Consider the following 453,243-nt stretch of genomic DNA (forward strand, 5'->3'; position numbering starts at 1 on the left):
TTCCTGGCGTTCCCACCCGAGCTCCGCAAGATCATCTACACGACGAACGCGATCGAGTCACTGAACTACCAGCTCCGCAAGATCATCAAGAACCGTGGGCACTTCCCGAACGACGACTCCGCGATCAAGCTGCTGTGGCTGGCGATCCGCGACATCGAGGACAAACGCGCACGCGCGAGAGCGAAGGAGAAGGGCCTGCCGGCCAGCGAGCGGCGAGCCGAGGGCCGGCTCGTCGAAGGCGCCACGATCCAAGGCTGGAAGCGGGCCCTCGGCGCACTCGCCCTGGCCTACCCCGACCGCATCAGTACCTACCTGACCTGACCACTTATAGATCGACTTACACAGACTTCTTGACAGGCCCTCTGGTTGGAACCGTTCGATCTTGCCGCAGGTTTGCGGGTGGAACGGTCGGGCGTGGATCGCCTGGACCCCCAGCCCCGCCAGGCCGTCGACGAAATCACCGGTCCGGCCCACCCCGCCGAAACACGGCCCGTTGTCCGACAGGACCCGCGCCGGTAGCCCCCACGCCTGCCCGGCGGCGTGCACCGCGGCCTGGGCAGCGGCGGTAGTCGGGCCGAGACAGGCGTGCGCGGCCACCACCACCCGGGAATGGTCGTCGAGCACATCCATCACCCAGGCTTCACCGCCATCAACCAGTTCCCAGCGGGTGGCATCGATCTGCCAGCAACCGTTCGGGTCCGGATAGGTGAAGCGGGTGTAGCTGGCCCGCGGCCGCTTCTGCGGCTGCGGGGCCACCAACCCGTTGCGCACCAGCACCCGGTGGATCGTGGACACCGCCGGACACGCCAGCCCGGACCGGCGCAGCTCGTCGGCGATCGAGGCCGCCCCCCGCGGCGGATCCGGCCAGTCCTCATCGGTACGCAGCCGGATGATCTCCAACTCCAGCGCCGGGTCCACCGCCCCCGGACAACGGTGCGGACGCCGCGACCGCGGCCTCAACCCCGCCGGGCCCTCGGCCACATACCGCCGCCGCAACCGGTAGAAGGTCTGCCGAGAGATCTCCAACTCCGCGCACAACGCGGTCACCGACACCGCATCACAACTCCCGGCAAGGACCATCGCCAACCGTGTCTCCATCGGGACAACCCATCCGACCACGACCGAACAGCCTCGGCCACGATCAAGCAGCTGTCACCGATGTCGCGAGACATACCTGTCACCGATGTGTCCGGACTTGGCACGACAGATCTGTCGCCCTCACACCATTTTCGGTGATCTCGCCATCCGGCGTTGCAGCAGAACCGCGGCGGCCACCAGGCACTGGGCGCCGAGCCACGCCCACCCCGCGCCGGTGATGCCGATCATCGGGACCAGGACAACGGTGCCGATGATCACGAGCGCGCAGAGCGCGGCGGGCTGCCCGACCAGGACGGATCGGCGGCGGCTCACGCGCGCCGCCCAGACCGTGGAGTTCGTGATGACGTTCGGGATGGCGGACAGCACCAGCAGGACCAGGAGCAGCGTGCCGGTCTGCGCGTAGGTGCCGCCGAACACCCACAGGATCGGGTAGGAGGCCAGCGCGGTGACGAGGGCGCCGGGCACGATCAGCGTGAGCGCCTTGCGCTCCATCCCGCGGCGGGCGCGGTCGGCCCCGGCGCGGCCGGCGGCGGCGTTGTGGGCCACCATCGACTTCCCCATGCCGATCGCCACCAGGTAGAAGGCGAACGCGATCTGCCAGACCACCCCGTACACGGCCGCGCCGTCGGGCCCGGCAAGGTTGATCACGACGAGCGGCAGGCCGAAGACCGCGGCCTGCCAGAAGATGTTCCCCGCGTAGTCGGCGCCCACGAACTCGCCGAGGTCCCGCACCGTGACCGGGTGGACGACGGGCGGCGGCGGGGCCGACCGCACCGCGCGGGTGAGCCAGCTGGTGACGACGACCACCACGAGCAGGGTGGCCACCACCCACCCGGTGGCGATCCCGCTGTCCAGCGCGAGCCACGCGGCGACCGCGAGCAGGGCGACCTTCAGCAGGGAGAACACGAGGTTCTCCCAGAGCACGAGGTCGGCGCGCTTGATCGAGGTGAGGGCGGCGTCCTGGAGGACGAACACCGTGTAGAGCGGCGTGCTGATCACGAAGAAGCCGATCAGGGCCGGGTAGCCGACCGCGCTCACGAGCTCGGGGGCCCACACGCTCGCGCCGACCGCGAACACGAGGCCGAGCACCGCCGCCACCCCGATGCCGACGACGAAGCAGCCCGCGATGATCCGGCCGCGCCGCTCGGCGACGGGGACGAAGCGCAGGATCGCATTGCCGAGGTTCAGGTGGGCGGCCGAGCCGAGGAGCGTCATCGCGGAGATCGCCGTGGAGTTCAGCCCGACGACGGTGGGGTCGAACAGGCGCGCTGCGAGCACCCAGAACAGCATCCCGATGCCCGACGACGCGGCCGAGCTGAGCACGAGCGCCATCCCGTCGCGGTGCTGCGGGGCGCGCCAGCCGTCCTTGGCCACCTGGCCGAGCGCCAGGGGCGCGGTCACGACGTCGAACTCCACGGTGGGGGAGTCGAGCTCGCGGCGTGGCTGCACGCGGTCCATCATCCGGCCGCCCCCCGACGTGACCGCATGCAGGTCGTGCCTCCCCTGGAACAGCGCCAACGTGCCGTCTATCGGGCGCACCCGCCAGGGTGTTAGCCGGCCGGGTCGGCTGTCCGCGGTCCCACGGCCCCGTGTAGCGTCCCCCGCCGTCAAGAGCCGCTGCACACCCGATCGAGTGACACCGGGCGCCGTGGCCGGCATGTTGCCATGAGGGGGGCGCAGTGACGGACTCGTTCGATCACGTCATTGTCGGTGGTGGTTCGGCGGGTTCGGCCTTGGCGAACCGCTTGTCGGCAGACCCGGCACGGCGCGTGCTGGTGCTCGAGAGCGGCCGGCCGGACTACTCGTGGGACGTGCTGATGCGCATGCCCGCGGGGATCGCGTTCACGCGCGGCGTGAGCTTCTACGACTGGCGTTACCGCAGCGAGCCCGAGCCGGGCCTGCGGGGCCGGCGGATGAACCTGCCCGCAGGCCACATGCTGGGCGGCACGAGCAACCTGTACGGGATGCTCTACCAGCGCGGCAACCCGATGGACTACGAGGGCTGGGCCGCGCGGCCCGGCATGCAGAACTGGGGTTACGCGAACGTCCTGCCGTACTTCAAGCGCATGGAGGACGCGGAGGTCACCGGGCCGCTGCGGGGTCGTGGAGGCCCGCTGACGGTGCAGAAGGGGCGCCCGGGCAACGTCCTCTCCCAGGCGTTCCTGGTGGCCGCGCAGGAGGCCGGGCACTACGCCACCCCGGACGTCAACGGGCACCGGCAGGAGGGCTTCGGGACCCTCGACCACAACATCCGCCGGTCCCGGCGGTGGTCGGCCACCCGCGCGTACCTGCGTCCTGCCATGAACCGGCACAACCTGACGGTCCGTACGGGCACGACCGTCTCGAAGGTCATGTTCGACGGCACCCGGGCGGTCGGGGTCGAGTTCGTGGACCGGCGCGGCAACGTGGAGCACGTGCTCAGCCGCGACATCGTCCTGTGCGCAGGCGCGATCAAGAGCCCGCAGATCCTGCAGCTCTCCGGCGTGGGCGACGCGGCGGCGCTGGAGTCGCTGGGGGTTCCCGTGGTGCACCACCTCCCCGGTGTGGGGGCGAACCTGCAGGACCACCTCGCGATCCAGATCCAGCACTCCTGCACGAAGCCGGTGTCGTTGCAGCCCACGGCCAACCTGAAGAACGCGCCGTGGATCGGGGCGCAGTGGCTGTTCCTGCGCAGCGGGCCGGGCGCGACCAACCACTGGGAAGCCGGCGGGTTCGCCCGCAGCAACGACAAGCTGGCGTTCCCGAACCTGATGTACCAGTTCCTGCCGCTGGCGTCGAAGTCGTACCCGACGTCACCCACCGGCCCGCACGGCTACCAGGTGCACGTCGGGGTCATGAACTCCGACTCGCGGGGCAGCATCTCGCTCACGTCGCCGAACTGGCGCACGCCCCCGGCGATCCAGTTCAACTACCTGTCCACCGAGAAGGACCGGCAGGACTGGATCGACGCGGTCCGCGTCACGCGGGAGATCATGGCGCAGTCGGCGCTCGCCCGTTACGACGGCGGGGAGGCAGCCCCCGGCCCGGACGTCCAGACCGACGACCAGATCTGGGACTGGGTGGTGACGAACGCCAAGTCGGCCATGCACTACTCCGGTTCCTGCCGGATGGGCACCGACGACCAGGCGGTGGTCGACCCGGACACGATGAAGGTGCGCGGCCTGGACGGGGTGCGCGTCGTGGACGCGTCGGTGATGCCGACCGTCACCAACGCCAACACCTACGCCCCGGTGATGGTGATCGCGGAGAAGGCCGCCGACATCATCCTCGACCGGACGCCGCTCCCGCCCGACCACACCGAGTACTTCCGGCGCGACCAGACCCGGACCACCGAGCTGCGCGTGGCCACGCCGGACAAGGCGAGCTGACCGGGTCAGTCCCGCTCTCCGTCGAAGGGCAGGATGCGGGCCCACTGCTCCCGCACCTGCTCCTCCACCTCCTCCGCGTCGCCCGCGCCGGCCGACGGCACCACCGTGAGGCCCGGCCCGCGTTCCTCGGCCATCTCCAGCACGGTGACGAAGACCTGGGCGCAGGCGAAGGCGTGGTCGACGTTGCTCCTGACGCCGGCGTAGCGGGCGTCGTCGAGTTCGAACGCGAGCGGGTAGATCCGGCGCAGCACGGTGACCAGCTCTCGCGCTGACCCGAGCGCGCCGTCGTAGTCGCCGACGAGCGGGGCGCGGATGGTCAGCGCGTCCATGAAGGCGTCCTCGAGGTCACGGGCGAGAACCCGCACCCGGAACAGGGTGGCGTCGGCCTGGTCCCGAGCGAGCTCGAGGCGGTCCTCGAGCTCGCCGGCGACGTCGAGTGCGCGGTCGAAGGTGCCGTTCAGCAGCACGCTGAGAGATCTGCGACGGCCGGTCACCCGGGCGACTCTACCGAGAGTCCCTCCCCGGTCACAGGGAGAAGTCCGGGGTTCGTGCCTGTCAGAGCGGGGGAGGCGGCCCACCCGGGCCACCTGCGGGGGCGCTGCCGGCGGTCGGGGTGGTGGTCGTGTCGACGGCGGCCGTGAGCGACACGGTGTAGCCGCTGGTGACGTCGCCGAAGACGTTGTCCGTGGCCAGGCCGACCTGCGAGAGGTTGCTGACGGACCGCTCGTAGCCCGGCTGCGCGTACACGACCTCGCAGACGTCCTGGGGCAGCGCGATCTGGGCGCCGCCCGCACGGTCCCCGTTGGGGCGCTGCTGTGCGCTTCCTGTCCGGTTCCTGTGCCTAGGACTTGCGGGCCACCGCGCCGTACGCGTCGATGTCCGGCCCCGGCTCGCCGTCGGGACGCCACCGTGTGATCGGGACCAGCCCTGGCTCGACGAGCGCGAGCCCGTCGAAGCATCCCGCGAGCTCGGCCGGGCTGCGCAGGACGTAGGGCGCGCCGCCGCTCTCCGCCAGCTTCTGCCCGCCCTCGACGACGGCGGCGCCGGTGTCCGTGCCGTCCCAGAGCGCGAGATGGCTTCCCGGCGGCACGGCGTCGAGCACGCCGGACACGATCGAGCGGACCACCGCGGTGTCCGTCTCGTACCCGAGCACACCCATGAACATGACGGCCACCGGTTCGGTGTAGTCGAACACCTCGCCCGCCTCGGCGACGATGCGCCGCGGCTCGTGGTAGTCGGCGTGCACGTACGTGGTGGCACCGGCCTCTGTGGTGTTCACCAGCAGCGCGCGGGCGTGGGCGAGCACCATCGGGTCGTTGTCCACGTAGACGATCTTCGAGTCGGGTGCGACCCGCTGGGCGACCTCGTGGGTGTTCTGCATCGTCGGCAGGCCGGTGCCGATGTCGAGGAACTGCCGAATCCCGGCCTCGCCCGCGAGGTGGCGCACGACCCGGATGAGGAACCGGCGCGAATGCACCGCCATCGTGACGATGTCCGGGTACACCTCGGCGACCGCGGCGCCCGCCACCCGGTCGGCCGCGAAGTTGTCCTTGCCGCCCATCCAGTAGTTCCAGATCCGTGCCGCGTGCGGCGTGGACGTGTCGTAGGGAACGAAGTCCTCGTCCGGCAACTCGGCCCTCCGATCGCGGCGCGGCATCGGAATGGTACGCACGGTGACCGCCGTCGCGGCACCCCACCGGTGTCGACGCACGCCCGTTCCGGTTACGACAGGATGGGGTCCCCCCGGCCGCGTGACGAGGAGGACCGTGCCGGACCACCGGACGAGCGATGTCGGCAACCAGGACACCGGACGGCTGCTGCGGGAGTGGCGGGAGAGGGCGCTGCTGACCCAGGAGCAGCTCGCCGCGCAGGCAGGCCTGTCCGTGCGCTCCATCCGCCGGCTCGAACGCGGCGGATCCGCGCAGAGCACGTCGATCCGGTTGCTGGCCGAGGCACTGGGGCTGAGTCCCGAGGAACGCGCGTTGCTCGTGGCTGCGAACCGCGAGCCCGTTCCGGACCGGCTGCGCCAGCTCCCGGGCCCGTCCCCGCTGTTCACCGGCCGGAAGCCGGAGCTCGCCGACCTCGACCGCGTCAGCGATCAGGCCCACCTCGTGATCGTCACGATCGCCGGGATGCCGGGGGTCGGCAAGACCGCCCTCGCGGTGCAGGCGGCCCACCGGGTGGCGTCCCGCTACCCGGACGAGCAGATCTACCTCGACCTGCACGGATACGCCCAGGGCGGGCGCCCGGTCGAGCCGGGCGAGGCGCTCGACCGCCTGCTGCGCTCGCTCGGCGTGCCCGCGGAGCAGGTTCCGGCCGACCCCGACGACCGCGCGGCGCTGTACCGCAGCAGGCTCGCCGATCACCGGGCCCTGATCCTGCTCGACAACGCGGCCACCGAGGAACAGGTGGCCCCGCTGCTCCCGGGAACACCCGGATGCCTCGTGCTCGTCACGAGCAGGCGCCTGCTCACGGGGCTGGACCACAGCCACGCCCTCTCCCTCGACCTGCTGCCGCTGCCCGACGCCGTCACCCTCTTCGCCCGCGCCGCCGGTGAGCTGCGGGTGCGCGAAGAACCGCCCGCCGCGCTGGCCGAGCTCGTCGAGCTGTGCGGGCGGCTCCCCCTCGCCGTCCGCGTCGCCGCCGCACGCCTGCGGTCGCGCCCGTCCTGGACGGTCGCGCACCTCATCGACCGCCTGCGGCTCTCCGAGTTCGAGGCGGGCGAGCGCAGCGTGACGGCCGCCCTCGACCTGTCGTACCGGCAGCTCTCCGCCGAACAGCAGCGCGCGTACCGGCTCCTCGGCCTCCACCCCGGCGTCGATCTGACCGCGCACGCGGCCGCCGCACTGCTCGGCGTCACCCGGCAGAAGGCCGAGCGGCTGATCGATCACCTGCTCGTGACGCACCTCCTGCAGGAACCGGCTCCCGGTCGCTTCCGGTTCCACGACCTGGTCCGCGCCCACGGCGTGGCCAAGGCCGACGCCGAGGAGCCCGAACCGGACCGGCGGGCCGCACTCACGCGGCTGTTCGACCACTACCGGCACGGCGCCGCCGCCGCCATGGACATCGCCTACCCCTACGAGCGCGCCCGCAGGCCCGACGTCCCGCCGTCCGGGTCGCCCGCGCCCACACCTGCGGACCCGGCGGGCGCCGTCGGGTGGCTCGACGCCGAGCTCCCCACCCTGCTCGCGGTGGCCCGGCACGCCGCCGACCACGGCTGGCCCGAGCACGTCCACCACCTGGCCGCGATCCTGCACGTCCACGTCGTCGGCCGTGGCCGGTACGCCACCGCCGAGGCCCTCCACGACCGGGCGCTGACCGTCGCCCGCGCCGTCGGCGATCGGCTGGCCGAGCAGAACGCACTGGCCAACCTCGGGCGCACGCACCTCAAGCAGGGCCGCAACGAGCAGGCCGCGGACCGCTACTCGCAGGCGCTCGAGATGGCCCGTGCCACCGGTCACGTCTCCGTCGAGGTGGACGCGCTGCTCGGCCTCGGCCACTTCCACCTGTTGCGGGGCCGCGGCGAACGAGCCGCCGAGTACCTCTCGCAGGCCCGGCGGCTCGCCCACGACACCGGCCACCACATCACCGAGCTCAACGCCCTGATCGCGCTCGGCTGGCTGCACCGCCAGCTCGGCGACTACGAACGGGCCCTGGAGACCTTCTCGCAGGCGCAGAAGCTCGCCCACGACACCGGCAACCCCAGCAGCGAGGCCGACGCGCTGGCCGGACTCGGCTGGCAGTACCGGCAGCAGGATCGGCCCCGGGACGCCGTCGCCTGTTTCGAACAAGCCCACCGGATCGCCCACGCCATCGGCAGCCGGCACGGCGAGCTCAACGCGATGATCGGCCTCGCCGCCGCCCAGCGGGTGCTGGACCTGCACGATCCGGCCGCCGAGACCTACCGTTCCGCCCTGGCGCTCAGCCGCGAGATCGGCAACCGGAACCTGGAGTTCGAGGCCCTCCAGGGGATGGGCCGCCTCCACTTCGCCGCCGGGCGTCCCGACCGGGCCCTCGCCTCCCACCGGGAGGCGCTCGAGGTCGCGACCCAGCTGCACCAGGCCGCTGACCAGGCGAACGCCCACGACGGCCTCGCGCACGCCCTCGAGGCTCTGGACCGGCACGAGGATGCCCGGCGGCACTGGCGGCGGGCCCTGGCCACCCTCACCGAGCTCGGCGCCGAGAACACCACGGACGGCGAGGTCACCGCGGCGGACATCCGGGCCCGCCTCGACCGGAACCGGGGTGGCCGGTAGCTGACCGGCGGATGACCTGGCCTCCGTCCGCCCCGTCGCAGAGAGTCGCTCCGTGCCGGGAGAACGACGCGTCGCGACGCACGCGGTGGCGGTGTTGGTGACGCCTGCCGCGTCCGTCGTCGAGCTGGGAACGCCCGCCGAGGTCTTCGTCCACGCGCGGTACGTGCTGCGGTACTGCGCCGACGACCCGGGCGGCGTCACGCTCGCGTCCGGGTTCTCGATCGACGCGACGCACGGGCTCGACCAGCTGGTCACCGCCGACACCGTGATCGTCCCGGGAGGGCCGGGCCGGGCCCTCGACCCGCAGCCCGCGATCAGCCACGCGCTCCGCACGGCGGCCACCCGCGGTGCCCGGTTCGTCGCGGGCGGCTCGGGCACCTTCGTCCTGGCCGTGGCGGGCCTGCTCACGGGGCGCCGCGCCACCACCCGCCACGACCTCGCCGACGATCTGCGGTGCCGGTTCCCCCGGGTCCGCGTCGACACCTCGGCACCCATCGTCGTCGACGGCACCATCCGCACGTGCGCAGGCGGCACCACCACCGCCGAGCTGTGCCGGGAGCTCGTGCGCCACGACGACCGACCCGACACCGCGGACGACCTCGCCGACGTGATCGAATGGGCCACCGTTCGCCTCGGCGATCCGCTCAGCCTCGCCGACCTCGCCCGGGCCGCTCACGTGAGCTCGCGGACCCTCGCCCGGCGCTTCGAGGCCGCGCTCGGCACGTCACCGATGCAGTGGCTGCTCGCGCAGCGCATCCGGCGCGCCCTGCACCTCCTCGACACCACCTGCGAACCCGTCGAGCGGATCGCGCGGATGACCGGCTTCGGCAGCACGAGCAACTTCCGCCTGCAGTTCACCCGCGCCACCGGGGTGTCCCCGCAGGCCCACCGCCGCGCCGTGCGCGAGCGGGTCGGCCTCGGCGCGCGGAACGCCGGGTAGCGGCGAGCCCGTTGACCTTCCCCGGACGCACGTCCAGGATCCACACGTGGATCCGGTCACTCTGGTCGTGACCGCGGTGGCGCTGGGCGCATCCGCCGGGCTGACGGACACGGCGACAACCGCGGTGAAGGATGCCTACGCCGGCCTGAAGGGCCTGTTGGGACGCCGGTCGATCGACGTCTCCGGGGTCGAGCGACGGCCGGGGTCCACGGCACGGCAGACCGCACTCCACGAGGACCTCGCGGGCGCAGCCGAACCCGTCGACGACGAGCTGCTCGCCGCGGCGCGCGCGATGACCGACGCGGTCGCCACGCACGACACCGCGGCCGCGCAGGCCATCGGCGTGGACCTGCGCGACGTGCAGTCCGCGTTCATCAAGCGTTCATCAAGATTGGCGCGGTCGCCTCGACCGGCACCGGCGTACGCATCCGTCGAGCTCCCGCGAGATCTGCGTCGACGCCTCGTCGAGGCCGGCGAGCTCACCGGCGACGAGCTGCCTGCCGAGATCGACGAGCACGACCGCGAGATGCTTGCGAAGGCCCGCGAGGCGCACACAGCGGAGACGCCCCGGCCGGTGGCGGAGCTGCTGAGTGACGTAAGGCGCCGCAACGTCGTGCTACTCGGAGATCCGGGCGCAGGCAAGTCGTCGCTGCTGCGCTACGTCGCCCTGTCCCTCGCCGCCGAGACGCAGGACGACGAGGTCCGGGCAACGCTCTCGGGCAGCCTGCGCGCCCTCGATCGCGTATCAACCGCCGGCGGTCGCGCCTCCTCACCCACCGGGCCACCATGAACCCCGGCGAGCCGACGCGAGGAGGGGACATGGCCACGCTGCCACCGGAGTTCCTGGACCCGAACACCCCGCCCGACGTCGTGGTGACCGATGCGCTCCGGCCGCGCATCGACGACCCGACGCTCGGGGTCGGGCTCGGTCCGCCCGGCACGGACGTCCCGGCACCGCCCTCCGACCCCCAGCACCGGCTCGTGACGGTCGGCGACTCCCTCACCCACGGCCTGACCAGCGGGGCCGTGTCGCGAACGGATCTGTCCTGGCCCGCCGTCCTCGCCCGATGCCTCGGCGTCCCCTTCCAGGTGCCCACGTACGGCGGCCCGCTCGGCGGCCTGCCGTTCAACATCGAGGGGCTGTTGCGGAAGCTGCAGGTGCGGTTCGGTGACCGCCTGAGCGGCCTCGAGGTGCTGGCGCTGCCGCTCGCCCTGCAGCAGCTGGCCGACCAGAACGAGGACTACTGGGAGCGCGGGGACGGGAGCAAACCGCCGCGCACGGACCTGCGCTACGACAATCTGGGCATCTACGGCTGGGACCTGCGCGACAGCCTGTCGTACACCGGCGGCCGCGCGGCCGCTCGGATCGCCGCCAACCCCGCGCACGACGACCTGCTCGGCGCGATCCCGTCCAACGACAACGACATCGCCGCCTGGTCGGTGCTCGCGCCGTTCGGTGTCGCCGCGACCCAGATCGGCTCCGCTGCCTGGCACGGACGGAACGGCGGCATCGACACGCTCGTCGTCGTCCTCGGCGCGAACAACGCGCTCCGCACCGTCGTCGACAAGAAGATCCTCTGGAGCGGCGACGGCTTCGCCGACCTGGACCGCAAGGGCAGCTACAACGTGTGGCGGCCGACCCACTTCGCCACCGAGTTCGCCGAGCTCGTGCGGGCGGTCGAGGCCATCAGCACGCGGCGGGTCGTCCTCGCCACCGTGCCGCACGTGACGATCGCGCCGATCGCGAAGGGCGTCAACCCGCAGGAACCCGGCCGGAAGTGGCGTCCCGGCTCGCGGTTCTTCCCCTTCTACACCGACCCGTGGATCGACGAGGCGGACTTCGACCCCGCCAAGCACCGGCACATCACCCACCAGCAGGCGCGCGCCGTCGACTCGGCGATCGACCAGTACAACGACGCCATCGCCGAGGCAGTCCGCGACGCCCGCAGGCGCGGCCGCGACTGGTTCCTCTTCGACCTGTGCGGGATCCTCGACGGCCTGGCCTACCGCCGGTTCGCGAGCGATGCCGAAGCCACCGAACGCCATGCGTGGCGGGCCCACGGGATCCCGGCGCCGCTCGCGGACCTCGACACCCGCTTCTTCCTCTCCGACCGCACCGGCAGGTTGCAGGGAGGTCTCTTCGGGCTCGACGGCGTCCACCCGACGGCGTCCGGTTACGGGATCCTCGCGGACGAGCTCGGCACGCTCCTTTCTGCCGCGGGCGTCCCGGCCAAGCGCGTCGACTTCGACGCGTTGCGGCGCGAGGACACGCTCAACCAGGACCCGCCTGCCCTGATGACAACGGCGTTCGACCTCGCGACACCGTTCCTCGCCCGCCTGGTCACGCGCAGCCGGTGAGGTCTCGCATCCGCCGCCGGGGCGTCACGCCCAAGGGGGTCCGGCACCGTCGCGCCCGACGAGGAGGTCGGGGCGGAGTGCGCCGAAGAGCACCGTGAGCAGCAGGTCGGCGGTGTCGGACGGGGGCTCCTCCTTGCGGTTGATGCTCCGCACGAGAAGCAGGTTGACCACCATGCCGCTGATCTCGAAGGCGGGCGGGTGGGAGCGCAGCTCGCCCGTGGCCTGGCCGTGCTCGATGAGCAGCAGGAGCGCCACGTTGATGGGAGCGATGATCCGCGGATCGCCCTGATCATCCGGGTCCGGCGCCTTCCCGACCCGGATCGTGTAGTCGAGCATGGCAGCGGTGAACGCCGCCGTCAGCCCGCGGTGGTACCCGCTGAGGCGAGCCAGCGCGTTGACCTGGTCGATGAGCGCCTCGACGACCGGGCGCCGGTCGGCGATGTCCTGCTCGGCCTGGCGGATGTGGCCGCGCACGTAGGGTTCGTACACGGTTCCGAGCAGGGCGTGCTTGGTCGGGAAGTGGTTGTAGGCCGTGGCCGGGCTGACGCCCGCGGCTTCGGCGACGTCCTCGATGCGGGTCGCGCCCCAGCCGCGGCGGCTGAAGGCCGAGTCGGCTGCCGCGATCAGGGCCGCGCGGGTGCGGATCCGCTTGGTCCGAGCTGCGCGGGCTCGCGGATCGGCCGGCTCGTCCACGCTCCACCGTTCCCAGATGGCACAGCCTGCCCGTGCCGTCGCGATTCGCGCAGACGTTACCGCAGCCCGCTTCACGCCCCGGCCCGGTCCTCGACGGTGAACTCGAGGGAGTCGCGCGGCAGCACTCCGTGCACGATCATCGGGTCGTGACCGGTGACGCCACCGCCGAACGGCTGCACGAGGCGCTGGTACGGACGATCCGTGCGGCCGGCTGCGCGTGGCGCGAGCCGGTGCACAGGGCCCTCGTTTCCGTGCCCCGACACCTGTTCGTGCCCGAGGTCCCCCTCGAGGAGGCGTACGCGGCCGGCCGCTCGGTGGTGACGAAGCGCGACCCGCAGGGCTTCCCGCTCAGCTCGGCCTCCGCGCCCTCTCGCCGGCGCAGTTCCTCCCGATGGACGCGCCGGGTGGCGAGCACGTCCACACCGTCGGCCACACCGACGGCGAACCGATCGCCCTCATCTGCGACGACGACCAGTCGGTCGACCCGGATGCCCTGCTCGGAGTCCTCGATCGACCCGCCGAGGCCGCCTGGTCAGGCGTGACCGTCGGCGAGGCTCCGGCTTCTCCCGAAAGGCGCGATCATCGACAAGCACCACACTCGCCTCGTCATCACCTGTCCGTGACACCGAATTGGCCGGGCTGTTTGCATTCGTCCGGAATGACCGGGTTCCCTGGTTTAATCAATAGTTCAGGCCATGTTGGTGCGCCGGCTCGCCCCGGGGCGTGACGCTGAGTCGTCCGGTCCGAGTTCGGGAAGGCGCGCATGGACGTCATGTTGATCGTCGTCGTGGTGGTGGCCACGGCCCTCGTCTTCGACTTCACCAACGGGTTCCACGACACGGCGAACGCGATGGCGACCTCGATCGCCACCGGCGCGCTATCCCCGAAATTGGCGGTGACGATCGCGGGGGCCCTGAACCTCGTCGGCGCGTTCCTCTCGGTCGAGGTCGCCCGAACGATCTCCAGCGGAATGGTCGACGAGACCAGGATCGGCCCGATCGTGATCTTCGCAGGGCTCGTCGGCGCGATCCTGTGGAACCTGCTGACCTGGCTGCTCGGCCTCCCGTCCAGCTCGTCCCACGCCCTCTTCGGCGGGCTCATCGGCGCGACGCTGGTGGCCGCGGGGATGAACGCGGTGAACTTCGGGACGGTCCTGACGAAGGTCGTCGTCCCCGCCGTGATCTCCCCGATCCTCGCCGGCCTCGTGGCCCTGATCGCCACCTACCTCGCCTACCGGATCACGACGCGGGCCGACACCGGCACCGTGACCCGCGGTTTCAAGGTCGGCCAGATCGTCTCGGCGTCGATGGTCGCGCTCGCGCACGGCACGAACGACGCGCAGAAGACCATGGGCGTGATCACCCTGACCCTGATCACGGCCGGGTTCCTCGCCCCGGACTCGAGCCCGCCGTTCTGGGTGATCCTCTCCGCGGGTCTCGCGATCGCGCTCGGCACCTACATCGGTGGCTGGCGGATCATCCAGACGCTCGGCAAGCGGGTCAGCGAGATCCAGACCCCGCAGGGCTTCGCCGCCGAGACCAGCGCGACGGCGGTCATCCTCGCCTCATCCCACCTGGGCTTCGCGCTCTCGACGACGCAGGTCGCCACGGGCGCCATCTTCGGCGCGGGTGCCGGGCGCCGGCTCGCCGGCGTGCAGTGGGGCGTCGCAGGCCAGATGGCCGTCGCCTGGATCGTCACCCTTCCGGCCGCGGCCGCGGTCGGAGCCGCCTCGGCATGGCTCGCCTCCACCGGCGCCGTCGGGACGATCATCGTCGCGCTGGTCGCCATCGCCTTCGCCGGCGCCATCTACGTCGCGTCGCGGCGGCATCCGATCACCGCCGAGAACGTCAACGACGTCCCGGCCCCGAACGCGCCCGCGCGCGCCGCGGCCTGAAGGGAGATCTTCTGATGAGCATCGCGTGGGGATCGCTGCTCGTGGTGTGCGTCGCGGCGCTCGCGGTCGGGGTGGCGGTCGTCGTCCTCGTGGCACTCGCGCTCGTCGGCCTCTCGGCGCGGGCGGCGCTGCCGGTCGGTGGCCCGGACGACGGCGCGCGGCCGCCGGTGAGCCCGGTGGCCGGCACCGCGATCGCGGTGCTGTGCCTCCTGGCGGTGGCGGCGATCGTCGGCTACGGCCTCTACCTGATCGTCGCCTGACGCGTCCCACCAGTCGAGCACCCGGGTACCGAACAGCGTCAGCCACCTCGACGGCTCGCCCGCCGGTACGTCGACCTCGAACCAGGAGCCACCGGTTCGCCCGTCGACAGCCGGCGGAACAACCCGCGCCGCAGCAGGCACTCCTCACCGGAGCGCCGGGCGGCGCGCGTCGCCTCCGTGCCGCCGGTCGCGGCGTCGTGGGCGAGCAGCCCCTTGAGCGACTTGAGCGTCGAGTGGACCGACGAGCGGGTCGACCCCTCCACCCACTCGCAGTTCCAGCCGTCGTCCGGCAGCCGGTGCTCGAGGAACCAGTCGACGATCCGGGTGACGTCGGCGCCGAGCCACAGGCCGTTCGCGACGGTCCAGGCGTTGATGCATCGGCATCGTCGCGCTGGGCGCCCTGGTGGCCATCGTCCTGATCCGCCCGGTCGCGTGGGTCCACCTCCGCAGGTGCCTGCGCTGCGGTCACGTCGGGTGCCGCGACGACTCCCCCGGCCGCCACGCGAGCCGGCACCGGGACGCCAGCCCACACCCGCTCGTCCGGTCCTTCCAGCCGGGCGAGGACTGGGCGTGGTGCTACCCCGATCGGCTCCTCCTCGCACCGGACCGCTGATTCTGGAACCGTGATGGGGTGACGGCGAACGGCGGGAACCTGCGCCCCATCGAGGAGGACGTGGTCCGGGAGTTCGGTGGCACCGCGGAGTTGGTCAACCTGTCCTACGGGGCCTACCTGCACCTGGACGAGCTGCTGTCGGCGCAGCACCCGGTGAGCGTGCCGGTGCACCACGACGAGCTGCTGTTCATCGCGGCGCACCAGACCTCCGAGCTGTGGCTGAAGCTGGTGCTGCACGAGCTGCGGGCGGTGCGCGACCGGCTGCGGGCCGACGAGCTCCGCCCCGCGCTCAAGGGCCTGGCCCGGGTCAAGCACATCCAGCGGCAGCTGACGGAGCAGTGGTCGGTGCTGGCCACGCTCACACCGTCGGAGTACGCCGAGTTCCGCCGGTTCCTGGGCACGTCTTCGGGGTTCCAGTCCTACCAGTACCGGGCCGTGGAGTTCATCCTCGGCAACAAGAACCCGGCAATGATCAAGTTGTTCGAGCACGACGAGTCCGCGCGGGAGCTGCTGCAGACGCTGCTGGGCGAGCCCACCGTCTACGACGAGTTCCTGCACCACCTGCACCGGCACGGGCACGCGGTGCCCGAGCAGCTGCTGGGCCGGGACGTCGCGCAGCCGTACGCGTTCACCGCGGAGCTGGTGCCGGTGTTCCGCCGGATCTACGAGCACTCGCGGGAGTTCTGGGAGGCGTACGAGACCTGTGAGGAGCTGGTCGACCTGGAGGAGAACTTCCAGCTGTGGCGCTTCCGCCACCTCAAGACCGTGGAGCGCACGATCGGCACGGTGCGCGGCACCGGCGGTTCCAGCGGGGTCGCGTTCCTGCGCGCCGCGCTGGATCTCACCTTCTTCCCCGAGCTGTTCGCCGTCCGGACGGAGATCCAGGCGTGACGGCCACCCGCACGTGGGCCGAACGCGCCGCCGAGCTGGACGCCGCCGACCCCCTTGGCGCGCTGCGCGCCCGGTTCCTGCCCGCGCCCGACGTGGTCGCGTACCTGGACGGCAACTCGCTCGGCCGGCCGGTGGCCGACGCCGGGGACCGGTTGGGCGAGTTCGTGCACCACGCGTGGGGCCGGCGGCTGATCCGCGGTTGGACCGAGGACGGGCCGGACGGGCCGTGGATGGACTGGCCGCAGCGGGTCGGGGACCGCATCGCCGGCCTCGCCCTGGGCGCCGGCCCCGGCCAGACCGTGCTCGGCGACTCCACCACGGTGCTGCTCTACAAGCTGGCCCGCGCCGCGGTCGACGCGGCCGCGGTCGCCGACCCGGCCCGGCGGGTGATCGTCGCGTTCGACGACGACTTCCCCACCGACCGCTACGTCGTGGAGGGCGTCGCCGCCGAGCGCGGCGGCAGCGTGCGCTGGCTGCAGGCCGACATCGCCGAAGGCGTCACCCCCGAACAGGTCGCCGACGCCGCGGGCCCGGACACGGCGCTGGTGCTGCTGTCGCACGTCGCCTACCGCTCCGGGTGGATCGCCGACGCCCCCGCGATCACCGCCGCCGCCCACGGGGCCGGCGCCTACGTCCTGCTCGACCTGTGCCATTCCGTCGGGTCCGTCGAGCTGGCGCTCGACGCGTGGGGCGTCGACGTCGCGGTGGGCTGCACCTACAAATTCCTGAACGGCGGGCCGGGTTCGCCCGCGTTCGGTTACGTCCGCCGCGATCTGCACGACCGGCTGCACCAGCCGATCCAGGGGTGGATGGGCCGCGCGGACCCGTTCACCATGGGCCCCGGCTACGTCCCCGCGGCCGGGATCCGGCACGTCGTGTCCGGCACCCCGCCCGTGCTCGCCGCGGTTCCGCTGCTCGCCTCCCTGGACCTGCTGGAGGAGGCCGGGATCGCCGCGGTCCGCGCGAAGTCCGTGGCGATCACCGGGTTCGCGCTCGACCTCGTCGACGAATGGCTCGTCCCGCACGGCGTCGAGCTGATCTCACCCCGCGACCCCCAGCGGCGCGGCGGGCACGTCACGATCCGCCGGCCCGGGTTCCGCGAGGTCGTCGAACGGCTCTGGGCCCGCGGCGTGCTCCCCGACTACCGCGAGCCCGACGCCATCCGGATCGGGCCGGCGCCGCTGTCCACCTCGTTCACCGAGGTGCACGACGGGCTCGCCGTGCTGCGCGATCTCCTCTAGTGCGCGACGTGGTCGGCGAAGGTCGAGTCGACGTACTGCTGCGGCGGGGTCGGAGTGTCGTACTCGAGCGCCCCCACCTGCATCCACATCCGTTCCATCGCCGCGAGCTGGTCGGGTAGCGGCGCCAGGTTCGGCAGCCACGCGTAGAGCGGCACCGACTTGACCTGCTCGGGGGTCTGGCCGGTCGCGTCCCCGATGATCTTCAGGTTCTCGTCCGAGTAGCGGGCGTCGCCCTGCAGGTCGCGGGCGCCGCGGGCCAGCGCGTCGAAGAACTTCTGCGCGACCGGCGTCTTCGCGAACTCGCCGCCGTACAGGATGCCGGTGCCGGACGTCCCCTCCGGGGTGGTCCAGATCTTCGTCGCGATGCCGTCGGCCACGGCCTGGTTCCAGAACGGGGCCGAGACGAATGCGGCGTCGATGCCGCCGGTCTTCAGGCCGGTCGGGATGTCCGGGCTGCTGAGCTGCACGAACTGCACGTCCTTGATCGTCAGCCCGGCTTCCTCCAGCGCCATCCCGACGTAGAAGGCGCTCGTCGCGCCCGCCCCGCCGAGGGCGCCGATCTTGTGCCCCTTCAGGTCGGCGACCGAGCGGATGGTCCCGTTGTCGACGAGCGGCTTGGACACGACCAGGGCGGAGGCCGGGTTCTCGGTGTCGGCGTCGGCCACCCCCATCGAGCCCACGACCCGGACGTCGAGACCGGACTGGATGGCGCTGAACATGCCGGCGGAGAACCCGGCGAGAACGGCGTCCAGCTTGCCGCTGGCGGCGAGGGGGATCGCGTCCTGTCCGGACTTGACGTTCTGGATGTTCACGGTGAGGCCGGCTTCTTTGAAGTAGCCCTTCGCGTCCGCGACGTAGAGCGGCGCGAAGATCGGCAGCTGCACCACGCCGACGTCGACCGTGCTGTCCTCGGCGCCGTCACCGCCACCGGCCGAACCGCCGCCGCACCCCGCCAGGGCCAGGCCGAGCACCAGCGCCGTGGCCAGGACTGCTCGTCTCCTCATGTGTTCCTCCCCTTCCTGCGTGGACCGCCGGCGTACCGCCACGGGAGCACCACCCGTTCCAGGGCGATGACGAGCCCGGTGACCAGGGCACCGATGACCGACACCGTGATGAGCCCGACGAACATCGTCTGCGGCTGGAACAGCTGCCACGAGTTCCAGATGAGGTAGCCGAGCCCGTTGTTCGACGCGACGAACTCGACGGCCGTCACGACGATCACGGCCATCCCGGCCGACACCCGCAGCCCGGTGAGGATCGACGGCGTGGCCCCCGGCAGGAGCACGTACCGGAAGAGCCGCCAGCCCGACGCCCGGTAGGCGCGGGCGGCCTCCAGGATCCGGGCGTCGATCTGCATGATGCCGGCGAGGGTGTTGATCTGGACGACGAAGAAGACCGAGATCGCCACGGAGAGCACCTTGGGCGTCTCGGTGAGACCGAAGATCAGCAGCAGCAGCGGGAGGATCGCGATCTTCGGCAGCGCGTACAGCGCCGTGAACGTCGGGCCCAGCGCTGCGCGGACCGGGCGCCAGACGCCCATCAGCAGCCCGACGACGATCCCGGCGACGGCCCCCAGCACGAGCCCGGCGGCGAGCCGCGCCACCGTGGCTCCGATGTGGATCCACAGGTCACCGCCGACGATCATCTCCCACCCGCGGACGAGGATCTGCGACGGCGGGGTGAACAGCCTGCGGTCGAGCGCTCCGGTCAGGGCCGCGACCTCCCACGCCAGCAGCAGGACGACCGGCGTGGCGACGGCCAACCCGGTGTCCCGCAGCCGCAGCCGCCGGTGGCGGCGGTACTCCCGCTCGACGGCGTCGTCCAGGGTGGGTGTCATGACAGCCTCAGCGAGGCCTGCACCTCGTCGCGCAGCGACTCCCAGATCTCCTGCCGCATCCGCGCGAACTCCGGCGCGGACTCGACCTCGATGCTGCGCGGCCTCCCGAACGGGACCTCCAGGACGTCCTTGATGCGGCCCGGGCGTGCCGACATGACCACGACGCGGTCCCCGAGCAGCAACGCCTCCTCGATCGAGTGGGTCACCAGCACGACGGTCTTGCGCTCGGCCTCCCACAGGCCGACGAGCTGCTCCTGCATGAGGGTGCGGGTCTGCGCGTCGAGGGCGCCCAGCGGCTCGTCCATCAGCAGCGACGGTGATCCCGTCGAGAACGCTCGCGCGATCGCGATGCGCTGCCGCATACCGCCCGACAGCTGGTGGGGGTAGGCGTCCTCGAAGCCGGTGAGGCCGACCTCGGCGATCCAGTGGCGGGCGTGCTCCTCGCGCTCCCGCCTCCCGACCGACGCCATCTGCTCGCCGAACGCGACGTTCTGCAGAACCGTGAACCACGGGAACACCCCGTGCTCCTGGAACACGAACGCGGAGCGAGGCACCCGCCCCTCCGGGAGGTGGTTGTCCACCTCGCCCGCGGTCGGGGTCTCGAGCTCCCCGAGGATGCGCAGGAGCGTCGACTTCCCGCACCCGGACGGGCCGACGATGCAGGTGAACGACCCCGTGGTCAGGCTCAGCGTGATGTCGTCCAGCGCCTGCACCGGGCTCTTGCCGACGAAGATCTTCGACACCCCGGTGACGACGAAGGCGTCCTCGTGCGTCGGCGCTGATGTCATGCGGCGGTCCTGTGGGCGATCGGGTGTGCGGAGTGTGCGGCAATCGGGTGTGGACGTTGCCACGACCGGTTCAGCATTGCAGTAGGGTCACGCGCGGTCGGAGGCAGGCTCCGACCACTCCGGCGGGGGGACTGCCATGAACCACATCGTGCGGAACCGCACACGCAGAGCGATCGTCGGCGCGGCCCTGCTCGTCGGGAGCGTGGCCGCCCTCGTCGGTTCGGCGCACCTCGCGGATCAGGCGCAGCTGCGGCCGGTCACGACGGTGGCGGCGGCCGGGACGGACCCGGGCGACCCGGTGGGTACGTGCTGGTACACCCGGGCCTGCTCGGAGTGACGAGGCCGCTCTCGTAGGCCGTGATCACCGCGTGCACGCGGTCGCGGAGGTCGAGCTTCATGAAGATCCGCCCCACGTGGGTCTTCACGGTGACCTCGCTGACGTGCAGGCGCTCCGCGATCTCGGTGTTCGTCAGGCCGTGTGCGATGTGGACGAGCACCTCCGTCTCGCGCGGCGTGAGCCGGGACACCACCTCCGGGGCGGCCGAGCCCTGCTCGGGCCGCGCGGCGAACTCGGCGAGCAGGTCACGGGCGACGGCCGGTTGGAGCCAGGCATCGCCCGCGGCGACGGCGCGGGTGGCGGCGAGGAGGTCGGCGGGCGCCGAGTCCTTGAGCAGGAACCCCGACGCCCCGGCGCGCAACGCCTCGTGCACGGTGCGGTCGACGTGGTACGTGGTGAGGATCAGGACCTTCACCGGCTGGTCGGCGTCGCCCGCGAAGGTGTCGGCCGTGATGCGCCGGGTGGCCTCCACCCCGTCCATCACCGGCATCCGGACGTCCATGATCACGACGTTGGGCTGCAGGAGCCGGGCCCGCTCGACGGCCTCGCTGCCGTCGGCGGCCTCGGCGACGATCTCGACGTCCGGCTCGGCGTCGAGCAGCATCGCCAGCCCGCTGCGCACGAGCGGCTGGTCGTCCGCGACGATCACGCGGATCACGCCGGCACCGGAGCGCTCACCGGCAGCGTGGCGGCGACGCGGAACCCGCCGTCGGGCAGCGGGCCCGCGGTGAAGCGGCCACCGATGGCGACCACGCGCTCGCGGAGACCCATCAGGCCGTAGCCGGATGGGTGCGGCGGCGGCTCCGGGGGTCGCGCCGGCGCGTCGTTCGTGATCGAGAGCTCCAGCTCGTCGCCGGCCCACCGCAGCTCGACGAGCGTGGGCACGCCCACGCCGGCGTGCTTCACGACGTTGGTGAGGGCCTCCTGCACGGTGCGGTACGCGGACAGGTCCGCGCCCAGGTCCAGCGGCCGTGGCCGGCCGTGCCGGACGACGCGGACCGGCAGCCCGGCGGCGAGCACGCGCTGGACGAGCGGGTCGAGCTCGTCCAGCCCGACCCGCGGCTGCGTCTCGGCGTCGTCCGCGGGCTGCCCGTCCACGCGCAGGACACCGAGCATCCGACGCAGCTCGACCAGGGCCTGGGTGCCGGCGCCCTCGATGTCGGCGAGGGCCTGCGCGGCGCGGTCCTGCTTGCCGGCGGCGAGTACGCGTCGAGCGCCCGCGGCCTGCAGGGTCATCACCCCGACGGAGTGGGAGACGATGTCGTGCAGGTCGCGCGCGATCCGGGTGCGCTCGGCCGTGAGGGCCTCCTGCGCCTCGCGTCGGCGTTGCACCTCGAGCACGTCGAGCCGTTCGTGGTGGGCCCGGGCCCACCGGCCGAGGCTCCACGCACCGGCGTTCACCAGCGAGAGCAGCGTCAACGACGCGGCCAGCACGGAGATCACCAGCGCGGGCGGCGCCCCGGCCACCTCGCCCGCGACCAGGATCACCGTCGGCACGAGGCTGAGTCCCAGCGCCCAGTTCCCGGCTGCGCGCGAGGAGCCGCTCGCCACGGTGAACAGGGCGATCACCAGCCCGACGACCGGACCGTACGACGGGATCGCGACCGCCGCGATCACGGCGTGCAGCCACAGCACACCGAACACCACGACGGGTGCCCGGCGGCGCCAGAACAGGGCGACGAAACCGGCGACCGCGTACCCGGCGACCCAGGCCGGGAACTCCTCGGGACCGGAGAGGATCTTGGAGAACCCGACCAGGTCGAGCGCGCATCCGCCCACCACGACGAGCAGGTCGCGCCAACGGGCCCGGCTCGGGGTAGACGTCATGATCGCATCATTTCGCACCGGGAGCCTGCTGGTCGTCCGCCCCTGGGACGACGACCCGCGTCCGCCCACGGGTGGATGCGCGATCGCGTTGATCATTAGATTCTGCGCGCCGTCGTGATCGACGCACCCGGCGCGGCCGAGTACAGCAGACGTGGGGGGAACCCGTGAAGTTCTTGCATCGATGTGCCGCCGTGCTCGCGGCGGTCACCGTGGTGGCCGGGAGCACCGCCTTCGAGGCCCAGGCCGCCACGGCCGCGAAGTCCGCGTCCTTCGGCCCGACCGTCATCACCGACATCCCGAAGTCCCCGCCCGAGGGTGAGCAGGCGAGCCAGAAGGTCGTCCCGCTGGGGACGATCGAGACCTCGATCCCGGCCGGCAGGACGGCCTACATCTACTCCACCGTCGATGCCTACGACGCCGACGACGTCAACCTCATCGACAACGAGGTCCGGTGCTCGGGTGCCGGGAGGTCGAGCGTCGTCATGGGGGAGAACGTGTTCCCCCGCACCAGTGCCTCTCCCCTGCGCAAGATCACGGTCGTCACGCGCTTCCTGGTGACGGCGAGGACGTCCGGGGTGCTCTCGTGCACCCAGTACCTGCGCACGGGGTCGACATCGCCCAACGTCTCCCGGGAGACGGTGAAGGGCGAGCTGCGGTTCGCCTCCGAGGACGTCACCGGCGACGTGAACGGCGTGGCGCTCCAGCGATCCCTGAAGGAGGCCACCCCGCCCGTGACGTCCTCGGTCGCGGCCCCCGTCCTCAGCGGCAAGATCCCGGCCGGGCCGAAGCAGCTGGCCGTCATCGCCGACGTGGAGTTCCACCGCTGCAGCACCACGTCGAAGTGCACCGTCCGGGCCCGCTTCGCGCTGACCGTGACGACGTCGGGTGGCGCGAACTGCCCCTCCGCCCCCGTCGCGCAGATCGAACGGACCCTGCAGCGCGGCGTCAACCACGTCGCGGTTCCGCTCTACACCAAGTTCCCGGTCAAGCCCGGCTGCACCGACTTCCAGGCCAAGGTGACCACGACCCATCTGGCGGGAGACCCCGGCACCGTCGGCGGCCCGGCGTCGGGCCTCTGCGATGCGACCGGCCGGAACAACTGCGAGAACAGCCACGAGTCCGGGATGACCCACATCTTCGTCGTCCCGACGTAGCCGATAAGCGATTGCCTGCGCGGCTACGTTCTCCACGTGGCAAAGGCCGTACTCACCCCGCAGGCGGAGAACTTCCCCGCCTGGTACCAGGACATCGTTGCTCGCGCCGAACTGGCCGACAACGGCCCGGCGCGCGGGACCATGGTCATCCGACCGTGGGGGTACGCGATCTGGGAGCTCATGCAGGCCGACATGGACCGGCGGATCAAGGCGACCGGTGCGCAGAACGCCGCCTTCCCCATGTTCATCCCCATGAGCTTCCTGGAGAAGGAGAAGCAGCACGTCGAGGGCTTCTCCCCGGAGCTGGCCGTGGTCACCCACGGCGGCGGGGAGGAGCTCGCCGAACCGCTGGTGGTGCGGCCCACCTCGGAGACGGTGATCAACCACTACTTCGCGAAGTGGGTGCAGTCCCACCGGGACCTGCCGCTGATGATCAACCTCTGGAACAACGTGGTCCGCTGGGAGCTTCGGCCGCGGGTGTTCCTGCGCACCACCGAGTTCCTCTGGCAGGAGGGTCACACCGTCCACGCCACCGTGGAGGACGCGGTCGAGGAGACCGCGCGCATGCTGGAGGTCTACCGGCGGTTCATGGAGGAGACGCTCGCGATCTCGGTCGCCGTGGGCGAGAAGTCGCCGGGCGAGCGGTTCGCGGGCGCCGACCACACCTTCACCTGCGAGGCGCTGATGCGCGACGGCAAGGCGCTGCAGATGGGCACCAGCCACGACCTGGGCCACAACTTCGCGCGCGCCTTCGGCATCCAGTACCTGGACGCGGCGGGCGAGCGCCGCCACGCCGCCACCACGTCCTGGGGCACGTCCACCAGGATGATCGGCGGGACGATCATGGTCCACGGCGACGACCACGGGCTGCGCCTGCCGCCGGCGATCGCGCCGCACCAGGTGGTGGTCATGCAGCTGGGCGAGGACGGCGAGGCCGCCCGGCGGATCGAGGCGGAGCTGCGTGCCGCGGGCGTCCGCGCGCACGTCGACGCGCGCACCCACACCTCGTTCGGCCGCCGCTCCGTGGACTGGGAGCTGAAGGGCGTCCCCGTCCGGATCGAGCTCGGCGCGCGCGAGCTGGCGGCGGGCGAGGCCACCGTGGTGCGCCGCGACGACCGCAGCAAGAGCAAGGTCCCGCTGGACGGCGCCGTGCGCGCGGTCACCGACCTGCTCGACGAGATCCAGGACGTGCTGTTCGCGCAGTCCCGGGCGTTCCGCGAGGAGCACACCCACCCGGTCACCGACTTCGACGAGTTCGCGCGGCGCGTCGACGACGGGGGCCTGTTCCTGGCCGCCTGGTCCGGCACCGAGGAGTCGGAGAAGGCACTCGGTGAGCGCACCAGCGCCTCGATCCGCTGCATCGTCGACGCCGCCCCACCGGCACCGACCTGCCTGATCAGCGGCCTGCCCGCCGAGCACGCCGTGCTGATCGGCCGGGCCTACTGACCGGAGCGGGTCAGTCGCCCGGATCCTCGCGCAGCATCAGCACCGTCCGCAGCACGTACTCGACGGCCGACTCGAACGTGCCGCCCCGCAGCTCGTCGCGGGCGGCGAGGTTCCGCGACGCGAACTCGAGGGCCTGCTCCGGGCCGACCCGGTGGACGACCATCGCGGCGACATCCTCGAGATCGAGGCCGGGATGGTCGAGGCGGACCAGCGCGAACTCGACGACCAGCTCGTCAACCGTCACGGGGTCGCTCACCCGGTCAGCGGCTCGGCGCTACCCGCCGGCAACCGCGACAGCATCAGCACGGCGACGTCGTCGTCGGCCTGCTCGCTGCCGAGCAGCTCGAACATCACCTTTCCGCAGACCGCGTCGGCCGGCCCCGGGCAGAGGGCCGTGCAGAGCCGGCCTATCCCCACGTCCGGGGAGAGACCCCGCCGTTCGACGAGGCCGTCGGTGTAGAGGAAGAGGCCGTGGCCGGGGGCCAGCGAGATCGGCGTGGCGCGCCGCCGGCGCGTGGGGTCGACGCCGAGCGGCAGGTCCGGTGGCAGGTCCACCACCACGCCGGGGGTGGCGGGGGAGGTCGAGACGGGTGGCGGATGGCCGGCGCACGACGCGAGCAGTTTGTCGTGGGACGGGGCTATGACCGCGCACAGCGCGGTGGCCATGACGCCGGGCTCGAAGTACCGGACGTGCGCGTCGAGGCGCGTGAGCAGCTCGGCCGGGTCGTCGGTCTGCAGCGCGTAGGCGCGCAGGGCCGTGCGGATCCGGCCCATCGCGACGGCCGCCGCGATGCCGCGACCGGCCACGTCCCCGACGACGACGTAGACGTGGCCCGACGGAACGTCGAAGACGTCGTACCAGTCGCCCCCGACGTCTCCGCCGCCGCCCGGCACGTAGCGCGTGGCGAACTCCAGGCCCGGTACCTCCGGGAGCCTCGCCGGCAGGAGGCTGCGCTGCAGCGTCGCCGCGGCCGCCCGCGACACCTGGATCTGCCTCGCCTGGATGGCGAGGGCCACGCGGTCGCCCGCGAGCTGGAGGAGCACCGCGTCCTCGTGCGTGAACAGCCGGGAGTGCAGGCTCCCGACGTGCAGCACGCCGATCACCTCGCCGGCGGACAGGAGCGGGACGCCGAGCAGCGAGTGGATCCCCTTCTCCCGCAGGATCGGGTTGAGGACGTTCGAGTGGTCGACCGTCTCGAGGATCACCGGCTCCCTCTCCGCGGCGATCCGCCCGGCGAACCCCTTGCCGAGCGGGATCCGGACGCCCTGGCGCACCTCCTCCTCGATGCCGCGCGCGGCCGTCGCCACGAGGTACTGCTCGGAGAGGTCGAGCAGGAGCACGGCGGCGGTGTCGACGTCGAGGAGGTCGCGCACCCGCTCGAGCAGCTCGGCGAGCATCTCCTCGACCCCGAGCTCGTCGAGCGCCGTGTCCGTCACCGCTTCGATGCGACGGAGCCGCTCGCGCGGAATGTGGGCTTCCGTCGCCATGGACGGAGACTATCCCCACCGGGGTCTCCGATGACCGCTCAAACCTGGCCCTTGACCTCGTCGTAGCCGACCTTCCCCGGCGCTTCGGCCGGCGCGTAGATCACGCGGATCACGCCCGTCGGGAACGCCTCCGTCGCCGTCACCGTGAGGTGGTACGGCGCGTCGCCGTCGTCGAACAGCTTGCGCCCCTTGCGGGCCGCCACCGGGTGCACCAGCAGGCGGAGCTCGTCGACGAGGCCCGCGGCGAGCAGCTGTTGCACGACGGAGATCGAGCCGGGGATGAGGACGCCCTTGACGCCGGCGTCCGCCTTGAGCGCGGCGACGGACTCGACGAGGTCGCCCGCGACCAGCTCGGAGTTGCGCCACGAGAACTCGAGCGGCTGGCGCGAGACGACGACCTTGCGCATGTCGCCGAGCTGCTTGGCGAGTGGTGCGTCGTCCTCGCCCGCCTGCTCGCGGTCGGGCCAGGCCCCGGCGAAGCTGTCGTAGGTCTCACGGCCGATGAGCAGCACGTCGGAGGTCGCGTAGTCCTCGGTGACGGCGCGGCCCATGTTCTCGTCGAAGTAGGGGAAATGCCAGTCGGGGTCGATCTCGGCCACGCCGTCGGCCGAGATGAACAGGGTGGAGATGACCTTCGCCATCGCGGTGTCCCTTCGCATCGGGTGTTGTCGGTGGGTAGACCGGCGCGCTGCCGAAACCTCATCGGTCCGGCGGGCGAGCGCGCAACCCTCCGACGAGCGCGAGCAGCGCGGGCTCCACCTGGCCGCGCATGGCGGCGGGGTCCTCGGCGTTGGCGATCAGCAGCGCGGCCTCACCGAGCGCCCCGATGACGAGGTGGGCCAGGGGCCGCGCGTCCTGCCGCGCGATCGCGCCCGCGTCCATGGCGCCGTTCAACGCGGCGGTCACCAGCCCGAGCCCGTGGCGCTCGTCGATCTCGCGCCACTCCGCCCAGCCGAGCACGGTCGGCGCGTCGACCAGCGTGACCCGGGCGCGCCTCGGGTCGGTGCACGAGTCGAGGAACGCGCGCACACCGGCGTCGAGCAGCGCCTCGGCGTCCGTGACGTCGCCGAGCCGGGAGGCGATCTCGGCGACGAGCTCCTCCTCCAGCTGCTCGTGCACGGCCCGGAACAGGTCGCGCTTGCCCTGGAAGTGGTGGTAGAGCGCGCCGCGGGTGAGCCCGGCGCGCGCAACGATCTCCTCGGTGCCCACGGCGCCGTACCCGCGATCGGCGAACAGCTCGCGGGCCACGCGCAGCAGCTCGCGCCGCGTCTCGTCGGCACGCTCGTCCCTTGTTGACATACCGGCTGTATGTTAGCGTCCAGGTTCAGATACAGGTTGTATGTGAATGGAGTCCGCCATGCCGCAGGTGCAGCTGACCCAGGGCACGATCCACTACCGCGACAGCGGCTCGGGCCCCGTCGTCCTCCTCGTGCACGGGCTGCTCGTGAACGGCTCGCTGTGGGAACGGGTGGTGCCGCTGCTGGCCGGGGACTTCCGGGTCGTGGTCCCGGACCTGCCGCTCGGCTCGCACCCCGAGGCGATGCACCCCGACGCCGACCTCTCGCCCGCCGGGGTCGCCCGCCTGATCGCCGACTTCATGGACGCGCTCGAGCTGGCCGACGTCACCCTCGTCGGCAACGACACCGGCGGGGCGATCTGTCAGATCGTGGCGGCCGACCATCCCAAGCGCCTCGCCCGGCTCGTCCTCACCAACTGCGACGCCTACGAGAACTTCCTCCCGCCCGCGTTCCGGCCCCTGCAGCTGCTGCCGCGGATCCCCGGGGGCATGTCCCTCGCAGCACGCGCCATGGGCGTGTCCGTGAGCCGACGGGTGTTCGGGCTGCTCGCGGCCACGCCGATCCCGCGCCCGATGGTCGAGGACTGGGTGCAGCCGTTGCGCCGCGACGCCGGCATCCGGCGGGACGTCGGCAAGGTGCTGCGCGGCATCACCACCCGCGAGACGATGCGCGCGATCGCGGTACTGCGCCGGTTCGACCGCCCGACGCTGCTCGTCTGGGGCCGGGACGACCCGTTCTTCAAGGCCAGCCACCCCGAACGGCTCGCGACGGACATCCCGGACGCGCGGCTGGTGTGGGTCGAGGGCGCCAAGACGTTCGTGCCGCTCGACGCGCCCGACCGGCTCGCCGAGCTGGTCCGGAGCCCGAACCCCTGATGTGACGCGGCTGGTACCCGGGATCCGGGCGGCCGCACCCGGGAGCACGCCAGACTGTGTTCGTGCTTCCCGCCGCAGTGTTCATCTGGCTCGGCATGGTGCTGGCCATCTCGTTCCTCGAAGCGCCACTCAAGTTCCGCGCGCCCGGCATCACGGTGCGCCTGGGCCTCGGCATCGGGCGCATCGTGTTCACCGCGCTCAACCGCGTCGAGCTCGCCCTGCTCGCCGTGGTCGCCATCGCCCTGGCCGTCGGTCCACGAACGCCCGCGCTCGTCGGGCCGGGCGTCGCCGTGGCCGTGGTGCTGGGAGTGCAGCTCGGGCTGCTGCGACCGGCCCTGAACCGCCGCTCGGACCGGGTGCTCGCCGGTGATGACGCCGACGCGGAGCCGCCGCGCTCGCGCGGTCACCTGGTCTACGTCGCGCTCGAGATCGTGAAGGTCGTCCTGCTCGCGGTGCTCGGCGCCATCGCGCTCGCCTGAGGACGCTCAGCGGCGCAGCGCGGTCTCGCTCTGCATGCGCGACAGCTTCTCGGGGTTGCGCACGGCGTAGAGCCCCGTGATGAGGCCGTCGTCGATGCGCAGCGCCAAGACGGTGTCGAGCTCGCCGTCGAGCTGGACGATCAGCGCCGGGAAGCCGTTGACCTGGGCCGGGTGCAGGGACAGCGCGTCGGCCACCCGCCCCATCCCGGTGATCGTCAGGCGGGCCACCTTGTCGGCCCCCACGACGGGCCGCAGGACGGCCTGCTTGAGCCCGCCGCCGTCGCCGACCAGCACGACGTCCGGTGCGAGGACGTCGAGCAGGCGTTGCACGTCACCCGTCTCGATCGCCTGCCGGAAGGCCTCGAGCGCCTCGCCGGCCTCGGCCGGGGAGATGACACCGCGCGGGCGGCGTGCGGCGACGTGGGCCCGTGCCCGGTGCGCGATCTGGCGGACCGCGGCCGGGTTCTTGTCGACGGCTTCCGCGATCTCGTCGTAGCCCAGGTCGAACACGTCGCGCAGCACGAACACCGCCCGCTCGGTCGGTGCGAGCGTCTCCAGCACCAGCAGCATCGCCATCGAGACGCTGTCGGCCAGCTCGACGTCGTCGGCGACGTCGGGCGCGGTGAGCAACGGCTCGGGCAGCCAGGAGCCGACGTAGGACTCCTTGCGCCGGCCGAGCGTGCGCAGCCGGGTGAGCGCCTGCCGGGTGGTGATCCGGACCAGGTAGGCCCGGTGGTCCTGCACGGTGTCGAGGTCGACGCCCGCCCACCGCAGCCACGTCTCCTGGAGGACGTCCTCCGCGTCCGCGGCCGAGCCGAGCATCTCGTAGGCCACGGTGAACAGCAGGTTGCGGTGGGTGAGGAACGCCTCGGTGGCGCGATCCGGGCGGCTGCCGGCCATGGATGGCTCCTGTTCCTCTGGACTGCCTCCCCACCAGACGCCGGGCACCGCCGTTCTGTGACACCGGGAAGCGTATGGCGCACGTCACGCGGCCACGCCGTCACAGGGACCGGCGAGCCGGCATCTCGTGGTCGTCAGTGCAACACACAGGACCACGAGTGAGGACCACGTGATGGAACCCCGTATCGACATGCTCGGCAACGAGGTCGCCGCCAAGTTCGGCAAGCGGTTCGCCAACGCGAGCCTCGTCATCCACGACTCGGCGCTGCCGAAGTCCACCCAGGAGCTGGTGTCGCTGCGCGCGAGCCAGATCAACGGCTGCGGCTGGTGCGTCGACATGCACACCAAGGAGCTCGCCGCCGCCGGCGAGGCCCCGGTCCGGATCAACCTGGTGGCCGCCTGGCGCGAGGCCACCGTGTTCACCGAGGCCGAGCAGGCCGCGCTCGCGCTCGCCGAGGAGGGCACCCGCCTCGCCGACGCCCACCAGGGCGTCTCGGACGAGACCTGGGCCCAGGTGCGCAAGCACTACGACGACGACCAGATCGCCGCGCTGGTCTGCCTGGTCGGCCTGATCAACGCGGCCAACCGGATGGCCGTCATCGCGCACCAGAAGGGCGGCTCCTACGAGCCCGGCATGTTCGCGAGCATGACGAGCTGACACGGAGGTTCAGGCCAGCGGCGTCACCGCCTCGGCGAGCGGGCGGAGGATCTCCGGCGTGGTGTCCAGCGGGAGGTTGAGCACGATCAGGTCGACGCCGGCCGCGGTGAAGTCGGCGATCTGCCCGAGCGCACCCCCGATGGCCTGCTCCGCCGGGACGTCGCCCTCGATGCGGACGTTGACCGAGCAGGTGATCTCGGCGGGGTCGCGCCCGACCTCGGCGCAGCGGGTGCGGAGCGTTTCCTTCAGCGGTCGCCACTCGGCCGCGGTGGGGACGATCACGTTCCACTCCTGCGCCCAGCGGGCCACGGCGCCGAGCGTCCGGCGCGGCCCGCGCCCGCCGATCGTGATCGGCGGGTGCGGCCGCTGCACCGGCTTGGGCTCGCAGCGGGCGTCGGTCAGCGTGACGTACTTGCCCTCGAACGTCGTGACGGGGTCGCGCAGCAGCCCGATCATCGCCTCGACGCCCTCGTCGAACCGGTCGAACCGCTCCCGCAGCGGTGGCAGCGGGATCCCGTACGCGTCGCACTCCTGCTGGTTCCAGCCGGCGCCCACGCCCAGGATCAGCCGGCCGTCCGAGATGATGTCGACGGTGGCGGCCATGTTCGCGAGCACCGCGGGATGGCGGTAGATCATGCCGGTGACCTGGCAACCGATCCGGATCCTGCGGGTGGCCTGGGCCAGCGCGGCGAGCGTGGTCCACCCCTCCAGGTTGGACCCGGCGAGGTCGCCGCTGAGCGGGTAGAAGTGGTCCCAGTTCCACGCCGACTCGAAGACGTCGAACTCGTCGGCGGCCACCCAGACGTCCCGCATCCGTTCCCAGGTCGTGTGCTCGGGCCGCGTCTTGATCGCGAAGCGCATACGGCGACCGTAGCCCGCGGGGCCGCGCAGGAGGAGTGGCTCTACGACGCGGAGATCTGGCAGATCACGGTTCCGCGGGTCACGGTGTCGCCGACGGCCACGGCGAGCCCGGCCACGACGCCCGCGCGGTGGGCGAGCACGGGGTTCTCCATCTTCATCGCCTCGAGGACGGCAACGAGGTCACCCTCCGCCACCTCCTGCCCCTCCCGGACGGCCACCTGCACGATCGTGCCCTGCATCGGCGCGGCGACGGCGTTCCCGGAGACGGTGGGCGTCGCGGCGCTGCGCAGCGCGGCCGCCTCCCGCCGGATCGTCTCGCCCCGCTCGCCGAGCGCGGCGAGGCCGGGCACCCGCAGCGTCAGCACCTGCCGCCCCACCCGGACCGGCAGCGCGTCCGGTGCCGGCTGCGCCGCCGGATCCGTCCACGGCTCGACGACACCGTCGAACTCCGTCTCGATCCAGCGGTTGTGCACCGCGAACCGGCCGGCGAAGTCCGGGTGCTCGACGACCTGCCGGTAGAACGGCACCGGCGTCGGCACCCCCTCCACCCGCACCTCGGCGAGCGCCCGGCGAGCCCGGTGCAACGCCTCGTCCCGGTCGGCCCCGCTCACCACGAGCTTGGCGAACATCGAGTCGAAGCGACCGTCGACCGGGTCCCCCGCCTCGACGCCCGCGTCGACCCGGACGCCCGGGCCGGCCGGCATCCGGAAGGTGGTGACCGTGCCGGGCACGGGCACGAATCCGCGCCCGGCGTCCTCGCTCGTGAGCCGGAACTCGACGGCGTGCCCCCGCGGCTCGGGGTCGGCGTCGGTGAGCAGCTTGGCGCCCGCTGCGATGCGGAACTGCTCGGCGACGATGTCGATCCCCGTGGTCTCCTCGGTGACCGGGTGCTCGACCTGCAGCCGGGTGTTGACCTCGAGGAACGAGATCAGCCCGTCCGCGCCCACCAGGTACTCCACCGTGCCCGCCCCGCTGTAGCCGGCAGCGCGGCAGATCTCCTTCGCCGACCCGTGGATCACGCGCCGCTGCTCCGGTGTGAGGAACGGTGCGGGCGCCTCTTCGACGAGCTTCTGGTTGCGCCGCTGCAGCGAGCAGTCGCGGGTTCCGAGGACCACGACGGTGCCGTAGCCGTCGGCGAGCACCTGCGCCTCGACGTGGCGGGCGCGGTCGAGGAAGCGCTCGAGGAAGCACTCCCCCCGGCCGAAGGCCGCCGTCGCCTCCCGCGTGGCCGACGCGAACAGCTCCGGGATCGACGCGGCGTCGCGCACGACCTTGAGGCCGCGGCCACCGCCGCCGAACGCGGCCTTGATCACGAGCGGCAGGCCGTGCGTGCGCGCGAACGCCTCGATCTCGGCGACGTCGCGCACCGGGTCGGCGGTACCGGGCGCGAGCGGGGCCCCGACGGAACGCGCGATCCGCCGCGCGGTGACCTTGTCGCCCAGGTCGCGGATGGTGGCGGGCGGCGGGCCGACCCACCCGAGCCCGGCGTCCAGCACCGCCTGCGCGAAGTCCGCGTTCTCGGCGAGGAACCCGTAGCCCGGGTGGACGGAGTCGGCGCCTGCGGCGACCGCGGCCCCGACGACCGCGTCGATGTCCAGGTAGGCCGACGCGCCGGCCAGCGCGACCACCTCGTCGGCGAGCCGCGTGTGCAGCGCCCCGCGGTCGGGCTCGGTGTGCACGGCCACGCTGCGCAGGCCGGCGTCGCGCGCGGCCCTGATCACGCGGACGGCGATCTCGCCGCGGTTCGCGACCAGCACCTTCCGCAGCGGGTTGATCGGTTCATCGGACAGCACCTGCGTCTGCTTCCCCCTCGTCACGCCGTGCCCAGGGCGGGCGCGACCTCGTGTATGAACATCTGCGCCGCCCGCTCCAGCCCGTCGTCCGGGACGGCGGGGGCGAAGAGCACGGTCCCGGCGCCCGCCTCCGCGTACTCGGACAGGCGTGCGGCGACCTGCGCCGGCGTTCCGGCCGGGACGTAGCGGTCGGCGAGCGGGCCGAAGTCCTGCCGGTAGATCCGCGAGAGGACCGCGAGCGCGGTGCGCCGCGCGGCGACCCCGTCGGCGCCGACGCCCGCCCAGCAGAACAGCGCTCCGTGCACGGCCCGCGCCGGCCGCCCGGCCACCACGGCTTCGGCACGCACCTGCTCCAGGCTCTCGCCGAACCGCCGCGGGTCGACCATGTAGGGCATCCACACGTCGGCGAACCGCCCGGCCCGCCGGATCGCCGCCCGCTGCCGGCCACCGACCCAGATCGGCAGGTGGTGACGCGGCGGCGGGTCGAGCGCCAGCCCGTCCAGCCTCCAGAACTCCCCGTCGTGGTGCACCGGCTCCCCGGAGAAGAGCCGGGTGAGCAGGGCGAGCGCCTCGTCGGCACGCGCGCCGCGCTCGGCCGGGTCGACACCGCACACGAGCAGCTCCGGCGGGAACTCGCCCCCGACCCCCACGCCGAGCTCGAAGCGCCCACCGCTGATCCCGTCGAGCGTGGCCGCCATCTTGGCGGCGAGCGGAGCCGGGTACACCGGCAGCACGGTGGCCGCGCTGAGCAGGCCGATCCGGCTCGTGGCCCCCGCGGCGGCAGCGAGCGCGACGAACGCGTTGGTCGTCGGGACGTGGAAGAACACGTGCTCGCCGCACGCGACGAGGTCGTAGCCGAGCTCCTCGGCCCGCCGGGCGAGCGGCACGACCCGCGCGAGGTCGAGCTGCGGCGGGAGCATCAGGCCGAACCGCACGCGCGCTCCCCCGCTGCTGCGAGCACCCGCCATGCCATCGTCACGTGGACGGCGTCGACCATCTCGCCGTCCACGACCCCGACGCCCTGTTCCGCGGCGTCCATGACGGCGCGGGCGTGCTCGACCTCGGCCGCGGACGGCGTGAACACCTCGTGCGCGATCGCGGCCTGCAGCGGGTGCAGGCAGATCTTGCCGCGGTAGCCGATGTCGCGGCCCTGCTCGGCGTCGGCGCGGAACGCGTCCGCGTCGCGGACGGCGATCACCGCCTGGTCGAGCGCGAGCACGCCCGCGAGGTGCGCGGCGAGGCACACGGCGCTGCGCGCGAAGAGCACCTCGGCGCCCGCGGCCGTGCGCCTGCCCCCGATGTCGGCGGCGTAGTCCTCGGCGCCGAAGTAGGCGGCGTCGGGGCGTTGGGCGAGCAGCGGGCGCGCGTCCGCGACGCCGCGCGCGGTCTCCAGGCCGACGACGATCCGCGCGCCGGCGGGTAGCGCCGCCCACACCGCGGCGAGCTGGTCGGCGCGCTCGTACTTGGGCAGCACCACCCCGTCGATCGCGCCGGCCACGCCGGTGGCCGCGGCGGCGGCGAGGTCGGCCTCGTGCCACGGTGTGCCGGGCGGGTTGACCCGCAGCAGGACGATCCCCGCGTCCGGGCGCCCCGCGGTGAGGGCGTCCACGGCGGCCCGGCGGGCGGTGTCCTTCGCCTTCGGCGCGACGGCGTCCTCCAGGTCGACGACCACCGCGTCCGGGCGGGCTCGCCCGACCTTCGGGAGCAGGTCGGGTCGCCCGCCCGGCACGAACAGGAGGCTGCGCAGCCGTGCGATCACGCCGCGCCCTCGCGCACCACGAGGCACTTCAGCGTCGCGATGAGCACCTCGTCGCCGTGCTGGTTGCGCACGACGAACCGCGAGGTGACGACCCCGGCGTCGGGCCCGCGCGGGGTGATCGCGAGGACCTCGGTCTCGACGTGCAGCGTGTCGCCGATGTGGGTCGGCGCCACGAACCGCAGCTGGTCGATCCCGTAGAACGCCTTCATCGCCGCGGGCCGGAGCTCCACGAGTCCCAGCGCCACCGAGATGACGAGGGCCCCGTGGGCGATCCGCTGCCCGAACCGCGCGTCGGCCGCGGCGAACTCGACGTCGGTGTGGATCGGGTGCCAGTCGCCGGTGAACATCGCGAACGAGACCAGGTCGGTCTCGGTGATCGTCCGTGCGCGGCTGACGTGCCGATCTCCGACGGCGATGCGGTCGAGGTACTGCGTGATCATGCGGGCGCCCCGTCCACGTCCGCCCGGCGCAGCTCGTCCATGTCCGCGCCGCCGCGGGAGAGGTCGCGCTGCGACACCGCCGCCACGCACACCAGCGAGAGGACGGACAGCACGGCGATGTACACGGCGACCGCCATCGACGTGTCCCAGGACGCGACGAGCGCCGTGGCGATGATCGGGGTGATCGCCCCGCCGAGCAGCACGCCGAGCTGGAAGGACACCGTCGAGGCGCTGAACCGGACGGTCGCGTCGAACAGCTCCGTGATGAACGTGGCCTGCGGCCCGTAGGACACCGAGAAGACGATCGCGCCGATCACGTAGGCGAGCACGAGCAGCACCGGGTCACCGCTGTCGATGGCCATGAACGTCGGGAAGATCCAGACCGTCATCGCGGCCAGCCCGGCGATGATCAGCGTGCGCCGGCCGCGGCGCTGGGCCACCGCCCCGAAATAGGGCATCGCGACCACCGCCACCACGGCCGACACCAGCACGGCGACGAGCATCGCGTTGCCCGTCTGCACCTGCGCCGACTTCGCGTACGACAGGGCGTAGGTGTTGACGCCGTAGAAGTAGGCCCCCGTACTGATCATCGAACCGGTGGCGAACAGCACCTGGCGCGGGTACCGGCGCACGGCCTCGACCAGCGGCATCCGCGCGGCCCGCCGGTTGCGCTTGATCTCCTCGAACACCGGGGTGTCCCTGATCGTGAAGCGGACGTAGAGCCCGACCCCGACGAGCACGATGCTCACGAGGAACGGCAGCCGCCAGCCCCAGGACAGGAAGGCCTCCTCGGGGAGCTGCGAGACGAGGAAGAACGCGGTGGTGGCGAGGAACAGCCCGGCGGGCACCCCGACCTGCGGGAGGCTGCCGAAGAACCCGCGCCGGGCCGGGCTCGCGTGCTCGACGGCGGTGAGCACCGCGCCGCCCCACTCGCCGCCGACGCCGAATCCCTGCACGAGCCGCAGCAGGACCAGCAGGACGGGGGCGGCGACGCCGATCGTCTCGTACGTCGGCAGGAGGCCCATGAGGAACGTGGCGACGCCCATCATCGACAGCGAGAGCACCAGCATCTGCTTGCGGCCGATGCGGTCGCCGAAGTGACCGAGCACGATCCCGCCGAGGGGGCGCGCGAGGAACCCGACGGCGAACGTGCTGAACGCGAGGAGGGTCGAGGCCACCGGGTCGCCGCCGGGGAAGTACAGCGGGCCGAGCACGAGCGCGGCGGCCGACCCGTAGAGGATGAAGTCGTACCACTCGATGGTCGTGCCGATGAGGACCGAGGCGGCCACGCGGCGCATCGGTGCGGGGGCGGGGGTCGTCATGGCTGCTCCGACGGGGTGGGGGACGGCCTGCGGTGCATGAGCCCGGTGCGGCGGGCCCGGCAGACGAGCTCGTCGCGCTGGTTGCGGGCGCGGTGTTCGAAGACGACGAGCCCGGCGGCGGGGCGCGAGCGCGACGGGCGGGCCGAGACGACCTCGGTCTCCACGCGGATCGTGTCGCCGGGGAACACCGGCTCGGGGAACGACACCTCGTCGATGCCGAGCTGCGCGATGATCGTGCCCAGCGTCAGCTCCGGCACCGAGAGCCCGACGACGAGCGCCACGGTGAACATGCTGTTCACCAGCGGCCGGCCGAACTCGGTTCCCGCCGCGTAGTCGGCGTCGAGGTGCAGCGGTGCCGGGTTCATGGTCATCGTCGTGAAGAGCACGTTGTCGGTCTCGGTCACCGTGCGCCGGGTGGCGTGGTGGACGACCGTGCCGACCTCGAGCTCCTCGAACCAGCGGCCGGTGACCGGCCGGGTGCTCGTCATCGTGTCTCCAGGTGCTGCGGGTGGCTGGGGAACTGCGGGGCGCGACCGGCGCGGAACGCGGCGAGGCCTTCCGCCGCGTCGGGCGAGGTCATCAGGTGCCGGACGAGCGCGGTGCGCTCGGCGGCGAGGGCGGCTTGCGTGGCGACCGGGGCGGCCGCGCGGTACATCCGTTTCATCCCGGCGAGCGCGTCACGGCCGTGCCGGGAGAGCCGGGCGACGAGCGCGTCGACGGTCGCGTCGAGGTCCGCGGCGGGGGCGACGTGGCTGGCGAGCCCCCACTCGGCCGCGGTCGCACCGTCGATCATCTCGCCGGTGTAGAGCAGCCTGCGGGCCCGCATCGGGGGCAGGGCGAGGGGCAGGCGGACCGAGCCGCCCGCGCCGGGCAGGAGCCCGTACTGCAGGTGCCGGTCGCCGATGCGCGCGTCCTCGGCGACGACGGCCAGGTCGCAGGCCAGGAGGATCTCGCAGCCGCCTGCGAGCGCGTACTCGGCGACCACCGCGACGGACACGAACGGCGCCGCCTCGATCCGGTCCAGGACGGCGCCGATCGACGCGATGTAGCGGGTGATCGCGGCCTCGTCGCCGAGGAGGGTCTGCAGGTGCGGTAGGTCCGCACCCGCGGAGAGCGTCCCGCCGGCCCCGCGCAGCACGAACACCGAGCAGCCCGCGGCGAGAACCGCGTCGACGGCGGAGTCGAGTCCGTGGAGCACGGCCGGGCTCAGCGCGTTCTTCGCTCCGGGCCGGTCGATCAGCACCCGGGCGACGGCGCCGTCGATCTCGGTGACCACCGGGCTCACGGGCGCCGCACCGTGACGCCGGCCTTCTCGCGGTCCCACAGCTCGCCCAGCCGCTCGCGCGCCGACACGGCGAGCTTGTACTTCTCGATCTTCTCGCTCGGCGTCTTCGGCAGCCCGGCCACGGCCTCCAGGTAGCGGGGCACCATGTAGTAGGCCATGTGCTCGGCGCAGAACCCGACGAGCTCGGCGTAGTCCACGTCGACGCCCGGGGCCGGCACGACGTAGGCCATCACCTCGTCCTCGCCCAGCTCGGAGGGCACCGGCACGGCCGCGGCCTCGACGACGTCGGGGTGGCGGCAGAGCACGGTCTCCACCTCGAACGCGGAGATGTTCTCGCCGCGGCGGCGGATCGCCTCCTTCTTGCGGTCGGCGAAGAAGAGGTAGCCGTCCTCGTCGAGGTGGCCTCGGTCGCCGGTGTGGAACCACAGGTCACGGGTGGCGGCGACGGTGGCCTCGGCCATCTCGTAGTAGCCGAGCATGATGCTGCCGCGCTCGTTCGGGCGGATGCAGATCTCCCCGACCTCGCCCGGCGGCAGCGGGCACCGGTCGTCGTCGACGATCTGGACGTCCATGTAGTCGCGCACCCGCCCGGCCGACGACGCCTTGCCCGGCGGGTCATCGGGCCCGAACACCGTCACGGCGGTGTTCTCCGTCATCGCGTACACCGAGGTGACGCCGATGCCGTAGCGCTCCCGCCAGGTCTCGACGAGCTCGCGCGAGTTCGGCACCATCATCGCCGTCCGGACGCGGTGCTCGCGGTCGCGCGGCGAGGGCGGCTGCTGCCAGATGATGTTCGCCATCGCGCCGAGCGCGTTGAAGACGGTGGCCCCGGACTCGCGGATCTCGTCCCAGAAGCGGCGCGCGGAGAACGCGGGCGAGAGCGCCACGGCCGCGTCCGCCCACAGCGCCGCGTAGACGGTGAACCACAGCGCGTTCGCGTGGAAGAGCGGCAGGCACGTGTAGAGCACGTCCTCGGGGCCGTAGCCCGACAGCGACGCCATCCGCAGCCCGACGCCGTGGCCCTGCGAGTGCGGGCACACCACGCCCTTCGACGGCCCGGTGGTGCCGGACGTGTACATGATCAGGTGCGGGTCGTCGTGGCGGACGTCGGCCAGCTCCGGCGGGTCCTGCGACGGCAGCGCGGCGAACGTGGCGAGGTGGTCGGGCCCGAGCACCTCGCGGACGCCCGCCACCTGCGCCACGGCCGGGTCGACGCGGTCGCGGTAACCGTCCTCGGCGACGAGGAGCACCGAGTCGGACTGGTCGAGCAGGTAGCCGAGCAGGTCGCCCTTCGCAGCGGTGTTGATCGGCACGGCGACGGCCCCGAGCTTGCCCAGTCCCCAGAGCGCCCACAGCATCTCGGGACGGTTCGGGAGCATGAGCGCCACGTGGTCGCCGCGCTCGATCCCGGCCCGCCGGAAGCCTTCGGCGTAGGAGTTGGTGACGGCGTGGACGTCGGCGTACGTCCAGCGCTGGCCGAGGTGGATGAGGAAGGTCCGGTCCCCGACCGTCCGGGCCTTGTCGGCGAGGATCCGGCCGATCGTCCGGTCCTCGAGGGCGTAGTGCCGCACGGCGCGTCCCCTCTCAGCTCCGCACGGCGGCCGCGACGACGTCGAGCGCGGCGGGGTCCTCCATCGCGCTCGTGTCGCCGGTGGGCCTGCCGTGCACGACGAGGTCGCGCAGCAGCCTGCGCATGATCTTGCCGGTCCGGGTCTTGGGCATCGCCGCCGTCACGTGGACGGCGTCCAGCCGGGCGTAGCCGCCCATCTCGGCCACGACGTGGCGGCCGATGTCCGCCCCGGCGGAGCCGGCGTCGACGTCGCCGCGCAGCGTCACGAACGCGATCGGGACCGTGCCCTTCGTGTCGTGCGGGATGCCGACGACGGCGGCCTCGACCACCGCGGGGTGCGCGGTGACCACCGCCTCGATCTCCATGGTCGACATGCGGTGCGCCGCCACGTTGATCACGTCGTCGGCGCGGCCGAGCACCCACAGCTGCCCGTCGTCGTCGAGCACGGCCTCGTCGTGCGTGGCGTAGCGCCCGGGGAAGCGGGAGAAGTAGGTGGCGAGGTAGCGGTCGTGGTCGTCCCACACCGTGCGGGCGAGCGTCGGGAACGGCGCGGTGAGGACGAGGTTGCCCTTCACCCCCGGCGGAACCGGGCGGCCGTCGTCGTCGACGATCTCGAAGGTGTGCCCGGGCACCGGGGTGCCCACCGAGCCCGCCTTCAGCGGCTCCACCCCGTACACCGGGTAGGTCCACGTCGACCCGGTCTCGGTCTGCCCGTACGCGTTGACGACCGGGACGTCGAAGGTGCTGCTCGTCCACTCGAAGGTGTCGGCGTCCAGGGGCTCACCCTGCATCGTGATGAGCTTCAGGCCGGGCAGCGGGTGCGTGGTGGCGAGCTCGTCGCCGAACTTGCGCAGCATCCGGGCGAGCGTCGGGGCGGCGAGCACCTTCGTCACCCGGTGCCGCTCGCAGATCGTGTAGAAGCGGGCGGGCGTCGGGGTGTCGAGGGCGCCCTCGAAGCAGGCGATCGTCATCCCGCAGGCGAGACCGCCGACGACGGCCTGGATCGGGAAGGTCAGCCAGCCGACGTCGGCCGCCACCCAGTAGACGTCGCCCGGCTCGTACCCGACCTGCCAGTGCGCGTTCGCCCAGGTCCCGAGGAGGAACCCGCCGACGCTGTGCACCACGCCCTTGGGCCTGGACTCGGTGCCGCTGGTGAAGATGAGGAACGACGGGTCGTTGGCGTCGAGCGGCACGGCCGGGGTACCCGCGGCGCCGCGCTCCAGCACGTCGGACCAGGCGTGCTCGCCGGCTTCGAGCGCCGCCGCGTCCCCGGTGCGGTCGACCACCACCGTCGCGCGCACCGACGGCGCCCGCTTCCGGGCGGCGCGCAGCGTCTCCAGCAGCTCGATGCGCCGCCCCCGCCGGTAGCTCGCGTCGGCGACGATCACGACCGAGGCGCGCGCGGCCTGCAGCCGGGAGGCGACCGCCTCCTCGCCGAACCCGGAGAACAGCACCGTGTAGATCGCGCCTATCCGGTTGCACGCGTGGATCGCGGTGAACGCCTCGACGAGGTTCGGCATGTAGATGCCGACGACGTCGCCCCGGGCCACGCCCAGCGCCAGCAGCCCCGCGGCGAGCCGGGACACGTCGTCGGCGAGGTCGGCGTAGGTCACCGTCCGGACGTCACCCGGCTCGCCCTCCCACACGACGGCCACGCGATCCCGCGTGGCCGGGTCCTCCGCCCAGCGGTCGACGCAGTTGTCGGCGACGTTGATCCGGCCGCCCTCGAAGTAGCGGAAGCTCTCCAGGCCGCCGGATCGAACGGTGTGCCAGGGCGTGGACCAGCGCTGCTGTCCCGCGACCCACTCCCAGTAGGCGTCCGCGTCGGGGAACGCCCGCGCGGCGCGCAGCGCCTCGGCGCGCTCGGGGACGACCCACTCGGGGCGCAGCGGCGAAAGCGGGCGGTCGATCAGCTGGCTGAGGCTGTCGGTCGGGCCGGACATCGTCGTCCTTTCCTCGGGGAAGGTGCTAGCTCGTGCTTGGAAGGCGGCGGAGCCGCAGGTGCTTGCCAGCACGCAGCCGGCACCGACGCGGGTTCTCAGACGTCGTCTCGCGAGGACAGCCCCGACGCGGTGAACCGGCGTTCATGAGGAGGGGATCCCGGAGCGAGACGGCGTCTGAGGTTCCGCTACCGGCACCGCTACGCAGATCCATTTCACACTCCTCAGACGGGGCTCACGAGGTGGTGGCGGCGCCCGGGCGTGCGCGTCCACCGGTCGGCGTCGACCATGCGGGCGGCCAGCTCGTCCCGGAGCGCGCCGGGCTCGACCACGGCGTCCACGACGAGGTCGCTGCCCATGCGCAGCAGGTTGATGTCGGCCTGCTGCTCGGCGGTGCGGGCCGCGACGAAGGCGGCGCGCTCCTCCTCGTCGGCGATCGCCGCGATCTTGTTGGCGTACACGGCGTTGACGGACGCGTCGGCCGCCATCGGGCCGATCGTGGCCGTCGGGACCGCGATCGTGGCGCGCGGCTCGAACCCGGGCGCGCACATGGCGTAGTAGCCGGCGGCGTAGGCCTTCCGCAACACCACGGAGTACTTCGGGACCTCCGCCGAGGCCATCGCCGCGATCATCTTCGCGCCGTGGCGGATGATCCCCTGGCGTTCGACCTCGACGCCCACCATGAACCCGGGCACGTCCTGCAGGAAGACGAGCGGGATGTTGAATGCGTCGCACAGCGAGATGAACCGCGCGGCCTTGTCGGCCGAGTCGACGAAGATCGCGCCGCTGCGCACGCTCGGCTGGTTGGCCACGATCCCGATGACCCGGCCGTCGAGCCGGGCGAGGCCCACCACCATCTCCTGCGCCCAGCGCGCCTTGATCTCGAAGAACGTGCCGCCGTCGACGACCCCGTCGACGACGTCGCGCACGTCGTAGCCGACGTTGGGGTCGGCGGGCACGAGCCCGTCCCACTCGGGACGCTCCACCGGCACGGGCTCGCGGCGCCGGGGCGGGGAGCGGAAGTCGTCGGGGAGGTAGGACAGCAGGAGGCGGGCGGCGGCCACGGCCTCCCAGTCGGAGTCGAACACCTCGTCCCCGCAACCGGAGACGGTGGCGTGCATCATCGCACCGCCCATCTCCTCCAGGGTGGTGCGCTCCCCCGTCACCTTCTCGGCGACGCGGGGGCTCGCCAGGTACATCGACGCGTTGCCGTTGACCATGCCGACCCAGTCGCAGAACGCCGGCATGTATGCCCCGCCGGCGGCGGACGGCCCGTGCAGGCAGCACAGCTGGGGGACGCGACCGGACAGCCTGATCTGCAGGTTGAAGATCGCCGAGGCGCCGCGGCGCCCCGGGAAGAACCCCATCTGGTCGGTGAGCCGCCCGCCGGCCGAGTCGACCAGGTAGACGACCGGCAGCAGGTCGCGGTCGGCCCGCTCCAGGATGCGGATCTGCTTCTCGCAGGTGAGCGCGCCCCACGAGCCGGCCTTGACCGTGAAGTCGTGGGCGATGACGGCGACCGGCCTGCCCTCGACCCGCCCGACGCCGGTGACCACACCGTCTGCGGGCAGGCCGCTCTCGGCGGCGGCGAGCAGCCCGTCCTCGACGAAGGTCCCCGGGTCGAACAGGATCGCGAGCCGGTCGCGCACCGGCAGCTTGCCCGGCCAGCGCGCCGGATCGCCGCCGAGCAGGGCACGATCCCGGGCCGCGGCGACGTCGGTTGCCGTCATGAGGCCATCCCCTTGCTCAGGATCTCCAGCTGGATCTCGTCGGTGCCGCCGCCGATGCGCAGGATCCGGGCGTCGCGGTAGTGCCGGGCCACCGGCGACTCCTCGACGAACCCGGCCCCGCCGAAGAGCTGCACGGCGTCGTCGACGACGCGGTTCGCGGCGAGCGCCGCCGCGTACTTGGCGCGGGCCACCGACTGCAGCGCGTCGAGGTGCCCGGCGTCGAGGCGGGCGGCGGCCTGGTAGGTGAGGAGCCGCGCGGCCTCCAGCTCCACCTCCATCGCCGCCACCCGGTGCCGCACCGTCTGCAGGTGCGCGAGCGGGGCACCGAACGCCGTGCGGTCGCGGACGTGGGCCTGCACGAGGTCGAGGCACTCCGCGGCGTGACCGAGGCCCATCGCCGCGAGCGCGACCCGCTCGAGCTGGAAGCCTTCCATGATCTGGTGGAAGCCGCGGCCCTCCCGGCCGAGCACGGCGTCGGCGGGCACCTCGACGGCGTCGAGCACGACCTCGCGCGTGTCGGAGGAGTGCCAGCCCATCTTGGCCAGCGGCCGGCCGAACGAGAGGCCGGGCGTGCCCGGCTCGACGAGGAACAGCGTGATCCCGCCGTGGCCGGGGCCGCCCGACCGCGCGGCGACGACCAGGACGTCGGCGAGCCCGGCGTTGGTGATGAACATCTTGCGGCCGTCGAGCACCCAGCCGTCGCCGCTGCGGCGGGCGGTGCTCGTGAGGCCGGCGACGTCGGAGCCGGTGCCCGGTTCGGTGACGGCGATCGCCGCCACGGCGTCGCCCGTGGCGAGCGGGGCGAGCCAGCGCCGCTGCTGCTCGGGTGTGCCGTACCGGACGATGTGCGGGCCCGCCATGTAGGCGCTCACCAGCGCGGTGACGGCGATCCCGCCGCTGGCCCTCGTCAGCTCCTCCGCGAGCAGGGCCACCGCGAGCGCGTCGCCGCCCGCCCCGCCGAACTGCTCGGGCGTCACCAGCCCGAGCAGCCCCGCCGCGCCGAGCTCCTTCCACAACCGCGACGGGAACGTGCCCGTCGCCTCGGCCTCCACGACCAGCGGCCGCACCGTCCGGTCGGTGAACGCCCGGCACGTGCCGCGGAAGTCGGCGTGCTCGTCGTCGAGCTCCCAGCCCACCAGCGCCTCCTGCGAAAAATTCGACCGACCGGGCGGTCGAACTTTGACGGGCGAGCGGGGAGGATGTCAACCCTCGGCCTCGCGTTACGGTGGGGTGGCCGATGACGGGAGCGGGAGGGCGGCATGACCGGAACGACGCTGAGCCGGGCGGACACGCGCCGGCTGCGTCTGCTCTCCACCGCGGCGGAGATCTTCAGCAAACGGGGGTTCCGCGCCACGTCGATGAAGGAGATCGCGGCGGCCGGCGGGATGTCGAAGCCGACGATCTACCACTACTTCACCAGCAAGGAGGAGCTCCTCGTCCGGCTCTACTCCGACGTGCTGGACGAGAGCCTGGACGCCGCCAGGGAGACCGTTGCCGCCGCGCCGACACCGCTCGACGCGATCCGCGACCTGATCGCCTCCCGGGTGGCGTACACCTGCCGCAACCAGGCGCTGCTCAAGGTCTGCTTCGAGGAGGAGCACGAGCTGCCCGCCGACCTCGCCGAGCAGGTGCTCGAGCGCCGGCACGCCTTCGAGGACTTCTTCGGCGACGCGCTCGCCGCCCACCTCGAGGCGCACCCGAAGGTCCGGCTCGGGATGCCCCCGAAGATCTACGTCAACATGTGCCTCGGCGCCGTGAACTGGTGCTACAAGTGGTACCGCCCCACCGGTCCGGCCACCCCGGAGGAGCTCGGCCGCCAGATCGCGGCCTCCCTCACCGCCACGATCGGGTGATCCTCTCCCGTCGTGCCCCCCCGGTGATTGCGGACGGGACCGGCGAGCCGAAATCTGGAACCATGTCGATCAACCGACTCTCGTTGGCCGCCGTCGTGGTCGCCGCGGTGGCCGCGCTCGCGGGATGCCAGGCGTCGGGCGCCGCCGCGCCGCCCACGCAGCCGCCCTCCCCCGCGAGCCCGACCTCCGCGGCCGCCACCAGCCACGCCGCCGCCCCCGCGACGTCACCGGCGTCCCAGCCGGCAACGGCCGGGCGCTGCACGCTCGACCAGGTCACCGCCACGCTGGGCCGCACCACCGGCGAGGCCGGTCAGCGCCACACCATCATCGTGTGGACCAACACCTCCGGCGCCGCCTGTGCGATGGACGGCTTCGGTGGCGTCGACCTCGAGGGGCCCGACGACCCGATGGGCCGCACCTACTCGCTGCCCCGCACGAACGACACCCCCCAGCAGTTCTCCCTGGCGCCCGGGCAGACCGCGCACACCACGATCACCTGGTTGCCGCCGCAGGACGGCCCCGGCTGGACGCCGACCGCGATCGTCGTGACACCGCCGAACGAGACCCGCTCGGCCCGCATCGACTGGCCGGGCGGCGCGGTGCTGCGCCAGGACGGCGCGACCCACCCGGGCACCTACATCGGGCCCGTCGGCCCCGGCTCCGAGGGCTGATCCCGACGCCGGCGGTGCAATCCTCGGCCAGGTGAACGACACGACCGCGCTGCGCAGCCTCGGCCCCGGATGGTTCGCGCTCGTCATGGCGACCGGCATCGTCTCCACGGCCGCCGCCCGGCAGGGCCTGGCAGCTGTCTCGGTGGCCACGCTCCTCATCGCGGTCGTCGCCTACGTCGTGCTGGTGGTCCTCTCGCTGCTGCGCCTGTGGCGCCGGCCGGACCTGGTCCGGGACGAGCTGACCACCCCGAGCCAGTCCTTCACCTTCTTCGCGGTGGTCGCCGGGTCGGCGGTGCTGGGCGAGCGCCTGTACGAGCAGCGCGTCGAGACGGTCGCCCTCGTACTGCTCGCGGTCGCCGCGCTCGGCTGGCTCGTGCTCGGCTACGTCATCCCGACCCTGATCGTCTTCACTTCGGCGAAGTCCGGGCTCGCCGACGCCGACGGCACCTGGCTGCTCTGGGTCGTCGCGACCCAGGGGATCTCGACCGCCACGTCGATGGTGGCGCCGCCCGCCGGGGCCCTGGGCGAGGCGGCGGCCGCGGGCGCGGTGACGACCTGGGCCGTGGGCGTCGTGCTGTACGTCGTGCTGCTGACGCTGCTGCTGGTCCGGCTGCTGACGGTGCCGGTCCGGCCACAACAGATGACGACGCCGTACTGGATCATCATGGGCGCCACCGCGATCAGCGTCCTGGCCGGCAGCCGCGTCCTCGAGCTCGACCGCACGCTCCCGGTCGTCCGCCTCGCCGCGCCCGTCGTGGAGGGCACCAGCCTCCTGCTGTGGTCCTTCGGCACGTGGACGATCCCGCTGCTCGTGCTGCTCGGGGTGTGGCGGCACCTGCTGCGGGGCGACCGGTTGACGTACAGCCCGCTGCTGTGGGCGCTGGTCTTCCCCCTGGGGATGTACTCGGTGGCCACCGCCGAGTTCGGCAGCGTCACCGGGCTGGCGTTCCTGACCGACCTGGCCCGGATCGAGTTCTGGCCCGCGCTCGCCGCCTGGGTCCTCGTCTTCGCATCCATGGTCACGTCGCTCGTGCGGGCGGCTCGGCGTCCTCATACCTGATCAGCGCTCCGGTCCGAGCACCGGCTTGATGTCGATCACCGGCGTTCCGTCGACGGCCTCGAGATCGAGCACGTCGAGGGTGGTGCCGTCGATGCCGGTGATCGTGACGACGTGCAGCCCCACCGGGTTGGGCCGATCCGGCGATCGCGTCGAGAAGACGCCGGTGAGCGGCCTGCCCGGATCGTCCCGCGGGTGCACGGACAGCACCGTGCGATCACCCTCGTGGAGCCAGGTCAGCACGATGACACCGGCGCCCACCGTGAGGTCGGCCATCGCCTCGGCGAACTCCGGGCGGACGTCGATGCGGGCGGGCGGCGCGCCCTCGTCGCCCTGCTTCGGCGCCGCGGCGCGGTCGGTCAGCGCGGACCGGACCCGGCCGATCGGGCGCAGTTCGTAGGCCTGCACCCCGCCCATGGTCCTCACGACTCACCCCAGGGTCGCGACGACCACCCCGGCGTCGAGCCCGTCCGGCTGCGGACGCCCGTAGGCCCGGGCGAGCTCACCGAAATCCCGCACCTCGGTGTGCCAGCCCAGCGCGCCGAGCCACTGCGGCGCGCCGGGTCCCAGCCCGCGCTCGCCCGGTGTCGCGGCGTCGCGCACCCGTTCGACGCCCCGCACCGACCGGACGGTGTCCGCCACGGCCGCCGCCGACATCTGCGGGCAGGTCAGCCTGCTGCCGGGCGCCGACAGCTCCGTCAGGACGGTGACCAGCCGCTGCGCGTCCGCCCGGCCCAGGAAGCCGAGCACCCCGGCCTCCCACGCCGTCGGCACGGTATCCCGGAACCCCAGACCGGGGAGGGCCGCCGACCAGTCCGCGCGCAGGTCCGCGCGGACGATGCTGCGTCCGCACCCGGCCACCGCCCCGAGCTCCCGGAGCACCGGTTCCTTGAACGCGAACATCGCCGGGAGGTCGACCTCGAACAGGTGGACCGGGTGTGACCAGTCGAGCCGGAAGGCGTGCGTGTCCAGCCCCGCGCCGAGATCGACGACCTGACGGCACCCGGTCACCACGGCCTCCCGCAGCAGGTCGTCGGTGATCCGCACGCCGATGGTGCGGGCCTCGTAGAACGCGTCCGCCAGCTGCCGGACGGCCGTCCAGGTGTCGGCGTGCCCCGGCGAGGCGGGGTCGAGGAACTCCCGCTCGGCGGCGTCGGCGAAGGCCTGCGCGTACGGGTCGTCGTAGAGGCGATCGCCGCGGGCGGTCTCCCGGGCCCGGATCAGCGCGACGCCGATCGCCGTCGTGCCCACGCCGGCCAACGACTCCGGAACGCTCGGCGCCATCCACCCTCCCCGTTGATCGACCGGCCGCCACGGTATCCGGCGGGACCGATTGCCGTCTGTCGACCGTCTGCTGACGGCAGAAGCGCTTCGCGCCGGCATCGTGGGCTCCATACCCGGCCTGTGGGGGTGCCGGCCCGGGCCACCTACGGGCCGGAGGAGGCCGTCCGCCGCGCGCGGCTCTACGTCGACGCCGGCGCTGAGATGATCTTCGTGGAGGCGCCGCACTCCGAGGACGAGCTCCAGCTGATCGGCAAGGAGCTGCAGCCGCTCGGGGTGCCGCTGATGGTCAACCTCGTCGAGGGCGGGAAGACCCCGCTCGTGCCGGTGGACGAGCTGGCCCGGCTGGGCTACACGCTGGTCACCTTCTCCGGATCGCTGCAGAAGACCGCCATCAAGGCGATGCAGGACCTGCTCACGTCGTTGCACGCCACTGGCAGGGTCACGGAGTTCTACCCGGGCCGGATGGTCAGCCTCGAGGAGCGCAGCGAGATCCTCGGGCTTCCCGACTACTTCGCCCTGGAACAGCGCTACGCGGCCTCCTGAACGGGGCGCGCGTACCGCAGCGGCGGTAGTGCGGTTGTCGCCCTGAGCAGGACGCGGGTCCCGCCCTCCCCGCACGACGATGGCGTCACCAACCGCCACCGTCCCAGGGAGCGACGATGACCGTCCCGACGTCCACCACCCCGCGCGCGGCCGGCCCGATCGCGGCCGCCGCCGGGTTCCTGCTCGCCTTCCTCGCGGTCGGGTTCGCCACCGACCCGCTCGCCGACCGGCCGCTGCCGATGCCCTGGGCCCCGGCGTCGGAGGTGGCCGCGTACTACACGGCCAACCCGGCCGCCGCGACGCTCAACGCCCTCCTGCAGGTCGTGTCCGTGGCCTGCCTCGCGGTGGTCGTCCGCTACCTGACCCCGCGGCTGCGCGCGGCCGGCGCGGCCCGGCTACCGGTGGCCGGCTACCTCTCGGTGGCCGCGATCGTCCTCTCGTCGCTGCTGTCCAGCACGCTGGTGCTGGTGGCCCCGTCGGCGTCGGCCGACACGGTGAACGTCCTGCGGCAGGCCAACTTCTACTCCGGCGGCGTCGTCGCCGTCGTGACGCTCGGGGTGTTCGTGTTCGGCGCCGCACTGGTACTGGGCCGCGCCGGCGCCATCGGGCGCGTCGCCCGCGGGTTCGGCCTCGTCGCCGGGGCCCTGGCCACGCTCTCGGTGCTCTCGATCGCGATCTTCTACGCCACCCCGCTGCTGCCGGTCGGGCGGGTGCTCTGCATGGTGTGGACGATCGTCGCCGTGGTCCAGCTGGTCCGCCGCGCCAGGGTCTGACGGGGCGCCGGATGAGCCCGGTCGGCTCATCCGGCCAGCAGGCCGATCGCTTCCCTCGCCTCCCGCACCTTCTCCCCCGCGAGCTTGCGGGCCCGCCCCGCCCCGTTGCGCAGCACCGAGCGGACGTGCGCCGGGTCGCGGGCGAGCTCCAGGTAGCGCTCCCGCACCGGTGCGATCGTCGCCACGACCGCGTCCGCCACGGCCTGCTTCAGCTCGCCGTTGCCGTCGAACCCGGGCGCGAGCCGTGCCGGGTCACCGCCGGTGCAGGCGGCGAGGATCGCCAGCAGGTTCGAGACGCCCGGGCGCCGCTCGGGCTCGTAGGTCACGTCCCGCTCCGCGTCCGTGACCGCGCGGAGCACCTTCCGCCGCAGGACGTCCGGCTCGTCGAGCAGGCGGAGCGCCCCCGCCGTGGCCGACGTCGACTTGCTCATCTTCGTGTCCGGCGCCGCCAGGTCCATGATCCGCGCCGCGACCGGCGGGTTGACGGCCCGCGGCAGGGTGAACGTCGGGCCGTAGCGGGCGTTGAAGCGGGTCGCGACGTCCCGCGCCAGCTCGACGTGCTGCCGCTGGTCCTCGCCGACCGGCACCTCCTCGGTGTCGTAGAGCAGGATGTCGGCGGCCATGAGGACGGGATAGGTGAGCAGGGACATCCGGACCTGTTCCTGCCGTCTCGACTTCTCCTTGAACTGGATCATCCGGTGCGCCTCCCCGTACCCGGTGGCGCATTCCAGCAGGTAGTGCAGCTCGAGCACTTCGGGAACGTGGGACTGGACGAAGAACATGCAGCCGTCCGGGTCGGCCCCCGCCGCCAGCAGGACGGTGGCGAACTCCAGCGTGCGGCGCCGGACCTCGTCCGGGTCGTGGTCGAGGGTGAGGGCGTGCAGGTCGGACACGAACACCACGGTGTCCGTGTCGTGCTGGCCGGCGACGATCGGCCGGATCGCACCGATGTGGTTGCCGAGGTGAAGCTCCCCGGAGGGGGTGAACCCGGTGAGGCGCCGGGGCATGGTGGGCTCCTGACGGTCGTGGGACACCCTGCCGGACCGCCGTGCGCCGAAGACGCGAAACGGCCGCCCGAGCTGGGCGGCCGCGGTGAGTGGGTACGCGGATGAACGGTGCCGCCCGTTATGGGCGCCACCACGCAGGACTGCAGGTCATCCGCACCAGCGCAGGCTACCTCCGCCGGTCATGCCACGTCATGACCCCACGGCATGACCTCCGGCACCTGGCAGCGCCCCCGGCTGCGACGACCCTCGTCCCATGCGCACCGTCCTGTCCCGCACCGCCGGCCTCCTCGCCGCGCTGATCGCCGTGCTGCTGCTGCCGGGGGCGAGCGCGGCGATCTTCGCCCCCGCGACCTTCGCCGCCCACTACGCCCCCGGCCCGGACCGGCCCGTGCCCGCCGCCGCTCCGGCCGCCCACGACCCCGCCAGGCCGACCGCGGTGGTGGTCGTGGGCGAGCAGGGGGCGATCGTCTCCGACGTCCTCGCCCCGTACGAGATCCTCGCCGCGACCGGCCGGTTCAACATCTACACGGTCGCGGCGCACCACCGGCCCGTGCCGCTGACCGGCGGCCTCGACCTCGTCCCCGACCTCACCTTCGACGAGCTGACCGGCCGGCTCGGTGCCGCGGCCCCGGACCTGGTGGTCGTGCCGGCGCTGCCGGACGTGGGCGAGCCCAGCACGGCGCCGGTGACGGGCTGGCTGCGCACCCAGGCGGACCGCGGCGCCATGCTGCTGTCGGTGTGCAACGGCGCGGGCGTGCTCGCCTCCGCCGGGCTGCTCGACGGCCGGCCCGCAACCGCGCACTGGCTTCGGCTCGCCACGTTCGAGTCGCGCTACCCCCAGGTCGACTGGGTGCACGGGCAGCGCTTCGTCGACGACGGTGACGTCGTCTCCACCGCCGGCATCCTGTCCGGCATCGACGGCACCTTGCACGTGGTCGAGCGGCTGGCCGGCCCCTCGGTGGCCGCCGGCGCCGCCGCGGCGATCGGGTGGCAGCACTACCTCGCCGACCCGCCCGTCTTCACGGGCGTCGCCGCTCCGGACCCCGTCGCGATCCTGAACGCCGGCTACCGCTGGAACCCCCCGACGATCGGGGTGGCGCTCACCGACGGCGTCGGCGAGATCGAGCTCGCCTCGGTGTTCGACGTGCACGGCGGCCAGTCGCTCGCCGCCCGCACCCTGGCCGTGTCGGCCGACGGCGGCCCGGTCCACTCCCGGCACGGTCTGACGTTCCTGCCCCGCGCCGACCTGGCGGGCGCCGCGCCGCAGCTGGACCGGCTGCTCGTACCGGGTGCGGGCACCGTGACCCAGGTGACCGGCGGCCCGGCCCCCGAGCACCTGCACGCGGCGGGCGGCTTCGCCTACGACGCCACGGTGCGCGACCTCGCCCGGACGGTGGACGTCGCGACGGCGCGGTGGACCGCCAAGGTGCTGGAGCTGCCGACCGACGGCCTCGAGCTCGACGGGCCGGCCTGGCCGTGGGGTCCGACCGCCACGCTCATCGCGCTGTTCCTGCCGGGTGTGGCGGTGGTGGGCGTCGGCGTCCGGCGGCTCCGGCGCCGGGGTCAGCCCTCGACCCGGACGCCGGGCTCCGCGGACGACCGAGCCGCCCGGTACCAGTCGAGGATCTGCTCACCCGTACAGAACAGGGCCTCGTCGTGCCCCCGGATGTGATCGAGGGCGCGGTCGAGGTACTTGAGGCGGTGCGGCGCTCCCATGATGTACGGGTGCACGACCAGCGCCATCACGCGCGCGGAGTCGTCCGCCCGCGCGTCGGCGAGGATCTGGTCGAACTGGTCGGCCGCCCGACGCCGGTACTCGTCGGCGGTGTGGTGCTGGATCAGCATCATCGCGACGTCGTTGCACTCCTGCGTGTACGGCACGTTGACGATCCCGGCTCCGCGGGTGCGCAGCTCGGTGGGCTGGTCGTCGAGCACCCAGTCGCACACGTACTCGTAGCCCTCCTCGACGAGGAGGTCGGGCGTCTCCCAGGTCTCGGTCAGGCCGGGACCGAGCCATCCCCGTGGCGGGCGCCCGGTGGCCTCGGCGATCACGTCCCGGGTCCGCCGGATGTCCAGCCGCTCCTCGGGCACCTTCTGCATGTTCTTCTGGGTGTAGCCGTGCCCGATGAACTCCCAGCGCCGGGCGACCGCCGCCTCCGTGATCTGCGGGTAGGCGGCGATCGCGGAGCCGTTGATCGCGATGGCGGCCGGGATCGCGTGCCGGTCGACCACGCGGAGCATGCGCCAGAACCCGACCCGGTTGCCGTACTCGTGCCACGCCCAGTTCGGCACGTCCGGCGACGGCACGCCGCCCGCGGGTGGCGTGAGGACCGTGCGCGGCATCGGTTCGGTGGCCGACCACTCCTCCACGTTGACGATGAGCCAGACGGCGACCCGCGCGCCTCCCGGCAGGTGCAGTGCCGCGCGGCCCTCGATCGGCTCGTAGTCGATGCGCTCAGTGGGTTCCATGGCTCCCGCTCTCGGTGATCGTGACGGACAGGGGTTCGAGGCCGCCGACGTCGACCCGGATCTCGTCGCCGGGGCCGACCGCGCCCACCCCGGCCGGGGTCCCGGTGAAGACCAGGTCTCCCGGCATCAGCCGGTAGTCGCCCGAAAGGTGCGCGATGATCTCCGCGACGTTCCAGATCATCAGCGCGACGCGGGTGCGTTGCCGGACCCCGCCGTTGACCGTGAGCCGCAGATCCGCCCCGGCGACGTCGCCCGCCCGGTCCCGGGTGGTGATGGGTCCGCAGGGTGCGGAGGCGTCGAACGCCTTGCCCGCCTCCCAGGAGACCTTCCGCTCGCGGCACTCGCGCTGCCGGTCGCGCCGGGTCAGGTCGATGCCCGCGGCGTAGCCGAGGACCAGGTCGAACGCCCGCGCGACCGGGACGTCGACTCCCCCGGCCCCGATCGCGACGACGAGCTCCCCCTCGAACTGGAAGTCGCGGGTGCGGGGCGGGTACGGGATGCGCGCCCCGTCGCCGACGACGGCGTCCGCCGGCTTCTGGAAGAAGAAGGGGTCCTCGCGCTCGTCGCCCTCCTTCATCTCCCGGACGTGGTCGACGTAGTTGCGGCCCACGCAGTAGACCCGCCGCACCGGGAACCGTTCGCCGGTTCCGGCGATCGGCACGGACGGGGTCGGTGGGGTGAACAGGAAGGTCATGCGGTCTCCGACTCTCCACGGGTGGCGGTGCTGAACTGGGACGGGCGGAGGAACACGGCGAGCAGCGCGCCGACCACGGAGAAGCCCGCGATCTGCACCAGTCCGGCGCCGACCCAGCCGGTGGCGGCCACGATCCGGCTGAACAGGAACCCGGCGACCCCGGCGGCGACGTACACGCAGGTGATGAAGAGACCGGAGGCGTGCCCCGCGATGTCGATCTGCACCGACTTCACGAGCAGGCCGGCCAGCGCGACGTACATCCCGCTGCTGGCGAACAGGCCGAACAGGAACGAGAACACCGCGTGCCATCCCGGCGACGGCGGGCCGAGGAACAGTGCAGCCGCGGCCGCCGCCGTCAGGAGGTTGAACGCCCCGACGCAGATGCGGGGGTCGAGCCGGTCGGTGAGCAGCCCACCGAGCGGGGAGGCGAACGCGGCCAGCCCGGACAGGCCGACCGCGAGGCCCGCCTGCCCGGGGGTGAACCCGAGCTGCTCGCGCAGGTACGTCGCGTACAGGCCGATGTAGGCGAAGTCGACCAGCCCGAACAGCACGGTGATCACGGCGAGGAGCAGCGGGTTCCAGCTCAGCACCGATCCGGCACCGCCGCGGTGGTGGGCGCGCGCGGGCCCGGCGGCCGCCTCGGTGAACCGGCGGGACACGAGGAGGACGACGGCGACGGTCACGACCAGGCCCAGCACGCCGAACGCGATCATGGGTGAGCGCCAGGTGCCGTGGTTCACCAGCAGGGCGGCGCCCACGAGGGGACCGACCACCGAGCCAGCGGCGAACGCCATGTTCACGGCACCGATCGCGAGGCCGCGGTGGCGCGGGAACGCCCCGGCCGCGACGGTGATGATCGCGGCCAGCTGGAGGGCCTCGCCCACGCCCGACAGCACCCGCCAGACGAGCATGTCGGCGAAGCCGGCACTCGCGACCGTCATGATCGTCGCAATGGAGAAGATCCCGGTGCCGATGACGATCGGGGTCTTGCGGCCGAACCGGGCCAGCGCGATCCCGGCCGGGATGCCGGTGATCCCCATGCCGAGCGCGAACATCGTGGACTGCAGCCCGGACTGGTCGAGGCTGAACCCGTACTCGGCCCGGACGTCCGTGAGCAGGACCGGGAAGACCATCCGGTCCATCGCGTTCACGGAGTAGGCCAGTAGGAGCAGCGCGAACATCGCGATCGCGGGTCCGGTCGCGACGTGTCCCGTCTGCCTGCCCGCCGGCGCGGCGCTGGTGGCCATCTGGGTACCGCCCATCTCGTCGTCGAAGTGGGATAAGTGGGATGAGTGGGAGCGCGTCAGGGCCAGTCACCCGCCGCGCGGGCCCGCTGGACCACGGCGTCGCGACGGGCGGTGGCGGTGGCGACCGCCGCCCGCGCCGACGGCTGGGTGAGCCGGCGGCCGTCGAGGAGGACGCGGCCGTCGGCCACGACGGTGACGATGTCGGTGGCCCGGCCCTGGCGGACGAGCGCCTCGACGACGTCGCCGGCCGGGAGCAGGTTGACCGCGGAGGCGTCGAGCAGCACCAGATCGGCCCGCTTGCCGGGGGTGATCGACCCGGTGACATCCCCGAGGCCGAGGTCGTGCGCTCCGTCGAGCGTCGCCATCCGCAGCAGGCGCCGCGGGGTCACGGCGGTCGAGCCGACGCGCGCGGCCTCGACGGCCTCGACGGCGCGCAGGGTGGTGAGCACGTCGGGTGCCGTCGGCATCGCGAGGGTGTCCGTCGACAGCGAGACCGGGACACCCGCCTCGAACAGCTCGGTGACGAGCGGGAACCCCATGGTGCGCAGCTCGGTGACCGGGCTCAGGGACACGCGGGTCCCGGTGGCGGCCAGCGCGGCGATGTCGTCGGTCGAGGCGTGCACGGCGTGCACGATCTGCACGTCGGGGCCGAGCAACCCGTCGTCGCCGAGCTGGATGAGGCCGCAGGAGCGGCAGCCGTCCTCGCGCATGCACCGGTCGCAGTGCATGGTGATCGGCAGGCCCAGCTCGCGCGCCGTCGCCCACTCGCGCCGGCAGATCTCCGCGGGGGTCCGGTACGGACCGCGCAGGGCGACGCCGAAGTCCAGCAGCCCGTCGAGCCGCTCGGCAGGCCAGCGCTCGGCAAGCCGGCGGAGGTCGTCGAGGTCCATCGGCTCGTCGGGCGGGGTGGAGTCGCGGGGACCGTAGGAGAACCTCCCGCGGATCCCCGCGTCGAGCTGGGCGCGGATGTTCGCGTCGACGTCCGCGGGGGATCGGACGTTGTGGTCCCAGTTGTGCACCGTGGTGATCCCGGCGGTCACGGCCTCGGCAAGCGCGAAGCGCGCCGCCCAGTAGAACTCGTCGACGCCGTGGTGCGGGCCGAGGCCGCGCTTGACGCTGAAGTAGTCGCGCCCCGGCGCGTCGCTGACGGTGCCGCGGAGCAGGCTGTTCCAGAGGTGCCAGTGGGTGTCGACGAACCCGGGCACCGCCACGAGACCGCTCCCGTCGATCACCCGGGATCCGGGCGGGGCGGCCACCGGCTCGGTGTCCACCGCTGTGATCAGCCCGGCCTCCACCGTGATCGTCGCAGCGTGCAGGTCACCCAGCCGCGGGTCCATCGTCACCACGGTTGCGTCGGTCAGGACCAGGTCTTTCGACTCGGGCAGATCGCGGTCGGGGAACATGCCTACCTACCCACCTCCATTTTGCATGCAAAGTATGCGCTGCATGCATGAGCGTCAACAGGCTCGGCGAACTTTGCATGCAACGTATGCTGTGCCCGTGAGGCATTCGGGGATCGCGAGCAACGCCCAAGCGGTGTACACCGCGCTGCGCCGGCGCTTCGCGGACGGCGACCTGGCCCCGGCCGAGCGCCTCACCGAAGCCGCGCTTGCCGAGGAGCTCGGCGTCAGCCGCACCCCCGTCCGGGAAGCGCTCGGGCGGCTACAGGCCGACGGCCTGGTCGTGCCGGCGGCACGCGGCGTCGCGGTGGCGACGCTCGACCGCACGGAGATCGAGCAGATCTACCAGCTGCGGGCGTCGCTGGAAGGGCTGGCGGCCGCACAGGCAGCACACCGGCAGGCCGAGGGCCTGGTCGCACCGGCGGAGGTCCGCCGCATCCAGGACGCCGCGGACGAGGTCGAGAAGGCGATCGCCGAGGGCGACCCGAAGCGCTCGGCCCGCGCGAACCTGGCGTTCCACCGCGCGATCGGACACGTCCCCGGCAACCCGTTCCTCGAGGACGCCCTGCACCGGGTGTGGGACCGGATCGCGGTCTCGACGGTCTCCAACCTCTCGGACGGCACATGGGCGAGGACCGTGATCCTCCAGCACCGGGACATCTGCCGGGCCATCGTGGACGGCGACGAGGAGGCCGCCCGGCGGGCCGCAGAAGAACACATCAGGTCGGCGATGGAGATCTACCGCGCCGCCCACTGACGACGCCACCGCCGACCCACCGGATCAGTGCCCCCCGGGCGAAACCGGTGCGGCCCGGGTGACGAGCGTGAGCGTGGTGCCGGCGGCGTCGCCGTCGATGCTGAGCTCGTCCGCGCACGCGCGGATGATGCTGAGCCCGTGGCCCCGGAAACGGGCCGGCGCCACCGGCTCACGCCAGCACCCGTGGTCGCGCACGGTGAGCGCGATCCTGCGCGTACCGGTCGCCTCGACCAGCACCCGAGCCCGTACCTCCACCGTTCCCGCTCCGAGGTCCTCCCGGGCCGGGCCGGGGTGGATCCCGTAGCCGTGCTCGATGCTGTTGCTGAGCGCGAGCACGAGGTCCTCGCGCTCGGAGCTCGGCCAGTGCAGGTCGTGCAGCCACCGGCCGAACCGGTCGCGCGCGATCGACGGCGCCACCAGCGCGGGAACCAGCTCGAAGTGGATGCTCTCGGCGACACGTCGTCCCGCAGCTCCACCCGTGAGCGGCTGAGGAATGCCACCAGGCAGCTCGTCCTGCTCGGATGGCGGCATCGTCGTCCTCCATACGGGTGCGGAGAGCACTTGACTACTACCCGCTAATCGAGCGGGATACCCCTGACGGCCTCGTCGACGTCGTGGTACAGGGCGAGGATCGCGTCGTACCCGGTGAGCTCGATCGGCCGCAGGACCGGCCGGTTGCGGTCGACCACCACGCGCAGTGGCTGGAACCCGGGCTTCGCGGACGCCTGCTCGGCGCTCTCCGCCAGCGCGCGGAGACCTGGTGAACCGAGGAAATGCACGTCGCGCAGGTCGACGACCACCGGCCGGTCGTCGAGGCTCTCCAACGCGACCGCGAGCGCGGACCGCAACCTGGGTGCGGTCAGAACGTCGACAGCACCGCTGACGGCCACGACGATCACGTCCGGCCGGTCGACCCGCCGGACGTCGATCAGCTGCTCCCGTGGCGGGTACCCGGACGCCTCCTCGCCGCCGTCCGGTTGAAGCTCGTCACCAGCAGGCTTCATCACGCCGCAACCCTATTCCCGCAGGTCACCGCGGGGCCACCGCAGCGGGAGTACCGCAGGTGTCTCCCCTGGGCCGACGACGCGAGCGGCGCCGGGGGCGGAGCATCCGAATCTCCGACGCGAGCACCGGCAGATGGGGAGAGATCCGATGTTGCGAGGCCCCCGACCGATCATCCAGGCACTCGCCGCGGTCGTGGTGACCGGGAGCCTGGTCAGCGGGTGCGGGCACGACCCCGCACCGACCGTACCGACGTGGATCGCGGCCACCGCCGTCCCGTTGACGACCACCGATCCGGCCGGATCCCTCGACGACCTCACGCCGCTGCGGGACGCGGTCGGCGATGCCGAGGTCGTCGGCCTCGGAGAGTCGGTGCACGGCGCGGCAGAGGAACTCATCCTCAAGCACCGCAGCCTGCGGGTGCTCGTCGAGCAGCTGGGCTTCCGGTCCGTCGCCTGGGAGGAGGACTGGACCACCGGGCGCCGGATCGACGAGTACATCACCGGCGGGGCCGGCGACCCGGCAGGGCTCGTAGCCCGGATGAGCCCGCAGTGGCAGTCCCGCCAGGTGGCCGACGTGTTGCGCTGGCTGCGCGGGTTCAACACCGGCCGGCCGGACAAGGTGCGGTTCGTCGGCGTCGAGTACTACCTGACCGGGACCGACGCCTACGACGACGTCGACGCCTACGTCGCCCGGGCCGCCCCGGAGCGCTCGGCCGAGCTGCGCGAGCACGTGGCGGCCGTGCGGCCGGCGACCGGCGATGTGTTCGCCCACATCCAGGCCTACACGGGCGCGCCGGACAAGCAGCCCTACCTGCGCCACGCCCGGGCGGCACTCGATCTGGTCGGCTCGGTCCCCCACCCGGCGGGAGACCGCGACCACGCCATGGCCGTGCACACCGCCCGCCAGATCGTGTCGTTCTACGAGCACTTCGCCCTACCGGAGCCCGAGACCCACGCCTACCGCGACGCGCACGCCGCCGAGAACCTGCGGTGGTGGCAGGAGCTGACCGGCGACCGGACCGCCTACTGGGCGGCCGCCCCGCACACCGCGAACGCCCCGCAGATGCGCATCATCGGGCCGGACGGCAGCGCGCTGCGGTTCCCCAGCGCCGGATCGCACCTCCGCGAGCGCTACGGGCCGCGCTACCTGTCCGTCGGCTTCACGTTCGACCACGGCAGCGTGAGCGACGGCGCACAGCCGATCGCCCTGCCCGCGCCCGCGGAGGGCTGGTTCGAGCGGCCCTTCGCGCAGGCCGGGACGCCGGCGTTCGTCCTGGACCTGCGGGCGACCGCACCGCCACCGATCCACGACTGGCTCGACGCCCCCGTGACGACGCGCGGCCCCATGGGCCCCGGTTCGTACACCGACGGCGGGACGGCATCCCAGTGGTTCGACGTGATCGTGCACGACCAGCAGGTGACACCGGCTACGCAACGCTGAACCCCGGGCGCTACCGCGGCGGCCGTCCGCGTTCCCGGCCGTCCGCCCCGATGCCCGCCGGCTGCGCCGTCCGCGCCGGACCCGTCTCACCGTCCGGTGCCGGGCGGGGAGACGGGATCGACGCCTCCGCTGGTGCGGGCTCGGCGGGTGGCTCGGCGGGTGGGGCGGGCGCGGTCTGCACGGTGGGGCGCAGGAACAGTGCTCCGAGCACCCCGAGAACCGAGATCACGGCGGTGACCAGGAAGATCTGGTCCAGCACGGCGACGTAGACCTGCGTGCTCGTCTGCTGGTACCAGGCGTAGAGCCCGACGAGCGACGGGGTGCCCGGCGGGCCCAGCATCGGTGCGGCGGCGTCGGAGGGGATGAGCGCGGCCCGGTCGCCCATCATCTGCGCCTGGTTGCCGGTGAGCATCGCGGTCAGCACGGCGACGCCGAGGGCCGCCGAGGTGCGCTGCACCACGTTGTTGAACGCGCCGGCCCGGCTGACCAGGTGCGGCGGCACCGCCGCGAGCCCCCCGGTCATGATCGGCATCATCGCGAGGCCCATCCCGAAGCCCCGGAGCACGAGGAGCCACATGATGTGCTCCCTCGGCGTCTCCACCCGGAGGTCGGTCATCAGGTAGGTGCCCATCGCCACCAGGATCAACCCGACGACGGCCGGCAGCCTCGGCCCGAGCCGGTCGTAGAGCCGCCCGGCGATCGGCATCGTGACCGCGGTGGCGAGCGCCTGCGGAAGCATCACCAACCCGGTCTCGAACGCACCGAGGCCCTGGGCCTGCTGCAGCATCAGCGAGACGTAGAACAACCCCGAGAACAACGCGACCGACATCAAGCTGATCAAGAGCAGTGAGTTCGTGAACTGCCAATGCCGGAATATCCGAACGTCCAGCAGCGGCTCGTCGACCTCCAGCTCGATCACCACGAACAGCGCGAGGCTCAGCGCGCTGTAGATGAAGAGGATCACGACCCGGTAGCTCGTCCACCCCCAGGACTCGCCTTCGGACAGCGCGAGCAGCAGGGCGAACAAGCCACTGGACACCGCGAGGAAGCCCCAGAGGTCGAAACGGCCCGCCCGGGTCGGCGCGAAATGGGGCAGCGCCAGGAAGGCCGCAACCGCACCGAGGATTCCGATGGGCACGTTGATGAAGAAGATCAGCCGCCAGTCGACGTACTCGACCAGGTAACCGCCCAGGGTCGGACCGACGGCCGGCGCGAACACGATGCCCAGCCCGTACATGCCCATCGCGGTGCCGATCTTCTCCCTCGGCACGATGCGGTACACCATCGCCAGCGTGATCACCGGGATGATCCCGCCCGGGATCGCCTGCACGATCCGGAACGCCACCAGGCTGTTCAGGTCCCAGGAGAGACCGCACAGCGCGGAACCGAGCGCGAACCCCAGCACCGAGAGGATGTAGACCCGGCCGTAGCCGAACCGGTCACCCAGCCAGCCGCTGAGCGGCACCACGACGCCGAGCGCGAGGGTGTAGGCGTTGGCCACCCATTGCACGTCCTCGACGGTGGTGCCGAAGTCGTTCTGGATGGTCGGAATGGCGACGTTGACGATCGTCACGTCCAAGATCGACATGAACATGCCGGCAACGAGCACCGCCAGTGGCACTCCCCAGCGCGCCTGACGGTCAGCCGCAGTGCTAAGGCCCGGCCGGACCTCCGTCATGAACGCGAGTCTAAAGCCGCTTTCGCCGTCCGCGCGAGATCACTGGGCGCAGAAAGACCGGCGATAACGTCGATCCGTCCCGAATCTCCTTTTCGGGATGCCGGACCGGGCGGCGAGCAGGGCTCCCGGTATCGGTCGCGATGAGTACGGCTCGGGCAAGGTGCTGGTGCACGCGCCACTGTCCTGTGGTCCCGAACCCAGCACCGACCCCCACCCTGAGCTACGTGCCGTCCCCGGGGCCGGCCGAGCGGGTTGGGTTCGGATAGCGCTTCCCATTGATCACATGCTTGCGACCGTCCCCGGGAGGGCGCTGAGCGGGATCTCGCAACGATCAACGCGTCATGATCGGTCCGAGATTCGCCGCAGCGCCCACCCGAGGGCGCTGCGCCACAGCTGATCACGAAGAGGCACCGGCCTGCCCACGATGCAGAACACCCACGAGATCGCCCAGGCCGTCGCGCCGGACTCGAAGATCGTCTACGTCGACAACGACCCGATCGTGCTGGCGCACGCGCGGGTGCTGCTGCGGAACACGACCGCCGAGGGCGTCACCGACTACGTCGAGGCCGACTACCACGAGCCGGACCTGATCATCGAGCGCGCGCAGCGGATCCTGGACTTCGACCAGCCCATCGCGGTCATGTTCATGGGGGTGCTCGGCCACGCGCGGGGCTTCGAGGAGTCGCACGCGGTCGTGGCGCGGGTGGTGGACGCGGTTCCCTCCGGCAGCTACCTGGCCGTGTGGGACGGCAACGACACCAACGCCGCTCTCAACGCGCTCGCCGAGAACTACGCGAAGTCCGGCGGGGTGCCCTACATCCAACAGCCCGTCGAGCACATCCGCGGGTACTTCTCCGGGCTGGAGCTGGTCGAGCCCGGCCTGGTGTCCGTCACGGAGTGGCGACCGGCGCCCACCGACGTCGGCACCGTCCGGCCCTTGCCCGAGACCACGGGCGGCGTGGCGCGCAAGCCCTGATCGGTCTCACCGGGGGGCCGGGAGCACCGGGACGTCGTCGATCGAGACGGTGTCGGGGTAGAGCAACCCGCTCCCGGTGTTGAGCACCACGACGTCCTCGGCACCGGTGAGCCACCCCGACTCACGCAGCCGGCTCACCGCCGCGAAACAGGCCGCCCCCTCCGGGCACACCCAGGTGCCCTCGTCGCGGGCCAGCGCCGCCTGCGCCGCCAACAGGTCCTCGTCGGTCACGGCGACCGCGGTGCCGTCGGTGGAACGCACCGCGTCGAGCACGAGGAAGTCGCCCAGCGCCTTGGGCACCGTGATCCCGAACGCGACGGTGTGCGGGTCGGGTGGCGCGACGCTCTCGTCCGCCCCCGCGACGAACGCGTCGACGATCGGTGCACATCCCGAGGCCTGCACCGCCACCAGCCGCGGGAGGTCGCCGCGCAACCACCCCAGCTCGCGCATCTCCAGCAACGCCTTGTGGATCGCGATGATCCCGACGCCGCCGCCGGTGGGGTAGAGGATGACGTCGGGCGCCCGCCAGCCCAGCTGCTCGACGATCTCGTAGCCCATCGTCTTCTTGCCCTCGATGCGGTAGGGCTCGCGCAACGTCGAGGTGTCCTGGTAGCCGTCCCGTTCGGCGACGGCCGCCTTGATCAGCGCGCCCGCGTCGCCGATGAGGCCGTCCACGAGGGACAGCTCGGCGCCCGTCGCCACGCACTCGCGGCGGGTGATCACCGGCGCGTCCACCGGCATGGCGATCAGCGCCCGGATGCCCGCCCGCGCCGCGTAGGCCGCCCATGCGGCGCCCGCGTTGCCGTTGGTGGGCATCGCGATTCCCGCCACGCCCAGCTCCGCGGCCCGCGACACCCCGACCGCCGCCCCGCGCGCCTTGAACGACCCCGTCGGGACGAGTCCCTCGTCCTTCATCCGCAACGTCGGCACCCCGAGGCGCGCCCCGTGCCGCGGGAGGTCCAGCAACGGCGTCATCCCCTCCCCCAACGTCACGACGTGCGCCGGGTCCCGCACCGGCAACACCTCGTGGTAGCGCCACAGGTCCGGGGCCCGCCCCGCGATCTCCGCGGGGCCGACGGTCTCGGCCACCCGCGCCAGGTCGTACCGCGCGAGCAGGGGCGCCCCGAGCGCGGACGTCCCCTGCACCACATCGGCGTCGTGGCGGGAGCCGTCGCGCGAGCACTCCAAGTGGGACAGCAGGGAGAACCGGCCGGCGCCGGGAGCTGTGATCACCTGATTGCCAACCGCACCGGCCGGAGATCTCTTCCAGCTAGACGTCGACGGTCGCGTAGGTGCCGATGCCGTGGTTGTGGGCGTAGCCGTTCTCGACACCGACCAGGATCTCGACGACATCGAAGTACCGGTCCCAGAAAGGTGTCTCGCGCAGCGCCTCGACGAGGAGCTGGTACGCCTGGTGATCACTCGCTTCCCACACCCACACGTCGGTCACGCGCGCCGAGTAGAACTCCGTGTCGAAGAAGCGCGACCGGACACCCGTCACCTTGCCGGTGATCGCCGGGAGGATCTCGGTCTCGAACGCCTCCACGCGCTGCTCGACCGAGAGGCCGAGCCATTCGGACGTGGTCTTCACGAGCATGAACGCGGTCACGCTCGCCTCGAACGGCTCCACCGACATGGCAATGCCTCCTCATCCGCCGGCGTAGCCGCCGGCCTCGATGTCCTCGATCAACGTCGGCCCGGTAGGCCTCCACGGGAGCAGCGCTCGGGTACGTGCGCTCGACGCGGACATGTCCATCCCGAAGAAGCCACCGACGAACCCGAAGTGCTCGGCGGCGTTCTCGGGTGCGACCGGCTCCACGGGGAGGCCGAGGCTGCGCCCGATGGCCTCGGCTATGGCGCGGGTCGAGACGGCTTCCTCGGCGACGGCGTGCAGCCGGGAGCCGGCGGGGGCGGCCTCGAGCCCGAGCCGGACGAGCCGGGCCGCGTCGGCGCGGTGCACGGCCGACCAGGTCGTCGACCCGTCCCCGACGTAGCCCGAGACGCCACGCTCCGCGGCCGCGGCGGCCAGGAACCTGACGAACCCCCAGTCCCCTGCCCCGTGGACCGACGGCGCGAACCGGACGACCATCGACCGCACGCCGTGCCCGGCGTAACCGAGGGTCAGGTTCTCGCTGCCTCCGCGGTCCGACGCGGGCCCGACCGCGGGAGAGGCGTCCGCCTCGGTCGCGGGCCGGCCCTCGACCAGCCCGGAGATGCCGTTCGCGACGATGATCGGCCGGTCGGTGCCGGCCAGGACGTCGAGCATGGCCTGGACGGCGCCCCGCTCGGCCTTGTCGGACGCGGCGGGGTCGGCCCAGTCGTGCTTGTTGGCGAGGTGGACGACGGCCTCGGCCCCGGCGGCGCCGGCGCGGATCCCGTCGAGGTCGTCGAGGTCACCGCGGTGCACCCCGGCGCCCTTCTTCTCCAGCGCGGCGGCGGAGTCGTCCGAGCGGGCGAGACCGGTGACCTCGTGCCCGGCGTCGAGCAGGTCGTCGACGACGGCCGAGCCGATCCAGCCCGTCGCTCCGGTGACGAACACGTGCATGTCGTTGCTCCTTCAGATGGACGAGACGTGGGAGGGCCGCCGCCGGGACAGCAGCGACTGCAGCAGGACGAGCCCGCCGAGGACGAGCACCGTCAGGCCGATCACCCGCAGGCCCGTGTCCGCGGCGGAGACGAACGCGGTGACGACGTCGGGGGCGCGACCGGCCAGGGCTTCGGCGACGGTGGGCGGTTCGGCACCGGCGCCGGCGTCCGGCGGGCGCGCTGCGAGACCGGAGCGTGGACCAGGCCTTCCGTTGGCATGGCGACGACGCTATGGACGTCAGTGTCCTGCGTGCCACGCAACTTTGACAAAGGTATCTTGCGTACTCTGCAAAGCATGCCCGATCAGCTCGACCTGAACCTGCTGCGCGTGTTCGACGCGCTGCTGCAGGAAGGCAGCGTCACGGCGGCGTCCGAGCGCCTTCACCTGTCCATCCCGGCCACCAGCCGGGCATTGGGCCGGTTGCGGCGGGCGATGGACGACCCGATCCTGGTGCGGGCCGGTCGCGGGATGGCGCCCACGCCGTTCGCGCTGCGGACCGCACCGCGCGTGCGGTCGCTGCTCGACGACGCGGCGGCGCTGATCAGCGCCGACCGCGAGGTCCGGATCGCCGAGCTCGAACGCACCTTCACGATCCGCATCAACGACGGCGTCGCCGCGACCCTCGCGACGGCCGCCGTCGAGGCCACGGCCGCGGCGGCCCCGGGCGTGAGCCTGCGCTTCGTCGCGGAGGGCAGCGAGAGCATCGAGGCGATCCGCGACGGCTCGGTCGATCTGGACATCGGCGCGGGCGACGTCACGGCTCCCGACATCCGCACGGCCCTGCTGTACCGCGAACGCCTGGTCGGAATCGTCCGCGCCGACAGCCCGCTCGGCCGGCACCGCCGCCCGACGTTGGCGCAGCTGTGCCGGCATCCCCACGTCTCGGCCTCCCGCCGCGGACGCACGCGCGGCCCACTCGACGACTCGCTCGACGCCGCGGGCCTGCACCGCCGCGTCGTCGCCGTCGTCCCCACCTTCGCGGTCGCGGCGCTCATGGTGGCGGCCGGCCACTACGTCGGGCTCGTCCCGCAGCGCCTCGCCGAGCAGCACGGCCGGGCCCTCGGCATCCGCTGGTTCCCCATCCCCGCCGCCCTGCCGGAGGTCCACGTCCGGATGCTGTGGCACGCACGCCTCGACGCCGACCCGGCACAGCGCTGGCTGCGCGACACGATCCGCACCGCGCTCGGGTGAGCCCTGCTCCCGCTACGACTGCGCGGTCGGCCGGACCACGATGTCGCCCACGTCGATGTCGGCCGGCTGCCCGATGGCGAACGCGATGGCGCGGGCCACCGCCTCCGGTGGAATCGCGATCTCGGCGGCGGTGGTGGAGATCTGGGCCCGCACGGCCGGGCTGGTGACCGAGTCCCCGAACTCCGTCGCGACGTACCCGGGCGACACCACCGTCACGCGCAGGTCGGGCCCGGCCTCCTGCCGGAGCCCTTCGGACAGCGTGCGGACGGCGTTCTTCGTGGCGGCGTAGACCGCCTGGTTCGGGACGATGCGCAGCCCGGCGGTGGACACGACGTTGACGACGTGCCCGCTCCGCTGCTCCCGGAAGACGGGGAGCGCGGCCGCGATCCCGTACAGCACGCCCCGGAAGTTGATGTCGATCATCTCGTCCCAGTCCTCGACGCGCAGCTCGTCGAGCGGGGAGATCGGGCCGACGCCGGCGTTGTTCACCAGGACGTCGAGCCGGCCGTGTTCCTGGCGGGCCGCGTCCACGAGCACGGCGAGGTCCTCGCGTCGCCGGACGTCGGTCCGGGCCCACGTGGCGGCGCCTCCGGCCGCCGTGATGCGCACTGCCAGCGCTTCGAGCCGGTCGGAGCGGCGGGCCCCGAGGACGACCTTCGCTCCGGCACCGGCGAGGAGGAGCGCGGTCGCCTCGCCGATCCCGCTGCTCGCGCCCGTGATCGCGACGACCTTGCCGTCGACTCCCGCCATCGCAGTCCTCCATTGAAGTAAGTGGGCTATCACTTTTAAAGTAAGAGATGTCTTACTCAAGGTCAAGGAGAGGTGGTGGCGTGGGCGTCACCGCGGGCGAACCGGAACGCGCGGGCCGGCGTCGGGCCCGCGGGGAACTGCGTTCGGCGCTGATCGACACGAGCTTCGAGCTGCTCTCCGAGAGCGGGTTGGCCGGGTTCTCCGTGGCCGAGCTCGCCCGCAGGCTCGGGGTCAGCACGGCGGCGCCCTACCGTCATTTCCGGGACCGCGAGTCGTTGCTCGCCGCCGTCGCGACCCGGGCGGCCATCGAACTCACCGCGGAGATGCGCGCCGCCGCGAACGCGACGGGCAGCGATCCGGCCGACCGGCTCGCGGCCACCGCCGGTGCCTACGTGCGCTTCGTCTCCGCGCGCGGCGCCGGGTTCGACGTGATCTTCGCCCAGGAGCTGAGGCGCCTGCGCGACGCGGACCTCGCCGAGGCGGGCCGGGGACTCATGGCCCTGCTCCTCGACCTCACCCGGCAAGCCGGCCATGCCGATGCCGGCCCGGCACTCCGGCTGCTGGAGCAGATCATCACGATGGCCCACGGCTACACCGCACTGGACACCGACGGCTTCCTCTCCGGCGCCCGCCTGTCCGGTGACGACGTCGCCACCCGCGCGACGGAGGGAGCCGCCGCCCTGCTCCGCGCGTCCGGTCACTGACCGGAGGCGTCACTCGGGCCAGTTCCGCAGGAGGGCGTCGACGGCGTCGAGGACCCGTGGCCAGGTCTCCTGGCTGTCGGGCGAACTGTGGTTGAACCCGCCGCCCCTCTCCAGGCTGACGTAGCCGTGGACGACGCTGCCCAGCAGCCGGACCGCGGCGACGTGGTCCGGCTCCGGGAGGTCGTAACCGCGCAGGATCGCCCGGGTCATCTGCACGTGCCGGCCGCCCGCGCTGGCGGCCGCCGTCTCCCCGTCGAGGTCGAGCTGGGCGGCGGCGAAGCGGCCGGGGTGCTCGCGGGCGTAGTCGCGGTAGACGTTCGCGTAGGCCGTCAGCGCATCCTTCCCCGCCCGGCCCGCCAGGGCGGAGGCGAGCAGCTCGGCGAGCTCCTCGAGCGCGAGCAGGGCGATCCTGGTCTTGAGGTCGTGCGAGCTCTTCACGTGCGAGTACAAGCTCGCGACCTTGACGTCGAACCCCCGGGCGAGCGCCGAGACGGTCACCTGGTCGAAGCCCGCCTCGTCGGCGAGGTCGGCCCCCGCTCGGACCAGACGTTCGGTGGTGAGCCCGACGCGTGGCATGGCTTCCCTTCGCACGAGGTACACTTCCTAAAGTGTTTAGGCAAACTACCATCCTCTCTAGGCTGACATGAAACCGATCAGCGAACCCGACATCCGCCGGTCCTTCGTCAACTGCTCCAAGGGAGAGGCCCGGCGGCTGAAGGTCCCCGCCGGCCTCGACGAGCTCGCCTGGCCGGACCTCGACTTCCTGGGCTGGCGCGATCCCGGCGCCCCCGAACGCGCCTACCTCGTCGCCGAGCAGGACGACCGCCTGGTCGGCATCACCCTGCGCGCCGCATCGGCCGGCGCGCGCGGCTTCACCGCGCGCAGCCTCTGCTCGCTGTGCCTGACCACACGCGGCGGCGGCGGAGTGGTGCTGATGAGCGCCCGCCGGACCGGTGCCGCCGGGCGCGCGGGCAACTCGGTCGGGCAGTACCTGTGCTCCGACCTGGACTGCTCCCGCTACATCCGGGACCGGAAGCGGTCGGCGGGCGGAGCGATCGACGAGAGCCTTTCCCTCGAGGAGAAGATCGCCCGCACCCTGGCGAACCTCGACGCCTTCCTCGCCACGATCACCCGGTAGCGGGTGATGACACGCGATGACATCAGCGCTATGGTCGGTGATGTCAGAGTGTGTCATCACAGCGAGAGCGAGCCCACCGTGCACGTCTTCGTCACCGGAGCATCCGGATTCATCGGCCGCGCCGTCGTCGCCGATCTCATCGCCGCCGGGCACGAGGTGACCGGCCTGGCCCGTTCCGACGCCTCGGCATCCGTCGTCACCGACCTCGGGGCGGCCGTCCACCGCGGGGATCTCGACGACCTCGACGGGATCAGCCGGGCCGCGAAGGCAGCCGACGGCGTGGTCCACCTCGCGGCCAAGCACGACTGGGCCCATCCCGAGGCCTCGAACCGGGCGGAACGCTCCGCGGTTCAGACGATCAGCGACGCCCTCGCGGGGTCCGACCGGCCCTTCGTGCTCGCGGCCGGCCTCGCCCTGCCCGACCTCGGCCGCCCGGCAACCGAGCGGGACCCGAACCCGGCCGTCGGCCCGGAGTCTCCGCGTGGCGGCGCCGAGAACCTCGCCCTGACCTACGCCGACCGGGGCGTGCGCGTCAGCTCCGCCCGCTTCGCGCCGACCGTCCACGGCGAGGGCGACCACGGCTTCATCTCGATCATCGCCCGCGCCGCCCGGCGACGCGGCGCCTCCACCTACCCGGGCGAGGGCCGCAACCGCTGGCCGGCGGTCCACCGGTCCGATGCCGCCCGCCTGGTCCGGCTCGGTCTCGAGAACGCCCCCGCCGGCACGATCCTGCACGCCACCGCAGAGGAGGGCGTGCCCGTCCGGGAGATCGCGGAGGCACTCGCCCGCCGCCTCGACGTGCCGGCGAAGTCCGCCCCGGCGGAGCAGATCGCCGACGAGATCCTGTTCGTCGGCCGGTTCCTGGCCGGCGACTTCCCGGCCACGAGCGACATCACGCGCAACCTGCTCGGTTGGCAGCCCACCGGCCCGACCCTCCTGGAGGACATCGCCGCGGGCCACTACGACCAGCCCGCGGATGCCTGAGGTGGCCGAACCGGCAGTCCTGATCACCGGCGGAACCAGCGGAATCGGCCGCGCGGGCGCCGAACTGTTCCACGAACGGGGATACCGGGTGATGGTCACCGGCCAGAACCCCGCTACGATCGCCGCCGCCCGGCGCGAGCTTCCCGACGGCGTGGTCGTCCTGCAGGCGGATGCGCGAACCCTGACCGACACCGACCGCATCGCCGAGGAGGTCGCGTCCCGATTCGGCGAGCTCACCGCGCTGTTCCTCAACGCGGGCATCAGCCGGCCGACGCCGTTGGACTCCATCGACGAGGCGGGCTACGACGAGGTGTTCGGCACCAACACCAAGGGCCAGTTCTTCACGCTGCAGAAGATGCTCCCGCTACTGGCCGACGGCGCCTCGGTCGTCGTCACCGTCGGGATCGGCGCCACCCGCGGCATCGCGGGAGGCAGCGTCACGGCCGGCAGCCGGGGCGCCCTCCTCACGATGATCCCCTCCCTCGCCCTCGAGCTGGCTCCGCGCAGGATCCGCGTCAATGCCGTGAGCCCGGGGGCGATCGACACGCCCATCTGGTCGAAGTCCGGGATGCCTCCGGAGGCGGTCGACGAGATCACGACGGCGATGGCGGCAACCATCCCCTTCGGCCGGCTCGGCACGGCCCGCGAGGTGGCCGAGGTCGTCGTCTTCCTCGCCTCCGAGAACGCCGGCTACGTCACCGGTCAGGAGATCGTCGTCGGCGGCGGCAGCGGGCTCCGCCCCTGACCGCCGCCCGCGGCCGGAAAGCGAAGGCCGGCGAGGTGCTCGGCCGGATCGCGCTCGCGCCGTGGCCTCCTCGACTCAGGCCCCCGCACCGCCGTCCACCGGCAGAACGGCGCCGGTGACGAAGGACGCGCGGTCGCTGAGCAGCCAGGCGGCAGCCTGAGCGACCTCGTCGGGGTCGGCGCCGCGGCGCAGCGGCGTTGCGGCCACCAGGTGCTCCTGCACGCCGGGCGTGCGCTCCTCCCAGGCGATGATCATCTCGGTGAACGTGAGTCCGGGTGCGATCGCGTTGACCCTGATGCCCTCGGGGCCGTACGTGACCGCACCCGACTCCGTGAGGCTGTTGACGGCCCGCTTCAGCGCACCGTAGGCGGGCAGCACGGCGTTGCCGCGCAGGCTGCCCACGCTGGAGTTGTTCACGATGGCGCCGGTGCCGGCAGTGGCGCGGATCGCCGCGACCTCCGCCGCCATCGCCACCCACGTCCCGCGGAAGTTCACCCGGTAGAGGCGGTCGAGCTCGGCCTGCGGGACCGCGTCGGCCGGGAGGGGCGGGGTGGCCGTCGCACCGTTGTTGAAGGCGACGTCGAGCCGTCCGAACAGCTCGACGGCGCGGTCGACGGCGGCCTGTACCTCGGTCGGTTCGGCCAGGTCGCACACGATGTGGTCGGCAGTGCCGCCCGCCGCCCGGATCTGCTCGGTGACGGTCCCCAGCTGGGACTCCGTGCGCGCCGTGAGCAGGACCGTGGCGCCCTCGCGGGCGAACAGGCGTGCCGCGGCCGCGCCGATACCGCGGCCCGCGCCCGTGACGAAGGCGACCTTGCCGGCGAGGAGACCGGCGGTCGATGTCGTGGTCATGCCGTCGACCGTGGGCCGCGCGCACGGGCTCAGCCATGCACTGGCTGTACCTGGCTGCGCGGCGCGGGGCTCGCATACTGGAAGGCGTGGCCAGGTCGGGGCTCGGCGCGTTCCTGCGCAGCAGGCGCGAGCGCATCACGCCGTCCGACGTCGGTCTGCCCGCCGGGCGACGTCGACGGACGCCCGGCCTGCGCCGGGAGGAGGTGGCGCAGCTCGCGTTCATCTCCACCGAGTACTACGCGCGCCTGGAGCAGGCACGTGGTCCGAGCCCTTCGCGGGAGGTGCTGGCGGGCCTGGCCAGGGCGTTGCGGCTGTCGGACTCCGAACGCGACCACCTCCACCACCTGGCCGGAGTGCCGCCGGGCCCACCGCCGGGGCCGTCGCGCGACGTGCGGCCCAGCATCCTGAACCTGCTGGGCCGGTTGCCGCTGGCGGCCGCCATCGTCATCTCGGCGATCTCCGAGGTGCTCGCGTGGAACGAGCTGGCGGCCGCGCTCCTCGAGGACTACTCGGCGGTGCCGCGCCGCGACCGGAACCTGGCCCGACGCGCCTTCCTCGGCCCGAAGCCCGAGGGACGCCGGCTTTACGGGGTGTCGGACGCCGAGGGATTCAGGCACGCGGTGGTCGTCGGCCTGCGCACCGCCCTGGCCAGGTATCCCGGCTCCCCCGAGGTGGCCGGGTTGGTGGACGAGCTGGTCGCAGGGAGCGACGAGTTCGCCGGGCTGTGGACGTCCGGGGACATCGGCACCACAACCGCGAGCCTGCGGAAGACCTTCCAGCACCCGCTGGTCGGGCCGGTCACCGTCAACTGCGACGTGCTCGACGTCGCCGACCGCGACCAGCGCGTCGTCATCTACACCGCCGACCCCGGCTCGCCCTCCGAGGAGGCGCTACGGCTGCTCTCGGTCATCGGCACCCAGCGCATGGACGTCCGCTGAGCCCGTGAAAGAGGACAGCACCTGGCCTCTTCGGCCGCGAGCATGTCGGCTGTGCAGACCCGACTCGGCGTGCGGGCGCTCGGCCGCGCCACGCTCGCCCGGCAGTTCCTCCTCGAGCGCGCGGACGTCGCGGTCCTCGACGCCGTCTCGCACCTGTGCGGCCTGCAGGCGCAGGAGCCGCAGGAGCCATTCGCCGGGCTCTGGTCGCGGCTGCGCGCGTTCGACCCGGCAGCGCTGTCGGCGCTGCTCGTCGAGCGCCGGGTGGTGCGCGCCCCCCTCATGCGCCGGACGATCCACCTGGTGACGTCCGAGGACGCGCTGGCATGGCGCGCCCGGCACGACGCCATGCTGCGCCAGCGGATGCTCGGGGTGTACCGGCGCGCGCTCGACGGCATCGATCTCGACGAGCTCGCCGCGGCAGCCGAGGACGTGATGGCCGACGGCGAACCCCGGTCCATGACCGAGATCGGTCGCGGCCTCGCCACCCGATGGCCGGATGCGGGACCACGACCGCTGGGTGAGGCGGTCGTCGCCGCCCTCGTCCCCATGGTGCAGGCCCCGCCCCGGGGGCTGTGGCGCGTCACCGCGGGCGCGCGGAACGTCCGGATGGCGTCCTGGCTGGGCCGCGAGATCGACCAGCAGGCCACGGACGGGGCGGACCCGGTGGGGGCGACGCTGGTACGTCGTTACCTCGCGGCGTTCGGCCCGGCGGCCTCGGCCGACCTGCGCGCCTGGTGCGGCCTGGCCGGGCTGCCCCGAGCGGTGGCCGCGGTCCGGGACGAGCTGGTCGCGTTCCGGGACGAGCGCGGCCGCGAACTGCTCGATCTCCCGGACGCTCCCCGACCCGACCCCGACACCCCCGCACCGGTGCGGTTCCTGCCCGCGTTCGACAACGCGATCCTCGGCTACGACGACCGCAGCCGCATCGTCGACGACGCCCATCGCGGCCTGTCCGTGGCGGGCGAGCGCGCCGTCCTCGTCGACGGCCGGGTCGCCGCGACCTGGACCGTCGTGGCTGACGGCGGGGCCGCCACCGTGGTCGTCACGCCACTGCGCCGGTTCTCCCGCGCGGACCGCACCGCCGTGGCCGAGGAGGGGCGGGAACTGGCGGCGTTCCTCTCCGAGGGCGAGCACCACCGCGTGCGCGTGGCGGCGTCATAGCCGGGTCGCGGTGAGGCCCCAGGTGGCGTACTCCAGCGTGTTGCTCGCGTCCAGCTCCCCGCGCAACGCCGCCAGCACCTCCGTCCCGCGGTCCGGAGGCAGGCTGGTGAGGCCGCCGGAGGTCGACACCAGGTCGAGCAGCTCGTCGCGGGTGTACGAGCGCTCCCAGTCGTACCGCCACAGCGCGGGCTCCTCGAACCCGCCCACCTCGCGGATCCCGTCCGCGGCCCTGGCGTACAGGCCCTGGTACGCGTCCAGGATCGAGCGATCGCTGCTGCCCACCGGCGAGTCGGGGGCCACCCGCCGGTAGGCCGCGGCGAGGGCGCCCGCCGCGTCGGCCGGAAGCCGGTACACGTGCCCGAACGGCGCCAGCACTCCCCCCGGCCGCAGGACCAGCGCCGCCTTGGCGGCGCCCGCGACCGGGTCCACCCAGTGCCAGGCCGTGCCGGAGACGACCGCGTCGAAGGTGCGCCCGGCCGGCTCCCACGCCTCGAAGGTGCCGGGCTCGACCTCGAGGCCGGCGCCCCGCGCGAAGTCCGCCATCCGCTGGTCGGGCTCGACCCCGAGCACCGTGGCGCCGGCGTCCCGGAACTGACGGGCCGCGATGCCGGTACCGCAGCCGACGTCGAGGAACTCGCGCCCGGGGCCGGCCGCCACGATCCGCTCGATCATGGCGTCGGGGTACGGGGCCCGGGTCCGGTCGTACCTCGCGGGGTCGACGCCGAACGACTCCGCCATACGCCGGTGCGCGTGGGGTTCCGGCCTGGGAGACGACGGTAGAGTGGGCATACGCCCACCTTAGTGGGCGCTTGCCCACTCGAACACCGGAGGCGATGCGCGGTGCCCACCGGCGTGGCGCTGCACGACCCGCGCCAGCAGCTCTTCGACGCCGCCGAGCGGGTGCTGGTCCGGGCCGGGGTCACCGGCCTGACCAGCCGGGCGGTCACCAGCGAGGCGGGCGTCGCCAAGGGCGTCCTGCACCGGCACTTCGCCGACTTCGACGCCTTCCTCGCCGACATGGTGCTGGATCGCATCTCCGGGGTGGAGGCTCACGGCACCGCCCTGCGGGGCGTGGCCGGCACCGGCACCGTCCCCGACAACCTGACCCGCGCCCTGACCACCCTCTTCGGGCCGGTCATGGTGGCGATCGTGGTGCTCGTCATCGCCCGGGACGAGCTGCGCACCCGGCTGCGCGCGGCCGGCACCGCCCGGTTCCCGCTCGTCGGCGAGGGAGCCGCCGTGATCGCCGGCTACCTGACCGCCGAGCGCGACCTCGGCCGGATCGCACCGGACGCCGACGTCGACGCGCTCGCCCCCACCCTGATCGGCGCCGCGCACCTGCTGTTCACCGAGCGGAAGGACGGTCCGCCGGAACCCACGGCCGTCCGCAAGGTCGTGACCACGGTGCTCGGCGGGGTCATGCGGTGACGGCCGCCACCCACTTCGGGTTGAACGAACGGCACTTTCGTCCAGCTCTATAGGACGAGCGTGCCGTTCGTCCAGCAGGTGAGGGGCACGGACTGCGGGGTCGCACTCAGTTCCCCGCCCCTCCGGGCGCGAACGCGGCAGGGTCGGTCGTGCCCGGCTGTTCGGGGGTGCAGACGGTGCCGGCGGCGGGCAGGACGCCGTCCACCAGGGTGGCGTCCACCGCGGCATCGACACACGGGACGGTGCCGTAGGAGCCGTGGCCGACGCCCTCTCGCGTGAGCAGGACGGCGGAGTCCAGGGTCCGGGCCATGGACTCGGCCCAGTGGTGCGGGGTGACGGGGTCCAGCCGGCCGCCGACCACCAGTACCGGTGGGGCGCCGGCGCCCGTGAGCGGCTCGGTGACGCGGTCCGCGTTCGGCGCGGGCCACCGGGCGCAGTTCAGCGCGCTGTAGGCGGCCCGGGTGCCGACCCGCTCGGCCTCCGCGACGACCACGGTGGCAGCGGCCGTGTGCGCGGCGACGTCGGTCGGCGTCCGCCAGTCGGCGCAGCGCACCGCGGTGTGGACCTCGTGCGTGGCGGTCGGGACCCCGAAGGGCGAGACCGTGATGTTCGTCCACAGGAAGTGCAGGAGTGTGCCGTCACCGTTCTGCGCGCCCAGCAGGGCCGCGGTGAGCGCCGGCCAGGTGGTCCGGTCACCGGCGAGGGCCCGGGCGGTCTCGAGCGCCATGGCACCATCGAGCGTGCCGCCCGGCGTGACGCCCTCGACCGGCGCGACCTCCAGTGGCTGCGCTTCCAGCTCGACGATCAACGCGTCGAACGCCGCTTCCGGGTCACCGCCACCGAACGGGCACACCTGCGCACCCTCGGTGCGGCAGGTCGCGAACCACGCGTCGAGCGTCCGCTCGCTGGCCACGGCGACCTCGTCCAGGAACGCCAGCGAGTCCCCGAACCAGAGCCCGGTGTCGACGGGCGCGTCGAGCACCATCTGCCGGACCCGGTCCGGGAAGAGCGTGGCGTACATCGGGCCGACCACGGTGCCGTAGGAGATGCCGTAGTAGGTGATCTGCTCCTCACCGAGCGCGGCCCGGATCCGGTCCATGTCGCGGGCGACGTTGTCGGTGGACAGGCTCGCCAGGTACTCGATGCTCTGGTGCGCCGCGCAACCGTCGGTGAACGTGGTGGCGTCGGCCAGTAGCTCGGGCAGCGGCTTGCCCCCGGGGAGCGCCGGGTCGGACCCGGTGCCCGCGGCCTCGGCACGCTGCTCATCGGTGAGGCAGCGGACGGCACCGGACCCGCCGACGCCGCGGGGGTCCATGGCGATGACGTCGAACCGGGCGAGCACGTCGGGCGAGAACGTGCCGGGAGCGCCGGCGGTGGCGGGCATGTTCCGCAGCGTGTCCGTGGCGACCACCCCCGGCCCACCCGGGTTGAAGAACAGGCTGCCGATGCGCTGCGCCGGGTCGGTGGCCCGGTGTCGCATGACCGCGAGCGGGATCTGCGGGCCGTCGGGATCGGTGTACTCCAGCGGCACCGCGACGGTGGCGCAGTCGAGGTCCGGTCCGCACCCGTCCCAGGCGATCGGCCCGGGGGCCGCCGCCGTCGGCGAACCGGCGTCCGACATCGTCGCCGCCGCCGCACCGGACCCGGCCGTCCCACCGGCGCACCCGGTCAGGACCAGCGCGGCGGCGAGGACGGCCGCGCCGCCGCGGAAGGGTGCTCTGGGCATGCCCTGGACGTTAGGGAGGCCACCCGGCGTCGGGGATCACTCGACCGGCTGCGATCGCCCGGCCGAAGTCGGAGCCGGTCTCCTCCTTCGGAGGAGGTGGTGCCGCGTCGACCCTGCCGACGCTCGCCCGCAGCGACGGTAGGGTTCCGCCCGTTCGAGCGACCCAGCAAGGGAGCGACGGGATGTCCGAAGCAGCACGTGACCTCGACACGTCCGTCGCGCACAACGCCCGGGTGTGGAACTACTGGCTGGGTGGCAAGGACAACTACATGGCGGACCGCCAGGCGGGCGCCGTGGTGCAGAGGATGTTCCCGTCGATCGTCGACGTGGCGCGGGCCGACCGCGCGTTCCTCGGGCGGGTGATGACCCACCTCGCCGGGGCCGAGGGCGTCCGGCAGTTCCTCGACATCGGCACCGGGCTGCCCACGTCCTCGAACACGCACGAGGTGGCGCAGAAGATCGCCCCGGAGAGCCGGATCGTCTACGTGGACAACGACCCGCTGGTCCTCGCCCACGCCCGCGCCCTGCTCACGAGCACACCGGAGGGCCGCACCGAGTACATCGACGCCGACGCCCACGACCCGCGGCGCATCCTGCAGGCCGCGGCGACCACCCTGGACTTCGACCGCCCGGTCGGCGTCATGCTGCTCGGGATCCTGAACTTCGTCCTCGACACCGCGGACGCCGAGCGGATCGTCGCCACGCTCGTGGACGCGGTGCCGCCGGGCAGCTTCCTGGCCATCACGCACCCCACGCTCGAGCTGGGCGGGGAGGCCAACGCGAGGGCGATGGAGTTCTGGAACGAGAACGCGAAGCCGCCGATCACCGCCCGCTCCCGGGCGGAGTTCACGCAGTTCTTCGCCGGGCTCGAACTGCTCGACCCGGGCGTCGTGCCCTGCTCGCGCTGGCGCCCGGACGCCGTCGACGTCGGCGGCGCCATCACGGACGTGCCCCAGTTCGGCGCCGTCGGTCGCAAGGCCTGATCAGGCGGCGCCGGCCAACCGGGCCAGGACGAGGGCGAGCGGCGCCCACCGCTCCCGGCCCCTCGCCACCACGGCGTGCGCCCGCAGCCGGACGCCGGGGTCGCGCAGCGGCAGCACCCGCACGCCGGGTCGGGGGGCCGGGTGCTCGGGCAGCAGGCCCACGCCGAGCCCGGAGACGATGAGGTCCTCCACGAGGCTGAGGCTGTCGGCCCGGTGGGAGAGCCGGGGCGTGAACCCGGCGAGTGCGGCCAGCGCGGCCACGGCCTCCTCGTCGGCGGTGTTGCGGGAGTTCACGATCCAGTCGCGCTCGGCGTACCGGCGGAACACCGCCACCGCGTCCGCGGGCGGGTCCGGGTCGGCGACCGGTACGCCGAGCCCCCACGCCGCGCTCCACAACGGGGTGGCCACCACCCGTCGGCCGAACGTGCGCGGCGCCAGGTCGTACTCGTAGACCAGCGCGAGGTCGACGGCGTCGTCCGCCAGCAACGCGAGCGCCTCGGTGGGCTCGTGCTCGGAGCACACGAGCTGCACCTGCGGGTGCGAGGCGGCCAGGTCGGGCAGCAGCGGCAGCAGTGAGCGCCGGATCGCGGTCGCGAACCCGGCGACGCGGACGGTGCCGGCCGGCTCCGCGCCGGGGTCGAGGTCGCGCCGGGCGACGTCGACGGCGGCCAGGACCGTGATGCCGTGATCGGCCAGCCGGCGCCCGGCGGGCGTCAACCGGACCCGCCGCCCGACCGGCTCGACGAGCGGCGTCCCCACCTCCTGGGCCAGCGCCGCGAGCTGCTGCGACACGGTCGACGTGGTCACGCCGAGCACCTCCGCGACCTCCCGCATCGAGCCGAGCCGCGCCAGCTCCACGAGGAACTCCAGGCGGCGCGTCTCCATTCGTGAATCCTGAACGGTATGTGCAGGAAAGTCACGTGGACGCGAACGATTCCGTCGCCTTGACTGGCGGACGTGACCCCGTCCCGCACCGGAGCCGCGTTCGCGCTCGTCGCCATGGTCTGCGTCCAGCTCGGGCTGGCCGTGTCCGTCGGGCTGATCGACCGGCTCGGCACGGAGGGCACGGCCTGGCTGCGGCTGGCGTGGGCCGGGGTGATCCTGCTGGTGGTGGTGCGGCCGCGGCCGTCGGCGTTCAGCAGGCGCGGGCTGGTCACGGCCGTCGTCCTCGGGATGGTGACGGCGGCGCTCACGCTGTTCTTCATGGCCGCGGTCGCCCGCCTGCCGCTCGGTACGGCCAGCGCGCTGGAGTTCCTCGGCCCGCTCGGGGTCGCGGTGGCCCGCGGGCGGGGCACGGCGAAGGCGTGGGCTGCGGTCGCCGCGGTCGGGGTCGTGCTGCTGACCGAGCCGTGGCACGGCGGCGCCGACCCGGTCGGGGTGGCGTACGCCCTCGCCGCGGCCGCGTGCTGGGCGGGGTACATCCTGCTCACCCAGCGGGTCGGCGACGAGGTGTCGGGGCTGCGCGGCCTGGCGGTGTCGATGCCCGTCGCCGGGTTGACCGCCACCGCGGTGGTCGGGCTGTCCGGTGGCGCCGAGCTGTCCGGGCACCTCACCGCCGACCTGCTGCTGCTCGGGCTCGGCCTGGCGATCCTGCTGCCCGTCGTCCCGTTCAGCCTGGAGATGCTCGCGCTGCGCCGCCTGACCACCGCCGCGTTCGGCGTGCTGATGTCCCTGGAGCCGGCGATCGCACTGGTCGTCGGCGTGGTCGCGCTGCGGCAGCTGCCCGGCTGGTGGGCCGCCGCCGGCATCGCTCTCGTCGTCGCGGCCGGCATCGGGGCCGAGCGGGCAGGCAGCCGGCGGGCCACGGAGCTCGGGCGGCCCTCGATCAAGGCGGGGTAACGGGCCGCCCCCTCACCAGCCGCGTGCGACCCACTCGTGGACGTGGGGGCGCTCGGCCGCGACGGTGGTGTCGGCCCCATGACCGGGATGGATCCGCGTCCCGTCCGGGAGCGTGAGGAGCCTGCGCAGCGAGCCGATGATCGCGGGGAAGTCGGAGAGCGGAGGGCCGGTCAGTCCGGGCCCGCCGGGGAACAGGGTGTCTCCGCTCAGCAGCTGGTCGCCGACGATGAGGCTGATCCCACCCGGCGTGTGGCCGGGCGTGTGCAGCACCCGGGCCGTGAGCGGCCCGATGTGGACGTCCTCGAGGTCGTCCACGGGGGTGAACGCACCGTCCCACAGCCGGCCGGGCGGGGAGAGCCGCGAGGGGTCGTCGGCGACCAGCGCGGCCGTGGCGGTGCCGGCGTCCCAGTGCCCGTCGCGGCGGACGGTGGCCAGCTCGTGCGGCCACACCGGCGACTCGGCGGGGTGGGCCAGCACGGGCACCGCCCACGCGTCGACCAGCTCGGGCACCGCGAGGACGTGGTCGAAGTGGGTGTGGGTGAGCAGGATGGCCGTCACGTCCAGGCCCGCCGTCGCGGCGAGGATCCGCTCGGGCTGGTCGCCGGGGTCGACGACGAGCGCCCGGCCGCCGGCGGAGACGATCCAGCAGTTGGTCTCCAGCACGCCGACGACCACCCGCCTCAGGTTCACCCCGCGCGCCTGAGCAACTCGTCGTAGACGGCTGCGTCGTGGGCGTCCACGATCGGGAATCCCTCGGCGAACGGCCCCTCCCAGTGCACCTGGATCCCCGGGTTTGCGACCGTGGTGCCGTCGGCGAACCGGAGCGTGGGGCTGGCGGGGATCGCGTCGGTGCTCGCGACGGCGAAGTCGGCCATGACCTGCTTGCGGTATCGCCCGTCGTCGAGCGCCGCGGTGAGCTCGGCGGCGTCGACCTGGGGGACGGCGGCGGCGACGTCGAGGATCACCTGCCGGTGGCTGATCGAACGCGACCCGGTCCAGAACGCCCGTCTCAGCGCGAGGTCGAGCTCCTCCCCCGCGGTGAGGTCCTGCGCGCTCGCGGCGTGGACGGCCTCGGCGGCCAGCAGCACGGTGTGCGGGTAGAGGTCGTCCGCGGCCGTCCACACCCGGAACCCGGCCTCGGGCTCGATCTGCCCCAACCCCACCGCCTCGGTGTCGGTGCCTCGGCGCGGGTGCGGCCCGTTGAAGAGCTCCAGCGGGAACGTGTGGTGGTCGACCCGCACGTCGAGCCCGAGCCGTTCGCGGGCGCGGCGCAGCCGCAGCAGCCCCACGTAGGCGAACGGGCAGAGCAGGTCGGACCACACCTCGATCGTGGGCATCAGTTCTCCTCGTGCTCGGTGCCGGGCGGGTTGCTCGTGAACCGCGACGGCCGCACCAGCACCGCGGTACGCCGGTCGGCGGCCATCGCGCGGTCGTACTCGGCGAGGTCGGGGTGCTCGCCTCCGGCGGCGACGTAGACGTCGCGCAGCAGCCGCGGCAGGTCGACGCCGGCGAGCGGGTCGTCCGGTCCGGCCAGCTCGACCGGTCCGCGGACGGCCACCCATTCCCACCCGGACCGGAACACGAGCGTGGCGTGCGGATCCGTGCGCAGGTTCGCGAGCTTCGCGGTGGCGCCGCGGGCGACGAAGGCGACCGTCGGCGCGCCGGTCCCGGGGTGCGGCAGCACGCCGGCGTTGACCAGGCTGACCGACGGCGCATCCCGCCCGCTCGTGACCAGCACCGCGAGCCAGTGCTCCGCGGCGCCGTACTCACGCACGAGGCGAAGTCCGTCTTCGATGGACAAGCTCATGGTCCGGACGATACGGACTGCAGTCCGGTTCCGTCAACGCTAGAGTCGTCGCGGTGGACCTGCTGGCCGGCGACGCCCCCAAGGAGCGGGCCGACGCCGTGCGCAACCGGCGCAAGGTCCTCGCCGCCGCGGCCGAACTGTTCGCGGAGCGGGGCGTCGCGCGGGTCAGCATGGACGACGTCGCGGCCGCCGCCGGCGTGGGCAAGGGCACGCTGTACCGCCGCTTCGGCGACAAGTCGGGGCTGGCAGCGGCGCTCCTCGACGAGCGGGAGACGCGGCTTCAGCAGCAGTTGCTCAGCGGCCCGCCGCCGCTCGGCCCCGGCGCGCCCGCCGTCGAGCGGCTCGCCGCCTTCACCGGGGCGTACCTCGCCTACGTCGACGCGCACCTCGACGTCGTCGCGCTCTCCCAGACCGCCAGCCCCGGGGCCCGGCTGCGCACGGGCTCGCACCGGCTCTGGCGGCTGCACTGCCGGATCCTGTTCGCCGAGGCCGGCGCCCCCGATCCGGACCTGCGTGCCGACGTACTGCTCGCCGCGCTCACCGCGGAACAGGTCCGGCACTGGCGCCACGACGAGGACCACCGGCTCGCCGACCTCACCCGCGCGATGAGCGGCCTCGCCCGGAGCTTGACGCTGCCGTAGCGGCCCGGCCATGCGCCGGCAACCCTTCGCCGGCTCGCACGAGCCACGCGAAGACGGCTGTGCAGGGGGCGACTACGCGGGCGGCAACCCGAAGAGACCGCGCAGCTTCCGGTGGTGCGTCCCGCGGAACGGGCGGTTCACCGCTTCCTTCGCGAACCACCACGCCTCCGACTCCGTGTCGGCCCACCCGTGCGACGACTTGCCGCCGTCGAGGACGACGGTCCAGCGGTAACGGCCGCTGCGCTCGCTGAAGTTCACCGACGCTCGCCCCTGCGCCCGAGCCATCTCCAGCCGCGCGTTCGCCTCGTCTGCCGACTCTCCCATGGCGCAACCGCCTCCCGGGGTCTCCGTCCACCAGAACGTCATTTGGTCATCGTAGGACAAATCTGGACATTACTGGTACTACCTGCGACTACTTGGACAGACCCGGCCGTACACGGCCCGGAGTCACCTAGCGTCGGCCGCGTGACCGCCCCATCCGACTACCTGACGACACCGGAGCTAGCGCGTGCGCTGCGGCTCTCGGAGAAGTCTGTGCGGCGGTACCACCGGGCCGGGAAGATCCAGCCGGAGTACACGACTCCGGGAGGCCAGCACCGGTGGAAGCTGGAGAACGTCCTGGCTCAGCTCCGGGAGTTCCGCCCCAACGCCGACTGAGCCGGGTCGTCCTCGGGAGGGTGCGCTGCCCGTCGGGCGGGTCCCCGGGACGGGCGATGGACGCCCGCGAACGCGCGCAACCCGGCCGCCCACGGGTAATGCCCCTCGGGGTTCCTCGTTCAGTCGCGCCTTGCGCCGTCCGGCCTGATCAAGGCGTCGTAGACGGGGTGGTGATCGGCGGGGAGGCTCTCGCGGTACTCGGCGGCCGGGACGACCACTGCCAGCGAGCCGCCCGCGTCGAGGACGGCCCGGGCGAAGATACGGCCGTTTCGGTCCACGTCTTGCGGCCTCCCACGCGACGGTCGCGTGAACCCGCGGTCTCGGTCTGTGTCGACATCCAGGATGGCACGCAGCGCTGCGCGGTATCGAGCCGCTGGCCCGGTAGACGTGCGCGTTGATCGCGTCGGCCAGCTCTTGCCGCGTCATCGGCTCGCCGGGAGCAGACGGCGATTCGATGCGCGGCCTCGCGTCAGACTGACGACATGGATGCCGATGAGGTCCACACCGTCCTGGACGCTCTCGCCGCCGCCGGCTGCGAGGCGTGGATCAGCGGCGGATGGGGGGTCGACGCGCTGGCCGGACACCGGACCCGCCCGCATCGCGACCTGGACCTCGCGATCGCCGCCGAGCACGAACCCGCGGCGTTGCAGGCCCTCGACCGGCTGGGGTACGTGATCGAGACCGACTGGCGCCCGGTCCGCGTCGAGGTCGTCGCCGAGGGCCGAGGCCGGGTGGACCTCCACCCGGTGGCGTTCGACGAGGCGGGCGACGGCCGCCAGGCCGGCCTCGACGGCCACGTCTTCCGCTGGCCGAAGGGCTGCTTCACGACCGGGACCATCGCCGGCCGCCCGGTCGGTTGCATCTCCGTGGAGCAGCAACTGCTGTTCCACAGCGGGTACGAGCCCCGCGACGTCGACCGCGCCGACCTGGCCGTGCTGCACAGCCTCGCCCGAGCTTGACCATGCCGTAGCGGCATGGTTTTGACTGCGGGTCCGTCGACCGTCGGAATGAGGTGTCACACGTGGCGTGGAGTACCCGTGAGATCGCCGAGCTCGCCGGCACCAGCCTGCGGGCGGTGCGGCACTACCACGAGGTCGGGCTCCTGGCGGAGCCCGAGCGGAAGGCCAACGGCTACAAGCAGTACGGCGTGGCCCACCTCGTCCGGGTGCTGCGCATCAAGCGGTTGACCGACCTCGGCTTCTCGCTGTCCCAGATCGCGGCCATGGGCGAGGCCGACGACCACCCGGAGGAAGCCCTGCGCACCCTCGACGCCGAGCTGGCCGCCACCATCGAACGCCTGCAGCGCATCCGCCTCGAGCTCGGCGTGATCCTGCGCCAATCGGTCCCGACCGACCTGCCCGCCGAGTTCGCACCCGTCGCCGACACCCCGCTCTCCGACGCCGACCGCTCGTTCGTCGTCGTCCTGAGCCGGGTCCTGGGCCCCGGGGCATGGATGCCTACGCCGACATGCTGCAGAACCTCCCCCCTGATCCCGCCGCTGCGGAGTTCGACGACCTCCCGGCCGACGCCGACGAGCACACGCGCCAGTCCCTCGCCGAGCGCATGGTCCCCTACGTCCGCGACCTGCACGGCGCGCATCCCGGTCTGCACGAGATGCATTCCGACGCCCCGGGCGGTGCGAGGTTCGCCGAGCAGACACTGGTCAAGGCCCTGCGCGACCTCTACAACCCGGCGCAGCTCGACATCCTCCGACGCGTCGACGAACTGCTCGGCGACGCGTCCACCTGACCGTCGGGCAGCAACCGGACCCGCACCGCCAGCAGGTCGGTGCCGAGCACCCGGACGTTCATGGCGTTGAGGATCCGGAGCGGGTGCCAGCGGATGATCGCCCGCTGGCGCGCGAGCGCGTCCTCGTCCGGGAGGATCTCGGCAACCCCGCAGATCCAGCGGTAGCGCAGGCCGACGCGCAGCCGGATCCGCACGTGGGGGTCGCGGGCGATGTTGCGGACGTAGCCGGCCCGCGTCCCGTGCTCGGCGATGATCCAGAACTCGTCGCCGACCCGACCGTTGCCGACCGGGGTCCTGCGCGGCTCGCGGCTCACCCGGCCCCGGGTCTCCAGGATCGCGAGGCCCAACGGGTTGAGCCCGACCCGGTGCAGCAGCCGGAGCAGCGGGTTCACCACGAACCCCTGCAGTGCCCGCACGATGCGGAGCTTCGTGCGGCGGCTCCTCGTCGTCACCACGAGGTTCGCCAGGAACACCGCGGTCTGCGCGATCGGGCCCGGCAGCCCGGGCCATGCGCCCGGATCGAGCAGGAACAGGCCCCAGGCCAGGGCGATCGCCGCGGCCGTGCCCACCACGAGCCCGCGCGGCACCCCCATACGATCGTATGCCTTCATACGACTGTATGGTGCCACGCGTGGCTGAACTGTCAACCCGCCCGACGAAGGACGTCCTCACCGACGTTCTCCTCGACATCACGGCCCAGCACGGCCTGGAGGCCGTGAGCGTCCGGCAGGTGGCCACCGCCGCGGGCGTCTCCATCGGGACCGTCCAGCACCACTTCCCGACGAAGGACGCGATGCTGACGGCCGCGTTCACGGAGGTGGTGCGGCGCATCCGCGAGCGGGTCGCGAACGTCGAGCTGGGTCCGGACGTGCACCGCAACCTGACGACGGTGCTGCGCGAGCTGCTGCCGCTCGACGAGCGGCGGGCCACCGAGGTCCGCATCCAGGTGGCGTTCGCCGCCCGTGCCGCCACGGCGCCCGCGCTGGCCGGCCTGCAGGCCGGCATCCTCGCCGAGGTCACCGGGTCGATCGCCGAGGTGATCGCGCTGGCCGGGCACGGCGCCGTCGGGCCGGAGGACGCCCGCCGCAAGGCGCACATCGCGCTCGCGGCCGTCGACGGGCTCGCGCTGCACGCCGTCAGCTCCGGCTCGTGGCTGGACCCGGCCACCTCGTCCGACACCCTGGACCGCCTGATCGACATGCTGCTCGTGCCCTAGCCGGTTGATTTCTAGGTCCTCGATGGTCGTAGGCGATCAAGGAGCGCTTGACGGGTGCGCCGGTGGGACAGTTGTGCCGGATCACGGCGGCCAGGTGACCCGATGATCGTTGATTCGGTGCACTCGGTGTTATCCGAGGTGCAGCACGAGCACCGGGAACGGCGCCACCGCCGGTCGAACGGCACCGTGATCTCGGGTATCGGTTGTCCATCGCTGCGGCGACAGCAACCACGAACCGACACCGCGGATCATCGCCGTCCGGCCCGCCGCGGGGGTCATGATCGCCGGAACTGGTGTGAGGGCGACAGATCTGTCGCCCTCGCACCCGAACTGGCGATCATCCCGCGAACCCGCCTCCGCACCACCTCATCGACCAACATCCGCCGACGCTCGCCGCGGCCCGGTCACGGTTCGACCAGGCCCGCCCGGATGGCGTAGCGGGTGAGGTCGAGCCGGTCGCGCATGCCGAGCTTCTGCAGGATGTTGGCCCGGTGCCGGTCGACGGTCTTCGCGCTGATCCCCAGCGTCTCGGCGATCTCCCGTGACGAGTGGCTCTCGGCGATCAGCTTGACGATCTCCTCTTCCCGCGGGGTCAGGATCCGGTCCGGCAGCCGGTCGCCGCGCCGGGTCCGCTGCAGGTAGTCGCGGATCAGTGCGGTGACCGCGCCCGGGTAGAGGAACGGCTCCCCGCGCATCGACGCGCGGCAGGCCTCGATCAGGTCCCGGTCGGCGACCGACTTGAGGACGTAGCCGGACGCGCCCGCTTTGAGGGACTCGAAGAAGTACTGCTCGTTGTCGTACATCGAGAGCATCAGGATGTGGATCCGCGGCGCCCGCTGGGAGATCTCCCTGGCCGCCTGGATCCCCGTCAGCCGGGGCATGGCGATGTCGAGGATCGCGAGGTCGACCTCGTCGGCGCTCGCCGCGGCGACCGCCTCGGACCCGTCGGCGGCCTCCGCGACGACGGCGAGATCCGGTTCCGCGTCCAGGATGAGCCGCAGTCCCTGGCGGACCAGCGCGTGGTCGTCGGCCAGCAGGATCCGGGTCGGGGCCGTCATGCGACCCTCGCCGGCAGCGGAACGGTCAGCTCCACCTCGGTGCCGCGTCCCGGCACGGAGGTGATGCCGAGCTCCGCGCCGATGAGCAGCGCACGCTCCCGCATCCCGCGGATCCCGGCGCCTTCGCGCACCACCCCGCCACCCCCGTCGTCCGAGATCACCAGCGTGACGGAGTCCCATGATGCGTCGAGCGTGAGCTCGACGCGGCTCGCCCCGGCGTGGCGCGCCACGTTGGTGAGGCCCTCCTGCGCGATCCGGTAGAGCACGAGCTCGACGTCGGCGTCGAGCTCGGGGAGGTTGCGGCCGGCACTGCGCGTGACGGGCACTCCCGCGGTCTCGGTGAACTCGGCGACGAGGGCGCTGAGCGCGCTCTGCAACCCCAGGTCCTCGAGCACGCCGGGGCGCAACCTCCGCGCGACCTGGCGCACCTCGTCGAGGCTCGAACGCACCGTCTCCTGCACCCCGTGCAGCTCGTCCCGCAGGTCGTCGGGCGCCCGGTCGGCCACCCGCTTGAGCGCCAGCAGCACCGCGGTCAGGCTCTGCCCGATCTCGTCGTGCAGCTCCCGCGCGATCCGTTGCCGCTCCCCCTCCTGCGCGGCGAGCGCGTGGGCGCTGCTCGCGGTGCGCTCCGCCTCGAGCCGGTCGATCATCGCGTTGAACGTGCCGATCAGCCGGGTGAGGTCGCCGTTGCCGCCCTCGGCCAGCCGGTCGTTGGGCCGGAGCAGGTCGACCCGCGCCATCACGCGGGTGAGGGCGTCGATGGGAGCCAGGCTCTTGCGCAGCAGGAGCGCGTTGGCGGTGAGGATCACCGCGAGACCCACGATCAGCACCGGGATCTCGGCGAGCCGCACCCGCGCCGAGACCGTGGCCGGCGAGAGCGCCAGCACCAGCGTTCCGACGGTGAAGACGAGACCGTTGATCAGCACGATGCGCCGGAACAGGGACCGGGCCGGGCGCTCGCCCGCCGCGCTCGCGCCGGGCACCGGCCCGGTTCGCTGGGTCATGCGGCCCAGCCTCGCTCGTCGCGCGGTGCCCGTCCATCGGTGTCGGACCCCGGTCGCAGGCACTGACATGCATGGCCGACCCCCCGGGATGTGGGTGTTGGACCCGATGGTGTGCGACGACCCCACTGCGAAAACTCACAGGTCCCGGCAGGAAAGACACGAGTGGGACGGGCGGTGGGCATGGGACGCGACGGTGCCACTGCGCTCGACACCACACAGGCCGGGGTGCTCACGACCGCGCTGGGGCTCCTGTTGCTGGCCCTGTGCTCCGCGCGGTCCGTCGCGGCGGACGAGCGGATGGTGGTCATCCGCCTCGGCAGGCGGGCGCGCCTGCGCGGACCGGGCGTGGTGGCCGTCCTGCCCGGCCTCGACCGCGGTGTGCGCGTGCCCCTCGGCGTCCGCTGGTACGACGTCTGCTGGCTCGACGTCACGACGCGGGACGCGGTCCGGGTCGTCGTCACCGCCGCGGCGGCGGGCGTCGTGCGCGACCCGCTCCGCTACGTCACGGCGGGCTCCGCGGATCCGGCCGTCGAGTGGGTGCTCGAGGCCGAGCTGCGCCGCTGCCTGGCGGAGCGGGACCTCGCACAGCTGGCCACGCTGCCTGCCACCGGCTTCCCCGACCTCGCGGCGACCGTCTCGGCACGCACCGCGACCTGGGGGATCGAGATCAGCGACGTGCGGGTCGGCCGGATCGACGCCCGCGTCGACGCCGTTCTCGTCCGCTGGGCGAACGCCCCGGGTGCGCGCGGGTGATCGCGGTGGCCCCACCAGACCCCCCGCCACGTCGACGAAGGACGCGAGCTCTCCCGTGGACATCACCCGCAACACCATCCCCGGCATCGGCCACGCCCACGACTGCACGACGCGCGCAGGGCACCGCTTCGGGGTGCTCGTCGAGCACACCGGACGGCGGCGACTCCTCGTCCACGGGCGCGCCGACGACGAGGTGCCGGAGCAGATCGTCCTCGACCCCGATGAGGCCGACCTGCTCGCCGACCTCCTGCACCAGCGCTCCGTCGCCGACCGGCTCGCGGAGCTCGAGCGGCAGGTCGCCGAGCTGGCCCGCTGACCGGCGAACCGGGCGATCGACACGTAAGGTGCCGGACGGCGCATTCGGGGCGCACCCGGGGGGACGGTGTCATGAGGGCACGCGAACTCGCAGAGGACGTGCCGACGGTGAGCCCGCGCGATGCGGTCGCCACGGCGGTGCGCGTGCTGGCGCAGGCCCACCTACCTGGTCTGATCGTGGTCGACGCGGCCGCCCGTCCGTACATGGTGCTCCCCGGCACCCAGGTGCTCCTGCTGACGGTGCCGCGGGCGCACCGGGAGGGCCAGGCGCTGGCGCGCACGATCGACGAGCCGCACGCGGACGCGTTCTGGGACGAGTTGGACAACCTGTCGGTCGGGGACTGCCTGCCGCGCGGCCTCGCCCGGCCGGCGATCGTGCGCGAGGACGCCACCCTCCTGGAGATCGCGGCGCTCATGGGCCGCATGCGCAGCCCGCTCGTCGCGGTGGTCGACGACAGCGGCGGGCTGGTCGGCGGGATCACGCTCGACCGGCTGCTCGTCCAGCTCACCGCGGGCGGCCCACCGGCCTGAGCACCGGGCGGCGCCGATGAGCGCCGCCGCAGCACTCGGGATCTTCGTCGTCGGCTTCTACTACATCGCCACCGAGAAGGTCGACAAGGTCAAGGCGGTGCTGCTCGCCGCCGGGGCGATGACGGTGCTCGGCCTCACGCCCGGTACCGACGTGTTCTTCTCCGAGCACGAGGGCATCGACTGGAACGTCATCTTCCTGCTGCTCGGGATGATGATCATCGTGGGGGTCATCAAGCAGACGGGCCTGTTCGACTTCCTCGCGATCTGGGCCGCCAAGCGCTCGCGCGGGCACCCGTACCGGCTGATGGTGATGCTGATGGCCATCACCGCCGTCGCGTCGCCCCTGCTCGACAACGTCACGATCGTGATGCTGGTGGCACCGGTGACGGTCGTGATCTGCAACCGGTTGGACATCCCGGCGCAGCCCTACCTCATCGCGGAGATCCTCGCCTCCAACATCGGCGGCGCCGCGACCCTCATCGGCGACCCGCCCAACATCATCATCGGGAGCCGGGCGGGCCTGTCCTTCAACGACTTCCTCGTGCACATGAGCCCGATCGTGGTGATCATCTTCGTCGCGTTCGTGCTCCTCACGAAGGTGCTGTTCCGCAAGTCCTTCCGCTACAACCCCGAGCGGGTCGCCGAGGTGATGACGCTGCAGGAGCGGCGCGCGATCACCGATCCCCGGCTCCTGGTCCGCTGCCTCGTCGTGCTCGCGGGCGTCGTCGCGGCGTTCGCCCTGCACACGGTGCTGCACCTCGAGCCGTCGCTCGTGGCGCTCGTCGGCGCGGGCGTCATGCTCCTGGTGTCGCGCGCCGACACCTACGACACCCTGCGCGAGGTGGAGTGGCCCACACTCGTCTTCTTCATGGGCCTGTTCGTGATGGTCTCCGGCCTGCTGCACACCGGGGTGATCGCCGCGATCGGCGAGCACATCATCGCCACGGTCGGCAACAACTACCTCGGAGCCGCCACCGCGCTGCTGTTCGGTTCGGCCGTGCTCGGCGCGTTCTTCGACAACATCCCGTACGCGGCCACGATGGCGCCCATCGTCGAAGGCATCGTGGCCGAGGTCCCCGACCCCGACACCGGGCAGGCCCTGTGGTGGGCGTTCGCCCTCGGCGCCGACTTCGGCGGCAACGGCACCGCCGTCGCTGCGAGCGCGAACGTCGTGGCCATCGGCATCGCCGCACGGATGGGCCACCCCATCTCGTTCTGGCAGTTCACCCGCTACGGCATCGTCGTCACGCTGGTCAGCACCGCGATGGCATGGGTCTACGTGTGGCTGCGCTACTTCCTCTGACCAGTGGTTCCCGCCGGCGAGGAGGGCCTCGATCAGGTGTTCGCCGCGCCGAAGCCGTAACGGGTCCGGCCGGTGGCCGAGCAGTCCAGGCGGTCCCGGACGATCGCGAGCGGGCAGTGGCCGCGACGCAGGACCGACCGGCTGACCGAACCGCGCACGCGGCCCCCGGAGCCGACGACGACCAGGGCTGCGCCGCGGGACTCGGCGGCGACGGCCCCAGCGGGGTCCTCGCGCACGAGCCTGGTGACGACCGGGACGTCGGGGTACTGGGAGTGCCAACGGTGGAGGGCGCGTTCGAGGGACCTGCGCGCGGACGCCTCGGCGATCGTCGAGGGGGCGTGCACCGCTTCGAGGTCGGCCGGTCGGTCCGGGGCCCAGGCGTGCACGGCCGCGAGGGGGATACCGCGTTGGCGGGCGGCCTGGAACGCGAACCCGAGCGCCGGGCTGAGCGTCGAGACGCCGTCGATGCCGACGACGACCCGCGGCGCACCGGGGCGATCATCGACCGGAGCAGGCCGGACGACGACCACCGGGCAGGACGCGTGCGCGGCGACGTGGGCCGACACCGACCTGGCCAGCCGGGCCCGCAGGCCGCGCCGGTCCCGGCGGCCCAGGACGAGCAACTGCGAGCGGGAGGCTTCGTCGAGCAGCACCCCTGCCGCGGATCCGCACACGAGCCGGGTGGTCACCTCGATGTCGGACACCACCTCGCGGGCTCGGGCGACGCCCCGCGAGACCACGGACTCCGCGGCGTCCAGCGCCGCGTGGAGGCTGTCGATCGGCGAGCCCACCCCGTAGGGATCCGCGGGCAGCATCGGGTGCAGGGCGTGCACGATCCGCAGCCCGCATCCCCGTGTCGCGGCCTCGGCGGCCGCCCAGTCCACGGCATCGCGGGCGGAGCCCGCGCGGTCCACCCCCACGACGACGGGTTCCGGTGCTCCACCACAACTCATCGCTCGAACATCCTCGTCCTCCCGGCTTCCACTCGTCACGACGGCTGGTGGTGCGGCCCGCTCACCCACCACCACACCAGCCAGACCAGCCCGGTCGTGAAGGTGAACAGCATCGCCCCGCCCAGGGACCCGGCGACCAGCACGGCGGCGCTGAGCAGCAGCCCGGCAACGACGAAGATCGTGATACCCAGCCTGCCGGCGTGGTGGGGCAGGCGCTGCGCACGAGCGTCGAAGGACCGGACGAACGCGGGATCCTCGTTCCGGATCTGGCGCTCGACCCGGCGCAGCGCTTCCCGTTCCCGATCACTGAGCACGACGCACCTCCACAGCGGCGCCCAACCCACGTTCCAAGCCACGTTCTATCGTAACACGATGTATCGTGAGACGATACAGCCGTGGCGACGCAGCGAACCGAGGTGCGCGAGTGGTGTCATGTGACCGTGGCGGCAGACGACGGGCAGGAAGGCTCGGGAGCGCTGACGAAGCAGGACTTCGAGGCGCTCGCGCGGTTCCGCTTCGGAATCCGCCGCTACCTGCGCTTCAGCGAGGAGACGGTGCGCAGCCACGGCCTGGCACCCCAGCAGTACCAGCTGCTGCTGGCACTGAAGGGCTTTCCCGGCCGGGACTGGGCCACGGTGCGGGAGCTGGCCGACCGGCTCCAGCTGCGCCACCACAGCGTCGTCGAGCTGGTCAACCGGGCACAGGGACAGGGGTTGGTCGAGCGCGTCCCGCATCCCGAGGACGCGCGCGCGGTCCGGGTCCAGCTGACCGCCGAAGGGGAGGACGTCCTCACCCGCCTCAGCGCGCTGCACCGGGACGAGCTGCGGCGCATGAACTCCACGCTGGCGCTGCCGGCCTGGGAGGACGATCCACCGGCGGGCCGAACCGACGAGTCCTGACCGGTACGCCCGGTTTGCCGGGTCCCGGCAACGTGGCCGCGCCGTACTTGGCTGATGACAGCCCCTGCCGCCCCGGCGCAAGACGCGCATCGTGGGAGTCGGTCAGGGTTCGCCGTCCCTGCAGCGGCACGTCAACGTGCCGCCCCCTGGAGGTCGACATGCAGTTGTCTCTCGCGTCGTCACAGCGGCCGATGTCCGCCCTGCGGGCGGAGCTCGAGCGCCAGCGTGACTTCCGCAGGGAACAGCTCGCCCATCTCGTCGCCCACGACGAGAACCGGACGTCACTGGCCGGGTACGGGCCTCGCGCCACGGACGAGGACGCGGCCGGCGCCCTGCGCGAGATCCGCGCCCTGGTCACCGACGGCGCGAGGAAGGCCCTCGCGGACATCGACCTCGCGCTGACCCGGATGAACGACGGCAGCTACGGGCGGTGCCGCGCCTGCGACGGCGGCATCGCACCCGCCGTTCTCACGGCCGTTCCCGCGACCACCATGTGCCGGGCCTGCCAACTGTCGGTCGAGGGCGCCGGTTCGACCAGGCCCTGACCTCGGGCCCGGCGACCTCGGCCTCAGCCGTGGCCCTGCCGCCCTCCGAGGTGGCGGGCGAGGAAGCGCTCGGCCGTGCGGTACAGGTCGATCCGGTTCTCCGGGTTGAGGAAACCGTGGCCCTCGTCGTCCTTGACCAGGTACTCGACGTCCACCCCACGGGCCCGCAGCGACTCGACGATGTTGTCCGACTCCGCCTTCACCACGCGCACGTCGTTGGCGCCCTGCGCCACCATCAGCGGCGTGCGGATCCGATCCACCCGGCTGATCGGTGAGCGGGCCAGCATGTCCGCCTCCTGCTCCGGGTCGTCCGGGTCGCCGACGTAGCGGTACCTGGAGTTGGCGAGCCCCTTCCTGGCGAACGGCGGCAGGCTCCGCATGAAGTTCGCCAGGTCCGAGATGCCGACGTAGTCGACGGCCGCGGCGAAGAGGTCCGGGGTGAAGGTGACGCCGACCAGCGCGGCGTAGCCGCCGTAGGAGCCACCGAAGATCCCGACCCGGTCCGGGTCGGCGTACCCCTGCGCGACGGCCCAACCGACGGCGTCGACGAGGTCGTCGTGCATCGTGCCGGCGAACTCGCCGATCGCTGCCCTGGTGTGGGCCTTGCCGTAGCCGATGGAGCCGCGGAAGTTGACCTGCAGCACCGCGTACCCGCGGTTGGCCAGCAGCTGCACGTCCGGGCTGTACCCCCAGGCGTCGCGGTACCAGGGGCCGCCGTGGACCAGCAGGACCATCGGCAGCCCCGCCGGCTCGACCCCGGCCGGTAGCGTCAGGTACGAGGGCAGCCGGAGCCCGTCGCGCGCGGTGATCGTGACGGGGGTCATCGGGACCAGCACGTCGGGATCCAGGTGCGGGTACGGCCGGAACAGCAGCCGGCCCTCCCCCGTGGCGTGGTCGTAGAACCAGGTGGCACCGGGGTCGCGGTCGTGGGTGAAGCTCACGACCCAGCGCTGCCCGCTCTCGTCGGACGACACCTCGCCGAGGTCGCCGTCAGAAAGCGCCTCCAGCTGCTCCAGCACCGCGGCGAACCGCGGATCGAGCGCGTGGACCACCTGCCGTTCCCCGAGGTAGCGGACGCCGATCAGGTCACCGGTCCGCCGGTCGCGGATCAGGGGCGAGGACAGCTCGGCGACGGCACGACGCGCCCCGTCGAGGTCGAACTCCGGGTGGCTGTCGACCTCGGTCTCCTCGCCGGTGGCCAGGTCGACCCGGACCAGCCGGGTCCGGTCGGTGCCCCGGTTCGACCCGACCCAGATCGCGGTCCCGTCCGGGGTGAGCTCCAGCGGGGCGACGGTCATCGGGTGGTCGGCGCCGTCGAACACGACGACGCGGTGCAGCGACCCCGACCCGGCGTCGAACCGCGCGAGCGCGATGTCGCCGTCGGCGGTCAGGGTGCTGGCGACCGGGTCGCCGTGGCCCGCGTACAACCAGCCCTGCACATCCCCGGGATTCTGCGCCACCATGGTGAGCTCGCCGGTGGCGATGTCGAGCTCGTGCAGATCGATCTCGTCGATCTTCCGGGCGTTGAGCTGCACGAAGGCCTTCCCGGGCCGCCCGGCGGGCAGGTCGAGACCCAGCACCCGCACCCCGGGGAACGGGGTGAGGTCCACCGCCTGTGCATCCGGGTCGTCCAGATCCACCCGGAACAGGTGCCAGTTCTCGTCACCGCCGTCGTCCTGGAGGTAGATCAGCCACCGCGGATCGTCCGCCCAGCTGTGGTGGAGCACGCTGCGGGTCTCGTCGGCGGTCACGCACCTCGCGTCCCCGTCCGCGCCGAGGCTCCGCACCCACACGTTGAGCCGGTTCTTCCACGGGGCGAGGTAGGCGATCCGCGTCCCGTCCGGCGAGATCGAGGCGCCTGCGCGCTCGGGCGGTCCGAAGAGGTCCTCGACCGCGAGGATGTCGGGCAGGGCCATGCGGTTCCCTTCGTCGTGCTCGTGTCGCAGGAACCAGGTAAAACCGTGCCGTCACGGCACACTCAACAGCCGTCCGCGGTGATCCCGGCCACTCCCTGGACGCGACCGGCACTCAGGACGATCCACCGGGAAGGTGGACGACGGCCCGCTCGTCGCTGGCGAGATCGACCGGGATCTCGATGTCGGGCCACCACACCACGACGATGCGCGTCCGGGCCGCGTCGGACGTCCCGTAGTGGTGCACCTCGCTGAGGATGCCGCTGAGCCCGTACCCGCCACCGCGTTCGATGAAGATCGGCCTGCCCCGGTGCCCCGAGTGGAGCTCACCCAGGAAGATCGCTCTGGGTTCGCTGTTCACGACGGCGCACAGTAGCGCGTGGCTACTCGTCTGATGAGCAAAGCTCCCGGTCAAGCCATCCGCTCCGGTCCGGCCGTCTCACTATTCGGAATCGATGTTGCACATGTTGAGACAGCGAACCTACTGTCCACGCCATGGCGGGTGCAGATCAGAGCTACGGCCAGGGCCACGCCGAGAGCGTGGTGCGCTCACAGCTCTGGCGGACGGTGGACAACTCCGCCGCTCACCTCGCCCCGCACCTCCGCCCGGGGCTCGCGGTGCTCGACGTCGGTTGCGGCCCGGGCACGATCACCGTCGACCTGGCCGCCCGGGTGGATCCCGGACACGTGGTGGGGATCGACGTGTCCGAGGCCGTCCTCGAGCAGGCGCGGACCACCGCCGCCGCCCGGGGGGTGTCGAACGTCCGGTTCGAGCCGGGCAGCGCCTACGCGATCGGGGCAGCCGAAGCGTCGTTCGACGTCGTGCACGCCCACCAGGTGCTGCTGCACCTGACCGATCCCGTGGCAGCCCTGCGGGAGTTCCTCCGCGTGACCCGTCCGGACGGGGTGGTGGCGGTGCGCGAATGCGACTACGGCGGAGCCTTCTGGTGGCCGGCGGATCCCCGGCTGGAGCTCTGGCGGGAGGTCTACCACGCGGTTGCCCGCGACAACGGCTCCGAACCCGACGCCGGACGCAGGCTGCTCGCCTGGGCGCGGGCGGCCGGCGCGACCGACGTCACCCCCGGCGCCTCGGTCTGGTGCCACTCCACCCCCGCCGAGCGGGCGTGGTGGGGCGGCATGTGGACACAACGCATCCTCGACTCCCGCATCGCCGAGCAGGCGGTCGAGGGTGGCCACGCGACTGGTGCGCAGCTGCAGGAGATCTCCGACGGCTGGCGGCAGTGGGCCGAACACCCCGACGCCTGGTTCGCGATCCCCCACGGCGAGATCGTCTGCCGGGTCGGCGGGTCGGCAGTGTGATCACTGCGGCATCGGACTGCTATCTCCGTGGAACCGCCGTCTCAACGTGGGTGCTCGCCGAGTTGGCGAGTATGACCACCTTGGAGTGGTAGTCCGGGCTGGCCGGCGAGACGAGGAGGAACCACCTGTCGTTCGCATAGGTGAGTAGCTGCGCGCCGCTGTACCGGTAGGTCCACTTACCCTCGGGCGTCTCCGCACGGCTCGCGGTGATGTTCTGCCCCGACAGGTCGAGCGGCGCCTCACTGAAGATCGTGACGATGGCGAGGCCACTCGGGTCCTGATCGACGGCTGCCGCACCCTTCTGCCCGATGTCCTGGGCGTACGCGTTGGCCAGCGAGAAGACGGCCAGGCCGATGACGATGAGACCGAAGATGTTGGTCGCTGCCCCCAGCACTCCCGAGCGGGTGAGCGTGCCCGATCCGAAGCGGAGCAGGACGAGCGCGCCACCAGCGGCGAGGGCGATCCACGCGTCCGGTGGCGTTGCGGCCACCCGGGCGTAGTCCAGCACCTGGAACAAACCGAGCAACACACAGCTCACACCACCGATGGCCAGACCGGTCGATATCTGTCGACCCGCTCCGCGCGTCATGGCGAGCACTCCCGACAGAGCATGGTCGAACCCGATCAAGACACCGCTGACGATCGCGAGTATGACGACCGCGCCGAGCCCCACTTGGCCACTCCGGAGCACGTAGTCCTGCGGCCCGAACCCGAGCAGTCCTGCGTCGATGCCGAAGTACGTGAAGAAGGCTCTCGTTCGCACCCAGCCGATGTAGAGCAGCAATGCCCCGATGACCGTGATCGGGGCGAACAACGACGAGAGCATCGTCAGGTCGTGGGCGATCGTCCTGCGGCGCGCGGCAGCGTTCGCCTGCGGCGGCCGGACTCGCGGCCTCGTCCCGGCGACACGGGCGCGACGTCCACGAACAACGGTCGTCATTCGGCTGTTTCCGGCGCGTCCGATGAAGGTACCGACCTGGAGCCCCGATCCCTCGACGGTGGAGGTTCCGGTGGAGCTGACGTGGCAGGTGGAGGTGTGAGAGCCGGAGCCGTTAGCTTCAGACCGGGCTCGCGACTGCACGTGATCGGCTGCCCATCGGCATTCGTGCACGTCGGTGCGGGGACAGGCAGCTCCACCGGAGGGACGTCCAGCGTCTCGACCGTGCGAGTCCTGGACGGCACGGCCGAGCGCACATGTGTCGAGGGCTCGGTGCGGCGCGGTGACTCCGCCGCCGACGTCGTGCTCACCGGCGCCGGCGCCTGAGCCGTGGTCCGGGCAACGGTCGTCGGCAGCGCCGGCTGCAGCCCGTCGACCGGGGGGTCCTCCGGGGTGCACGCAACCACCCAGACCAGCAGGTATGCGGCTGTGGCAACGCGAAGCACGAACACAACGCCCCCGGGTGCAGCAGATCGTCAGCCCCGAGCTCGCTCCACGTAGCGACGTTGTTACCGCTCGCCACCCTCCCGGAAATGGGCTACGTGAGCCAGCGATCGCGGTGCTCCGCGACGAACTGCTCGTCCAGCCATCCGGGGAAGCGTGCCCGGACCGCTCCGATGCGTTCCGCCTGCCCCGGCGAGAGGCGTTCGGCGGTCGAGAGGCAGCGGGCGGAGCGCAGCAGGCCCTGTTGGCGCAGCACCTCGTTGACCCCGGCCACGCACCCGGCGAAGCCGTGGTCGACGTCGAAGACGGCGGCGTTGACCTCGACGAGGTCGGCCGCGGCCGCGAGGAGTGAGGTGGGCACGGCGCCCGCGTCCCGGGCGGCGCGGGCCTCCGCCACGAGCCCGACCGCGGCCGCGGTGCCGACCGCCCACTGCCCGAGCAGCCCACCGGCCATCCGGATCTCGCGGGTGCGACCGCCGACGGTGCGGCGCACCGGCGTGACCAGGTCGTGCACGATCGCGTCGTCGTTGCCGGTGAGCACGGCGACCTCGGCCCACCGGTCGTGCTCCAGCAGGGCCTGCGCGACGTCGCCCGAGCGGTACCGGTCGAACGGGGCCGACTTGACGGCCACGACCGTCTCGATGTCGAACAGGTCCCGCCAGAACACCCGGTCCAGCCGCCGGCCGCCCACGCTCTCCTGCAGGTAGAAGCCGATCGTCGGGAGGATCTCGCCCACGGCGCGGGCCCGCTCCAGCAGCGCCTTGTCGGTGGCCTCCACCATGCCCCACGGGCACAGCAGCGCGGCGTCGTAGCCGAGCGCCGCCGCGGCCCCGGCCTCCCGGACGGCGTCCGCGACGTCTCCGCACACGCCCGCGACGAGCAGAGCGCCCCCGGCGGCGTCGGCGGCGAGCCGCCAGACCTCGGTGAGCAACCCCTGGTCGGCGTGCAGCTCGAACTGGGTGGTGTGCACGCCGACTGCGACGCCGTGCACCCCGGCCTCGGCGTAGTAGCGGGTGAGCGCGCGCTGCGCGACGAGGTCAACGACGCCGTCCTCGGTCAGCGCGAGCGGGTGGGCGGGTATGACGACCCCGCCTCGGATCCGGTCGGCGAGGCCGGCCATCAGAACCGCCCTTCCCGCTGCTGGAACTTCGTCGCCTTGTCCAGCTGGCGCCCACCGCCGCCGACCCACCCGGCGACCCAGTCCACGAGCCGCCGCAGCGGCACCGTGGGGTAGCCGAAGCGCTCGTGGCACTCGCTCGCGTCGTTCAGCAGCGCGTCGGGCGCCTCCACACCGGAGAAGGTGGGCTCGACCCCCATCCGCTCCGCGAGCAGCATCGCCAGGCGCCGCACGGGCACGGTCTCCGGGCCGGTCGCGTTGAGCACGTGCGGCGGCACCCCGGCCAGGGACAGGCTGCGCAGCGCCCACGCGTTCACGTCGCCCTGCCACACGACGTTGACCGCGGGCATGGTCACGTCAACCGGTTCTCCCGCCGCGAGCTTCACCGCGATGTCGGCGACGACGCCGTAGCGCAGCTCGCAGGCGTAGTTCAGGCGGTAGACGGTGGTCGGAGTGTCCCACTCGTGCGCGGCGTGGGTGAAGATCCGCTCGCGGGCGAGGCAGGACTGGGCGTACTCCCCCACCGGGTCGACGGGATCGTCCTCCACGGCGCCGCCTGCGGTGAGCGGCCGCAGCGGGTAGACGTTGCCGGTGGAGTAGACGACGGTCGGGACCCCGCGGTAGCGCGCCGCGACGAGCGTGGGGATCGCCGCGTTGGACCACCAGGTCCGCGGCTCCTGCCCGGTGGTGCCGAACTTCATCGCCGCGAGGTAGTAGACCGCCGCCGCGTCGGGGAGTCCGGGGTAGGCGGCCGGGTCGGCGAGGTCGGCCACGAGCGTGCGCACACCGTCCTCCTCCAGCCCGGCCCGCACCGCGGCGTCGGAGAACCGGGACACGGCGAGGACCTGCGCGTCCGAGCCGGCGTCGGCGATGGCCCGGCGGGCCATCCGGGCCATCGACGGGCCGATCTTGCCGCCGGCCCCGAGCAGGACGATGTCGCCACCGGCGGCGGCCAGTGCCTCGGCCACCCCGGGGACCGGGCGGGAGAGGCGCTCCTCGAGCGCGGGCTCGTCGGTGGGCGCATCGGTCGGTTCGGTCACAGCAGGTTCCCCAGATAGGTCAGGGCGAGCAGGAGCAGGAAGGCGACACCGGCGCAGGCCAGCACCGTCTGGGCGGCACCGAGCCGCAGCCGGCCGCGGTCGGCGTGGCGGGCGAGTGCCACGAGGACGATCCCCACGAGTGGGACGACGAAGATCGTCACGGCCTGAGCGGTGACGATGAGCTGCACCGGGATGCCGCCGAAGACGATCGCGACGACACCCCCGATGACCATCACGACCGTGATGCACACCTTGACCCGCGCCGAGGAGAGCCCGCCGGACTCCATGTCGAGCGCGCCGGCAATCATGTGGCCGCCGATCGTGCTGTTGCCGATCAGCGAGGAGAACGCGGCAGCCCACAGCCCCACCGCGAACAGCGCCGACGCCCAGCCGCCGATCGTGGGTTCCAGGATCGCGGCCATCGTCGCCGGCGACGTCACCTTGATGCCTTCGGGGTGCAGCACGGCGGCGGCGGCCAGCATGATCACGAGCGAGAGCACGCCGAGCACGATGGTGCCGGTGACGGCGTCCCGGCGCGCCTCGCGGTAGTGCTCGGCGGTCCAGCCCTTCTCGCGGACGAGCTGGATCTGGTACAGGGCACCGACCACCGAGAACGTGGTCGCGGCCATGCCCACCACGACAGCGGCGGATCCCTCGGGCAGGCGCGGCACGAGGCCGGCGACCATCGCCCCGAGGTCCGGGCGGCTCACCACCGCGGTCACCACGAAGACCACCAGCATCACGACGACGATCGCGACCATGAGGGTCTCGAGCGAGCGGTAGAACGACGGCAGCCACAGGAACCCGATCGCGAGCACGGTGAACAGCGCGGCGAACACCGCCACGTTGCCGCCGAAGAGCACGCCGGCCGCAGCGCCGGTCCCGACCGAGTTGCCCGCCTGGAACGACGCCGTCACCAGGAAGGACCCGATGCCGACGAGCAGGCCGACCGTGCGGGAGTAGCGCCGGGACACGGTGGCGACCGGCCCGCGGTCGGTCGTCAGGCCGATGCGCACCGACAGGTCCACGAAGCACAGCATCAGGATCGTGGCGACCACGGGCACCCAGACGAGCTGGTATGCGTTCTGCGCCCCGATCGAGCTGGCGGTCGTGATGCTGCCGGGCCCGAACACGAGCGCCGCCGTGACGAACGCGGGGCCCAGCCGCGCCCGGCGCGACCGCGTGGGCGTGGTGCCACCAGTAGCCATGAGAAAACCTTTTCTACGAGGTGCCGAGACCGTAGATCCCCGGACGTCGAGACGTCAACCGGCCCGGCTCAACGGAGGGCCGCTCCCAGCTCCTCCACCAGCCGCACCGGCGCGAGCAGGTCGTCGTCCGGCCGGGCGGACGACGGCGATGCGCACGCCGCGAGGAACGCCTCGGCGGCGGGGAGGAGGTAGTCGCGACCCAGGTCCACCACCTCCGTCCCGACCCGGTCCGCGGTGACGGCGCTGATGTGGAAGGGGATGGGCGCACCGTCGCCGGGCGGCACGAACGTGCAGGTCACCGGGACTCCCGCGAGCCTGGTGGTGGCCACGACCGCCTGCGCGGCTGGCTGCACCGCCATCGGCGCCTGCTCCCACCCGGCCGTCCCGAGCACCTCGACCGCCGCCTCGAGCAGGTGGATCCCGTAGAACGCGATGCCTGAGTACGGGCTCGCCGGGTCCGCGGGACCCGTGAGGTGCAGGTGCCGCAGCTCGCCGCGCGCGGCGAGCCCGGCCGCCCGGTGCACCGCCGCCGGGAAGCGCAACGCCGAGCGGGACCACACGCGACCGCCGGCCCCGATCATCGCCCGCGCGTCGGCGAGCGTGGTCGCGAACGGCTTGTCCACCCACACCGGCAGGCCCGCCGCGAGCAGCGGCTCGGCGAGCGCACGGTGCGTGGCACCGTCCCGGGTCAGCACGAGCGCGGCGTCCACGGCGCCGACCAGCTCGGCCGGCGAGCCCACCACCAGCGCAGGGTCGATCCGAGCGGCACCCGGATCCACGTCGACCGCCGCCACCGCGACCACCCGGGCGCCGGGCAACCGCCGCTCCTCGTTGAACAGGCGCAACAGCTCGCCGGTGTGGCTGCTCTCCGCCCCGACGATGCCGATCCGCCGCACGTCCCGCCCTTCACGCACGTCCCTATCCTTCTCGACGTGGCGGTCAACCTCCGTGACGTCGCACGCCGGGCCGGCGTGTCGGTGCCCACGGCGTCGCGGGTCCTGTCCGGCAGCGACTACACGGTCCGGGCCGAGCTGCGCGCCCGCGTGGAGCAGGCCGCCCGCGAGCTGCACTACGTCCCCAACGCGCACGCCCGCGCCCTGCTCGGCGGCAACCTCGCCACCGTCGGGGTGCTCGCGGGCGACGTCGGCGACCCCTACTTCTCCCAGATCATCGACGGTGTCCAGGGGCTGGCCTCCCGGCACCGGATGCTGGTGACCATCTGCAACACCGGCCGCGACGCCGAACGGGAGCTCGAGTACTTCACCCTCCTGCACACCCACCGCACCGGCGTGATCATCATCGCCGGGAGCGAGCTGCTGGACGAGCGGTACCGGTCGGGCCTGCGGGAGCGGGTGCGGGCGTACCTGACGACCGGCGGCCGGGTCGTCGCGATCGGGCACCCCGACCTCGACGTCGACGGCGTCCTCGTAGACAACGCGCACGGCGCCCGCGAGCTGGGCGAGCACCTGGCCGGGCTCGGGCACCGCAAGGTGGGCGTGCTGGCCGGCATCGCCCACCTGACCTCGACGATCGACCGCATCGCCGGCCTCCGCGCCGCGCTCGAGGCCCACGGCGGCACCGTGCACGTGCGGCACGTCCCCGCCACCCGCGACGGCGGCCGCGACGGCGCCGGACACCTGCTCGCCGACCATCCCGGGATCACGGCGCTCGTCGGCACCGCGGACCAGATGGCGGTCGGGGCCTCGGCGTACCTGCGGGATCGCGGCGTCGGCATGCCGGACGGGATGTCGGTCGCGGGGTTCAACGACATCCTGATCGCCCAGGACGTCACTCCCCCGCTCACCACCGTCCGGCTTCCGCTGGAGGACATGGGTGCCACCGCGCTGCGGCTGGCGATGGAGCCCGCCGGGGCCGACGTCCCACGGACCCGCCGGCTCACCCCGCGGCTCGTGGTCCGGGGGTCGACCGGACCTGCACCGGCCGTTCGGTGAGGAAGGTCAGCACGGCGTCGAGGAACTCCGCCGACCGTTCGACGTTCCCCAGGTGCACGGTGGGCAGGAGCGTGAACCGCGCACCGGGGACGGTGTTCGCGAGCTCCTCCCCGTGGCGGGCGGACGTGACGGTGTCGTGCTCGCCCGCGATGACGAGCGTCGGGCTGCCGATGAGCGTGGCGGTACGGCGCAGGTCGGAGTCGCGCACCGCGGCCCAGCTGCCGGCCACGCCCTCGCGTCGCGTGGCGAGCAGCGTGCGGCGGAAGCCCTCGACGACCTCGTCGTCCCCCTCCAGCATGCGGGCGGGGAACCAGTTGTGCAGGAACACGTCCGTGGTGGCCCGCATGTCGGGGGCGGCCAGCACGTCGGCGATCATCGGGTCCCACTGCTGCGGCGGGCCGAGGTGCGCGGCGGTGTTGGAGAGCACGAGGCGGTCGACCCGCTCCGGCGCGTGGATCGCCAGCCACTGCGCGACGAGCCCGCCGAGCGACAGGCCCAGCACGTGCACCCGTGGCAGGTCCAGCGCGTCCAGCAGCTCCACCACGTCCCGCCCGAGCCGGTCCAGCGAGTACGGGCCGCTCGGGACGTCGGACGCGCCGTGGCCGCGCGCGTCGTAGCGCAGCAGCCGGAAGTGTTCGGTGAGGGCCGACACCTGGCCGTCCCACATGTGGAGGTCGGTACCGATGGAGTTCGAGAGCAGCAGCACGGGCAAGCCCGGGTCACCGTCGAAGCGGTAGGCGATCCGGACGCCGTCACCGGTGGTGATGGAGGTGGAGGTCTGAGTTCCCATGACCTCAGCCTATGGACGTCGTTGCAGATTGCTATTACAAACATCAGACGCGTTCTGTAGTCTCCATCGACAATGTCGAGCTTCACGTTCCACGAGCTGCAGTGCTTCGACGCCGTCGTGAGCGACGGCGGCTTCCAGGCCGCCGCCGCCCGGCTGCACCGCTCACATCCTTCGGTGTTCGCAGCGGTGGCCAAGCTGGAGCGCCAGCTGGGGCTGGACCTGCTGGACCGCTCGGGCTACCGGGTGCGGCTCACGGAGGCCGGGCAGGCCTTCCACCGCAAGGTCCGCCTCCTGCTTCACGACGTCGACGAGCTGCACACCTACGCCGGGCAGCTGGCGGTGGGCCAGGAGGCCGAGCTGCGCGTTGTGCTCGGGGACCTCTGCCCGCTCCCGCCGGTGCTGGCGCTGCTCGGCGACTTCTTCGGGGAGTGCCCGCAGACCAGGCTGCACCTGCAGTTCGAGGCGGTGACCGGCCCCTGGGAACGGCTGCTGGAGGACGGCGCCGACCTCATCGTGCACCGCATCCCCAAGAGCGACGTGCGGATGGACTGGATCGACCTCGGCCGCGTCGCGACGGTACCGGTCGTGGCGCCGGGCCTCCTGCCCTTCCCCCCGGCCGCCGACATCACCCCGCAGCGGATGCAGGCCTTCACCCAGTGCGTGGTCCGGGACACGGCGCGGCATCCGGCCGAACCGGGCCATTTCCTGATCGAGGGCGCGCCCCGGTGCTCCGTACCGGACCACCTCATGAAGAAGGAGCTGATCCTGCACGGCATGGCGTGGGGGCACCTGCCGCGGTTCCTGATCGAGGCGGAGCTGCGTGACGGGCGCCTGCTGTCCATCGCCGGGCGCCACTTCCCCGGCGTCGTCGAGGAGCTCACGGCAGCACGGCGCCGCGACCGGCCGCACGGGCCGGTCGCCGACCGGCTGTGGGACTTCCTGGCCCGCAACGCCCCGGTCCTGCGGCCGGCGCTGGGCCGCGTGCCCAAGGCGAAGAAGGCACCGGCCGGGTAGCGCGGCCGATCACGGGCACGTACGGGTTCCGGGTCAGAGGGCGTACCGCAGGATCGCCGCGACCGGTTCGTCGCGGGGGACCTCCGCGGCGCGCACCGCCAGCACGCGGCCCCCGGAGAGCAGCACCCGCCGAGCTACCTCGTCGACGAGGCCGTAGCTGATCGCGTCGTCCTGCGCGAACGTGATCGCGCCCGTGTCGTCGTCGACGAACCCGGGCAGCTTCGCGTCGATGTCGGCGAGCAGCGTGTCGACCGCACCGCGGGTCGCCGCCCTGGCCACCGTGGCCACGTCGGTCGACGCACGACCCTGCTGGAAGCGCAGCTCGAACAGGTCCGCGACCGCGGACAGCTGACCCGCGTACACCTCGTCCAGCAACGGCCGCGCCGCCGCGGCGAGGCGCTCGTCCGGCACCACTTCGGGACTCCCCTGGATGCCCCGCTCGACGAGGTGCGGGTAGCTGTTGAGCGACCGGTACATCGAGTCGAGCGGCTCGGTGGCGGCGAGGATGAGCGGCACCTCGAGCCCGGACAGGACCCCGCGCAGGGCCTGGTCGACCTTCCGGGCGAACTGGCGCAGCCTGATCTTCTGCCCCTCCGAGCCCTGGATGCGGCGCACCGGAGAACGATCAGCGATCGACGCCTTGCCCGCCGCACTCGCCGCGTCGGTGGGCAGCCCCGGGACGTCGACGGTGAACGGTGGCCCCTCGGGCGTCACCTCCACCAGCCTCACCGAGCCGGCCGCGAGGGCCAGCACGAACGCCGCCTGTGGGAACGTCACGGCCCGCAGCAGGGGCGTCAGGTAGAAGCGGTCCGCCACCTCGACCACGCTCGACAGCCGGTTCGGGAGGCGGAACGTGCGGATCCGGTCACCGGAGGCGAAGACTGCGAGGCTGCGCGCCTGCGCGGCCCAGAAGTCGTCGTCCTCGACGAGGTCGCCCAGCCCGTCACGCACGCCCGCGATCACGCCCGGTGCGGCGCCTGCCGCCTCGAGCTGCCGGATCGCCGACGTCGCGAGGTTCTTGAGCTCGATCCGGCCGGCCTGGGCGTCCTGCGTGACCACGCTCGTCGGGAGGTAGATCGAGACGCAGCCCGGATCACGCACGGCGAGCAGGCGCTCGACCTCGGATCGCGGCGGGATGTCGGTGTGGAGTGTCATGCGGGCTCCCGGGTCGGCTGCTGCGGCCTGCCGGTCACCGTCGCTCACCGTCGGGCACCGGGCTTCATCCCGAGGGGATGAGGTGTCGGCGCCGCGGAACGGCGGACGCCCGTGCGATCCTGAACGCGCCGGAAGGGCGTCGCGGTGCACTCGGTGCCGGCGTTGCTCCTCGGGCTCACCGCGCTGGTGGTGCGTGAGCGCCCGTCAGGGCTGGTGGTCCATGGCCCGGCTCAGGCCGGTCAGCCAGGCCAGGTGACCCTCCAGTGCCGCCCGTCCGGTCGGGGTGAGCCGGAACCACGTGCGGGGCCGGCGCCCGATCGAACCCTTGCGGACCTCCAGGTACCCGGCGTCCTCGAGGGTGCGGCTGTGCTTGGAGATCGCCGAGTCGCTCACCGCCAGCATGTCGCGGGCGGTGGCGAAGTCGACCCACTCCGCCCCCTGCAACAACGCGCACAACGCCAGCCGAGGACCGGTCTCCAGCAACGGGTCCCGGCCACCCGGACTCACGGGCCGACCCGGCCTGCCTCGATGTCGGCGCGCATCGCCGAACGGGTCGCCACCTGGGCGAGGAACACGACGACGGCCACCGGGGCGAGCACGTAGAGCGCGATGTCTCGGTGGCCGTAGCCGACCAGCTGGTAGATGCCGAAGAAGCCGGCGGCGGTGAGCACGATCCCGGTCAGCCAGATCCGGTACGCCTTGGGGTAGGAGCTGATCCGCCGGGGCAGGTACACCCCGGACCGGCGGCGCCGGACCACCGAGTACACCGCCGATCCCACCCCCACCACGGCGGCCACCCACGACAGGTACGTCCAGTCGCCCGAGGGCAGGTAGGACATCCAGACCGGGATCCCGGCGAACAGCACCAACGCGATCCCGTACACGACCCAGTAGGCACGGGGGAACCCCGCGTGGGCGGCGAGCCTGCGCCGCGCCTCGGCAACCTGGTCGAGCTCCGGAGTGTCGGACATCGGTCCCTCCCATCGGCATGCACTTTCGATATGGAAAGCTTAGGAAGGATCGAAACCGTTGTCAACCGAGCGGCTGATCACGGTCGTCAACCCTCGTCGGAACGACTTCACAGACCCAGGGTCGGCTGCCGGATGTGTGAAGTGGGGCCGTCTGGGCGCTCTTGCGGTTCCGTTCGCGGACCGCGGCGGGGTCGGCGGTGGCGGCTGGTGCGGACATCTCGTCCTCCGCCTCCGCGACGCCGCAGGAGCAAGCCGAGACACACTGTCGGACATTTACCACTGCGTCCAGAGTCGGTGCGCGAACCGCCGGTGTGGACGCACCGCGTTCGGCTGGCCACCGGCCCGCGGGGGAGGTAGGCAGGTACCACCCGCCCGAAACCCGCATGTGACAGGAGCAGCGAGTGGAGCACGTCTTCGTCTTCAACGAGGTTGCCGTTCTCGTCCGGCACTGGTTCGAGATCGACCTCATGGACAGCCACCTGGAGCACGGCGCCCGGGTCGAGCTGCGCCAGTTGGCCCCCCAACCGCGCCGCGGTTCGGAGTCGGCATCTCAGATGATCGTGGTCGATCAGCCGGTGTGGCGAGCGGACCTGTTCGATCGGCTCGACGGCACCCCCGGAGCGTTCGAGGCAGCCCACTTCCACCCGCACTTCGTGGGTGTCGAGCCGTGCGAACGGCACTGGGACGACGCGGTCAAGGCCACGCCCTGGGACTGGCTGGCGGGACGGCTGACCGACATCGCGGGCATCGCCGCCGCTGCGGGTGTCCGGCTGCGCGACCCGGCCACCGCCAACGAGCAGGTTGCGGCCGACGCCGACGCGATCGTCGGCGCCGCCCGGGGCCGCGCGGCCGAGCTGTGCGGCTCCGCGCAGCGGTGTCACGACTGGACCCGCGACGTCGAGGCCGCGGTGCACGCCATGCTCGGCTCGCTGCGGCGGCCCGACCTCCTCGACCGGGATCGCGTGTCCCCGTGGCTCCCGGCGGGGGCAGCACCCGCCTCCGCTCGCTGACGGCCGGTCCGGCGCGGCGGCGACCGCGCCGATCATGGGCAGGAGGTCGTCAGCCGCCGAGCTGGGGCATCTGGGGCAGCTGGGGCGCGGCGACGAACAGATCGAAGTACATGCCCGCGGCGACGACCAGCCCGATCCCCCCGAGCACGACGCCGCCGAGCGCCACGGCGCGCACCCACGCCCGGGTCGCCGGCCGGCCCGAATGCGCTGCGAGCAGCACGCCCCCGATGAGGACGGCAACCAGCGCGACCGCGCCGTTGACGAGCGCGGCGGTGTCCCACGGCTGGCCGTAGAGGGCTTGGACCTGGTCGACCGCGCCGCCACTGACGCTGGCCTCGATCTGGCCGACTATCTCCGAGCGGGCCTTCAGCATGTCGCCGATCCCGGTGCCGGTGAGCGCGGACACCGCGAGCCCTGCGCTCACGACGGCGGCGGCGCCGGCCCCGGCGCCGTCTGCCGGGCCGGTCCGCTGATCCTCGACGGCCGGGGCGGCGGGGTTCTCGGTGACCGACCCGGCGGCGGGGTCCTCGGTGGGCGACTCGGCCGTGGGATCTTCGGTGAGCGACTCGGTGACGGGCGTCTCGGGCAACGGAGAACCGGTGTCCGCGGCTTCCGCCGACGGCTCCCTCGACTCATCGAGGTTCAGTTCGTCGTCGGCCTGCTCGGGCTTGCGGTCGGTGGTCGCGGTGTTCCTCGTGTTGTCCAGTGCCATTGCGCGGCACCATACGGACCTGCCGGGGCTCCGCGTCGGCGGGGCTCAGCCGTTGCGCGGAGCCCGGCCGAAGAAGCGCGGGAAATGCCACACGTCCTCGCTGACGTCGGCGAACCCGGCCCGCTCCAGCCGGGCCGGCAGGGTGAGCGGGTCGATGGGCACCGTGCGGCGCTCGACGTCGAGGCGGCGCAGGTGCGGCCCGTCGATCGCGTTGAAGCCGACGAGCGGCGCCCCGGGGCGCAGCACCCTGGCGAGTTCGGCGAGCGCGGCGTCCTGCGCCTCCGCCGAGCCCAGGTGCAGCAGGGAGAGGATCACCGTCGCCGCGCTGAACCGGTCGGCCGCGTAGGGCAGTGCCGTCGGCTCCACCTCGTCGACGCACGTACCGGGATCGTCGGCGAGCCCGGCCGCGACGGCGCCGGTGAAGCCGGGGTCGAACTGCGCGACGGTGAGCCGGGGCGCGTGCGCGCGCAACGCCGGCGCCGCGGAGGCCGGACCGGCGACCAGGTACAGCGGGTCGTCGCCCAGGTCGGCGACGTCCAGCAGCTCGGGGAGGAACTCGTCGTCCACGAGCCCGCCGAAATCGGCGCCCTCGTACAGCTCGACGAACCCGGCGCCGACGACCGGTGTCCCCGCGGTCATCGGCTCACCGCCCGGAACCGCACCCCGATCGACAGCACCGAGACCGACACGTCGGCGAACCCGCACGCCTCGAGGCGCCCGGTCAGCGTCAGCGGGTCGACCGGGACGCAGACGTCCCCGTCGTGGAGCCGCCGGAAACTGCGCCCGCCGAGGCTGTCGACGCCGAAGAACACACCACCCGGCCGGACGACGCGGGCGACCTCGGCGAACAGGCTGTTCTGCAGGTCGGTGGAGGGCACGTGGTGCAGCATCGTGAAGCAGGTGGCGCCGTCGACGCTGTCGTCGTCGAGCAGGAGCGCCGTCGCGTCGCCCTCGCGGACGTCGACCGCCGGGTCGGATGCGAACCGGCCGCGCAGCCCCGCCGCCAGCAGCGGGTCCTTCTCGACGGCCACCAGTGACCCGACCTCACTGCGCAGGACCTCGGTGGCGGCGCCGTATCCCGGCCCGACCTCCAGCAGCCGTGCCGGCAGCGGCAGGCCGTCGGTCGCCCACGGGAGGATCTCGTCGCGGACGTGCCCGGCCCAACGCTCGCTCGAGCACAGCTCGCGGTGTGCGCCGTTCACGCCCGGCCCCGGCCGTCATCCACATGATCGATCCTAGGTTTGGCTCCCTCGACTCGTCGATCCCGGCAGCGAGTCGAACCGCCGGTGCCGTCCAGGACTTGTGTCCTGAACCTGCCCGCATGGCGTGACGTGCGGCCGTCCGGACGGAGAAGCTCGGTGCGCGCGAGGATCGGGCGCCGCGGTCCGGGCGTCGGGAAACCGAGCCGAGGAGGGCAACCAGTGATCGAGCCGTGAGCGCCGGCACACCGGACGTCGCCACCGCCGCCGCCGAGGTGCTTCGCCGCGAAGGCGTCGAGGTGCTCCTGGCCTATCCGCTGAACCCGCTCATCGAGTCCGCGGCCGCCGCGGGGATCCGGCCGCTGATCGTCCGGCAGGAACGGGTCGGCATCCACATGGCGGATGCGATCAGCCGGCTCGGGGACACCGTCGGCGTCTTCTGCATGCAGGCCGGCCCGGGCGTGGAGAACTCGTTCGGCGCGGTGGCGCAGGCGTACTCCGAGGGGGTCCCGCTCGTCGTGATCCCCGGCGGGTCGCCGCGCACGCAGACGTGGGTGCAGCCCGCCTTCAACGCCGCGCTGAACTTCCGGCACGTCACGAAGGCCACCGAGCAGGTCACGACCGGCGCTGGGCTCGTCCCCGCCCTGCGACGGGCGTTCGCCCTGGCCCGCAACGGGCGCCCGGGGCCGGTGCTGGTGGAGATACCGGCGGACGTGTGGGCGGAGGAGGCGCCGGGGCTCGACGCCTACGTGCCGTCGCGGCGGGTGCGCTCCGCGCCGGACACCGAGTCCGTCGACGCGGCCGCGGCGGCACTGGTCGCGGCCGCGCGCCCCCTGCTCTACGCCGGCCAGGGCGTGCACCGGGCGAGGGCGTGGGAGCAGCTGCGCGTCCTCGCGGAGCTGCTGGAGGCGCCGGTCACCACCAGCCTGGAAGGCAAGAGCGCGTTCCCGGAGACCCATCCGCTCGCGCTCGGCTCGGGCGGGGTGGCGATGCCGCGGGCGGTGTTCGAGCACGTCCGGGACGCCGACGTCGTGTTCGGGACCGGGGCGAGCTTCACCGCCACCCCGTTCGGGATCCGCTTCCCGACGGCCGGGAAGACGTTCGTGCACAACACCCTCGACCCGGGCGACCTCAACAAGAACGTCCCCACCGAGCACGCGCTGCTCGGCGACACCGCGCTCGCCCTGGACCTCCTGATCGAGGCCGTGCGCGAGCGGCTCGGCGGTGGGCCGCGGGGCCGGGCACCCGAGGTCGCCGCCCGCATCCAGGAGCAGACCAAGCCCTGGCTCGACTCCTGGATGCCCCTGCTGACCAGCGAGGAGACACCGCTCTCGCCGTACCGGGTGATCTGGGACCTGCTGCACCTCGTCGACGTCGAACGCACGATCGTCACGCACGACGCCGGGAGCCCCCGCGACGAGCTCTCCCCGTTCTGGCGGCCCGTCGCACCGCACAGCTACCTCGGCTGGGGCAAGTCCACCCAGCTCGGCTACGGCCTGGGCCTGGCGATGGGCGCCAAGCTGGCCCGGCCGGACCGGCTGTGCGTCAACGTGTGGGGCGACGCCGCGATCGGCATGACCGGCATGGACCTGGAGACCTGCGCCCGCGCCGGCATCCCCGTCCTGTCCGTCCTGTTCAACAACTTCTCGATGGCCATGGAGGACAAGATCATGGCCACCTCGCGCGAGCGTTTCGGCAGCACCGACATCTCCGGCGACTACGCCGCGATGGCGCGCGCGTTCGGGCTGCACGGCGAGCGGGTCACCGAGCCCGGGCGGATCGGCCCGGCGCTGCGCGCGGCGATCGCGGCGACGGAGGCGGGCACGCCCGCGCTCGTCGAGTTCGTCACCACCCGGGAGAAGAAGTACTCGACCTTCGACTACACGAGCTACCAGGGATAGGAGAAGGCATGCGGGCAGTGCAGCTCGTGGCACCGGGCCGGCTGGAGACGGTCGATGTCCCGGTACCGGAGCTCGGTGAGGACGAGGTGCTGGTCCGGTCGCACCGCGGGTCGGTCTGCGGCAGCGACCTGCACATCGTCTTCGACGGCTTCCACCGCGGCGAGTTCCCGGCGCCGCCGGGGTTCCCCGGGCACGAGGGCGTCGGGATCGTCGAGGAGTCCCGGTCACCCGGCTTCGCCCCGGGGGACGCGGTGCTCGTCGCGCCGGTGCCGCGGGACGCGCGGTGCTTCGCCGAGTGGCAGGCCGTCGCGGGCCGCTCGCTGGTGAAGCTGCCGGACGGCGGGGACGTGGACCGGCTGCTGATGGCCCAGCAGCTCGGCACCACCGTGTACGCGATGCGCCGGTTCTGGCCGGAGGCCGTCGCCGGGCCCGCCGCGGGGCTGACGGCCGCGATCTGCGGCGCCGGGTCAGCGGGCCTGTTCTTCGCGCAGCTGACGCGGCGCGCGGGGTTCGCCACAGTCGTGATCGCCGACAAGGCGCCGTCGCGCCTGCGGATCGCGAAGGAGTTCGGCGCGGACGTGGTCGTCGACGTCACCGAGGGGTCGTTCGTCGAGGCGGTGCGGGAGGCGACCGGTGGTGCGGGCGCAGACCTGGTGATCGAGGCCGTCGGGTACGACGAGACCCGCATCCAGAGCCTGCACGCGGTGCGGCCGCGGGGCCGCGTCGGCTACTTCGGCTTCCCGGAGAAGCCGCAGGGCCCCACGACCTGGGACTACAACGAGGCGTGGAACAAGCAGCCCTCCATCGAGCACAACCACAGCACCCAGGTCGAGCCCGGGCTCACGGCCTTCCGCGAGGCGGTCGAGCTGATCCACACCGGCGCGGTCGACGTGGGCCCGTTCCTCGACCCGGTCTTCCCGCTGGAACGGTCGCAGGAGGCGTTCGAGGCGGCCCGGGACCAGCGGGGTGGGAAGATCGCGATCGCGCTGGGCCCGTAGCTGGTCGGGCGCCCATCAACGATCCGTGGCGTCCGAGGGGGCATGGTGGCGGAGTTCACGAACCTCTCCGAGGACGCCCGCCTCGAAGCGGCGCTGCGCGCAGCACATCGCTATTACCTCCAGGGCTCCACGATGGAGGCCATTGCGAAGGACATGGGGACCTCCCGCTCGACGGTGTCCCGTCTCATCACATTCGCCCGCCAGGCCGGCCTGGTCGAGATCCGGGTGCTCCCGCCGCAGTCGCGGGTCGCGGACGTCGAGTCCGCGATTCGAGCGCGGTTCGCGGTGAACGTCCGGGTCGTGCACGTGCCCGTGGCGGCGGGGAACGTCGAGCGGCTCGAGCGGACCGCGATCCAGGCGGCCCGGGTCGTGAACTCGATCTTCGACTCCGACATGGTCGTCGGTGTGTCGTGGGGAACGATGGTGCACGCCATCAGCAAGGTGCTGATCCGCAAGCCCACGAGCAACTGCCAGGTCGTCGCGCTCAACGGGGCGGGGAACTCGCGGGGCACCGGGGTGCACTACTCGCAGGAGCTCTTCGCCGCGTTCGGTGCGGCCCTCGACGCCGTCGTGGAACAGTTGCCGGCTCCGCTGTTCTTCGACTCGGCCACCACGCGGCAAGCCCTGTTCGCCGAACGCGCGCTGCGCAGGGTGGTCGATCTGCAGCTCAGAGCGGACGCCGTGCTCTTCAGCGTCGGGACGGTGGCGGCCGGCGAGCCGAGCAGCCCGTACCTGGCCGGCTACGCGCTCGACGCCTCGGACTTCGCGCTGCTCGCCGAGGACGAGGCCGTCGGCGACATCGGCACGGCCTTCATCCGGCCGGACGGTAGCCACCGCGGTGTCCGGATCAACGAGCGGACCAGCGGACCCGACCTGGACGCCCTGCGGGGCGTCGCGCACCGGATCTGCGCGGTATCCGGTGACCACAAGATCGATGCGCTGCATGCCGCACTGGTCGGCGGGTACGTCACCGACCTGGTGCTGGACGAGGTGACCGCGCGCCTCCTGCTCGATCACAGCGGGGAAGGCATGTCCGGAGCCGGTGCGGCCGGCCGTCCGACCGCTCGCTGATCACCGCCGTCGTCGGGGAGGAACGACCGGCCACGCTCGTCGCGCAGGCCGACCACGCCGGCGACCGAGACCAGGCACAGGCCGATCATGAGGAGCGATACCGGCCAGGTGCTGCCGACCGATGCGGTCAGGGCGACCGCGGCGAAGGGCAGCGTGCCGCCGATCAGTGCGGCCGCGAACTCGCGGCTGACGGCGACGCCCGTGTACCGCACCTCGGTGTCGAACTGTTCGGGCAGCATCGCCGCCTGCGAGCCGAGCATCAGGTCGTTGGCGAACGTGAGCACCAGCGTCATCGCGAACCAGACCATGATGACCTGGCCGGTGTCCAGCAGCCAGAAGAACGGGAACGCCGACGCCGCGCACAGCAGGGCACCGGCGGTGAACACCTGCTTTCGGCCGAAGCGGTCGGACAGCGCACCGGCGAGCGGCAACGTGGCGAGCTTGACGGTGTTGGCGATCAGCAGCCCGAGCGTCGCCACCCCGGCCGCCAGGGCGAGGTTGTTCTCGATGTAGCTCAGCGCGTAGACGCTCGGTACGTACGTGGCGACGTTCGGACCTGCGCTGACCAGGAAGCACAGCAGCAGCGGACGGGGTGCCCGCCGGACCACCCCGACGACGGGGTAGGCCTCGCGGTGCCCGCGCTGCGCGGTCGCGGCGAACGCCGGCGTCTCGGCGACCTTCATGCGGATGTAGAGGCCGATCGGCAGGATGAGGATGCTCACCAGGAACGGGACCCGCCACCCCCACGCCAGGAACTGGTCCTCGGGCAGCAGCGTGAACGGGGTGAGCACCGCGGCGGCGAGGATCACCCCGAGCGCGTTGCCGGTCGGTGGGATCGCGGCGAAGAGGCCCCTCCTGCCGGGCGGAGCGTGCTCGGCGGCCATCAACGCCCCGCCCGCGTACTCGGCGCCCGCGCCGAGCCCCTGCAGGATCCGCAGGACGACGAGCGTCGCCGGTGCCGCGACACCGATCGTCGCGAAGTCGGGGATGAGCCCGATCAGCGTCGACGCCACCGCCATCAGGCACAACGTGGCCACCAGGACCAGCCGACGGCCGTAGCGGTCACCCAGGTGTCCGAAGAGGATTCCGCCCAGCGGGCGGGCGAAGAACCCGACCGCGAACGTGCCCAGCGAGGCGAGGGTGGCGACGAGCGGGTCACCACCCGGGAAGAACACCTTGCCGAAGACCAGCGCGGCGGCCGTGCCGTAGAGCATGAAGTCGTACCACTCGAGCGCGGTGCCGACGGTGCTTGCGATGACGACTCGACGAATCATGGTGGTTCCGATCGTTCGACGCTGAAACGGTCGGCCGCGTCAGCGGCTGCCGGCAGGGACTGGGGAGACGGAGCGAGGGCCGAGGTACGCCCCCTGGGCCTGCAGGCGGTGCTGCAGCGCGGTCACGTCGACGTCCCGCGGGTCCGTACCAGCGCTCACGGCGAGCGCCGCGGCCGTGCCGGCGGCCTCGCCCATCGCGAACGACGGCGGCATGACGCGGACCGCCGCCAGCGCCTCGTGGGTGGCCGAGATCGCCCGCCCCGCGACTAGGACGTTGCGCAGGTCGGCCGGCACCAGGCAGCGGTAGGGGATCTCGTACACGTTCGCGGTGGGCGAGATGCCGTCGTCGAAGGGACCGTCGGGGCCCACCGGGCTGTGGATGTCCACCGGGTAGCCGGCCACGGCGACGGTGTCGTCGAAGTGGGTGCCGTTCTGGAGTTCCGCGAGCGTGAGCATGTGCTCGCCGACGATGCGGCGCGACTCCCGCACCCCGATCGTCGCCGCGGTGTCGAGCAGCTTGCAGCGCTCCAGGCCGGGCAGGTAGCGGTGGAAGAACTCCATCAGGTCCTCCACCTGCCCGCGGGCGGCGATCTCCGCGCTGGTCAGGTCGGCGGCGTCGGTGCCGTCGATCCCCAGGACCCGGGTCGTGTTGATCCGCCACACGCCCGGCTCAGTGGTGCGGAACAGCTGGATCCCCCGCCTCGGCAGGGTGAACGCGCCGTCGGCCTTGGCCTGCGCCACCCTGCTCTCGAACGGGAAACGCTCATCGGGGTGCGCCCGCCGGTACGCGGCAACCGCTTCGTCGTCGACCCCGCTGACGCGGAAGAACAGCGTCGTCGGCTGGACCTCTCCGTCTCCGTCGCGCCCGTAGTCGAACCGGGCACCCGCGCGAGCCGCCACGTCGCCGTCACCCGAGCAGTCGATCACGACCTGCGCGGGGACGAATCCCAAACCGCTCTTGTTCGCCGTGACGATCCCGCTCACCCTGCCGCCATCGGTGAGCACGTCGACGACGAACGTGTGCAGCAGGAGCTGCACGCCCTCCTCGAGGCACATCTGCAGCGCCACCTGCTTGGCCGCCTCGGGCTCGAAGGGCGTCACGGCCTCGTGCCCGTAGACCATGAACCCGGAGTAGGGGCTGCCGGAACGGGTCCGGGACGGGTGCACCGCTCCGCCGCGGGCCTCCATCCGGCGCACGAACTCGTCGAAGATCCCGCGTACGAGCTGGATCGAACCGTCCAGGGAGAACGAGGTCATGCACGGGCCGACCAGGCCTGCTGTCAGGTTGCCGCCCAAGAAGCCGAAGCGCTCGATCAGGCGCACGCTCGCGCCGTTGCGCGCCGCGCTGATCGCGGCCGCGAGGCCGGAGGGTCCGCTGCCGACGACGACCACATCCGTCGACGGCAGGGACGCCAGCGAACGTGAGTAGGGCTGTTCGGGCATGACGGGACGACCTCCGAGTCGGTGTGTCTCAGCGGGGAGTGGGCGCGCTCACCGGGAGCAGGGACACCGAAGCCCGCGACTGCACGAACGGTCAAGGCCTATGAGAAAACGTGCACGATGGCGCGATCGTGCGGCCGCCCGCCCGTCAGCGCGGGATCTGGAACCGGCGGATCTTGCCCACGCTGGTCCGGGGCAGCTCGTCGATCAGGTTCCACTCGCGGGGCCGGGCGGCGGGCGCGAGGTTGTCGGCGGCCCACCCGTCGAGCTCCGCGCTGTTCGGCGGGTTGTCCGGGTCCGTGGCGACGACGTAGGCGACGGGGACGACGTCGCGGACCGGGTCGGCCTGTGCGAGCACGGCGGCCTCGAAGACGCCCGGCGCCTGCGCGAGCGCGGCCTCGACCTCGGTGAGGCTGACGTTCTCCCCCGCCACCTTGATCACGTCGTCGACGCGGCCGACGAACCGCAGCACCCCGCCGCCGTCGGCCGAGACGAGGTCGCCGGTCGAGAACCACGTGCCCTCCGCCGTGTGCCGGAACGCCTTCGCGGTCGTGCGCTCGTCGTCGAGGTAGCCGGCGAACAGGTCGGCGCCCGGGGTGCCGAGCACCGTGAGTTGGCCGGGCGTTCCCGGCGCCGCGGCGCCGTCGCCCGACGGGTCCTCGACGAGGATGCGCCGGCCCGGGATCGGGGTGCCGATCACGTCGTGGGCCGGCGGCTCGGACGTGTCCGCGCAGACGATCGCCACGGTCTCGGTCATCCCGTAGAGCTGGCGGGGGCGGGTCCCGATGAGCTCGGCGAACCTCTCGTAGTGCTCGATGCCCAGGCTCTGGGCGAACCAGAGGTGCTCCAACCGGAGCGGCGGTTCCTCCCGAGCGCAGCGGGCGAGGATCATCCGGATCGGGGCGGCGAACAGGCTGGCGTGGGTGACGCCGAGCTCGCGGGCGTGCGGCACCCAGCCCGACGCGCTGAAGCCTGCGGTCAACGCGACGCCGGCGCCCACCGCGATCGCCGGGGCGAAGCAGTAGTACTGCGCGTTCGCGTGGAACAGCGGGAGCGTGACGTACCAGCGGTGCCGCGGTTGCAGGGCCGCCGCGTCGGCCATCGCCCTGGCGACGTGCGCGTAGTTGGCCTGGGTGAGGAGCACGCCCTTCGGCTCCGACGTGGTACCCGAGGTGAACATGACGGCGAGCCGGTCCGCAGGCTCGACCTCGACGGCCGTGTCGACGGGTGCGGCGGCCAGCGGACCGTCGGCGGCGACGTCCGAGGCGTCCTCCGCGAGCTCGACGACCACCGGCACCGCGTCGGCCGCGCCCTCGGCGTACACCCCGGCGCGAGCCGCGGCACAGATCCCCACCGCCGGATGCACCCGCCGGACCTGGGTGGCGATGTCGCGCGGGGTCGACGCCGGGTCGACCGGGACCATCCAGGCCCCCAGCCGCGCCGCCGCCAGCCAGACCGCGATGAACGCCGGGCAGTTGCGCAACACCACGTGCACCGACGATCCCGACCGCACACCGCTCCCGGCGAGCGCACCGGCCGTGCGGGCGACGACCGCGTCGAACTCCCGGTACGTCCACTCGGACACGGCACCCGACTCGGAGCGGAACACGACGAACGGGCTGTCGGCGTGCTCCGCGACAGCCGAGTCCCACATCTGCTGGAACGTGCCGATCGTCATGCGATGCCCTCCAGATCGATTCCTGGCCAGTGGCGGGGACCACTAGCATCGCGCCGACCCCCCGCCCCGAGGAGCCGCCCTGTGACGCACGACTCGACGGAGCTCAGGTTCGACGTCCCGCACTCGGCCCGGATCTGGAACTACTGGCTGGGCGGCAAGGACAACTACGCGCCCGACCGGGCCGTCGGCGATGCGGTCGCGGCGCAGAACCCGCAGATCCTCGTCATCGCCCGGCAGGCCCGCCAGTTCCTCATCCGCGCGGTGACCCACCTGGCGGGCGAGGCGGGCATCGACCAGTTCCTCGACATCGGCACCGGCCTCCCCACCATGCAGAACACCCACGAGGTGGCGCAGCGACAGAACCCCTCCGCACGGATCGTCTACGTCGACAACGATCCGCTGGTGCTCGCCCATGCCCGCACGTTGCTGGTGAACACCACGCCGGAGGGCACGACCAGGTACGTGCACGCCGATGTCCGGGAACCGGAGGCGATCCTCGCGGAGGCCGGCAAGACCCTCGATCTCGACCGACCCGTCGCCGTCATGCTGTTGGGCATCCTCGGGCACGCCGCACCCGACTTCGACGACATGCGCTCGATCATCGACCGCCTGATGGCCGGGGTCCCCGCGGGCAGTTACCTCGCGCTGCTGGACGGCAGCGACACCAGCGACACCGTCCGCGAGAGCGCCGAGATGAGCAACTACCGGCTGCGCACCCTCGACGAGTTCCGGGAGTGCTTCGCCGGCCTCGAAATGATCGAACCCGGTCTCGTACCGTCGCCACGGTGGCGCCCGATCCCCACCGAGATCGGTGCACCCGAGCACATCGACTCCTACTGCGCGGTGGGCCGCAAGCCCTGACGGTCACGCTCCCACGGCCGACGTTGCCACCTACCGTGCTCGCCCTCCTCGCGTTGACCGGAGCTGTCCTCGAGGCCCGTGCCAGTCACGACCCGCCGAGTCAACCTGACCCGTCGCTCGAACCTCCGCCGTGGTGCTCCGACGAGAGCTACGCGGGCGGCATCCCGAACAGTCCACGTGGCTTGCGGTGGCGTGTCCCCCGATACGGCCGGTTCAGAGCTTCCTCGACGAACCACCACGCGTCCGCCTCCGTGTCCGCCCAGCCGTGCGCCGACTTGCCGCCGTCGAGAACGACGGTCCAGCGGTACCGGCCGCTGCGCGCACTGAAGTTCACCGACGCTCGCCCCTGCGCCCGAGCGATCGCCAGCCGCGCGTCCGCCTCGTCCGCCGCCTCGCCCATGACGCAACCGCCTCCCGGGATCGCCGTCCACCAGAACGTCACGACCTGCAGAGTAGTCGAAATCGACTCATGGCGTTACTATCGCCTCAGAGCGGTGGCAACGACTCAGGAGCCGACCTAGCGTCGGCCCCGTGAGCGAGGAACGACTGATCAGTACGGGTGAGGTCGCCCGTGCCGTCGGTCTGTCCCGCCAGACCATCCAGCGGTACCAACGCGAGGGGTTGCTCACCCCCGTGTTCGTCACGACCGGCGGCCACGCGCGATGGCGACTGCCGGATGTCCTGGACGAGTTGAAGAAGCTCCGGACTCGACCCGAGTAGCCAGTCGCCGGACGGAACGTCGGCCGCGCGCCCCGAGGATCTCGCCCACGACGAAGCCGACGGTGCGGCCACCGGTGGACGGGGACCGATCCAGGCCGCTTCCGATCATGCGGCCCTTCCCGTTCCCGTACCCGGCGACCTCCTGAAGGCGACCGGTCGCTGGACGCAGTCGACGGACGGTAGCGATCTGACGACCGCCGAGAGTCGGCCTCGTGGCGGCCACGTCGGGCACCCCGGGACACGTTGACATGTGTCTTGCCCCCTCCTACCGTCATTTGCGAAGTAGTTTCGTATAACGAAAGGATGGCCGATGAGCGGGTCGCTCCGGGTGGTCGTGGTGGGCGGCGGGATCGGCGGTCTGGCAGCCGCGCTCGCTCTGCACCGGCGCGGGCTCGACGTCACGGTGTACGAACAGGCGCCGCAGCTCGGGGAGATCGGAGCCGGCGTACAGGTGACCCCGAACAGCGTTCGCCTCCTCGACCGGCTCGGGATCGGCCGGGAGCTGCGTCGGCTCGGGGTACGGCTGGACCCGCAGCGCTCGACGTACTACCGGATGGACGGCGCGCCGATCGCGCCCATCCTCACCACCGACTCCACCGGCGCCAACTTCATCTACGGCGTCCACCGGGCCGACCTGGTGAACATGCTCGCCGGCGCTCTCCCGACCGGCATCGTGCACACGGGCCACCGGTGCACGGGACTCCGGGAGTCGGCGGAGGCCGCGCACGTGGTGTTCGAGAACGGCGTCACCGTCGAGGCGGACGTCGTGGTGGCCGCCGACGGCATCCACTCCGCACTGCAGCGGCACGTGGTGGAGCCGGCCAGGCCGGTCGACTCGGGCTCGGTCGCCTATCGGGGGCTCCTACCCGCCGAGGAGGTGCCGTCGTGGCCCACCGATCGCTTCGAGCTCTGGATGGGGCCCGGCAAGCACCTGCTCGTCTTCCCGGTCCGTTCCGGCACGCTCATCAACTACGTGGGGTTCGTGCCGAGCCACGTCCAGGCCGAGGAATCGTGGTCGGCCCCGGGTGACCCGGCCGTGCTCGCCGAGGCGTTCTCCGGTTGGGATCCGCGCATCCAGGAACTCCTCGCCGCGGTGCGGAACACGTTCTGGTGGGGCCTGTACGACCGGGAACCGTTGCCGCGCTGGACCGACGGCAGGCTCACCCTCCTCGGCGACGCCGCGCACCCGATGCTCCCCCATCTCGGCCAGGGCGCCAACCAGGCCATCGAGGACGCCGCCGCCCTCTCCATCGTCCTGGCCGACGCGACGCCGGAGACCGCACGGGCCCGGTTGGGCGAGTACGAGGCGTTGCGCCACCCGCGCACGACCGCCGTGCAGGCCGGGGCGCGCGCGAACGGCCTGCGCTACGACTCGCGGTACGAGGACCTGAACGCCCGCGACACCGAGCTCGACGCCGTTCGCACCTTCCGCCTGTCGCTCTACGACTACGACGTCGAGCGCGCCGCTCTGCAGACCCACCCGTGACGGGGCCGGCACACCTTGACGTGGCACCGCGGTTTTTCGTATAACGAAGTGTGTCCGATAGCGCCGTTCCTGCGCCTGCGCGTGAGCGATCGGAGGTGATGGCCGGCCTCGCCAAAGGGTTGCGGATCATCGAGGCCTTCGACGAGACCCGCCCCGCGCTCACCGTCTCGACGGCAGCCGAGGCGGCGGGCATCACGCCGGCCGCGGCCCGGCGGTGCCTGCTCACCATGCAGGAGCTGGGCTACCTCAGCCACGACGGCAAGTTCTTCCGTCCCACCCCGCGAATGCAGCGCCTCGGCGGCTCGTACAGCGGCAGTGCGCCACTGCCGGTGCTGGCCCAGCCGCACCTGCAGGCGGTGCGCGACGAGCTCGGGGAGTCGGCGTCCCTTGCGGTGCTCGACGGTTCCCACGTCACGTTCATCGCCCGGGTGGAGTCGCAGCGCATCGTGACCATGAACGTCCGCCTCGGCGCCCGCCTGCCCGCACACGCGTCCGCCACCGGGCGCCTGCTGCTGTCGTCCCTTCCGGACGAGGAGATCGACCGCCATCTCGCGGGGTGTTCCCCGGAGCGCACCGGCCCGAACACCGTCACCGACGTCGCGGAGATCCGCAGGCGCATCCTCGCGGTGCGCGGGTCCGGGGTGTCGGTCACCGACGAGGAGCTCGAGGTCGGGGTGCGCACGGTCGCCGTGCCGGTGGCCGACGTGACCGGCCTGATCCACGCGGCGCTGAGCGTCGCCGTGCTCGCCAGCCGGACCCCGATGGACGAGCTGCGCGAGCGGCACGTCCCCGTCATGCAGCGGGCGGCCGCCCTGCTCGGGAAGATGCTCTGAGAGCGGCCTGAACAACCCCGACCGTAGTGCGGCTTGATCAGCGGGTCGGTGCATTCGCGGCCACATGTGGCCGCCCTCGCACCGAGGCCGTGATCATGCCCGCGAAGCCGGCATCCGGTGGCGCCGCGCGCCAAACCGGGCAGGCCCCCGGCCTGCCCGCGATATGCCCGGGAGGGGCCGCGCCACCGGAGGCCCCACCGACGCTCCTAGCCCCGCTCGGCCTCAGGGGTCGTGGGGGCGGGGATGCGCGCGTCGTCCTCCTCGGCCTTCTTCTGGAAGTAGGGCACGAAGAGCGTGACGGCGAGCAGGTTCTGCGTCTTGCCGTAGACGATCGCGGGCACGATCGCCAGCGGGCCGAAGTAGCCGACCGCGAGGGCCGGCGCGATCGCGGCGTTCTCGATGCCGACCTCGAAGCACGAGGCGACCCGCTGGGGCCGGGCGAACCCGAGGTACTTCGGCAGCACGTAGCCCAGGGTCAGGCCGAGCACGCCGTGGACGAGGCAGGCGATCACGACGAAGCCGATCACACCGAGGTTGGCGAGGATCGTCGCGGTGCCCTTGGAGACGGTGCCCATCAGCACGCACGCGAGGGAGAGGACCGCGACCGCGGGAAGGGCGGGCTTGATCTTCTCGACGAGCCGCGGGAAGAACATGCCCACGATCGATGCGGCGACGACCGGGGCGAGGACGTACTGCACCAGCTCGAGGAACATGCCGGTGGCGTCGACCGAGGTGGTGCTGCCGACGAACAGCTTGACGAGCAGGGGCTGGAGGAAGGGGGCGATCAGCACGTTCACGGTGGTCGCCGAGACCGAGAGCGCCAGGTCGCCCTTGCTGATGAGGGTCCAGCTGTTCGACGCGGCCCCGGTCGGGGAGGTGGCGAGCAGGATCATCCCGATGGCCAGCTGCTGAGCCAGGTCCTCGGAGAGGAACGGGTGGAAGGCGGCGTAGGAGACGCAGTAGCCGACCAGCGGCATGACGATCCAGCGGAGCAGGACCACCGTGATGACCGGCCGGATGTCCCGGATCAACCGGCGCCAGGCGTCCAGGGAGATCTGGATGCCCATGACCGCGAGGGTGATGGCGAGTACCGCGTTGAAGCTCGTCCCGAAGAACGAGGTCGAGATCGAGATCGTCGGGTAGTACACGAAGCCGAAGGCGATGCCGAGTAGCAGCCAGGTGGCGGACCCGCGCCCGACGAAGTCGCACAGCCGACGCCAGAGCGGCAGCACGGCGTCCGCCCGGTGGAGCGTGTAGTCGCGGTACTCGAGCAGCATTCCCGCGATCCACAGGACGGCCGTGGCGGCGACGGCGCCGGGGTGCTGGCCGAACGGCATGCCCTGCCAGCCGGAGGCGCCGAAGGGGATGAGGAAGCCGAGCGCGAAGAAGACGTAGGCCACCAGCTTGAGCCGAGCCGTCGTCGTCATGGGGCGCCTCCCGCCTGTTTTCGGATAACGAAATCTACTCCGCTATCCGAAGAGACTGTGCCGATCCGCCATCGGCCCTGTCAAGGTCGGTCCGCCGGGAAGGACGTGGGTGCGGCCGAGCATGCCGAAGCGGACTACACGGTCAATTATGCTGATCCCATGGCAGGGCAGCCCGCAGTGCGGCCGACGGTCGGGCCCGCCGACGAGCGCTCGGCCGACGGTGTCGCGGCCGCCATCGACAACGTGGGCGACGCCTGGTCGTGGCTGCTGCTGCACGAGTCGATCGTGTGCGGTGTCAGCCGCTTCGACGGCTTCCAGCAACACCTCGGCATCGCCAGGTCCACATTGGCCGCGCGGCTGGAGAGCCTGTGCGAGAACGGGCTCCTGGTGCGCGATGTGGTGGCCAAGCCGGAGTACCGCCCCACCCCCGCGGGCCGGGCGTTCAGCACCTGCCTGCTGATGGCCATGAACTGGGGCGATCGCTGGGAGCCCGCCCCGTCGGGCCCGTCCCTTTCGGTGGAGCACGTCGGGTGCGGCTCGCGCGCCGGGGTCGAGATGCGCTGCGCGTCGTGCCACCTCCCGGCCGTGGCCCGAGAGGTCACGTTCGACGAGATCCCGCCCGCTCCCGCACCCTCCGCTCACGGGCGCATCCGCGTGCCAGGGCTGGAACTGCTGGAACGCAACGGTCCGAACTCGGTCGCTCGCACGCTGAAGGTCACCGGCGACCGTTGGAGCAGCCTGGTGCTACGCGGCGCGTTCTTCGGGCTGCGCAGGTTCGACGAGTTCGAGCGCGCGCTGGGAATCGCGCCGAACATCCTTTCCCAGCGGCTCATCCGCTTGACGGAGCTGGACATCCTGAACAGGACGCCCTATGCGGTGAGCCCGCGCCGTTACGAGTACCGCCTCACCGATCGCGGGCTCGGCCTCTACCCGATGTACCTGGCCATGCTGTCGTGGGGCGTCACCTGGGCCGGCGCCCGCCCCGACGCGTTGCGGCTGCACCACGCCCCCTGCGGTCAGGACCTGCGCCCCGTCGTCTGCTGCACGGCCTGCGGCCGCGCGGCCGCCGAGGACCAGCTGCGCATGCACCGCCGCTTCACCCACTGAAGTGCACGTGCTTGAGCTCGGTGAACTGCCGGACGCCCTCGACGCCCCGGGTACGGCCGAGCCCGCTCGCCTTGACACCACCCGCGGGCACCTCGGCGTACGTGCTTCCCCAACCGTTGACCCAGACGGTCCCCGCCTCCATGGCATGGGCGATCCGCCATGCCCGCCCGGCATCGGCCGTCCACACCGCACCGACCAGTCCGTACTCGGTGGCGTTGGCGAGCCGTAGTGCGTCCTGCTCGCCGTCGAACGGCTCGACGGTGAGCACGGGGCCGAAGACGTCGCTCTGCACGATCGGCGCGCCGACATCCGGCGCATCCACGACGGCGGGCCGCAGGAAGCGCCCGGGCAGGCCGCCCGGGCGCACCGGCTCGCCCCCGCTGACCGGGAACTCGCGGCGCGCCTGCTCGAGCATGGCGGCAACCCGGTCGGCGTGCCCGTCCGAGATGAGCGGGCCGAGGTCGGTGCGCCCGTCGGCCGGGTGGCCGGCGCGCAGCCGGGACAGCGTCTCCTCGACGACCTGCCGGGCGTGCGGTTGGACGTCGCGGGGCACGAGGAGCCGGGACAGCGCCATGCACATCTGACCGCTGGTGATCACCGATGCCCGCGCCAGGCGTGGCAGCACCGTGTCCAGATCGGCGTCGGCGAAGACGATGGCGGCGTTCTTGCCCCCCAGCTCGAGGAGGGGCCGCAGCACGTTCCCGGCGGCGGCGCGCAGGATCTCCCGGCCCACCGCCGTGGACCCGGTGAAGGCGACCGCGCGGACGGCGGGCTGCCGCAACAGGTGACCGGCGACCTCGCGGTCCCCGTCCACCATGGCGACGACCCCCTCCGGCAGCCCCGCGTGCTCCCCCAGCGCGAGCAGCTGCCGGGTGATGTGGCTGGTCTGCGAGGCCGGTTTGACCACCGCCGTGATGCCCGCGGCCAGCGCCGGAGCGAGGTCGCGCAGCAGCAACAGCACCGGCCAGTTCCACGGCACGATGAACGCGCCCACGCCCACCGGCCCCCGGACCAGGTGGCTGCGCGTTCCATCGGGCAGCGTGGCCGCCCAGCCGTCGGCCCGGCGGGCCAGCCCCGCGTTGTACTCGAGCGCGTCGGCCGCGCCCTCGACCTCGCGCCGGGCCTCGCCCACCGGCTTGCCGGTCTCCACCACGAGCCCCGCCACCAGGTCGTCGTGCTGGGCCCGCACCCCCTGCGCCCACTCGGCCAGCACCCTCGACCTGCGGCGTCCGTCGACGCTCCAGGACGCCAGTGCCGCGCCCGCGGCCCGCGCCCGCTCCGCCACCTCATCAGGTGTGCTCGGCGCGACCGGCGGCAACGGCTCCCGCGTCGACGGGTCCACGGGTTCGACGATCGGATCCCATGTCATGCCAGGTGCCCTCCGAGCCGATAGCGGCCGGTGAGCACCTGGTTCGCGAGGGTGCGCCGCTGGATCTCGTCGCTGCCCTCGTAGATCCGCAGCACCCGCAGGTCCCGAGCCCACAGCTGGATGGGCAGCTCCTGGGAGTAGCCCATGCCGCCGTGGATCTGCAGCGCGCGGTCCGCGATGTCGTTCGCGTACCGGGCCACCTTCAGCTTGGCGATGGCCGACGTGGCGATCTGCGTGCCGTCGTCCTGGTCCGCGGTCCACGCGGCCAGCAGCGTCGCGTAGCGGGCCGCTTCCAGCTCGGCCACCGAGTCCGCGATCATCCACTGGATCGCCTGGTGGTCCGCGAGCGGCTTGCCGAAGGTCCGCCGCACCTTCGCGTACTCGACCGCCATGCCGAGCAGCCGCTCCGCCGCCCCCACCGCCCGTGAGGGCTGGATGTAGCGGCCCCGGCCGATCCACCGCATCGCCAGCCGGAATCCGTCACCGACCTCGCCGAGCACGTTCGCGGCCGGGACCCGCACCCCGTCGAACGTCAACGAAGCCGGGCACATCTGGCCCATCGTGGGAATGGGCGAACTGGTGAAGCCCATCTCCCGCTCGACAAGGAACGCGGTGAACGCCGTGCGCCGGTCCGCCTCCGGGTCGGTCCGCGCGACCACGATGGCCAGGTCGGCGTCCATGCCGTGGGTGATGAACGTCTTCTCGCCGTCGATCACCCAGTCGCTCCCGTCGCGCCGCGCGGTGGTGCGCAGCGCGGTCAGGTCCGAGCCCGCGTCCGGTTCGGTGGCCGCGAAGCAGGAGATCCGGTCGCCCGCGATCGTCGGGAGCAGGTAGCGCTCCCGCTGAGGCCCGTCGCACTCGTAGAGGATGTTGTCGGCCTCGCCGCCCAGGTGGAAGCGGACGAGCGTCTTGCCCAGCTCCATGTGCAGCAGGGACTGGTCGACGCAGTCCAGCTCCATCCCGCCGTACTCGGCCGGGGTGCTCGGCCCCCAGAACCCGAACGCGCGCGCCTTCCGCTGCAGCTCACGAACCTCGTCGGGCGTGATGCCGGCGCCACCGCGCTGCAGGCGGCGGAGCAGTTCCTCCTCCAGCGGGACGACTTCCCTGGTGACGAACCTGCGGATGGTCTCGCGGATCGCCTGCTGCTCGGTGGTGAGGGAGAAGTCCATCGCGTCACTCGCCGGTGAACCGGGCGGCGCGCTTGTCGAAGAACGCGGAGATGCCCTCTTTCAGGTCGCGGGTACCGAACATCGACTCGTACGCCCGCCGTTCCAGGTCGAGCCCGGCCTGCATCGGCGCGTCCAGGCCGCCGCGGACCGAGGACTTGATCGCTCGCGCGGTGAGCGGGGGCTTCGCGGCGATCTGCCCGGCCACCTCGACGGCACGCTCGGTGGCGTCGCCCGGCACCACCTCGGCGACCAGGCCGAGCAGGCGCGCGTCCTCGGCCGTGACCCGGTTGCCGGTGAGCAGCAGGAACATCGCGTTGCCCCGGCCGATCAGGCGGGGCATGAGCTGGGTGCCGCCGCCCCCGGGCACGATGCCCAGGTTGATCTCCGGCTGGGCGAACCTTGCGCTCTCGGACGCGATCACGAAGTCGCACTGCATGGCCAGCTCGCAGCCGCCGCCCAGTGCGTAGCCGTTCACCGCGGCGATGACCGGCTTGGGGCAGTCCCAGACCGGGCGGGTGGCCGGGGTGTTGATCGCTCCGACGACATCCCGGTCCGCCTGCTCACGCAGGTCCGCGCCCGCGGCGAACGCGCGCTCGTCCCCGGTCAGCACCACCACCCTGACCTCGGGGTCGGCATTGATCTTCGCGAACGCCTCGACCAGCTCCGCGCGCACCTCCGTGTTCAGCGCGTTGCGCACCTCGGGGCGGTTGATCCGGACCAGCGCCACATGCGGTTCCGGGTTCTCGACGACGACGACGGACATGCCCTGCACTCACCACTCTCTCTCAGGATTTCGCGGGGTTCTCGGCGGCCCGGCGCGCCATCTCCCGCAGCTCGCGCTTCAGCAGCTTCCCGGTGGATCCGCGCGGGAACGCGTCCAGGAATGCGACGGACCGCGGCTTCTTGTAGCCGGCCAGCCGGGTCCGGCAGTGGTCGACGACCTGCTCAGCGGTGAGCGTGGCCCCCGGCTCGAGCTGGACGAACGCCGCGACCGACTCGCCGTAGCGGGGATCGGGAACGCCCACCACGCCCGCGTCCGCGACCTGCGGCAGCTCCCGGATGACGTCCTCGACCTCTCGCGAGTAGACGTTGTAGCCGCCGGTCACGACCATGTCCTTCGTGCGGTCCACGATGTACAGGAAGCCGTCGGTGTCGAACCGGCCGACGTCGCCGGTGGCGAACCAGCCGTCGCGCAGCACGGCGGCCGTGGCCTCCGGCCGGTTGTGGTAGCCGCGCATGACGAGGAACTGGCCGGGCCGGCCGTCGCGGACCATGATCTCGCCCGGCTGCCCGGTGGGCGCGGGCTTCCCGGCGGCGTCCACGAGCTTGATCTCCATGCCGGGTACCGGACGACCCACCGACCCGGCACGGGTCCGGCGGTCGGCGGGCTCCAGCGCGGCGATCTGCCCCACTTCCGTCATGGCGAAGAACGCGTGCACCCGCACCCCCGGCAGGGCTGCCTCGAAGCGCTCGGCCAGTTCGGCCGGGAAGGCCTCGCCGGTGCCGAGCACGATCCGCAGGTCGGCGAACCCGGACGGGTTCTCCTCGACGGCGTCGATGAGCATCCGTCCGACGGTCGGCACCATGCCCAGTACGCTCACCCGCTCCTCGGCGATGAGCCGGGTGGCTTCCGCCACGTCGAACCTGGGCATGATCACCACGGCGCTGCCGTGGCAGACCATGTTGACGATCCGCGCCAACCCGGTCCGGTGCGCCATCGGCGTGGTGATCAGGGTCCGGTCCGCCGGGCCCAGTCCCCAGGTCAGGCCGTTCAGGAACCCGTGCGCCACGATGTAGTTGGACTGGGTCAGCACCGCACCCTTGGGCCGTCCGGTGGTGCCGGAGGTGTAGCAGATCGCGCAGTCGTCGGCGTCCAGCGGCACCTCGGGCAGGTCGTGCGGCTCGGTACGCAGGAGCTCGTGCAGCCACAGCGGCGCGGCGGCGGCCGGCTCCGCGTCCACGGTCGACCCGTCGTCGACCAGCACCGCGGTCACCGCGCCGTTCACGTGCCCGCCCAGCGTGGCCCACCGGCTCGCGGTCGTGACCGTCAGCCGGGGCTCGCTGTCGGAGATCATGTAGGCGATCTCCGCGTCGGTGAGCCTCGGGTTCACCGGCACGGTCACCGCCCCGAGCCGGCACGCCGCGAGGAACACGGCGACGAAATCCGCTCCGTTGGGCAGGCACACCGCGATCCGGTCGCCGGCACCGGTCTTCGCGTCGTGCAGCCCCGCCGCCAGCCGGTCAACGAGAGCGTCCAGCTCCCCGAACGTCAACCGGGCGCCGTCGCAGATCACCGCGTCCCGGTCCGCCTGCCGCTCCGCCTGCGACCGGAGGTAGGCCGACAGCCTCATGCCGGCTCGAAGGCGGGGTACCGGCTGCCGTCCGCCAGCTCCTCCCACACCAGCCGCACCGGCCGGCCGACGGTGAGCGCGGCCGGGTCGCAGCCGACCACGTTCGCCAGGACCCGGACGCCCTCCTGCAGGTCCACCAGCGCGCACACGTACGGCACTCGGTGCTCGTGCCCGGGCCACGCGCTGTGGGTCACCGTCCAGGAGTACAGCTCACCGGCGCCGCTCACCTCCCGCCACTCGAGGTCGCGCCGCCCGCTGGACAGGCTCAGCGAGCGCGGGAACCACTGCGGCTCACCGGTGGTCCGGTCGTACTGGACGAGGAACCGGCCGTCGCGGGCGGCGGCCCAGAACGCGCTGGTGTCGGTGTAGCCGGTGGGCGTCGGGGCCACCCGGGTATCCGCTTCGCTCATGGTCAGGCCCTCTCCAGGATCATCGCGTTGGACACGGCCCAGTTCCGGCCGTATGGGATGGCGCCGATGCCGGTGACCAGCGCATTCCGCGGGTCGTCCACCTGGCGGGCGCCCGCCCGGCCGGCCAGCTGCCGCACCGCCTCGACCGCATTGAGCCCGCCGCCCGCGAGACCCGGCTGCCCGGCGGAGATCTGCCCGCCCGAGGTGTTCAACGGCAGGTTGCCGGTGTGGGAGAAGTCGTTGTCGAGCACGAACTTCACACCGTCACCGCGTTCGCAGAACCCGGTCTGCTCCATGGTCAGGATCAGCGCGATCAGGAAGTCGTCGTAGAGGTGCAGCATCCGGATGTCGGCGGGCGCCATGCCGGCCTGCGCGAACGCCTTCGGGCCCGCAACGGTGAACCCGGTCGTGGTGATGTCGGGGAGCGGCTCGCGGACGTTGAAGTTGGTGATCTCGCCGTAGCCGACGGGGTGGGCGATGACCGGCACGCCGAGCCGCCGGGCGTTCTCGGTGGACGTCACCACCAGCGCGTTCGCGCCGTCGCAGACCATCACGGAGTCCAGCATCCGCAGCGGGTCGGAGACCACCCTCGAGCCGAGGTAGTCCTCCTCCGTGATCGGCTTGCGCAGCTTGGCGCAACCGAGCGGGTTGAGCAGTGCGTGCTCGCGCTGGGTCACCGCCAGCTTCGCCAGTGCCTGGTCGGGGTCGCCGTGCTGGTGCCGGTAGCGGCGGGTCAGCATGCCGAACGCGCCGACCGGGCCCTTCACACCGGTCGGGTACTGGAACTCCTGGCGGTAGGCGCCGTACTCGGTGGGCGGGTAGGACGACTGGGCATCGGCGGCGAGCACCAGCACGGTCTCGCACAGGCCGTCCCTGATGGCCGAGGCGGCACGCGCCACCCCGCCGATGGTCGACGCACCACCGAGCCCGTTGAGCTGCAGCCACGTCGGGCTCAGCCCGAGGTGCTCGGACAGGTAGACGGCCCAGAACGGGTTGGCGGTCTCGCTCATCGTCTCGCCGACGGACAGCCCGTCGATGTCGGCGAGGTCCAGCCCGGTCTCCGCGAGGACCTCGGCGACGACCTCGGCGGCCAGGTCGTAGGCGCTGCGTCCGGTGCGCAGGCCGACCTCGGTCTCGCCGAACCCGATGATCGCGATGTCGTTCGTCCTCGTCATTTCACTCCGCTTTCCGTGGTCGACCGTGCGGGCACGGGGGTCGTGGCGGCCAGCCCGCGCTGCCGCTTGGCGATCTTCAGCACGCAGGCGATGGTGAGCAGCACGACCGCCGAGTAGAAGGCGACCGCGGTCCAGATGCCGCCTGCGCGCGCCAGCAGGAACTGGGCGGCCACCGGGATCGCGCCGAACAGCGAGCCCGCGAGCTGGTAGGACAGTGAGATGCTGGTGTACCTGATCCGCGCGGGGAACACGCCGTCGGAGAGGAACCCGGCGAGGATCGCGTAGTAGCCGGACTGGGTGGCCATGAAGATCCCCATGCCGACCGCGACCCAGGCGATCGTGCCCGTGCCCATCAGGCCGAACGCCACCGGCATCGTGACGACGGTGGCGACGAGCGAGATCACCATCACCTTGAGGGTGCCGTAGCGGCGGGCGCAGTAGGCCGCGTAGGGCTGGGTGACGAACTGGACGACGGTCGCCAGGAGCAGGACGTTCAGCATGGCCGTCGTGCTCACGCCCACCCCGTGGGTCAGCCAGGACAGCGCGAACGGGTTCTTCATCCCGCTCATCCCGATCCCGACGGCACAGGCTCCGACGGCGAGCGCGATCAACCCGGTGTAGCCCCGGAACACCTCGACGACCGGAACCTTCGCGAGCTGCTTGGCCTTGCGGGCCTCTTCGAACTCGGGCGGGTCGGCGATCCGCAGGCGGATGACCAGCCCCACGATCACCAGGATCGCGCTGAGCAGGAACGGCACCCGCCAGCCCCAGCTCGCGAAGCTCTCCTCCGGTAGCGCGGTGAGCGGGATGAAGACGGCCGTGGACAGCATCGCCCCGGTGGGGGTGCCCTGCTGGGCGAAGTTCCCGAAGGAGATCTTGCGATCCTTGGGTGCGCTCTCCGACGCGATCAGGACCGCGCCGCCCCACTCGCCGCCCAGCGCCACGCCCTGCAGCACGCGCAACAGCGCCAGCAGGACGGGTGCGGCCATCCCGACCTGCTCGTAGGTGGGCAGGAAACCGATCGCCACCGTGGACAACCCCATGATCAGGAGCGTGGTGACCAGGGCCTTCTTCCGCCCCAGTCGGTCACCGACGTGGCCGAACAGGACGCCTCCCAGCGGTCGGCCGATGTACCCGACCCAGAGGGTGGCGAAGGACGCCAGCGCTCCGGCTCCGGGGGCGAGCTCCGGGAAGAAGATCTTTCCGAAGATCAGGCCGGTCGCGGTGGTGAAGACGAAGAAGTCGTACCACTCGATCGTCGTGCCGACGAACGCGGCTATGCCAGCCCGGCGGGCGTTCTTGATCGTGGTGCGTTCGTCGCTGCTCACGTTCACCTCTCGGGCATCTTTGGGCGAGATGTGACCTGCTCGGTCGCGTCCTGGGTCGGCCCCCCGGCTGGCGTGAGTAAATCAGCATGAAGTCTCGTTATGCAAGTTTTGTGGTAGATGACCCGCACGGCCGGGCCGGGCGCGCCGGACGCTCCCGCCGGTAGCCGCGCGAGGCCCCCGGAGTAGGACGAAGGCATGACGGACCCGACCCACGTCCTGTTGATCTCGGGGAGCACCCGAACGGGCTCCACGAACACGGCCGTACTGAGAACCGCGCAAGCGGTGCAGCCCGACGGCGTGACCACCGCCCGTCCCGAACTCCTCGCGGCGCTGCCGGCGTTCAACCCCGACGACGACAACGAGCCGCTCCATCCCGCCGTCGCGGACCTGCGCCGAGAGATCGCTTCGGCGGACGCCGTGGTGTTCTGCACGCCGGAGTACGCCGGGGCGCTGCCCGGCAGCTTCAAGAACCTCCTCGACTGGACCGTCGGCGGCGGCGAGATGTACGGCAAGCCCGTCGCGTGGATCAACGCGTCCTCGCCGGCCGCGCCCACCGCCGGCGCCGACGCGCACGCGTCCCTCGCGAAAGTGCTCGGCTACGTCGGTGCCGACATCGTCGAACGGGCATGTTCCCGAATGCAGATGACCAGGGACGCGATCGGACCTGACGGCCTGGTCACCGATCAGGAGATGCGGCTCACCATCACCGGCGCACTCCGCACCCTGCAGGAGCACGTGCTGAGCCGCTGATCACGATCGGCCGAGGGCGCGCCGGAGCGCCGCGGGGGTCCGGCCGGTGTGCTCGCGCACCGTGCGCGTCAGGTGGGCCTGGTCGGCGAAGCCGAGGTCGGCGGCCAGCGCGGCGAGGCTGCCCTCGCCCTGCTGGAGGCGTTCCACCGCGCGTCCGACGCGGACCCGGTTGCGATAGCGCGTGAGCGAGACGCCGATCTCGAGCGGGAACGCCCGGCTCAGCCGGTAGGGCGACACCCCGAGGTGGTCGGCGAGGGAGAACAGGGCCGCGGCGGCGGGATCCTCTGCGTGGATCGCCTCCCGGGCGGCCGCGACGAGCGCCCGGCCCCCGGCCGAACCGGTCGGGAGCAGGCCGACCGTGCCGGACAGCAGGACGAGCAGCTGCTCGACGAGCGCGAAGTCCGGATCGGGCGCGGTGTCGAGCATCCTCCGGTGGGCGAGGTCCACGCGGGCATCCACGTAGAAGTCGGTGCGGGCGGCGTCGGGGCACAGCGCCGCCCACCGCGCCGGTGCGACCGAGATCGACGTGCAGACGTCGCCACCGGCGGGATGGGCGAACCGTTCCTCTTCTCCCGGGCGCGCGAGGTAGGCGACGGTCGGGCCGACGGCGACGTCCGCATCGTGACGTTCGCCGACGGGACGGTCGCGCACGAGCGGTTCCTCGGCCTCGACGACGACGGGCGGCGCATCCGCTACGCCGTCTTCGGGGGAAGCGTCCGTCCCGGCTACGACGCCGCGGAGATGCAGGTCGTCCCGGACGGCGACGGCAGCCGGCTCGTGTGGACCCACGATGTCCGGCCCGACGCGCTCGGCCCCGGCTTCCGGGCGAACATGGAGCGGGGTGCCGCGGTCATCGGCCGCACGCTGGAGCGTTCCTCAGTGGCCGACGCGTCGAAGCCGGGTCGGTGCCCGGGCGAGGTGTCGGTTCAGAGGGGTCGGCGCGCCACGACGTAGAGGCGTTCGGTGGGCGTCTCGACATCGCGGAGCGGGGAACGCAGGTACCACTCGACGTCCACCAGCCCGGCGGCGGTGACGGCGTCGACCACCTCGGAGGCGTTGTGCAGCACGAACTCCAGGTCGACGGGGACGCCGCAGAGCTCGTCGACGTGGCGCACCTCCTCACCTGCGTGCAGCGCGAACGCCAACCGTCCGCCGGGGACCAGCACCCGTGCGAGCCCGGCGATCACGGCCGGAAGCTCGGAGGTGGCCATGTGCACGAACGCGTACCACGCGGTGATCGCCGACCATCCCGCCGCGGCGCGCGGTCGCAGCAGGTTGGTCAGGTCACCCACCTCGAACTCCACGTCCGGGAACAGGCCCCTGGCCTCGTCGATCATCGCCGGCGACAGGTCCACCCCGACCACCGAGGCGCCGGACGCCGCCAGCCGGGCGGCTACGTGTCCCGGCCCGGTCCCGACGTCCGCGACCGGGCCACCGGTCGCGTCGCCCGCGATGCGGTCGAGCAGCCAGCAGTCGAACGGTTTGTGCGCCAGCTCGGCCGACAGTTCCCGCGCGTAGCCCGCCGCTGCGGCCTCGTACCCGGAAAGCACCCGGGCGTCGCGGACATCGGCGCCCGCAGCGATGACGACGTCCCGATCGACGGGCGCGGGCGGGGGTGTCGCCTCCGGCAGCGGGCCGAGCAGATGAGCCCACCGGGGATCTTGCTGACCCGGCCTGCGCCCCAACTGGACGGCCAGCGGCTCCGGCTGCTCGGCGAGCCCGCGGAGCGTGGCCTCGACCTCGGCGCGGTCCTCGAACGGATGCAGCCGCGCGGTCCGGGTCCGCAGCTCGCCGGGGGCCTGCGGCCCGCGCAGCAGCAACACGGTCAGCACCGCCAGTTCGGGCTCACCGATCCCGAGGTGCTCCTCGAGCCGCTGGTGGAACTTCACTACCCGCGATCCTGCGCCCGTCCACACCGGCCGCACCAGCTCGCGGTCCCTGAGCTCCTTGAGCGTCGCCTGCAGCAACGAGTCGTCGTAGCCGGTGACCGGTTCCCGGCTGCTCGCCTGGTTGCACGCGGCCCGCAAGGAGTTGAGCGTCAGCGGGTAGCTCGCAGGGACCGTGCGCTGCTTCTCCAACAGCGCACCGAGCACTCGCTGCTCGACGGCGGACAACTGCGGTCGCGACTCGGCCACGCCGGGAGCGTAGTGCTTCCCGCCGCCTGGCAGCACCGGCTCTCACCTCCGGCCTGCTCCGTCGTCGCCCGGGTGCTTCTTCGAGCCACTGCTGTTGAGATATCGATCTACTTCGTCGCCGATTTCCCGCTCGCCCGACGCCCACCGCCTCGCGACGCGGCCCACCAGCTCATCGATCAGCGACACGAGGGAGCCGAGCGTGTCGCCGGTGACGGTCTCGTGGACTGCGAAGAACGCGAGGATGCCTTGCGCGTCGCGGTCGTGTCGATCACATACGGCGCATATGCCGACGCTTCGCGTTCCTTCGATGCGGGACCCGTCGGAGCCGGTCAGGCCGTGCGGGACCTGGGCGAGGAGTATGAGCGCTCCGTCGCAGCGGTGACATGGCCGCCCGATCCCGACGTCCACCTCGATCTCGACCACTACGGTGCCATGGCCGCGATCCCGGGAATGTGCTTGAGCTCCCCGAGCAACGCCGACGACACCGTCACGGCGAAGCCGTCGACGGCCAACGGCGTCTCTCGATCCAGGTAGCACAGCACCAGCTTGAGCGGTGTGTTCCCCGAGTGCGCGACGAGAGCCGACTTGAGCTCCGAGACAACCGACTGGTCGAGCCGCAGCGCGTCCGCCTTGATCACGAGCGGAGGCTCGTTCGCGCCCGCCTGCGCAGCGGTCACGTCCAGCGCGATGATCCCCGATGCGAAGATCGACATTCGTTGCTCGTCGCGGATGTTCACGCGCCCCTTGACCGCAACCGCGGAGTCGGCGATGAGATCGTCATGCATTGCCGAGTACGACTTGGGGAAGAACAGAACTTCGATCGACGCATCAAGGTCTTCGATCGTGACGATCGCCCACGGCTCACCCTTCTTGTTGACTCGCCGGTCGACGGAGACGATCATGCCGGCGATCACGGCCTCGCCTTCCGTCGGCGGATCGTCGAGGATGGCCGCGATGGTCCGCGGAGCATGCTTCCGCAGAATCCTTTCCGTCCCGTCGAGCGGGTGCGCCGAGACGTAGAGGCCGAGCATCTCACGCTCGAATGCGAGCATCTGCTTTCGCTGCCACTCGTCTTCGCCGATCTTGAGGTGGGCGAGTGGAGAGGTGTCGGCCGGCGCCGGTTCGTCGCCCATGCCGCCGAAGAGGTCGAACTGGCCGCGTTCCTCGTGGCGCTTGAGGTTGGTGACGGCATCCACCGCCTCTTCGTGCACCATCAGCAACGACTTTCGGGGCTCCCCGAAGGAGTCGAAGCCGCCGGCCTTGACGAGAGATTCGATGGTGCGCTTGTTGCAGCAGACGAGGGGAACCTTCTCGAGGAAATCGGTGAAGGAGGCGAACTTTCCCTTCCGCTTGCGGGTCTCGGCGATCCCTTCGACGACGTTGGCGCCGACGTTGCGGACCGCGCCCAAACCGAACCGGATATCGTGGCCGACCGCGGAGAACCACTGGTCCGAGTCGTTCACGTCCGGCGGAAGGACCTTGATGCCCATGCGGCGACACTCACCGAGGTACACCGCCGACTTGTCCTTGTTGTCGCCGATCGAGGTCAGCTGCGCGGCCATGAACTCGACCGGATAGTTCGCCTTGAGGTACGCGGTCCAGTACGCGACCAGTCCGTAGCCGGCGGTGTGCGACTTGTTGAACGCGTAGCCGGCGAACGGAAGCATGACATCCCACAGGGTTTGACACGCCTCCTCCGAGAAACCCTTGCCGGTCATGCCTTCACGGAATCGCGCGAACTCCTTGTCGAGGATCTCCTTCTTCTTCTTGCCCATGGCCCGCCGCAACAGGTCGGCCTGGCCGAGGCTGTAGCCGGCGAGCTGTTGCGCGATGGCCATCACCTGCTCCTGGTAGACCAGCAGGTGGTAGGTCTCGCTCAGGATCGGTTCGAGCGCCTCTTCGAGCTCCGGGTGGATGGGCGTGATCTTCTGCCGGCCGTTGGAACGCTCGGCGTAGTCCATGTGCGCGTTGGCCGCCATCGGTCCGGGCCGGTACAGCGCGAGCGCCGCAGCGATGTCCCCGAAATGGCTCGGCGCCATGGCCTTGAGCAGCGTTCGCATGCCGCCACCGTCGAGCTGGAACACCCCGAGCGTGTCGCCCCGGGAGAGCAGCTCATAGGTCTTCTCGTCCTCCAGCGCGAGCGTCGGCAGGTCGATGTCGACCCCGTGGTTGGCAGCGACGGCCTTGATGGCGTCGTCCACCACGGTGAGGGTGCGCAGCCCCAGGAAGTCCATCTTCAGCAGGCCGATCTCCTCACACGATGGGAAGTCCCATCCGGTGATGATCGACCGGTCATCGCGCATCCACAGCGGGATGACATCGAGCAGCGGTTCCGAGGAAAGGATCACCGCGCACGCGTGGACGCCGGCGTTCCGGACCAGACCCTCCAGGCCGCGCGCGGTCTGCATGATCTTGCCGACCTCGGGATCGGTCTCCGAGAGCGTGCGAACCTCGGTGGCTTCGGCGTACCGCTCGTGGCTCGAGTCGAAGATGCCCGACAGCGGGATGTCCTTCGCCATGATCGGCGGCGGGAGCGCCTTCGAGATCCGGTCGGCGATGGAGAACCCGGGCTGCCCGTGCAGCACCCTGGCCGCGTCCTTGAGCGCGGCCTTCGTCTTGATGGTGCCGAACGTGATGACCTGTGCGACGTTCTCGGCGCCCCACTTGTCGACGGTGTACTGCATGACCTCACCGCGCCGACGTTCGTCGAAGTCGAGGTCGATGTCGGGCGGGCTGATGCGCTCCGGGTTCAGGAAGCGCTCGAAGATCAGCTTGTGCTCGATCGGGTCGAGGTCGGTGATCTGCAGGATGTAGGCCACCAGCGAGCCGGTGGCCGATCCGCGGCCGGGGCCCACGGCGATCTTCTGCGACTTGGCCCACCGCACGAGGTCGCCGACCACCAGGAAGTACCCGGGGAACCCCATGTTCGAGATCACGCGGAGCTCGATCTCGATACGTTCCTTGTACTCCGCGGTCAACCCGCCCGGATAGCGTGCCGGTGCATACTTCTCGACCTCCGCCCGGAGCAGGTCGTCTTCGGTCTCGCCCGGCTGCAACGGGAACCGCGGCATCCGGTTCACCTCGGCGTAGACCGGATCGTAGGACTCGACACGTTCCGCGATCAGCAACGTGCTGTCGGCGGCGCCCGGAACCTCCTTGTCCCAGTACTCGCGCATCTCGGCGGCACTCTTCAAGTAGTAGCCGTCGCCGTCGAACTTGAACCGGTTGGGGTCATCGAGCGTCTTGCCCGACTGCACGCACAGGAGAGCCGAGTGCGAATCCGCCTGGTCTTGTGTGACGTAGTGCGAGTCGTTGGTTGCCAACGGCCGAAGGCTCAGTTTCTCCGCCACCGCGAGCAGGCCCTCACGAACGGAACGTTCGATCGGCAGGCCGTGGTCCATGAGTTCGAGGAAGAAGTTGTCCGCGCCGAAGATGTCGCGGTAGTCCGCCGCGGCCTGCAGCGCCTCCGCCTCCTGACCCAGGCGCAGCCTGGTCTGCACTTCGCCGGACGGGCACCCGGTGGTCGCGATGATGCCCTCGGCGTACTCGGTGATGAGCTCCCGGTCCATTCGGGGCTTGCGGTAGTAGCCCTCGAACGAGGCGATGCTGGAGAGCTTGAACAGGTTGCGCAGGCCGGTGGCGTTTCCGGCCAGCATCGTCATGTGGGTGTAGGAACCCGCCCCCGAGACGTCGCCGCCCTCACCGAACTCGTCCGAGCCGCGCTGCGACGCCTGCCCCCAGAAGACGGGCTTCTTGATGTGCCGGCTCGTGGGTGCGATGTACGCCTCGATGCCGATGATCGGTTTGACGCTGCTGTTCCGCGCGCGGCGGTAGAACTCGGCGGAGCCGTACATGTTCCCGTGGTCGGTCATCGCCACAGCGGGCATGCCGAGGCGTTCCGCCTCACTGAACAACGCATTTACCTTTGCTGCGCCATCCAGCATCGAATACTCGGTATGCACATGCAGGTGAGCAAATGAATCGGCCACAGACCCCGTCTCCCTCGTACTGACCCACAGTTTCTACCAGGCCGGCGCTCCCCGGACGCTCATACCCGAGGGCGCGTCGCACAGCCGGCCCGACGACGCGCCGAGCGGCCCACGAACCGGGCACCCGGCCACGGGCCGGCGCGCTCGCGGCGCTCCGCGGGCGTGGCTGGTGGCGGTCTCGTGTCGATCGGTGAGTGGCGGCCGGATGGCGACGGCGTCGCTCCGACCAACGGTGGACCGGCCGGTACGACGTGGTCAGCGAGTACGGCGACATTCCGGCCCCAGGCGCTGCGTCACCGCCGTCCGCTGGTGGCGCAGCCGATGCACGTCTCGGCCGCGGGCAACGCCTCCAACCGCTCATCGCCGATGTCGCCGCCGCAACGCACGCAGCGTCCGTAGTCGTCGGTGGCGAGCCGGTTCACCGCACGGTCCACAGCCGCGAGATCGCGGCGAGCACCGGCCAGCAACCCCTGCAGCTGCGCGCGCTGCGACGCGATCGTGACGCCCTCGGGGTCGTGCTCGTCGTCGTGCGTGGTGAGGGCCTGCTCCTCGGCCAGGCCCTCGATCTGCCGCTCCAGGGCGGCGATCCGTTCGACGGTCTCTTCCCGCTCGGCAGCGAGCCGGGCGACGACGTCGGGTTCATCCACGGAGGAGGAACGGGCCGCCGGGAGCGACGGTTCCTCCGGGATGCGGCAGGCCGGCGGCCGTTGCCGCGCCGCAGCTCGGTGTCGAAGATCGTCGGCGTGGCCGGGTTCATGGGGATGGGACCTCCGTCCGATGGGAGCGTGAACGTGTCCGGTTGGCGGAGGCCGGCCGGGCAGGTGCCGCGTGAGGATCGGAGGGCATCCCATCCGCAGCAATCGCTGCCCCGATCCAGGAGGCCCCAGTGCTCATCGCCATCGTCGACTTCGGCACCGCTGCCACCGACCGCGCCGCCGCCCTCAACCATCTCGACGCCGAACGTGACCAGATCAGCACCATGCCCGGCAACCTCGCCTTCGCGGTCTACGCCTCCCGGGAGGACGACAGCCGAATCACCGTCGTGCACGAGTGGGAGGACGAGGCGTCGTTCGACGGTTACCTGGGATCAGCGTCCTTCGCGCGTTTCGGCGAGGCGATCCGGCCGATCCTGGTCGGCGCACCGGAGAGCCGGCGCTTCCGCGCCGAGTTGCTCGCGACGGTCGGCTGACCGGAATCACAACGGACTGACCACTACGATCGGCCCGTGCGAGGCCATCGATGACCCGCAAGGCGTACAGCTTCGTCCGCACGTTCCCCGCGGGGCCCGCTCGCGACTTCTGCGTCGATCGCCACTACCTGCTCTGCGCCTCCGCCGGTGCCCTCCGGCTGGAGGTGCAGGGCAGCGCGTGGTTGCTGCCGCCGGCCCGGGCTGCTCTGATCGAGGCGGACCTGGCGATCCAGGTGAGCATCCCGCGGCCGGCCACGACCGCGTCGGTGCTGTTCGACACCGGGTTCGCCCCGCCCCCGCCGGCGCCGCTGACCGTGTTCGACCTCAGCCCTCTCGCACGCTCCCTCGTGGCCGAGTGCGGCAGCTGGGGTGACAGCGACCAACCCCTCACCGCGTACGCCGAGACCCTGTTCGCCGCGCTCGCCGCCGTGACCTGGCGGCTCTCCGAACAGCCGAGCCCGGCCGTCGTGCCGGTGGGGCGATCGCCGGAGCTGCGCCGAGCCCTGCGACTGACCGAGGAGCGGCTCGACCGTGAAGTCCGCTTCGAAGAACTGGCGCAAACGGTCGGCCTCGCGCCGCGGTCGCTGGCACGCCGATTCTCCGAGGAGACCGGCATGACCTGGCGGGCGGCCCTGCGCCGGATGCGCCTGCTCCGCGCGATCGAGGAACTCGCCGCGGGCGATACCCCGGTGACCAAGATTGCCTTCATGGTCGGCTACACGTCCCTGTCGGCGTTCAACGCCGCCTTCCGGGAGCTGACCGGCCGCACACCCACCGACTACCGGGCCAGCTTCCGCCCCTGACCAGCCTCGCACCTCAACCGGATGATCGCTCTACCCGGTCACCCACGCGACCGGGGCGAGCCGCGACGGCAGGGCATCATTCCGAGAGAAGTCGATCGGGGAGGTTCGGGGCGGATGATGCCACTGGAGCGCGCACGGTCGTTCTGCGACCGCTACGGGTTGCGGCTGCCGATCCTGCAGGCCCCGATGTCCGGCGCCTGCCCACCGGAGCTGGCGATCGCGGTGTCCGAGGCAGGCGGGATGGGCGGGAACGGGGTACTGCTGGACCCACCGGAGCGCATCGCCGAATGGGTCGAACAGTTCCGGACGGGATCGGCCGGGGCGGTTCAGCTCAACATCTGGGTCCCCGACCCGCCGGGCGCCCCGCAGCAGCGGATCGACGACGCCCGGCAGTTCCTCGGCCGCTTCGGAACCCCTGGTGAACCCGGCGCGACCGGCCCGGACTACGCCGAGCAGTGTGCGGCGATGCTGGCGTCCGGGCCGACCGCGATCTCCTCGATCATGGGCCTGTTCGAGCCCGACCACGTGCGCCGGCTCCACGAGCAGGACATCGCCTGGTTCGCCTGCGCCACCACTCTCGACGAGGCGCTCGCTGCGCAGGAAGCCGGCGCCGACGCGATCGTCGCGCAGGGCATGGAAGCCGGTGGGCACCGCGGCACGTTCGACCCCGACGCGGCCGAGCGCACGGCCGTCGGGCTCTTCGCGCTGCTCCCCCGGTTCGCCGACCACCTGCGGGTGCCGGTGATCGCCAGCGGCGGGATCGCCGATGGACGCGGACTGGCCGCCGCGCTCACCCTGGGCGCAAGCGCCGTGCAGGTCGGGACGGCCCTGCTCCGGGCACCGGAGACGAACATCGCCGAGGACTGGGCGGCATCCCTGGACGGGCTGGCTCCTGAGGCCACCCGGCCGACCCGGGCCTACTCGGGACGGCTCGGGCGGGCCGTGCCCACGCCTTATGTCACCGCGTGGGCCGAGCCCGGCGCGGCGCGCCCTGCGCCCTACCCGTACCAGCGCCGGCTCCTGGGCCAATGGCGCAGAGGCGAGTACGACGGGCTCGACCGCGTCAACCACTGGGCCGGGCAGAACGCGGCCATGGCAACCGAAGAACCAGCAGGTGAGATCGTCACCCGGATGTGGCGCGAAGCCGAGGAACTACTCGGCTGACCACTCGACAGCCACGTGTCCAGGCGGGCCGGGCGTCAATGGCCGCCGTCGGCCGTGGGCACGATGGCGGATATCACTTCATCGGTGGAGAGGACGTGCTCGGCGAACAGCGGGCCACTGAGGTGGTGAGCCGCGTACATCAGCTCGTCGCTGTATGCGGCGGTGGCGTCGGTGACGAGGCTGACCGGGTACCCCAGTTCCATCGCGTGGCGGGCCGTTCCCTCGACGCAGCCCGGCGCGGTCATTCCGGCGATGATGACCCGTTCGACCCCGCGCATGCGCAGCTGCAGATCCAGGTCGGTGTTCACGAAACCGCTCATTCCCCAATGCTCGTGAACCACCACGTCACCATCGCCGGGTGTCAGCGGGGCATACCATTGTCCGCCGAAGCTGCCTTCGGCGAACAGGTGAGCCTCGATGAGCCCGGCCTGCGGACGGGGGAGGCTGCGCCGCCGGCCGGCGCCGTCACCGGGGCGCCAACGCCGGTGAGGCGCATACATCACCGGCATGTGCGCGGCCCGGGCCGCAGCGAGCAGTTGCTGCAGATGCCCACGGGTGTCGACTCGTTCGGCGACCTCTCGCAGCCGTGGCCAGACCTTGCCGCCCTCGGCAAGAAGCTCGTTGTACGGATCAACCACGACCAGCGAGGTCCGGGTGGGGTCGTACTGCATCAGTCGCCTCATCGGGTGTCGGGCTTGGGTACCAGCTGACGGCAACTCACGCGCCCGGCAGAGTATTCCGAAAATGCCGGCAGGGTGCCGCCCGGCCGCACCACCGCGTAGGCGCCGGCGACCTGCTGCTGGCCCACTACCTCCTCGGCCGCAACATCGGCGACAACTACGAATCCGAACAGACCCGGCGAACACTGTACTTCGGGATCAGCAACGTCGATCACGCAGCCCACCGGAAGGAGTTCCTCCAGAACACCTGGCTGGACTACGAGCCGATTCGCCGCATTACGCCTCGGCCAACCTGACCATGCGCTATTACTACAGCCGGACTCCGTGATTCTCCCGGTCCGGCGCCCAGGAAACATGGACTGCACCGCCCCTGGGTCGGTCAATGCCGGCGCGGTATGGCAGCACGGCGCGCCTGACGTCGGACCGGCGCTACTCCAAGCCGCGCAGCTTCCCGGACAGCGTCTTGGCGCGGGCGGTGAAGTGCTCGTGGTCGGACCGGCCGTCGCGGTCGGCGGTCGTGATCTCGTCGAGCAGCGTGGAGTAGGCGACGGCGAGACGGGCGTGTTGTGCGGCCCGCTTGTGCCCGGGCCGCCCGTCGAGGTCGATGATCTGTCGCGCGACGAGCGCCATCTCGGCGCTCAGCACGGCGCGGCTGTCGTCGGACTCCTCGCGGCGGACGCTGCTCGCAGCCGCCTGGCCGCCCGCCCGCTGTGCCACGAGGAACAACGCGAGTGCGCCGCCGACGACCGCGGTGATCGCGGCGGCCGCGATCAGGTATCGCGGCAGGGACGGGCTGAAGGTGCGGGCGTCGTCGGGCAGGACGTCGAGGGCGACCAACTGGTCGTAGTTGATGACGACGACCTTCAGCGCGTCCAGCGGCCGGTCGACGAACCCGTCGATCCCGGCGCCGATCCTGGACTCGGCGACCGCCCGGCTGCCGAAGCCCCCGTCGTCGATCTCCCCGCCTGCGAGGAAGCCGCAGCTGTAGGTGTCGAACTCGTCGTCCTCGCGGGCCATCGCCAGCACCAGGGTGCCCGCCGCCGCGTTGCCCAGCCCGTCGCACGCCGCGCTCAGGTCGGAACCCGGCTCCAGCATGACGACGACGAGCCGTCGGTTGCCGATGATCTGCTCGGCGGCCGCGGTGTCGAGCCCGATCCCCGGCGCGGCGTAGACCGACGTCGTGCGCACCGTCCGCGCGGCGGGTCCCTCCAACAGGCCCGCGGTCCACAGCGCCCAGATCGCCAGCAGCAGGCAGGCCACGGTGCCGAGCCCGAACCACGTCCCCAGCTGCCGCATGATCCGTTTCATGCCCGCTGCCTCCGGAGGTAGTCGGCGGGCCGGTAGCCGTCGAACGGGACCGCCCGGCCGATCCGGTCGAGTTCCGCGGCGGCGTCGTCGAGCAACTTGTGCACGTGCCTGTCGGGCAACGCCTTCGCGACGGCGTCCCGCGCGGCCTGCAGGTGGACGATCGCACGGGCGAGCGCGGGGTCCTCGGCCCGGTCGGTGAGCCCGGAGACCTCGACGGCCAGCGCGCTCAGCCCGCCCAGCCGGGCGGCCGTCCCCAGCGGTCTGCCGGCGTTGCGGCGCAGCAGGGGCCGAGCAGACATGGCGAGCAGGATCGCCGCGCAGCCCGCGAAGACCCAGGGGAGGGCGGGCAGCGTGACGGAGAGCGGGTCGAACGGCGTGTAGGGCAGCGGCCGGTCGAACAGCCCCGCGTAGCGGACGTCGGCGATCTGGCCCAGGTAGAGGCGCAGCGAGTTGTCCTGGGGGTATCGGCCTCTGCCGAGCACGCCCGCGAACTGCGAGTAGTACCCGGCCGCGGCGACATCGGCGAAGTCGGCGGCGTGCGGGCCGTGGTACTCGATCCACGAGCCGTACAGGACGACGATCGGCGTCTCCGGGAACAGCCGCGTGAGCGCGGGGCCGTAGTCGGGCGTCTGCTCCCCGAACGGCTGGACGGGGAACGCGGCGTACATCGCAGGCGCGCCCCCGAACGCGTCGGCCGACGCTTCGGCCGGCACTTCGGTCAGCGACGCCCCGGGCGCGACGAACCAGCCGGTGGCACGCAACTGCGGCGCGACGACCTCGAGTTCGGCGGCGGTCGGTTCCCGCCGCTCGTCCGCGGGTCCTTCTACCGGCTCGTCGCCCGACCCGACCAGCTCGTTGATCAGCGTGACCAGGGGCACGGTCACGTCGTTGCGGCCGAACTGGGCCCGCCACTCGTCGAGGGTGCTGGGGGCGACCTCGTAGATGCCGCCGGACACCCGCGTTCCGTCGATCGTGAAGACGGTCGTGTTCTCGTCGTCCTCGAGTTCGCGGCTGACTTCCGTCTTGACGTCTGCGAGTGCAGACCGCTGGTCCTTGGTGAGCCCGGGCGGTACGGCGATGATGCGGACGTCGTGGTCCCCGCTCGCCTGCCGCACCCGCTCCGCGTCCCACGCAGCGATGGCGCCGGGCAGCCGGACGACCGGCTCCGCATTCAGCATCGCCGCCATCTCCCCGGCCGACGGCAGGCCGACCGTCGGCCGCTCGGGCGGCTTGGTCTCGGGTTCCTCGGGCGCGGCACGGGATCCGTAGGTGACCTCCGCGCCTCGGCCCTGGGCGTCGACGAAGAAGACGACGCAGCCGATCGCGACGACGGCGAGCACGAAGCGCACGAACTGGGTGATCAGCGACCCGCGGGACACACGGTCATTCACCGGCGGCCGCCCGCAGCAGCCGGTCGGCCCGCCTGGCGTGTTCGGTCGCGGCCCGCGCCGCTCGGGCGCCGCCACCGTTTGCGACGATCGCCTCCGCTCTGGCCAGCGCCTCCTCGGCCGCATCCGGCCGATCGGCGCACGCGTCGCGGCTCACCGTCGCACTCTCGACCGCCGCCCGCGCGGTCGACCACGCGACCTCCCGATCAGACGCGCGAGCCCGCAGCCTCGGCACCACCGCGACGCCGAACCCGGCGGCGAGGATCACCACGCCCGCGATCACCCAGATCAGCCAGGACGACGGCACGGCGGCTCCACGATCATGCGGCCGAATCGTAGACAGGCGCCGGATTCGCCTGCCCGCGGCGTGCAGCGTGCCTCTGGTCTCCCTCGCGTCCAACAGGTCCCACGCCGTCCACATGAGCCTGCACGCCGCGTCCGCGAATGCTGTGAGGCGCCGGATGGTGTCATGCGGATCTGGACGGCGCTGCATGGAGTTGTCGGCCCGCCCCGGTCACAACGATGCGACCCTTCGCAGCCCGTACGGCGTGGCGGATGCGGTCCACCGCGTCATCGAACGGTCGGATCGTTGCTCGGGATTGCCGGTCGCGGTCTCACCGACTTGCGCGCGGCAAGCCGGGCGACCCCGATGCGCTGTCGGCGGAAGGCGTGGGCGGCCGGCTTGCCGATGGTCGCCAGCTTGGTGTGGATCTGGTCGGTGGCTGACGGGTCGAGATCAGCGAGGACGGCATGGGCGTGGCGCCAGTCCTCGTGGGCCGCCGCCACGAGCAAGCTGCTGATCACTTCTCACACGCCGCCACCGGAGGTCTGGCCGGGCCGGAACCGGGTACGGCAGTCGTACGAGACGTCCAGGGACCACCGGAATTGCCGGAATCACGTCCCGGCGATTCGCGCCGAATGCGGTGGTTCATTACCAGACCGACTCCGTTCTCGACTTGCTCCTGCGCGCAGGTTTCCAGGTGCTACGACGCACGACGTGGCGAACCCGACATCGGGCGCCGATCCCGTTGCGTACGAACGAGCGCCGTCGCTAGCCTCCACCCGGCGAACGATGAGACGTCATCGAACGCTGCCCGACTAACGGAGTGCAGCAGATTCACGGAATCCGCTCTTCCGCCGATGCCCAACTCGACGAGGAGTCGCTGCAGGAATGCGCATGCGCTCACGCCGGTCCCGCACCCTGGTGGTGCTCGCGATCGCGATGTCCACGGCCATCTCCGCCGCGTGCGGGGCGGCGAACCGCCCGCAGGGGCCGGCCGAGCCCATCACGGCGATCAACCCCTACGGAGGCGATCTCGCCACGGAGGGCACGCCAAGGGCGGGCGGCACGATCGTGATCGGCGAGAACCGGGAGATCGTCGGGTTCGACCCGACGGTGCAGAACCAGAACCCGGCAGCAGCGGCCGTCTACGACTCGCTGCTCAAGGTGGGGGCCGACGGCAGCGCTCAGCCATACCTGGCGAAGTCGATGGACACTCCCGACAGCGGCCGCACCTGGATCATGGGGCTGCGCGACGGCGTCCGGTTCTCCGACGGCACGCCGCTCGACGCCCAGGCCGTGATCACCAACGTGCAGCGACACATCGACAAGGTGTCCTCGCCGGCTCACGCCGCAGCCGCCGAGATCGTGTCGATGGCCGCCACCGACCCGCTGACCGTGGAGTTCACCCTCGGCACGCCGCTCCCGGGCTTCCCGAACAACTTCGGCGGCGCGTTCTTCGGCGGCACGCTCGGAATGATCATCTCGCCCGCGGCGCTGCAGCAGTACGGCAACGACATCGCCTCCCACCCGGTCGGTGCCGGTCCGTTCGTCTTCGACAGCTGGACCCGCGACTCGAAGCTCACGCTCATGGGCAACCGCGACTACTGGCAGCCGGGAATGCCCTACCTCGACTCGCTCGAGTTCCGCCCGCTCCCCGACACCGAGACGCGCATCGCCTCGATCGAGAACGGCGACGTCGACCTGATCTTCGGGGGCTACAACCAGGAGCTCGTGCGCGGCCTGGACGACCCGGACCTGGACGTCTACTACGGCCCCGGCAACGCCGGGGAGTTCCTCTACTTCAACCTCACCCGTGCGCCGTTCGACGACCGCAGCATGCGGCAGGCCATCATCCAGGCCATCGACCTGGACGCGCTGTCGATGAGCCAGTACAGCGGCCGGCTGGTGCGGGCGGACAGCTTGTTCGACACCGCGAGCCCGTATCACACGGAGGCCGCTTCCGCGGCCTGGCCGAAATTCGACCCGGCGGCCGCGCGGCAGGCCGTCGACGCCTACCGGGCGTCGGGCAAGAACCCAGACTTCACGTTCAAGACCACCACTGCTCGACAGGCCTTCGCGGAATTCATGCAGGCCCAGATGGCGGCGATCGGTATCACCGTGGACGTGGAGACTTACGACCTCGCGCAGTTCTCGTCGAAGGTCCTGCAGGGCAACGACTTCCAGCTCACCACCTGGGTGGCGCCATTCGACAATCCTGATCCCGCGCTGTCGCGGCTGTTGCGCACCGGCGGGAGCGGCAACTATGGCGGCTACTCCGACCCGCAGGTCGACCAGTGGCTCGACGATGCCGTGCGGAACCCGGACCAGGCGCAGGTCGCTCGCGACTACCAGCAGGTGGAGCTCCAGGTGGGCAAGGACCTCCCGGTCGCGTTCTTCAGCCGGAGCTACCTCTCGACGATCACGAAGAAGGACGTGCGGGGAATCGACCGGTTCATCTCGAGCGACATGTGGTATTCGACGACCTGGCTCGACCGCTGATCGCGGAGACCAACCATTCGGCCCGCGACAGCGACGCTCGCCAGGACCAGCCGCCTGCCAGCGCCAGGGACGTGACGACCTTCTCCTGTTCAAGGGGCGAGCGGCCGGCCGGTCGAACACCATTCGGCGACCGCTACCGGAGCAGGCCGATGACGAGGGCCATGCCCAGGAACAGCACCAGCTGATACGCACTGTTGATCACGGTGAGCCGAGCCGGCTTCTGCTCGAAGCCGTTGTGCTGCGCCAGGGTCGAGAGCGAGAAGCCGAGCCACGCAGCGAAGCCCACGGCCAAAGCGAGCCAGACCGAATCGCTGCCGAAGAAGGCGGATACGACGGAGCAGGCAGCGGCGAGGGCCAGCGCCGTGACCGTGAGAGACACCGCCAGGATCGCGAACGGACCCTTGCCGGCTCTGGCCGAAGCCTCCTCGGTCACCCCGGTCAGCGTCCGCCAGACGCCGCCGACGAGACCCCAGTCGCTGTACCAGACCCACGCTATCGCCATCCCGACCACGATCGAGACCACGACGGCCAGCCAACTGATGCCCAGATCCACAGCAGCCCCTCGTCTCGACGATCATCCTTCACGGTTGATATCATCAACCGTGATGGAAAAAGTCAACCAGAAGCCGAAGGGACCCCGCACCTACGGGCAGTTCTGCGCTCTCGCGCGCTCCCTGGACATCGTGGGCGAGCGCTGGACCCTGCTCATCGTGCGCGAGCTCCTTCCTGGTCCGATGCGCTACACCGAGCTGAAGAACTCACTCGGGGGCATCGCGACGAACCTCCTGGCCGAACGGCTGCGGACCCTGGAGGCGAACGGGGTGGTCGAGCGCCGACTGGAGGAGTCGGGCGTCGCCTACGCCCTCACGCCCTGGGGCACAGGACTGCGAGAGCCGTTGGAAGCACTCGGCCGGTGGGGAACGCCGCTGCTGGCGACGGGACGCGGCGTCGACGCGTTCCAGCCGCGCTGGCTGACCCTCGCCCTCCCCGCCCTACTCGCCGGTAGGACCGTCTCGAGTCCCGTTGAGCTCGGGATCGAGACGGATGGACTTCTCATGGTCCTGAGGATCGACGAGGACGGCCCCAGCGCGTTCGTCCGCCCCGACGACGAGCCGGAGACGGTCCTCGCAGCCGCCCCGGCCGTCGTCGTCGCACTTGCCACCGGAGGAATCAGCATCGAGCAGGCGCTGGCCACGGGCGAGTTCCGGGGCGACTCGAACATCCTTCGGACCGTGTTCGCCGCCGGCGGCGCGAGCACCGCCCCGCCGATCCCGCCGACGACCAGCGACTGACGGCCGCGAGAAAGGCCGGCGAGCGCACGCGCTGCGCGTGCCGCCCGCCCGCAGTGTAGGTCTTCGCCCACGACAGCGCCGCTTCGTAGCATCGCCACTCCTGGCGGACGGGTACGGATCCCCGGGCAACGGGCGTACCCGGTTGGACCAACTGCTCGCGTACTCGCGGATACGGGTCACCGGGAGCCGATCAGATCCAGCGTTCGGGTGCTGTTCCTTCTCGTTCCCAACTGCGGTGATCAGGGCGTCCGTCGCTCCCAGCGCGGCGTAGCTCTGCAGGCCGTCGCCCACGTCGTCCTCGTCGCCGGCGATCACGCTCAAGGAGCGCGGTGCGCACCGGGCATCAGCGCGTCCCGCCCTCCAGCAGCGCGCTCCCGACCCGGGTGGCCGCAGGCGCGTGGTCGTCGGCCAACACTCGGGACACCGCGGCCAGCGTTTGCCCAGGGGTGGCGCCGGCCTCTCTCGCGCGGTGGCAGTAGGCAATGGCGAGAGCGCGCAGTGCGACGTCGACGTCCACCGGATCGCGCTCCCGGGGGATGACGAACGTGCCGCGCCTGCGGTCGCCGCGCACGTACCCGGCACTCTCCAGCTCCTTGTAGGCGCGCATGACCGTTCCGGCGGCGATGCCGAGGTCGCCGGCGAGCTGGCGGACGGTCGGGAGGCGCTGCCCACCGGCCAGGGCCCCTTGCTCGATCAGGGCCGCGAGGCCGCGGTGCAGTTGGGCATAAGGGGGCGTCGGGTCTTCGAGGTCGATCTCGACAACCGCGTCGCCGGTCACGCCGTGGCCGGTGCCGGGCGCGGCCGGTCAGGGGTGACCAGAACGGCCGCTGACCAGGCGCCGACCGCGGCTGCGGCGGCGACCACGACCCAGAGGAGCATCCCGAGCACGTTCCACGGTGCCCCTGCCCTGGCCATGCCCGAGGCCGCGACCAGTCCGGCCCCACATAGCGCGGCCGCCGGCGCGACCCCAGCGGCGGCAAGGACGACGGTCGCCGAGCGCCGCCGCGCTCGCTCGTCCGCGGCGACGGGATCGGCGGCGCTGTACGCGGTGACCGCCCGCGGTCGGCCGGCGATCCGGCGCAGCGCCGCAGCGGTGGCGAGGAGGGTGATGCCGAGCGCGGCCAGCAGCGGCAGGGAGTAGTAGGCACCCGGCCAGAGGGTTGACCAGTCACCGTAGCGCGGGTCCGGATCGAGGTTGGGCAGCCTCAGGAACCGGCCGGGCCGGCCCCGGTCGTCGGGGTCGCCGAAGAACGAGGCGGTCGCGAGGAACGCAGCAGCGACCGCGAACAGCACGCACACGGCGATCAACTGCTGTCGGTCGACGTAGTTCAGGTAGTGCCGGGCAGCGAGGGTCGCCCGCCTGCGCGGGGCGGCGACCGGGCGGACCAGGAGCTCGGTGGCCAACGATCCGGCGGCCATCACCAGGCAGAAGATCGGCCCGGCCAGTAGTAGGCCGAACGCGAAACGGCCGTGCCACGCCCCGGCGGCCGGTGCACCCGCGGCGATCACGAGGGCACCCACCACGAACGCCGCCTGCCGACCCCGCCGGATCGGGCGCGCAGCGTCCCCATGGCAGCGACGGCGTCGGATGACCGAAACGATCATCACGAACGCCGCCCAGAGGATCAGTGCCCAGGCTCCGGCAAGGGTCTCCACAGCAGCTCCTGTATCAACTAGATGACACAAAACTAGCCAAGCGTCCCGTTCGGGGCAACTCCGGCCGGGACGAGCGCGAACGGGTGCGGGCCGTCGACCCGCGCGCCAGCGGTCCTGGGCTTCGCCCGTAGCGTCGGGCCAACGACCGGTGGGAGACCGACGGCATCCGCAACACCCTCACCGACCCGCGCCCACCTCCAGCGAGACCGTGCAGGCCCTCCTGCCCGAATCCCGTGTGGTCAGGGCGCTCAACCACATGGGCTAGCACGCCCTCGAGGACGAAGCATCTCGTCCCGATCAGGCCGGCCCGACGGCGCCCTCGGGCCGGTGCGGACCCGGAGGCTTGCGCGCACCGGTATCCGGGACGTCGCTGTTGCCTGGTAGCTCGGTCCGCGGTTCGTCGGGTGGCGGACCACGGGCCGCGTTGCGCCGGTCCGCATCGTCCCCCGGCGGCAACAGCCCGCGGTCACGCAGCAGTCCCGCCCAGGGCCGCTCGCCCAGCCAGCTCCCGTCGTAGACCGGCCGCTCCACCTCCGCCGGGCCCTGCGCGGTGCGCCGCCCCACCTCGCGCTGGAGCGGCGCGAACTCGGGACGGTCGCGCAGCCACGTCGTGAACGCGGGCCAGTCCTCCCCGTCCGCGATACCGTCGGGCACCGACAGCGTGCGGGTGTACTCGATGGAGGCGGTCGCGAAGCCCAGCGCCGCCTGCACCTCGTCCCGTTCCAGGGTGCTGGCGAACATCCGCAGCTCGAAGGTGCCCTCGTGCCGGACGTTGATGGCACGCATCTTCTTGCCATCGCGCGACCCCTGCGCGTAGGCCGGGATGGCCCGGCGGTCCGAGTCGGTGAATCCGGCGTACTTGACCGAGCTGCGGCGAGCCAGCGCCGTCACATAGCCGGCGTTGCGGTGGATGAACGTCATCCACCGCGCGATGTGCTCCGGCGAGCCGAACCCGGCGCGGCTGACGTGCACGTGCAGGCCCAAGCCGTCCCCGGTGACCCCGAGCCGCTTCAGCTCGTCGAGCAGTTCCCAGGGGAAGTACCGCATCGCCCAGTCGTACGACATCGGGTGCGTGACCATCTCGAATCCCTCGTGGATCGGGATCGAGCCGTCGCGCATGAGATGGGCCAGCCCGCCCAGCCGCCGGTCGGCGTGGATCGCGATCTCCGCGTGCGCCTCCGCCGGAGCGTTGACCTCCAGCTCCAGGCCCAGGTAACGCGGCCCCACGCCGTAGAAGACGGGACTGATGGTGAAGAACCTCGACTCGACCACCCGATCGGCCACCGCCTGTCGCAGCACGGCGTCGGAGTGCGCGGGAACGCCGCCGAACCGCCGCCGCAGCACGTCTCGGCCCACGGCGAGCGCGGTGCGCACCGGCGTCGACCGGCGCGCCGCCGCCGCGGCCTGGAAGTCGTCGGCCAGCGCGGCGGCGTGGGTGTCGTGGCGCGTGCCGGTGTGCTCGCCGCGATTGATGTGGAAGTCCACCTCGTGCATCAGCAGCCGGTGCCACCACGCGGCGAACCCCGGATCGGCGGCGACGAGCCGCTCCGCCACGCGCGCCACCCGGGCCGGCACCGCGATGACGCCGTCGGGCGCGAAGTCCGGATGCCGCCACCCGAACGCGATCAGCACCCCGCCGTCGCCCAGGTCGGTGTCGATGATCCGCACCCGGGCGACGCCCTCCGGTGGGCCGCGAGCCAGGTTCGGGAACTCCTCCCCGGAGAGCGGGCGGGAACCGGCGCGGAGTGCGCCGGGCAGGCGCTCCTCCACCGCATGCCGGGTCTCGTCCGGCAGCCCGCCGATGGCAACGCCGCCCCCGCCCGGCTCGGCGGCGGCCTCGCCGGTGTGGTCGGCGGGCGATCCGGGTCCGGGTTCATCGTCGTCGGCCGGCGCCGGGTCGTCCGCCACCGTCACCAGCCAGCCGCCGGACCGGCGCTCGTGCAGCCAGACCCGGGCGCCGTCGTCGATCAGGCGGCGGAGTTCCCGCTTGGTGACCGGGCGGCGTTCGCCCTCGGCGACGTGCTCCGCGATCTCGCCGACGGCCAGCGCCCGCCGGTGCCACCTGATGTCGCCGCCGTCGGTGACCATCTCTTGTGCCGCGGCCAGTTCAGCGGCCATGGCATCGGGCAGCCTGCCCTCGTCGATGATCCGGGCGATGCGCGCCAGCCGCTCGTCAACGAGCGCACGCAGGTCCTCGTTGGGCAGGACCGCCCGCAGGACGCCACCACGGTCGATCAGGTCGTGGAGCTGGGCGAGAACGTCCTGTTCGGTGAGCCTGCCGAAGACCTCGGGGTGGCGGTGGATCATCCAGGCGAACGGGTCGACACCGAACGGCGTGGCGCGCAGTCCCTCGTCGAAGTCGACGTGTACCAGGGTGTCGATGGTGGTGTCGTTGTCGTGGACCTGCCGCAGGTTGATCCACGTGAACCCGCCCCAGTCGCCGAGCAGGGCCCCGATCCCGTACCGGACGGCCAACTGGTCGCGCAGGGACCCGCTTTCCAGGGCCATGAGGTCGGGCGGGATACCCGTGATGAACTCGGCGACCTCGACGACCTCGCCCGCCCGGATCAGCGTGCGGCCCCCGCCCTTGATGTCCTCCACCGCGACCGCCGCCCATGTGCGGGGGCTCGGGATGCCCGCCACCCGGTACACGGCGGCGGTGGCGAGCGAGGCGACCAATCGTTCCTCGGTGTCCGGGTGCTTGATCACGAGTGTGCGGTCGCCTGCGCGGAACTTCATGACCTTGGTCCGGCCCGACATTGTGGTCTGCGTGGGTGCCAGCGGCCCTGCGTAGGTGAGCCCGTCCGCGCGCAGCGGCCGCACCGGGAGACCCGACGGCGGAGCACGTGGCCGCCGCACCGCAAGCCGGTCGAGCTCGTGCACGTGGCCCAGCTCGTCGCGGACCACGATCCCCAGCGCGTCCGCCTCCGCCACCACCGCGTGCGGCACGGCCGCGAGCTGGAAGGGGACCTCGAGGATCAGCTCGCCGCGCAGCCGTTCACCGATCTGCCTGTCGCCGAGGTCACGTCGGTTCGAGCCGGTGTCGGCGATCCGGGTGCCCTGGTTGTAGTGCGCGACGAACTCGTGCAGGTAGCCCAGCGCCGTCGCGAGCTTCACGTCGGCGAGTTGGGTGTGCTTGCGGGAGACGATCTCCTTGCCGGGGAGGTAGGAGTCGACCCGGCGGTAGCGACCCTTGCGGGTCTTCGGCTCGACGTGGACCTCGTTCGCGCCTGCACGCGCGGTGAAGTACGGTGCGCGGCGGGCGTTGAAGGTGTTGCCCCAGTCCTCCCGGAGCCGGTACCCGGCGGGTGGCCCGCGCGGAGTGGCCGCGCCCGAACCGGGTCGCGGCGTGTCTCGCTCGGCCCGGGCGGCGCGCAGGGCAGCGGCGAACAGCTCAGCGTGGGCGTCGTGGTCCTCGCCGATGTGGTTGGGGAACATCGCGCCGCCCGGCAGGTGGAAGTCCCGCTCGTGGGCGAGCAGGCCGTGCCACCAGCCGGGGTCGAGGCGACCCGCCGCGACGTGCTCGGCGATCTCGTCCAGCATCGCCCGGGTGATGACGATCGCGTTCTCGTCCGCCCACCCGAACGCGATCGGCTCCAGCCCGGGCACGGGCAGTTCCCCGTTCAGGACCAGCACCGTGATGCCCGGCGGGGCCCGCAGCATCGGCAGGCCCAGCCGGTCCAACGAGACCATCTCGTCCCGGCGGAAGGGCAACTGGCGCAGTACCGCACGAAGCTGCTGCGGCGTCGGCGGCGTCAGCGCCACCGCCCCGCCGCCGTGCCCCTCCTCCGCGGAGCGACCCAGGCCGACGGCCTGCTCACTGAGCCGATAGGGCTGGTCGCCCAGGAACTCCCGGACCTCGTGTAGCTGACGGGTGTCCAGGCCGAGCCGTTCGCGCAGTTCCACGGGCACCAGCTCGGCGAAGGCGGCGGCCACCGCGCCCCGGACCGGGTCGCCGGCGTCGATCGGCCCGCGATACCCGTGGTCCTCGTCGTGCCGTCCCGGCACCGGGCCGGTGGCCGAGGCCCAGTGGAGGAGGATGGTGGCGAGCTTGATCAGCTCGTCGTTCGCGGTTGCTGCGGGTACCGGCAGCGGCCCCCCGGCCAGGTACCACTCCACCGCGAGCGGCCCCACCAGCCGGCTCACGGCATACGTGGTGTGCACGTTCTTGGGGGTGAGTCCCCGGTTGCCCCATTGGCCTTCAAGGGTCCGCTGCACGTCGCGGCGCACTTGCCGGGCGTCGCGTCGGGACAGCCGCATCCCGTCGATGACGGTGTCGAGGTCCTTCATGGCGCGACCGAGCAGCGGCTTGATCGTGTCCGCGGTGACGGTCGGCTGGGGAACTCGGCCCAGCATGGCCAGGTAGCGCTGGTCGAGGTAGAGGGCGATGAACCGCTGCCAGACCGGCCGGGTGGCGAACAACGCGACCAGCCGATCCCGCTCGTCCCGGTGATCGGCGATGAGCCGCCATGCGTCGTCCCAACCGGACTCGCTGATCTCGGTGAGCATGCGGCCCGGCACCCAGTGCCGGGGCTGCTGCTGCTCCGCGTACGAGATCGACTGGCGCCCGGCCACCCGGCCGACGAGCTCACCGAGGATCCAGCCCTGTTCTCCGGTGAACCCGTCCCACTCGGCGTACAACACCTGGGTGAGCACGTGCAGGACGCCCCAGGCGTCCGTGGCGTGGACAGCGAGCTCGTCACCCTCGGAGCGAGCGAGCGCCGTGACCTCCCGGCCCATCGGGTCGACGACCGGTTCCGCCAGCAGGTACACCCGCACCGGCGGGACGGGGCCCTTCCGGTCGAGCGGCTGCCCGCGCAGGAGTGCCTGCGTGTCGGCGACGTACCGGCGGAGCACCTTGCGCTGCTCGGCGAACCCGTGCGGCGTCGTCACGACCCACATGCCGAGCTTGCCGTCCGGCTCCAACTGGTCGGCCCACTCCTCCCGCGTCGGCCGGTCCAGTTCGACGGCATCGGGCAGGTTGACGGTCCCGTCGGTCGCGAACGCGGAACCAGCGGCGACGCGGGCGGCGTCGAAGTGCAGCGCGCGTTTCGGACGGAACCCGACCCAGCCGACGCCCCCGGCCGGCGGCACCGGGGCCGCGGTGTCCGGCTCCGTCGCCTTGGTCGGTAGTGCCGTCGCGGCGGGCAGCTGGTGGCGGGGTACCTCCACCAGCACCAGCCGGCCCACCCCGCCGTAGCGGCTCGCCGGGACCAGCAACGAGCGCAGGTCGTCCGACACGGTGTCGATGAGGGCCCTGACCGCCCGCTCCTGCAACACCACCAGGTCGGCCGGCTCGGTGAACCGGCCCCATACGACGTCGCGCACCGCGACGTACATCAGTTCGGTCCAGGTCGGCCACACCCCGGCGTGCTCCGTGCGGGCCCGCAGGTACCGCAGCTCGACCTCGATCTCCCACAGCGGCGCCGTTCCCTTCTCCGCCTCCCGCAACGCAGCGGTCAGCTTCTTCCGCTGGGCCTTGGTCAGATCCGTCATCCCGGCCACGAGCTTCCGCAGGCCGACCAGCGCGGTCCGGTACTCCTCGCGCAGCTCATCGGCGGCCGGATGGGGCACCCGTCCGTGCTCGATGGCCGCGTCGTGGAACTCCTCGGCATAGGCGAGCACCAGATCCCGCCACCGACCGGTGAAGCGGCCTGCGATCTCGGCACGCACCCGCGCGTGGTCCCACACCAGCAGCATCCGGCCGGAAGGGTTGGACTGCGCCAGGCGACGCAGCTCCAGCACCGCGCGCGCGGTGAGCCACCCGGGCCGCCGCTTCCACGACTCACCCGGATGGTCCGGGCCGTCCACCAGCCGCTCGGCCAGCACCGCGAGCACGTGCGCCTGCCCGGTCGTGAAGTCCAGCGCCGGGGCGAGCACGCCCGCGACGAGCCCGTACAGCAGACCGACCTCGTTCGAGGCGAAGACGTTCATCACGCCGTTCTCCTCGGCGAACCCGGCATCCGCAGTCAGGTTCAGCACCAGATCGGTCATCAGCGCGGACTCCGCATCGGCCAACCAGTGCAGCCGCGCCGGTTTCGCCCCGGCCCACCGCGCGTCCAGCGGCTCGCCTCGCAGGATCCGGATGGCGGCCTCCACCATGGCGCGCAGCTCCGCGGCCTGCTCGGTCGCCGACGCGGGCACCTTCGTCACGCGCAGCCGCCGTTCCAGCTCGTCGGCGAGCCTGGCCCGCTGACCCGGGTCCAGCTCGTCGCCGGTCAGCAGCCCGCCCTTCCACCACCCCTCCAACTCGCTGCCATGCGGCTTGCGGATCCCGGCCGGGCCGTGGTCCCTCTCGTGGCGAGCGCGGCTCAGCGCGGCGGCAAAAGGACTCGCGTGCGCGTCGTGACGAGGGCCGGTGTGCTCGGGGAAGTGCGCGCCACCGGGCAGGTGGAAGTCCCGCTCGTGTTCGAGCAGCTGGTACCACCAGTCCGCGGTGAGTCGTCCGGCTGCCAGGTGCGCGGCGATCTCGTCCAGCATCGACCGGGTGATCACCACGACACCGGCTTCCGCCCAGCCGAACGCGATCACACCGGAGACCGGGAGGTCACCGTCCAGGACCAGCACGCGGACACCGGGCGGGCCCCGCGGCATCCGGTGCGGCAGCGCGTCCAACGGCGTCATCCGGCCCGCCCGGCCGCGCACCGCACCGAGTACGTTCAGCCGCTCGGTCTCCGACAACGGCCGCAGCGCCACCGGGCCGCCGCCGGCAACCGGGGTGGCCGGACCCGCGATCTGCAGGACGGCAGCGGTGGTGTCGTCGACACCGCCCTTCGCGGCGGCCGCGTCGACCAGGTCGGTCGCGACCTTCTCCGGATGGGTGGAGGAGGGGCCGATCGCCTCGGCGAGATCCTTCGGCTCGGTCAGGTAGCGCCACAGGCCGTCGGTGGCCAGGACGAGCGTGCCCTCCTCGCCCGGGGTGCGCTCGCCGAACGTCGGCTCCGGGTGGTAGTCGCCCGCGGCGTAGCGGGTCATGGTGCCGCCCTTGGTGATCAACCCACCGCGGCTGTGGTCGACGGTCCAGAGCGCGCCCCTGTCGGCGGGACCGGCGGCCGGGAGCCAGTAGGCGCGCGCGGTGCCGACGTGGCTGGTCGTGATCGTGCCGTTGGTGGCGACGTAGGCGGCCACGTACGCCACGGCCTGGTGTCCGGTCTCGGGCCGGTAGGCCGCGACCAGCGCGGCGACACCCGCCTTGTGCGCGTCCTCCAGGACCGTCCTGGGAGCGCGGCCGGCGACCCGCACGACCTCGTCGTAGAAGGCGTTGGTGAACACCCAGGCGGCCGGGTCGGAGCCGGGGTAGCTGAAGACACCGTCGACCACGACGGCGACCCGGCCGCGGTCCGGCAGCGTGATGACGCTGGCCGCGTCCTGGTTGCGGCGGTTGCCCCGGCCCCGGTGGGTAACGGCACCCGGGATGAGGTGGTCCTCGCCGAAGGGGTGGGCGGCCCAGTCCGGTCGCGGGATCACGGGCCCGGCAACGGGCCGCTTCCGGGGGCTCTGCGCCTTGAAGATGTCCTCGTGGGTGGAGCGCAGGTGCCGGGCGGCCTTGCGCGCCTTCTCCATCGCCGACCAGCCACCCACGGTGCGGAAGAGCTTGGACTGCCACGCGTAGTCCCGGTTGAGGTCGTGGCGGATCAGCATCAGGCGGGCCTCGTCGAGTGCGGCGCGGCGTTCCGCGCTGCCCTTGGGCAGCTCGTCCAGCAGCTTCCGGATCCGGTTCAGCTCGCCGGTGATCTCCTTCAGCCAGAACACCGCGGCCGGAGGCAGCGGGTCGGAACCGGGGGCGCTCGTGCGGGCCCGGCGCGCGGCCGACAGCGCGCGGTCGACCTGATGCGGGTAGGACCCCACCACGTCCAGCTCGGTCTCGGCCTGCCGACGGGCCTCGGCCAGCTTCCCGTGCTGCTCGGCCTGCAGGACGCGCACCGCGTTCTGCAGCGCGACCGCATCCTCGGGCAGGCCGTCCGGGTCGGGGAGGGCGTGCTGCTGGTCGAACCGGAACCAGCCGGTCCGCAGCGCCCCGTGGTAGAGCCCGGTGGCCCGATCGGTCTCCCGCAACAACGCCCTGAGGTGGCGCCGGTGCCGGCCGGGCAGCACGGCGTGCCGCCACCGCTGGACCGCGAGGCCCCCGACCGCGGTGCCGAACCGGACCAGCGCGTTGCGCCCGGCCAGCGGCCAGGCCCGTCGTCCCGGCGGATGGCCGATCGCGTAGATCAGCCGCTTCACGCTCCGGACCGCGATGGACCAATCGTCGCGCCAGCCGTCGCGCCAGTACCGGAACGCCAGATCACCGTTGCGCAACAGGTCGTGCAGCCCAGCGACCGCGTCCTTCTCCTCCTGGGTGGTGCCGCCCGCCGGCATGGTGTCGCCGAGTAGCGGAGCGAGCTCGGCGGCACCGGGCAGCCCGGCCGGACCCGCCCGGACGGCGTAGCGCAGGTTCGGCGCCACGCCACGCCAGAGCGCGACCAGATCCTTGTCCGCCCGGTAGCCGCCGGCCGGGTTGCCGGCGAGGGCCCCCGCCTCGGCGAGCCCAGCCAGCGCCTGCTCCCAACCCGTACCGCCGTACACCCGTTCCAGCTCCGCCGCGGTCACCGGGCCCGGCAGGCCGACGACCACCAGCAGCTTCGCCAGCACGGAGTCCAGCTTCGGGTCGCCCGGCACGGCGCTGACCGCCCCGTCGATCGCGGTACGCCACTCGTTCTGGGCGCGCTCGCGCGCCTCGCCGGAGAGGCGGGCCTCGATCGACAGCAGCGCCGCTTCCTCCAGCAGCCCCATCACCGCGGCCAGGGCCTGCATCTCCACGGCCCGGGCCGTGCTCGCGCCGGGCGTCTTCACAGCGCGCGCCGCCTCCTCCTGATCGGCGTTGCCCTCGACGCTGCGTCGCCGTTGGTCGGCGAGCTGAACCACCATCTCCAGCGGGTCGTGCGGCGGCCTGGTGATGCCGGCCAGCCGGAACTCCAACTCCCGCAGCTCAGCCTGCGCCCATGCCAGATCGGGATGATCCTTCTGACCGGTGTCCAGGTAGTAGGACTTGATCAACAGCAGGAGTTCCTTGCGCCGCCCGTCCAGCAGGTCCTTCCGCAGGGCGTTGCGCCGCTTCAGGGCGTCGGCCAGCAGCTTCGCCCAGACCCGGTGGCCGGCCTCCGGCCGGTCGGTGCGGTCGGTGCGGGTGTTCAGGTCGGACCGGGCCAGCTCCCAGAGCTTCTCCGCCAGCTCGCGCTGGAAGTCGATGGCCTTCGCGGCCGCCTCGGCCTCGGGGTCGCTGCTCCTGCGCAGCTGCGCTGCCGCCGCGGTGAGCGCGGCAGGATCGGCTGCCAGCAACGGCACCACGAGCTGGACCGTCGCGACATGGTCATCCCGGCGCTTCTTCGCCTCCTCGTGCTCGGCCCGCATCACCCTGTTGATCTCGCTCCCGGCGACGGTGCTGTCGGGCACCGCCGCCCACTCGGGAAGCGGCTCGTGGATCGGCGCGGACATCCGCTTCCACAGCCCCTGCGCCAGGTCCGGTACCAGCGCGGAGTCGAGGTCGCGGCCGGAGAACCCGAGCTCGCCCAGCACGATGCCGAGCTGCTTCTGGTAGGCGCCGGCCCGTTGCAGCAACGGGTCGCCACCCCAGTAGGGCGGCCGCGGCGGCAACCGCAGCTTCCGGGAGCTGCGGTAACCGAGGTACTTCCACCGGAACTCGAGCGGGTCCCGGACGAGCTTGTTGAGCACCCACACGACGCCCGCCACCAGGACGAAGCGCACCACGATAGCGGTGAGGGAGTCGTTCGCGGTGATCCACGACTTGCTCACCCAGGAGAGGTTGATGATCACCGACGCGAGCCCGGCGAGGATCGGGTCCGCCGCCTTCAGCATCGTCACCCGCTCGTCGACCGGCGAGAAGTTCTTCGCGTCCAGCCAGATCCGCCACCAGAACCGCTGCCACGGGCCGAGCCCCGACACGTCGCCGCTGCGTGCGGTCGCCTTGATCTTCTTGGCCCGGCGTTCCGCGAACGGCACGAGGCGCTTGCCCACCCAGACGTTCGCGTACTCGGCGATGATCGTCGGCAGGGCGTAGATCATCGTTGCGATGGCGAAGGTCTGGACGAACTCGGTCAACTGCGCCGGGAACGGCGCCACCCCGAGGGACTGGATCACCACGAAGATCAGCCCACCCAGGCCACCACCGATCACCGCCTTGATCGCGCGGGTGAGGAAGGTGTCCTTGGCCTGTGCCGCAGCGTTGACGACACCGAAGCCCACCGCCACCAGGACGAGGAACACCGGGTTCGCGATCAGCTGGAAGGCCCGCGCCACCGCGATCCCACCGGAGAACAGCAACACCGCGGTGGCCGAGAACAAGGCCATCCGACGCGGTGAACCGACCTCGATGCCGGAGGCCCGGTTGGCGTACTGGCGGCGCAGCACGTACCGGAAGGCCAGCCCGGCCGACACCAACGGCCCGAGCAGCGCCTTCACCGCGTAGAGGCCCGGCTGGGTGAGGAACTTCGCGTTGAACACCGACCAGGCCAGGTTCAGCAGCTGCCATCCACCCAGGCCCGCCGCGAACCCGCCGAGCGCCGAGAAGCCGATCCGCCTGCCCTGTTCCTTCCACCCCTGCAGCCAGATCTTCGACGGCGGCCCCCGGGTCTGGCGCGGGGTCCACACGGCCCGCACCGCGGCGATCACACCGGCCCCGAGCAACGCCAGCCCGACCGGGCCGGTCACCGCCGCGGCCGCGACGATCCCGAGCTGGGCACCCAGCCACAGCCCCACGCCGCCGCCGATCGCCAACCCGCCGAACCGGGCCCACCCCGGCCGGTTCCGTTCGGCCAACAGCTTCGTCACGCGCGTGGCCGACAGGACGCGCAGCCCGAACCCGAGTGGACCGCGCCCGCGCTCGGCCCGGCCGATCGCGCTCTGCGCCCGGCCCTGCGACACACCGGCCGCCCTCGCGATCGTCACCGCGTCCCTGGCGGCTGCCTCCAGCCCGGCCTGCATCGTCTCGCGGACGCCGTGTGCGGCGGCGAATGCCGGATGGAGCCCGTTGAACAGGTCCGCGACCGCGGCAACGGTCAGATCGACCTCGAGGTCGGGAGCCACCCCCGGCGGGGGCGCGAGCAGGCTGAGGTCGGCCCGGCCCACCCGCTTCACCGTCCGGCGCACCGCCCGCCACGGCAGGTTCAGCGCGGTCGCGAGCTCCTGGACGAGCCGCTCGCGGCTCCGTTGCGCGGCCCGCGGCATCGCAGCGTTGCGGGCCAGCACCCACCCGATCCAGTCCAGCTCCTGGTGCCCGATCGCCCGTGCGGCGCGGCGCCGCTCGTGGTTCAGCACCCGGTCGGCCTGGCCGCGGCGCATCCGCGCCACGGCGACCCCGGTGACCTGGCGCAGCAGCGCCCACTCGCCCCGCCAGCGGCGGACCGTTCCGTCCCGCAGGGCGACCAGGCGTTCGCCGACCCACTTCCAGAAGTCGGTCCAGCCCGTGCGCAGCGTGGTCCAGCGGTCGCTCGCCCAGGTCTGGACGGCCTGCCCGGCGGCCCGGGCCCGATCGCGGAGCTTCGGCGCCGGCATCGCCTTGATCTCCGCCCGGGGCAGGCCGGTCGCGCGGCGCACGGCGCCGACGCGGGCTCCGGCCGTGCGAGCCTCCTCCGCGGCGGTGCGGACCTCGGTCTCGTACGTGGCGCGGGCGTTCTCCAGGTGCTGGGTCCTCGTGGCCAGCGGCCCCAGGGCACTGCCGAGCGCGGCGGACCGGCCGGCGACCGCGGTGCGGGCCCGGTCGAGCAGCTCGGCTTCCGGCAGGTTCGGGTCGGCAAGGTCCTGCGGCAGGGTGGCCCGACCGGCCAGCGCCGGGTCGGCCACCCGGGCCAGCACCCGCGCGTGGGGCAGCTCGAGCGCGGCAGCGAGCGCGTCGACGATCTCGTCCTCGGTGCGCCCACCCGGGGTACGCAGCCGGTCGGCCAGCTCGGGCACCCAGCCCAGCCGTGCGGCCAGGTCGGCCCGGTGCCGCGCGATCGCCTCGCGCACGAGCCGCTCGGCGGTCTCCGCCTCGGCGACGGGCGTGCGGAGCTCGACGACCCGCTCGCGCAGATCCTTGCCCGCCTTGCGGCGGCGCGGCCACATCATCGCCGCGGCGGCAAGCGCACCACCGTCGGTCATCCCGTGCCGGATCGCGAGCACGGCCACGACCGCGCCGACGGCGAGGACGATGCCGAACACCGGGCGCGGGTCGGCGAGCAGCCGCTTCCACCACGGGGGCCCGCGCGCCCGCGGCTGCGGCGCAACCGGGTGCGGGTCACCGGTGGTCATGTGGGTGGTGCCACCGGATGTGGGGGGCGGGGTCGGCTGCTGTTGCGGGCCGTGGGCGGTCTGCTGCCCACCACCGCCGCCGAGCACCGGGTTGCCACCGGTCGCCGACGGGCCCGTCGGTCCACCAGGGCCGCCAGGGCCGCCACCAGGGCCGATGATCGCCTGGACCTCGGCGGCCGACAGGCCGGTGGTCCGGGCGATCCGCTCGACCGGCACACCGGCCGCTGCAGCAGCCCGGACGGCGTTCTCCAGCGCCGTCTGCCGCTCTGCATTCCGGTCGACGATCGCGCCGCGCCGGACCCCGACCGCACCGACCGCGTCGTTCAGCGTGGTCTCCGCTGCCGTGACGGCGGCAGCCAGCGTGTCGAGCCGCTCCGCGAACGTTCCAGCCGGTGCACCGAGTCCGGCGTCCGGTGCATCGGTGTCGCCCGCGTAGAACCGGACCTCGGCCGGGTCGATGCCCAGCCGCTGAGCCACCTCGGTCGCCCGGTCGGTGGCCGCCCGCGGGTCGGGCAGCTCCGAATCGGAACCGCTGTAGAGCCAGTGCACGCCGCCGCGCTGCAACCGCTCCAGCGCGTCGTCCGCGGCTGGGAGCGCTCGCCGGTCCTGGGTCAGGGCCTGCTGGGCGGCCTCGACCGGGCCGTCCAGTCCGGCCACCGCCGTCCGCAGGTCACGTACCGCGGCGCGGCGCTCCCGCGCTGCCGCGGCCCCGGTCCGGATCGCCTCGGCGCGATCGCGTACCGCGTCGGCCCCGCTGCGCATCCCGCCGTACATCCGGCCGACGAACGCGGCTGCGGCGCGGACCGGTGCAAGAAGGTTCAGGACAGGCGGCGGGCCGCGGTTGCGGATCAGGTGGACCGCGGCCACCACGAGGGCGCCCACCGCGACGCCCGCCACGACGAAGGCTCCGATCGCCGGGACGGCGGCCCCGCCGAGGACGGCAGCCACCCCGCCGACCGTGCCACCGGCCGAAGCCAGGCCGACACCCGCGCGCACCGGGAACCGGCCCGGTGTGCTCGGCGAGGTGCCCGGCTCGGCGGGCGGTGCGTTGAAGGGCGGCTCGCCGGCGCGGGCGCGGATGTGCGCGTCGAGCAGCAGCAGCGAGACCCGCTGCCCCACCCCGACCACGGGCGACCGTTGCCGCAGCGCGCCTGCGGCGTGCGGGATCAGCGTGGCCAGTTCGTCCTCGGTGATCTGGCCCGCCCGCGCCCGGACGAGCAGGTCGAGGGTGGCCACTGGCAGGGCTGCCAGCTCCGCCCGCGTGATCCGGCCGGTCTCCAACCGCTGCAGCAGCAGGCCGGCCAGCATGTCGAGGTGGTCGATCCCGAGGATCTGCCGCAGCTCCCGGATCCGGGCGAACGTCGCGGGCAGGTCCGTCTCGGCGGGCACCCCGGCCGCGATCCGCAGCGCGGTGAAGAGCTCCTCGTGGGTCCACTCGGCGCGGCCGGCCAGTTCGGCGGCCACGTGCGCGTCGACGGTGTCGCGGCGCCTCGGCACCTGGGTGTCGTCCAGGGCCTTCCGCAGCGCCCGCCGCGCCTTGTGGGGCAGGCCGAGGCGATCGAACTCGGCGGGCGGCAGGGCGGCGAGCTGGGACACGGAGGTGATCCCGCGCTCCAGCAGCGCCTCGTACACGGCGTCGGCGTGCTCGGCGGGCAGTCGCCCGAGGAACTCCTCGATCCGGTCGTCCCAGTCCCACAGTGTGCGCCGCTCCAGCGGGTGCAGCCCGTCCTCGATCCCGCGCAGCGCGTCGCGCACCCGCTGCCACCGTCCGGGGCCCGCGTCCTGCTCGGCGAGCGCCTGCGCGCGGGCCCGGGTCTCGGTCAGCACGCCGCGGCCGGCGGACTCCTGCCTCCCCAGCAGCTGGTTGTTGCGGATCTCGCGGACGAGCTTGTCGATCACCGTACGCAGGAACCAGTCGATCCCGGCCGGGCCGTCGACGGGGACGTCGAGCCGTTCGGCGATGCGTTCCCGGGACTGGCCGCTCGCGTAGTCGAGGAACGCCTGCAGCTCGCGGGGGCGCACCGAGCCCAGGCGCAGCCGCTCCTCCGGCTCCTTCTTCAGCTCGCCGCTCTGCGGCCCCTCGATCAGCAGCAACTCGGCCACCGCCAGCGTGGCGGCGTACTCGGCCTCGCCCATGCCCAGTGCCGCGCGCAGCTCCTGCTCCCGGGCCACGGCGGCGATCCCCGCGTTCAGCGCCTCCAGCCGCGCCTTGACCGCCGCGAGGTCCTCGGCGGTGTACTGGTAGGGCTGGAAGGACCGCTGCGGGATCAGCTCGGCCACCTCGGTGGCCGCGGCCGACGCGGTGTGTTCGAGGCCGGGCTGCACGGCGAGCTCCCGCAGGCGCTCGTTCTTCTTCTTGTTCTGTTCCGGGTTCTCGTCCAGGCCCGGGATCTCCTGCCCGCGCCGGGCCAGCGCGAGCAGCGGCAGGTCGATGCCTGCCGGGTTGGTCGCCCGGGTGGTGAGCCCCTCGTCGAGCTCGCCGCGCAGCACCGTCGGCAGCTGCTTCTCGGTCGTGGCCCCGGTCGTCTGCTCGCCGCTGACCGCCCCGGTCTTCGCGGGTGCGTTCGCGCCGCGCTCCATCATGGCGGCCAGCTCGGCCTGGCGGGTGGCGGTCGCGAACAGCGCGTCCATCTCCACCGAGCCCACATCGATGCCGGTGGTCTCCACGGCCTCGGTCGGGTGTGCGGTGAACTCGCCCTTGCCGACGGGCTGCAGGAGCGGATCGTGCAGTGAGCGGTGCAGCGTCGCGGAGCCGTTGTCGTTCCCGCGTCCCGCGCGACCCCTGGCCTGCATCTCGATGCGGAACTCGGTGGCCTCGGTGAGCACCGCGTGCAGCCCGCCGGCGTCGTTCAGGAGGTCGTGTTCGGCCTTGACGATGTCCTTGGCCAGGCCTCGCGCCTCGCTGAGCAGAGCTTGGTAGCGGGGGTCGCTGTCGCGGAGGCCCAGGTTCTCGCGATGCACGATGCGGCGGGCGATGTACTCGACGTCGCCGCCCAGGCGGATGTCCATGCCTCGGCCACCCTTGCTGGCCACCGTGACCCGGCCCCGCCGGCCCGCGTCGGCGACGATCCGGTCCTCCGTCGCGTGCGGGGTCTTCGCGGTGATCAGCTCGTGGTCGATCTTGGCCTTGCGGAGCATGCCCGAGAGCAACTCGGCTTCGAGGACCGACCCGACCTTCACGAACACCGGCCGTCCGGCGGCGTTCTTCTCGACGATGTCGGCGAGCACGCCCCGCCACTTGTCGGTGGCAGTGAGGTAGTTGCGCGTGTGCTCCACCCGCTCCACCCGGCCATCGCGGGTGATGAACACGACGTCCTTGCCGTAGTGCAGACCGAACATGGCCGCACCCTCGGCGCCGCCCGCGGTTCCGGTCATGCCCGCCCACGGGGTGTCGCCGAGGAAGTCGACGACGGTCATCGAGTCGACCGAGCGGGTGGGTCGGCGGACCTCGACGCCCTCGGCGTACTCGATGGCCTCCTGCAGCCCGTTGCTCCAGCGCCTGCCGGGCAGCGGCTCTCCGTGCTTGTCGACGATCGTGACGACACCGCCATCCGGTCCCGGCGCGACGATGTAGTGCCGGTCCTTCATGACGGTCTTGCCATGTGTGAGGGCGTTCTCCACCCGCCGTACGAGCGGCGCGTTCCTCCGCTTGGTCAGGTCCTTGCCCAGCTCGGACAGGGACTTGATGAACTCGATCCCCTCCGCGGTGAGCCGGATGCTGTTGCCCACGAAGCGGTAGTGGCCCGGCATCCCGTCCTTCGGCGGCCCCAGCTTCTCGGCGACCTTCGCCGCCCACGCCAGATCCTTCAGCGGGATCTTCCGGTTCGCCCCGGGCGCGGCGAGCACGTGCGGGGTCAGGGCCTCGTCGAGCAGGACCAGGTCGACCTCGTCGATGATCCGGAACCCACCACGGTTCTGGTGGATCGGCTCACCCGGCCGGTTGCGGCTGCGGAGCGCATCGAACACGAACTCCGACGCGGTTCCGACGAGGATGTCGGCCCGGTACGCCCGCCGCTTGGCGAGCAGGCCCATCTCCGGCGTCAGCATGTCGACGCTCAGCCCGAGCTTCGATGCGATCGGCCGCACCTCGCGGACCGCGTCGACGACGAGCTTGGTGTTGAGCGTCAGCCACTGCGAGCCCTTGGGGTCCAGCGCCCTGACGGTGAGGGCCAGCGAGGCCGTGAGGGACTTGCCCTCGCCGGTCAGCATCTCGATGACGTCGCCGTCGATGAGCGCCAGTGCGCCTTCTACCTGGTCATGGCGTGGTGCCTTCCCGTTCTGCCGCGAGATCTCGCACGCGATCGCCGTGCACTCGGGCGTGACCTCTTCGATCGTCTTCCTGCCGGACCGGACCTCGTCGAGAAGGTTCTGGAACTTCTCGCGCAGGTACGACGCGGGCTGCTGCCAGTACTCCTTCTTCCAGATGGACACGACCTCGTCGGCCCTGGCCTTCAGCTCGGCCTTGGCCTTCGCGGTCCCAGCGGGCTCACCTTCCGGCGGCGCGTGCTGCGTGGTTCCCGGCTGACCGGCCCCCTTCTGGGTGCCTTCAACCGGCGCGCCCGTGCCTTCGGTCTCGCCGACGGCGGGGGCGTGGTCCGTGGAGTGCCCTTCGGTGCCTGCTCCTTGCGGAACCTCCTCGGTCTCGGTGCTGCTGTGGCTCGTCGTGTTCTTCTGTTCCGGCGTGCCCTGCTTCGGAGCAGGGCGTCCCTCGCCACCGGCAGCCGGAGCCGTCTGGGCGGGGTTGGTCTCGCTGGTGCCCTTGGGAGTGGCAGACCCTTCCGGTGCCGGCGGGGGCAGGTCCGTCTCGAACGGGTTGATCTCGCCCGGATGCCCCACGCCATCCGTGGACCCCGGCACGGGTTCTTCGGTCTTCGGGGCCAGGCCGTCGCCCTGGCCCGGCTCACCCGGCAGCGGGTCGGGCCCGCCGCCGCTGCTCTTGGTCCGGGCTCCGCCCAGGCGCTCACCGGTGGGCAGCGTGCCGGACGGTCCGGGCTGGGTCGGATCGCGGGGTGGCTGCTCGGGACCCGGTGGTGGCGCGTCCGGATCGGAACCGGCCGGCCTCCCGGTCGCGGACGGATGCTCGCCCGTGCGCGCACCGGTGGAGGCAGCCGAGCCGGTGCCGCTACGGGCCGCGCCCCGGTTGGCCGCGCTGATGTCCTCGAGCAGGTTGAGCACGCCGGACGGCAGGGCATGCGGGTTGTTCAGCCCGCGGGTGCCGGGCTTCATCTCGGCGAGCTGACGCCGCACGACCGTGGCGAAGGCGTCCGGGGTCAGCCGGCCCTCGCGCAGCGCCGCCAGGATGCGGCTGTCGACGTAGATGGTGCCGCGCTGGGCGTAGAAGACCAGGTCATCGGGGCCACCGAGGCCGACGACCCGCTTGTTGAGGCCGTCGAGCGCGCACATGCCGTTGCAGCCTGCCGCCTCGATCTCCCGCAACGACACCCCGGACAGGTCCGCGAGCTCCTGCGGGGTCATCCGCACACCGGTGGTGGCGCCGTCGACCTCGGCGATGGCCCGCTGGATGATCGCGTGCTGGACCGGGCTGAGGTTGCCGTCGTTCACGGTGATCGGCCTGGTCAGCACCCGGTCCAGCGGTGCCGCCGCGTACTCGCCGCCGTGGACGAGCTGGTCCCGCATGACGAGGCGCTGCGACAGTTTGACGACGCCCTGCCGGAGCCGGTTCGCCACCTCGTGGCCGTACATCATGCCCAGCACGGACTGCTTGCCCGTGACGAAGTCGGGGATGTCGCGGCCCCACCCCGCGACCGACGCCCTCCCGGCGGCCTGCTTGATCGCATCCGGGTGCACGGCGGTGCCGAACCGCATGCCGAGTACCCGGTAGGCCCATGCCGTGGGCACCAGGCCGGGCGTGAACTCCGACTTCTGCACCGCGCTGCCGAAGATGCCACCCCGGACGGTGTACTTCCCGAGCAGACCGCTCCGGCTGACCACCCGCCCGCCGTAGGCGCCCACGCGCAGCCCGTTCCCCATGCGCCCGAACGTCTCGCCCGCCCGGAAGACGACGCTCCCGGCGGGAATCCCCTTCCCGAGGAGGCCTCCGCCACGGCTGAGCAGGCCCACCGAGACGTGGTCGGCCAGCTTGGCGGCCGGGGCGAGTACACCCTTCGCCGCCACCCCTGCGGCGAAGCGACCTGCCGCGAAGTTCAGCCGCAGCGGCGCCATCGCGACGTTGGTGCCCCACCAGTTGCCCGACCGCAGCAGCGGGCCGCTCACGGCGTCCAGCGCCGGTACGGCGCGGCCCAGCCCGCGGCCCGCCGACGTCATCAGGCCGCGCACCCCGGTCTCGGCGGCCATCCCCGCCGCCGCGGCGCTCGCGCCCTTGGCGCCAAGCGAGATGGCCTTGATGACCGCGCCGGCTCCGAGGAGGACGATCGTCACCGTGCCGACGTCCTCCAGCAACGTCGACACCGGGGCGAAGTAGTAGTCGTCGCCGGCCTTGCCCAGGTCGCCGTTGCTCCCGACCCAGCGGTCGTAGGAGTTCTTGAAGCCCTTGGCGATGCCACCGGTGAGGGGATGTGCCTCGACGTAGCCGTCGAAGCCGTCCCAGCTCTTGGCGGTGACCCAGTTCCAGGCCTCGGTCCCGATGGCCGAGAGCAGGCCCGGCACCGCGTGCACGATGACCGAACCACCGTCGCGGACCAGGTTCTTCATGAACCCGCCGAACGACTTCTTGGTCTCGAGGTCGATGGCGATGTACTTCCCGCCCAGCGCTTCGACGTAGTTGCCGTCGCCGCAGGACGCGATCGTGCAGTTCTTGTTCTCCTCGCCGCCGGGTGCCTTGGTGTGCAGGTGCAGCGGATCGCCGGTGTACGTGCCGTCGCCCTTGTCATCGGCCAGGTCGCCGCCTGCGTGGGCGTACTTCGGGTCGGTGATGCTGAAGCACATCCCGCTGGCGCCCGTGCTGCAGTCGGCGAGGGTGTCGCGGTTGGAGTCGGCGCGGGTGCTGATCGTGCCGCCGCAGGTGCCGTTGCTGTCGGTGCAGTACCCGATCGCGATCGCCTGGCCCTGCTTCTCGTCGTCACCACCCGCGGTGATCGCGCCCACGGTCATCTGGCAGGAACCCGCCGCAGCGGTTCCGCAGAACTTGTTGGCCTTGGCGTTGTTCTTGTCCGACTCGGCGCTGCCCTTGCCGCTGGCGTAGTAGGAGCAGCTCGTGCTGCCCTCGCAGAAGGCGGTCAACCCGAGCTGGCCGTCCTTCGCCTTGTCCGTGTCGATGTAGGCGGCCACGGTGCACCCGCCGCCGCCCGCGGTGGCGTGGCTCTCCCCGCAGCCGGCGCGGGCCTGGGCGGACAGGTCGTCGCCCGTGTACTCCCGCTTGCCGCCCGCGCTGAAGCTGTAGCTGCACTTCCCGGTGTCGGTCGCACACCCGGAGCCGACGATCACGTGCTCGGGGATCTTCTGCGGTATCGCCCGCGCGCAGACGTCGGGGCAGGGCTCCTCCTTGGGCCAGTGCGCCTCCACGTACTTGGCGATCGACACCGAGGCGCAGGGCCCGCTCTGCGCGACGCAGTCGGACTTGCCGCTCCCGTAGATCTTCCCGTCCGGTGCCTCCACCCAGGCGTCGGTGTGGGTCTCGGACCTGTGGCAGACGGCGCCCTCGGACTCGCAGTTGCTGAAGGCCCTGACCTCGCCGCCGTCCGGGTCGAAGCCCAGCTGGCCGATGAGGTTGCAGGTGCCCGCGCCGCCCGAGCACTCGACGTCGAGCGTGCCGACGTGCTTGCTGTGGTCGGTGCGCACATCGACGTTGCCGGTGATGGTGGCCTTCTGGTCGCAGCCGGGGCCTGCCGGGTAGCAGCCGGTCTGGACGTTCACCGCGGACGGGTCGTAGTCGAGCTGGGGCTTCCCGTCCTCGCCGGGGATGATGTTGCCCTTGTCGTCCTTCTTGTAGACCGGGATCTTGTTCCCGTTCTGGTCGAGCTTGAAGCTGCCGTCGGCGTTCTTCTCGAACTTCTGCTGCGCCGCGATCGGCGCGAACACCCCGCTGACCCCGCAGGGCCCCGACACCCGGTCGCAGTTCGAGTAGCCCTTGCCGGTGATCGTCCCGTTCGTCGGGCCACCCGGCTTGAACTGCGCCGGCACCGTGATCTCGCCGTTGATGTGCGCCGCGGACTTCGAGCACAACCCGTTGTTGCCGCTGCTCGCGCAGTCGGCGAAGGCATCGATCTTCCCGGTCTTCGGGTCGTACCCGCCCGACACGACCGAGGAACACCAACCGGCACCACCCGCGCACTTCGAGCTCGCGTCGCCGGTGAGCTTGCCCTTCTCCCACGCCCACTTGCCCTCGGCGTCGGTCCACTGGCTACAGGTCGCGCCCTCGGCCGCGCAGCCGGTGCCGACGACCAGCGTGGGCGGCAGCACCTTGCCGTCCTTGTCCTTCGGCGCGGCCTCGTACAGCAGCACGCCGGCGATCGAGCACGACCCCGCACCCGGACCGGAGCAGTGCACCCCACCGTCGCCGGTCATCGTCTTGTCCGGCGAGGCGCCGTCGATGGTGATGTTGGCGTACTTGTTGTGGCAGGTACCGCCGTCGGTGGCGCAGTAGGACTGCGCCTCCATCTTCCCGGTCTTCGCGTTGTAGACGATCTTCGAACCGGTCGCGCAGGCACCGCCGGAGGCCCGGTCGCCGGAGCAGTTGCCGCCCGCGTCACCCTTCATCCCGCCCGCGGTGAGCGTGTTCGCCGACTGCGTCTCGTAATGCGAAGAACACTTCCCGGTGCCCGAACACGCCGCCTGCGCGATCGCGTGCAGCTTGTCGACCTCCACCGCGGCGACCGATCCGCAGGACCCGCCGGCGCCCCCACCCACGCAGTCGGACTGGGCCTTGGCGTGCTGCCCACCCACCGTCTTCTCCGCGAAGGCGTGGCTGGAGTAGCTGGCGGTGCAGTTGGCCGCGCCGGAGCAGCCCGCCATGGACTGCGCCCAGCCCTTGCCCGCCTTGGCGATCGCGTAGACCGACACCCCGCCACCGCCGGGGCCGCTGCCACCGCCCGACCCGGACGCCGAGGCGTTCGCCGAGCTGCGGTGCACACCGTCGTCGTAGGAAGCGGAGGACGCGGCGTGCCCGGCGTAGCCCCAGTGGCAGTTCGCCGCGCCGGAGCAGGATGCGCTCGCATTGGCGTAGCCCGGCCCGGCCGAGGCCTGCGCGGTGACCGACACGCCACCGCCGCCCTGGCCACCGCCACCCGAGCCGTAGCCGTAGGCGCTGGCCCAGTTGCCGCCGTAGGACGCCGACGCAGAAGCCGAGGCGCGGTAGGAGTGCACGCAGTTGGGCGCGCCCATGCACGACGCGGATGCGCTGGCGAAGTCCGGCCCGGCCGAGGCCTGCGCCGACACCGCCACCCCACCCGAACCCTTACCGCCGCCACCGGAACCGCTGGCGTAGGCGCTCGCGGAGTTACCGCCATAGGCCGCCGACGCGGCCGCGTGCGCGCTGTAGGAGTGACTGCAATGCGTGCCCGCGCTGCCCTGGCAACCCGCCATTGCCTGAGCGCTGCCGCCCGACGCCTGCGTGTCGGCGAAGGTCGCGACGTACCCGGTTCCAGTGGTGCCCGAGCCCGACCCGGCCGCGCGCGCGGCGGCAGCCGCGCCGCCACCGCCCGCCGCGGACGCGCTGCTGGCGCGGTAGCTGCGAGCGCAGTCCACGCCCTTGCTGCCGGTGCAGCCCGCGCCCGCGACCGCGCTGTTGCCGGTGGTCTGCGCGGTCGCGGTGGTGGCGCACCAGCCACCGCCGCCACCACCGGTGGCGTTGCAGTGCGAGCCCGCGGCCGCGTGGCTGGCACCGGTGCTGCTGGCCGCGTTGCTGTCGGCGATCACCTCGTGCCGGCAGTCGGCGCCCGCGCTGCCCTGGCAGGCCGCCTGGCCCATCGCGCCCTTGTCGCTGGACTCGGCGGCGGCGCTGGTGGCGCACCACTGGCTGCCCGATCCGCCGTGCGAGCCGCAGCGGGACTCGGCGGTCACATGATTGCCGGGGCTGTGGCTGGTGGCCGCGCTGACCACGGAGAGCCTCTGCCGGCACACCGCACCGGTGCTGCCCTCGCAGGAGACCGCCGCCTGGGCCCCGTCCTCGGTGGCCCCGACCCGGTTGGAGCCCGCGCAGCTCCCGTTCGTCCCCGCCGTGCAGTCAGTGTGGGCGGACGCCGCGTTGACCTCGGCGGAGTCCCTGCCCGTGGTCGCGTGCCGCGCCGCGCCGTCGGTGTGGGTGGCGCAGCCGGTGCCTGCGCACCGCGCGAGCGTCTCGGCCCAGTCGCGCGCGGCGGATCCGCTGGTCTGCGCCGCGCACGCACCCGCGCTGGCACAGGTGGCGCGGGAGCTCGCGTGCGCATCGTATGCACCCGCGGCCGTGGTTGCGCTCGCTGCGCGCGCAGCACAGCCGGTCGCCGTGCCGTTGTCGCAGGCGACGTTCACGCCTGCGGAGGTGGTGTTGAAGCGCTCGTCGGGCTCGGCACCCTGCGCGGCGCGGACGGCGGACGCGTTCGCGCTGATCCGGGCCGCGCACGCGGTGGCGCCGTCGCAGACGCTCGAGCCGGTGGCGGTGCTGTGGCTGCGCCCGGCGGCGGACTCCGCGCTTCCGGTCACCGCGCCGGTGCACCCGATCTCGGGGCAGACGATCTGGGAGGAGGCGGTGGCGTTACCGGACGTGCCGGGGATCCGGTGGGCCTTCTTCCCATCGCCCGCCGTGACACCGGTCTCGCGAGCGGTGGATGCCTCGGCGCTGCTGCCCACCGCACACCCGGTCGCGGCGTCGGCGCAGTGTGCCACGGTCTCGCTGTGGCCGGCGGTGCCACTGGATCCTGCTGTGGTGGCGGCGGCGCAGGCGATGCCGTCGCACATCCCGGATGCGCTCGACCGCGCGAGCGTCGCGGGCGCGTCGGTCACCGGCCTCGCGGCCAGTGCTGCGGCGTCGCGCGCGCCCTCGGCGGCCGTGGTTGCAGTTGCGGCCGCGTCGGCGGCGTCCTTCTTCTGTTGTGCGGTCGCACCCGGCCGGGTGGCGATCCGCGCCGCTTCCCGTGCGGTCGCAGCGGTCCGGGTGGCCTGCTCCTGCGCCTGCTGGGCGGCGGTCGTGCGGTCTTCCTCGACGATGTCGGCCACAACCTGGCCGGTTGCCGAGGTGGAGTCGGTCTGGACGTGGCAGCCGCTCTGCGAGCTGGTGCAGCTGCCGGAGGTGGTGGAGGTGCCGGTCCCCGGAGGACCACGCGCCCCGCCCGCACCGTTCTGCGTGCGCGGTCCGTCCTCACCGGTCGCCGAGCTACGCGCAGTGCCGGTGCACGGCGTGCCGCCGGCGCAGTCCATCGTGGCCGAGGCCATCGACCAGCTCGACGCGCCCGGCACCGTCGGCCCACCGGAGTTCGCGGACGAACCCGGCGCCACCGGAGCCGGCACCGTCGCCGGCTGGTCCGAACCCTGCTGCTTCGGCTGCTGGTCCTGCGCCGGCGCCTGGTCCCCGGTGGTCTCCGAGGAGACCGTGGCGTTCGCGGTCGATCGGGCCTGCACCAGCGGGCGGATGATGTTCGCGTTCGGCTCGGAGGAGGCGCCGGAGTTGGTGACCGCCTGGCACACCCCGCCCGACACACCCCCACACGAACCCTCGGACCGCGAGCCGCGCGGCCGGGCCGACACCGACGGGTCGGTCGCGCTGGCCGCGCTGGTGACCTTGCCGGTGCAGTCCTGCCGGCCCTCGCACCCCATGGACGCGCCCGCGGCCGAGGCCGCCGAAGGACCACCGGGCATCCGCGCGGTGTTCATCACCTGCTGCGCGGTCCCGTCGGCCTGCGGCCCGGACAGCGCCTGGGCCGCGCCCGGCCCGGTCGACGCGGTCGACACCGACTGCACCTGGCAACCACCGGTACCGCCCGTGCAGGAGGCGGTGCCCTCCGACGTGCGCGGCTTCCCACCCGCGACCGCGCCGTCCCAGGCGCTGGTCGTGGTGCGCACCGAGCCCGAGCACGCGGCACCTGCGTCACAGGCCAGGCCGGCGTGCGACGTGGAGGTCGAGGACGGCCCGGACAGCGACTGCCCCGGCAGCGGCCTGCCGGTGTTCGGGTCGGTCGCCACGAAGTCCGGCGCGCTGGAGGCCGCCGAAGCGGTGTCGCCCGAGCAGCCACCACCGGTCACCGTGCACTCCGTCGTCGCGGACGTGCCGCGGGCGTGCGGGGACACCCCGGTGTCCCGCGCACTGGTCGACGAGCCGGCGGTGCCCCCGCACGCGGTGGCCGCGCCGGAACACCGCACCGAACCGCCGGCGTGCGACACGCTCACCGGACCGGACACCACCGCCACGCCCGAGGTCGGGTCGGCATCGGCCGGGTCCCGGTCGGCGACCGTCGTGTCCGCCGCCGTGGAGCAGCTCCCGCCGGCGCCGCGCGCGGAGCAGGTGGAGGTACCGGTGCTGTCCCGCGCCCCCTTCACATCACCGGAGGCGCCACCCGTGGTGGTGCTCGTCCCGGATGCCACACAGGTGGCGGCCGCGCACTCGGTCTCGCTGCCGGCCGTGCCGGACGCCGACAGCTCCCGGGTGGTCAGGGTCTTGCCGGTGGTCGCCGCGGCCAGCCGCTCGTCGTAGGAGGGCTCGGCAGCCCGGTCGGACACCTGCGAGTCGGACTGGACCCCGCAGCCGCCGGCCTTCGCCACACACGTGGAGGACGCCTTGGTGGTACGCACCGGCACCGCGCCACCCTTGGCGGCCGGGGTGCCGGTGACGGTGCCGGTCGTGGCGCTGGACGCCGTGCCGTTGCAGGCCGCGCCGTCGCAGTCCACGTTCGCGCCGGCCGAGCTGGACGCGGTGGCGTCCCCGTCGGTCAGCACCGCGGGTCGGATGCCGCCGTCCCCGGCCACCCGGTCGGCCCAGGAGTCCAGCCTGTCGGCCTGGCTGTCCACCTCGGTGCTGGCGTGGGCCTGGCAACCACTACCCGCCGACTCACACGACGCGGTGCCGGAGCTCTTGCGCTCAGCACCCGCCGCCACGCCGCGCCCGCTGCCCGCGGTGGCGGTCGTGCCGGTGCCGGTGCAACCGGCCTCGCAGTCGACCTCGACGGTCGCCTCGCTGCGGCCCGCGCTGTCGGCGTCCGCACCGTCGGCGCCGGAGCGGCTGCGGGTCGAACAACCACCACCGGCAACCGTGCAGTCGGCCTTGCCGTTGGTGGCCGACTCCGGCCCACCCTGCGTGGCCTTCACCGCCGCAGCAGCCTTCGCGGTGCCGGTGCTGCTCCCGTGGCCGGCGTTGGTGCTGCTGCTCGCCTTGCCCGTGCAGGTCGCGGCGCAATCCACGGCGGAGTCGGCCACCACCTCGTCCGTGGAGTCCTCATCACCCAGGTCGACCTTGCTACGGGTGCCGCAACCGCCCGCGCCCGCGCAGTGCGCGGTGCTGCTACCGGCCCGGCGCGCCTGGTCGGTGGCGGCCGTGTCGTCGTTCATCGCGGCGTTGTTCATCGCGGTGGAAGCCTGCCGCGCTGCCGGCTTCTCGCTGCCCGACCCGGTGCTGCTGCTGTCACACGCACCGCCGCCGGTGTCGCACCCGGCCTCGGCGCCCGCGCGGTCCGCCTGCGAATCGGTGCCGCACACCCCTGTGCACGCCGCCTGCGCCGCGGCCCGTCGATCCGCCCCACCCGGTGGAGCACCCTCCCGGGCCGGTCCGGTCGAGTCCGTACGACATCCCCCGCCGCCGGACTCACACTCCGCCGACGCGCCTTCCCGATCGGCCCGACTGGACTGATCACACCCGGCACCGTCGCATCGGGCGGACGCCTTCGTCACCTCACCGTCGGCACCGCGACTGGACGCACTACTGCCACACCCGGTGGCGTCACACGACGCCTCGGCCGTCGACCCACCCGAGGACGAGGACGCACCACACCCCGACGAGATGCCCGACAAGCACACCCGGCGCTCGGAATCCTTCTTCCCATCCGCGGACTCGCTCGCCGACCCGCACGCGGTGAACGCACCGTCCGACCCGCAGCCGGCCGCGGAACCCTCACCATCCAGGTCGTCCTCCGACACCGTCGACACGTGTCGATCCGTGTCGTCCATCAACTCGTCGGTGGCGTCGTAGACCTCGTCCCGCTGCTTCTCCAGCGCCTTCACGTTCTTCTTGTGCGCGGCCGCGGTCACCGTGCCAGCGGCGACCCGCTTCTCCTCCGCCGCAACCTTCTTCTCACTCGCGTCGAGCTCCTCGTGCCCGTCGACCACCTCGTCGACCAGCTTCGCGCGATCATCGGACAGCCGCGCCCGATCCGCGTCGTACTGCTGCTGGAGCTTCTCGTGCGCGGCGGCCTGCTTGTCGTACTCGGCCTTCGTCGCCTTGCCCGCGACGACGTCCTTCTTGGTCTTCGCCAGCTTCTGCTCGCTGTTGTCGACCTTGATCCGGCCGTCGAGCACCTTCTCGGTCTGCTTCGCCGAGTCGTCGGACTCCTCGTCGTCCTCGCCGTGACGGCCCTTGCTGGCGCGCGGGGACGCGCGCGACCGCACATCCGAGAACTCCCGCGACGACGAGGTCGACACCTCACCCGCACTCAGCGTCGAGCAGTCACCGTCCCCACACAGCTGCTTGCGCTGCGCGGCGTCCAGCCCGGCCAGCTTCTTGGCCACCTTCGCCGGCGCCTTCGCGTCCTTGGTGGCGGACTTGCGGTCACCGACCGCCGTGCGGATCTCGCCTGCGACCCGCTTCGCCTCATGCGGGGACACACCCGCCACCCGGCCGGCCTCGCGCACCAGACCCTTGACCGCCTTGCCGACATCATCCCCGTCGACCTTGCCGGCCGCCACGTCCCGCGCGAGCCTGCCGGTCCGCTCCACCAGCCGCCGCACGTCCCCGCGGCGATCCTTCACACCGCCGGCCTTCTCGGCGTCCTTCTCGATGCGACCAGCCGGCTGCGCCGCGGTGCGGCGCAACTCGGACACACCATCCGCGTTCCTGCCCGCGGGGGTGTCCTCACCGTCGCCGGCCCGCTGCTGCGAACCGGCCGCCTCGGCGGTCACATCCTCCGCCGGCCGCCGCGCCTCGTCCGCGACCGACTTCACCGCATCCCGCGCATCCTTCTTCCCCCGCGCCGGCTTCGCGCCGCCCTCGCCGTCGCGATCCGCGGCGCGCACCCGCGCTCCGCCGCCGGCGAGCGTCGACCGCTCGTCCTTCGCCCCGCCCTTCGACCGGGCCTTCTCGTCAGCCTTCTCGCCGAAGGCCCTGTCGAGGGCACCGTCGACCGCGTCCTTCGCCGCGTCCTTGGCGTGCTTGCCGCGATCCCGTGCCTCCCCCAGTGCGTCGCGCACCCGCTCGCGCACACCCTCGCCGTCGCCGCGCCCGGCCGCCTTCCGCGCCGCCGCGACCGTGTCCCCGCCGTCTCCGGCAGAGTCCTCGGCATCCCCGCGGCCGGCGCCCTCGGCGTCGCCATCCCCGCCGCCCGAACGCTTACCCGCGCGCACCTTCCCGGTGTCACCCGCGCCCGACCCGTCGGCCTCGGCGGCGTCGCGATCCCGCTTCGACGTGACCTTCCCCGAGTCCTCACCGGAGTCCTCGCCCACCTTGTCCTTGGCCGTGTCCTCGGCGTCCGAGACCTTGTTCGCGGCCTTGTTCGCCGAGTCGCTCGACCCGGAATCGCGGGCGTCGCCGTCCTCGTTCTTCCCCTGACGCTGCTCGCCCGCACCGTCCTGCTCACGTTTCTTCTTCGCGTGGTCACCGCCGTCACGTTCACCCGAACGCGCATCGGTGCTTCCCCCCGCCGGCCGGGCCCGCGACTCCTCGCGATTTCCTGAACCCGCGGAGCCCGAAGACTCGCGCCCCTTCTTGTCGGACTTCTCGTCCGACTTCTTCTCCGACTTCTTTTCGGCCTGCTCCGACTTCTTCTCGCCGTCGCCGGACTTCTTCTCCGGCTTGCTGTCGGACTTCTTCTCAACCTTGTCGGACTTATCCGACTTCTTCCGATCGTTGTCGGACTTCTTCTCGGACTTCTTCTCCGACTTCTCGTCCTTCTTGTCCGACTTGCCATCCGACTTCTTGTCCGATTTGCTGTCGGACTTCTTATCGGACTTGCTGTCCGACTTCTTGTCGGACTTGTCGCTCTTCTTCTCCTTCTTGCCGGATCCGCCGTCACCGCCCTTGCTGCTGCCACCTCCCTTCATCAGGCTCAACTGGACGGCCGCCGGCGCCACCGTCGCTGCGGACGCGGGCGTCGCAAGGAACGCCGTCCCGAGCCACAGCACCACCACGGCGCCGACCAACCCGAACGTCCAACGCACCACCAACAGCACGCGGTCCGACGCCGAGAGCCGCAGCCGCACCGCGTCGACGTCAGCACGCAGGGGGAGGCCGATGGCCTCACCCGCACGCGCTGACACCTGACCCATGACGGAAGCTCCAGCAGTTGGCCGCGCGTACGCGGAGGGGGGAAGGAAGCAACAACCCGCAAGGACGCGCGGCCAGGAACCGGCACACAAACGCCCGGGCACGGGCCACCGGTGCACGTCGCGCCTGAGGCGAGCGACATACCGAGGCGGCCCGATGCCGCGCCCTTGCCGGTCCCGCCAGTCGCGAGTCGTCAGCAACCAACTGGGCCCAGCGCGGGCAATCGCTAGGCTGCCTGCTTCCCGCGTACGCAGAACGCCTGCGGGATGGCCCCGGCCTGGCTTCTGGGTGACTTTTGGGTGAAGCCGCTTCGAGGGGCCGGCTTACGAACCGCGCAACCTCACCCGCATGTTCGGCAAGCTCTGCGACGATCACGGGATCCGCCGCGTCCCGCTCCACGGTCTTCGCCACACCTGCGTCTCACCTCTGCTGGCGCTCGGCACCCACCCGCGCGTCGTCATGGAGATCGTCGGTCACAGCGCCATTGAGATGACCATGAACGTCTACGGGCACGTCAACCTCGACACCGAGCGCGCAGCACTCAACCACCTCGACGACGAGCCGTCGGACTAGAACCCAAGACCCGAGGTCGGCATCGGTTCCGGGACTTGCAAGCGCCGTCAGATTGGACCGACGATCGCACGATGATCGGACGCTGGCAGGGCCTAGCCATCGACTGCGCGTCTCCCCGAGATCTTGCGACCTTCTATGAAGCGCTCCTCGGCTACCGCCGTCTCGTCGATGACGTCGACTGGGTTGTGATCGGTGCCGGCCAGCGGTGGCCCGCCGTTGCCTTCCAGCAGATCCCGAACTATGTCCCGCCTACCTGGCCGTCGTCCGAGCGGCCATCCCACATGCACATGGACGTCCGAGTCGACGACCTCGAAGGCGCAGAAGCCGTCGTCCTTGAGCTTGGAGCCACGCTCCTGGAGCAGGGCGAACGCTTCCACGTCTACGCCGATCCCGCGGGGCATCCCTTCTGCCTCACCGAGTGGTGACTCCAGGGCCGCCGCTCCAGACCCTAAGAACGTAGAGGTCGTCAGTGCCGACGCAGAGCAGCGCCGCGACTACCGGCATCCATGGGATCGCGTCGAAGGGGACCAGTCGGTCCCGATACACAGGTGCGTCCACGCCTGGCGCCGTTGCTGTCAGATCCCGCTGTCATCGCGGACTGAACCAAGCAGCCCGACCTGGGATCGCCTCGTGAGAGTGGGTGGAGCTGAGGGGATTCGAACCCCTGACCCCTTGACTGCCAGTCAAGTGCGCTACCAGCTGCGCCACAGCCCCTTGCCCCGACGAAGTTACACGATCGCCCGAGCACCTGGCGAAGCGGGTCGCCGACACCTGGGTGTTGACCTAGGTTCGGCCTCGTGCAACCTGCTGACATCGGACGTCTCGTCACCGTCGCCGACCCGAAGCTCTCCCCCGATGGCCGGCGGGTCGCGTTCGTCGTGACCCGGGTGGACCTGGATGCCAACCGCTACCGCGGCTCGGTCTGGCTCGCGGCGGCGGACGGGTCGTCGGCGCCGTTCCCGCTGACGGCGGGCGAGCAGGACGGGCAGCCGGCCTGGTCACCGGACGGGCGCAGGCTGGCCTTCACGCGGCGTGCGGAGGACGGACGCAGCTCGCTGCACGTGCTGCCGGTGGACGGGCCCGGCGAGACCGTGACCGTGTGCGTGCGGCCGGAGTCGATCGGGCGCGCGGCCTGGTCGCCGGACGGCTCGCGGCTCGCGTTCGCGTCGCGGGAGCGGGCGAGCCGCTACGCCGAGGGCGACGACGACCGGGCCCGGCCGCCGCGGCGGATCGATCGCCTCTACTCCCGCCTCGACGACGTGGGCTGGATCATCGACCGGCCGCGGAGCGTGTTCGTGGTGCCCGCCGACGGATCGGGCGAGGCGGAGCTCGTGGCCGGCGGGCCGTACGAGCACGGCGACCCGGCGTGGTCGCCGGACGGGCGCACGCTCGCGGTGGCGGCCGCCCGGAGCAAGGACTGGGACCTGGAGCTCATCGACGACGTCCACCTGGTCGACGTGGACGGCGGGCTGCGGGCACTCACCGAACGCGGGCGGTCGCACGCGCTACCCGCGTTCAGCCCCGACGGCACGCTGATCGCCACGCTCGGCCAGGACAACCGCATCGCCCACTCCCACGCCCAGATCGTGGTGCTCGACGCGCAGACCGGTGACGAGCGTGTTCTGACCGCGGCGTTGGACCGCCAGTGCGTACGGGCCCCGCTGTGGCACGACGAGCACCTGCTGTTCTCCCTGGAGGACGGCGGAGACGTGGAGGTGTGGCGGGTGCGCGCCGACGGGGCCGGCGCCCCGGAGCCGCTGGTCGACGGTGCGCGGGTCGTCACCGGGTTCGACGCCGCCGGGGGCGCGCTCGCGTTCGTCGCGACCACCCCGACCGAGCTGCCCGAGCTCTACGTCCGCGACGCCCAGGGCGCCGAACGGCGGCTCACCTCGCTGGGGAAGGCCTTCCACGACGTAGTGCCGGCAGCCCGGCCCGAGTACTTCACGGTGCCGTCGCCCGCCGGCGACGCGGAGGTCGACGCGTGGCTGGTGCGCCCGCCGGAGACACCGGAGGGCGAGCGGATGCCGGTCCTGCTGTCCGTCCACGGTGGCCCGATGTCGCAGTACGGCAACTCGTGGTTCGACGAGTTCCAGCTCTGGACCGGTGCGGGCTATGCCGTCGTCTACTGCAACCCGCACGGCTCGACCGGCCGTTCCGAGGCGTGGGCGCGCGCGATCCGGCCGCCGGAGGCGCCCGAGGTGCCCGGCACCGGGTGGGGCGGGATCGACGCCGCGGACGTGCTGGCCGTACTCGACGCAGCGCTGGCCCGCGAGCCGGCGTTGGACCCCGAGCGCGTCGGCGTGCTGGGCGGCTCGTACGGCGGGTACATGACGAGCTGGCTGGTCGGGCACACGGATCGGTTCGCGGCGGCGTGCAGCGAACGGGCGTGCAACAACCTCGAGTCGGAGGAGTGGAGCTCGGACTCGGCGGGCTACTTCCACTACGAGTTCGGTGTGACGCACCTCGACCGGCCCGACGTCTACCGGCGGATGTCCCCGATGAGCCATGTGCGGGACATCGACACGCCGCTGCTGATCCTGCACGCCGAGGACGACCTGCGCTGCCCCGTGGAGCAGGCCGACCAGCTGTTCGTCGCCCTGCGGATGCTCGGCAAGCCGGTGGAGTACTGGAGGTTCCCCGCCGAGGGCCACGAGATGTCGCGCAGCGGGTCACCGCGCCACCGCGTGCAGCGGGCCGAGATCATCCTCGACTGGTTCGGCCGGCACCTGGGCGGGCGCCGGCCGGCCTTCTCGTGGGACCACCCGTCCCGGGAGGAGTGACCTCAGCCGAGCGCCTTCTGCAGCCAGCCCGTGTCGTTGAGGTCGATCTTCTTGTCGTCGACCGCGACGGTCGGGGTGCCGAACTTGCCATCCGTCTGCAGGTCCGGGTCCTTCGTGGCCTTGTCGGTCTCCTTCGCGATCGCGTCCGCGTGGGTGTTGCCCTGGACGCAGGCCGCGAAGTCACCCTGCGCCCCGAGGTCGGTGCCGAACTGGACCAGCTGCTCGTCGGTGAGGCCCGCGCTGCCCTCCGCGGGCTGCTCGTCGAAGAGCTTCTTGTGGTAGCGCGGGAAGATCCCGGCCGGCACGGCGCAGAGCGCGGCGTTCGCAGCACGCGTGGAGTAGCCCGCCGGGTTGCTCTGCGCATCCAGGATGGCGATCGTGTGGAAGCGGACGGTGAGGCGGCCGTCGTTCAGGGCGGTCGTGATCTCGTTGCCGTAGCGCTCCTCGAACCGCTCGCAGCTCGGGCAGATGTAGTCCTCGTAGACGTCGATCGCCACCGGGCCGGTACCCGCGGTGACGACCGCACCGTCGGCCTTGGCGGTGTAGGTGGGCTCCACCTCGTTGCCCAGGGCACGGGCGATCAGCAGTGCACCCCCGACGACCACGGCGACGACGATCACCGCGGCCACCACGATCATCGGGGTCCGGTTGCGCTTCTGCGGGACGCGGATACCCGCGGCCGCGAGGCGACGGTCCGCCGACTCCTGCTTGCGCCGCTTGTCGGCGCGCGAAGCTCCGCCCATGTCAGCCCATCCTCCTGGTTCCGAGCCGGTCGTCGAGTGCCAGCACCGTGCGCGGGCGCACGATCAGCCATCCCGCCATCAACAGGAAGCCCGCGTCGCGCAGGAGCTCCTGCATGTACGTCGTGTCGCCGGGCTCCACCGCACCACCGCCGCCGAAACACCCGCAGTCGATCGACAGGCCACGCGTCCACGCCTGCGCGACGCCCGCGATGAACACGAGCAGCAGCGCTGCGGACAGCGCGGCGACCAGGCGGGTACCGACCCCGGCCAGCAGCAGGACGCCGAGCGCGAGCTCGACCCACGGCAGCAGCGCGGCCACGACCTCCACGCCCGCGTCGGGCAGCACGTCGTAGGCCCGCACCGCGATGTAGGTCTGGTCCGGGTCCACGGCCTTGAGCAGGCCGGACACCAGCCACACGGCGGCGAGACCGAACCGTGCCAACGTCCCGACGACGTCGAGCGGGCGGGCGCGGTTCACGAGATCAGCCTAGCCAGGTCGGCGAACGCAGCGGGTAGCGACCCATGCGCGCAGGGTCATCGGAATCGGCGGATTCTAGGCTTGGATGATGAGCACCGTCCCTGACCCGACCGACCTCGCCGGGCACGATCACCACCACGCCGACGTCTCCGGCGGCTGGCTGCGGGCGGCGGTGTTCGGAGCGATGGACGGGCTGGTCACGAACATCGCGCTCGTCGCGGGCGTCGGCGGAGGCGGCGCCGACCGGGACACGATCATCCTGACCGGGATGGCGGGGCTCGTCGCGGGTGCGTTCTCGATGGCGCTGGGTGAGTTCGCGTCGGTGGACACGCAGAACGACGCGGTCGCCAGCGAGGTCGCCGTGGAACGCGAGGAGATCCGGATCCACCCGCTCGCCGAGCAGGCCGAGCTCGCCCAGATGTACGAGGAGATGGGCCTCACCCGGCCGACGGCCGAGGCGATGGCCCGTGAGGTGCACGCCAACCCGGAGCTGGCGCTCAAGGTGCACGTCGCGCAGGAGCTCGGCGTCGACGTCGACGAGCAGCCCTCGCCGTGGATCGCCGCCATCTCGTCGTTCCTGTGCTTCGCCGTCGGCGGGCTGATCCCGCTCATCTCCTTCCTGCTCGGCTCGTCGTCGCTGCCCGTGGCCCTGCTCATCGGCGCGATCGGGTTGTTCACGGTCGGCGCACTGACGTCGCGGTTCACCACGCGTACCTGGCTGTTCAGCGGGTTGCGGCAGCTCGGTTTCGGGGCGATCGCCGCGGGCGCGACCTACGTGGTCGGGATGCTGATCGGTGTGGGGATCACCGGATGACGCGGCGTCCGCCGGCTCCCGGGGCGGCCGCGGAGGGCAGGGTCTCGGGTGCGCGCAGCCAGAAGCCGAGCGCGAGGAGCGCGGCGAGCCCGGAGACCGCGAACGCCGCCCCGTACCCGGCGACCTCGGCCAGGGCGCCCGCCACGATCGGGCCGATGATGGCGCCGAGGTCCGCGACCATCTGGAAGCCCGCGAGCACCGTGCCTCCGCGGGCCCGGGAGCCGATCACGTCGGCGACGGCGGCGTTCATCGGCGGGTTGACCAGGCCGCTGCCCATCCCCGCGACCAGGCTGACGGCCAGGAACAGGATCGGGTCGGTGAGGAAGCCGAGGACACCGGTGGCAGCCGCCGTGACCGCGAGACCGGCGAGCACGGGCGGGCGGCGGCCACGCCGGTCGGCCAGCCGGCCGGCGACCACGAGCGTGGCCGCGTTCCCGGCGGCGAACACGGCGAGGGCGACGCCTCCCCATGTCTCCGCCTGCCCCAGCGCCTCGACCACGAACAGCGGTACGAGCGCAACCCGCACGCCGAACACGACCCATCCGTTGGCGAAGCCGGCGGCGAGCGCCGCGCGATAGGCCGGATGGGTCAGGGCTGTCCGGAACCGGGCCGGCGGCACCGCGGCCGCGGCCTCCTCGGATCCCTCTCCGGTCCATCCGCGCAACATCGTCAGCGCGACGCACACGACGACCACGAGCACCGCCGCGTACACGAGGAACGGCGCGCGCAGGCTCACGGCTCCGAGGCCGCCGCCGACGAGCGGGCCGATGACGTTGCCGAGCAGGAACCCGGTGGCCCACATCCCGGAGGCGCGCCCCCGCATGTCGACCGGGGCGAGCCGGATGAGCAGCGACAGCGCCGACACCGTGAACATCGTGGAGCCGATGCCGCCCAACCCGCGGAGCACGAGCAGCTGCCAGTAGCTCGCCGCGAACGCACACGCCCCGGTGCTCAGGGCCACGACCGCGAGACCGATCGTGAACGTCGGCACCTCGCCGACGCGGCCCACGATGCGCCCGGAGAGCGGCGCGAACAGGAGCCGGACGAGCGCGAACACGCTGATCACGAGCGAGGCGGCCGTGATGCCGACGTCGAAGGACCGGACGAAGACCGGAAGCGTCGGCGCGACGAGCCCGTAGCCGATGGCGATGAGGAACGAGCTGCCGACGAGGACCCAGATCTCGCGGGGCATCCGGTCCTGCACGTCCACGAACTCTAGCTCCCGAAGGTGTGACGGGTGGTGGGGCGAAGGGCCGGGTACAGGCGGGCATGGCGGAGTTCGAGGCGGAACGCGGTATCGGTGCCACGGCGGAGCAGGTGTTCGCGGTGGTGTCGGATCTGGACCGGCTGCCGGAGTGGCTCCCGGCGCCGGTGGACGTGCGCCCCACCGGGGACGGGGAGGTGCACGCCGACGTCCCGGAGCGCGGGGTCGACGCCGAGGGCACCGTGCAGGTGCGCCCCGAGCAGCTGCGCGTGGAGTGGGCCCACGCCCCCGAGTACGCGGGCTGGCTGCAGGTGGAGCACGCCGAGGGCAGCCACTCCACAGTGCTCCTGCACCTGTCGTTCCTCGGCGACCAGCCGGAGACGCACGGCGGCACCCCCGCCGCCGACGTGCGGGCATGGCTCGACGATGCACTGGCCCGCCTGGAACGGGTGGTGACCACCAGCGCCTGATCGATCGAGGCCGAGCCCTCGTCAGCCGATCAGGGACTCGATCACGTCGGTGGCGGCCGGAGCCCCGCCGGCGGCCCTGGCGATCTTCTTCTGCTCCGCACACCGATCCGCGACGTCCTTCGACGAGGCGACCCGCAGCACTGCCGCGCGCAGTCGGTCCGGAGTGACGTCCTCGGCCGGCAGGCACTCCCCGACGCCGAGCTCGGCGAGCCGTGGGCCGTTGACGAACTGGTCGGCGGCCTGCGGCACGGCGACCATCGGGACGCCGTGCCAGAGGCCCTCCGAGCAGCCGCCCATCCCGGCGTGCGTGACGAACGCCGACGCGTGCGCGAGCACCGCGAGTTGTGGCACCCACTCCCGGACGATGACGTCGTCCGGGATGTCGCCGAGCGTGGTCACGTCGACGTGCGGGCCGATGGCCAGCACGGTTGTCCAGCCGGTTCCGTGCATGGCGGCGATGCAGTCCCGCCAGAACCCCGGCCGGTCGTTGTAGGCCGATCCGAGCGAGACCAGCAACAGCGGCCGGCCCGACCCCGTTCCGAGGTCGGCGACAGATCCCTGGTGGGAGCGATCGCCGATCACCGGGCCGACGAACGTGTAGCGGGTCCGGTCGACCCGGTCGAGGTTCGGCTGCATCGCTTCCGGGATCAGCACCACCGACCGGTCCGGCGGGCCGAGGAACGCCCGGGTCCCGAGCCCGACGCCGACCTCGTCGAGCCAGGCGTCCATCTCGGACTGCCAGGCCAGACCCTCCGGAGTCTCGTAGAACGCGTAGGCCTCCGCGAAGTCCTCCTCGAAGGTGTCCCAGGCGACCATGTGCGGGGCCAGCTCGACCCGCGGCAGCCCGTGCACCCGGGACAGCGCGTGGCCGGCCCAGCCGCTGCCGTCGTAGCAGACGATGCCTGGCGGGTCGCCGGCCAGCGCGGCGCTGATCTGCGCGTACGCCGAGCGCGCCTCGTCGGAGAACAGCCGCATCGCCTCGACCCCGCCCTCGGGCCACTGCTCACCCTTCGCCGGGTCGGGCAGGTCGGTGTGGATCGGCAGCGGGGTTGCTCCGGTGGCGGCGACGGCGTCGGCGAAACGGTTCGGCACGGGGTAGGTGACGCGGTGGCCGCGGGCGACCAGTTCGGCCATCACCGGCAGGTTCGGGTGCACGTGGCCGTGCGCGGCGGAGGTGGACATGAGGACGTGGCTCATCGGAGCTCCTGGTTCGGAACGGGCAGCACGGAAACCCGCGCGCCACTGCGGCGGCGGTTGGATGCGCCTTGATCAGGCGTACAGGAGATCGAGGACCACAACGACGATCGTGTCAGACCCCGCTGCCCTGCCGCATCCAACTTCGAGCCCCCGCGAGCGACATCCCGGCACCGCGCTGCTCGGTGCATCGGCCCCACTGCGCATGCTCATCCCCCGGTTGAGGTCGAGAGATCTGGTGTGCTCCGGTCATGACGACGCCCGTTTCCTGGATCCACGCCTTCATCGACCTGACCGATCCGCTGCTCGCCGCTGGGTTGAAGTTCTGGGCCGCCGCGACCGGCTGGCCGGCGGGACAGCCGTGGCGGGATCATCCGGAGTTCCACAGCCTGGCGCCGCCGGACGGAGACGCGTACCTACACGTGCAGCGGATCGGTGCGCCGGCCCGCGTCCACCTGGACCTGGTCGTGGCCGGGGACGTCTCCGTCGACGACGAGCGGGCCAGGCATCTCGATCTCGGCGCGGTGGCCGGCGAGCGGCACCGCTGGTGGCAGGTGATGACCTCCCCGGGCGGGTTGCCGTACTGCCTCGTGGGTGGCCGGGACAGCACCCGGCCCGAGCCGACGACATGGCCGGACGGGCATCGCAGCCGACTCGTCCAGGTGTGCGTCGACGTCCCGGGCGCCGGCTTCGAGGCCGAACTCGGCTTCTGGCGCGAGGCCACTCGCTGGCCGGAGGAGACCGCCAGGTTCCCGGAGTTCGCGCGCCTCGCACCGCCGACGACCTCACCGATCGGCTTCCTGCTGCAGCGCCTGGGGCCGGCCGACGACGGGCCCGTCCGCACGCACCTCGACCTCGGCACCGACGACCGCGCCGCCGAGGTCGAGCGGCTGTGCGCTGCGGGAGCAGAGTTCGTGGACGGCACACGGCCGTGGGTCGTGCTGCGCGACCCGGCCGGCCTGCCGTTCTGCGTGACTCCCCGCCCGCCCGACTGACTGACGGCAACCCGAGGATCGATCGCCGCAGCGCCCGGAACTGCCACAGCCTCCGGAACCAAGGACGCGTCCGGAACCGCGGTCGCGCCCGGAACCGAGGTCGCGTCCGGAACTGGAGGTCGCGCGACCTCCACACCGAGCGAGGCCCGTGGGGCGAGGCGGGGGGTCCGGGGGGCGGAGCCCCTCCGGGCGGGGTCTGGGGGCTGCGCCCCCAGGAGAAACCCGAAACGCCCCCCACCCGCGCTTTCCGCGGGTAGGGGGCGCCTAGGGCGTGGAGGTGCCGGGAATCGAACCCGGGTCCTCCGTCACTTCACAAGGGCTTCTCCGTGCGCAGTCCGCTGTGCCTCTACTCGGATCCACCGGTCATGCGGACGAGCCGGTGTGACGATCCCAGTCGCTGTCTGGTGTCCCCGTCCGCCCCGCGACCGGGCGAACGGGTGAGTCCCCTAGCTGATGCCGGGATCCGGGTCGGGAACGCACCCGGGCCGACAGCTCCTCAGTGGATCAGGCAGCGAGCGCGAAGTCGCGCTGAGCCTGAACCGGAGCGTGCTGCGTATTAGCGGCACTTGTTTTTTTGCGACGTATGGTTAACGAGATCATCGTCGCCTTCCTCGGCACGCTTCACCTTGATCCGCATCCGGAGTCGAAACCGTTCACCCCCTTCTCCGCCCGTTGCAGGGCGTCCGGACAGTCTAACGCGAGGGCGCCCGCCGTTCATCCCGGTTCCGCACCGCGGTGTGACCGCGGGTCAGCCGTGGCGGCCCCGGATCCGGTCGGCGAGGGCGCGGACGCCGTGCCGTTCGTGCTCGCCGGTGCGCTGGGCCGGAACGTCCGCCTGGGCGTCGTCGGGGCCGGTGGCCTCCGCATGGCGGCTGCCCCGGTCCCGGCCGACGGAGCCTCCGGTGGCCGTGGGCCCGTGCCAGGCCCGGCTCAGTGGGTCGCCGTCCGGCTGGTCCGGTGCTCCGGGCGGCTCGTTCCGGCCGCTGTTCTCCTGGCCGATCCGGAGGTCGTCCGTGCTGCCTGCCGAGTCCGCGGCCGGTCCCTGTTCGTGCGGCGGCGGGCCCGCGTGCCGGCCTCGGCCGGCGAACTCGGGATCGCCGGGCGGCTGGGGCTCGCGCTGGTCTGCCGGGGGCCGGTCGTGGTCGGCCGCGGCGGGCGTCCGCAGGTCGTCGGTGCGGGCCGCCGGGTCGGTGGGACCGTCGCGGCGCGAGCGGTCGGGGTCGACGCGGTCGGCGGCGGCCTGCCGGGCCTGCGCCACCTCCCGGTCCTGTTTGCCACGAGCAGCCGCCTCGGCCGCCTCGGCCTCGCGGCGCTGGGCGCTGGCGGTGCGGATCTCCGCCTCGTGCCGGTGCTCGGCCGCCTCGATGCGCTGCTGGTCCTGCCTGCGTCGTCTGCCCTGCACGGCGAGGAACGCGACCGCAGCGATCACGGCCAGCACCACCAGCACGACGACGATTGTCAGCCCCATGTCCATCCCCGGGCGTACCCGCTGGTCAGGATCGACAATCGGACAGGTCAGAGCGCCAGCAGGCGGCTCGGGGCGGTGTGCAGGGCCGACCGGAGGAAGGCGGCGCCGAGGCGGTCGTCCGCCGCGGCCCACTCCGCCACGGCGCGCACCTGCTCCGCGTAGGGGTACGGGATGTTCGGGAAGTCCGAGCCGAACACCACTCGGTCCGCCACGTCCGCCAGCCGCGCGGGCCAGCCGGCGGGCAGCGGCGCGAACCGGGCGCTGAACGCGGTGCCGACCATCGTCGTGTCGATGTGCACGCCCTCGTAGCGGTGCACGAGGTCGAGCGCCGTGACGAAGTCGGGCATGCCGGCGTGCGCCAGCACGGCGCGCAGCCGGGGGTGCTCGGCGAGGACCTCCCCGAAGACGTCGAGCCCGGTGTGGATGCCCGGGATCGGCCCGTGCCCGCAATGCACGACGACGGGCACGCCGGCCTCGGCGATGAGCCCCCACGCCGGGCGCAACAGCGGGTCACGCGGATCGAACCCGCCGACCTGGACGTGCACCTTCACCGCACGGGCGCCGGCGTCGACGGCCGCGCCGAGGTACTCCGTGACGTCCGGCTCGGGATAGAGGGTGGCCGTGGGCAGGGCGTCCGGGGTGGCGGCGGCGAACTCCGTGACCCACTCGGTGAGCCAGCGCGCCATGCCCGGCTTGTGCGGGTACACGAGCGGCGCGTACGTCCGCACCCCGAGCTTGCGCAGCGTGGCCACCCGCTCCGGTTCGGGGGTGCGGTACTGGATCGGCCACGCGGTGCCGTAGTGGGTGACCGCCTCGTCGAAGTACGCCCAGACCTTGCGCAGCATCCGCTCCGGCAGGAAGTGCACGTGGATGTCGACGATCCCGGGCAGGCCGAGGTCGGCGAGGAACCGCGGGACGTCGTCGTCGGACTCCGGAGGCGCCGGAGGAGTCACCGCATCTCCCGGGCGCGCCCCTTGACCGCTCGCCCGTACGCCCGCTGGATCTCCCGGTCGGCGTCGCGCTTGGCGAGGTCGGCACGCTTGTCGTAGGACCGCTTGCCTCGGGCGAGCGCCAACTCCAGCTTGACCTTGCCGTCGCTGAAGTACAGCGCCATCGGCACGAGCGTGAGCCCGCCCTCCCGGATCTTGCCGATCAGCCGCTCGATCTCACCGCGGTGCAGCAGGAGCTTGCGGGTGCGGCGTGGCTCGTGGTTGGTCCAGCTGCCCCGGATGTACTCGGGGATGTGCAGGCCGCGGAGGAACACCTCGCCGTCGTCGATCGTGGCGAAGGAGTCGACGAGGGAGGCGCGGCCCAGCCGCAGGCTCTTCACCTCGGTGCCCATCAGCGCGACGCCGGCCTCGTAGGTGTCGAGGATGGTGTAGTCGTGTCGCGCCCTGCGGTTCTGCGCGATCACCTTGCGCCCCTTCTCCTTCACCTGTCCAGCCTACGCGGGGAACCGGATCGAGGGCTCGTGGTTACAGCCGCACGTACATCCGCAGCGTCGCGTAACCGGTGATCGCGGCGATGCCCCCACCGATCATCACGAGGATCGGGGCGACCCAGCCGATGTCGGCGAGCTCCACCGGCGGTACCACGCCGTTGGCGACGATGCCGGAGAGCAGCTGGTCGATGAACAGGAACTTCCCGGCCACCAGCCCGCCGACGGCGATGAGGGCGCCGATCACGCCGGTGACCACCGCCTCGATGAGGAACGGCAGCTGCGTGTACCAGCGGGTGGCGCCGACGAGGCGCATCACGCCCACCTCGGTGCGCCGGGTGAACGCCGAGATCTGCACCGTGTTGGAGATCAGCAGCAGCGCCGCGATCGCCTGCACGATGGCGAGCGCGAACGTCACGTTGCGGAAGCTGCCGATCATGTCGAACAGCTTGGAGACGACCTCGCGCTGGTCGATCACGTTGCGGACGCCCACCTGGCCGTTCATGGCCTGCCGCACGGCGTCGGCGCCCCCGGTCTGGTCGGCGAGCCGCACCCGCAGCGTGGCGGGCAGCGACTGGGGCCGGGCGACGTCGGCGAGGGCCTGCCCGGCGAAGAGCTCCTGGAAGTGCTCGTAGGCCTCCTGCTGGCTCTGGTACCGCACGGACTCCACGAGCGGCGAGCGTTCGAGGGTGTCGCGCAGGCCGGTGCAGATCGGCTGGCTGCAGTCGAAGTCGGCGGCCGAGACGTCCGCGGTGAGGGTCACCTGCACCTCGAAGCGGTCGCTGTAGAGCTGTTCGGTGCGGTCGATCGTGCGCACGGCGAGCAGCCCGGTGCCGACGAGGCCGAGCGAGATCGCGGTGGTCAGCACCATCGCGATGGTCATCGTGACGTTCCGGCGCAGGCCGGTGAAGACCTCGCGGGCGACGAAATCGGAGCGCATGCTCCTACCGCCCCACGCCGTAGACGCCGCGGGCGTCGTCGCGGACGACGAGGCCGAAGTCGAGCTCGACGACGCGGCGGCGCATCGAGTCGACGATCGAGTGGTCGTGGGTGGCCATGAGCACGGTCGTGCCCGTCCGGTTGATCCGCTCCAGCAGCAGCATGATGTCCTGGCTCGTGTCCGGGTCGAGGTTGCCCGTGGGCTCGTCGGCGAGCAGCACCTGCGGGCGGTTGACGAACGCCCGCGCGATCGCGACGCGCTGCTGCTCGCCGCCCGAAAGCTCGTGCGGCATGCGCTCGGCCTTGCCGGTGAGCCCCACGAGGTCGAGGACCTCGGGAACGACCTTGCTCACCGTGTTGCGCGACTTGCCGATCACCTCGAGGGCGAAGGCGACGTTCTCGCCGACCGTCTTGTTCGGCAGCAGCCGGAAGTCCTGGAACACGCACCCGATGCGCTGGCGCAGCTTGGGCACGCGGCGCCGCGGGATCTTCGCGACGTTCATGTCGGAGACGAAGATGTTCCCCTTGGTGGGCACGTCCTCGCGCAGCAGCAGCCGCAGGAACGTCGACTTCCCCGAACCCGACGGGCCGATGAGGAAGACGAACTCGCCCTTCGCGACCTGCATCGACACCCGGTCGAGCGCCGGGCGCGTCGAGGTCTTGTACAGCTTGGTGACGCGTTCCAGGCGGATCACGTCGCGGAAGGTTACTCGTGGGTCGGAGCCACCCCGGGAACCGACCCGCCCAAGCGGTGGCCTGGACGAGCAAGTCCGATCTTGATCGGCGGTCGCGCCTTGCATGATCATGTCGACGTCATGGGTCCTTGGGTGAGCCCAAGGCGTTCTGGACGAGAGTCTCCGCCGGGTGCCGCGCATCTGGCTGTGGTCCCGTCCCCGCACAGGAGGTGTCCGCGAGCGGGAGCGGCGGCGGAGCGCACTATGGATCCATACTGCTGTTTCGGGGCGGGTCGAAACAGCAGTATGGATCCATAGTGCTATCTGGTCTACGCCTGGCTGCGGCGCCAGCGGATGCCGGCCTCGATGAAGCCGTCGATGTCGCCGTCGAGCACCGCCGTCGGGTTGCCGACCTCGTGCTCGGTGCGCAGGTCCTTGACCATCTGGTAGGGGTGCAGCACGTAGGAGCGCATCTGGTTGCCCCACGACGATCCGCCGTCCTTCAGCGCGTTCATCGCCGCCTTCTCCTCCTGACGGCGGCGCTCCAGGAGGCGCGACTGCAGCACGCGCATCGCGGCCGCGCGGTTCTGGATCTGCGACTTCTCGTTCTGGCAGGAGACCACGATGCCGGAGGGCAGGTGCGTGATCCGGACGGCGGAGTCGGTGGTGTTGACGCTCTGCCCGCCGGGGCCGGAGGAGCGGAACACGTCGATGCGGATCTCGTTCTCCGGGATGTCGACGTGGTCGGTGGTCTCGGTGACCGGGAGGACCTCGACGCCGGCGAACGACGTCTGCCGGCGGCCCTGGTTGTCGAACGGTGAGATGCGGACGAGCCGGTGGGTGCCCTGCTCGACCGAGAGCGTGCCGTAGGCGAACGGCGCGTGGACCTGGAAGGTGGCCGACTTGATGCCGGCCTCCTCCGCGTAGGAGGTGTCCATGACGTCGACGCCGTAGTCGTGCCGCTCGGCCCAGCGCAGGTACATCCGCATGAGCATCTCGGCGAAGTCGGCGGCGTCCACCCCGCCCGCCTCGGATCGGATGGTCACGAGCGCCTCGCGCGGGTCGTACTCGCCCGAGAGCAGGGTGCGCACCTCGAGCGACGCGATCTCCTCGCGGAGCTTGGCCCGGTCGGTGTCGGCGTCGGCCACGGCGGAGGCGTCGCCCTCGTCCTCGGCCAGCTCGTAGAGGACCGGCAGGTCCTCGAGCCTGCGGCGCAGGTCCTCGAGGCGGCGCAGTTCGCCCTGGGCGTGGGCGAGCCGGCTCGTGACCCGCTGGGCCTCTTCCGTGTTGTCCCACAGGTCGGGCTGCCCGGCCTGGTCGGACAGGTCGGCGATCTCGGCGCGCAACGCGGGCAGGTCGGTGACCGCCTCGATGTTCTCCAGCGTGGCGGAGAGGTCCTTCAGATCCGCGGCGGCGTCGGGGTTCACAACGCTCCAGGTTACGCCCCTGCGACTCCGACTATTCGGGTATGGCGTCGAGGAGCTTGAGCACCGCGCGTACGTGCGCGACCGCGAAGTCGGCCACGGCCTTGCGGTACGGGTCGCTCTCACCGCGCGCCACCGCGCGGGCCACCGCGAGCCGCTCGGTGTAGGCCTCCCGGCTGGTGCGGACCAGCTCGGCCCGCTGCTTGGCGCCGAGGCTCCGTGCGTGCAGCAGGCGCAGCACCAGCGGGCTGCGCAGGCTGTCGGCCCCCCGCCCCGCGGCCAGCCACGCCCGGAACGCCCGCTTGCCCTGGGCCGTGATGACGTAGCGCTGCGACGCCCGCGGCCCCTGCTCCCCCCTCTCGAGCAGGCCCGCGGCGGCGAGCGCGGGCAGCTCCCGGTAGACCTGGCTGCGCGTGACCGAGAAGAAGGCGCCGAACCTCTCCGCGGCGGCCGTCACGAGCTGCCCACCGGACATCGGCCCCTCGTGCAGCAGGCCGAGCAGCGCGGCGGCGGTGGCGTTCACGGCGGGAGCTCGTGGGGCCGGCATGCCGGTCACCGTGCCATCCGGGGCCGCGGATCGCCACGACCGTGTGTCACCCGGGCCGTGTCGCCGCACCCGCCCGAACGCTTTGACGGCGAGCGCACAGAGGACAGCTCAAGGTACCGGCCGACGCCCGCCGGATCGACCGGATTACGCTCCGACGACCATCTGGCACGGGCTACGAGGCGCGCCGACGGGCCACCGCCTCGCGTTGCCCGGTCTGCCGCACGGGAGAGAGCGAGCCCGGTCCACGTGTCGCGCTACCTGCTCAGGAAGACGATCGGCTGGCTGACGATGATCGTCGTCGCCACGAACCTGACGTACTTCCTCGCGAACGCCTTCCTGGACCCGCGCGCGAACTACCTCGAGCAGCGGCCGCCCCGGACGCCGGAGCAGATCGACCAGTCCCTCTCGCAGTACAACCTGAGCCCCGACACGCCGCTCCTCGAGCGTTGGTGGCACTGGCTCACCGGCATCGTCCTGCACTGGGACTGGGGGGCCTCCCCGGTCGGCGAGAGCGTCAACGAGCAGATCGCCTTCCGCATCGGCGTCAGCGCGCAGCTCGTCCTGTGCTCGCTGATCCTGTCGACCGTCATCGGGATCTCGCTGGGCGTGTACACGGCCGCGCGCCAGTACCGGGCGGCCGACCGGTTCCTCCAGGCGCTGTCGGTGATCACGCTGAACATCCCGACGGTCGTCGCGTCGCTGGTGGTCGTGCTGCTCGCGATCTCGCTGAACCAGTCGCTGGGCGCGACCCTGCTCTACGTCGCGGGCGCGCAGTCCCCGACCGTCACGGGGTTCTGGCCGCTCGTCGTGGACCGGATCCAGCACCTCGTGCTGCCGACGATCTCGCTGACCCTGATCAGCTACGCGGGCTACCACCTCCTGCAGCGCTCGCTGCTGCTCGACACGATCAACTCCGACTACGTGCGGATGGCACGGGCGAAGGGGCTCACCCGCCAGGCGGCGATCCGCCGGCACGGGCTGCGGACGTCGCTGATCCCGGTGGCCACATCCATCGCGTTCGCGGTCCCCGCCCTGTTCACGGGGGCCGTGATCACTGAGACGATCTTCGCTTGGCAGGGTATGGGGCAGTACTTCACGACCACGATCAGCAAGAACGACATCCACGGCGCGGTCGCCGTCGCCGCGTTCGGCGCGCTGATGACGGCGATCGGTGCGATCCTGGCCGACATCACGGTGGTGGCGCTCGACCCGAGAGTGCGGGTGACCGGCTCATGACCGCCAACATCCCCGGGCCGGGACCCGCCGTCCCGGTCGGCGACCCGCCGCTGGACGAGGAGCGCTCCGCGCGCCGCGGCAGGCGCCTGAGCAGGCGCCGCCTCTACCTGCGCCGCTTCCTGCGCAACCGGGGCGCGGTGGCCGGGCTGGTGATCCTGGCCATGCTGGTGCTGTTCGCGCTGGTGGGCGGCCTGTTCACCAGGTACACCTACAGCGACGTCGACTTCACGAGCCTCGCGGAGGCGCCGTCGGCCGAGCACATCTTCGGGACGAACAGCGCCGGCAACGACGCGTTCGCGCAGGCCGTGCACGGGCTGCAGCGCTCCCTGATCATCGCGATCACGGTGTCGCTGCTGACCACGGTGATCTCGGCGGTCGTCGGTTGCACCGCCGCGTACTTCGGTGGGCGGGTCGAGCAGGTGGTCCTCGGGATCGTGCACTTCCTGCTGGTGGTGCCCTCGTTCCTGATCCTCGCGCTGGTCTCGCAGCGGGCCGGCGGCGACTGGCGCGCGCTGATCGTCGTGCTGACGGTGTTCGGCTGGATGTACAACGCCCGGGTCGTCTGGTCGCTCGCGACGTCGCTGCGCGAGCGCGAGTACGTGCTGGCGGCGCGGTTCATGGGCGTCGGACCGTTCCGCATCGTGTTCCGCCACCTGATCCCCAACATCGGGTCGCTGCTGATCATCACGTTCACGATCGGCGTGGTGGCGACCGTCCAGGGAGAGACCGCCCTGTCGTTCATCGGGTTCGGCGTGCAGCTGCCCGACGTGTCGCTCGGCACCATGCTCAGCGACGGCGCCACGACCGTCACCAGCGCTCCGTGGCTGTTCTACGCGCCCGCGGCGCTCGTCACGCTCCTGACGGTCTCGATGGCCCTGATCGGTGACGGGCTGCGCGACGCGCTCGACCCGACGTCCCGCTCGGGGGGCCGTGCATGACCGCCCCCGTCCTGTCGATCCGCGGCCTGCACGTGTCGTTCCCGTCGGAGGCGGGGCGGGTGGACGCCGTCCGCGGCGTCGACGTCGACCTGCACGCCGGGCGGACGCTCGGCATCGTGGGCGAGTCGGGGTCCGGGAAGTCGGTCACGTCGCTGGCGGTCATGGGGCTCCTGCCCGACTACGCCGCCGTGTCCGGATCGGTCCGGCTCGACGGCCGCGAGCTGCTCGGCCTCGACGACAAGGAGATGTCGGCGATCCGCGGCCGGGCCATCGGCATGGTCTTCCAGGACCCGTTGTCCTCGCTGACGCCGATCTTCAGCGTGGGCAGCCAGATCGTCGAGGCCCTGCAGATCCACCGGGACGTGGGCCGCGACGCCGCGTGGAGGCGGGCGGTGGAGCTGCTCGACCTCGTCGGCATCCCCCGGGCCGCGGAACGGGCACGGTCCTTCCCGCACGAGTTCTCCGGCGGGATGCGCCAGCGCGTCGTGATCGCGGCCGCCATCGCCAACGACCCGCGCCTGATCATCGCCGACGAGCCGACCACCGCCCTCGACGTCACCGTCCAGGCCCAGATCCTCGACGTCCTCGCGCTCGCGCAGGCGGAGACCGGTGCCGCGCTGATCCTCGTCACGCACGACCTGGGCGTGGTCGCGGGCACCGCCGACGACGTGATGGTGATGTACGCCGGCCGGCCGGTGGAGACCGCACCGGCGGTCGAGCTGTTCGCCGAACCGCGCATGCCGTACACGATCGGCCTGCTCGGCGCGGTGCCGCGGGTGGACGTCGCGGGCGGCGGGCCGCTGGTGCCGATCGCCGGGAGCCCGCCGTCGATGGTCGAGCTCCCCGCGGGCTGCCCGTTCCGGGCGCGCTGCCCGGTGGCGCTCCCGGCGTGCGCCGAGGCCGAGCCGCCGCTCCTGGACACCGGCGGGAGCGCGCACCGGGCGGCGTGCATCCGGGCGGGCGAGATCCACGACCGGCGGATCGAGGGCGCCGACGTCTACCCGCTCCGGCCGCCCGCGACGGCCGCGTTGAACGCCGTGCCGCGCGAGCGACGCGCGAGCGTGCTCGAGCTCTCGGGCGTCAGCAAGACCTTCCCGCTCCGCAAGGGCGGCGTCCTGAAGCGCAGGGTCGGCTCGGTGCGGGCGGTCGCGGAGGTCGACCTCGACATCCGCGAGGGTGAGACGCTCGGGCTCGTCGGCGAGTCGGGGTGCGGGAAGACCACGACCCTGCTCGAGATCATGAGTCTGCGCCGGCCGGAGAGCGGGAGCATCCGCGTCGGCGGGGTCGACGTGGCCGGGATGGGCGGCCGCTCCGACGAGCGCGAGCTGCGCCGGAAGCTGCAGATGGTGTTCCAGGACCCGATGGGTGCGCTGGACCCGCGCATGACCGTCGCCGACATCCTCGCCGAGCCGCTGACCGCCGCGAACGTTTCGGACCAGGCGACGATCGACGCGCGCGTCGACGAGCTCATGACGCTCGTCGGGCTCGACCCGGAGCACAGCGACCGCTTCCCCGCGGCGTTCTCCGGCGGCCAGCGCCAGCGCATCGGCATCGCCAGGGCGCTCGCCACGAACCCGGCCCTCGTCGTGCTCGACGAGCCCGTCTCGGCGCTCGACGTCTCCATCCAGGCCGGGGTGATCAACCTCCTGAACGAGCTGAAGGCGCGGCTCGGGCTCGCGTACCTGTTCGTCGCGCACGACCTGGCGGTCGTGCGGCACATCTCGGACCGGGTCGCCGTCATGTACCTGGGCCGGATCGTGGAGATCGGGTCAGTGGACGACCTGTTCGACGACCCGCAGCACCCCTACACGCAGGCGCTCCTCTCGGCCGTCCCGGTGCCCGACCCCGAGGTCGAGCGCCACCGCGAGCGGGTGGTCCTGCGCGGCGACCTGCCGAGCCCCACCGACCCCGGCACCGGGTGTGCTTTCGTGTCGCGGTGCCCGCTGCACGTGACGCTCGACGAGGACCGGCGCGCCCGCTGCCGCACCGAGCGACCGGAGCTCACCGGCCGGGACGGGGCCGACCACCGCAACGCCTGCCACTTCCGCTGATGCACCCGCAGATCCCCGAGGGAAGACCGTGATGATCTCGATGAAACCGGCGGCGGCCGCCGGGCTCGCCGCAGTGCTGTCGGTGGCGCTCGCCGCATGCGGCGGCTCACCGGCGAACGAGGGCCCGCCGGACACGGCGGAGTCGCTGGCCGACGTGTCCGCCTTCAACCCGCAGCCGTACGAGAACCTCCGCGACGGGGGCACGCTCACGACGTCGCTCGCGGAGCTCTCGCCCCAGATGAACGTCTGGCAGAACGACCGGACCCTGTACACGCGCTACGTCTGGAACTGGTACAACCCGCTGCTGATCACGTTCACCGCCGACGGTGACGCGGTGTACAACCCGGACTACCTGACCGACGTCAAGCCGGAGACCGTCGACGGGAACACCCGGGTCACCTACACGATCAACCCGAAGGCCACCTACAACGACGGAACGCCCATCGACTGGACGTCCTTCGAGGCCGGCTGGCGGGTGGCCAACGGGAAGGACCCCGCCTACCTCCCGGACAGCACGGACGGCTACGACCGGATCACCTCCGTGACCCCGGGCGTGGACGACCGGCAGGCCGTCGTGACCTTCGACGGCATCAACCTGTGGTGGCAGGGCCTGTTCAACAACCTGATCCACCCCCGGGCGGCGGCCGACCCCACCGTGTTCAACCAGGGCTACGTCAACACCCCGCACGCGGAGTGGGGCGCGGGGCCGTACACGATCCAGAACTTCGACCCGCAGAACGGCGCCGTCGTCTTCGAGCGGAACCCGAAGTGGTGGGGGAAGCCGGGCAAGCTCGACACGCGCACGTTCCTCCAGATGGACTCGGTGGCCGCCGTCAACGCGTTCCGCAACGGCCAGCTCGACGCGGTCGCCGTGAACGGCAAGGACCAGCTCGCGCAGATCACCGGCGTGCCGGACACCGAGATCCGCAAGGGCCCGACCCTGCAGCTCGACTTCTTCACGCTGAACGGCCAGAGCCCGGTCCTGGCCGACCCGCAGGTCCGCAAGGCGATCTTCGAGGCCATCGACCGCAAGCAGATCGCCGAGTTCCACTTCCAGGGCCTGAACTACACCGCCGACCCGGTCGGCTCGATGAACCTGCTCCCGTTCCAGAAAGGCTACAGCGACACCTTGGGCAAGGTGATCCGGTACGACCCCGAGCAGGCCGAGCGCGACCTCGACGCCGCCGGGTGGACCGTGGGCGCCGACGGCATCCGGGAGAAGGACGGGCAACCGCTGCGGATCAGCTACGTCAACACCGGTGACGACGCCGTCGGCAAGGCGGTGTCGGGCGGCACCGCGGCGATGCTCAAGAACGTCGGCGTCCAGGTGGACATCCGCCAGGTCCCCACCTCGGACTACTCGAAGATCGTCACCGGGCGCCAGTTCGACATGTTCTACTCCGGGATCTCCCAGTCCGACCCGTACGGCGTCGCCTACATCTGCCAGCTCTACTGCTCCGACTCGGAGCTGTTCCGGTCCGGGGTGAACGACCCGAAGAACGACCCGCTGATCCGGTCGGTGAACACCCTGCCGACGCCGGAGGAGCAGTACGCCAAGGCCAACGAGGCGGAGACCGCCGCGTTCAGCACCTACGGCGTCATGCCCACCGTGAACCTCGTCGGGATCTACGGGGTCAAGAACGGCCTGGCGAACACCGGCGCCACGCGCTTCTTCTCCACCCCGCCGGAGAACATCGGCTGGCAGAAGCAGGGCTGACCCCCGCCCGGATCGGCGGCACCCGCCCCGCCCGGACGGCCGGCCCGACCGCGGCCAGCATCGCGACCACCACGACGGCCACCACGAGCCCGGCGAGCTGCAGGAACGGCACCGAGGCCGGCACGGAGTCGAGCTCCAGCGCCGTGACCGCCAGCTCGCCGTAGACGGCGCCGATCACGACGCCCAGCACGGCGGCGCCGGTGCCGCTCAGCCCGGCCTCCAGCGCGGCCATCGTCCACACGCCGGGCCGGGAGAGCCCGACGGCGCGCAGCAGACCGGTCTCCCGCAGCCGCTCGGTGACCGAGAGCATCAAGGTGACGCCCACCCGACGACCGCGACCAGCATCGTCATCCCCACCAGGCCCAGCCCGATCATGCCGGCGATCGCCAACTGGTTCTCCAGCTCGCCACGCGCCTCGCCCGCGAAGTGGACGGTCAGGCCGTCCTCGCTCGCCGCGGCCGCCTCCTCGACCGTGGCGCGGACGGCCGAGGCGTCGGCGCCGGGAGCGGGGTCGACCAGCACGACGTCGCCGTCCGCCCGCGCGACCAGCGTCGGGTCGGCCGAAAGCTGATCGGCGAAGGCCTCGGCGGTGCCCGCGTCAAGGGTGCTGACCATGATCTCGCTGGCGAACTGCTCGTTGATCCCCTCCTCGGCCCCGGCCTGCACGGCGGCCAGGGCCACCAGGAGCGCCGAGGTCAGGCCGACCCCGAGGGAGAGGACCGAGATCGTGGCGGCGGTCCGGCGCGGGACCTGGGCGGCGTTGGCCGTCGCGAGCCGGCCCGGGCCGCGGCCGACCAGGCGCCCGACGGTGGCCCCGATGGCGGACCAACCACAGGAGCGAGCACACACCGAGGGCGTCGACTTGATCATGCGCGCGACCCATACCGAGGCATGATCGTTCTGAGCTGCAGCGCAGCGCCCGGGGCAGGCCGTTCACCGTCATCTCGGACCGATCATGCGGCCTTGATCGCTGCGAGACGACGCTGTGCGTCCTGGCGAGGGCATTTCGCGTCATCTCGGATGGATCATGTGGCGTTGATCGTTGCGAGATGAGGCTGGGCGCCTTGGCGAGGGCGTTTCGCCTGCAGCTCAGATCGATCACCAGCGTGTCGACCTCCAAGACCCCGCTCGGCACCCTCCAGGGCCCCGGATGCACGGACGGCCGAGGACGGCGGGCCCGCTAGATCGGGATCGTCAAATCCGCGATCTTCGCGCGGTGGGTGTCGGCGTCGCCCCACTGGCCCGCGAGGCGCTTGGCGCGCTTGTAGAAGAAGTGCGCCTCGTGCTCCCAGGTGTACCCGATGCCACCGTGGTACTGGATCATCGCGGCGGTGGCGTGGCGCGCCACGTCGCTCGCCTTCGCCTTCGCCACGCTGACGGCGAGCGGCGCGTCCGGGAGCCGTACGTCGACGGCGTGGGCGGCGTAGAGCGCCGCGTGCTCGGCCATCGTGATGCCGACGTGCAGGTCGGCCAGCGCGTGCTTGATCGCCTGGAACGACCCGACGGGCACGCCGAACTGCTGGCGTTCCCGGTCGTAGGCGACCGTGCGCGTGATCGCCTCGCGCGCGACGCCCACCAGGTCGGCCGCGACGAGCACGGTGGCCCGGGCGGCCAGCTCGTCCACCACCTCGGCGGTGGCGCCGGGCAGCGCCGTGCCCGCACCCGCGCCGAGGTCGGCGAGCCGGGTGGTGCCGTCGTAGGACCCCCGCGGTGCGGCGCTGGCACCCTCGACGAGCGCCAGCCCGGCGCCGGAGCGCGCGACGACGACGTCGGCCACCGCCCCGTACTCGACGGCCGGCAGCACCCCGGGCGCGCTGCCGCGCAGCGTGCACGCCCCGACGGCCGCGCCCGCGGCGAGCCGGGGCAGCCAGGAGCCCTTCTGCTCGTCCGACCCGGCCAACCGCACGGCCTCGGCCGCCAGCACGGTGCCCCGCCACGGCCCGGGCGCCACACCCGCGCCCAGGGCCCGCGCGATCACCTGGGCCTCGACGAGGCCCAGGCCCAGGCCGTCGTTCTCCTCGGGCACGAGGACGGCGAGCCAGCCCTGCTCGCCCGCGGCCTTCCACAGCGAATCCGGGTGCCCGTGGCCGCCGGTGTCCTCGACGACGGCGCGCACGGCGTCCAGGTCGAACCGTTCGGCGAGGTAGCCGCGCACGGCCGCGTCGAACTCGCGCTGGTCGTCGGTGAGTGCGAAGAACATGGTCCGCTCCCTACCGCGGCAGGCCGAGCACGCGCTCGGCGGTGACGTTGCGCTGCACCTGGGACGAGCCGCCCCAGATCGTGACCGACCGGGACCACATCGCCTGGGCGTGCAGCGGCCGCAGGTCGAGCCCGTCGATCGCATCGAGGGTGGCGTCCTCGCCGAGGACGTCGTCGAAGACCTCCCAGAGGTCCTGGTAGGTCTCCGACCACTGCAGCTTCGTCATCGACGCCTCGAAGCCGAGGTCACGGCCCTGCTCGACCTGGGTGAGCACGTACATCGCGTGCAGCCGCAGGCATTCGAGCTCGGTGAGCACGCGGGCGAGCTTCGCGCGGATCACCGGGTCGCCGTCGCGCCCCCGCCGCTTCGCGACGGCGGCGATCTCGTCGTACTGCCGCCGGAACTCGGTGTACTGCCCGATCCCGGACGCACCGCGCTCGAACGACAGCAGCAGCATCGCGGTGCGCCAGCCCTCGCCGATGTCACCCAGCGTGTCGGTGACGGGGACCCGAGCGTCGTCGAAGAACACCTCGCCGAACTCGCTCGCGCCGCTCATCTGCTTCAGCGGGCGAGCGTCGACGCCGGGCTGGTGCATGTCGATGAGGAGCATCGAGATACCGCGATGACGCTGTGACCCCGGTTCGGTGCGGACCATCGTGAAGACCTTGTCGCCGTGGACGGCGTTGGTGGTCCACACCTTCTGCCCGTTGACGACGAAGTCGTCGCCGTCGCGGACCCCGCGGGTCGAGATCGCCGCGAGGTCGGAGCCCGCGCCCGGCTCGGAGAAGCCCTGGCACCAGATCACCTCGTTCCGCAGCATCGGCCCGATGATCTCCTTCTTCTGCGCATCGCTGCCGATCGCCATGACGGTGGGCGCCAGGAAGGTCAGCCCGAGACCGTTGGCGGTGCGGGGCGCGTCCGCCCGGACCATCTCCTCGTCGTAGATCGCCTTCATGCCCGGCGTGCCGCCCCGCCCGCCGTACTCGGTGGGCCACGCGATCCCGGCGAAGCCGGCCGCCGCCTTCTCCCGCTCCCAGTCCCGCCGCAGCCGGAAACTCTCACCGGAGTCGAGCGACTCCCAGAACCCGGGGCGTCTCCACTCCTCCGGGATGTTCGCGTGCAACCACGACCGCAGCTCGCGACGGAACTCCTCCTCCGCTGCCGTGTACGTCAGGTCCATCGCGGCCTCCTCGCGCGCATACCGGCGACCCTCTGCCCGGTGGCACCCACCTTGGCATACCGGCGGGTAACCTGCGCCGTAGCGCGTGTCTGGAAGGCGGCGGAGCCGCTCGTACTTGCGAGCACGCAACCGGCACCGCAATGCACACCAAGCCCGAACACTCCTTATCCGGCACGGTGGGTGAGGGGCCCGGCGTTCCCGGGTACGCTCCGCATATGCGCACTGAGCGGGTGACGGTGAGCCTGCCGGCCGAACTGGTGGCCGAGGCTCGCGACGCCGTGCGGCGTGGCGCCGCGCGGAGCGTCTCCTCCTACATCGCCGAGGCCGTGTCGGCGCGGCAGCTGCGCGACCGGTCCCTGGCCGTGCTCGCCGACCTCTACGGCGGCCCCCCGCCTCCCGACGAGCTCGCGGAGGCGCGTCGAACGCTGCGCCTGGTGCGACGGGCCGCCGCCGTCTGATGCGCGCATGATCGGCGGGCGGGTCCTCGACGCCACCGCGCTCGCCGCTTTCGCCATCGGGCGCCCCGTGTACGTGCGCGCCCTGGTCTGGGCGGCCGTCGAGGAGAACATCGTGCTGGCCGTCCCCAGCGCCGCCCTCGGCCGCGCGTGGTCGATGCTCGAACCCGAGCACCACCCGGCCCTGCAGGTGCTGCTCGACCTGCCCAACACCGTGATCGACGAGCTCGGGTCGGCGTCGGCGCACGAGTCCGGGCTGCTGCTCGCCGCGTCGGGGCACGACGACATCGTGGCCGGCCAGGTGGCCGCCAGCGCCAAGCGCCGCGGCTGGCCCGCGGTCACGGGCGATCCGGCGGCCCTGCGCAAGCTGGACACCACGGTGGCGATCGAGGAGCTTCCCTAGCCGTAGCCGGCGCACCCCCTGTCGGCTCGGACACCTCATGTGGGCGGGCGCGCACCGTCGACGGGGCGCGCGGACGTCGACGGGGTGGGTGAGGCGGGATTGCGCGTCAGCCCGTCAGGCGTTCACGCAGCCGCGAGAGCGACTCCTCGTCGAGGCCGTGGGCCCGCAGCCAGCCGGCCGCGCCGCCGTACTCGGCGTCGAGGTGCGCGAGCACGGTGGCCATCGCCTCGGCGCGCGGGATGTGCCGGGTGAGGTCGGCCGGCATCGGGTCGCCGGACGCGGTCGTCCAGCGCCGGAAGAGCGCCTCGATCCGCTCCCCGGACAGCGCGTAGTCGGCCACCACGGCGTCCCGCTCGACGCCCACGGCGTCCAGCACCAGCGCCACGAACACACCGGTGCGGTCCTTGCCCGCGGCGCAGTGCACGAGGGTCGGGCCGGCGGCCGCGAACCGCCGCACGGCCGTGACGACGTTGTCGGCGCGGTCGCGCAGGTAGCCGAGATAGATGTGGATCATCGGGTCCACGCCGTCCTCGGTCTCCGGGAGCTCGCGACCTTCTTCGGGGATGAAGCTCAGCCCGGCGGTCTCGACGCCCGCGTCCGCGAACGCCGCGGGGCTGACGGCCTGCTCCCGCTCGCGCTGCGTGCGCAGGTCGATCACGAGGCGCAGGCCGAACTCGTCGACCAGGTGCTGGATGTCGGACGGAGTGCAGTACCGCAGGGACGCGCTGCGCAACAGCACCTCGGTGCGGGTGGTACCGCCGTCGCGCATCGGCAGGCCGCCGACGTCGCGGATGTTGTCGAGACCTTCCAGGGCGAGCCAGCGATCCACGGGTGCAGCCACGCCAATCACCCTCGCATGGCGGAACCGCATCAGACATCGACAAGTATCGTGTGTCACGTGGAGCAGGAACTGGTGGCCGCGGCACTGGCGGCGGCCCGCGCACGCGGCCGTGACGTCGCGGACGTGCCGCTCGCGGCGATCGCGGCCGCGGCGGGCATGTCCCGCAGCACGCTGCTGCGGCGGCTCGGTGGCACCCGGGCCCCGCTGGACGAGGCGGTGCGACGGGCGGGCATCGACCCGGGTGGCCGCCCACCCGCCAGGGAACGCGCGATCACGGCCGCCGCCCAGCTCATCGCCGAGCAGGGCCTCGGCGCCACCACGCTGGACGCCGTCGCCGCGGCGGCCGACTGCGCCCTGCCCACCCTGCACGGCCTCTTCGACGGGCGCGACGGCCTGCTCACCGCGGTCTTCGACCGGTACGGTCCGCTGCCCGACCTCGAGGCGCTCGCCGCCGACCCGCCGGACGACCTCGCCGAGCTCGTGCGCGAGGTGCACCGCGCGATCATCACCGCGTTCGGGCGCGAGCCGCGCGTGCTGCCGGCCATCTTCGCCGATGCCTGCGCCCGGCCCGGCGGACCGGGCCACGCGATGCTGAAGGCGATGATCCCGCGCACGTCGGAGAGCCTGTGCGCGCTGCTCGGCCCGCACATCGCCGCGGGCCGGCTGCAGCCGCTCCCGTTCCCGCTGCTCGTCCAGCTGCTGCTCGGCCCGATCGCCACGCACATGCTGCTGCGCCCGACGCTCGAGACGACACCCGGCGCGGAACTACCGTCCGTCGAGGAGATCGCCGAGACGCTCGCCACGGCGTACCTCCGCGCGGTCGCGGGCTGACCGGAGCCGTCACCCGATCGGGAACGGCGAATTGTCCGGCTTCGCCGGATCGGCGGGCGCCGCAGAACCGGCCTCCGCGAGTGGTCGGCGCTGGTCCCGGCCCTACCAGGCGATCATGGGCGGATCCGGCCGACAGGACCGGACGCACGTGCTGAACGAGTGCTGGAGGCCACACCGTAGGCTGCGGCGAATGAGTGACCGACGAGGGTCACACAGAGTCGCCGCCACGGACCCGAGGGAATCGATGACGGACCCCCGCGCCAACCTGATCCGCCAGCAGCTCGCCAACCTCGGCAGGCGCCACGCCGCCGAGGAGAACGCCAAGGTGGCCACCCCACGCGTCACGCGCGTGCTCATCATCGGGAACTTCGGCAACGGCAACACGGGTGACGAGGCCATGCTCGCCCGCACGCTGCAGGAACTACCCGAGGACACCGAGGTGCGCGTGGTGTCGCGCAACCCGCGGATGGTGGAGGCGCTGCACCGCGTGCCCGCCGTCGCGATGGAGGGCGTCCCCTTCGTCAAAGCGCTGAAGTGGTGCGACGGGATCGCGGTCGTCGGCGGCGGCCTCTTCGGCACCGGCGCGTCCTCGCTGGTGAAGGCCCTTCCCGCCATCGTGTGGGCGGCAACGGCCCGTGGCCGCGACATCACCTACCTGGCGATCGGGGTCTACCCCGGCACGCCGGACCGCGTCCTGGACCTGCTGCGCCGCTCCGTCCGCAAGCCGGGCCGGATCAGCGTTCGCGACGAGGTGTCGGCCGCCGTGCTCGGCGACCGCATCGTCGCGCCCGTCGTGGGCGACCTGGCCATGGGGCTCAAGCCGGCCCCGCCCGCCGACGCGCGGCGCGCGCTGGCCGCCGCGGGTGTCGACCCGGCGGTGCCGCTGCTCCTCGTCTCCCCGAAGGCGCTGCCCAACCCGATCCTCGTCGACGCGCTGCAGGACGCCGCGGAGATCCTCGGCCGCCGCTGGATCGACCGCGGCGGCGCGGTCGCGGGCCTGGCGGTCAGCACCCACGCCGACTACGGGCTCGGCCTCGCCCGTCGCGACGAGGTGCTCATCAACGAGCTGGGCGAGCGGCTCGGGCGCAAGGTGCCCGTGCTCGGCCCGCAGCTGGAGCCCACCCTGGCCAAGGCCGTGGTCGGGGAGGCCGACGCGCTGTTCGGGCTGCGCATCCACTCCCTGGTCTTCGCCGTCTCCATGGGCGTGCCCTGCCTCGGCGTCGGCTGGGAGGAGCGCACCACGGCGTTCCTGGCCGAGCACGAGCAGTCGGCGATCAGCACCCGCCCGCCGGTGGAGGACCTGCACGCCTGGGTGGACCAGACGCTGCCCGCGCGCTGGTCGGCCCGCCCGCGCCTGCTCTCGTCGTAAGCCCCGGATTGCAGCAGAGCCACTTTCATGCAGCGAGATGGCATGAAAGTGGCTCTGCTGCAACCTAGACGCCTTCCGCGGGAGTGCGGCGGAGCATCGGGGGCAGCAACCGCGCGCCGGGGCCGAGCTCGGACACCCGGTCCTCCGGGTTGTAGAGGCGGCAGCGCTTGAGGGACAGGCAGCCGCAGCCGATGCACGAGTCGAGGCCGTCCCGCAGGGCGACGAGGGCCTGGATCTGCTCGTCGAGCCGCCCGCGCCAGGTCTTGGACAGCCGGGACCAGTCCGCCTTCGTGGGGGTGCGCCCGTCGGGCAGCTGGTCGAGGCCGTCCCGCACCTCGTCCAGCCCCACGCCGATCGTGCGGGCGGCGCGGATGAACGCGAGCCGACGCAGAACCGAGCGCTCGTAGCGGCGCTGCCCGCCCGATGTGCGGGTGGTCGTGAGCAGGCCTTCGCGTTCGTAGTACCGCAGCGCCGACTGCGGGAAGCCGCTGCGGTGTGCCACCTCCCCGATGGTGAGCAGGTCTTTCGTGTCCACCGGGACGTCTCCTCCTTGACCTGAACCTGACTTCAAGTCGCACGGTACAGGCATGACCACCGCCATTGCCACCGCCATCGTCACCGGCGCGGGCCAGGGCTTCGGCCTCGCCCTGACCACCGCGCTCAGCGCCCGCGGCACCACCGTGATCGCGTGCGCCCGCGACGCCGACCGGCTGCGGGCCGCCACCGCGCCCCTTCGCGGCGTCGTCGCCCTGCCCGGCGACGTCACGGACCCGGCGTTCCGCGCCGATCTCGTGGCCGCCGCCGGCGGGCGGCTGGACCTGCTCGTGCACAACGCCGGGGAGCTCGGCCCGGCACCGCTGCCCACCCTGGGGCGCTACCCGCTCGACGCGCTGCGGGCCGTCCTGGAGACCACCGTGCTCGCCCCGCTCGCGCTCACGCAGCTCGCGCTGCCGCTGCTGCGCGCGTCGGCGGCCGGAACCGTCGTGACCCTCAGCTCGGACGCCGCCGTGGAGCCGTACGCGGGGTGGGGCGGCTACGGCGCCGCCAAGGCCGCGCTCGACCACCTCGCCGCCGTGCTCGCGGTCGAGGAGCCCGGGCTGCGGGTGCACGCCTTCGACCCCGGGGACATGCGCACGGCGATGCACCAGCGGGCCTTCCCGGGCGAGGACATCTCCGACCGCCCCGAGCCGGAGACCGTCGTGCCGGCGCTGCTGCGACTGCTCGACGAGCGGCCCCCCAGCGGCCGGCACCTGGCGACGGATCTCGCCGCCGGGAGGGTGGGGTGAGCGAGCTTGCGAGCGAACCGATGTCACAGCGCCCGCGCGAAGCGCCGGCCGAGCGCCAGCGAGGCCGAGCGGTGAGCGAGCTTGCGAGCGAACCAATGTCACAGCGCCCGCGCGAAGCGCCGGCCGAGCGCCAGCGAGGCCGAGCGGTGAGCGGGCTTGCGAGCGAACCGATGTCACAGCGCCCGCGCGAAGCGCCGGCCGAACGCCAGCGAGGCCGAGCGACGAGCACGACGTTCACCGTGCCGCCCGAGCTGTCGGCCACCGAGCCGCCCGAGGCCCGCGGGCTCGCCCGTGACGGGGTGCGGTTGCTCGTCGCCCGGGAGCGCGGTCCGGTGCGCCACACCACCTTCGGCGCGCTTCCGGCCGCGCTGCGCCGCGGCGACCTCGTGGTCCTCAACACGTCGGACACCGAGCCGGCCGCCGTCGACGGCCACCGTGCGGACGGCACGCCCGTGACGGTGCACGTGTCCGGCCCCGCCCCGGACCACCTGCACGTCGTCGAGCTGCGGACCCCGGACGGCCACCGGGTCTCCGACGCGGCCGCGGGAGAGGGCATCACGCTGCCGTGCGGCGTGGTGGCGACGTTGCTGACCGGCCACCCCGACCCGCACGTCGTCTCGGGCAGCAGGCTGTGGCGGGCGCGCATCCCGGTGGCGGGCGGGTTGCGGCCGTGGCTCGCCGACGTAGGCCACCCGATCCGCTACCCCTACGTCCCCCGGCGGTGGCCCCTCGACGCCTACCGCACGGTGTTCGCCCGTTCCGAGGCGGAGTTCGGCAGCGCCGAGATGCCGAGCGCCGCCCGCCCGTTCACGCTCGCAGTGCTGAACGCCCTGCACGCCCGGGGCGTCGGCGTCGCGCGGGTCGTGCTGCACACCGGGGTGTCGTCGCTGGAGGCCGGGGAGGTCCCGCTGCCCGAGCGCTACCGCGTCCCACCGGAGACCGCGGACGCCGTGAACGCGACGCGGGCGGCCGGCGGGCGGGTCGTCGCCGTCGGCACCACGACGACGCGGGCGCTCGAGACGGTCACCGCGCCGGGCGGGCCGGTCCGCGCGGGCGCGGGGTGGACGCACCTCGTGCTCGGGCCGGAGCGCCCCGCCCGCGTCGTGGACGGCCTCGTCACCGGCTGGCACGAACCGGGGGCGTCGCACCTGTCGCTGCTCGAGGCGGTCGCCGGCCCGCACCTGGTGACCAGGGCCTATGCCGCCGCGCTGGAACAGCGGTACCGCTGGCACGAGTTCGGCGACTCCTGCCTGCTCCTCCCGGCCCAACCCATTCGTCGCCCTGGGTGACCGCTCATCGCGAATACAGATCATCCTCGCCGGTTGCCTCGACCCGCCGAACGGCACATGAGCTGCGGTGAAAGGCACTGCCTCGACTTGTCGGAGGACTGCCCGCCCCATAGTCTTTCGCCCAGCGTTACGAACCGATCACGGGCAACACCTGGACCGGACTCCCCATCCGGTCCCCGGACCCCCGACCGGCAGCCCGCGACCGGATCGCTCCCCCGAGCGCTGAAAGGGCTGTTACGTGGCAGGACACCGCTCCCCCCGTGGTGCTCGTGCGCCCCGCACCGCCGGATCCACCGGCACCGGTCGCCATCAGGCGGCCCACCGGCCCGCGCCCACCGGGCCGTCGCTCGGCACCACCGTGATCGCCACGACGGCCGCCGTCGGCGCCGTGGCCACCGGCGCGTTCACCGCGATCATCCCGACGGTGGAGGACGGCACCGCCACGGCGGCGTCCGCCGACAGCCCCTACGACGCGGCGCTCGCGTCCAACAGCACGGCACTCGACGCCATCGCGCCGGCCGCCTCGATGGTGCCGGTCGAGCTGGCCGCGGACTCGGAGTCCGTGGCGGACCACGTGGCCCGGGTCGTGCAGGCGGCCGACCTGGCCAAGCTGCACGCCGAGCAGGCCGAGCAGCAGCGGATCGCGGACCTGATCGAGAGCGGCGGCCTCAACGGCTGGATCGCAGAGGCCCTGCAGGTTCTCGACCTGCCGCAGTCGCTCGCTCCCGGCGTCAAGCGGATCGTGCTGAAGGAGTCGAACGGCAACCCGCGTGCGATCAACAACTGGGATGCCAACGCCCGGCGCGGAACCCCCTCACAGGGCCTGATGCAGACGATCCCGACGACCTACAAGCACTACGTGCACCCCGATCTGAAGAACCGCCCGATCACCGACCCGGTCGCGAACATCACCGCCGGGATCCGGTACATGCTCGACCACTACGGGATGAGCACGCTCCAGGCTGGCGGCCGCAGCAACAGCTCCGGGAACTACGTCGGTTACTGATCTGCGCCCGGGCTCCGGGCGGCCCGGACTCTCCACCCCACCTGCCACGTTCCGCCCGGAACTGCAGGGACTGCGCGCACTCGCGGTCGCGCTCGTCGTCATCCACCACGTCGCGGACGGCCGGGTCTCCGGCGGCGTGGACGTCTTCTTCCTGATCTCGGGTTTCCTGCTCACCGGACAGCTCGCCCGGGCCGCCGCCCGCGGCCGGCTCGACCTGCGCGCCCGCTGGAGCCGGATGGCCCGCAGGCTGCTGCCGTCGGCCACGGTGGTGCTGCTCGGCACGGTCGCCGCCGGCGCGGTGCTGCTGCCCGAGACGCGGTGGCCGCAGACGGTGCGTGAGATCGTCGCCACGGCGCTGTTCATGGAGAACTGGCGGCTCGCCGCCGACGCCGTCGACTACACGGCGCGCAACAACACCACGAGCGTGGTGCAGCACTTCTGGTCGCTCTCCATCCAGGTGCAGTTCTTCGTGGTGTGGCCGCTCGTCGTCGCGCTCATCGCGCTCGTGGCCCGCAACGCGCCACACCGCCTGCACGCGCACCTCACGGCGACGCTGCTCGGCGTGTTCGCCGCCTCGCTGACGTTCTCGGTCGCGCTCACGGCCACCGACCAGCCACTGGCGTACTTCCATTCGCTCACGCGCCTGTGGGAGTTCGCGCTGGGCGGGCTGCTGGCCCTGTGGATCGACCGCGTCCCCTGGACGCGCGGCGAACGCGTCGCATTCGGTTGGGTCGGCGTGCTCGGACTCGTGGCCTGTGGCTTCGTCCTCGACGGCGGCTCGGTGTTCCCGGGTTGGGCGGCGCTGTGGCCGACGCTCTGCGGGGCGCTGGTGCTGCTGGGCGGGGTGACCCGGTCGCGGTACGGCGTGCACCGGTTGCTCGTGCTGCGCCCCGCGCAGTTCCTCGGCGGCGTGAGCTACCCGCTGTACCTCTGGCACTGGCCGGCGCTCGTGCTCTTCATGGTCGCTCGCGACCAGGACGAGGTCGGGCTGCCCGGCGGGATCGCCGTGATCACCGTGTCGGTCGTGCTGGCGGTCCTCACGTCCCGATTCGTCGAGAACCCGCTGCGGAAGGCGCGCATCAGCGACGGCGACGGGTACCGCTACGGGGCGGCCGCCGTGACCGTCGTGCTGCTCGCCGCGGCGGTCTGGCAGTTCAGCGCCACGCAGCGCGAGATCCCCGCCGACGGGCTCGGCGGGTCGCAGTACCCCGGCGCGGCCGCGCTCGTCGACGGCGAGCCAGAGGAAGCCCCGCTGATACCGGCTCCCGTGTCCGTGTACGAGGACTGGGTCTGGGTGCAGGACTGGGACTGCGCACCGCTCGCCGAGGTCCGCTCCGACATCTGCACGCAGCCGGTGGAGTTACCGCCGGAGAAGCGGATCCTGGTGGTCGGGGACTCGCACCTGGAACAGCTCATCGCCGCCCTCGTCCCGATCGCGCGTGACCACGACTGGCAGCTCATCGGTGCGCTGCGGGGGGCGTGCCCGTTCTCGACGGCGTCGGAGATCGACCCGAACGACGCCGAGTGCGCGGCCTGGAACGCGGCCGTCGCCGACAAGATCGCCGAGCTGCGACCGGACGCCGTCGTGACCATCGCCTCGCGGGACGTACGCACCGGCCTCACCGAGCAGACGCCGGCCGGCTTCGTCGAGCAGTGGCGACGCCTGGCCGACCTCGACATCCCGGTGCTGGCCATCCGCGACAACCCCCGGTTCGACTACGACGTGCCCGACTGCGTCCGCCAGAACGGCCGCGAGGACGACCCGTGCGGGGTGGACCGCGACACCGTGTACGCGGACGACCCGCCGTACGCGCAGCTGGACGTGCCGCCGAACGTGACCTTCCTCGATCTGGCCGACTACGTCTGCGACGACACCCGCTGTCCCGCGGTGATCGGCAACGTGCTGGTCTACCTGGACGACAACCACCTCACCGCCTCGTACGCCACCACGCTGGCGCCCGTGATCGAGGATCAGGTCGTGTCCGCCGTGGGTGGTTGACCCGCCACCCGCGCCCGCTGCCCACCGACCGCGACGACGTCCCCGGCCCGCAGCTGCGCACCCCTGCGCGTCTCGGGCCGCCCGTTGACCTGCACCTCGTCGGCCTCGAGCAGCTCCCTGGCATGCGCGCCGTGCTCGGCGAGCCCGGCCAGCTTCAGGAACTGGCCGAGCCTGATGGGGTGCTCGGCGACCGGGACGTCCTGGATCGGTGGGCGGCTCACGACGCCATCCTCCCTCAGCTGCCCGCTGCCGACGTGACGGTGCGGGCGATCCGCCGCTCCCGCGTCTCGGGCCGCTTCGCCCGGGCGATCCACTCGAGCCCCGCCCGATTCACCCGGCTCCAGGCGCTGTGCGGGTTGCGCGGGGCGAAGCGCTGCCGCATCGACGAGTGAGCGCTTTCACCGTGCGTGCTGGAGGGTGAGGTCGAGCAGGCCGGGGAAGCGGGCGTCGAGATCGTCCCGGCGCAACCGGTTCATCCGCCGCGTCCCCTCGTCCCGCTGGTGGATCACACCGGACTCGCGCAGGACCTTGAAATGGCCGCTCTGGGTGGACTTGCTGACCGGCAGGGCGAACGTCCCGCACGCCAGCTCGCCGCGCGGCCCGGCATCGGCCAGGCGGGCGACGATCTCCAGGCGCACCGGATCGCTCAGCGCGGCCAGCACCGCCGTGAACTCCAGTTCGGCCCGCTCGGGGTGTACGAGCGCGGTGGAGGTACGGCTCGCCATGCCTCGACCCTACCGGACATGTTCGCGATCCCCGAACATCTGTTATGTTCGCGATCGCCGAACATGAAGCCCGTGGGGAGCTACCGATGCCCAACCTCGACACCCGGACCGCCAGGGCGTCCCGCCTGCGGTTCCGGGCGACGGCATACGCGCTGTTGGTCCTGTTGATCGGCACGAACCTGGCGACGCCGCTGTACCAGGGCTACGCGCGGAGCTTCGGGTTCTCGCCCGTGGTCGTCACGCTGGTCTTCGCGGCGTACGTCGCCGTGCTGATCCCCTCGCTGCTGGTCGCCGGCCCGTTGTCCGACGCCATCGGCAGGCGCCGCGTGCTGCTGCCGGCGTTCGCCCTGGCCGCGGCCGGATCGCTCGTCTTCGCTCTCGCGCCGAGCACGGGGTGGCTGTTCGCCGGGCGGGTCCTCCAAGGCCTTGCCGTCGGCGCGGCCTCCGCCCCGTTGACCGCGGCGCTGACGGAGCTGGAACCCGGCCGCGACCGGCGCAAGGCGGCGCTCGTGTCCACCGTGGCGTCCGTGGGCGGGCTCGGCGGTGGGCCGCTGCTCGGCGGCCTGCTCGCCCAGTACGCCCCGGCACCGCACGTCCTGCCGTTCGTGGTGGAGATCGTGCTGCTGGTACCCACCGTAGCGGTCATCGCGACGCTGCCCGCGACGTCGCCGCGGACCCGGTGGCGCCCACGCCGCCCCGAGATCCCGCCGGCCATGCGGGCCGCGTTCGCGACCAGCGGGACGGCGAGCTTCCTCGCGTTCTCCGTGATCGGCCTGTTCCTGGCCCTCATCCCCACGTACGTGGCCATGCTCTCGGGGAGCGCGAACCTGCTGCTCGCGGGGGCCGGCGTGGCGCTGCTGCCGGCCTGCTCGGCGGTCGCGCAGCTCGCGGCCTACGGCAGGCGGGCCCGCACCCTCGAGCTCCTCGGCCTTCCCCTGCTGGCCGTCGGGCTGGTGCTGCTGGCGGTGGCCGGTGGCCTGTCCTCGGCGCCTCTGTTCCTCGTCGCCACGGTGATCGCCGGCACCGGCCACGGCCTGGCGTTCCTCGGCGGCCTGACCACCATCAACGACGCGGCACCCCCGGACCGCCACGCCGAGGCGCTCGGCGCGTACTACGTGATCATCTATCTCGGCGCCGGTCTCCCGGTCATCGGCGTCGGTGCCGTCGCGACCGTGGCCGGGCTGCTCCCCGCCGTGCAGGACTTCGCCGTCGGCGTCGCCGTGCTGTGCCTGGCGGTGCTGCTGGTCCTCGCCGGCCGCGGACGCCGCCTCACCGCGCCCCGGCCGACCTGCCCGTGACCGGGCGATGGACCGAGATCTCGACGGACACCGTGGCGTCGACCAGGTCGGGAAGCCGGGCGATCGCGGTGTCGAGCCGGTCGTCGGACAGGTGGCGCGCGCTCGGCCCCATCGCCATGACGGCGTGGACCTCCTCGTGGCGCAGCGCGATGCGCCGGGTCACCTCCCGAGTGGCGAGGCGCTCGAAGCGGCGGAACGACGCGGCGAGGCGTTCGGGCTTGCGGGGATCGATCCCGATCCCGCCGACGAGCCTGCCGAGCTCGGCCAGGTGCGCGGGAAGCGGCGTGGCGACGATGACGACGCCGCCCGGCCCGAGGATGCGTTCGACCTCCGGGACGCCCCGCGGGCCGAACACGCTGAGCACCACGCCCGCCGTCCCGGCCCGCACGGGCAGCGGCCCCCACACGTCGGCGCCGATCGCGGCCGCCCGGGGATGGGCCCGGGCCGCGCGGCGCAGCGCGGGCGTCGAGGCCTCGACGCAGAGTCCGTACCGGCGCGGGACGGCATCGAGTACGGCCGACAGGTGGTGCCCGGTGCCGCCGGCCAGGTCGACGACGATCCCGTCGTCGTCCGGGGCGTGCGCGGCGGCCAGCTCGGCGAGCGCGGAGCTCAGCGGCCCGTAGTGACCGGCCGAGAGGAACCGCTCGCGGGCGGCGACCATGCGGGCGTCGTCGCCGGGGTGCCGGCGGTGCCCGCTGATCAGGTTGACGTAGCCCTGACGGGCGACGTCGAAGGCGTGGCCGGAGGCGCACGACAGGCTTCGGTCGGCATGCCGCAGCGAACCGTCGCAGACCGGGCATCGCAGCCGAGCCGCGAGCGTGTCGAGGGCTGAGGGGTCGGGGCGCATCGCGTTGCGCGAGAACTTACCGCGGCGATCAGTCCGGGATCGAGGGAGTGCCGTCGTCCACGCCGGCGAGGCCCCACAACGCCGCGATGTAGTCCCGCCAGATCGCCTCCGCGTCGGCCGGGCGAACACCGGCGCGCAGTGCCGCCAGCCGGCCGGGCTCGTAGAGGGACCGCACGGCGCCGGCCAGGTCGGTCACGTCGTCCGGAGCGCAGAGCAGGCCGTCGAAGCCGTCGCGCACGGTCTCGGGGAAGTTCCCCACGCGGGTGGCCACCACCGGCAACCCGTGCCAGTGAGCGAGCGCCACGAGCTGCGAGGCGGTCGCCGTGCGGTACGGCAGGACGAGCGCGTCGAACCCGGCGAACAGCTCGGGGATCCGCCCGGCCGGCAGGTACTCGGGCGTCACGTGGACGCGCTCGCCGAGCCCCAGCTCGGTGACGAGCGCGGCGAGCCGCTCGCGGTCCTCGTAGAACTCGCCGACGATGTCCAGCTCCACGCCCGGGACGAGGGCGAGCGCCCTGAGCAGGACGTCCACGCCCTTGTAGTGCCGCACCTTGCCGAAGAACAGCACCCGCCGCTCCGGCGGGCCGTTCGAGCCGGCGGGCGAGCGGCCCGTCGCCGGCAGGTGCGGGGGCAGCGCGGCGACCGCGACCGGGCGATCGGCGAGCCGCCGCACCGCGCCCCGCTCGGCCTCGGTGTGCACGAGGATCGCGTCGGCGGAGCGCATGAGCGACGTCATGAGCAGCCGGTCGCCCGGCCGCGGCTCGTGGGGCACCGCGTTGGCGCAGATGACGACGACCCGCGCGTCCCGGCGCGCGGCGCGGGCGATCGCGGCCAGCGCCGGGGCCTGGAACGGGACGTAGTAGATCAGGACGACGACGTCCGACTCCGCCGCCGCCCGCCGCCCGGTGCGTGCCCAGTGCCGCGGGTTGCGCCACGACAGCGGCTCCGGGACGGTCGGGTAGACCTCGGCCTCGGGTGTCGCGAGGGGGTGCAGCTCCCCCGGGAGGAGGCGGACCGGACCCTGCCGGGTCCACGTGCGCACGTGCACGGTGTGGCCGCCTGCGGCGAGGCGGTGGGCCAGCTCGTTCGTCAGCAGGGGGATGCCGCCCCGCCACGGGAACGCCGGCCCGATCAGGGTGACGCGCACGGGGCTCCTCGACGTCGGACGACACGCCACGTTCCAGGATAGCCGCTGGTCAGAGCGCGTCGTGCCACGGATTCTTGACTGATTCCAGAACACGGGCCAGACTCGCCGCGTGCCCACCACCGCCGACTTCGAGCGCATGCTGCGCGGGGCCTCGCTGCGAGTGACCCGTCCCCGGGTGGCGGTGCTGTCCGCGGTGCACACCCACCCGCACGCCGACACGAGCTCGATCATCGCAGCTGTGCGCGACGATCTCGGCGAGGTGTCCCACCAGGCCGTCTACGACGTGCTCCGCGCGCTGACCGCGGCGGACCTGGTGCGGTGCATCGAACCACCCGGCTCGGTGGCGCGCTACGAGGCACGGGTCGGCGACAACCACCACCACATCGTGTGCCGGTCGTGCGGCGCCATCGCCGATGTCGACTGCGCCGTCGGTTCCGCGCCCTGCCTGACCCCGTCCGACGACCACGGCTTCATGATCGACGAGGCCGAGGTGGTCTACCGAGGGCTGTGCCCCACCTGCTCCACCGCCACCGATTCCCGGAAGGATTCCCGTGTCTGACAGCCATGACTCCGTGCTCGCCGAGGTGAACGAGGAGAGCGCGGGCGGGTGCCCCGTCTCGGCCGGCCGCCGCAACCACCCGACGGAAGGCGCGGGGAACCGCGACTGGTGGCCCAACCAGCTCAACCTCAAGATCCTTCGCAAGCACCAGCCCGCCTCCGACCCGATGGGGGCGGACTTCGACTACGCCGCCGAGTTCCAGAGCCTCGACCTCGACGCGCTCGCGCGGGACGTCGACGAGCTGCTCACCACATCGAAGGACTGGTGGCCCGCCGACTTCGGCAACTACGGGCCGTTCATGATCCGGATGGCCTGGCACAGCGCCGGCACGTACCGGATCGACGACGGCCGCGGCGGGGCCGGCGCGGGCATGCAGCGCTTCGCACCGCTGAACAGCTGGCCGGACAACGTCAACCTCGACAAGGCCCGCCGCCTGCTGTGGCCGGTGAAGAAGAAGTACGGCCGGAAGATCTCGTGGGCCGACCTGATGGTCTTCACGGGCAACCGGGCCCTGGAGACGATGGGCTTCACGACCTTCGGCTTCGCCGGCGGCCGGGCCGACGTCTGGGAGCCCGACGAGGACGTCTACTGGGGGCCCGAGCGCACCTGGCTCGGCGACGAGCGCTACACCGGCGACCGCGAGCTGGAGAAGCCGCTGGGCGCCGTCCAGATGGGCCTCATCTACGTCAACCCGGAGGGCCCGAACGGCAACCCGGACCCGCTGGCCTCGGCGCGGGACATCCGCGAGACGTTCCGCCGCATGGCGATGAACGACGAGGAGACCGTCGCGCTGATCGCAGGCGGCCACACGTTCGGCAAGACCCACGGCGCGGCCCCGGAGTCGCACAAGGGCCCCGAGCCCGAGGGCGCCCCCCTCGAGGAGCAGGGGCTGGGCTGGAAGAGCGACTTCGGCAGCGGCAAGGGCCGCGACGCCATCGGCTCCGGCCTGGAGGTCACCTGGACCCCCACCCCGGTCCAGTGGAGCAACTGGTTCTTCCACAACCTGTTCGAGTACGACTGGGAGCTCACCCAGAGCCCGGCCGGCGCGAACCAGTGGACGCCGAAGGACGGCAAGGCGCGCAACACCGTGCCGGACCCGCAGGACGGCAAGCTCAACCGCGCGCCCTCGATGCTCACCAGTGACCTCGCGCTGCGGTTCGACCCGGTCTACGGGCCCATCTCGCGCCGGTTCTACGAGAACCCCGACGAGTTCGCCGACGCGTTCGCCCGGGCCTGGTACAAGCTGACCCACCGCGACCTCGGGCCGATCCAGCGCTACCTCGGCCCGCTGGTGCCGCAGGAGACGCTGCTCTGGCAGGACCCGGTACCCGCCGTCGACCACGAGCTCGTCGACGCCGCCGACACCGCCGCCCTCAAGCAGCAGATCCTCTCCTCCGGGCTGTCGGTCTCCCAGCTCGTCTCCACCGCGTGGGCGTCGGCCTCGACGTTCCGCATCGGCGACAAGCGCGGCGGCGCCAACGGCGGCCGCATCCGCCTGCAGCCGCAGCGCGACTGGGAGGTGAACAGCCCCGACGACCTCGCTCAGGTGCTGCGCACCCTCGAGGGGATCCAGGAGTCCTTCAACAGCTCCCAGGCCGGCGGCAAGAAGGTCTCCCTGGCCGACCTCGTCGTGCTCGGCGGCGTCGCGGCCGTCGAACAGGCGGCGAAGAACGGCGGCCACGAGGTCCAGGTGCCGTTCACCCCGGGCCGCACGGACGCGTCGCAGGAGCAGACGGACATCGAGTCCTTCGCCCCGCTGGAGCCCACCTCGGACGGCTTCCGCAACTACCGCGGCAAGGGCAACCCGATGCCGTCGGAGTTCATGCTCGTCGACCGGGCGAACCTGCTCGACCTGAGCGCCCCCGAGATGACGGTCCTCGTCGGCGGCCTGCGGGTCCTCGGCGCGAACCACAAGGGGTCCCCGCTGGGCGTCCTCACCTCCCGGACCGAGTCCCTGACCAACGACTTCTTCGTGAACCTGACCGACATGGGCACCACGTGGAAGCCGACGGCCGAGGACGCGGAGACGTACGAGGGCCGCGACTCCGCCACGGGCGAGGTCAAGTGGACCGCCAGCCGCGTCGACCTGATCTTCGGGTCGAACTCCGAGCTGCGGGCCCTCGCCGAGGTCTACGCGAGCGATGACGCGCGGGAGAAGTTCGTGCGCGACTTCGCGGCCGCGTTCGCCAAGGTCATGGACCTCGACCGGTACGACGTCGCCTGATCCCCTCGAGATCGTGGAACGGCCCCCGGGGACCTGGTCCCGGGGGCCGTTCCGCGTTCCGACCGGCTCCCATCAATATCGTGGTGCGATGGGCGACGACACCTGGGCCGATCTGGCCGACCAGTTCGCCGACGGGGCCTATGCCTCGGTGAAGGGTCGGGTGCGCACCTACGTGATGCACCAGCAACTGCTGGAGCACCTGCCGCCGCCTCCGGCGCGCGTGCTCGACGTCGGCGGTGGCGCGGGCCACCAGTCGTTCCCGCTGGCCCGCGCCGGCTACGACGTGACGTTGCTCGACCCGTCGTCGGCGATGCTGGACAAGGCGCAGCAGCGGCTCCAGCGGCTGCCCGGAGAGGCGCAGCGACGGGTCACGCTCCTGCAGGCCGACGGCGAGGACGCCGACGAGGCGGTGAACGGGGAACGCTTCGCCGCCGTGCTGTGCCACGGCGTGCTCGGCTACCTCGAGCAACCGGGGCCGGTGGTCGACCAGCTGTGCCGGTGCGCCGCTGCCGGCGGCATCGTCTCGATCATGACGGGCAACGCCCACGCGGCGGCGGTGCGCCCCGCCCTGGAACGGCGCTGGGAGGACGCCCTGGCGTCGTTCGACGCCAGGCACGAGATCGGCGTGCTGGGTGTACCGACCCGAGGCGACACGGTGGAGGAGCTCACCGAGGACCTGCGGAGCCGCGGCGTGGAGCCGCTGCGCTGGTACGGGGTGTGGCTGTTCGTCGACTGGCTCGACTTCAGCGGAGCCGAGCTGGACCCGAACGATGCGGAACAGGTGGCGGCGACCGCCGCCGTCGAGCTGGAAGCGGGCCGACGAGATCCCTACCGCCGGCTCAGCCGGGTCTTCCACCTCGTCGGGCGCAAGGGTTCGAGCTGACCCGCGGCTCCCGCGCCCTCGTGGGCGGCCCGGGGCGACCCATGATCGATGCGAGCAGCACGCCGGCGCGACGACCGGGACCGTGACGTACTGCTCACGCGTCCCGCCGGCGATGGGGGGGTAGCCGCTGGTCGCACGACATGAGGAACGGCCCCCGGGATGATCTCCCGAGGGCCGTTCCTGGTGGTAGCGGGGGTAGGATTCGAACCTACGACCTCTGGGTTATGAGCCCAGCGAGCTACCGAGCTGCTCCACCCCGCGTTGCTGTTGTGATTAGTACAGTACACCTCCCCGAAACGCCGCTGCAGCGGGGGGGTACCCGCTGCAGCGGCGCCGGATCTCAGCCCCCGGGGACCGGCGGAGCGGGCGCGGCCGGCGTCTGCCCGTTGGCCTGCTGGAACTGCTTCACGGCCGCATCCAGCTCGGCCAACGCCTGCCCCTGGGCGGCGAAGTCACCGGTCTGGTTGGCCGCGCGCAGGTCGGTGATGGCCTGCTGGATCGCGCTCGCCGCAGTGGCCACCTGCGGGTTGGACGTGCCCGGCGGCGCGGCGGGTACTGCGGGCGAGCCCGCCTCCGCGGGCGCCTGTGGCTGCTGGCCGGGCACGTTCGGCACCACCGCGCTTGCGCCGGGTAGCACCTGGTCGAGCGCACCGGCCAACGTCGCGTCGAAGCCGACCCGGCCTTGGTAGGACACCAGCACCCGGGCCAGCTGCGGATAGCTGACCTCCTGGTTCGCTCTCTCGATGTAGACCGGCTCGACGAACAGCAGGCCACCCGCGACGGGAAGGGTGAGCAAGTTGCCGTAGTCGACCGTGCTCTGCCCGTTCCGGGACAGCAGGCCGATCTGTTCACTCACTGCCGGCGAGCTCACGAGGGCACTCTGTACGAGCTGCGGGCCCTGGGTCGTGGTGTTGTCGGGTAGTCGGAGCAGCGTCATCTGGCCGTACGTATCCGGGTCGGAGCTGACCGAGAGATACGCCGACAGGAACTCGCGTTCCTGGAACACCAGTGCGGTGGTGAGCTGGAACGACGGCGGTGATCCCGGTTGCCCCGGCGTTCCCGCCAGGATGTAGTACGGCGGCTGGGGCAACGCGCTCCCGGTGCCGGCGCCCTGGGGCGACGGGTCGGACGGCACGTTCCAGAACGACACGTTGTTGAAGAAGTCGCCCGGCGTGTCGACGTGGTAGCGGGTGAGCAGCTCGCGCTGCACCTTGAACTGGTCCTCCGGGTACCGGAAGTGCGAGCGCAGGCCGGGGCTGATCTCCGAGGCCGGCTTCACCGTGCCCGGGAACGTCTTCATCCACGTCTGGAGGACGGGGTCGCTCTCGTCGAACGCGTACAGCGTGACCGTGCCGTCGTAGGCGTCGACGGTGGCCTTCACCGAGTTGCGCAGGTAGCTGACGTCCCGGTCGAGCTCGGGGCGCACCCCGCCCTGGCCGGGCTGCAACGCGTCGGTGGTGGACTCACCGAGCGGTGTGCGCTGGGCGTACGGGTAGTTCTCCAGCGTGGTGTAGCCGTCGACGATCCACGTGATCCGGCCGTTGACCACCGCCGGGTAGGGGTCGCCGTCCAGGGTGAGCCACGGCGCGACGGCCTGGACCCGGTCGGCGGGGTCGCGGACGTACATGATCTTCGAGTCTTCGTTGATCGAGCTGTTGAACAGGATGTTCCGCTCGCCGTAGAAGAGTGCGAAGACCATGCGGTTGACGATGTTGTCGAGCGGGACCCCACCGCGGCCGTTGTACGTGTAGCGCTCGGTGTCGGTGTCGTACTCCGTCGGCGCCGCACCGTCCGGGGCGCCGACGATCGAGTACGAGTCGATCAGCTCGCCGTAGTAGGTGCGCGGCTCCTCGACGCGCAGGCTCTCCGGGATCTCGGGCTTGTCCGAGGTGAACACCGGCAGGCCGCCCTGGCCGCCGCTGTCCTCGAGCGCCGCGTTGATCTCGTTGGCCTGCGCGGTGACGATCCCGTTGCCGTGGGTGTAGACGAGGTGCTGGTTGATCCACTCCGTCTGGTTGCCGGACAGCCCGCTCGTGTCGAGCTCGCGCAGCGCGACGATGAAGTCCTGCATCTGACCGTTCACTTCGTACCGGTCGATGTCCAGCTGGGGTGGGAAGCCGTAGAACGCGCGCAGCTGCTGCTGCTGCGTGAACGTCCGCTCGATCTTCGCCGGGTCGAGCAGCCGGATGTTGGACATCGTGGCCGTGTCCGCGCGGACCTGAGCGGGGGTGGCGTCGGAGACCCCGCTGTACGGGACCTCGTTGATCTTGTTGAGGCCGTACGCGTCGCGGGTGGCCGCGATGTTCCGCTCGATCGAGAGCGCCTCACGCTGCTGGGCGTTCGGCGCCACCGAGAACTGCTGCAGCACCTGCGGCCACGCCGCCCCGATCAGCACGCTCGACAGCACGAGCAGCACGGTGGCGATGGCCGGGAGCTGCAGGTTGCGCCGGAACACGGCCGCGAAGAACGCCGCGGCGCAGATGATCGAGATGAACAGCAGGATCAGTTTGGCCGGCATCACCGCGTTGAGGTCGGTGTACGTGGCGCCGGTGAACAGAGAGTTGCGGTTGCTGAACAGCAGCTCGTACCGGTCGAGGTAGTACGCCACCGCCTTCAGCAGGACGAACACTCCCGCGAGGATCGCGAGCTGGGCGCGGGCCGCCGACGAGACCTGGCCCGCGCGGCCGGTGAGCCGGATGCCGCCGAAGATGTAGTGGGTGATCAGCGAGACCACGAACGCGATGGCGACGGCGACGAACATCCAGTCCAGCACGTGGCGCAGGAACGGCAGCTGGAAGGCGTAGAAGCTGATGTCGATGCCGAACTCGGGGTCGGCGATGCCGAACGGCGTGGAGTTGAGGAACTGCTGGACGATCTGCCAGTCGCCCTGCGCCGCGAGACCCGCGATGACGCCGATGACGACCGGGATGCCGATCCCGAACAGGCGCAGCCGCTGGATGATCACGGTGCGGTACCGGGCGATGGGGTCCTCGGGGCCGCTGACGGGCACGAACACCGGACGCGTGCGGTAGGCGATCCACAGCGAGAGGGCGACGAGCCCGCCGATCAGCAGAGCACCGATCAGGAACTGGACGATCTGCGTGAACAGCACCGTGGCGAAGACGCCGCGGTACCCGACCTCGCCGAACCAGAGCCAGTCGACATAGAAGTTGATCAGGCGCGAACCGCCGAGCAGCAGCAGCACCAGCAACCCGGCGACGACGAGCAGGATCCGGGTGCGGCGGGACAGCGTCGGGGCTCCCACCGGGGGCCGCATGGCCACAGGGCACGCTCCAGCAGATCGGAATTGGGCTGAGGGGCGCCCGTGCCGGTCCGCTGTGGCGGCGACCTGCCCAGATCGCCCTTCGGTCGGTCCGACCGCACGCCCTGCTGACCCAACTCTACGGACCGGGTGTGGAGTTCCCGTGGGGGCCCCGAATGTCCGAGATTCCCGGTTCCGCGAACCGGGGTCAGCAGGCCGGGACCGGACCGCCGGACTTCAGCGCCTGGAGCGCGGTGACTGCGTCGTGGAGCGTGCCGATACGGATGAGCTGCAGGTCACCGGGGTTGGTTGCGACGGCCTCCTCGCAGTTCGCCGCCGGGACGAGGAACACCGTGGCGCCCTCGTCGAACGCTTTGCGCATCTTGAACGGTATGCCGTTGATCGGCGTGACGGTCCCCGTCGGCTCGATCGCACCCGTGCCCGCGACGAACCGGTTGCCGGCGAGGTCGTCGGGCGTGAGCTTGTCGACGACCGCGAGCGAGAACATGAGGCCCGCCGACGGGCCGCCGATACCGCCGAGGCTGATGCGGATGTCGCCGTCGCGCAGCCTCGCGCCCAGGATCACGCCGAGCAGGCCCTGCTCGCGGTCGGGCCGGGTGGCGAGGGGGATCTGGACGTCGTGCACCTCGCTCCCGCGGCGGTACTGGACGGCCACCGTGTCACCGGGCCGCGTCGGCACCAGCACGTCCGAGACCTCGCGCACCGAGTCCATCGGCCGGCCGGCCACGGCGAGCAGCTCGTCGCCGGGCTGCAGGATGCCGGCCGCGGGCGTGTCGGGCACCAGGCTGGTGACGATGACGGTGGCGGGCAGCTGCAGCTCGTCCAGCGCGGCGGCCTCGGCATTGGACTCCGACGACGTGAACTGCGCGGTGTTCTGCTGCTGGATCTCGTCCAGCGACATGCTGGACGGGTAGATCGGCTCGCGGGGCACGACCTGGCTCTCGGGCGACGCCCACAGCGCGAGCGCGGAGAACATCGTCAACCGGTCGGTCACCGACACCGTGGTCATGTTGAGGTGCCCCGACGTCGGGTAGACCGGCGGCCCGTCGACCTGGACGACCGTGGTGCCGTCGACCGTGCCGAGGGTGTCGAAGGTCGGGCCCGGCCCGAGCGCCACCAGCGGCACCGGCAGCGTGCCGCCGAGCACGCCGAGCGCCAGCGCGAGGAGGCTCGCGGAGACGACGGTCCACGTCCGGCGGTTCACGAAGGCACAGCCTAAGCGGGTCGGGTGCGGGGTCTCCGCACGGTGCACCGGTCACGCCGAGCGCGAACAGCTGAGCAGCGCGTACCCGCGTACCGTGGACACCATGAGTGACATGCCGTTCGGCTTCGGACCGGGCGACCGCGACCCCGACGACGAGCGGCGCCGTGACCTGGAGGGCCGTGGCCAGGGGGCCAACGACCCGTTCGGGTTCGGCGGCTTCCCGGGTATGCCCGGAGGCGGGATGCCGGGGGGAGCGGGCGGCTTCGACGTCAACCAGCTCGGCCAGATGCTCACCCAGCTCGGCCAGATGCTCAGCCAGGCCCAGTCGAGTGGCGACGGCCCGGTCAACTACGACCTCGCCGCGCAGCTGGCGCGCCAGCGCCTGGCGTCCACCACCTCGTCGCTCACCGGGGCGCAGCGTGCGGCCGTCAGCGACGCGGTGAAGCTGGCCGAGCTCTGGCTCGACCCGGCCACCGACTTCCCGGCCGGCGCCACCGAGACCAAGGCGTGGTCGGCCAACGAGTGGGTCGACGCCAGCCTCCCCACGTGGAAGCGGCTGTGCGACCCGGTCGCCCAGCGGGTGTCGAGCGCATGGGTCGAGGCCATGCCGGAGGAGGTCCGCTCCGCCGCCGGGCCGATGATCGCGATGCTCGGCCAGATGGGCGGGCTGGCGTTCGGCAGCCAGCTCGGCAACGGGCTCGCCCAGCTCGCGGCCGAGGTCGTGTCGTCCACCGACATCGGGGTGCCGGTCGGGCCCGATCGCGTCGCCGCGCTGCTGCCGGAGAACATCGAGAAGTTCACCAAGGACCTCGATCGCCCCTCCAGCGAGGTCATGATCTTCCTGGCTGCGAGGGAAGCGGCCCACCAGCGGCTGTTCACGCACGTCCCGTGGTTGAAGGAGCGGCTGCTCGGCGCGGTCGAGCAGTACGCGCGCGGCATCCGGGTCGACTCCTCCCGGATCGAGGAGCTCGCCCGGGGCATCGATCCGTCCAACCCCGCGGCGATCGAAGAGGCCATGCAGTCGGGCATGTTCGAGCCCGAGACCACACCGGAGCAGAAGGCCGCGCTCGCGCGGCTCGAGACCCTCCTCGCGCTGATCGAGGGCTGGGTCGACGCCGTGGTCGCCGAGGCGGTCGGCGAACGGCTGCCGGGGGCAGCCGCGTTGCGCGAGACGCTGCGCCGGCGCCGGGGCGCAGGCGGCCCGGCCGAGCAGGCGTTCGCCACGGTGGTGGGCCTGGAGCTGCGACCCCGCCGTCTGCGCGCAGCCGCCGAGCTCTGGAAGCTGCTGGGTGAGGAGCGCGGCATCGCCGGTCGCGACGCCCTGTGGGCCCACCCCGACCTCGTCCCGACGGCCGACGACCTCGAGGACCCGGCCGCGTTCGTCGGGCGCGCCGAGATGGCCGACCCGATCGCGGAGCTGGAGAAGCTCGCAGGCCAGAAGGCGCCGGAGGAGGACCGCCCCGGGAGCAGGTCTGAAGACGACGCGCACGAGGAGAAGGGCGACTCCGACGGCGAGTCGGGACCGGAGAAGACCTCCTGACCGCAGCGAGTGCCCGGGGCGTGATCAGCAGATCCGTGACATGATCCGCACACGGAGGGTGTTGCCGGATCGTGGCCGCGGTGGTGTTCCGGTGGTCGAGGGGCCGGGAGGTCTCCCGGGACCCGCGGGCGAGTGCGCGTTCCCGCCGCGGTGGGCGCGCCGTGCCCGGCCGAGCGGGTTGGGTTGGATAGCGTTTCCCATTGATCACATGCTTGCGACCGTCCTCGGGAGGGCGTTGAGCGGGACCTCGCAACGATCAACGCGTCATGATCGGTCCGAGATTCGCCGCAGCGCCCACCCGAGGGCGCCCAGCCACAGCTGATCACGAAGAGGCCGCCTCCGGTGGCGCCGCGCGCCCACCGGGCAGGCCCCGGCCGGCCCGCGCAGCCTGCCGTAGGGGCCGCAGAAGCTCGCCCGTCAAGGGGCGCGCAGCGCTCGCCGCAGGCGCCCTCGACGGGTGAGGAGCGGCCCAGCACCATGCGCGACGCCACCTCGAGGCCACCGGCGCGCTCAGCGATCCGGCCCCGCACGGAACAAGTGGGCGTCGCGCAACAGGCCGGGGGTGCTCAGGCCGCTAGCCCGTGGCGGACGTCGGCTCGGGAGATTCGACGTCGTCGGGCTCGTCACCGTCGATGCCCGTCAGCCCGAGGCCGGCGGCCGCGGACAGGCCCTCCAGGTAGCCCATCGCCCGCTCCGCGCGCGGGTAGCGGTGCACCCACGCCCAGAAGCGGGCGTCGTGGCCGGGCTCGAGGAGGTGGGTGAGCTCGTGCACCAGCACGTAGTCGACCACCCAGCCGGGCGCGTCCCGCAGCCGCTCGCTGATCCGGATGGTGCCGTCGACCGGTGTGCAGGACGCCCAGCGGGTGCGCATCGGCGGCACCCACCGCACGCTGGTGGGCCTGGCCCGGCCCTCCAGGAAGCGCCGCGACAGCTCCATGGACCGCCTGCGCAGCGCGTCGTCGCCCTTGCGGCCGGGAGAGCGCCTGCGTGCCTCGCTCCGCTCCAGTCTGCGCACCATTTCGTCCACCCAGCGCCGCTCCTCGGCGTCGCTCATCCAACCGGGGATGAAGACGATGACGGTGTCGCCCTCGCGCCGAGCACTGACCATGCGCCGTCGGCGGTCACTGCGCCGGACCTCCACGACCGCGGGCTGCGCCATCAGGCCAGCCTAGTGCCACCGCGTCCCGATCTCGGGTCGCGGGACGACCGCCACCCGCGGTTGTCCACACCCCTGTGGACAGCGCGGAGCGGCTGGCGGCGGGCACGCGCACCATCGAGACATGACCGCACCCGCGAAACCCTTGCCCCGAGTGCTCCGACTGCCGCCGCACCGGTCCGTGGTGAGACTGGGGGCCGGGTCCCGCATGCTCGGCCTCGACCCGGCCGCCGCGGTGGCCGTCGAGGACCTCCCGCCACCGCTCGCCGAGATGCTCGACGAGCTCACCGCGCCCGTGCCGACGGACGAGCTCGTCGACCGGGCGGCCGGCCGCGGCGCCGACCGCACCGACGCGGCACTGTTGCTCGGCGAGCTGGTGGCCGCCGGCGCACTCGTCGACGCGGTGCAGGTGCAGCGACGGGAGCGGCGGCGCGCGGCGAGCACGGTGGTGGTGCACGGCTGCGGACCGCTCGCCGTCGGGATGGTCCTGGGGCTCGCCACGGCCGGTGTCGGCGCGGTGCACGTGGTCACGGCGGGCGCGGTGCTCGAGGGCGACCTCGGTACCGGGCTCGTCGACGCCGACCGCGGCCTGGACCGGGTCACCGCCACGGCGGCGGCCCTGGGGCGCCTGCGGCCGCGGGCCAGGACGGGTCCGCCGCCGCAGCGCACGGTCCCCGACCTCGTCGTGCTCGCCGACTCGGGCACACCCGATCCGGTACAGGTTGCCCGGCTGCACACCACCGGCACCGCGCACATCGTGGTCCGGGTGCGGGACGGCGCCGGCGTCGTCGGTCCGCTCGTGTTCCCCGGGCGCACCACGTGCCTCGGCTGCATGGAGATCGAACGGTGCGCCCGCGAACCCGGGTGGGCCGCGGCGGCCGCCCAGCTCGTCGGAGTCCCCGGCCGGGCCACTCCGGCCTGCATCGCGGCCACGGCGGCCCTCGCCACCGCGCAGGTCCTCGGCGCGCTCGACGGCACGGAGAGCGCCGCCGCCCCGCCCGCTCTGGAGGCCACCCTCGAGCTCGATGTGACCGCGGGCACTATCGCCCGGCGGACCTGGGCGCCCCACCCCGACTGCCGGTGCGGAGCGTGACGCGGTGGGCGGGGACACGAGCCTTTTGCATGCGCGGACGGTCATGGTCAGGACACAATCGAGGTGTGGACGGAAACCCGAGCCGCAGCACCGGCGCCCCGGCCGAGGTGACGACGTGACCGATATCCCGCGTCGCACCGCAGCCCGCACCGCCAAGCTCGCGAGCCTCCCCCTCGGTGTCGCCGGACGCGCGGCCGCCGGATGGGGCAGGCGGCTGGCGGGTGGCGACGGCGAGCAGATCTCCGCCCAGCTCATGGCCAAGAGCGCCGAGCAGCTGTTCGCCGTCCTCGGTGAGCTCAAGGGCGGCGCGATGAAGTTCGGCCAGGCGCTCAGCGTGTTCGAGGCGGCCATCCCCGACGAGTTCGCGGCCCCGTTCCGCGAGTCGCTCGTGAAGCTCCAGTCGGCCGCGCCCCCGATGCCGTCCGCCGACGTGCATCGGATGCTCGCCGAGCAGTTCGGTCGTGGCTGGCGCGAGCGGTTCAAGGAGTTCGACGAGACGCCCGCCGCTGCGGCGAGCATCGGCCAGGTCCACCGCGCGGTGTGGCGCGACGGGCGCGAGGTCGCGGTCAAGGTGCAGTACCCGGGTGCCGAGGAGGCCCTGCGGTCGGACCTGCGCCAGCTCTCCCGGATGAGCAGGCTCATCCAGCCGCTCGTGCCCGGCCTCGAGATCAAGCCGCTGATCGCCGAGCTGCGCGAGCGCATGGAGGAGGAGCTCGACTACCGCGACGAGGCGGCAAACCAACGGCTCTTCGCCGCGGCGTACGACGGCGACGACAAGGTCAAGGTGCCGCGCGTCGTGGCGTCCGCTCCGCGGGCGATGATCACGGAGTGGGTCACGGGCCGGCGGCTGTCCGACGTCATCCGCAGCGGCACGCAGGCCGATCGCGACGGGGCCGCCGCCCTGCTGGCGGAGTTCCACTACTCGGCTCCCGCGCGGGTCGGGCTGCTGCACGCCGACCCGCATCCGGGCAACTTCCAGATCCTCGACGACGGCCGTCTCATGGTGCTCGACTTCGGCGCGGTCGCGCGGCTCCCCGACGGGCTCCCCCGGCCACTGTCGATCATGGTGCGGCTCGCGTTGGAGAACAAGCCGGGCGAGCTCCTGCAGCTGCTGCGCGACAACGGCTTCGTGCGGGAAGGCTCGGCGCTCGACGCGGAGGGGGCGATCGAGTACCTGGCCCCGTTCGCCGAGCCCTTGCGCACCGAGTCCTTCCGCTTCAACCGGCGCTGGCTGCAGCGGCAGGCGGAACGGGTGGGTGACCTGCGGCGCCCCGAGTTCCGCACGGGCCGCGAGCTCAACCTGCCGCCGCAGTACCTGCTGGTGCACCGCGTCACGATGGGCACGCTCGGCGTGCTGTGCCAGCTCGACGCCGACGTGCCGCTGCGCCACATCGTGCAGCACTGGCAACCGTGGATCTTCGACGCCGAGGACGAGACGGCGGGCCGCCACGCCTGAGCCGCCCCCATCCCGCGGGTCACCGCACAGAGGCGTGCGACGGCGGCCCGGATCGGAGAGACCCGGGCCGCCGTCGAAGAGCGCGGCGTCACGGAGAGGACGCCGCAGCGCGCGGACCGGCCGCGGGAGGGCCGGTCCGCGTTGCGGTCACGCCACCCTCACCTCTGCGCGGGCGGAGGCGCGGGCGCGTTCCGCCCGCCGGGTGGCGTAGCCGGCGAGCAACGCCCACCGGCGTCCGGCGGTGAACTGCCGGACCAGTGCGTGGTGCCGTGCGGCCGCGAGGGCCTCTTGGTGTCGACATCTGGCCAGTGCTTCGTGGAGCAACATCGCGGTTCCTTCGCGGTCGCGCACGACAGGTCGCGTCAGGGCTGCGGTCTGCGGCGTCATGAACTGGGTCATCGGTATCGGTCTCCTTGGGCGGGTCCTCGAGGGACCTACGGGTGGGGCGGGCTGATCAGGCGGACATGGCCGCGGCGTACGCGCGGTCCCGGGCGAGGTCGGCCTTGCTCGGCCGGCCGCGAGGCCTCTTGCGCGGGATCACGGTCCCGCGCTCGAAGATCTCGCCACCCCAGACGCCCCACGGCTCGCCGCGCTGGAGGGCGCCGGCGAGGCACTCGGCCTTGATCGGGCAGGCCGTGCAGAGCGCCTTGGCCCGCTCCAGCTCCCTGGGAGCCTCGGCGAACCACAGGTCCGCGTCGCCGGACCGACACGGCAGATCCAGCCCGGCGCCGGGTGCGGCGTCGAGCAGGGTCCCCAGCCCGGCGGCGGAGTCGCCGCCGAACTGCTCCGGAGTGATCGTTCCGCCGTCCAACGGAACTGATCGGACTAGCACTTCAACCTCCTGCGGTAGTGGTCGTGCAGGACAAACAAAAAGGCCGCGGATCCCTGGTGGGGTCCGCGGCCTCGTCTCTTCTGGCCAGTGGCTGTGGCGCCTATAGATGGCGACGCTCCTGTGCGGACACACCTGTGTTGTTATCGGCCCCGAAGCCACCGAGGATGACGCCGGACGGGCGCTGCTTCCACGCGCGCGCGTACGTCGGCACCACGGACTCCACGCGCGGGAGGGCGCAGTGGACGGCGGCGACGGGGTTGGTCATCGCGATCATCGAGCGCACCCCCTTCACGGGTGAGGTCGTGGCAGAAGACGGGCTGGTGAGGTCCGTCGGGAGATGACGTTAGCGACCACGGCTGCGGCCGCACAACTTATTTACGGGAAGTTTCTCCGATCAACTACCCGGCTCGGCGACGAGGCCGAGCACGGCCTCGCCGTACCGGTCGAGCTTGCGGGCGCCGATGCCGGGGATCCGCACGAGGGAGGCGTTGTCGGCGGGCCGCTGTTCGGCGATCGCGGTGAGCGTGGCGTCCGTGAAGATCACATAGGCCGGGACCTGCTGTTCCTTCGCCACGTCCGCCCGCCAGCCGCGCAGCCGGTCGAGCAGCTCGACGTCCACATCGGACGGGCAGTCGGCGCAGCGCCGCAGCTTCATCGAGTCGGCACCGATCAACGGCGACCCGCAGACGCGGCAGCGCGGCTTGGGTGCGCCCCGGCCGCCACCGCCGTTCGCTATGCGCGAAGCGGGGTGCTCGTCGGGGATCAGGCCGTAGAGGAAGCGGCTGCGCCGGCGCCGGCGCGGCCCACCCGGTTGCCGCGAGAGCGCCCACGACAGGGTGAGCCGGCGCCGCGCCCGCGTGAGGCCGACGTAGAGCAGCCGCCGCTCCTCCTCGATCGCCTCGTCGTCCCCGTCGGCGTGCTGGATGGGCAGCGTGCCGTCGACGAGGCCGACGAGGAACACGACGTCCCACTCGAGCCCCTTCGCCGCGTGCAGGGACGCCAGCGTGACGCCCTGGACGGTGGGCGGGTGGGCGGCGTCGGCGCGGGTCTCCAGCTCGGCGGCGAACCGGGTCATGCCGGCGTCGGGGTCGACCGACACCAGTTCCTCGGCCAGCTCGACGATCGCCAGCAACGACTCCCACTGCGCCCGCTGCTGCGCGCCCGCTGGCGGGTCGGCCGTGAGCCCGACGGGGGCGAGCACGGCGCGCACCGCGTCGACGAGCGGGGCGTCGACGTCGCCCGCGGCCCGGACGGCCATCATCGCCCGGCGCACCTCGGGCCGGTTGAAGAACCGCTCGCCGCCGCGCACCTGGTACGGCACCCCGACCTCGGTGAGCGCCTGCTCGTACACCTCGGACTGCGCGTTGATCCGGAACAGCACGGCGATCTCGCTCGCCTGCGTGCCGTCGGCGATCAGCCGGGCGATCCGCTTCGCGACGGCGGCGGCCTCGGTGGGCTCGTCGTCGTGCTCGGCGAAGTCGGGTTCGGGTCCGGGCGGCTGCTGGCCGATCAGCCGCAGCCTGCTGCCGGCCACCCGCCCGCGCGCCGATCCGATCAGCGTGTTGGCCGCCCCGACGACCTGTGGCGTGGACCGGTAGTCGCGCTGCAGCCGCACGACCACGGCCTCCGGGAACCGCCGCGCGAAGTCGAGCAGGTAGCGCGGGCTCGCCCCGGCGAACGTGTAGATCGTCTGGTTGGCGTCGCCCACGACCGTCAGGTCGTCGCGCTCGCCGAGCCACGCGTCGAGCACGCGCTGCTGCAGTGGCGTGACGTCCTGGTACTCGTCCACCACGAAGCAGCGGTAGCGGTCGCGGAACTCCTCCGCGACCCCCGCGTGCTCCTCCATCGCCGCGGCCGTGTGCAGCAGCAGGTCGTCGAAGTCGAGCATCTCGGCGCGGTTCTTGAGCGCCTCGTACCCGGCGTACACGGCGGCGACCTGCTCCGCCGCGGCGGGCGTCTCCCGGCGGAGCTTCGCGACGACGGCCGGGTACTCGTCCGGCGTGACGAGGGTGGCCTTGGCCCACTCGATCTCCCCGGCGAAGTCGCGGAGCGCGGCCGAGTCGGTGCCCGCCTTCACCCGGGCCGCGGCCTGCCCGACCAGCCGCAGCTTGCCGTCGAGCAGCTGCCACTGGGCACCCCCGACGACACGCGGCCAGAAGTACCGCAGCTGGCGCAGCGCGGCCGCGTGGAACGTGCGCGCCTGCACCCCCGACACCCCGAGCGCGCGCAACCGGGTGCGCATCTCCCCCGCCGCCCGCGCCGTGAACGTGACGGCGAGGACCTGGCCCGGGGCGACGTGCCCGGTGCTGGCGAGGTGCGCGATGCGCCGCGTGATCGTGCGGGTCTTGCCGGTGCCCGCCCCGGCCAGCACGCACACCGGACCGCGGGGCGCGGTGACCGCCGCGAGCTGCTCGTCGTCCAGTCCGGCTTCGAGGGTGGGCGCAGTCACGGGCCCCATCCTCGCAGCAGGGGAAGACAGCGACCGCGCCGGAGGTTGACCGGGGCATGGCTCAGGTGACGATGTACTCGACCACGTGGTGCGGCTACTGCCGGCGGCTCAAGCTGCAGCTGGACCAGGCCGGCATCGCCTACGAGGAGATCAACATCGAGCAGGACCCAGAGGCCGCCGCGTACGTCGAGGGTGTGAACGGCGGCAACCAGACGGTGCCAACGGTCCGCTTCGCGGACGGCACGGCCCTGACGAACCCACCGTTCGCGGTGGTGGCGGAGAAGGTAGCGGCCCTGGCGGCCTGACCGCACAACCCGAGTGGGGACGGCACAGAGCGCCCGGCGTGTGTGCCGTCCCGACTTGAGGTGTGCCGTCGCCGGGTTTTGTCGTTTCGGCCCGGAGACCGGCCGGTTCTGGGCACGATTCCCCGGTGCCTGATCTGAGCGTGCGGTCACAGCTCCTCGCGGCCGGGTTCACCGACGACGAGGTGCGGCGCTTCGTGCGGGCGGGGCGGCTCAGCCCCTTGCGCCGCGGGATCTACGTCGACGGGCCGCTGCCGGGCGACGCGCTCGCTCGGCACGTGCTGCAGGTCGAGGCCGCCCTCCACGGCCTCACCGGGGACGCCGTCGTGAGCCACGCATCGGCGGCGGTGCTGCACGGCCTACGCATCTGGGCCGTGCCGCTCGATCGCGTCCACGTCACGCGGGCGCGGCGCAACGGCGGCCGCTGCGGGACCTTCGTCCACGTGCACACCGCGCCCCTCGATCCGGCGGAGATCGTCGTGATCGGCGGCCTGCTGGTCACCTCGCTCGCGCGAACCGTCGTCGACCTGGCGAGGTCGCTGCCGTTCGAGCAGGCCGTCGTCGTGGCCGACTCCGCCATGTTCTACAGGCGAACCGACCGCGTCGAGCAGAGCGACCTGGCGGCGGCGCTCGAGCGGGCACCCCGCTGGCCGGGCAGCCCGGCCGCCCGGCGGGTGATCGCCTTTGCGAACGGCCTGAGCGAGAGCGTCGGGGAGTCACGGAGCCGAGCCGCCATCGCCGCGGCCGGCCTGCCGCTGCCGGTGCTCCAGTGGGAGGTCCACGCCGCCGGCACTGGCGCCCTCGTCGGGCGGGTGGATTTCGGCTGGCCGGAGCTGCGCACCGTGGGCGAGTTCGACGGCCTCGTCAAGTACGGCCGTACCCTGCAGCCGGGCCAGGACCCGGTCGAGGTCCTCGTCGAGGAGAAGCGCAGGGAGGACGCGCTGCGGGCCGAGGACCTCGGCGTGGTCCGCTGGCTCTGGTCGGACCTGCCGCGCTTCGCCCCGGTAGCTGCCCGCCTCCGCTCCCGATTCCGCGAGATCTGACCACCGCACACACCGAGTGGGGACCACACACATGCCGGGCCGTGTGTGCCGTTCCGATTCGGTGTGTGCGGTCGGTCAGAGGGCCGCCCAGCTCTCCAGCATCGACCTCGCGATGCTCACCCTTCCGGGGAGCAACAGGGGGCGCTCGGCCTTCGGCCTTGCGCCCCAGTCCCCCTCGTTCAGGGCCGCGCGCAGGTCGGCGCGCGTCACCCACATCGCCTGTTCGATCTCGCCGTCCGCCGGGACCAAAGGGTCCTCCGGGTCGGCCATGGCGGAGAAGCCGACCATCAGGGAGCGCGGGAACGGCCAGCCCTGGCTGCCCAGGTAGGACACCTCGCGGACCCGGACGCCGACCTCCTCGTGGATCTCCCGGAGCACGCAGGCCTCGAGCGACTCGCCCGCCTCCACGAAGCCGGCGAGCACCGAGTAGCGCCCCTCGGGCCAGACCGGCTGGCGGGCGAGCAGGACCTGGTCGGCGCCGTCGTGCACCAGGCAGATGACGGCCGGGTCGGTGCGCGGGTACTCCTCGTGCCCGTTGGCGTCGCAGACCCGGTGCCAGCCGGCGTTGCGCGGGTGCATCGGGGAGCCGTCGCGGGCGCAGAACCGGGCGGCCGCGTGCCAGTTCAGCACGGCCACGGCGCCGGTGAGCAGGCCCGCCCCGAGCGCGTCGAGGGCGGCGCCGACGGTGCGCAGGTCGGCCCAGTCGGTGGGGTCCTCACCGGCGACGAGGTCGACCTCGCCGCGCACCGCCCAGTAGGCGATGCCGTCGTGCTCCCCGAGCAGCACGGCGTCGTCCGGAGGCACGTCCCCCGTGGTCGGCCGGGTGATCAGCCGGGCGCCGGAGCCGGCGATCATGTCCCAGCGGTCCCGCGGCCTGCGGACGTCCCCCCAGTCGACGGGGGTGCGCCCGCCTTCGTCGAGCACGACGAGGCGGGCCTTCGGCCAGCCGGCGAGCTGGCGCTCGCGGTCGGTGCGGATCGGCTCGTCCCGCATCACGACGGAGCGGGAGAGGACGGGCGGGGCGAGCAGCGGGAAGGTCGGCGTCAACGGTTCGCTCACGGGCCCGTGACCCCGCCCAGCGCGCGGACCCGGGCGCCGATCAGGTCGGCGTCGCCCACGACGACGCCGGTGAACGCCGTGGGGGTGAAGAACTCCAGCGCCGCCTCGGCCACCTGTTCGACCGTGACCGACTCGAGGCGGGCGGGGTGGGCCCGCAGCCAGTCGATCCCGAGCCCGTCGGCGGCGAGCGCCGACAGGGTGGACGCGAGCCCACCCTGGTTGTCCAGCGAGATCAGCAACGACCCGACGGCGTAGGCGCGGGCCGCGTCGACCTCGGCCGCGGTGGGTGGCACGGCGGTGAGCCGGCCCAGCTCGTAGCGGGTCTCGAGAAGTGCGGCCGCCGTGACGTCGCTCGCCACGTCGGTCTCGACGCCGAGGACGGCGCCGCCGGGGACGAACTCGACGCCGGAGTGGGCGCCGTACGTGTAGCCCTTGTCCTCGCGGACGTTCTCCATCCACCGCGAGGAGAAGTAGCCGCCGAACACGAGGTTGGCCAGCTGCAGCGCGGCGTAGCCCGGGTCGTCGCGGCGCAGGGCGGGCGCCGAGAGCCGCAGCTGCGACTGCACGGATCCGGCCCGGTGCACCAGCTGCAGGTCCGAGGGCGTGATCGCGGGCGGCGGGGACAGCTCCCGGGCCGGCGCGTTCGCCGTCCAGCCGGCGACGGCCTTCTCGACCTGCGCGAGCGCGGTGGCCGGGTCGATGTCGCCGACGACCACCATGATCGACCCGCCGGGGGCGAGCGCGGCGGCGTGCAGGGCACGCACCTGCTCGGCGGTGACGGCCGCGACACCCTCCCCCGTGGGCATCTCCCGGGTGATCGGGTGGTCGCCGAACCGCTTGCGCTGCAACGCCTCCCGCGCGATCGTGCGCGGCTGCGCGCGGGCCACGCTGATCCGCTCGACGAGCCGGTCACGCTCGCGGGCGACCTCGCCGTCGGGGTGGGTGGCCGCGGTGAGCACGTCGGCGAGCACGCCGAGCAGGTCGGGCAGGCCATCGGCCAGGCCGGAGCCGCCGATCTGCAGCCGCTCGGGGTCGACGTTCACCCCGAGGTCGGCGCCGACCGCGGCCATCTCGTCGTCGATGGCCACGCGGTCGCGGGTGGTCGTGCCGGTGAGCAGGGTGGACGACAGGAGCTCCGCGACGGCCGGGTGCTCCGGTTCGTCCCCGGCGAACGGCACGCGCAGCCGCAGCTCCACCATCGGCACGCCGGGCCGGCGCGCGGCGAGCACGCGCAACCCGTTCGCGAGCACGCGCTCCTCGACGTCGGGCAGCGGCACGTCGCGGGTGAGCCCGAGCGGCGGCAGCGGACGCGGCCCCGGCTCGGTGCGGCCGATCTGCTCGGCGGTGCGGTGCGTCGCGGTTGTCACTCGCTCTCCTTCGGCTCCACCAGCAGCACGCCGCGGCCGCCGGAGCGCAGCGCCGCCGCGGCGGCGCGCACCTGCTCCGGGGTGACGGCGGCGAGCCGGTCGGGCAGCTCGGCGCTGATCTCGGCCCGGCCGTAGAGGAGCTCGCGGGCGCCCAGGCCGAGCATGCGGTACATGACGCGGTCGTTCTCCTGGTGCAGCCCGGCGGACCACCGCGCCACCTGACGGGTCAGCTCGTCCTCGCTCGGGCCTTCGGCGGCGAGCTTGTCGAGCTCCTCGTCGACGGCGGCGAGCACGCGGTCCGGGTCGACGCCCGCCGGGTGCACCGCCGTGATCGTGAACGTGTCGGGGTCGCGGGCGTCGAGCGGGCCCATCAGCCCGGCGCCCGCGGAGATGTCGGTGACGAGCCCGTCGCTGTGCACGAGCCGCCGCTGGAGCCGGGCGGCCTCGCCGTCGCCGAGCACCGATCCGAGCAGTGCGTGGCCGAGGTAGCCGTCGAGGTCGCCGCCCGGGTCGGGCAGCCGGTAGCCGAGCGCGATGGCGGGCAGCGGGGCGTGCGCGTCGGGGACCGCCCGGCGCCGCTCGCCGGCGGGCAGCGGCTCCCCGAAGGACGGGCGATGCGGCGCGGGACGGGCCGGGATGTCCCCGAAATGCTTCTCGACCAGGCGCAGCGTCTCGTCGACGTCCAGGTAGCCGGCCACGGTGACCTGCGCGTTGGCCGGCGCGTAGTAGGTGTCGAAGAACGCCGCGGCGTCGTCGAGGGTGGCCTGCTCCAGCTCGGAGAAGTCGCCGTAGCCGTTGTGCGCGTTGGGGAAGGTGTCGTAGAGCACCGGCGGCAGCAGGATCCAGGGGAACCCACCGTAGGGCCGGTTGAGGACGTTGAGCCGGATCTCCTCCTTGACCACGTCCACCTGGTTGTGCAGGTTCTCCTCGGTGAGCTTCGGCGCGCGGAGCCGGTCGGCCTCGAGGAACAGCGCGCGCTCCAGCGCCGCGGCCGGGAGCACCTGGAAGTAGTCGGTGTAGTCCTGGTGGGTGGAGCCGTTGAACACCCCGCCGGACCCCTGGACGTGCCGGAAGTGCGCGAGCTTCTCCAGGCTCTCGCTGCCCTGGAACATCAGGTGTTCGAACAGGTGCGCGAACCCGGTGCGGCCCTCCGGTTCGGAGCGGAAGCCGACGTCGACGTGCACCGCGACGCCGACGACGGGGGTGACGGGGTCCGGGACGACGAGGACCCGCAGCCCGTTGGGCAACGTCGTCCGATGGAGTTCTGGCGCAGGCACGCCGCCGAATGTATCCCGTCGAGGCGAGCTGTCGCCCGCCCCGTCAACGCGCCGGCGCCACGGGCTCCCCGGATGACTCGGCCTCGATCTCCACTCCGGGGGCCGCGAACGGCACCACCCGGTCGCCGGGGGTCTTGTTGAGCAGCAGCCGGGTGACGTCCGGCCGCGCGTAGTGGCCCGCCGGGTCCGCGGCCGCCTTGGCCAGCGAGATCGTGCCGAGGTCGAGGTCGGCGTACACGATCCCCTCGACGTCCGGCGCGAGCGGTTCGTGCAGGGGGCTCGGGCGCGCGGCGCCGCCAGGAGGCGGTCCCACGGGGTCGGACCGGCTTGTCGCGGCGATCAAGGGCAAAGGACTGCTCTGCGGGGTTGATCAAGGCGAAATGGTCGCTCACGGAGATCATTTGGCCACCATTTCGCCTTGATCGGCGAACCGGTGCGCGTGCTGACGGCACGGGGCGTGCGCGGTCGCACGGGGCGTCGAGCACATCGTGGTGGCCGGGCTCAGCTCGCTGACGCCCGACGCACTTCTGCCCGAGCCGGAGCGATCAGCGACCTGGCCTTCTCCTGGGGTTTCGTCGACGCGTCTCACTTCAGCCGGGCGTTCAGGGCCCGGTTCGGTTCCACCGCGCGGGACGTCCGTCAGGCGGGCGGCAGCACCACGAACTGGCGCAGCGACAGGTCGACGTAGGTCACCGGGCCGCGCGGCCCGGGTGTGTGGTCCACGTTGATGCCCGTCTCGGGGAGGCCCAGCAGCTTGTAGCCGTCGAGCAGGCGGGTGGTGGTGTTCCAGAACACGCCGGTGCCCGGGTAGGCGTCGATGAACGACTCGGCCGCGGCACGGTCGGTGGCGCAGACGGTGGCGGCGAGGCCGGAGGTCTCGCGCGCGGCGGTGGCGGCGGCTTCGAGGGGGCCGCCCACCGGCGCGACGGTGACGTGCGCCTCGGCGCCGGAGTCGAGGGCCCACTCGTGGCCGAGGGGGTGGGCGTGCGGCGGCAGGCTCGGCGTGATCCCCCGCGCGCGCAGGGCCTCCTCCGCCACCGGCCACAGCCGGTCGTACGCGGGGCGGTCGATCAGCAGCAGGTTGAGCCGGTTGCAGACGCCCAGCCGGTCGGTGCTGTCGGTGACCAGCCGGGTGACGTCGGCCGGGTCGGCGCTCGCGTCCAGGTAGAGCACGCCGCCGCCGTCGGCGTGGGCGAGGATCCGGGTGCCGGCCGTGGCTCCGAGCGCGGACAGCTTGCGCGTGACCTCGCCGCTGCCGCGCACCACGACGAGCGGGACGAGGTCGGGGAGCCCGACCAGCGCCTCGGCGCCTGCGTGGCCCGGCGTCGGCACGAGCTGCACCGCGGCGGCCGGCACGCCGTTGCGCTCCAGCGCGGGCCCGATCACGAGCTCGACGAGAGCGCGGGCCGAGCCCAGCGCGGCCGAGCCGGTGCGCAGCACCGCCGCGCTGCGCGCCTTGAGCACCTGCGACGCGACGTCCACCGTGACGTTCGGGCGGGCCTCGAACACCGCGCCGATCACGCCGACGGGCACCTGGCGCTCGAATACGCGTTCCCCGCCCGGGAGCGTGCGGATCTCCCGCTGGGCGGGCGGTTCGGGGGTGGCGGCGAGCACCTCGAGCTGGGTGGCCATGTCGGCGAGCCGCTCCGGGGTGAGCCGCAGCCGGTCCAGGAGGCCGGGCGCCATCCCACCCCGCTCGGCCGCCTCCACGTCGGACGTGTTGGCGGCGAGCAGCTCGGCCTCCCGCTCCCGGAGCAGTGCCGCCGCGGTGCGCAGGGCCGCGTCGACGGCGGCGCCGCCCGCGGCCCGCACCCCCGGCGCAGCGGCCGCGGCACGCTGGGCGGCCTCCCGCACGGCGGCGGCCTCGGGCGTCTCGGTGGGGGCGGCGGTGCTGGTGCTCACGGGGAAAGGTTGCCACGCGACCCGCTGCCTCCGCCCGGAGGTTCAGGAAAGCCACGTTCATGAACCTGGGGTACAGGAATGTGGCTTTCCTGAACTTCGCGGGTCGGGGCCGGACCCCCCGCACCGAACGCGGTTGACCTGGACCCGTGTTCAAGTTGCAGGATTCTCCACGTGACCGAAGCCCCAGCCCCTACCGCCGTCCGCGAAGAGCTGTTCGGACCGAGCCGGCGTGCGACGACGATCGGCATCGTCCTCCTGATCAGCCTCATCGCGTTCGAGGCGATGGGGGTGAACACCGCGATGCCGGCGCTCGTCGCCGACCTCGGCGGCGTCGAGCTCTACGCCTGGCCGTTCGTGACGTTCATGGCCGCGTCGGTGTTCGCCACCGTGCTCGGCGGCCGCTGGTGCGACCGGGCCGGGCCGCGGGTGCCGCTGGTGGTGTCGCCGCTGCTGTTCGGCGCCGGCCTCCTGGTCGCCGGTACGGCGACGACCATGGCCCAGCTCCTCGTGGGCCGGGTGCTGCAGGGCGCGGGCGCCGGGATGACCAGCGTGGCCATCTTCGTGCTGATCGCCGCGGTGTACGCGGAGCGGGCCCGGCCGGCGGTGTTCGGCCTCGTCTCCTCGGCGTGGGTGCTTCCGGCGCTGCTCGGCCCGCCGGTGTCCGGGGTCGTCACCCAGACGCTCTCCTGGCACTGGGTGTTCCTCGGGCTGGTGCCGCTCGTGATCGTCGCCACCGCCCTCGTCGTGCCCGCGGTGCGCACCCTCTCGGCACCGGAGCGCCGGGCCGGCGCCGGCCGCCGCGGCCTGGTGCCCGCGGCGTTCGCGGCCTCCGGCGGGGTGGCGGCGCTGAGCTGGGCGGCGCAGCACGCGTCGGTGCTCGCCGCCGTCGTGGCCGTGGCCGCCGTCTCCGTCCTCGTCCCGGCGCTCGTGCGGCTGTTCCCGCGCGGGGTGTTCCGGCTGAGGCGCGGTATCCCCACGGTGGTCGCGTCGCGCGGCCTGCTCGCCGGCGTGTTCTTCACCATCAACTCGTACCTGCCGCTGATGCTCGAGGCGACGCACGGCTGGGCGCTCGCCACCGCGGGCATCCCGCTGATCGTCGGCGCGCTGGCGTGGTCGGGTGCGTCGGCCTGGCAGGGCCGGCACCCGGACCTGCCGCGGGAGAGACTCCTGCGCGTCGGGTTCGGCGCGGTCACCATCGGCGCCGCCGGCATGCTGCTGGTCGCCCCCGCATGGGGCATCCCGTGGCTGGCGCTGCCGTTCTGGGCGATCGCCGGGGTGGGGATGGGGCTCGGGTTCTCCTCGGTGTCGTTCCTGCTGCTGCAGCAGTCCGAGCCGCACGAGACCGGCTTCCACACCTCCGCCGCCCAGATCGCCGACCAGCTCGGCACCGCCACCCTGATCGGTGCGGGCGGGGCGGTGCTCGCGCTGCTCGGCACACCGGCGGCGGCGCTGCCGGTGCTGATCGTGGTCCTCGTGGCGCTGGGGCTGATCGGGGTGATCGGCTCTCCGCGCTCCGCCGCTCAGACGGGCTCGGCGAACACCACGACGTTGTCGGTGTAGTGCCGGGTGCGGCGGTCGAACGCGCCACCGCACGTGATCAGGACCAGGCGGGGCGGCCCGCCCGCGGCGAACACCTCGGGTGGCAGATCCGCCTTCGTGTACTGCCGGCGGGCGGTCACGCGGTAGCCCACCGAGCGGCCGTCCGCTCCCCGCAGGACGACCTCCTCGCCCTCGGCGACGTGCCGCAGGACCGCCAGTGCGCCCAGCCCACCCGTGCGCGAGTCGATGTGCCCGGCGAGCACCGTCGTCCCTCCCGCACCGCCCGCCAGCGCGCTCGGCGACCACCAGCCCACCGTGGACGGTGGCTCGGGCACCACGAGCGCACCCTCCGGTCCCGTCGTCACGGCCACGACGGGGGCGAGCAGGTTCCGCGCGGGCAGCGCGAGCTCCACGGGCGCCGTTCCCGGCCGCACCGGCTCCGGGGCGGGGGCCTCGCCGGCGAGCAACCGCGCGAAATCCCCCTCGACGGCCAGGCTGTCGCGATCCAGGGCGAGCGGGTCGGGTCCCGGGCCCGCCGGAACGCTCGCCGGGGCGTCGAGCGGCGTGGCGACCGCGCCCGGTCCGGGGGCGAGCATCGTCAGGCCACCCAGGAGGCAGACCGAGCCCGCGGCCACGAGCGCGCGGGCGACGCGCCGCTCGACGCGGCGACGGGCCGGCGCGTCCGGACGTCCGGCAGCCGGGACCCGGTGGCGTCCGTTCGCCACCGGGTCCCGGTCACCGGGTGGTTCGGTGTGCTCGAGGGTGCCCTGGCCCGCGGGGGCCGTCAGGCCGCCCGGCGCCGCCACCACAGCGCGCCGGCGAGGAGCAGGGATCCGAGGCCGACCAGGACGATCGCCGCCGGGGTCACGTCACCTGCCGCCTGCCCGCCGCTGCCGGCGTCGACCGCGTTGGGCGTCGCGGCGCCGGATGACGCCGCGGCCTCCTTGAGCCCGTCGGAGAGGGAGTCGAGCCGGTTCAGCGCCTCCTGCGCCGCGGCCTTGGCCTCCTCGGAGGCGTTCGGGTCGGAGAGGACGGCGTTCGCGGCGTCCCGCGCCTGCTGCTGGAGCTGGTCCGCGGCTCGCAGCCACGCCTGGTCGAACTGGTCACCGCTGCGCGTGCCCAGGTCGGCGAGGGTCGCCTGCTGGTCAGCGGTCGGCTCGCTGACGACCGCGCCGCCCGCGCCCGCCTGCAGCTGGTCGAGGAGCGCCTGCCCGTCGGTGGAGTACTGCGTGCCGAGGTCGCGGACGTTCTGGGCGGCGCCCTGCGCCTCGCCGAGGCCGCCGAGCGCGGTCATCGCCGCGGCGGTCGCGCCGGCGGCGCCGAGCGCGCCACCCGCCCCGCCGCCGGAACCCATGTCACCCGGCGTACCGGGCTGTGCCGGGGGTGCGGCTGGTGGCGGTGGCTGGGCCTGGTCGGGCGAGCCGCACCCGGTGACGGCACCGAAGACGATGCCGATGACCGCGACCACAGCGACCGCGTTCGCGACGACCTGGCGAATGGAACGGGTGCGCACGGCTCCTCCTTCGTCGGTGGACGCGAGCACCCTTGCGCCTTCCGGGCCGGCCTGCAGCCGATACCGGCGAATTCCGCCCGGACGAGTGAGCCCTCGACGACCTGGGACGACGGCGGTCGACTCGCGCTGATCACGAATGGAAATGTGTGCCGCGTCACCCTGTTCGCCCAGCGGCGGTCAGGCTCGGTGAGGCAACTTCTTCGGTGTCGACGGCGGCGGCACCACGGGGCCGGCGTCGCCGTCGGGTGCCGTGTCGAGGTCGACGACCACGGGGGCGTGGTCGCTCGGGCCACTTCCCTTGCGGGCCTTGCGGTCCACCCACGCCGCCTGCACGCGCCCGGCCGGGTCACCTCCCGCGAGGACGAGGTCGATGCGCATGCCCAGGTCCTGGTGGAACCGCCCGGCCCGGTAGTCCCAGTACGTGAAGATCCGGTCGGACGGCCAGCGGTCGCGCACCACGTCGTGCAGGCCCAGGCCCTTGATCTCGGCGAGGGCCTTGCGCTCGGCCGGCGTGACGTGGGTGGAGCTCACGAACACCGCCGGGTCCCACAGGTCGTCGTCGGTGGGGGCGATGTTCATGTCGCCGGCCACCACGGCGGTGCCCGGGTCGGTGACCGACTCCCGCAGCGCGGCGAGCCACTCCAGCTTGTAGCGGTAGTGCGGGTCCTCGGGGGTGCGCCCGTTCGGCACGTAGACGGACGTGACGCGCAGGCCGCCGCACGTCGCCGTGACCGCACGCGCCTCGGCCGGGGAGTCGGCGGTCGGGAACCGCGGCTCACCGGGCAGCCCGCGCACGACGTCGTCGAGCCCGACGCGCGACAGCAGCGCCACCCCGTTCCAGCGGCCCTCGCCGAAGTGGGCGACGGCGTAGCCCCGCTCGGCCAGCACGGCGTCGAACGCCTCGGCGAACGCCTCGTCCGACAGCTTGGTCTCCTGGAGGCAGACGACGTCCGGGGCACGCTCGTCCAGCCAGGGCAGCAGCCGGGGGAGGCGGGTGAGGGCGGAGTTCACGTTCCACGTAGCCAGACGCACCCGCAGCACGCTACCGTTGCCGGGTTTGTACGATGACCGAACAAAGGGGTTTCTCATGCCGCAGCCCACCCGCGAGGACCACTTCAGCTTCGGGCTCTGGACGGTCGGCTGGCCCGCCCGCGACCCGTTCGGCGACGCCACCAGGCCCGACCTCGACCCGGTCGAGTCCGTACACCGGCTCTCCGAGCTGGGCGCGTGGGGCGTGACGTTCCACGACGACGACCTCATCCCGTTCGGCACCGACGCCGCGGAGCGCGACCGGATCATCGCCCGGTTCAAGGCGGCGCTCTCCGAGACCGGGCTCGTCGTCCCGATGATGACCACGAACCTCTTCACCCACCCGGTCTTCAAGGACGGGGCCTTCACCAGCAACGACCGGGGCGTACGGCGGTTCGCGCTGCGCAAGGTCATCCGCAACCTCGACCTCGCCGCCGAGCTGGGTGCTGCGACGTACGTGTTCTGGGGCGGTCGCGAGGGCGCCGAGGTCGACTCCGGCAAGGACATCGCCGCAGCGCTGGACCGCTACCGCGAGGGCATCGACCTGCTCGGCGCGTACGTCAAGGAGCAGGGCTACGGCATCCGCTTCGCGATCGAGCCGAAGCCGAACGAGCCCCGCGGCGACATCCTGCTGCCCACCGCCGGCCACGCGCTGGCGTTCATCGCGGAGCTCGAGCACGGCGACATCGTCGGCATCAACCCCGAGGTCGGCCACGAGCAGATGGCCGGGCTCAACTACACCGCGGGCATCGCGCAGGCGCTCTGGGCGGGCAAGCTCTTCCACATCGACCTGAACGGCCAGCGCGGCATCAAGTACGACCAGGACCTCGTGTTCGGACACGGCGACCTGCTCAACGCGTTCTCCACGGTCGACCTGCTGGAGAACGGCGCGCCCGGCGGCGGCCCGCGATACGACGGCCCGCGGCACTTCGACTACAAGCCGCTGCGCACCGAGGACCTCGACGGCGTCTGGACGTCGGCTGCGGCGAACATGAGCACCTACCTGCTGCTCAAGGAGCGGGCGGCGGCGTTCCGCGCCGACCCGGAGGTCGCGGAGGCGATGGCCGTGTCGGGGGTGGCCGAGCTCGCGAAGCCCACCCTCAACCCGGGCGAGACCGTGGGCGACCTCAAGGCCGACCGCTCCGCGTTCGAGGACTACGACGCCGCGAAGGCGGCTGAGCGCGGCTACGGCTACGTCCGGCTCAACCAGCTGGCGGTGGAACACCTGATGGGTGCCCGATGACTCTCGTGGCCGGGGTCGACTCGTCGACCCAGTCGTGCACCGTCGTGATCCGCGACGCGGCCACGGGCGCCCTCGTGCGTTCGGGGAGCGCCAAGCACCCGGACGGCACCGAGGTCGCCCCCGCCGCCTGGTGGGAGGCCCTGCAGGCCGCGATCGCCGACGCCGGCGGGCTCGACGGCGTCGAGGCGATGGCGGTGGCAGGGCAGCAGCACGGCATGGTCTGCCTGGACGCTGCCGGCGGGGTGGTGCGGCCCGCACTGCTCTGGAACGACACGCGGTCGGCAGGAGCCGCGGACGCGCTCGTCGCCGAGCTGGGCGCGAAGGAGTGGGCCGAGGCGATCGGCAGCGTCCCGGTCGCCTCGTTCACCGCCACGAAGCTGCGCTGGCTCGCCGAGCACGAGCCCGAGCACGCCGCCGCCGCGGCCGCCGTGTGCCTCCCGCACGACTGGCTCACCTGGAAGCTGCGGGGCACGGGCTCGCTGGACGACCTCGTCACCGACCGCTCGGACGCCAGCGGCACCGGCTACTGGTCCGGCACCACCGGTGAGTACCGGCTCGACCTGCTCGAACGCGCGCTCGGGCGGTCGGACGTGCGGTTGCCCCAGGTGCTCGGGCCCGCCGAGACCGCCGGCCGGACGCCGGACGGTGTGCTGCTCGGCCCCGGCGCGGGCGACAACGCCGGGGCGGCCCTGGGGCTCGGTGCCGCCGCGGGCGACGTCGTGGTCTCGATCGGGACGTCCGGGGTGGTCTCGGCGGTCAGCCCGACGCCCACGGCCGACGAGACCGGCACCATCGCCGGGTTCGCGTCCGCGTCCGGCGAGTACCTGCCGATCGTCGTCACGCTGAACGCCGCGCGGGTGTTCGACGCCACCGCGCGGATCCTCGGCGTCGACCACGACGAGCTCGCCCGGCTCGCGCTCTCGGCGCCTGCCGGCGCGGACGGGCTGGTGCTCGTGCCGTACCTGGAGGGCGAGCGCACCCCGAACCGGCCGGACGCCACCGGCGCCCTGCACGGGCTCACCCTCGCGAGCTCCACGCCCGCCCACCTGGCGCGGGCGGCCGTCGAGGGCCTGCTCTGCGGGCTCGCCGACGCCCTCGATGCGCTCGTCGCGGCCGGGGTGCCGGTCGAGCGCGCGTTCCTGGTGGGCGGCGGCGCGAGGTCGGAGGCGCTGGCCCGGATCGCCCCCGCGGTGCTCGGACGCCCGGTGCTGCGCCCCACGCCGGGCGAGTACGTGGCCGACGGCGCGGCGAGGCAGGCCGCGTGGGTGCTGGCGGGCGGCGACACACCACCGGTGTGGGAGGCCGCGGACACGGAGACGTTCGAGGCCGACCCGACGCCGGCGGTCCGCGAGAGGTACGCGCAGGCCCGCGACCTGACGGCGGCGCGGCTGGACGCGTGACTCCGCACACCCTGTCCCGACTCCGCACAAGGCCCGCCTTGTGCGGAGTTCACACCCGGTGTGCGGAGTGAGCGCTCCGGCTGGGCAGCACACGGTGCGGCGGCACAACCTCGCGTTCGTGCTCGGGCACGTCGCCGGGGTGGAACCGCTGTCACGGGCCGGCATCGCGGCGCGCACCGGGCTCACGCGCGGCACCGTGTCGTCGCTGGTGGAGGAGTTGATCGCGGTCGGGCTCGTCACCGAGCTCGCTGCCGCGCGCGGCGGCCCGGGCCGGCCGGGCAGCCCGCTGCGCCTGGACCCGCGGGGGCCGGCCGGGCTCGGCCTGGAGGTCGGCGTCGACACGGTCGGCGCGTGCGTCGTCGACCTCGGCGGCGCGGTGCGCGTGCAGCGCACCGTGGCATCGGACCACCGCGAGGACGTGCCGGACGCCGCGCTCGCCCGCCTCGCCGCGCTCGCCACCGGCGTCGTGGCCGAGGCCGCGCTCCCGATCGCCGGCGCCACGGTGGCCCTGCCCGGCGTCGTCGGGCCGGACGGGGTGCTGGAACGCGCGCCGAACCTGCCGCACTGGGTCGACGTGGCCGTGGGCACCGCGCTCGCGGCACGGCTGCACGGCCTGCCGGTGCGCGCCGGCAACGAGGCCGACCTCGCCGCACTGGCGGAGCGGTGGGCCGGGGGCCCGACCGACGCGGTCGTCGTCTCCGGCGGGATCGGCGTGGGCGCCGGGATCCTGCTGGACGGCGCCCTCTTCGCCGGAGCGGGTGGGCGGGCCGGCGAGATCGGGCACGTCGTCGTCGAACCGGACGGGCGCGCATGCCATTGCGGGGGCCGCGGCTGCCTCGAGACCGTCGCCGGGCTGGAGGCGCTCGCCGCAGGCCACCCGGACGCGGTCCGCGTGGCCGGCCGCGCCCTCGGCATCGCGCTCACCGGGGCGGTGCACCTGCTCGACGTCCCGGCCGTGGTGCTGGGCGGCGGCTACCCCCGGTGCGGCGCACCGCTGCTGGACGCGGTGCGCGCCGAGCTCGCCGCCCGGGTCTTCTCCCGGGCCGGCGTGGACGTGCGGTTCTCCACGCTCGGCCCGGAAGCGGCTCTGCGCGGCGCCGCGACGGCCGTGGTGCAGGGCGTGCTCGCGGATCCCGGGGCGCTGATCGCGCGCCCCTGATCCGACGAACGGCGCGCTCGTCAGTACCTATCCGACGAACGGGCCGTTCGTCGGATGGGTACGGGGTTCATGAGGCCTTCGGGAGGATCCGGATCCCGTCGGCGCGGATCGTCCCGGCGTCGGCGGTGCCGGTGAGCACCACGACGTCGCCGACGGCGGGCTTCTGGGACAGCGCCGTGGTGTCGACGGTGACGGTGAGGCCCTCTACCGAGGTCACGGTGGCGGTGTCGCCGCTGAGCGCGGTGACCGTGCCGGCGACGCTCGCCTGCGGCACCCAGATCGACTGCGCCGTCGCGGCGTCGCCGGTGCCCTCGACCTCGACCACCACGCGCTCACCGACCTGCAGGTCGCCCAGCCCGCTGTTGGCCGCGCCGCGCACCCGGGTGTCGCCGTCCGCGCGGAGGGTGCGCTGGCCCGCACCGTCGACGTTCACGACGACCGAGCCGTTCGCCACCGACGCAACGGTTCCGGTGACCACCGGCTCGTCCCCGAGGCCGAAACCGCGGGGGCCCGGACCCTCGAACCGGTCGTCGTCACCCCAGTGGCCACCCATGGGGCCGTGTCCGCCGTCCGCCCACGGCGGGCCCGACCAGCCGGCCCGGTCGACGCCGGGGCCGAAGCGGCCGCGGTCGTGGTCGGGCAGCAGGAGCGCGGTGGTGACGCCGCCGATCACGACCAGCGCGGCGACCGCCGCGGTGATCAGGGCGCCGCGGCTGCGCAGCCGCGACCGCCAGGGACGGCGCGGCGGGATCTCGCTCGTGGGTGGTTCGGTGCTGCTCATCGCTCGGCCTCGCTGCGCTCGGCCGGCGCTTCGCGCGGGCACTGTGACACTGATTCGCTCGCAAGCTCGCTCATTGCGTGCTCCCCTCGGGACGGATCTGAACTCCCCACCGACGCTTCCGCCCGTTCCTGAAGGCGACCTGAAGCCCGCCCACACCTTCAGCCGATCTTCAGCCGCGGCGGGCCGGGCATCGGGAGAATGGGTGTCGTGACCGCGCGCGTGCTGGTGGTGGAGGACGCCGAGGCGATCCGCACCGCCGTGGTCGCCGGCCTCGGCGAGGCCGGGTTCGGCGCCACCGGGCGCCCGGACGGGCGGAGCCTCGAGGACGACCTGGCGACGTTCCGGCCGGACCTCGTGGTGCTCGACGTCATGCTGCCCGGCCGCGACGGCTTCGCCCTGCTCGACGTCGTGCGCCGGCACAGCGGCGCCGGGGTGGTGATGCTGACCGCACGCGACGCCGTCGACGACCGGTTGCGCGGCCTGCACGGCGGCGCCGACGACTACGTGGTGAAGCCGTTCGCGCTGGCCGAGCTCGTCGCGCGGGTCACGGCGGTGCTGCGCCGGATGGGTCGCACGCCGGCCACGGTCGAGGTGGGCGACCTCGTGATCGACGCGGCGGCGGGCACCGTGCTGCGAGGCGGTGCGCCGGTCGAGCTCACGGCAACGGAACTGCGGCTCCTCGACTACCTCGCCGCGCAGCGCGGCCGCGTCGTCAGCAAGGGGCAGATCCTCACCCGGGTGTGGGGTTACACCGACTACGACCCCAACCTCGTCGAGGTGCACGTCTCCGCGCTGCGCCGCAAGCTCGGCGAGCCGCGGCTGGTGCACACGGTGCGCGGGCTGGGATACGTCCTGCGCGCCGAGGGCGAGGGGGAGGCATGACGCCCCCGCTCCGCACCGTCTCGCTACGGCGCCGGGTCACGGTGCTCAGCCTCACCGTGCTCGCCGCCGTGCTGCTGGTGGTCGGCGTCCTGACCGACGTCTTCTTCAGCGCCCAGATCCGCTTCGAGCTGCGCCAGCAGCTGGACGTGCGCGCGACGCTCGCCGGCCAGCTCGTCGCGCAGGGGGTGCCGGCCGACGAGGTGGCGCGGCGGGTGGAGGCGCCGGGGGTCCGGGCGGAGGTCCGCGCACCGGACGGCCGCGTGTTCGCGGGGGATCCGGACGAGGAGCAGTGGGGCCCGCCGTGGCGCGGTGGGCCGCCGGGCGCCGAGCACCGCGGCTGGTGGGACGACGACGGACCCGGCGATCGGGGCAACCCCCAGGTCCTCGAACAGCCGCTGGCCGACGGCTCGCAGCTCACCCTCGTGGCGAGCGGCGGGCCGGTGAGCGGCGCTCAGGAGGCGCTGCGACGCATCCTGATCGTGCTCGGCCTCGCGGCGCTCACCGTGGCCGGCATCGTCATGCTGCTCACCACGCGCGTCGCGCTGGCGCCGCTCGACGCGATGACGGCGCTGGCGCGCTCGATCACCAGTGGCGACCGCGGCCGGCGGCTCGCGCCCACGCGCAGCGACACCGAACTGGGCCGCACGGCCGCGGCGTTCGACGCCATGCTCGACGAGCTGGAGGGCGCGGAGGCGGCGGCGCGGGCGTCCGAGGCCAGGACGCGCCGCTTCGTCGCCGACGCAGCGCACGAGCTGCGCACCCCGATCGCCGGCGTGCAGGCCGTCGCGGAGGTGGCGCTCGCGCCGGGCATGCCGCCCGAGGAACGCGAGCGGCTGCACCTGCTCCTGCTGCGCGAGAGCCGCCGCGCGGGCCGGCTCGTCGACGACCTCCTGGTGCTCGCCCGCCTCGACGCGGGCATCGAGCTGCGTCGCGAGCCGGTCGACCTGCTGGAGCTCGCCCGCACCGAGGCCGAGCGGGTCCGGCTCGTGGCACCCGACCAGCGGGTCGAGGTGCGCGGCGAACCCGTCCCGGTGCCCGGCGACCCCTCCCGGCTCGCCCAGGTGCTGGGCAACCTGCTCGACAACGCGCGCCGCCACGCCGGGCCCGGCACGGTCACCGTGACGGTGTCGGCCGGGCACCCGGCGACCGTCCTCGTCGCCGACGACGGACCGGGCGTCCCGATGGCCGACCGGGAGCGGATCTTCGACCGGCTGGTCCGGCTGGACGAGGCCCGCGGCGACGACGGCGGCGCCGGGCTCGGGCTGGCGATCGCCCGGGGCATCGCGCGCGCCCACGGCGGCGACCTGCGCTGCGTCGACCCGCCCTCCGGCCGCGGCGCCGCGTTCGAGCTGGTGCTGCCTAATCCTCGTCCGGCAGTGTGACCTTGCGGATGTAGAGCAGCCGGTCGCCGCGCTCCAGGGCGTCGACGGTGGAGGCGTCCACCCGGTGCAGCTCCTCGGCCCGCACGACGCCGAGCACGATGTCCGCGAGGTGGCGGGGCGAGCCGCCCACCTCCGACTCCTCCACGGGCCGCTCGCTGATCGCGAAGCCCGCCTCGGGCGTGAGCAGGTCCTCCACCACCTCGACGACGCTGGGCGTGGTGGTTGCCATGCCCAGCAGGCGGCCCGCCGTCTCCGCGGAGACGATCACCGAGTTGGCCCCGGACTGGCGCAGCAGATGCACGTTCTCCGACTCCCGCACCGCCGCCACGATCCGCACGTCCGGGGCGAGCTCGCGAGCGGTGAGCGTCACCAGCACGGCGCTGTCGTCCCGGTTCGTGGCGACGATGATCGCGGCGGCCTGCTGCAGGCCCGCGACCCGCAACACGCTGGAACGAGTGGCGTTGCCGGTGATGGTCACGAGGCCGAGCGCGGACGCCGCGTCCAGCTGGGCGCGGTCGGTGTCGACCACGACGATGTTCGAGGGTTCGGCACCGTCGCCGAGCAGCGTCTCGACGGCGGCACGCCCCTTCGTGCCGTAGCCGACGACGACGGTGTGGTTGCGCACGCGGGACCTCCAGCGCTCGATGCGAACGGCCTGCCGGGACCGCTCGGTGAGCAGTTCCACCGTGGTACCGACCAGCACGATGAGGAACAGCAGCCGCAGCGGCGTGATGATCACCGTGGTCAGCAGCCGCGCCTCGGGGGTGACGGGCACGATGTCGCCGTAGCCGGTGGTGGAGAGCGACACCGTGGCGTAGTAGAACGCGTCGCCCAGCGAGATCGGGGTGTCGCTGTTGTTGTCGACGTACCCGTCGCCACCGAAGAAGACGACGAGCGCGGCGGCCACCAGCGCGCCGAGCGCGATCATCAGGCGGCGCAGCAGCGCCACCGTGGGGCTCGCGCCCGTCGCGGGCATGCGGACGAGGCCGACCAGCGACGGGTCGGCGAGCGGCCGGCGGGGGTCCCTCCGACGCTGATCCGTCACCACGCGCGGAGAGTAGCCGTCGCGCCCGGGCCGCGCGCGACGACCACCCGGTTCCGGTGAAGATCGTCAGTGTTCCTCGACGATTCCCGCCTCGGCGGCGCCCGCCACCAGGTCGTCGAGGCCGAACGCCGCCACCGCGTCGAGCGCCCCGCCGCCGCGCACGCCGTGCTCCGCCGCACGCCGGGCGCCCCATGCGAGCAGGTCGGCGGTGATCGCGTACGGCTCGGGGGCGGTGAGCCGGGTGCGGGCGAGCAGGGCGCCGGTGACGTCGAACACCTCGGCGAGGAAATGCGACCGCGCCCCGGCGAGTGCGCGGGTGGCCGGGGCGCTCGCGACCCGGCGCGTCAACAGGTCGGCCACGGTCGCCACCGCCCGGGGCGGCACGCGGGCCAGCAACGGCGCGATGCGCGAACCGGCGTGCACGGCCGCGCCGGCCCGGCCGAACCAGCCGAGGTAGACGTCCACGGTGCGCAGCCCCGGCGCGATCCGGGGCAGCGCGAACTGCTCGCTCGCCCCGATCGTGACGCCGGACCGCGGGCGGCCCGCCACGTCGAACGTGCGCATCCGCGCCCCGGCCGGCTCGGTGCGCAGCGCACCCTCGCGCCACGCGTAGAGCGGCTGGGTGGCGATCCCGGCCAGCGAGCGCAGCGTGCCCCGGGAGAACGGCTGCCCCTTGCCGAGCCCGGTGATGAAGTAGCCGATGTCCACCCGATCGGCGCCCTCCCCCGCCGCACGCAGCGCGAGCGCGCCGGCGAGCACGCCGGGCACGTAGTCGTTGCCGAACGCGGTGAGCAGGGCCGCTCCGGACCGCTCGGCCACCGGACCCCACCGCTCGTGCACCGCGCGGATGAACGGTGGCTCGCCGGTCGAGTCGAGGTAGATCGCACCCACCTCGGCGGCCGCCGCGACCGCGGGCGCACCGAGCTCGGCGAACGGCCCGACCGTGCTCACGAGCACGTCCCCGGGTCCCACGAGTGCCGCCACCGACCTCGCCTCGGTGACCTGCGCAACCTCGGTCTCCAGCCCACCCAGGCGCTGTGCGAGCGCCGCCAGCCGCCCCGCGTCGCGCCCCGCGAGCACCGGCCGCAACCCCCTGCCCACCATGGCCTCGGCGGTACGGGCACCGGTGTACCCGGTGGCCCCGAACACGACGACCCGCGCGCCCATGGCGGTCACAGTAGCGACGCGGAGCGTCCCCGTTCCGGTACGGCTGGTGCGGGTTTCGGGCGCGCGTACGCTGCGCGGCGTGCCCCGCTACGCCGTGCTCCTGCGCGGGATCAACGTCGGTCGTGCGAACCGCGTGGCCATGGCGGACCTGCGCGCCGTGCTGGAGGACGCCGGCTACACGGCGGTCCGCACGCATCTGAACAGCGGCAACGTGCTGGTGACCGGCGAGGACGCCGACCCCGGCGAACACGCCGAGCGGATCGAGGACGCCATCCGCACCCGGCTCGGCATGGGGGTGCGCTGCGCCGTCCTCACCGCCGAGGAGCTGCGGGCGATCGTCGACGACCACCCGTTCGACGGCGTCGCCGACAACGGTTCGCGGATGATGGCGCACGTCTACATGCGGCCGATCGACCCGGCACTGGTGGCCGGGCACCCCCCGGTGCCGCAGGACCCCGACCGCGCCCGCGTGGGCGACCGGGCGGTCTACCAGTGGTGCCCGGACGGCCTGATGGCGGCGCCGGACATCGGCCCGTACCTCAAGGCGCACCTGCGCACCGACGTCACCGCGCGGAACTGGAACACGATCACGAAGCTGGCCGAGCTGATCTAGGCGCCGCTGCCGTCGCCATGCCGGCGTCCGGAGCCGAGCCGGCGCCCCGTCATCTGGGAGCGGAGCCAGACGGTGGTGACCGGTGCCGAAGCGATTCGTCTCGCGTGGGCGAGCCCAGTCACCCCGGGACCGGATGCGATCGACACCCGCCAACGGTGCCGCGTGCGGGCGCTCGCCTCGGTGCCCGCTCCGTGCGTGGGCATGGTGGTCAGCTCAGGGTTCACCACCGGTCCCTTGGGTTGCGTGGGCGGCCGTTCCCGACGTGGGGGCACGCCCATCCGCGACGAGACCGTAACCAACGGGTGCCCACGCCACTATCCTGTGGCCCCTATTCGCTCCCCCGGCTCTCCCTGTCGCAGTTGTCACCCTGCACCGCATTCCCTGCGGCCCCGCTCGGAGCCGCATGCCATCGGAAGTCCGGCCGGCGAGTTGTCCACCGGGACGGCGTAGACGCCATGGTCATTCGATCTTGGAACTGAGGACCGTCAGGTCGATCTCGAGGCTGTGGACAACTTCGCAGCGTTCCGGGACGCACCAAAACGATCGCCGAGGCATGATTGTGGAAATGGGACCACAGGACGGTCGCGTGGGCACGCAGCAGGGACGGTCTCGTCGACAACTGGCGTGCCCCCACGTCGGGGACGGCCGCCCGAGCAACCCCAGGGACCGGTGGTGAACCCAACCCAGCCACCGACCCGACGGTGGGGCGAGACGAACCGGAGCGAACGCGGCCGGGCCACGACGAGGCGCGGGAGGCAGGCCGGGCACGGCGCGCCCACCGCAACAGATCGTCATGATCGTCAATCGTCCGGCCAACATGATCTGAAGTATCGGTTGGCCATGGCTGCGGTCACGACGATGAGCACCCGATACCGCGGATCACCGACGTGAAGATCCCCGGTATCGGTTGCCCATCGCTGCCAACACAACCATGACCAACCGAAACCGCCGATCATGCCCGCAACCACCACCGAACCGAATCCGCCGGCCCCGCGACGCCGAACACTCATGACCACGAGATCGGGCTGTATTACCAGCCGAGTGGGACGCCGGTCAGGAGGGCTCGTAGGCCTTCGGCGTCCAGCAGGTCGGCCGGGCGGAGCGTGACGTCCTGGCGCACGTAGTGGAACGCCGCGCGCACCCGCTCGGGCGCACAACCTGCGAGCGCGGCCCAGGCGAGCCGGTAGGCCGCGAGCTGCACCGCGAGCGCGGGGATCCGCCCGTCCTCGGGCAGGGCGCCGGTCTTCCAGTCGACCACCGTCCAGCCCCCGTCGGCCTCGGCGAAGACGGCGTCCATCCGCCCGCGCACACCCACCCCCACGATCACCGTCTCGAACGGCACCTCGACCTCCACCGGGCGCCGGTCGGCCCACGCGCTCGCGAGGAACGCCTCCTGGAGCTCCTCGAGCGCGTCGTCGGACGCGGCGCCCTCGTCGGCGGCACCCGGCAGCTCGTCGAGATCGAGCAGCTGCGCGGCGCCGAACCGCTGCTCCAGCCAGGCGTGGAAGGCCGTGCCGCGGCGGGCGTGCGGGTTGGGCGGCAGCGGCAAGGGGCGGCGCAGCCGGGTGGCGAGGGCCGCGGGGTCGGCGGCCAGCTCGACGAGCTGGCTCACGGACAGCTGCGCCGGCAGCGCCACCGCGGGCCGGGCGCGGGCGGCGGCCCGTTCGGCCAGCAGCACGTCGACGTCGTCGGCCCACCCTTCCGGGTCGTCGAGCTCCGGGTCGTCGGGCTCCGGCTCTTCCGGCGGCTCGGGGGCCAGCAGCTCCATCTGGCCGCCCGGTTCGGCGGCCACCTCGGCCTGCACGGCGCGCCGCTCGGAGAGGTCCCGCAACGCGCTGCGGACGAGCTCCGCACCGGCGTGCACGTCCTCCGACCGCGCGCCCAGCGGATCGACCGGCCAGAGTGCGGTGGGCTGGTCGAGGGTGGCCGGGTTCACGTCGTCGGGTCCGGGTTCCTCCGCCCACCGCTCGGCGCCCTGCACGGCTGCGATCTCGACCAGGAACTCCGAGGGCTGCTTGGGCCGCTCCCCCGCCGGACCCCAGCGGTGCCCGGATGCGAGCAGGACGTGCTCGGAGCGGGTGAGCGCGACGTAGAGCAGCCGGCGTTCCTCGGCCAGCCGCCGCTCGTCGAGGGCCTCGGAGTGCGCCTTGATCGCGTCCTCGAGCTGCTTGCGGTCGGGTGAGCCGGGCGGCAGGTCCAGGGCGGGCAGGTCGTCGGCGTCGCCGCGCAGCGCCACCGGTAGCTCGGCCGGGTTGGTGAGCCAGACGCCGCTGAGCTTGCGGCCCGGGAAGACCTGCGCCACCAGGTGCGGAACGGCCACGACCTCCCATTCGAGGCCCTTCGCGGCGTGCACCGTCAGCACCTGGACGCGGTCCGGGGACACCTCGACCTCGCCGGGTGTGAGCCCGTCCTCCGCGCGCTCGGCCGTCTCGAGGAAGTCCAGCAGCGCCGGGAGCGTGGCCACCTCGGCGCCCCCCGCGAAGTCGGCCACCACGTCCGCGAACGCGTCCAGGTGCGCCCTCCCGACGGGGCCGGGACGCGCGACGCTCTCCGTGTCGAGCAGCAGCACGCGCTCCACGTCGGCCACGAGGTCGGTCAGCGGGGCCGACGCGCGGGAGCGCAGCCACCCCAGCTCCCTGGCCAGCCGCGTGATCCGGGCGTAGCCCTGCGACGAGTAGCGCTCGGGTTCGCCGGGGTCGTCGAGGGCGTCGACGAGGCCCGCCTGCTCTGCCTGCTCGCCGGGCAGGGACCCGTGCGCCAGCTCGGCGGGCGAGAGCGGGCCCGGGCGCGGCGGGAGCGCGGGCACGATCTCGCGGGCGCGCTGCCACAGCGCGGCGAGGTCGGCGACGCCGAGCCGCCACCGCGCGCCGGTGAGCAGCCGGACGGCGGCCGGCCCGGCCAGGGGGTCGGCCACCAACCGCAGCGCGCTGACGAGGTCGCGCACCTCGGGGGTGTCGAGGAGCCCGCCGAGCCCGACGACCTCGACGGGCAGGCCGCGCTCGCGCAGTGTGGTGGCGATCGGGTCCATGTCGGCCCGGCGGCGCACGAGCACGGCCGACGTGGGCGGCTCGTCCACCGCACCCCACCGCTCCGCGATGGCGTCCGCCATCCACTCGATCTCGGTCGCCACGTCCGGCAGCAGCGCGACGCGCACGTCACCCGCGCGGGTTCCGGGCCCGGCCTTCAGCTCGCCGACGCCCACCGCACCCGGCGCCCCCCGCAGCGGCGCCGAGGCCGCGTTGGCGAGTGCGAGCACCTCGGACGGGTTGCGGAAGCTCGTCAGGAGTCCGTACTCGGGGGCCGGACCGCCGTCCGGCGCCGGGAAGTCGGTGCGGAAGCGGGCCAGGTTACCGGCGCTCGCCCCCCGCCAGCCGTAGATCGACTGGTTCGGGTCGCCCACCGCGGTGACCGTGGGGTCGTCGGACCGGACCGGTTCCCCGGGCGGCGTGCCGAACAGCGACCGCAGCAGCACCCGCTGCGCGTGCCCCGTGTCCTGGTACTCGTCGAGCAGCACCGCCCGGTACGTCGCGCGCTCGGCGGCACCGACCTCGGGGTGCTCGGCGGCCACCCGCGCCGCGATCGTCAGCTGGTCGCCGAAGTCGACGGCCCGTTCCGCCCGCTTGCGCAGCGCGAACGCCTCGACGAGCGGCAGGAACGCCTGCCGCTGGCGCTGGGCGTCCATCCACCGCTTGTAGGTCTGCGACGGCTCCGCGCGCTGCCGCCTGCCGGGCGGCGCCGCGGCGAGCACGGCGACCAGCGCGTCGGCGTGCCGGCGCACCGCTTCGGGGTCGACGAGGTGCTCGCCGAGCTCGCCGGCCAGGGCGAGCAGCCGCTCGGTGACCGTGGCCGGCACGAGGTCGACGTCCAGGTCCGCGGCCCACGTCGTGACGACGCGGTGGGCGAGCTGCCACGACGCCGTCTGCCCCAGCAGCCGCGCCGCGGGCTCCGCCGGGAGCCGCAGCGCGTGCTCGCCGACCAGGCGTCCCGCGTAGGCGTGGTAGGTCGCGATCGTCGGCTCGCCGGCGAGCACGTGGACGCGACGGCGGCCGCTCGGGTCCAGCTCGTCGAGCAGCCGCGTGCCGGCGAGGCGGCGCAGCCGCGCCCGTACCCGGGCCCCGAGCTGTTGCGCGGCCTTGCGCGTGAACGTCAGGCCCAGCACCTGCTCGGGCAGCACCTGGCCGGTGGCGACGAGCCAGACCACCCGCGCGGCCATCGTCTCGGTCTTGCCCGCCCCCGCCCCCGCGACGACGAGCGCGGGCCCCGGCGGCGCGGCGATCACCGCGGCCTGCTCGTCGGTGGGCGACGGCAGGCCGAGCGCGGTGGCCAACGCCGCGGGGGTGAGCTCCACCTCGGAGTTTCTACCGGACCCCCGCGACGGCCTGCGTCAGCCCCGCGCGTCCCGCGGAGCGGCGAAGATCTTCATCCAGTCGATCTCGAGGCTGACCTCGGCCGGAGTGGTGGCGTCCGGGGCCGGGATCCACTCCTCGAACGGTCCCATGTCGAGCTGCATGGTCAGGTGCATCGGCACCTTCGGGATCACGTTCTTGTCGAAGGTCTCGAACTGCTTGACGCCGTCGACGAACCAGGTGATCCGGTTGGGCAGCCACTCCATGGCGAACGTGTGCCACTGGCTGAAGTCGCCGCTGACCTTGCTACCGGCCTGCTTGTTCTGGGGCGAGAAATGGATGACGAAGTGGGCCTCGGTGCGGTCCTCCCGCGGCACCTCCATCATGTCCAGCTCGCCGTCGTCCTTGTTCTCGGTCTGCGGCCACAGCAACATGGCCGCCCCCCGGCCGCGTCCCTTCTCGGTGCGGGCCCGGAACTCCCACCGCCCGTACAGCTGGTCGCGCTCGTGCCCCATCCCGCCGGACACGTTGCCGCGCGCGGTGATCCGCAACAGTCCGTTCGCGACCGTGATCGCCGAGGGGCGGCGGAACCCGTTGCCGAAGCCGCCGACGCTGTTGTAGCGGTTCCAGATCTTCGGATCGAGTGTGGTTCCGTCGAAGTCGAAGCTGTTGACCTGCCGCCAGGCGACACCCGATGCGGCCCGGCCCGTGTTCGACGAGCCCCCGCCGGGCGGCGGGTCCGGGACGGCGGTGGGTGCGGGCGCCGGCTCTGGCAGCGCCTGCAACAGGTCCGGCTCGGCGGAACCGGTGGCGCCGGCACAACCTGATGCAAGCAGCAGCGCGGCGCAGACCAGCAACGATCGCAGCCGCCCCGAACACCGGGACATGCTCGCCTCCTCGACCTGTACACCGGTGGGGGAGCAACGCGGGGAGCGCCGGTGTACGGAGATGACGTTACCGCGTGCGCGTAACCGGACAGAACGCCCTCCCAGGGATACGATCGCCCGTTCCGGTTATCCGGCGCGCACTGTGGGTTGCTCCGTGCGGCGTACGGACCTATGCATCGGGGACCGGTCGACCGGAAGCGCTCAGCGGGCAGCTCGTACGCACCGGGCAGCGGTCGCAGTCGGGGCCGACCCGGGCGATGAAGTGGGCGTCGGACGTGTCCTCGGCGCACTGCCGCACGACCCTCTCCCAGCCGGCCAGCCCCTCCTCGTCGAGCGGGGGCTGCGCCGGTTCCTTCGCCTGACCGCCCGCCTTCTGGTCGGCCACGTAGACCAACCGGGCACCGCCGGGCTTCGCACCGGGCTCGAGCAGCTCGCCGAACGCCCCGAGCGCCGCCGCGAGCTGGTAGACAGCGAGCTGCGGGTGCTCGGCCGCCGCCCGGGCGCTGACCGCGGTCTTGCCCGTCTTCACGTCGACCACGACGGGCCTGCCCTCGGCGTCGACCTCGAGCCGGTCGACGCGCCCGCGCACCCGCAACCACGGCCCACCGGAACGGCCCGCGCGTTCCCCCGGCTCACCCGGGTCGTCTCCCACGAGATCGAGCTGCACCGCCTGCTCGACGGCCACCAGGCGCAGCCCCTCGGCCCGGCTGCTGCGCACCCACTCCTCGAACGCGGCCAGCATGCCCCGCACCCGGTCGAGCTCCCGGCGGCCGAACCACGGGGCGCCCGCGTCGAGCCGCTCCCATGCCGAGCGCAGCGCCCCCTCCAGCTCCTCCCGGTCGGCGCCGGCCGCGCCGGCCTGCACCAGCGCGTGCACCAGCGATCCGGTGACGGCCGCCAGGGCGCCCACCTCGGACCCGCCGTGGCGCTCCAGCACCCAGCGCAGCGGGCAGCGGACGATCTTCTCCACGTCCGACGGCGACACGGGGACGACCTCGCCCGGCTCCCGCAGCGGGGCGTCGGTGGAGACCGGTGCGAGCCCGTACCAGTCGTCGGGGTGGGCCCCCGGCACGCCCGCCTCGGCCAGCCGCGCCAGCTGAGCCGCGGCGCGACGCCTGCGTTCCTCGCCCGGGGGGCCCTCGGCGGGGGCGCACACGGCCCGGCGCAGCTCCCCGACCAACTCGGCGAGCACGAGCGAGCGCCCGGGCCGGTGGACCGGGCGGTCGGCGCTGGTGGCGGGCACCGGGTCGAGCTCGTCGAGGAAGCGCGACGGCTGCTCGTCCTCGCCCTGCACCGCGCTCACCAGCAGCGTGTGGCGAGCCCGTGAGCACGCCACGTAGAACAGGCGCCGCTCCTCCGCGAGCAGCGGCGCCACCCGCGACACGGTGGCCCCGGCCGGCTCGGCCACGCCCGCCACCAGGTCGACCAGCCGCTCGTTGCCCAGCAGGCTGCCGCGCAGCCGCAGGTCCGGCCAGCTGCCCTCCTGCACCGCCGGCACCGCCACGACGTCCCACTCGCGGCCCCGCGCCGCGTGCGCCGTGAGCAGCGAGACGGCATCGCCCTGCGGGGCGCGCGGCGCGAGGGAGTCGCCCGGCAACTGCTGGTCGGCGAGGTACTCGATGAAGCTCGCGACGGCCGCCCCGGGCAGCCGGTCGGCGTAGCGAGCGGCCGCGTCGAAGAGCGCGAGCACGGCGTCGAGGTCCCGGTCGGCGGCGGCGCCCACCGGGCCGCTGCGGCCGCTCGCGTCGCGCAGCCGCGGGCCGAGCCCGCCGGCCTGCCACACCCGCCAGAGCACCTCCTCCGCGCTCTCGCCGTCGCGGACGGCGTCGCCGGCGATCGCGAGCAGCGTGCTCACCCGACGCAGCGGTGCGGTCTCGTTCGGGGGCAGCGCGACGAGCGGGTCGGGCCGGCCGAGCGCCGCGGCCCGCAACGCCTGGACCAGCAGCGGGTCGCTGCCCGCGCGCTCGGCGTCCGCCGGCTCGGCGGCCGCCTCCGCGGTGCCGGCCGAGAGCCGCAACAGCCCGCGACGCAACCGGCGCATGCGCATCGGGTCGGCGGACCCCAGTGGCGACGTGAGCAGCGCGCCTGCGACGTCGGCGTCGATCTCGCCGGGCCGGGTGGCGCAGCGCAGCACGAGGAGCAGCGGGACGACCGCGGGCTGGCGGGCGAGCGGCAGCTCGTCGGGCGGGGCCGCGATGGGAACGCCCGCGGCCAGCAGGGCGCGCCGCAGCGTGGGCAGCGTGCGGCGGGTGGAACGGGCCAGCACCGCCATCCGCGACCACGGGACACCGCGGGTGAGGTGAGCGCGCCGCAGCTGGTCGGCGATCCACCCCGCCTCCTGAGCCGCGGATCCGAACACCTTCACCCGCACGTCGCCGGGGTGTTCCGCCTCGCCGGGTGGCGCCGCGCGCTCCCGGCCGGGACCGGAGCCGGGCAGCCGGGCGGCCAGCCGGCCGACGGCCTCCCGGATCGCGGGCGCGCCCCGGTGGTCGACCGGCAGCACCACCGTGGGGGCCTCCACGGCCCGCAGACCCTCCGGGTCGGCTCCGCGGAAGTTGAGGACGGCCTGGTCGGGATCGCCGGCGAGCAGCACCGTCTGCGCCGTGGCCCCGAGCACCCGCACCAGCTCCATCTGCTGGGGGTCGAGGTCCTGGGCGTCGTCGACGACGAGGTGGCGCACCCGCGCGCGCTCGGCGGCGAGCAGATCGCGGTCGGCGGCGAGCGCGTCGAGGGCGGCGGCCACGAGCTCGGCGGCGTCCAGCGCGGGGGCGGTGGCCTGCGGCGCGCCCCGCCCGGCGGCGCCGCGCAACAGGATGACGTGCTCGTAGCTGCGGAAGAATCGGCCCGATGCCACCCACGCGGGCACGGAGTGGCGGCGGCCCAGCTCGGCCAGCTCGTCGGGGCCCAGCCCACGCTCCGCGGCCCGCAGCAACAGCTCGCGCAGCTCGGCGGCGAACCCCGGCAGCCCGAGCGCCGGGCGCAGCCGCTCATCCCACCCCGAGTCGGGCACCCCGCCGTGCTCCGGACCGGCGAGCTCCCCGCCGAGCAGGTCGCGCACCACGGCGTCCTGCTCGGCGCTCGCGAGCAGCCGGGGCGGCGGGTCGCCGTGGCGCGCGGCGTGCAGCCGCAGCACCCCGAACGCGTAGGAGTGCACGGTGCGGACCAGCGGCTCGCGGGTGGTGCGTTCCGCGTGCGGCTCCTGGGCAAGGTCGACGATCCGCTCCCGCAGCTCCCCCGCCGCCCGCCTGCCGCCGACCAGCACGAGCGTGCGCTCCGGGTCGTCCCCCGCCCTGATCCGCTGCGCCACGGCGGCCAGCAGGACCGTGGTCTTGCCCGTGCCCGGCCCGCCGACCACCCGCAGTGGCCCGCTCCGGTGCTCCAGCACCCGCCGCGCCGCCGCATCCCACTCGGGCTCGTCGAGCGCGATGCGCTCCCTGCGCACGAGCCCGGGCGCCAGCGCCGCGCTGTGGGGGCGGGCGTCGGAGCGGAGCACGGAGCGATGCAACCACGTCCTCCCGACAGAGCCGTGAGTGGCTGGCAGGCTGGGGGCGTGGACGAGGAGACCGTGGAGCGGGTGCGGGCGGCGGTGCGGGCGATCCCACCCGGCGAGACGGCGAGCTACGGCGAGATCGCCGAGCGCGTCGGCCTGCGCTCCGCCCGCCTGGTGGGCCGGATCCTCGCCGAGGACGGCCACGACCTGCCCTGGCACCGGGTCCTGCGCGCCGACGGCACGTGCGCGCCCCAGATAGCGCAGGAACAGAGCGCCCGCCTGAGAGCGGAAGGGATCCTGATGGTGGACGGCCGCCTCCCCCGTCCCAAGAAACAGCAGTAGGGCTCCACAGTGCTAGGCCGCCAGTTGGGCGGCCCTTCTGCAGCGAGCCGCCAGCACCTGCAGGACCGCCTCGTGGTCCGACAAGGGGCTTCCCACCGCGTCCGCGCCGCAACGTTCCAGGTTGCGCTGGAACAGGCCGGGTGCCAGCAGCCAGGACGCCACCGCCACCCTGCGGGCGCCCTCCGCGCGCAGCCGGGCCACCACGTCGGCGACGCCCGGCCGGTGCCGGTGCTCGGGCCCGCAAGCGACCCTTCGGCCGCCCAGCACGATCGGGGCGAGCGTGACGGGGCGGCCGAGCAACCGGCCGAGCCGACGGGCGGCCCGAGTCCCGTCGGCCTGCGCCTGCGGATCGCTCGACGCGGCGACCGCTAGCACCACAGCGTCATCGGGCCTGGCACCGGCTTCGGTCAGGCGTTCGGCGGCGACCGCGACGAGGGCCGGGTCGGGGCCGAGCGCGTCGGCGAGCACGACGTCGCGGCGGCCGGTTGCCCGCAGCTGCCCGGGCACGTCCGTGCGCACGTGGTAGCCCGCGGACAGGAACGCGGGCACCGCGACCGTCGGCCCGTGGACCTCGGCGAGCACGTCCGCCAGGGTGGGCCCGCGGACGTCGGCGTAGCAGGCGTGAACCGGAACGCCCAGCAACCGCCGGGCCCGCGCGGCCACCCGCTCGGTGACGAGGGCGCCCGCCGGGTCCCGGGTGCCGTGCGCGATCAGCAGGACGTTCACCGCACCGACCCGTGCCCGCAGTGACCGCCGGCCGGGGCCGGGTCCAGGGCGAGCCGGTAGCCGCGCTTGACGACGGTCTGCACGAGCTTCGGCCGCCCGAGGGCGCCGCGCAGCCGCGCCATCCCGGTCTCGACCGCGTGTTCGTCGCCGCTGCCGCCGGGCAGGGCGCGCAGCAGCTCGGCGCGCGGGACGACGCGGCCGGGGCGGCGGGCGAGCACGCGCAGCAGCGCCATCCCCGCGGGCGGCACGGTGCGGAGCTCGCCGTCGACGAGCACGGCGTGCCCGCGCAGTTCCAGCACGTGCCCGGCCACCGGCAGCCGGCGGGCCCGGGCCGGCAGCTCGGCCTCCAACTGGCGCACCATCGCGCCCAGCCGGGAGCGCTGCGGCTGCATCGTCGGGACGTCCACGGCTTCGAGCGGCGCCGCGGTGACCGGCCCGACGCACAGCGCCAGCACCGGCCCGCGCAGCGCGTCCAGCAGCGGCCCGCGCACGCTGCGCTCGTCGGCGCGGGCCAGCAGGCTCGCCACCGCGGGCGCGCTGGTGAACGCGAGCACATCGACCCCGCCGCAGAGCACGGCGTCGACCAGCCGGTCCAGCGGAGCGAGGTCCAGCGGCGGCAGCCACCGGTACACCGGCACCTCGACCACCTCGGCGCCGGCCATCCGCAGCGCGTCGACGACGTCCGGCAACGGCTCCCCGTGCAGCTGAACGGCGATGCGCAGCCCGTCGACCCCCGTCTCGAGGAGGTGGTCGAGCACCTCCGCGGACGACTCGGACGGCGGCGACCAGGCGTCCACCAGCCCGGACGCCCGGATCGCCCCGCGGGCCTTCGGGCCGCGGGCCAGCAGCCTTCCGGAGCCGAGGGCGGCGAGCAGGTCCTCGGCGATCCCCCAGCCGTCGGCGGCCTCGACCCAGCCGCGGAACCCGATTCCGGTCGTGGCCACGGTGACGTCCGGGGGGCGGGCGATGAGCGCGCGGGTGGCGTCGGCGAGCTCGGTGTCGTCGGCCAGCGGGACGATCCGCAGCGCGGGCCCCAGCTGCACGACCGCCCCGCGCCGCTCCAGCATCGTGGCCAGCTCCTCCGCCCGGCGTGCCGCGGTGACGCCGACCGTGAACCCGGCAAGGGGCGGCACCGGGTCGACGACGCTGTTCATGACAGCGGTCACGGTAGCCCGACCTGCAGCCATCCGTCGGCGATCCGTACCGGGAACACCGGCACCCGGGCGCCCGGATCGTCCAGGCACTCCCCGGTGACCAGGCTGAACGCCTGCTTGTACACGGGCGAGGCGACGATGGGCACACCGCCCCGGTCGCCCACGATCCCGCGCGAGAGCACCGCGGCCCCGGAGAACGGGTCGACGTTCCCGATCGCGTGCAGGGCACCGTCGGCCATCCGGAAGAGCGCCACCTGCACCGGCTCACCGCCCGCCGCGAGCAGGGCGGCGGCCCCGCGCTCGGGCAACAGCCGGTCGAGGAGGCAGACGGTCTCCCAGCGCAACCCGATCAGCTCGCCGTTGATCGTCTCGCCACGCATGTCCGGTGACTGAACGCCGTTGCGAAGCAGGCGGACAGTCACCGGTGACTCGGCGGTCATGCGCGCACCCCCGGCAGTCCCAACGCGACGGGCACCGGCTGGCCCCGTTCACTGACGAACGAGATCGTCGGGTCGGGTGTGTCCGGCGCGTTGACGAACGACACGAAACGCTCCAGCTTCTCCGGGTCCTCGAGCACCCCGCGCCACTCGTCGGCGTAGCCCGCGACGTGCGACTCCACCGCCGCCTCGAGATCGGCGCAGATGCCCAGGCGATCGTCGACGAGCACGGCGCGCAGGTGGTCGAGCCCGCCGTCCATGGCCTCGATCCAGGCGGCCGTGCGCTGCAGCCGGTCGGCGGTGCGGATGTAGAACACGAGGAACCGGTCGATCAGTGTGATCAGGGTGTCGGTGTCGACGTCGGAGGCGAGCAGCTCGGCGTGCCGCGGGGTGAAGCCGCCGTTGCCACCGACGTAGAGGTTCCAGCCGGTCTCGGTGGCGATCACGCCGAAGTCCTTGGAGCGGGCCTCCGCGCACTCGCGGGCGCAGCCCGAGACCCCGGCCTTGATCTTGTGCGGCGAGCGCAGGCCGCGGTAGCGCAGCTCCAGCGCGACGGCGAGGCCCACCGAGTCCTGCTGGCCGTACCGGCACCACGTCGTCCCGACGCACGACTTCACGGTGCGCAACGCCTTGCCGTACGCGTGCCCGGACTCGAACCCGGCGTCGACGAGCCGGCGCCAGATCGCCGGCAGCTGCTCGACCCGGGCGCCGAACATGTCGATCCGCTGGCCGCCGGTGATCTTCGTGTAGAGCCCGAAGTCGCGGGCCACCTCGCCGATCACGATCAGGCCGTCCGGGGTGATCTCCCCACCGGGGATGCGCGGCACCACCGAGTAGGTGCCGTTGCGCTGCATGTTGGCCAGGAAGTGGTCGTTCGTGTCCTGCAGCGCCGCCTGCTCGCCGGAGAGCACGTGCCCCGAGCCCAGCGACGCGAGGATCGAGGCGACGGCCGGTTTGCAGATGTCGCAGCCACGGCCGGCGCCGTGCTGGGCGATGAGCTCGGAGAACGTCCGGATCCCGGTACCGGCGACGATCTCGAAGAGCTCGGCGCGGGACACCGCGAAGTGCTCGCACAGCGCCTTGGAGACCTCGACGCCCTCCTGGGTCAGCAGCGTCTTGAGCAACGGGACGCACGACCCGCAGCTGGTCCCGGCCCGGGTGCAGGCCTTGAGCGCGGGCACGTCGTGCGCCCCGCCGCAGATCGCATCCCGCAACGCACCCTTGGTCACGGCGTTGCACGAGCAGATCTGCGCGGAGTCGGGCAGGGCGTCGGCGCCGACCTCGACCCCGCCCGGAGCGATCATCGCCACCGGGTCGGCCGGCAACGGCGAGCCGACGAGCGGGCGCAGCGTGGCGTACTTCGTCGCGTCGCCGACGAGCACTCCACCGAGCAGGGTCTGCGCGTCATCGCTCACGACCAGCTTGGCGTAGGTGCCGGCGACCGGGTCGTTGACGACGACCTCCAGCGCGCCCGGCGTGCGGGCCAGCGCGTCGCCGAAGCTCGCGACGTCGACGCCGAGCATCTTGAGCTGCGTCGACATGTCCAGCTCGGCGGGCGTCATCGTGGCCGCGCCGCCGAGCAGCCGGTCGGCCACCACCTCGGCCATCGCGTACCCGGGCGCGACCAGCCCGTAGGTGCGGCCCTCCAGAGCGGCGACCTCGCCGACGGCCCAGACGTTCGGGTCGGGGGTGCGGCAGGCGGTGTTCACGAGCACGCCGCCGCGTTCCCCGATCGGCAGCCCGGCCACCCGGGCCAGCCCGTCGGCCGGGCGGATCCCGGCGGAGAAGACGACGACGTCGGCGTCCAGCTCGATCCCGTCGGACACCGACGCGATCAGCCGCCCCCGGTCCTCCGTGATCCCGGTGACGGACACCCCGCAGCGCACCTGCAGGTCCTCGGATTCCACGAGCCGCCGCAGCACCGCGCCGCCACCCTCGTCGACCTGCACGGGCATGAGCCGCGGCCCGATCTCGACGACCTGCGGCGACAGGCCGAGCAACCGCAGCGCCCGCGCGGCCTCCAGCCCGAGCAGCCCGCCGCCGACGACCACTGCCGAGCGCCGTCCCGGCCCCGGCGCCGCCACCGCGCGCCCGGCCGCCGCCGTGATCGCGTCGAGGTCGTCGAGCGTGCGGTAGACGAAGCAGCCGGGGAGGTCCCGGCCCGGCACCGGCGGCACGAACGGCACCGAACCGGTGGCGAGCACGAGCGCGTCGTACGGGAGCGCGCGCCCGGACGCGGTGCGCACGACCCGCGCGTCGCGGTCCAGCGCGACCGCGGGGTCGCCGAGGTGCGACTCCACGAGCGGATCCGCGATCGCGGGCAGCGTCAGCTCCTCCGCCGTCCTGCCGTCGACGTAGGACGAGAGGGCGACGCGGTCGTAGGCCGGGCGGGACTCCTGCCCCAGCACCGTGATCCGCCACGTGCCGGCGGTGTCGCGGTCGCGCAGCGCCCGCACCAACCTGTGCCCGACCATGCCGTTACCGACGACCACGAGCTCCTTCACGCGGCTCCCTCCTCGGGGACGGGGGTCAGCGTCGGGGGGTCGCTCTCGGCGAGCCATGCGCAGATGCCGCGCACGGTGTCGCCGCAGCTGCCGCAGCCGGTGCCGGCGCGGGTGGCCCGGGCGAGAGCCGGGACGTCGGTGTGGCCGGCCCGCCACGCGGCGACCAGGGCGCCCTTCGTGACGGTGTTGCACCGGCAGACCACGGCGGAGGCGGGCAGCCGGCCCGGGTCGGACGTCTCGGGCGCGCCGGGCAGCGCGCGGCCGAACAGCAGGGCGAGCCGGTCGGTGGGCGCGGGCTGGCCCGTGTCGTAGTACTGGATCATGGAAGCGGCGGCATCGGGCAGGCCGATCATGGCGCCGCCGACCACGCGGTCGCCCTGCAGCGCGAGCGTGGCGTACCGGCCCCCGGAAGGATCGGCGAAACGCAACACCTCGGCACCCGACTCCGCCAGCGCCGCCGGGTCACCGACCGTGGCGAGGTCGACGTCGCGCGCCTTGAGCCGGGTGACGGCCCGGGTGCCGCCGTAGCGGGCGGCCGGGTCCGCGCCGGTGAGGAGATCGGCGAGCACCGCGGCCTGCTCCCACCCCGGCTGCACGAGGCCGGCGGGGGTGCCCGGGTGCTGGGCGCAGTCCCCGATGGCGTGCACCCGCCCGTCGGACGTGGCCAGGAGGTCGTCGACCAGCACGCCACGGTCGACGGCGATCCCGGCGTCGACCGCGAGGCCGGTCTCGGCCCGGACGCCGGCCGCGACGACGAGCGCGTCGGCCGCCACCAGCTCACCCCCGGCGCCGCGCAACCCGGCCTCGGGTTCCCAGGCGACCGCCTGGAAGCCGAGCCGGACGTCCACGCCCAGGCGCGTCATCGCGGCGGCGAGCACCTCGCCGGCGCCCGCGTCGAGCTGGCGCTCCATGAGGTGCGACATCGGGTGCACGACCGTCACCCGCACGCCCCTGCCGGCCAGCCCGCGAGCGGCCTCGCAACCCAGCAACCCGCCGCCGAGCACGGCGAACCGGGCGCCGGGACGGGCCAGCTCGAGGATCCGCTCGCAGTCGTCCAGGTCGCGGAACGGGACGACGTTCCCGGCGGTGAGCCCGTCGAGCGGCGGCAGCCAGGCGCGGCTGCCGGTGGCGAGCACCAGCTCGTCGTACGGCTCCACCGCCCCGTCCGAGCAGTGCACGACCCGCTGCGCGCGGTCGATCGCCGTCCCGGTGACGCCGGTGCGCAGGTCCACGCGCTTCCGCGCGGCCCAGCCCGCCGGATGCAGCCGCACCGCGTGCGCGGACAGCCCGCCACCCAGCACGGTGGACAGCAACACCCGGTTGTACGCCGGACGCGGCTCGGCACCGAGGACGGTCAGCCGCACGAGCCTCCCGTTCGGATCCCGCCGCCGCACCTCCTCGGCGAACCGGGCACCGACCATCCCGTGTCCGACCACGACGACCCGTCTGCTCACGCCGATCGACGGTAGGTACCCGGAGTTACGCGCGTGCGGCACTTCGTGACGGAGAGGTAACGCCGCTCGCACATCGCCGGCCCGCTCCCGTGAGAGGTGTGGCGCGTCACCCGCTCGGAGATTGCAGCAAGGCCACATTCATGCCACGTCGTTGCGTGAAGGTGGCTGCGCTGTCCCGGCGAGCCCCCGCCTTGCTCCGCCGCGGCGGTGGCTCCCCGGAAGTGCGTTGGGCTGCAATCCGTCACGCGGGTTCGAGCCGCACCGCGCTCACCTTGAACTCCGGCATCCGGCTGATCGGGTCCAGCGCGGGGTTGGTCAGCCGGTTGGCCGCCTGCTCGGCCCCGAAGTGGAACGGCAGGAACACCGTGTCCAGCCGCAGGCTCGGCACGCACCGCACGCGGGCGTGCGCCGTCCCGCGCCGGGAGACCACCCGCGCCCGGTCGCCGTGGGCGAGCCCGGCACGGGCCGCGGTGTCGGGGTGCACCTCGACGAACGACTCGGGCACGACGCCGGCGAGCTCCGCCACGCGGCGCGTCTGCGCGCCCGACTGGTAGTGGGCGAGCACGCGTCCGGTGGTCGCGCGGAGCGGGTGGTCGGCGTCGGGCAGCTCGGCCGACGGCGTGTGGTCGACCGGGACCAGCCGGGCGCGACCGTCGGCGTGGGCGAACCGCTCGGTGAACAGGCGCGGCGTGCCCGGGTGGCCGGGAGCGGGGCAGGGCCAGTGCAGCGCCTCGCCCGCGTCGAGGCGGTCGTAGCTGATGCCCGAGTAGTCGGCGATCCCGCCGGCGGACGCCGCCCGCAGCTCGTCGAACACGGCGCGGGGCTCGGCGGGGAACCCGGCGACGCCGAGCCGCGCGGCGAGCCCGGACACCACCTCCAGGTCGGTGCGCACCCCGTCCGGGGGCGCCATGGCCCACCGCCTGCGCAGCACCCGGCCCTCGAGGTTGGTCATCGTGCCCTCCTCCTCGGCCCACTGGGCTACCGGGAACACGACGTCGGCGGCCATCGCCGTCTCGCTCGGGAAGACGTCCGCCACCACCAGCAGGTCGAGTGCCGCCAGCCGCTCGGCCACCGCGTTCACGTCCGGCGCGGACACGAGCACGTTCGAGCCGAAGACGAGCAGCGCCTTCGGGCCGTCCGGGCGGCCGAGCGCGGCGAGCAGTTCGGTGGCGCTGCGGCCGGGGCCGGGCAGGCCGTCCGGATCGACGCCCCAGATGCCCGCGACGTGCGTGCGGGCGGCGGGGTCGCTGATCGAGCGGTACCCGGGCAGCTGGTCGGACTTCTGCCCGTGCTCCCGCCCACCCTGCCCGTTGCCCTGTCCCGTGACGGTGCCGAAGCCCGAGCCCGGTCGCCCGGGCAGGCCCAGCGCGAGCGCGAGGTTGATCCACGCCGAGACCGTGTCGACGCCGTGGGCGTGCTGCTCGGCGCCGCGCGCGGTCAGCACGTACCGCCGCGCGGCGTCGGCGAGCAGGCGGGCCACGGTGCGCATGTCGGGGGCCGGCACCCCGCACACCCGCTCCGCGCGCTCGGGCCACCACTGCGCGGCGACCCGCCATGCCTCGTCGAAGCCGGTGGTGCGCTCGGCCAGGTAGTCGGCGTCGACGTGCCCGTCGACCACGGCGGCGTGCAGCAGCCCCAGCGCCAGCACGAGATCCGTGCCGGGCACCGGTTGCAGGTGCATGCCGCCCGACGCCACCGCCCGTTCCGCCGTCGGCGTGCGGCGGGGGTCCACCACCACGAGCCGGGCGCCGTCGAGGTGGCCCATCAGCGGCGGCATCGTCTCGGCGAGGTTCGCGCCGGCGAGCAGCACCACCTCGGCGGCGCCGAGGTCGGTGACGGGGAACGGCAGCCCGCGGTCGAGGCCGAACGCGCGGTTGCCGGCCGCGGCCGCCGACGACATGCAGAACCGGCCGTTGTAGTCGATCTGCGACGTGCCGAGCGCGACCCGCGCGAACTTGCCCAGCAGGTAGGCCTTCTCGTTGGTGAGCCCGCCCGCACCGAAGACCGCGACGGCGTCCGGGCCGTGCTCGGCCCGCAGCTCGCGGAGCCGGTGGGCGACGTGCCCGAGCGCCGCGTCCCAGCCGACGGCGCCGAGCGGGGCCGAGCGCGACGTGCGCATCAACGGCGTGGTGAGCCGGTCGGGGTGGGTCAGCAGGCTGCCGGAGGTCCAGCCCTTCTGGCACAGGCCGCCCCGGTTGGTCGGGAAGTCCCGCGCGTCGACGTCGCCGGCGCCACCGACCCACTGCCCGCACTGCAGGGCGCAGTAGGGGCAGTGGGTGGCGACCGGGGCCGTCACACTCCCGCGTAGGCCACGCGCGGGTGCGCGACCTCGGCCGGGACGGGGCGCAGGTACACCACGTACGTCACGACGATGCACACCACGTAGAACGCGAGGAACGACCAGAAGGCCGGGTCGCCGGACTGCGCGGTCATGAACGACTGCCGGAACGCCAGGTTGATGAACAAGCCGCCCAGCGCGCCGACCGCGCCGGCGATGCCGATCACGGCACCGGAGACGCGCCGCGCCCGCAGGTACGCCGCCTCCGGCTCGGAGGCTCCGGTCTCGACCGCCACCCGCGCCTGGCCCCGGAAGATCGCCGGGATCATCTTGTACGTGGAACCGTTCCCGACGCCGCTGAACACGAACAGCAGCACGAACCCGGCCGTGAACAGCGCCAGCGAGTCGATGGCCGACGCGGCGATCACCACCACCGTGGAGACGCCCATCGCGACGAAGTTGTAGAAGGTGACCTTCGCGCCACCGCGGGAGTCGGCGAGCCACCCGCCCACCGGCCGGATCAGCGAGCCGAGCAGCGGGCCGATGAACGTCACGGCGGCGGCCTGCAGCGGGGTGCGGCCGAACTGGTTCTGCAGCACGAGCCCGAACGCGAAGCTGTAGCCGATGAACGAGCCGAACGTGCCGATGTAGAGGAACGACATCACCCAGGTCTGCGGCTCCTTGCAGGCCTCCCGGAAGGCCCCGGTGTCGCTGCGCATCGACGTGAGGTTGTCCATCTTCAGCGCGGCGCAGGTGGCGGCCAGCACGATCAGCGGGATGTAGACGCCGAGCAGGATCCGGGGCGCCCCGGCCCCCGCGGTCGCGATGATCAGCAGGCCGACCAGCTGGATGACCGGCACGCCGACGTTCCCCCCACCGGCGTTCAGCCCCAGGGCCCAGCCCTTCCTCCGCTCCGGGTAGAAGGCGTTGATGTTCGCCATGGACGAGGCGAAGTTCCCGCCGCCCAGCCCCCCGACGGCGGCGACAAGGACGAACACCCAGAAGGGCGTGCCCGGCTGCATGACGATCGCGGCGAGGATCGTCGGGACGAGCAGCAGCGCCGCGCTGACGATCGTCCAGTTGCGGCCGCCGAAGCGGGCCGGCGCCATCGTGTAGGGCAGCCGCAGGACCGACCCCACCAACGTCGGCACGGCGACCAGGAAGAACTTCCCCGCCGCGTCGATGCCGTACTCCGGCCCCATGAACAGTACGAGGACCGACCACATCGTCCAGATCGAGAACCCGATGTGCTCGGAGAGGATCGAGAACCACAGGTTGCGGTTCGCCACCTCGGCGCCCGTGCGCTCCCAGAACCCCCTGTCCTCGGGGTCCCAGTGGTCGATCCACCGCCCGCGGAGCAGGGGTGCGTCTGCCGTCGTCGTCACGCCGGTCCTCCCGGTTCGTCGTCTCCGGCGCGACGCTATGCAGGGCCCGTTACCGGCCCGTCGGTTCGATGTGACGGCAACGCAAAGCCGCCCTCACCGGGGCGGTGCGTTCGACGTGAGGCCGCCGCCAGTGCTACAGCAGCGGGCCGATGGCGCCCGCCGCCCGCTGCAGCCCGGCAAGGGTCCGGGGCGAGGCGTCGGGGTGCTGCGCGTGCAGCGCCACGCGGTGCAGCAGGGCCCGCAGCAGCACCTGCGGCCATTCCTCGAGGTGCGTCCACCGGTGGGGCAGCTCCTCGTCGGCGCCACCCCACGCCAGCGCGTCGACGACGACGACGGCGGACGCCCACTGCGCCGGGCGCCAGCACGGCACGAGGTCGATCATGGCCGGCACGCCCTGCGCGTCGAAGAGGACCGCCCCGAAGAGCTCGGGGTGCACCAGCTGCGGGGTGAGCTGCACGGGCTTGCGGAACTCGGCGAGCTGCGTGTACAGCTCGCCACCGGTGGCCGGGTCGAGCGTCAGCCGCCGCTCGCCGAACGCTCCGGCGGCCGACCGGGTGACCAGGTCGTCCCGGTCGTCGAGCAGGCGGGGCCGGGAGACGCTCGCGGTGGCGGCGTGCAGCCGCACGGACGCCTCGACCACCTCGTCGTAGCGGGGTTCGACGTACCCGGGGATGTAGCGGCACGCCGCCCAGCCGCCCACGACCCACCGCCCGTCGGACGAGCGCAGCGGACGGGCGATGCGCACGCCGTCGACCTGGAGCCCGTCGAGCACGGCCGCAGACCACGCCGCCACGACGTTGTCGGGCACCGGGCGCACGAGCACATCGGCGCAGTGCCATGCACGCCGGCCGGCCCACACCACCGGACGCGGCTCGACGTCGTTCACACCGAACGCGGTGCGGACGTGCACGGGCAGGGTGGTCCCGGCGGGCGGCATGACGGGCGCAGCAGTCACGCAGGCGACGCTACCTGCGCTGCGCAACCGTTCCGGGGTGCCACGCGGGGGCGCGTCGCGGCGCCGCGCGATCGGGCGGCGGCCCGGCGTGATGATCACTCGCCGTCGTCGCGGCCGTGGTCACTCAGTCGTCGCCTCCGTCGCCGCCGTCGTCCCCGCCTCCGTCGTCTCCCCCGTCATCGCCGCCGTCGTCTCCCCCGTCATCGTCTCCCCCTTCGTCGTCACCACCGTCATCGTCACCACCGTCATCGTCACCACCGTCATCGTCACCGTCGTCTCCCCCGTCGTCTCCCTCGTCGGAGTCGCCGGAGTCGCCGTCATCCCCGTCGCCGTCATCCCCGTCGTCGTCTCCCCGGTCGGAGTCACCGTCGTCGGAGTCACGGTCGTCGGAGTCACGGTCGTCGGAGTCACGGTCGGAATCGTCGGAGTCACGGTGGGATTCGCCGGAGTCACGGTCCGAGTCGTCGGAGTCACGGTCCGAGTCGTCGGAGTCACGGTCGGAGCGCTCGTCCGAATCCCGGTCCGAATCGTCATCTGACCTCCGGTCCGAGTCCCGGTCCGAGTCCCGGTCCACGTCCTCATCGGAGTCCCGGTCGGCATCCGAGTCCCGTTCGGCTTCCCGCTCGGAGTCGCCATCCGCGTCGCGCTCGGAGTCCGGGTCCCGGTCCGAGCGCTGGTCCGCTTCCTCGTCGGACCGGTCGTCGGAGTCCCGCTCCGAGTCGGACTCCCGCCCGGTCTCCCGGTCCGAGCGGTCGTCACCGTCGGCCGAGTCCTCGTCCGAGCCGCGGCCCGACGAGTCGCGGTCCGACGAGTCGCGGTCCGAGGAATCACGGTCCGAATCGCGGTCCGAGGAGTCCTCGTCGGAGGAGTCCTCGGATGCGAGCGCATCCCAGACGGCCGCCTCCAGCTCGTCCTCGTCCCACCCACTCAGGTCGTCGGACCCCGAGTCGCGGTCCGACGATTCACCCGACGAGTCGTCGTCCGAGGAGTCCCGTTCCGGAGAGTCACCATCCGATCGGCGGTCGGAGTCCTTGCGGTCCGCGTCGCGGTCCGACTCGTCCGAATCTCCGTCGGACGAGTCGCTCCGCTCGGCCGCGGCTGCCAGCAGGGAACCGAGCCCGGAACCACCCAGCGCATCGAGGACCCGACCGGCCCGTTCGGCGTCGTCCGAGCGGGCCGAGTCGTCGGAGTCCGAGCGGTCGGCATCGCGGTGGTCGCCGGAGCGGGCACCCCGACGACCACCATCGGAGTCCTCGCGGGACCGCTCGGAGCCGCGGTCGCTCGCGTCGTCGTGCTTGCGGTCGGTCCCGCCGCCGCGGTCGTCCTCGCGATCGTCGTTCCCGGTCAGCGACTCGTCGACGGCCTCGACGACCCCCGTGACCTTCCGGTCCGGCCTCGAGGAGCCCGAATCGCCGCCGTCCCCGTCGCGATCGTCGGACCCGCCGCCGCTCGGCTTGCTGTCGGACCCGCTGCCCCGGTCGCTCCTGCTGTCGCCCTCGTCGTCGGCGTCGTCGGCGTCGTCACCCCGGTCGCCGTCGTCGCGGTCGCCGCCGCCGAACAGACCGCGCAGCGGCCCGGCCGTGTCCCCACCGCCGGAGTCGTCTCCACCGCCGCTCCCGGCGCCGTCATCGCGGCCCTCGTCGTGGTCCGACCGGTCGCCACCGCCGAGAAGATCGCCGACGATCCCACCAGGGGAACGGCCGCCGCCCGACTCCGCACCGGGGCCACCACCGCTGCCCGGCGACTCGTCCTCCTGGCCGGAGTCCGGGCCGCCCGCGCCCCGCTCGCCGCCGAGTGCGTCCGCGACGGACCCGAGGGCATCACCGACGCCACCACCACGTCCTCGATCGCCCGGCCCGCCGTCGGTCCCCGGTTCCCCGTTCCCGTCGCCCGCGGAGTCCGGCTCACCGGCGCCGTTCCCACCTCCGGGCTCCTCGGCGGCGGCGGCCGGGCCACCACCGCCCGGCCCGCCCCGGTCGCGCCTCTCCGCGCCGGAGGGCGGGTCGCCCGCGTCCCCGTCACCGCCGAGTGCCTCGCCCACGGGGCCGAGGGCATCACCGATGCCACCACCACGTCCTCGATCGCCCGGCCCGTCGCTCTCCCGCTCTCCCTCGTTCCCGGCACCCGGCGCATCGCCCGCGGAGCCGGGAGCACCACCGGCCGGGCCACGTTCGCCGGGCCCCTCCCGCTGGTCGGTGCCGGTCGGCCCGTCCCCGCCGAGTGCCTCGCCCAGCGGGTCGAGGGCCTCTCCGACGGGCCCGTCGGGGTTCCCGCCGCCTTCGCCGCCGGGGTTGTCGTCCTTCCCGCCGTCGCCCGGATCCCGATCCTGACCGCCGGCCGCCGCCCCGGGCCCGTCGCCGGCCGGAGGTCGGTCCCCCGGATCCCGACCTCTGTCGTGGTCGGCATCACCGCCGCTCTGCTCGCCGCCGAGCGCGTCGCCCAACGAGCCCAGAGCGTCCCCGAGCGGCCCGCGAGCGGGGCCCCCGTCCGCCCGGACGTCCGGCTTGTCCGCACCGGCCTGCGAATCGGGGTCGTCGTCGTGCTCCGCGGACTCGTCGCCCGGGCCGCGGGGGTCCGGCGGTGCCCCGTTGGACGTGTCCTGCCGCTCCTGGTCCTCGTTGTCGTCGCGGGCGATGACGTCGGGGAGGTCGGGCAGCGCGTCGCCCTGCTCCTCGTTGTCGTCGGGCTCGTCGCCGTCGGGCTCGTCGCCCTCGGAGTTCTCGCCGTCGGAGTCGCCGTCGTGGTCGTCCCCTTCGGAGTCCTCCGAACGTCCGGAGCCCTCGTCGTCCGGCTCCTCGTCGGAACCTCTGTTGTCGACCACGTCGAGGACGCGCCGGCGGACCTCCTCGGTCTGCTCGTCGTCGTCGGGCAGCGGGGCGCGAACGGCGTTGTCGACGCCGCGCTCTAGGTCCTCCAACTGGTCGCGCTTCGCCTCCTGCTGGCGCAACCGCAGGTCACGCTGCTCGTCGAGCGCGGCGAGCTCGGACGTCCGTTCGGGGCTGCGCCGACCGGACGGGGCGGCCGCGAGCGCTTCCTCGACGGCTTGCAGCTGGCGCTCCGTGCTCTGCAGGTCCGTCCGGGCGCGGTCGAGGGAGCGGTAGGTGTCGATCTGGGACCGCAGCGTGGTCTTCCGCCGCTCGAGCAGGGCCTTGCGCGCCTGCAGGTCCTCCACCTCGGGCGGTGTGACCGAGCGGCGGTCCGGAGGCAGGCTCGTCCACTCGCGTTCGGTCTGCGTCAGCGTGTCGAGCTGGCTGTCGAGCGAGGCGAGGGCGATCTGGGCGTGCGCGATCCAGTCGGCCCGCGGGTCGACCCCTGGCGGGGCGGGCACCGACGGCGGCGGCGCGATCGGCTCGGATGCGGTGAAGACGTAGGTGGCCGCGAGGATGCCCGCAGCGCCGAACACCGCCATGGTGCGGCGCCTGCGCCCGGTTGCGCGCGACGCGCCGGCCCGGGCGATGGCCGCGTTCGAGGCGCGCCGCGCGCGGCGCGCCTCGACGAGGGCCCGCTGCTCCCGCACTCCGTGCGGGACGGGCGGTGCCGACGGATCGTCCAGCGGGTCCAGCAGCCAGGGAAGCGTGTCCGCGAGGCGCGCGTCCTGCCCGGCCTGCGCGGCAGCCCGCCGGGCCTGCCGGGCGGCGGCGCGATGCGCTGCCGTGCAATATCGGCGAGGCGGACGACCGGGGATGTCCTCGATCACCTCGTTGCACCCGGGCAGGGCGCAGCGTCTCGCGTTGTCGTCCACCAGTGCGACCCCCATCGCCGGGTGACGGAAGGCATGCCGGAACTCGGGACGCTCCGCCAGTCGGCCGTGATGTGCGCCGCGGCGCACCCCGACACCACGGCCCTGCAGATCCGTCTTGATCTTCCGGCTTCGGAACGCTACTCGGCACTCGACCGGGTGTCACTGCTCCGTTCGACCAACACGACGGCAGGAACTCGATCACCTTGAGTGATCGAGAATGGTCCGATTGGGCCATTCGAGCACTTTCTCCCGTGCTCATCCCATTCGTTCTTGCATCAGTAAGAACGCCTGCTCACAGAGACGCCGACGGCGCCCCCTCCGACCAGGTGTCGGGTGGGGGCGCCGTCGCGTAGGGCTCCGGGTTGCGCTCAGTACACGGGCTGCGAGGGGTCGACCTGCTTGACCCACGAGAGCACGCCGCCACCGACGTGCACGGCGTCCTTGAAGCCGGCCCGGTGCAGCACGGCGAGGGCCTCGGCCGACCGCGCACCGGACTTGCAGTGCAACACGACCGGCTTGTCCTGGGGGATCTCCGAGAGCGCCTCGCCGGACAGGATCCGGTCCTTCGGGATGAGCTTCGCGCCCGGGATGCTGACGATCTCGAACTCGTTCTGCTCCCGGACGTCGATCAGCTCGAAGTCCTTGCCCGCGTCGATCATCTCCTTGAGCTCGAGCGCGGTGATGGTGCTGCCGGCGGCGGCTTCCTGCGCGTCGTCGGACACCACCCCGCAGAACGCCTCGTAGTCGATGAGCTCGGTGATCTTCGGCGTGCTCGGGTCCTTGCGGATCTTGATGGTGCGGTAGCTCATCTCCAGGGCGTCGTACACCATCAGCCGGCCCAGGATGGGCTCACCGATGCCGGTGATCAGCTTGATCGCCTCGTTCACCATGATCGAGCCGATCGACGCGCACAGGACACCCAGCACCCCGCCCTCGGCGCAGGACGGCACCATCCCGGGCGGCGGCGGCTCCGGGTAGAGGTCGCGGTAGTTGAGGCCCTGGCCATTGGGAGCGTCCTCCCAGAAGACGGACGCCTGACCCTCGAACCGGAAGATCGAGCCCCACACGTACGGCTTGCCGAGCAGGACCGCCGCGTCGTTCACGAGGTAGCGCGTGGCGAAGTTGTCGGTGCCGTCGAGGATGAGGTCGTAGTCGCGGAAGACCTCGAGCACGTTCGACGAGTCGAGCCGCGTCTCGTGCAGCCGGACCTCGACGAACGGGTTGATCTCCTTGATGGAGTCGCGGGCCGACTCGCCCTTGGAACGGCCGACGTCGGACTGCCCGTGGATGACCTGCCGCTGCAGGTTGGACTCGTCCACCACGTCGAACTCGACGATGCCGAGCGTGCCGACGCCCGCGGCGGCGAGGTAGAGCAGCGCCGGGCTGCCGAGCCCGCCGGCGCCCACCACCAGCACCTTCGCGTTCTTCAGCCGCTTCTGCCCCGCCATGCCGACGTCCGGGATGATGAGGTGGCGGCTGTAGCGCTCGACCTCCTCCTTGGACAGTTCGGCGGCCGGCTCCACGAGCGGCGGTAGCGCCATGATCATGCTCCTCGCATCGACGTACTGGCTCATTGCGGCAACGTCGCGGTCACCCGGGTTCTTCCCAGCTCCCCGCCTCGACCGAATCCCACATGCCCGCGACGGCGCGCGCCACCATCTCGGGCGCCTCGATCTGCGCGACGTGCCCCACACCCGGCAGCACCAGCAGCCGCGAGCGCTGCAGCGCAGCGGCGGTGCGGCCGGCCAGCCGGGGCGCGACGAGCCGGTCACGCTCACCCCACACCACCAGCGTAGGCGCCTGCACGCGGGCCGCCACCGACCACAGCGACTCCCCGCGCAGCCATCCCGCCACCATCGCCTTACCGGTGCGCTCTGCGGCCTCCTGGGCCCACGCCAGCCGGGCCCGCCCGGCGATCTCGGCGGCGGCCTCGGCCAGCCGGTGCTCCGGTGCGACCGCCGGGTCCCCGAAGCAGAGCCGTACGACCTGCTCGGCGCGCGTGCGCGGGTCCACCGCGGCGAGCTCAGCACGGGCCCGCTCGCCGACCAGCGGCAACATCGCGAGCAGCAGCTTCCAGTCGGAGACGCGGCGCGGGTCGGGGCGCAGATCGGGCATCGCGGGCGACACGAGCGTGAGGGTGCGCACCAGTTCGGGCCTCCGGGCGGCCACGGCGAGCGCGACGGCCCCGCCGAACGAGTTGCCCAGCAGGTGCACCGGCCGGCCGCGACCGGCGAGGAAGCAGAGCAGGGCGTCGGCGTGCCCGGAGGGTGAGTAGTCGCGCGACGCGGGCGGCCGGGAGAGCCCGAACCCGGGCAGGTCGACCGCGGTGCCGGGGGCGCGGGTGGCGAGCAGCCCGGCGAGGTCGGTCCAGTTCGTGGCCGAACCGGACAGCCCGTGGACGTAGACCGCCGAGGTGTCGCCCCGGCCGGGCGTCTCGCGCACGTGCAGCGTGACGCCGCCGGATGTGACCTCGCCACCGGGCCAGGTGGCCTGGCGGGCATCGAGCGGAGGCAACGTGCCCGCGTCCGCCAGCGGCGGTCCCGCCGGCACCGCCTGCGGCCGGCGTGCGCGCGCCAGGAGCGGACGGACGAACGGCAGCGCGGCGGAAGTCACCCTCCGAGGATGACCCGGCGGCGCCGCGGGGGCCACCTGCCGTGACCGGGCTCGCGCTGATCGGGGGACGTAATCGGCGGCGGCCTCGGCCGTTGTACCGATCACTGGTGCGGCGGGTCGAGACGGAAGGCGTCGTGACGGACAGGCGGGTGGAGAGCGCGGCCGCGGGCGTGGTCGGCGCGGTGGCGCTGGGGGTGCTCGCGTACCGGCTCGGCAGCGGCGCGCCGACGGCCGACGCGCTCGGCACCGCCATCGCCGTGCTCCTCCTCGCGGTGCCCGCGGCCCTGCACCTGGCCACCGGCCTGCCGCGCCTCGTCGGCACGGAACGGGCCGCCCGGCTCGGTGTCCTGGTCTCCGGCGCCGACGCGTTCGCGGCCGCGCGGCACGTCGACACGGTCGTGCTCGCCGGAATCGGCACGCTCACCAGCGGCGAGCTGGAGGTGCACCTCGTGCACGCGGTCGACGGCGTCCCGCACGCGGAGGTGCTGCGCCTCGCGGGAGCCGTGACCCAGGAGTCCGACCGGCCGATCGATCGCGCGATCGCGGGGGCGACCCCCCGGCTGCCCGGCGTCGCCGAGTTCGACTCCGTGGACGGTCTGGGCGCGCGCGGGATCGTGGCCGAGGTGGTGGCTGCTCCCGGCGCGGAGCAGCGCGTGATCGCCCACGCCGTGCTCGTCGGCGGTGCGGAGCTCCTCGCGGCGCACGACATCGACCTGCCGGCGGCGCCCGCCACGGCCGGTTGCACCCCCGTCGCCGTGGCCTGGGACGGCGTGGCCCGTGGCGTGCTGGACGTCGGGCCCGACGTGGCGCCGGAGACCGCGGCCGCCGTGCGCGGGCTGACCGCCCTCGGGGTCCGGCCCGTCCTCGTGGCCGCCCAGGAGGCCGCGGTCGCGCAGGCCGTGGCCGCACGCGCCGGGCTCGCACCCGATGCCGTGCTCGCCGGGGTTTCGCCACCGGAGGTGGTCCCGCTCGTCCGGGAGCTCCCGGGCCGCGTCGCGGTGGTCGCCGACACCGGGCGCTACGGATCGGCGCTCGACGTCGCCGGCCTGGCCGTCCAGCTCCCGCCGCACGCCCGCGGCGCGCGCCGCCCGGCGCTGACGCTGGTCCACGCCGACCTCGCCACCGCGGTGGACGCGCTCCGATCGGCCCGCGACACCGCCGCCCGCACCCGGGCGAACCTCGTGCTCTCCCTCGCGTGCGTCGCGGCGCTGCTGCCGCTGACCGTCGTCGGCCTGCTCGGCCCGACGCTCGCGGCGGCGGCGACGGCCGCCTGCGCTGCGGTGCTCGCGGCCAACAGCGTGCGGTCCCGGCGGCCCACCGCTACCGGCGGGTAAGGTGTCCTTCCGCACCCGATCGGGTGGACGGACGGAGGGCAACCGCATGACCGAGGCGCCGGCACCGGTACACCGCGGCACCCGCCTGTCCCGCGACGCGCGCCGGGCCCAGCTGCTCCTGGCCGCGCGGGACGTCTTCGCGGCCCACGGCTACCACGCCGCCGCGATGGACGACATCGCCGAACGGGCCGGCGTGAGCAAGCCCGTGCTCTACCAGCACTTCCCCGGCAAGCTCGAGCTCTACCGGGCGCTGCTCACCACGTACGCCGACGAGCTGGTGCAGCGCGTCGGCTCCGCGATCGACGCCACGAGCGACAACGAGCAGCGCGTACACGCGGCCGTCGCGGCCTACTTCGACTTCGTCGCCGGTGAAGGCCAGGCCTACCGGCTGGTGTTCGAGTCCGACCTGCGCGGCGAGCCGGAGGCCGCGGCCGTCGTCGACGGCGCGCTCACCCGCTGCATCGACACCGTCGCCGCGGCCGTCACGGCCGACGCCGGCCTCGACGGTGCACGCGCCCGCCTGCTGGCGGTCGGGCTGGTCGGGTTGAGCCAGGTGGCAGCGCAGTACTGGCTCGACTCCGACCAGGCGGTGCCGCGGGACGAGGCCGTGGCCCTCATGTCCGGCTTCGCGTGGCGCGGCCTCGCCGGCTTCCCCCTCATCCACGACTGAGGTCGATCACCGCCGTGGTGTGCGCAGCACCCCGTCGATCAGGCCGTAGTCGACGGCCTCCTGGGCGCTGAACCAGCGGTCGCGGTCGAAGTCGGCCTCGATCCGCTCGAGCGACTGCCCGGAGTGCTCGGCCGTGAGCTCGGCGATCCGCTTCTTGAGCTTGGACAGCATGCCGGCGCGGATCACGATGTCCGACTCCGAGCCGCCCGCTCCACCCGACGGCTGGTGCATCATCACCTGGGCGTGCGGCAGCGCGAACCGCTTGCCCGGTGCGCCCCCCGTGAGCAGGAACTGGCCCATCGAGGCGGCCATGCCCGTGGCCACGGTGGCGACGTCCGGCTCGATCGAGTGCATGGTGTCGTAGATGGCCATCCCGGCGAACACCGAGCCGCCCGGCGAGTTGATGTAGAGCGTGATGTCGGCGCTTCGGTCCTCGCCCGCGAGCAGGAGCAGCTGCGCGACGAGCTTCGTGGCGACGTCGTCGTCCACCTCCTGGCCGAGCACGACGATGCGCTCGCGCAGCAGCCGGTTGTAGACGGTGTCGTCGAGGGTGGGTGCACTCATTGCGTGATCTCCTTCAGCGGGGGAGCTTGCGGCTGGCGATGATGTTGTCGGCGAGGCCGTAGGCCACGGCCTCGCCGGCGGTGAGGACGAGGTCTCGCTCGATGTCGGTGTGGATGCGCTCCACGGTCTGCCCGGTGCCCGCGGCGAGTGCCTCCTCGAGCTGGCGGCGCAGCCGGGACACCTCGGCCGCGTAGATCTCCAGGTCGGAGGTCTGGCCGCGCAGGACGTCGATGCTCGGCTGGTGGATGAGTACCCGCGCGTTGGGCACGACCGCCCGGTGGCCCGGCGCCCCCGCCGCGAGCAGCACCGCCGCGGCCGACGCCGCCTGACCCAGGCAGTAGGTGTGCACCGGCGGGCGGATGTAGCGCATCGTGTCGTAGATCGCCGTCATCGCGGTGAGCGAACCACCCGGCGAGTTGATGTACATCGAGATCGCCCGGTCCGGCTCCGTCGACTCCAGGCAGATCAGCTGGGCCATGACGTCGTTGGCCGCGGCGTCGTCGATCTGCGTCCCGACGAAGACGATGCGGCCCTCGAAGAGCTTGCTGTAGGGATTCGACTCCTGGTAGCCGTAGCTCGTCCGCTCGACGAACGACGGCAGGACGTAGCGGGCTTGCGCGGTTCGCATCCGAATGACCTCCCGGTCGGGCGTGGATCTCCCGGACGCTAACGGCGCCCCAGCGGAGCGCGTGGGCTCCTTCGCGGGCGGCGAACCCCTTTCGCCGAGAGCGGACGGCGCACGCACTTCCCGCGCCGGCGATGAGTTCCGGAAGTGGCGCCGGTCTCACCTACAACCGCGCCACACGGAGCGCGGCGGCCCGGAAGGGAGCGAGAAATGATCAACACGACCGACCTCAGCAACCGGGACCGCGCCGTCCTCCGCGCCGTCGCCGCCGGCCGCTGCACCGTCTCCGCGATCGGCGTCCTCGCCGTCGACGGGCTGGGGTGCTGCGACCAGTTCGTCGGCCGCCGGCTGGCCACCGCGGGCCTCATCGGCTCCAGCGCCGGCCCCGCCCACCTGACGGCCACCGGCCGCGCGCTGCTCGAGGCGGCGTGACGTGAACGCCTACTGCGACCGCTGCCCCGCCCGCGCCCGCGTCCGCGCCGAGCTCCCGGCCGGCGAGCTGCACTTCTGCAACCACCACATCCGCGAGCACGGCGACCGCCTCCGGGAAGCCGGCGCGAAGCTGATCACGCTGCCCGGCAGACCGGCCCCACTTCTAGGCGATCGCGCTGCGTAAAAGTGGCGCTTCGACCACGGCGCCCGTGGCCAGCGCGGCGATCCGGCTCGACACGCCGGACACCCGTTCGAGGGGCAGCATGTGCCCGGCGTCCGGGAAGATCGTCAGGCCCGCCGACGGCAGCCGGTCCGCGATGCGCCGGGCCGCGCGAACCGGCGTGAGCCGGTCCCGGGAGCCGACGAGCACGACGGCCGGGATGTCGACGTACGCGGAGAGCACGGCGTCGCGTTCGTGGGCCTCCAGCGTGGGTTGGAACCCGGACACGGTGATCGGCCGGCACGCTCCCACGGTCTCGCAGGTGATCCGGCGCGCCTCCGGGCTCGGCCGGGACCCGAGCAGGAGCCACCGCATCGCGGGCGCGATGAGGCGCGGGTTGCCGAAGTGCTCCCGCCGCGACCACCCCCTCGTGCCGGACACCCTGCGCTGCACGCGGCGGTAGACCGCGGCCGCCGGCGGGGCCAGCCCGAACGGGCGCTCGGCGAGCCCGCCGCTCGCGGTGGCCACCAGCGCCACCCCGGCCGCCCGCGCCACCACGTCCGGGTGGCGGTCCGCGAGCGCCATCAGCGTCATGCCACCCATCGAGTGCCCGGCGAGCACGAGCGGCCCGGTCGGTGCCGTGGCGGCGATGACGGCGGCCAGGTCGTCGGCGAGCTGGTCGATCGTCATCGTCGCCGGCCCGACGGCGGCCGAGCGGCCGTGGCCGCGGTGGTCGGGCCGCACCACGCGCACCGGTGCGGGCCCGGTCGCGAGCGACCTGGCGACCGGCCTCCAGGTGCGCCGGTCGAGCGACCAGCCGTGGACCAGGACGACGGTGACGGGCGCATCCGGTGGGCCGTCCAGCTCGACGTGCAGCGGCACGCCGTCGGCGGCGGGGACGGATCGTGCGGTGATCATCGGAGGAGCTGCGCTATCGCGGGTCGGTCAGGAAGATGTCGGCCAGGCCCGGGTTGTAGGCGTGCACGAGGATGCCGAAGATGATCGCGTCGAAGGTCAGGTGGACGGTGACCACGTACGGCAGAGACCGGGTGCGCTGGAAGATGTAGCCCTGCAGCAGGGCGAAGGGCACCGTGAGCAGCGGACCCCAGCCGCGGTAGCCCAGCTCCCAGAGGAACGAGACGAACACGACGGACTGCAGGAGGTTCGCCTGCCAGAACGGGAAGTGGTGGCGGAGCAGGGCGAAGACGATGCAGATGAAGAACAGCTCGTCCCACAGGCCGACTCCGTTGACGCCGATGAAGAGCCGGATGATCTCGTCGGCTCCGGAGATGTCGGGCCAGTTCCGGTAGGCGCCCGAGCCCAGGAAGTACACCGGAAGGATCAGGTAGCCCGCGACGACCACCAGACCGAGGTAGCCGAACTCGAACCAGCTCCACCGGTTCCCGGTTCGGACCGGGAACTTGATGATGTCCTCCCGGTACCACCACCGCGAGAGGGCGTAGGGCAGGGCGACCGCGGACGACAGGGTGATCGTGAAACGGGCCATGCCGGCGTTGCTCAGGTCCGCCGCCAGCGACATCGTGCTGATGACGACGAGGCCGGCGGAGATGAGGATCAGGTGGCGCAGCAGCAGGCGGTCCGCCACCGCTGCGACGACCAGGCCGGCGACGATCAGGGCGTACCCGATCAGTCGCTCCTGCAGGCCGAACAGCGCGACCGCTGCGACCATCACCAGTGCGGCGGCCAGCAGCCGGTTCCAGGTGGGCCGCGCGGCGGACCGCTCCTCGGAACTGTCGGGCGTCGTCGCGCTGGCGCTCACCGCGCCAGCATGACCGGGCAGGCGCCGGCGCGACAACCTCGCGGGCGGTGACGCGGACGGATCGTGCAGCCGTCATCGGATGAGGTGCGCCTTGCGCCAGAGTGCCTCGCTCGGACCGCCGATGAGCTTCTGCTCCCGCAGGAACGGCACCAGCTTGCGCGCCGACCAGGCCAGGGTCTCCTGGTGGTGCGGGTTCGCCAGTGCGGCCTTGTGCCCGACGGCGGGATCGATGCCCACCGACGTGTAGACGTCGCGGTGGATCAGGTTGCGGGCCACCACGAACGCGACCCGCGCCGAGAGGAAGCGGGACAGGGCACGCTCCGCGGCGTTCGCCCGCGGCATGATCCGCATCAGTTCCTCGCGGGCGTAGCGGACGTGCCGGGCCTCCTCGGTCACGTGGATCCGGTTGACCATGCGGGTGAGCGGCTGCACGGTGTCGTCGCGCATCGCCTCGCGCTGCAGCTGGTCGAGGATCTCCTCCACGAACAGCGTGCCGGCGAACATCGCGGGACCCGTCGCGACGGTCTTGAAGAAGCGCCCGAGCTCGTGCGTGAACCGTCGCGGCGAGTAGTCCGGCACGCCGTAGCGCTCGGTCATCTTCGCGAACATGATCGAGTGCCGGCACTCGTCGGCGATCTCGGTGAGCGCGTACTGGATGTGCTGGCGGCGCGGGTCGCGGTCGTACGCGTAGCGCAGGAGCATCTGCATGAGGATGATCTCGAACCAGAGGCCGATGCGAGCGATGCTGCACACCTCGTGCACCGACAGCGTGCGCCGCTGCTCCTCGGTGAGGCCCTCCCACAGTTCGGTGCCGTACAGCGAGACCCGGTGGGGCGGCATGCCCCACGTGCCGTCGGCGAGCGGGGCCTCCCAGTCGATGTCGATGCTGGGCTCGTAGGAGTGGTCGAGCGACGAGCGGAGCAGCCGCTCCGCCGTCGCCTCGCGGTCGTTCAGGGTCTTGACGTTCATCGCGGGCTCCTCTCGGGTGTGCGACCGGTCAGCCGCCCCACGAGACCGGCCGCCAGCGGCGAGCCGTCGAACCGCCCTGAGGCGGCCTGCTTGCGGATCCGCCGGGCGGCGATGGCGCCGACCGCGGCGGGGAGGTGCCGGCCTGCCCACAGCTCCAGGTTCCCGGCGCGGGTGCAGGCGGTGTCGCGGGGCGGTCGCGGGGCGCCGAGGGTGCGCAGCACGGTGCCGACGACGTCCTCGACCTCCTCGCGCCGCACCTGGCCCTCCAGCGTCAACCCGGCCTCCCGCCCGGCGGCGTGGATGCCGGTGCGCACGTACCCGGGGTAGACGGTGCTGACGTGCAGTTCCGTGCCGTACTCCAAGCGCAGGGCGTCCGCGTAGGCGGTCATCCCGCGCTTCGCGACGCTGTAGGCCGACACGAACGGCAGCGTCACGTATGCGAGCTCGCTGGCGACGAAGACGGTGCGGCCGCGCCGCGCGCCGCGCTCGTCCCGGCCCGCCTGCAGTGCCGGGAGGGCGGCCGCGGTGACGCGCCAGGCGCCGAGCAGGTTGACGTCGACGACGCGCAGCGCGTCGGGCTCGAGCGGACCGCCCGCGTCGTTCGGGGTGCCGATGCCGGCGTAGTGCACGACGGCGTCCAGCCCGCCCAGCCGCTGCACCGCCCCGGCGACGGCCGCTTCGACCGCCGCGGTGTCGGTGATGTCGCAGGCGAGGACGCCCGCGGCCTCGTTCCCGGTCACGTCGAGCCCGACCACCTGCGCGCCTTGTTCCCGCAGCCGCGTGACGGTCGGGGCCCCGAAGCCACCGGCCGCCCCGGTGACGAGCACCCGGCCGGGCATCCTGGTGGACGCCGCTGTGCGTGCCATCGAACCAGCCTCCAGACGACACTTGCATGTTACCGCCGGTAACTGTTACCACAAGTACCGTGCATCGTGACGAAGCCCGTGTCAAGCCGAGCACCTCGGCGCAGCGGCAGCAACGACGAGCCGAACGCCGCACCGAGATGGTGCAAGCCGCGATCGAGGCGGTGCGCACGCGCGGGCCGGGTGTGTCCGTTGCGGAGCTCGCGGCGGCGGCCGGCATCACGAAACCGGTGCTCTACCGGCACTTCACCGACCGCGCGGACCTGCAGCGGGCGGTCGGGGAGAAGGCCGCGGAGATGCTGCTGAACCGGATGGCCCCGGAGTTCGACCCCGCCCGGGAGCCCGCACAGCTCATCCGCGGCGTGATCGACGCCTTCCTCGCGGGTATCGAGGCCGAGCCGCAGCTGTGGCGGTTCGTCGTGCACCACCCGATCGAGCGGGAGGCCGGGGCCGAGATCGTCGAGGACGCCCGCCAGCACATCGCCCGCCTGCTCTCCATGATCATCGGTGAGCGGCTGCGCTCGCTGGGCCTCGACTCCGGGGGCGCGGAGGCGTGGGCGCAGGGCCTGGTCGGGATGGTGCAGAGCGCGGGCGACTGGTGGCTCGAACGGCGCACGATGAGCCGCGCCGCCCTCACCGACTACCTGACCACCCTCATCTGGGGCGGCATCTCCGGCGTCATCGCGATGGCGGACGAGCCCGTGCCGATGCCTTCGCCGGAGGTGGACCGTGGCTGAGCACGAGCACGAGCACGAGGACGGCTACACCGGCCCCGCCGTCCTCACCGTCGACGGGCAGGACGTGCCCGTCCACGCACAGCTGGACACCCGGCACGAGCCCCACGACGGGCGGCTGCACTGGTTCGGGCGGGTGCGGGTCGATGGCGAAGGGCGGGACATCCACAGCGGCACGGTCGAACTGCGCACCGAGACCGGCCGGGCCGAGGCCCGCATCGGCGACGTGGACCCGTGGGGCCGCTACCGCCTGACCGGCGTAGGCACGCCGCCGTTCCGGATCGACGAGCCGGACCTCACCGACTGACGAAGACGCCGCGAATGGATACGAGTGCTCGAGCACTCGTATCCACTCACGGCAATGGGATCAGCCGATCGCGAAGCCCACCCGGCCGGCCTGGGCGGGCGCGATCTCCACGTAGGCGATCTGGGCCGCGCGGACGAGGTACCGCCTGCCCTTGTCGTCGACGAGGCGGAGCAGCCCGTCCGCGTCCTTGAGCGCGTCGTCGACCAGGGCCTGGACCTCGTCCGGCGTCTGGTCGCTGGACACCACGAGCTCGCGCGCGCTCTCCGCGATGCCGATCTTGACCTCCACCGGTGGAACCTCCTGGTCACGTCGTCCGAGCTGAATGCGCGGCCCAGGCTAGCCGAGCGCTGGCCCGTGAGAGGGCATGGGCGCTCTGCCGTGGGCGAACGAGCTCACGCGAGCCCGAGCCTGGCCATCCGCTTGCCGTGGTTGGACTGCAGGCGTTTGAGCAACGCGGCGATGCCGGACAGGTCACCGGACCCGGAGACGATGAACTCGGCCAGCTCGTCGCGCTCGGCCACGATGTGCTGGGCCTGGGTGACGGCCTCGCCGAGCAGCCTGCGCCCCCAGAGCGCGAGCCGGTCGTGCACCTGCCTGCTGCTCGCGCAGGCCGACTTCACCTCGCGCTCGGCGAACGCGCTGTGGCCGGTGTCGGCCAGCACCTGCTGCACGAGGTCGCCGGTGGGGCCGGGCAGCCAGCCGGCGATCTCGCGGTAGAAGTCGGCCGCGAGCCCGTCGCCCAGGTACGCCTTGACGAGGGACTCGAGCCAGCTGCGCGGCGCAGTGGATGCGTGGTAGGCATCCCATTGCGCCACGAACGGCCGCATCGCGTCCTCGACGCTCACCCCGAAACCGCCCAGGTGCTCCTCGAGCCGCCGGAAATGCCCGATCTCGGCGGCCGCCATCGCGGACAGCGCGGCGCGACCGCCGAGGGTGGGCGCGTGCCGCGCATCCTCGGCCAGGCGGTCGAACGCCGACAGCTCCCCGTAGGCCAGCACGCCGAGCAGGTCGACGGTGGCTCGATCCGCCACCGCCTTGTCCACCGCCCGCGCAGTCCCCATGGTGCGGAGCCTAGTGCCCGCACGACGCTCGTGACCGACGTCACGATGATCGGTTCGATACCGCCCGGGCCACGGGACGGCCGCACAGGACCGCCCGGATGGGCCGCGTGCGGTGGGACACGCGGGCCCGTGAACCGGTAGGATGTGCGGCAGCGCAGCGCCCACACACGGGTGCGCGCCTACCAGCGTCGCCGGTGCGTAGCGCGTCGGCTCCGCAACGACATGGTGCGTACAGCGCCTCGTCAGCTCTCCCACCCGAGCGCTCCGCGCCGGTGGTCGACGAGCCGGCCTCGGGCTCCTGTGCGCGGAGAGAGGCGATCAACCTGTCCGTCGAGAGCGACACTTCAATCGAGAACCCCCCCGGCGCCGACCCGACCGACGAGGTCGTGGAGGCGCATCCCCTCCAGGCCGGAGCCGCGGTCCGGTCCGATTCGCCCACGTTCGCCGAGCTCGGCGTCCGCCCCGAGATCGTCAAGGCGCTCGGCGAGGCCGGCATCGTGCGCACGTTCGCGATCCAGGAGCTCACGCTCCCCCTCGCGCTCGCCGGCGAGGACGTGATCGGCCAGGCCCGCACCGGCATGGGCAAGACCCTCGGCTTCGGCGTCCCGCTGCTCCAGCGCGTCGTCCCGCCATCGGAGCAGCCCGCAGCCGGCGTCGACGGTGAGGCCGCCGACCGCACCAAGGACGTCCCGCAGGCGCTGGTCGTGGTGCCCACACGCGAACTGTGCGTGCAGGTCGCCAAGGACATCGCCGACGCCGGGAAGCACCTCGGCGTCCGCGTCACGGCCATCTACGGGGGCCGCGCCTACGAACCGCAGCTCGCCGCCCTCCGCAAGGGCGTCGACGTCGTGGTCGGCACGCCCGGTCGGCTGCTCGACCTCGCCGAGCAGCGCCATCTGGTGCTGGGCCGCGTCAAGGCACTCGTGCTCGACGAGGCCGACGAGATGCTGGACCTGGGCTTCCTGCCCGACGTCGAGCGGATCATGCGGATGCTCCCGGACCAGCGCCACACGATGCTCTTCTCGGCCACCATGCCGGGCCCGATCATCCAGCTGTCGCGCACGTTCCTGCACCGTCCGACCCACATCCGGGCGGAGGAGTCCGACCAGGGCTCCATCCACGAACGCACCCGGCAGCTCGTCTACCGCGCCCACGCGATGGACAAGGTCGAGCTGCTCACCCGGGTGCTGCAGGCCGACGCCCGCGGTCTCACCATGATCTTCGCGCGGACGAAGCGCACGGTGCAGCGCGTGGCGGACGACCTCGCCGAACGCGGGTTCGCCGCCGCCGCCGTGCACGGCGACCTCGGCCAGGGTGCCCGCGAGCAGGCGCTGCGCGCGTTCCGCTCCGGCAAGGTCGACGTGCTGGTGGCCACCGATGTCGCCGCCAGGGGCATCGACGTCACCGACGTCACCCACGTCGTCAACTACCAGTGCCCGGAGGACTCGAAGACCTACGTCCACCGGATCGGCCGAACCGGCCGCGCCGGCAAGGAGGGCGTGGCGGTCACGCTCGTCGACTGGGACGAGATGCCGCGCTGGAAGATGGTCAGCGACGATCTCGGCCTCGGCATCGACGAGCCGGTCGAGACGTACTCGACATCGGAGCACCTGTACTCCGAGCTCGGCATCCCCGGCAGCGCGACGGGCCGGCTCCCGCGCTCGAAGCGCACCCGGCCGGGGCTGGACGCCGAGTACCTCGACACCGAGGGTGACCAGGGTGGCCGACGGCGGCGCGCCAAGCCGAACTCGCGCCGCACCGAGGACGACGTGGTGGCCCCGCGGGCGCGCCGTTCGCGGGCGCGTACGCGCAGCCGGGCCGGTGTCACGATCGGCGGATCCGACGGCTCCGCCGAGGGCGCCCCTGAGCAGCGCACCGAGGCCGCCGCGCCGCAGACCGGGCCGGACGACGGGCAGGACGCCGCACCGCGCGAAGAGGGTGCACGCAGGCGGCGCAGGCGCCGCGGCGGTGCCCGTCGGCGCGAGAACGCGGGCGTCGATGCCGTCGGCGGCGAGGCGCAGGACGCGGCCGCCAGCTGAGCACCAATGGCGGGGCGGCCGGGTTGGCGCCCGTGATCCCCGACCGGCCGCGCCCGCCCCGGGCGCGGCCGGAGCGGCGGCGCCGCAGCGACGTGGTCGTGGCGGCGGCGCTCACCGTGCTCGTCGTCGGCGTCACCGCCGTCCTGTGGACCACGAGCGACGCGGCCCACACGTCCTCCCGGCCTGCGGACCAGCCGATCGTGGCGCCGCCGGCCGCGGCTGGCATGCCCGCGGCTGTCGCCGAGGCGTGGCGGGCGCCCAGTGGCGCCACGGTCGTTCCGGTGGTCGCGGGGCCCGCGGTCGTCACGGCCGACGGCAACCTCGTCGTCGGTCGCGACGCGCTCACCGGTGAGGAGCGCTGGAGCTACGAGCGGGACCGCAGGCTGTGCACGGTCGCGGCCGGGTTCCCACGCGCGGACGGGGGTCGCGGCCGGGTGCTCGCGCTCTACGCGGAGGACTCCGAGTGGTGCAGCGAGCTCACGGCCCTGCGCCCGGACACCGGTGCGCGGGCCGCGGCGAGCAATCCGGACGTGCGCCCCGGCACCCGGCTGCTCGCCTCCGGATCGTCGGTCGTCGCCACCGGGGCCGAATACCTGGAGGTCATGCGCAGCGACCTCGTCAAGACACTCGAGTACGGCGACGTGCCGGTTCCGGTGCAGGTCGACCAGCAGCCGCGACCCCGGTGCACGCACGCCTCCACGGCGATCGGTGGCGACCGGCTCGGCCTCGTCGAGCGCTGCCCCGGCGAGGGGAGCGACCGGCTCACGCTGGTCGCCGACGACGGGGACAAGGGAGCCGAGGAGCCTGAGGTCGACTTCTCCGTCCTGCTGCCCGGCCCCGGCGCGGTGATCGTGGCGGTCTCGGCCGAACGGGTGGCCGTGGCGCTGCCCGGCCCGCCCCGGCTGCTGCTGTTCGATCACGCCGGCCAGCAGGTGGGTGAGCACCCGCTCGACGTGCCGGAGTCCGACCTCGCCGATCCCCCGGGCGGGGTGGCGGCCACCACCACCGCCGATCACCGGGTCACCTGGTGGACGGGCTCGCGGACGATCGCCCTTGACGGGGGCGACCTCGTCCCGCAGTGGACCGCGCCGGATGCGCTCGGCCCGGCCGTGCCCTACGCCGACGGGTGGCTCGTGCCGGTGCCGGGCGGGCTGCGGGTGCTCGACCCCGGTGGCGCCGAGTTGCGCACGATCCCCGTGGACCGCCCGCCCGGCCCGGTGCGGCTGGCCACGCTGGGCGAGATGCTGCTGGAACAGCAGGCCGGCGAGATCGTGGCGCTGAGGCCCGCTTAGGCGGGTCCTGAGCAGCTCCGGCCGTAGCGAGCGGCGTCCAGGTGGTGTCATCGCAAGACGGACGATCGCGCCGAAACCCCGATCGCCGATGCGGCCAAGCGGCCGGCCCGCAGAGGGATGCGGTCAGCGGATCCGTGACATGAACCGGACATCCGCGATTTGCCCGGGAGGGACCGCACGATGCGCGGCGCCACCGGAGGCCCCGCTCCCCCGGGAGCGGCCGGCGCCGGCGACGAGCCCAGGCCCGGGGCCCGACCACGCACCCGGTCGACGGGACACATCCACCCACACCGGATGCGTGGACTCCCGGTTCGGATCGCTAGATGCGCAGCAGGATGACGCTGTAGGCGATGATCCAGCTCGCCCACCCGAGCCAGCCGATCAGGCCGGCCGGTCCGAGGCGGTTGGCGCCCTCGGCGTTGTGGGAGCCGGCCAGCGAAGAGGTGAACAGGAGTGCGGCGGCGGCGTAGCCGAGCCAGGCGTGCCAGCCGGGAACGATTCCGGCGGCGACCCCGGCGAGGGTGAAGCCGAGGACCGCGATGGCCAGGAACACCTGGTTGAAGGTGAACAGCACGTTGCTCAGGCCCCATAGGCCTGCGACCGGGCCGCGGCCGTGCCTTGCGGCGGTGGCCATGCCGAACCGGAGCGCCTCGACGCAGGTGAAGGTGGCGTTCTGCATGAGCACGCCCGCAAAGCCGACCAGTGCCCACGCGCCCTGGTCGGCGTCACCTCGCCACAGCACCGACATCAGCCCGGCGGCGAAGACCGTGGTGCACAGCCACAGGACCGGAGCGACCACCGACGGCCTCTTGAGCCCATCGCCGATGGTCGCGAAGGAGCTGGTGACGGCGTCCAGGTCCTTCCCGGACGTCGGGAGCGGGAGCCCGACGCGGACGTAGATGACGTTGAGGGCGATCCCCACCAGTACGAACGTGATCCCGCCCAGGCCCGCCAGACCGGTGAAGCTCATTGCCACCCTCCATGTTGACTTGACGCATGCTATATTCAATACAAGGAACGAAAGGAGCGCGCAAGGATGGGAGAGCGGACCGGGCGGCGCCCCTACAGCTCGGCGCGGCGGCAGGCCCAGGCCGAGCAGACCCGAGCCGAGATCGCCGGCTCGGCTCGGCAGCTGTTCCTCGCGCAGGGCTGGGCGGCGACGACCATTCGGGACGTGGCCCGCCAGACCGGGGTCTCGGTGCCCACCGTCTACGCCGCGTTTCAGAGCAAGACGGGCCTGGTCCAGGCCTTGGTCGAGGCCGCGGACCTCTCCGCAGGCCTGCCGCAGATGCTCGAGGAGCTGGCGGCCATCACAGATCCGCGCCGGCACCTGACCGAGATGGCCGGGTACGACCGGCGGCTCTTCGAACGCGCCGGGGACATCATCGCCTTGATCCGTGAGGCCGGCCGAACCGAGCCGGAGCTGGCGGACTTCTACGAGCAAGGCCGCCGGGGGGCCGACGAAACCCGCATCCGGGCGTTCTCGTCGTGGCCGGGCGGCACCCTTCGGCCCGGTCTGGATGTGCACACCGCCGTCGACGTCTACGCAGCCCTGTGCAACATCGACGTCTACACCACGTTGGCCACCGAGCGCGGCTGGCGCCCCGACGAGATCGAGCGCTGGTGGATCGAGGCGCTCGGCCGCGAGCTGCTGGACCCGGGAAGGCCGCGATGAGCGCCGAGATGCTGAAGAAGTCCGGCGTGGCGCTGCTCACCACCTACCGACGCGACGGCAGCGGCGTCGGCACCCCGGTCAACGTACGGATCAGGGACGGCAAGGCCTACTTCATGACGCGGGCCAGGACCGCGAAAACCAAGCGGCTGGCCCGCAACCCCGAGGTGACCCTTGCACCGTCGACACCGACCGGAAAGCCCACCGGCCCCTCCGTGCGCGGCCGGGCGCGGCGTCTCGACGGCTCCGGGGTCCGAACCCGGTTCTGGCTCTTCGCCCGGTTGGTCTACCGCGATCTGCCCATCACCTACGAGGTCACGGTGGAGGAGTCGGGACGCCGCCACGGATCGCGCTCCTGAACTCGCGCTCGCATGCCCGATCGGGCGATCCTGGTGGGGTGAGTACCGCATCGCCCTCTCCTGGCACGAGTGAGGGGCTCTTCCCACGGGGCAGCGCCACGCGTCACGTCATCGGCGACCCGGCCGCCCTGATCGGCGGTATCAGCGCCCTGTTCCTGCAGGCCCTGCACCCGCGGGCGATGGCGGGGGTGGAACAGCACTCGTCCTTCCCCGACGACTTCTGGCCCCGGCTGCAGCGCACCGTCGGCTACGTCACCACGCTCGCGTTCGCCGATCTGGCCACCACCGAGCAGGCCGCCGCGCGGGTGCGCAGGATCCACCGGCGGGTGCACGGCATCGACGCGGTCACCGGCCTGCCCTACTCCGCGGACGACCCCGACCTCCTGCGCTGGGTGCACGTCAGCGAGGTCAGCTCGTTCGCCTCCGCCGTCCGCCGCTTGGGGCTGATCGACGCGGCCGAGGAGGACCGCTTCCTCGCCGAGCAGGTGCGGGCCGGATCGCTCCTGGGCGCCACCGACCTGCCGGCCGACCGCGCCGCGGTGGAGGCCTACTTCGCGGCCGTCCGGCCGGAGCTCGCGGCGAGCCCGGTGGCGCGGCGGGCCGCGGCCCGGCTGGTGCTCGCCCCGCTGCCGTGGCGACTCGCGCTGTTCACGCCCGCCCGACCCGCGTGGACGTTCGTGGCCGCGGTAGCCGTCGGGCTGCTCCCGGACTGGGCGAAGCAGCTCTACGGCATCCCGCTGCTGCCCGGCCGGGATGCCGTCACCACCGCGGGGCTCGCGACCGTGCGCGCCGCGCTCCTGACCTTCAGACGAGCCACTGGACGGCCAGCACCACCGCAGTGAGGACCACGACGGCGAGCGCCCAGCCGGCGGCGCGGGGGCCCGCGGTCCGATCCGCCCGGCGCTGGAGCAGCACCGCGGCGACGGCGGCCACCACGTGCCCGCCGATCGACACCGCACCCGGCCCCGGCATCAGGCGCTGCTGCGCCACGATCCCTGCGACGAGCAGCGCCACCGCGAGCGCCACGATCCCCCCGGCCAGCACTCCGGAGAACCCGCGCAGCAGGCGGATCGCCCGGAGTTCCGGCACGCGGGTCAGGGGGCGAGACCGGCCCACGGCAACTCCTCGGGTGCGGCGGTCCGGCCCTCGGGGCAATGCCGGCGCACGTCGCAAGCGCCGCAGCGCGGGGCAGGGCGGGGTGGGAACAGCACGTCGGTGTTCCCGCCCGCGGCGAGCTCGACGGCCGCGGTGTCGAGCTCGGCCGCGCTCGCCTCCGCCCGGCCGACGTGCTCCCCCAGGGACGCCGCGTCGTGGCGCCAGGCCGCGACCGTGCCGCTGGGCAGGTGGTGCAGCTCCACCTGCACGCACTCGCGGTGCAACGTGCGCTCCACCGCCACCGCGTAGAGGGCCAGCGCCCGCGACGCGCCTGCGTCGGCGGACGTCGGGACCCGGCGGCCGGTCTTGTAGTCCACGACCACCAGCTCGGCGCCGCGGCGGTCGATGCGGTCGACGCGGCCCTCGGCGACGATCCGGTCGGTGGTCGCGGACACCCACCGTTCCAGGCCGACGGGCTCGGCGTCCGGTTCCAGCTCGGCGGCGTACTCGACCAGCCAGCCGCGGGCACGCTCCCGGTGGTCTGCGGCCTGGTCGGCGTCGCGGAAGCCTTCGCTGTTCCAGTACCGGTCCACGAGCCGTGCCGCCGCCCGCGGGGTGCGCTCGGCGGGCGGGAGGTCGAACAGCGCCCGCAGGGCGAGGTGCACGACGGCGCCGAGGGTGCTCCCCGCCCGGGCACCGCCCCGCGACGGCGCCGGCCGGTCCAGATAGGTCATCCGGTACCGGCGCGGGCAGTCGTCCCACGTGCTGAGCCTGGACGGGGTGACCCGCACCAGCCGGGTGGTGGCGAAGTCGAACCCGAGCTGCGCGCCGTCCACGCGAGCACGGTAGTCGCCGTCCACCCGGTCCGGTCGCGACCCCTGACGGGGGCCGGGCGGATCGGCGACGGGTACAGCCGTTCCCCGTCGATGTCGGCGACCGCCGTGGGCAGCAGGCTCGCCGCAACGTAGATGTTCACGGCACCGACGAGCACGCCTCCGGCGAGCACCACGGCGGTGTTCAGATGCCCGCCGAGCTCCCGCCACGACCCGACGTCCTGGCCGTCGTTCATCCCATCTCCCTCACCTCGTCGAACGAGGAGGGACATCGTGCCGGGCGTGCGCGGTGCGGCAATCGGACAGAGCGGTCGTGACGTCGCTCGCATCCGACCACCCGGCCAGGCGTCAGCCCGTGAGGACCTCGACCCCGGTCGTCGCGTCGAGCAACTCCTCGAGGGCTTCCGGATCGGTGGTCTCGATCGCGATCGGCGTGGTCTTGTTCGTGCCGTGGTAATCGCTCGACCCGGTCGCGACGAGCCCGGTGTCGGCGACGAGCCGCCGGAGCAGCGCTCGGTCCTCGGGAACGTGGTCGGGGTGGTCGACCTCCACGCCCGCGAGCCCGGCCGCGTTCAGCTCGGCGATGACCGACGGCTCCACCACCCGCCCGCGCCTGCGGGCGAGGGGGTGCGCGAACACCGCGAACCCGCCCGCGGCCCGCACCATGTCGATGGCCGACCGCACCGGCGTGTCGGTCTTCGGCACGAAGTAGGGGCTGCCGTTGTAGAGGAGCGTGGCGAAGGCCTCGCTGACCGAGCCGACCACGCCCGCCGCGACGAGTGCACGCGCCAGGTGGGGCCGTCCGGCACTGGCGCCGTCCGGCAGCAACGAGAACACCGTGTCGGGGTCGACCGGATACCCGTCGGCCGCCATCTTCTCGGTCATCCGGCGCAGCCGCTCGACGCGCTCGGCCCGCAGGCGCCTCTGCTCGGCCACGATCGTGGGGTGTTCCGGGTCGAACTGGTAGCCGAGCAGGTGCACCGCCACGTCCCGGTCCCCGCGACCGGTGGGGCTCGTGCAGGAGAACTCCGCTCCACGCAGCAACCGCATCCCCGGTGGCAACGCCGCCGCAGCCTCCGCCCAGCCGGCCGTGGTGTCGTGGTCGGTGATCGCCAGCACGTCGACACCCGCCGCCGCGGCGACGGCGACGAGCTCGGCCGGGCGGTCCGTGCCGTCGGACGCGGTGGAGTGGGTGTGCAGGTCAATGCGGGGGCGGGGCACGCCTGAGGCTATCCCAGCTCCCCGGCGGGGGCGTTCGGGTCAGCGGCGCCAGCGAGGCCGGGCGAGCATCCCGGTGGCGCGTGTCTTGCCCTTCTCCCCGAACACGAGCTCGGAGAGCGCCTCGTAGATCTCCTCGGGGCGAGGCAGGTAGTCGATCCGGTTGAGCGCCTGGATCTGGCCCGCCGACTCCACGACGATGGTGCCGTAGCCGAACATGCGGCCGCCGAGGGTGCGCTGGAACGTGAGGTCGGTGACCTTGCCCAGCGGCATCATGCCGACGTTGTGGGTGATGATGCCCTGCGCCAGCATCACCCGCTTGTCGGTGATGACGATGCGCTCGATCCACCACAGGATCGTGAGGATCGTGAACCGCAGCACCGCCACCAGCGCCAGGTACCAGGCGAGGTTGTCGATCAGGATGCTGTCGGGCAGCAGCCGCTCCCCGATCACCAGGGCGAGCAGGAAGAGCGCGGTGGAGCTGACGTGGTTCATCATCACCGCCCAGTGCTGCCGCACGCGGATGACCCTGCGCTCCGTGGGGAGCAGGTACTCGTCGATCTCGCGAGGGGCGAGCATCGGGCTAGACGAGCTGGGTGACGAAGCGGATGACGGACTCCGCGCCGTCCCGGAGCGTCGTGCCGATGTTCGTGACGGACCCGGCCGCGTTGTCCGGCTGTGTGAAGACGAAGAAGAGGAGCAACGCGATCGCGAGCAAGCCGACGATCTTCTTGACGTTCACCACAACCACCGTTCTGGACGGGACGGAGACCTGCATCTGATTTGTACCGCACCGATCGTGTCCAGGGTATCCGGCGCGCGGGGACGTATGGTGGCCGTTGATGACATTGGGTGAGGATTCCGTCCCCTGTGTGGGGGGAGTCGCCTACGACGAGTCGGGCAGGCTGCTGCTCGTCCAACGGGCGAACGAGCCTGGTCGCGGCCTCTGGTCACTGCCGGGGGGGCGCGTCGAGCCGGGTGAGGACGACGCGGCCGCGCTCGTCCGGGAGATGGCCGAGGAGACCGGCCTCGTCATCCAACCGGGTGATCTTGTCGGCCGGGTCCGGCGCGGGCCCTACGACATCGCCGACTACCGGTGCCGCGTGGTCGGCGGCAGCCTGGTCGCCGGCGACGACGCGCTCGACGCGCGCTGGTGCGACACCGCCGCGTTGCGCGAGCTCCCGCTCGTGCCGCTGCTGGTGGAGACGCTGCGGGGGTGGAACGCACTACCCCGGTGACGGCACGGCGGCGCGTCGCTCGCGGCGGAGGATCTGGAGCGCGAGCCCGAGACCGGCCACGGTGAGCAGCGCGCCGACCAATGGGATCGCCGCCGTCCCCGGCCCGGCGACGACGCGGCCGCCCAGCCAGCCGGCGAACGCGGCGGCGAGCTGGTAGCCGGAGGCGTTGACGGCCACCGCGAGGGTCGGGGCCGCGGTGGCCGTGGCCACCACCCGGGTCTGCATGCCCGGGATCACCGCGAAGGCGAGCACGCCGATCGTGAACGTCAGGACCGCCGCGGCCGCCGGAACCGCGCTCACCAGCCAGAACAGCGCCAGCACGGCAGCCAGCGCGGCGAGCAGCCCGGCGACCGACGGCAGCAGCGCCCGGTCGGCCAGCCGGCCGCCGATCACGTTCCCGGCGACGGCGCCCGCGCCGTACACCAGCAGCAGCACCGGCAGGGCCCCCGCCGGGAACCCGCTGACGTCGGTGAGCAGCGGCGCGATGTAGGTGAAGACGGTGACGACCCCGACGTTGCCCACCGCCGACAGCGCGATCGCGAGCCGCACGTCGCGGGCGGCGAGGACGCGCAGTTCGGAGAGAACGGAGCCGCTGCTCCCGGGCGCCGCCGGGACGTGGCGCAGCACGAGCGGCACCGCGGCGAGCGTGACCACGGCGACCGCCACGAAGGTCGCCCGCCAGCCGAGCTGCTGCCCGATGGCCGTGCCGATCGGGCTGCCGAGCACCAGCCCGAGGTTCAGCCCGAGCGTCACCTGCGCCACGGCCGACGCCTGCCGGCCCGCCGGCGCGACCGCGACCGCCGTGGCGATGGCCACGGCGAAGAACGTGGCCACCACCAGACCGGACGCGAACCGCGCCACCAGCAGCACGGTGTGGTTCGGCGCCACCGCCGAGCCGAGGTTGCCGAGCACCGACACGGCGATCAGGCCCACCACCAGCGGCCGGCGCGGCATGCGTGCGGTGAGCACCGTGAGCACCGGGCCACCGACGATCATCCCGAGGGCATAGGCGGTGGTGAGCAGGCCGACCGCGGGGACCGACACCCCGAGGCCCGCGGCCACGTCCGGCAGGATGCCGGCGACGACGAACTCGCCCGTGGTGAATCCGAACACCACGAGGAAGAGGGCGAAGATGGTGGGCGACACGACGATCTCTTCCTCTCGAAGAATTTGTTTCCGCACGTCATCACGGCCTTGGGGCCGGAGGAATACGACGCAGACGATCGTCGTTCGGCAATGCGAGAAGAACAAGTACCCACATTCGAGTAACCACTTACCGAAAGGTGCGTGCATGCCCGAGAGGTGCGAGGTGTTCGTGTCCGGGCTCGACGCGAGCATCGACGTGGTCGGCGGCAAGTGGAAGGTGCTCATCCTCTGGGCGCTCGGCGGCGGCCCGAAGCGGTTCGGTGAGCTGCGGCGCGCGGTCACGGGCGTCAGCGAGAAGGTCCTCGCGCAGCACCTGCGAGAACTGGAGCGGGACGAGGTGGTGCACCGGGAGGTGCACGGCACCGTGCCACCCAAGGTCGAGTACTCGCTCGCGCCCTCCGGCACCACCCTCATCGAGGCGCTGCGGCCCCTGGGGGCGTGGGGGTGCGAGCGCAAGACCCGGCTGGAGGAGATCCGGGGCGGCGCGCTCTGCGCGGAGGCGACCGTCTAGGAGGGTCCTGAACAGCTCCGGCCGTAGCGAGCGGCGTCCAGGTGGTGTCATCACAAGGCGGACGGTCGGGCCGATACCGCTGTTGTATCCGCGCGATCGTCCAACGCGGCGAGGGCGCCGCCTGGGCGTCGCGCAGTAGGCCCGAGTTGTTCAGGGCGCTCCTAGATCTTCGGCTCCGGCCGGGCGGGCTGCTCCCCGCCTCGCGACTCGCCGTACGAGCGCTTGGGCACCATCACCTTGCGGCGGAACGTGCACACCACGGTGCCGTCCTGCTTGTAGCCCCGGGTCTCGACGTACACCACCCCGCGGTCGTCCTTGGACCGCGACTCGGTCCTGTCCAGCACCTCGGTCTCGCCGTAGATCGTGTCGCCGTGGAAGGTCGGCTTGACGTGCTTGAGCGACTCGACCTCGAGGTTCGCGATGGCCTTGCCCGAGACGTCCGGCACGGACATGCCCAGCAGCAGCGAGTAGATGTAGTTGCCCACCACGACGTTGCGCCCGAAGTCGGTGGTCTCCCCCGCGTAGTGGGCGTCGAGGTGAAGGGGGTGGTGGTTCATCGTGAGGAGGCAGAAGAGGTGGTCGTCGTACTCGGTGACCGTCTTGCCCGGCCAATGCTTGTAGACCGCGCCGACCTCGAACTCCTCGTAGTACCGGCCGAACTGCAACGCTGCCGCCTCCATCGCCGATGAGCAGGACAGGTGGGGGTAATCTAACCCTTGGACCCGCTGTGCCCGCCGAGCGCGGACATGGCCCTGCACACACCGATGAGGAGGTGAGCGCGGTGCCGACGGCACCCGGATGCAGTAGTCGCCGCGTTCCCGACACGGTGATCGGCTGACGGTCTCCCCGGTCGGGGCGCGATCTGCACGCGCGCGCCACGAGCCCAGCTCGTGTCGACCCGATCGATCTCAGGAGGTACTCCGTGCCGCCCCTGTCCGCTCTCCGCCCCACCATGCGCGCCCACCGCCAGGTGCGGGGCGACACCGTGCTCTCCAACAAGCTGCGCGTCCCGATCTCGGCCTACGTCGTCGACTGCGCGGTGTACGTCGACGGCCGGCGCCTCCCCGGGCGCTGGACGCACGAGCGCGCACTCGCCGAGGTCCGCGAGCGCGACGACGACGCCTTCGTCTGGATCGGGCTGCACGAGCCGGACGAGGAGCAGATCACCGGCATCGCGGACGTCTTCGACCTGCACGAGCTCGCCGTCGAGGATGCCGTGCAGGCCCACCAGCGCCCCAAGCTGGAGCGCTACGACGACATGCTGTTCATGGTGCTCAAGACCGTCTGTTACCACGGGCGGCCGAACGAGGGCGCCGAGCACGAGGTCGTCGAGACGGGCGAGGTCATGGTGTTCCTCGGGCCCGACTACGTCATCACCGTCCGGCACGGCGACCACTCCTCGCTGCACGACGTCCGGCTCGCCCTCGAAGGCGACCCCGAGCAGCTCGCGCTCGGCCCGGCCGCCGTGCTGCACGCCATCTCCGACCACATCGTCGACAGCTACCTCGACGTCACCGGCGCCATCGAGGACGACATCGAGGAGATGGAGACCCGGGTCTTCGCCCCACGCTCGACCGTCGACTCCGAGCAGATCTACGTCCTCAAGCGCGAGGTGCTGGAGCTGCGTCGCGCGGTGGTGCCGCTGGCGGCTCCGGTGCGGAAGCTCACCGAGGGCTACAGCTCGCTGGTGCCGCACGACGTGCGGTCGTACTTCCGCGACGTCGACGATCACCTCGTGACCGTCACCGAGCGGATCGCGGGGTTCAACGAGCTGCTCACCACGCTGATCGACGCCGCGCTGGCCAAGATCACCCTGCGGCAGAACACCGACATGCGCAAGATCACCGCATACGTCGCGATCATCTCGGTCCCGACCATGATCGCCGGCATCTACGGGATGAACTTCGATTTCATCCCCGAGCTGCACTGGTCGTTCGGGTACCCGATGGTGTGGCTCGTGATCATCGTCAGCTGTCTCTCGCTGTTCCGGGTGTTCCGCCGCAACCAGTGGCTCTAGTGGTTCCCGCCGGAAGTATCGGTGCGTGTATCGGCGGATCCAGGTTTCCGCTGGGTGCGCCGGCGGGCCGGCCTCGTACCGGGCGTACTCGGCCGGTTCGCCGGTGCAGCCAGCGGGAAGTTGGGCCGTCGAGATGCGTGCCGTACGTCCGGCGGGGACCACTAGTGTCCCCCGCCGGAAGTTCGTTGGGTAAGTCGGTGGATCCAGGTTCTCGCTGCGGGTGCCGGGCGGCGGCCCTCGTACCGGGCGTACTCGGGTCGTCGACCGGTGCGCGCAGGGTGGAGCTGGGCCGCCGAGTTATTCGGCGGACTTCCGGCGGGGGACACTAGCCTCCTGGGTGTGAAGGCCGGTCCGCTGCGCAGGCTCCGGCGACCGGCGTGGGCCGACCAGCGGCCGACCTGGGCCGACGCCGCGCCGGGGCTCATCCGGGCCGCCCTGCGCCGCGCGCTCGAACGCCCCGCGGGCGGCTGGTACGTGGTCGCCGCGAGCCGGGAGGTGCGCCCGGGCAGGGCGTTCGGGCGCGTCGTCGCCGGCCGGGAGATCGTGGCGTGGCGGGACGAGGCGGGCGCTCTCCACGCCGGCCCCGGCGCCTGCCCACACCTCGGGGCCCCGCTCTGCGACGCCCCCGTGCACCGGGGTCGTGTCGTCTGCCGGTGGCACGGGCTCGCGCTCGACCGCGACGGCCGGCCCGGATGGCGCCCCCTACCGGCGTACGACGACGGCGTGCTCGCGTGGGTCCGCCTCGACGAGGCGGGCACCGGCCCGACCGACACCCCGGTCCTCGGCCCGCGGCCGCCCGCCGACCGCTGCGTCCCGGCCGTGGCCACGGTGATCGGCCGGTGCGAGCCGGAGGACGTGGTCGCCAACCGGCTCGACCCGTGGCACGGCGCCTGGTTCCACCCGTACTCGTTCACGGCGCTGCGGGTGCTCAGCGCCCCACCGCAGGACTGCCCGTCGAGCGAGGACCGGTTTCTCGTCGAGGTGACGTTCACGGTCGGGCCCCGCCTGGGAGTACCGGTGCACGCCGAGTTCACCTGCCCCGACGCGCGGACGGTGACCATGCGCATCGTCGACGGCGAGGGCACCGGTTCGGTGGTCGAGACCCACGCCACGCCCCTGCGGCCGGGCCCGGACGGCCGGCCCCGCACCGCCGTCATCGAAGCGGTGATCGCCTACTCCGACCGTCCGGGATTCGGCCACGCCCGGCGGGTCGCCGGCGCGCTGCGCCCGCTGATGGGCGTCGCGGCGCGACGGCTGTGGCGCGACGACATCGCCTACGCCGAACGCCGCTACGCGCTGCGCCGCCCCTGACCGCGGGCCGTCAGCACGAGCGCCGCGCAGAGGAGCAGGCCCCCGGCGATGCCGGCCGGGCCGAGCCGCTCGCCGAGCAGCAGGGCGGCCAGCAGGGCCGCCGTCAGCGGTTCGAGCAGGGCCATCAGCACGCCCACCCCGGCCGGCGCACCGCGCAGGCCCCGGAAGTAGCACGTGTACGCGACGGCCGTCGGCACCAGGCCGAACGCCAGCACCAGCCCCAACGCGGCCGGCGTCGGCACGAAGGACAGCCCGGACGTCGCCGCGGCGAGCGGAACCAGCAGCGCCCCGCCGAACGTGAAGCCCGCACCGGTGGTCGTCATGGCGTCCAGGCCGGGGACGGGCCGGGCACCGATCAGCGACATCGCCGTGAAACCGGCCGCAGCGGCGAGGGCGCATCCCGCGCCGGCGAGCAGGGCCACCGCCGACGGGCCGCCGTCGGTGGGGACCCCGACGAGCAGCACGAGGCCGGACAGCGCCAACCCGACGGCCACGAGCCCGCGCCGTTCGGCGCTGCGCGGCCGCACCAGGAGCACGAGCACCGGCGAGGAGCCGATCGTCACCAGCGTGGCGACGGTCACCGACGTGAGCGACACGGCCGTGAAGTAGGCGACCTGGAAGAGCGCCGCCAGCGCCCCGACGGCGGTGATGCGGGCCCGTGCGGCGCGCGAGCGCGGCAGCCGCGCACCCGTGACCAGCAGGTACCCGAGGAGGAGCAGGCCGCCGACGGCGAGGCGGTAGGTCGCGACGGCGAACGAGGACAGGCCGGCGGCGTCGCCGAGCATGCGGCCGAACAGGCCGCCGGTCCCCCAGAGGACGCCGGCGAGGACGAGGAAGGACACCCCGGAGGACGGGGTGGTGGTGCGAAGTGTGGACACGGGTGTACGCGCTCCTGCGACGAAGGAAAGGGGTCGCTGAAGCGGGGCCGATCGGCCCGAGAAGACCCGCCCTGTGGATGGGCGGCGACGTGGACGGCCCCGCTAGGAGCGGGGCGGCGGGCAGATCGGGTACATCCGGTGCACCCGGCCACCTTACCCGGCCGGTACACCAGGTCAGGAGGGCGGCTTCGTCAGGTCGATGCCCTCGGCGGGCGTGGCCGCCTCCGCGTCGACCTCCGCCTCGGTCGGGGCGGCCGCTCCGGAAGCCGGGTCCGGCGGCCGCCTGCCCAGGAACGTGTGCACGATGTGCTGCTGCCAGCCGGGGACCGTCTGCACCCGGATGTCCTCGAAGCCGGCCGAGGTGAGCCGCCTGCTGAGCTCCGTGACGCCGTCGAACTGCAGCGCGCTGCGCCACAGGTAGCGGTAGAGATCGGTGGAGCCGGCGCGGATGCGGGCCATGGGGATGATCACGCCCCAGCAGACCGCCGTCCAGACGATGCGGCTGCGCAGCGAGTCGCGCACGGAGAACTCGTGGATCGCGAGCGGAGCGCCGGGACGCAGGAGACGCTGGAACTGGCGCAGCGCGGCGTCCCGGTGCACGAGGTTGCGCAGGAGGTACGCGGCGAGGATGCCGTCGTACGGGCCGACGATGCCGCTCATGGCGAGGTTCTCGGCGTTGCCGTGCACGAACCGGACGGTGCGCGGCCACGTCTTGCGATGGGCCTGCGCGAGCATCTCCAAGGACGCGTCGACCGCGGTGATCTCCGCCTCGGGCGCGGCGTCGAGCAGCGCGGCGGTGGATGCGCCGGTACCGCAGCCGACGTCGAGCAGCCGCAGCCCTGCGCCCCGGTCCGGTAGGCCCATCCTCTTGGTGGTCAGCCGCAGGTGCTCGTGGTAGCCGGGATTGGAGCCGACGAGCTTGTCGTAGGTGCGTGCGTGTGCATCGAACGAGCGCGCCACCCCGCCCCGCTCGATCGGGCCTGGCTTCGGAGTCACACCTCGCATCCTGTCTCATCAGGGGGCGACCCGTCGCGCTCCTGGCGGGCGACACTGAACCGGATGGCGACCACCAGCGAGTTGCAGCAATCCGGACGGCCTAGCCGGCCGCCACCGGGGCCGGTTCCGCCGTCGTCAGGTTGCGGCCACTCGCCGGGTCGAACACCTGGATCTTGCTTGTGTCCAGCCAGACGTCGACGCTCTCGCCCTCAGTGGCGCCCGAGGTGGCCGACAGCCGGGTGACCAGGGTGCCGGCGTCGCCGCCGGGCACGTCGGCGGTGCCGGCGTCGGCGGCGAGGTCTGCGAGGTCGTCGGACATCGCCTGCTCGCCCTCCACCGAGAAGTACGCGAACTTGTCCGAGCCCATCGACTCCAGCACGTCCACCTCGGCGCTGAACACGGTGCCGCGGGAGCGCTGGTGCTCCTCCAGCAGCGCGGCGTCCTCGAAGTGCTCGGGGCGGATGCCCACGATCAGCTGGCGCGGCGCCTTGCCCGCCTCGAGGGCGCGGCGCAGTTCGTCGACGAGCGGGATCTCGCCGAGACCGGTGTGGAACCGGCCGTCCTCCAGCGTGGCGGGCAGGAAGTTCATCGCGGGCGAGCCGATGAACCCGGCCACGAACAGGTTGGCCGGCTCGTCGTAGAGGTGCTGGGGCGAACCGATCTGCTGGACCTTGCCGCCCCGCATGACGACGATCCGGTCGCCGAGGGTCATCGCCTCGGTCTGGTCGTGGGTGACGTAGACGGTGGTGGTCTCGAGCCGCTGCTGCAGCTTGGACACCATCGTGCGCATCTGCACGCGGAGCTTGGCGTCGAGGTTCGACAGCGGCTCGTCCATGAGGAACGCCTTCGGGCTGCGGACGATCGCGCGCCCCATGGCCACCCGCTGTCGCTGGCCGCCGGACATGTTGGCGGGCTTGCGGTCCAGGTGGTGGGTGAGGTCGAGGATCTGCGCGGCCTCCTCGACCTTGCGGTTGATCTCCGCCTTGTCGACCTTGGCGAGCTTGAGCGGGAAGCCCATGTTCTCCCGCACCGTCATGTGCGGGTAGAGCGCGTAGGACTGGAACACCATCGCGATGTCGCGGTCCTTCGGCGCCTTCTCGTTGACCCGCTCGCCGCCGATGCGCAGCTCGCCGCCGGAGATGTCCTCCAGCCCGGCGATCATGTTGAGCGTGGTCGACTTCCCGCACCCGGACGGGCCGACCAGGATGATGAACTCGCCGTCGGCGATCTCGAAGTTCGCGTCGTCGACGCCGACCGTTCCGTCGGGGTAGCGCTTGGTGATGTGGTCCAGGACGATGTCAGCCACTTTCTCAGCCCTTCACTGCACCGGAGGTCAGGCCGGCGACGATGCGCCGCTGGAAGAAGAACACGAAGATGATGATCGGGATCGTGAGCAGCACGGCGGCCGCCGCGATCGAGCCGGTCGGCTCGGCGAACTCGCTGGCCCCGGTGAAGTTGGCGATCGCGACGGGAGCCGTCTGCGAGCGCTCGGTGGAGGTCAACGAGAGCGCGAACAGGAAGTCGTTCCAGCAGAAGATGAACACCAGGATGGCCGTGGTGAACACGCCCGGCGCGGCGAGCGGCACGATCACCGACCGGAACGCCTGCAGGGGCGTGGCACCGTCCATCTTGGCGGCCTTCTCCAGCTCCCACGGGATCTCGCGGAAGAACGCCGAGAGCGTGTAGATCGCCAGCGGCAGCGAGAACGTGATGTAGGGCAGGATCAGGCCGGGCCAGGTGTCGAACAGCCCGATGGTGCGCTCGATGTCGAACAGCGGGCTCACGAGCGAGATCGGCGGGAACATCGCGATCAGCAGTGACACGCCGACGAGCAGCCCCTTGCCGGGGAACCTCAGCCGGGCGATCGCGTACGCCGCCATCGTCCCGATCACGACGGACAGCACGGTGGCGATCACGGCGATGCCGATCGAGTTGACCAGTGCGCTCGTGAACAGCGAGACGCCGAACACCTGGGCGTAGTTCTCGAACGTCCACTCGCGCGGGATGAAGTTGCCGTCGGTGATGGTGCTCGCCGGTTTGAACGACAGGCTGAGGATCCACAGCACCGGGATGAGTGCGTAGAGCAGCACCAGCGTGTTGGCCACGGCCCACTTGCTCTTCGCCGCTCCGGTGGTCGCGACGGCCATGTCAGCGCCTCCCCTCGGGCTCCGAGCCCGGCGCGGCCGCGCCGAACAGCTTGATGAAGAGGAATGCGATCAGCGCGACGCAGATGAAGATCAGCACGCTGATCGCCGACCCGATTCCGAGGTTGAACGCCCGGAACAGGTTGTCGTAACCCAGCATGGACACCGATCCGGTGCCGTTCGAGCCGCCGGTGAGGATGTAGATGTTGTCGAAGATGCGGAACGCGTCGAGCGTGCGGAACAGCAGCGCCACGAGGATCGCGGGCTTCATCATCGGCAGGATGATCTGCGTGAGCCGCTCCCACGGCCCGGCACCGTCCACCTGGGCGGCCTTGAGCAGGTCGTCGGGCACGAGCGCGAGGCCGGCCAGTAGGAGCAGGGCCATGAACGGCGTGGTCTTCCAGACCTCGGCGATGATGATCAGCACGATGGCCGATGCCTGACCCGTGAGCGGGGCGCTTCCCTCCGAGAGCATGTTGGCCAGGTAGCCGGTGTCGGGAGTCCAGGCGAACTGCCAGCTGAAGGCCGCGACGACGGTGACGATGCCGTACGGGATCAGCACGACGGTGCGGGTGAGCCCGCGGCCGAGGATCGTGCGGTGCATGACCAGCGCGAGCGCGAGGCCGAGCACGAACTCGATCGCCACCGAGATCACGGTGATCAGCACCGTGACGCCGAACGCCGACCACCAGTACCCCGACGACAGCACGGCCGCGTAGTTCGACAGGCCTGCGAACGCCCGGTCGGCGGGGAAGCGCAGGTCGTAACGCTGCAGCGACAGCCAGATCGCGTAGCCGATGGGGTAGGCGGTGACCGCGACCATGATGATCACGGCCGGGGCGCAGAGCAGGTAGGCGAGTTTCCGCTCGGCGCGCGCCCCCTCGGACAGAGGGGGCTTGCCCCGGTGCTTCGGTGTCCGGGTGGAGGATTCGGCCTCGGCGGCCGGGGCCGTGCTGGAGACGGCCATCAGGGCACCAGTCCTTCCGAGTTCACGGCTCGCTCGACCTCGGACGCCATGCGCGGGACGATCGTGTCCGGGTCGATCTGCGCGGGCGGGTTGAGCAGGTCGGCGAGCACGATCGAGATGCTCGTGTAGGCCGGTGTCTTCGGCCGCACGCTCGCGGTCTGCAACGAGTCGCGGATCGCCTCCCACGCCGGGTACTCGGCCTGGAACGCCGGGTCGTCGTACAGCGCGGACAGCGTCGGCGGCACGCCACCCTCGGTGGCGTTCGTGAGCTGGTTCTCGCGGTTGCGCAGGCACTGCGCGGCCTCGAAGGCCAGGTCCTGGTTGCCGCCGGTGGTGCTCACACCGATGTTGAGACCACCGATGGTGACGGTCGCCGGCTTGCTCGGGTCCACCCGCGGGTACGGCGCCCACGCGAAGACGTCCACGACCCGGCGGCCGGTGTCCTCGCCGGTCGGGCGGCCCTGATCGTCGATGAACGTGCCGCCACCCCCGCCGTCCGGCGGGGGCGTGTTGATCGAGGCGTTCACGAACGGGTAGTTGACCTGGAACGCCGCGAGTCCGGCCTCCATCTGCAGGCGCCCGTCGTTCTCCTGCGCCACCGACAGGGACGGGTCGCTCGCCGGTGAGCTCGCCACCCGCTGCATGATCGAGGTGGCCTTGTGGGCGGCGTCGCCGTCGTCGACGAGCACGTCGCCGTCCTCGGACACGAGCTGGCCGCCCGCGCTGGTCAGCAGCGTGTTGAACCACACCGAGATGCCCTCGTACTGCGCCGCCTGCGTCTCGATGTAGGACGGCAGGCCCTTGTCGTGCAGCGCCTCCGACATCTGGATCATCTGGTCCCACGTCTGCGGGGGCTGCGGCGCCAGATCCTTGCGGTACCAGAGCACCTGCGTGTTGGTGTTGAGCGGCGCCGCCCACAGCCGGCCCTGGTACCGGGCGGTCTCGAGCGCCCCTTCGAGCGTGCCCTGCTCGACGGCCGCGGCGTCGTCGTCCGGCCACGGCTCGATCCAGCCGGCCTCGGCGAACTCCGCGGTCCAGGTGACGTCGAGGGCCACCAGGTCGACCTCGGGGTCACCGGCGACGAGGCGGCGGGCGAGCTGCAGCCGCTGGTCGTCCGCCGCCTTCGGCAGCGTCTGCTGCGTCACCACGTAGCGGCCGTTCGCCGCCTCGGTGCAGGCCGCGGCCCCCGCCGCGTACCCGCTGGCGTTGTCCGCCGGCGTGTAGAAGTTGAGCACCGGCGGCCCCGCCGGGCCCGAACTGCACCCGGCCACCGCTGCGGCGACCAGGAGCCCACAGGTCGCCGCGGCGAGCGGTCGCCCGCGTGGCCGCCGGATCGTCGAATGGACCGGCTCCCCCATGCGTTTCTCCGTCCCGAGAGCGCAGACGACCAGGCAGCGTCGCCCGCAAGTGTGACACCGATCACGACCCGTGGTCGGTGATCAGAACCTATGCGCGCGGCGGAGTGGTCGCAATCGCTCAGGGGAGGGTTAGGGGAAGAACAAGGAGAATTTAGGCCGGGCCCCCGCTCATGGCCAGCTTCGCCAGCAGCTCGCGGGCCTTCTCGGCGTTGCGCGGCTGGCACAGCACGTCGTACCGGCCGGCGACGAGCTGGCTGACCGACTGGAAGTCACGCCGTCCACGGGAGAAGCCGTAGGTGACCGCGGCGAAGATCAGCCCGAACACGAGACCGAAGCCGAGGCCGAGCAGGATCGGTCCGAACGAGCTGCCACCCTGGCTCACCAGGCTCAGCAGCAGGCCGACGAACAGACCGAACCACGCACCGGACGCGGCTCCGGAGGCGAGGACACGACCCCAGGTGAGGCGGCCGATGACGCGCTCGACCAGCATCAGGTCGACGCCGACGATCGTGACGTCACGGACGGGGAAGTCCGAGTCGGCCAGGTGGTCGACGGCCCGCTGCGCCTCCTCGTACGTGGCGTAGGAACCGACCGGCCACCCGGTGGGCGGGGTCGGCAGGTTGGGCAGTCCGGGCGCGGTGCGCGCGGGGCCGCCGAACGGTGTGGTCACGGGGCCTCCTCAAGTCCTCGATGTCTGGGCTCCTGGTGCTCTCGGCCCATCATCTCAACGCGAGGAGCAGGGACGAAGTGCCCATTCCGACGATCATCACATGGAGGACGTACCGGCGCGCACGCACCTACCGCAGCTTGTACTCCCGCAGCAGGCCCCGGCTGATGATCGTCTTCTGGATCTCGGAGGTACCTTCGCCGATCAGCAGGAACGGCGCCTCGCGCATCAGCCGCTCGATCTCGTACTCCTTGGAGTAGCCGTAGCCGCCGTGGATGCGGAACGACTCCTGCGTGACCTCGGCGGCGTACTCGCTGGCCATCAGCTTCGCCATGCCCGCCTCGACGTCGTTGCGGGTGCCGGCGTCCTTGAGCCGCGCCGCGTTGACCATCATCAGGTGGGCGGCCTCGACCTTGGTGGCCATCTCCGCGAGCTTGAACGCGATCGCCTGGTGCTGCGCGATCGGCTTGCCGAACGTCGAGCGCTGCTGGGCGTACTCGACGGCGAGCTCGAACGCGCGGATCGCGATGCCGCAGCCGCGCGCCGCGACGTTGACCCGCCCGACCTCGACACCGTCCATCATCTGGGCGAAGCCGCCGCCGCGCTTGCCCCCGAGGATCTGCTCGCCCGGCACCCGGAAGCCCTTGAACACCAGCTCGGTGGTGTCCACACCCTTGTAGCCCATCTTGTCGATCTTTCCGGGCACGACCAGCCCGGGCGCGACCTCGCCGTACCCCGTCGGCTTCTCGACGAGGAACGTCGTCAGGTTCTGGTGCGGCTTGGGCGCACCCTCGTCGGTGCGCACCAGCACGGCGGTGAGGTTGGACGTGCCACCGTTGGTCAGCCACATCTTGGCGCCGTCGACGACGTAGGTGTCCCCGTCCTGCACGGCCTTCGTCTTGATGGCCGCGACGTCGGAGCCCAGGTCGGGCTCGGACATCGAGAACGAGCCGCGCACCTCGCCGGTGGCCATCCGCGGCAGGTAGCGCTGCTTCTGCTCGTCCGTGCCGTGCCGGCTGATCATGTACGCCACGATGAAATGGGTGTTGATCACACCCGAGACGCTCATCCAGCCCCGGGCGATCTGTTCTACGACCAGCGCGTACGTCAGCAGCGACTCCCCGAGCCCGCCGAACTCCTCCGGGATGGTGAGCCCGAACAGGCCCATCTCCTTCATCCCGTCGACGATGTCCTGCGGGTAGGTGTCCTCGTGCTCCAGCGCGGTGGCGTGCGGGAGGATCTCCTTGTCCACGAACGTGCGGACCGTCGCCAGGATCTCCTGCTGGATCTCGGTGAGACCGGCGGTCTGGGCGAGCTTGGCCATGGATCCTCCCGACACTGGGCGAGTTACCGGTCAGTATCACCCGGCCTCGCGGCTGCGCGCTGTGAACGTCCGCACACGGGGCGCGCGACGCGCGTCACTACTCGGGCGCGCTCCAGCGGTCGGTGCGCTGCATGCCGGCGGCCCGGCCCTTACCGGAGATGACCAGCGCCATCTTGCGGCTGGCCTCGTCGATCATCTCATCGCCGATCATGGCCGCGCCGCGCTTGCCACCGGACTCCGAGGTGTACCACTCGTACGCGTCGAGGATGTTCTCGGCGTGGTCGTAGTCCTCCTGCCGGGGGCTGAAGGTCTCGTTCGCCGCGTCGATCTGACCGGGGTGCAGCACCCACTTGCCGTCGAAGCCCAGCGCCGCGGAACGCCCGGCCACCCGACGGAAGCCCTCGACGTCCTTGATCTGCAGGTACGGCCCGTCGACGGCCTGCTTGTCGTGGGCCCGCGCCGCCATCAGGATGCTCATCAGGATGTGGTGGTAGGCGTCGCCCACGTCGTAGCCGGGCGGCTGCTCCCCCACCACCAGCGACTTCATGTTGATCGACGCCATGAAGTCGGCCGGGCCGAAGATGATCGTCTCGACCCGCGGCGACGCGGTGGCGATCGCGTTGACGTTCGTCAGGCCCAGCGCGTTCTCGATCTGGGCCTCGATGCCGATCCGGCCGACCTCGTAGCCCATCGCCCGCTCGATCTGCGCGAGCAGCAGGTCCAGCGCCACGACCTGCTCGGCCGTCTGCACCTTCGGCAGCATGATCGCGTCCAGGTTCGCGCCCGCGCCCTCGACCACCTCGGTGACGTCGCGATAGGTCCACTCGGTGGTCCAGTCGTTCACCCGGACCACCCGGATCCGCTCGCCCCAGCCACCCTCGTTCAGCGCCTCCACGATCGTCTTGCGCGCCCCGGGCTTGGCCAGCGGCGCGCACGCGTCCTCCAGATCGAGGAAGACCTGGTCGGCGTTCAGGGTGCGGGCCTTGTCGATGAACTTCTGGCTCGACCCCGGCACGGCGAGGCAGGACCGGCGGGCACGGATCTGGTTCGTGGTCACGAGAGCGAACTCCTCGTCGAGCGCGGCGTCGGTTGCGCCGATGCTGACACGACGTCGATGCCGACGTTCCCCGAGGTGACGGGACTCTCAGCCTAGGCTTCCGGCCATGGGCACCGACCGGGTCTTCGCCGCGCGCCTGGTCGGTCTCGCCGTGTTCGGGCCCGACGGGGAGCGCATCGGCAAGGTGCGCGACCTCGTCGCCGCGCTGCGCGTCGACACGAACCCGCCGCGGGTGCTCGGCGTGGTGGTGGAGCTCGCCACGCGGCGGCGCATCTTCGTGCCGATGCTGCGGGTCACCGCGATCGACCCGGGCGCCGTCACCCTCGCCACGGGCTCGGTCAGCCTCCGCGGGTTCGCGCAGCGCCCCAACGAGGGACTGCTGGTGGGCCAGCTGCTCGACGCGCGCGTCCGGATCGCCGAGAGCGGCGAGGAGGCTGTGGTCGTCGACGCCGCGATCGAGCCGACCCGCTCCCGGGACTGGGTGGTCGGGCGCCTCGCCGTGCGCGTCCGCCGTCACCGGCTCGGCAGGCGCGGGCCGGTGCAGGTGCTGCCGTGGCGCGCGGTCACCGGGCTCTCGTTGTCCGACCGGCAGGGCACCGAGGGCCTGCTCGCGGTGTTCGAGTCGATGCGGCCCGCCGACGTCGCCTCCGCACTGTCGGAGCTGCCGGAGAAGCGCCAGCACGAGGTGATCGACGGCCTCGACGACGAGCGGCTCGCCGACGTGTTCGAGGAGCTGTCCGAGGCCGACCAGCGCGCCCTGCTCGCGCACCTGTCCCCCGAACGGGCGGCGGACGTCCTCGAGGCAATGTCCCCCGACGACGCGGCGGACCTGCTGCACGAGCTGCCGGACGCCGAGTCCGACGCGCTGCTCGCCCTGATGCAGCCCGAGGAGTCGGAGCCGGTGCGGCGGCTGATGAGCTACTCGCCCGACACCGCGGGCGGCCTCATGACGCCGGAGCCGGTCATCCTGCGCCCGGACGCCACCGTGGCCGAGGCGCTCGCCCACATCCGGAACCCGGACATCCCACCCGCCCTGGCCAGCATGGTGTTCGTCTGCCGGCCGCCATCGGCCACCCCGACCGGGCGCTACCTGGGGTGCGCACACGCCCAGCGGCTGCTGCGGGCGGCGCCGTTCGAGCTGGTGGCCGGGGTGGTCGATCACGAGCTCGCCAGGCTGTCGCCGGACGCAACCCTCGGCGACGTCACCCGCTACTTCGCGGCCTACAACCTGGTCGCCGGTCCGGTCGTGGACGCGGAGGAGCACCTGCTGGGGGCCGTCACCGTGGACGATGTGCTGGACCACCTGCTGCCGCCCGACTGGCGCGACCGGCTGACCGACCCCGAGGAACAGACGACGGAGGTGTCGGATGCCTGAGATCACCACCCATCGCCGACTGGACCAGCCGCTGCTCGGGCGTGCCCGGTTCGAGGTCGACCCCGAGTGGTTCTCCCGGCTGTCCGAGCGGATCGCCCGCTTCATGGGCACCGGCCGCTTCCTCGCCGTGCAGACCGTGGTGGTCGCGGTGTGGATCGCGCTGAACCTCGTGGCCTGGTCGGGCCGGTGGGACCCCTACCCGTTCATCCTGCTCAACCTGGCCTTCTCCACCCAGGCCGCCTACGCGGCGCCGCTGATCCTGCTGGCCCAGAACCGCCAGGACGACCGCGACCGCGTGTCGCTCGAGGAGGACCGCGCCCGCGCGGAGCGCACCAAGGCCGACACCGAGTACCTCGCCCGGGAGCTCGCCGCGCTGCGCATCGCGCTCGGGGAGGTGGCCACCCGGGACTACCTGCGCGGGGAGCTCGACAAGCTCTGCGACCGGCTCGGCGGCGACCAGGCGCCGGTGGCCACCGAACGCGTCACCCGTCGGCGAGGTGCCGGCTGATCCGTTCCAGCACGCGCAGGTCGGACTCGTCGAGCCGGCTGACGAAGTGGCGTGCGACACCCCGCAGGTGGGTGCGGGACGCGGTGCGCAGGCGGTCGAGCCCGGCGTCGGTGAGCCGGGCGGCCACGCCACGCCCGTCGCTCTCCACGGGGCAGCGGGCCACCAGCCCGCCCTTCTCCAGCCGGTCGACCAGGCGGGTGACACCCGAGCGGGACAGCAGGACCGCGTCGGCGAGCTCCGTCATCCGCAGGCGCCGCTCGGGCGCCTCGGCCAGCTGCACCAGCACGTCGTAGGAGGCGAGCGGCAGGTCCTGCTCGGCGAGCAGCTCGACCTCCAGCGCCCGCGTGATGGACGCGTGGGCCCGCAGGAACGAACGCCAGGCCGACAGCTGGTCACGGGTGGGGCTCGACCGCGGCACGCCGTGCATCGGGCTGTCCGTTCTGGTGGCCGCGGAGTCCGTCACGGGCAATGATGCTACGGAGCTGGGCGGACAAGGGCACGGACGTACAGTGGACGAAAGGGGCGCGCGCAGCCGCGCCCGGCAGCGTCGCGCCGTCGATGGAAGGTCCAGCGGAACCTCTGATGTCCACCACCGAGAGCACCAGCACCCTCGAGCAGGCCGTGCGGGCCGCGCTCGCCACCGTCGACGACCCCGAGATCCACAAGCCGATCACCGACCTGGGCATGGTGAAGGGCGTCGACATCACGCCGGAGGGCCGGGCGCACGTCGGGGTGTACCTCACCGTCGCCGGCTGCCCGATGCGCGAGACGATCACCTCCCGCGTCACCGAGGCCGTCACGAAGGTCGCGGGCGTCACCGCGGTCGAGGTCGAGCTCGACGTCATGAGCGACGAGCAGCGCCACGAGCTGCGCCGCAGCCTCCGGGGCGACGCGGCCGAACCGGTGATCCCCTTCGCCCAGCCCGGCTCGCTCACCCGCGTCTACTGCGTGGCGTCCGGCAAGGGCGGGGTCGGCAAGTCCTCGGTCACCGTCAACCTCGCCGCGGCGATGGCCACCAAGGGCCTGAAGGTCGGTGTCGTGGACGCCGACATCTACGGCCACTCGGTGCCGCGGATGCTCGGCACGGCCGACCGGCCCACCAAGGTCGACGACATGATCATGCCGCCGCAGGCGCACGGGGTGAAGGTCATCTCGATCGGCATGTTCACCCCGGGCAACGACGCCGTGGTCTGGCGCGGCCCGATGCTGCACCGGGCACTGCAGCAGTTCCTCGCCGACGTCTTCTGGGGCGACCTCGACGTCCTGCTGCTCGACCTGCCCCCCGGCACCGGCGACATCGCGATCTCCACCGCGCAGCTCGTGCCCAACGCGGAGCTGCTGGTCGTCACCACCCCCCAGATGGCCGCCGCCGAGGTGGCCGAGCGGGCCGGCTCGATCGCGCTGCAGACCCGCCAGCGCCTCGCCGGGGTCGTGGAGAACATGTCCTGGATGGAGCTGCCCGACGGCACCCGCATGGAGGTCTTCGGCGCCGGCGGCGGGCAGACGGTCTCCGACTCGCTCACCCAGGCCGTCGGCGCGCCCGTGCCGCTGCTCGGCCAGGTGCCGCTGGAGCCCCGGCTGCGCGAGTGCGGCGACTCCGGCACCCCGATCGTCCTGTCGGAGCCCGAGAGCCCGGCGGCCACGGCCCTCCGAGCGGTGGCCGAGAAGCTCACCGTGCGCTCCCGTGGCCTCGCTGGGATGAGCCTCAACATCTCCCCGGTGCGGAAGTAGGCACGCCGAAGCCGGGACTGCCGCGGGGATCAAGCCGACTTCACACACTCAGGATGTGTGAAGTGCCCCCGGAGGCCGCCGCGGAGCTGGGCAGCTACGCCGCCGTCGCACATGCCGCCGGCGACGCTGGTGTCCCGTCGTCCCCCTCGGGTCAGGAGCGGACGGCGTCGGCCCAGATCGCGACGGCCTCGTCCACCTGCTCGGCCGTGACGATCAGCGGCGGGATCATCCGCACGACGTTGCCGTGCGGGCCGCAGGTGAGCAGGAGCAGGCCCTTCTCCGCGGCGGCCGCGTGGGCACGCGTGGCGCCCGCGCTGTCCGGAGCGCCGTCGGGCGTGCAGAACTCGTTGCCGACCATCAGACCGAGCCCGCGGACGTCGGCGATGCCCGGGTGGTCGGCCGCCACCTTCTGCAGGCCGTCGCGCAGGCGCAGGCCCTGCTCGGCGGCGTTCGCGACGAGCCCCTCCCCCTCGATGACGTCGAGCGTGGCGAGCGCGGCCGCGCAGGCCACCGCGTTGCCGCCGTAGGTGCCGCCCTGCGAGCCCGGCCACGCCTTGGCCATCAGTTCCTCGCTGGCGGCGATGCCGGACAGCGGGAACCCGCTCGCCAGGCCCTTCGCGGTGATCAGGATGTCCGGGATGGCGCCGTCGGTGTGCTGGTGGCCCCAGAACTTCCCGGTGCGCCCGAACCCGGTCTGCACCTCGTCGGCGATCAGCAGGATGCCGTGCGCGTCGGCCCGCTCGCGCAGACCGGCGAGGAACGCCGGCGGGGTGGGCACGTACCCGCCCTCGCCCAGCACCGGCTCGATGATGAACGCGGCGACGTCGGCCGCCGGGGCGGCGGTGATCAGCAACCGGTCCAGCTCGCGCAGGCAGAACCGGACGGTCTCGTCATCGCTCCAGCCGTACCGGAACGCGTACGGGAACGGCGCGAACTCGACACCGCCCATGAGCGGTCCGATGCCGGCCCGGATCTTCGCCCCGGACGTGGTGAGCGCGGCGGCGCCCATCGTGCGGCCGTGGAAGCCGCCGTCGAACGCGACGACCAGCGGGCGGCCGGTGGCCTGGCGGGCGAGCCGCACCGACGCCTCGACGGCCTCGCTCCCGGAGTTCATGAAGAACACGCTGTCCAGGCCCGTGGGCAGCACGTCGCCCAGCCGCTCGGTCAGCCGGAGGAGCGGCTGGTGCATGACGGTCGTGTACTGGCCGTGGATGAGCGTGGCCACCTGCTCCTGCGCGGCCGCGACGACCCGGGGGTGGCAGTGCCCGGTGCTCGTGACGCCGATCCCGGCGGTGAAGTCGAGGTAGCGGCGGCCGTCGAGGTCGTACACGTGCACACCCTCGCCGCGGGCGACCTGCACGGGGGTCGCCTGCTTGAGCGCCGGGGACAAACGGGCCATGCCTACTCCTTGAACGTTGTCCGATTGTCGACAATCCTGCTCGATGGAAACATGCAGGGCGGCCCCGAGGCAAGTGCTGCCGCCTACTCGAGCCACTCCGTCACGATCTCGTCGCTCGCGTGGATGTTCGTCATCACCAACCGGTCGGTGCCGGTGTTCACGAACTTGTGCGGCGTCCGCGGCGGCACCACGACCACCTGGCCGGCCCGGGCGGTCAGCCGCTCGCCCGCGACGGTGAACTCCGCCTCGCCGCTGTGCATCACGAACGTCTCGTCGTAGGGGTGCCGGTGCAGGCGCGGACCCGCGCCGGGGCGGTCCGTGTCGACGAAGATCACGGAGACGCCTGCGCCGTGGTCACGGCCGGCGAACTGGCCGGACATCGCGCCGTCGACGAGGAAGCTGAGCACGGCTGGAGCGGTCATGGTCCCGATACTGCCCCGCCGGGAGGGTTTCAGGCGGGCACGGCCGGCGCGGGCGACGCGCCGGGGGCGAGGATCCGTTCCACCGCGTCGGCCATGTGCGCCTCGAGCACGGCCGCCATCAGCTCGGCGTCCCCGTCGCGGACCGCGTCCCGCAGCTCGCGGTGCTCGGCGATCAGCGCGGCCGCCGGTGGGAGGGTCTCCTGCAGGGCGGCAAGGCACATCCGGGTCTCGACGAGCAACGTCTCGGCCATCCGGTGCAGCCGCGGGCTGCCCGACGCGGCCACGAACTCGGCGTGGAAGGCGTGGTCGGCGTCGGCGAGCGCGACGGGGTCGTCGGCGACGGCCTCCATCCGGGACAACGCGTCGGACAGGCGCTCGGCGGCGGCGGCCCGGTCACCGGCGAGCAGCAGCAGGCCCGCGGCGCGCTCCACGGCGGCGCGGGCGGTGTACACGTCGCGCACGTCGGCCGCGTCGAGTTCGCGCACGAAGAGCCCCCGGTGGCGCTCGCTGTGCAACAACCCCTCGGCCACGAGCCGCTGCATCGCCTCCCGCAGCGGTCCCCTGCTGACACCCAGCGCGGCCGCGAGCTCGACCTCGCCGAGCTGGGTGCCGGGCGGGAACGTGCCACGCATGATCGCTGTGCGGATCCGGTCGGCGACGATCGCGGCCGTGGATCGTCGTTCGACGGGCTCCATCTCGCTGAGGTCCAAGTGATCTCCCTGATCAACCGGCGAAGAGCGCACCGAAGCCGGGCCGCGGGGTGTCCGCGCCGGCGAGGCGCAGCCCCTGCCAGATGCTCACCTGGTTGGCCGTGAGCACTGGCTTGCCGACCCGGGCGTCCAGCGCGTCGAGCAGGCCGACCGTGTGCAGCGCGGTGTCGGGCAGCAGCACGGCCTGCGCGTCCGAGTGGTCGGCCGCCGCCGCGAACTCCAGCACGGCCTCGCGCGGCAGGGTGCCGACCTCGGCCGCGGTGATGATCCCCTTGGCCGAGAGCGAGAGCACCTCGATCCCGGCGGTGGCGAGGAAGGCGACGAACCGCTCGGCGACGTCGTCGGGGTACGTCGCCCCCACCGCGACCCTGTCGACGCCCAGCCGCGCGCACGCGTCGACGAACGCGAACGACGTGCTCGACGCCGGCACGCCCGCCACCGCGCCCAGCGCCTCGACCTGGGCCGTTGCGCCGTCCCAGCCGAAGACGAAGCTCCCGCTCGTGCACGCCCAGACCACGGAGTCCAAGGAGTCCCCGAGCGTCCGCACGCCGTCGGCCAGCACGTCGTCGCCGCCGATGTCGAGCAGCGCGTCGACGCGGTGGGCGTCCTCGCGCATGAGCGTGTGCACCAGCGGCAGCCGCGGTCCATCGAGCAGCGATTCAGCCAGCGGATAGTCGTCCTCGGCGGAGTAGCCGGGGTAGAGGATTCCGACGGTGGGGGTGGTCATGCGGCTCCCGGTGTGAGGTGGTCGTGGCTGGCGAGGAGGCTCCCTCCGCCGACCGCATCGCGGCCCATGGCGCGGAGGGCGGCCCACATGGTGACCTGGTTGGCGGTGAGCACGGGCTTGCCGAGCGCCTGCTCGAGGGGCTCGATGAGGTCGTAGGTGGGCACGTTCGTGCAGCTGATGAACAGCGCCTCCGCCGCGGGGTTGTCGGCCGCGCGCACGATCTCCACGACCTCCGAGTACGTGACCCGCCAGATGTTGCCGAGCAGGCCGAGGCCCTCGCTCGACACCGTGGTGACGCCGTGCTCGGCGAGGTAGGCGACGAGCCGGCGCGTGACCGGTTCGACGTACGGGGTGGCGATCGCCAGCCGGGACACGCCGAGCGCGTGCAGCGCGGAGATCAGCGCCCCCGACGTGGTGCGCGCGACCGGGGCGCCCGCGTCCTCCATCGTGCGGCGCAGCACCTCCTCGCCGGTGGCGCCCTCCACGAAGCTGCCGGACGTGCACGCGTAGATGACCACGCCGGGTTGCGGGGTGAGCACGTCCCGGGTGGCCCGGCGCACGGCACGGCGGTCGCCGCACGCCACCGCCATCTCGACGGTGACCGGTGTGGTGAAGAACGGCAGCCGGGTGAGGTAGAGCGACACGTCCTCCGGCGCCCATCGCCACAGCTCGCGGTCGAGGGCGAAGTCGAACGGGGCGACCACCCCGATCCCCTGCTGCTGGTCCGGCTCGGTGAGACCGACCGAGAGCTCGGTGGGCACGGTGGCTACCCGAGCCGCTCGTACACCAGGCGCTCGCCCACGCTGCCGGAGCGCCAGACGTCATGGCATGCCTCGGCCATCACGTCGAGCCCCTCCGTGATCGAGGCGTAGACGTTGCCCGGTACCCAGCCGACGTCCCCGTTGATCAGCAGGTTGTTGCGGCCGTAGAAGATCGCCAGGTCGATCCCACCCGAGTTCTCGTCGATCCCCTGGTCGGCCTTGAACGCGCTGTCCAGCATGCCGCCCCCGAAGTCGAACAGCACGACGTCCCCGGGTATCGGCGTGACCGTGGGGTTCTCCCGGCCGATCTCCGCGAACCGGGGCACGATCGTGTACACCTCGTTGCGCGCGTACTTGGCATGCTGGGCGTCGCCACCCAGCGGGCCGGTCTCGAGGGCGCGCCACACCGCTGCGGTGGTGCGCGGCGCCTCCTTCTCCAGCAGCTCAGCCACGCAGGACACGCCACGACGGGCGAGGCTGATGCGGAGGAACTTGGACATGAGGCCGCTCCCGGCGTCAGAGGGGGGTACCGCGGCGCCGCGGATTGTTGACAATAGTACGAGCGCTTCCTAGCGTGTCAATCCTCGCCCCCTGCTCGGGAAGGTCCTCTCGAATTGCCCGTTCCCGCTGGTCAGCGAGGCGCTCCGCAGATCGCCGTATTGCACGGTGAGGACCGACCGCCGGGCCTCGTGCTCGACGGCATGCGCTTCGCGGCCGATGCCTCCTCGCTCGCCGATGCGCTGGCCGGCGCCGAGGTGCTGCTCGTCTGGGACTTCCTCTCGGACGCGGTGCGGGACGCGTGGCCCGCCGCCGACTCCCTGCGCTGGGTCCACACCGCGAGCGCCGGCGTCGACCGACTCACCTTCCCCGGCCTGCTCGAGTCCGACGTCACGCTGACCAACTCCCGCGGCGTGTTCGACCGGCCGATGGCCGAGTACGTGCTCGGGCTGGTGCTCGCGATGGCCAAGGACCTCCCCGGCACACTCGCAGCGCAGGCCCACCGCGAGTGGCGCCACCGCGAGACCGAGCCGATCACCGGACGCCGCGCCGTCGTCGTCGGAGGGGGTCCGATCGGACGCGCGATCGCGGGGCTGCTCGGCGCCGTCGGGATGGACGTGGAACTGGTCGGGCGCCGCGACTTCGACGGCCTGCCCGGCCTCCTGCCCGGCGCCGACTGGCTCGTGCTCGCCGCGCCGCTCACCGACGCCACCCGCGGCATGCTCGACGCCACCGCGCTGGCCCGGCTCCGCCCGTCGGCCCGGGTGATCAACGTGGGCCGGGGGCCGCTCGTCGTCGAGCCGGACCTCGTCGACGCGCTGCGGGACGGGCGGATCGCGGGCGCGGCCCTGGACGTCTTCGCGCACGAGCCCCTCCCCGCCGACTCGCCGCTGTGGACGCAGCCCGGCGTGATCGTCTCGCCGCACATGTCCGGCGACCTGATCGGCTGGCGGCAGGAGTTGGTGGAGGTGTTCCGCCACAACCTCGCCCGCTACCGGGCGGGTGAACCACTGCACAACGTCGTGGACAAGACGTTGGGCTACGTGACGACCGGAGGTGGGACGTGACCGCCGACCTGACCGCGACCGAACTGCTCGCGGCCTACCGCACCGGCGACCTCTCGCCCATCGAGGCCACCGAGGCGGCGCTGCAACGGATCAACCGGCACGACCCGGAGGTGAACGCGTTCTGCCTGGTGGACGCGGACGCCGCGCTGGGCGCCGCCAAGGAGTCCGAGGAACGCTGGCGGCGGGGGGAACCGGCCGGTGCGCTGGACGGCGTGCCGATCTCCATCAAGGACATCCTGCTCACCCGCGGCTGGCCCACGCTCCGCGGCTCACGCACCGTCGAGGCGAGCGGGTCGTGGGACGTCGACGGGCCGCACGTCGCGCGCGTCCGCGAGCAGGGTGCCGTGCTGCTCGGCAAGACGACCACGCCGGAGCTGGGTTGGAAGGGTGTGACGGACAACCCGCTGACCGGCGTCACCCGCAACCCGTGGGACCCCACGCGGACGGCGGGCGGCTCGTCCGGCGGCAGCGCGGCGGCCGTCCTCCTCGGGATGGGGCCGCTCTCCCTCGGCACCGACGGCGGTGGTTCCGTGCGCATCCCGGCCGCCTTCACCGGCACCACCGCCCTCAAGCCCACCTACGGGCGCGTGCCGCACTTCCCGCCGAGCCCGTTCGGCCCGCTCGCCCACGTCGGCCCGATGACCCGCTCCGCCGCCGACGCCGCGTTGCTGCTCGACGTGCTGTCCGGCGCCGACCCGCGCGACCCGTGGGCGCTCGCCCCCACCGGCAGCGCCGTCGCCGCGCTCGACGCGGGTGTCGCCGGGCTGCGGATCGCGGTCAGCCCCACACTCGGCCACGTCGACGTGCACCCAGGGGTCGCGGCGGCGTTCGCGGCGGCGGTGCGGGTGTTCAGCGAGCTCGGCGCCCACGTCGAGGAGGCGGATCCCGGCTTCACCGACCCGATCGAGGCGTTCGAGACCCTGTGGTTCAGCGGCGTGGCGAAGTCGATCGAGCACCTCGGGCCCGAGCAGCGCGCATTGATGGACCCGGGCCTCGTCGCCGTCGGCGAGCAGGGCGCACGGGCGTCGGCCGTGGACTACCTCACCGCGATGGCGGTGCGCAACGAGCTCGGCACCCTCATGGGCGAGTTCCACACCCGCTACGAACTGCTGCTCACCCCGACGCTGCCGATACCGGCCTTCGAGGCGGGGGTCGAGGTGCCCGGCGGCTGGCCACAGGAGCGGTGGACGACGTGGACACCGTTCACCTACCCGTTCAACATGACCCAGCAGCCCGCGGCGAGTGTGCCGTGCGGCTTCGCCGAGGACCTTCCGGTGGGCCTGCACATCATCGGCCCGCGCCACGCCGACAACGCGGTGCTGGCCGCGGCCGACGCGTTCCAGCAGGCGACGGACTGGCACACCCGCCGCCCCTGACCCGACGAGGGCTCAGGTGGCGTCGGGGTCGACCGGGGGGACCTCGTTCTTCGCCAACCGCTCCGGCGCGGGCGCAGGCGGCGCGGGCTTGGTGAGGTTCGGGGTGTAGCCGTTCGGCTTGGGCGGGTCGTCGTCGAACAGGGTGCGGGTGACGGCCGTGCGCGGGTTGAAGCTCCGCAGGCCCCGCAGTTCCTCGAGCGGCTTGCGCAGCTCGTCGAACTCCGGGCCGAGCTCGCCGCGCAACTGCTCGCGCGCGCCCGTGGCGTACTCGCGGACCTGCCGGACGGCCTTGCCGGCCCACGCCGCCGCCGACGGCAGCCGCTCCGGGCCGAGGATGAACAGGCCGGCCACGATCAACACGAGGATCTCGCCCCAGCCGACGCTGTCGAACACGTTGTCAGCCTACGTGTTGTCGGCGGCTAATCCGAGCCCAGGACGACCGACACCGTGAGCGGGCGGCCCTCGCGGATCAGCTGGACCTCCACCGCGTCACCGGGGTTGTGCTCCCGGTAGGCGACGACGAGCTCGTCGGCGCCCGCGATCGGCCTCCCGGCCACGCGGGTGATCACGTCACCTTCGAGGATGCCGGCCGCCTCCGCGGCCCCACCCTGCTGGACGTTCTGCACCTGGGCGCCGTCGGTGGTGCCGTCGCTGACCGAGCGGGCGTTGACACCGATCTCGGCGTGGGTGACGGTGCCGGTGCGGATCAGCTCCTCGGCGATGCCGCGGGCGTCGTCGATCGGGATGGCGAACCCGAGGCCGATCGAGCCGCCCTCACCCATCCCGATGCTGCGGATGGCCGTGTTGATCCCGACCACGGCGCCGGTGGAGTCGACGAGGGGGCCACCGGAGTTGCCGGGGTTGATCGCCGCGTCCGTCTGGATCGCGTCGATCACCGCGTTGGTGTCGGTGCCGGACCCGTCGAGGCGCACCGGGCGGTTCACCGCGCTGACGATGCCCTCGGTCACGGTGCCGGCCAGGCCCAGCGGCGAGCCGATCGCGATCACCCCGTCGCCGACGACGAGCCCGCCCGACGACCCGAACGTGGCGACCACCGGGTTGGCGACCTCCACCTTCACGACGGCGAGGTCGGTCTTCGGGTCCCGCCCCACGATCTGGGCCGCGGCGCGCGTGCCGTCGTGGAAGATCGCCTCGATCTGGGCGCCGGTGACCTCGGCGGCGGGTGCCACCACGTGGTTGTTCGTGAGGACGTAACCGGACGGGTCGATGACAACGCCCGAACCGGTGCCGCCCTCGTCGCCCACCCGGACCTCGAACGAGACGACGGCGGGCACCGTGCGGGCGGCGATGTCGGCCACCGAGCCGGGCGGCCGCTCCCGGCCGGGGACGGTCTGCGTGATCGTGGGATCCGGATCGGTGAGACCCGCGGCTCCCTCGGCCGTGAAACGACCGACCATGCCACCGGCGGCACCGATGAGCAGCGCGACCACGGCGAGCACGGCGAGCGCCCGCGGGTCGACCCGGCGGCCGAACAGCAACTCCCGCAGGCTGAGCCGGGCGCCCTCGCCGCGGACGGGCTCGCTCGTGCCTCCCGAGGCGGCCGCCGGCGGGCCCAACGCGGCCGGGCTCTCCGGGTCGCGCCACGGGTCGCGCTCCGCGCCGTCGTTCCAGAAGGAGTCCTCCCCCACGGCGCCGTTGCCCGACCCGTTCTCCTGCGGGCGCTGCAGCGACGGAGCCGACGGGTCGGGCCGGCCGAACGCGCTGGCCAGCGCGGCAGGCGGCGGGGCGACGAGCGTGGTGGACTGCGCCGCACCGTTGGGTTTGGCGGCGCCGTTGCGGTGGGCGGCGAAACCGCCCTCGACACCGCCCGGGCGGCCGAACAGCGCAGCGGCATCGGGATCGACGGTGGGGCGCTCGAGCGGTCTCGGCCCGAGGCGCGGCGGCTCGGCGTCACCGGGGGAGGTGTCGGACTGCTGTGGGAGCTCGACCGTGCGGTCCTCACCAGGGCCCTCGGTGCCGTCTCCTCGCTCCGCCGAGCTCGGCTCGGCGGGGGTGTTGGGATCGCTCATCCCTCGGCGGACTCCTGGGCTCTGCGGACCGGACCCCCTCAGCCTGCCTCAGCGGCGGTGAAGTTCGGGTAACTAGCGCGGCTGCTCGCCGTCGATCGGCGGAGCGGAGGTGGGCGCCGCCGACGGCGGCGCGCTGGTGGCCGCCGCGGGCTGCGGGGCGGGGGCCAGCTGCAGGCGCGCGTCGACCGGGGTGGCCGCGCCGCCGATGATCGGACGGCCGGGGATGTCGGGATCGCCGGGGGCCGGTGCCGCGGACCCGCTCACGGCCGCGGGTGCGGCGAAGGCGATGGCGCCCGCGGCGAGGCCGGACACGGCGACGCCGGTGCCCAGCCACATCCTGCGGTGCGTGCGGTCACCGTGCGGCGCGGGCGCGTCGGCGCGCGGCACGCGCTCGGGACGCAGCACCGAGACGAACTGGCCCTCGGCGGTGACGGCGAGGCCTGCCGGCGGGGCCGGGAGATCGGTGTCCTGCGGGATCGAGCGCAGGCTCGAGAGCAGGGAGGACGGAAGGCTGGGGCAGTCTGCGGTGCGCAGTGCGGCGCGGGCCTGGCCCTGCGCGACGACCTGGGCTGCGCACTCGAGGCACTGGGCGAGGTGCTGGGTGGCCCGCAGGTGCGGGCCCGCGGCGAGCTCTTCGTCGACGTACGCGACGATGGCGTCGGACGACAGGTGATCATGGCCCCAGTCCGGGGTGGTCACCGAGATGCGCCAACGCCCTGAACTCACCCGTGTACCTCCTCGAGCTCCGCGCGGGCCGCGCCCCGGCGGCGCTCGAGCGCGCTGCGCAGGGCGGCACGGCCGCGGTGGATCCTGCTCCTCACCGTACCCAGCTTCACGCCGAGCGTCGCCCCGATCTCCTCGTAGGACAGGCCCTCGACGTCGCACAGGACGACCGCGGCCCGGAACTCCGGCGGCAGCTCGTCGAGCGCGGCCTGCAGCTGGGGGTCGAGGTGTGTGTCGGAGAACACCTGCTCCGGCTGGGGCCCGCTGCCGGGGAGCCGGTCGGTGTCCTCGGGCAAGGCCTCCATGCGGATGCGGGAGCGCCGCCGGACCATGTCCAGGAACAGGTTCGTGGTGATCCGGTGCAGCCAGCCCTCGAACGTGCCCGGCTTGTAGGAGGCCAGGGAGCGGAACACCCGGACGAACGTCTCCTGGGTGAGGTCCTCGGCGTCGTGCGGGTTGCCGGTGAGCCGGTAGGCGAGGCGGTAAACGCGGTCCGCGTGCTCGCGCACCACGTCATCCCAGCTCGGTGGGGTCCAGCCGGCCTCCTCACCGGGCAGCAATGCGCTGCTCGGCAACGTGGCTGAGCCTTCGCTCATCGTCGGGTCGCACCTCCTGCGGCGGGTCGTGCCTCTGGCCAACGGAGCACCGGAGCTCAATGTTCCCGGCCCTCCCACGATCGACGACCCCGACCGTTGAGGACCACCGTGCCCGACGCCCGTGAAACAGGGGTGAGAACCGGCTGAGAGGAGCCTGATAGAACGGGCCAAGTAGCCTTCCACCTCATGTGGGTGCCGGACACCGCCACAGATCTGTGGGCGCTGCGCGACCACGTCGCATCCTACCTGGCGGAGGACGACGTGCTCGGTTCCGCACGGGCAGAGGCTGAACGGTCCGGCTGCGTCCCCGTCGGGCCCGATGCCGGTGCCGGTCTGCGCTTCCTCGCGGCCGCGATCTGCGCACGCGCCGTGGTGGAGATCGGCACCGGATCCGGCGTCAGCGGGCTGTGGCTGCTGCGCGGCATGGCTCCTGACGGCACGCTGACCTCGATCGACGTCGACCCGGAGCACCAGCGCGCCGCCCGGGGGGTGTTCCTCGCCGCGGGCTACGAACCGGCCAACCTGCGCCTGATCAACGGGATGGCCCTCGAGGTGCTGCCCCGGCTCACCGATGCGGTCTACGACATGGTGTTCGTCGACGCCGGACCGGCCGACTACCCCCGCTACCTCGATGAGGCCGTGCGCCTGCTGCGCGACGGCGGGATCGTCGTGTTCGCCGGCGTGCTCGGCGCGGGCGTGGTGGATCCGGACGCGTCCGACGCGGGCACGGCGGGGCTGCGCGAGGTGAGCCGATCGGTCCGCGAGGACGACCGCCTGGTACCGATGCTCCTCCCCGTCGGCGACGGCCTGCTGGCCGCGTTGAAGACGGGCTGACGCGCGGTCGGATGCGGTCCGATTGGACGAACGGCACGTTCGTCCATACCTATCGGACGAGAGTGCCGTTCGTGCAAGGTCACCGGGCGCGAGTTGGTGGGGGTGGCGCGATTCTTGGGTGCGCCTCGCGTCGATACGTGGGAGATGTCGCTCCGGGAGGTCCCTCGACCGTCGCGGGTTCAGCTCGGGAGCGCGCGTGGGGATGTGGCGCGTCGCGCGTTGCGGCACGGACGGGGCCGGGTGGAGAACGACCGAGCATGTGGGCGCGCGGCGAGATGCTCGTCTTACCTCCCGGACCTGCGTACGAGCACGTCACCTGGACGGCAGGTCGACTGCGTGTGGTCACCCTGCGATCCGGGATCGGGACCACAGGATAGTGGCGTGGGCACCCGGCAGTGACGGTCTCGTCGAGGACGGGCGTGCCTCCGCGTCGGGGACGGCCGCCCACGTCACCACGGGGTTCGGTAGTTCCGCCCACCGGGCCATCTCGCCCGGGGAGGGATCGACGCGGGCGGGTGGACTGCACGGACGGCCCGGAGCAGCCCGCGGCGGCCGTCCGGCGCGGGGTGTCGGGAACGGCGCGCCAAGCCGACGCCTTCATGATCAGGTCGACCCCACGTGTCTCGGATCGAGATCGACGCTCAAGGAGTCGACATGACCATGAACTCCGGGACGTGATCGCCGCGGGATGCCGCCCAGCGCCCCGGACAGGGCGATCCACCGCAACTCGGACCGATCATGCGACCTTGATCGCCGCGAGACCACCCTGAACGCCCCCGCAAGGGCGGGATTCCCGCATCTCGGATCGATCACCACACGCGCCGACCCGCGCGAGCCCCGGCCCCGCGCTCCCGGGACTGCTGCCCGTTGCACGAGCGGCACGTTCGTCCATACCTATCGGACGAGAGTGCCGTTCGCCCAACGGGTTGCCTTGCTCAGAGGGCCGTGGCGCCCTTGCCCAGCACCACCACGCCGCCCTGGCTCACCGTGTACCGCGCGCGGTCCAGCCCGAGGTCGACGCCGACCAGGGCGCCGTCGGGGATCACGACGTTCTTGTCGAGGATCGCGCCGCGGACGATCGCGCCACGGCCGACCCTGGTGCCGGGCAGCACGACGGAGTCGGACACCTCGGCCCCGGCCTCGACGCGCACGTTCGGGCTGATCACCGATCGGCGCACGATGGCCCCCGAGATGATCGTGCCGGCGCCGACGACCGAGTCCTGCGCGATCCCGCCCTCCACGAACTTGGCCGGCGGCAGCGGGGCCATCGCGGTGCGGATGGGCCAGCGCTGGTTGTACAGGTTGAAGATCGGATGCACCGACACGAGATCGGTGTGCGCCTCGTAGTACGCGTCGATCGTGCCGACGTCGCGCCAATAGCCCGTGTCGCGGTCGGTGGCGCCGGGCACGACGTTGTCGGCGAAGTCGTACACGGCGGCGTCGCCCTGCGCGACCAGCCGCGGGATGATGTCGCCGCCCATGTCGTGGTCGGAGTCGCCGTCCTCGGCGTCGGCCCGCAACGCCTCGAGCAGCACCTCGGTGGTGAAGATGTAGTTGCCCATCGAGGCGAACGTGACGTCGGGGTCGTCGGGCACGGCCGGTGGGTCCGAGGGCTTCTCGAGGAAGTCCGTGATCTTGCCCCCGGGCTCGGAGTTGATCACGCCGAACGCCTTGGCCTCGGCCCGCGGCACCCGGATACCGGCGACGGTGACGCCCGCGCCGCTCTCGATGTGCCGCGCGAGCATCTGGCCCGGGTCCATCCGGTAGACGTGGTCGGCGCCGAACACGGCGATGTAGTCGGGCCGCTCGTCGTAGACGAGGTTGAGGCTCTGGAAGATCGCGTCGGCGCTGCCGGTGTACCAGCGCCTGCCGAGCCGCTGCTGCGCCGGGACCGTGGTGATGTACTGCCCGAGCACGCTGGACAGGCGCCATGTGGTGGAGATGTGGCGGTCCAGGGAATGGGACTTGTACTGCGTGAGCACGCAGATGCGGTGCATCCCGGAGTTGACCAGGTTGGACAGCACGAAGTCGACGAGGCGGTAGTTGCCCCCGAACGGCACGGCCGGCTTCGCGCGGTCGGCGGTGAGCGGCCACAGCCTCTTGCCCTCACCGCCGGCGAGCACCACCCCCAGGACGTTGACCCCCAGCGCAAGGGGTGACGCAGGGGCCATCCGCGCCCCCGTCATGGCGTCGCCCCGATCCGGGCCGGACCTACCGGCAGCGTCGTCACGGGCCCGAGACTAGTGCCCCAAAACCGTGCCGGGCCAGCAGAGGTGTCGGGTTGGGCGGGTGATCCGGTCGCCCCGCGCGGCAGCCCCTCCGATGGCCTACCGTTCGCGCGTGCGCATCGGCCTGCTCACCCGCGAGTACCCCCCGGACGTCTACGGCGGGGCCGGGGTACACGTCGGACACCTGGCGCCCGCGCTGCGCGAGCTGGTGGACGTCGACGTGCACTGCTTCGGCGAACCGCGGGACGCGCCGGACACCTACGCCCACCAGCCGCCGCTGTCACTTGACGAGGCGAACCCGGCGCTGCAGACCATCGGCGCGGACCTGTCGATGGTGGCCGCGCTCGGCGGCGTCGACCTCGCCCACTCCCACACCTGGTACGCCAACATGGCCGGGCACCTCGCGAAGGTGCTGCACGGGGTGCCGCACGCCGTCACCGCGCACTCGCTCGAACCGCGCAGGCCGTGGAAGGCCGAGCAGCTCGGCGGCGGGTACCGGCTGTCGTCGTGGGTGGAGCGCACCGCGTACGAGGCGGCGGACGCGGTGATCGCGGTGAGCGCCGGCATGCGGCAGGACGTGCTGGAGTGCTACCCCGCGCTGGACGCCGACCGGGTCCACGTCGTGCACAACGGGATCGACACCGCCTTCTACCACCCGGATCCCGCACGTGACGCCGTGCTCGCCGCGGGCATCGACCCGGACCGGCCGAGCGTGGTCTTCGTCGGGCGGATCACGCGGCAGAAGGGGCTCTCGCACCTGATCGCGGCGGCCCACCACATCGACCGCGACGCCCAGATCGTCCTGTGCGCGGGGGCGCCGGACACCCCGGAGATCGCCGCCGAGACCGAGGCCGCGGTCGCGGAGCTCAGCGCCACCCGGTCCGGCGTTCTGTGGGTGCGTGGCATGCTGCCCACCACGGCCGTGCGCCAGATCCTGTCCGCAGCCACCGTGTTCGTCTGCCCGTCGGTCTACGAGCCGCTCGGGATCGTCAACCTCGAGGCGATGGCCTGCGGCACCGCCGTCGTGGCCTCCGACGTGGGCGGGATCCCGGAGGTCGTCGCCGACGGCGAGACGGGCCTGCTCGCCCACTTCGACGAGCACGGGGTGGACGCCTTCCGCACCGATCTCGCCGCCGCCGTGAACGCGCTGCTCGCCGACCCCGGCCGTGCCGCCGCCATGGGCGGGGCGGGCCGGGCGCGGGCGGAGCGGGAGTTCAGCTGGCGGCAGGCAGCCGCCCGCACCGTGGAGATCTACGAAGCCCTGCTCTGAGCCCGGGCCTTCACCCGTGCCCGGTGCGCGGCCACGGCCGAGCGGTTGGCGCAGGCGGACGAGCAGTAGCGGCGCGCCGCGTTGCGGGAGGTGTCGGCGAACACCTTGCCGCAGCCGTCCGCCGCGCAGCGGCCGTGCCGGGTGACGCCGTACTCGGACACGAGCATGGCGAGGGCGAACGCGGTGGTGGCCCGGATGCGGTCGACGAGGCCGGCCTCCGGCGGGGAGTAGTGCAGGTGCCAGCCCTCGCCGTCGTGGTTCGTGAGGTGCGGCTCGATCCGGACGTCGACGAGCAGCGCGTTGGTGGCGGCGGCGGCCTCGGCGTCGCTCGTGACGTCGAAGACGGTGCGCAGCCGGCGGCTCCAGGCCCGCAGCGCCGGCTCGATGCCGTCCGGCGCGTCGAGCGCCTGGTAGGCGTGCGCGACGAGGACCGCCCGGAGCTGGTCGGGCACCCGGCCGTCCGGGTCCTCGATCACCGCGTTCACCAGGTCGACGGCGGCGCCGAGGGCGTCGCTGCGGTAACCGATGAAGTCCATTGGGTTATTACTACCACAGGCCTACCGTGTAATGTGTCAAGCATCGACGGTTATTACCGAGGGGAGAGCGCGGCGATGCGGTGCGCGCGGTGCGGGTGGCCTGGCGACGAGGCGAGGGTGCTGTCCACGCACCACACCTCACAGGGGTGGGTGCGGTACCGCCGCTGCGTGTGCGGGAACGTGGCGATCGAGCTCGTGACGCTCGGCCCGGCCGCGGGCACGCGGGTCGAGCCGCTGCGCGAACCGGCGGGGAGCGCGCCCTGGTTCGGCAGCCGTCGGCTGGTCGTCCACACGGACGAGGTAGACATCAGCGGTTTTCGATCTTGAGCGGAGCCCGCTCACGTCTACGTCGAGCGTGTGGATGAAATTGCCCGGTCCGTTGAAGCGATATCGACCACGCCTCACCCAGCGCGAGGACGGGCGGTCGCACCGGCCACCCACGATCTCGACGTCGGCCATCGTGGTCGGGTCCCGAACGACGAACGGCACCGACAGACGGCGATGCCGTCCGCGGTGCCGTTGGTCGGTACCGGTGGCCCCGGGATCCGGGGCGTGTACCTTCAGCCGGAGGCGGCCTTGAGCGCGTCACCGAGGTCGCTGGCTTCCTCCGCCGACATCTCGACGACCAGGCGGCCGCCACCCTCGAGTGGGACGCGCATCACGATGCCCCGACCCTCCTTGGTCACCTCCAGGGGACCATCACCGGTCCGGGGCTTCATCGCCGCCATCTCCTGCCTCCTCCGTCGTCGTTAGTGGCCAGAGCCGTTGGCATCGCGGGGTTCGTTGCCGCTGCGCGGGGCGTAGCGCGCGGCGAGGATGCTGGGAACATCTTTCCTCATCCGACGGACAGGGGTGCAACCGGAGCGATCAACCATGCAGGTCGTTCACCGTCCGCAGTCAGGAAGTCGCTGCCCGCCAGCAGTCGGCGACGTGATCATCCACCATCCCCGTGGCCTGCATCAGGGCGTAGCAGGTGGTCGGCCCGACGAAGCGCATTCCCTGCCGTTTGAGCGCGCGGGCCATCGCCACCGACTCCGGGCTGGTGGCCGGGACGTCGGCGAGCGTGGCGGGCCGCTCATGGGTGGCCGGGTCGGGCGCGAACGACCAGAGCAGCCGGTCCAGCGGCTGCTCGAGCGTCAGGACGGTGCGCGCGTTGTGGATCGTGGCCTCGATCTTCGCCCGGTTGCGCACGATCCCGGCGTCCCCGAGCAGCCGCTCGACGTCGGAGTCGTCGAACCCGGCCACCGCGGCCGGGTCGAACCCGGCGAACGCGGCGCGGAACGCCGGGCGCTTCCGCAGGATGACCAGCCAGGACAGGCCGGACTGGAAGGCTTCGAGGCTCATGCGCTCGAACATCGCGGTGACGCCGCGCAGCGGGCAGCCCCACTCCTCGTCGTGGTAGGCGACGTATTCGGGCGCGGAGCCGGCCCAGCCGCAGCGGGCTCGGCCGTCAGTAGTGGGCTCAGGCACCGGATCGGTATACCGCCTCGCACTGACGCTCCATCCGCCGCATGGAGAACTCCACCCCGGCGCGGAACGCCGGCCGCACCAGCGGCCAGCCGAGTGCCCCCAGCCGACCGAGCGGCAGGTCGAGCAGCTCCGACCAGCTGAACCGGGAGCGCTCAGCACCGAGCGGCGACACCTCGAACACGCCCTCCCCGCGCACCACCGGCCCGAGGTGGCGCACCACGCAGCGGCGCGGCGGCGTCCACTCGACGACCTCCATGCGGTCGGTCACGGCGAGCGGGCCGACACCCGTGACCGCCTCCAGGGTGGCGCCGAGCCGCCTCCCGTCGCCCCCGCTCGTCGGGCGGACCCGGGTGCCGAGCATCCACTCCCCCTGGCCCGCCCAGTCGGTGACCTTCCGCCAGACCGTCTCGGCCGGCGCCGCGACGTCCACCGGCACCGTGAGCTCGACGCGGGTCACCGCTCGCCCTCCGCCGTGACACCGGTGCCGGGCGCGGCCGCCGCGAGCGCCGACTCCAGCTCCGCCACCCGGGCCAGCAACCCGTCGCGCTGCGCGCCCGTCCGGTCCAGCTGGTCGGCGAGCCGGGCGAGCACCCAGTCCACCTCGTCCATCCGGTAGCCGCGCAGGGCCTGCTGGAAGCGCAGCTCACGCACGTCGTCGCCGTCGACCTCACCGGCCGGTAGGCGGGTGGGCGTGGCGCCCGGCGGCAGTGGCGCCAGCTCCTCGCCACGCCCGAACACGAGCGCGGCCAGCCCGAACAGCGCGGCCCCGACAGCCGCGACGACCAGAAGGTAGATCAGCGCGGTCCCCACCCCGCCGATCCCATCACGGCGGCCCGGTCGATGCACGGCTCGGGGGTCGATCAGTGTCGCCGGTGGGGTTCCCGCCTCAGGGATCCACGGGCTTGGCGCACGCGTCGAGTGCCTCGGACACGTCGGTGGCGACGACGAGCCGGTCGAGCGCCTCCCGACGCACGAACCCCCGATCGCCCAGCCCGCGCACCCATTCGAGCAGCCCGGTGTAGTGCCCGTCGGGGTCGAGGAGCACCACCGGCTTGTCGTGCATGCGCAGGTAGCCCGCGGTCCACACCTCGAACAGCTCCTCGCAGGTGCCCACGCCGCCCGGCAGCGCGAGGAACGCGTCGGCGTGGGCCTCCATCAGCGCCTTGCGCTCGCGCATCGTCTCGACGACGAGCAGCTCGTCGGACTCGTGGTCGGCCCACTCCAGGTCGACGAGGGCCTGCGGGATCACCCCGGTGGTGCGCGCCCCGCCCGCCCGGGCCGACTGGCCGAGCACCCCCATCATCGCCGCGCGCCCGCCACCGGACACGAGCTGCCAGCCCCGGGCCGCGATCCCGCTGCCGACGTCGCCGGCGAGACGCAGGTAGCGCTCGGGCAGGCCCTCGATCGACCCGCAGTACACACAAACGGCCAGCGGCCCGGTCAATGCGCCTCCTCCCACGCTCGCCACGCCTCCTGCACGATCTTCACCGCGTCGTCCACGTCGTCGGTGAGGTGCAGCAGCGCGAGGTCCTTCTCGCCGATCTTGCCCGCGCCGAGCACGGTGTTCGCGATCCAGTCGTAGAGCCCGCCCCAGTACTCGCGGCCAAGCAGCACCACCGGGAACTTGGTGACCTTCTTCGTCTGCACCAGCGTGAGCGCCTCGAACAGCTCGTCGAGGGTGCCGAAGCCGCCGGGCAGGCAGACGAACGCCTGCGAGTACTTCACGAACATCGTCTTGCGGGCGAAGAAGTAGCGGAAGTTGATGCCGAGGTCGACCCAGTCGTTCAGGCCCTGCTCGAACGGCAGCTCGATCCCCAGGCCCACCGAGAGCCCGCCCGCGTCGGAGCAGCCCTTGTTGGCCGACTCCATCACGCCGGGTCCGCCCCCGGTGATCACCGCGAAGCCGGCCTCGGCCAGCGCGGTGCCCAGCGCCCGGCCCTGCGCGTACTCGAGGTGGTCCCGGGACGTACGCGCCGAGCCGAAGACGGTGACCGCGCGTGGCAGTTCCGCGAGCATCCCGAAGCCCTCGACGAACTCGGCCTGGATGCGCATCACCCGCCACGGGTCGGTGTGCACCCAGTCGCTCGGGCCACGCGAGTCGAGCAGCCGCTGGTCGGTGGTGGTCGGCTCGTTCCGCCGTTCGCGACGCAGCACCACCGGGCCGCGCAGTTTCTCCTCGGGGCGTCGCACCCCGTCCGTGCTCATGCCGGCCAGGGTAATGAGCGTCGGTTTCAGGCGAGGAAACGGCGGAGGACGTCCACCGCCTCGCTGATCTTCCGCGGGTCGACGTGCTCGTCCCGGGTGTGGGCGAGGTTCGGGTCGCCCGGGCCGTAGTTCAGCGCCGGGATGCCGAGGGCGGCGAACCGCGCCACGTCGGTCCAGCCGAGCTTCGCGGCGGGTTCGGCGCCGGTGGCGGCCAGGAACTCCTGCGCGGCGGGTTCGCCGAGGCCGGGCAGCGCGCCCGGCGAGAGATCGGTCAGGGCGACCTCGAAACCGTCGAACACCTCCCGAACGTGCTTCTCGGCGGCCGCCGCGTCCCGGTCGGGCGCGAACCTGAAGTTGACGGTGACCACGCACTCGTCGGGCACGACGTTGCCGGCCACCCCGCCGTCGATCCGCACCGCCTGCAGGCCCTCCCGGTACCGGCAGCCGTCGATGTCGACCTCCCGCGCGGCGTACGTGGCGAGCCTGCGCAGCACGGCCTCGGCCTTGTGCACGGCGTTGTCCCCCAGCCACGAGCGCGCCGAGTGGGCCCGCCGCCCGCGCACCGTGACGTCCACCCGCAAGGTGCCCTGGCAACCGGCCTCGACGGCGCCGTTCGTCGGCTCGCCGAGGATCGCGAGGTCGGCGCCGAGCCAGTCGCGGTGCTCGCGCTCGATCCGGCCGAGCCCGTTGCGCACCGCCTCCACCTCCTCGCAGTCGTAGAAGACGAACGTGAGGTCGTGGCGCGGGTCCGGGAGCGCGGCCGCGAGGTGGGCGAACACGGCGTCGCCCGCCTTCATGTCGGAGGTGCCGCAGCCGTGGAGCAGGCCGCCGGCGCGGCGGCTGGGGACGTTGCCGGCGATCGGCACGGTGTCGATGTGCCCGGCGAGCAGCACCCGCTTGTCCCGGCCCAGCTCGGTGCGGGCCAACACCGCGTGGCCGGACCGCTGCACCCGCAGGTGCGGGGCCTGCGCGCGCAGCGCCGCCTCGAGCGCGTCGGCGAGTGCGCCCTCGTCCCCGGAGACGCTGGGAACGTCCACGAGCGCGGCGCAGAGGTCGATGGGATCGGCGGAGAGGTCGAGCACACCGGCACGTTAGCGTTGGGACCGTGAGTACCGCACCGCGCATCGACGGGGCCTCCGGCACCGGGCTGGCCACCGTCACGACCGACGGCACCGTCCTGGACACCTGGTACCCGGCCCCGGCCATCGGAACCGGCGCCCCGGACGTCGCGGCGGACCTCGAACCGCTGGCGGGCGCCGACGACGCCCGCGGCGTGCGCACCGCCGTCGTGCGCACCGCGATCGCCTCTCTCGCCGACCCGCCCGCCGACGCCCACGACGCGTACCTCCGGCTGCACCTGCTGAGCCACCGGCTGATCGCGCCGCACGAGGCGAACGTGGCCGGCATCTTCGGTGTGCTCGCCAACGTCGTGTGGACCAGCCACGGCCCCTGCCCGGTGCCGGGCTTCGAGCTCACCCGCGCCCGGCTGCGCGCCCGCGGCCCGGTCACCGTGTACGGCGTCGACAAGTTCCCCCGGATGGTCGACTACGTGCTGCCCGAAGGCGTCCGCATCGCCGACGCCGACCGCGTCCGGCTCGGAGCCCACCTGGCCGCCGGCACCACGGTGATGCACGAGGGCTTCGTGAACTACAACGCCGGCACGCTCGGCGCGTCGATGGTCGAGGGGCGCATCTCAGCGGGTGTCGTCGTCGGGGACGGGTCCGACGTGGGCGGTGGCGCGTCGATCATGGGGACGCTCTCCGGCGGCGGCAAGGAGGTGATCTCGGTGGGCGCGCGCTGCCTGATCGGCGCCAACGCCGGGATCGGCCTCTCCCTCGGGGACGACTGCGTCGTCGAGGCGGGCCTGTACGTCACCGCAGGCACCAAGGTCACGCTGCCGGACGGGAGCACGACGCCCGCCCGCACGCTCTCCGGCCGCAACGGCGTCCTGCTGCGCCGCAACTCGGTCACGGGGGCGGTGGAGGCCCTGCCCCGCACCGGCGAGGGCATCGCGCTGAACGAGGCGCTGCACGCGAACTGAGGCCCTCGCGCAAGTTCAGGAAAGCCACATTCATGAACCTGCAGGACATGAATGTGGCTTTCCTGAACTTCCGGGGCCCGGCCGTCAGGCCTTCAGGCGCTCCACGGCCGCTTCGATCCGCTCGTCCGTCGCCGTGAGGGCCACCCGGACGTGCTGGGCACCCGTCGGGCCGTAGAAGTCGCCGGGCGCCACCAGGATCCCGGCCTCGGCGAGCCGCCGCACCGTGACGCGGCCGGGCTCGCCCGCGGTGGCCCACAGGTAGAGGCCGGCCTCGGAGTGGTCGATCCGGTAGCCGGCGGCCTCCATCGCGGCGCGCAGCCGGACCCGGCGCCGGGCGTAGACCTGGGCCTGCGCGGCCACGTGCGCGTCGTCGGCCGCGGCGGCAGCCATCGCCGCCTGCACCGGCCGGGGCACCATCATCCCGGCGTGCTTGCGCACCTCGAGGAGGTCGGCGACGAGCCGCGCGTCGCCCGTGACGAACCCGGCCCGGTAGCCGGCGAGGCTGGACGACTTCGACATCGAGTGCACGGCGAGCAGGCCCTCGTGGGAGCCGCCGCAGACGTCCGGGTGCAGCACCGAGAGGGCGCCGTCGGAAAGCGACAGGTAGCACTCGTCGGACGCGACGACGGCGCCCCGCTCACGGGCCCATTCGACGACCTTGCGCAGGTGCTCGGCCGGCAGCACCCGCCCCGTCGGGTTGGACGGGGAGTTCAGCCACACCAGCGCCACCCGGCGCGGGCCGAGCGCGGTGGTGGAGTCGGACCGGACGAACTGCGCCCCGGCGAGCCGGGCCCCGACCTCGTAGGTGGGGTAGGCGAGCTCGGGGATCACCACCGTGTGCTCGGCGCCGAGCCCGAGCAGCGTGGGCAGCCAGGCGACGAGCTCCTTGGAGCCGATGGTCGGCAGCACCGGGGTCGGGTCGACCGCGACCCCGAACCGGCGGGCCAGCGAGGCGGCGATCGCCTCGCGCAGCGACGCCGGCCCGTGGGTGGTCGGGTAGCCGGGGACGTCGGCGGCCGGGCCGGCGAGCGCCGCCCGCACCACGGCGGGGACGGGGTCGACCGGCGTGCCGACCGAGAGGTCCACGATCCCGCCGGGATGCCCCTCGGCCAGCGCCTTGTCCTCGGCGAGGCTGTCCCAGGGGAAGTCCGGGAGCTCGGCTCTCATCGCTCGGCCTCGCTTGCGCTCGGCCGGCCCGGAGAGAAACTACGCAGCGCGCAGGCGCTGTGCCTGTGGTTCGCTCGCTTACGCTCGCTCACTCGTCGTGCTGCTGAGGCGGCAGGCTCAGGGCGGGCTCGACGTCCCGGTTGACCTTGCCCACCTTCGACGCGCCACCGGGCGAGCCCAGCTCGTCGAAGAAGTCGACGTTGGCCTTGGTGTAGGCGCTCCACTGCTCGGGGACGTCGTCCTCGTAGTAGATGGCCTCGACCGGGCAGACCGGCTCGCACGCACCGCAGTCGACGCACTCGTCCGGGTGGATGTAGAGCATCCGCCCGCCCTCATAGATGCAGTCCACCGGACACTCTTCGATGCACGCCTTGTCGAGCAGGTCGACGCAGGGCTCGGCGATCACATACGTCACGGGTGGTCCTCCACGCGGGCGAACAGGTACCTCGACAGTATGTCTCGCGCTCCGCCCGCTCCGGGAGCCGGGGCGGGTGTGAATCGCGTCGTACGCGAGCGGACGATGGTTCCGTGGAGATCCCGGAGGAGCTGGTCGGTGCCAGGGTGGCGCTGCGGCACCGAATCGGTACCCGCGACGGGCGGCCGCTCCTCACCGACGCCGTCGGTGAGCTCACCGCCGACGGCGCAGGCTCCGTGGTGGTCCGGACCCGGGGCGGGCCGGTGCGCGTCGAACGCTCGGCCGTCGTCGCGGTACGGGCCGTGCCGCCCGCGCCGCCGCGCCGGGCCCCGCTGGCGGCGGTCGTCCGGTTGGAAGGGCTGTGCGCGGACGCCTGGCCCGCGCAGGTGGAGCGGCCCCTCGGGGAGTGGCGCCTGCGCGCCGCGAGCGGCTACACGGGCCGGGCCAACGCGGCGCTCGCGGTCGGCGCCCCGGGCCTTCCGATCGCCGCCGCCCTGGACGGTGTGCGCCGCTTCGCCGACGAGCACGCCGTCCCGGCCCGCGTCCAGGTGCCCGTCGGCTCGCCGTGGGACCGCGCCGTGGCCGCCGAGGGCTGGGTGCTGAACGTCGGCCACGCGAAGGGCGCCGAGGTGTCGGTGCTGGTGGCACCGGTGGCCGACGTCGACCCCCCGCCCGGGCTGCACATCGAGTTGCCGGCCGAGCCGTCCGGCGAATGGTGGCGGCTCGCCGTCGGCGGCCCACCGACCCCGGCTCAGCGCCGGGTCCTCGGCGGCGCGCCCGACACCGCGTTCGGCCTGCTCCGCGACGGGGCCGGCGCCGTGCTCGGGCAGGTGCGCGCCACCGTCGTCGACGACCACGTGCACATCTCGACGCTCGAGGTCGTGCCGGCTGCCCGCCGCCGCGGTCACGCCACCGTCCTGCTCGCCGCCGCCGGGGCATGGGGCCGCGGTCGCGGCGCCCGGTGGGCGGTGCTGCAGGTGGCCCTGCAGAACGACGGGGCCCGCGCGCTGTACGACCGCCTCGGCTACGTCGAGCACCACCGCTACCGCTATCTGGTCCCACCTGCCTGACCGAGCCGTTTCTCGGTCTCGCGGGCGGCCTTCTTCAGGCCTGACCATTCGCCCAGGTACTTCCCCACCACCCCGACCACCGGCACCATGCCGAGTCCCGCGTGCAGGAAGTTGCCGTGCGGGCGCTTGTCGAGCTCGTCCTCCACGGCGAAGAGCGCGCGGCCCAGCCGCCACACCGCCCGCGCCACCAACCCGAGGGTGGGGGTGGTCGCCGGCTTCGCCAGGTCTCCGGTGAGCTCGGCCGCGCGGGCCTCGGCGGCCGCGTCCTCCGATCCGGTGGCCGCCGTGACGGCCAGCTCCCGGCGGAAGAGCACCTCGCCGAGCAGGCCGACGAGCTGGTCCTCGTCCCGGACGCCGTGCTCGCCCGCGATGGCCACCAGCAGCAGGCCCTGCCCGGCCGCCCCGACGGCCTTCGAGACGGGCAACCGGTTGGCGAGGGCCCCGCCGAGCCCCGGCACGGCCGCGATCAGGGTGGTGAACCGGCCCACCCGGCGCACCCACCAGCGCGTGCGGGCCGGTACGCCCATCGCGCCCCACGCCGCCGTGCCCGGGACCTCGACGGCGGCGAGCGCGTCCAGCACCTTGTCGCGCAGCCCGCGCTCCTCGGTGGGCGCGTCCCCGGGGGCGGTCGCCCGCGACCGGAGACCGAACGGGTCGGACTCGCGCAGCCCGTCGAGCACGGGGCGGGTGGCGCGGACGAACGGGCGGAGGATCGCGACGATCACCCGGTCCGGGATGGCCTCAGCCACCCGGCCTCTCCTGGTACTCCCGCTCCATCACCGCGCGCAGCCCCCACAGGCCCGCGCCGATCCCGCCGACGGCCAGCGCCAGGGACTGCCAGTTGGCCAGCAGCATCGAGTCGCCGCCCGGGCCGAAGAGCCCCAGCACGCCGACGGCCACCACCCACGCCGTCAGCGGTGCCCCCGCGACGGCGGGTCGCGCGTCGATCTCACCTGCCTGGCGCACCAGCCACGGCAGCACCAGCACCGACAGCACGACGCCCATCGGCACCGGGATGCCGTGCGTGTAGAGCGGCGTGAACATCAGCCCGAACGCCCCGAGCAGCAGCCCGTCGACGACGAGGAGCACGAGCAGCACGCCGTCGGGCACCAGCGGCTCCTGCTGGTCCGGCGCCAGGATGTTCTCGGCGGTGTCGTCCACGGTCTTCTCAGGCATCCCCGATCTCCCCGAACAGGTCGTCCACCGCCGGCACGGCGCCGTCGACCGGTACGTACTCCTCGGCGTCGAGCAGCGGCTGCGCGACGAGGTTGCTCACCGCGAACGCCGTGACCTCGTCGTCCGACCACACCACCACCTGGGTGGCGTGCGCGCGCATGGCCGCGACCCTCGCCCGGTGCTGCGCCGAGACGTCGACCCGCACGCGGATCGCGTCGTCCGGCACGCTGGGCAGGGCGTCCGGCTCGGGCATCCGGAACGGCAGGCCGGCGCGGCCGGAGAGTTTCGCGAGCCCGGCGTCGAGCGTGGCCCGGCCGACCACGGTGCAGAGCATCCGGGCGGGTACCCGGCGCACGGCGGCGGCAGTGATCTCGTGGGCGCGCACGTGGTCGGGGTGGCCGTAGCCGCCGTCGGGGCCGTAGGTGACGACGACCTGGGGCCGCACCTCCTCCAGGACGGCCACGAGCTGGTCGACCTGCTCGTCGAACGCCTCCGGCCGGGCGAGGGCGCGCGGGTGCAGCCGCTCCGGCATGGCCGCCCGTACCCCGTGCCCGGCCAGCGCCATCCCCGAGTCGCGCCAGCGGCCGATCCCGCCCAGGTAGCGGTGATCGTGCACGCCCAGCGCGGCGCACGCGCCGGCGAGCTCACCGGCGCGGTAGCCGCCGAGCTGGTCGCCGCGTTCGGGCGCGAGCTCGGCGAGCTCCGGCGGGATCACCTCTCCCTGCTCCCCGAGCGTGCAGGTGACGAGCGTGACGGCCGTGTCGGGCTCGCCCGCGTAGCGCGCGATCGTGCCGCCGGTCGAGAGCGTCTCGTCGTCGGGGTGGGCGTGCACGAGCAGCAGCCTCCGCCGGGCAGGGGGTGGCATCACGATCGCACTCTACGTGCGCGGGCAGCCGGCTGTCGGGCCGCCGCCGAACGTGACGAACCGCGTGTGCGCAACCCATTTGTGACCTGACGGGGTTCAACAGACACGATTCGGGCAGCTACTGTCCGGCTCCAACATCACCCGGAATTGCGGCGGGCGCCACACCTGCGTACGCCGTTCGGCGGATATGGGGGGCCATGCGCGCACGACGAGCAGCTGCCTGGGCGGCGCTACCGCTGTCCATCGTCCTGATCACCACGGCCTGCGGTGGCGGGGGTGAGCCGGGGGGCGGCTCCACGGAGGCCGGCGGCGTCACGATCAGTGTGAACGGCACCGAGCCGGAGAACCCGCTCGTGCCGGGCAACACGAACGAGACCGGCGGCGGCAAGATCCTCGACGCGCTGTTCAGCCCGCTCGTCGAGTACGACCCCGAGACCGCGCAGCCCGCCAACCTGGTGGCCGAGTCGATCGAGAGCACCGACTCGCAGGTCTACACGATCAAGCTGAACGACGGTTGGACGTTCCACGACGGCACCCCGGTCACCGCGCAGAGTTTCGTCAAGTCCTGGAACTACACCGCGTACTCCCCCAACGGCCAGCAGAACGGCGCCTTCTTCTCCCACATCCAGGGCTACGACCAGGTGCACACCGAGGACCCGGACGGCACCGCGGGCCCGCAGACGGCACCGGAGCCGGCCGCGCAGGAGATGTCCGGCCTGCGGGTGGTGGACGACCTGACGTTCGAGGTCACCCTGTCCTCGCCGTTCGCGGTGTTCCCGACGATGCTGGGCTACCGGGCGTTCTCGCCGCTCCCCGACCTGTTCTTCAGCGACAAGGCCGCGTTCGAGGCCAACCCGATCGGCAACGGGCCGTTCCGCTTCGTCTCCCGCCAGCCGGGCGCGAACGTGATCGTCGAGCGCTACGAGCCGTGGCCGGGCGAGCCCAAGCCCAGCATCAGCCGGGTGGAGTTCCGCTTCTACGAGTCCGCCGAGGCGGCCTACGCCGACGTCGTGGCGAACAACCTCGACTTCATCGAGGTCATCCCGCCGTCCGGCCTCGCGGGCAACCTCTACCAGACCGACCTCGCCGACCGCAGCATCTCGCGGACCTATCTCGGGGTGCAGCGCCTCGGCTTCCCCCTCTACGACGCGCGGTACCAGAACCCGCAGCTGCGCCAGGCCCTCTCGATGGCCATCGACCGGGAGGCGGTCAACCAACAGATCTTCGGCGGCACCCGGCCGCCGGCGGACGGGCTCGTCGCGCCGGACGTGCCCGGGCGGGTGGCGGGCCAGTGCGGTGAGCTGTGCACCTACCAGCCGGAGCGCGCGCGGCAGATGTTCGAGGCCACCGGGTTCCAGGGCCCGATCGAGCTGACCTCGAACGCCGACTCCGGCAACGCGGAGTGGATCCAGGCCACCTGCGTGAGCATCAGCAACGCCCTCGGCGTGCAGTGCAACTTCGTGCCGGTGCCCACGTTCGGCGAGATCCGCACGGCGATCAACGCCAGGCAGATGAACCAGATCTACCGCAGCAGCTGGGTGGCCGACTACCCGTCGATCGAGAACTTCCTGAACCCGATGTACCGCACCGGCGGCTCGACCAACGACGGCGAGTACTCCAACCCCGCGGTCGACGCGCTGCTCGCCCGGGCGGACGCGGCCACGTCGCGGGAGGAGAGCGACGCCCTCTACCAGGAGGCCGAGCGCATGATCATCCAGGACATGCCGGCGATCCCGGTGTACTTCCAGTCGTTCCAGGCCGGCTGGTCGGAGCGGATGCAGACCGTCACGGTGACGCCGTTCCGCGAGCTCGACCTGGAGAGCGTCACGGTCTCGGAGTAGCAGTGGGGCGCTACATACTTCGACGGCTCCTCCAGCTCGTCCCGGTGTTCATCGGCACGACGTTCCTGATCTACCTGCTCGTCTGGGCCCTCCCGGGTGACCCGTTCGCCGGCAAGTGCGGCGAGCGGGCCTGCCCGGACGCCTACATCACGCGCATGCGGGAGGAGTTCCACCTCGACGAGAACGTGGTCGTCCAGTACCTGCGCTACCTGGGGAACCTGCTGCAGGGCGACTTCGGGCAGACGTTCTCGGGCACGTCGGTCGGCGACCTGATCGCGACCGCCTACCCGGTCACGCTGCGGCTGGCCCTCGTCGCGCTGCTGATCGAGGCCGTCATCGGGGTGCTCGCCGGTGTCCTCACCGGCCTGCGCTCCGGCGGCTTCCTCGACAACCTCGTGCTGGTCACGACGCTCTTCCTGATCTCGATCCCGGTGTTCGTCACGGGATACGTGCTGCAGACCGTGCTCGGTCTGCGGCTCGGGATCATCTCACCGACGGTCTCGTCCGACGCCGGGTTCGGCGAGCTCCTCGTGCCCGGCTTCGTGCTGGCCAGCCTGTCGATGGCCTACGTGGCCCGGCTCACCCGCACGTCCATCGCGGAGAACCGGCGCTCCGACTACGTCCGCACCGCGGTCGCGAAGGGCCTGGAACCACGCAGGGTGGTCGGCGTGCACCTGCTGCGCAACTCGTTGATCCCGGTGGTCACCTTCCTCGGCGTCGACCTGGGCTCCCTCATGAGCGGCGCGATCGTCACCGAGGGCATCTTCAACATCCGCGGCATCGGTGGCCTGATCTTCCGCTCCATCGCCTTGCGGGAGGGCGCCACCGTCACCGGCGTGGTCGTCCTGCTCGTGATCGTCTACCTGCTGATGAACCTGCTGGTGGACGTGGTCTACGCCGTTCTCGACCCGAGGATCCGCTATGTCTGACCCGAGCGTGCTGGGCTCCGCGGTGGCGGAGCCCGGCGCGCCGGCCGCGGGCGGAGCCGACGCCCCCGACCGGGCGCGCAGCCTCGCCTCCGACGCCTGGCACGACCTGCGCAGGCGCCCGCTCTTCCTGATCTCGGTGACGTTGATCGCGTTCCTGCTGGTGCTCGCGGCCTTCCCGCAGCTGTTCACGTCCGTCGACCCGAGCGCGGGTGACCTCGCCCGCAGCCGGCAGCCGCCGTCGGGACAGGCGTGGTTCGGCTACGACCTGCTCGGCCGGGACGTGTACGCCCGGACGATCTACGGCACCCGGGTGTCGATCGTCGTCGGCGTGCTCGCCACGACGATCACCGTGCTCCTCGGCGGCACGCTCGGCATGATCGCCGGCTACCACGGGGGTTGGGTCGACACCCTGGTGTCCCGCCTCACGGACGTCGTCTTCGGCCTGCCGTTCGTGCTCGGCGCGATCGTGATCCTCTCGTCCTTCCGCGAGGCCATCGGCGAGGGCGCCGCCGGGATCACCGCGCTCGTGGTGCTGACGATGGCCGCGCTGTCGTGGCCGGTGTCGATGCGGATCACGCGTTCGGCCGCCATCACCGCCCGCGACCAGGACTACGTCCGCGCCGCCCGAGCGCTCGGCGCCGGACCGGCGCGGGTGATCTGGCGGCACATGCTGCCCAACTGCCTCGCCCCCGTGCTGGTGTACGCCACGATCGCGCTCGGCGCCTTCATCGGCGTCGAGGCCACGCTGTCGTTCCTCGGCATCGGCCTGCGCGACCCCGTCGTCTCGTGGGGCGTGATGATCAGCGAGGCGCGCGACTACATCCGCGTCGCCCCGCACCTGCTCCTGTTCCCGGCCGCGTTCCTCGCCGTCACGGTGCTCGCCTTCGTGATGCTGGGCGACGCGGTGCGCGACGCGTTCGACCCGAAGGGCCGTTGATGCCGACCCCGCTGCTCGAGGTGGACGACCTGCGCGTCGAGTTCCGCACCCGCGACGGTGTGGCGCACGTGCTCAACGGCGTCGACTACCACGTGGACGCCGGGGAGACGCTCGCCGTGCTCGGCGAGTCCGGCTCCGGCAAGAGCGTCACGGCCAACACGGTCATGGGGATCCTGGAGAGCCCGCCCGGCGTCGTCACCGGCGGCGCGGTCCGCTACCGCGGCGAGGAGCTGCTCACCGCCGCTCCGGCCCGGCGCAGGGAGCTGCGCGGCGAGCACATCGCGATGATCTTCCAAGACGCCCTCTCGGCGCTGAACCCGGTGTTCACGGTCGGGTTCCAGATCGCGGAGCAGCTGCGGACGCGGCGCGGCGCGAGCAAGCGCGACGCCGAGGCCCGCGCCGTCGAACTGCTGGACATGGTCGGCATCCCGGGCGCCCGCCAGCGGGTGCGCGACCACCCGCACCAGTTCTCCGGGGGCATGCGGCAGCGCGTCATGATCGCGATGTCGCTCGCGCTCGACCCCGACGTCCTGATCGCCGACGAGCCGACCACCGCCCTCGACGTCACGGTGCAGGCCCAGATCATGGACCTGCTCGCCGAGATCCAGGCCGAACGGCACATGGGCCTGATCCTGATCACGCACGACCTGGGCGTGGTCGCGGAGGTCGCCGACCGGATCGCCGTGATGTATGCGGGCCGGATCGTCGAGCACGCGGACGTGCACTCCCTCTACGCCAACCCCTGCCACCCGTACACCCGGTCGCTGCTGGAGTCGATCCCGCGCGTCGACACGAAGGGCACCAACCTGAAGGCCATCCGCGGGCTGCCACCCAGCCTCACCCGCATCCCGTCCGGCTGCCCGTTCCACCCGCGCTGCCCGATGGCCGTCGAGCGCTGCGCGGACGAGCTGCCCCCGCTCGCGGTGCTGCCGTCCGGCCGGGCGTCGGCGTGCCTGTTCGCCGAGGAGCTGGTGGCCCGATGACCCCGGTTCTCGAGGTCGAGGACCTCGTCAAACACTTCCCGGTGCAGGTCGGCATCGTCCTCAAGCGCACGGTGGGGCACGTGCGGGCCGTCGACGGTGTCTCCTTCCAGCTGCACAAGGGCGAGACGCTCGGTGTGGTCGGCGAGTCCGGCTGCGGGAAGTCGACGCTGGCGCAGGTGCTGATGCGGCTGGAGCCGCCCACGTCGGGCCGGGTCCGGTTCCGCGGGGAGGACGTCTTCGCCAAGCGGGGCAGGGAGCTTTCGGCCCTGCGCCGGTCGATCCAGATCGTGCTGCAGGACCCGTACACGTCGCTGAACCCCCGCATGACCGTGGGCGACATCGTCGGGGAGCCGTTCGACATCCACCCCGACGTCGCCCCGAAGGGCGAGCGCCGCCGGAAGGTGCAGGAGCTGCTCGACGTCGTCGGGCTCAACCCCGAGCACATCAACCGCTACCCGCACCAGTTCTCCGGCGGCCAGCGCCAGCGGATCGGGATCGCCCGCGCGCTCGCGCTGCGGCCCGAGGTGATCATCTGCGACGAGCCGGTGTCGGCGCTCGACGTGTCGATCCAGGCGCAGGTGATGAACCTGCTGGACGAGCTGCAGCGCGAGTTCGGGCTCTCCTACCTCTTCATCGCCCACGACCTCTCCGTGGTGCGCCACCTGTCGGACCGGGTGGCCGTCATGTACCTGGGCAAGATCGTGGAGATCGGGTCGGAGGAGGAGATCTACGGCCGCCCCTCCCACCCCTACACGCAGGCGCTCCTGTCGGCCGTGCCGGTGCCCGACCCGGCCGTCCGGGCCGCGCGCGCCCGCATCCGGCTCACCGGCGACGTCCCGAGCCCGGTCGACCCGCCGAGCGGCTGCCGCTTCCGCACGAGGTGCTGGAAGGCCACGGAGATCTGCGAGGACGAGGAGCCCGCCCTGGTCGTCCGCGGCGGCGGCCACCACGCGAGCGCCTGCCACCACGCGGAGGAGCAGCACCTGCTCCCCTCGTAGCCGCCGCTGCCCGGTTGCACGGAGCACCCCCCGGAGTGCGCCAGGGCGCGGGCGGGTCGGGTGATCGGTCCGAGATGTGCCAACCTGCCCTGACGAGGGCGTTCAGCGCCGTCTCGCAGCGATCAAGGGCGCATGATCGGTCCGAGATGCGGCAGATCGCCCCGCCCGGGGCGCTGAGCGCGGACTCGCAACGATCAGGCCCCCGAATCCATGATCATGTCGACCACCCACCAATCGCGACCGCCAGGTGACCACACGCAGTCGACCTGCCGTCCACGCGAGTGCTCGTACCCAGGTCCGGGAGGCAAGACGAGCATCTCGCAGAGCGCCCACAGGATCGGTCCTTCTCCCACCCGGCCCCGTCCGTACCGCCGCGCGCAAAGCGCCGCGCGCCCACTCGCGCACCCCACGCGAACCACGGGTGCCTACTCGGGGCCTACCCCGACGCATCTCCGACCGACCAACGCGAGGCGCAGCCCGGAATCGCGCCGACCCCACCAACTCGCGGCAACCGAGCCGCGCCCGGCAAGGGCACGATGGCGACGGATGCTCGGCCGTAGCCCGACGAATGCGGCACGGGAGCGTCCGAGCCGGGCTCGTCAGAGCAGGGCTTTGCGCTCCGCGTAGTGGCACGCGGCCGGGTGGCCGTGGCCCCGGTCGACGAGCTCCGGCGGCTGTTCCACACAGGCTTTGCGCTCGGAGTCGCTGAGCTCGTTCGCGAACTTCGGGCAGCGGGTGCGGAAGCGGCAGCCGCTGGGCGGGTCGGCCGGGCTGGGCACGTCGCCGACCACGGTGATCCGCTCGCGGGCTCGCTCCTTGCGCGGGTCCGGCAGCGGGATCGCGGAGATCAGCGCCTGGGTGTACGGGTGGGCCGGGCCCTGGAACAGCTCCTCGGAGGTGCCCGTCTCGACGATCGTGCCCAGGTACATCACAGCGATGCGGTCGGCGATGTGGCGCACCACCGACAGGTCGTGCGACACGAACAGGTAGGACAGGCCGAGCTCGGACTGCAGCTCGTCGAGCAGGTTCAGCACGCCGGCCTGGATGGAGACGTCGAGCGCGGACACCGGCTCGTCGAGCACCAGCACCTTGGGCCGCAGCGCGAGCGCCCTGGCCACCCCGATGCGCTGGCGCTGGCCGCCGGAGAACTCGTGCGGGAACCGGTTGCCGTGCTCGGGCTTGAGACCGACGGTGCGCAGGAGGTCGCGCACGACGGCGCGGCCCTCGTCGCCGTACCGGCCGTGGATGCGCAGCGGCTCGGCGATGATCTCGTTGACCGGCATCCGCGGATCGAGCGATGCGTAGGGGTCCTGGAACACGATCTGGAGGTCGCGGCGCAGCGACCGCATGTCGGAGCGCGAGAGCGCCGTGAGCTCGCGGCCCTGGTAGTGCACCTCCCCGGACGTGGCCGGCTGCAGGTTCAGCAGGACGCGGGCGGTGGTGCTCTTACCGCAGCCCGACTCGCCGACGAGGCCGAGGGTCTCCTGCTCGGCGAGTTCGAACGAGACACCACAGACCGCGTGCACCTCCCCCACCTGGCGGCGCAGCAGTCCGCGGGAGCGCACCGGGAAGTGCTTGACGAGGTTGCGCACGCTCAGCACGGGCGGCGCGGCGACGGGAGCGGTCATGAGGCGTCGTCCTGCGTTTCGCGGTCGGAGGTCTCGCGCACGAACTCGGCGAGCGCTGCCGTGTCGGTGACCCTGGTGCCGAACAGCTGGCTGGGCCCGACGCCAACCAGCTCGTCCGAGAAGTGGCAGGCGGCCGTGTGGTCCGGGTCCGTGGTGGGTCGGAGCGTCGGCTCCTCCTCGTCGCAGACGTCCCGGGCCAGCGGGCAGCGCGGGGTGAACGGGCACCCGGGCGGCATGTTGACCAGCGACGGCGGCGCACCGGGGATCGGGGTGAGCCGCTCGGACGGGCGGTCGAGGCGCGGCAGGCTGCCCAGCAGCCCGAGCGAGTACGGCATGCGCGGGGTGTAGAAGACGTCCTCGGCGCTGCCGCTCTCGACGAGCTTGCCCGCGTACATCACGAGGACGCGGTCGGCCCGCCCGGCGATCACGCCGAGGTCGTGGGTGATCAGCACCATGGCGGCGCCGGTCTCCTCGCGGGCGGTGTCGAGCGCATCCAGGATCTGGGCCTGGACCGTGACGTCGAGGGCGGTCGTCGGTTCGTCGGCGATGATGACGTCCGGGTCGTTGGCCATGGCGATCGCGATGACGACGCGCTGCCGCATCCCGCCCGAGAGCTCGTGCGGGTAGCTGGCCAGCCGCGCCTTCGCGTTGGGGATGCGCACGGTCTCCAGCAGCTCGGCGGCCCGATTCAGGGCGGCGTCCTTGCTGACGTCGTGGTGGGCGCGCACGGCCTCCGCGATCTGGTACCCCACGGTGTAGACGGGGTTCAGCGACGTCATCGGGTCCTGGAAGATCATCGCGATGCGCCGACCGCGGATCTTCGTCAGCTCCCCGTCCGGGGCACCGATCAGTTCCTTGCCGCCGAACCGCACGGAGCCGCCGACCCGGGCCGAGCCGGGCAGGAGCCCCATCACGGCCATCGACGTGACCGACTTCCCGGAACCGGACTCGCCGACGATGCCCAGGACCTCGCCCCGGCGCAGCCGGTAGCTCACCCCACGGACGGCCTGCACCAGGCCGTCGTCGGTGGGGAACCCGACGGTGAGGCCGTCGACCTCCAGCACCACGTCGTGGGACGCGCGGGCTGTCTCGCCCGCGGTCTGCGTCACCGCGAGCAGGTCCTCCGGGCCGGTCATGGAACCTCCTCGCTGGCGCTCGTCAGCCTCATGACCGACGGTGCTGTGTCCGATGGTGACCTCGCAAGCTCGGTCACGAACGCACCTTCGTCTGCTGCGGGTCGAGCGCGTCCCGCAGGCCGTCGCCGATGAAGTTGATGGTCAGGGCGATCAGGATGATGAACAGGCCCGGGAAGTAGAAGAGCCACGGCCGGGTGGTGAGCGCCGTCTGCGCCTCGCTGACCAGGATGCCGAGCGAGGTGTCCGGCGGGCGCACGCCGAAGCCCAGGTAGGACAGCGACGTCTCCAGCAGGATCGCGAGCGCCACGAGGATCGTGGCGTTGACGATGATCGCCCCGAGCGCGTTGGGCACCAGGTGCCGGAAGATGATCCGCGCGTCGCTCGCGCCCAGGGCCTTCGCCGCCTCGATGAACTCCTTCTCCCGCAGCGAGAGCACGACGCCGCGGGCCACCCGGGAGACGTACGCCCAGTACAGGCCGGCGATGACGACGGAGATGAGCCACCAGGAGCCGCCGAAGTTGTGCGCGAGCATCGCGGCGACGGCCAGCAGCGGCAGCGTGAGGACGAGGTCGGAGACCCGCATCATGATCGTGTCGGCGATTCCGCCGAAGTACCCCGCGACCGCGCCCCACACCGTGCCGACGACCGTGGAGAAGAGCGCGACGAGCACGGCGATCTGCAGCGAGATCTGGGTGCCGCGCAGCACCTGCGCGAACTGGTCCTTGCCGGCGGCGTCCGTGCCGAACGGGTGGGCGAGCGACGGTGCGTCGGACTTGTCCGGGGTGAACTCGCCGAAGTCGTACTGCCACAGCGCGCCGCCGACGTAGGCCAGCAGGATCAGCAGCGCGAGCACGACGAGGCTGCCGACGGCCAACCGGTGCTGCAGGAACCGGCGCAGCACGAGTTGGAACTGGCTGCGCTCGGCGACGGTGAACTCGCGCTCCGGTGTCCCGGCGCGGGATTCGGTCGACGGGGCCGTCACGGGCGTCTCAGGCATAGCGGATCCGGGGGTCGAGGACGGCGTAGAGCAGGTCGGCGAGCAGGTTGAACACGATCACCACGGTGGCGGTGACCAGCAGCCACGCCATCACGACGTACACGTCGTCGCTGCGGATCGCGTTGAGGAGCAGGTCGCCCATCCCACGCCATTGGAACACGGTCTCGGTGAGCACGGCGCCGCTGATGATCGAGGCGAGGTCGAGGGCGGTGACCGTGGTGAGCGGGATCAGCGCGTTGCGCAGCGCATGCTTGATCATGACCCGGCGCCGGGACAGGCCCTTCGCCCGTGCCAGCCGCACGTAGTCGCTGTTCATCACCTCGAGCATCGAGGCGCGCTGGTAGCGGCTCCACGCGGCGTAGGAGATCAACGCCAGCGAGATGGTGGGCAGGATCATGTGCCCCGCGATGTCGGCCACCTGCGCCCCGAAGCCCTGCGGGAGCGGCACCGAGGAGTCGCCGATCGTGTAGATGACCTGCTCGTCCACGGCGTTGTTGAAGTCGATCCCCGCCTGCTTGAGCAGGATCGCGAGCCAGAACGCCGGCATCGCGAGGAACAGGAAGCCGAGGAACGTGGCCGCGTAGTCGGTCTTGGAGTACTGCTTCACCGCGCTGATCACGCCGACCACGACGGCGAGGACGAGCGCCAGGATCATCGCGATCACGATCAGGCGCATCGTGACCACGAAACGGCCGGCCACCTCGGTGCCGATGTTCAGGTTCGACTGGACCGACGGGCCGAAGTCGCCGTGGAAGAGCCCGGTGAGCCACATCCAGTACCGCTCGAGGATCGGGTGGTCCAGGCGCAGCCGCGCCGCCTCCAGCGCGATCGACTCCGGCGGGGGCGGCGGATTCCGGTTCAGCAGTGGCGACAGCGGGTTGCCCGACAGCGACGCGAGCATGAAGACGATGAACGACGAGATCAGCAGGATCGGGAGCGACACCGCGATCCGCCGCACGGCAAAGGCGAGCATGGGGGATCTTCCGGGTGGTGGGTACGGCGGGTCGACGGGAGGCTACGCCGCTCCCGGGGCGGCCGCCGTGGAGGCGCGGCCGCCCGGGAGCGGGGAGGTCAGCCTGCCGCCCGCAGACCCCACTCCTCGACGTTGTAGGTGGGACCGTCGAGCGAGGAGTTGTTCCGGACGTTCGCGACGTCGTCCTGCGCCGCGACGATCGTCGGCTTCTGGTACAGCGGCAGCACGTACGAGTCCTCGGCGAGGATCTCGCCGGCCTCGTTGAGCTTGTCGCGGGCCGGGCCCAGATCGGTGGACGTGGCCGCCTCGTGCATGAGCCGGTCGACCTCGGGGTTGCTGTAGTGCCCGTAGTTGCTCTCCGACGAGGTGTTCCAGGTCTGCTCGGCGTTGCTGAACGACGCGGGCGTCTGCACCCAGGCGAAGACGATCATGTCGTAGTCACCGCTGCTGGTGGTGCCGCCGAGGTCGTCGGTGGGCACGATCTCCAGGTTGATGCCGAGCGGCCGCACCTGCGACTGGATCAGCTCCACGGTGGTCTGCCGGATCGCGTTGCCGACCGTGTAGCGGATCCGCAGCGGCGGCACCGCGCGGCCGTCCGGCCTGGTCAGCTGCTGGCCCTCGCCGATGTTCGTGTAGCCGGCGTCGGTGAGGATCTGGCGGGCCCGCTCGACGTCGCCACTGCCCTGCTCCGGCGGCAGGTAGTCCTTGTAGCCGTCGATGCCCGGCACGAACATGTGGCTCTTGAGCGGCGTGACGTCCTCGTTGAACTGGCCGACGGTGGAGTCGATGATCGCCTGCACGTTCGTGGCAGCGAAGATCGCGTCGCGCAGCGGCTCGTCGGCGAGGAACTCGTTCTCCAGGTTCAGGTCGAGGTGCTCCCAGGTGAGCCCGAGGTCCTGGTACTGCGACACCCCGGGGATGTTCTGCACCTGCTGCACGAGGTCGACCTGCGGCTGCGGGTAGATGACCTGCACCTCGTCGTTCTGCAGGGCGATCGGCTCCTGCGAGGCCTCGGTGATCACCCGGATGATCAGCTGCTGGAGCGAGGGCTTCGTCTCGCCGTACCACTTCGGGTTCGGCACCAGGGTGAGCGCGACGTTGTCCTGCCAGTTGTCCACCTGGTACGGGCCGCCGCTGTAGGTCGGCGTCGTGGCACCGAACCAGTCCCACGCCGCCTGCAGACCCTCGGGTGTGTTCAGGTCACCCTGCTGGGCGGCGACGTGCGCCGGGTAGATCGGGGTGCCCGACGCGAAGAGGTTCTTCCAGTCGGCGTACGGCGTGCCGAACACCATCGTCGCGGTCTTGCCGCCGTCCGATGCGGTGATCGACTCGACCTGGTTGTAGCCGGCGTTCTGGGCCGCCGCGCACCCGGGGCAGTCCTTGCCGTTCATCGTCTTCCACTGGAAGACGAGGTCGTCGGCGGTGATCGGCGTGCCGTCGCTCCATGCGGCTTCCGGCTTGATCTTGTAGACGATCGTCTGCGGGCTGGTGCTGGTCTGCTCGGCCGAGACGAAGACGTTCTCGTTGAGCACCTGCTTCAGGTCCGGCGTCGTCGTGAAGACCCAGGGCAGGAGCGTCTTGATCGCCATCGCGGGCTCGAAGACGTTGCCCTCCGAGGAGTTGATGTTCCAGTTCGCGATGTTCTTCTCGATCGCGAACGTGAGAGTGCCACCCTGCTGCATCTGCGCGGCCGGCACGGCGTTGCAGGTGGTCGGATTGGCCTCGCAGTCCTGGTAGATCCCGCCCTCCGAGGCGTCACCGCCATCGCCGCCGCCCCCGCCACAGGCCGCGAGCACCAGTGTGGCAACCGCCCCGATGGCGGCGAGCGATGCCGCCCTCGATCTCCTCATCGGACTTCCTGACCTCTCTCTGCTGGACCAACCCGGTCGGGCGTCCTCTCGCATCGGCTCGGCGCAACCCGGCCCATGTGACGAACCGGCGCACCGATCCAGGGCACGGTAGGAAGCGCTTTCGCGCCCGTCATCCGCCGCCACTCGATCGTGACCAAAGGGTGACCGGAAGCCAACTGGGCGACAACAACTCATTACCTCGCGGTAACTTACTCTTGGGTCACTCCGCGGGCGCCCGCCACGTCGGGGCACCGGTCAGCGGCCCGGAACCGAGCGGGCCGGGCCCGATACCGGTCGCGGCGTCGGCGGTCGGGGTGCTCACCACGAGGTTCACCGGCTGGAACAGCGGGAGGAACGGCAGCTGCGCCCAGAGCACCTGTTCCACGGCACCCGCCGTCTCCGGGCGGGGTGTGGCCGAGAGGAGCTCGTCCAGCGCCGGGCGCAGCGCGGGGAAGCAGAAGCCGGTGGTCGGGCGCGGCGGGTCCGGCACCACCACGGTGGGGGCCGGGCAGCCGTAGTCGGAGGCAAGCTCGGTGCCCGGGTCGCCACCGACCGTGCGCGGCAGGACCATCAGGTCGACCTGCACCCCGCCGGGTGCGGGGGGCAGCGCGGGGGTGGTGGTGGCCGGGGCGCCCGAGGTCGTCCCGGACGGGGTGGGGGTCGGAGCCGGCTCGGTCGGGGTGGCGACCGGCGACCCGGGCTCGGCCGTCGGCGACGGGGTGGGGCTGGGGCTCGGCGGGACGGCAGGCACCGCCGCCTGCCCGAACAGCTCCACGGCCGACGGGCCCACCAGCGTGACGTCGATGCCGGCGGCGTCGAGCTGCTCGGCGACGACCCGGGCCACGTCGACGTCCTCCGCGCGGTCGTTCGCGGCCCCGATCACGATCGACACCGGGCCTCCCGCCACCGCCCACCGACCCGTCGTGAGGTCGCGACTCCAGCCCGCGCTGGCGAGCAGCTGGGCCGCGGCGGCCGGGTCGTGGCGCACCGGCGTGTCCGGCGGCTCCGTGGACGCGTACCCCGGCTGCGACGGCGCGAGGCCGAACGCGTCGGCCGGCAGCGCCTCGGGGGCGACCGCGGCGCGGATCGCGTCCCGGTCCAGCAGCATCGCGATCCCGCGGCGGGTCCTGGCATCGGCCAGCGGGCCGCCGTCGGCCCGCATCCCCAGCTGCGTCACGATCGGCTCCGGCGCCAGCTGCAGCTTGGGAGCGGGCTGCAGCCCGCCGAGCTCCGTGCGGATGGCCGGCCCGGCCTCCGGCAGGGCGACGTCGACGTCGCCCGCGGCCAGCGCGGGCGCCAGCTCCTGCGGTCCCATCCTGCGGAGCAGGAGCTCGTCGAGCACGGTCGGCGTGTCCCAGTAGAGGTCGTTGCGGGCGAGCAGCACCTCACCGCGGGCGCGGTCGACCGAGGTGACCCGGAACGGACCCCCGGATGCCGGGATGCCGTCGGTCAGCGCGCCCGTCCACGAGCCAGGGGCGTCCTTGAGGATGTGCGCGGGCAGGAGGTCCGAGAACAGGTGCTGCCACGCCGGGTAGGGGTGGGCGAAGACGACGTCGACCGCCTTGCCACCGGCGCGGGACCGCACCTCGGTGATGAGCTGGTAGCCGGCGGCGTCGGTGACGCCCGGCTGGCTGCGCATCTGCTCCCACAGGTAGACGAAGTCCTCCGCCGCGATCGGGGCGTTCGTCGACCAGGACGCCTCCAGGTTGAGCTCGTAGCTCACCGTGAACGGCTCGGTGGCGGTGACCTCGGCGCTCGTCGCGATCGTCGGGTCGATGTGCATCGCGCCCTCGGCGTCGGAGCGGAACACCGACGGGAGCACGAGCGTCGCGAGCGCCGTGGTGACCGGCGACTGGTGGGCGAGCAGGTGCGGGTTGAAACCCGCGCCCATGTCATCGACCCCGATCCCGGCCACGAGCCGCGTCGGCTCGGGCTGCGGGGTCGGGATCGGCGCCGGCGGCGGTGGCGCCACCGGCTCGTTCGAGCAGCCGGCCACCGCCACGACGAGCGCCAGGACCAACGCAGCACAGCCCGACACCCGCATCCAGGTCATGCCCTCCACCGTATGGAGGTGCGGTCGCCTGCGATCAGCGGGGGTTGCGCGCCCTGGCCCGCTGCCGGGCGCGGGAGTGCGCGTCCAGCTCGACCTTGCGGATCCGCACCGACTCCGGCGTGACCTCGACACACTCGTCGGTGGCGCAGAACTCCAGGGCCTGCTCCAGGTTGAGCACGGTGGGCGGGGTCAGCTTCACCAGCTCGTCGCCCGTGGAGGAGCGCATGTTGGTGAGCTTCTTCTCGCGGGTGATGTTGACCTCGAGGTCCTCGGCGCGGGTGTACTCGCCGATCACCATGCCCCCGTACACCGGGGTGCCGGGCCCGATGAACAGCACGCCCCGGTCGGAGAGCTGGTCGACCGCGTACCCGGTGACCGGACCGGTCCGGTCCGACACCAGCGAGCCGCGCTGACGGGTGCGCAGCTCGCCCACCCAGGGGCCGTAGCCGTCGAAGACGTGGCTCGCGATGCCCGCCCCGCGCGTGATCGTCAGGAACTCGGTGCGGAAACCGATCAGGCCGCGCGCCGGCACCCGGTAGTCCATCCGCACCCGGCTCTCGCCGTGCACCATCTGCCCGAGCTCACCCTTGCGCCCGGCGACCAGCTGCGTGACGGCGCCGAGGTGCTCGCTCGGCACGTCGACCGACAGCTGCTCGAACGGCTCCTGCAGCTTGCCGTCGATCGTGCGCGTGACGACCTCCGGCTTGCCGACCGTGAGCTCGAAGCCCTCCCTGCGCATGGTCTCCACGAGCACGGCGAGGGCCAGCTCGCCGCGGCCCTGCACCTCCCACGCGTCCGGGCGCTCGGTGGGCAGCACGCGCAGCGACACGTTGCCGACGAGCTCGGCGTCGAGGCGGCCCTTCACCTGCCGGGCGGTGAGCTTGGTGCCCGGGTGCTCGTCGCGCCCGACGAGCGGCGAGGTGTTGATCCCGATCGTGACGGCGATCGCCGGCTCGTCGACGTGGATGCGCGGCAGCGGCACCGGCTGGTCGGGGTCGGCGAGGGTGTCGCCGATCATGACGTCGGCGATGCCGGCCACGGCGACGAGGTCGCCTGCGCTCGCGGAATCCGCAGGTACCCGCTCCAGGGCCACCGTCCGGAGCAGCTCGGTGATCTTCACGCGGGTGACCGTGCCGTCGGCCTTGCACCACCCGACCTGCTGGCCCCTGCGGATCACGCCTGCCCGCACCCGGCAGAGCGCGATGCGGCCGAGGAAGCTCGAGGCGTCGAGGTTGGTGACGTGGGCCTGCAGCGGCGCGTCCGGGTCGTCGGCGGGCGGCGGGACGGTCTCGGTGATGACGTCGAACAGCGCCTCGAGACCGGCGTCGGCCGGCAGGTCGCCGTCGGCGGGACGGATGCGGGAGGCGCGCCCGGCCCGGCCGCTCGCGTAGACGACGGGCAGGTCGAGCAGCTGTCCCGTGGTGTCCTCGTCGAGCGCCAGCTCGTCGGCCAGCTCCAGGAGCAGCTCGAGGCTCTCGTCGACGACCTCGGCGCAACGGGCGTCCGGCCGGTCGGTCTTGTTGACGACCAGGACGACCGGGAGGCCGGCGGCGAGGGTCTTGCGCAGCACGAAGCGGGTCTGCGGCAGCGGCCCCTCGCTCGCGTCGACGAGCAGCACGACGCCGTCGACCATCGAGAGGCCGCGCTCGACCTCCCCGCCGAAGTCGGCGTGTCCCGGTGTGTCGACGACGTTCAGGGTCGTGCCGTGCCAGTTGATCGCCGTGTGCTTGGCGAGGATCGTGATGCCCTTCTCACGCTCCAGGTCTCCGGAGTCGAGGATCCGGTCGACCACAGCGGCGCGCTCACCGAACGCGCCCGAGGCGCGCAACATGGCGTCGACGAGGGTGGTCTTGCCGTGGTCGACGTGGGCGACGATGGCGACGTTCCGCAGCCGGCCGCCCGATTCGCGGGACGCGCCGGACCGCTGCGCGGGAGCCGCGAGGGTGGATGCTGCTGTGCTCACACTTCACGGTAGCCCGACCCGCCGCCGGCCCTGCCCCCGGAGTGAGGACAGCCTCACCTCAAGGTGCCGGTGGAAGGGCCGATCCGGGCGTCGAGGTGGTGGAGATCACGCTCGGCGGCCGCACGCACGGTCGGCGACTGCCGACAGGAGCGACCTGCCGGCGAGCGTGGGGTTGCGTCGGTGCGCGGCGAGCACCTCGGCCCAGCCGATCTCCAGCAGGCCGCGGTGGAGCAGCAGCTCGCCCGTCGGTCCGCCGAGCTCCACGGCGGCGTCGAGCACGGTCAGCCCGAGCGGCGTGACCGGCAGACCCCGGCGCTCGGTGCGGTCCGCGGCGTCCAGCGGGCGGCACCGCACGACGACTCCCGGCCGGGCCGGCCGGCGGGCGGACGCCGTCACGGCGAGCGTGCGCGGCGCTCCGGCCAGCAGCCCGTGCCACCACGCGGCCGCCGCCCCCGACAGCACCGCGCCCTCGCCCACCCACAGCACCGCCGCCCGGGCCAGCGCCTCGTCGCCCGCCGGATACCCGCGCACCAGGTAGACGCGCGGATGCAGCGGCTGCCAGCGCCGCGTCCGCACCATCCGGTCGACCGTCGCCGCGGCGAGGCCCGCCTGCAACGCCTGCTCGCGCGAGATCACGCCCGCCTGGCGGGCGAGGAGGGGCTCCAGAGCCATGCCGGCATGGACGGAGTCGATCTACGCGCGGTTCCGTCCGGGGCCCTCGACGTTGCAGGGCCCGACCCGGAGCAGGTCCACCAGGTCGGCGGCCACCGCCCGGTCGGCAGCCACCCAGTCGACGCCGGGGACGTCGACGCCGGCGACCCAGCGCAGCGCCGCGTGCTCCAACGGCCGCGGTTCGGGGCTGCCCGGTTCCAGCTCCGCGGTGTGCACCCGCAGCAGCACGCCGACGAGCGGCAGGTCGGTGCCGAGCCGCCCGGTCGCGCGGACGTCGGCACCCAGCTCCTCCCGCAGCTCGCGCGCGACCGCGTCGGGCTCGGTCTCCCCGGCCTCCACGCGCCCACCCGGCAGCTCCCAACGACCGGCGAGCTCGGGTGGCCGGGTGCGCTGGGCGGCGAGCACGGTGCCGTCGCGCAGCACCGCGGTGGCGACGACGACCGGCCAGCCCGTCACCTCCGCCGCCCGCTCGACCAGCGCATCCGCCCGCGCGGCGAGCAGCCGCAGCACGAGCCCCCGCCCGAGCAGGACGTCGCCGAGGCGCCCGAGCCCGCCCAGCGGTGACGTCCAGCTCACCTCGTCGAGCAGGAGGATGCCGGCGGCGGTCGGCGTCAGGGTGGTGCGGTGCGTCAACGCGCGCAGCGGCCCGGCCACCAGCACCGACTCGATCCCGGTCGGCGACACCGCGGTGATCCGCGTACGCAGCGGCACCCGCAGACCGGGCGCCACCCGCACCCCGAACCGGACGGTCTCCCCGAGGCACACCAACCGGCTCCCCGCCGCGAACCGGTGGCCACACCGGCGCATCGCCTCCGCCGAGACCTCGGCGTCGCGCAGGAGGCCGGCGACGGTGCGCTGGGGAGCGTCGATCAGCACGGTCGAGCGCAGGACGGGCACCTCCCGATCGTGGCAGACACGCCGCCATGTCCCACCTCCAGCGCCACGACCAGGTGAAATAGCCGTGGGACTGGCACCCGTGGCGCCGTGGCGCTCGTACCGTGATCCACATGGCTCCAGCCGAGCAGGCGCCGATCGCCGCCCCCGCGTTCGCGGTCGTGCGTCGCGGTTACGACCCGGATCAGGTCGCGTACCACCTGAACCGGATCGACGCCGAGACCACGATCCTCGCCGCCGACCGTGCCGCCGCCGCCGAGCAGGCCTCGCAGCTGGGCCAGCAGCTCGCGGGGTGTCGCAAGGAACTGGAGGCCGCGAACACCGAGATCGAGCGGCTGCGTGGCGAGCTGCGGGTGCTGACCGGCCCTCCGGACACGACCGAGAGCATGAACGAGCGCCTGCAGGTGATGCTGCGGCTGGCCAAGGAGGAGTTCACCGGTCTACGGGCCGACGCCTCCGCCCAGGCCACGGCCCACGCTGCCGAGATCATCGCGGCCGTCGGCGCCGAGGCCGGCGACGTGGGTGGCTTCGGCTTCGACGAGGACGAGCTGCGCGGCCCGCGGGACGTGGAGGAGCTCGAACGGATGCGCCGCGAGGCCGCCGAGGAGCGCACCCGCCTCGACGACGAGGCCACCACCCGGCGCGCCGCGGACGAGGAGGAGTTCCGCCAGGTCCTCGCGCTGCGCTGCCGCGAGGCGATGGCGCAGCTGGCGAAGATGCAGACGGAGGCGATGCGCAGCGCCCGGCGCCTGCTGGACGACGCCGAGGACCAGGCCCGCAGCGTCGTCGGCGACGCGAAGGACGCGGTGCGGCAGACCGTCGAGGACGCCCAGCGCGAGGTCGACGACCTGCAGGAGCTGCGGCTGCACCTCGCCGCCCAGCTCGACACGAGCCGCCAGCTGCTCGACCGGGCCATCCCGGAGGGGCGCGCCGCCGGCAACGGCGAGGCGGGGTCCTCGAACGGGTCCGGCCCGGACTCGGCGCCACCCGCCCAGCAACCGGCCGCCGCGCACGAACCGGCCGCCGACCCGGAGGTGGCGGCGGCGCCGCAGCCGGCCGTGGCGTCGGCCGATCAGCCGCCGGCCGGTTCCGCCTTGCCGTTCTCCCCCGAACCGCCGACGCCGTCCGGCACCGAGCCGGAAGGGCCGCAGCGGGTCGAGCACACCACGTCGTCGCAGGTGCCGTCCGCCGTCCAGCACGCCCCGCTCGCCGCGCCCGGACTGCCCGCGCTCGCGGTGCCGCCTGGCTGGCCGGTCCAGCCCGGCTCGCTCCAGGCCTCGCAGGTGGGCGCGGCCGAGCCGGTCCGCCCGGTCGAAGCGGGCACCGTGATCGAGCAGACCGCTTCCGGGCTGGGCGACCTCGGCCTCGTCGGGGGCGACGCCCCGCGGGCGCAGCCGATGCGGATCCCGCCCCGGGAGGCCGAGGCCTCGGACGTGCCGGGCCCGTCACGGGTCCCGGTGGAGGAGCAGGACCAGCAGATCGCGCCCCCGCGCCGCTACCCCTGACTCCCGGCCCCGCGGGGTCGACCCATCACGCTGGTGCTGACCGGTACAGGGCCTCCGCGCGCACTTCGCACACCCAGCATGGACTGCGCACAGGGCCCGGCTTGTGTGAAGTCGGTGCTCGGTGTGCGAAGTCGGCTGGCGTCTCACATGGTGGGAGCCAGGTAGGCCGGGCTACGTCGTCGGGCTGCTCAAGGCGGGCCAGCGCACCTCGACGCGCCCGCCGCCGGTGGGCGTCGCACCAGCCGACACGACGCCGCCGCGGCCCTGCACGAGGGCCGCGACCAGCGCCAGCCCGAGACCGGCCCCGCCGCCACCCTCCGGGGAGAGCCGCACGAACCGGTCGAAGACCCGCTCGCGGTCGGCGGCCGGGATGCCCGGCCCGTCGTCCTCGACGAGCAACCGCACCACCCGGCCCGCAGGCAGGATGCTGATCCGCACCAGCGACCGGGCGTAGCGCCGCGCGTTGGCGACGAGGTTGTCCAGCACCAGCGCCACCTCCGACGCGCTCGCCCCGACCTCGGCCGGCGTGGGCGCCACGAGCTGCAGCACCGGATCGTCGAGCCGGCCGCAGCGGGAGCCGCCGGCACGGTCGATCGCGGCCTGCGCGGCGACGACGAGGTCCACCGGTTGGGCCGGCGGGCGTTGCCCGGCGTCGGCCCGAGCGAGTGCGAGCAGGTCGGAGAGCATCGTGGTGAGCCGCGTGGCCTCGTCGACGACGGCTCGCAGCGTCTCCCCCGTGAGATCCGGGTCGGGGTGGGCGACGGCAACCTCCGCCTGGGCCCGGATCGCCGCCACCGGGGAGCGCAGCTCGTGGGCGGCGTCGCCGGTGAACCGCTCGAGCCGGGCCACCGCCTCGTCCCGCCGGGCGAGCAGGGCGTTGAACTCCTCGGCCAGCGCGCGCAGCTCGTCCTTGGCGACCGGCACCGGCAGGCGCTCCCCCGGTGGCAGCGCCGAGGCGGCGACCCGCATCCGGTCGACGGGACGCAGCGCCGCGCGGGTGGCCGCCCAACCGGCGAGCGCCACCACCGCGGCCACGACGAGCGCACCGACGACGAACCCGACGGCGGCGTTCGCCAGCAGGATGGCCCCGCCCACCAGGTCCGACGTCACGACGACGAGCCGCGGCGAGCCGTCCGGCATCACGGCGGGCACGGCGAGCCAGCGGCGCAGCTCCCTGAAGTCTCCGACGACGAACGCGTCGCCCGCCGCGAGCGCGCGGGTCTGGTCGGGGCGCAGCGGCAGGGCCGGGCCGCCGTCGACGGGGACCCCGGACAGGTCGACGACGCGCAGCTCGAACCTGCGGACCTGGGCGGGCGGGGTGCCGGTGGCCAGCTGCTCGGCCACCGCTCGGGCGTCGGCGCGCAGCTCGGCGTCGGCGGCGCCCAGCATCGTCTCGTACAGCATGCTGACGCCCAGCCTGCTCAGCGCGAGCAGGCCGATGAGGGCGACGCACCCGACCACGAGCGTGATGCGCAGCCGCAGCGGCCGGGCCGACCACCACCGCCGGAACCGGGCGCGAGTCATGGCGACTCGACGATGTACCCGTAGCCGCGGACCGTCTTCAGCACGTGACCGGCGCCCACCCCGTCGAGCTTGCGCCGGACGTACCCGACGTAGACCTCGACGACGTTGCGGCTGGCCGCCTGCTCGTCGCCCCACACGAGGCGCAGGAGCTCGTCCTTGGCGACCGCCGTGTCCGGGCGGCTGGCGAGCGCGTGCAGCAGCGCGAACTCGCGCGGCGAGAGCTCCACGACGTCGCCGTGCCAGCTCACGGAGCGGGCGGCCGGGTCGACGAGCAGTGGCCCGAGCCGCACGCGCTGGCCGGTGCGGCCGAGCGCAGCGTCGCGCCGGCGCAGCATGGCCCGCAGCTGGGCCACCAGCACCACGAACGCGAACGGTTTGACGAGGTAGCCGTCGGCGCCGAGGTCGAGGCCGTCGGCCTGGTCGAACTCGCCGTCCTTCGCCGAGAGCAGCAGCACCGGCGTGTCCACCCCGGCGGCGCGGAGCTGCTCGAGCACCCGGTAGCCGGACAGCCTGGGGAGGATGATGTCGAGCACGACGGCGTCGAAGCTCCCGGTGAGGGCGGCCTCCAGCCCCGAGACGCCGTCGCCCACCGCGACGACCTCCATCCCCTCGGCCGTCAGGCCGCGCGCGACTGCCGTCCGGATGCCCGGCTCGTCGTCGACCACAAGCACGCGCGCCACGCGGCGGACGCTACCCGCACCTGCCATCCGCACACCTCAGAACACTCTCAGCGCGCGTCCGTCACGCTATGCCCCATGGCAACCGCACGCAGCAACAGGATCGGACGCACGGCCGCCGCCGGTATCGCGGTGGCCGGTGCGGTGGGTCTTGGGCTGCTCGCGGTTCCGGCGGGGGCGGGCGCGCAGCCTGCGCTCCCGCCCGTCGACCCCGAGGAGCTGGTCCGATCGGTGCTGGCCGCCGACCCGCAGCCGCTCGCCGGCGCGGTCGAGCTGCAGAACGGGCTCGGGCTGCCGGCGCTGCCCGGCGTGCCGCAGGCGGCGAACGGCACGAGCACGGCGCGCATCTGGTGCGACGGTGACCACCGCGGCCGCGTCCAGCTTCCCACCGAATCGGGTGAGCGCACGCTCGTGTCGGACGGCGTGACCTTCTGGGCGTGGAACTCGGAGGACCGCACCGTGCGGCGGACACCCGAGGGGGAGCACGAGCACGACGCGGCGAACGCCGACCCCGGCGCGGTCGCGGCCGAGGCGCTGGCCGCCCTGCGGCCCACGAGCGTGATCAGTGTCCAAGGCACCTCCGAGGTCGCCGGCCGGGCGGCATACGATCTCGTCCTCGCGCCCGCATCATCGGAGCGCACGCTTCTGCGGGAGGTACGGGTCGCGGTGGACGCCGAGCACCGGATGCCGCTGCGGCTCACCGTGCTGGCCACGGGATCGGCCGAGCCCGCGCTGGAGGTCGGGTTCACCGACCTCTCGTTCGGTCCGCAGGACCCGGAGCTGTTCCGCTTCACCCCGCCGCCCGGCGCGAAGATCGAGGACGCCCGGCCCCACGACGGGCACCCGGCCGGTGCGGCGGAGCCGACCACGGTCGGCGACGGCTGGGACACCGTCCTCGTGTCCGCCCCCGGATCGGGCACCGACCGTCCCGACGGCATCCCCGACCTCGCGAAGCTGGGCCGGCCGATCAACGGGCCTTGGGGCAGCGGCCGGTTGGTCACGAGCGCGGTGGGCGGCGTGATCGTCACCGACGACGGCCGGGTCGCCGCCGGGGCCGTGCCCGAGCAGGTCCTCACCGAGGCCCTGGCGCGGTGACGACGATGCCATCCGTGGACGCGGCGCCCGCTCCGGTGGGCGCCGCTCCCGTAGAAGCGGTCGCGGCACGGGCGATCGGGCTGCGCAAGCGGTTCGGTTGCACCGTGGCCGTCGACGGCATCGACCTCGACGTCCCGGCGGGCGCCGTCCTCGGGATGCTCGGACCCAACGGCTCCGGCAAGACCACGCTGATCCGGATGCTGCTGGGCCTCACCCGGCCCACCGCAGGCTCGGTGGAGCTCCTCGGGCAGCGGGTGCCCGACGGCATCGAACGCGCGCTCCCCCACGTCGGTGCGCTCGTCGAGGGCCCCGGATTCCACCCGTTCCTGTCCGGGCGGGAGAACCTGCGCCGGGCCGCGACCATGGAGCCGCTGCTCGCCCGCCGCGACATCGCGAACGCCGTGGACGTCGCGCTGACCCGGGTCGGGCTGGCCGACGCGGCCGACCGCCGTTACCGGGGCTACTCGCTCGGCATGAAGCAGCGCCTCGGGCTCGCCGCGGTGCTGCTGCTGCCGCGCCGGCTGGTCGTGCTCGACGAGCCGACCAACGGGCTCGACCCCGCCGGCACCCGCGACGTCCGGCGGATCATCACCGAGCTGCACGCCGCGGGCACCACGGTCGTCGTCTCCTCCCACCTGCTCGCCGAGGTCGAGGCCACGTGCACGCACGTCGCCGTCCTCCAGGCGGGTTCGCTCGTCGCGGCGGGCGAGCTGCGCACCCTGCTCGCCGCGGGCACCACCGGGCTCGTGATCACCACCCCGGACGTCGACCTGGCACTGCGCACGCTGCGCGGCGCGGGCGCCACGGCGTACCGGGCCGAACGGACCAGCTCCGAGGAACAGGCCGTGGTCGTCGGCGACGACGGTCCGCCCGCGCCGGAGCTGATCGCGCTGCTCGTGGGGGAGGGCGTCGCCGTGCACGAGGCCCGCCGCAGCCGCACCAACCTGGAAGAGCTCTTCGCCCGGCTGACCGAGGACCCGTCATGACCACCGTCGCGCTCCCGCGTGTCGCCGCACCGCGCCGCGTCCCGGTGAGCAGGCTGCTCGGCGCCGAGCTCCGCTGGGTGCTGCGCCGCCCCCGCACGCTCGTGATGCTCGGCGTGTTCGCGCTGGTCCCCCTGCTGATCTCGATCGGAGCGGCGGTCGCGGACGACGGGCCGGGCGGCGGCCTGATCGGCGCCGTCGCGGGCAACGGCCTGATGCTCCCGGTCGTCGCGATCACGGTCTCGCTCGCGCTGCTGCTGCCGCTGGCCGTCGCGATGGTCGCGGCCGACGCGATCGCGGGCGAGGCCGCTCAGGGCACCCTCCGCGGCCTGTTGATCGCACCGGTCGGGCGGCTGCGGTTGGTGGGCATGAAGGCGTTCGGCGTGCTCGTGGTCGCCACCCTCGCCGTGCTCACGCTGGCCGTGGTGGGCGTCCTCGCGGGGGTGGTGGTCGTGGGCCGCGCCGAGGGGGAGCTCGTCACGCTGTCCGGCAGCACCGTCGACCTCGGCGATGCGCTCGGGCGGGTGGCGCTCGTCGTGGTCTGGACGGTCGGCCAGCTCGCCGCGGTCGGCGCGGTCGCCCTGGCCGTCTCCGCGCTCACCGAGCACCCGTCGATCGTGGTGGCCTCCGTGCTCGGCGGGCTGATCGTGTTCGGGGTGCTGTCCGCGATCCCGGCGCTGGAGTGGCTGCAGCCCTACCTGCTCACCTCCGGCTGGACCGCGGGCGCCGACGTCCTGCGCGACCCGATACCCCCGGACGGCATGATCGAGAGCACCCTGCGCGCCCTCTGCTACCTGGCGGCGGGTGCCGGCCTCACCGTCTACCGCATGCTGCGCCGGGACGCGTAGCCCTCTCCCACCGACGGGAGTGCCGCTCGTCAGGCGAGACGCTCGGCGATCGCCCCGGCGAACGCATCCGGCGCCTCCACCGGCACGAAGTGCCCGATGCCGTCCAGCGGGCGCAGTTCCACGTCGGAGAAGAACTCGCCCAGGCGGTCGGACCAGGCCCGCGGGAAGAGCGGGTCGTGCTCGGGCCACAGGACGGTGGTGCGCACCGCGAGCCGGTCTGCGGGCGCCGGCAGCTGTTCCGCGAGCGACAGCGCGATCGCGCCCGACCCGGCCCGGTACCAGTTGATCGACGCGACGAACGCGCCCGGGCGGCCGTAGGCGGCGGCCAGGCGGTCGAGCTCTGCCGGGTGGGGCTCGAAGTCGGGCCCGGACCAGTGGGACCAGAAGTGGGCGAGGTACGCGCGGACTGCGGCCGGGGAACCGTCGAGCAGCTGTTCGGCGAGGTCCAGCCGGTGGAAGGCCTGGTACCAGAACTCGCGGTGTGCGGCCGGCGTCAGCACCCGCTGCCCCACCCCGGGCAGCGGCGGGGAGACGACGAGCGCCCGCACGAGGTCGGGCCGCGCCCGGGCCGCCGCCTGGGCGATGCGGGACCCGATGTCGTATCCGGCGAGCACCGCGGGCCCCGTTCCCAGCTCCTCGACGAGGGCCAGCACGCTCCGGGCCTGCGCATCCGCCGCGAAGTCGGCGGGGACGGCACCGGCAGGAGCCGGAGACTCGCCGAACCCGCGCAGGTCGGGCACGACGATCCGGCACCGGTCGGACAGCCGCGCCGCCACCTCGCGGTGGTCGCCCCGGTCACCGGGCCAGCCGTGCAGCAGCACGACGGGATCGCCGGGGCCCGCGTGGTCGTCGTAGGTGAGGCGGAACCCCTCGACGGGGGAGCTGATCGGCACGGAAGCAACGTAAGGGGCAGGATGTGGCCATGCCCAGGTTGCTGGACGACGACGAGATCACAGCCGCTCTCGGGGGTCTCCCCGGCTGGGAGCGCGACGGCGACGCGCTGGTGCGCATCGCGGAGCTGCCGTCGTTCCCCGCCGCGATCGCGGTGGTGGACCGCGTGGCCGCGACCGCCGAGGAGCGCGACCACCACCCCGACATCGACATCCGCTGGCGAACGCTCACGTTCCGCTGCTCCACCCACTCCGCGGGTGGGATCACGGAGCTGGACACGGCGTTGGCCGCGTCGATCTCGCAGGAGGTCGACGCGGCCAACGCCTGAGCTCAGTCGGCGGCGAGGACCGGGACGCGGCGGATGCCGGCCCGCAGCGAGAGGATCAGGCCGACTGCCACCAGCCCGAGCAGCGCGCCGACCTCCGGCAGGGCGAGCACCCCGACGGTGCCGATCACGGCTCCGCCGAGCACACCGGCGAGCCCGATGCCGAAGTAGATCGCGGACGCGTTCAGCGACAGGACGAGGCCGCCCGACGGTGCCAGCTCCAGCAGCAGGTTCTGCACGGGCGGGTTGAACGACCAGGTGAACACGCTCCACACGAACAGGGCGACCGCAGCGCCCACGGCGGTGGTCGCCGTCAGCGGCAACGTCGCGATCATGATGATGAAGCCCGCCATCGTGGCGAGGAGCGTCGGGACGCTCCCGTACCGGTCCGTGGCCCGGCCGCCCCACGTGTTGCCGACGACCGCGCCGACGCCGTAGGCGAGCAGCAGCCCGCCGATGGTGGGGCCGGTGAACCCGGTCGTGACGGTCAGCAGCGGCACGACGTAGATGTACACGCTCATCGTGCCGACCACCCCGAACACGGTCATCGCCAGCACGATGAGCACGCGGCGGTCGGCCGCCACGGCGAACCGCTCCCGCAGCGCAACGGCGGGAGAGCCCGCCATCAGCGGCAGCTGCATCCGCACGGCGAGGGCCGTGACGAGGCTGATGGCTGCGACCATGGCGAACACGCCGCGGTACCCGATGCTGCCGGACAGCAGGGAGCCGATCGGCACACCGAGCGCGAGGGCGACCGTCAGCCCGCCGAACACGATGGCGACGGCCCGCCCGCGCTCCTCCGGCGGGCGCAGTGCGGTGGCGAAGAGCGTGGCCGCGGGCGTGTACGCGGCGGCGCCGAGCGCCGCGACGATGCGGCCGCCCAGGAGCAGCGGGTAGGTCGTGGCGACCGCGGAGATCGCGTTGCCGACCACGGCCACGAGCAGGGCGGCCAGTAGCAGCCGCCTGCGTTCCCAGCGCGCGGTGGCGGTGGCGAGCAGCGGGGCGCTGACGGCGTACGCGAGCGCGAAGGCGGTTGTCAGCTGGCCGGCTGCGGTGACGGAGACGTCGAGCTCGGCGCTGACGGCGGGCAGCACGCCGGATACCACGTATGCACTCGTGCCGACGGCGAACGCCCCGGCGGCGAGCAGGTAAGTACGTGCGGACATCGATGGGCCTTCCCCCAGGCGCAGACAAGTACGACGGTTACCGTACTACGACACTGGTCGAACTTCGATAGCTGTCGTACCATCGGGCCATGTCGCCCGTCACACAGCAGGCCGAGCTGCCGCAGCCGGCCCGCGAGGAGATCCGGATCGAGCAGGTACTGGCCGCGCTCGGCGATCCGGTCCGCCTGATGTACGTGCGGGAACTCGCCAACGCGCCCGCCGAGGGCATGGCGTGCGGGATGATCCCCCTCCCGGTCACCAAGTCCACCCGCACCCACCACCTGCGCATCCTGCGCGGGGCCGGGGTGATCAGCATGCGGGCCGAGGGCACCCGCCGAATGGCCTGGCTACGCCGCGACGACCTGGACGCGCTCTACCCGGGCCTGCTCGACGGGATCCTCGGCGCCACCCACTGACCAGCAGCGGCCGACCAGGGCGCGTCCTAGAAGCGGCGGTTGGCCAGCACCGGCACCGCGGCGCGGGCCTTCTCGACCGCGTCGAGGTCCAGGTCGGCCACCAGCAGGTCGGGCTCGGCGTCCAGCTGGGCCTGGATGCTCCCCAGCGGGCCGACCACGGCGCTCGCGCCGATACCGGTGGGTGCCTTGCCGGCCTCCCGACCCACGGTGGTGGGGTCGGCCTGGTCGCACGCGGCCACGAAGGCCGTGCTGTCCAGCGCCCTCGCCCGCACGAGCAGGTCCCACTGCTCACGCTTGCCCGGCCCGGCGCCCCACGACGCCGGCACCACGATCACCGCGGCGCCGCTCCCGGCGATCCGCTGGAAGAGACCGGGGAAGCGCAGGTCGTAGCAGGTGGCGAGGCCGACCGTGACGTCGTCGACGGTGATGGTCACCGGCCGGGTCCCCGCCGCGACCGTGCGGGACTCGGCGAACCCGAACGCGTCGAACAGGTGGATCTTGTCGTAGCTCGCCTGGACGCCACCGCCGGTGGCCAGCAGCGTGTTGTGGACCCGCCCGTGGGTGGCGGGCGTGAACATCCCGGCCACGACGGTGAGGCCCGCGTCGTCGGCGATCGCGCGCACCCGCTGCGCCCAGGGCCCGTCGAGCGGTTCGGCGATCGGGCCGAGGGGGTGCCCGAAGGCGCACATGGTGGCCTCGGGGAAGACGACGACCGCGGCCCCGGCCGCCGCGGCGCGCTTCGCGCCGTCCGCGACGAGATCGAGGTTCTCGGCCGGGTCTGCGGTTGCGGCGATCTGAGCGAGGGCGATCCGCACAAAACCTCCAGTTGATGTATGCCGTCATGCAGGAGCAGGCGTGCTCCTGCTCGTCGCCGAGGGTCTGGTCGAGATGGTGCCCAAGCGAGGAGCGTACGTCCCACCGAGCTGATGGGGGCCGCGATCGACCACCTGCAGGTCACGCTGCAGCTGTTCCTCCGAGTAGACGGCGATGTCGTACCACTCGAGCGACGTGCCGGTGAGGCTCGCCGTGAATGCCTTGACCAGCGAGCGCCGGTCGACCTCCGGGGGCATGCGGTCCTCCCTGTCCGGTGGCGGATCACGTCATACTTCATGTATACAAGACGCATGCGCAAGTCCTGGACGCCGGAGCTCGCTTTCGACCTGCCCGACGGGACGTCCGTTCCCGTCACCGTCACGCGGCTGCTCAACGGCGGGTACGCCGGGCGCGAGCAGGACGAGGTCGCCGCGCACGTGGCCGAGCTCGCCGAGCTGGGCATCCCGGCGCCCACCGTGACGCCCGCCCTGTACCCGGTCGCGCCCTACCTCGCCGCCCAGACCGACACCGTTCCGGTGCAGCACGACCGCACCTCCGGCGAGGCCGAGTGGGCGCTCGTCGTCGCCGGCGCGGCGCCGCGGGACCTGCTGCTCACCGTCGCGTGCGACCACACCGACCGGGCCCTCGAGGTGCACGGCGTCGCGTGGAGCAAGAACGCCGGCCTCGACGTGCTGGGCCGCGGGGCGTGGCGCCTCGCCGACGTCGAGGACCACCTCGACGAGCTGCGCCTGCGCGCGTGGGTCACCCACGAGGACGGCGCCGAGCAGCTCATCCAGGACGTGACACTAGCCGCACTGCTGCCCCCGCGGCACTGGCTCGACGACATCGCCCACCTGCTGGAACCCGGCACGGTGCTCCTGTCGGGCACGGTCTCGATGCTGCCGGGCGTCGACCAGTTCGCCGACCGCTGGCGCGTGGCACTCGCCGACCCGGTGACCGGGCACACGCTCGAGCTGGCGTACGCGGTGCAGCGCATGCCCGAACCGATCGGGTAGGGTCGCCGCCGTGCAGCGCTACTACTGGTTTAGCCGACCGGCCCGGGAGGGGTCGGCGGGCGAACCGCTGCGCTGACCCTCCACCCCCGAGCCGGATCTCGAGCCGGCTCGGCGGGGTTCTCGACGGGCGCGGCTCGCCTGAAGCAGAGAGCGCCCTCATGACCCTCACCGCCGTCCCCGCGCTTACCCACCCCGCCGGCTCCGCCGGCGACCATCCCCCGGGGCTGGACGAGCACCGCACCACCCGGATCAGCCCGCTGCTGTCCCCGTCCCTGCTGCGTCACGAGCTCCCGGTCGACGCCGCCGTGGCCGACACCGTCACCCGGGGCCGCTCCGAGGTCGTCGACGTCCTCGACGGCCGCGACGACCGGCTCGTGGTCGTCGTCGGACCGTGCTCCATCCACGACCCCGACGCGGCGATGGACTACGCCGTCCGGTTGGCGAAACACACCGAACGCGTGGCGGGCGAGCTGCGCGTCGTCATGCGCGCCTACTTCGAGAAGCCGCGCTCGACCGTGGGCTGGAAGGGCCTGATCAACGACCCCGGCCTGGACGGCACCTACGACGTCAACAGGGGGTTGCGCACCGCGCGCCGGCTGCTCCTTGACGTCGCGGCGCTCGGCCTGCCGGTCGGCTGCGAGTTCCTCGACCCGATCACCCCGCAGTTCCTCGCCGACGTCGTCAGCTGGGGCGCGATCGGCGCCCGCACCGCCGCGAGCCAGGTGCACCGCCAGCTCTGCAGCGCCCTCTCGATGCCGGTCGGGATCAAGAACCCGACCGACGGGGACGTCCAGGTGGCGATCGACGGCGTCCGCGCCGCCGGGGCCAGCCACGTGTTCATGGGGATCAACCCGGACGGCCTGGCCGCGCTGATCACGACCGCCGGCAACCCGGACTGCCACGTCATCCTCCGCGGCAGCACGAGCGGCCCCAACCACGACGCCGCCACCGTCGCGTCCACGCTCGACCGCCTCCGCGGCGGCGACCTCCCCGCACGGGTGGTCGTGGACGCGAGCCACGGCAACAGCGGCAAGGACCACGTCCGTCAGGCCGCCGTGGTGCACGAGCTCGCCGAGCGCGTCGGCGCCGGGGAGGAAGGCATCGCCGGCGTGATGATGGAGAGCTTCCTCGTGGCGGGCCGCCAGGAGCTGGGCCCGTCCATGACCCGGGGCCAGAGCATCACCGACGCGTGCATCGACTGGGACACCACCGAGACGCTCCTGGACGAGCTCGCGGCAGCGGTGGCGGCCCGGCGGGCCTGAAGGACCCGGTGTATCTGCTCACCGGCGGGATGGGACGGTCGCCGGCCGAGCCCCGCAACTTCACACATCGGACCCTGACTTCGCGTAGGGCCGGCCTTATGCGAAGTCAGGGCTGGGTGTGTGAAGTCGTCGGCTCACCCGAGCGCGCTCGCCGCGATCCGCTCCAGCTCGGCTGCAACCCCGGCGCGACCGATGGGCTCGGCCTGCGCATTCATCACCGTGGGTCCGTCGCGGCGCGAGACGTAGTGCTTCCCGGTGAACCGAACGCGCCGATGCGGGCCCTCTTCGCGCGACAGCTCGGTGACGTTGCCGGTGCCGTACGTGTCCACCAGCTCGTGGAGCTCCCGGGCGCTGCGGGTGTCCGGCATCTCGACCCACGACACCGCTACCAGCACCAGTCCCCGGCGCCCGTCGCGCACGTCGAACCACGCGCGGTGCAACGCCACGCAGGGCTGTTCGCGGAAGAACTCCCGCACCTGCCCGTAGGAGTGCGCCACGCAGTCGTCCGTGCTGTCGAAACGTTGCTCGACACGCAGGGCCTGACGGAGCAGCCGGAGCTGGGCCGAGTTCGCGTCTCGGCGGCGGGCCTGGCTGCTGGTGCGGGCGGTGCTCGCGCTCACGGTCGTGCCGCTCGCCCCGGCCGTCGCGGTGCCGGCAATGGTCGCCGTTCCGCCTGCTCCGACTGCAACGGTCAGGACAATGGCCAGAAGGAGACCTCCGCCCTTCCCCTTCGCCTTGTACCCGGGACGCCGCCGACCTTGATCATCCGTCCAGTAGAAGTCCGGCTTGTCCGGCACGGCCACCCCCCGGTTTCAGCGGGCGGGAGCATATGGCGTGATCACCCGATCGTGGAGGCGAATCGCCGAAGTCGACTCGATCTCCAGACACGCCGCCGCCCAGAGCCCGCTCCGCATATCCAGCCTGTGCTTCGCACAAGGCCCGCCCTGTGCGGAGCAGGTGCTAGGTGTGCGAAGTGGTCTTACTCCTCCACCTCCGCCAGGCGGCGGGTGAGGAAGCTTCGTTCGGCATCCGACTCCGTCAGCGCCAGGGCCTCTCGGTACGCCTTCGCCGCCTCCTCTCGGCGGCCCAGGCGGCGGAGCAGGTCGGCCCGGGTGGCGGGGAGCATCCGGTAGCCGGCCAGTTCGTCGCGCAGCCCGTCCACGAGGGCGAGGCCGGCTTCCGGGCCTTCGGCCATCGCGACGGCGACGGCGCGGTTGAGCCGCACCACCGGGGAGGGGGTGAGCCGGGCGAGCGTGCCGTAGAGGGCGGCGATCTGCGACCAGTCGGTGTCGGACGCGACGGTGGCGCGGGCGTGGCAGGCGGCGATGGCCGCCTGCACCTGGTAGGTGCCCGGCTCCCGCCTACGCAGGGCCGCGTCGATGAGCGCGAGCCCTTCGGCGATCTCGTCGCGGTTCCAGGTGCTGCGGTCCTGGTCCTCCAGCGTGACGGGATCGCCGTCGGCGTCGAGCCGGGCTGCGCGGCGGGAGTGTTGCAGGAGCAGCAGGGCCGTCAGGCCGAGCACCTCGGCGTCGTCGGGCATGAGCGCGGCGAGGACCCGGGCCAGGCGGATCGCCTCGGCGCAGAGGTCGTGCCGCACGAGATCGGGTCCGGCGGCGGCCGAGTAGCCCTCGTTGAACAGCAGGTAGACGACCCCGAGCACGCCGACGAGCCGATCGGGCAGGAGGTGGTCGGGCGGCACCCGGTACGGGATCCCGGCCTGCCGGATCTTGCGCTTCGCCCGCACCAGCCGCTGGGCCATCGTCGGCTCCGGCACGAGGAACGCCCGCGCGATCTCCGGCGTGGTCAGCCCGGTGAGCGTGCGCAGCGTCAGCGCCACGCGCCCTTCCAGTGGGAGCGCCGGGTGGCAGCAGGTGAAGATCAGCCGCAGCCGGTCGTCCTGCACGGCGCTCCCGTCGCCGGCGTCGTCGGACGCGACCGGCATCGCCGCCACCTCCCTCAGCTTCGCCGACTCGAGCTTGCTGCGCTTGATCCGGTTGAGCGCCGCGTTGCGGGCGGTGGTGGTGAGCCACGCGCCCGGGTTGCGCGGCACGCCGTCGCGCGGCCAGCGGGCCAGCGCCTGCGCGACGGCGTCCTGCGCGCACTCCTCGGCGAGGTCCCAGTCGCCGGTCATCCGGATGAGGGTGGCGACGACCCGGCCCCACTCGTCGCGGAATGCCGCGGCGACCGCGGCCTCGACGTCCGTCATGCCTGGTCGAGCGGCCAGACGGGCCGGATCTCCATGACCCCGTGCCGGGCGTTCGGGTGCTTGGACGCCACCTCGATCGCCTCGTCGAGGTCGGCGCACTCGAGCAGGTCGAAGCCGTACATCTGCTCCTTGGTCTCGGCGAACGGGCCGTCGGAGATCAGCACGTCACCGCCGCGGACGCGCACGGTGGTGCTGTCGGACTGCGGCCGCAGCCGATTGCCCTCCAACCGCACGCCGCGACCGTCCATCTCGCTCACCCAGTCCTCGATGGTGTAGCCCGTCTGGTCCTCCGGGGCCACCTCGTCGCCGTCGTAGCCGCAGATCAACAGCATGTACTGCATCTCGGATCCCTTCTCGTTCTGCTCGGTCACCACAACGACAACCGGGGACGCCCGGAATCGACATCAGCTTGACAGGCAAGTCTCCACTTGCCTATAAATCCCCCGTGTCCGACCCGCTCTTCAAGGCACTCGCCGACCCGACGCGGCGCGTGATCCTCGACGAGCTCACCGAGAAGGACGGCCAGACGCTGTTCGAGATCTGCGGGCGGCTGGCGATGAAGCACGGGCTCGGCTCGTCGCGGCAGGCGATCTCCCAGCACCTCGCCGTGCTCGAGGAGGCAGGCCTCGTCACCACCCGCCGCGAGGGCCGCTACAAGTTCCACCACGTCGACACCACTCCCCTGCGCTCGATCGTCGAGCGCTGGCCGACCCCCTGAGGAGCAGCAGTGCTCACGATCAACGTCACCAGCGTCTACGTGGACGACCAGGCGAAAGCACTCGCGTTCTACACCGACGTGCTCGGCTTCGTGAAGAAGACCGACGTCCCCGCGGGCGGCGCCCGCTGGCTCACCGTCGTCTCCCCCGCCCACCCCGACGGGGTCGAACTCCTGCTCGAGCCCACCGGCCACCCGGCGGCCGAGACCTACAAGGAGGCACTGGTCGCGGACGGCATCCCGTTCACGTCCTTCGCGGTCGCGGACGCGCGGGCCGAGTTCGAGCGCCTGAGCGCGGCGGGCGTCCGGTTCGTGCAGGAGCCCACCGACCTCGGGCCGGTCGTCACCGCCGTCTTCGACGACACCTGCGGGAACCTCATCCAGATCGCCGCCGAGAAGCAGTAGCCTCACCGCAGCACGCGGGACAGGTTCGCGCCAGGCGGCAGGGAAGGCGCGTCTCCTCGACACGCCCGGAGACGCCCGGTGTCCTACCGCGAGCTCGTACGCGCCGTTCCGCTGCCCTTCCTCCTCCTCGGCCTGATCGCCCGGCTGCCGTACGCGATCACACCGCTCGCCACGCTCGGCCTCCTGTACTCCGCGACCGGCAGCTACACGTTCGCCGGCGCCGCGACCGCGGCGCAGAGCCTCGCCACCGCGGCGGGCGGGATCAGCGTCGGGATCGCTGCCGACCGGCTCGGCCCGCGGACGGTCGGTGTCGCCACGGCGGTCCTCAACGCCGCCTGCGCGGCCGCCCTCGTCGCCGCGACCCGGTGGGACCAGCCGGTGATGGCCGCCGCGGCGATCGCGGTCGGCCTCACGCAACCGGCTGTCGGCATGCTCGTCCGGGTGCACTGGGCCCGGCTGTTGCGCTCCACGGGACGCGCGGAGCTGTTGCCCACCGCCCTGTCCTACGAGACCGCCGCGAACGAGCTCGGTTTCGTCGCCGGTCCAGTCCTCGTCGGGTTGCTCACCGCCGCGATGGGACCGGTCGGACCGCTCGGCGCGGTCGTGCTGCTCACCGTCGGGACAGCCGCCCCGTTCGCGCTGTACTACTCGCGGACGCCGCCGCCTCGTCGGCCCGCCGATGAGCCGCGGCCGCGGCTAGGCCCGCTCGCGGCGATGGTTGTGGCGGCCGCTGCAATGGGCGGCGTGTTCGGCGCCGTCCAGACCGGTGTCACCGGCTACGCCGCCGAACGCGGCGCGCCGGGCAGCGCCGGCCTGCTGTACGCGCTCCTCGCCGTCGGAAGTGCGCTGGCGGGCATCGGGTACGCGTGGGTACCCGCCCGTATCGGCGCCGCCCTGCGCTACCTGCTGGCCACGGCCGGCCTGCTGCTCGGCACCACGAGCCTCGCCATCGGCTTCGCGGACCTCCCGATCGCGATCGCCGTCGCCGGTGTCACGATCGCCCCCTACATGATCTCCGCGTACACCCTCACCGAACACCTGTCGGGTGGCCGCGGTACGGCGTCCGCGCTGATGGTCGTCAACGCGGGCGGCCCGGTCGGCACGGCGGCCGCGCAGACGGTCGCGGGTCGCGCCGCGGATGCGGGCGGGAGTGCCGCGGCGTTCCTCGTCGCCCCGGCCGCAGCGGGCGTGGCGCTGCTGGTCGCCGTCGGCGTGCTCGTCTCGGAGCGCCGGAATCAGGGGGTGCGCACGACCGCGAACTGGTAGCGCAGGTCGGACGCGCCCTCCCACCGAAGAAGCGCGTCCGTGCTCCTCGACGTGCCCACCGCAGGTGTGCGGCCGGCCGGTGTCGGTCACGCCCGCAGCCTGCCAGGCCGGGGGGCGACGGATCCCCCAATCCCTCATCCCCCAACACCCCCGCGACCCCACAATCGCGCCGGTCGTGCGCTCGCCCGATCCCTGATGTCCGGGGAGCGGCGGACTCCTAGCTTTTCCTCACATCGCCGGAGCGCGAATCGGAATCGGATCGAGGAGACGATCACAATGACTTCTATCACCAACGCCGCGGACCTGCTCGAGGCCCTGCGCCAGTGGCTGCTCGCCAACCCGGGCGGCGACATCCAGGACTTCGCCGAGGAGCACGACACCACGCCCCAGGAGCTGGCCGAGTCCTGGAACACCAACTTCGCCCAGGCCGACTTCAGCCGCAACTACAACCTGGACACCGCGCAGTCCGGCTCCCAGGGCGCGACGCAGGCCGCGACGCAGGCCGCCGCGCACTCCGCGCCGGCGTACGTCCCGTCGGAGCCACCGCCCTACGACGCGAGCCCGCAGGAGTACGTGCAGTACCTCACGCAGGAAGTGAACAACTACCAGGAATTCACGACGATCAACAACATCGAGGACAACTCGATCAACCAGCAGATTCTCGCCGGCGGCGACGTCGACGTCGACATCGACCAGAGCGAGCAGAACGTCGGCGAGGGCGGCGTCCTCATCGACGACAGCAACCTCGACGACGTGGACGTCAACACCGGCGACGTCGGTCCGGGCGGCGTGCTGCAGCAGGGCGACGACAACCAGGCCGCCACGGGTGACGGCAACGTGCTGCAGGACGGCGACGACAACGTGGCCAACACCGGCGACATCGACGCCGAAGACGGCAGCTCGGTGAGCATCGGCGGCGACGCCACCTCGGTCGGCAGCGGCAACGACAACTTCGGCAGCGGCCAGAACTCCACCAACGCGGCCCTCGGCGACGACAACAAGCAGGTCAACCAGCAGCAGGACAACGACACCGACATCGACGTGGGCGACACGACCGGCGGGTCGGCAAGCGCCGACGGCGGCGACGCGACCGGCGGGAGCGCCGGCGGCGGTACGGGTGGGGACGGCGGCGACGGCGGCGACGCGTCCGGCGGTTTCGACCCGACCGGCGGCGACGGCGGCGACGGCGGGGACGGGTCCGGCGGCATCGGTGGCAGCGCGTCCGGTGGCGACGGCGGCGACGCCGACGCGAGCGCGAACGTCGACATCGACGTGGACAACGATCAGAGCGTCGACTTCTGATCCGGTCCGGGAGCACCAGGCCGGCCCAGCCCTCTTCGAGGCGCTGGGTCGGCCGTCCGTCGTGGCACGGGTCGATCAGGGGGAAACGTGGCGCTGTCCGATGCGGTCCAGCTCGTCGATGTCGGCCGGAAGGCGACCGAGGCCTACGGGCGGCCGGACCTCACTGCGAAACTGGCCCGCACGCGGGAACGGCTGACCGACCCGAGCGTGCGGGTGCTCGTCGTCGGGGAGTTCAAGCAGGGCAAGAGCCTGCTGGTGAACTCGCTGGTGTCGGCGTCGGTGTGCCCGGTGGACGACGACGTCGCCACCGCGGTGCCGACGATGGTGCGCCACGCCGCCGCACCCACCGCCGCGCTGGTCCGGGAGTCGGCCGACGGGGGCGAGCCGCAGCGGACCGAGATCCCCGTCGCGGAGCTGGCCGGGCACATCTGCGAGAGCGGGAACCCGGACAACCGGCAGCGGATCTCCTACGCGGAGGTGGGCCTGCCGCGCGCGCTGCTCGCCGGCGGGCTGGTGCTCGTCGACACCCCGGGCGTCGGCGGTCTCGGCTCCGCGCACGGCGCCGCCACGATGGCGGCCATCGCGGGGGCCGACGCGGTGGTGCTGGTGTCCGACGCCGCGCAGGAGTACACGAAACCGGAGCTCGACTTCCTGGCCACGGCGATGCAGGTGTGCCCGAACGTCGTCGCGGTGCTCACCAAGACCGACCTGTACCCGTCGTGGCGGCGGATCGCCGAGCTCGACCGCGGGCACCTCGCAGCCGCGGCCGTCACCACCGAGCTGATCCCGATCTCCTCGGCGGTGCGCCAGCTCGCGTTGCGCACGAAGAACAAGGCGCTGAACGAGGAGTCGGGCTATCCCGTGCTGGTTGCCCACCTGCGGGATCGGGTGCTCGGTCAGGCCGAGCAACTCGCCCGCCGCTCCACGGGCCAGGACATCCTGAGTGTCTGCGAGCAGCTCACCACCACGATGGGTGCCGAGCTCGTGGCCCAGGAGAACCCGGAGAAGGCGCACGAGCTGGTGGCCGGGCTGGAGAAGGCGAAGGGCGCCGCCACCCGGCTCAAGGAACGCACGGCACGCTGGCAGGTCACGCTCAACGACTCCGTCGCCGATCTCTCCTCCGACGTCGACCACGACCTGCGCGACCGGCTGAGGACGGTGATGCGGGAGGCCGAGACGCTCGCCGAGGACGCCGACCCGGCCGACATCTGGGACCAGCTCGCGAAGTGGGTGCAGCACCAGGTCACGTGTGCCGCGTCCGCGAACTTCGTGTGGGCGAGCGAGCGCGCCGATGCCCTCGCCCGGCGGGTGGCCGCGCTGTTCGCCGAGGACGGGCAGGTGGCCCTCCCCGAGCTGCCCGTGGCCACCGCCGGGCCGGCCCCGCGCGTGGCGGCGCTCGAACGACCCGACCTCCGGCGTCCGGGGCTCGGCGAGTCGGCCCTCACGGGGATGCGCGGCGGGTACGGGGGCGCGTTGATGTTCTTCATGCCGCTCAGCCTCATCCCGGGGCTGGCCATCGCCGCACCGTTCGCCGCGGTCGGCGGCGCGCTGCTCCTCGGGCGCAAGCAGATCAAGGAGGAGCGGCAGCGGGCGCTGCAACGCCGGCAGGCCGAGGCCAAGACGCTCGTGCGCAAGCACATCGACGAGGTGCAGTTCCAGGTCGGCAAGGACTCCCGGGACCTGCTGCGCCGCACCCACCGGACGCTGCGGGACCACTTCACGGCGCTGGCCGAGGAGATGCAGACGTCGATCGCGGAGTCGGTGGCGGCGGCCCAGGGCGCCGTGAAGGCGACGCAGGCCGAACGCGGCACCCGGATCGGGGATCTCAAGGCGGAACTCGACCGCGTCGCCGGCCTCGCCGACCGGGCTCGCGCGATGATGGAGACGTCGTGACCGCGCCTGCGGGCGGCTCCCCCGCGCTGCGTGACGCCGTCCGCGCGGTGTTGCGGCAGGCCGTCGAGACCTACCGGGACAGCCCGAACGCCCTCCGCTGGCTGCGCCACCACCTGGACCGCTACGACGAGCCGTTGCGCCTCGCGATCGCCGGGAAGGTCAAGGCCGGCAAGTCGACGCTGCTCAACGCGCTGGTCGGGGAGGCCATCGCCCCGACCGACGCGGGCGAGTGCACGCGCGTGGTGACGTGGTACCAGGACGGGCACGCGCCGGCCGTGCTGATGTACCAGCGCACCGGCGCACCCCGCCCGCTGCGGATCGCCCGCGACGACGGCGCCCTGCGCATCGACATGGGCGTGCCCGCGGAGACGGTGGACCGGCTGGAGGTCACCTGGCCGTCGACGAGCCTGCGGGCCACCACGCTCATCGACACCCCGGGGATCGCTTCCCTCTCGCTGGACGTCTCGGCGCGCAGCGAGCGGTTCCTCGCCCCCGACGACGCGCCGTCGGCCGCCGACGCGGTGCTGTACCTGATGCGCCACCTGCACTCGGCGGACATGCGGTTCCTCGAGTCGTTCCACGACCAGGGCGTGGCCCGGTCGGCGGCGGTCAACACCGTCGCCGTGCTGTCCCGGGCCGACGAGGTGGGCGTCGGCCGCGTCGACGCGCTGCGGTCCGCCCGCGTGATCGCCGCGCGGTACCGGGCGGACGAGACGCTGCGCGGGTTCTGCCAGACCGTCGTCCCCGTGGCCGGCCTGCTCGCCGTCACCGGGCGGACGATGCGCCAGGACGAGTACGCGGCGCTGGCCGGGCTGGCCGCCCTGCCGCCGGACCGGCTGGACGCGCTGCTGCTCACCGTCGACCGCTTCGTCGACGGCGACGCGGGCACCGAGTCGTCGACGGCCGTCCGCGCCGCGCTGCTCGACCGGTTCGGCATGTTCGGCCTGCGGCTGTCCACCACCCTCATCCGCCAGGGCGTCGGCGACGCCTCGACGCTCGCGGCCGAACTGGTGCAGCGCAGCGGGCTCGTGGAGCTGCGCGAGGTCCTCGCGACCCAGTTCACGCAGCGCCGCGACGTGCTCAAGGCGCGCTCCGCGCTCATCGCGCTCGACCTCGTGCTGCGCCGCGAACCGCGGCCGGCGGCAGCGTCACTCGCCGTCGACGTGGAGCGGATCCTCGCGGGCGCGCACGAGTTCGCCGAGCTCCGGCTGCTGTCCGACCTGCGCGGGCGCGTGCTGCGGCCCCCGAAGGAACAGGCCGAGGAGGCGGAGCGGCTGATCGGCGGCGACGGTGGCGCCGCCAACCAGCGCCTCGGCCTGCCCCCGGACGCCGACCACGACGCGCTGCGCGCCGCGGCGCTGGACCGGCTGACGGCATGGCGCCGGCGGGCGGAGAGCCCGCTCGCGAGCCGGGCCATGGCCAACGCGGCCCGCGTGGTCGTGCGCAGCTGCGAGGGGATCCTGGCCGGGCTGCGCTAGGCCTGCCGGTTCTCGCCGACCAGCATGCGGAGGTGGGCGAAGAGCTCCCCCCGGCTGCCGGAGCCCAGCCGCTGGCGCATGCGGGCGACGTGGTTCTCCACGGTCTTGGCGGAGATGAACAGCTGCTCGCCGATCTGCTTGTACGTGAGGCCGGACAGGACGAGCTCGGCGACCTCCCGTTCCCGGCCGCTGATCGCGCCGGCCGCGCTCTCCGCGGTCTGCTGCTCCGGCACCTTCACGCGCCGCACGGGCTGGGCGCGGCCCGGGTCCGCGGGAGCGGTGCTGGGCGGCGGCTCGACCCCACCCTGCAACGCCCGGGCGCATCCGAGCAGGGCGTTCATGCTCTTGCGGTCCCGGCAGCGGATCGCCGCCTGGCTGGCGAGCCGCCCGCCTTCCCAGCTGAGACCCGCGGCGTGCAGGCCGCGCGCCGCGGCCTCCACCGCGTCCGCGTCGACGTCGCCGGCGAGGCTCCGCAGCCACTCCCCGCCCGCCGCGGCCACCGCGGTGGCGTACCGGCTGGTGGGAGCCATGCGGGCCAGTACGGCCGCGTGCCGCTGCGCGCTGGTGCCCGCGTCGGAGCCGATCGCGGCCTGGAGACCGGACCAGTGCAGCGCCACCGCCCACAGCGGCGGATTCCCCAACCGGTCGAGCAGCGCCTCCGCCTCGTCCAGGTACGGCTGCACCCAGCCCTGCTCGTTCAGCCGGGCCGCGCCGACCACGAGCTCGCCGAGCGGTTGCAGCGAGTACAGGTCGACGGGGTGCCGGACGATCGCCTCGCGGGCGCGCCGCCACCCGGCGAGGAGCCCGGAGAGGTTGCCCGCCCGGCGGGCGAGCCCGACCTCGAGCGCCGCGGCCAGCAGCTCGTCCCTCGGCTCGAGCCGCCCTCCCGACGCCGACTGCAGCAGCGCCCGCGCGTGGGCGCCCGAGCCGCGGTGCATCGCGACCAGCGCCCGCAGGAGCAGGTGGCGGGCCGCGGCGACCCGGCCGCCCAGCTCCGCGGCGACGGCCTGGCCCAGCACGGACTGCGCGACGTCCAGCTCGCCGCAGTGGATCGCGACCAGCGCGGCCAGCGCTGCGGGCGTGTCCGGGAGCAACGCCGCGCGGCCCGACGACTCCACCAGCACCGCCGCGCGGGTGAGCTGGGAGAGCGCGGCCGTGGGGGTGCCGGCCACGGTGTCGTGGACGCCGTGGGCGAGCAGGGCCTCCGCTCCGGCCAGCACGGTGGGCGCCTGCCCGGCACTCGCAGCGAGGATGTCGCGCGCCTCGTCGAGTGCACCGGTGCCGACGAGCGCGGGCACCGCGAGCAGGGAGGGGCCACCGAACGGCTGCGCGGCGAGCCACCGGTGCAGCTCGGCGCCGCGGCTCAGCATCCCGCGGTGGGCGAGCACCGCCGCCGCCACCGCCACCGCCCGCCGGGGCGCGTCTCCGTCCACCGCGGCCGGCTCGGCGAGCACCTGGTCGGCCCGCCGCAGCGCCGCGTCCAGGTCGCCGGCGAGCAGCGCGGCCTCGGCCCGCCGCGCGGCCAACGCCAGCGGCGGCGCTCCCGCCTCGACCGCGGCGTCGAACAGGTCCACCGCCACGGGCAGGCACTCGCCCAGCGCCTCGTCGCCGGCCCGCTCGAACGCGGCGGCCACGCGCGTGCCGGTGGCTCCGCTGCCGATCAGACCGCGCGCGGCGACGAGCACGCTGCCCCCCGCGTCGAGCTGGATCTCGGCCAGCCGGCGCTGCACGACCTGCCGGTGGGCGGCCGGGACCACCCGCGTCGACGCGTGCCGCACCAGCGGCACGACCGCGCCGTCGGGGGCCATCAGGCCGGTGGCCGCGGCCTGGTCCAGCAGGTCGACGACCGCACCTGGACGCACGTCGAGCAGCGGGCCGAGCACCTCCGGGTCGACGGGGGCACCCACGGTGCGACCGAGCAGCAGCTCGCGGACGCCGACGGGCTGCGCGTCGATCTCGTACCCCAACTGCCGGACGACGGCGCCGGGCGGCTCCCCGCCCGAGCCGAGCCGGTCGAGCGCCCGCTCGTCGCGCAACCCCACGAGCAGCCGGTCGACGAGGTCCGGCGAACCCCCGGTCTGCTCGAACACCAGGTCCACCAGCTCGGTGGTGGGCCGCTCCCCGAGCAGCAGGTTCGCGCGGGCGGCGACACCGGGCCGGTCGAGCGGGCCCAGGACGACCGGACCGCGGCTGGCCCCGAACGCGACGACGATCGAGGCGAGCACCCCGGCACGCGGCCACGGCCGGTGGGCGAGCACGACCCGCGACCCTGGTTCGGCACCCCACGTCCGCACCCGTTCCAGCGCCGCCTCGTCGAGCTCGTGGGCATCCTCGACGAGCAGCACGACGTCCGGGTCGAACGGCTCGCCGGCGGCGGGGACGTCCCACCGCACCACGACGCCCGCGCCTGCGTAGAGCGCGCCCAGCACGCCGAGCAGCACGCTCTTGCCGCTGCCGCCCGGGCCGACGACCACCGTGCGGCGCGGCGCGGCAGGTGCCGAGGCGACCTCCCGGTACAGCCTGCGAGCGGCGGGAGCACCGGCGAGCGCGCTGTCGGACGCACCGCTCTCGCCCTTGACCGCGGTCATCACGGTCCGGCCCCGCGTCACCGCCACATGCCCTCCCGTGTCGATGCCGTCGCCGAACGCCGTGCCTGACGGTGTCGCTGCGAGCCGGGGAGCCCGATCAGGGTAGCGACCCGACCTCGTACAGGAGACGTCCGAACGGGCGCTGATACACAGTGCACGCGGGGATGGACTCGGCCGCCGGGGCCGCGGCGTTAGCCCATCGCGAAGGGTTCGCCGGGGTCGTCGACGTCGGCCCCCGCGACATCGTCCTCGAAGGAGCCGGCAGGAGCAGGCAGGTCGATCTCCACGGGCACCGAGGCGGCGAAGGGGTCGTCGACCGCGAGGTCGTCCAGGCCCTCGTCCGGCTCGGTCGCGGTGTCGCCGAGCCCGACGAGCTCGGCGGGCGGTGCGGCTTCCGGCGCCGGGTCGGGGAAGGTCGGGTCGAGATCGCCGTCGAGGTCGCCGTCGAGGTCGGACTCACCGTCGACGGCACCGAGCGTGTCGTAGCCGACGACGTCGAGGTGCTCGTTCTGGGCGAGGTCGCGCAGGTAGCGGTCGGCATGCTCCTCGGGGGTCTCGCCGGGCCGCGGTGCGGGCGGGACGAGTGCCGGTGCGGGCCCGTCGGCGGAGGAGAAGTCGGCGCGGAGGTTGTCGAGGAAGATCGGGAGCAGCTCGGTGACCTCGACCGCGCTGAACCCGTGGGCGTGCGCGATCACGGACGGGCTGGTCCCGGGGCTGTCCAGAATCATCCGCGTGACCTCCCAGATGGAGGCGCTCGGATCGGCAGACACGTAGCAACCCTACGAAGTCCGGCGCGACCTGCAATCCGGGATGCAACGGAGTCGGGAAGCACCCCGGATCGGACCCTGGTGGCCGCCCGCCTTGGGGGGTTTAGGGGATCGGACCGCGACTTGCCCGCCGGGGGATGACCGCGGGGCACACCGCCGTACAGGCTCCCGTCGGAACGGGCGTAGGGGGCCACCCATGGGTTACCAACTCGGGATCGATCTCGGGACGACGTACACGGCGGCGGCGATATCCCGTGCCACCGAGCAGCAGCACGCCGACCCGGAGATGGTGTCGCTCGGCGACCGCGCCGCGCAGGTGCCGTCCGTGCTGTACCTCGCCCCCGACGGCGCCGTGCTGGTCGGCGAGGCGGCCGAGCGGCGGGCGTCCACCGATGCGGACCGCGTGGTGCGGGAGTTCAAGCGTCAGGTGGGGGACGAGATCCCGCTGGTGGTCGGCGGGACGCCCCACCCGGCCCACGAGTTGGCCGCGATGCTGGTGGCCTGGGTCGTCCAGCGGGTCGCCGAGCGCGAGGGCGGCCCGGCACGCCGGATCGCGCTCACCCACCCCGCCTCGTGGGGGCTGCACAAGAAGGAGTTGCTGCACGGCGCGCTGGTCGCCCGCGGGCTGAACGTGACGTTCCTGGCCGAGCCGCAGGCCGCCGCCCTCAGCTACGCGGCGGCGGAGCGCGTCGAGCGCGGGTCCACGATCGCGGTCTACGACCTGGGCGGCGGCACGTTCGACTCCGCGGTCGTCCGCAAGAACGGCACGTTCGCGTTGCTGGGCCGGCCGGAGGGCATCGACCGGCTCGGCGGCGTGGACTTCGACGACGCGGTGTTCACGCACGTCCGCGACGCCATCGGGGACGCGTTCGACCAGCTCGACCCGGCCGACGAGACCGTGGTGGCCGCGGTGTCCCGGCTGCGCCGCGAGTGCAAGGAGGCGAAGGAGGCGCTGTCGGCCGACACGGAGGTGCGGATCGCGGTCCTGCTCCCCGGGCTGCAGACCGCCGTGCGCCTGACCCGCGGCGAGTTCGAGGCGATGGTCCGGCCCCAGCTCGAGGAGAGCGTCGACGCACTGCACCGCGCGGTGGCCTCCGCCGACCTCCTGCCGACGGACCTGAGCGCCGTGCTGCTCGTGGGCGGGTCCTCGCGGATCCCGCTGGTCGCCCAGCTGGTCTCGGCGGCGTTCGACCGCCCGGTGGCGGTGGACGCCGACCCGAAGAACGCGATCGCGCTGGGCGCCGCGCTCGCCGTCTCACCGCGCCCCGAGTCGTGGCCCGCCGCGACCATCCCGCCGGTCGCACCGCACACCCGGCCGGTGCCCGTCGCCGAGACGGCACCGCTGCCGCCCACGGCCGACCCGCCACGCCCGCCCGTGCCTTCCCTCCCGCCGACCGTCTCCCCGCCCGTCACGACCGGGGTGGCCCGCCGGCCGGCCGTGGTGTTCGGTGCCGGCGGCCTCCTGGTCGCGGCCGCGATCGGCGCCGCACTCCTCTACGCCCCCGAGACCCCGCCCCCGACGCCCACGGGCGGCACCACCACCTCCGTCGTGGTCGTCCCCCAGCTCACCGAGGTTCCGGCGCCCGCACCCGTCGACGACCCAGGCGGCAACCAGGCGCCCGTCCAGCAGCACCGCGGCGGGGCGGCACCACCCGCGCGGCCGCAGAACCAGGGCGGAGGTGGTGTTCCTGCCCAGCCGCAGCCCGACGAGAACAGGAACGAACCGCCCACGACCACGACGACCACGACGACCACCACCACGCCGCCGCCGACCACGACGCCCACGGATGAGCCCGATCCAGGTGGCCCCGGCCCTGGTGGGACCAACCCGGGCAACGGACCCGACCCAGGTGTCGGCGAGCAGGGCGGCACCACGCCCGCCGCCGGCACGAACCCAGGCGCCGGCGGCGAGGAAGGCGGCAGCGAAGAGGGCGGCGCCGGGACAGCACCGGTGGATCAGCAGCCCGCCGACTGAAAGGCGACTTCACAGACCCAGCCTGGGCTTCACAGAAGGCGGGCCTTGTGTGAAGCCGGGATTGGGTGTGTGAAGTAGGAGCTGCGGAGCAGGAGCGGGGTCGCGAGGAGCAGCAGGCCTGCCACCGCGATCGCCGTGCGCGGGTCCGTCACGGCGGCCAGCAGGCCCCAGAGCGCCGTCAGCGCCGCGACCGTGATCTTGGTGGTGACCGACCACGCCGACAACGTGCGGGCGACCTGGCCCGTCGGGACCTGGTCGAGGCGGTACGCGGCGAGCGCCATTGCCGCGAACCGCGTCAGGTCCATCGTGATCATCACCGGGCGCTTGCGGCGGAACTCGACCCACGGACCGAGCGGCAACGCGACCAGCGCTCCCACCGCGAGCCCCGCCGCCGCCAGCGCCGACACCGCCGCCGGCCCGGTGTGCAGGACGAAGATCGCGATCAGCGTGAACGCGTTGAACCCGAGCCAGGTGCCGAACGTGCTGACCGCGTACGCGCCCCAGAGCCACCCGAACTGCCGCCCCAGCCGCACCGGGAGATCAAACACCTAGCCACAGACAACTTCGCATACCCAAGGGCCACTTCGCGTAAGGCCGGCCTTGTGCGAAGTCGGTCATGGGTGTGCGAAGTGACGCTGGTCGGGAGCTAGCGGGGCTCGCGACGTTCTGCTGCGATCCGGCGCAGCTCCTCGCGGACGCGCTCGACGTTCCATCGCGCGTGGCCGCCGATGGACTCGAGGTCCGGGGTCAGGAGTCCGTCTTTTCGGTACTTCTGGATCGTCCGAGGCGCCAGGCCCAGAGCGCGCGCCAGCTCCGCGGCACCGGACGAGGCGGAGGCGCGGCTGCAGATCGCCCGCCAGCAGAGCCGGGCATCGGTGACGTTCCGCGAGCGCTCCGGCCGGTACCGGTGGACGGTCGTCCTGGACGGGGGCAAGACCTCGCACGGCTGGGCGGAGACCGAGGACGAAGGCTGGTGGTTCGTCAAGAAGGCGGTCGACCGGCCGTTCCGCGGGACGCTCCACCGCAGGCCCCGCGGCCTCTGGCAGCTACCACCGACCAAACGCGGAATGCCGCTCGTCGCCGCCGAGTTGGTTGCAGCGTGAAGAAGATTGGCTTCCTGTCCTTCGGGCACTGGTCGGCGGCGCCGCACTCGATGGTGCGGTCGGGATCGGACGCGCTGCTGCAGTCGATCGAGCTCGCGGTGGCTGCGGAGGAAGTGGGAGCCGACGGTGCGTACTACCGGGTGCACCACTTCGCGCAGCAGCTCGCCTCCCCGTTCCCGCTGCTCGCCGCGGCCGGGGCGCGGACCAGCCGGATCGAGCTTGGCACCGCCGTGATCGACATGCGGTACGAGAACCCGCTCTACATGGCCGAGGACGCCGGCGCCGCCGATCTCATCTCCGGTGGCCGCCTCCAGCTGGGCATCAGCCGGGGATCACCGGAGCAGGTGATCGACGGCTTCCGGTACTTCGGGCACGTGCCGCCCGACGGCACGAGCGACGCCGACATGGCGCGCGAGCGCACCAAGGCGTTCCTCGAGGTGCTCAAGGGCGAGGGCTTCGCCCGCCCCAACCCGCGCCCGATGTTCCCCAACCCGTCGGGCCTGCTGCGGCTCGAGCCGCACTCACCCGGCCTGCGGGACCGGATCTGGTGGGGTGCCGGGACCCGGGCGACCGCCGAGTGGACGGCCGAGCAAGGCCTGAACCTGATGAGCTCGACCCTGCTCACCGAGGACACCGGCGTGCCGTTCCACCAGCTCCAGGCCGAACAGATCCAGCGGTTCCGGGATGCCTGGAAGGAGGCCGGGCACGACCGCGAGCCCCGCGTCTCGGTGAGCCGGAGCATCTTCCCGATCGTCGACGACCTCGATCGGCAGCTCTTCGGGCGGGAGCGGAACAGCACCGACCAGGTCGGCTTCCTCGACGGCGGCAACGCCCGGTTCGGCCGCTCCTACGCGGGCGAGCCCGACGAGCTGGTGGCCGAGCTCGCGGAGGACGAGGCGATCGCCGCAGCGGACACATTGCTGCTCACCGTGCCCAACCAGCTGGGCGTCGACTACAACGCCCACGTCATCGAGAGCGTGCTCACCCACCTCGCCCCGGCGCTGGGCTGGCGCTGACCCGGCGGGCCCGTCGTCACCCCGGCGTCGCCGGGAGCACGCAGAACTCGTTCCCGGACGGATCAGCGAACAGGAGCCAGGGGAGCTCTCCGGCCCGGCTCATCTGCGTCGCACCCATGTCCGCGAGCCGGGCGGACACGTCGCCGTCGCCGGGATCGCTGCGGACGTCCAGGTGCAGCGAGTTCTTCCCCCGTTTCGGCTCCGGCTCCGGGCAGAGCTCCAGCAGCGGCCCGGTTCCGGAGGGATGGCGCAGGGCCACCGCACCGGCCGTGCCTTCGCAGGGGATCCAGCCGGTGATCTCGGCCCAGAACCGGCCGTCCCGATCGGGATCTGCACTGTCGAGCGGCAGCGCCGCGATCGGTCCCGTTTCGCGGTAGACCTCACGGTGCTCCATCACGCAGAACGCGTTGCCCTCCGGGTCGGCGAGCACCACCCACGGCACCTCACCCTGGCCGATGTCGGCGCGGGTGGCACCCAGCCCGAGTAGGCGTTCGACCACGTCACGCTGCCGTGCACCGCCTGCGAGATCGAGATGCAGGCGCGCCGGCGACGAGGACGGCGCGTCGACGCGTTGGAGGCACAGGTCGAGGAAGGCATCCCCGGACAGGGCCATCCGCGCTTCGAAGCCGTCAGGCTCATCGGTCATCGGTTCGGCGTCGAGGGCGGCAGCCCAGAACCGGCCGAGCCGGCGCGGGTCGCGGGCGTCCCATACGACGTTCTCGAGGCGCATCGCCGCAGCCTGTCAGATCCCCCGGACGGCGGCGCCGATCACTCCACGCCCAGCCAGCGGCGGGCCCCGTCGAGGACCATCGACAGCCCGTCGTCGAACCGCGCGTCGACGTCCCGGAACACCGCTTCGCCCCAGGTCCCCCGGTAACGCTCGTCGAGCTCACCCGGCACCGGGTACACGGCCTGCTCCTCGATCGTGAACCCGATGACGAAGCTGTAGACGGTGAACAGCGCCATCGCCGCGCGCCGCTCGTCCAGCCCGGACTCGATGAACCGCCGCAGGGGGTGTTCGCCGGCCAGGCCCTCCTCACCCATGAAGGTCCCGGAGAAGACCTTCCCGCCGTCGCGGTAGGCGAGCATCATCCGGCGCAACGCGCCGGCGCGGTGCGCGAGGAGGTCCCACTCCCCCAGCGGCTCCGCCGGCGCGCGCTGCGCCGCGGCGTCGACGAACATCTGCGTCGCCATCTGGTCGAGCAGTTCCTGCTTGTTCTTCACGTGCCAGTACAGGGCGGGCGCCTTGACCCCGAGGTCGGCGGCGATCAGACGCAGCGTGAGCCCGTTGAGCCCGACCTCGTTCAGCAGCTTCAGCCCGGCGCGGGCGATGTTCTGCCTGTTCAGGGCCATTCTCGGGAGCTCCTCACGGGACCGGGTTGACAGCTTAACGATGTTAAGGGCATCCTCGGGGCGCGGTCAATTTAACGACGTTAAGGGGGATGGCATGGTCGAGCTGACGGCGGAGGTGGTCGTCGCCGGGGCGGGACCGACCGGGCTGATGCTGGCGAACGAGCTGGCCCTGGCCGGGGCGGACGTCGTGGTGCTGGAGCGGTTGAACGCGCGGACCGGGCTGTCGAAGGCGCTCAACCTGCAGCCGCGCACGGCGGAGGTGCTCGACCTGCGGGGCCTGCTTCGCCGGGCGGAGCAGCGGTCGTTCGCGACCGTCGCCGAGGGACACTTCGCGGCGATCCCGATCAGCTACGCGGGCTGGGAGACGCGGCACCCGTACCAGGTGGGCATCACGCAGGCGGAGGTCGAGGCGACGCTGGAGGACCGGCTGGCGGAGCAGGGCGTCAAGGTGCTGCGCGGGCGCGAGCTCACCGGGTTCACCCAGGACGGGACCGGCGTGACGGTCACGGCGGACGGCACGCGGGTGCGGGCGGCGTACCTCGCCGGGTGCGACGGCGCGCGCAGCGCCGTGCGGCGCGGCCTGCCGGTCACGTTCGACGGCGAGGACGGCCGCGGCTACGGCGTGGTGGCGGACGTGCGCTTCCGCGTGCCGCCGACCGGGATCTCGACGCACTGGCGGTCGATGCGCAACCTCGTCGCGTCGCACGGCGCCGGAGGGTTCAGCGGCCTGATCCCGCTGGGCGCTCCCGGCCTGTACCGGCTCGGGTACGGCGACCGGCTGAGCCGTCCCGCCGACATGCGCGCGAAGGTGACCGACGACGAGGTGCGCCGGGTCGTCCGCGACCACTACGGCGCGGATGTGGAGATCGAGGAGATCCGCTGGGCGTCCCGGTTCTCGGACGACTCGCGGCTCGCGTCGCGCTACCGGGTGGGCCGGGTCTTCCTCGCGGGCGACGCCGCCCACATCCACTTCGCGTCCGGCGGCCAGGGGCTGAACCTGGGCGTGCAGGACGCGATGAACCTGGGCTGGAAGCTGGCGGCGGAGCTGCGCGGCCGGGCGCCCGCGGGCCTCCTGGACTCCTACGAGACGGAGCGCCGCCCGGTGGCGGAAGGGGTGCTGGACAACGTGGCCGCCCAGTCGGCGCTCATCCCGGCCACCGCGGAGCAGCGGGCCCTGCGCGCGCTCGTCCGGCAGCTGGCCGATCTTCCGGACGTTCAGCGCCACCTGTCGGGCCTGGTCTCGGGCCTGGACGTCCGCTACCCGGCCCCGCCGGGCACGCACCCGGCAGCGGGCACCCGCCTCCCGGATTTCGACCTGGAGGACGGCCGCGCCAGCGACCTGTTCCACGACGGCCGGTTCGTGCTCCTGACGACCCGGCCGGCACCGGCACCCCAGCCGGGTGTGACGGTGGCCGTGGTACCGAAACTCCCATGGCCCGGCGTCGAGCAAGCGCTCATCCGCCCGGACGGCTACGTGGCATCGACGACGGGAACCGCGGAGGGCTGGCTCGCCGCCTGATGCACCCGTCCAGCGTGGGCGGAGCGCCGGACGAGGTCAAGCCGAGCGCAACGGCTCGATCCGGTTCAGCGACTCACCCAGCGAATCACGCTCGACCTCGAGGTCGTAACGGTTCTGCAGGTTGATCCAGAAGAGATCGGTCGTACCGAAGTAGCGAGCCAGGCGAAGGGCCGTGTCGGCCGTGATCCGGCGCTTGCCGTGCACGATCTCGTTGATGCGTCGCGGTGGCACCTCGATCGCCACCGCGACCCGGTGCTGCGTGATCCCGAGCGGCTCGATGAAGTCCTCCATGAGGACCTCGCCCGGGTGAACGGGCACCAGCTTGTCCATCGAAGCCACCTCCTCAGTGGTACTCCACGATCTCGACGTCTTCGGCGCCGGCGTCGGTCCAGGTGAAGCAGATCCGCCACTGGTCGTTGATCCGGATGCTGTGCTGACCCCGACGGTCGCCCTTGAGGGCCTCCAACCGGTTGCCGGGTGGCGACCGGAGATCATCGAGGCTCGCCGCGGCGTCGAGGTGGCCCAGCTTTCGGAGCACCGTTCGGAGGATCCGGGGGTCGAAGGACCTGACACGCTCACGCTGCCAGAGCCGCTCGGTGTTCCGGTCTCCGAACGACCTGATCACGCATCAAGCATAACGCGTTGCGTCAATAACGTCACACGTCAAATCGGAACTCGGCCGTCGATGTCGCGACATGACGCTCCCAGGGGTGCGCACGCACCGCATCCGGCGGCGGGGTTCTGGTCGCGGGCGCCCGGGCAGGCGGGGGAACAGCCGGCATCCACCCGACGGCACCGATGAGTCCGAGGTGCCCGCCTGGTCTGATCAGGCATGCCCACCGCGAGAACCGGCCGCCGCATGTTCGAGCTCCTCGAACCGATCTGCCTGGTCACCTACTTCGCCGACGAGTCCGGCGAGGAGCTGGCCGCGCTCGGCCACCGCACCTACTGGGACGGCTATTTCGCCAGCCGCGCCGCGCCGTTGGGACGGGTGCCGGCACAGGTCGTGCACGCGGCCTTCTACAGCTTCGCCGAGGGGGAGGCTGCGCGGCACATCCCGAGCGCGTGGGAGACGATCCCGCCGGAGGCCTCCTTCGCCGCGTGGCGACGGGGCAGTGCGGCCTCCGTGCGGCGGATCCTCGGCGCGGACCTGGCTGAGTCCCCCGGCCTGGCGCGCGCCGCCGACCTGACCACAAAGGCCGCGACGAGCGCGCCCACGCAAGGTCGGGTGATGTACGCCGGCTGGCGTGCCCTTCCGGTGCCCAGCGACCCGGTCACCCGGCTGTGGCACTCCGCGACCATGTTGCGCGAGCACCGCGGTGACGGGCACGTCGCCGCTCTCCTCGGCGAGCGCATCGGCGGCACGGAGGCCCACGTGCTGTCCGCGCTGGACATGGGCATCCACCCGCCGGAGTCGTTCGGGCGCATCCACCACCTGCCGAAGAAGCGGCTGGCCGAGGTCATGAAGGGGCTGCGCGAGCGCGGGCTCGTCGACTCCGACGGCCGGTTCACCGACGCCGGTCGCGAGACCAAGCAACGCATCGAGGACCTCACCGACGAGCTCGCCGCCCCGCCGTACGACGCCCTCTCCCTCGCCGAGCTCGACGAGCTGGTCGCCGAGCTCGAACCCATCACCGCGACGCTGGTGGCCGCGGGATCGCAATGACACCGCACAGACGTCGAAGCGGAACTCGACTACACGTTGAACCTGAACTCCACCACGTCACCGTCAACCATGACGTAGTCCTTGCCCTCCATTCGGACCTTGCCGGCGGCCTTGGCCGCCGCCATCGCGCCGGCCTCGACGAGGTCGTCGAAGGACACGATCTCGGCCTTGATGAAGCCGCGCTCGAAATCGGTGTGGATCACGCCGGCGGCCTGCGGGGCGGTGGCGCCCTTCTTGATCGTCCAGGCGCGCGACTCCTTGGGGCCGGCGGTGAGGTAGGTCTGCAGGCCGAGGGTGTGGAAGCCGGCGCGGGCCAGTGAGTAGAGCCCCGGCTCCTCCTGGCCGATCGACTCCAGCAGCTCCCGGGACGACTCCTCGTCCAGCTCCAGCAGCTCGGCCTCGACCTTGGCGTCGAGGAACACCGCGTCGGCGGGCGCGACCAGTGCCTCGAGCTCCTTGCGCCGGCCCTCGTCGGAGAGCACCGCCTCGTCGGCGTTGAACACGTAGAGGAACGGCTTCGTGGTGAGCAGCGAGAGCTCGCGCAGCGGTTCGCGGTCGACACCGGCCGCGAACAGCGTGGTGCCCCCGTTCAGGATCTCGACGGCCTGCTCCGCAGCCTCCAGCGCAGGGCGCCGGTCCTTGTGGGTGCGCGCCTCCTTCTGCAGGCGCGGAACGACCTTCTCCAGGGTCTGGAGATCGGCGAGGATCAGCTCGGTGGAGATCGTCTCGATGTCGCCCGCAGCGTCGATGCGGCCCTCGACGTGTACGACGTCGGGGTCGTCGAACACGCGCACGACCTGGCAGATCGCGTCCGACTCGCGGATGTTCGCGAGGAACTTGTTGCCCAGCCCCGCCCCCTCGGACGCGCCCTTCACGATGCCCGCGATGTCGACGAACGACACGGTGGCCGGCACGGTGCGCGCCGACGCGAACATGCGCGCGAGGACGTCCAGGCGCGGGTCGGGCAGCGGCACCACCCCCACGTTCGGCTCGATCGTCGCGAACGGGTAGTTCGCGGCGAGCACGTCGTTGCGGGTGAGGGCGTTGAACAGCGTCGACTTGCCGACGTTGGGCAGGCCGACGATGCCGAGGGTGAGTGACACGGGGCTCCAGGGTAGTCGCGGTCAGCTCACGGCCTGCAGGTACGCGAGCACGGCCCGGACGCGGCGGTTGTCGTCGTCGGACGGCGCGAGGTCGAGCTTGCCGAAGATGCTGCTGATGTGCTTGCCCACCGCCTTCTCGGTGACGAACAGCGCCGCGGCCACGGCGGCGTTGGAGCGCCCCTCGGCGACGAGCTCCAGCACCTCGCGCTCGCGCGCGGTGAGCGCGGCCAGCGGGGTGGACCGGCGCCCCACCAGCTGCCCGACGACCTCGGCGTCCATCGCGGTGCCCCCGCCGGCCACCCGCCGGACCGCCGCCACGAACTCCTCGACGTTGCCGACACGGTCCTTGAGCAGGTACCCGACACCGCCTGCGTGGTCGGCCAGCAGCTCGCGCGCGTAGAGCTGCTCGACGTACTGCGAGAGCACGAGCACCGGCAACCCCGGCACCTCCCGGCGCGCGGCGAGCACCGCGACGAGCCCCTCGTCGGTGAACGTGGGTGGCAGCCGCACGTCGACGACCGCGACGTCCGGCCGGTGGCGCAGCAGCGCCTGCCGCAGCACCGGGCCGTTGTCGACCGCCTCGACCACGTCGAAGCCGTTGGCGATGAGCAGCCGGATCAGGCCGTCGCGGAGGAGGACGTGGTCCTCGGCGATGACGGTGCGCAGAGGTCGCACGGCAGCTCCATCGTGATCTCGGTGGGCCCACCCGGTGGACTCCTGACGGACACGGTGCCGTCGAAGGCGGCCAGCCGGCGCTCGATGCCGCGCAACCCGGTGCCCCGGCGGGGGTCGGCACCCCCGTGGCCGTCATCGCCGACGACGATCATGATCCGGCCGCCCGCATAGCCGGCGCGCAGCCATGCCCGGGTGGCCTGGGCGTGCCGACCGACGTTCGCGAGCGCTTCGGCCGAGGCGAAGTACAAGGCGGACTCGACCGGGGCATGGGGTCGCGCGGGAAGGTCGATGGCGACAGCGACCGGCACCGGGCACAGCAAGGCGGCCGCCTCGAGCCCACCGGGCAGCCCGCGGTCGGCGAGCACCGGTGGGTGGATGCCCCGGACGAGGTCGCGCAGCTCCGCCAGAGCGTGCCCGGCGTCGGCCCTGGCCTCCTCGAGCAACGTGGCGGCGCGATCGGGGTCGCTCCGCAAGGACTGTGCGGCCAGGCCGAGCGTCATCCCGACAGCCGCGAGGCGCGCCTGTGCGCCGTCGTGCAGGTCGCGCTCGATCCGGCGCAGTTCAGCGGCCTGCGCGTCGACGGTGGCCGCGCGGGACTCCGTGAGCTGCTCCACCCTCGTCGCGAGGGCGCTACCAGCCGGCGAGAGCAGCGCACGCACGAGCAGCGCCAGCGCGCGCACGATCCACGGCACCGTCCACCACACGACGGCGAGTACGACGAGCGCGGGGAGCGTGAAGATCGCGAACGGACCCACGCCGCCGGCGAACACCCCGGCGAGGACGTCCACCAGAACCGAGGCGAACGCCGCCACGAGCGTGCCCGCGACGGCGTGCAGGGCGAGCCAGATCATGTCGCGGCCCGTCTGCGGGTCGCGCAGGCACGCCGCGAGCTCGCGCCACGTGGGCCCGGGGTCGGTGCGGTACGCGACGGCCAGGTCGGCGCCGAGCACCTGGCCCGCGACCGTCCGGTGCACGTCGGCGAGCGCACGGGTGGCGCCGAGCGCGCCTGCGACGACCGGGAGGCCGACCCCGAACAGCGGCACCAGCATCAGCCCGACCAGCTGCGTGAGCAGCAGGACGGCGGCCACCAATGCGGTGCCGACCGCGCCGGCCAGGCGGACGGCCGCGATCGGCCACTCGCGTAGTCGACGCTTCACGCGGACCAGTTTTCACGATCGTTCGGGTCGGCCGCAGTAGGTCTAGGCCTACCCCTGACGGGGGGCTGGGGCCCGGGTCGATCCGGGGTCCAGCCCCATCGTGCATCATCCGGCCGCCCGGAAGCGTGGCATTCGTGATCCCCCGCCCCTTCCCGCCGCCGTGCTGACCGCGCTGCTCCACGCGGCCGCGGGCTGGTCGGCGCCCGTCGTGCTGGCCGTCTCCTGCGCGGTTCTGGTCGTCGAGAGCGGCACGCTCGTCGGCATGGCCCTACCGGGCAGCACGCTGCTCGTCGCACTCGGACTGTGGTCGCTCACCGCGCCGCACGCGCTGGTGCCCGCCATCGCCGCGAGCGCGCTGGGCACCGTCGCCGGAGCCCACCTCGGGTGGTGGCGCGGCCGCGCAGGGCCGCCCGTCGCCAGGCTGCCCGGTCCGCTGCGCCGGCTGGCGGAGCCACGTGCCGCGCAGGCGAGCGCATGGCTCGCGCAGCGGCAAGGGCCGGCCACCACGCTGCTGCTGGCCTGTGGTCACTGGGCGGCCGCGGCGCGGCCGGTGATGCCGCGCGTGGCAGGGGCGGCGGGCGTGCCCTATCGGATCGCCGGGCCGTCGCTGATCGTGTCGGGCAGCGCATGGGCCGCCACGATCGTCCTGCTCGGCAACCGCATCGGGGCGCTCGTCCTCACGTCCGCGGCATGGGTCCCCGTTGCGTTCGTCGCGCTCCTGGTCGTCGTGCTGGTGCTCCGGTCGCGCTGCCAGCGGCGGAGGTCCCCGTCCGGACGGCCGGGCGCCACGGTGGATGAGGGGCCTCTCATCCACGCCTCATCTCGCGGGCATCCCGCGCCACCAGCCTGGGCCGGTGACCCTCGCCCCCAACCACGTGTCGAGCCACCCGTCATGGCCCGCGCCCCTGTCCCTCCTTCTCGGTGTCGAAGCCCCTGAGCTGCTCGCCGTCGCGCTCGAGGGCTACCGCAGCCGGCTCCGGGCGCTCCGGGTCGTCACGGTGGGGGTGCAGCCCGGCGGAGCCACGGTCGTCCAGTACGCCGCCGACGTCGAGCGCGCCGACGGCAGCCGCACCCGGGAGACGTTCGCCGCCACCACCGGCGACCGGATCCCGGAGGGCGCCGCGGTGCTCGCCGGACACGGCGTCCAGGTCGGTGTCTGGCGCTGGCCGCAGGACCCGGCGTTGCCCGCGCTGGCCACGGCGGCCGATCCCCTCCGGCTCACCGCGGCGCTGCGCGCTGCCGGGCTACCGCGGGGCGGCATCACCCGGATCCGGATACGGGCCTACCGGCCCGGGCGGCGAGCGGTGCTCGAGGTCGAGGGAGGTGGGCCGCGGATCTTCATCAAGGTGGTCCGGCCACGGGCCGCCGCAGCACTGCGCGAACGGCACGACCTGCTCGCCGCGCACGTACCCGTGCCGCGCCCGCTCGCCGGCACCGGCGACGGGATGCTCGTCCTCAGCGAGCGCCCGGGCGCTTCACTGCGGTCACACCTGTCCCGCGAGCTCCCGGTACCGGCGCCGGCCGACCTCGACCAGCTCCTCGACGCCCTCCCGGCCCACCTCCTCCGGCTACCCCGCAGGCGCACCCACCTGGAGCGCGTGGGGCACTTCACGGCGGTGCTCGCCGCCACCGCCGTCACCGGGGAGACCGAGCGGGCCCCGCTCGACGCGCTCGCCACACGGCTGACGCGGACCGATCCGGGATCGCATCCGGATGTCGCGGTGCACGGCGACTTCTACGACGGTCAACTGCTCTGCCGCGAGCAGCGCATCAGCGGGCTGGTCGACGTCGACACCGCGGGCCCGGGACACCGCATCGACGAATGGGCCACGCTGCTGGCCCACCTATCCGTGCTCGCGCTGCACGGCACCACGGCCGCGCGGCGCTACGGCGCCCGGGTGCTCGCCCACGCCGAGGGCCGGTTCGCCCCGTCCGAGCTGCGCCCACGGGTCGCCGCGGCCGTGCTGGGCCTCGCCACCGGGCCGTTCCGGGTGCAGCACGCCCGGTGGGCGCAGCACACACGGGCCCGCCTGCGGCTGGCCGAGCAGTGGGCCACCGGATGAGAGCGGCCTCATCCGGCTCTCCCACGGGCCTCACCGGCCACCGCGAACGTGGACCACGTCCAGCCGAGCACTTCGAAGGAGCGTCACATGTCCACCTGGAAGATCCTCACCATCGGGGCGGCCCTCACCGGCCTCGGCGTCGCCGGCGCCGGCATCGCGGCGGCAGACGAGGGCGTGCGTGCCGCGTCGCCGCAGCCGGTCCCCGTCTCGGCCGCCGACACCGCCGGGGCGCCGCTCGCCGCCGACCTCTCCCCCGAGTCCGCGGACTCCCCGTTCGAGAGCCCGGTCGACTCCGCCGAGTCGCCGTACGACAGTCCCGACGACCACACGGCCGACGACGACACCCCGGACGACGACACGCCCGACGACGACTGACGTGCAGTGGGCGGGGTGCGTGCGGCCGTGCCGCGACGGCCGGCCCTCGTGCCCCGCTCTTCACCGCTCATCGCACCCGCTCGGCCATTCGCGGAACGCGGATAACGCGGGCGGAGCCGGCTCGATGGTCTGAGTGGAGCTGCTGCCGGAATGAAGGGGGTCGACGTGCGGTTCCCGCCCCGACTCGTGCTCGTGGCCTCGGCCATCGGCATGGTGGCCGCGAGCAGCGGCGCCGTGCTGTTGATGCCCGCGGACGCCGAGGAAGCCGCCGTGCCGGTCCCGGAGATCACCTCGGCCGCAGACCAGCAACAGGCGCCCGCACCTGCCGAGCCCGCGGTGTCCGCAGGCCCCGGGATCACCGGCGCGCAGATCGCCGACCTCGCCCTCGCACCGGCTCGCGACCGGGCCGCCGCACTGGTCGAGCAGCAGGCCCGCACCAAGGCCGAGGAGGCCCGCACGCGCGCCGAGCGGCGGGCCGGCGACGACGACCGGTGGGACGACCTGCGTGACGAGATCCGCGACGCCTGCGACGACGGGCGAATCCGCGGCCCGATCTGCCGCTCCAACTGATCGGGCCGACCGACCTCGGGGCGAGACACCCGCATTGGTAGTACAACCTCATCACACACCCAGAATGCGAACTCGGCGGCGAGCGATTCTCGGCGAGCGAGGTCACCGATCCCGATGAGTACGCGCGTCTGTTCGCGCTCGCCGAGCAGGTTTACGCCGGGTGGCGCGACTACCGCGCCATGACGACGTCGAGCGGCCGTCGCATCCCCGTCTTTCGGCTCGAACACCGCTAGTTGCTGGGGATCGGCCGGAACGCAGTTCCCCGAGTTCGGACCTAGCCGTCCAGCCGGTACCCCATCCCCCGCACGGTGACGATGCGCTCCGCGCCGAGCTTGCGGCGCAGGTAGCGGACGTAGACGTCCACCACGTTCGACCCGGGATCGAAGTCGTACCCCCACACGTGGCTGAGCAGCTGCTCCCGGGTGAGCACCTGGCCCGGGTGGCGCAGGAACGTCTCGACGAGGGCGAACTCGCGGGCCGAGAGGTCCACCGTGCGGCCGTCGACGTGGGCGCGCCGGGTGCGCAGGTCCAGCTGCAGGTCGCCGTGCGCGAGCACCGTGAGCTCCGGCGTCCGCTGCGAGGCCAGCCGGAGCCGGACGCGGGCGAGCAGCTCCTCGAACCGGAACGGCTTGGGCATGTAGTCGTCGGCGCCGCCTTCGAGGCCCGCGACGGTGTCCTGGACGCTGTCGCGCGCGGTCAGCACGATCACGGGGATGGGGCAGCCGTCCTCCCGCAACGAGCGCAGCACCGCGAACCCGTCGAGGCCGGGCAGCCCGATGTCCAGCACCATCAGGTCGAAGCCGCCGGTCATCGCGTAGTCGCGGGCCGACGGCCCGTCGCCCACCACGGTGACGGCGAACCCGTTCGCCGACAGCCCCTTCTCGACGAACGCGGCGATCCGCGGCTCGTCCTCCGCGATCAGGATCCGCACGATGCCTCCAGTGCGGGGATCTCCACGGTGAACGTCGCCCCCCGCCCCGGCACGCTGTCCAGCAGCACCTGCCCGCCGTGCGCGACGGCGATGGCCCGCACGATCGACAGCCCGAGCCCGGCGCCCTCCGAACGGCGCGCGGTCGAGCCACGGGAGAACCGTTCGAAGATGCGGTCGCGGTCGGCGGCGTCGACGCCCGCGCCGGTGTCGGACACCCAGAACCGCAGCCGGCCGCCGGCGAGCTGCGAGCCCAGCGCGATCCGGTCGCCGGGGCCGGTGTGGCGGCATGCGTTGTCGGCGAGGGCGACGACGGCCTGCGTGATGCGCTGCGGGTCGAGCCGGGCGTCGACGGGGGCGGTGGTCTCGAGCACCCACTCCCGGTCGCCGAGCCGCTCGACCTTGTCCACGATGTCCGCGGTGAGCGCGGCGACGTCCACGGGTTCGACGTGCAGGAACGACGGCTGCTCGGAGCGGGCGAGCAGGAGCAGGTCCGACACCATCCGGTTCATCCGGCCCAGCTCGTCGTCGACGAGCGCGACGGTGGCCCGCACGTCGTCGGGGTCGGCCGGGTCGAGGACCTCCAGGTGGCCCCGCACGATCGTGATCGGCGTGCGCAGCTCGTGACCCGCGTCGTCGGCGAACCGCCGCTGGGCGGCGACGCCCGACTCGACCCGGTCGAGCATGGCGTTGACGGTGCGGACGAGATCGCCGAGCTCGTCCGGCTCCTCCGCGTCCGGGATGCGGCGGGACAGGTCGGTGTCGGTGATCGTGCGAGCGGTGTCGGCGACGTCGCGCAGCGGCCGCAGGATGCGCCCGGCCACCAGCCACGCCGCCGCGCCGGCGCCCAGCACCGTGACGCCGCCGACACCGAGCATGAGCTGGGCGGCGGTGTTCGCGGCGGCGCGCTCGGCGTCGGCGAGGTAGGCCGCCACGATCACGCCGCGGGCCGGATGGCCCACGAGCGTCACCGGGATCGCGAGGTAGTTCACCTCGCCCGCGGCCGGGCTCTCGTAGGTGCCGGAGCGCGGGACGTCGACGGAGGCCACCAGCGCGGCGAACGCCGGGTCGCCGGCGAGCATCTCGGGCGTGCCGGGCTCCTGCCGGCTCTGGGTGCGGTAGACGCCGTCGACATAGCCGAGGAACTTCTCGTTCGGGCGGGCCACGTTGTACGCGATCGCCTCGCCGATCACCTCGTCGACGGTGCGGAACGGCTGCCCGGTGCGCGGGTTGATCCCGGTGGCCGTGTGCCCGGCGAACTCGTCGACCTCGAAGCGCAGTGCCTCACCCATCCGCTGGTCGGTGGCCTGGATCAGCAGCCGCCACGTCACGAGCGTGACGACGGCGAGCGCGAGCAGCACGAGCAGCAGGACCCACCCGATGATCCGGGTGCGGGCCCGGGTCACACGCCACCGCGCGGGCGGCGGGTCGGGCGTCGAGGGCATCCGGGTCGCGGTCCTTGCGGGCGAGGGGTGGCTGCGCGGTTCGACCACATCCTCGCCGACGCGGGGATCAGTCGTCGTCATCCGGGCCGTCGTCGTCGCCGCCGTCGTCGTCATCGTCGTCGTCGTCGACGGGTGGGGGCGGGGCGACGTAGCCCTCGTGGTCGCGCGGGGCCGGTTCCGCCGGGGCCGGTGGGGGCGCCGGTGGCGCGGCCGGCGCCTGGACCGTGATCGGTTCGACGGGCGGCGGCCCGGTGTCCGCGGCGGAGCCCAGCGCGACGGCCCCCGCGAGGACGCCGACGACGAGCAGCACGGCCGTCGCGATGATCAGCGGGAGGCGCACGGCCCCGATCCTGGGTTTCGCGGGTGACCCGCGGATGAGAGCCGGATGAGAGGGTTCTCATCCGGTGGCAGCGTCCGATTTCCGCCAGTCGGGGTCCGTTGTGCGTGGCAGAGTCATAGTCGTGCTGCTCGACCAGGAACGTTGCTACCGCGCCCTCGCCTCGCGCGACTCCCGCTTCGACGGGCACTTCATCACGGCTGTGCGCACCACCGGCATCTACTGCCGGCCGTCGTGCCCCGCGGTCACGCCGAAGCGGCACAACGTCGAGTTCCTGCCCACGGCGGGCGCGGCGCAGCAGCGCGGCTACCGCGCGTGCCGGCGTTGCCAGCCCGATGCCGTGCCGGGCTCGCCGGACTGGAACCTGCGGGCCGACCTCGCCGCCCGGGCGATGCGCCTCATCTCCGACGGCGTCGTCGAGCGGCTGGGCGTGCCCGGGCTCGCGGCCCGGCTCGGCTACTCGGAACGGCACCTCAACCGGGTGCTCACCGCCGAGCTCGGGGCCGGTCCGCTCGCGCTCGCGCGGGCACACCGCGCTCACACCGCGCGCCTGCTCGTCGAGACCACCCCGCTCGGGATGGCCGACATCGCGTTCGCGTCCGGCTTCGCGAGCGTGCGGCAGTTCAACGACACGGTCCGCGAGGTCTACGGCGTGCCGCCGACGACCCTGCGCGCGGAGGCCGGCCGGCGCGGCGGTGCCGCGCCCGCCGTCGCCGGGACGCTGGTCCTGCGGCTGCCCTACCGCCGGCCGTTCGACGCGGACGGTCTGATCTCGTTCTTCGCCGCCCGGGCACTCGACGGCATCGAGTCGGTCGAGGACGGCACGTACCGGCGCACGCTGCGGCTGCCGCACGGCGCGGCGACGGTGGCGCTCGACCTGATGCCGATGCCGCGCAACGGGCACGTCGTCGCCACGCTGCGGCTCGCGGACCCGCGCGACCTCGGCCCCGCGGTCGCCCGGCTGCGCAGGCTCCTCGACCTCGACGCCGACCCGGAGGCCGTCGACGCCGCTCTGGGCGCCGACCCGGACCTCGCGACGGCCGTCGCGACGGTGCCCGGGATCCGGCTTCCGGGCACCGTCGACGGCGTCGAGACCGCGCTGCGGGCGGTGCTGGGCCAGCAGGTCTCGGTGGCCGCGGCCCGCACCGCGGCGAGCCGGCTCGCCGCCGCGCTCGGCGAGCGGCTCCCGCCCGGCCTGGCCGGCGACGGCCCCGACCTGCTCTTCCCCACCCCGGAGGCGATCGCCGAGCGGGGTGCGGAGGTCCTCACCGGACCGCAGCGGCGGATCGCGACGGTCCTCGGGCTCGCCGGCGCCGTGGCCGACGGCTCGCTCGTGCTCGACCCCGGCTGTGACGCTGCCGAGCTGCGGGCCACGCTCTGCGCGCTCCCCGGCATCGGGCCGTGGACAGCGGGCTACCTCGCGATGCGGCTCATCGGCGACCCCGACGAGCTGCTCGCCACCGACCTCGGCGTGCGCCGCGGCGCCGCCGCGCTCGGGCTCCCGTCCGACCTCGCCGGTCTGACGGCCCGGGCCACCGGCTGGGCGCCGTGGCGCTCCTACGCCGCCACCCACCTCTGGCGGGCGATGCCCGTCACCACCTCGAACGGGAGGACGTCATGACCACCGCAACCTGGGCCACGGTCGACACCAAGATCGGCCCCTTCACCGCCGTCGTCGACGAGGACGGGGCCGTGCTGGCCTCCGGCTGGACGAGCGACCTCGACGAACTGATGCCACAGGTCCACCCGACGCTGCGGCCCACCGAGCTCGTGGAGGGTGACCTCGGCCCCGTGGCCGACGCGATCGTCCGCTACCACGACGGCGAACTCTCCGCGATCGACGAGGTGCGCGTCCGGCAGCGGTCGGGCGAGTTCCTCGAGCACGCCTGGGACGTGCTGCGGACGGTGCCGGCAGGCGCACCCGTCACCTACACCGAGTACGCCGCCAAGTCCGGTCGCCCGGCCGCGGTACGCGCCGCGGCGTCGGCCTGCGCCCGCAACGCGGTGGCCCTGTTCGTCCCGTGTCACCGGGTGCTGCGCACCGACGGCACGCTGGGCGGCTTCCGCTGGGGTGTGGAGGTCAAGCGGGAGCTCCTGACCCACGAGGCTGCCCAGATCTGAGCAAGTTCAGGAAAGCCACATTCATGTACTGGCGGTTCATGAATGTGGCTTTCCTGAACCTCTCCGGGACGCTCCGCCTCGACCGTTCGTTCGACCGTTCGGCGATCGATCGGCCCCCGCTCCGCGTGCCTCCCCTCGATCGACAGTCCTGTCCGTGACGCTGGTCGGATGGACACCGCATCCGTATCCGTGCTGCTCATCGGCATGATCGTGGGCGCAGCGCTGGGCGCGGGGGCCGTGTGGTTCCTCCTGACGTCCCGGGCCCGGCTCTCCGCGGCCGAGGCCGCGCGGGCCACCGCCGACGCCACCGCGATGCTGCGGGCCGATGCGGCCGGGCTGCGCGCGGAGCGGGCCGGGCTCGTGCAGCGGCTCGACGAGCTGACCGCCTCGCACGACGTCGTCGTCGACCGGCTCCGGCAGGCCGAGGCGGGGTCGGCGGCCGCGGCCGCGGCGCTGCGCAGCGAGCGCGAGGCGGGCGCGCAGCGGGAGGCCCTGCTCACCCGGCGCGACGCCGAGCTGAAGCAGGCGTTCCAGGCACTGTCCGCCGACGCGCTGGCCCGCAACAACGAGCAGTTCGTCGCGCTGGCCGAAGGCCGGATCAAGGAGGCGACGGCGGCGCTGGCCGCGAAGGCCGACGGCGACGCCACCGCGCGTGCCCAGGCCATCGGCAAGCTGCTCGACCCGGTGGCCGCCACGCTGCAGCGCGTGGAGGGCCAGCTGCGCACCGTCGAGAAGGAGCGGGAGTCGGCCTACGCGGGGTTGCGCGAGCAGGTCACCGCGATGCGCACCAGCTCGGAACGGCTGCAGGACGAGACGAAGCAGCTGGTCAACGCGCTGCGGGCGCCGCAGGTGCGGGGCCGCTGGGGCGAGCTGCAGCTGGAGCGCATCGTCCAGCTCGCCGGGATGGTCGAGCACTGCGACTTCTCCACTCAGGTCGTCGGCCGGGGCGAGGACGGCGGTGTGCGCCCCGACCTGGTGGTGCACCTCGCCGGCGACAAGCAGGTGGTCGTGGACGCGAAGGTCCCGTTCGCCGCGTACCTGGAGGCCGTCGAGAGCCGCGACCCCGAGGTCCACCGCGAGCGCCTCGCCGCCCACGCCCGCCAGCTGCGCCAGCACGTCGACGCGCTCAGCGCGAAGAGCTACTGGGCCGCGTTCCAGCCGTCGCCGGAGTTCGTGGTGCTGTTCGTGCCGGGCGACCCGTTCCTGGAGGCCGCCCTGCAGTCCGACCCGGCGCTCCTGGAGCACTCGTTCTCGAACAACGTCGTCATCGCCACCCCGACCACGCTCATCGCGTTGCTGCGCACCGTCGCGTACACGTGGCGGCAGGAGGCGCTCGCGCGCAACGCCGCGCAGGTGCACCAGCTGGGGAAGGAGCTGCACAGCAGGCTCGCGACGATGGGAACGCACGTCGCCAAGCTGGGCCGCAGCCTCGACTCGGCGGTGTCGAGCTACAACCAGACGGTGTCCTCGCTCGAGGCGCGGGTGCTGGTCACGGCGCGCAAGATGACCGACCTGGGCGCGGCCGACGGCGACATCGACGAGCCGGCTCAGGTCGAGCGGGCCCCGCGGACCGTCTCCGCGCCCGAGCTGGTGGCGTCGGCCGCCGACTCACTGATCGCGCTGCACGAGCTGAACCGGGTCGACCGGCCGGGTGACCGCCCTGGCAGCGACGAACGCGGTGAGTCGCGAGCTACCGTCACAGGATGACCGATCCGGCCGGTGAGCGCCCTCCTCGACGCCGCCCACCCGCCGAGCCCGGGCGCGGCGGTGCCTCCCGGCCGCGGTCCGGTGCGTCGGGCCGACCGGCGAAGGCGCGCACGGGCGCCCGGCCCGCGGACGAGCCGGCGAAGCCGACCCGTTCGGCGCGCCGTCCCTCGACCAAGCCCGGGAAGCCGGTGAGCAAGCCCGCTTCCCGCGAGCGCCCGGAGCCGGACCGGGGCCCGAGCGGCCGCTGGTCGATGGCCGACCGCTCGGTGCTGCCCACCGTGCTCGGCGTGCCCCCGATCGCGGCGGTCGGCCTCGCCGCCGCGCTCACCGCGGCCGGAGTTCTCGTCGATCTGACACGATTGGGCAACCTCAGCACCGTGTTCACGATCTGCCACATCGCCGGCTGTGTGCTGGCGGTGGCCTGGGTACGCCGCAGCGGCCTCTTCGGACCGATGGTCCAGCCGCCGCTCCTCGTGGCCGCCGCCGTGCCGGTGGTGGTGCTCGCCGCGGGCCCGCCGCGCCCCGGTCAGGGAGTGGCCGAGCAGCTGCTCGTGATCGGGGCGCCGCTGGTCAACGCGTTCCCGGTGATGGCGTGGGCCACCGGGATCGTGCTGGTGCTGGGCCTGCTGCGGGTGGTGCTCCAGCGGCCCGTCAACGCCCCGAACGAGCGGGGCGGAGCTCGCGAGGCAGCGAGAACGTGAGGGTCTCCTCGGCGGTGGTGACCTCCTCCACCGACCCCCAGCCACGCTCGGCGAGGTGGTCGAGCACGCCGCGCACGAGCACCTCGGGCACCGACGCGCCGCTCGTGAGCCCGATCGTGGTGACACCCTCGAGCCAGGCGTCGTCGATCTCGCGGGCGTAGTCGATGAGGTGCCCGGCCCCGGCGCCCGCGGTGAGCGCCACCTCGACGAGCCGCACCGAATTCGAGGAGTTCTTGGAGCCGACGACGAGTACGAGGTCGCAGTGGCGCGCCATCGCCTTCACCGCCACCTGCCGGTTCTGCGTGGCATAGCAGATGTCGTCGCTCGGCGGGTTCTGCAGCGCGGGGAACCGCTCGCGCAGCGCCCGCACCGTCTCCATCGTCTCGTCGACCGACAGCGTGGTCTGCGAGAGCCACACGACCTTCTCCGGGTCGCGGACGGTGACGCTCGCGACGTCGGCGGCGGTCTCCACGAGCTGGATGTGTTCGGGAGCCTCGCCGGAGGTGCCCTCGACCTCCTCGTGCCCGTGGTGGCCCACCAGGAGGATGTCGTAGTCCTCTCGGGCGAAGCGCTTGGCCTCGCCGTGGACCTTGGTGACCAGCGGGCAGGTGGCGTCGATCGTGCGCAGCGCCCGGTCCTTCGCCTGGTCCCGCACCGCGGGCGACACGCCGTGCGCGGAGAACACGACGAGCGCACCCTCCGGCACCTCGTCGGCCTCGTCCACGAAGATCGCGCCGCGCTCGGTGAGCGTCTCGACGACGTGCACGTTGTGCACGATCTGCTTGCGCACGTAGACCGGCGGGCCGTGCTGCTCGAGCGCCTGCTCGACGGCCTCGACGGCCCGGTCGACGCCTGCGCAGTACCCGCGCGGCGCGGCCAGCAGGACGCGCTTCGTGGCAACGGACATGCCCCCACCCTACGGACGCACCACCCGTGCCCGGCGCCACCGCGACGAAGCGCACTGCCACATTCCCGACGAACGGCGCGGGCCCCGCGGCTTGTGAGGGGGCCACCGCGGGGGAGACTGGGGGCATGAGTCCGCTGCCGCTGCCGGTCCGCGTCGCCGCCGGCCTCGTCGCGTCCGCCGTGGAACAGGCCCGGGACCTGCCGCGCCTCGTGGTCGAGCTGCCCGTCACCGCCGTCAGCCAGGCCCTGCAGGCATCCATGCGGGTGCAGCAGAAGGTCACGGAGCTGGCGATCAAGGGCGACCAGGCGCTGGGCACGCTCCGGCCCGTCGAGGAGCGACCCGGCTGGGCCACGTTCGACGACGACGACGAGACGCTCGCTTCCGACAACGGCGCCGCCGCCGTCACCGAGCTGCGCCCGCACGGCCGGCCCGAGCCGGAACCACCCGCCGACGCCGCCGTCGGGCCGGCCGCAGCCGAGGGCCACCCGCCGGAGCGCACCGGACCCGCGGAACCCGAGGCGTCCGGGCCGAACGCCCTTCCCGGCTACCAGGAGCTGACGATCCCGCAGCTGCGGGGGCGGCTGCGCCACCTGTCCCCCGACGACCTGCGCGCCCTGCTCGAGTGGGAGACGAGGCACGAGAACCGGGCGCCGTTCGTCACGATGCTCTCCAACCGGATCACCACGGTCACCGAAGGGTGAGTGCTCCGACCTCGCCGGAGCAGCCGTGGCCGGTGCGCACGGTGGCCCGCAAGATCGCCGAGTGGGTCGACCGGCTGGGCGCGGTGTGGGTGGAGGGCCAGCTCGCACAGGTCACGGCCCGGGCCGGCACCGGCACGGCGTTCCTCGTGCTGCGCGACCCCGCGGCCGACGTCTCGCTGCAGCTCACCGCGCCGATCGGCCTGGTCCGGGACGGCGGCCCCGCGGTGGCGGAGGGCAACCGCGTCGTGGTGCACGGAAAGCCGTCGTTCTTCCTCGGCCGCGGCACCCTCTCCCTCCGCGTCGACGACATCCGCGCCGTCGGCATCGGTGAGCTGCTCGCCCGCATCGAGCGGCTGCGCCGGCTGCTGGCCGCCGAAGGCCTGTTCGACCCCGCGCGCAAGCGCCGCCCGCCGTTCCTGCCACGGTGCATCGGGCTGGTCACGGGCCGAGCGTCGGCCGCCGAGCACGACGTCGTTACGAACGCGCAGGCCCGCTGGCCCGCGGTGCGGTTCCGGATCGAGCCGGTCGCGGTGCAGGGGGCCCTCGCCGTACCGCAGATCGTCGAGGCCCTCGGCGTGCTCGACCGCGACCCCGACGTGGACGTCATCGTCCTCGCCCGCGGCGGCGGCAGCGTCGAGGACCTGCTGCCGTTCTCCGACGAGACGCTGTGCCGGGCCGTCGCCGACTGCCGCACCCCCGTGGCCTCGGCGATCGGGCACGAGCCGGACACGCCGCTCGTCGACCACGTCGCCGACGTGCGCTGCTCCACGCCCACCGAGGCCGGCCGCAGGCTCGTACCCGACATCGCGGAGGAGACCGCCCGGATCGCCGGCCTGCGCGACCGGGCCCGACGGGCCCTCGCCGGCTGGGTGGATCGCGAGGAGCGGCTGCTGTCGGCGCTGCGCGGCCGTCCGGTGCTGGCCGAGCCGCTGCGCGCCCTCGACACCCGCGCCGTCGAGGTCGGGCGGCTGCGCGACGCGACGCGCGCCTGCGTGGAGCGCGGGCTGGACCGGCGCACCCACGACCTCGAGCACGTCCGCGCCCGGCTGTCGACCCTCGGCCCGGCCGCCACCCTCGCCCGCGGCTACGCCGTCGTGCAGCGGGTGCCCGACGACGGCACCGGCCCGCTGCCGCTGCTGCGCTCGGTCGACGAGGTCGGGCCGGGTGACCGCCTGCGGATCCGGGTGGCCGACGGCGCGGTGGCCGCCACGGTCGGCGAGCCCGTGGCGAGGCGGAGCAGCGCGCGAACCAAGAAGAAGGCGAGCACCCCATGAGTGAACGCCCCGCCGTCGACGGGCTGGGCTACGAGCAGGCCCGCGACGAGCTCGCCGAGGTGGTGCGCGCCCTGGAGGCGGGCAACCTCGGCCTCGACGAGTCCGTGGCGCTGTGGGAGCGCGGCGAGGCGCTGGCCCGCCGCTGCGAGGAGCAGCTGGCCGGTGCCCGGGAACGGGTGCAGAAGGTGCTGGACGAGGCCGCCGACTGACTCACGCCGGTGCGGGCGCCTCGTCGTAGTCGGGGAGCTCGATCGCGTCGGCCTTGCCGAACTGGGCGGCGAGCAGGTTCCGCAGCGGCCAGCGGTCCATCCACCGGAGCATCCCCGTGAAGAACGCGATCGCGGCCCGCGAGGACGGCACGAAGCCGTTGACCCCGCCGGGCGGGAGCTCCTGGGCCTGGGCGATGTAGGGCCGCAGCACGCGCTCGTACGCGGCGAAGGCCGCCCGGTGATCGCCCCCGGCCCGAGCCAGCTCGCCGGCCAGCACGTACGCGCCCACCAGCGCGGTGCTGGTGCCGAGGCCGGTCAGCGGTGACGGGCACCATGCGGCGTCACCGAGCAGCACGACCCGCCCCGACGACCACGAGTCCATGCGGGTCTGGCCGAGCTCCTCGACGACCAGGTCGGTGCTGCCCTGCAGGTCGGCGACCACCTGGTCGGCCACCCACCCGATGCCGCTGAACGTGCGCGTGAGGAGCTCGCGCTGCGCGGCGGGGTCGCGCCGGTGGATGCCCGAGGGCGGCGTGCGGAGCGCCATCAGCGCCTTGACCTGGCCGGGAACCCGGTCCGGGCGCAGCGCGAGCATGGTCTTGGGGGCGTTGTACATCCGCATCCACCCGTCGAGCCCGTACCGGTCCGGCACGGTGCAGAACGCCGTGACGCACCCCAGCGGCCGGACGAACTCCTCCTCCGGCCCGAAGGCCAGTGCCCGGACCCCGGAGTGCAGCCCGTCCGCGCCCACGACCAGCCCGAAGCGGCGCGCGGGCGCCCGCCGGAACCGCACCGTGACGCCGTCCTCGTCCTGCTCGATCCCGGCGACGGCGTCGTCGTAGCGGTACTCGACACCGTCCCGGGTGGCGTCGAGGAGGACCTGGGCGAGGTCGCCGCGCATCACCTCGATCTCCGCGACCATCCCCTCGCCGCCGAAGGCCTCGGCGGACATCTGCGCCCGCTGCCGGCCCGTCGTGTCGACGTAGGCGACGCCGCGCTCCTCGACGGTGACCTCGCGGACGGCCGGCATCAGGCCCATCCGCTCGACGACGGTGCGCCCGGCGCCGCGCAGGTCGACCGTCTGCCCGCCGGGGCGCGGTGCCGGGGCCCGCTCCACGACGGTGGGCCGGTAGCCGGCGCGGACCAGCCAGTGGGCGAGGGCCGGGCCGGCGACTCCCGCACCTGAGATCAGCACATCCTTGTCGTGCACCGTACGACTCCCTTCGGTTTGCGTCGAGACGGACCGTACGGCGTACAAACACCGCATGCAACAGGTTCGTGGAGCTTACCAGCGCATTTTCCGCTAGAGCACTAGTGCACTACGCTCCCGAAGGGCACCGGACCCGGTGTCGCTGTACTAGTGCACCAACCGCCCGGAGGTACCGGAAGTGACCGACACCACGTCCACGCGCATCGCCGCCGACCTCCGCGCGCGCATCGCCGCGGGCGAGTTCGGCCCCGGCGACCGCGTCCCGTCCACCCGGGAGCTCACCCGTCAGTGGGGGGTGGCGATGGCCACCGCCACCCGGGCGCTCTCCCTCCTGCAGGACGAGGGCGTGTTGCGGTCGGTGCGCGGGGTCGGCACGATCGTCGCCGCGCGGCCGGGCAGCGTGCGCCCCGCCCGCCGCCGCACCACGTCGAACGCGGCACGCGACGACGTCGTCCGCGCCGCGGTCACCATCGCCGACGCCGAAGGACTCGCGACGCTGTCGATGCGGCGGGTCGCCGCGGAGCTCGGCATCGCCACGATGTCGCTCTACCAGCACGTCAGCGGCAAGGACGACCTGGTCACGCTCATGATCGACCGTGCATTCGGCGAGGAACCGCTGCCCGCGCAGGCTCCGTCGGACTGGCGCACCGCGCTGGAGATCGCCGCCCGGCTCGAGTGGGCCGTGTTCCGGCGCCACCCCTGGCTCGCGGCGGCGATGTCACTCACCCGGCCCCAGCCCGTCCCGAGCGCACTCGCCTACACCGAGTGGGCGCTCGGTGCCCTCCACGGACACGGGCTGGACACGACCACGGCGTTCACGGTGCACCTCCTGCTGTTCAACTACGTGCGGGGTATGGCGGTGAACCTCGAGTCGGAGGCACAGGCCGAGGCCGAGAGCGGGCTGACGGCGGACCAGTGGATGGACATGCACATGCAGACGATCACGTCCCTCGCCGCGGACGGCGGCTTCCCGAACGTCACGCGGCTCTTCGCGCTCGACTTCGACCTCGACCTGGACGCCCTGTTCGAGCTCGGCCTGAGCTGCCTGCTCGACGGCCTGCGCGGGGCACTCCCCTGACCCGAGATCCAGGGGCGGGATCGGGGTCGTTCCCGATCACCCCGCCCGGGCGCCGAGACATCGTTCGGGCGGGCCTGGAAGTGATCGGACGTGGCGGCAGTTCGCCATCACGCTCGGTCAGCCTCTACGCCGGGATCTTCCCGCTCTCCGCCGCCCTCGACGACGCGGCCACGGCGATCGTCGACATCGGTGTCGGGACCGTCGTGGGGTTCCCGACTCCCGTCCTGTCGCTGCTGTCGGTGGTGGCCGCGGCCGTCGTCCGGCGGCGCGCGTTGCGGACCGGACGGCAACAGACCCGCCACGCCGGGGCCGCGATCCGCGAGACTCGTGCGTGACCCATCGGTCCGGAACGAGCGAGGTGAGCGCGGTGAGCTTGGCGAACGTGTGGGTGCAGACCCACTCCGACGGGCTGGTGCGCGCCGACCAGGTCATCGGCATCGAGGCGCACACCACCGCCGGCCTGCGGGACACGCCCTCGCACTGGCTGCTCGACGTCGTGCTCGCCACCTCGGTCGGCAGCGGATTCCGCGAGAGCTGGAACGTCACCGCGCTGCACCGCACCCTGGCCCAGACCGAACACGCACCGGAAGGCTCGTCCGTCGCGCTCGCCCAACTGCTCGCCCAGCTCGACGCGATGAGTGCGACCGGCGTCATCAGCATCGAGAAGGCGAACTCGGACGAGCACGGCTCCGACGCGCTCGGCACGAGCGCAGGCGGGATCCGCTTCCGGTTCCTGCCGTTCCGGACACCGGTACCCGACGACCGCGCCGATGGCGAGTACCTCTGATGCGGGTCGCGGTCGTCGGCGCCGGTGTGGTCGGCCTGGCGGCGGCCGCCGCGCTGCTGGAGCGCGGCGCGGAGGTGGTCTGCTACGAGCGCGCGGACGAACCGATGGCCGGGCGGTCGGTCGGGTCGTCGCGGATCTTCCGCTTCGCGCACCGCGAGCCCGAACTGGTGCGGCTGGCCGCCGATGCGCGCGCCGCGTTCGACCGGTGGGCCGAGCGGGCCGGCCGCCCCATGGTCGTCCCGTCCGGATGCGTGATCAGCGGTGCGGACGTCCCGGCGTGGGCGGCAGCCATGGCGGCGGCGGGCGCGCCGTTCGAGCTGCGGCCGGGCGCCGAGCGGCTCCGGCTGCCCGCGCGCCGGCCTCCGGCCGAGGCACTGCTCGACCCGGCCGGTGGGGTCGTCGACGTCGACGCGGTCCGGGAGTACCTCACCGGGCTCGCCGGGCCGGCGCTGCGCCTGGAACCCGTCGATGCCGTCGACGCCGACGGGCACGTGTGGACCCGCAGCGGGTCCGCCCGGTTCGACGCCGTCCTCCTCGCGGCCGGGGCCGCGACGTCGCAGTTGGCCACGCGGGTCGGCATCGCGGTGCCCGGAGAGCTCGAACACCATGCCCGGTTCACGTTCCCGGTCGACCCGACGGTCGCCTGGCGGAGCTGGATCGACATCCCCGCAGCAGGCCTGGGCACCTACCAGCACGCGAGCGGCCCGGGCCGGTGGGCCGTCGGCGGCCACCTCGATCCGGCCGCCACGGCGTGGCCGGTCGGGCGGGACGCCGCCATCGCAGTCGCCCGCAACGCGCTGCTGGAGTACGCGCGCGAGCACCTCGCGGTGGAACCGCGGATCGTCGAGACGGTCCACTGCACGCCGACCCCGGGCCTCGGCGACGGGTTCCACATCCAGCACGCCGACCGGGTGGTCGCGGTGCACGGGGAGAACCTGTTCAAGCTCGCCCCGGTGCTCGGCACGGCCCTCGCGGCGGCGTGCGAGCTGGTCTGATCAGCCGCCGTGCGCGACGACCTCACCGCGCACGGCTGCCCCGGCCAGCGTGCGGAAGTCCGCTTCGCTCCCGCTGCCGGTCACGAGCATCCGCACCCCGCCGACGTCGGTGATCCAGATCGACTCGCCGCGCGGCCCGGTGTAGGCCACCCACTGCTGCCCGTCGACGTCGACGGTGCCCCGTGCGGGCGTCGGCGCATCGCCCGCCTCGGCGCGCAGCATCGCCTCCTCGGTGGCGTCACCCTGCTGCAGGCGGAGATACCGCCCGTCCGGCGTCAGGAAGCCGCTGCTCACGATGCGACCGCCCGCAGGGACGGCGGTGCGTTCCACGGCGTTCGCCCGCCAGCCTTCCGGCACCGCCGGGACGCGCAGCGGGAACGTCGAGTCCGGCGCGAGGCGCGCCAGCTCCGCGGGAACGTCGACGACGGGGAGCCGCGACGCGTCGACCGTCGGGCCGGCCGGCGCGAACGTGCAGGAACGCGAGAGCCCACCGGCCACGAGAACGATCAGCGCGAGCACGACGAGGGCGCCGATCATGTCGCGCACGGAGAGGGCCGAACGCGGCGGCTTCGCAGGTGGACGGGGGTCTGAACTCACGGGTCCATGGTGCACCCATGTCGTACGGATGGTCGTGCGGATGGTCTCAGTGCGGATCGAGACGACCTCAGACCGGCGCCGGATCTGCGAGGATCGGGATCCACGAAGCCCGCGCCATCGTCGGTCCGGGGGTAAGGAGGGTTGAGATGACGACATCCGAGAGCCGACGCGAGGCACCGGACCGCAACCTGGCGATGGAGCTCGTCCGGGTCACCGAGGCGGCCGCGATGGCGGCCGGCCGCTGGGTGGGACGCGGCGACAAGAACGGCGGGGACGGCGCCGCGGTCGACGCGATGCGCCAGCTGATCGGCACCGTGTCCATGCGCGGGGTCGTCGTGATCGGCGAGGGCGAGAAGGACGAGGCGCCCATGCTGTTCAACGGCGAGCACGTCGGGGACGGCACGGGCCCCGAGTGCGACGTGGCCGTCGATCCCATCGACGGCACCACGCTGATGGCCAAGGGCATGCCCGGGTCCGTCGCCGTGCTCGCGGTCGCCGAGCGCGGCGCGATGTTCGACCCGTCGGCCGTCTTCTACATGGAGAAGCTCGCCGTCGGCCCGGAGGCGGCCGACGTCATCGACATCACCGTGCCGATCGCCGAGAACATCCGCCGCGTGGCCCGGGCCAAGCACCTCGACGTCAGCGACGTCACCGTGTGCGTGCTGGACCGGCCCCGGCACGAGTCGCTCGTCAAGGACATCCGGCGCACCGGGGCACGCATCCAGTTCATCACCGACGGCGACGTCGCGGGCTCGATCGCCGCGGCTCGCGCCCACACCGGCATCGACCTGCTGGTCGGGATCGGCGGCACGCCGGAGGGCATCATCAGCGCGGCCGCGCTGAAGTGCATGGGTGGCGCCATCCAGGGCCGCCTGTGGCCCCGTGACGACGAGGAGCGGGAGAAGGCCGTCGCCGCGGGCCACGACCTCGACCGGGTGCTCAGCACGGACGAGCTCGTCCGCGGCGACAACGTCTTCTTCTGCGCCACCGGCGTCACGGACGGCGACCTGCTGCGGGGCGTGCGCTACTGGGCGGGCGGCTGCACCACGCAGTCGATCGTCATGCGCTCGAAGTCCGGCACCGTCCGCATGATCGAGGGCTCCCACCGGCTCACGAAGCTGCGCGAGTACTCCTCGGTGAACTTCGACCTGTCGTCGGAGCAGCTCACCGACGCGGAGCACACCCCGCGGCCGTTGCCCTGACGGCTACCGCGCCGGGAGCAGACCGAGGCGCTGGGCCCGGAGCACCGCGGCCAGCCGGTCGCCCACGCCGAGCTTGGTGTAGAGCCGTTCGAGGTGCTTGTGCACCGTCCGCTCGGTGATCAGCAGCTTGCGGCCGATGGCGGCGGCGGTGAGGCCGTCGGCGAGCTCACCGAGCACGGCGAGCTCGCGCGGCGTCAGGTGCAGGCTGGTGGCCACCTCGCGGGAGCGCCCGTCGAACCGGGTGGCGGCGGCCACGACCTGCCGGTCGAGCCCGCGGAGCACGCGGTGCAGGGTCTCCGCCAGGCGCACCTCTTCCGGGGTGAACGGGTCCGCGCGCCCCAGGACGAAGGCGCGGTGGCTGCGCGGGCCGACGTGCAGCGGCAGCGCCAGCTGCGACGGCGCTCCCCACGGCGCCGCGAGCTCCAGCCAGCTCGCCCGCACCGCCTCGTCCGCGTAGCGCTCCGGCACGTCGGCGACCTGGATGGCCCGCCAGTCACCGGTCGCGAGGTAGTAGCGCAGGATCGGGTGGGCGGCCGGCGCGCAGCACACGCCCCAGCGGTCGACCTCGGCGCGATGCCCGAAGAACTGCTCGTCGCGCGGCCACACCCGCTGCACCGTGCCGTTCCCCGGCTCCCGGTAGTTGTAGGCCGCGGCCAGGAGGCCGAACCCGGCGTGCAGCTGCGCGGCGATCCGTTCCTCGGGCAGCTCGACGAGCGGTGCCGACAACAGGTCGGCCAGCAGGTCCAGCCACGCGCGCTCGCGGGCGGTGCCGTCCATGGAGATGGCCTCGCCCCGGCCGTGCAGCGGCGTTAGCGCACGGCGGCCGCGCTCACCCGCCCGGCGGCGCGGTTCGCACGGTCAGCGGACACCAGCACCGCGGCGCCGTGTGACCGCAGCATGGTCCGACGGCGCCGTCGCCGGTGCCGTCGCGGTGCTTCTCCGCTCGTTCGCCTGCCCCCGGTTTCCGTCGCTCGCGACGACCGGGGCGGAAGATCCGCACCCGGCGATCGTGGCCCCTGCCGGCGCGCGAGGGGATACGCACATCTGCGTACCCCGTGGTCACCACCACGTCCGGATGCATGCGGGTGCCCCGCGGGAGAAGACTGTGCACATGGCCACCGACGACGGGTTCCGGATCGAGCACGACACGATGGGCGAGGTCAGGGTGCCCGTCGACGCCCTGTGGCGCGCGCAGACCCAGCGTGCCGTCGAGAACTTCCCGATCTCCGGGCGCGGGCTCGAACGCGCGCAGATCCGGGCGCTCGGCCTCGTCAAGGCTGCCGCCGCGCGGGTGAACAAGCAGATCGGCGTGCTCCCGGCCGAGCCGGCCGACGCGATCGCCGCCGCCGCGGACGAGGTCGCCGCCGGAATGCACGACGAGCACTTCCCCGTGGACGTGTTCCAGACCGGGTCCGGCACCAGCTCGAACATGAACGCCAACGAGGTGATCGCATCGGTCGCCGCCCGCTCCGGCGTCGACGTGCACCCGAACGACCACGTCAACGCGTCGCAGTCGTCCAACGACGTCTTCCCGACCACGATCCACGTGGCCGCCACCGAGGCACTGGTGAACGACGTCGTCCCCGCCCTGGAGCACCTCGCCGCAGCGCTGGGCCGCCGCGCCGAGGACTGGGCGGACGTCGTCAAGGCGGGGCGCACGCACCTCATGGACGCCGTGCCGATCACGCTCGGCCAGGAGGCGAGCGGCTGGGCGGCGCAGATGGAGCACGGCGCCGCGCGGGTCCGCGACGTGCTGCCCCGCCTGGCCCAGCTCCCGATCGGCGGCACCGCCGTGGGCACCGGGCTGAACGCCCCCGCCGAGTTCGCGTCCCGGGTCGTCGAGGAGCTCCGCACCGCCACCGGCCTGCGGGTGCTCACCGAGGCCGAGAACCACATCGAGGCGCAGGGCGCGCGCGACGGCCTGGTGGAGGCGTCCGGCGCACTGCGGACGGTGGCGGTCTCCCTGTTCAAGGTGGCCAACGACATCCGCTGGCTCGGCTCGGGGCCACGCACCGGCCTCGCCGAGCTGCGCCTGCCCGACCTGCAGCCGGGCAGCTCGATCATGCCGGGCAAGGTCAACCCGGTGATCTGCGAGGCCACGATGATGGTGGCCGCCCAGGTCATCGGCAACGACGCCACCGTCGCGTTCTCCGGATCGCAGGGCAACCTCGAGCTGAACGTGATGATGCCGGTGATGGCGCGCAACCTGCTGGAGTCCGCCCGGCTACTCGCGGCCGCCGCGCGCGTGCTCGCCGACAAGGTCGTCGACGGCGCCGAGCCCGACCTCGAACGCACCCGCGAGCTCGCCGAGTCCTCACCGTCGATCGTCACCCCGCTCAACCGCTACCTCGGCTACGAGGAGGCCGCCTCGATCGCGAAGCAGTCGCTCAAGGAGCGCAAGACGATCCGCGAGGTCGTGATCGAACGTGGTCACGTCGACGGGGGCAAGCTCACCGTCGAGCAGCTCGACGCCGCCCTCGACGTCCTCGCGATGGCCCGGGGAGGGAGGTCAGCGGGGTAGCTCCAACGCGATGCGGGTGATGAGGGCGCTCGCCTCCTCACCGTGGGCGGCGATCTGCCAGTACAGCTCGAAGAGCCTCGTGTAGAGGTCGATGTCTTCCGGATCCCGAACGCCGAGCTCAGCGGTGATGGTCTCGACCACCACCAGGTGCTCGTCGAAGATCTCGAAGCTGTGGGAGGTCGCCTTGGGCAGCTCGGCCGCCTGCGCGAGCACGGCCAACTCGACCGTGTCGAGTCCGGCCAGGCCAATCAGGCGGTCCAGTTGGGCACGGTGCACGGCCGGCGGTACCAGGCGGGCCCGCAAAGCGGCCTCGGCGATCAAGAACCGGAACCGGCGGCCGGACTGGTAGAGCAGCTCTTGGCGACGCAGCCGTTCCCGGACAGCGCCCTCCACGTCCCGCTGTCCCTGCAGCGCGGCGAGACCGCGGAATACTCCACGGGCATAGTCACCGGTCTGCAGGAGGCCCGGCACGAGCGCCGTCTGCATGACGCTCAGCGTTGTGGTTCCGTCCTCCAAAAGCCGGGAGGTCCGCTGCCTCGGAGCGAATCCCCCACGGAGCTGGCGGCGCCAGCTCGCATACTCCACCCGCAGACTGCGGAGATCCTCGATGAGGGCGGCGCGAACCGGGTCGGAAACCCCGAGCGTGCTGGTCCACGCCTCGACATCAGCTACGGAGGCCGTTTGGCGACCGTTTTCGAGGCGCGAGACCTTGGACGCCGGCCAGGCAAGCTGCTCTGCGAGCAGCTTGCCCGAAAGACCGGCGTCTTCACGCAGGCGGCGGAGCCGGTTGCCGAACCCGGTCCGCGCGTCGTGCCGATCGCTCACCCGACCTTCGTAGCCCCTAGCCGGATCGGCGGTCGGACCCGGGTCGGGTCAGCCGCGACGTACTCGGCGTACGGCGTAGCGACATCGAGGGCGCGCAGGATGAATTCTTCGTGCCAAGCGACGATCCCCGGATCGTCCACGGTGTCGTATCCGATCAAGCGTCCGTCTGCGGTGAACCGCAGGAAACAGATGAGGCAGGAGTCGAAGACCCAATAATCGTGGTCGGGCAACCCCATGGCGTTCGCCCGGTCGCGATCGAGGTACCGGATGTCTTCCCCTGCCCCCAGGTTGTACGGCGTCCGGTACAGCAGGTAGCGGTTGTACTCACTGAGTGGCTGACTCATCACCCGCACACGCTGGAACGTCCGCCCCGCCCCGGTCTGCCGGGCGACCATTTCGGTCCACGACGTCGGCTCCCACTCACAGGTCTCGGGGAGCTCTCCGGCGAGGAAGGCCCGGAACCGGGGCTGCTCCTCGTCGATGTGCGTGTGCCTCCGGGACTCCAGGCGTCTTGCCGAGCGCGTGAAGCCCTGGAAGAGCGCGGCGAACTCATCCACGCTGATGACACCCATCAGGTCGACCCCGCCGGGCGCGCGAACCGGAACAGGGCGGCAGGCACCTCGACGACGGTCTCGTGACCGGGCACGACCAGTTGCGCCTGTGCCTCCGGATCACTCACGCGCCAACCCTGCACCACGTATGTGCCGCGGTCCGTGGCGTAGAGCGTCGGACTGCCCCCGTTCTCGGACTCGGTGCCGAGCAGTGTCAGCTTCACGAGGTTCCTCTCGTCGAGTGAGGTGAGACACAACGAGCCTGGCCCGAGCCCGGTCCGGCGTCAAGCAATACTGCGCAATTGTTTGCAGTTGTGAACGTGTCCTCGCCACCCTGCACGTATGAGGAGAGCAGCGGACCAGGCGGCGGGCCGGTTCAACCGACTCGACCGGCGACGGCGCCACCGCCGAGCACACCGGGACCAGGCGATCGGCATCCGGGAGCACTGGGCGTACTGGCGAGCACGCGGCTGGGTTCCGTGGAACCGCTGACGGCCGTGGATCGCCCATGACTGCTCCGAACAGGGGAAACCCTTCGTCGCACGCTGTGAAGGTTCACTCATCGTTCACCGCTGCGGGCACCCGCTCGTGATTGCATCGCGCGGGGGGAGGCAGAGGGAGTGCAACGGTGAGTGACCACGGTCGGTTCGCGTTCGAGCCGCTGCTGAACCTCTCCAACGGCCGGCCCGTCGGGCTGGAGGTGCTGCGCTGCCAGGCGAGGGACCAGGTCGAGTACGTCGCGCGCAACTCGGTGTGGGGCACCCGCCAGCTCGCCGAGTTCGACTCGGGGATCGCCATCGCGTCGGTGCTGCACGGGTCCGACTACGACGCCACCGTGCCGCTGCACGTCGATGTCCTCGCCGACACGGTGGTGTCCGCGCGGCGCCGGATCGGGCAGCTGCGCGGCTCGCTGCTCGCCAGGGACGGGAACCACCCGGTGCCCCCGATCCTGCTGGAGATCAACCCGGCCCGGTCCGCGGCGCCCGCGGACGCGCTCGCCGAGGGCGTGGCCGAGTTGCGTGCCGCCGGTTTCGGGATCGGCCTGGACGGTCCGGCGCGCGGCTTCGGCCTCGACCAGGTCGCCGAGTTGGCACCGGACCTCGTCAAGCTCGATCGCGACCTGGTCGCCCGCCTGCCGTACCAACCGCTGGCCCGCACGGTGGCGCAGGCCCTGGTCGAGGTGTGCCGGGCGGTCGGCGTGCGGATCACCGCCACCGGAGTGGCCACGCCGGAGCAGCTCGCCGCGGTGCGCGACCTCGGGATCACGTGGGCCCAGGGGCCCCTGCTCGCCGAGCCTCGGATGCGGCCCTCGACCGAGGGCATCCTGGTGCCCGCCGACCTGATGCCCTCGCGGCGTCCGGTCGTGCCGGCCCCGCGGATGCCGACGCCGCCCCAGCCGGTGGCGGGCCTCGGCCAGGCCGCGATCAGCCTGGGCCACGACGTGACGGCCGAGAGCGTGCGGCAGGCGCTCGCCGACCACCCGCAGACCGGCAGCGTGGTCCTGCTCGACGCCTCCGGCCGCCCCACCGGGTTCCTCGACCGCAACCGCTTCATGCTCGCGATCTCCGGGCCGTTCGGCCGGGCGCTCTACGCCAACCGTCCCGCGCGGGCGCTCGCCGAGCCTCCGCGCACCCTCCCGGCCCGCACCGACGTCCGCACCGCCCTGCAGTTCTGCCTCTCGGGCGAGCGCGAGCGCAGCTACGACGACATCGTCCTGCTCGACGACGCCGGGGTGTGCACGGGCATCGTCCGAGTAACCGACCTCCTGCAGGAGGCGACGGCCGCGACGAGCGCGGCGTAGCCGCGGCGGCCCGTCCGCGGCCGGCCCGGGCCGCTCCACCACCCACCCACCCACCCCGCCATCCTCGCGCGTCGCCGCCTGTCGGTGCGCGCTGTCAAGATGGCCCTGTGCTCCTCGCCGACGTCGTCGCCACCTCCGCCGCGGTCGGGGCCACCCGCGCCCGCACGGCGAAGACGGCCGCGCTCGCCGCCCTGCTGCGCCGCGCCGACGGCGACGAGATCGAGCCCGCCACCGCGTGGCTGGCCGGTGAACCGCGGCAGAACCGGCTGGGCACCGGCTGGCGCACGCTCGCCGGCATCGACGCCCGCCCGGCGGCGCAGCCCGCGCTGGAGGTCGGCGCGGTGGAACGGATCCTCGACGAGCTGGCGGCCACCACCGGCGCCGGGTCCACGGCCCGCCGCGCCGCGCTGCTCGGCGAGCTGTTCGGCGCCGCCACCGCCGACGAGCAGGCGTTCCTGCGCCGGCTGCTCACCGGCGAGCTGCGCCAGGGTGCGCTGGAGGGCGTCATGCTGGAGGCCATCGCCGCGGCGGCCGAGGTCCCGTCGGCGGTCGCGCGGCGCGCGTTCATGCTCTCCGGGCAGCTCCCGGCCACGGCCCGCCTGGCGCTCACCGAGGGCGTCGCCGGCCTGGCGGCCGTCACGCTGCAGGTCGGCAGGCCGCTCCGGCCGATGCTCGCCTCCCCCGCCGAGACGCTCGACACCGCGCTGGCCGAGCTGGCGCCGGAGGCGAGCGTCGAGTTCAAGCTCGACGGCGCACGCGTCCAGGTCCACCGGGCGGGCGACGAGGTACGGGTCTGGACGCGCACGCTGCGGGAGATCACAGCGAACGTTCCGGAGCTGGTCGAGCTGGTGCGCGGGCTGCCGTGCCGCTCGGTGGTGCTCGACGGCGAGACCCTCGCGCTGCGCGACGACGGCCGGCCACGCCCGTTCCAGGAGACGATGAGCCGGTTCGGCGCGGCGGCGGGAGAGCTGCTGCTGCAGCCGTTCTTCTTCGACTGCCTCCACCTCGACGGCGCCGACCTCCTCGACGAGCCGCTGCACGTCCGGCTCGAGGCGCTGGAGCGGGTCGCGGCAGCCCACCGCATGCCGGGTGCGGTGCGCCCCACCCAGGAGGAGGCGGCCGAGCTGCTCGAGCGCGCCCTCGAAGCCGGCCACGAGGGCGTCATGGTCAAGTCCCTCTCCGCCCCGTACGCAGCGGGGCGGCGCGGCCGGGCGTGGCAGAAGGTCAAGCCGGTCCACACGCTCGACCTGGTCGTGCTCGGCGCGGAGTGGGGCTACGGGCGCCGCACCGGCTCGCTCTCGAACATCCACCTCGGCGCGCGCGACCCCGACGGCGGCGATCCGATCATGGTGGGCAAGACGTTCAAGGGCATGACCGACGAGCTGCTCGCCTGGCAGACGGCCACCTTCCCGGACCTCGCCCGCGAAAACCGTGGCCATGAAGTGCTGCTGCGCCCCGAGCTGGTGGTGGAGATCGAGCTCGACGGCGTGCAGCGCAGCCCGCGCTACCCGGGCGGCGTCGCGCTGAGGTTCGCCAGGGTGCTGCGCTACCGCCCCGACAAGACGCCCGCGGAGGCCGACACGATCGACGCCGTACGCGCGCTCCTACGCGAATGATGCGGCTCTGGTCGTTCCAGTCACTCGCCCGGGTCGCGGAGCTGCAGGTACGCGGCGAGCTGGTCGGCTCGTGGGAACACGTGCCGCGCAGCCCCGGTGAGGTGATCCGCACGGCCTACGAGGAGATGGTCGCGGCGATGCAGCGGGCGGGGGTGTCCACCGAGGGGCGACCGCCGGTATGGGCGTGGGGTGGCCGGTGCGGGGTCACGATCGAGGACGCGCACATGCTGGTCGGCGAACCGCTCTGGGACGGCTACGCCACCGTCGAGTTCACCGCACCCGCCGAGCTGATCCTCGCCACCGCCTACGGCGCCTGGAACGACTACCTGTTCGCGCTGTTCGACGGCCCCGATGCGGCCGTACCCGGCTGGGACGTCCCGGCAGCCGTCGCGGACGAGCTCGTGCAGGTGTGCCTGCCGGCCCTGCGTGCGGAATGGGTGCAGGAGGTCCGGCCGCTCCCGCGGTCACCGGACGAGGTCACGGACTGGTCGGCGGGCGCGTAGAGTTGTCTTCTCGTGCGCTTCCTCGACGGGCAAGAGCCGAACCACGACCTCACCTACGACGACGTCTTCCTCGTCCCGGGCCGGTCGTCGGTGGCGTCGCGGTACGACGTCGACCTCACCACCGCCGACGGTTCCGGCGCCACGGTCCCGGTGATCGCCGCGAACATGACGTCGGTGGCCGGGCGCCGGATGGCCGAGACGCTGGCCCGCCGCGGCGGCCTCACGGTGCTCCCGCAGGACGTGGCGCCGGATGCCGTGGCCGAGATCGTCTCGTGGATCAAGTCCCGGCACCCGGTGTGGGACACGCCGCTGGTGCTCACCCCGGCCGACGCCGTCGCCGACGCGCTCAACCTGCTGCCCAAGCGGGCGCACGGCGCGGTCGTCGTGGTGGACGAGGGTGGCCGCCCGGTCGGCACCGTCGACGAGGCGGCGTGCACCGGCGTCGACCGCTTCACCCGGCTCGGAGACGTGCTGGACGCCGGCCCGCTCACGCTCCCGCTGGACACGCCCCCGCGTGGCGTGTTCGAGGCGCTCGGCTCGCGCCGCGTGGCGCTGGGGCTGGACGCCGAGGGCCGGCTCGCGGGCCTGCTCACCGCGCTCGGTGCGCTGCGGGCGGAGCTCTACCACCCCACGCTGGACGCCACGGGCCGGCTGCGCACGGCGGCCGCGGTCGGGATCAACGGCGACGTCGGGGTGAAGGCGAAGTCCCTGCTGGACGCCGGCGTCGACGTGCTCGTGGTCGACACCGCACACGGCCACCAGGACAGGATGCTCGACGCGCTGCGTGCCGTCCGGAAGGTCGTCTCCGATGCGGGCTCGACCGTGCCGGTGGCCGCGGGCAACGTCGTCACCGCCGAGGGTGTGCGCGATCTCGCGGCCGCGGGCGCCGACATCGTCAAGGTCGGGGTGGGCCCGGGCGCGATGTGCACCACGCGGATGATGACCGGCGTCGGGCGCCCGCAGTTCTCCGCCGTGCTGGAGTGCGCGGCGGCGGGGCGCGACCTCGGCGTGCGGATCTGGGCGGACGGCGGTGTGCGCCACCCGCGCGACGTCGCCCTGGCCCTGGCCGCGGGCGCGTCCGCGGTGATGATCGGCTCGTGGCTCGCCGGCACCTACGAGTCGCCGGGTGACCTGCTGCGCGACGAGAGCGGCCGCCCCTACAAGGAGTCGTTCGGGATGGCGTCGAAGCGAGCGGTGAGCGCCCGCACCCGCGGCGAGACCGCGTTCGACCGCGCCCGGAAGGCCCTCTTCGAGGAGGGCATCTCCAGCTCGAAGCAGCTGCTCGACCCGGTGCACCCCGGCGTGGAGGACATGCTCGACGAGATCTGCTCCGGCGTCCGCTCGGCCTGCACCTACGCCGGCGCGCGGACGCTGGACGAGCTGCACGAGCGTGCGGCGGTGGGCGTCCAGACCACCGCGGGCTTCACGGAGGGCACTCCCCACGGTCTGTGAGGCCGGCGAACACCAGGTCGAGCAGGTGCTCCGCCGACGCCGGTTCGCCAGCCGCCTCGGCCGCCCATGCCGCGGCGGTGGCGGGCCGGCTGACGTCGGTGCCGGTGACGTCCGCGCGTAGCTCCCCCGTGCCGCGCGCGTGCTCGGCCAGCCGGTCGAGCGCCTGTTCGGAGGCGACGCACCGGCCGGCGAGCAGGTCGTCCGAGGCGTGGGCGAGGCTCGTGGCGAGCCCCCGGTAAGGCGGCTCCTGGCCCCTGTTGCAGCAAAGCCACTCTCACGCAACCACGTGGCGTGAAAGTGGCTTTGCTGCAATCTCGGCGCCGCTACGCGGCCGGGCCCTCCAGCATCTCCGTCACCAGCGCGGCGATCGGGCTGCGCTCACTGCGGGTGAGCGTGATGTGGGCGAAGAGCGGGTGGCCCTTCAACTTCTCGATGACCGCCGCGATGCCGTCGTGGCGGCCGACGCGCAGGTTGTCGCGCTGCGCGACGTCGTGCGTCAGCACCACGCGGGACGCGGTACCGAGCCGCGAGAGCACGGTGAGGAGCACGTTGCGCTCCAGCGACTGCGCCTCGTCGACGATCACGAACGCGTCGTGCAGCGAGCGTCCGCGGATGTGGGTGAGCGGGAGCACTTCGAGCATGCCGCGGGCGATGACCTCCTCGAGCACGTTCTGGCTGACCAGCGCGCCGAGGGTGTCGAAGACGGCCTGCGCCCAGGGGGCCATCTTCTCGCTCTCGCTGCCGGGGAGGTAGCCGAGCTCCTGCCCGCCGACGGCGTAGAGCGGCCGGAACACGACGACCTTGCGGTGCTGCTGGCGCTCCATCACCGCCTCGAGGCCCGCGCACAGCGCCAGCGCCGACTTCCCGGTGCCGGCCCGGCCGCCGAGGGAGACGATGCCGACCTCGGGGTCGAGGAGCAGGTCGAGCGCCACCCGCTGCTCCGCGGAACGCCCGTGCAACCCGAACGCCTCGCGGTCACCGCGCACGAGCCGTACCCGCTTGTCCGCGCCGATCCGGCCGAGCGCGGCCGACGCGCCACCGATGAGCCGCAACCCGGTGTTGGCCGGCAGCTCGCGGGCGGCGTCGTGGTCGATCGCCCCGTCGCGGAAGAGCGCGTCCACGTCGTCGGGGGAGACCTCCAGGTCCGCCATCCCGGTCCAGCCCGAGGGCACCACGTCGAGGGCGTGGTACTCGTCGGCCTGCAACCCGACGGCAGCGGCCTTCACCCGCAGCGGCATGTCCTTGCTCACCAGCACCACCTCGCCGAGGCCTGCGAGCTCACGCTCGGCGGCCAGGTTCAGGGCGCAGGCCAGGATCCGGCTGTCGTTCGAGTCGGTTCGGAAGCCCGCGGGCAGCACCTCCGGGTCGCTGTGGTTGAGCTCGACGTGCAGGGTTCCGCCTGCGGTGCCCATCGGCACCGGCGCGTCCAGGCGGCCGTGTTCGATGCGCAGCTCGTCGAGCATGCGCAACGCCGTGCGGGCGAACCACCCCAGTTCCGGGTGGTGCCGCTTGCCCTCGAGTTCGGAGATCACCACGAGCGGCAGGACGACCTCGTGCTCGTCGAACCTGGTCAGCGACCACGGGTCCGAGAGCAGCACCGAAGTGTCGAGCACATAGCAGCGGGTGGTGGGCGAAGCGGGGGCATTACGACGGTCGGTCACGGAGGCTCCTCGCTAGCGCTCGCTACGACCGCCACCGGTGCCCGTGGTGCCGGGCCCGGACGAGCGGCCGACGAGTGCTCCCTGGTGGACACGGCACCGCGTCCACGTCACCGGTGGGCCGGTCGACCCTGGGTCGGTCGCTGCCGACGACCTGGAGCTCGCCGCCGCACACGCCCGAGAGGGCCGGGTGCCGGCCCTCTCTGGTGCAACTGCCACCACGACCAGGGCCTCCCCAGCGGTCCGCATCGGGTACGGGCCGCCACCTAGAACGCTACCGGCGGTCACCCGGGTGCGGTCAACAGCAACTGTGAGTTGTCCTGCGTCAGCGGGCTAAGAATTAACAGAACGGACTACCGTCCATCGCTCCACAGACACCGCCCGTCGTGGCAGATATGGGCGGTCTGACCCGTTCGGCCGCGCCCCGCAGGACCGCCCGGGGCACCCCCGGCTCCGGCACCGGGACCGCCTGCGTGTCGAGCGGATGGCGGCCCGCGGACCTCCATACCCGCGGACAACGCGCAAGGGCCCGGGAATGGGCAGAAGAGGCGCGAACACGCTCCGTTGCCAGCAAAAAGGATACGCGCGCATCCGGGTGATTAGCCCTCACGGCCCGTGTCGATCAAGTCCGATCGTGTTGCCGGAGCCGGTGCGCAGCACCCCCGAAAGAGGGCGTAACCAAACTAAGAGTACTCGACTCACACGATAGTGGTAGGTGATTTGTTTCCGACCACCGCGGCCCGCTAACTTTTTCCGCAGTCAGCGAGGGCTCCCCGGTCATAAACGCTGACACTGAATGGGATCGGCTCCGGTCGACTCCGGACACTCAACAGGAGATGAACTGTGCTGAAGAAGGCTGGAATTGTCGTGGCCACGGCCGCTGCCGGTCTGCTCGCGGTGAGCCCGCTCGCCTTCGCTGGCGACAAGGACGACCACGACGGTCACGGGCACGGACACGGACACGGGCACCACGGCAGCTCCAAGGTCGAGGACGTCAACAGCATCGACGGCTCGAACTCGGGCCTGATCAACGTGGCCGGCAACAACATCGCCGTCCCGGTGAACGCCTGCGACAACCAGATCCCGGTGAACGTCCTGGGTGTCCAGGTTCCGCTGAACGACACCAACGTGCTCGCCGACCTGACCGGTGCGCTCGGCCTCGGCCTGCTGGGCGAGAACGACAGCGACGCCGACCGTGACGGCGACACCACGCTCGACGACTCCTGCACTGCCGCCGCCGAGTCGGGCGACAGCGCCGAGATCGACGACTGATCTTCACGATCTGTCGCGGAACGGCGCCGGACCTTCGGGTCCGGCGCCGTTTTCGGTTTGCCTGCGGCTATGAGCCGAACCGGCGATGCCGGGCCGCGTAGTCACGTAACGCGCGCAGGAAGTCGACCCGGCGGAACTCGGGCCAGTAGGCCTCGCAGAACCAGAACTCCGAGTGGGCCGACTGCCAGAGCAGGAAGCCGGACAATCGCTGCTCCCCGGAGGTGCGGATCACCAGGTCCGGGTCGGGCTGACCGGACGTGTACAGGTTCGCGGCGATGTGGTCGACGTCCAGCACCTCCGCGAGCTCCTCGATCGAGGTGCCCGACTCGGCGTGCTGCAGCAGGAGCTTGCGGACGGCGTCCGCGATCTCCTGCCGCCCGCCGTAGCCGATCGCGACGTTGAGCTCGAGCGCGGGCCGTCCCTGCGTGCGTGCCGCGGCGGCCGAGAGCTTGTCGGCCATGTCGGCCGGGAGGAGCTCGAGGGCACCGACCACGCGTAGCCGCCAGCGGCCCGCGGGGCCGGAGAGCTCGTCGACGACGTCAGTGATGATCTTCAGGAGCGGTTCGAGCTCCTCGGAGGGACGGTTGAGGTTGTCGGTGGACAGCAGCCACAACGTCACGACCTCGACGCCCGCCTCCTCGCACCACGCGAGGAAGTCGGCGATCCGCGCGGCGCCCGCCCGGTGCCCGTCGTTGACGTCGACGAACCCGGCCTCCCGCGCCCATCGGCGGTTGCCGTCGAGCATCACCGCCACGTGCCGGGGCCGCGCAGCCGAACCGGCCAGCTCTCGGCTCAGCTTGCGCTCGTACACCGAGTAGAGCAGGTCGCGTACGCCCACGGCGGAACAGCGTACGCCCGGCCCGTTCCCCGCCCGCAGACGTAGGCAGTCCGGCCGTGCGTTCACGCACAGGACACCTCGAAGCGGCCGCCGCTGTCGTAACCTCGACGGGGTGACCACCGGAACCGTGGGCTCGCCGTCGCCCGGCGGGCCGCTGCTCAAGCCGCGGATGCGTGGCTGGCTGCACTTCTGGTCGTTCACCGTCTCGATCGCGGCCGGCGCCACCATGATCGCCGTATCGGCCGCTCTGGTCGGGGCGGCCGCGGCGCTCGCCGTCTCCGTGTACGCAGTCACCACACTCGCCCTGTTCGGCGTGAGCGCGCTCTACCACCGGCGCACCTGGCACACCGCGCGCAGCCGCGCCGTGATGCGCAGGCTCGACCATTCGATGATCTTCCTGTTCATCGCCGGCACCTACACGCCGGTGGCCGCGCTCGCCATGGACCCGGGCACCGCCCGCACCGTGCTCACCGTGGTGTGGGTGGGCGCGCTCGCCGGCGTGGTGCTGAAGACGGCCTGGCCACACGCTCCCGCATGGGTCGGGGTGCCGATCTACATGGCCCTCGGCTGGGTGGCCGTGTTCGTCATCCCCGCGATCCTCATCGGAGGCGGGGTGGCGGCGCTGGTGCTGATACTGGTCGGCGGCCTGCTCTACACCGTCGGCGCGGTCTTCTACGCCACGCGCAGGCCCAACCCGTGGCCGGCGACGTTCGGGTTCCACGAGTTCTTCCACGCCGCCACCGTGCTCGCGGCGATCTGCCACCACGTCGCGATCTGGCTGATCCTGTTCTGATCGGGGCGGAATGCCGGTCGTCGGGCCGAGGTTGGGCCGGGTATGACCTCCGCCACCGACGGCGCCGCCTTCGATCCGCACGCGCTGCTCGCCGGGAGCCGGATCGGCGTGCTCGCCACGCTCCGCGCCGACGGCCGCCCCCAGCTCTCCCCGGTCACGCCCCACTACGACCGGGACACCGGGATCATCTACGTCTCGATCACCGAGGGCCGGGCGAAGACCAAGAACCTGCGGCGCGACCCGCGCGCCGCGTTCGAGGTGACCAGCGCCGACGGGTGGGCCTGGGCCACCGCGGACGGCACGGCCGAGCTGATCGGCCCCGGCACCGACCCGAACGGCCCCGAGGTGGAGGCCCTGGTCGGCTACTACCGGTCGGCCGCGGGCGAGCACCCGGACTGGGACGAGTACCGCGCCGTGATGGTGGCCGACCGGCGGGTGCTCCTGGCCCTGCACGTGGATCGCGTGTACGGCGAGAAGATCCGCTGATCGCGGGCCCGTCTCAGGTTGGACGAGCGGCACTTTCGTCCCGCCCTATTGGACAAGCGTGCCGTTCGTCCAGCAGATGACGGTGCATCGGCCGCCCGCCGGTGCTGCCGGGCTCCGCGGCGTCGGCCGCATGGTGGGATCCGGCGGGTAGGGGGCCGCAGAGGCTATGCGCTGTCGCGACCGCCCGTCGGGCCCTTGGCCCGCAGCTCGTCCACGCGCGCCATGGCCTCCCGCAGCTCGCCCAACCACTCGTCGGCGTGCTGGCCGACCAGCTTGACGGCCCAGGCCAGCGCGTCGGAGCGGGACCGCGCGACGCCGGAGTCGACGAGCGTGTCGAGCACGATGCGCTCCGGCTGACGCAGCCGCGTCATCACCGGCACCGAGGCCACGGTGAACAGCTCCTCGGAGTCGCCGATCCGCGCACCCCACGCCACCTTCCGCTGGTAGCGGTGCTCGGCCTGGCGCGCGATCTCGATGCGCTCCTCCCGCGTGGTCTCGCGGAACCGGGAGATCCGGCCGGCGACGGCCGCTGCCCGGTCCGCCCGACCGGACTCGGTGTCCGCGAACTCGCCCTCGAGCGGGGGCAGCTCCCCGACGATCAGGATCTCCTCCCGGTCGACCGTGACGTCCGGCGCGGCGATGAACCAACCGTCCGGCAGCCGGCCCTGCAGCCATGCTGCCGCGTCGTCCGCGCCGGGGAGGTCGGCCTGCTGCCAACCACCCCGCCCCGGCCCGTGTCCCCGCCCGCCTGGCCACCCGCGATGCATCCGTCCGCCCATCATCACAACCTCCCCGTGACTGATGCTTACGAGATTACACCGAAACACCGCAAGCACGGAGGTGTTCTCGGCCGGCGAACGACCGGTCGAGCGGAACGAGCGGGTGTCAGGGACGCAGGAGGAGGCTCGTGGTCAGCTCCTCCACCGTGGTGGCGGGGCGATCGCACACGAAGCCGCGGCAGACGTACGCAGCCGCCGCACCGTCGACGAGGGGGCGGCCGGCGAGCAGCGGGACGCCCGGGACGTCGGGCCTACCGGGCACGACCACCGTGCCGCCCGCGGCGAGCTGCCGTGCGTGGGCGAGCAGCGAGTCCCGGCCCGGATCGCCGTCCGCGCCGACGAGCGCGACCTGCAGCGGGCCCCGGACCATCGCCTCGGCGGCCGTGAGCCAATGGCCGGCGAAGCGCGGGTGCTTCTCGGCCAGGACACCGGCGGAACGCAGGGCCGCCTCGGCCGCGGTGCGGTACCGCTCCGGCTCCGACACCAGTACCGATGCCGTCAGGAGCGCGGACGCGAGTGACGACGCGCCGCACGGGGACGCGTTGTCCGTGACGTCGCGAGGTCGGTGCAGCAGTGCCTCGGCGTCGTCGGCGGTGTCGAAGAACGAGCCCGGCTGCTCCGGGTCGGTGAAGTGCGCGAGTGCCGTGTCGAGGAACGTCGTCGCGGCGGCCAGCCATCGCGGCTCCCCGGTGGCCTGGTGCAAAGCCAGCAGCCCGTCGGCGAGGCAGCCGTGGTCCTCGAGGACGCCTGCCGCGGCACCGACCGTGCCGTCCCGCGACGAACGCCGCAGCCGCCCGTCCACGACGTGCAGCCGCAGCAGCAGGTCGGCGCTCTCCGCCGCGGCGGCCACCCACTCCGGGTGCCCGAGGGCTGCGCCGCCCTCGGCGAGCGCGAGGATCGCCAGGCCGTTCCAGGACGTGATCACCTTGTCGTCGCGGGCCGGCTGCGGCCGCGTCGCCCTGGCGGCGAGCAGCGCGGCGCGCACCCGCTCCCAGCGGGCCGGGTCGTCGGGCTCGGCGAGCAGTTGCAGCGTGGACGAACCGTGCTCGAACGTCCCGTCCTCGGTGACGGTGAGCAGCGCGGCCGCCCACTCCCCGTCCTCGGCGCCGAGCACGTCCCGCAGCTGCCGGGGCGTCCAGGCGTAGGTGAGTCCCTCGACGCCCTCGGTGTCGGCGTCGAGCGCGGAGGCGAACCCGCCCTCCGCGGTGCGCAGGTCACCCAGCAGGAACGCCGCGGTCTCCTCGGCGATCCGCCGCGGGAGCGGATCCGACGACACCCGCGCCAGGTGCGCGTAGACCCGCAGCAGCAGGGCGTTGTCGTAGAGCATCTTCTCGAAGTGCGGCACCACCCAGCCCGCGTCCACGCTGTAGCGGGCGAACCCGCCGGCCAGCTGGTCGTACATCCCACCGCGGGCCATCCGCTCACACGTCACGGCGACCGTGCCGGGCGTCTCGTCGCCGCCCCGGCGCTCGTGTCGGCGCAGCAGGAACTCGAGCGCCATCGACGGCGGGAACTTCGGCGCGCCGCCGAACCCGCCCGCCCGCGGGTCGAACTGCCCCTCGAGGGTCTCCGCGGCCCGGTCCAGCAGGTCGGGGTCGATCCCCGCCGACGGCAGGACGGCCGCCGCGTTGTCGGCGAGCCGCGCCGCGATCTCGCCGGCCGCACCGCGCACCCGCGCGCCGTCCTCCCGCCACGCGGTGGTGACGGCGTCGAGGAGCTGGCGGAAACCCGGGAGCCCGGCGCGCGGGGTGGGCGGGTAGTAGGTGCCGCAGTGGAACGGCTCCCCCGCCGGGGTGAGGAAGCACGTCATCGGCCAGCCGCCCTGGCCGGTCATCGCCTGCGTCGCGGCGATGTAGACCGCGTCGATGTCCGGCCGTTCCTCCCGGTCCACCTTGACCGCGACGAAGTCCGCATTGACCTGGTCGGCCGTGGCCGGGTCCTCGAACGACTCGTGCGCCATCACGTGGCACCAATGGCAGGCGGCGTAGCCGACGGACAGCAGGACGGGCACGTCGCGGCGGGCCGCCTCGGCGAACGCCTCGTCCGACCACTCCCACCAGTCGACGGGATTGGTGGCGTGCTGGAGCAGGTACGGGCTGGTGGCCGAGGCCAGGCGGTTCGGCATGGAACCTAGTGTCGCGGACCGGGAGTCCGGTGCGCAGATCGGCGGATCCAGGTTTCCGCTGAGTGTGCCGGCGAGCCGGCCTCGTACCGGGCGTACTCGGCCGGTTCGCCGGTGCGCTCAGCGGGAAGCTGGGCCGTCGAGATGCGTGGTGGACTCCCGGTCCGCGGCACTGGTCAGGCCTTACCGCCGTTCGCCGGTTCGCCGTCCGCCTTGTCCTTGCCGTCCTCGCGCTCCTCGTCGGCGGTGTCGAAGCTGGCGGGCAGACGGCGGATGCGCTTGCTCATGCCGCGGATCAGCAGGATCGTGACCAGCGCCAACGTGAGGATGACGACGAGCGCGACGGGTGAGGCCTTGCCGAACTCCTCACCCTCCCCCGGCGGCGGGGCCGGGTTCTGCGCCGGCACGGCGACCATGGCCGTGCCGGCTGGAACGGCCTCGACCAGCAGCGGACTCATCCGGCAAACGGTACGCGCCCGCAGAACGTGTTCGAGAAGCGCCCATGTGGGCCGCTGATGCTGCGATCCAGCACGTCCGGGCCGCGCTGGGCGGCCCGGACCGCGCTTCTCGAACACATTCGTCAGACCGCCGGCCGCACCGCCACGGGCGCGCGGATGCCGGCGAACAGGTCGTCCTCCGGGGCCGGCGAGTCGACGAGGCTGCGGACGAGCTCGTAGTCCTCGGTGGGCCATATCTCGCGCTGGATCTCCAACGGGACGAAGAACCACCGGCTGCCCGGGTCGATCTGGGTCTCGTGGGCGAGCAGCGCGCGGTCACGGGCCTCGAACCACTCGCCGCACTCCACCCGGGTGGTGACGCGCTCGCTGGGGTCGCGCCGGTCGGCCGGCCAGTTCTTGAGCCACTCCTCGTAGGGCGACTCCAGCCCGCGGGCCAGCAGGGCCTCGTGGAACAGCTCCATCCGCCGCTTCGAGAAGCCGTGCGAGTAGTACATCTTGAGCGGCTGCCACGGGGCGCCCGAGTCCGGGAAGCGGTCGGGGTCACCGGCCGCCTCGAACGCCGCCACCGAGATCTCGTGGCAGCGGATGTGATCGGGGTGCGGGTAGCCGCCGTTCTCGTCGTAGGTGACCAGCACGTGCGGCCGGAACTCGCGGACGACGCGCACCAGGCGCTCGGTGGCGACGTCGAGGGGCTGCGTGGCGAAACACCCGTCGGGCAGCGGCGGCTTGGGGTCGCCCTCGGGCAGGCCCGAGTCGACGAAACCGAGCCACCGGTGCTGGACGCCGAGGATCTCGGCGGCCCGCGCCATCTCGGCGCGCCGGATGTCGGTCATGTTCTCGAGCACTTCGGGGCGGTTCATCGCCGGGTTGAGGATGCTGCCGGCCTCACCCCCGGTGCACGTGACGACCATGACCTCGTGGCCCTCCGCCACGTAGCGGGCCGTGGTGGCCGCGCCCTTGCTGGACTCGTCGTCGGGGTGCGCGTGCACCGTCATGAGCCGCAGCGGGCCGGCACTGCTCGGATGGATCGGGGACATGGGAACGGCCGCGTTCCTTCCAACTCGGGCCCGGGGAAGGGCCGATGTCACGAATGATCGGGAGTGCCGATGATCCCAGACACGCCCGACAGGTTCTGCAACGCGACCGGGGGTCCACAGCTTCCCTGCCGGGGGCTCACGCTCCGTGTTCGACCCGTTTCACCAGCGGGGAGGGCCTGCCCGCCTGTCGCAAGGCTCGCATCCGGCCCCCGGAGACCGCTACGATGAGCGGTCGCCCGGACGCCGAACGGCGCAACGCAATGCCCGCACGGTTGCACGTTCAGCCGCGTGACCAGCGGCGACGGCGTCGCCGGGAACTTCGACGGGCACCGAACCGTTCATCGAAAGGCTGCGACGAGCGGCAGGCACCGTGTTACCGTGGACATCACACGGCCCGCAGGCGGGTCGTGTTTTTCCTTACTCGGGGCTTTGCCGCCCTCGAACCGGGCCGCCCTCAGGGGCGGTCGTGGCCGCGGGCGAAGTGGTCCGTGAGTCACATGGACCCTGGACAGGCTGGAGGAGTGATGACCGTGACGGACACCCAGGCGACCTGGCTGACCCAGGATGCCTACGACCGGCTCAAGCAGGAACTCGATGAGCTGATCGCCAACCGCCCGGTCATCGCTGCCGAGATCAACGCCCGCCGCGAGGAGGGCGACCTCAAGGAGAACGGCGGCTACCACGCCGCGCGCGAGGAGCAGGGTCAGCAGGAGGCACGGATCCGGCAGCTGCAGGAGCTGCTGCGCACCGCGAAGGTCGGCGAGACGCCCACCGACTCCGACACGGCCGCACCCGGCATGGTGCTGAAGATCCGCTACGACGGCGACGACGACACCGAGACCGTGCTGCTCGGCTCCCGCGAGGAGGGCAGCCGGGCCGACCTGGAGGTCGTGTCACCGAACAGCCCGCTCGGCGCGGCCCTGATGGGCGCCCACCCGGGCGACACGCGCGCCTACCAGCTTCCCGACGGCGGCAGCATGGAGGTCACGCTGGTCTCCGCGGAGCCGTTCCGCGCCTGACCACCACTCACCGCGGCCCGCGGGCGGAGCGCCACTCCGCACGCGGGCCGACGGCGTTCCAGGGGTGGTCGATCAGGCCACGGAGTACCCGGCGGCGTTCAGGGCCTCCACCACCTCGCGGCAGTGCTCCGGCCCGCGCGTCTCCATCGAGATCGCTATCTCCACATCGCCCAGCGGGGTGCCGGAGACCCGCGAGTGCGACACGTCGAGCACGTTGGCCCCGAGCGATCCCACCAGCGCGAGGAGCTCGGCGAGCGCGCCAGGCCGGTCACCCACCCGCATCCGCAGCGACAGGTAACGCGCCGCGGCCGCCATCCCGTGCTCGATCACGTGCAGGAGCACCAGCGGGTCGACGTTGCCGCCGGAGAGCACGGCCACGGCGGGCGTGGCGAACCGCTGCGGGTCCTCCAGGAGCGCCGCCACCGCTGCCGCTCCCGCCGGCTCCACCAGGAGCTTCGCGCGTTCGAGGCAGTGCAGCAGCGCGCGGGAGAGCGCGTCCTCCCCCACCGTCACGATCCCGTCGACGAGCGCGGCGACCTGCGGGAACGTCACGTCACCCGGCCGGCCGACCGCGATGCCGTCGGCCACGGTTCGCATGCGCTCGAGCGAGCGCGGGCCGCCGGCGGCGAGCGACGGCGGCCAGGCCGCCGCGCCCTCGGCCTGCACCCCCACGACCGTGACGTCGGGCCGCTGCCCCTTGACGGCCGCGGCGATCCCGCCGAGCAGCCCGCCGCCACCGGTGCAGACGAGCACCGTCCGGACGTCCGGCACCTGCTCCAGCACCTCGAGCCCCACCGTGCCCTGGCCGGCGATCACGTCCGGGTGGTCGAACGGGTGCACGAACACCGCCCCGGTGCGCTCGGCGAACTCGACGGCGGCCGCGATGCTGCCGTCGATCGTCTCGCCGACCAGGTGCACCTCCGCGCCGTAGCCGCGCGTGGCGCCCACCTTCGGGATCGCGGCGCGCTCGGGCATGAAGACGGTGGCCCTGATGCCCAGCATCTGCGCGGCGAGCGCCACGCCCTGGGCGTGGTTGCCCGCACTCGCGGCCACCACCCCGCGGGACCGCTCCGCCGGGTCCAGCCGGGAGATCCGCGTGTACGCACCGCGGATCTTGAACGATCCGGTGCGCTGGAGGTTCTCGCACTTCAGCCACACGGGCCCGCCGCACAGCTCGGACAGCGCCCGGGAGCCGGCCACCGGGGTGGGCGACACCACGCCGGTGAGCAGCTCACGCGCCGCCCGGACGTCCGCTACTCCAACCGGAGGAACAGGAGTGTCGACGGCGCCCATGCGGGCATCCTCGCATCGGCTCCGCGACCTCCGTCGCGGCACCGCGTCGGCCATCCCGGTAACCTCGGGGACACGGAGCGGTGAGCCGTACGGGCCATCGCCCCCGGGGAGGTCGGGATGACACGGCTGCGGGCCATCGCTCCGCTGCTCGTGGCCGCGGTGCTCACCGCGATCGCGGTGGTCACGGTCAAGAGCGCGGGATGCGAGGACCCCGGACGCTACGAGCTGGTGAGCGGCGGCTACGAGCTGGTCGGTGGCTGCATCGCGCCTGGCGACATCGTGGTGCCCGAGCCGGCCCCGGTGGCTCCGCTGCCCGCCGCAGGCCCCGCCCCTGCGAAGGGCTGAACCCCGGAGCGAACGGCATGAAGTGCCGCTCGACCCCGGGAGGACCCTCAGGACGCGGCGGTGAGGGCCTGCCTCAGGTCCTCGGCCAGGTCCTCGACGTCCTCGATACCCACGGAGAGCCGCACCAGGTCGTCCGGCACCTCGAGGGCCGAGCCGGCCACCGACGCATGGGTCATGGCGCCGGGGTGCTCGATGAGCGACTCGACGCCGCCGAGCGACTCGGCGAGCGTGAAGATCTTGGTGGCCCCGCACACGCGCAGGGCCGCCTCGCGGCCGCCCGCGACGGAGAACGACACCATCCCCCCGAAGCGGCGCATCTGCTTGGCCGCCACCTCGTGGCCGGGGTGCTCGGCGAGGCCCGGGTAGAAGACGCGGGTGACGGCCGGGTGGGCGACCAGCAGGTCGGCGATCCGCTCCGCGTTGTCGCTGTGGCGCTCCATCCGGACCGCGAGCGTCTTCACGCCCCGCAGGGTCAGCCACGCGTCGAACGGCCCCGGCACCGACCCGACCGAGTTCTGCGTGAACCGCAGCGCCTCGGCGAGCTCGTCGTCGCTGGTGACGAGGGCCCCGCCGACCACGTCGGAGTGCCCGCCGACGTACTTGGTGGTGGAGTGCAGCACCACGTCGGCACCGAGGGTGAGCGGCTGCTGCAGGTACGGCGAGGCGAAGGTGTTGTCGACGACGAGCCGTGCGCCCGCGGTGCGCGCCACGTCGGCGACCGCGGCGATGTCGGCGATCCCGAGCAGCGGGTTGGTCGGCGTCTCGCACCACACGGCGCGCGTGGTGGGCCGTACGGCGGCGCGGAGCGCGGCGACGTCACCGAGGTCCGCCGGCGTGTACTCCACACCCCAGGACGCCAGCACCTTGTCGACCAACCGGAACGTGCCGCCGTAGGCGTCGTGCGGGATGACGACGTGGTCGCCGGGCTTGAGCAGCACGCGCAGCAGCACGTCGGAGGCACCCATGCCGGAACCGAACGCGACGGCGTGCCGGCCACCCTCCAGCGCCGCGAGGCACTCCTGCAGCGCGGTGCGGGTGGGGTTGGCGCTGCGGGAGTACTCGTAGCCGGACCGCAGGCCACCCACGCCGTCCTGGGCGAACGTGGACGAGGGGTGGATCGGCGGGATGACGGCCCCCGTGGTGGGGTCCGGATCCTGGCCGGCGTGGATCGCGTTGGTGGAGAAGCCGCGCATGGCGCAACGTTACGCGCGCTAGTCTGACCGGGCGCCGCCGGGCGCACCCTGTCCGCGGGGAAGGGACCATCCCACCGGCCGGATTCGCAGGTGCCTGGCCGGACCTCGGCCCGCCGGCGCGGACACGGGCCCGGAACGAGGTTCGCCGATGCCCACCCTTCCCGCGCGCCCGTCGCTCCCGCACCTGCGCAAGCAGGCCAAGGCACTGCACCGCGAGCGCGGCGTCCCCCTGCACCGGGCGCAGCACGAGCTCGCCCGTTCCTACGGCTTCGCCAGCTGGCCGCGGCTCGTCCGGCACGTCGATGCGGCGGGCCTGGAGGGGATCGAGCGGGCCCTGGCGTTGGCCGACCCCGCGGCGCTCGCACCGCTGGTCACGTCCTCCACCGCGACGGCGCCCGTCGGTGGGCTCCCCCCGCTGCTGGCGCTGCTGCGGCGATCGACCGGTGCGCCCGCCGACGTCCGCCGGTGCGCGGAGGTGCTGCTCGCCGCCGGGGCGGACGCGAACAGCCGCAGCGCCGAGGACGGTGGCGAGTGGCACCGGTCGGCGCTGTTCGAGGCGGTGGAGCGGCACGATCTCGCGCTGGCCCGCCAGCTCGTCGACGCCGGCGCCATCGGCGACGAGGACGCCTTCTACCACGCGTGCGAGCAGTCCGACGTCGCGTTCCTCGACCTGCTCCACCGGCCGGGCTTCGAGCGCCTCGTGCTCCACAAGCTGGACTTCGAGGACGCCGCCGGCCTCGCGTGGTTCCTCGACCGCGGCGTCGACGTGAACGCCCTCGGCTGCCTGCACTGGGCGATCGGCCGCGGCCGCGGCGTCCCCGTCCTGCGGATGCTGCTCGACACCGGCGCCGATGCGAACCTCCCGCACCCGCGCACCGCTCAGCGCCCGCTCGCCGTGGCCGCCCGCTGCGGGCACCTCGCCGCCTACGACCTGCTGCGGGCGGTGGGCGCCACCGCCGAGCTGGACGCGGTCGACGCCGCCGTGCTGGCTGTGGCACGCGGCGAGTCGAGCCGGCTCCCGGTTGCGACGCCGCCGATGCCCGGCATCCCCGGCGACGGCTCCGGCTGGCTGCTGGGCCAGTTCGCGCTCCTCGGCCGCGTGGACGTCGTCGGCGGGCTGCTGGACGCCGGGATGGACGTGGACACCCGCGGGTGGAGCGGCTTCACCCCGCTCGAGCAGGCCGCGATGCACGGGCGCGCGGAGGTGGTGCGGCTGCTGGTCGAGCGCGGCGCCGACCCGGCCGATCGCGCGTTCGACGAGGAGGGCCCCACACCGCTGGACTGCGCGATCTGGGGCGAGCAGAACAACCGCGCGGCGGACGGCGACTACGCCGGCACGATCGCGCTGCTGGTGGCGGCGGACGCTCCGACGAGCCACGACCTTCCCTGATCAGCCACCCAGGAACGCCAGCACGTCCGAGCGGGTGACGACCCCGGCCGGCTTGCCGTCCACCAGCACCAGGGCGGCGTCGGCGTCGGCGAACGCGGTCATCGCGGTGTCCAGCGCCTCGCCGGCGCCGATCGTCGGCAGCGGCACCGACATGTGGTTCTCCAGCCGGTCCGACAGCTGCGCCCGGCCGGTGAAGAGCGCATCGAGCAGGTGGCGCTCCACGACCGCGCCGACCACCTCGGCCGCCATCACCGGCGGCTCGGCCCGCACCACGGGCATCTGCGAGACGTGGAACTCCCGCAGGTATTGCACGGCGTCGGCGACCGTCTCGTTCGGGTGGGCGTGCACCAGGTCGGGGATGGTGCCGTCCTTGCGGCGCAGCACGTCGCCGACGGTGGCGCCCTCGGTCGGCGGCAGGAAGCCGTAGCTCGCCATCCACTTGTCGTTGAAGACCTTGCCCAGGTAGCCGCGACCACCGTCCGGCAGCAGGACGACGACCACCGCGTCGGCGGGGAGTTCGCGGGCCACCTGCAGCGCCGCCACCGTGGCCATGCCGCAGGATCCGCCGACCAGCAGCGCCTCCTCGTGCGCGAGCCGCCGGGTCATGTCGAACGAGTCGGCGTCGGAGACGGCGACGATCCGGTCGCAGATCCCCTTGTCGTAGGTGGTGGGCCAGAAGTCCTCGCCGACCCCTTCGACCAGGTACGGCCGGCCGGTGCCGCCGCTGTACACCGATCCCTCGGGGTCGGCGCCGATCACCTGTACGCGGCCGTCGGACACCTCTTTGAGGTAGCGCCCGGTGCCGCTGATGGTGCCGCCGGTGCCGATCCCGGCGACGAAGTGGGTGATGCGACCGTCGGTCTGCTTCCACAGCTCCGGGCCGGTGCCCAGGTAGTGCGACTCCGGGTTGTGCTCGTTGGCGTACTGGTTGGGCTTCCACGCCCCGTCGATCTCGCCGACGAGCCGGTCGGAGACCTTGTAGTAGGAGTCCGGGTGGTCCGGGTCGACCGCCGTCGGGCACACCACGACGTCCGCGCCGTAGGCGCGCAGCACGTTGCGCTTGTCCTCGCTCACCTTGTCCGGGCAGACGAACACGCACTTGTAGCCCTTGCGCTGCGCGATCATCGCGAGCCCGACCCCGGTGTTGCCCGACGTCGGCTCCACGATCGTGCCGCCCGTGCGCAGCTCGCCGGACGCCTCGGCCGCCTCGACCATCCGCAGCGCGATGCGGTCCTTGACGCTGCCGCCCGGGTTGAAGTACTCGACCTTGGCCAGCACGGGTGCGGCGATGCCTTCGGCCACCGCGCCGAGCCGGACGAGAGGGGTGTTCCCGACCAGGTCGGCGACGTGCTCGACGTAGTGCATGGGGCCAATCGTCGCACCCGTGCCGGAGCGCCGAGCGGGCCACCGGCGGCCGATGACGCGGCGTAATGCGATCGATCCCGACCGGATGCCGCGCCCGACCGCCGAACGGCAGCGCAAAAGGCCGCGTACGGACTACTGTTCGCCGTCGAAGCGTAACCCGGTCGAGGGCACGTCGACCGAACGAGTAAGCACGTGGGGACCAGCGCGGCTCACCCGTCGCGCATCCCGATCGGACCGTTCCACCAGCTGCGGGAGGGGCACCGGTGTCAGCCACCGGGGACGAGGTGATCGGTGTCGAGGAAGCCGACCGGGCCGACCTTGCCCGGTCGGCCCGTCGTGATGCCGAGCTCAACCGCCTCGCCGGGCTGGCCTCGGGCGGCGACCGGCAGGCGCTCGAGTCCCTGCTCGCCCGGATCCGCCCGATGGTGGTGCAGTACTGCCGCGCCCGGATCGGCCTCGGGACGCTCGGCACCCAGTCCGCGGAGGACATCGCCCAGGACACCCTGTTCGCCGTGGTCGGGGCCCTCCAACGGTGGCGGCCCGAGAAACGGGTGATGTCGTTCGTCTACGGGATCGCGAGCAACAAGGTGGTGGATGCCTACCGCGCGGCGGGCCGGGACCGGTCGGTGCCCACCGAGGTCGTCCCGGACGCACCGGACGTCGAGCACGGACCCGAGCAGGCGGCTCTCCACGGCGGCATGGTCGCCGAGCTGCGCGACCTGCTCGACCAGCTCCCCGAGCAGCACCGCGAGATCCTGGTGCTGCGGGTGGCGCTGGGGATGACGGCCATCGAGACCGCGGCGGCGGTCGGCTCGACCTCCGGTGCCGTCCGGGTCACCCAGCACCGGGCGCTGGCGAAGCTGCGGGAACTGGCAGAACGCCGCACGGCCTAACCTCCCACGCCCGTCCGGCCGCCGTGATCGGTGAAATCGTGACCTGAACCGCGTGGGTGCGGCTCAGGTCACGATCCGGCCGATCATGCGCGGGTGGTGTTCCACGGAGCCGGCCGCCCGTGGTCACGGCGCCTCGAACTCCATGACCGGCCGCACCTCGATCCGGCTGCCGTGCTGCGCGCCCGGGCAGCGGGCCGCCCAGTCGAGCGCGGCGTCGAGGTCCGGGACGTCGAGCAGGTAGTAGCCGCCCAGGATCTCGCGGGTCTCGGCGAAGGGGCCGTCCGTCACTACCCGCTCGCCGTCGGCGCGCACCTCGACGGTGGTGGCCGTCTCGACGCCCTGCAGCGCGTCGCTTCCGATCCGGACGCCCGCGTCGGCCACGGCCTTCTCGTAGGCCCAGTACTCGTCCATCACCTGCTGGACGGCCTCGGCCGTCCGCGGCGCCACGTCCTGCGAACCGTAGATCAGCAGCATGTACTTCACTTGTCGGCTCCTCGTCTCTCGGCCGGTGGCCGGACGGCCACCAGCATGACGACGAACGGGGACACCAGGAATCGACAGCACACGTGAACCCGGCCGGCGGGCCGAGGCGGCGGCCGCTCGTGCCCGTCCCACGATGTGAGACGCCGTGCGACTTCGCACACCCAACACCGACTTCGCACAAGGCCCGCCCCATGCGAAGCCCATGCGAGATGTGCGAAGTACCCGCGGAGGCCACCGCGGAGCCGGGCGGCACCAGCGCAGGCGACCTCCGCAGCGATCAAGGGCGGCCGGACCTACTTCCGCTCGACGCGGCGCAGGCCCCTGCCGGGCGTCCAGGTCTCGATCACCAGCATCGTCGCCTCGGCGTTCAGCCCGGTGACGACGACCTCGGCGATGTCGGCGCGGAAGAGCTCCCCCTCGGCGTCGCCCTCCACCGGCCCGGCCGGAACGGCGCGGCCGGCGATCTTCGCGTCGCCCGCCCAGCCCGCCGGATCGTCCTCCGGTGGGTCGACCGACGGGCTGTGCAGTGCGAACCGCGGGTCCCGGTGCAGGTCGGCCCCCTTGCGCGCGCCGGTCATCGAGCCGAAGGTCAGCTCGCCGCCGGCGAAGTCCGCCTCGATGCCCGAGATGCGGGGCCCGCCGTCCGCGCGCGATGTGGCGATCGTCTTGTGCCTGTGCGCGTCGAAGATCTTCCGCACCCGGTCGGCGAACTCCGGCGCGGCCTCCTCGACGTCCTTCCATGCGGTCATGCGCACGAGGGTCCCGCAGAACGTTGCCAGCAGCTGTCGTAGTTCATCCGGCCCGAATGGGGTTACCGCCGCGTAGGCTCCGGCCTAAGCCACCCCCGTGCGAGGAGGAACCATGCCCGAAGCCGTGATCGTCGCGGCGGCCCGCTCCCCGATCGGCCGCGCACACAAGGGATCGCTCGCCACGATCCGCCCCGACGACCTCACCGTGCAGATGGTGGGCGCCGCGCTCGCCCAGGTCCCGCAACTCGACCCGGCCGACATCGATGACCTCATGCTCGGCTGCGGCCTGCCCGGCGGCGAGCAGGGCTTCAACATGGCTCGTGCGGTCGCGGTCCTCCTCGGCCACGACACCCTGCCCGGCACCACGATCACCCGCTACTGCTCCTCCTCGCTGCAGACCACGCGCATGGCCCTGCACGCCATCCGCGCCGGTGAGGGCGACGTGTTCGTCTCGGCGGGCGTCGAGACGGTCTCCCGCTTCGCCAAGGGCAGCTCCGACTCGTGGCCGGACACCCACAACCCCGTCTTCGCCGACGCGGAGGACCGCACCCGCCACATCGCCGAGAACGGCGCCGACTCGTGGAACGACCCCCGCGAGGACGAGCACCTGCCCGACGTCTACATCGCGATGGGCCAGACCGCGGAGAACCTCGCCCGGCTCAAGGGCGTCACCCGTGAAGACATGGACCACTTCGGCGTCCGGTCGCAGAACCTCGCCGAGAAGTCGATCGCGAACGGCTTCTTCGCCCGCGAGATCAGCCCGGTCACCCTGCCCGACGGCACCGTGGTCGAGAAGGACGACGGGCCGCGTCCCGGCGTCACCTACGAAGCCGTCGCCCAGCTCAAGCCGGTGTTCCGGCCGGACGGCCGCGTCACTGCCGGAAACTGCTGCCCGCTCAACGACGGCGCCGCCGCCCTCGTGGTCATGTCCGACACCAAGGCCGCCGAGCTCGGCATCACTCCGCTCGCCCGAGTGGTCTCCACCGGGGTCACCGGGCTCTCCCCCGAGATCATGGGCCTCGGTCCGGTCGAGGCGTCGAAACAGGCTCTCTCCCGCGCCGGCATGACGGTCGACGACGTCGACCTCGTCGAGATCAACGAGGCGTTCGCGGCACAGGTCCTGCCCTCGGCCCGAGACCTCGGCATCGACGAGGAGAAGCTGAACGTGAACGGCGGCGCCATCGCGCTCGGCCACCCGTTCGGCATGACCGGCGCCCGCATCACCACCACCCTGATCAACGGCCTGCGCACCCACGACAAGACGATCGGCCTGGAGACGATGTGCGTCGGCGGCGGCCAGGGCATGGCGATGGTCATCGAACGGCTGAGCTGACGCGGGCGGCCCTTGCCGGGCGGGTACGCCGGGAGGATGGTGAGGGCGCCGGCGGCGCCGCCGGGGCGCTGCCCCGACCCCAAGGGGGTGGGTCGTGTACGCACGCTCCACCACGATCCGCGCGCACCCGGAGTCGCTCGAGCCGGGCATCGCGCTCATCCGTGACGAGATCATGCCCACGGTGTTGGGCATGGAGGGCTGCGTCGGCATGTCCATGCTCGTCGACCGCCGGACGGGCCACAGCATCGTCACCACGGCCTGGCAGTCGAAGGAGGCGATGGACGCCACGACCGACGGCGTGCGGCCGATGCGCGAACGCGCGTCCGAGATGCTCGGCGGCCGTCCGCAGGTCGACGAGTGGGAGATCGCCGTCATGCACCGCGACCACAACTCGGCCCCCGGCGCCTGCGTCCGGGCCACCTGGGTGCGGATGGCGCCCGAGCAGGTGGACCGCGGCATCGACGTCTACCGCATGGGGGTGCTGCCGGCCACGCAGGAGTTCGAGGGCTTCTGCAGCGCCAGCCTGATGGTGGACCGCGGCGAGGGGTACGCCGTGTCCTCGGTGACCTTCGACAGCCGCGAGGCGATGGACCGCAGCCACGCGGAGGGCGAGGACCTCCGCGAGCGCGCCGCCCGGGACGCCGGGGTCGAGATCGTGGAGGTCGGTGAGTTCGAGCTCGCGCTGGCCCACCTGCGCGTGCCCGAGATGGCCTGAGACGCGAAACGGCGCCCGTCCCCGGCTCGGGGACGGGCGCCGCTCGCGTCGGGCGTGGATCAGTCCTGGCGCAGGTAGCTCAGGAGCCGCAGGATCTCGATGTACAGCCAGACCAGCGTGGTCATCAGGCCGAACGCGATGTACCAGGCGAACTTCGCCGGGGCACCGTCGCGGACGGCGCGGTCGGCCATGTCGAAGTCGAGCAGCAGGCTGAACGCGGCCACACCGATGCAGACGATGCTGAACAGGTAGGCGAGCGGCGAGCCGTCGCGCAGGCCGAGGCCGCCGGTGGTGAAGAAGCTCGCGACCAGGTTCACCACCATGAGGATCATGACGCCGAACATCGCGCCCATCAGCCACTTGGTGAACTTCGGCGTGACCCGCACGGCGCCGGTCTTGTAGACGACCAGCATCCCGACGAACACACCGGCGGTGCCCACCACCGCCTGGAAGCCGATGCCCTCGAACTGGGTGCCCGACATCTCGAGCGCGCCGGTGATGCCGCCGAGGGCGACACCCATCGCCGCCGAGTACGTGAGCACGAGGCCCGGGTTGCTGCTCTGCTTGAAGATGACGATCAGCGACACGACGAGCCCGACGATGAACGCCGGAAGCACGAGCCAGAACATCCCGCTGAGCGCGGTGAGCAGGCCCGCCGCGAGCGCGACACCGCCGGTGATCGCCGTCTTCGTGACGACGTCGTCCATCGTGAGCGGGCGCTCACCGACCCCGGCCCTCCCGTAGCCGACCTGCGCGGCCTGGGCGTCGGCGTAGGCGGTGGCGCCGCCCATCGCGCCGCCCTGGCGGTCGAACGTGGCGTACCCACCCTGCCCGGCAGGCAGGTTGCGGAACGCCGGGTTGCTGCTGGTGCGCACCTGGGTCCTCCTCGGAAGCGGGTCATGCGTCCGTGCAGTTCAACGAGGGAACACCCCGTGGCGTTCCCCGTTCAGTAAAGTTGACTTTACTGCGATTCGGTCACGGTGGGTCCAGGGTGATCCCGGCGTTCTCCAGGGCCGCCTCGGTGAGGAGCCGGGCGAACGGGCGATCCCGGGCGTCGGCCGTGGCGAGCGGGGCATCGACGGAGACGAGCCGGCAACATTCCAGCAGCGTGTCGTCGTATGCGGCCTGCACCGCCAGGCGCCGGACCTGGGTGCGGTAGCACCCGCCGCACACCTCGCGGCGCAGCCTGCGCAGGTTCGCCACGACGGACTCGAGCGGGGGCCCGGCTGGATCGTCGCGGCGCCTGCGACGCCCGAACCAGGCCGTGAGCGCAGCGGGGACCAGCCGCAGCGCCACCCAGAACAGGACGGTCGGCGCGGCCGCGACGAGGAGGTAGAGCAGCAGCCCGAGCAGGACCGGACGGTCGCCCGCCATCGTCGGATGGTAGCCGCCCCGGGCGCCGTCGGGCAGCCGTTTCCGCCGGTCCTACGGGGGAACAAGGCCGTTCAGCACGTGCATCGTCCGGCCGCGGCGCATACGGTCGGGCCCAGGCGTATCTGCTGGAGGTGGCCTTCGATGTGGGCGTTCCTGTCCGCGCGGCTGCGATGGTGGCTGATCCTCGCGATCGGCGCCCCGCTGCTCGGCTGGTTGCTCGGCCGGGTCGGTGACCTGATCGAGTCCCGGCGCGGCCCCAATGCGATCAGCAGGGTCCTGCAGATCGGCCGCGGCTGGCTGCGGCAGCGCTCTCGTGGGCCGATGGCCCGGCGCCGGCCCGGCGATCCCTCGAGCGTCCGCGACGCCGGCGCACCGGCCCGCTGACATGTCGGAGCAACCGGTCCACACCTACCGGGCCCTGTGTTCCTGGTCCGGCTCCACCGCAGGCGGCTACCCGGCCTACGACCGGGGGCACCGCGGGAGCGCCCCACCGGCCGAACCGGAGCTCGCGCTCTCGTCCGACCCGGCGTTCCTCGGCGACCCGGCCCGGCTCAACCCCGAGCAGCTCGTGGTCCTCGCCGCCGCGTCCTGCCAGCTGCTGTCGTTCCTCGCGGTCGCCGCCCGGGCCCGGCTCGACGTCCGCGACTACCGCGACGACGCCACCGCGCTGATGCCGGAGGCCCAGCGCCCCATCCGCATCTCGGAGATCGTGCTGCGACCGCGGATCACGCTCGTCGAGGGCCCCACCGAGGAGCGGGTGCGACACCTCGTCGACGTGGCACACCGCGAATGCTTCATCGCCAACAGCCTCGCCACGCCGGTCCGCGTCGAACCGCTGATCGCCTTCGTCGAGGCGGGATGACGCGGGCGGCCGCCGTCGTCGTGCTGCTCGCGGCCGCGACGGTCGGGCTGTGGCTGGTCGCGTTCCCGGCCGACTGGAGCGTCGTGCCCACGGCGGACCCGCAGACCTACGCGTCGCCGCTCACGGCCCGGCACTGGGCCGTGGCGGTGGCCGGGCTCGCCGTGCTGGCCTTCGCGGGTGGGTTCGCCCGCGGCCCGGTGGCGGCCCTGCTCGGCGTCGCCGTGCCGGCCATCGCGCTGTACAGCTGGTTCAGCGCCACGGCCGAGGTCATCGGCGCGAACCTCTGGGTGGTCGGGGCGGCGCTCCTCGCCCCCGCCCTCGCCGCGGGCGTCGCGGTGCTGGCCGTGCTCGGCGGTGCGGCGCGCCGGCACCGCGTCCCGAGCTGACCCCGTCAGCGGGTGGCGGTCGCCCTGCCCGACGCCACCAGCTCGGCCCTGAGGACGCCCCCGAGCTGCGCAGGCCGCGACAGGAACGGCGAGTGCGACGTGGGCATGCGCAGCACGCGGTCAGCCCGCTCGGCCATCATCTCCTGTGCGGCGACGGGGATCGCGGCGTCCCGCTCGCAGACGACGTAGGTGCTGGGGATCGTGCGCCAGGCCGCGCGCGTGAGGGGCTGTTCGAACGCCGCGAGCGCCTGGTGGCCGAGCCTGGCGACGGCGCCGCGGGCGGTGTGCGCGCGCACGTCGCCGTAGAAGATCTCGAACGGACGGAGCGGGTCGACGTAGCCCTCCGCCCGGTGCACGTCCCACCAGCTCGGTGGGCTACCGCCGACGGCGGAGAGCAGCGACTCGCCGACGTCGATCTGGAACGCGCACAGGTAGACGAGCCCGACGACGTTCGACACCCCGGCCAGCGCCTCCGTCACCGGCACGCCGCCGTAGGAGTGGGCGCACACCACGACCGGCCCGTCGACCATGCTGACCGCGGCCCGTACCGCGTCGGCATCGGTGTGCAGGTCGCCGAGCGCGGCGCGGTCGGGGCCGACGGACGGCAGCGCGACCGTGCGGACGTCGAGGTCGGCGAGCTCCTCGGTGATCCGGCGCCACGCCCACGGCCCGTGCCACGCGCCGTGGACGAGGACCAGTGTCGGCGCCGGCGTCATGGCGACCTCCAGGAATGCGCATTACCGGAGGTAGCAGCGTCGCGGCGCCGCCGCGAGCCGGGCAACATCACTTCTGCTGAGCGGAAGGGTGGTTGCCCGGCCTGGCACCCGATCTCTGCTTCAGGGCTTGCGCCCGACCGCGCCGGCGATGGTGTACGAGACCGTGGCCATCGGCTTCACGCGCGGCCCGTCCGGCCACCAGTCGGCGCACAGCACGAGACCCGGCTCGACGAGTTCGAGCCCGGAGAACATGCTCAAGATCTGCTCCCGCGTGCGGAACGAACCGCTGCCCATCGGGCTGTGCAGGAAGACTTCTTCCATCTTGCGGGCGAGGGCGCTGTGCTCCTCGGTCTCCGGGTCGAAGAAGTGGCTCAGCGCCACATACGAACCAGCGGGCAGCGCCTCGATGTACTCCTGCATGATCTCGGCGTATCGATCACCGGTGTAATGGTGGATCGTTCCGCACTGGTACAGCGCAATGGGCTCGGAGAAATCGAGGTGCTTGCGCACGACCTCGTTCTGCAGTACGTCACTCGGCTCGAAGATGTTGGCACCGATGAGATGGGTGCGGTCGTTCTCCTCGAGTAGCGCGCGACCGTGTGCGAGCACCACCGGATCGTTGTCGACGTACACGACCTGGGACTCCGGGTCGATGCGCTGCACGATCTGATGGGTGTTCTCCGCCGTGGGCAGGCCCGAGCCGCAGTCCAGGTACTGGGTGATGCCGGTCTGGCTCGCGATGAAGCGGCTGGCCCGGATGAGGAACTCCCGGTTGTCCCATCCGAGCTGGGTGGCCTCGGGCGCCACCTTCTGAATCCGGCGCAGGACCTCGCGGTCGATCTCGTAGTTGTCCTTGCCGTTCAGGAAGGCGTCGTACACCCGCGCAACGCTCGCCTTCGACACGTCGATGTAGGCGGGAACTACCTCTTCCTCGATACTCGGCACACTCGCCTCACTCGGTAGTTGATCTCGGAGCCCGGGAGTCTACGGCGGCCAGTCGAGTGTAGGGCAAGGACTGAACAGGTTGAACCTAGGACGCGATCCTCCACTTGCCGTTCTCCGCGTGTACGGTCATCGTCCAGCAGAGTGCCGGCCCTGCTCGTTCTGCCATCAGCGGGAAGTGGGGTTGGGCCCCGAACAACGGAGCCGGAAGTCCGCGAGGAGGAGCCGATGGCTGAGGGTGGCCACTCCGAGCCGAGCTCGGCGCTGCCCGCGGACGCCCGTGGTGTCACGGCGCGCCGGATCGTGCTCGGCACCCAGCTGCGCAGGCTGCGTGAGAACGCCGCGATCTCCCGCTCCGACGCCGGATACATGATCAGGGCGTCCGACTCCAAGGTCTCCCGGCTGGAGCTCGGCCGGGTCGCGTTCAAGGAGCGCGACATCGCCGACCTGCTCACCATGTACGGCGTCAGCGACGGCGAGGAGCGCGAGCAGTTCCTCGAGATGGTCCGCAAGGCCAACGAGCCGGGCTGGTGGCGCCGCTTCACCGACGTCATCCCGAGCTGGTTCCAGGAGTTCGTCGGGCTGGAGGAGTCGGCGTCCCGCATCCACACCTACGAGCTGCAGTTCGTGCCCGGCCTGCTGCAGACCGAGGCGTACGTGCGCGCAGTGCTCACCCGGGGCCGCCCCGACTACGCACCGCCGGACACCGAGAAGCGGATCCACCTGCGCATGCAGCGGCAAGCGCTGATCACCGGGCCGAACCC

General features: G+C 72.9%; 438 protein-coding genes, 2 tRNA genes, 1 other RNA gene and 4 pseudogenes (1 of these 445 only partly in view). 186 read left to right on the plus strand and 259 right to left on the minus strand.

Annotated elements, in window-relative coordinates:
* Window positions 1-321 (plus strand): transposase (locus ACU436_RS22110; protein WP_459028198.1); only part of this gene is annotated, 321 nt, incomplete at its 5' end.
* A gap of 87 nt (window positions 322-408) precedes the next feature.
* Here the strand turns inward: ACU436_RS22110 and ACU436_RS22115 are convergent.
* Window positions 409-1,098: pseudogene (locus tag ACU436_RS22115) on the minus strand (helix-turn-helix domain-containing protein); the annotation flags it as partial.
* A gap of 120 nt (window positions 1,099-1,218) precedes the next feature.
* Window positions 1,219-2,547: a lipopolysaccharide biosynthesis protein gene (locus ACU436_RS22120; RefSeq protein ID WP_459028200.1), complete on the minus strand. Its 1,329-nt coding sequence runs from the start codon at window positions 2,545-2,547 to the stop codon at window positions 1,219-1,221.
* Between the two features lie 230 nt (window positions 2,548-2,777).
* Here ACU436_RS22120 and ACU436_RS22125 point away from each other — a divergent pair, with 230 nt between their 5' ends.
* The gene (locus tag ACU436_RS22125) at window positions 2,778-4,466 is read left to right on the plus strand and encodes a choline dehydrogenase (RefSeq protein WP_459028202.1); all 1,689 of its coding nucleotides are present in this window, start codon (window positions 2,778-2,780) and stop codon (window positions 4,464-4,466) included.
* Between the two features lie 5 nt (window positions 4,467-4,471).
* Here ACU436_RS22125 and ACU436_RS22130 read toward each other — a convergent pair whose 3' ends face one another.
* From ACU436_RS22130 to ACU436_RS22140, 3 genes are all read right to left on the minus strand, one after another.
* A complete protein-coding gene (locus ACU436_RS22130) occupies window positions 4,472-4,960 on the minus strand; it encodes a hypothetical protein (RefSeq protein WP_459028204.1) in 489 nt (162 codons plus the stop codon).
* A 61-nt stretch (window positions 4,961-5,021) separates the two neighbouring features.
* Entirely contained in the window at window positions 5,022-5,213 is a 192-nt protein-coding gene (locus ACU436_RS22135; protein ID WP_459028206.1) for a hypothetical protein, read from the minus strand.
* 94 nt (window positions 5,214-5,307) lie between these two features.
* Complete coding sequence (locus ACU436_RS22140) at window positions 5,308-6,123, minus strand: SAM-dependent methyltransferase (RefSeq protein WP_459028208.1); 816 nt, start codon at window positions 6,121-6,123, stop codon at window positions 5,308-5,310.
* Window positions 6,124-6,232: 109 nt separating this feature from the next.
* On the opposite strand from ACU436_RS22140, the gene ACU436_RS22145 reads away from it, so the two are divergent.
* Genes ACU436_RS22145 through ACU436_RS22160 form a run of 4 tightly spaced genes read left to right on the plus strand, consistent with a single transcriptional unit; the run spans window position 6,233 to window position 12,020 of the window.
* On the plus strand, window positions 6,233-8,722 hold the full coding sequence (locus ACU436_RS22145; RefSeq protein WP_459028210.1) for an ATP-binding protein: 2,490 nt from the start codon (window positions 6,233-6,235) through the stop codon (window positions 8,720-8,722).
* Window positions 8,723-8,774: 52 nt separating this feature from the next.
* Window positions 8,775-9,662, plus strand: a complete 888-nt coding sequence (locus ACU436_RS22150) for a GlxA family transcriptional regulator (protein WP_459028212.1) — start codon at window positions 8,775-8,777, stop codon at window positions 9,660-9,662.
* Window positions 9,663-9,708: 46 nt separating this feature from the next.
* Window positions 9,709-10,452, plus strand: a complete 744-nt coding sequence (locus ACU436_RS22155; protein ID WP_459028214.1) for a hypothetical protein — start codon at window positions 9,709-9,711, stop codon at window positions 10,450-10,452.
* Window positions 10,453-10,481: 29 nt separating this feature from the next.
* Entirely contained in the window at window positions 10,482-12,020 is a 1,539-nt protein-coding gene (locus tag ACU436_RS22160) for a hypothetical protein (protein WP_459028216.1), read from the plus strand.
* A gap of 24 nt (window positions 12,021-12,044) precedes the next feature.
* Here the strand turns inward: ACU436_RS22160 and ACU436_RS22165 are convergent, their stop codons facing one another.
* Entirely contained in the window at window positions 12,045-12,713 is a 669-nt protein-coding gene (locus tag ACU436_RS22165) for a TetR/AcrR family transcriptional regulator (protein WP_459028218.1), read from the minus strand.
* 763 nt (window positions 12,714-13,476) lie between these two features.
* Between ACU436_RS22165 and ACU436_RS22170 the strand changes: the two genes are divergently transcribed.
* Complete coding sequence (locus tag ACU436_RS22170) at window positions 13,477-14,607, plus strand: inorganic phosphate transporter (RefSeq protein ID WP_459028220.1); 1,131 nt, start codon at window positions 13,477-13,479, stop codon at window positions 14,605-14,607.
* A gap of 14 nt (window positions 14,608-14,621) precedes the next feature.
* The gene (locus ACU436_RS22175; protein WP_459028222.1) at window positions 14,622-14,867 is read left to right on the plus strand and encodes a hypothetical protein; all 246 of its coding nucleotides are present in this window, start codon (window positions 14,622-14,624) and stop codon (window positions 14,865-14,867) included.
* Window positions 14,868-14,905: 38 nt separating this feature from the next.
* Here the strand turns inward: ACU436_RS22175 and ACU436_RS22180 are convergent, their stop codons facing one another.
* Window positions 14,906-15,130, minus strand: coding sequence for a hypothetical protein (locus tag ACU436_RS22180; protein ID WP_459028224.1), 225 nt, complete (start codon window positions 15,128-15,130; stop codon window positions 14,906-14,908).
* A 140-nt stretch (window positions 15,131-15,270) separates the two neighbouring features.
* On the opposite strand from ACU436_RS22180, the gene ACU436_RS22185 reads away from it, so the two are divergent.
* From ACU436_RS22185 to ACU436_RS22195, 3 genes are read left to right on the plus strand one after another with little or no spacing between them, the layout of a single operon-like run.
* A complete protein-coding gene (locus ACU436_RS22185; RefSeq protein ID WP_459028226.1) occupies window positions 15,271-15,480 on the plus strand; it encodes a UBP-type zinc finger domain-containing protein in 210 nt (69 codons plus the stop codon).
* An 18-nt stretch (window positions 15,481-15,498) separates the two neighbouring features.
* The gene (locus ACU436_RS22190) at window positions 15,499-16,371 is read left to right on the plus strand and encodes a tryptophan 2,3-dioxygenase (protein ID WP_459028228.1); all 873 of its coding nucleotides are present in this window, start codon (window positions 15,499-15,501) and stop codon (window positions 16,369-16,371) included.
* Window positions 16,368-17,612, plus strand: a complete 1,245-nt coding sequence (locus ACU436_RS22195; RefSeq protein ID WP_459028230.1) for a kynureninase — start codon at window positions 16,368-16,370, stop codon at window positions 17,610-17,612. Before ACU436_RS22190 ends, ACU436_RS22195 begins: the two co-directional genes overlap by 4 nt.
* On the opposite strand, the gene ACU436_RS22200 is transcribed toward ACU436_RS22195, so the two are convergent.
* The 5 genes from ACU436_RS22200 to ACU436_RS22220 form a co-directional block, all read right to left on the minus strand.
* Window positions 17,609-18,616, minus strand: a complete 1,008-nt coding sequence (locus tag ACU436_RS22200; RefSeq protein WP_459028232.1) for an ABC transporter substrate-binding protein — start codon at window positions 18,614-18,616, stop codon at window positions 17,609-17,611. The genes ACU436_RS22195 and ACU436_RS22200 overlap by 4 nt on opposite strands.
* Complete coding sequence (locus tag ACU436_RS22205) at window positions 18,613-19,449, minus strand: ABC transporter permease (protein ID WP_459028235.1); 837 nt, start codon at window positions 19,447-19,449, stop codon at window positions 18,613-18,615. Before ACU436_RS22205 ends, ACU436_RS22200 begins: the two co-directional genes overlap by 4 nt.
* Window positions 19,446-20,237 carry an ABC transporter ATP-binding protein gene (locus tag ACU436_RS22210; RefSeq protein WP_459028237.1) on the minus strand — a complete coding sequence of 264 codons (792 nt, stop codon included), beginning with the start codon at window positions 20,235-20,237 and terminating at the stop codon, window positions 19,446-19,448. Before ACU436_RS22210 ends, ACU436_RS22205 begins: the two co-directional genes overlap by 4 nt.
* A gap of 257 nt (window positions 20,238-20,494) precedes the next feature.
* Window positions 20,495-21,232, minus strand: a complete 738-nt coding sequence (locus tag ACU436_RS22215; protein ID WP_459028239.1) for a response regulator — start codon at window positions 21,230-21,232, stop codon at window positions 20,495-20,497.
* Window positions 21,229-22,401: a sensor histidine kinase gene (locus ACU436_RS22220; protein ID WP_459028241.1), complete on the minus strand. Its 1,173-nt coding sequence runs from the start codon at window positions 22,399-22,401 to the stop codon at window positions 21,229-21,231. The genes ACU436_RS22215 and ACU436_RS22220 overlap by 4 nt, the downstream gene beginning before the upstream one ends.
* A 164-nt stretch (window positions 22,402-22,565) precedes the next feature.
* Between ACU436_RS22220 and ACU436_RS22225 the strand changes: the two genes are divergently transcribed.
* Both ACU436_RS22225 and proS read left to right on the plus strand, forming a co-directional pair.
* Window positions 22,566-23,555 (plus strand): hypothetical protein, encoded by a 990-nt coding sequence (locus ACU436_RS22225; RefSeq protein WP_459028243.1) that lies wholly within the window; start codon window positions 22,566-22,568, stop codon window positions 23,553-23,555.
* 36 nt (window positions 23,556-23,591) lie between these two features.
* The gene (proS, locus tag ACU436_RS22230; protein WP_459028245.1) at window positions 23,592-25,001 is read left to right on the plus strand and encodes a proline--tRNA ligase; all 1,410 of its coding nucleotides are present in this window, start codon (window positions 23,592-23,594) and stop codon (window positions 24,999-25,001) included.
* Window positions 25,002-25,011: 10 nt separating this feature from the next.
* Here the strand turns inward: proS and ACU436_RS22235 are convergent, their stop codons facing one another.
* The 4 genes from ACU436_RS22235 to ACU436_RS22250 are packed head-to-tail and all read right to left on the minus strand — an operon-like array spanning window position 25,012 to window position 27,788.
* On the minus strand, window positions 25,012-25,245 hold the full coding sequence (locus tag ACU436_RS22235; RefSeq protein WP_459028247.1) for a hypothetical protein: 234 nt from the start codon (window positions 25,243-25,245) through the stop codon (window positions 25,012-25,014).
* An 8-nt stretch (window positions 25,246-25,253) separates the two neighbouring features.
* Window positions 25,254-26,489: a PP2C family protein-serine/threonine phosphatase gene (locus ACU436_RS22240; RefSeq protein ID WP_459028249.1), complete on the minus strand. Its 1,236-nt coding sequence runs from the start codon at window positions 26,487-26,489 to the stop codon at window positions 25,254-25,256.
* Between the two features lie 38 nt (window positions 26,490-26,527).
* On the minus strand, window positions 26,528-27,130 hold the full coding sequence (locus ACU436_RS22245; RefSeq protein ID WP_459028251.1) for a dihydrofolate reductase family protein: 603 nt from the start codon (window positions 27,128-27,130) through the stop codon (window positions 26,528-26,530).
* Window positions 27,131-27,188: 58 nt separating this feature from the next.
* Window positions 27,189-27,788, minus strand: a complete 600-nt coding sequence (locus tag ACU436_RS22250) for a TetR/AcrR family transcriptional regulator (protein ID WP_459028253.1) — start codon at window positions 27,786-27,788, stop codon at window positions 27,189-27,191.
* Window positions 27,789-27,846: 58 nt separating this feature from the next.
* Here ACU436_RS22250 and ACU436_RS22255 point away from each other — a divergent pair, with 58 nt between their 5' ends.
* Together ACU436_RS22255 and ACU436_RS22260 are read left to right on the plus strand one after the other, a co-directional pair.
* A complete protein-coding gene (locus tag ACU436_RS22255; protein WP_459028255.1) occupies window positions 27,847-28,662 on the plus strand; it encodes an alpha/beta fold hydrolase in 816 nt (271 codons plus the stop codon).
* Between the two features lie 95 nt (window positions 28,663-28,757).
* Entirely contained in the window at window positions 28,758-29,141 is a 384-nt protein-coding gene (locus ACU436_RS22260) for a hypothetical protein (RefSeq protein WP_459029078.1), read from the plus strand.
* Between the two features lie 6 nt (window positions 29,142-29,147).
* On the opposite strand, the gene ACU436_RS22265 is transcribed toward ACU436_RS22260, so the two are convergent.
* Window positions 29,148-30,041 (minus strand): RNA polymerase sigma-70 factor, encoded by an 894-nt coding sequence (locus tag ACU436_RS22265; RefSeq protein WP_459028257.1) that lies wholly within the window; start codon window positions 30,039-30,041, stop codon window positions 29,148-29,150.
* Window positions 30,042-30,213: 172 nt separating this feature from the next.
* Here ACU436_RS22265 and ACU436_RS22270 point away from each other — a divergent pair, with 172 nt between their 5' ends.
* Window positions 30,214-30,699: a carboxymuconolactone decarboxylase family protein gene (locus ACU436_RS22270; protein WP_459028259.1), complete on the plus strand. Its 486-nt coding sequence runs from the start codon at window positions 30,214-30,216 to the stop codon at window positions 30,697-30,699.
* Window positions 30,700-30,708: 9 nt separating this feature from the next.
* On the opposite strand, the gene ACU436_RS22275 is transcribed toward ACU436_RS22270, so the two are convergent.
* From ACU436_RS22275 to ACU436_RS22330, 12 genes are all read right to left on the minus strand, one after another.
* The gene (locus ACU436_RS22275) at window positions 30,709-31,560 is read right to left on the minus strand and encodes a TIGR03560 family F420-dependent LLM class oxidoreductase (RefSeq protein ID WP_459028260.1); all 852 of its coding nucleotides are present in this window, start codon (window positions 31,558-31,560) and stop codon (window positions 30,709-30,711) included.
* Between the two features lie 41 nt (window positions 31,561-31,601).
* Window positions 31,602-33,353: an acetyl/propionyl/methylcrotonyl-CoA carboxylase subunit alpha gene (locus ACU436_RS22280; RefSeq protein WP_459028261.1), complete on the minus strand. Its 1,752-nt coding sequence runs from the start codon at window positions 33,351-33,353 to the stop codon at window positions 31,602-31,604.
* A gap of 20 nt (window positions 33,354-33,373) precedes the next feature.
* The gene (locus ACU436_RS22285) at window positions 33,374-34,288 is read right to left on the minus strand and encodes an LLM class flavin-dependent oxidoreductase (protein ID WP_459028263.1); all 915 of its coding nucleotides are present in this window, start codon (window positions 34,286-34,288) and stop codon (window positions 33,374-33,376) included.
* Window positions 34,273-35,112 carry an HpcH/HpaI aldolase/citrate lyase family protein gene (locus ACU436_RS22290; RefSeq protein ID WP_459028265.1) on the minus strand — a complete coding sequence of 280 codons (840 nt, stop codon included), beginning with the start codon at window positions 35,110-35,112 and terminating at the stop codon, window positions 34,273-34,275. The genes ACU436_RS22285 and ACU436_RS22290 overlap by 16 nt, the downstream gene beginning before the upstream one ends.
* Complete coding sequence (locus ACU436_RS22295; protein ID WP_459028267.1) at window positions 35,109-35,552, minus strand: MaoC/PaaZ C-terminal domain-containing protein; 444 nt, start codon at window positions 35,550-35,552, stop codon at window positions 35,109-35,111. Before ACU436_RS22295 ends, ACU436_RS22290 begins: the two co-directional genes overlap by 4 nt.
* On the minus strand, window positions 35,549-36,874 hold the full coding sequence (locus ACU436_RS22300) for an MFS transporter (RefSeq protein WP_459028269.1): 1,326 nt from the start codon (window positions 36,872-36,874) through the stop codon (window positions 35,549-35,551). Before ACU436_RS22300 ends, ACU436_RS22295 begins: the two co-directional genes overlap by 4 nt.
* Window positions 36,871-37,362 carry a MaoC family dehydratase gene (locus ACU436_RS22305; RefSeq protein WP_459028271.1) on the minus strand — a complete coding sequence of 164 codons (492 nt, stop codon included), beginning with the start codon at window positions 37,360-37,362 and terminating at the stop codon, window positions 36,871-36,873. Before ACU436_RS22305 ends, ACU436_RS22300 begins: the two co-directional genes overlap by 4 nt.
* Window positions 37,359-38,159, minus strand: coding sequence for an enoyl-CoA hydratase/isomerase family protein (locus tag ACU436_RS22310; RefSeq protein WP_459028272.1), 801 nt, complete (start codon window positions 38,157-38,159; stop codon window positions 37,359-37,361). Before ACU436_RS22310 ends, ACU436_RS22305 begins: the two co-directional genes overlap by 4 nt.
* Window positions 38,156-39,730: an AMP-binding protein gene (locus ACU436_RS22315; protein ID WP_459028273.1), complete on the minus strand. Its 1,575-nt coding sequence runs from the start codon at window positions 39,728-39,730 to the stop codon at window positions 38,156-38,158. The genes ACU436_RS22310 and ACU436_RS22315 overlap by 4 nt, the downstream gene beginning before the upstream one ends.
* 13 nt (window positions 39,731-39,743) lie before the next feature.
* Window positions 39,744-41,672, minus strand: a complete 1,929-nt coding sequence (locus ACU436_RS22320) for an AMP-binding protein (protein ID WP_459028275.1) — start codon at window positions 41,670-41,672, stop codon at window positions 39,744-39,746.
* Between the two features lie 221 nt (window positions 41,673-41,893).
* Entirely contained in the window at window positions 41,894-43,399 is a 1,506-nt protein-coding gene (locus ACU436_RS22325; protein WP_459028276.1) for an acyl-CoA carboxylase subunit beta, read from the minus strand.
* On the minus strand, window positions 43,396-44,535 hold the full coding sequence (locus ACU436_RS22330; protein ID WP_459028278.1) for an acyl-CoA dehydrogenase family protein: 1,140 nt from the start codon (window positions 44,533-44,535) through the stop codon (window positions 43,396-43,398). Before ACU436_RS22330 ends, ACU436_RS22325 begins: the two co-directional genes overlap by 4 nt.
* Window positions 44,536-44,658: 123 nt before the next feature.
* On the opposite strand from ACU436_RS22330, the gene ACU436_RS22335 reads away from it, so the two are divergent.
* From ACU436_RS22335 to ACU436_RS22345, 3 genes are all read left to right on the plus strand, one after another.
* Window positions 44,659-45,252 (plus strand): TetR/AcrR family transcriptional regulator, encoded by a 594-nt coding sequence (locus ACU436_RS22335; RefSeq protein WP_459028280.1) that lies wholly within the window; start codon window positions 44,659-44,661, stop codon window positions 45,250-45,252.
* A 62-nt stretch (window positions 45,253-45,314) separates the two neighbouring features.
* Window positions 45,315-45,923, plus strand: a complete 609-nt coding sequence (locus ACU436_RS22340) for a DUF4232 domain-containing protein (RefSeq protein WP_459028281.1) — start codon at window positions 45,315-45,317, stop codon at window positions 45,921-45,923.
* 31 nt (window positions 45,924-45,954) lie between these two features.
* Window positions 45,955-46,983 carry a tellurite resistance/C4-dicarboxylate transporter family protein gene (locus tag ACU436_RS22345; protein ID WP_459028283.1) on the plus strand — a complete coding sequence of 343 codons (1,029 nt, stop codon included), beginning with the start codon at window positions 45,955-45,957 and terminating at the stop codon, window positions 46,981-46,983.
* On the opposite strand, the gene tsaA is transcribed toward ACU436_RS22345, so the two are convergent.
* Window positions 46,984-47,388 (minus strand): tRNA (N6-threonylcarbamoyladenosine(37)-N6)-methyltransferase TrmO, encoded by a 405-nt coding sequence (gene tsaA / locus ACU436_RS22350; protein WP_459028285.1) that lies wholly within the window; start codon window positions 47,386-47,388, stop codon window positions 46,984-46,986.
* A 21-nt stretch (window positions 47,389-47,409) separates the two neighbouring features.
* Window positions 47,410-48,264 (minus strand): SAM-dependent methyltransferase, encoded by an 855-nt coding sequence (locus ACU436_RS22355; RefSeq protein ID WP_459028287.1) that lies wholly within the window; start codon window positions 48,262-48,264, stop codon window positions 47,410-47,412.
* A 120-nt stretch (window positions 48,265-48,384) separates the two neighbouring features.
* On the opposite strand from ACU436_RS22355, the gene ACU436_RS22360 reads away from it, so the two are divergent.
* Both ACU436_RS22360 and ACU436_RS22365 read left to right on the plus strand, forming a co-directional pair.
* On the plus strand, window positions 48,385-48,807 hold the full coding sequence (locus ACU436_RS22360; protein ID WP_459028289.1) for an isocitrate lyase/phosphoenolpyruvate mutase family protein: 423 nt from the start codon (window positions 48,385-48,387) through the stop codon (window positions 48,805-48,807).
* Between the two features lie 116 nt (window positions 48,808-48,923).
* Entirely contained in the window at window positions 48,924-49,580 is a 657-nt protein-coding gene (locus ACU436_RS22365; protein ID WP_459028291.1) for a hypothetical protein, read from the plus strand.
* A 26-nt stretch (window positions 49,581-49,606) separates the two neighbouring features.
* Here the strand turns inward: ACU436_RS22365 and trpS are convergent, their stop codons facing one another.
* Window positions 49,607-50,587 (minus strand): tryptophan--tRNA ligase, encoded by a 981-nt coding sequence (gene trpS / locus ACU436_RS22370; protein WP_459028293.1) that lies wholly within the window; start codon window positions 50,585-50,587, stop codon window positions 49,607-49,609.
* Window positions 50,588-50,840: 253 nt separating this feature from the next.
* Here trpS and ACU436_RS22375 point away from each other — a divergent pair, with 253 nt between their 5' ends.
* The gene (locus ACU436_RS22375) at window positions 50,841-52,259 is read left to right on the plus strand and encodes a DJ-1/PfpI family protein (RefSeq protein WP_459028294.1); all 1,419 of its coding nucleotides are present in this window, start codon (window positions 50,841-50,843) and stop codon (window positions 52,257-52,259) included.
* On the opposite strand, the gene ACU436_RS22380 is transcribed toward ACU436_RS22375, so the two are convergent.
* The 4 genes from ACU436_RS22380 to ACU436_RS22395 are packed head-to-tail and all read right to left on the minus strand — an operon-like array spanning window position 52,151 to window position 56,400.
* Entirely contained in the window at window positions 52,151-53,056 is a 906-nt protein-coding gene (locus ACU436_RS22380; RefSeq protein ID WP_459028296.1) for a polysaccharide deacetylase family protein, read from the minus strand. The genes ACU436_RS22375 and ACU436_RS22380 overlap by 109 nt on opposite strands.
* Entirely contained in the window at window positions 53,043-53,750 is a 708-nt protein-coding gene (locus ACU436_RS22385; RefSeq protein ID WP_459028298.1) for a fumarylacetoacetate hydrolase family protein, read from the minus strand. The genes ACU436_RS22380 and ACU436_RS22385 overlap by 14 nt, the downstream gene beginning before the upstream one ends.
* Entirely contained in the window at window positions 53,747-54,997 is a 1,251-nt protein-coding gene (locus tag ACU436_RS22390) for an MFS transporter (protein ID WP_459028300.1), read from the minus strand. Before ACU436_RS22390 ends, ACU436_RS22385 begins: the two co-directional genes overlap by 4 nt.
* 56 nt (window positions 54,998-55,053) lie before the next feature.
* Window positions 55,054-56,400: an amidohydrolase family protein gene (locus tag ACU436_RS22395; protein WP_459028302.1), complete on the minus strand. Its 1,347-nt coding sequence runs from the start codon at window positions 56,398-56,400 to the stop codon at window positions 55,054-55,056.
* 97 nt (window positions 56,401-56,497) lie between these two features.
* Between ACU436_RS22395 and ACU436_RS22400 the strand changes: the two genes are divergently transcribed.
* Window positions 56,498-57,154, plus strand: coding sequence for a GntR family transcriptional regulator (locus ACU436_RS22400; RefSeq protein ID WP_459028304.1), 657 nt, complete (start codon window positions 56,498-56,500; stop codon window positions 57,152-57,154).
* Between the two features lie 24 nt (window positions 57,155-57,178).
* Here ACU436_RS22400 and ACU436_RS22405 read toward each other — a convergent pair whose 3' ends face one another.
* Both ACU436_RS22405 and ACU436_RS22410 read right to left on the minus strand, forming a co-directional pair.
* Window positions 57,179-57,685: an ATP-binding protein gene (locus ACU436_RS22405; RefSeq protein WP_459028306.1), complete on the minus strand. Its 507-nt coding sequence runs from the start codon at window positions 57,683-57,685 to the stop codon at window positions 57,179-57,181.
* Window positions 57,686-57,729: 44 nt separating this feature from the next.
* Complete coding sequence (locus ACU436_RS22410) at window positions 57,730-58,158, minus strand: anti-sigma factor antagonist (RefSeq protein WP_459029080.1); 429 nt, start codon at window positions 58,156-58,158, stop codon at window positions 57,730-57,732.
* A gap of 148 nt (window positions 58,159-58,306) precedes the next feature.
* Between ACU436_RS22410 and ACU436_RS22415 the strand changes: the two genes are divergently transcribed.
* Complete coding sequence (locus tag ACU436_RS22415) at window positions 58,307-59,599, plus strand: erythromycin esterase family protein (protein ID WP_459028308.1); 1,293 nt, start codon at window positions 58,307-58,309, stop codon at window positions 59,597-59,599.
* Between the two features lie 10 nt (window positions 59,600-59,609).
* Here ACU436_RS22415 and ACU436_RS22420 read toward each other — a convergent pair whose 3' ends face one another.
* Window positions 59,610-61,277 carry a DHA2 family efflux MFS transporter permease subunit gene (locus ACU436_RS22420; RefSeq protein ID WP_459028310.1) on the minus strand — a complete coding sequence of 556 codons (1,668 nt, stop codon included), beginning with the start codon at window positions 61,275-61,277 and terminating at the stop codon, window positions 59,610-59,612.
* 415 nt (window positions 61,278-61,692) lie between these two features.
* On the opposite strand from ACU436_RS22420, the gene ACU436_RS22425 reads away from it, so the two are divergent.
* Window positions 61,693-62,253, plus strand: coding sequence for an SAM-dependent methyltransferase (locus tag ACU436_RS22425; RefSeq protein WP_459029081.1), 561 nt, complete (start codon window positions 61,693-61,695; stop codon window positions 62,251-62,253).
* A gap of 6 nt (window positions 62,254-62,259) precedes the next feature.
* Here ACU436_RS22425 and ACU436_RS22430 read toward each other — a convergent pair whose 3' ends face one another.
* Genes ACU436_RS22430 through ACU436_RS22440 form a run of 3 tightly spaced genes read right to left on the minus strand, consistent with a single transcriptional unit; the run spans window position 62,260 to window position 64,798 of the window.
* Window positions 62,260-63,486 carry a threonine synthase gene (locus tag ACU436_RS22430; protein ID WP_459028312.1) on the minus strand — a complete coding sequence of 409 codons (1,227 nt, stop codon included), beginning with the start codon at window positions 63,484-63,486 and terminating at the stop codon, window positions 62,260-62,262.
* Window positions 63,487-63,523: 37 nt separating this feature from the next.
* Window positions 63,524-63,889, minus strand: coding sequence for a darcynin family protein (locus tag ACU436_RS22435; RefSeq protein ID WP_459028314.1), 366 nt, complete (start codon window positions 63,887-63,889; stop codon window positions 63,524-63,526).
* A gap of 12 nt (window positions 63,890-63,901) precedes the next feature.
* The gene (locus ACU436_RS22440) at window positions 63,902-64,798 is read right to left on the minus strand and encodes an SDR family oxidoreductase (protein ID WP_459028316.1); all 897 of its coding nucleotides are present in this window, start codon (window positions 64,796-64,798) and stop codon (window positions 63,902-63,904) included.
* A gap of 336 nt (window positions 64,799-65,134) precedes the next feature.
* Between ACU436_RS22440 and ACU436_RS22445 the strand changes: the two genes are divergently transcribed.
* Window positions 65,135-66,031: a LysR family transcriptional regulator gene (locus ACU436_RS22445; protein ID WP_459028318.1), complete on the plus strand. Its 897-nt coding sequence runs from the start codon at window positions 65,135-65,137 to the stop codon at window positions 66,029-66,031.
* 12 nt (window positions 66,032-66,043) lie between these two features.
* Here the strand turns inward: ACU436_RS22445 and ACU436_RS22450 are convergent, their stop codons facing one another.
* A complete protein-coding gene (locus ACU436_RS22450; protein ID WP_459028320.1) occupies window positions 66,044-66,781 on the minus strand; it encodes an SDR family oxidoreductase in 738 nt (245 codons plus the stop codon).
* 80 nt (window positions 66,782-66,861) lie between these two features.
* On the opposite strand from ACU436_RS22450, the gene ACU436_RS22455 reads away from it, so the two are divergent.
* Entirely contained in the window at window positions 66,862-67,485 is a 624-nt protein-coding gene (locus ACU436_RS22455) for a TetR/AcrR family transcriptional regulator (RefSeq protein WP_459028322.1), read from the plus strand.
* 9 nt (window positions 67,486-67,494) lie between these two features.
* Here the strand turns inward: ACU436_RS22455 and ACU436_RS22460 are convergent, their stop codons facing one another.
* Complete coding sequence (locus ACU436_RS22460) at window positions 67,495-68,061, minus strand: TetR/AcrR family transcriptional regulator (RefSeq protein WP_459028324.1); 567 nt, start codon at window positions 68,059-68,061, stop codon at window positions 67,495-67,497.
* 67 nt (window positions 68,062-68,128) lie between these two features.
* On the opposite strand from ACU436_RS22460, the gene ACU436_RS22465 reads away from it, so the two are divergent.
* The 3 genes from ACU436_RS22465 (at window position 68,129) to ACU436_RS22475 (ending at window position 70,352) form a co-directional block, all read left to right on the plus strand.
* A complete protein-coding gene (locus ACU436_RS22465) occupies window positions 68,129-68,623 on the plus strand; it encodes an FBP domain-containing protein (protein WP_459028326.1) in 495 nt (164 codons plus the stop codon).
* Between the two features lie 78 nt (window positions 68,624-68,701).
* Window positions 68,702-69,607, plus strand: coding sequence for an SDR family oxidoreductase (locus ACU436_RS22470; protein ID WP_459028328.1), 906 nt, complete (start codon window positions 68,702-68,704; stop codon window positions 69,605-69,607).
* 1 nt (window position 69,608) lies between these two features.
* A complete protein-coding gene (locus tag ACU436_RS22475; protein ID WP_459028330.1) occupies window positions 69,609-70,352 on the plus strand; it encodes an SDR family oxidoreductase in 744 nt (247 codons plus the stop codon).
* A 75-nt stretch (window positions 70,353-70,427) separates the two neighbouring features.
* Here ACU436_RS22475 and ACU436_RS22480 read toward each other — a convergent pair whose 3' ends face one another.
* Window positions 70,428-71,204, minus strand: coding sequence for an SDR family NAD(P)-dependent oxidoreductase (locus tag ACU436_RS22480; RefSeq protein ID WP_459028332.1), 777 nt, complete (start codon window positions 71,202-71,204; stop codon window positions 70,428-70,430).
* Window positions 71,205-71,290: 86 nt separating this feature from the next.
* Here ACU436_RS22480 and ACU436_RS22485 point away from each other — a divergent pair, with 86 nt between their 5' ends.
* A complete protein-coding gene (locus ACU436_RS22485) occupies window positions 71,291-72,142 on the plus strand; it encodes a helix-turn-helix transcriptional regulator (RefSeq protein WP_459028334.1) in 852 nt (283 codons plus the stop codon).
* A 51-nt stretch (window positions 72,143-72,193) separates the two neighbouring features.
* Window positions 72,194-73,303: a winged helix DNA-binding domain-containing protein gene (locus tag ACU436_RS22490; RefSeq protein ID WP_459028336.1), complete on the plus strand. Its 1,110-nt coding sequence runs from the start codon at window positions 72,194-72,196 to the stop codon at window positions 73,301-73,303.
* On the opposite strand, the gene ACU436_RS22495 is transcribed toward ACU436_RS22490, so the two are convergent.
* Window positions 73,298-74,041: a class I SAM-dependent methyltransferase gene (locus ACU436_RS22495; RefSeq protein WP_459028338.1), complete on the minus strand. Its 744-nt coding sequence runs from the start codon at window positions 74,039-74,041 to the stop codon at window positions 73,298-73,300. The genes ACU436_RS22490 and ACU436_RS22495 overlap by 6 nt on opposite strands.
* A 102-nt stretch (window positions 74,042-74,143) precedes the next feature.
* Between ACU436_RS22495 and ACU436_RS22500 the strand changes: the two genes are divergently transcribed.
* On the plus strand, window positions 74,144-74,731 hold the full coding sequence (locus ACU436_RS22500) for a TetR/AcrR family transcriptional regulator (RefSeq protein ID WP_459028340.1): 588 nt from the start codon (window positions 74,144-74,146) through the stop codon (window positions 74,729-74,731).
* A 106-nt stretch (window positions 74,732-74,837) separates the two neighbouring features.
* On the opposite strand, the gene ACU436_RS22505 is transcribed toward ACU436_RS22500, so the two are convergent.
* Entirely contained in the window at window positions 74,838-76,457 is a 1,620-nt protein-coding gene (locus tag ACU436_RS22505; RefSeq protein ID WP_459028342.1) for an alpha/beta hydrolase, read from the minus strand.
* A 182-nt stretch (window positions 76,458-76,639) separates the two neighbouring features.
* Between ACU436_RS22505 and ACU436_RS22510 the strand changes: the two genes are divergently transcribed.
* On the plus strand, window positions 76,640-77,440 hold the full coding sequence (locus ACU436_RS22510) for an SAM-dependent methyltransferase (RefSeq protein WP_459028344.1): 801 nt from the start codon (window positions 76,640-76,642) through the stop codon (window positions 77,438-77,440).
* Here the strand turns inward: ACU436_RS22510 and ACU436_RS22515 are convergent, their stop codons facing one another.
* Window positions 77,441-78,325 (minus strand): LysR family transcriptional regulator, encoded by an 885-nt coding sequence (locus tag ACU436_RS22515; protein ID WP_459028346.1) that lies wholly within the window; start codon window positions 78,323-78,325, stop codon window positions 77,441-77,443. It abuts the gene before it with no gap.
* Between the two features lie 72 nt (window positions 78,326-78,397).
* On the opposite strand from ACU436_RS22515, the gene ACU436_RS22520 reads away from it, so the two are divergent.
* Window positions 78,398-79,279 carry an EamA family transporter gene (locus tag ACU436_RS22520; protein WP_459028348.1) on the plus strand — a complete coding sequence of 294 codons (882 nt, stop codon included), beginning with the start codon at window positions 78,398-78,400 and terminating at the stop codon, window positions 79,277-79,279.
* A gap of 12 nt (window positions 79,280-79,291) precedes the next feature.
* Here the strand turns inward: ACU436_RS22520 and ACU436_RS22525 are convergent, their stop codons facing one another.
* The 3 genes from ACU436_RS22525 to ACU436_RS22535 are packed head-to-tail and all read right to left on the minus strand — an operon-like array spanning window position 79,292 to window position 81,086.
* Window positions 79,292-79,969, minus strand: a complete 678-nt coding sequence (locus ACU436_RS22525) for an MBL fold metallo-hydrolase (protein WP_459028350.1) — start codon at window positions 79,967-79,969, stop codon at window positions 79,292-79,294.
* Entirely contained in the window at window positions 79,966-80,616 is a 651-nt protein-coding gene (locus ACU436_RS22530; RefSeq protein WP_459028352.1) for a DsbA family oxidoreductase, read from the minus strand. The genes ACU436_RS22525 and ACU436_RS22530 overlap by 4 nt, the downstream gene beginning before the upstream one ends.
* On the minus strand, window positions 80,616-81,086 hold the full coding sequence (locus tag ACU436_RS22535; protein WP_459028354.1) for a pyridoxamine 5'-phosphate oxidase family protein: 471 nt from the start codon (window positions 81,084-81,086) through the stop codon (window positions 80,616-80,618). Before ACU436_RS22535 ends, ACU436_RS22530 begins: the two co-directional genes overlap by 1 nt.
* Window positions 81,087-81,139: 53 nt before the next feature.
* On the opposite strand from ACU436_RS22535, the gene ACU436_RS22540 reads away from it, so the two are divergent.
* Window positions 81,140-81,727 carry a TetR/AcrR family transcriptional regulator gene (locus ACU436_RS22540; protein WP_459028356.1) on the plus strand — a complete coding sequence of 196 codons (588 nt, stop codon included), beginning with the start codon at window positions 81,140-81,142 and terminating at the stop codon, window positions 81,725-81,727.
* A 72-nt stretch (window positions 81,728-81,799) separates the two neighbouring features.
* Here ACU436_RS22540 and ACU436_RS22545 read toward each other — a convergent pair whose 3' ends face one another.
* Window positions 81,800-82,051, minus strand: coding sequence for a hypothetical protein (locus ACU436_RS22545; protein ID WP_459028358.1), 252 nt, complete (start codon window positions 82,049-82,051; stop codon window positions 81,800-81,802).
* A 141-nt stretch (window positions 82,052-82,192) separates the two neighbouring features.
* Here ACU436_RS22545 and ACU436_RS22550 point away from each other — a divergent pair, with 141 nt between their 5' ends.
* Window positions 82,193-82,384, plus strand: a complete 192-nt coding sequence (locus ACU436_RS22550) for a helix-turn-helix domain-containing protein (RefSeq protein ID WP_459028360.1) — start codon at window positions 82,193-82,195, stop codon at window positions 82,382-82,384.
* A 119-nt stretch (window positions 82,385-82,503) separates the two neighbouring features.
* Here ACU436_RS22550 and ACU436_RS22555 read toward each other — a convergent pair whose 3' ends face one another.
* Window positions 82,504-82,662, minus strand: a complete 159-nt coding sequence (locus ACU436_RS22555) for a hypothetical protein (RefSeq protein WP_459028362.1) — start codon at window positions 82,660-82,662, stop codon at window positions 82,504-82,506.
* Window positions 82,663-82,866: 204 nt separating this feature from the next.
* On the opposite strand from ACU436_RS22555, the gene ACU436_RS22560 reads away from it, so the two are divergent.
* The 3 genes and pseudogenes from ACU436_RS22560 to ACU436_RS22570 all read left to right on the plus strand — a co-directional run bounded on the left by ACU436_RS22560 (window position 82,867) and on the right by ACU436_RS22570 (window position 84,133).
* On the plus strand, window positions 82,867-83,343 hold the full coding sequence (locus ACU436_RS22560) for a nucleotidyltransferase domain-containing protein (RefSeq protein WP_459028364.1): 477 nt from the start codon (window positions 82,867-82,869) through the stop codon (window positions 83,341-83,343).
* Between the two features lie 116 nt (window positions 83,344-83,459).
* Window positions 83,460-83,549 (plus strand): annotated as a pseudogene (locus ACU436_RS22565) (MerR family transcriptional regulator); the annotation flags it as partial.
* Window positions 83,550-83,833: 284 nt separating this feature from the next.
* Window positions 83,834-84,133 (plus strand): hypothetical protein, encoded by a 300-nt coding sequence (locus tag ACU436_RS22570; protein ID WP_459029125.1) that lies wholly within the window; start codon window positions 83,834-83,836, stop codon window positions 84,131-84,133.
* Here the strand turns inward: ACU436_RS22570 and ACU436_RS22575 are convergent.
* A complete protein-coding gene (locus ACU436_RS22575) occupies window positions 84,067-84,744 on the minus strand; it encodes a nitroreductase/quinone reductase family protein (RefSeq protein WP_459028366.1) in 678 nt (225 codons plus the stop codon). The two genes, ACU436_RS22570 and ACU436_RS22575, sit on opposite strands and share 67 nt — an antisense overlap.
* Before the next feature lie 20 nt (window positions 84,745-84,764).
* Here ACU436_RS22575 and ACU436_RS22580 point away from each other — a divergent pair, with 20 nt between their 5' ends.
* Window positions 84,765-85,349, plus strand: coding sequence for a TetR/AcrR family transcriptional regulator (locus tag ACU436_RS22580; protein WP_459028368.1), 585 nt, complete (start codon window positions 84,765-84,767; stop codon window positions 85,347-85,349).
* A gap of 404 nt (window positions 85,350-85,753) precedes the next feature.
* Here ACU436_RS22580 and ACU436_RS22585 read toward each other — a convergent pair whose 3' ends face one another.
* Both ACU436_RS22585 and ACU436_RS22590 read right to left on the minus strand, forming a co-directional pair.
* Complete coding sequence (locus ACU436_RS22585; protein ID WP_459028370.1) at window positions 85,754-86,407, minus strand: response regulator; 654 nt, start codon at window positions 86,405-86,407, stop codon at window positions 85,754-85,756.
* Window positions 86,404-87,411 (minus strand): HAMP domain-containing sensor histidine kinase, encoded by a 1,008-nt coding sequence (locus ACU436_RS22590; protein WP_459028372.1) that lies wholly within the window; start codon window positions 87,409-87,411, stop codon window positions 86,404-86,406. Before ACU436_RS22590 ends, ACU436_RS22585 begins: the two co-directional genes overlap by 4 nt.
* 180 nt (window positions 87,412-87,591) lie before the next feature.
* Between ACU436_RS22590 and ACU436_RS22595 the strand changes: the two genes are divergently transcribed.
* The 4 genes from ACU436_RS22595 (at window position 87,592) to ACU436_RS22610 (ending at window position 90,313) form a co-directional block, all read left to right on the plus strand.
* A complete protein-coding gene (locus ACU436_RS22595) occupies window positions 87,592-88,164 on the plus strand; it encodes an SPFH domain-containing protein (RefSeq protein ID WP_459028374.1) in 573 nt (190 codons plus the stop codon).
* Window positions 88,165-88,219: 55 nt separating this feature from the next.
* Window positions 88,220-88,480 carry a hypothetical protein gene (locus ACU436_RS22600; protein ID WP_459028376.1) on the plus strand — a complete coding sequence of 87 codons (261 nt, stop codon included), beginning with the start codon at window positions 88,220-88,222 and terminating at the stop codon, window positions 88,478-88,480.
* 71 nt (window positions 88,481-88,551) lie between these two features.
* A complete protein-coding gene (locus tag ACU436_RS22605) occupies window positions 88,552-89,010 on the plus strand; it encodes a CBS domain-containing protein (RefSeq protein WP_459028378.1) in 459 nt (152 codons plus the stop codon).
* Window positions 89,011-89,026: 16 nt separating this feature from the next.
* On the plus strand, window positions 89,027-90,313 hold the full coding sequence (locus tag ACU436_RS22610) for an ArsB/NhaD family transporter (protein ID WP_459028379.1): 1,287 nt from the start codon (window positions 89,027-89,029) through the stop codon (window positions 90,311-90,313).
* Between the two features lie 32 nt (window positions 90,314-90,345).
* On the opposite strand, the gene ACU436_RS22615 is transcribed toward ACU436_RS22610, so the two are convergent.
* On the minus strand, window positions 90,346-91,266 hold the full coding sequence (locus ACU436_RS22615; protein ID WP_459028381.1) for a universal stress protein: 921 nt from the start codon (window positions 91,264-91,266) through the stop codon (window positions 90,346-90,348).
* 35 nt (window positions 91,267-91,301) lie between these two features.
* Entirely contained in the window at window positions 91,302-91,580 is a 279-nt protein-coding gene (locus tag ACU436_RS22620) for a DUF3040 domain-containing protein (protein WP_459028382.1), read from the minus strand.
* A gap of 81 nt (window positions 91,581-91,661) precedes the next feature.
* Between ACU436_RS22620 and ACU436_RS22625 the strand changes: the two genes are divergently transcribed.
* The gene (locus ACU436_RS22625) at window positions 91,662-92,165 is read left to right on the plus strand and encodes a MarR family winged helix-turn-helix transcriptional regulator (RefSeq protein WP_459028384.1); all 504 of its coding nucleotides are present in this window, start codon (window positions 91,662-91,664) and stop codon (window positions 92,163-92,165) included.
* A gap of 158 nt (window positions 92,166-92,323) precedes the next feature.
* On the plus strand, window positions 92,324-92,710 hold the full coding sequence (locus tag ACU436_RS22630) for a TraR/DksA family transcriptional regulator (RefSeq protein WP_459028386.1): 387 nt from the start codon (window positions 92,324-92,326) through the stop codon (window positions 92,708-92,710).
* 23 nt (window positions 92,711-92,733) lie between these two features.
* Here ACU436_RS22630 and ACU436_RS22635 read toward each other — a convergent pair whose 3' ends face one another.
* Window positions 92,734-94,626, minus strand: coding sequence for a S9 family peptidase (locus tag ACU436_RS22635; RefSeq protein ID WP_459028388.1), 1,893 nt, complete (start codon window positions 94,624-94,626; stop codon window positions 92,734-92,736).
* Window positions 94,627-94,738: 112 nt separating this feature from the next.
* Complete coding sequence (locus ACU436_RS22640) at window positions 94,739-94,984, minus strand: hypothetical protein (protein ID WP_459028390.1); 246 nt, start codon at window positions 94,982-94,984, stop codon at window positions 94,739-94,741.
* Window positions 94,985-95,118: 134 nt separating this feature from the next.
* Here ACU436_RS22640 and ACU436_RS22645 point away from each other — a divergent pair, with 134 nt between their 5' ends.
* A complete protein-coding gene (locus tag ACU436_RS22645) occupies window positions 95,119-95,943 on the plus strand; it encodes a methyltransferase domain-containing protein (RefSeq protein ID WP_459028392.1) in 825 nt (274 codons plus the stop codon).
* A gap of 19 nt (window positions 95,944-95,962) precedes the next feature.
* Here the strand turns inward: ACU436_RS22645 and ACU436_RS22650 are convergent, their stop codons facing one another.
* Window positions 95,963-96,757: a hypothetical protein gene (locus tag ACU436_RS22650; RefSeq protein WP_459028394.1), complete on the minus strand. Its 795-nt coding sequence runs from the start codon at window positions 96,755-96,757 to the stop codon at window positions 95,963-95,965.
* Here ACU436_RS22650 and ACU436_RS22655 point away from each other — a divergent pair.
* Window positions 96,735-96,983 carry a hypothetical protein gene (locus tag ACU436_RS22655; RefSeq protein WP_459028396.1) on the plus strand — a complete coding sequence of 83 codons (249 nt, stop codon included), beginning with the start codon at window positions 96,735-96,737 and terminating at the stop codon, window positions 96,981-96,983. The two genes, ACU436_RS22650 and ACU436_RS22655, sit on opposite strands and share 23 nt — an antisense overlap.
* Window positions 96,984-97,418: 435 nt before the next feature.
* Here ACU436_RS22655 and ACU436_RS22660 read toward each other — a convergent pair whose 3' ends face one another.
* From ACU436_RS22660 to ACU436_RS22675, 4 genes are all read right to left on the minus strand, one after another.
* Complete coding sequence (locus ACU436_RS22660; RefSeq protein WP_459028398.1) at window positions 97,419-98,444, minus strand: dihydrodipicolinate synthase family protein; 1,026 nt, start codon at window positions 98,442-98,444, stop codon at window positions 97,419-97,421.
* Window positions 98,444-99,481 carry an NAD-dependent epimerase/dehydratase family protein gene (locus ACU436_RS22665; RefSeq protein ID WP_459028400.1) on the minus strand — a complete coding sequence of 346 codons (1,038 nt, stop codon included), beginning with the start codon at window positions 99,479-99,481 and terminating at the stop codon, window positions 98,444-98,446. Before ACU436_RS22665 ends, ACU436_RS22660 begins: the two co-directional genes overlap by 1 nt.
* Window positions 99,478-100,689, minus strand: a complete 1,212-nt coding sequence (locus tag ACU436_RS22670; RefSeq protein ID WP_459028401.1) for an Nramp family divalent metal transporter — start codon at window positions 100,687-100,689, stop codon at window positions 99,478-99,480. Before ACU436_RS22670 ends, ACU436_RS22665 begins: the two co-directional genes overlap by 4 nt.
* A gap of 68 nt (window positions 100,690-100,757) precedes the next feature.
* Window positions 100,758-101,603 (minus strand): Gfo/Idh/MocA family oxidoreductase, encoded by an 846-nt coding sequence (locus tag ACU436_RS22675; protein ID WP_459028403.1) that lies wholly within the window; start codon window positions 101,601-101,603, stop codon window positions 100,758-100,760.
* An 18-nt stretch (window positions 101,604-101,621) separates the two neighbouring features.
* Between ACU436_RS22675 and ACU436_RS22680 the strand changes: the two genes are divergently transcribed.
* Entirely contained in the window at window positions 101,622-102,641 is a 1,020-nt protein-coding gene (locus ACU436_RS22680) for a LacI family DNA-binding transcriptional regulator (protein WP_459028405.1), read from the plus strand.
* Here the strand turns inward: ACU436_RS22680 and pcaD are convergent.
* Window positions 102,586-103,431 (minus strand): 3-oxoadipate enol-lactonase, encoded by an 846-nt coding sequence (pcaD, locus tag ACU436_RS22685; RefSeq protein ID WP_459028407.1) that lies wholly within the window; start codon window positions 103,429-103,431, stop codon window positions 102,586-102,588. The genes ACU436_RS22680 and pcaD overlap by 56 nt on opposite strands.
* Window positions 103,432-103,503: 72 nt before the next feature.
* Here pcaD and ACU436_RS22690 point away from each other — a divergent pair, with 72 nt between their 5' ends.
* On the plus strand, window positions 103,504-104,445 hold the full coding sequence (locus tag ACU436_RS22690; RefSeq protein WP_459028409.1) for a LysR family transcriptional regulator: 942 nt from the start codon (window positions 103,504-103,506) through the stop codon (window positions 104,443-104,445).
* 33 nt (window positions 104,446-104,478) lie between these two features.
* Here ACU436_RS22690 and ACU436_RS22695 read toward each other — a convergent pair whose 3' ends face one another.
* The 3 genes from ACU436_RS22695 to ACU436_RS22705 all read right to left on the minus strand — a co-directional run bounded on the left by ACU436_RS22695 (window position 104,479) and on the right by ACU436_RS22705 (window position 106,571).
* Window positions 104,479-105,600, minus strand: coding sequence for a baeRF11 domain-containing protein (locus tag ACU436_RS22695; RefSeq protein WP_459028411.1), 1,122 nt, complete (start codon window positions 105,598-105,600; stop codon window positions 104,479-104,481).
* A 204-nt stretch (window positions 105,601-105,804) separates the two neighbouring features.
* Window positions 105,805-106,107, minus strand: coding sequence for a winged helix-turn-helix domain-containing protein (locus ACU436_RS22700; protein WP_459028413.1), 303 nt, complete (start codon window positions 106,105-106,107; stop codon window positions 105,805-105,807).
* Window positions 106,104-106,571, minus strand: a complete 468-nt coding sequence (locus ACU436_RS22705; protein ID WP_459028414.1) for a hypothetical protein — start codon at window positions 106,569-106,571, stop codon at window positions 106,104-106,106. The genes ACU436_RS22700 and ACU436_RS22705 overlap by 4 nt, the downstream gene beginning before the upstream one ends.
* Window positions 106,572-106,972: 401 nt before the next feature.
* Between ACU436_RS22705 and ACU436_RS22710 the strand changes: the two genes are divergently transcribed.
* Window positions 106,973-107,581, plus strand: a complete 609-nt coding sequence (locus ACU436_RS22710; protein WP_459028416.1) for a hypothetical protein — start codon at window positions 106,973-106,975, stop codon at window positions 107,579-107,581.
* A 49-nt stretch (window positions 107,582-107,630) separates the two neighbouring features.
* On the opposite strand, the gene ACU436_RS22715 is transcribed toward ACU436_RS22710, so the two are convergent.
* Genes ACU436_RS22715 through ACU436_RS22725 form a run of 3 tightly spaced genes read right to left on the minus strand, consistent with a single transcriptional unit; the run spans window position 107,631 to window position 109,495 of the window.
* Window positions 107,631-108,293 carry a hypothetical protein gene (locus tag ACU436_RS22715; RefSeq protein ID WP_459028418.1) on the minus strand — a complete coding sequence of 221 codons (663 nt, stop codon included), beginning with the start codon at window positions 108,291-108,293 and terminating at the stop codon, window positions 107,631-107,633.
* A gap of 45 nt (window positions 108,294-108,338) precedes the next feature.
* Window positions 108,339-108,932, minus strand: a complete 594-nt coding sequence (locus ACU436_RS22720) for a methyltransferase domain-containing protein (RefSeq protein ID WP_459028420.1) — start codon at window positions 108,930-108,932, stop codon at window positions 108,339-108,341.
* A complete protein-coding gene (locus tag ACU436_RS22725) occupies window positions 108,929-109,495 on the minus strand; it encodes a class I SAM-dependent methyltransferase (protein WP_459028422.1) in 567 nt (188 codons plus the stop codon). The genes ACU436_RS22720 and ACU436_RS22725 overlap by 4 nt, the downstream gene beginning before the upstream one ends.
* Window positions 109,496-109,725: 230 nt before the next feature.
* Between ACU436_RS22725 and ACU436_RS22730 the strand changes: the two genes are divergently transcribed.
* Genes ACU436_RS22730 through ACU436_RS22740 form a run of 3 tightly spaced genes read left to right on the plus strand, consistent with a single transcriptional unit; the run spans window position 109,726 to window position 113,462 of the window.
* On the plus strand, window positions 109,726-111,393 hold the full coding sequence (locus ACU436_RS22730) for a thiamine pyrophosphate-requiring protein (protein ID WP_459028424.1): 1,668 nt from the start codon (window positions 109,726-109,728) through the stop codon (window positions 111,391-111,393).
* An 8-nt stretch (window positions 111,394-111,401) separates the two neighbouring features.
* Window positions 111,402-112,391 carry a zinc-binding dehydrogenase gene (locus ACU436_RS22735; protein WP_459028426.1) on the plus strand — a complete coding sequence of 330 codons (990 nt, stop codon included), beginning with the start codon at window positions 111,402-111,404 and terminating at the stop codon, window positions 112,389-112,391.
* 45 nt (window positions 112,392-112,436) lie between these two features.
* Window positions 112,437-113,462, plus strand: coding sequence for a sugar-binding transcriptional regulator (locus ACU436_RS22740; RefSeq protein WP_459028427.1), 1,026 nt, complete (start codon window positions 112,437-112,439; stop codon window positions 113,460-113,462).
* Here ACU436_RS22740 and ACU436_RS22745 read toward each other — a convergent pair.
* The 3 genes from ACU436_RS22745 to ACU436_RS22755 form a co-directional block, all read right to left on the minus strand.
* Window positions 113,405-114,736 (minus strand): MFS transporter, encoded by a 1,332-nt coding sequence (locus ACU436_RS22745; RefSeq protein ID WP_459028429.1) that lies wholly within the window; start codon window positions 114,734-114,736, stop codon window positions 113,405-113,407. The two genes, ACU436_RS22740 and ACU436_RS22745, sit on opposite strands and share 58 nt — an antisense overlap.
* Window positions 114,737-114,775: 39 nt before the next feature.
* Window positions 114,776-116,179: an FAD-dependent oxidoreductase gene (locus ACU436_RS22750; protein ID WP_459028431.1), complete on the minus strand. Its 1,404-nt coding sequence runs from the start codon at window positions 116,177-116,179 to the stop codon at window positions 114,776-114,778.
* 145 nt (window positions 116,180-116,324) lie between these two features.
* On the minus strand, window positions 116,325-117,854 hold the full coding sequence (locus tag ACU436_RS22755) for a class I adenylate-forming enzyme family protein (RefSeq protein ID WP_459028433.1): 1,530 nt from the start codon (window positions 117,852-117,854) through the stop codon (window positions 116,325-116,327).
* A gap of 81 nt (window positions 117,855-117,935) precedes the next feature.
* On the opposite strand from ACU436_RS22755, the gene ACU436_RS22760 reads away from it, so the two are divergent.
* The gene (locus tag ACU436_RS22760; RefSeq protein WP_459028435.1) at window positions 117,936-118,715 is read left to right on the plus strand and encodes an SAM-dependent methyltransferase; all 780 of its coding nucleotides are present in this window, start codon (window positions 117,936-117,938) and stop codon (window positions 118,713-118,715) included.
* Between the two features lie 148 nt (window positions 118,716-118,863).
* On the opposite strand, the gene ACU436_RS22765 is transcribed toward ACU436_RS22760, so the two are convergent.
* Window positions 118,864-119,157, minus strand: coding sequence for a hypothetical protein (locus ACU436_RS22765; protein WP_459028437.1), 294 nt, complete (start codon window positions 119,155-119,157; stop codon window positions 118,864-118,866).
* Window positions 119,158-119,246: 89 nt separating this feature from the next.
* Here ACU436_RS22765 and ACU436_RS22770 point away from each other — a divergent pair, with 89 nt between their 5' ends.
* From ACU436_RS22770 to ACU436_RS22780, 3 genes are all read left to right on the plus strand, one after another.
* Window positions 119,247-119,435: a MerR family transcriptional regulator gene (locus ACU436_RS22770; RefSeq protein WP_459028438.1), complete on the plus strand. Its 189-nt coding sequence runs from the start codon at window positions 119,247-119,249 to the stop codon at window positions 119,433-119,435.
* Window positions 119,436-119,745: 310 nt separating this feature from the next.
* Window positions 119,746-120,921, plus strand: a complete 1,176-nt coding sequence (locus ACU436_RS22775) for an FAD-dependent oxidoreductase (protein ID WP_459028440.1) — start codon at window positions 119,746-119,748, stop codon at window positions 120,919-120,921.
* A gap of 98 nt (window positions 120,922-121,019) precedes the next feature.
* Complete coding sequence (locus tag ACU436_RS22780) at window positions 121,020-121,754, plus strand: IclR family transcriptional regulator domain-containing protein (RefSeq protein ID WP_459028442.1); 735 nt, start codon at window positions 121,020-121,022, stop codon at window positions 121,752-121,754.
* Between the two features lie 206 nt (window positions 121,755-121,960).
* Here ACU436_RS22780 and ACU436_RS22785 read toward each other — a convergent pair whose 3' ends face one another.
* Window positions 121,961-123,181 (minus strand): bile acid:sodium symporter family protein, encoded by a 1,221-nt coding sequence (locus tag ACU436_RS22785; RefSeq protein ID WP_459028444.1) that lies wholly within the window; start codon window positions 123,179-123,181, stop codon window positions 121,961-121,963.
* Window positions 123,182-123,340: 159 nt separating this feature from the next.
* On the opposite strand from ACU436_RS22785, the gene ACU436_RS22790 reads away from it, so the two are divergent.
* The gene (locus tag ACU436_RS22790; RefSeq protein WP_459028446.1) at window positions 123,341-124,288 is read left to right on the plus strand and encodes a winged helix-turn-helix transcriptional regulator; all 948 of its coding nucleotides are present in this window, start codon (window positions 123,341-123,343) and stop codon (window positions 124,286-124,288) included.
* Here ACU436_RS22790 and ACU436_RS22795 read toward each other — a convergent pair.
* The 7 genes from ACU436_RS22795 to ACU436_RS22825 are packed head-to-tail and all read right to left on the minus strand — an operon-like array spanning window position 124,278 to window position 132,090.
* Complete coding sequence (locus ACU436_RS22795; RefSeq protein WP_459028448.1) at window positions 124,278-125,630, minus strand: aldehyde dehydrogenase family protein; 1,353 nt, start codon at window positions 125,628-125,630, stop codon at window positions 124,278-124,280. The two genes, ACU436_RS22790 and ACU436_RS22795, sit on opposite strands and share 11 nt — an antisense overlap.
* A gap of 23 nt (window positions 125,631-125,653) precedes the next feature.
* Window positions 125,654-126,826, minus strand: a complete 1,173-nt coding sequence (locus ACU436_RS22800) for an acyl-CoA dehydrogenase family protein (protein ID WP_459028449.1) — start codon at window positions 126,824-126,826, stop codon at window positions 125,654-125,656.
* Between the two features lie 4 nt (window positions 126,827-126,830).
* The gene (locus ACU436_RS22805) at window positions 126,831-127,589 is read right to left on the minus strand and encodes an enoyl-CoA hydratase-related protein (protein ID WP_459028451.1); all 759 of its coding nucleotides are present in this window, start codon (window positions 127,587-127,589) and stop codon (window positions 126,831-126,833) included.
* Between the two features lie 22 nt (window positions 127,590-127,611).
* Window positions 127,612-129,177: a class I adenylate-forming enzyme family protein gene (locus tag ACU436_RS22810; protein ID WP_459028453.1), complete on the minus strand. Its 1,566-nt coding sequence runs from the start codon at window positions 129,175-129,177 to the stop codon at window positions 127,612-127,614.
* Window positions 129,174-129,587 (minus strand): Zn-ribbon domain-containing OB-fold protein, encoded by a 414-nt coding sequence (locus ACU436_RS22815; protein WP_459028455.1) that lies wholly within the window; start codon window positions 129,585-129,587, stop codon window positions 129,174-129,176. The genes ACU436_RS22810 and ACU436_RS22815 overlap by 4 nt, the downstream gene beginning before the upstream one ends.
* A gap of 2 nt (window positions 129,588-129,589) precedes the next feature.
* Window positions 129,590-130,762: a thiolase family protein gene (locus tag ACU436_RS22820; RefSeq protein ID WP_459028456.1), complete on the minus strand. Its 1,173-nt coding sequence runs from the start codon at window positions 130,760-130,762 to the stop codon at window positions 129,590-129,592.
* Complete coding sequence (locus ACU436_RS22825; protein WP_459028458.1) at window positions 130,759-132,090, minus strand: MFS transporter; 1,332 nt, start codon at window positions 132,088-132,090, stop codon at window positions 130,759-130,761. The genes ACU436_RS22820 and ACU436_RS22825 overlap by 4 nt, the downstream gene beginning before the upstream one ends.
* 195 nt (window positions 132,091-132,285) lie before the next feature.
* Between ACU436_RS22825 and ACU436_RS22830 the strand changes: the two genes are divergently transcribed.
* Window positions 132,286-132,840, plus strand: coding sequence for an NADPH-dependent FMN reductase (locus tag ACU436_RS22830; protein ID WP_459028460.1), 555 nt, complete (start codon window positions 132,286-132,288; stop codon window positions 132,838-132,840).
* On the opposite strand, the gene ACU436_RS22835 is transcribed toward ACU436_RS22830, so the two are convergent.
* A complete protein-coding gene (locus ACU436_RS22835; protein WP_459028462.1) occupies window positions 132,841-133,491 on the minus strand; it encodes a helix-turn-helix domain-containing protein in 651 nt (216 codons plus the stop codon).
* Between ACU436_RS22835 and ACU436_RS22840 the strand changes: the two genes are divergently transcribed.
* Complete coding sequence (locus ACU436_RS22840) at window positions 133,462-133,794, plus strand: SRPBCC family protein (protein ID WP_459028464.1); 333 nt, start codon at window positions 133,462-133,464, stop codon at window positions 133,792-133,794. The genes ACU436_RS22835 and ACU436_RS22840 overlap by 30 nt on opposite strands.
* Here ACU436_RS22840 and ACU436_RS22845 read toward each other — a convergent pair.
* The 4 genes from ACU436_RS22845 to ACU436_RS22860 form a co-directional block, all read right to left on the minus strand.
* Window positions 133,767-134,975, minus strand: coding sequence for a DUF480 domain-containing protein (locus ACU436_RS22845; RefSeq protein ID WP_459028465.1), 1,209 nt, complete (start codon window positions 134,973-134,975; stop codon window positions 133,767-133,769). The genes ACU436_RS22840 and ACU436_RS22845 overlap by 28 nt on opposite strands.
* A gap of 42 nt (window positions 134,976-135,017) precedes the next feature.
* Window positions 135,018-135,398: a DUF6300 family protein gene (locus tag ACU436_RS22850; RefSeq protein WP_459028467.1), complete on the minus strand. Its 381-nt coding sequence runs from the start codon at window positions 135,396-135,398 to the stop codon at window positions 135,018-135,020.
* The gene (gene dnaE, locus ACU436_RS22855; protein ID WP_459029083.1) at window positions 135,398-138,919 is read right to left on the minus strand and encodes a DNA polymerase III subunit alpha; all 3,522 of its coding nucleotides are present in this window, start codon (window positions 138,917-138,919) and stop codon (window positions 135,398-135,400) included. The genes ACU436_RS22850 and dnaE overlap by 1 nt, the downstream gene beginning before the upstream one ends.
* Window positions 138,920-139,257: 338 nt before the next feature.
* Window positions 139,258-139,611 (minus strand): TraR/DksA family transcriptional regulator, encoded by a 354-nt coding sequence (locus tag ACU436_RS22860; protein ID WP_459028469.1) that lies wholly within the window; start codon window positions 139,609-139,611, stop codon window positions 139,258-139,260.
* Window positions 139,612-139,850: 239 nt separating this feature from the next.
* Here ACU436_RS22860 and ACU436_RS22865 point away from each other — a divergent pair, with 239 nt between their 5' ends.
* The 3 genes from ACU436_RS22865 to ACU436_RS22875 all read left to right on the plus strand — a co-directional run bounded on the left by ACU436_RS22865 (window position 139,851) and on the right by ACU436_RS22875 (window position 142,120).
* On the plus strand, window positions 139,851-140,153 hold the full coding sequence (locus tag ACU436_RS22865; RefSeq protein WP_459028471.1) for a putative quinol monooxygenase: 303 nt from the start codon (window positions 139,851-139,853) through the stop codon (window positions 140,151-140,153).
* A 50-nt stretch (window positions 140,154-140,203) separates the two neighbouring features.
* The gene (locus ACU436_RS22870) at window positions 140,204-140,956 is read left to right on the plus strand and encodes a helix-turn-helix domain-containing protein (protein ID WP_459028473.1); all 753 of its coding nucleotides are present in this window, start codon (window positions 140,204-140,206) and stop codon (window positions 140,954-140,956) included.
* A 114-nt stretch (window positions 140,957-141,070) separates the two neighbouring features.
* Window positions 141,071-142,120: an NAD(P)H-dependent flavin oxidoreductase gene (locus ACU436_RS22875; protein ID WP_459028475.1), complete on the plus strand. Its 1,050-nt coding sequence runs from the start codon at window positions 141,071-141,073 to the stop codon at window positions 142,118-142,120.
* Between the two features lie 35 nt (window positions 142,121-142,155).
* Here the strand turns inward: ACU436_RS22875 and ACU436_RS22880 are convergent, their stop codons facing one another.
* The 6 genes from ACU436_RS22880 to ACU436_RS22905 form a co-directional block, all read right to left on the minus strand.
* The gene (locus ACU436_RS22880; protein ID WP_459028477.1) at window positions 142,156-142,791 is read right to left on the minus strand and encodes a cysteine hydrolase family protein; all 636 of its coding nucleotides are present in this window, start codon (window positions 142,789-142,791) and stop codon (window positions 142,156-142,158) included.
* An 8-nt stretch (window positions 142,792-142,799) separates the two neighbouring features.
* On the minus strand, window positions 142,800-143,015 hold the full coding sequence (locus tag ACU436_RS22885) for a hypothetical protein (RefSeq protein ID WP_459028479.1): 216 nt from the start codon (window positions 143,013-143,015) through the stop codon (window positions 142,800-142,802).
* A gap of 214 nt (window positions 143,016-143,229) precedes the next feature.
* Window positions 143,230-144,108: a hypothetical protein gene (locus ACU436_RS22890; protein ID WP_459028480.1), complete on the minus strand. Its 879-nt coding sequence runs from the start codon at window positions 144,106-144,108 to the stop codon at window positions 143,230-143,232.
* Window positions 144,105-145,499: a hypothetical protein gene (locus tag ACU436_RS22895; protein ID WP_459028482.1), complete on the minus strand. Its 1,395-nt coding sequence runs from the start codon at window positions 145,497-145,499 to the stop codon at window positions 144,105-144,107. The genes ACU436_RS22890 and ACU436_RS22895 overlap by 4 nt, the downstream gene beginning before the upstream one ends.
* A complete protein-coding gene (locus tag ACU436_RS22900) occupies window positions 145,492-145,803 on the minus strand; it encodes a DUF6403 family protein (protein WP_459028484.1) in 312 nt (103 codons plus the stop codon). Before ACU436_RS22900 ends, ACU436_RS22895 begins: the two co-directional genes overlap by 8 nt.
* 263 nt (window positions 145,804-146,066) lie before the next feature.
* On the minus strand, window positions 146,067-146,300 hold the full coding sequence (locus ACU436_RS22905; RefSeq protein ID WP_459028486.1) for a hypothetical protein: 234 nt from the start codon (window positions 146,298-146,300) through the stop codon (window positions 146,067-146,069).
* Window positions 146,301-146,673: 373 nt separating this feature from the next.
* On the opposite strand from ACU436_RS22905, the gene ACU436_RS22910 reads away from it, so the two are divergent.
* Window positions 146,674-148,278: an ABC transporter substrate-binding protein gene (locus ACU436_RS22910; protein ID WP_459028488.1), complete on the plus strand. Its 1,605-nt coding sequence runs from the start codon at window positions 146,674-146,676 to the stop codon at window positions 148,276-148,278.
* Between the two features lie 133 nt (window positions 148,279-148,411).
* Here the strand turns inward: ACU436_RS22910 and ACU436_RS22915 are convergent, their stop codons facing one another.
* A complete protein-coding gene (locus tag ACU436_RS22915; protein ID WP_459028490.1) occupies window positions 148,412-148,831 on the minus strand; it encodes a DUF1761 domain-containing protein in 420 nt (139 codons plus the stop codon).
* A gap of 52 nt (window positions 148,832-148,883) precedes the next feature.
* Between ACU436_RS22915 and ACU436_RS22920 the strand changes: the two genes are divergently transcribed.
* Window positions 148,884-149,570, plus strand: coding sequence for a winged helix-turn-helix transcriptional regulator (locus ACU436_RS22920; protein ID WP_459028491.1), 687 nt, complete (start codon window positions 148,884-148,886; stop codon window positions 149,568-149,570).
* A 343-nt stretch (window positions 149,571-149,913) separates the two neighbouring features.
* On the opposite strand, the gene ACU436_RS22925 is transcribed toward ACU436_RS22920, so the two are convergent.
* The 3 genes from ACU436_RS22925 to ACU436_RS22935 form a co-directional block, all read right to left on the minus strand.
* Entirely contained in the window at window positions 149,914-150,348 is a 435-nt protein-coding gene (locus ACU436_RS22925; RefSeq protein ID WP_459028493.1) for a GntR family transcriptional regulator, read from the minus strand.
* Entirely contained in the window at window positions 150,345-151,226 is an 882-nt protein-coding gene (locus ACU436_RS22930) for a hypothetical protein (protein ID WP_459028495.1), read from the minus strand. The genes ACU436_RS22925 and ACU436_RS22930 overlap by 4 nt, the downstream gene beginning before the upstream one ends.
* A 297-nt stretch (window positions 151,227-151,523) precedes the next feature.
* On the minus strand, window positions 151,524-179,867 hold the full coding sequence (locus tag ACU436_RS22935) for a preprotein translocase subunit SecA (protein WP_459028497.1): 28,344 nt from the start codon (window positions 179,865-179,867) through the stop codon (window positions 151,524-151,526).
* A 343-nt stretch (window positions 179,868-180,210) separates the two neighbouring features.
* Between ACU436_RS22935 and ACU436_RS22940 the strand changes: the two are divergent.
* Together ACU436_RS22940 and ACU436_RS22945 are read left to right on the plus strand one after the other, a co-directional pair.
* Window positions 180,211-180,438: pseudogene (locus ACU436_RS22940) on the plus strand (tyrosine-type recombinase/integrase); the annotation flags it as partial.
* Between the two features lie 71 nt (window positions 180,439-180,509).
* Window positions 180,510-180,863 (plus strand): VOC family protein, encoded by a 354-nt coding sequence (locus tag ACU436_RS22945; RefSeq protein WP_459028499.1) that lies wholly within the window; start codon window positions 180,510-180,512, stop codon window positions 180,861-180,863.
* A 216-nt stretch (window positions 180,864-181,079) separates the two neighbouring features.
* Here ACU436_RS22945 and ACU436_RS22950 read toward each other — a convergent pair.
* Window positions 181,080-181,152 (minus strand) — tRNA-Ala (locus tag ACU436_RS22950).
* An 83-nt stretch (window positions 181,153-181,235) separates the two neighbouring features.
* Between ACU436_RS22950 and ACU436_RS22955 the strand changes: the two genes are divergently transcribed.
* Window positions 181,236-183,218 (plus strand): S9 family peptidase, encoded by a 1,983-nt coding sequence (locus ACU436_RS22955; RefSeq protein ID WP_459028501.1) that lies wholly within the window; start codon window positions 181,236-181,238, stop codon window positions 183,216-183,218.
* 2 nt (window positions 183,219-183,220) lie between these two features.
* On the opposite strand, the gene ACU436_RS22960 is transcribed toward ACU436_RS22955, so the two are convergent.
* Window positions 183,221-183,961 (minus strand): DsbA family protein, encoded by a 741-nt coding sequence (locus tag ACU436_RS22960; RefSeq protein WP_459028503.1) that lies wholly within the window; start codon window positions 183,959-183,961, stop codon window positions 183,221-183,223.
* A 1-nt stretch (window position 183,962) separates the two neighbouring features.
* Window positions 183,963-184,439: a MauE/DoxX family redox-associated membrane protein gene (locus tag ACU436_RS22965; RefSeq protein ID WP_459028505.1), complete on the minus strand. Its 477-nt coding sequence runs from the start codon at window positions 184,437-184,439 to the stop codon at window positions 183,963-183,965.
* An 88-nt stretch (window positions 184,440-184,527) separates the two neighbouring features.
* Here ACU436_RS22965 and ACU436_RS22970 point away from each other — a divergent pair, with 88 nt between their 5' ends.
* Window positions 184,528-185,253, plus strand: coding sequence for a VIT1/CCC1 transporter family protein (locus tag ACU436_RS22970; protein ID WP_459028507.1), 726 nt, complete (start codon window positions 184,528-184,530; stop codon window positions 185,251-185,253).
* Here ACU436_RS22970 and ACU436_RS22975 read toward each other — a convergent pair.
* Complete coding sequence (locus ACU436_RS22975; RefSeq protein ID WP_459028509.1) at window positions 185,243-186,463, minus strand: MFS transporter; 1,221 nt, start codon at window positions 186,461-186,463, stop codon at window positions 185,243-185,245. The genes ACU436_RS22970 and ACU436_RS22975 overlap by 11 nt on opposite strands.
* A gap of 20 nt (window positions 186,464-186,483) precedes the next feature.
* Between ACU436_RS22975 and ACU436_RS22980 the strand changes: the two genes are divergently transcribed.
* On the plus strand, window positions 186,484-186,927 hold the full coding sequence (locus ACU436_RS22980; RefSeq protein WP_459028511.1) for an SRPBCC family protein: 444 nt from the start codon (window positions 186,484-186,486) through the stop codon (window positions 186,925-186,927).
* A 21-nt stretch (window positions 186,928-186,948) separates the two neighbouring features.
* On the opposite strand, the gene ACU436_RS22985 is transcribed toward ACU436_RS22980, so the two are convergent.
* Window positions 186,949-188,124, minus strand: a complete 1,176-nt coding sequence (locus ACU436_RS22985) for a macrolide family glycosyltransferase (protein ID WP_459028513.1) — start codon at window positions 188,122-188,124, stop codon at window positions 186,949-186,951.
* A gap of 248 nt (window positions 188,125-188,372) precedes the next feature.
* Here ACU436_RS22985 and ACU436_RS22990 point away from each other — a divergent pair, with 248 nt between their 5' ends.
* Window positions 188,373-189,116 carry a VOC family protein gene (locus ACU436_RS22990; RefSeq protein WP_459028515.1) on the plus strand — a complete coding sequence of 248 codons (744 nt, stop codon included), beginning with the start codon at window positions 188,373-188,375 and terminating at the stop codon, window positions 189,114-189,116.
* Between the two features lie 269 nt (window positions 189,117-189,385).
* Here ACU436_RS22990 and ssrA read toward each other — a convergent pair.
* From ssrA to ACU436_RS23030, 8 genes are all read right to left on the minus strand, one after another.
* Window positions 189,386-189,777: a transfer-messenger RNA gene (gene ssrA / locus ACU436_RS22995) on the minus strand.
* 87 nt (window positions 189,778-189,864) lie between these two features.
* Window positions 189,865-190,584, minus strand: coding sequence for a hypothetical protein (locus ACU436_RS23000; protein WP_459028517.1), 720 nt, complete (start codon window positions 190,582-190,584; stop codon window positions 189,865-189,867).
* A 47-nt stretch (window positions 190,585-190,631) separates the two neighbouring features.
* Window positions 190,632-191,537, minus strand: a complete 906-nt coding sequence (locus ACU436_RS23005) for an amidohydrolase family protein (protein WP_459028519.1) — start codon at window positions 191,535-191,537, stop codon at window positions 190,632-190,634.
* The gene (gene smpB / locus ACU436_RS23010) at window positions 191,534-192,019 is read right to left on the minus strand and encodes an SsrA-binding protein SmpB (RefSeq protein ID WP_459028521.1); all 486 of its coding nucleotides are present in this window, start codon (window positions 192,017-192,019) and stop codon (window positions 191,534-191,536) included. The genes ACU436_RS23005 and smpB overlap by 4 nt, the downstream gene beginning before the upstream one ends.
* 40 nt (window positions 192,020-192,059) lie before the next feature.
* On the minus strand, window positions 192,060-192,962 hold the full coding sequence (ftsX, locus tag ACU436_RS23015) for a permease-like cell division protein FtsX (protein WP_459028523.1): 903 nt from the start codon (window positions 192,960-192,962) through the stop codon (window positions 192,060-192,062).
* 4 nt (window positions 192,963-192,966) lie between these two features.
* Window positions 192,967-193,656 carry a cell division ATP-binding protein FtsE gene (ftsE, locus tag ACU436_RS23020; RefSeq protein WP_459028525.1) on the minus strand — a complete coding sequence of 230 codons (690 nt, stop codon included), beginning with the start codon at window positions 193,654-193,656 and terminating at the stop codon, window positions 192,967-192,969.
* 308 nt (window positions 193,657-193,964) lie between these two features.
* Entirely contained in the window at window positions 193,965-195,062 is a 1,098-nt protein-coding gene (prfB, locus tag ACU436_RS23025; protein ID WP_459028527.1) for a peptide chain release factor 2, read from the minus strand.
* Window positions 195,063-195,093: 31 nt separating this feature from the next.
* Window positions 195,094-195,606: a helix-turn-helix transcriptional regulator gene (locus ACU436_RS23030; RefSeq protein WP_459028529.1), complete on the minus strand. Its 513-nt coding sequence runs from the start codon at window positions 195,604-195,606 to the stop codon at window positions 195,094-195,096.
* A 246-nt stretch (window positions 195,607-195,852) separates the two neighbouring features.
* On the opposite strand from ACU436_RS23030, the gene ACU436_RS23035 reads away from it, so the two are divergent.
* From ACU436_RS23035 to ACU436_RS23050, 4 genes are read left to right on the plus strand one after another with little or no spacing between them, the layout of a single operon-like run.
* Window positions 195,853-196,842 carry an ABC transporter permease gene (locus ACU436_RS23035; protein ID WP_459028531.1) on the plus strand — a complete coding sequence of 330 codons (990 nt, stop codon included), beginning with the start codon at window positions 195,853-195,855 and terminating at the stop codon, window positions 196,840-196,842.
* Window positions 196,839-197,780, plus strand: a complete 942-nt coding sequence (locus ACU436_RS23040) for an ABC transporter permease (RefSeq protein WP_459028533.1) — start codon at window positions 196,839-196,841, stop codon at window positions 197,778-197,780. The genes ACU436_RS23035 and ACU436_RS23040 overlap by 4 nt, the downstream gene beginning before the upstream one ends.
* Window positions 197,777-199,831 (plus strand): dipeptide ABC transporter ATP-binding protein, encoded by a 2,055-nt coding sequence (locus tag ACU436_RS23045; RefSeq protein ID WP_459028535.1) that lies wholly within the window; start codon window positions 197,777-197,779, stop codon window positions 199,829-199,831. The genes ACU436_RS23040 and ACU436_RS23045 overlap by 4 nt, the downstream gene beginning before the upstream one ends.
* 31 nt (window positions 199,832-199,862) lie before the next feature.
* Entirely contained in the window at window positions 199,863-201,548 is a 1,686-nt protein-coding gene (locus tag ACU436_RS23050; RefSeq protein ID WP_459028537.1) for an ABC transporter family substrate-binding protein, read from the plus strand.
* Here ACU436_RS23050 and ACU436_RS23055 read toward each other — a convergent pair.
* The 4 genes from ACU436_RS23055 to ACU436_RS23070 all read right to left on the minus strand — a co-directional run bounded on the left by ACU436_RS23055 (window position 201,466) and on the right by ACU436_RS23070 (window position 204,928).
* Window positions 201,466-201,873, minus strand: coding sequence for an FtsX-like permease family protein (locus ACU436_RS23055; protein WP_459028538.1), 408 nt, complete (start codon window positions 201,871-201,873; stop codon window positions 201,466-201,468). The genes ACU436_RS23050 and ACU436_RS23055 overlap by 83 nt on opposite strands.
* On the minus strand, window positions 201,858-202,418 hold the full coding sequence (locus tag ACU436_RS23060) for a hypothetical protein (protein ID WP_459028540.1): 561 nt from the start codon (window positions 202,416-202,418) through the stop codon (window positions 201,858-201,860). Before ACU436_RS23060 ends, ACU436_RS23055 begins: the two co-directional genes overlap by 16 nt.
* Before the next feature lie 310 nt (window positions 202,419-202,728).
* Window positions 202,729-203,748, minus strand: coding sequence for an acyl-CoA dehydrogenase family protein (locus ACU436_RS23065; RefSeq protein ID WP_459028542.1), 1,020 nt, complete (start codon window positions 203,746-203,748; stop codon window positions 202,729-202,731).
* A gap of 10 nt (window positions 203,749-203,758) precedes the next feature.
* Window positions 203,759-204,928, minus strand: coding sequence for an acyl-CoA dehydrogenase family protein (locus tag ACU436_RS23070; RefSeq protein ID WP_459028544.1), 1,170 nt, complete (start codon window positions 204,926-204,928; stop codon window positions 203,759-203,761).
* Between the two features lie 215 nt (window positions 204,929-205,143).
* On the opposite strand from ACU436_RS23070, the gene ACU436_RS23075 reads away from it, so the two are divergent.
* Window positions 205,144-205,386, plus strand: a complete 243-nt coding sequence (locus ACU436_RS23075) for a hypothetical protein (RefSeq protein WP_459028546.1) — start codon at window positions 205,144-205,146, stop codon at window positions 205,384-205,386.
* Between the two features lie 7 nt (window positions 205,387-205,393).
* On the plus strand, window positions 205,394-205,786 hold the full coding sequence (locus tag ACU436_RS23080) for a hypothetical protein (protein WP_459028548.1): 393 nt from the start codon (window positions 205,394-205,396) through the stop codon (window positions 205,784-205,786).
* A gap of 106 nt (window positions 205,787-205,892) precedes the next feature.
* Here ACU436_RS23080 and ACU436_RS23085 read toward each other — a convergent pair whose 3' ends face one another.
* On the minus strand, window positions 205,893-206,627 hold the full coding sequence (locus ACU436_RS23085; RefSeq protein ID WP_459028550.1) for a tyrosine-protein phosphatase: 735 nt from the start codon (window positions 206,625-206,627) through the stop codon (window positions 205,893-205,895).
* Between the two features lie 57 nt (window positions 206,628-206,684).
* On the opposite strand from ACU436_RS23085, the gene ACU436_RS23090 reads away from it, so the two are divergent.
* Together ACU436_RS23090 and ACU436_RS23095 are read left to right on the plus strand one after the other, a co-directional pair.
* Window positions 206,685-207,458 carry a TetR family transcriptional regulator gene (locus ACU436_RS23090; protein ID WP_459028551.1) on the plus strand — a complete coding sequence of 258 codons (774 nt, stop codon included), beginning with the start codon at window positions 206,685-206,687 and terminating at the stop codon, window positions 207,456-207,458.
* 244 nt (window positions 207,459-207,702) lie between these two features.
* Window positions 207,703-208,827 (plus strand): polysaccharide pyruvyl transferase family protein, encoded by a 1,125-nt coding sequence (locus ACU436_RS23095; RefSeq protein WP_459028553.1) that lies wholly within the window; start codon window positions 207,703-207,705, stop codon window positions 208,825-208,827.
* 64 nt (window positions 208,828-208,891) lie between these two features.
* Here ACU436_RS23095 and soxR read toward each other — a convergent pair whose 3' ends face one another.
* Window positions 208,892-209,362: a redox-sensitive transcriptional activator SoxR gene (soxR, locus tag ACU436_RS23100; protein WP_459028555.1), complete on the minus strand. Its 471-nt coding sequence runs from the start codon at window positions 209,360-209,362 to the stop codon at window positions 208,892-208,894.
* A gap of 52 nt (window positions 209,363-209,414) precedes the next feature.
* Here soxR and ACU436_RS23105 point away from each other — a divergent pair, with 52 nt between their 5' ends.
* From ACU436_RS23105 to ACU436_RS23120, 4 genes are all read left to right on the plus strand, one after another.
* Window positions 209,415-210,113 carry an SDR family NAD(P)-dependent oxidoreductase gene (locus ACU436_RS23105; protein ID WP_459028557.1) on the plus strand — a complete coding sequence of 233 codons (699 nt, stop codon included), beginning with the start codon at window positions 209,415-209,417 and terminating at the stop codon, window positions 210,111-210,113.
* A gap of 239 nt (window positions 210,114-210,352) precedes the next feature.
* Window positions 210,353-211,402 carry an S-adenosylmethionine:tRNA ribosyltransferase-isomerase gene (locus ACU436_RS23110; RefSeq protein ID WP_459028559.1) on the plus strand — a complete coding sequence of 350 codons (1,050 nt, stop codon included), beginning with the start codon at window positions 210,353-210,355 and terminating at the stop codon, window positions 211,400-211,402.
* A 238-nt stretch (window positions 211,403-211,640) separates the two neighbouring features.
* Window positions 211,641-212,408 carry a transglycosylase SLT domain-containing protein gene (locus ACU436_RS23115; protein ID WP_459028561.1) on the plus strand — a complete coding sequence of 256 codons (768 nt, stop codon included), beginning with the start codon at window positions 211,641-211,643 and terminating at the stop codon, window positions 212,406-212,408.
* Between the two features lie 70 nt (window positions 212,409-212,478).
* Complete coding sequence (locus tag ACU436_RS23120; RefSeq protein ID WP_459029085.1) at window positions 212,479-214,407, plus strand: acyltransferase family protein; 1,929 nt, start codon at window positions 212,479-212,481, stop codon at window positions 214,405-214,407.
* Here ACU436_RS23120 and ACU436_RS23125 read toward each other — a convergent pair.
* From ACU436_RS23125 to ACU436_RS23135, 3 genes are read right to left on the minus strand one after another with little or no spacing between them, the layout of a single operon-like run.
* The gene (locus ACU436_RS23125; protein WP_459028563.1) at window positions 214,380-214,628 is read right to left on the minus strand and encodes an RNA-binding S4 domain-containing protein; all 249 of its coding nucleotides are present in this window, start codon (window positions 214,626-214,628) and stop codon (window positions 214,380-214,382) included. The two genes, ACU436_RS23120 and ACU436_RS23125, sit on opposite strands and share 28 nt — an antisense overlap.
* Window positions 214,629-214,642: 14 nt before the next feature.
* Window positions 214,643-214,789 (minus strand): YdeI/OmpD-associated family protein, encoded by a 147-nt coding sequence (locus ACU436_RS23130; RefSeq protein WP_459028565.1) that lies wholly within the window; start codon window positions 214,787-214,789, stop codon window positions 214,643-214,645.
* Between the two features lie 16 nt (window positions 214,790-214,805).
* Window positions 214,806-215,132, minus strand: a complete 327-nt coding sequence (locus ACU436_RS23135) for an ArsR/SmtB family transcription factor (protein ID WP_459028567.1) — start codon at window positions 215,130-215,132, stop codon at window positions 214,806-214,808.
* Between the two features lie 86 nt (window positions 215,133-215,218).
* Between ACU436_RS23135 and ACU436_RS23140 the strand changes: the two genes are divergently transcribed.
* Window positions 215,219-216,430: an MFS transporter gene (locus tag ACU436_RS23140; protein WP_459028569.1), complete on the plus strand. Its 1,212-nt coding sequence runs from the start codon at window positions 215,219-215,221 to the stop codon at window positions 216,428-216,430.
* Here ACU436_RS23140 and ACU436_RS23145 read toward each other — a convergent pair.
* Together ACU436_RS23145 and ACU436_RS23150 are read right to left on the minus strand one after the other, a co-directional pair.
* Window positions 216,402-217,277, minus strand: a complete 876-nt coding sequence (locus ACU436_RS23145) for a putative RNA methyltransferase (protein ID WP_459028571.1) — start codon at window positions 217,275-217,277, stop codon at window positions 216,402-216,404. The two genes, ACU436_RS23140 and ACU436_RS23145, sit on opposite strands and share 29 nt — an antisense overlap.
* A 28-nt stretch (window positions 217,278-217,305) precedes the next feature.
* Window positions 217,306-218,424, minus strand: a complete 1,119-nt coding sequence (locus tag ACU436_RS23150; protein ID WP_459028573.1) for a glycosyltransferase family 4 protein — start codon at window positions 218,422-218,424, stop codon at window positions 217,306-217,308.
* Window positions 218,425-218,533: 109 nt separating this feature from the next.
* Here ACU436_RS23150 and ACU436_RS23155 point away from each other — a divergent pair, with 109 nt between their 5' ends.
* From ACU436_RS23155 to ACU436_RS23165, 3 genes are all read left to right on the plus strand, one after another.
* A complete protein-coding gene (locus tag ACU436_RS23155; RefSeq protein WP_459028575.1) occupies window positions 218,534-218,983 on the plus strand; it encodes a Fur family transcriptional regulator in 450 nt (149 codons plus the stop codon).
* The gene (katG, locus tag ACU436_RS23160; protein WP_459028577.1) at window positions 218,976-221,207 is read left to right on the plus strand and encodes a catalase/peroxidase HPI; all 2,232 of its coding nucleotides are present in this window, start codon (window positions 218,976-218,978) and stop codon (window positions 221,205-221,207) included. The genes ACU436_RS23155 and katG overlap by 8 nt, the downstream gene beginning before the upstream one ends.
* 88 nt (window positions 221,208-221,295) lie before the next feature.
* Entirely contained in the window at window positions 221,296-222,090 is a 795-nt protein-coding gene (locus ACU436_RS23165) for a class I SAM-dependent methyltransferase (RefSeq protein WP_459028578.1), read from the plus strand.
* Window positions 222,091-222,274: 184 nt separating this feature from the next.
* On the opposite strand, the gene ACU436_RS23170 is transcribed toward ACU436_RS23165, so the two are convergent.
* From ACU436_RS23170 to ACU436_RS23180, 3 genes are all read right to left on the minus strand, one after another.
* Window positions 222,275-222,351 (minus strand) — tRNA-Met (locus ACU436_RS23170).
* A 79-nt stretch (window positions 222,352-222,430) separates the two neighbouring features.
* Window positions 222,431-225,367 (minus strand): UPF0182 family protein, encoded by a 2,937-nt coding sequence (locus tag ACU436_RS23175; protein ID WP_459028580.1) that lies wholly within the window; start codon window positions 225,365-225,367, stop codon window positions 222,431-222,433.
* A 193-nt stretch (window positions 225,368-225,560) separates the two neighbouring features.
* Entirely contained in the window at window positions 225,561-226,577 is a 1,017-nt protein-coding gene (locus ACU436_RS23180) for a YlbL family protein (RefSeq protein ID WP_459028582.1), read from the minus strand.
* A 103-nt stretch (window positions 226,578-226,680) separates the two neighbouring features.
* Here ACU436_RS23180 and ACU436_RS23185 point away from each other — a divergent pair, with 103 nt between their 5' ends.
* Window positions 226,681-228,117 carry a zinc-dependent metalloprotease gene (locus ACU436_RS23185; protein WP_459028583.1) on the plus strand — a complete coding sequence of 479 codons (1,437 nt, stop codon included), beginning with the start codon at window positions 226,681-226,683 and terminating at the stop codon, window positions 228,115-228,117.
* 574 nt (window positions 228,118-228,691) lie between these two features.
* On the opposite strand, the gene ACU436_RS23190 is transcribed toward ACU436_RS23185, so the two are convergent.
* Window positions 228,692-229,276 carry a M48 metallopeptidase family protein gene (locus ACU436_RS23190; RefSeq protein WP_459028585.1) on the minus strand — a complete coding sequence of 195 codons (585 nt, stop codon included), beginning with the start codon at window positions 229,274-229,276 and terminating at the stop codon, window positions 228,692-228,694.
* 181 nt (window positions 229,277-229,457) lie between these two features.
* Between ACU436_RS23190 and ACU436_RS23195 the strand changes: the two genes are divergently transcribed.
* Together ACU436_RS23195 and ACU436_RS23200 are read left to right on the plus strand one after the other, a co-directional pair.
* The gene (locus ACU436_RS23195) at window positions 229,458-230,366 is read left to right on the plus strand and encodes a hypothetical protein (protein WP_459028587.1); all 909 of its coding nucleotides are present in this window, start codon (window positions 229,458-229,460) and stop codon (window positions 230,364-230,366) included.
* 115 nt (window positions 230,367-230,481) lie between these two features.
* Window positions 230,482-231,822, plus strand: a complete 1,341-nt coding sequence (locus tag ACU436_RS23200; RefSeq protein WP_459028589.1) for an ABC1 kinase family protein — start codon at window positions 230,482-230,484, stop codon at window positions 231,820-231,822.
* 147 nt (window positions 231,823-231,969) lie between these two features.
* Here ACU436_RS23200 and ACU436_RS23205 read toward each other — a convergent pair whose 3' ends face one another.
* From ACU436_RS23205 to ACU436_RS23215, 3 genes are all read right to left on the minus strand, one after another.
* Entirely contained in the window at window positions 231,970-232,221 is a 252-nt protein-coding gene (locus ACU436_RS23205; RefSeq protein ID WP_459028591.1) for a hypothetical protein, read from the minus strand.
* Between the two features lie 55 nt (window positions 232,222-232,276).
* Window positions 232,277-232,654 carry a WhiB family transcriptional regulator gene (locus tag ACU436_RS23210; RefSeq protein ID WP_459028593.1) on the minus strand — a complete coding sequence of 126 codons (378 nt, stop codon included), beginning with the start codon at window positions 232,652-232,654 and terminating at the stop codon, window positions 232,277-232,279.
* Window positions 232,655-233,048: 394 nt separating this feature from the next.
* Window positions 233,049-235,112, minus strand: coding sequence for an ATP-dependent DNA helicase UvrD2 (locus ACU436_RS23215; RefSeq protein ID WP_459028595.1), 2,064 nt, complete (start codon window positions 235,110-235,112; stop codon window positions 233,049-233,051).
* 47 nt (window positions 235,113-235,159) lie between these two features.
* On the opposite strand from ACU436_RS23215, the gene ACU436_RS23220 reads away from it, so the two are divergent.
* Together ACU436_RS23220 and ACU436_RS23225 are read left to right on the plus strand one after the other, a co-directional pair.
* On the plus strand, window positions 235,160-235,408 hold the full coding sequence (locus ACU436_RS23220; RefSeq protein ID WP_459028597.1) for a mycoredoxin: 249 nt from the start codon (window positions 235,160-235,162) through the stop codon (window positions 235,406-235,408).
* Window positions 235,409-235,533: 125 nt separating this feature from the next.
* Entirely contained in the window at window positions 235,534-236,448 is a 915-nt protein-coding gene (locus tag ACU436_RS23225; RefSeq protein WP_459028599.1) for a type IV toxin-antitoxin system AbiEi family antitoxin domain-containing protein, read from the plus strand.
* A 75-nt stretch (window positions 236,449-236,523) separates the two neighbouring features.
* Here the strand turns inward: ACU436_RS23225 and nudC are convergent, their stop codons facing one another.
* From nudC to ACU436_RS23245, 4 genes are all read right to left on the minus strand, one after another.
* Window positions 236,524-237,441 (minus strand): NAD(+) diphosphatase, encoded by a 918-nt coding sequence (nudC, locus tag ACU436_RS23230; RefSeq protein ID WP_459029086.1) that lies wholly within the window; start codon window positions 237,439-237,441, stop codon window positions 236,524-236,526.
* A 62-nt stretch (window positions 237,442-237,503) separates the two neighbouring features.
* Entirely contained in the window at window positions 237,504-238,874 is a 1,371-nt protein-coding gene (locus ACU436_RS23235) for a M16 family metallopeptidase (RefSeq protein ID WP_459028601.1), read from the minus strand.
* The gene (locus ACU436_RS23240) at window positions 238,871-240,151 is read right to left on the minus strand and encodes a M16 family metallopeptidase (RefSeq protein WP_459028603.1); all 1,281 of its coding nucleotides are present in this window, start codon (window positions 240,149-240,151) and stop codon (window positions 238,871-238,873) included. Before ACU436_RS23240 ends, ACU436_RS23235 begins: the two co-directional genes overlap by 4 nt.
* A gap of 43 nt (window positions 240,152-240,194) precedes the next feature.
* Window positions 240,195-240,464, minus strand: coding sequence for a hypothetical protein (locus tag ACU436_RS23245; protein ID WP_459028605.1), 270 nt, complete (start codon window positions 240,462-240,464; stop codon window positions 240,195-240,197).
* 144 nt (window positions 240,465-240,608) lie between these two features.
* On the opposite strand from ACU436_RS23245, the gene ACU436_RS23250 reads away from it, so the two are divergent.
* The gene (locus ACU436_RS23250; protein WP_459029088.1) at window positions 240,609-240,839 is read left to right on the plus strand and encodes a helix-turn-helix domain-containing protein; all 231 of its coding nucleotides are present in this window, start codon (window positions 240,609-240,611) and stop codon (window positions 240,837-240,839) included.
* Here ACU436_RS23250 and ACU436_RS23255 read toward each other — a convergent pair.
* Entirely contained in the window at window positions 240,791-242,053 is a 1,263-nt protein-coding gene (locus ACU436_RS23255) for an aldehyde dehydrogenase family protein (RefSeq protein ID WP_459028607.1), read from the minus strand. The two genes, ACU436_RS23250 and ACU436_RS23255, sit on opposite strands and share 49 nt — an antisense overlap.
* Before the next feature lie 171 nt (window positions 242,054-242,224).
* Here ACU436_RS23255 and ACU436_RS23260 point away from each other — a divergent pair, with 171 nt between their 5' ends.
* Window positions 242,225-243,613 carry an MFS transporter gene (locus tag ACU436_RS23260; protein WP_459028609.1) on the plus strand — a complete coding sequence of 463 codons (1,389 nt, stop codon included), beginning with the start codon at window positions 242,225-242,227 and terminating at the stop codon, window positions 243,611-243,613.
* Here the strand turns inward: ACU436_RS23260 and ACU436_RS23265 are convergent.
* From ACU436_RS23265 to ACU436_RS23275, 3 genes are all read right to left on the minus strand, one after another.
* Window positions 243,574-244,398: a class F sortase gene (locus tag ACU436_RS23265; protein ID WP_459028611.1), complete on the minus strand. Its 825-nt coding sequence runs from the start codon at window positions 244,396-244,398 to the stop codon at window positions 243,574-243,576. The genes ACU436_RS23260 and ACU436_RS23265 overlap by 40 nt on opposite strands.
* Entirely contained in the window at window positions 244,377-245,105 is a 729-nt protein-coding gene (locus ACU436_RS23270) for a DUF4142 domain-containing protein (RefSeq protein WP_459028613.1), read from the minus strand. The genes ACU436_RS23265 and ACU436_RS23270 overlap by 22 nt, the downstream gene beginning before the upstream one ends.
* Window positions 245,106-245,282: 177 nt before the next feature.
* A complete protein-coding gene (locus ACU436_RS23275) occupies window positions 245,283-246,137 on the minus strand; it encodes an exodeoxyribonuclease III (RefSeq protein ID WP_459028615.1) in 855 nt (284 codons plus the stop codon).
* 55 nt (window positions 246,138-246,192) lie between these two features.
* On the opposite strand from ACU436_RS23275, the gene xylA reads away from it, so the two are divergent.
* The 3 genes from xylA (at window position 246,193) to ACU436_RS23290 (ending at window position 249,936) form a co-directional block, all read left to right on the plus strand.
* A complete protein-coding gene (gene xylA / locus ACU436_RS23280) occupies window positions 246,193-247,377 on the plus strand; it encodes a xylose isomerase (RefSeq protein ID WP_459028617.1) in 1,185 nt (394 codons plus the stop codon).
* On the plus strand, window positions 247,374-248,777 hold the full coding sequence (xylB, locus tag ACU436_RS23285) for a xylulokinase (RefSeq protein ID WP_459028619.1): 1,404 nt from the start codon (window positions 247,374-247,376) through the stop codon (window positions 248,775-248,777). Before xylA ends, xylB begins: the two co-directional genes overlap by 4 nt.
* 67 nt (window positions 248,778-248,844) lie before the next feature.
* Window positions 248,845-249,936, plus strand: coding sequence for an ROK family transcriptional regulator (locus tag ACU436_RS23290; RefSeq protein ID WP_459028621.1), 1,092 nt, complete (start codon window positions 248,845-248,847; stop codon window positions 249,934-249,936).
* Between the two features lie 67 nt (window positions 249,937-250,003).
* Here the strand turns inward: ACU436_RS23290 and ACU436_RS23295 are convergent, their stop codons facing one another.
* Window positions 250,004-250,717 (minus strand): hypothetical protein, encoded by a 714-nt coding sequence (locus ACU436_RS23295; RefSeq protein ID WP_459028623.1) that lies wholly within the window; start codon window positions 250,715-250,717, stop codon window positions 250,004-250,006.
* Window positions 250,718-250,915: 198 nt separating this feature from the next.
* On the opposite strand from ACU436_RS23295, the gene ACU436_RS23300 reads away from it, so the two are divergent.
* Window positions 250,916-251,599, plus strand: coding sequence for a response regulator transcription factor (locus ACU436_RS23300; RefSeq protein ID WP_459028624.1), 684 nt, complete (start codon window positions 250,916-250,918; stop codon window positions 251,597-251,599).
* On the plus strand, window positions 251,596-252,981 hold the full coding sequence (locus ACU436_RS23305; RefSeq protein ID WP_459028626.1) for a sensor histidine kinase: 1,386 nt from the start codon (window positions 251,596-251,598) through the stop codon (window positions 252,979-252,981). The genes ACU436_RS23300 and ACU436_RS23305 overlap by 4 nt, the downstream gene beginning before the upstream one ends.
* Here the strand turns inward: ACU436_RS23305 and ACU436_RS23310 are convergent.
* Window positions 252,959-253,957 carry a potassium channel family protein gene (locus ACU436_RS23310; protein WP_459029090.1) on the minus strand — a complete coding sequence of 333 codons (999 nt, stop codon included), beginning with the start codon at window positions 253,955-253,957 and terminating at the stop codon, window positions 252,959-252,961. The two genes, ACU436_RS23305 and ACU436_RS23310, sit on opposite strands and share 23 nt — an antisense overlap.
* 135 nt (window positions 253,958-254,092) lie before the next feature.
* Window positions 254,093-255,193: a saccharopine dehydrogenase NADP-binding domain-containing protein gene (locus ACU436_RS23315; RefSeq protein ID WP_459028628.1), complete on the minus strand. Its 1,101-nt coding sequence runs from the start codon at window positions 255,191-255,193 to the stop codon at window positions 254,093-254,095.
* A gap of 79 nt (window positions 255,194-255,272) precedes the next feature.
* Between ACU436_RS23315 and ACU436_RS23320 the strand changes: the two genes are divergently transcribed.
* Window positions 255,273-255,806, plus strand: a complete 534-nt coding sequence (locus tag ACU436_RS23320) for a DUF1697 domain-containing protein (RefSeq protein WP_459028630.1) — start codon at window positions 255,273-255,275, stop codon at window positions 255,804-255,806.
* Window positions 255,807-256,836: 1,030 nt separating this feature from the next.
* Here the strand turns inward: ACU436_RS23320 and ACU436_RS23325 are convergent.
* The 3 genes from ACU436_RS23325 to ACU436_RS23335 all read right to left on the minus strand — a co-directional run bounded on the left by ACU436_RS23325 (window position 256,837) and on the right by ACU436_RS23335 (window position 264,532).
* Window positions 256,837-260,154, minus strand: coding sequence for an ATP-dependent helicase (locus ACU436_RS23325; RefSeq protein ID WP_459028632.1), 3,318 nt, complete (start codon window positions 260,152-260,154; stop codon window positions 256,837-256,839).
* 36 nt (window positions 260,155-260,190) lie between these two features.
* On the minus strand, window positions 260,191-261,039 hold the full coding sequence (locus ACU436_RS23330; RefSeq protein WP_459028634.1) for a glycoside hydrolase family 16 protein: 849 nt from the start codon (window positions 261,037-261,039) through the stop codon (window positions 260,191-260,193).
* A gap of 169 nt (window positions 261,040-261,208) precedes the next feature.
* Entirely contained in the window at window positions 261,209-264,532 is a 3,324-nt protein-coding gene (locus ACU436_RS23335) for an ATP-dependent helicase (RefSeq protein ID WP_459028636.1), read from the minus strand.
* 57 nt (window positions 264,533-264,589) lie between these two features.
* Here ACU436_RS23335 and ACU436_RS23340 point away from each other — a divergent pair, with 57 nt between their 5' ends.
* Window positions 264,590-264,871 carry an MGMT family protein gene (locus ACU436_RS23340; protein ID WP_459028638.1) on the plus strand — a complete coding sequence of 94 codons (282 nt, stop codon included), beginning with the start codon at window positions 264,590-264,592 and terminating at the stop codon, window positions 264,869-264,871.
* Window positions 264,872-264,883: 12 nt separating this feature from the next.
* Here the strand turns inward: ACU436_RS23340 and ACU436_RS23345 are convergent, their stop codons facing one another.
* From ACU436_RS23345 to ACU436_RS23395, 11 genes are all read right to left on the minus strand, one after another.
* Entirely contained in the window at window positions 264,884-265,597 is a 714-nt protein-coding gene (locus tag ACU436_RS23345; protein ID WP_459028640.1) for a sirohydrochlorin chelatase, read from the minus strand.
* Window positions 265,594-266,751 carry a uroporphyrinogen-III synthase gene (locus ACU436_RS23350; protein ID WP_459028642.1) on the minus strand — a complete coding sequence of 386 codons (1,158 nt, stop codon included), beginning with the start codon at window positions 266,749-266,751 and terminating at the stop codon, window positions 265,594-265,596. The genes ACU436_RS23345 and ACU436_RS23350 overlap by 4 nt, the downstream gene beginning before the upstream one ends.
* 8 nt (window positions 266,752-266,759) lie before the next feature.
* On the minus strand, window positions 266,760-267,131 hold the full coding sequence (gene nirD / locus ACU436_RS23355; protein ID WP_459028644.1) for a nitrite reductase small subunit NirD: 372 nt from the start codon (window positions 267,129-267,131) through the stop codon (window positions 266,760-266,762).
* 56 nt (window positions 267,132-267,187) lie between these two features.
* Entirely contained in the window at window positions 267,188-269,662 is a 2,475-nt protein-coding gene (gene nirB, locus ACU436_RS23360; protein ID WP_459029092.1) for a nitrite reductase large subunit NirB, read from the minus strand.
* 26 nt (window positions 269,663-269,688) lie between these two features.
* Window positions 269,689-271,146, minus strand: a complete 1,458-nt coding sequence (locus tag ACU436_RS23365; protein WP_459028646.1) for an FAD-dependent oxidoreductase — start codon at window positions 271,144-271,146, stop codon at window positions 269,689-269,691.
* Between the two features lie 241 nt (window positions 271,147-271,387).
* Entirely contained in the window at window positions 271,388-273,442 is a 2,055-nt protein-coding gene (locus ACU436_RS23370; RefSeq protein ID WP_459028648.1) for a molybdopterin oxidoreductase family protein, read from the minus strand.
* On the minus strand, window positions 273,439-274,809 hold the full coding sequence (locus tag ACU436_RS23375; protein WP_459028650.1) for a nitrate/nitrite transporter: 1,371 nt from the start codon (window positions 274,807-274,809) through the stop codon (window positions 273,439-273,441). Before ACU436_RS23375 ends, ACU436_RS23370 begins: the two co-directional genes overlap by 4 nt.
* A 133-nt stretch (window positions 274,810-274,942) precedes the next feature.
* Window positions 274,943-275,764: a TIGR02569 family protein gene (locus tag ACU436_RS23380; RefSeq protein ID WP_459028652.1), complete on the minus strand. Its 822-nt coding sequence runs from the start codon at window positions 275,762-275,764 to the stop codon at window positions 274,943-274,945.
* A gap of 124 nt (window positions 275,765-275,888) precedes the next feature.
* Entirely contained in the window at window positions 275,889-279,461 is a 3,573-nt protein-coding gene (locus ACU436_RS23385) for a hypothetical protein (protein WP_459028654.1), read from the minus strand.
* A 413-nt stretch (window positions 279,462-279,874) separates the two neighbouring features.
* On the minus strand, window positions 279,875-281,047 hold the full coding sequence (moeZ, locus tag ACU436_RS23390) for an adenylyltransferase/sulfurtransferase MoeZ (RefSeq protein ID WP_459028656.1): 1,173 nt from the start codon (window positions 281,045-281,047) through the stop codon (window positions 279,875-279,877).
* 49 nt (window positions 281,048-281,096) lie between these two features.
* A complete protein-coding gene (locus tag ACU436_RS23395) occupies window positions 281,097-282,119 on the minus strand; it encodes an alpha/beta fold hydrolase (protein ID WP_459028658.1) in 1,023 nt (340 codons plus the stop codon).
* 134 nt (window positions 282,120-282,253) lie between these two features.
* On the opposite strand from ACU436_RS23395, the gene ACU436_RS23400 reads away from it, so the two are divergent.
* Window positions 282,254-283,453, plus strand: a complete 1,200-nt coding sequence (locus ACU436_RS23400) for a hypothetical protein (protein WP_459028660.1) — start codon at window positions 282,254-282,256, stop codon at window positions 283,451-283,453.
* A gap of 46 nt (window positions 283,454-283,499) precedes the next feature.
* The gene (locus ACU436_RS23405) at window positions 283,500-284,123 is read left to right on the plus strand and encodes a TetR/AcrR family transcriptional regulator (RefSeq protein ID WP_459028662.1); all 624 of its coding nucleotides are present in this window, start codon (window positions 283,500-283,502) and stop codon (window positions 284,121-284,123) included.
* Between the two features lie 6 nt (window positions 284,124-284,129).
* On the opposite strand, the gene ACU436_RS23410 is transcribed toward ACU436_RS23405, so the two are convergent.
* Entirely contained in the window at window positions 284,130-284,687 is a 558-nt protein-coding gene (locus tag ACU436_RS23410; protein ID WP_459028664.1) for a ClpP family protease, read from the minus strand.
* Window positions 284,688-284,700: 13 nt separating this feature from the next.
* Complete coding sequence (locus tag ACU436_RS23415) at window positions 284,701-285,315, minus strand: ATP-dependent Clp protease proteolytic subunit (protein ID WP_459028666.1); 615 nt, start codon at window positions 285,313-285,315, stop codon at window positions 284,701-284,703.
* Between the two features lie 207 nt (window positions 285,316-285,522).
* Between ACU436_RS23415 and ACU436_RS23420 the strand changes: the two genes are divergently transcribed.
* Window positions 285,523-285,744, plus strand: coding sequence for a hypothetical protein (locus ACU436_RS23420; protein WP_459028668.1), 222 nt, complete (start codon window positions 285,523-285,525; stop codon window positions 285,742-285,744).
* 1 nt (window position 285,745) lies between these two features.
* Window positions 285,746-285,928 carry a DUF7455 domain-containing protein gene (locus ACU436_RS23425; protein WP_459028670.1) on the plus strand — a complete coding sequence of 61 codons (183 nt, stop codon included), beginning with the start codon at window positions 285,746-285,748 and terminating at the stop codon, window positions 285,926-285,928.
* Here the strand turns inward: ACU436_RS23425 and ACU436_RS23430 are convergent.
* The 4 genes from ACU436_RS23430 to ACU436_RS23445 all read right to left on the minus strand — a co-directional run bounded on the left by ACU436_RS23430 (window position 285,908) and on the right by ACU436_RS23445 (window position 289,519).
* Complete coding sequence (locus ACU436_RS23430; protein WP_459028672.1) at window positions 285,908-286,822, minus strand: alpha/beta fold hydrolase; 915 nt, start codon at window positions 286,820-286,822, stop codon at window positions 285,908-285,910. The genes ACU436_RS23425 and ACU436_RS23430 overlap by 21 nt on opposite strands.
* 13 nt (window positions 286,823-286,835) lie before the next feature.
* Window positions 286,836-287,684 carry a CPBP family glutamic-type intramembrane protease gene (locus ACU436_RS23435; protein ID WP_459028674.1) on the minus strand — a complete coding sequence of 283 codons (849 nt, stop codon included), beginning with the start codon at window positions 287,682-287,684 and terminating at the stop codon, window positions 286,836-286,838.
* 72 nt (window positions 287,685-287,756) lie between these two features.
* A complete protein-coding gene (locus tag ACU436_RS23440; protein ID WP_459028676.1) occupies window positions 287,757-288,653 on the minus strand; it encodes an AurF N-oxygenase family protein in 897 nt (298 codons plus the stop codon).
* A complete protein-coding gene (locus ACU436_RS23445) occupies window positions 288,650-289,519 on the minus strand; it encodes an SDR family NAD(P)-dependent oxidoreductase (RefSeq protein ID WP_459028678.1) in 870 nt (289 codons plus the stop codon). The genes ACU436_RS23440 and ACU436_RS23445 overlap by 4 nt, the downstream gene beginning before the upstream one ends.
* A gap of 59 nt (window positions 289,520-289,578) precedes the next feature.
* Here ACU436_RS23445 and ACU436_RS23450 point away from each other — a divergent pair, with 59 nt between their 5' ends.
* Window positions 289,579-290,253: a TetR family transcriptional regulator gene (locus tag ACU436_RS23450; RefSeq protein WP_459028680.1), complete on the plus strand. Its 675-nt coding sequence runs from the start codon at window positions 289,579-289,581 to the stop codon at window positions 290,251-290,253.
* Complete coding sequence (locus tag ACU436_RS23455) at window positions 290,246-290,557, plus strand: DUF4873 domain-containing protein (protein WP_459028682.1); 312 nt, start codon at window positions 290,246-290,248, stop codon at window positions 290,555-290,557. Before ACU436_RS23450 ends, ACU436_RS23455 begins: the two co-directional genes overlap by 8 nt.
* Before the next feature lie 60 nt (window positions 290,558-290,617).
* On the opposite strand, the gene ACU436_RS23460 is transcribed toward ACU436_RS23455, so the two are convergent.
* Both ACU436_RS23460 and ACU436_RS23465 read right to left on the minus strand, forming a co-directional pair.
* Window positions 290,618-290,845, minus strand: coding sequence for a DUF3107 domain-containing protein (locus tag ACU436_RS23460; RefSeq protein ID WP_075952342.1), 228 nt, complete (start codon window positions 290,843-290,845; stop codon window positions 290,618-290,620).
* 104 nt (window positions 290,846-290,949) lie between these two features.
* Window positions 290,950-291,618, minus strand: a complete 669-nt coding sequence (locus tag ACU436_RS23465) for a ferritin-like fold-containing protein (RefSeq protein ID WP_459028684.1) — start codon at window positions 291,616-291,618, stop codon at window positions 290,950-290,952.
* A gap of 386 nt (window positions 291,619-292,004) precedes the next feature.
* Here ACU436_RS23465 and ACU436_RS23470 point away from each other — a divergent pair, with 386 nt between their 5' ends.
* Both ACU436_RS23470 and ACU436_RS23475 read left to right on the plus strand, forming a co-directional pair.
* Window positions 292,005-293,657 (plus strand): DEAD/DEAH box helicase, encoded by a 1,653-nt coding sequence (locus ACU436_RS23470; protein WP_459028686.1) that lies wholly within the window; start codon window positions 292,005-292,007, stop codon window positions 293,655-293,657.
* 32 nt (window positions 293,658-293,689) lie between these two features.
* On the plus strand, window positions 293,690-294,949 hold the full coding sequence (locus tag ACU436_RS23475; RefSeq protein WP_459028688.1) for an Rv3212 family protein: 1,260 nt from the start codon (window positions 293,690-293,692) through the stop codon (window positions 294,947-294,949).
* 319 nt (window positions 294,950-295,268) lie between these two features.
* On the opposite strand, the gene ACU436_RS23480 is transcribed toward ACU436_RS23475, so the two are convergent.
* Window positions 295,269-295,919, minus strand: a complete 651-nt coding sequence (locus tag ACU436_RS23480; protein WP_459028690.1) for a hypothetical protein — start codon at window positions 295,917-295,919, stop codon at window positions 295,269-295,271.
* A gap of 66 nt (window positions 295,920-295,985) precedes the next feature.
* Here ACU436_RS23480 and ACU436_RS23485 point away from each other — a divergent pair, with 66 nt between their 5' ends.
* From ACU436_RS23485 to ACU436_RS23495, 3 genes are read left to right on the plus strand one after another with little or no spacing between them, the layout of a single operon-like run.
* On the plus strand, window positions 295,986-296,624 hold the full coding sequence (locus tag ACU436_RS23485; protein ID WP_459028691.1) for a TetR/AcrR family transcriptional regulator: 639 nt from the start codon (window positions 295,986-295,988) through the stop codon (window positions 296,622-296,624).
* Window positions 296,621-296,980: a PPOX class F420-dependent oxidoreductase gene (locus ACU436_RS23490; RefSeq protein ID WP_459028693.1), complete on the plus strand. Its 360-nt coding sequence runs from the start codon at window positions 296,621-296,623 to the stop codon at window positions 296,978-296,980. The genes ACU436_RS23485 and ACU436_RS23490 overlap by 4 nt, the downstream gene beginning before the upstream one ends.
* Window positions 296,981-297,018: 38 nt before the next feature.
* Window positions 297,019-297,822, plus strand: a complete 804-nt coding sequence (locus ACU436_RS23495; RefSeq protein WP_459028694.1) for an oxygenase MpaB family protein — start codon at window positions 297,019-297,021, stop codon at window positions 297,820-297,822.
* Here ACU436_RS23495 and ACU436_RS23500 read toward each other — a convergent pair.
* From ACU436_RS23500 to ACU436_RS23520, 5 genes are all read right to left on the minus strand, one after another.
* Complete coding sequence (locus ACU436_RS23500; protein ID WP_459028696.1) at window positions 297,785-298,096, minus strand: hypothetical protein; 312 nt, start codon at window positions 298,094-298,096, stop codon at window positions 297,785-297,787. The genes ACU436_RS23495 and ACU436_RS23500 overlap by 38 nt on opposite strands.
* Complete coding sequence (locus tag ACU436_RS23505) at window positions 298,075-298,911, minus strand: RecB family exonuclease (RefSeq protein ID WP_459028698.1); 837 nt, start codon at window positions 298,909-298,911, stop codon at window positions 298,075-298,077. The genes ACU436_RS23500 and ACU436_RS23505 overlap by 22 nt, the downstream gene beginning before the upstream one ends.
* A gap of 345 nt (window positions 298,912-299,256) precedes the next feature.
* Complete coding sequence (locus ACU436_RS23510) at window positions 299,257-300,129, minus strand: PHP domain-containing protein (RefSeq protein WP_459028700.1); 873 nt, start codon at window positions 300,127-300,129, stop codon at window positions 299,257-299,259.
* Window positions 300,130-300,168: 39 nt separating this feature from the next.
* A complete protein-coding gene (locus tag ACU436_RS23515) occupies window positions 300,169-300,705 on the minus strand; it encodes a PH domain-containing protein (protein ID WP_345606614.1) in 537 nt (178 codons plus the stop codon).
* Between the two features lie 4 nt (window positions 300,706-300,709).
* The gene (locus tag ACU436_RS23520; RefSeq protein WP_459028702.1) at window positions 300,710-300,868 is read right to left on the minus strand and encodes a hypothetical protein; all 159 of its coding nucleotides are present in this window, start codon (window positions 300,866-300,868) and stop codon (window positions 300,710-300,712) included.
* Window positions 300,869-300,968: 100 nt separating this feature from the next.
* On the opposite strand from ACU436_RS23520, the gene ACU436_RS23525 reads away from it, so the two are divergent.
* Window positions 300,969-301,364 (plus strand): NUDIX hydrolase, encoded by a 396-nt coding sequence (locus tag ACU436_RS23525; protein WP_459028704.1) that lies wholly within the window; start codon window positions 300,969-300,971, stop codon window positions 301,362-301,364.
* On the opposite strand, the gene ACU436_RS23530 is transcribed toward ACU436_RS23525, so the two are convergent.
* Complete coding sequence (locus tag ACU436_RS23530; RefSeq protein ID WP_459028706.1) at window positions 301,353-302,510, minus strand: MFS transporter; 1,158 nt, start codon at window positions 302,508-302,510, stop codon at window positions 301,353-301,355. The genes ACU436_RS23525 and ACU436_RS23530 overlap by 12 nt on opposite strands.
* Before the next feature lie 145 nt (window positions 302,511-302,655).
* On the opposite strand from ACU436_RS23530, the gene ACU436_RS23535 reads away from it, so the two are divergent.
* Window positions 302,656-303,021 carry a winged helix-turn-helix transcriptional regulator gene (locus ACU436_RS23535; RefSeq protein WP_459028708.1) on the plus strand — a complete coding sequence of 122 codons (366 nt, stop codon included), beginning with the start codon at window positions 302,656-302,658 and terminating at the stop codon, window positions 303,019-303,021.
* A gap of 161 nt (window positions 303,022-303,182) precedes the next feature.
* Here the strand turns inward: ACU436_RS23535 and ACU436_RS23540 are convergent, their stop codons facing one another.
* Complete coding sequence (locus ACU436_RS23540) at window positions 303,183-303,686, minus strand: MaoC family dehydratase (RefSeq protein ID WP_459029094.1); 504 nt, start codon at window positions 303,684-303,686, stop codon at window positions 303,183-303,185.
* Between the two features lie 287 nt (window positions 303,687-303,973).
* Here ACU436_RS23540 and corA point away from each other — a divergent pair, with 287 nt between their 5' ends.
* Both corA and ACU436_RS23550 read left to right on the plus strand, forming a co-directional pair.
* On the plus strand, window positions 303,974-305,038 hold the full coding sequence (gene corA, locus ACU436_RS23545; protein WP_459029096.1) for a magnesium/cobalt transporter CorA: 1,065 nt from the start codon (window positions 303,974-303,976) through the stop codon (window positions 305,036-305,038).
* 339 nt (window positions 305,039-305,377) lie between these two features.
* Window positions 305,378-306,349, plus strand: coding sequence for a DUF5914 domain-containing protein (locus ACU436_RS23550; RefSeq protein WP_459028710.1), 972 nt, complete (start codon window positions 305,378-305,380; stop codon window positions 306,347-306,349).
* Here the strand turns inward: ACU436_RS23550 and ACU436_RS23555 are convergent.
* From ACU436_RS23555 to ACU436_RS23595, 9 genes are all read right to left on the minus strand, one after another.
* Entirely contained in the window at window positions 306,328-307,227 is a 900-nt protein-coding gene (locus ACU436_RS23555) for an EamA family transporter (RefSeq protein ID WP_459028712.1), read from the minus strand. The genes ACU436_RS23550 and ACU436_RS23555 overlap by 22 nt on opposite strands.
* 174 nt (window positions 307,228-307,401) lie before the next feature.
* On the minus strand, window positions 307,402-308,223 hold the full coding sequence (locus ACU436_RS23560) for a class I SAM-dependent methyltransferase (RefSeq protein ID WP_459028714.1): 822 nt from the start codon (window positions 308,221-308,223) through the stop codon (window positions 307,402-307,404).
* A 100-nt stretch (window positions 308,224-308,323) separates the two neighbouring features.
* Window positions 308,324-309,529 (minus strand): ABC transporter ATP-binding protein, encoded by a 1,206-nt coding sequence (locus ACU436_RS23565; RefSeq protein WP_459028716.1) that lies wholly within the window; start codon window positions 309,527-309,529, stop codon window positions 308,324-308,326.
* Between the two features lie 4 nt (window positions 309,530-309,533).
* On the minus strand, window positions 309,534-310,370 hold the full coding sequence (locus tag ACU436_RS23570; RefSeq protein WP_459028718.1) for a carbohydrate ABC transporter permease: 837 nt from the start codon (window positions 310,368-310,370) through the stop codon (window positions 309,534-309,536).
* Window position 310,371: 1 nt separating this feature from the next.
* On the minus strand, window positions 310,372-311,334 hold the full coding sequence (locus tag ACU436_RS23575; protein ID WP_459028720.1) for a carbohydrate ABC transporter permease: 963 nt from the start codon (window positions 311,332-311,334) through the stop codon (window positions 310,372-310,374).
* Window positions 311,334-312,692 (minus strand): extracellular solute-binding protein, encoded by a 1,359-nt coding sequence (locus tag ACU436_RS23580; protein WP_459028722.1) that lies wholly within the window; start codon window positions 312,690-312,692, stop codon window positions 311,334-311,336. The genes ACU436_RS23575 and ACU436_RS23580 overlap by 1 nt, the downstream gene beginning before the upstream one ends.
* A 151-nt stretch (window positions 312,693-312,843) precedes the next feature.
* Entirely contained in the window at window positions 312,844-313,362 is a 519-nt protein-coding gene (locus ACU436_RS23585; RefSeq protein WP_459028723.1) for a general stress protein, read from the minus strand.
* A gap of 127 nt (window positions 313,363-313,489) precedes the next feature.
* Window positions 313,490-314,683: an acyl-CoA dehydrogenase family protein gene (locus ACU436_RS23590; protein WP_459028725.1), complete on the minus strand. Its 1,194-nt coding sequence runs from the start codon at window positions 314,681-314,683 to the stop codon at window positions 313,490-313,492.
* A gap of 97 nt (window positions 314,684-314,780) precedes the next feature.
* On the minus strand, window positions 314,781-315,740 hold the full coding sequence (locus ACU436_RS23595; RefSeq protein WP_459028727.1) for an HpcH/HpaI aldolase/citrate lyase family protein: 960 nt from the start codon (window positions 315,738-315,740) through the stop codon (window positions 314,781-314,783).
* A 106-nt stretch (window positions 315,741-315,846) separates the two neighbouring features.
* Between ACU436_RS23595 and ACU436_RS23600 the strand changes: the two genes are divergently transcribed.
* Together ACU436_RS23600 and ACU436_RS23605 are read left to right on the plus strand one after the other, a co-directional pair.
* A complete protein-coding gene (locus tag ACU436_RS23600) occupies window positions 315,847-317,115 on the plus strand; it encodes a magnesium transporter MgtE N-terminal domain-containing protein (protein ID WP_459028729.1) in 1,269 nt (422 codons plus the stop codon).
* Window positions 317,108-317,623, plus strand: coding sequence for a DUF1003 domain-containing protein (locus tag ACU436_RS23605; protein WP_459028731.1), 516 nt, complete (start codon window positions 317,108-317,110; stop codon window positions 317,621-317,623). Before ACU436_RS23600 ends, ACU436_RS23605 begins: the two co-directional genes overlap by 8 nt.
* Here ACU436_RS23605 and ACU436_RS23610 read toward each other — a convergent pair.
* Entirely contained in the window at window positions 317,598-318,050 is a 453-nt protein-coding gene (locus ACU436_RS23610) for a MarR family winged helix-turn-helix transcriptional regulator (RefSeq protein ID WP_459029098.1), read from the minus strand. The genes ACU436_RS23605 and ACU436_RS23610 overlap by 26 nt on opposite strands.
* A 155-nt stretch (window positions 318,051-318,205) precedes the next feature.
* On the opposite strand from ACU436_RS23610, the gene ACU436_RS23615 reads away from it, so the two are divergent.
* Complete coding sequence (locus tag ACU436_RS23615; RefSeq protein WP_459028733.1) at window positions 318,206-319,354, plus strand: Mrp/NBP35 family ATP-binding protein; 1,149 nt, start codon at window positions 318,206-318,208, stop codon at window positions 319,352-319,354.
* Window positions 319,355-319,505: 151 nt separating this feature from the next.
* On the opposite strand, the gene ACU436_RS23620 is transcribed toward ACU436_RS23615, so the two are convergent.
* The 6 genes from ACU436_RS23620 to ACU436_RS23645 all read right to left on the minus strand — a co-directional run bounded on the left by ACU436_RS23620 (window position 319,506) and on the right by ACU436_RS23645 (window position 323,873).
* Window positions 319,506-320,753, minus strand: a complete 1,248-nt coding sequence (locus tag ACU436_RS23620) for an aspartate aminotransferase family protein (RefSeq protein WP_459028735.1) — start codon at window positions 320,751-320,753, stop codon at window positions 319,506-319,508.
* An 83-nt stretch (window positions 320,754-320,836) separates the two neighbouring features.
* Window positions 320,837-321,175 carry a cupin domain-containing protein gene (locus ACU436_RS23625; RefSeq protein WP_459028737.1) on the minus strand — a complete coding sequence of 113 codons (339 nt, stop codon included), beginning with the start codon at window positions 321,173-321,175 and terminating at the stop codon, window positions 320,837-320,839.
* Window positions 321,176-321,204: 29 nt separating this feature from the next.
* Window positions 321,205-321,885, minus strand: a complete 681-nt coding sequence (locus ACU436_RS23630) for a GntR family transcriptional regulator (RefSeq protein ID WP_459028739.1) — start codon at window positions 321,883-321,885, stop codon at window positions 321,205-321,207.
* 13 nt (window positions 321,886-321,898) lie between these two features.
* Window positions 321,899-322,612, minus strand: coding sequence for a maleate cis-trans isomerase family protein (locus ACU436_RS23635; RefSeq protein WP_459028741.1), 714 nt, complete (start codon window positions 322,610-322,612; stop codon window positions 321,899-321,901).
* Entirely contained in the window at window positions 322,609-323,373 is a 765-nt protein-coding gene (locus tag ACU436_RS23640; protein WP_459028742.1) for a maleate cis-trans isomerase family protein, read from the minus strand. Before ACU436_RS23640 ends, ACU436_RS23635 begins: the two co-directional genes overlap by 4 nt.
* A 5-nt stretch (window positions 323,374-323,378) precedes the next feature.
* Complete coding sequence (locus ACU436_RS23645) at window positions 323,379-323,873, minus strand: DUF3830 family protein (RefSeq protein ID WP_459028744.1); 495 nt, start codon at window positions 323,871-323,873, stop codon at window positions 323,379-323,381.
* A gap of 201 nt (window positions 323,874-324,074) precedes the next feature.
* Between ACU436_RS23645 and ACU436_RS23650 the strand changes: the two genes are divergently transcribed.
* Together ACU436_RS23650 and ACU436_RS23655 are read left to right on the plus strand one after the other, a co-directional pair.
* The gene (locus tag ACU436_RS23650) at window positions 324,075-324,938 is read left to right on the plus strand and encodes a D-2-hydroxyacid dehydrogenase (RefSeq protein WP_459029100.1); all 864 of its coding nucleotides are present in this window, start codon (window positions 324,075-324,077) and stop codon (window positions 324,936-324,938) included.
* On the plus strand, window positions 324,935-326,314 hold the full coding sequence (locus tag ACU436_RS23655; RefSeq protein WP_459028746.1) for an amidase: 1,380 nt from the start codon (window positions 324,935-324,937) through the stop codon (window positions 326,312-326,314). The genes ACU436_RS23650 and ACU436_RS23655 overlap by 4 nt, the downstream gene beginning before the upstream one ends.
* A 12-nt stretch (window positions 326,315-326,326) precedes the next feature.
* Here the strand turns inward: ACU436_RS23655 and tatB are convergent, their stop codons facing one another.
* The 4 genes from tatB to sigE all read right to left on the minus strand — a co-directional run bounded on the left by tatB (window position 326,327) and on the right by sigE (window position 329,663).
* Window positions 326,327-326,707, minus strand: coding sequence for a Sec-independent protein translocase protein TatB (gene tatB, locus ACU436_RS23660; RefSeq protein WP_459028748.1), 381 nt, complete (start codon window positions 326,705-326,707; stop codon window positions 326,327-326,329).
* A gap of 26 nt (window positions 326,708-326,733) precedes the next feature.
* Window positions 326,734-328,344, minus strand: coding sequence for a S1C family serine protease (locus ACU436_RS23665; RefSeq protein WP_459028750.1), 1,611 nt, complete (start codon window positions 328,342-328,344; stop codon window positions 326,734-326,736).
* A 72-nt stretch (window positions 328,345-328,416) separates the two neighbouring features.
* Window positions 328,417-329,070 (minus strand): hypothetical protein, encoded by a 654-nt coding sequence (locus tag ACU436_RS23670; RefSeq protein ID WP_459028752.1) that lies wholly within the window; start codon window positions 329,068-329,070, stop codon window positions 328,417-328,419.
* Window positions 329,067-329,663, minus strand: a complete 597-nt coding sequence (gene sigE, locus ACU436_RS23675) for an RNA polymerase sigma factor SigE (RefSeq protein WP_459028754.1) — start codon at window positions 329,661-329,663, stop codon at window positions 329,067-329,069. Before sigE ends, ACU436_RS23670 begins: the two co-directional genes overlap by 4 nt.
* A 186-nt stretch (window positions 329,664-329,849) precedes the next feature.
* Here sigE and ACU436_RS23680 point away from each other — a divergent pair, with 186 nt between their 5' ends.
* Window positions 329,850-330,497: an O-methyltransferase gene (locus ACU436_RS23680; RefSeq protein ID WP_459028756.1), complete on the plus strand. Its 648-nt coding sequence runs from the start codon at window positions 329,850-329,852 to the stop codon at window positions 330,495-330,497.
* A 935-nt stretch (window positions 330,498-331,432) separates the two neighbouring features.
* On the opposite strand, the gene glgC is transcribed toward ACU436_RS23680, so the two are convergent.
* Window positions 331,433-332,668 (minus strand): glucose-1-phosphate adenylyltransferase, encoded by a 1,236-nt coding sequence (glgC, locus tag ACU436_RS23685; protein ID WP_459028758.1) that lies wholly within the window; start codon window positions 332,666-332,668, stop codon window positions 331,433-331,435.
* A gap of 169 nt (window positions 332,669-332,837) precedes the next feature.
* Between glgC and glgA the strand changes: the two genes are divergently transcribed.
* The gene (glgA, locus tag ACU436_RS23690; RefSeq protein ID WP_459028760.1) at window positions 332,838-333,995 is read left to right on the plus strand and encodes a glycogen synthase; all 1,158 of its coding nucleotides are present in this window, start codon (window positions 332,838-332,840) and stop codon (window positions 333,993-333,995) included.
* On the opposite strand, the gene ACU436_RS23695 is transcribed toward glgA, so the two are convergent.
* Complete coding sequence (locus ACU436_RS23695) at window positions 333,977-334,531, minus strand: CGNR zinc finger domain-containing protein (RefSeq protein ID WP_459028762.1); 555 nt, start codon at window positions 334,529-334,531, stop codon at window positions 333,977-333,979. The two genes, glgA and ACU436_RS23695, sit on opposite strands and share 19 nt — an antisense overlap.
* Before the next feature lie 117 nt (window positions 334,532-334,648).
* Between ACU436_RS23695 and ACU436_RS23700 the strand changes: the two genes are divergently transcribed.
* The gene (locus tag ACU436_RS23700; protein ID WP_459028764.1) at window positions 334,649-334,858 is read left to right on the plus strand and encodes a hypothetical protein; all 210 of its coding nucleotides are present in this window, start codon (window positions 334,649-334,651) and stop codon (window positions 334,856-334,858) included.
* Between the two features lie 233 nt (window positions 334,859-335,091).
* Here the strand turns inward: ACU436_RS23700 and ACU436_RS23705 are convergent, their stop codons facing one another.
* The 7 genes from ACU436_RS23705 to dapE all read right to left on the minus strand — a co-directional run bounded on the left by ACU436_RS23705 (window position 335,092) and on the right by dapE (window position 339,288).
* Window positions 335,092-335,259: a DUF3117 domain-containing protein gene (locus ACU436_RS23705; protein ID WP_084211001.1), complete on the minus strand. Its 168-nt coding sequence runs from the start codon at window positions 335,257-335,259 to the stop codon at window positions 335,092-335,094.
* A 169-nt stretch (window positions 335,260-335,428) separates the two neighbouring features.
* Window positions 335,429-336,001, minus strand: coding sequence for a DNA-3-methyladenine glycosylase I (locus ACU436_RS23710; protein WP_459028766.1), 573 nt, complete (start codon window positions 335,999-336,001; stop codon window positions 335,429-335,431).
* Window positions 335,994-336,458 carry an SRPBCC family protein gene (locus ACU436_RS23715; protein ID WP_459028768.1) on the minus strand — a complete coding sequence of 155 codons (465 nt, stop codon included), beginning with the start codon at window positions 336,456-336,458 and terminating at the stop codon, window positions 335,994-335,996. The genes ACU436_RS23710 and ACU436_RS23715 overlap by 8 nt, the downstream gene beginning before the upstream one ends.
* Complete coding sequence (locus ACU436_RS23720) at window positions 336,455-336,811, minus strand: DivIVA domain-containing protein (RefSeq protein ID WP_459028770.1); 357 nt, start codon at window positions 336,809-336,811, stop codon at window positions 336,455-336,457. Before ACU436_RS23720 ends, ACU436_RS23715 begins: the two co-directional genes overlap by 4 nt.
* A 76-nt stretch (window positions 336,812-336,887) precedes the next feature.
* On the minus strand, window positions 336,888-337,445 hold the full coding sequence (locus tag ACU436_RS23725) for an LOG family protein (RefSeq protein ID WP_459028772.1): 558 nt from the start codon (window positions 337,443-337,445) through the stop codon (window positions 336,888-336,890).
* Window positions 337,442-338,206: an LOG family protein gene (locus tag ACU436_RS23730; protein ID WP_459028774.1), complete on the minus strand. Its 765-nt coding sequence runs from the start codon at window positions 338,204-338,206 to the stop codon at window positions 337,442-337,444. Before ACU436_RS23730 ends, ACU436_RS23725 begins: the two co-directional genes overlap by 4 nt.
* Before the next feature lie 26 nt (window positions 338,207-338,232).
* On the minus strand, window positions 338,233-339,288 hold the full coding sequence (gene dapE, locus ACU436_RS23735; RefSeq protein ID WP_459028776.1) for a succinyl-diaminopimelate desuccinylase: 1,056 nt from the start codon (window positions 339,286-339,288) through the stop codon (window positions 338,233-338,235).
* A gap of 23 nt (window positions 339,289-339,311) precedes the next feature.
* Here dapE and dapD point away from each other — a divergent pair, with 23 nt between their 5' ends.
* Window positions 339,312-340,247, plus strand: coding sequence for a 2,3,4,5-tetrahydropyridine-2,6-dicarboxylate N-succinyltransferase (gene dapD, locus ACU436_RS23740; protein WP_459028778.1), 936 nt, complete (start codon window positions 339,312-339,314; stop codon window positions 340,245-340,247).
* 84 nt (window positions 340,248-340,331) lie between these two features.
* Here dapD and dapC read toward each other — a convergent pair whose 3' ends face one another.
* The gene (dapC, locus tag ACU436_RS23745) at window positions 340,332-341,414 is read right to left on the minus strand and encodes a succinyldiaminopimelate transaminase (RefSeq protein ID WP_459028780.1); all 1,083 of its coding nucleotides are present in this window, start codon (window positions 341,412-341,414) and stop codon (window positions 340,332-340,334) included.
* Window positions 341,415-341,502: 88 nt separating this feature from the next.
* Window positions 341,503-341,829, minus strand: coding sequence for a ferredoxin (gene fdxA / locus ACU436_RS23750; RefSeq protein ID WP_075952372.1), 327 nt, complete (start codon window positions 341,827-341,829; stop codon window positions 341,503-341,505).
* Window positions 341,830-341,942: 113 nt separating this feature from the next.
* Between fdxA and ACU436_RS23755 the strand changes: the two genes are divergently transcribed.
* On the plus strand, window positions 341,943-342,899 hold the full coding sequence (locus tag ACU436_RS23755; protein WP_459028782.1) for a GNAT family N-acetyltransferase: 957 nt from the start codon (window positions 341,943-341,945) through the stop codon (window positions 342,897-342,899).
* On the opposite strand, the gene ACU436_RS23760 is transcribed toward ACU436_RS23755, so the two are convergent.
* From ACU436_RS23760 to mshB, 3 genes are read right to left on the minus strand one after another with little or no spacing between them, the layout of a single operon-like run.
* On the minus strand, window positions 342,878-343,648 hold the full coding sequence (locus tag ACU436_RS23760) for a hypothetical protein (protein ID WP_459028784.1): 771 nt from the start codon (window positions 343,646-343,648) through the stop codon (window positions 342,878-342,880). The genes ACU436_RS23755 and ACU436_RS23760 overlap by 22 nt on opposite strands.
* Window positions 343,641-344,075, minus strand: coding sequence for a hypothetical protein (locus tag ACU436_RS23765; protein WP_459028786.1), 435 nt, complete (start codon window positions 344,073-344,075; stop codon window positions 343,641-343,643). Before ACU436_RS23765 ends, ACU436_RS23760 begins: the two co-directional genes overlap by 8 nt.
* A complete protein-coding gene (mshB, locus tag ACU436_RS23770) occupies window positions 344,068-344,940 on the minus strand; it encodes an N-acetyl-1-D-myo-inositol-2-amino-2-deoxy-alpha-D-glucopyranoside deacetylase (protein WP_459029102.1) in 873 nt (290 codons plus the stop codon). The genes ACU436_RS23765 and mshB overlap by 8 nt, the downstream gene beginning before the upstream one ends.
* A gap of 197 nt (window positions 344,941-345,137) precedes the next feature.
* Here mshB and ACU436_RS23775 point away from each other — a divergent pair, with 197 nt between their 5' ends.
* Genes ACU436_RS23775 through ACU436_RS23795 form a run of 5 tightly spaced genes read left to right on the plus strand, consistent with a single transcriptional unit; the run spans window position 345,138 to window position 350,628 of the window.
* The gene (locus ACU436_RS23775; protein WP_459028788.1) at window positions 345,138-346,781 is read left to right on the plus strand and encodes a peptide ABC transporter substrate-binding protein; all 1,644 of its coding nucleotides are present in this window, start codon (window positions 345,138-345,140) and stop codon (window positions 346,779-346,781) included.
* A gap of 2 nt (window positions 346,782-346,783) precedes the next feature.
* Window positions 346,784-347,710: an ABC transporter permease gene (locus ACU436_RS23780; protein ID WP_459028790.1), complete on the plus strand. Its 927-nt coding sequence runs from the start codon at window positions 346,784-346,786 to the stop codon at window positions 347,708-347,710.
* Window positions 347,703-348,647 (plus strand): ABC transporter permease, encoded by a 945-nt coding sequence (locus tag ACU436_RS23785; protein ID WP_459028792.1) that lies wholly within the window; start codon window positions 347,703-347,705, stop codon window positions 348,645-348,647. Before ACU436_RS23780 ends, ACU436_RS23785 begins: the two co-directional genes overlap by 8 nt.
* The gene (locus ACU436_RS23790; RefSeq protein WP_459028794.1) at window positions 348,647-349,630 is read left to right on the plus strand and encodes an ABC transporter ATP-binding protein; all 984 of its coding nucleotides are present in this window, start codon (window positions 348,647-348,649) and stop codon (window positions 349,628-349,630) included. The genes ACU436_RS23785 and ACU436_RS23790 overlap by 1 nt, the downstream gene beginning before the upstream one ends.
* Entirely contained in the window at window positions 349,627-350,628 is a 1,002-nt protein-coding gene (locus ACU436_RS23795) for an ABC transporter ATP-binding protein (protein ID WP_459028795.1), read from the plus strand. Before ACU436_RS23790 ends, ACU436_RS23795 begins: the two co-directional genes overlap by 4 nt.
* A gap of 599 nt (window positions 350,629-351,227) precedes the next feature.
* Here the strand turns inward: ACU436_RS23795 and ACU436_RS23800 are convergent.
* The 9 genes from ACU436_RS23800 to ACU436_RS23840 all read right to left on the minus strand — a co-directional run bounded on the left by ACU436_RS23800 (window position 351,228) and on the right by ACU436_RS23840 (window position 362,797).
* Complete coding sequence (locus tag ACU436_RS23800) at window positions 351,228-352,256, minus strand: ABC transporter ATP-binding protein (RefSeq protein WP_459028796.1); 1,029 nt, start codon at window positions 352,254-352,256, stop codon at window positions 351,228-351,230.
* Window positions 352,253-353,392 (minus strand): ABC transporter ATP-binding protein, encoded by a 1,140-nt coding sequence (locus tag ACU436_RS23805; protein WP_459028798.1) that lies wholly within the window; start codon window positions 353,390-353,392, stop codon window positions 352,253-352,255. Before ACU436_RS23805 ends, ACU436_RS23800 begins: the two co-directional genes overlap by 4 nt.
* Before the next feature lie 73 nt (window positions 353,393-353,465).
* On the minus strand, window positions 353,466-354,389 hold the full coding sequence (locus ACU436_RS23810; RefSeq protein ID WP_459028800.1) for an ABC transporter permease: 924 nt from the start codon (window positions 354,387-354,389) through the stop codon (window positions 353,466-353,468).
* On the minus strand, window positions 354,382-355,362 hold the full coding sequence (locus ACU436_RS23815) for an ABC transporter permease (RefSeq protein WP_459028802.1): 981 nt from the start codon (window positions 355,360-355,362) through the stop codon (window positions 354,382-354,384). The genes ACU436_RS23810 and ACU436_RS23815 overlap by 8 nt, the downstream gene beginning before the upstream one ends.
* Before the next feature lie 98 nt (window positions 355,363-355,460).
* Entirely contained in the window at window positions 355,461-357,212 is a 1,752-nt protein-coding gene (locus tag ACU436_RS23820) for an ABC transporter family substrate-binding protein (RefSeq protein WP_459028803.1), read from the minus strand.
* A 220-nt stretch (window positions 357,213-357,432) separates the two neighbouring features.
* Window positions 357,433-359,265 (minus strand): ABC transporter family substrate-binding protein, encoded by a 1,833-nt coding sequence (locus ACU436_RS23825; RefSeq protein ID WP_459028805.1) that lies wholly within the window; start codon window positions 359,263-359,265, stop codon window positions 357,433-357,435.
* A 34-nt stretch (window positions 359,266-359,299) separates the two neighbouring features.
* On the minus strand, window positions 359,300-361,228 hold the full coding sequence (gene typA, locus ACU436_RS23830; RefSeq protein ID WP_459028807.1) for a translational GTPase TypA: 1,929 nt from the start codon (window positions 361,226-361,228) through the stop codon (window positions 359,300-359,302).
* Window positions 361,229-361,333: 105 nt separating this feature from the next.
* Window positions 361,334-361,900: a hypothetical protein gene (locus ACU436_RS23835; protein ID WP_459028809.1), complete on the minus strand. Its 567-nt coding sequence runs from the start codon at window positions 361,898-361,900 to the stop codon at window positions 361,334-361,336.
* A 21-nt stretch (window positions 361,901-361,921) separates the two neighbouring features.
* Entirely contained in the window at window positions 361,922-362,797 is an 876-nt protein-coding gene (locus ACU436_RS23840) for an NUDIX domain-containing protein (protein ID WP_459028811.1), read from the minus strand.
* Between the two features lie 110 nt (window positions 362,798-362,907).
* On the opposite strand from ACU436_RS23840, the gene ACU436_RS23845 reads away from it, so the two are divergent.
* Entirely contained in the window at window positions 362,908-364,299 is a 1,392-nt protein-coding gene (locus ACU436_RS23845; protein ID WP_459028813.1) for a hypothetical protein, read from the plus strand.
* A gap of 171 nt (window positions 364,300-364,470) precedes the next feature.
* Here the strand turns inward: ACU436_RS23845 and ACU436_RS23850 are convergent, their stop codons facing one another.
* Together ACU436_RS23850 and ACU436_RS23855 are read right to left on the minus strand one after the other, a co-directional pair.
* Window positions 364,471-365,823 carry a sensor histidine kinase gene (locus ACU436_RS23850; RefSeq protein WP_459028815.1) on the minus strand — a complete coding sequence of 451 codons (1,353 nt, stop codon included), beginning with the start codon at window positions 365,821-365,823 and terminating at the stop codon, window positions 364,471-364,473.
* The gene (locus ACU436_RS23855) at window positions 365,820-366,494 is read right to left on the minus strand and encodes a response regulator transcription factor (protein ID WP_459029104.1); all 675 of its coding nucleotides are present in this window, start codon (window positions 366,492-366,494) and stop codon (window positions 365,820-365,822) included. The genes ACU436_RS23850 and ACU436_RS23855 overlap by 4 nt, the downstream gene beginning before the upstream one ends.
* An 84-nt stretch (window positions 366,495-366,578) precedes the next feature.
* Here ACU436_RS23855 and ACU436_RS23860 point away from each other — a divergent pair, with 84 nt between their 5' ends.
* Genes ACU436_RS23860 through ACU436_RS23870 form a run of 3 tightly spaced genes read left to right on the plus strand, consistent with a single transcriptional unit; the run spans window position 366,579 to window position 369,426 of the window.
* Window positions 366,579-367,595, plus strand: a complete 1,017-nt coding sequence (locus ACU436_RS23860; RefSeq protein WP_459028817.1) for a LolA family protein — start codon at window positions 366,579-366,581, stop codon at window positions 367,593-367,595.
* Window positions 367,592-368,581 carry an ABC transporter ATP-binding protein gene (locus ACU436_RS23865; protein ID WP_459028819.1) on the plus strand — a complete coding sequence of 330 codons (990 nt, stop codon included), beginning with the start codon at window positions 367,592-367,594 and terminating at the stop codon, window positions 368,579-368,581. Before ACU436_RS23860 ends, ACU436_RS23865 begins: the two co-directional genes overlap by 4 nt.
* Window positions 368,578-369,426, plus strand: coding sequence for an ABC transporter permease subunit (locus ACU436_RS23870; RefSeq protein ID WP_459028821.1), 849 nt, complete (start codon window positions 368,578-368,580; stop codon window positions 369,424-369,426). Before ACU436_RS23865 ends, ACU436_RS23870 begins: the two co-directional genes overlap by 4 nt.
* Window positions 369,427-369,455: 29 nt before the next feature.
* Here ACU436_RS23870 and ACU436_RS23875 read toward each other — a convergent pair whose 3' ends face one another.
* Window positions 369,456-370,319, minus strand: coding sequence for an alpha/beta fold hydrolase (locus ACU436_RS23875; RefSeq protein WP_459028823.1), 864 nt, complete (start codon window positions 370,317-370,319; stop codon window positions 369,456-369,458).
* Window positions 370,320-370,348: 29 nt separating this feature from the next.
* On the opposite strand from ACU436_RS23875, the gene ACU436_RS23880 reads away from it, so the two are divergent.
* Entirely contained in the window at window positions 370,349-370,645 is a 297-nt protein-coding gene (locus ACU436_RS23880) for a 4a-hydroxytetrahydrobiopterin dehydratase (RefSeq protein WP_459028825.1), read from the plus strand.
* Between the two features lie 2 nt (window positions 370,646-370,647).
* Here ACU436_RS23880 and ACU436_RS23885 read toward each other — a convergent pair whose 3' ends face one another.
* Complete coding sequence (locus ACU436_RS23885) at window positions 370,648-371,808, minus strand: MFS transporter (RefSeq protein WP_459028827.1); 1,161 nt, start codon at window positions 371,806-371,808, stop codon at window positions 370,648-370,650.
* A gap of 89 nt (window positions 371,809-371,897) precedes the next feature.
* On the opposite strand from ACU436_RS23885, the gene ACU436_RS23890 reads away from it, so the two are divergent.
* A complete protein-coding gene (locus ACU436_RS23890; RefSeq protein ID WP_459028829.1) occupies window positions 371,898-372,224 on the plus strand; it encodes an ArsR/SmtB family transcription factor in 327 nt (108 codons plus the stop codon).
* A gap of 26 nt (window positions 372,225-372,250) precedes the next feature.
* On the opposite strand, the gene ACU436_RS23895 is transcribed toward ACU436_RS23890, so the two are convergent.
* Both ACU436_RS23895 and ACU436_RS23900 read right to left on the minus strand, forming a co-directional pair.
* Window positions 372,251-373,039, minus strand: coding sequence for a carbon-nitrogen hydrolase family protein (locus tag ACU436_RS23895; RefSeq protein ID WP_459028831.1), 789 nt, complete (start codon window positions 373,037-373,039; stop codon window positions 372,251-372,253).
* A 24-nt stretch (window positions 373,040-373,063) separates the two neighbouring features.
* Complete coding sequence (locus ACU436_RS23900) at window positions 373,064-373,294, minus strand: hypothetical protein (protein ID WP_459028833.1); 231 nt, start codon at window positions 373,292-373,294, stop codon at window positions 373,064-373,066.
* Window positions 373,295-373,348: 54 nt separating this feature from the next.
* Between ACU436_RS23900 and ACU436_RS23905 the strand changes: the two genes are divergently transcribed.
* Together ACU436_RS23905 and ACU436_RS23910 are read left to right on the plus strand one after the other, a co-directional pair.
* The gene (locus tag ACU436_RS23905; RefSeq protein WP_459028835.1) at window positions 373,349-374,053 is read left to right on the plus strand and encodes a DUF2848 domain-containing protein; all 705 of its coding nucleotides are present in this window, start codon (window positions 373,349-373,351) and stop codon (window positions 374,051-374,053) included.
* Between the two features lie 158 nt (window positions 374,054-374,211).
* Window positions 374,212-375,315: a 3-deoxy-7-phosphoheptulonate synthase gene (locus ACU436_RS23910; protein ID WP_459028837.1), complete on the plus strand. Its 1,104-nt coding sequence runs from the start codon at window positions 374,212-374,214 to the stop codon at window positions 375,313-375,315.
* A 134-nt stretch (window positions 375,316-375,449) separates the two neighbouring features.
* On the opposite strand, the gene ACU436_RS23915 is transcribed toward ACU436_RS23910, so the two are convergent.
* From ACU436_RS23915 to ACU436_RS23925, 3 genes are all read right to left on the minus strand, one after another.
* On the minus strand, window positions 375,450-376,118 hold the full coding sequence (locus ACU436_RS23915; RefSeq protein WP_459028839.1) for a hypothetical protein: 669 nt from the start codon (window positions 376,116-376,118) through the stop codon (window positions 375,450-375,452).
* Between the two features lie 176 nt (window positions 376,119-376,294).
* On the minus strand, window positions 376,295-377,521 hold the full coding sequence (locus tag ACU436_RS23920) for an RNA polymerase sigma factor (RefSeq protein ID WP_459028841.1): 1,227 nt from the start codon (window positions 377,519-377,521) through the stop codon (window positions 376,295-376,297).
* Window positions 377,518-377,862 (minus strand): YciI family protein, encoded by a 345-nt coding sequence (locus ACU436_RS23925; protein ID WP_459029106.1) that lies wholly within the window; start codon window positions 377,860-377,862, stop codon window positions 377,518-377,520. The genes ACU436_RS23920 and ACU436_RS23925 overlap by 4 nt, the downstream gene beginning before the upstream one ends.
* Before the next feature lie 104 nt (window positions 377,863-377,966).
* Here ACU436_RS23925 and ACU436_RS23930 point away from each other — a divergent pair, with 104 nt between their 5' ends.
* The 6 genes from ACU436_RS23930 to ACU436_RS23955 all read left to right on the plus strand — a co-directional run bounded on the left by ACU436_RS23930 (window position 377,967) and on the right by ACU436_RS23955 (window position 384,580).
* Window positions 377,967-378,239, plus strand: a complete 273-nt coding sequence (locus ACU436_RS23930; protein WP_459028843.1) for an ArsR/SmtB family transcription factor — start codon at window positions 377,967-377,969, stop codon at window positions 378,237-378,239.
* 9 nt (window positions 378,240-378,248) lie between these two features.
* A complete protein-coding gene (locus ACU436_RS23935) occupies window positions 378,249-378,641 on the plus strand; it encodes a VOC family protein (RefSeq protein WP_459028845.1) in 393 nt (130 codons plus the stop codon).
* A gap of 78 nt (window positions 378,642-378,719) precedes the next feature.
* On the plus strand, window positions 378,720-379,907 hold the full coding sequence (locus ACU436_RS23940; RefSeq protein ID WP_459028847.1) for an MFS transporter: 1,188 nt from the start codon (window positions 378,720-378,722) through the stop codon (window positions 379,905-379,907).
* Window positions 379,908-380,183: 276 nt separating this feature from the next.
* Window positions 380,184-381,209, plus strand: coding sequence for a hypothetical protein (locus tag ACU436_RS23945; protein WP_459028848.1), 1,026 nt, complete (start codon window positions 380,184-380,186; stop codon window positions 381,207-381,209).
* 87 nt (window positions 381,210-381,296) lie between these two features.
* Window positions 381,297-383,102 (plus strand): dynamin family protein, encoded by a 1,806-nt coding sequence (locus ACU436_RS23950; RefSeq protein ID WP_459028850.1) that lies wholly within the window; start codon window positions 381,297-381,299, stop codon window positions 383,100-383,102.
* Window positions 383,099-384,580, plus strand: coding sequence for a dynamin family protein (locus ACU436_RS23955; protein WP_459028852.1), 1,482 nt, complete (start codon window positions 383,099-383,101; stop codon window positions 384,578-384,580). The genes ACU436_RS23950 and ACU436_RS23955 overlap by 4 nt, the downstream gene beginning before the upstream one ends.
* Here the strand turns inward: ACU436_RS23955 and ACU436_RS23960 are convergent.
* Both ACU436_RS23960 and ACU436_RS23965 read right to left on the minus strand, forming a co-directional pair.
* Window positions 384,577-387,195, minus strand: coding sequence for a helix-turn-helix transcriptional regulator (locus tag ACU436_RS23960; RefSeq protein ID WP_459028854.1), 2,619 nt, complete (start codon window positions 387,193-387,195; stop codon window positions 384,577-384,579). The two genes, ACU436_RS23955 and ACU436_RS23960, sit on opposite strands and share 4 nt — an antisense overlap.
* Window positions 387,196-387,359: 164 nt before the next feature.
* Window positions 387,360-387,938: a hypothetical protein gene (locus tag ACU436_RS23965; protein ID WP_459028856.1), complete on the minus strand. Its 579-nt coding sequence runs from the start codon at window positions 387,936-387,938 to the stop codon at window positions 387,360-387,362.
* Window positions 387,939-388,131: 193 nt separating this feature from the next.
* On the opposite strand from ACU436_RS23965, the gene ACU436_RS23970 reads away from it, so the two are divergent.
* Window positions 388,132-389,910: an Hsp70 family protein gene (locus ACU436_RS23970; protein WP_459028858.1), complete on the plus strand. Its 1,779-nt coding sequence runs from the start codon at window positions 388,132-388,134 to the stop codon at window positions 389,908-389,910.
* Window positions 389,911-390,190: 280 nt separating this feature from the next.
* Here the strand turns inward: ACU436_RS23970 and ACU436_RS23975 are convergent.
* Window positions 390,191-390,437 (minus strand): annotated as a pseudogene (locus ACU436_RS23975) (MFS transporter); the annotation flags it as partial.
* 348 nt (window positions 390,438-390,785) lie between these two features.
* Here ACU436_RS23975 and ACU436_RS23980 point away from each other — a divergent pair.
* A complete protein-coding gene (locus ACU436_RS23980) occupies window positions 390,786-391,013 on the plus strand; it encodes a hypothetical protein (RefSeq protein WP_459028860.1) in 228 nt (75 codons plus the stop codon).
* Window positions 391,010-392,029 carry an LLM class flavin-dependent oxidoreductase gene (locus tag ACU436_RS23985; RefSeq protein WP_459028862.1) on the plus strand — a complete coding sequence of 340 codons (1,020 nt, stop codon included), beginning with the start codon at window positions 391,010-391,012 and terminating at the stop codon, window positions 392,027-392,029. Before ACU436_RS23980 ends, ACU436_RS23985 begins: the two co-directional genes overlap by 4 nt.
* Window positions 392,030-392,045: 16 nt before the next feature.
* On the opposite strand, the gene ACU436_RS23990 is transcribed toward ACU436_RS23985, so the two are convergent.
* On the minus strand, window positions 392,046-392,759 hold the full coding sequence (locus tag ACU436_RS23990) for a VOC family protein (RefSeq protein ID WP_459028864.1): 714 nt from the start codon (window positions 392,757-392,759) through the stop codon (window positions 392,046-392,048).
* Between the two features lie 38 nt (window positions 392,760-392,797).
* On the minus strand, window positions 392,798-393,382 hold the full coding sequence (locus ACU436_RS23995; protein ID WP_459028866.1) for a TetR/AcrR family transcriptional regulator C-terminal domain-containing protein: 585 nt from the start codon (window positions 393,380-393,382) through the stop codon (window positions 392,798-392,800).
* A gap of 94 nt (window positions 393,383-393,476) precedes the next feature.
* Here ACU436_RS23995 and ACU436_RS24000 point away from each other — a divergent pair, with 94 nt between their 5' ends.
* Window positions 393,477-394,901, plus strand: coding sequence for an FAD-dependent monooxygenase (locus tag ACU436_RS24000; RefSeq protein ID WP_459028868.1), 1,425 nt, complete (start codon window positions 393,477-393,479; stop codon window positions 394,899-394,901).
* A gap of 36 nt (window positions 394,902-394,937) precedes the next feature.
* On the opposite strand, the gene ACU436_RS24005 is transcribed toward ACU436_RS24000, so the two are convergent.
* On the minus strand, window positions 394,938-395,231 hold the full coding sequence (locus ACU436_RS24005; protein WP_459028870.1) for a HigA family addiction module antitoxin: 294 nt from the start codon (window positions 395,229-395,231) through the stop codon (window positions 394,938-394,940).
* Between the two features lie 13 nt (window positions 395,232-395,244).
* Complete coding sequence (locus tag ACU436_RS24010; RefSeq protein WP_459028872.1) at window positions 395,245-395,526, minus strand: type II toxin-antitoxin system RelE/ParE family toxin; 282 nt, start codon at window positions 395,524-395,526, stop codon at window positions 395,245-395,247.
* 207 nt (window positions 395,527-395,733) lie between these two features.
* On the opposite strand from ACU436_RS24010, the gene ACU436_RS24015 reads away from it, so the two are divergent.
* Window positions 395,734-396,567 carry an SCO6745 family protein gene (locus ACU436_RS24015; RefSeq protein ID WP_459028874.1) on the plus strand — a complete coding sequence of 278 codons (834 nt, stop codon included), beginning with the start codon at window positions 395,734-395,736 and terminating at the stop codon, window positions 396,565-396,567.
* 29 nt (window positions 396,568-396,596) lie between these two features.
* Here the strand turns inward: ACU436_RS24015 and ychF are convergent, their stop codons facing one another.
* From ychF to ACU436_RS24030, 3 genes are read right to left on the minus strand one after another with little or no spacing between them, the layout of a single operon-like run.
* On the minus strand, window positions 396,597-397,670 hold the full coding sequence (gene ychF / locus ACU436_RS24020; protein ID WP_459028876.1) for a redox-regulated ATPase YchF: 1,074 nt from the start codon (window positions 397,668-397,670) through the stop codon (window positions 396,597-396,599).
* Between the two features lie 21 nt (window positions 397,671-397,691).
* Window positions 397,692-398,336: a LuxR C-terminal-related transcriptional regulator gene (locus ACU436_RS24025; protein ID WP_459029108.1), complete on the minus strand. Its 645-nt coding sequence runs from the start codon at window positions 398,334-398,336 to the stop codon at window positions 397,692-397,694.
* Window positions 398,288-399,502: a sensor histidine kinase gene (locus ACU436_RS24030; protein WP_459028878.1), complete on the minus strand. Its 1,215-nt coding sequence runs from the start codon at window positions 399,500-399,502 to the stop codon at window positions 398,288-398,290. The genes ACU436_RS24025 and ACU436_RS24030 overlap by 49 nt, the downstream gene beginning before the upstream one ends.
* A 160-nt stretch (window positions 399,503-399,662) precedes the next feature.
* Here ACU436_RS24030 and ACU436_RS24035 point away from each other — a divergent pair, with 160 nt between their 5' ends.
* The 4 genes from ACU436_RS24035 to ACU436_RS24050 all read left to right on the plus strand — a co-directional run bounded on the left by ACU436_RS24035 (window position 399,663) and on the right by ACU436_RS24050 (window position 402,510).
* Window positions 399,663-400,439: a DedA family protein gene (locus ACU436_RS24035; protein ID WP_459028880.1), complete on the plus strand. Its 777-nt coding sequence runs from the start codon at window positions 399,663-399,665 to the stop codon at window positions 400,437-400,439.
* Window positions 400,357-401,565, plus strand: coding sequence for a phosphotransferase family protein (locus tag ACU436_RS24040; protein WP_459028882.1), 1,209 nt, complete (start codon window positions 400,357-400,359; stop codon window positions 401,563-401,565). Before ACU436_RS24035 ends, ACU436_RS24040 begins: the two co-directional genes overlap by 83 nt.
* A gap of 87 nt (window positions 401,566-401,652) precedes the next feature.
* On the plus strand, window positions 401,653-401,940 hold the full coding sequence (locus ACU436_RS24045; RefSeq protein ID WP_459028884.1) for a hypothetical protein: 288 nt from the start codon (window positions 401,653-401,655) through the stop codon (window positions 401,938-401,940).
* A 150-nt stretch (window positions 401,941-402,090) separates the two neighbouring features.
* A complete protein-coding gene (locus ACU436_RS24050) occupies window positions 402,091-402,510 on the plus strand; it encodes a hypothetical protein (RefSeq protein ID WP_459028886.1) in 420 nt (139 codons plus the stop codon).
* A gap of 274 nt (window positions 402,511-402,784) precedes the next feature.
* On the opposite strand, the gene ACU436_RS24055 is transcribed toward ACU436_RS24050, so the two are convergent.
* The 3 genes from ACU436_RS24055 to ACU436_RS24065 all read right to left on the minus strand — a co-directional run bounded on the left by ACU436_RS24055 (window position 402,785) and on the right by ACU436_RS24065 (window position 405,223).
* Window positions 402,785-403,444: a response regulator transcription factor gene (locus tag ACU436_RS24055; protein ID WP_459029110.1), complete on the minus strand. Its 660-nt coding sequence runs from the start codon at window positions 403,442-403,444 to the stop codon at window positions 402,785-402,787.
* A complete protein-coding gene (locus ACU436_RS24060; protein ID WP_459028888.1) occupies window positions 403,429-404,883 on the minus strand; it encodes a sensor histidine kinase in 1,455 nt (484 codons plus the stop codon). Before ACU436_RS24060 ends, ACU436_RS24055 begins: the two co-directional genes overlap by 16 nt.
* 67 nt (window positions 404,884-404,950) lie before the next feature.
* Window positions 404,951-405,223 (minus strand): hypothetical protein, encoded by a 273-nt coding sequence (locus tag ACU436_RS24065; protein WP_459028890.1) that lies wholly within the window; start codon window positions 405,221-405,223, stop codon window positions 404,951-404,953.
* A 121-nt stretch (window positions 405,224-405,344) separates the two neighbouring features.
* On the opposite strand from ACU436_RS24065, the gene ACU436_RS24070 reads away from it, so the two are divergent.
* The 4 genes from ACU436_RS24070 (at window position 405,345) to ACU436_RS24085 (ending at window position 409,749) form a co-directional block, all read left to right on the plus strand.
* Window positions 405,345-406,841, plus strand: a complete 1,497-nt coding sequence (locus ACU436_RS24070) for an AlkA N-terminal domain-containing protein (protein WP_459028892.1) — start codon at window positions 405,345-405,347, stop codon at window positions 406,839-406,841.
* On the plus strand, window positions 406,838-407,341 hold the full coding sequence (locus ACU436_RS24075) for a methylated-DNA--[protein]-cysteine S-methyltransferase (RefSeq protein WP_459028894.1): 504 nt from the start codon (window positions 406,838-406,840) through the stop codon (window positions 407,339-407,341). The genes ACU436_RS24070 and ACU436_RS24075 overlap by 4 nt, the downstream gene beginning before the upstream one ends.
* 168 nt (window positions 407,342-407,509) lie before the next feature.
* The gene (locus ACU436_RS24080; RefSeq protein WP_459028896.1) at window positions 407,510-409,048 is read left to right on the plus strand and encodes a DNA recombination protein RmuC; all 1,539 of its coding nucleotides are present in this window, start codon (window positions 407,510-407,512) and stop codon (window positions 409,046-409,048) included.
* Window positions 409,045-409,749: a DUF6542 domain-containing protein gene (locus ACU436_RS24085; protein WP_459028898.1), complete on the plus strand. Its 705-nt coding sequence runs from the start codon at window positions 409,045-409,047 to the stop codon at window positions 409,747-409,749. The genes ACU436_RS24080 and ACU436_RS24085 overlap by 4 nt, the downstream gene beginning before the upstream one ends.
* Here ACU436_RS24085 and ACU436_RS24090 read toward each other — a convergent pair.
* Entirely contained in the window at window positions 409,700-410,656 is a 957-nt protein-coding gene (locus ACU436_RS24090) for a 4-hydroxy-3-methylbut-2-enyl diphosphate reductase (RefSeq protein WP_459028900.1), read from the minus strand. The genes ACU436_RS24085 and ACU436_RS24090 overlap by 50 nt on opposite strands.
* Window positions 410,657-410,781: 125 nt before the next feature.
* On the opposite strand from ACU436_RS24090, the gene ACU436_RS24095 reads away from it, so the two are divergent.
* Genes ACU436_RS24095 through ACU436_RS24105 form a run of 3 tightly spaced genes read left to right on the plus strand, consistent with a single transcriptional unit; the run spans window position 410,782 to window position 412,840 of the window.
* A complete protein-coding gene (locus tag ACU436_RS24095; protein ID WP_459028902.1) occupies window positions 410,782-411,357 on the plus strand; it encodes a lipid droplet-associated protein in 576 nt (191 codons plus the stop codon).
* Window positions 411,354-412,631, plus strand: a complete 1,278-nt coding sequence (gene xseA, locus ACU436_RS24100; RefSeq protein WP_459028903.1) for an exodeoxyribonuclease VII large subunit — start codon at window positions 411,354-411,356, stop codon at window positions 412,629-412,631. Before ACU436_RS24095 ends, xseA begins: the two co-directional genes overlap by 4 nt.
* Complete coding sequence (locus tag ACU436_RS24105; protein ID WP_459028905.1) at window positions 412,628-412,840, plus strand: exodeoxyribonuclease VII small subunit; 213 nt, start codon at window positions 412,628-412,630, stop codon at window positions 412,838-412,840. The genes xseA and ACU436_RS24105 overlap by 4 nt, the downstream gene beginning before the upstream one ends.
* A 1-nt stretch (window position 412,841) precedes the next feature.
* On the opposite strand, the gene ACU436_RS24110 is transcribed toward ACU436_RS24105, so the two are convergent.
* Window positions 412,842-414,050 (minus strand): FAD-dependent monooxygenase, encoded by a 1,209-nt coding sequence (locus ACU436_RS24110; protein ID WP_459028907.1) that lies wholly within the window; start codon window positions 414,048-414,050, stop codon window positions 412,842-412,844.
* Window positions 414,051-414,228: 178 nt separating this feature from the next.
* Between ACU436_RS24110 and ACU436_RS24115 the strand changes: the two genes are divergently transcribed.
* The 4 genes from ACU436_RS24115 to ACU436_RS24130 all read left to right on the plus strand — a co-directional run bounded on the left by ACU436_RS24115 (window position 414,229) and on the right by ACU436_RS24130 (window position 416,910).
* The gene (locus tag ACU436_RS24115) at window positions 414,229-415,128 is read left to right on the plus strand and encodes a TetR/AcrR family transcriptional regulator C-terminal domain-containing protein (protein WP_459028909.1); all 900 of its coding nucleotides are present in this window, start codon (window positions 414,229-414,231) and stop codon (window positions 415,126-415,128) included.
* Window positions 415,129-415,208: 80 nt separating this feature from the next.
* Window positions 415,209-415,463 carry a hypothetical protein gene (locus ACU436_RS24120; protein WP_459028911.1) on the plus strand — a complete coding sequence of 85 codons (255 nt, stop codon included), beginning with the start codon at window positions 415,209-415,211 and terminating at the stop codon, window positions 415,461-415,463.
* A gap of 32 nt (window positions 415,464-415,495) precedes the next feature.
* Window positions 415,496-415,915: a hypothetical protein gene (locus ACU436_RS24125; RefSeq protein ID WP_459028913.1), complete on the plus strand. Its 420-nt coding sequence runs from the start codon at window positions 415,496-415,498 to the stop codon at window positions 415,913-415,915.
* Window positions 415,915-416,910: an FAD-dependent oxidoreductase gene (locus tag ACU436_RS24130; RefSeq protein WP_459028915.1), complete on the plus strand. Its 996-nt coding sequence runs from the start codon at window positions 415,915-415,917 to the stop codon at window positions 416,908-416,910. The genes ACU436_RS24125 and ACU436_RS24130 overlap by 1 nt, the downstream gene beginning before the upstream one ends.
* On the opposite strand, the gene ACU436_RS24135 is transcribed toward ACU436_RS24130, so the two are convergent.
* A complete protein-coding gene (locus tag ACU436_RS24135; RefSeq protein ID WP_459028917.1) occupies window positions 416,911-417,507 on the minus strand; it encodes a DUF4245 domain-containing protein in 597 nt (198 codons plus the stop codon).
* 146 nt (window positions 417,508-417,653) lie between these two features.
* Here ACU436_RS24135 and glpX point away from each other — a divergent pair, with 146 nt between their 5' ends.
* A complete protein-coding gene (gene glpX, locus ACU436_RS24140) occupies window positions 417,654-418,709 on the plus strand; it encodes a class II fructose-bisphosphatase (protein WP_459028918.1) in 1,056 nt (351 codons plus the stop codon).
* 3 nt (window positions 418,710-418,712) lie between these two features.
* Here glpX and ACU436_RS24145 read toward each other — a convergent pair whose 3' ends face one another.
* Window positions 418,713-419,486: a response regulator transcription factor gene (locus ACU436_RS24145; protein ID WP_459028920.1), complete on the minus strand. Its 774-nt coding sequence runs from the start codon at window positions 419,484-419,486 to the stop codon at window positions 418,713-418,715.
* 334 nt (window positions 419,487-419,820) lie between these two features.
* Here ACU436_RS24145 and ACU436_RS24150 point away from each other — a divergent pair, with 334 nt between their 5' ends.
* Window positions 419,821-421,230: a class II fumarate hydratase gene (locus tag ACU436_RS24150; RefSeq protein ID WP_459028922.1), complete on the plus strand. Its 1,410-nt coding sequence runs from the start codon at window positions 419,821-419,823 to the stop codon at window positions 421,228-421,230.
* Here the strand turns inward: ACU436_RS24150 and ACU436_RS24155 are convergent.
* The 3 genes from ACU436_RS24155 to ACU436_RS24165 are packed head-to-tail and all read right to left on the minus strand — an operon-like array spanning window position 421,219 to window position 422,830.
* The gene (locus ACU436_RS24155) at window positions 421,219-422,055 is read right to left on the minus strand and encodes a helix-turn-helix domain-containing protein (protein WP_459028924.1); all 837 of its coding nucleotides are present in this window, start codon (window positions 422,053-422,055) and stop codon (window positions 421,219-421,221) included. The two genes, ACU436_RS24150 and ACU436_RS24155, sit on opposite strands and share 12 nt — an antisense overlap.
* Window positions 422,052-422,627 (minus strand): DUF6879 family protein, encoded by a 576-nt coding sequence (locus tag ACU436_RS24160; protein ID WP_459028926.1) that lies wholly within the window; start codon window positions 422,625-422,627, stop codon window positions 422,052-422,054. Before ACU436_RS24160 ends, ACU436_RS24155 begins: the two co-directional genes overlap by 4 nt.
* Window positions 422,627-422,830 carry a hypothetical protein gene (locus ACU436_RS24165; RefSeq protein WP_459028928.1) on the minus strand — a complete coding sequence of 68 codons (204 nt, stop codon included), beginning with the start codon at window positions 422,828-422,830 and terminating at the stop codon, window positions 422,627-422,629. The genes ACU436_RS24160 and ACU436_RS24165 overlap by 1 nt, the downstream gene beginning before the upstream one ends.
* A gap of 404 nt (window positions 422,831-423,234) precedes the next feature.
* Between ACU436_RS24165 and ACU436_RS24170 the strand changes: the two genes are divergently transcribed.
* The 4 genes from ACU436_RS24170 (at window position 423,235) to ACU436_RS24185 (ending at window position 427,978) form a co-directional block, all read left to right on the plus strand.
* Window positions 423,235-424,407, plus strand: coding sequence for an EAL domain-containing protein (locus tag ACU436_RS24170; protein ID WP_459028930.1), 1,173 nt, complete (start codon window positions 423,235-423,237; stop codon window positions 424,405-424,407).
* A gap of 107 nt (window positions 424,408-424,514) precedes the next feature.
* The gene (locus ACU436_RS24175) at window positions 424,515-426,023 is read left to right on the plus strand and encodes an ATP-dependent DNA ligase (protein WP_459028932.1); all 1,509 of its coding nucleotides are present in this window, start codon (window positions 424,515-424,517) and stop codon (window positions 426,021-426,023) included.
* Entirely contained in the window at window positions 426,020-426,526 is a 507-nt protein-coding gene (locus tag ACU436_RS24180; RefSeq protein ID WP_459028933.1) for a hypothetical protein, read from the plus strand. The genes ACU436_RS24175 and ACU436_RS24180 overlap by 4 nt, the downstream gene beginning before the upstream one ends.
* A gap of 12 nt (window positions 426,527-426,538) precedes the next feature.
* Window positions 426,539-427,978, plus strand: a complete 1,440-nt coding sequence (locus ACU436_RS24185) for a GuaB1 family IMP dehydrogenase-related protein (protein WP_459028935.1) — start codon at window positions 426,539-426,541, stop codon at window positions 427,976-427,978.
* On the opposite strand, the gene ACU436_RS24190 is transcribed toward ACU436_RS24185, so the two are convergent.
* The gene (locus ACU436_RS24190; RefSeq protein WP_459029112.1) at window positions 427,950-428,174 is read right to left on the minus strand and encodes an SbtR family transcriptional regulator; all 225 of its coding nucleotides are present in this window, start codon (window positions 428,172-428,174) and stop codon (window positions 427,950-427,952) included. The two genes, ACU436_RS24185 and ACU436_RS24190, sit on opposite strands and share 29 nt — an antisense overlap.
* A 127-nt stretch (window positions 428,175-428,301) precedes the next feature.
* A complete protein-coding gene (locus ACU436_RS24195) occupies window positions 428,302-429,639 on the minus strand; it encodes a PhoH family protein (RefSeq protein ID WP_459028937.1) in 1,338 nt (445 codons plus the stop codon).
* A gap of 840 nt (window positions 429,640-430,479) precedes the next feature.
* Between ACU436_RS24195 and ACU436_RS24200 the strand changes: the two genes are divergently transcribed.
* Window positions 430,480-430,908 carry a hypothetical protein gene (locus ACU436_RS24200; protein WP_459028939.1) on the plus strand — a complete coding sequence of 143 codons (429 nt, stop codon included), beginning with the start codon at window positions 430,480-430,482 and terminating at the stop codon, window positions 430,906-430,908.
* 67 nt (window positions 430,909-430,975) lie between these two features.
* Here the strand turns inward: ACU436_RS24200 and ACU436_RS24205 are convergent, their stop codons facing one another.
* Window positions 430,976-431,746 (minus strand): isoprenyl transferase, encoded by a 771-nt coding sequence (locus ACU436_RS24205; RefSeq protein ID WP_459028940.1) that lies wholly within the window; start codon window positions 431,744-431,746, stop codon window positions 430,976-430,978.
* A gap of 169 nt (window positions 431,747-431,915) precedes the next feature.
* Between ACU436_RS24205 and trhA the strand changes: the two genes are divergently transcribed.
* Window positions 431,916-432,539, plus strand: coding sequence for a PAQR family membrane homeostasis protein TrhA (trhA, locus tag ACU436_RS24210; protein WP_459029114.1), 624 nt, complete (start codon window positions 431,916-431,918; stop codon window positions 432,537-432,539).
* A gap of 42 nt (window positions 432,540-432,581) precedes the next feature.
* A complete protein-coding gene (locus ACU436_RS24215; protein WP_459028942.1) occupies window positions 432,582-433,025 on the plus strand; it encodes a PPOX class F420-dependent oxidoreductase in 444 nt (147 codons plus the stop codon).
* A 164-nt stretch (window positions 433,026-433,189) separates the two neighbouring features.
* Here the strand turns inward: ACU436_RS24215 and ACU436_RS24220 are convergent, their stop codons facing one another.
* The 4 genes from ACU436_RS24220 to mca form a co-directional block, all read right to left on the minus strand.
* Window positions 433,190-433,792, minus strand: a complete 603-nt coding sequence (locus ACU436_RS24220) for a hypothetical protein (protein WP_459028944.1) — start codon at window positions 433,790-433,792, stop codon at window positions 433,190-433,192.
* 118 nt (window positions 433,793-433,910) lie between these two features.
* Window positions 433,911-435,929 carry a thioredoxin domain-containing protein gene (locus tag ACU436_RS24225; RefSeq protein ID WP_459028946.1) on the minus strand — a complete coding sequence of 673 codons (2,019 nt, stop codon included), beginning with the start codon at window positions 435,927-435,929 and terminating at the stop codon, window positions 433,911-433,913.
* Window positions 435,930-436,102: 173 nt separating this feature from the next.
* Complete coding sequence (locus tag ACU436_RS24230; RefSeq protein WP_459028948.1) at window positions 436,103-436,384, minus strand: hypothetical protein; 282 nt, start codon at window positions 436,382-436,384, stop codon at window positions 436,103-436,105.
* Between the two features lie 122 nt (window positions 436,385-436,506).
* A complete protein-coding gene (mca, locus tag ACU436_RS24235) occupies window positions 436,507-437,421 on the minus strand; it encodes a mycothiol conjugate amidase Mca (RefSeq protein WP_459028950.1) in 915 nt (304 codons plus the stop codon).
* Window positions 437,422-437,945: 524 nt separating this feature from the next.
* On the opposite strand from mca, the gene greA reads away from it, so the two are divergent.
* Complete coding sequence (gene greA, locus ACU436_RS24240) at window positions 437,946-438,440, plus strand: transcription elongation factor GreA (protein WP_459028952.1); 495 nt, start codon at window positions 437,946-437,948, stop codon at window positions 438,438-438,440.
* A gap of 72 nt (window positions 438,441-438,512) precedes the next feature.
* On the opposite strand, the gene ilvA is transcribed toward greA, so the two are convergent.
* On the minus strand, window positions 438,513-439,733 hold the full coding sequence (ilvA, locus tag ACU436_RS24245) for a threonine ammonia-lyase (RefSeq protein ID WP_459028954.1): 1,221 nt from the start codon (window positions 439,731-439,733) through the stop codon (window positions 438,513-438,515).
* Window positions 439,734-439,850: 117 nt separating this feature from the next.
* Here ilvA and ACU436_RS24250 point away from each other — a divergent pair, with 117 nt between their 5' ends.
* The gene (locus ACU436_RS24250) at window positions 439,851-440,078 is read left to right on the plus strand and encodes a hypothetical protein (protein ID WP_459028956.1); all 228 of its coding nucleotides are present in this window, start codon (window positions 439,851-439,853) and stop codon (window positions 440,076-440,078) included.
* Between the two features lie 47 nt (window positions 440,079-440,125).
* Here ACU436_RS24250 and ACU436_RS24255 read toward each other — a convergent pair whose 3' ends face one another.
* Window positions 440,126-441,271, minus strand: a complete 1,146-nt coding sequence (locus ACU436_RS24255) for a cystathionine gamma-synthase (protein ID WP_459028958.1) — start codon at window positions 441,269-441,271, stop codon at window positions 440,126-440,128.
* A 148-nt stretch (window positions 441,272-441,419) separates the two neighbouring features.
* Here ACU436_RS24255 and ACU436_RS24260 point away from each other — a divergent pair, with 148 nt between their 5' ends.
* On the plus strand, window positions 441,420-442,661 hold the full coding sequence (locus ACU436_RS24260; RefSeq protein WP_459028960.1) for an ankyrin repeat domain-containing protein: 1,242 nt from the start codon (window positions 441,420-441,422) through the stop codon (window positions 442,659-442,661).
* Here ACU436_RS24260 and ACU436_RS24265 read toward each other — a convergent pair whose 3' ends face one another.
* Entirely contained in the window at window positions 442,662-444,026 is a 1,365-nt protein-coding gene (locus ACU436_RS24265; protein ID WP_459028962.1) for a cystathionine beta-synthase, read from the minus strand. It abuts the gene before it with no gap.
* Window positions 444,027-444,289: 263 nt separating this feature from the next.
* On the opposite strand from ACU436_RS24265, the gene shbA reads away from it, so the two are divergent.
* A complete protein-coding gene (gene shbA / locus ACU436_RS24270; protein ID WP_459028964.1) occupies window positions 444,290-444,919 on the plus strand; it encodes an RNA polymerase sigma factor ShbA in 630 nt (209 codons plus the stop codon).
* Between the two features lie 123 nt (window positions 444,920-445,042).
* Here the strand turns inward: shbA and ACU436_RS24275 are convergent, their stop codons facing one another.
* Both ACU436_RS24275 and ACU436_RS24280 read right to left on the minus strand, forming a co-directional pair.
* On the minus strand, window positions 445,043-445,402 hold the full coding sequence (locus tag ACU436_RS24275; RefSeq protein WP_459028965.1) for a YciI family protein: 360 nt from the start codon (window positions 445,400-445,402) through the stop codon (window positions 445,043-445,045).
* A 293-nt stretch (window positions 445,403-445,695) separates the two neighbouring features.
* Window positions 445,696-446,151 (minus strand): pyridoxamine 5'-phosphate oxidase family protein, encoded by a 456-nt coding sequence (locus ACU436_RS24280; protein ID WP_459028967.1) that lies wholly within the window; start codon window positions 446,149-446,151, stop codon window positions 445,696-445,698.
* A 112-nt stretch (window positions 446,152-446,263) separates the two neighbouring features.
* Between ACU436_RS24280 and ACU436_RS24285 the strand changes: the two genes are divergently transcribed.
* Window positions 446,264-447,484 (plus strand): acetyl-CoA C-acetyltransferase, encoded by a 1,221-nt coding sequence (locus tag ACU436_RS24285; RefSeq protein WP_459028970.1) that lies wholly within the window; start codon window positions 446,264-446,266, stop codon window positions 447,482-447,484.
* A gap of 94 nt (window positions 447,485-447,578) precedes the next feature.
* Window positions 447,579-448,199: an antibiotic biosynthesis monooxygenase gene (locus ACU436_RS24290; RefSeq protein WP_459028972.1), complete on the plus strand. Its 621-nt coding sequence runs from the start codon at window positions 447,579-447,581 to the stop codon at window positions 448,197-448,199.
* Window positions 448,200-448,258: 59 nt separating this feature from the next.
* Here the strand turns inward: ACU436_RS24290 and ACU436_RS24295 are convergent, their stop codons facing one another.
* On the minus strand, window positions 448,259-449,074 hold the full coding sequence (locus tag ACU436_RS24295) for a Bax inhibitor-1/YccA family protein (protein WP_459028974.1): 816 nt from the start codon (window positions 449,072-449,074) through the stop codon (window positions 448,259-448,261).
* A 100-nt stretch (window positions 449,075-449,174) separates the two neighbouring features.
* A complete protein-coding gene (locus tag ACU436_RS24300; protein ID WP_459028976.1) occupies window positions 449,175-449,573 on the minus strand; it encodes a hypothetical protein in 399 nt (132 codons plus the stop codon).
* 141 nt (window positions 449,574-449,714) lie between these two features.
* Here ACU436_RS24300 and ACU436_RS24305 point away from each other — a divergent pair, with 141 nt between their 5' ends.
* Genes ACU436_RS24305 through ACU436_RS24315 form a run of 3 tightly spaced genes read left to right on the plus strand, consistent with a single transcriptional unit; the run spans window position 449,715 to window position 450,821 of the window.
* Window positions 449,715-449,957 carry a hypothetical protein gene (locus ACU436_RS24305; protein ID WP_459028978.1) on the plus strand — a complete coding sequence of 81 codons (243 nt, stop codon included), beginning with the start codon at window positions 449,715-449,717 and terminating at the stop codon, window positions 449,955-449,957.
* Between the two features lies 1 nt (window position 449,958).
* Complete coding sequence (locus tag ACU436_RS24310) at window positions 449,959-450,435, plus strand: OsmC family protein (protein ID WP_459028980.1); 477 nt, start codon at window positions 449,959-449,961, stop codon at window positions 450,433-450,435.
* Window positions 450,432-450,821, plus strand: a complete 390-nt coding sequence (locus tag ACU436_RS24315) for a hypothetical protein (RefSeq protein ID WP_459028982.1) — start codon at window positions 450,432-450,434, stop codon at window positions 450,819-450,821. Before ACU436_RS24310 ends, ACU436_RS24315 begins: the two co-directional genes overlap by 4 nt.
* 5 nt (window positions 450,822-450,826) lie before the next feature.
* On the opposite strand, the gene ACU436_RS24320 is transcribed toward ACU436_RS24315, so the two are convergent.
* Window positions 450,827-451,537: an alpha/beta hydrolase gene (locus tag ACU436_RS24320; RefSeq protein WP_459028984.1), complete on the minus strand. Its 711-nt coding sequence runs from the start codon at window positions 451,535-451,537 to the stop codon at window positions 450,827-450,829.
* A 120-nt stretch (window positions 451,538-451,657) separates the two neighbouring features.
* The gene (locus tag ACU436_RS24325) at window positions 451,658-452,482 is read right to left on the minus strand and encodes an SAM-dependent methyltransferase (RefSeq protein ID WP_459028986.1); all 825 of its coding nucleotides are present in this window, start codon (window positions 452,480-452,482) and stop codon (window positions 451,658-451,660) included.
* A 225-nt stretch (window positions 452,483-452,707) separates the two neighbouring features.
* On the opposite strand from ACU436_RS24325, the gene ACU436_RS24330 reads away from it, so the two are divergent.
* On the plus strand, window positions 452,708-453,243 hold the 5' portion of the coding sequence (locus ACU436_RS24330; protein ID WP_459028988.1) for a helix-turn-helix domain-containing protein. The gene runs 358 nt beyond the window's last position; the window shows 536 of its 894 coding nt (coding positions 1-536); it begins with the start codon at window positions 452,708-452,710; its stop codon lies beyond the right edge, outside the window.

The organism is Pseudonocardia wallangbongensis (assembly GCF_054486945.1).

Excerpts from the sequence above, each read along its gene's own strand:
- ACU436_RS24320 (WP_459028984.1), bottom strand. The coding sequence starts at position 451,537 with ATGACGCCGGCGCCGACACTGGTCCTCGTCCACGGCGCGTGGCACGGG.
- ACU436_RS22420 (WP_459028310.1), bottom strand. The coding sequence starts at position 61,277 with ATGACGGAGGTCCGGCCGGGCCTTAGCACTGCGGCTGACCGTCAGGCG.
- ACU436_RS22985 (WP_459028513.1), bottom strand. The coding sequence starts at position 188,124 with ATGAGCCACGTCCTCATGTCCACCTCCGCCGCGCACGGCCACGTGCAC.
- ACU436_RS23970 (WP_459028858.1), top strand. The coding sequence starts at position 388,132 with ATGGGTTACCAACTCGGGATCGATCTCGGGACGACGTACACGGCGGCG.
- ACU436_RS23925 (WP_459029106.1), bottom strand. The coding sequence starts at position 377,862 with ATGCAGTACATGCTGTTGATCTGCGGCTACGACGGCGACGAGGTGGCC.
- ACU436_RS23635 (WP_459028741.1), bottom strand. The coding sequence starts at position 322,612 with ATGACCACCCCCACCGTCGGAATCCTCTACCCCGGCTACTCCGCCGAG.
- ACU436_RS24310 (WP_459028980.1), top strand. The coding sequence starts at position 449,959 with ATGTCGGAGCAACCGGTCCACACCTACCGGGCCCTGTGTTCCTGGTCC.
- sigE (WP_459028754.1), bottom strand. The coding sequence starts at position 329,663 with ATGAGCGAAGGCTCAGCCACGTTGCCGAGCAGCGCATTGCTGCCCGGT.
- ACU436_RS23205 (WP_459028591.1), bottom strand. The coding sequence starts at position 232,221 with ATGACCCAGTTCATGACGCCGCAGACCGCAGCCCTGACGCGACCTGTC.
- ACU436_RS22630 (WP_459028386.1), top strand. The coding sequence starts at position 92,324 with ATGCAGTTGTCTCTCGCGTCGTCACAGCGGCCGATGTCCGCCCTGCGG.
- ACU436_RS22535 (WP_459028354.1), bottom strand. The coding sequence starts at position 81,086 with ATGAGCTTGTCCATCGAAGACGGACTTCGCCTCGTGCGTGAGTACGGC.
- ACU436_RS23890 (WP_459028829.1), top strand. The coding sequence starts at position 371,898 with ATGTCGCCCGTCACACAGCAGGCCGAGCTGCCGCAGCCGGCCCGCGAG.
- ACU436_RS22810 (WP_459028453.1), bottom strand. The coding sequence starts at position 129,177 with ATGAGGCTGTCGGCCTACCTCCGGTCGCAGGCGGAGCGGCAGGCGGAC.
- ACU436_RS24005 (WP_459028870.1), bottom strand. The coding sequence starts at position 395,231 with ATGGACAAGCTGGTGCCCGTTCACCCGGGCGAGGTCCTCATGGAGGAC.
- ACU436_RS22435 (WP_459028314.1), bottom strand. The coding sequence starts at position 63,889 with ATGTCGGTGGAGCCGTTCGAGGCGAGCGTGACCGCGTTCATGCTCGTG.
- ACU436_RS23515 (WP_345606614.1), bottom strand. The coding sequence starts at position 300,705 with ATGCTCGCCCCTCGCGAGATCGACGAGTACCTGCTCCCCACGGAGCGC.
- ACU436_RS23060 (WP_459028540.1), bottom strand. The coding sequence starts at position 202,418 with ATGATCAAGTCGACGCCCTCGGTGTGTGCTCGCTCCTGTGGTTGGTCC.
- ACU436_RS22830 (WP_459028460.1), top strand. The coding sequence starts at position 132,286 with ATGACGGACCCGACCCACGTCCTGTTGATCTCGGGGAGCACCCGAACG.
- ACU436_RS23835 (WP_459028809.1), bottom strand. The coding sequence starts at position 361,900 with ATGGCTCTGGAGCCCCTCCTCGCCCGCCAGGCGGGCGTGATCTCGCGC.
- ACU436_RS22305 (WP_459028271.1), bottom strand. The coding sequence starts at position 37,362 with ATGACGAGCACCCGGCCGGTCACCGGCCGCTGGTTCGAGGAGCTCGAG.
- ACU436_RS23620 (WP_459028735.1), bottom strand. The coding sequence starts at position 320,753 with ATGGCCCGTTTGTCCCCGGCGCTCAAGCAGGCGACCCCCGTGCAGGTC.
- nirD (WP_459028644.1), bottom strand. The coding sequence starts at position 267,131 with ATGCGTGGCGAGACGATCAACGGCGAGCTGATCGGGTTGCGCTGGGAG.
- ACU436_RS23905 (WP_459028835.1), top strand. The coding sequence starts at position 373,349 with ATGCGCAAGTCCTGGACGCCGGAGCTCGCTTTCGACCTGCCCGACGGG.
- ACU436_RS23070 (WP_459028544.1), bottom strand. The coding sequence starts at position 204,928 with ATGGACCTGACGTACACGGCAGCGGAGGAGGAGTTCCGTCGCGAGCTG.
- ACU436_RS22735 (WP_459028426.1), top strand. The coding sequence starts at position 111,402 with ATGCGGGCAGTGCAGCTCGTGGCACCGGGCCGGCTGGAGACGGTCGAT.
- ACU436_RS23625 (WP_459028737.1), bottom strand. The coding sequence starts at position 321,175 with ATGACCGCTCCAGCCGTGCTCAGCTTCCTCGTCGACGGCGCGATGTCC.
- ACU436_RS23315 (WP_459028628.1), bottom strand. The coding sequence starts at position 255,193 with ATGGGCGCGCGGGTCGTCGTGTTCGGGGCCACCGGGTACACCGGTGCC.
- ACU436_RS23880 (WP_459028825.1), top strand. The coding sequence starts at position 370,349 with ATGCCCAGGTTGCTGGACGACGACGAGATCACAGCCGCTCTCGGGGGT.
- ACU436_RS23815 (WP_459028802.1), bottom strand. The coding sequence starts at position 355,362 with ATGCTCGCCTTTGCCGTGCGGCGGATCGCGGTGTCGCTCCCGATCCTG.
- ACU436_RS23135 (WP_459028567.1), bottom strand. The coding sequence starts at position 215,132 with ATGGCGAGCCGTACCTCCACCGCGCTCGTACACCCCGAGCGGGCCGAA.
- ACU436_RS22175 (WP_459028222.1), top strand. The coding sequence starts at position 14,622 with ATGAGCATCGCGTGGGGATCGCTGCTCGTGGTGTGCGTCGCGGCGCTC.
- ACU436_RS23795 (WP_459028795.1), top strand. The coding sequence starts at position 349,627 with ATGACCCCGGTTCTCGAGGTCGAGGACCTCGTCAAACACTTCCCGGTG.
- ACU436_RS22240 (WP_459028249.1), bottom strand. The coding sequence starts at position 26,489 with ATGGCGACGGAAGCCCACATTCCGCGCGAGCGGCTCCGTCGCATCGAA.
- ACU436_RS22815 (WP_459028455.1), bottom strand. The coding sequence starts at position 129,587 with ATGAGCGAAGCGGATACCCGGGTGGCCCCGACGCCCACCGGCTACACC.
- ACU436_RS22415 (WP_459028308.1), top strand. The coding sequence starts at position 58,307 with ATGTTGCGAGGCCCCCGACCGATCATCCAGGCACTCGCCGCGGTCGTG.
- dnaE (WP_459029083.1), bottom strand. The coding sequence starts at position 138,919 with ATGCTGGATGGCGCAGCAAAGGTAAATGCGTTGTTCAGTGAGGCGGAA.
- ACU436_RS22160 (WP_459028216.1), top strand. The coding sequence starts at position 10,482 with ATGGCCACGCTGCCACCGGAGTTCCTGGACCCGAACACCCCGCCCGAC.
- ACU436_RS24075 (WP_459028894.1), top strand. The coding sequence starts at position 406,838 with ATGACCACCGCAACCTGGGCCACGGTCGACACCAAGATCGGCCCCTTC.
- ACU436_RS22325 (WP_459028276.1), bottom strand. The coding sequence starts at position 43,399 with ATGACGGCAACCGACGTCGCCGCGGCCCGGGATCGTGCCCTGCTCGGC.
- ACU436_RS23920 (WP_459028841.1), bottom strand. The coding sequence starts at position 377,521 with ATGACGGACGTCGAGGCCGCGGTCGCCGCGGCATTCCGCGACGAGTGG.
- ACU436_RS22390 (WP_459028300.1), bottom strand. The coding sequence starts at position 54,997 with ATGGCCACCAGCGCCGCGCCGGCGGGCAGGCAGACGGGACACGTCGCG.
- ACU436_RS22530 (WP_459028352.1), bottom strand. The coding sequence starts at position 80,616 with ATGCCCACGATCGAGGTGTGGTCCGACCTGCTCTGCCCGTTCGCCTAC.
- ACU436_RS22245 (WP_459028251.1), bottom strand. The coding sequence starts at position 27,130 with ATGGCGAAGGTCATCTCCACCCTGTTCATCTCGGCCGACGGCGTGGCC.
- ACU436_RS24250 (WP_459028956.1), top strand. The coding sequence starts at position 439,851 with ATGACACGGCTGCGGGCCATCGCTCCGCTGCTCGTGGCCGCGGTGCTC.
- ACU436_RS22545 (WP_459028358.1), bottom strand. The coding sequence starts at position 82,051 with ATGGGAGAGTCGGCAGACGAGGCGAACGCGCGGCTGGAGATGGCTCGG.
- ACU436_RS24220 (WP_459028944.1), bottom strand. The coding sequence starts at position 433,792 with ATGCATCGCGGGTGGCCAGGCGGGCGGGGACACGGGCCGGGGCGGGGT.
- ACU436_RS22275 (WP_459028260.1), bottom strand. The coding sequence starts at position 31,560 with ATGCGCTTCGCGATCAAGACGCGGCCCGAGCACACGACCTGGGAACGG.
- ACU436_RS23040 (WP_459028533.1), top strand. The coding sequence starts at position 196,839 with ATGACCGCCAACATCCCCGGGCCGGGACCCGCCGTCCCGGTCGGCGAC.
- ACU436_RS23145 (WP_459028571.1), bottom strand. The coding sequence starts at position 217,277 with ATGCGCCCCGACCCCTCAGCCCTCGACACGCTCGCGGCTCGGCTGCGA.
- ACU436_RS22615 (WP_459028381.1), bottom strand. The coding sequence starts at position 91,266 with ATGAGTTGTGGTGGAGCACCGGAACCCGTCGTCGTGGGGGTGGACCGC.
- ACU436_RS23465 (WP_459028684.1), bottom strand. The coding sequence starts at position 291,618 with ATGGGGACTGCGCGGGCGGTGGACAAGGCGGTGGCGGATCGAGCCACC.
- ACU436_RS22340 (WP_459028281.1), top strand. The coding sequence starts at position 45,315 with ATGTCGATCAACCGACTCTCGTTGGCCGCCGTCGTGGTCGCCGCGGTG.
- ACU436_RS22570 (WP_459029125.1), top strand. The coding sequence starts at position 83,834 with ATGGATGCCTACGCCGACATGCTGCAGAACCTCCCCCCTGATCCCGCC.
- ACU436_RS24300 (WP_459028976.1), bottom strand. The coding sequence starts at position 449,573 with ATGGCGGGCGACCGTCCGGTCCTGCTCGGGCTGCTGCTCTACCTCCTC.
- ACU436_RS22775 (WP_459028440.1), top strand. The coding sequence starts at position 119,746 with ATGAGCGGGTCGCTCCGGGTGGTCGTGGTGGGCGGCGGGATCGGCGGT.
- ACU436_RS23535 (WP_459028708.1), top strand. The coding sequence starts at position 302,656 with ATGCCCGAGAGGTGCGAGGTGTTCGTGTCCGGGCTCGACGCGAGCATC.
- ACU436_RS22750 (WP_459028431.1), bottom strand. The coding sequence starts at position 116,179 with ATGCCCGAACAGCCCTACTCACGTTCGCTGGCGTCCCTGCCGTCGACG.
- ACU436_RS24285 (WP_459028970.1), top strand. The coding sequence starts at position 446,264 with ATGCCCGAAGCCGTGATCGTCGCGGCGGCCCGCTCCCCGATCGGCCGC.
- ACU436_RS23785 (WP_459028792.1), top strand. The coding sequence starts at position 347,703 with ATGTCTGACCCGAGCGTGCTGGGCTCCGCGGTGGCGGAGCCCGGCGCG.
- ACU436_RS24180 (WP_459028933.1), top strand. The coding sequence starts at position 426,020 with ATGATGCGGCTCTGGTCGTTCCAGTCACTCGCCCGGGTCGCGGAGCTG.
- ACU436_RS22960 (WP_459028503.1), bottom strand. The coding sequence starts at position 183,961 with ATGGGCGGAGCTTCGCGCGCCGACAAGCGGCGCAAGCAGGAGTCGGCG.
- ACU436_RS22910 (WP_459028488.1), top strand. The coding sequence starts at position 146,674 with ATGCGCTCACGCCGGTCCCGCACCCTGGTGGTGCTCGCGATCGCGATG.
- ACU436_RS22670 (WP_459028401.1), bottom strand. The coding sequence starts at position 100,689 with ATGGCTACTGGTGGCACCACGCCCACGCGGTCGCGCCGGGCGCGGCTG.
- ACU436_RS23570 (WP_459028718.1), bottom strand. The coding sequence starts at position 310,370 with ATGGCCGTCGCGACCACCGGAGCGGCGAAGAGCAAGTGGGCCGTGGCC.
- glgC (WP_459028758.1), bottom strand. The coding sequence starts at position 332,668 with ATGGCCCCTGCGTCACCCCTTGCGCTGGGGGTCAACGTCCTGGGGGTG.
- ACU436_RS23645 (WP_459028744.1), bottom strand. The coding sequence starts at position 323,873 with ATGTCCAAGTTCCTCCGCATCAGCCTCGCCCGTCGTGGCGTGTCCTGC.
- ACU436_RS22460 (WP_459028324.1), bottom strand. The coding sequence starts at position 68,061 with ATGCCACGCGTCGGGCTCACCACCGAACGTCTGGTCCGAGCGGGGGCC.
- ACU436_RS24305 (WP_459028978.1), top strand. The coding sequence starts at position 449,715 with ATGTGGGCGTTCCTGTCCGCGCGGCTGCGATGGTGGCTGATCCTCGCG.
- ACU436_RS22590 (WP_459028372.1), bottom strand. The coding sequence starts at position 87,411 with ATGACCCAGCGAACCGGGCCGGTGCCCGGCGCGAGCGCGGCGGGCGAG.
- ACU436_RS22705 (WP_459028414.1), bottom strand. The coding sequence starts at position 106,571 with ATGTCCGACACTCCGGAGCTCGACCAGGTTGCCGAGGCGCGGCGCAGG.
- ACU436_RS24085 (WP_459028898.1), top strand. The coding sequence starts at position 409,045 with ATGACCGATCCGGCCGGTGAGCGCCCTCCTCGACGCCGCCCACCCGCC.
- ACU436_RS22720 (WP_459028420.1), bottom strand. The coding sequence starts at position 108,932 with ATGACCGCGGGGACACCGGTCGTCGGCGCCGGGTTCGTCGAGCTGTAC.
- ACU436_RS22605 (WP_459028378.1), top strand. The coding sequence starts at position 88,552 with ATGAGGGCACGCGAACTCGCAGAGGACGTGCCGACGGTGAGCCCGCGC.
- ACU436_RS22510 (WP_459028344.1), top strand. The coding sequence starts at position 76,640 with ATGTCCGAAGCAGCACGTGACCTCGACACGTCCGTCGCGCACAACGCC.
- ACU436_RS22755 (WP_459028433.1), bottom strand. The coding sequence starts at position 117,854 with ATGACGATCGGCACGTTCCAGCAGATGTGGGACTCGGCTGTCGCGGAG.
- corA (WP_459029096.1), top strand. The coding sequence starts at position 303,974 with ATGCGCGCCCACCGCCAGGTGCGGGGCGACACCGTGCTCTCCAACAAG.
- ACU436_RS23900 (WP_459028833.1), bottom strand. The coding sequence starts at position 373,294 with ATGCCCCCGGAGGTCGACCGGCGCTCGCTGGTCAAGGCATTCACGGCG.
- ACU436_RS23445 (WP_459028678.1), bottom strand. The coding sequence starts at position 289,519 with ATGGCACGCACAGCGGCGTCCACCAGGATGCCCGGCCGGGTGCTCGTC.
- ACU436_RS23590 (WP_459028725.1), bottom strand. The coding sequence starts at position 314,683 with ATGGCCAAGCTCGCCCAGACCGCCGGTCTCACCGAGATCCAGCAGGAG.
- ACU436_RS23820 (WP_459028803.1), bottom strand. The coding sequence starts at position 357,212 with ATGAGGAGATCGAGGGCGGCATCGCTCGCCGCCATCGGGGCGGTTGCC.
- ACU436_RS23885 (WP_459028827.1), bottom strand. The coding sequence starts at position 371,808 with ATGTCCGCACGTACTTACCTGCTCGCCGCCGGGGCGTTCGCCGTCGGC.
- ACU436_RS23490 (WP_459028693.1), top strand. The coding sequence starts at position 296,621 with ATGAGCGCCGAGATGCTGAAGAAGTCCGGCGTGGCGCTGCTCACCACC.
- ACU436_RS22395 (WP_459028302.1), bottom strand. The coding sequence starts at position 56,400 with ATGTTCCCCGACCGCGATCTGCCCGAGTCGAAAGACCTGGTCCTGACC.
- ACU436_RS24160 (WP_459028926.1), bottom strand. The coding sequence starts at position 422,627 with ATGGGTGTCATCAGCGTGGATGAGTTCGCCGCGCTCTTCCAGGGCTTC.
- ACU436_RS23215 (WP_459028595.1), bottom strand. The coding sequence starts at position 235,112 with ATGGGGCCCGTGACTGCGCCCACCCTCGAAGCCGGACTGGACGACGAG.
- ACU436_RS22610 (WP_459028379.1), top strand. The coding sequence starts at position 89,027 with ATGAGCGCCGCCGCAGCACTCGGGATCTTCGTCGTCGGCTTCTACTAC.
- moeZ (WP_459028656.1), bottom strand. The coding sequence starts at position 281,047 with ATGGCGCTACCGCCGCTCGTGGAGCCGGCCGCCGAACTGTCCAAGGAG.
- ACU436_RS24145 (WP_459028920.1), bottom strand. The coding sequence starts at position 419,486 with ATGGACGGCACCGCCCGCGAGCGCGCGTGGCTGGACCTGCTGGCCGAC.
- ACU436_RS22800 (WP_459028449.1), bottom strand. The coding sequence starts at position 126,826 with ATGGACTTCTCCCTCACCACCGAGCAGCAGGCGATCCGCGAGACCATC.
- ACU436_RS22575 (WP_459028366.1), bottom strand. The coding sequence starts at position 84,744 with ATGAAGGCATACGATCGTATGGGGGTGCCGCGCGGGCTCGTGGTGGGC.
- ACU436_RS23850 (WP_459028815.1), bottom strand. The coding sequence starts at position 365,823 with ATGACTCGCGCCCGGTTCCGGCGGTGGTGGTCGGCCCGGCCGCTGCGG.
- ACU436_RS23800 (WP_459028796.1), bottom strand. The coding sequence starts at position 352,256 with ATGACCGCTCCCGTCGCCGCGCCGCCCGTGCTGAGCGTGCGCAACCTC.
- ACU436_RS22970 (WP_459028507.1), top strand. The coding sequence starts at position 184,528 with ATGAGCACCGTCCCTGACCCGACCGACCTCGCCGGGCACGATCACCAC.
- ACU436_RS23870 (WP_459028821.1), top strand. The coding sequence starts at position 368,578 with ATGACCACCGTCGCGCTCCCGCGTGTCGCCGCACCGCGCCGCGTCCCG.
- ACU436_RS22220 (WP_459028241.1), bottom strand. The coding sequence starts at position 22,401 with ATGACGTCTACCCCGAGCCGGGCCCGTTGGCGCGACCTGCTCGTCGTG.
- ACU436_RS22375 (WP_459028294.1), top strand. The coding sequence starts at position 50,841 with ATGCGCACCGTCCTGTCCCGCACCGCCGGCCTCCTCGCCGCGCTGATC.
- ACU436_RS23305 (WP_459028626.1), top strand. The coding sequence starts at position 251,596 with ATGACGCCCCCGCTCCGCACCGTCTCGCTACGGCGCCGGGTCACGGTG.
- ACU436_RS23810 (WP_459028800.1), bottom strand. The coding sequence starts at position 354,389 with ATGCCTGAGACGCCCGTGACGGCCCCGTCGACCGAATCCCGCGCCGGG.
- ACU436_RS23420 (WP_459028668.1), top strand. The coding sequence starts at position 285,523 with ATGATCAACACGACCGACCTCAGCAACCGGGACCGCGCCGTCCTCCGC.
- mca (WP_459028950.1), bottom strand. The coding sequence starts at position 437,421 with ATGTCCCCGATCCATCCGAGCAGTGCCGGCCCGCTGCGGCTCATGACG.
- ACU436_RS23430 (WP_459028672.1), bottom strand. The coding sequence starts at position 286,822 with ATGATCACCGCACGATCCGTCCCCGCCGCCGACGGCGTGCCGCTGCAC.
- ACU436_RS22935 (WP_459028497.1), bottom strand. The coding sequence starts at position 179,867 with ATGGGTCAGGTGTCAGCGCGTGCGGGTGAGGCCATCGGCCTCCCCCTG.
- ACU436_RS22645 (WP_459028392.1), top strand. The coding sequence starts at position 95,119 with ATGGCGGGTGCAGATCAGAGCTACGGCCAGGGCCACGCCGAGAGCGTG.
- ACU436_RS23415 (WP_459028666.1), bottom strand. The coding sequence starts at position 285,315 with ATGCGAACCGCGCAAGCCCGCTACGTCCTGCCGTCGTTCGTCGAGCGG.
- ACU436_RS22480 (WP_459028332.1), bottom strand. The coding sequence starts at position 71,204 with ATGACCACGACATCGACCGCCGGTCTCCTCGCCGGCAAGGTCGCCTTC.
- ACU436_RS23075 (WP_459028546.1), top strand. The coding sequence starts at position 205,144 with ATGCGCACTGAGCGGGTGACGGTGAGCCTGCCGGCCGAACTGGTGGCC.
- ACU436_RS22465 (WP_459028326.1), top strand. The coding sequence starts at position 68,129 with ATGAAACCGATCAGCGAACCCGACATCCGCCGGTCCTTCGTCAACTGC.
- ACU436_RS24050 (WP_459028886.1), top strand. The coding sequence starts at position 402,091 with ATGAAGGGGGTCGACGTGCGGTTCCCGCCCCGACTCGTGCTCGTGGCC.
- ACU436_RS22300 (WP_459028269.1), bottom strand. The coding sequence starts at position 36,874 with ATGACGACCCCCGCCCCCGCACCGATGCGCCGCGTGGCCGCCTCGGTC.
- ACU436_RS22140 (WP_459028208.1), bottom strand. The coding sequence starts at position 6,123 with ATGCCGCGCCGCGATCGGAGGGCCGAGTTGCCGGACGAGGACTTCGTT.
- ACU436_RS23765 (WP_459028786.1), bottom strand. The coding sequence starts at position 344,075 with ATGCCTGAGAAGACCGTGGACGACACCGCCGAGAACATCCTGGCGCCG.
- ACU436_RS22515 (WP_459028346.1), bottom strand. The coding sequence starts at position 78,325 with ATGGAGACGCGCCGCCTGGAGTTCCTCGTGGAGCTGGCGCGGCTCGGC.
- ACU436_RS22805 (WP_459028451.1), bottom strand. The coding sequence starts at position 127,589 with ATGTCCGTCGTCGTCGTCGAGAACCCGGAACCGCATGTGGCGCTGGTC.
- ACU436_RS22690 (WP_459028409.1), top strand. The coding sequence starts at position 103,504 with ATGTCGAGCTTCACGTTCCACGAGCTGCAGTGCTTCGACGCCGTCGTG.
- ACU436_RS22205 (WP_459028235.1), bottom strand. The coding sequence starts at position 19,449 with ATGACACCCACCCTGGACGACGCCGTCGAGCGGGAGTACCGCCGCCAC.
- ACU436_RS24230 (WP_459028948.1), bottom strand. The coding sequence starts at position 436,384 with ATGAGTCCGCTGCTGGTCGAGGCCGTTCCAGCCGGCACGGCCATGGTC.
- ACU436_RS23045 (WP_459028535.1), top strand. The coding sequence starts at position 197,777 with ATGACCGCCCCCGTCCTGTCGATCCGCGGCCTGCACGTGTCGTTCCCG.
- ACU436_RS22295 (WP_459028267.1), bottom strand. The coding sequence starts at position 35,552 with ATGATCACGCAGTACCTCGACCGCATCGCCGTCGGAGATCGGCACGTC.
- ACU436_RS23580 (WP_459028722.1), bottom strand. The coding sequence starts at position 312,692 with ATGGGGGAGCCGGTCCATTCGACGATCCGGCGGCCACGCGGGCGACCG.
- ACU436_RS23080 (WP_459028548.1), top strand. The coding sequence starts at position 205,394 with ATGATCGGCGGGCGGGTCCTCGACGCCACCGCGCTCGCCGCTTTCGCC.
- ACU436_RS23910 (WP_459028837.1), top strand. The coding sequence starts at position 374,212 with ATGACCCTCACCGCCGTCCCCGCGCTTACCCACCCCGCCGGCTCCGCC.
- ACU436_RS23775 (WP_459028788.1), top strand. The coding sequence starts at position 345,138 with ATGCGCGCACGACGAGCAGCTGCCTGGGCGGCGCTACCGCTGTCCATC.
- ACU436_RS24130 (WP_459028915.1), top strand. The coding sequence starts at position 415,915 with ATGCGGGTCGCGGTCGTCGGCGCCGGTGTGGTCGGCCTGGCGGCGGCC.
- ACU436_RS23440 (WP_459028676.1), bottom strand. The coding sequence starts at position 288,653 with ATGAACGTCAAGACCCTGAACGACCGCGAGGCGACGGCGGAGCGGCTG.
- ACU436_RS24255 (WP_459028958.1), bottom strand. The coding sequence starts at position 441,271 with ATGCGCGGCTTCTCCACCAACGCGATCCACGCCGGCCAGGATCCGGAC.
- ACU436_RS24105 (WP_459028905.1), top strand. The coding sequence starts at position 412,628 with ATGAGTGAACGCCCCGCCGTCGACGGGCTGGGCTACGAGCAGGCCCGC.
- xylA (WP_459028617.1), top strand. The coding sequence starts at position 246,193 with ATGCCGCAGCCCACCCGCGAGGACCACTTCAGCTTCGGGCTCTGGACG.
- trpS (WP_459028293.1), bottom strand. The coding sequence starts at position 50,587 with ATGCCCCGGCGCCTCACCGGGTTCACCCCCTCCGGGGAGCTTCACCTC.
- ACU436_RS24265 (WP_459028962.1), bottom strand. The coding sequence starts at position 444,026 with ATGCACTACGTCGAGCACGTCGCCGACCTGGTCGGGAACACCCCTCTC.
- ACU436_RS23995 (WP_459028866.1), bottom strand. The coding sequence starts at position 393,382 with ATGGCCCTGAACAGGCAGAACATCGCCCGCGCCGGGCTGAAGCTGCTG.
- ACU436_RS23615 (WP_459028733.1), top strand. The coding sequence starts at position 318,206 with ATGTCCACCACCGAGAGCACCAGCACCCTCGAGCAGGCCGTGCGGGCC.
- ACU436_RS23175 (WP_459028580.1), bottom strand. The coding sequence starts at position 225,367 with ATGCGGCCCCCGGTGGGAGCCCCGACGCTGTCCCGCCGCACCCGGATC.
- ACU436_RS23405 (WP_459028662.1), top strand. The coding sequence starts at position 283,500 with ATGACCGAGGCGCCGGCACCGGTACACCGCGGCACCCGCCTGTCCCGC.
- nudC (WP_459029086.1), bottom strand. The coding sequence starts at position 237,441 with ATGCGGGACGAGCCGATCCGCACCGACCGCGAGCGCCAGCTCGCCGGC.
- ACU436_RS22715 (WP_459028418.1), bottom strand. The coding sequence starts at position 108,293 with ATGGCACTGGACAACACGAGGAACACCGCGACCACCGACCGCAAGCCC.
- greA (WP_459028952.1), top strand. The coding sequence starts at position 437,946 with ATGACCGTGACGGACACCCAGGCGACCTGGCTGACCCAGGATGCCTAC.
- ACU436_RS24090 (WP_459028900.1), bottom strand. The coding sequence starts at position 410,656 with ATGTCCGTTGCCACGAAGCGCGTCCTGCTGGCCGCGCCGCGCGGGTAC.
- ACU436_RS22270 (WP_459028259.1), top strand. The coding sequence starts at position 30,214 with ATGGAACCCCGTATCGACATGCTCGGCAACGAGGTCGCCGCCAAGTTC.
- ACU436_RS22260 (WP_459029078.1), top strand. The coding sequence starts at position 28,758 with ATGGTGCTGGCCATCTCGTTCCTCGAAGCGCCACTCAAGTTCCGCGCG.
- ACU436_RS22380 (WP_459028296.1), bottom strand. The coding sequence starts at position 53,056 with ATGGAACCCACTGAGCGCATCGACTACGAGCCGATCGAGGGCCGCGCG.
- ACU436_RS24280 (WP_459028967.1), bottom strand. The coding sequence starts at position 446,151 with ATGACCGCATGGAAGGACGTCGAGGAGGCCGCGCCGGAGTTCGCCGAC.
- ACU436_RS23220 (WP_459028597.1), top strand. The coding sequence starts at position 235,160 with ATGGCTCAGGTGACGATGTACTCGACCACGTGGTGCGGCTACTGCCGG.
- ACU436_RS23130 (WP_459028565.1), bottom strand. The coding sequence starts at position 214,789 with ATGCGGCAGCGCTTCGCCCCGCGCAACCCGCACAGCGCCTGGAGCCGG.
- ACU436_RS23065 (WP_459028542.1), bottom strand. The coding sequence starts at position 203,748 with ATGTTCTTCGCACTCACCGACGACCAGCGCGAGTTCGACGCGGCCGTG.
- ACU436_RS23610 (WP_459029098.1), bottom strand. The coding sequence starts at position 318,050 with ATGCACGGCGTGCCGCGGTCGAGCCCCACCCGTGACCAGCTGTCGGCC.
- ACU436_RS22585 (WP_459028370.1), bottom strand. The coding sequence starts at position 86,407 with ATGACGGCCCCGACCCGGATCCTGCTGGCCGACGACCACGCGCTGGTC.
- ACU436_RS23330 (WP_459028634.1), bottom strand. The coding sequence starts at position 261,039 with ATGTCCCGGTGTTCGGGGCGGCTGCGATCGTTGCTGGTCTGCGCCGCG.
- ACU436_RS24260 (WP_459028960.1), top strand. The coding sequence starts at position 441,420 with ATGCCCACCCTTCCCGCGCGCCCGTCGCTCCCGCACCTGCGCAAGCAG.
- ACU436_RS23790 (WP_459028794.1), top strand. The coding sequence starts at position 348,647 with ATGCCGACCCCGCTGCTCGAGGTGGACGACCTGCGCGTCGAGTTCCGC.
- ACU436_RS23300 (WP_459028624.1), top strand. The coding sequence starts at position 250,916 with ATGGGTGTCGTGACCGCGCGCGTGCTGGTGGTGGAGGACGCCGAGGCG.
- ACU436_RS23845 (WP_459028813.1), top strand. The coding sequence starts at position 362,908 with ATGGCTCCAGCCGAGCAGGCGCCGATCGCCGCCCCCGCGTTCGCGGTC.
- ACU436_RS22320 (WP_459028275.1), bottom strand. The coding sequence starts at position 41,672 with ATGTCCGGCCCGACCGACAGCCTCAGCCAGCTGATCGACCGCCCGCTT.
- ACU436_RS23165 (WP_459028578.1), top strand. The coding sequence starts at position 221,296 with ATGGGCGACGACACCTGGGCCGATCTGGCCGACCAGTTCGCCGACGGG.
- ACU436_RS22660 (WP_459028398.1), bottom strand. The coding sequence starts at position 98,444 with ATGGCCGGCCTCGCCGACCGGATCCGAGGCGGGGTCGTCATACCCGCC.
- ACU436_RS23185 (WP_459028583.1), top strand. The coding sequence starts at position 226,681 with ATGAGTGACATGCCGTTCGGCTTCGGACCGGGCGACCGCGACCCCGAC.
- ACU436_RS23000 (WP_459028517.1), bottom strand. The coding sequence starts at position 190,584 with ATGGGGCTGACAATCGTCGTCGTGCTGGTGGTGCTGGCCGTGATCGCT.
- nirB (WP_459029092.1), bottom strand. The coding sequence starts at position 269,662 with ATGGTCGGGCACAGGTTGGTGCGGGCGCTGCGCGACCGCGACACCGCC.
- ACU436_RS23190 (WP_459028585.1), bottom strand. The coding sequence starts at position 229,276 with ATGGCGCAGCCCGCGGTCGTGGAGGTCCGGCGCAGTGACCGCCGACGG.
- ACU436_RS22920 (WP_459028491.1), top strand. The coding sequence starts at position 148,884 with ATGGAAAAAGTCAACCAGAAGCCGAAGGGACCCCGCACCTACGGGCAG.
- ACU436_RS23680 (WP_459028756.1), top strand. The coding sequence starts at position 329,850 with ATGTGGGTGCCGGACACCGCCACAGATCTGTGGGCGCTGCGCGACCAC.
- ACU436_RS23105 (WP_459028557.1), top strand. The coding sequence starts at position 209,415 with ATGACCACCGCCATTGCCACCGCCATCGTCACCGGCGCGGGCCAGGGC.
- ACU436_RS22945 (WP_459028499.1), top strand. The coding sequence starts at position 180,510 with ATGATCGGACGCTGGCAGGGCCTAGCCATCGACTGCGCGTCTCCCCGA.
- ACU436_RS23860 (WP_459028817.1), top strand. The coding sequence starts at position 366,579 with ATGGCAACCGCACGCAGCAACAGGATCGGACGCACGGCCGCCGCCGGT.
- ACU436_RS22440 (WP_459028316.1), bottom strand. The coding sequence starts at position 64,798 with ATGCACGTGTTCGTCACCGGAGCGACGGGCTGGATCGGCTCGGCCGTC.
- ACU436_RS23410 (WP_459028664.1), bottom strand. The coding sequence starts at position 284,687 with ATGAGTGCACCCACCCTCGACGACACCGTCTACAACCGGCTGCTGCGC.
- ACU436_RS23730 (WP_459028774.1), bottom strand. The coding sequence starts at position 338,206 with ATGAGCACGGACGGGGTGCGACGCCCCGAGGAGAAACTGCGCGGCCCG.
- ACU436_RS23350 (WP_459028642.1), bottom strand. The coding sequence starts at position 266,751 with ATGAACAGCGTCGTCGACCCGGTGCCGCCCCTTGCCGGGTTCACGGTC.
- ACU436_RS23095 (WP_459028553.1), top strand. The coding sequence starts at position 207,703 with ATGACGGACCCCCGCGCCAACCTGATCCGCCAGCAGCTCGCCAACCTC.
- ACU436_RS22210 (WP_459028237.1), bottom strand. The coding sequence starts at position 20,237 with ATGACATCAGCGCCGACGCACGAGGACGCCTTCGTCGTCACCGGGGTG.
- pcaD (WP_459028407.1), bottom strand. The coding sequence starts at position 103,431 with ATGGGAACTCAGACCTCCACCTCCATCACCACCGGTGACGGCGTCCGG.
- ACU436_RS24045 (WP_459028884.1), top strand. The coding sequence starts at position 401,653 with ATGTCCACCTGGAAGATCCTCACCATCGGGGCGGCCCTCACCGGCCTC.
- ACU436_RS22875 (WP_459028475.1), top strand. The coding sequence starts at position 141,071 with ATGATGCCACTGGAGCGCGCACGGTCGTTCTGCGACCGCTACGGGTTG.
- mshB (WP_459029102.1), bottom strand. The coding sequence starts at position 344,940 with ATGCCACCCCCTGCCCGGCGGAGGCTGCTGCTCGTGCACGCCCACCCC.
- ACU436_RS23295 (WP_459028623.1), bottom strand. The coding sequence starts at position 250,717 with ATGAGCAGCACCGAACCACCCACGAGCGAGATCCCGCCGCGCCGTCCC.
- ACU436_RS22265 (WP_459028257.1), bottom strand. The coding sequence starts at position 30,041 with ATGGCCGGCAGCCGCCCGGATCGCGCCACCGAGGCGTTCCTCACCCAC.
- ACU436_RS24315 (WP_459028982.1), top strand. The coding sequence starts at position 450,432 with ATGACGCGGGCGGCCGCCGTCGTCGTGCTGCTCGCGGCCGCGACGGTC.
- ACU436_RS24225 (WP_459028946.1), bottom strand. The coding sequence starts at position 435,929 with ATGCCGAACCGCCTGGCCTCGGCCACCAGCCCGTACCTGCTCCAGCAC.
- ACU436_RS22635 (WP_459028388.1), bottom strand. The coding sequence starts at position 94,626 with ATGGCCCTGCCCGACATCCTCGCGGTCGAGGACCTCTTCGGACCGCCC.
- ACU436_RS22695 (WP_459028411.1), bottom strand. The coding sequence starts at position 105,600 with ATGACACTCCACACCGACATCCCGCCGCGATCCGAGGTCGAGCGCCTG.
- ACU436_RS22200 (WP_459028232.1), bottom strand. The coding sequence starts at position 18,616 with ATGAGGAGACGAGCAGTCCTGGCCACGGCGCTGGTGCTCGGCCTGGCC.
- ACU436_RS22820 (WP_459028456.1), bottom strand. The coding sequence starts at position 130,762 with ATGACGAGGACGAACGACATCGCGATCATCGGGTTCGGCGAGACCGAG.
- ACU436_RS23485 (WP_459028691.1), top strand. The coding sequence starts at position 295,986 with ATGGGAGAGCGGACCGGGCGGCGCCCCTACAGCTCGGCGCGGCGGCAG.
- ACU436_RS23825 (WP_459028805.1), bottom strand. The coding sequence starts at position 359,265 with ATGACCTGGATGCGGGTGTCGGGCTGTGCTGCGTTGGTCCTGGCGCTC.
- ACU436_RS23990 (WP_459028864.1), bottom strand. The coding sequence starts at position 392,759 with ATGCGCCTCGAGAACGTCGTATGGGACGCCCGCGACCCGCGCCGGCTC.
- ACU436_RS24060 (WP_459028888.1), bottom strand. The coding sequence starts at position 404,883 with ATGCCCTCGACGCCCGACCCGCCGCCCGCGCGGTGGCGTGTGACCCGG.
- ACU436_RS22365 (WP_459028291.1), top strand. The coding sequence starts at position 48,924 with ATGACCGTCCCGACGTCCACCACCCCGCGCGCGGCCGGCCCGATCGCG.
- ACU436_RS22790 (WP_459028446.1), top strand. The coding sequence starts at position 123,341 with ATGGCAGGGCAGCCCGCAGTGCGGCCGACGGTCGGGCCCGCCGACGAG.
- ftsX (WP_459028523.1), bottom strand. The coding sequence starts at position 192,962 with ATGCGCTCCGATTTCGTCGCCCGCGAGGTCTTCACCGGCCTGCGCCGG.
- ACU436_RS22990 (WP_459028515.1), top strand. The coding sequence starts at position 188,373 with ATGACGACGCCCGTTTCCTGGATCCACGCCTTCATCGACCTGACCGAT.
- dapC (WP_459028780.1), bottom strand. The coding sequence starts at position 341,414 with ATGAGAGCCGAGCTCCCGGACTTCCCCTGGGACAGCCTCGCCGAGGAC.
- ACU436_RS22655 (WP_459028396.1), top strand. The coding sequence starts at position 96,735 with ATGACCGTGATCGGGGCGAACAACGACGAGAGCATCGTCAGGTCGTGG.
- ACU436_RS22890 (WP_459028480.1), bottom strand. The coding sequence starts at position 144,108 with ATGAAACGGATCATGCGGCAGCTGGGGACGTGGTTCGGGCTCGGCACC.
- ACU436_RS24215 (WP_459028942.1), top strand. The coding sequence starts at position 432,582 with ATGACCTCCGCCACCGACGGCGCCGCCTTCGATCCGCACGCGCTGCTC.
- ACU436_RS23140 (WP_459028569.1), top strand. The coding sequence starts at position 215,219 with ATGCCCAACCTCGACACCCGGACCGCCAGGGCGTCCCGCCTGCGGTTC.
- trhA (WP_459029114.1), top strand. The coding sequence starts at position 431,916 with ATGCGTGGCTGGCTGCACTTCTGGTCGTTCACCGTCTCGATCGCGGCC.
- ACU436_RS22405 (WP_459028306.1), bottom strand. The coding sequence starts at position 57,685 with ATGCCGCCATCCGAGCAGGACGAGCTGCCTGGTGGCATTCCTCAGCCG.
- ACU436_RS22745 (WP_459028429.1), bottom strand. The coding sequence starts at position 114,736 with ATGATTCGTCGAGTCGTCATCGCAAGCACCGTCGGCACCGCGCTCGAG.
- ACU436_RS23665 (WP_459028750.1), bottom strand. The coding sequence starts at position 328,344 with ATGAGCGATCCCAACACCCCCGCCGAGCCGAGCTCGGCGGAGCGAGGA.
- ACU436_RS22410 (WP_459029080.1), bottom strand. The coding sequence starts at position 58,158 with ATGAAGCCTGCTGGTGACGAGCTTCAACCGGACGGCGGCGAGGAGGCG.
- ACU436_RS22250 (WP_459028253.1), bottom strand. The coding sequence starts at position 27,788 with ATGTCAACAAGGGACGAGCGTGCCGACGAGACGCGGCGCGAGCTGCTG.
- ACU436_RS24080 (WP_459028896.1), top strand. The coding sequence starts at position 407,510 with ATGGACACCGCATCCGTATCCGTGCTGCTCATCGGCATGATCGTGGGC.
- xylB (WP_459028619.1), top strand. The coding sequence starts at position 247,374 with ATGACTCTCGTGGCCGGGGTCGACTCGTCGACCCAGTCGTGCACCGTC.
- ACU436_RS22355 (WP_459028287.1), bottom strand. The coding sequence starts at position 48,264 with ATGGCGCCGAGCGTTCCGGAGTCGTTGGCCGGCGTGGGCACGACGGCG.
- ACU436_RS23705 (WP_084211001.1), bottom strand. The coding sequence starts at position 335,259 with ATGGCGGCGATGAAGCCCCGGACCGGTGATGGTCCCCTGGAGGTGACC.
- ACU436_RS23695 (WP_459028762.1), bottom strand. The coding sequence starts at position 334,531 with ATGGACTTCATCGGTTACCGCAGCGACGCCCTCGGCGCCGCCGTCGAC.
- ACU436_RS23030 (WP_459028529.1), bottom strand. The coding sequence starts at position 195,606 with ATGCCGGCCCCACGAGCTCCCGCCGTGAACGCCACCGCCGCCGCGCTG.
- ACU436_RS22445 (WP_459028318.1), top strand. The coding sequence starts at position 65,135 with ATGCCCGATCAGCTCGACCTGAACCTGCTGCGCGTGTTCGACGCGCTG.
- ACU436_RS23575 (WP_459028720.1), bottom strand. The coding sequence starts at position 311,334 with ATGGCCGTCTCCAGCACGGCCCCGGCCGCCGAGGCCGAATCCTCCACC.
- ACU436_RS24150 (WP_459028922.1), top strand. The coding sequence starts at position 419,821 with ATGGCCACCGACGACGGGTTCCGGATCGAGCACGACACGATGGGCGAG.
- ACU436_RS24000 (WP_459028868.1), top strand. The coding sequence starts at position 393,477 with ATGGTCGAGCTGACGGCGGAGGTGGTCGTCGCCGGGGCGGGACCGACC.
- ACU436_RS23945 (WP_459028848.1), top strand. The coding sequence starts at position 380,184 with ATGACTTCTATCACCAACGCCGCGGACCTGCTCGAGGCCCTGCGCCAG.
- ACU436_RS23600 (WP_459028729.1), top strand. The coding sequence starts at position 315,847 with ATGGGCACCGACCGGGTCTTCGCCGCGCGCCTGGTCGGTCTCGCCGTG.
- ACU436_RS23525 (WP_459028704.1), top strand. The coding sequence starts at position 300,969 with ATGACATTGGGTGAGGATTCCGTCCCCTGTGTGGGGGGAGTCGCCTAC.
- ACU436_RS23480 (WP_459028690.1), bottom strand. The coding sequence starts at position 295,919 with ATGAGCTTCACCGGTCTGGCGGGCCTGGGCGGGATCACGTTCGTACTG.
- ACU436_RS23605 (WP_459028731.1), top strand. The coding sequence starts at position 317,108 with ATGCCTGAGATCACCACCCATCGCCGACTGGACCAGCCGCTGCTCGGG.
- ACU436_RS22450 (WP_459028320.1), bottom strand. The coding sequence starts at position 66,781 with ATGGCGGGAGTCGACGGCAAGGTCGTCGCGATCACGGGCGCGAGCAGC.
- ACU436_RS22880 (WP_459028477.1), bottom strand. The coding sequence starts at position 142,791 with ATGCAGTACGACCCCACCCGGACCTCGCTGGTCGTGGTTGATCCGTAC.
- ACU436_RS23310 (WP_459029090.1), bottom strand. The coding sequence starts at position 253,957 with ATGCCCGCGACGGGCGCGAGCCCCACGGTGGCGCTGCTGCGCCGCCTG.
- ACU436_RS22170 (WP_459028220.1), top strand. The coding sequence starts at position 13,477 with ATGGACGTCATGTTGATCGTCGTCGTGGTGGTGGCCACGGCCCTCGTC.
- ACU436_RS22385 (WP_459028298.1), bottom strand. The coding sequence starts at position 53,750 with ATGACCTTCCTGTTCACCCCACCGACCCCGTCCGTGCCGATCGCCGGA.
- ACU436_RS22595 (WP_459028374.1), top strand. The coding sequence starts at position 87,592 with ATGGGACGCGACGGTGCCACTGCGCTCGACACCACACAGGCCGGGGTG.
- glpX (WP_459028918.1), top strand. The coding sequence starts at position 417,654 with ATGACGACATCCGAGAGCCGACGCGAGGCACCGGACCGCAACCTGGCG.
- ACU436_RS23650 (WP_459029100.1), top strand. The coding sequence starts at position 324,075 with ATGCGCTTCGCGGCCGATGCCTCCTCGCTCGCCGATGCGCTGGCCGGC.
- ACU436_RS22780 (WP_459028442.1), top strand. The coding sequence starts at position 121,020 with ATGGCCGGCCTCGCCAAAGGGTTGCGGATCATCGAGGCCTTCGACGAG.
- ACU436_RS22870 (WP_459028473.1), top strand. The coding sequence starts at position 140,204 with ATGACCCGCAAGGCGTACAGCTTCGTCCGCACGTTCCCCGCGGGGCCC.
- ACU436_RS23805 (WP_459028798.1), bottom strand. The coding sequence starts at position 353,392 with ATGACCGGCCCGGAGGACCTGCTCGCGGTGACGCAGACCGCGGGCGAG.
- ACU436_RS24015 (WP_459028874.1), top strand. The coding sequence starts at position 395,734 with ATGCCCACCGCGAGAACCGGCCGCCGCATGTTCGAGCTCCTCGAACCG.
- ACU436_RS22335 (WP_459028280.1), top strand. The coding sequence starts at position 44,659 with ATGACCGGAACGACGCTGAGCCGGGCGGACACGCGCCGGCTGCGTCTG.
- ACU436_RS22505 (WP_459028342.1), bottom strand. The coding sequence starts at position 76,457 with ATGCCCAGAGCACCCTTCCGCGGCGGCGCGGCCGTCCTCGCCGCCGCG.
- ilvA (WP_459028954.1), bottom strand. The coding sequence starts at position 439,733 with ATGGGCGCCGTCGACACTCCTGTTCCTCCGGTTGGAGTAGCGGACGTC.
- ACU436_RS23050 (WP_459028537.1), top strand. The coding sequence starts at position 199,863 with ATGATCTCGATGAAACCGGCGGCGGCCGCCGGGCTCGCCGCAGTGCTG.
- ACU436_RS22785 (WP_459028444.1), bottom strand. The coding sequence starts at position 123,181 with ATGACGACGACGGCTCGGCTCAAGCTGGTGGCCTACGTCTTCTTCGCG.
- ACU436_RS22560 (WP_459028364.1), top strand. The coding sequence starts at position 82,867 with ATGGATGCCGATGAGGTCCACACCGTCCTGGACGCTCTCGCCGCCGCC.
- ACU436_RS22495 (WP_459028338.1), bottom strand. The coding sequence starts at position 74,041 with ATGGCGGAGTCGTTCGGCGTCGACCCCGCGAGGTACGACCGGACCCGG.
- ACU436_RS22255 (WP_459028255.1), top strand. The coding sequence starts at position 27,847 with ATGCCGCAGGTGCAGCTGACCCAGGGCACGATCCACTACCGCGACAGC.
- ACU436_RS24095 (WP_459028902.1), top strand. The coding sequence starts at position 410,782 with ATGAGTCCGCTGCCGCTGCCGGTCCGCGTCGCCGCCGGCCTCGTCGCG.